Source organism: Catenuloplanes atrovinosus, assembly GCF_031458235.1.
GTDB lineage: Bacteria > Actinomycetota > Actinomycetes > Mycobacteriales > Micromonosporaceae > Catenuloplanes > Catenuloplanes atrovinosus.
On sequence record NZ_JAVDYB010000001.1, the window covers coordinates 2,501,889 to 2,963,261 of the forward strand.

Here is a 461,373-nt window from a genome sequence, read left to right on the forward strand (position 1 = left end):
GCGGCCTGACGGCCCGGCGGCCGGGCGCCCCGCCGCGAGGGCGCCCGGCTCCGGGACACGTCAGAACGCGCGGATCACGGTCTGGGTGAGCGTGTTGCCGGCCGTGTCCCGGGCGGTGACGCGCAGCGAGACCGGCTCCCGGCCGCCGCGCGGGATCAGTGCCAGCCCGCCGAGCGTGACGGTCCGGCGCCAGGTGCGGCCCTCGTCCGTGGAGAACTCGGCCGTGAGCGACGACAGCGGGGCGGTGAAGTCCAGACGTACGCCGAGCGGGCCCGGGTCGTAGTCCACGCCGAGCAGCGGCAGGTCGCCGGTGCCGGTCGCGGACGTGAAGCCCCACTCGGTGTCCGTCCGGGTGCCGTACCGCCAGTCCTCGCCGCCACGTTCGGTGGTGACGCGCAGTTGGTACGCGGACCGGCCCGGCGTGGTGGTCACGTCCTGCGCGCCGGTCGGCAGGTCGGCCACCTTCACGCCGTCCCGCCAGAGCGCGGCCGTGGACTCGCCCGGATAGGCGCCGGTGTGGTGGCCGTCGCCGTCGACGAACTCGGCCACGCGGAGCCGCAGCACGTCGCCGTCGCGGCGGGAGGACACGTCGGCCGGGCGGACCACCGGCGCGGCCCAGGTCTCCTCGCCGGTGCCCGGGCGGTAGGCGGTCACCGGGCCGGTGAAGCCGTCCTGGAGCGCGCCGATGCCGTTCCACGGGTACGCGTGGTGGACCAGGTGCTGCCAGAGCGAGTCGCCGGCGGACACCCACTCCTCGCGCACCGACGGCGTCCGCGCGATGCGTGACGTGTCGTTCCACGCGTACTCCTGCCACGGCCGCCACCCGAAGCGCTGCTCGCGGATCCAGTCCAGGCCGCCGTTGTGCGCGTACCGGGTGGTGATCCGGTGGGTGTTCGCGGTCGTCACCCGGTGCGTGATCCGCTCCGGAATCCGGTCCGGCGAGACCTGCATGACGTCGTAGAGGTACGGGCTGGACACGGTCAGCGTGAGGTCCAGCGCCACCGGGCGGCGCAGCAGCCGCCGGCCGTCCTCGTGGGACACCGCGATCGCGGGCAGCGGCAGCCTCTCCGCCGCGGACGGGTCCCAGCCGGTCCACGGGTCGACGCCGGGCTCCTGGATGAGCACGACCGCGGCGGCGCCGGCGGCGGCGTACCGGGACAGGTCGCCGCTGCCGTCGTCCGCGACCAGCACCGCGCGGCCGCGCACGCTCGCCGCGCCCCACGCGGCCAGCGGGAAGCGGCGCGTGCCGCCGTCCGCGGGGGAGCGGTCGACCAGGTACGCCGCGACCTCGCCGACGCCGTCCGCGGACGCCCGCACCCGCGGCGCGGCGAGCTGCCAGCGGGAGGAGAACTCGAACGAGCCGGTGGTCACGCGCGGCGTCGGCGACACCCGGATGTCCGTGGTGCCGCTGAAGCGCATCACGCCGTGCGCCAGCGACCGCCCGGTCTCGGTGACCCGGTGGACGTAGTAGCTGGTGATCGCGGTCGGTACGGCCGGGCGGGGCGTCTCGATCCGGATCGGCGTGCCCCGGCGCGCGTCCAGCAGCACGGTCGTGTCGCCGGTGACGCGCAGCTCCGGGATCGCGACGAAGTCGTCCATCGTTTGCCGCGCGGGCTCGATCGTGGCGGTGAGCAGGTACGTGCCCTCCTGGAGCGACACCGTGACGCCGTCGCGGTCGGCGGCGAGCAGGTGATCGAAACGGCTGTCGTCGCCGAACACGGTCAGCGCCGGCACGAACGCGGGCGCGCCGTCCCGGCCCACCGCCTTGATCGTGACCCGGTGGACCGGGCCGTCGACGACCGCGCCGACCGCGGTGGTCACGACGACGCCGCCGGGCGCGGTCGCGGTCAGCCAGCCGCTGAGCCGCCCGGGCCGGCGCCCGCCGGCCGCGACCGTGACCGTCACGGCCGCGGTGCCGCCGGCCGCAACGGTCACGGTGGCCGGTGCGGTCGCGAACGACGGCGCGGCCAGCGTCAGCGTCACCGGCGCGGGGCCCGCGTTCGCGTACGTGACGGTGCGGGCGGCGGCGGGGGAGGAGACGGTCTGCCGGCCGAAGTCCGCGACCGGGCTGCCGGTCACCGTCTGCGTGGTGGCGCGCGCCAGGTCGAGCCGGCCCGCGCCCTGCCCGTAGACGGACGCGCCCGGCGCCGTCCGCGCGGTGCTGACCAGCGCCTCCTTGATGCGCGGGCCGGACCAGTCCGGGTGCTGCTGGGCGAGGATCGCGGCCGCGCCGGCCACGTGCGGCGTCGCCATCGAGGTGCCGGACGCGGCCGTGTAGTGCGCGTCCACCGGCGTGTCCATCGCGGTGCCGGCCGCCCGGGCCGCCACGATCGCCACGCCGGGCGCGGTGATCTCCGGCTTCAGCGCCAGGTCGCCGGCGCGCGGCCCGCGGCTGGAGAAGCTCGCGAGCGCGTCGTCGCGGCCGACCGCGCCGACCGTGAGCGCCCGCGCGGCGCTGCCCGGCGTGCCCACCGTGGAGTCGCCGTTCTCGCCGCTGTTGCCGGCCGCGATCACGAACAGCGCGCCGGTCGACTCGCTGAGTTCGTCCACGGCGAGGCTCATCGGGTCGAGGCCGTCGGTCGGCTCGCCGCCCAGGCTCAGGTTGACCACGCGCGCGCCGGCGCCGGCCGCCCACTGCATGGCCGCGATGATGTCCGACTCCCGGCCGTACCCGTCGTCGCCCAGCACCTTGCCGATCAGCAGGCTCGCGCCGGGCGCCACGCCGCGGCGGTCGCCGCCGGACGCGGCGCCGGTGCCGGCCACCGTGGACGCCACGTGCGTGCCGTGCCCGTGCCGATCGGTCACGTCCGGGCTGTCGCTGAAGTTCCGCGCACCGGCGATCCTGCCGTCCAGGTCGGGGTGGGTCGCGTCGACGCCGGTGTCCAGCACCGCGACGGTGACGCCGCGCCCGTCCAGGCCCTTCGCCCACGCGGCCGGCGCGCCGACCTGCGCGGTGCTGCGGTCCAGCGCCGCCCGGACGCGGCCGTCCAGGTAGATCGTGGTGGCCGATGCCGTACGCGCGCCGGTCCGCTCCTTCCAGAAGCCGGCCAGCGCGGTCTTCGCGGGCGCGATCGCGGTGGCGCCGATCGCGGTCAGCGGCGCGCCGGCCGCGCGCATCCCGGCGTCGCCGCCGCGGACGATCAGCGGCAGCGTGTCCGTGTCCGCGTCGCCGTACCCCTGGGAGATCAGCCGCTCCACGTCGAACAGGTCCGCGTCCACGCGCCCGGCGCCGATCAGCGGGATCGCGTCCTCCGGGACGACCCGGAGACCCCCGTCGCCCTGGTAGGTGTGGAAGCCGACCGACTCCCGCCCCGGCGCGGGCGTCACGGTGGCCGCGTACCGTCCCTCCGCGGCCTCGGTCAGCCGTACCGTGTCGCCGGTGATCAGCGTGACCACGTGCGAGTCCGGGCCGGCCGGCGTGACCGTCACCGCCGGGGGCGGCGCCGCCGCCGCGGGCGCGGCGACCAGGGGGATGGCCGTGGCCCCGATCAGGACCCCGGCGAGCAGACGACCGAGCATGGTGGCTCCTCATGGTGCGTGGTTCGCTGCACGCATGATCGCCGCCGGGTGTTTACCGCCGTGTTTCGTCCACCTGGGTCAAAGTTGACATGGCGCCATGTGGACAGTTCAGTACGCGGTGAGCGCCGCGGCCAGCGACACCAGTGCGCACGCGAGCAGTGACGCCCCGGTGCCCGCGCCGACGGCCGCGCTCGGTGTCAGCCCGCGCGCCCGCGCGACCGGCACGGCGACCACGGACACCAGCGTGACCAGCACGGCCGTCACGTGCAGCAGCGGATAGCCGAGCAGCACCGCGAGCGGGAAGAAGTGCACGCCGACCACGAACGCGATCCAGACCGGGATCCACGGCGCGCGCCGCAGCCCGGCCAGCACGCCGGCGCCCAGGCCCGCGGCGGTGCACTCGATGCCGACGACGATGCCGAACGCCCGGCCGGTGTCCGCGTCGAACGCGGTGCCGCCGGACCAGTTCGGCAGCGCCACCGCCAGGCCGCCGGCGAGCGTGACGACGCCCAGCGCCGTACCGCCGAGCAGGTATCGTCGCCAGCCGGCCGGGGGCCGCTCCTGGGCCCAGCCGAACCAGGCGGTGGAGAAGAAGCCGAAGATCACTGCGGTCATCGCCGCGTCGCGTATGTGCTCAGTGAGCATGTGTGTTCTCCCCGTGAACGCTGAGCCGCACGGTAGCAGGCATGGGCCACAGGATCTTGGGGCAATATCGTAGGTATGACGGATGATCTGGCCGACCGCCTGCGTGAGGTGCTGGACGGGCGGTGGGCGCACCTGCGCCGCGCCGCGCGGCAGAAGCTGGACAGCCGATTCGTGACCGTGCCGGGCGAGACCGGTGACCAGGCGCGCGAGCGGATCAGCCGGCTGGTGCGCGAGATCCCGCCGGAGGTGGGCGTCACCGCGGGCTTCCCGGCCGAGTTCGGCGGGGCGGACGACCCGGGCGGCTCCATGGTGGCCACCGAGACGCTCGCCCAGGTGGACCTGTCCCTGATGGTCAAGGCCGGCGTGCAGTGGGGACTGTTCGGCGGCGCGGTCTACGCGCTCGGCACCCGGCGGCACCACGAGGCCTGGCTGCCCGGCATCATCGCCGGCGACGTCATGGGCTGCTTCGCGATGACCGAGACCGGGCACGGCTCGGACGTGCAGCGGCTGCGCACCACCGCGGTCTACCACCCGGAGACCGAGACGTTCGACCTGCACACGCCGTACGAGGCGGCGCGCAAGGACTACATCGGCAACGCGGCCCGGGACGGCCGGATGGCGGTCGTCTTCGCCCAGCTCATCGTGGGCGAGCGGCGGCACGGCGTGCACGCGTTCCTGGTCCCGATCCGCGACGACCGGGGCAGGCCGATGCCGGGCGTCACGATCGGCGACGCCGGCGCCAAGGCGGGCCTGCTCGGCGTGGACAACGGCCGGATCGCGTTCCACCACGTCACCGTGGACCGCGAGATGCTGCTCGACCGGTACGGACAGGTCGCGCCGGACGGCACGTACACCAGCTCGATCGCCAACGACACGCGCCGGTTCTTCACCATGCTCGGCACGCTCGTGCGTGGCCGGGTCAGCGTCGGCGGCTCCGCCTCCGCGGCCGCCAAGAGCGCCCTGACCATCGCGGTACGGTACGGCGAGTCCCGGCGGCAGTTCACCGCCCCGGACTCCGAGCGCGAGGTCGTGCTCAACGACTACCTGGCGCACCGCCGCAAGCTGCTCACCGCGTTGGCCCGCAGCTACGCGCTGTCGTTCGCGCAGGAGAAGCTGGTCCGCGACCTGTCCGACGCGCTGGCCGGCGGCGAGATCGAGGACCGCCGGCAGCGGGAACTGGAATCCCGCGCGGCCGGGCTGAAGGCCGTGCAGACGTGGAACGCGACCCGCACCATCCAGCTGTGCCGGGAGGCGTGCGGCGGCGCCGGCTACCTTGCGGAGAACCGGCTGCCCGGGCTCAAGGCCGACACGGACGTCTTCACCACGTTCGAGGGCGACAACACGGTGCTGCTGCAGTTGGTCGGCAAGGGCCTGCTCACCGGCTACCGTGACGCGTTCGGGTCGCTGGACGGCTGGGGCCGGGCCGCGTTCGCCGCCGAGCAGGTCCGCGAGATGGTCCTCGAACGCACCGCGGCCCGCTCGCTGATCACCCGGCTGGTCGACGCGGTGCCGAAGCGCGGCGACAGCGTCGGGCTGACCGAGCGCGGCTGGCACCTGAGCATGTTCGAGGAGCGGGAGAAGCACCTGCTGGAGGGCGCGGTCCGGCGGCTGCGCCGCGGCGCGGAGACCAAGCGCGACCGGCCGTTCGACATCTTCAACGACGTCCAGGACCACGTGCTCGCCGCGGCGTCCGCGCACGTCGACCGGGTGGTGCTGGAGGCGTTCGTGGCCGGCGTCGAGGAGGTTGCCGACGCGCCGGTGAAGGCCCTGCTGGACAAGGTCTGCGACCTCTACGCGCTGAGCACGATCGAGGCGGACAAGGGCTGGTTCATGGAGCACGAGCGGCTCACCCCGGCGCGCGCCAAGGCCGTCACCGCGGCCGTGAACGACCTGCTCACCGAGCTGCGGCCGCGGATGCGCACGCTGGTGGACGGATTCGGCGTACCGGACGCGTGGCTGAACGCCGCGATCCTGCGCGAGGAGGCGGACCGGCAGGCCGTCATGTCCTCGGCGGACCACGCCGCGGCCGGCGAGGAGATCGTGCCGATCGGCTGAGGTGACCTGGATCACAGGGCGCCGTGAACCGCGGGCGGGGCGCGCGGCGATCTACCGGGTGTGGGAGCGGACGAGGCCGGCGACGAGGCGCGGCTGCTGCGGCGGATCGCGCGGGCGGACCTGGCCGCGTTCGACGAGTTGTACCGGCGCACGTCGCCGTGGCTGTACCTGCGGCTGCGGCGGCGCTGCGCGGACGAGGGCCTGGTCGCCGAGGTGCTCCAGGACACGTACCTGACGGTCTGGCGCGCGGCCGGCTCGTTCGCGGCGGTGCGGCCGGACAGCGGCGGCGCGACCGGCTGGCTGTGGACCATCGCGGCCCGGCGGCTGGTCGACGCGCTGCGGCGCCAGGCGCGCCGGCCGGAGACACCCGCGGAGACGCTGCCGGTCACGGTGGTGCCCGGCGCGGACGAGGAGGCGCTGGCCGGCACGGTCGGTGACGAGCTCGGCGCCGCGCTGGCCGACCTCGCACCGGAACTGCGCGCGGTGCTGCGCGCCATGGTGCTCGACGGGCTCACCGTCCGCGAGACGTCCGTGCTGCTCGGGCTGCCGGAGGGCACGGTCAAGAGCCGCGCCCGCCGGGCCCGGATCGCGCTGCGGGAGGCGCTGTCATGACCCACGTGTCACCCGCGGCGCTGGCCGCGTACGCCGCCGGCGATCCCGGACTCGACGACGTGACCGCCTGGGGCGTGGAGGCGCACCTGGACGCGTGCGCGCGATGCCGTGCCCGGCTGCCGGTGCCGGAACTGCTCGACCGCGTCCGTACCGGCCTGCTCGACCGGGCGGCCGCCGGACCCGGGCCGGCGCCGGTGCCGGGCCGGTGGCGGCGGTGGACCGGCTGGTCGGCGGCCGGCTGGGCGGTGACCGCCGTGATCGCGGTGCTGGCCGCGTTCCTGCTGGACCGGGCCTACCCGCAGTATCCGTCCGCGGTGCTGCTGGTGGCGCCGGTCGCGCCGCTGAGCGGCCTGGCGGTGGCCTGGTCCCGGCGCACCGACCCGGCGTGGGAGACGCTCGCCGGCACCGCGCGGGCCGGGCTGGAGCTGGTGCTGCGCCGTACCCTCGTGGTGCTCGCGGCCACGCTGCCCGCGCTCACCGCGGCCGGGCTGGTGCTCGGCGAGTCTCCCGCGCTGTGGCTGCTGCCCGCGCTCACTCTGACCTCCGCGGCGCTCTGGCTCGGCGGCCGGATCGGCGTCGCCGCCGCGTCCGTGGTGCTGGCCGCGCTGTGGACGGCCGCCGCGGTGGTACCGGCCGTGGTCACCGCGACCGATCCGCCACTGATCCGCGCGGCCGGCGTGCCCGGCTGGGCCGTCGCCGCGATCGTCTGCACCGTCCTGGCGCTGCTGCGCGCCGACGGCTTTCGGCGCCTGCGCAGCTGGCGCTGACCCCCTTTCCGATTCCCGTAGGGAGACACCATGCGCGCGATCAGCGCGGAAGAGGTGCGGCCGCGGCTGCACGCCTGGGATGTGGAGGCACACGGCCTGCACGTCCGGGCCGGCCGGCACCTGGCCGTGGCCGGGCTCGACCTGACGCTCGGCACCGGCGTGCACGGGCTGCTCGGGCCGAACGGCGCGGGCAAGACCACGCTGATGCGCGCGCTCGCCACCGTCGTCCGGCCGGCCGGCGGCACGCTGCGGCTGCTCGGCACGGACGCGGGCGGCCGGGCGCTGCGCGGGCTGCGCCGCCGGCTCGGCTATCTGCCGCAGCAGTTCGGCTACTACCCGAGGTTCACGGTCCGCGAGTACGTCGAGTACCTGGCCTGGATGCGCGAGGTGCCCGCGGCGGAGATCCCCGGAGCGGCCCAGCGCGCCATCGACCGGGTCGGGCTCACCGCGCGGGCCGGCGCGCGCCTGAAGACGCTGTCCGGCGGCATGCTGCGCCGGGCCGGCATCGCGCAGGCGATCGTGAACGACCCCGCGCTGCTGCTGCTCGACGAGCCGACCGTGGGACTCGACCCGGAGCAGCGCGTCGAGTTCCGCGAGCTGCTGCGCGACCTGGGCACGGACGCGTGCGTGCTAGTCTCCACGCACCTGGTCGAGGACGTGGTCGCGGCCTGCACCGACGTCGTCATGATCAACGACGGTACGCACGTCTTCCAGGGCACGCCCGCGGAGCTGACCCGGCTCGGCGCGCAGGGCGGCACCGGCGACAGCCCGGCCGAACGCGGCTACTCGCTGCTGCTCACCCGGCACCGGGACGGCCGATGATCAGGGCCACCCGCACCGAACTGCGCCGCTCCACCGCCGGGCTCGCCGCGCCGCTGCTGATGGCGATCGGCGCGCTGCACATCGGCACGATCCACGACTACTGGCGCGGGTCGCTGGTGCTGGCCACCCACGAGATGGCCACCGGCCTGGCGTTCCTGGCGCCGTTCGCGGTCGCGTTCGGCGCGATGCTGGGGCGCCGGGAGCGGCGCACCCGGGCGATGGAGCTGCTGGAGAGCACCGGCCGGCCGGGCTGGCAGCGGTCCCTGCCGCCGGCCGCGGCCATCGGGCTCGCCGCCGCGGGCGCGTACCTGCTGGTCGTCGCCGCCTGCGCGGTGGCGGTCGGGCTCAGCGGCGGCCACCTCGCCGTCGCGGGCGCGGTGCCGCCGCTGTCCGGCGCGCTGATCCTCACCGGTCTCGCCTGGCTCGGCATCGCCGCCGGTCGCGCCTGGCCGTCACCGATCCTGCCGCCGGTCCTCGCGGCCGGCATCCTGGTGCTGCCGGTGCTGGTACGGCAGCGGCCGGACGTGTACAACCGGTGGACCAACCTCGCGTTCGCGGCGACGCCCGGCCCGGCCACGCCCTGGGAGGCGCCCACCACGGCCGCGCTGCTCGCCCACCTCGCGCTCGCGGCCGGGCTGACCACGGCCGGGTTCCTGCTGATCGCGGGCCGGTCCTGGCGCTCCCGGTCCGCGGCCGGCGCGGCGCTGGCCGCGGGCCTGGCCGGGCTGGTGCTGATCGCCTCGCCGGGCGCCGCCGGCAAGTGGCGGCTGGACCCGGCCGCCCAGCGCCTGGTCTGCGCGGACGGCACGCCCGAGGTGTGCGTGACCGCGGCCCACCGGTACCTGCTGGCCGACGTGGTCCCGGACGTGCGCCGCGCGCTCGACGCGCTCGCCGTGCTGCCGGACGCGCCGACCCGGGCGGCCGAGATCCGGCTGAGCGCGATCGGCGACCGCAGCATGAACCAGTGGTACCGGTTCACGCCGGACGACGAGCCCGGCACGGTCTACTTCGTACTCGACCCGGACTACGCCGCGGGCCGGGACCCGAGCGTGGCCGAACGGATCGCGATGGGCGGCGGTACGTACCTGTCGCGCTGCGGGCCGCAGAACGACGTCGCGCTGTCCGTCACCGGCGCGTGGCTGCTCGGCGCGGACGACTTCCGCGTGTGGCAGCCCGGCTTCGGCTACCAGGCGTGGGACGCGATCCGGCCGGAGATCCGCCAGCGGCTGACCGCGCTGCGGGCGCTGCCCGAGGCGGAGCAACTCGCGCGCGTGACCGCGGTCCGCGACGCCGCGCGACGGTGCGCGCCGGACCTGATGGCGCCGCTCACCGGCGCGGTGGCGTCGTGATCGGATACCTGCGGGCGCGGCGCGTCCCGGCCGCGGTCGCGGTGTCGGCCGGCGCGGTCGCGCTGGTCACGGTGCTGTGGGCGGTCCTGGAGGACGACCGCGCGGTGCACCGGAGCCTGGCCGTGCTGACCACGGCGCTGGCGCTGGCCCCGCTGGTCCCGACGCTGGCCGGCAACGACGTGGCGCTGGAGCGGACGGCCGCGCTGCCGTGGCCGCCACGCCGGATGCTGCACCTGCTCGCCTGCGGCGCGCTCGTGGCCGGGCTGCTGTGCGCGGCGCGCGCGGCCGGCGTGGACTTCGGGCCGGGCTGGCAGGTGGTGCGCAACGCGGCCGGGCTCGCCGGGCTGGCGGGCCTGACCGCCGGCGCGTTCGGCGCCGGTTACGCGTGGCAGCTGCCGGTCGGGTGGGCGGCGGTGCAGGCCTTCACGCCGGTACGGGCACAGCCCGCGTGGCGGGAGGCGGCGGCCTGGATGGTGCAGCCGGCCGGCAGCCGTACCGCCGCGGTGGTGGCGTGTGCCCTGCTGGTCGCGGGCCTGGCCGCCTACGCGGTCCGGGTCGGCCCGTCCGGGCCCGGGTCCGCGGCCTCGGAGGAGTAGCCCGGGTGGCCCGGCACCGCGGTCGCGGTGCCGGGCCGGTGCGGTCAGGACGTGAACAGCACGTCGTCGATCAGGAAGTTGTCGCCGACCGGCGCGGTGCCGGCGCTGGCGAACGAGTACCCGGTCAGCGTGGTGGTGGCGGTCGTCCTCGGCAGGCCGGTGGCCACGGGCTCGCCGTTGACCTCCAGGGACGCGGTGTTCACGTTCGCCGTGACGACGATCGTGGACCATGCGCCGACCGGGATCACGCCCGGCGCGGTCACGGTGACCCAGGCGGTGCCGGTGTAGCGGGCCAGCGAGCCGTCCTGCTGGACCGCGAAGTGGTGCGCGGACACGGACGTACCGGCGGAGGTGCGGCCCAGCACGTCGAACAGCTGGCCGACCAGCGAGATCGGCTTGATCCGGAACTCCAGCCGCTTGGTGCCGGTCGCGGCGCCGTTCCACACCACCTTCGCGTGCTGGTTCGCGTCCTGGTCGATGATCCGCAGCGCGGACGCGCTGCTGTTGCCGGCCAGGTCCGTCGAGCGCTGCGTCTGCCAGGACAGCACCATGTCCGTGAAGCCGCGCGGGCGGTTGTTCACCGGGTCGTTCTCGAACGAGTTGATCGCCGAGTACAGCTCGATCTCGTTCAGGAACGCGCACGTGCTGCCGAGCCCGGCGTCGCAGCCGGCGGTCGCGTCCAGCTCCACCCGGACGAACCGGGCCTCGGTGCCGGCCGGGACCGTGAAGTACTCCATCGCCAGGTGCGTGCGGTTGGTCGGCGCGGCCACCTGCGTCCACGTCGTGAAGTCCGGCGAGACGAACACGCGCGCGGACGCGGAACGGCCGTTGCGCAGGCTCAGGCCGATCTTCGTCAGCGGGTACCGCCGGTCCAGGTTGATCGTGTAGGTTCCGGCGCCGTCCGCCTTGACCGCGCTGGACCAGTACTCGGTGCTGCCGTCGAACGCGCCGTCCACCCTGGCCCTCGGGTGACCCTCGATGCTGTCGCTCAGGTCGGTGCTGACCGTGATCCGGCCCTGCCGGTACTTGGTGGCCAGGTCGATCCGGCCGACGTCCGGGGTGAGCACGTCGAACCAGCGCCGCCACACGTGCGTGCGCTTGTCCACCGTGAAGTCGGTCTCCGCCGCGGTCACGCACGACCAGGTCTTCTCGCAGTTGTCGCCGATCACCACGGCGCGGTTGGCGGAGACGTAGTCGATGCCGCCGTACCCGGTGGAGCCGTGCACCCGGTTGCCGTCGCTCGGGCAGTTCCGGTACGTCAACTGGCCGATCCAGCCGGTGCCCTCGCCGTTGGAGGAGATCGCCACCCAGTTGTCCGGCCGGCCGCTGCGCAGCACCAGCACGCCGTTGGGCATGAGCTTCAGATCCGGCTGTACGGCCGTGAGCGCGCCGGTGGAGTCGTTGATCGGGTCGTAGCCGTACGGGAACGACACGCTCAGCGGCTGGAGCGCGGCCCAGGTCGTACCGTTGTCGGTCGACGTGGTCCAGGCCGGCGTGCCCAGCCCCCGGACGGTGCCGTCGCTCTGCGGCACGTGGTGGCGCATCACCGCGATCAGCTTGCCGCTCGGCAGCTGCGCGATGCCGGTCTCGTTGTAACCGTTGGTGGCGTTGCCGTTCGCGATGATCGCCCGGCGGGTGAAGGTGTTCCCGCCGTCCGTGCTCGCCTGCAGCTGCACCCGGTCGTTGACGCCGTCCGTGAACGTGCCGTACAGCGTGACCAGGATCGTGCCGTCGGCCAGCTCCAGCGGCACCCCGGCCACGCGGGTGCCGTTCGCCGACGAGGTCAGGTTGAAGACCGCGTCCCGCGCGGTCCACGTCGCACCGTCGTCGGTGGACCGGAACGCGGTGTACGTGGCCTGCGTCCCGGACGCCTTGCCGGCCTGCGCCTTGAAGCTGTAGCCGAGCAGCACGCCGCTGCGCAGCCGGATCGCGCCGGTCATCGCCGGGGTGGCGAGCACGTCCTCCGTGTACGTGCTCGCCGGGAACGTCTGCGCGCCGTCCACGGACGTCACCTGGCCGGCGTGCGGGGTCGCACCGGCCTCGTCCGGGCTCAGGCTGAAGTTCGCGGTGTGGCGGCGGATCGGCGTGCCGTCCGCGGCGACCGAGTCCGCGCCGACCAGGTAGGGGAAGGCGGCCTGCGTGTTCGCGGCCGGGGTGTGGATGTTCGCGAACTCGCTGGCGCCGCCGACGTTGAGGACGTAGTTCGTGGCGGACTGGCCGGTGGGGCCGGCGGGCGTGCCGTTCACGGCGGTGTTGCAGGTGGGGTCGTTCGACGGGGCCGCGACCGCGGGCGTGGCCGGCGCGACCGCCACGAGCGTGGCGGCGGCGGAGGCGGCGACGGTCAGCGCGGAGAGTATCCGGGGTGGCCGGTGACGCATACGGGAGTCTCCTGACGATCAGGGGTGTACTCCGGCCCAGGCGCCGGAGTGATCGACTGTGGACTCTAGGTGATCTCGGCATCGGATAGGTGAATGGGACTGGATCAATCCGGTCCGGCCGGCCGCGGTGCCCACCGGCGTCTGACTTCTGCCGTGGTTCTGGGCCCGTGCCGCATCCTGTGGCCGCTCCGCGCCCGGTGGTCTGCGCCACGGCCACGCGGCCGTTCCGCCCATCGCCCGATCGTGACCGCCGAGGCGCCTGCCGACCCGCACGGACCGCCACAAGATAGAGCTAGCCTCCTAGGACGCCCTGGGAGGGTGTGGCGCCCTTGGCGGTCGATGAGCGAGCCTCAGCGCGTTGTGAAACTCGGGCGCCTTATTTCCGCATGAGTTGCGTGCCTCTGGCTGGCGTGGCCACGGTGGACGATCGGCGCCTGCCCCTTGATATGCCGATATTCGGCGCGGAGCGCCCGGTGGAGTGCGGCCGCGACGTCGGCGTGGCTGAAGCGCCGGGGGCCACGGATGCTCGCCCGTGATGGTCGGGATGCTCCGGCGGTCTGGACAAGGTGAGTGACGACTCACTATCGTCGACCGGGATAAAGTGAGTGGTCGCTCATCTTGGGGAGGCGTTGTGACCGAGGACCCGCGTGAGGTTTTCGCCCGCATCCGGCGGGAGTGGTTCGGGCGGCCGGGACCGCTGACCGGGGACCTCCTGGCCGAGGACGTGGTGATGGAGATGCCGTTCGCGCCGGAGGGGCGGCCGGTCAGGATCGAGGGGCGGGAGGCGTGGCTGAGGTTCGCGAATCCGGAGCGGGCGGCCATTCCGGTGCGGATCGACGGGCAGCGGGTCCTGGCCGTTCACGACACGCGGGATCCGGCCACCATCGTGGTCGAGTATGAGTTGACCGGCACCTCCGTGCGCACCGGACGGCAGGGGACGGCGGCGTTCATCGCGGTGTTGAGCGTGCGGGACGGGCGGGTGACTCGGTGGCGGGAGTATCAGGACCCGCTGGCGATGGCGCGGATCGTGAGCTGAGCCGGGCGACGCGGCGGGGGCCGGCGGTGCGGCGGTAGCTGGCGTCGAGCAGTTCGGCGATCTCGTCCCAGTCGGTGTCGCCGTCCAGGTCCACGCCGATCCAGCCGGCCGCGCCGAGGTAGCCGGGGACGTAGCAGCGGGGGTCGGACAGCAGGGCGGCGCGGTCGTCGGGGTCGGGAAGGACCAGCACGGATTGGTGGTGCTGTCGCCACTCGCCGTCGATTTTGAGGGAGCCGCCGTAGTAGGCGAAGACCTTGGTCGTGTAGAACGCGGGATGGCCGTGGGAGATCTTCTCGGCGGCGTCCGGGAAGCGGAGCGCGATCTCGCGTACCCGCAGCAGCAGCGGATCACGGTCGTCGAACATGATCGGATGCGTCACACCCGGTAACTGTACCGGCGGGTGTGATGTCGTTTCGGCGGGAATCTGCTCCGCTTCCCGGACCGGGACCAGGCGCTGGAGAAGATCCTGGACCTCGGTCGTGACCGGCCGGTGCCCGGTGATGAAGCACCACCGGGCACTGCTGACGGCGATCCCGCACGACCGGGTGCGGATCGCCGAGAACGTCGACGCCACGCCGATCCCGCTGGACCGGGCGGGGCGCGGCCCACAGGTACGTGCGCGACCCGCGCGGGTCGTGAGCCACCGTCACCGGCTCGCCCGCAGCCCCCGCAGCGTGAAGTCGAGGCGGCGCTCGTAGTCGTCGCGGGTCTGTTCGTCACAGGCGCGGACGATCGCGCCGCGCTCCAGGATCAGGTACACCAGGTCGTCCGGCGTGAGGTCAGCGCGCACCACGCCGGCGGCCTGGCCGTCGGCGAGCAGCCGCCGGCCGAACGCACACGCGCGGTCGAACAGCGTGGTCAGCGGCGCCGAGTCGGGCAGCACCCGCATCAGCACGTCGTTCGCGGCCGGCTCGTCGTACTGGAGCAGCCAGGTGCGGCGCAGGTACTCCTCGAACCGCGGCAGCGGGCCGTCGATCGCCTCGACCGCGTCGATGATCTCCCCGATCCGCGCCGCGACCAGGTCGTCCACCACCGCGTCGATCAGGCCGCACCGGCCGCCGAACCGGTGGTAGATGGTGCCCTTGCTGACGCCGGCGGCGCGGGCCACCTCGTCCAGCGGGATCGTCAGCCCACCGGCACGGAACGCGTCGATCGCCGCCCGGCGGATGCCCTCCACGTTCCGCCGGGCGTCGGCGCGCAACGGCGTCATGCCGGGGCGGCGGCGCGGTCCTGCCGGCTCACGTCCAGCGCGCGCAGGAACATCTCGAGCGGCTGGGCGCCGGAGACCGCGCGCTTGCCGTCGAACACGAAGAACGGCACGCCGGTGATCCCGTACTGCCGGGCCTGGGCCAGGTCGGCGCGGATTTCCTGTTCGTACCCGCCGGTGGTCAGGGTCTTGATCGCCTCGTCGCGGTCGAGGCCCAATTCCACCGCGAGGCCGGTCAGCACGTCGTGGTCGGAGACGTCGAGGCCCTCGGTGAACTCGGCCCGGAACAGCCGGGTGACCGCCTCGATCTGCCGGCCGTGCGCGTTGGCCAGGTGGATGATCCGGTGCGCGTCCATGGTGTCGGCCATCAGCGCGGTCTCGAACCGGTAGTCCAGGCCGAGGCGGGCGCCGCGCGCGGCGATCTGCGCGTGCGAGGCGTCGAGCTGCGCCTTCGGCATGCCGAGCGCGCTCAGCAGGTAGTCGTCGGCGAGGATCGGGGTGCCGACGCCCGGGTGGAGCAGGAAGCTGTGGTAGCGGATCTCCACGGCGGAGCCGTGCGGGGACTGCGCGACGGCCTGCTCGAGCGTGGCGTGGCCGAGGTAGCAGAACGGGCAGACGACGTCGCTCCAGACGTCGATCACGATCGGTTCGGCCGCGGGGCCGAAGATGCCGGTGGTCATCAGGCGCACCATCCGTCCGCGTCGCAGACCGCGGCGTCGTCCGCGGACTCCAGCATGATCAGGGCCGGGACGGCGGGCGGCGGTGCTGCCGCCTCCGCGTCCTCCGTGACGTTCTCGGGAACGTCCGTCTCCATACTCACCTGCATGGTCCCGACGCTAGCACGCATCTTGACGGTTCCGTCAACATGAGCTGTCTCTCTCGTCACCACGCGACCGGTGGACCGCCTTGAGCCCCCGACCGGCGGGCGCGCCCGTGAAGCACCACGGGACCGGTAGGCCGGCCCCGACATCACCACGCGATCGGCGAGCCCGCCCATGGATTACCGCGCGAGCGGCGAGCCGCCCGACACCACCACGCGACCGGCAGGGAGGCCGGCCACGGCCGACCGGTGCCGGCTCCGAGCATGCGGGCCGCGACCACGCCGGAAGCGGGCAGAAATGGTCCTCAATGCAGTTGGATCACCCCGGCGGGGCAGCGGTCGACGGCCTGTTCGACCGCGTGCCGGGCCGTCTCCGGTGGCGTCTCGTCCAGCAGCAGGACGATCGCCTCCTCCGGCTCCTGGTCGAAGACCTCCGGCGCGGTGAGCGCGCACAGGCCCGCGCCGATGCAGCGGTCGCGGTCGACGGTCACCTTCATGACCAGGCCACCGGGAGCTCGACCGGGCCGCGGACCACCGAGTCCGTCTTCCACTCCAGGTCCGCGAGGGGCACGGCGATGCGCAGCGACGGTACGCGGGTGGCGAGCGCGCCGAGGACCGTTTTCAGCTCCATGCGCGCGATGTGCTGGCCGACGCAGGCGTGCGCGCCGTGGCCGAAGCCCATGTGCGGGCCGGGCCGCCGGGCCAGGTCGAACGTGTCCGCGTCCGGCAGCACCGACGTGTCGCGGTTGCCGGACTGGATCGCGACCACCACGAACTCGCCCGCCGCGATCTTCTGCCCGTTGAGCTCGGTGTCCTCGGTGGCCTGCCGGAGCAGCCCGACGCCGACGGCCAGGTAGCGGACCAGCTCCTCGCCGGTGGTCGCGGACAGCGACGGGTCCTTGCACAGCGTCTCCCACCGCGCGCGGTCGCCGAGCAGGAGCACCAGCCCGTACGTGATCATCGACGCGGTGGTGTCGAACCCGGCGATGAGCAGCGCCGCGTTCATCCGGACGAGCTCCTCGTCGGTCAGCGGCCGATCGCTGTCCGCGCTGTGCAGGATCATGCGGCTGAGAATGTCGTCGCCGGGGGCCGCGCGCCGCCGCGCCACCTGTTCCAGCAGGTAACCGAAGAGTGGCCGCAGCGCCTCCTGCAGTTGCGCCGGCGTGGTCTCCGTCCGGAACAGCGTGTAGGCGGCGTCCTGAAGCAGGAAATACTTCTCCGGCGGTACGCCGATCAGCTCGGCGATCACGGCGGTGGTGACCGCGGTGGAGAACTCGCGGTGCAGCGGGAACGGCTCCGGCGAGGCCAGCATCCGGGTGATCGCCTCGTCCGTGATCCGCTCGACCATCGGCGTGAGCTCGGCCAGCCGCCGCGCGTGCGTCACCTGCGGTGCGAAGTTGCGCCGGATGCGCACGTGCTCCGGCCCGTCCATCTGCGAGAAACCCCCGATCGGGGCATCCGGGTCGAACCCGCCCAGGACGTGCGCGGCCTGCCCGGCTCGCACCGAGAACCGGCGCCCGTCCCCGAGCACCTCCCGGATCGTCCGGTAGTCCGACACGAGCCACGCGTCCAGCCCGGTCGGTGTCGTCACCCGGATGATCCGCCCCTCCGCGCGCAGCTCAGCGTAGTCGGGCGGTGGATCGAACGGGTACTTCCGCTCCTGCGGCAACGGCATCATGGGCAGCGTCGTCATCGGACCCTCCGGAATCGTCACCTTGAGTCGCCGAATCCGGACGGTACGCCACTTCGTCCAAGGTCGATATCCCGAGGTCGCCCGCCTGCTGCCCGCCGATCGTGATCACGGAGCGTGTCATCGGGTCACCAGTCGCGCCACCGGTCGGTCACGCGCTGCACCATGGCGCCGAGCGTAGCGGCCCGGTGGACGTGGATGACTTTGGACGCTGAGCCGGTCAGGTGGTGAAGGACCGGATGTAGGCGAGGGCGGCGTTCATGGAGGCGCGCATCGGGGCGGCGGTGCGGAGGGTCTGGCTGAGCAGGGTGCCGCCCTGGAGGGCGGTGAGCAGGGTCATGGACAGCTCGTCGAGGTCGGCGTCGGGGCGGAGGTCGCCTCGGTCGCGCATGGCGCGCAGGCCGTTGTGGAGCAGGGACTGCCAGCGCTGGAAGCCGTTGCAGAGGTCCTCGCGGGTCTGATCGTCGGTGGTGCCGAGTTCGCCCGCGAGTGAGACGAGTGTGCACTCGGCGCGGCCGTCGTTGCGCTCCTGGTGCTCGACGGCGGCGTCCGCCCAGGCGCGCAGCGCGTCGAAGCTGTCCAGCGCGCCCATGATCGGCTGCCCGGGAATGAGCGGCACCTCGGCCTGGCGGGTGATGACGGCCCTGATCAGGGCCTGCTTGCTGTCGAAGTAGTGGTAGAGCTGCGACCCGCCGATGCCGGCCGCCTTGCGCACGTCCTCGGTGCTGGTGCCGGCCACGCCGCGCTGGGCGATCAGCTCGGTGGCCGCGTCGAGGATGCGTTCCCGGGTCGCCTGTCCTTTGCGGGTCAGTGTCACGACCCCAGCCTAGCGGAATGGGTTGCGCAACCCAAAAGTGGCTGCTAGAAATTGGGTCGACCAACCCAGAAAGAGGCAGGCATGTCGGATCTAGCAGGTAGGACGGCCCTGGTGACCGGGGCCACGGCGGGCATCGGGCGCGCCGTCGCGGTACGGCTGGCGGAGCACGGGGCGGAGGTGGTGGTGCACGGCCGGGACGCGCACCGCGGTGGCGAGGTGGTGTCCGCGATCGCGGAGCGGGGTGGCCGGGCGCGCTTCGTCGCGGCGGATCTGTCCAGCGCCGAGGAGGTCGAGCGGCTGGCGGCCGAGGCGGGGGAGGTGGACATCCTGGTCAACAACGCCGGGGTGTACGAGTTGGTCTCGACGCCGAGCACCAGCGCGAGCAGCTTCGACCGGCACGTCGCGATCAACACCCGGGCGCCGTTCCAGCTGGTCAAGGCGCTGACGCCGGGCATGATCCAGCGTGGTCACGGGGTGATCGTCAACGTGAGCTCGACCGGGGCGACCATGGTGGCGCCGGTGGGGGCGGCCTACGGCGCGTCGAAGGCGGCGCTGGAGTCGCTGACCCGGTACTGGGCGACCGAGTTCGGCGCGGCCGGCATCCGGGTCAACGGCGTGCGGTCCGGCCCGGTGCGCACCGAGGGGACCGCGCCGCTGTTGAGCGCGAACGCGGAAGCGATGGACCGGACGGTCGCGCGTGGCCGGATCGGCGATCCGGAGGAGATCGCGGACGTCGTGCTGTTCCTGGCCGGCGAGGGCAGCAGCTACGTGAACGGGTCCGTGGTGGCGGTCCACGGTGGAGAGCGCAGCCTGCTGCCCGGCTGATCGTCCGGCCGGGACGGCCGCGTGGGCGTCCCGGCCGGTTCGTCAGGGCTGGAGGGCGGTGATGGCGTGCATGGCGATGTCGACGGAGGCCTGGAGGTCGTCGCGGGTGGCGCCGGCGGCGGCGTGGACGGCGTGGCCCTCGCTGAGGGTCATCACGAAACGGGCCAGGGCCGGCACGCTGGTGCCGGGGGCGAGGTCGCCCTCGGTCACGGCGCGGGAGAGGCGCTCGGTCAGCGCGGCCTCGGTGTCGGCGCGGCCGGCGGCCAGCAGCTGGGAGATGCGCGCGTTCTCCGGGGAGCAGGCCAGGCCGCCCTGGATGGACAGGCAGCCCGGTGGGTGGTCGCCGGTGGTGAGGTTGTCGGCGCTGGAGCGGAGGAAGGCCTCGATCGAGGCGTACGCGGTGGGCTGCGCGAGGGCGGCGCGGGCGGCCGCGACCTTGTGCGCGTGGTAGCGGTCGAAGGCGCGCTGGAACAGTTGCTCCTTGCTGCCGAACGTGGCGTACAGGCTGGGGCGGTTGATGCCCATCGCGCTGGTGAGCGCGCTCAGTGACGCGCCCTCGTAGCCGTGGCGCCAGAAGACCTCGGCGGCCCGGTCGAGGACGGTCTCCTCGTCGAAGGCGCGCGGTCGCCCGGCGGTGGGCGTCTCGGTGCTCATGCCCGCCACTCTACCGCTCGGTACAAATCGTGACCCGGGTCACCAACCGAGCGGTACAAAATGCTGTTACGGTGATGTCCAACCGAGCGGTACAAAATTGTTCTCCCGGAGGGGACGCATGACGATCACACTGATCACGGGCGCCAACAAGGGCATCGGGTTCGAGACGGCGAGGCTGCTGGTGGCCCGCGGCCACCGGGTCTACCTGGGCGCCCGCGACGTGGAGCGGGGCGAAAAGGCGGCGGCGGAACTGGGCGCGCGGTTCGTGCGGCTGGACGTGACGGACGACGCGTCGGTGAGCGCGGCACTGGCCACCGTGGACGCGGCGGAGGGGCGGCTGGACGTGCTGGTCAACAACGCGGGCATCCTGGCGGCCGGCGCGCTGGACGGGCCGGCGGCGCTGCACGCGTTCGACGTCAACGCGGTGGGCGTGGTGCGGGTCACCGAGGCGGCGCTGCCGCTGCTGCGCCGGTCGGCGAGTCCGGCCGTGGTCACGGTGTCGAGCAGCATGGGCTCGTTCTGGGCGGTGACCAACCCGGACCGGCCGGAGTACGGGCTGCCGCTTGCGCTCTACGCCTCGTCCAAGGCGGCGGCCACCATGCTCATGGTCCAGTACGCCAAGCTGCACCCCGACGTCCGGTTCACCGCGATCGAGCCCGGCACCGCGGCCACGGACATGACGGCGGCCTTCGGGATCGGGCGGCCGGTGGCGGAGAGCGCGGCGGTGGTGGCGCGCTTCGCCACCCAAGGGCCGAGCGGCACGCTGCAGGACGAGCACGGCACGCTGCGCTGGTAGGGCAGCGATGACCGAGCTGCGTGACTGGTACCTGCGCTACATCGCGGCGCTCAACGCGCACGAGTTCGACGGCATGGACGAGTTCATCGCCGACCGGGTGCTGCTCAACGGCGAGCCGGGCACCCGGGACGACGTGCTCGCGGTCCAGCGGCACGATGTCGGCGCGGTCCCGGACCTGCACTGGGAGATCCAGGAGCTGCTGTTCGACCGGGACCGCCTGGCCGTCCGCGCGATCAACACCGGTACGCCGGTCCGGGAGTGGCTGGGCGTGCCACCGTCCGGGAGATCCTTCGAGATCGTCGAGTACGCCATCTACCGGGTGACGGACGGGCGGTTCACCCAGATGACCGCGCTGCACGACTCCGCCGAACTGAGGCGGCAACTGGCCGCCTGACCGGGGACCGCGTCCGCCCATCCCGGGTAGGGCGGCGCGGTCGGACGGCCCGCGAAACCGGCGGGAGGAGCACCGGTGCCCGCTGCGAGCTCGCGGACCGTCACCACGCCGGAAGCGGGAAACGCTAGAGATGTGGGTCTATCAGGATCTTGGCGTGGTGGCCGGGGGAGGCGAGCAGGTCGAACGCGGCCGGGACGCCGGCGAGCGGCACCACGTCGGTGATCAGCGGGCGTGGGTCGACGCGGCCGCGGGCGAGCAGGCGGAGCGCGTCGTGGAACTCCGGCGGTGAGTAGCCGGAGGAGAAGCGGAGCTGGAGTTCCTTGTTGCTGGCCATGGTGGGGCGGAACGTGTCCGGCTGCATGCAGACGCCGACCACGACGACGCGGGAACGGAACGGGGCGTGGCTGACGATGTCCTCGATGACGCCGGGCAGGCCGACGCACTCGAAGACGACCGGGCCGCGCGGCGTGGCGGCGCGCATCACCGCGGGCCAGGGCAGGCCGGGGACGCGGCGGAGCGCGGCGAGCGCGTCCAGGCCGGCGCGGAACAGCGCGGGCGCGTCCGCGGGCGGCAGGTGCGGCCAGGGCGCGGGCGCGATGTGCGTGGCGCCGCAGGTGCGGGCCAGCGTGCGGCGGCCGGCGGCGCGGTCGGCGGCGATGATGGTCCGCACGCCGGCGGCGCGGAGCAGCAGGATGATCGCGAGGCCGATCGGGCCGCAGCCGATCACGACGGCGGTGTCGCGGCGGGTGATCTCCGCGTGGTTCACGGCGCGGCGGGCGACCGAGAGCGGCTCGGTCAGCGCGGCCACGTCGGGCGGGACGCCGCGCGGCACCGGGAACGTGGCGGCCTCCGCGACCAGCACATATTCGGCGTAGGCGCCGGGCGCGGCGGCGGACAGCCCGGTCAGGTGCACGTCGTCGCCGTGTCTGATCATGGGTACGGCGACGACCGCGCGGCCGGGGCGCCAGCGGCGGCGGCACCCCGGGCCGTACGCGTCGATCGTGCCGGTGAACTCGTGACCCATGACGACGCGCTGGTGCCGCCGCATGAACGCGGCGTACCCGATCTCGGCGGTGGCGTCCGCGGCCGCGTCGGCGTGGTACCGGGCGTGCAGGTCCGAGCCGCAGATGCCGGCCCGGGTCACGCGCAGCCGGATCTGGCCGGGGCCGGGCACCGGCGTGTCGACCTCGGTGACGGTCAGCGTGCCGTTCTCCGCGACGACGGCACGCATGCGGGCGGGTGCCACCGAGGCCTCAGCCGATGGCCCGCCGCAGGTCCTGGACCTCGTTGGCGCCGCGCACCGCCGCGAGCGGCGCGTACCGCCGGTGCACGCCGTGCGGCGGGCGCAGGATCGGGCGGCCCGCGTCGTCGGCCGGCCACTCGACCGCGCCGGTGAGCGTGCGCGCCGGGATCAGCCAGTGGTCGCCGGGCCGATAGGTGGCGTCCGGCGCGAACCACACCTGCACGCCGTCCTCCAGGTCCAGCCAGCGGCCGGTGACCAGCGGCACCGCGCCGTCGGGACGGTCGGTGGCCGGGTGGTCCCAGCGGCGCAGCAGCGCGTTGCGGGTGCCGGCCACCGGATCGGCGGACAGCAGCACGCGCCGGTCCGGCACGTCCACGTCCTCGATCCGCAGCACCGGCGCGGCCTGGCCGCGGAAGTGGGCGGCGTCGTCGGTGAGCTGGACCGCGTCGCCGACGTGCAGGTCCAGCTTGTCGTCGCGGCCGAGCGCGGCGAGCGTGACCCAGCGGCCGTCGACCGAGTCGATGGCGAAGGCGACCGAGCCGTTGTCCCGGGACCAGACGAACGCGTCCCCGGCCACCAGCTCGACGCGGTAGAGCTGATTCTCCTGGCCCCGGTAGCGGGACTCCGGGGAGATCACGCACGGGTCCTCGTCGGTGCCGGCCGGGCGTTCCACGCGGGCGGCCAGGCGCCCGGTGCCGGCCAGCCCGCCGGCCCACTCGGCGAACCGCCCACCGATCTCCTCGGGCGAGCCGTCCAGGGTGACGTCCGTGGTGAACCGCACCTGCCAGACCACGCGGCTGCGCACCGCGGTGTCCGGCATGGTGGCGCCGAGCGCGGTCTCCCGCAGCCGCGGCTCCTGCGCGGCCGTGACCAGCTCCTCCCAGACAGTCAGGTACACCAGGTAGGGGAAGCCGTCCGGGAGCGCGTCGTCGTCGTCCTCCGGGTCGAGGAACGCCCACGGCTGCGTGTAGAACGTCCACGGGCCGGGGTCCGGAGCCGGGTCGCCGGCCCCGACCGCGAGCGGGGCCGGCGCGCGGGTGGCGTCGGCCGCCACCCCGTCCACGTAGTACCGCCCGCCGCCGATGGTCAGGTCGGCCGGGTCGTCATCGGCCGCCTCCCGGTAGCCGATCGCGAAGCCGGGCCCGCCGTGCGGGCCGATCAGATCCGCCGCGAGGGTACGCAGCAGGTGCAGCTGGATCGCCGTCTGCTCGTTGAAGTCCGCGTCCAGCAGCACCCGGCCCTGCTGCAGCAGCACGGCGGAGTAGCGGTCGGCGGGGTCGAACGTGTGGCGGGTGAAGTCGCCTTTCATCCAGGGAGTCCCTTCAGGTCACGTAGACGATTCCGGCGTCCGTGTCCGCCGGTGAGAACTCGGCCAGCCGCGCCGCCAGCGCGTCCGCCCGCTGAGGCTGGTACAGGTCGTGGTGCACGCCCATCTCGGAGCCGTCCTCCGCGCCGCGCGCGATCTCCGGCGGGCAGTCCGCGGCGAGCTGCAGGTACGCGGGCGTGCCGTAGTCGACGGAGGTGAACCGGGGGCGGTGCGCGGTGCAGGCGTACCGCACGGGCGTGCGTGACCCGGCCGGGACCGCGCTGAACCGCAGGCACCCCATGCCGCGCCGGGCCACGTTCATCCGCCCGTCGAAGATCGAGTCCTCGCCCAGCCGTACGGCATGGGTGTGGATCTCCCCGATCACCGTGCTGCGGCGCGCGTGCAGGACCGCGTGCGCGTGCCGGCACTCCGGCGCGGACAGTGCCTCCCGCTCCCGGCCGGTCGCGTCCAGCACGCTGTCGGTCAGGAAGATCGGCAGCGGCTCGGTGCGCACCTCGTCCGCCACCACCAGGATCGTGCCCAGGACGCTGTGCGAGACCCGCACGCACGCGGTGGTGTTCTCCAGCACCAGGCTGGGCTCCTCCGGATGCGCCGGGCGGCACTGCGGTTCGATCGCCCAGCCCGGCACCAGCGTGCTGTGCCGGATCGTCAGCGCGCCGAGCACGCCGGTCACGCTCACGCCGCGGCCGGTGATCAGCAGCCCGTCCAGGGTCACCCGGCCGGGCGGCCGGTCGTCGTCCGCGCACTCCTCCGGCAGCGGGCCGCGGATGTGCAGCGAGTCCGGCCGGTTGCTGTACCAGTCGAGCAGCCGCAGCACCGGGCGGGAGCCCTCGGCCGCGCGGATCTCCAGGCGGTCGCCGTGCCCGACCGTGAACTCCAACTGCTCCTGGTAGGCGCCGCTGCCGGAGATCTCGATGATGCCCTCGGGCACGCCGTCCGCCCGCCACCGCTGGTACGCGTCGGTGATCCGCTCGAACTCGCCCGGACCACCGACCCGGTAGACGCGCGGCCCCTCCGCCAGGTCGCGGGCGTACTCGCCGCCGCCGATCTCGGAGACGCCGACGTGGTGATAGGTCACGCGCACGCCGCCGCGCGGCGCGGTCCGCGAGCCGAACGCGATCCGGCCCAGCTCCGGGTCGACGACCACCTGCCCGCGCCGCGCCCGGTACGCCCAGCCGGACAGGTCCGCCACCACCACCTGCGCCAGCGGGATCGGCTCGGCCGAGCCGTCGCGCCAGACGGCGAAGCTCTTGCCGGGCCCGTAGAAGTCCGCGAGCCGGTCCTGCAGCGCGCGCCGCCGGATGAAGACCGGCACGTTGTCCGCGGTGGCGATGTGCGTGGCGGACGGCTCCGGGATCGGCTTCGCCACCAGCGGCACGTCGTTGCCGAGGATGGAGAACGTGTACAGGTTCCGGGCCCGGTCGATCGAGTACGCGGGCGCGTGCGTGATCGAGAACGGGCGCAGCCGCCACACGAACACCGCTACGGACGGCAGCCCGTACCGGCCGGACCGCCGCGCGCTGGACGGCCGCGGCGCCTCGAACAGCCGGGCCCGCGCGTCGAACGCGCCGCCGAGCAGGTCCAGCGCGGCGCCATCGCGCAGGTCCGCGGTGGCCGGCGCCCACACGCCCGAGGGTGCGCGCAGCGCCGCCGTGCCGGCCACCAGGCGGCGCAGCTCGACCGCGCGGGCCGGCCAGTCCGCGACCGCCGCCGCGATCTCCTCCAGCAGCGGCAGCGTGCCCTTGCGGCGCCGGGTCGCGACCGTGTCCGCCACGTCCCGCCGGGACGCGCGGCCGGCCGCGGACCGGTAGCCGACCAGGTCGCCGAGGTACGGCACGGCCCACTCGTCGCAGGTCTCGATGAACCAGTTGTCGTAGAGCCGCCGCAGGTCCGCCTCGACCAGGTCGAGCTGTTCCGCGACGACCGCGAGCAGCGCGCGCAGCGGCTCGCCCGCCTCCGCGTCGCGGCGCCGGTGGACCCGCGGCAGCAGGTCGTAGAGCCGGTCGGTCACCGGGCCTCCTTCAGGATCAGCGTGTCGGGGATGCGCGGGGAGAGCAGCGCGAGCTGTGCGGGCCGGATGCCGCGGAACACGGTCACGGTCCGGCCGGCGCTCACGGTGGCGCGGACCAGGCCCGGGTTGAGCCGCTTCAGCTCGTCGACGGAGGTCCCGTACCGGGCGGCGATCGCGATCAGCGTCTCGTCCTCGGTCGCGGTGTGGCGGACCTCCTCGAACCGGGCCGGCCGGGCCGGGACCACGGCGCGCACGCCGGCCAGCGTCGCGGCCAGGTCGTCCAGGTCGGCCGGGGACAGGCTGCCCGGCACGCCGCCGAACAGGTCCACGTCCACCCAGTCCACGCCGGGCACGGCCTGCGCGGCCGCGATCGCCTCGGACAGGTACGCCGGCTGGGCCAGCTCGCGCCGGTCGAAGCCGAGCCGGTCCAGCAGCGCCCGCCGGACCGCGGGCTCGACCAGCTCCCAGGCGTGATCCGGCTGGACCTTGACGCGTGCCGCGAGGACCAGCAGCACCAGCTCGCGCGCGGCCACCCGGACCGGCAGCTGCGGGTCGCCGTAGGTGGCCAGCGACGCGCGCAGCGCACGCAGGTCGCCGAGCGGCACGTCGTCCACGCCGGCCACGGTCACGTGCACGACCTCGCGCTCGCCGGTCCGGATGCGGCGCGCCGCGGCCCGGCCGATGCCGGCCCGGGCCCGGGCGAAGTCCTCGTAGTCCGCGACCGAGACCAGCCGGTCCAGCGCGGTCACCGAGAGCGGGATGTTGCGCCGCGCCTGCCCGGGGCCGTCCGGGTTCGCGCCGCCGGTGGCCGGGACCGGGTTGGTGACCGCGGAGACCCACAGCGGGCGGGTGAGCAACTGCGTGATCCGGTCCGGGTCCACGTTGCCGTCCCGGCCGATGCCGACCCGGTACGCCGCGCGCACGTTCTGGTAGCCGGTGGGCAGCCGCGCGCCGTGGCTGCCGTCGCCGAACGTGACCAGCGTGCGGCCCTCGTCGTCGGCGCGGGTGGTGTAGACCCGCTCGTCCGGCCCGCGACCGGCCAGGCTCTCCACCTCGTGCCAGCGCACGCCGTCCACCCGCACCTCCAGGGTGCTGCTCGCACCCAGCGGGGTCGCCGACGCCAGCCAGGTCAGCGGGCCCTGGAACAGCCGGAACGACTGGTTCGCGCGGCCGGCGTCGCCGCTGCCGATCGGCTCGTCCCGGGACGCGCCGTGCGAGGCCGGGACCACGTTCGCCAGCAGCCGCACGGTGTCCCGCTTGTACGTGTAGGACAGCGGGGCGGCCAGCGTGAGGACGGTGTGGACGGTCTCGCCGGGCCGGGACGGGTCGACGTGCTGGCGTACCGCGGCGATCATCGACAGCTCGGTGCCGGCCACGCCGGTCGTCTCCGGCAGGTCCGTGCGCTCGCCGGTCACCACCAGCCGGCGGCCCGGCGTGAGGCCCTCGTAGAGCCGGGCCAGCTCGATCTCGCCGCCGGTGACGTCGTCCGTCACCGGCTCGGTGGCCGGGGTGAGCGCGTCGCCGCGCGCGTACACCGTGGTGTCCCGGATCTGCGCCAGCTGCGTGTCCGTCTCGTCCAGCCAGTCGTCCGCCAGGACCAGCTCGGTGACCTTGCCGGTGATGCCGAAGTCGGCGCGGGACACCACGCGCGACGACACCACTCGCGTGATCACCATGCCGAGCGGGCTGGCCGGCCGCTGCACCACCACCCACGACTCCGGGCCGATGCCCTCGTAGACCGCGTCCAGCGCGAGCACGTTGCGCGAGTCCAGCGCCAGCGTGGCGCTCAGCGCGAACCGTACCGTCCGCTCGGTGCGGTTGATCTCCAGGCGCAGCCCGCCCGCGCTGCCGGTGACGGTCTGCCCGGGCTCGGCCGTGTGCGTGACGTCGCCGATGCGCACCTGCACCGCGCCGTCGTCGCCCGGACGGGACACGAACACCTCGCGGCCGAGCAGCGCCTCGTCGAACGTGAACGTCACGCCGGCCGGCGGGCCCTCGATCGCCGGCTCCCGCACGCTGATCGTGACCGTGCCGGGGCCGAGCTGGACCGGGCCGGCCGGGCCGCTGTCCGGCAGCGTCACCCGGGCCGGGACCGTGCTGTCCGACTCGGTCCAGGCCAGATCCGCCCGCTCCGGACGACCATCATCACGGTACGTGACGGTCGCGCCGGCGGTCTGGCTGCCGCGCAGCGGCCAGTCCACGTAGCGCACCACCCGGCCGTCCGGCCCGAACTCCGCTTGCAGCGGCGCGGTCGCGCCGAACGGCGTCGCCACCGTCCGCATCACCCGCAGCCCGTCGAGCGCGGGCGGCTCGGTCAGGTCGATGCGCCGCCACGCTGGATAGAGCGTGTCCGCCAGCCGCGGGTCCAGCGCGGCCAGCAACTGCACGCCGAGGTCCGACCCGGGCCCGAACAGCGCTGCCGGATCCCGGTCCAGAGCAAAGGACCCGGCCGGGGGTACGGACGGGGCGCGCCGCAGCCCGGCCAGCAGCGCGCCGAGGCCCGCGGTCGCGGCGTCCGGGGCCCGATCGAGCCGCAGCGCCTCGGTGAGCGGCGCCCGGTGCGCGGTCTGCTGCTGTGCCCGGTGCCGCAGCGCCCGCAGTCGCGGGCGGAGCCAGCCGGTGAGCCAGTCGTGGATGCCCGGGTACGGCCGGGCGGCGTCCAGCGGCAGCTCCCGCAGCGCGGCGGTCAGGCCGCGGTGCAGGTCGTCGTCGGCCGCGGCCGGCTCCAGCGCCTCCGTCACGTACCCCCGGATGATCTTGCTGCGGGCGTACATGCGGCCGTTCTCCCGCGCCTCCGCGATCAGCGCCCGCAACTCGCCCGGCAGGTCCGGCGCGGGCGGCCGCTCCAGGCCGACCACCGTGACGTTCTCCCGCGGGTCGACCGTGACGTCGCGGACCACCAGCAGCTCCTGCTGCCCGGGCTCGTCGCCGAACACGAACAGCAGCCGGTCCGCCGGTTTCACCGCGGAGCCGGTGCCCTCCAGGTGCACGGCCTCCGCCGCGCGGACGCTCTCCGGCGTCATCGGCACCGGGCGGCGCAGCAGCACCCGCAGGTCGTTGAACGACCAGCGGGCCGGCAAATCCTCCGCGGTCTCGAACGGCTGCGGCTGCTCACCCTGCTCCGGCACGCTCTGCGCGCGGGCGCCGCGCGGGATCGTGACCGCGGAGTCCGCGTCCGTGCGCGCGTCCCGGTCCAGCGTGTAGGCCAGCACGGTCTCCGCCGCGATGCCCGGCCGCGGCAGGTGGCCGACCAGCCGGCCGAGCAGGCGCAGCGACCGCTCCTCGGTGGCGGTGCGCAGGTAGCCCTCGTGCGCGATCCGCTCCGAGTAGAACGTGAGGATGTCGGCCATCACCGCGGCCGCGTCCAGCAGCGCGATCGCCGGGTCGTCGGTGTCCCGGACGGTCAGCCCGGCCAGCGCCGGATACGCCGGGCTGGACAGCCGCTGGAGCATCGCGGCCAGGAACTCGGCGTGCGTGCCGGTCCGGTAGGCGATCGTGGACCGCCCGGGCGGCCCGCCCGCGGGCAGCGGAGTGGTCATCGTCCACCTCCCAGGGTGACGGTCAGGCGGCCCTGCTCCGGGACGCTCGGGTCGTCGTCCAACTGCGCCACCTCGAGCGGGCCGATCAGCAGCACGCCGTCCTCCAGTTCGCCCGCCTCCGGGCGGAACTGGCGGCGCAGGCGGGTGAGCCGGACGCTGGTCACGCCCTCGACGGCCGCGGCCGCCGCGATGATCCGGCTGGCCCGGACCGGCTCCGCGAACGTGACCGCGTCCGGGGCGAACAGCGCCCGGACCGCGCGCCGCACGTCGTCGCGGACGTCGTCGCCGTGGTGGCCGGGGGTGACGCACACGGTGAGCGCGACGTCGAGCGGAACCCGGGCGGCCGGGACCACCGCGAGGTCGTGGCCGATGCGGCGGAACCGTTCCAGGTGGGCGCGGACGGCGTCGAGCAGCGCCGGGCCGGCCGCGGCGGTGCCGAGCGGGTCGACGGCGACGTGCACCTGCCGCCCGGAGCCGGTCCAGCGCAGCTGCGCGGCGGCGCGCTGCACGCCGGGGACCGCGCCGGCCAGTTCGGCGTAGTCGTCCGCGGTCACGGCGCGCAGCCGGCGGCGGCGCAGCGCGAGCGGGGCCAGCTGGCGGACCTGCTCGACCGGCTCGGGATCGGTGCCGCCGGCGGCGGGGAGCGGGTTACGGACGGCGGTCACGCCCTCGGGGCCGCCGGGCTCGGGCTCGTCGTCCTCGTGGTGGTCTCCCCGGCCGTAGCGATCGTCGTCGGGGTATCGGTCGTCGTCCTCGCCGTAGTGGTCCTGCGGATCCTCGTCGTGGTCGCCGGGACGGTCCCGGTAGTCGCCGGGGCGGTCCCGGTAGTCGCCGGGGCGGTCCCGGTAGTCGCCGGGGCGGTCCCGGTAGTCGCCGGGGCGCGGGTCATCGGCGTAGTCGCCCTGGGCCGGGCGACCAGGGTGGCCGCCGGGCCGAGGGTCGTCTCCGTATTCGCCGCCGGAACCGGGGCGGTCCGGGTAACCGCCCTGACCGGCCGGGTCCGGGTAACCGCCCGGATCGGCGGAGCCGCCGGGGTAGCCGCCCGGTCCGGGGTTACCGCCCGGGTAGCCGCCGGGCCGGGGTGTGCCACCCGGGTAGCCGCCGGGGCCGGGCCCGCCGCCCGGATAGCCGGTGGGCGGCGGGGCCACGCACTCGTCGTAGGAGCCGGGGGAGCGGTCGCAGATGACGAGGTGGGAGATGGCCTCGGCGCCGACGTTGCCGGCGATGCCGCTGCCGACGCGATAGCGGACACTCAGCGTGCTGCCCGGCGCGGGCGGGCGGCCGTGGCGGCCGTCGCCGAAGCGGAGGACCAGCGTGCCGTCGTCCTGCTGCTCGCCGACCACGCCGAGGCCGCGCGGGCCCTCGGAGAGCAGGTCGCGGCGCGGGGTCCAGGTGAGGCCGCCGGGGCCGGTGACCGTGAGCGCGGGCAGCGCGCGGGCCGGGTCCTGGACCAGCGCGCCGCGCGCGGGACCGGCCAGCCGCGGGTCGCCGGGGTGCAGGCCGCCGGCGTAGCGCGGGCCCCAGCTCTGCGCGATCTCCCACGCGTAGTCCGAGGTCAGCACCTCGCCGTTGTCGGCGCGGGCGCGCAGCGCGGCCAGCCGGCGAAGCTTCCCGGCGAGCAGGCGGTCGAAGCGGGCGAGGAGCTCGCGGAGCGCCCGCTCGGGGCGGTGACCCAGGCCGCAGGACTCCAGCGCGTCCGGGCCGAAGATCAGCTCCAGTGCGGCCAGGTCGCGCGGGCGGAGGCGGTCGCCCTCGCGGACGCGGCGCCACAACTGCTCCAGCCAGGCGCGTACCCGGGCCGGGACGGCGGCCAGCAGGTGCGCCTGCGCGGCCGAGACGTTCTCGGCGTCGGGGTACGGCGCCCGGAACGTGACCGGCGCGCGCCGCAGCCGCGGGCGGAACGGCCGCGTCACCCCGGGGTAGGTGACCTGGGCGAGCAGCGTCTCCAGCGCGGCGGCCTGATCCGCTGCCGGCAGCGCGGCGTCGACACCGGCCCGGAGCACGGCGGGCTCGCCGAGCAGCGCGGACAGCTCCGCGACGTCCTCCGGCGTGAGCGGCGTGCCGGCGGCGGCCGACTCCATCAGGCGGTCGATCGCGGACGCGGCCGGTCCCGGCTCCGGCCGGTCCGGGCACCCGCACGAATCCCCGCACCCGCAGTCCGGGCGGGTGACGGAACCCGGCGGTACGGTCGTCTCCTCCGCCTCACCACCGCAGAAGCCCAGGTCGCGGCCGTGATCGACGAGGACGACGTTGGCGCGGGCGACCGTGATGTCGCGCAGCGGCTCGCAGTGCGGGCCGCCCGGACCGGCGAGCGTGACCGGGAAGGTGAGCGCGTCCTCGGGAGACCAGGTGACCTCGAGCAGGGGCTGGTCGTGGAGGCGGTCGAGGTCCTCGGTGACGGAGAGCAGCCGGACGGCCTGCCGGTGCGCCGGGTCGGCGTCCGCGGGAGCGCCGGACCCGGGGCCGATCCGCTCCTCGATGATCAGCACGTCACCGGGACTCAGGCGCAGAGCACGGCGCCGGGCGGACGCGTGCGCCCGCTCCTCGTACCCTGGTGAATGATTGTGATTTTGCCACTCGTCGCGCAGGGTCGCCGAGGTCGCGCCGATCGGCAGGCAGGCCGAGGTCTCGCCCCAGGTCCAGAATCGGATGGTGTTGTGCGCGGGGCGCAGCGTGACCGGCGCGGCGGTGACCGGCTCGAAGACCTCCACGGTGGCCGCGGCGGGCAGGTCGCCGAGCTGCGTGTCGGTGAGGACCGCGGGCACCTCCGGGCGGTCCGGCGCCGGGACGCGGCTGACGTCGACCGCGGCGAAGCGGTGCCGGCCGGGCTCCAGCCGCACCGGGCGGTCGACCCGCAGCGTGACCCAGGCGCGCGCGTTGCAGCCGTCGTGCATCGGGTAGTCGATCAGCCGTACGTGCCGGCGGACCGAGGTGCGCTGGCGGGCGGTGTCCAGGTATGCCTCGGCCGCGACCGCGTCCTGGTGGTAGCCGATCCGGTCACCGGCGTAGGCGAGCAGCTCGACCAGCGTGACGCCGAGGTCCGGTTCGTGACGCTCGCGCCAGTGCGGGACGGTGAGCGTCATCCGGTCCAGCAGGTGGCGGCGCAGCGAGGCGTAATCGCGCGTGGTGTAGTCGATCACCGGCGACCCGGTGGCGCGCCGCGGCGGCGCGGCCTCCGGCTTGCAGTCCGTGCCGCTCGGGCAGAACGTGAACGTCGCGCTCGCGTACCGCTGGTCGAAGTCCCGGTACGGCACGGTCGCGGCGTCACCGGCCTCCACGATGGACAGCGTGTACGTGGACGTGTCACCGGACCGGTCCACCCGCACCAGCAGGTGGTCGTCGAGGTCCGGGTCCTGCTCGCGGCGGATCTCCACCTCGACGGCGCGGATACCGGTGACCCGCCGGCCGCCGTCGATGCGGATGTTCTCCGGGCCGAGCCGCCGCGGTGCCTTGCCGAGGAACGTGACGGTCAGCTCGCGCGGGTCGTCGCCCACCTCGACGCCGTCGATGCCGTTGAGCCGGTCCTTGCGTACCGCGGCTCGTCTCTGATCGCTCATGCCGGGCCCTCCTCGACGAACTCGTCGGTGCGCCGCGCGCCCGTGCCGATGACCACATAGGACACGAGGACGCGCAGGACGTTGTCCTCGCTGGTGATGTCCAGCGCCTCCACCTCGATGACGTCGCCGAGCCAGCGCTGCAGCGACGCCTGCACGGAGAGCTGGAGCGTGGCCGCGATCTCGGGGCTGTTCGGCGCGAAGACCAGGTCGAGCAGGCCGCAGCCGAACTCGGGCAGCATCACCCGCTCGCCCGGGCTGGTGAACAGCAGCTGCTCGACCATGTCGCGGACGTGCGTGTCGTAACCGGTGTCCGCGGTGCGGCCCCGGCGGTCGATCCGGAACGGGAACGCGATCTCGGTCATCGCGCCACCACCCGCTGCTGGATGACGCTGATCTGCGGCGGCCCGGCCGGAATGCGCTCCGCGCTCTGGCACAGGCCGGTCGCGCCCTGCGGCAGCACCGGCGAGCCCTGCGCGCGGACGCGCTCGGCCGCGGTGGTCCAGGTGATCGTGACGCACGGCTGCGGCTTGTTGCCCGCGGTGAACGGGCAGCCGATCACCGTGTACCGGTCGGCGAGCGTGGCCACCGGGTTGCCGTTGACCAGCACGCGGGAGCGGCCCGGTGCGATCGAGGCGCGTCCGCCGTGCGGGCAGGTCAGCGTCTCGTTGACGTGCTGAGCGTTGCGCGACATGCAGTGTTCCCCCGTCTATGTGATCGCCAGTGCGCCGTTGTTGATGTCCACCGTGGAGCCGGTGAGCGTGATGCGGGCGCCGCGGCCGTTGTCCAGCCGGATGCCGCTGTCGTCGATGACGATCTCCGCGCCGGTCGCGGCCCGCAGGCTGATGCCGGAGCCGCCGGGCAGGTCGGACAGGACGACCCGGTGGCCGGCGCCGGTCTGGACCACGATGTTCGGCCGGTCCGGCGGGCCGGTGAACGCGGCCTGCGGCACCTCGGCCGCGGTCCCGTACCAGCAGCCGACCCAGATCGGGAAGCTCACGTCGCCCTGCTCGAACTCGACCCACACACCGGCGCCGACCGGCGGCACCACGTAGTGGCCCTGCTGCGGCCCGGCCAGCGGCAGGCACGGCATCGCCCAGGTCGACGGCGTGTCGCCGAGCACGTCGGGCACGCGCACGCGGATCCGGCCGATCCGCATCGGGTCGATGTTCTCGGCCACGGTGCCCCGGAACTTGCCGAGGTATCGGTTGGGCTCGGCCACGGGTCTCCTCTCCTACGGGATCACGGTCGGCAGCAGCGAGATCAGGCCCTCGCGGGCCAGCGTGAAGTTCTGCGTGTACGCGCCGCGCTGCAGGTTGTGCGTGACGCTCTTGACGTAGTACAGGCCGTCGTAGGTGATCCCGGCGCCGCGCACGCCGACCAGCTCGCGCGGCCGGAGCACGGCGCCGTAGCGGAGCACGTCGAGCTGCCCGGACCCGGTGACCGCGTCGGAGGACTCGACCACCTTCGCGATCGTCTCCGCCAGCGCCTGCGCCGCGTCCTTCTTGGCCATGTCCGCGACCACCTTCTTCTTCAACGCCGGCGCGGGCCGCAGCGCCAGCGGCGGGCGCAGCACGCTCACCTCCGGCACCGGCAGCAGCACGGACGTCTTGGTGACCGGGATCTGGATGCGCGCGACCGGCTCCTCCCGCGCGGTCCCGTCGAACCCGAACGTCAGCTGATCCACCGTGGACAGGTGGTCCATGTTGACGTTGATGGCGTGCTGCGGCGTGCCGAGCCGCACCTCCGGCCCCCAGAAGCCGCGGCTCACGCCCGGCACCGGCCCGGGGTCGAGGTAGAACACGTAGCCGTTGGCCTTGGCCAGCTCGGTCAGGTATCCGAGGTCGGTGCCCTTCTGGAAGTCGATGCGCTGCGTCGGCATCGGCGTCTGCGGCACCAGCTCCGGGACGACCAGCGGCGTGATCCCGTACTGCGCGTACCTCCCGATGATCGCGGCCACCCGCGCCGCCGGGGACATGGCCGGGAACGGCACCCCCTCCCGCTCCTCCAGGTCCATCAGCACGGTCAGGTCCTCGCCGGTGACCGTGAGCGTGGACTGGCCGGGCGTACCGGTGACCGAGACCTCCTGCCGGATGATCACCCCGTCCATGAGCACGTGCGGTACGCCGCGCACCGTGATCGCCAGGACCACCCGCACCTGCGGATCGAACCCGCCGTTCGGCAGCAGCGTCCGGTTGATCACGCCGGTCCGGGACAGGTCGAACGAGAGCTGGAACCCGCTGCGCTGCCCCGCCGTCACCGTGATCTGCGCGCTGAGCAGCGCATCCGTCACCTGCTGCCCGACCGGCACGACGATCTGCCGGCCCATCAGCAGGGTCAGGTGCAGCGGAGCGACCTCGGCCATCGTCGCCTCAGCCCGCCGTCCGCGGCCCGGTCACGCCCTCGGGCAGCGTGATCGTGATCCGCCGCCCCGGCACCGCCGTCAGCTCGTCCGGGTCGACCACGCCGTTCGCGTCCGCCAGCCGCCACCACAGCTCCGGATCGCCCAGGTAGCGGTGCGCCAGCAGATCCGCCCGGTCCCCGTCGGTCACCTCGTGCACGCCGACGACCGCGAAACTCGAGGTCTGCGGCACCTGCCGCCGTCTCAGATACGGGATCTCGCGTCCGTCCGCGTCCACGTACACGGCCGTCTCCACCCCGAAATACCGGCTGTTCCGTGGGTACGGGCTGGGGCTCGTCATGATCGTCTCCCTCTAGATCCCGCTCAGGCCGAGCGTGGCGAGCCGGCCCGCGGCCGACCGCCCGGCGAGTCGTTCCTTCTGCGCGAGGTGCGCGAGATAGAGTTCCGCCCCGCGATGCCCGGCCGGCAGATCACTGGCCGACAGCACCCGCATCCCGACGCTGACGATCGCCCGGAACGGGTTGAGTTCCGCGTCGAACCCGTCCTCGGTCACGGTCAGCTCCGTGATCCGTACCGGCAGCACCCGCTTGCTGCCCCACACGAACAGCGTCAGCGGCGCCTCCACCGGCGTGATCTCCAGGGTCCCGGTCGCGGCGAGCGCCTGGTTGGCCCGGATGCTGGCGCTGCTCGGGTGGATCAGCATCTCCAGCACGGCGAGCTGCGGATGGATGCCGTCGTCCCCGGCCAGTTCCGGCTGATCGGTGGCGTCTATCTCGGCGTCGAACTTCCACGTCTCGATCGCCGGCCCCTTCAGCCTGAGCGCCTCGGTGCGATCCCCGCCCCCTTCGGCACCGGACGCCTGCGGGGCGAGGCTGCGCTGCAACGTCTCCGGATTGAACTGCAACACCACGACCCGCTGCGGCGTCCCCCGCAACGGATCCACAATCACGATCCCGGCCCGCACCGGCTTGACCAGGTCTCCGAATCTGGTCATCGCGGCCCCAACCTGATCGCGTCGTATGCCTGCAGGATCGTGCGCGCCCGCTCCCGGAGCGCGGGGGACTCGTCACCGGCCGCGATCTCGGCCAGGTCGAGCCGGAACTCCGGCCATCCGATCCTCGAGGTGAGAAAGACCGCCGTGTTCCTGACCTCCGGATCGGAGTGCCGGAGCCCGGCCCGGAACCGCCGGAACAGCGGCTCGTGTGCCGTCGGCGGAGCCCCGAGCGCGGCCCGGGCGAGTGCCGCAGCGAACTCGTGGGGGTCGGACGCCTCATCGACCGCCCGAGCCAGCTCGTCCAGCGACCAGTGCTCCAGCTCGTCGACGAACATCGCGGCGAGGTCGTCCGCGAGCTGAGCGGTCTCCGGGGACGAAGTCACGAAGACGGCGTTGTCGTCGGTCAGGTCGTCCTCGACGTAGTGAATGACGAGGTCGGGTGCTACTCCGAAAAGTTCCTGAAAGCGGACACCGTTCTCCGGATCCGCGGCGATCTCCTCACCGGCTCCGACACCGAGCTGGTCGAGGATCTCGTTCATCACGTCTCCCGGTGACTCCGCACGGAGAACGAGTGGGCACGTCTGGTAACGCTGATCGGACATACTTTCTCTCCTGGGTCGTCGGGCCGGTCGTGACGCGACGGTCTCACGGGGCCCTCGGCGTGCCGTAGAAGGCGCGCAGACGCGTCACCAACTCCGCCTCGCTCGGCACCAGGTAGACGGTGGACACCCCGCGCTGTTGGGCCTCCAGTGCGAGTGCACGGCTTGTCGCCTGCTTGTAGGCGTTCCAGGACAGATAGGCGCGCGCGATGATCGCGCTGGCCAGGAAGTCCTGCCGAGTGATGCCGACCGGGGAGAACGGAGCCAGGTTCACGCCCGCGGTGCCGGGAAGCATCAGGCCCGACGAGTGCAGTTCCGGGGGCCGTACCCCCGAAGGGTTCCCTCGGCCGGTGCGGCGCCGCCGCTGCGCGGGCATCTCGCCGGTGCTGACCAAGGTTTCGGCCGGCAACCGACCGGCACGGATCTGTTCTGAGGTGAGGGCTGTGGTGGAGGCGATCGGCAGATGCTCCCGTGCGTTGAAGCCTCTGCGGAGGAATCGGGTGGCCTCCTGACCGCCGAGCAGGACGTTGCGATTCAAATTGTTCGCAGCGGTCTGGAGCTGGTTGGTCGTGGCCCGAGAATTGAACTGCCGGAGCATCTGGGGGGTGGCCGGGTCGCCGGTGCTCGAGACGTGCCGCCAGAGGTCGACGAGATCGGCGTCGGCGGTGACGCCGCCGCCCAGCAACTCGCGCAGTTTCGCGATCTTGGCTGGGATGGAACGGGTGTAATCGCCGACGTGCCCGATGTGCGCCTGCGCGAGGTTGTCCGGCGTGTCGCGCAACTCCGAGTGAATTCTCGTCGCGCCCATCTGAATCTGCAGGCGACCGCTCAGCGGCCCGACGATCTCCTGAGCCCGCAGCCGGGTGCGGATGACCTCGGCTTGTGAAAGCCCGGTGATGTCCCACGGCTCATGCGGTCCGAGAAAGTGCACCTGGCGCTGGTTCGGCACGATGCCGCGCAGCATGTCCCCGACCGCGGGCTCGGTCGTCGCCAGAGGCTCCGGCCGGATCAGTTGCGAGCGCGGCGCCGCCGAAGCGGCTGGAGGGTGCCCGGCACTCGCCTCGGGTATGGCACCCGGAAGCCGGTCCGGCGTGCTTCGCAGGTCGCCTGCCATCCGAGGCGGCCCGTTGGTGCCGAACAACTGTCGTTCCGCGGCCTGAGCGCGCCTGATGAACAGTGCAACCGCCTCGGACGGGTTGTCGAGGATGAGCGCACCCGTATCCCGCCCCTGGGACGGGTTGATCCGGCCGAAGAGCGACCACTTCTGGCCCGCACGACGGGTCTGGAGCGCGTTGAGCAGGTAGCGGCCCTGGATCAGCAGCAGTCGTGGTTTGATCAACCAGGCGGCGATTTTGCGACCGGAGTAGCGGTTCGCGACCGCGACGCCCGCGTTCATGGCCTGGGTGAGCCGTGCGTCCTTCCGGGCCTCAGACCGCCGGTTCCGGTCTGTACGCCGGTCGGTCGCGCGGTGCCTCGTCCGATCGAACCGCGAGCGAAGATTGCGAACGGCCCGGGTCAGAGCGCGCCCGACCCGTGATCGGCGAAGCGGCCCGCCGAGTTGACGAAGCACCCGCCCGGCCCGGCGTACGCCATGTGCCACCGCGCGCCGGGCACCGCCGAGTGCTCGGCCGCCGCGTCGTCCGGCTCGACTGACCGCACGCGATGCCTGCCGCAGCCCTCGCCGGGCCGTGTTGACCGCCCGGCCGGCAGCCCTCCGAGCCGATCTCGCCCCGCGCCGAAGGCCCTTCATGATCTTCTGGGCGATGCCCTTGAGCTTGGTGGCGACGCCCTTCAGCGCCGTACCGAGCCGTACCATCAGGAAGTTCGTGACGAACTCCAGCAACGCCACCACGCCGGCGGCCATGGCCTGGGCGAAGAGGCAGGCGGCGTTGCCGCCCTTGACGGCCTTGAGGAACTCGAAGAACTTGCCGAACGCGGCGATGATCTGGCTGATCGACTGGTACGCGGCGACCAGGCCCTGTGCGATCGCGAGCACGGCGCCGGCGGCCGGGATGATCATCGAGATGAGCTTCTCGATGATGATGGTGGCGATCATGACGGGCAGTGACTTGATGACCGCCTGCCAGGCCATCCGGCCGACCTGGGCGACCGAGACGCAGCCCTTGACCAGCACGTCGTAGATCATTTTGCCGAGGCCGAGGATCGACTGGACCTTGGCGTTGAACCACTGCTTGACGGCGATCTTGATTTCGCCCCAGAGGTGCTGGCGGATGCCCTCCTTGGCGGCGGTGCCGAGTTTGCCCAGCCAGCCGATCGGGTCCGGCGCGATGTCCGCGATCAGCTCGGCCAGCATGCCGAGCGCGGCGATCGCGGCCTGGGCGAACTCGATCGCGCTGTTGACCACGGTGCGGACCGCCTCGACGGCGGCGAGCAGCAGTGTCTCGTAGACGGACAGCAGCGCCATCAGGCCGGCGGCCAGCAGATCCAGCAGCGCCTCGATGCCGGCTTTCAGGCGGTCGGCGAGCTCGTTCACGGTGGCGATCGCCCGGTCGCGCAGGCCCTCGATCGCGTTCCGGAAGCGGTCGCGCAGCTCGGGGAACGCGGCCAGCAGCACGTCCGCGATCGCGATCAGCGCGGTGGCCAGCACGGTGATGGCGGCCACGATCGCGCGGCGGGCGGCCTCGATCAGGCCGGTCGCGATCGACTTGAACGCGTCGATCAGGCCCTGCACGGCGCGGCGCGCGGCGTCGAACACGGCCTTCACGGCCGAGACGATCGCGTCGAACAGCGCGGACACCTTGCTCTTCACCCAGCCGAAGAAGCCGCCGTCCTCCTCGCTCTTGCGCTCCTTCTCCCGGCGCGCCTCCGCCTCGGCCTCGCGCCGCTCCTCCGCGATGTCCTCGTTGTGGTGCTCGCGCTCCGCCTCGATCTCGTCGTTGGCGTCGCGGTGCTCGGTGGAGATCTCGGTACGCGCGTTCGTGTGCTCGGTGGCGGCCTGCTCGCCGTTCTCGGTCAGCAACGTCTGCTGCTCGGCCCGCCACTCCTCGCGCTGGGCGGCCGACTCGGTCGCGACCCGGCCGCGCTCGGCGGCCTGCGCGTCCACGTTCTCCTGGAGCGTGGCCGCGACGTCCGCCTCGTGCTGCTGGTGCGCGGCGGCGGCCTCCTGCTCCTTCTGCTGCGCGCCCGCGGCCATCTGCGCCTGGGCCTCGCCGACCGACGCCTGGATCTGCGGGCCGCGCTCCTGCTGCGCCACCACGGACACGGCGGTCATCGGCACGCCGCCGGGCGGGGCCGCGGGCGCGGGTTGCGCGGTGCCGCCACCCGCGCCGGCCGGTGGCGGCACGTCCGCGGTCAGGGACTCCGGCGGTACGTCCGGGAAGACCTGATCCTCGCCGAGCGGCCGGCCAGCGTCGTCGGCCCCGACCGCGGCCAGCCGGCCGGACGTGTCCGCCAGCTCCTGACTCTGCCGGTCGGTGAGCGCCGGATCGGTCTCGCCGGCCAGCTCCACCTGCGGCGCCGGGCCGACGGTCGCGTTGGTCAGCGCCGGGTCGGTGGTCGGGACCGCGTCGACCGCCTGCTCGATCGAGCCCACGTCCGCGTCGGTCAGCTCGCCCTCGGGCGTACCGGCGATGGCCGGCGAGGACACCCGCGACGTCGGGGACTGCCCTGCGGGCACGTCCCGCGCCTGCGGGCCCTCCTGGTTGTCCGCGCCCTCCGGCCGTACCTGCTGAAGTCTTTGCACGTCGCTCGGCGCCGGCTCCGCCGCCTGCGGCGGGCCCTGCAGCGTCTGCGGCGCGCCGGACGGCCGCTCCATCGTGGGCGGTGCGGCCGCGACCGCGCCCTGTTCCTCCGCGACGGTACGGGTGGCGGCCTGGTCGACGCCGGCCAGACCGGTCTGCAGCTGGTGCGGCGGCAGCGTGGCGGTCGCGGTCAGCGCGGCGGCCGGCTCCATCCCGGCCACGTCCGCGGCCGGCGGCGGCTCGGGCTCCCGCTCGGCCGCGGCCGGGGGAGCGCCGCCACCGCCGCCTCCGCAGCCGCCGGCCTCGGCCTCGGTGTCTGTGGTCGGCTCCGGCGAACCGGCGCAGCCACCCCCGCCCGGCTCCAGCGACGCGTCCTGCGGAAGCCCTCGCTCGGCGACGGCGACAGGGCCGGACACCGTCGTCGCCTCGGCAGGGTCCGCCGTCATCGGCGCTTGGGAGATGTCCGGCGTCTCCACCGGACCTGCCGGTGTCGTCTCGACCCGCTGAGGCACGCCATCGGCGGCACCCGCTTCCGCGGTTGCGGTGGCCGGCTGGTCGGCGCCGACGGCGGGCTCGTCGAGTAACTGCTCACCAGGCGTGCTGAGCTGGCCCGGCGCGAGGTCGACGCCGAAGTCGTCATTCGCGGCAGCGCGTGGCTCGGACCGCTCCGTCCCGGGCGCGGCCTGCGCAACGCTACCTGGTTCCCCAGCCGGTGGTGCGATGCCGCCGGGTGACTGCCAGCCATCGGCCGCCGCGTCGGGAGCAGCTGTGACCCCGGGGCGCGGTGCACGGACCAGCCCGTCTTCACCGTCGCGTCGGGTCTCCTCGTTGTGCCTACTCATCGCGAGGGCACGGGCCGCTCCAGCATCGACGGATCGTGACTCCGCGGTCTCGCCCTCCCGTTGTCTAAGGCCCGTCAGCTCCGGGAAGTCGGGCACCTCGGCAGCCGGTACCTCTGGTGGTGGTGTCTCGTCCGGTCGAGCTGACAGATCAAGTTCAGGCGCGGCGGATGGCGGAGGCGTAGCCGACTCGTCATCGCTGTCCTCTGTCGTATCCGGTTCCAGATCGAGGGGCAGCTCATCCGCTTCGGCCTCGCGACCAGAATCCTCGATAACATTGTGCTTGGACAGCGGCTCGTTCGGGTCGCCGGCGACCGCGTCGACCTGGCCCTCCACCGCCTCGCCGACGCCGCCCGCGGCGTTGTCGCCGACCGGGGCGGCGGTGGCCGGGTCCCCGGCGCCCGCGACCGGGGCCGACTCCGCCGCCGGTTGCGCGCCGGGCGCGCCGGTGCCGGGCTGCTCGGGCGCGGCCTCCTCGGCCGTGCGCTGGTCGTCGCGTTCCTTCTCCGCCTTCTCGTCGCGCTCGCCCTCGGCCTTCTCCTCGTCCTCCTCGGCGCGCTCGTCCTGCTTCTCCCGCTCCTGCTCCTCGGTCTGTTCCTTCTCTTCCTCGGTCCTCTGCTCGGCCTCGTCCTCGGTCTCGGCGGGCGTCTCACCCTCGGCGGGCGTCTCGCCCTCGGCCGGCGTCTCGCCCACGGCCTCGGCCTGTTCGTCGCCCTCCTGGCCGACCTGCTCCTCGGTCTGCTCGCCGGCCTCCTCGGGCGTCGGCTCGCCGGGCTGCGGCGTGTCCTGGTCGGTGCCGGGCGCCTGGCCGGTGCCGTCCGCCTCCGAACCTTCGGACTCGCGCTGGTCACGCTGCTCCCGCTCGCTGTCCGCGGACTCCTCGGCGTCCTCGCGTGCGTCGCGGCGGTCCGATTCCGGGTCGGTGACCGGCATGGGTACGGACGCGAACTCGACCGCCCCGTCGCCCGGCGACGCGTCCGCCTCCGTGGTCAACGCGGTCACCCGCGCGTACTCCGCGGACGGCAGCCGCTGCTCCAGGCGTTCCAGCACGCCGTACCGCAGCTCCGGCGCCAGCCGGGCGAGTTGCAGGCGGACGCGGCCGGACGCGTCGGTGGGATCGCCGCGGAGGCTGCGCAGCACGCCGGAGGCGATCCGGTCGATCAGCGTGACCGGGTCCAGAACCTCGCCGCGCCGCAGGTCCGCGCTCTGCGTGGCGTAACGCAGCCAGCGCGCGCCGACCTGGCCGCGCGCGGCCACGTCCGCGGTGCCCGTGGCGGAGCCGGTCGCGATCGCCTCCGCCTCGCGCTCCACCGGCTCGACCGGGCGGCTCACCGCGCCCGCGTCGCGGCCGAGCAGCAGCGGGCCGGGCGCGTCCGGCGCCTGCACGGTGTGCAGAAGTTCATGGGCCAGCAGCCGTACGCCGTCGGCGGTCCCCGGGCGGTAGCGTCCCTCGGCGAAGAAGATGTCCTGGCCGACCGTCACGGCCTCCGCGCCGACCAGCTCGGTGACGGCGGCGGCGTCGCGGTCCGCGTGCACCCGCACCCGGCCGAAGTCGACGCCGAGCCGCGCCTCCATCTCGCGGCGCACGCCGGGCTCGATCGGCCGTCCCGGCGCGGCGAGCATCTCCCGCAGCTCACGCGGCACCCGCGTACCGGCGGCGGGGCGCTTCGCCCGCTTGGCGTCCGGCCCGTTCTTCGGCTGCCCCGCCCGCGCGGGGGCCGGCGCGGTCACGACCCACCCCCACCGGGCCGGTCGCCGTGGCCTGGCGCCCGATCAGGTAGCGCACCGGCGGACCGGTGGGCCGGCCCACCGGTCGACAGCCATGCACCGCCGGATGGACCGGCACCGCCGGATGGACCGGCACCGCCGGATGGACCGGCACCGCCGGATGGACCGGCACCGCCGGATGGACCGGCACCGCCGGATGGACCGGCACCGTCGGGGCCGATCGCACCGGTGCCGCCAAAACCGGATGGACCGGCGTCGGCCGAGCCGGATGCGGCGGTCCCGGCCGGACCGGCCGCGCCCGGATCGCCGCCCAGCCCGCGGTAGACCGCCCTGGCCAGTGCCCTCCCCGTCCGGCCCGGCGGCCCGTCGAGCGCCACCGGCGGCAGCCCGCCGACCTCGTCCACGCTCCGCGACACCGCCGGCAACCCGGACGCCAGCAGCCGCCCCAGTTCCGCCGCGAACGCCGCCGCCACCCGGTCGCGGTCCACCCGGGACAGCGACGCCGGCAGCGCCAGCGACTCGATCGACAGGTCCACGGTCAGTCCCACCCGGCCACCTCCGCCGGGGTGAGCGCGCGGTCGAGCTTCTGGTACTCCGTACGCGCCGCGGCCCGCACGTGCCGCATGCCGAGCGTCGCGCCCTCGTCCGCGGCCAGGAACGCGGCGGACAGGGCCACGTTGCGGATGCTGCCGCCCGCCACCGTGAGCTGCGCCAGCCGGTCGACGTCGAGTCCCTCGGACGGCGCGGACGCCGGGATCACCCGCCGCCAGATCTCGGCCCGCTCCGCCGCGCCCGGGAACGGGAAGTCGACCACGAAGCGGATGCGCCGCAGGAACGCGCTGTCCAGCGCCTTCTTCATGTTGGTGGTGAGGATCGCCAGCCCGCGGTACGCCTCCATCCGCATCAGCAGGTAGCTGACCTCGATGTTCGCGTACCGGTCATGGCTGTCCTTGATCTCGCTCCGCTTGCCGAACAGCGCGTCCGCCTCGTCGAAGAGCAGCAGCGCGCCACCGCGCTCGGCGGCGTCGAACACGCGGCGCAGGTTCTTCTCGGTCTCGCCGATGTACTTGCTGATCACCTGCGACAGGTCGATGACGAACAGGTCCAGGCCCAGCTCGGAGGCGAGCACCTCGGCGGCCAGCGTCTTGCCGGTGCCGCTGCCGCCCGCGAACAGCGCGGTCACGCCGAGGCCGCGGCGGAGCACGCCGGCGAAGCCCCACTCCTCGTAGACGATGCCGCGCCGCCGCACGTGGGCGACGATCTCCCGCAGTGTGTCCCGCTGCGCGGCCGGCAGCACCAGGTCGTCCCAGCGCGCGGCCGGCGTGATCCGCCGGCCCAGCGCGTCCAGCGCCATCCGCGCGGAGGCCAGGCCGGCGGCCCAGGCGGCCTCCGGCGAGTCCCCGGCGCGCCGCGCGGCGTCCCGGATCACGTGCGCGGGCAGCGCGAACTGTGCCGCGAGGTCACGGCCGCCGAGCGCGTCCGTCCAGAGCGCGCGCTGCTCGTCCGCGGACAGCGGCGGCACCGGGTGGACCGGCCGGTGACGATGGCCGGGCGGCAGCGGCTCGTCGGTGGAGATCAGCACGGGTACGCCGAGCCCGCCGGCGAACGCGTCCAGCCGCGCCCGGTCCGGCTCCTCCGCCTCGACCAGCAGCGCGGCCGGCAGCAGCAGCGCCTCCCGCTCCCACAGCCGGCCCAGCGCCGCCAGCTCCCGCGGATCGTCCGGCAGGTGCGCGCCGCGCAGCGCGTACAGCGCCAGCCCGGCCCCGGACGCGACCGCGGCGGCGATCTCCGCGCGCGTCTGCCGGTCCGCGCCGGTCAGCTCCGCCGGCGCGGGCGGCCCGTCGACCGGCTCGGCGGTCCACCCGTCCGCGATCGCGTCCGCCACCCGCTGGTGCGCGTCCGGCAGCTCGCCGTCCCACGCGGGCACCCGGGTGACCACGCCCTCCAGCGGCGCGGCCAGGTGCGGCACGCCGAGCAGGAAGTGCAGCACGCGCTCGTCGATGCGCAGCCGCGCGCCGGTCAGCACGCCCTGGTCGTCCACCGTGATCAGCCGCCACCGGCGCAGCGGCGCGACCGGGGTCAGCGCGCTCCAGTGCGGCTCGTCCAGGGTGGCCAGCGCCAGCGCGAACGTCGGATACGCCACGCCGCCGGCCTTGGCGCACCGGTCCGCCGCGCTCGGCTCGATCTCCATCGCCGCGGTCAGCACCAGCACGTCCCGCTCGAACCCGGTCAGCCCGAACGCGGCGCACACCAGGTCCAGCGCGCTCGGCCCGGCCGGCGGCGGCGCACCCGGCTCCGAGCCGTCGAGCCGGGCCAGTACCCGGTTGACGGCCGCCACCAACGCCGGACGGTGCATCGCGCTCACACCTCGACCGTCGGCCCGCTGAACGTGCCGCCGGTCAGCTCCAGCGGGCTCTGCGCGCCGTCGATCTGCACCCGCACCAGGTACGTTCCCGGCTCCACGCCGGTGATCGGCACGGTGAACCGGTCGGTGGTCACGCCCGGCTCGGCCAGCGGATGCGGCGCGTCGAACCGGTAGCCGCGCCCGCCCGCGCCGTCCAGCAGCAGCACCGCGCGCTGCGCCGCCAGCACGGACAGGTCGAGCTGCACCGTGACGCCGCTCGCCCCGGACGTGACGCGCGTGATCCGCGGCCGGCGCACGTACGCCACCACGTTCGACTCGACCAGGGGCCGCTGCCGGTCACCGAACGCCACGTCGTAGAGCAACTGCACCGGATGCGCGCCCGGCGGCAGCTCGGCCGGCTGCCCGACCACCACCCGCCGCTCCGACGAGGCCAGCACCGCGGCCGGCAGCCCGCCGACCCGCGCGGTCATCCCCGGCCGGGCCAGCCCGGTGCCGACCAGCACCAGGTCACGATCGGCGGTGACCGGCCCGGTGTCCGGCGCGCCGCCCGGCACCGCGGACAGCACGCGCTCCACGGCCGGCGCGGTGATCGGCGCGACCACGATCCGCCGGTCGAGCACCGGCAGCCCGCCGGCCGGCGTCGTGCGCCCGTCCAGCAGCACGGCCGTGGCCTGGTAGCAGACGGACAGCCCGTACGGCGTCTGCCCGAGCATCTGCCACAACCGCGACATGTCGTCCAGATCAAGCTGGTTCGGCGTGAACCGGACGCGCTGCCGCGACGCGGCGAGATCGCTGCCGGCCAGGAACGGCGCGGTCGCGGTGGACGCGTCGATGTCCGCGACGCTGAGCAGCGGCTCGTCGTACAGGCTGCGCACCACGGACCCGAGCAGCCGCTGCGGCACCAGCGCCTCCTCCGACCCGTAGCAGCTGATCACGTAGTGCAGGTCGACCGCGGCCTGCGCCCGCCGCAGCGGCGTGCCGTCCACCGCCCGGGTCGGCGCGTCACTGTTGCGCAGCGCCCCGTTCGGCGTGAGCTGATACAGAAAGATGGTGATCGTCGGATCGTCCGGCGGATCGATCGGCGGTCGCCCCGCCACCACGTTCACCCCCAGCGGCACGTCCTCCTGCACGGTCCGCCCGATGAAGTGCCGCAACGCCGCCGTCACCGCGGCCAGCGCCAACGCATTGCTCATGCCGGACTCCCCTCCGCGCCGCGGTCGCGCGGGAGTCGGCGCTGAGCCGACGGTTCGTTCGCACGCTCGCGCTGGCCGGGTTTCGCCGGTTCGGTGCGGTGGTGTGTGGGTCGGCGTTGAGCCGATGGTTCGTTCGCACGCTCGCGCTGGCCGGGTTTCGCCGGTTCGGTGCGGTGGTGTGTGGGTCGGCGCTGAGCCGATGGTTCGCTCGCACGCTCGCGCTGGCCGGGTTTCGCCGGTTCGGTGCGGTGGCGTGTGGGTCGGCGCTGAGCCGATGATTCGCTCGCACGCTCGCTCATGGCGCCTCCCGACTGTTCAAATAGGAATCGAGGCTGATTCGAGGATCAGGGCGGCGGGATGCGCGGCGGTCGGGGCGCTCGGCGGGTGGTGGTGCGGCGGAGATCTCGAGGCGCCCGATGCTGACCCTGATCACGGGGTCGGCGGGCGCGGCGGTGGCGCGCGGGGCGGTGGGCTCGGCAGTGGCGGCGCCGCGCGGGTCGAACGGCACCGGCGGCACCCGTCGCGCCGCCAGCGGCGCAGGATCAAAATCGGTCTTCGCCGGTACGGTGGACGCCGTCATCCGGGTTCGTTCCGGCTGCTCCGCCCCGGTCGTCACGGGCACCGCGCGCTCCACGACCGTCTCCACCACCTCGCCGATCGCGGCCGGTGCCGGCTCGGGCGCGCCCACCACCGCGGACGCGGCCGGGACCACCGGCGCGATCACGGGCGCCACCGGCGGCGGGGGAGCGGCCGGGGCCGGCGGCGGCACGACCGGCGCGCCGGGCACGTGCCGGACCTGCTCGCGCGCCGGTGGCCCGCCCGGCGCGGCGCGGGACGGAGCCGGCGCGTCCACCTCGACCTCCTGGATCTCCAGGCCGGTCACGCGCTCGAACGGCTGCGGCAGCCGGGGGCGCACCCACGACGGGTCCGCGGCCGGGACGCCGTGCGCCCGCTCGGCGAGGCGGTCGAAGAAGTCAGGCATGGCCGCTCAGCTCCAGGTAGTACCGCCGCCGGGTCGGGCTGATGGCCAGGATCTCCGCCTCGCCCCAGCCGTACGCGGTGGCGAGCAGGTGCACGTCGAGCAGCGTGGCGCGGGCCCAGGCGTCCAGTTCCGCCCACAGGTAGCCGCCGATGTCGAGCGGTGCCGTGCAGGTGGCCCCGCAGCCGACGCACGGGACCGTGAACCGCAGGTCTCCGCCCGGATCGGCCTCGGCCAGCGCGGCGACGACCGCGTCCGCGAGATCGTCCGGGATGTCGGAGGGCTCGTACGTACCGCCGATGCACCTGGAGAGCAGTGCGGCACGTGCGCGGGCGGCGGGGATCGAGGCCAGCGCGACGAGATCGCCCGCCGTCGGCGGGCGGGCGGTGATCCGCCGCCCGCCGTGCGTCACGGTGATCGTCGGCGGCGGGTCGGTCACGGCGTCGAGCAGCTGCGTGGTGTCCACGTCGAACTCCAACTCCTCTCCGCACCGTGCGCAGGTGAGGCGGCCGGTGAGCCGGTCGCCGAAGAGGCCGCGGCGCAGCCGCAGCAGGTCGCCGTCGCGCCGCCCGACCGGCGTGGCGAGCAGCGTCTCGGTGTCGTGACCGGGGCCGCGGGCGAGCGCGTGCAGCAGCAGCGCGCGCCGCGGCCCGGTCGCCGGCAGCCCGGACTCCCAGACCGCGAGCAGCTCGGCGGCCCCGGTCATCGCGATCAGGCCGGCAGCTGGATGACGGGCTCCTCGGGCTCGGGCACCTCGAGGTCGCGTTCCCAGCCCTCGCACTCGAGCTTGAGGCTCGAGATCGCCACCGCGTTCGCGTTCGCGTCCATCTCGCCGAGCGCCTGGAACTCGCTCGGCCAGCAGCGGTACAGCTTGTACGCCACCGCGACCTGACCGGCCTCGTTGAGCACCTGGATGACCACGTCCTTGCGGAAGTCGCGCAGCGACACCTCGGAGCCGAGGCCGCCGCCGACCACCCACGCCTTGGTGGCCCACTCGTCGAATGCGCGGTCGTGGGTCAGGCCCTTCTCCAGGGTGATCGCCTCGACCTCGGTGCGGCCGGGCGACTTGCGCGGCGTGCTCGGGTCGCCGCCGCTGCGGTGCTTGACCACCTCGGTCGTCCGCTTCAACGGGCTGATCTTGCTGACGCCGGCCACCACCCGGCCGTCCCAGAGCACCAGGAACTTGAAGTTCTTGTACGGATCGAAGCGCTGCGCGTTGACCGTGAACTCGGCCATGTGCCCCTACACCTCCACCTGGCCGGCCAACTGCTCGATCTTGATGATCACGAACTCGGCGGGCTTGAGCGGCGCGAACCCGACGAGGATGTTCACGATGCCGCGGTTGATGTCGTCCTGTGTGGTCGTGTCCCGGTCGCACTTCACCAGGTACGCCTGGCGCGGCGACGTGCCCTGGAACGCGCCCTGCTGGAACAGCGAGTGCATGAACGCGCCCACGTTCAGCCGGATCTGGCCCCAGAGCGTCTCGTCGTTCGGCTCGAAGACCACCCACTGCGTGCCCCGGTAGAGGCTCTCCTCGATCATCAGCGCGGTGCGGCGGACCGGCACGTACTTCCACTGCGACGCGAGCCGGTCGGCCCCGTCCAGCGTCCGGGCGCCCCACACCACCGGGCCGACCACCGGGAACGTGCGCAGGCAGTTGATGCCGAGCGGGTTGAGCAGCCCGTTCTCCGCGTCGGTGAGCTTCACGGTGAGCCCGCGCGCGCCGACGATCCGCGCCTCGGTGCCGGCCGGCGCCTTCCACACGCCACGGTCGCCGTCGGTGCGCGCCATGATCCCGGCGATCGCACCGCTCGGCGGGAAGTCCCGCACCAGGCCGGTCAGCGGGTCGGAGAGCAGCACGTGCGGGAAGTACAGCGCCGCGTGGTCGCCGCGCACCGAGTCGATCAGCTCCAGCCCGTTGCGGAACGCGTCCAGCGTGCGCCAGGCGGCCGGCGCGTCCGCGATCAGGAACATGCGCCGGGTCTCGGCCAGCACCCGCGCCTCGGCCAGCACCGCGACCTGCTCGTCCAGGCTGGCCAGCGCGCTCACGCCGGGCAGCACCAGCAGGTTCACGTCGTCGACGTCGCGCAGCGCGTGGATGCCGGTCTTCTCGTCGGCGCTGCCCAGCCAGTCGCCGGCCCCGGGCAGGGTGCCCGGCGCGCCGTCGGCGAACGCGGAGCCCGGTGGACGGGTGGTGCCGGCCAGCCCGAGATCGCCGTCGTCCGGGAAGAGGATCACCGCGTCCGGCTCGCCCGCGATCACCTGGAGCCGGTTGTCGCCGGTGGTGCGCACCCGCGCGCCGGAGAACGCGCGCTGCCCCCGGGCATTGGCCCGCAGCCCGCGCTCCAGCAGCAGCGCGACCTGTTGCAGCCGCTGCGGTGCCGGGCCGGACGGCAGCGTGAAGGTGATCTCCGAGTTCGCCCGGCCCTCGATCGCCGCGGTGATCTCCGCGCCGGCCGGGTTGGGCACCTCGTCGAACGGGTCGGAGACCGTGCCGGACGCGTCCGGCCGGGTGTCGTCCGGCGCGTTCGGCACCGCCTGCGCCGTGACCAGCGTGGACGTGGCGTTGATCCGGTCGGCCGCGGTGGCCGGCGTGAGGCCCGTGTGCGTCTCGTCGGTGCCCGCGAGGTCCGAGATCCGCAGGTCGAACGTGTCCGGCGTGGCGCCGTGGTCGACCGAGGCGCGCAGCCCGTCGCCCCAGGCGCCCGGCTCACGCGCGGTCAGCCGGAGCAGCTCCGTGCCGCCGCTGGACAGCGTGACGGTGGAGCCGGTCGCGCCCGGCGCGAGCCGCACGATCACCGCGATCCCGCCGCCGTTGAGGAAGAACTGCTGCACCGCGTAGCTGAGCGGACTGTCCGCGCTCAGCCCGCCGAAACGCCGCTCGAAATCGCCGAAACTGGTGACCGTTGTCGCTCCGCCGGTCGGGCCGCGCGTCGTATATCCGACGAATGCGGTGACCGAGGTCGAAACGGTGGTGATGGTGCGAACCGCGCTGGGTAGTTCCTCGATGTAAACGCCGGGATAGGTCGGTGTGACGACCATGGCACCTCCGATCTCTGCTGATCACGGAGGAGGCACACCGGTCCCCTGGCTCGTTCCCCCGTGTCGCCGAGCAAAGTCCAACTGCGACCACCTTGGCGCTGCCGATTGGGGATGTCAATGGTTCATCCGGGCATTCAGTCCTTTGTCGAGTTTCGGATTGCCGACCGTGGTGTGGGGATTTGTTGTATTGATGCAATCAAATGTGGTGGATGGGATTCATGATCCGTGACTCGGGGTTGCTGCGTGGTGGTCGGTGGGTGAGGGGGCGGGTTCGGGTTCCGGTCTAAAGGTCTGCCTCCGGCGGGCCTCTGGGTGCGGCCGGCCTCTGGGTGTGCGGCTGGCCTCTGGGTGCGGCCGGCCTCTGGGTGTGCGGCTGGCCTCTGGGTGTGGCGGGCCTTTGGCCCGAGCGGGCCTCTGGGCGTGGCGGGCCTGTGCCTCCGGCGGGCCTCTGGGTGTGGCGGGCCTGTGCCTCCGGCGGGCCTCTGGGTGTGCCGGGCTTCTGCCTCCGGCGGGCCTCTGGCTCCGGGGCATGGGCGTGCGTTGCCTGGTCACGGTGGGTTTCGTCGGCCCCGTTGTCTTTTCGTGGGTGGTATGGGTTGCGTGTCGTGTGCCTGGCTGCCCCGTCACCGTCTCCCGGGCGAAGCCGAGCAGATCATCGGCAGGGCCGCCAGCTTTGGTCTCGTCGGTGGTGGTTTCGTGGTGTGTGGCGGCCCTGCCGATGATCTGCACCCCAAGGGCAGGTCGACGGCGACGGGGCAGCCAGGCCGGCGCGGTCCGTGCTGGCGCACGAAAGAAATCGGCGGTTCCGCGCCCACCGCGTCGTCGCTTAAAGCGATCACCGCGTCATCGCGCTAACCGATCACGCATGGTTGCCGTAAAGGATCACGCGTGGTTGCCGTGACCGGTGACGCCTGGTCTGCCGTAACCGATCACGCGTGGTTGCCGTAACCGATCAAGTGTCGCCGCAGTATCGATTGCGCATCGCAGCCGTAAGCGATCACGCGACATCCCCTAACCGATCACCGCGTCGGAGCCTGGCCGGTCATCTGGCAGTGCGGGCGCCCCGCGCCCGACATATCGGCTTATCGCGGGCGCGCCACTCACCGCGCGAATGTCGCGGGTAATACATGGTCGCTGTTATGGGCCGGCTCGCAACAGCGACCACGTATCCACCGGAACCGTAAACCGTTGGATCATCGGTGCGAATGCCCCTACGGTCGGCCTGTGTCGCTCCCGTCCTTCGACGCCGTCCTGCCGGACGGCTGCGTCGTCACCGAGGTCGTCACCCGCGGCGGCGGCTCGCTGCACACCGTCTACGAGGTTCGCCTCGCCGGTGCGGAGCCGCTGATCGTCAAGCGGTACTCCGAGGGCTGGCGATGGAAGCAGGCCAAGGAGATCCACGTCTACACGTTGATGGCCGGCATTCCCGGGGTGCCGCGCGTGGTGGGCGCCGATCACGAGCGGGCCATGACCGCGCTCACGATGCTGCCGGGCAGGCCGAAGTGGGACCGGATGCCGGACGACGCCTCGGCGTACCGGCGGATGGGGGAGTTCCAGGCGGCGCTGCACCGGATCCGGATGCCCGCCTACGGGTACATCGTGACCGGAATCCTGGAGCCGGTCGCGGACAACCTGACCTTCATGCGGCGGCGGTTCGCCCGGCAGTTGGACGAGTTCCGCGCGGCGGGCGGGCCGGTGGACGTGCACGACGCGGTGGCGAGGCGGGCGGTGGAGGGTGAGCCGTACGTCGCGGCCTGCGACGGGCCGGTGCTGTGCCACAACGATCTGCACGAGGGGAACGTGCTGGTCGACGACGACGGTACGGTCACCGGGTTCATCGACGTGGAGAACGCGCTGTCCGCGGACCCGATGACGGACCTGGCGAAGACGATCCAGTTCGACATCGGCGGATCGGCGGCGAAGCGGGCGGCGCTGCTGGCGGGGTACGGGCCGCTGCCGCGGTACGGCGCGGAGCGGATCGCGCTGTACCGGATGTACCACGCGCTGGAGCTGTGGACCTGGTTCTCCTCGATCGGGCACACCGAGCCGCTGCCGGGGCTGCTCGACGATCTGCGGGCCGCGTGTTTCGGCGGGTCGCTGAGGGGCACTCCGGGGCGCGGACCAACCTGAGGAGGCGCACGTGGCGATCGCTTTCACGCTCGAGGTCAACGGGGAGCGGCGGGACCTCGTGGTCGATCCGAGGACCACGCTGCTGGACGCGCTGCGCGAGCACCTCGGGTTGACCGGGGCGAAGAAGGGCTGTGACCACGGGCAGTGCGGCTCCTGCACGGTGCTGCTGGACGGGCGGCGGGTCAACAGCTGCCTGATCCTGGCGATCACCCAGCGTGACACCTCGGTGGTGACGGTGGAGGGGCTGGGCGGCGATCACCCGGTGCAGCGCGGGTTCCTGGAGCACGACGGGTTCCAGTGCGGCTACTGCACGCCGGGGCAGATCTGCTCCGCGGTCGGGATGCTGGACGAGGCGCGGCGCGGGTGGCCCAGCGCGGTCACCGAGGGGGACGGCGCGGGTCTCACGGACGACGAGATCCGGGAGCGGATGAGCGGCAACCTGTGCCGGTGCGGCGCGTACGCGAACATCGTCCCGGCGATCGCGGAGGCGGCCCGGTGAGGGAGTTCACCTATCACGAGGCGGCGGACGTGCCGGGCGCGGTCGCGCTGCTCACCCGGGACCCGGACGCCACGTTCATCGCCGGTGGCACGAACCTGGTGGACCTGATGAAGCTCGGCGTGGCCACGCCCGGTGCGCTGGTCGACGTGGCCCGGCTGCCGCTGCACGACGTGACCGCGCTGCCGGACGGCACGCTGCGGATCGGCGCGATGGTCCGCAACAGTGAGCTGGCCGCGCACCCGGAGGTCCGCGAGCGGTTCCCGGTGCTGTCGCAGGCGCTGCTGGCGGGCGCGTCGGGGCAGCTGCGGAACATGGCCACGACCGGCGGCAACCTGTTGCAGCGCACCCGGTGCCGGTACTTCCAGGACACGTCCAAGGCGTGCAACAAGCGCGAGCCCGGCACCGGCTGCCCGGCCCGCGACGGCGACCACCGCAACCTCGCGATCCTGGGCGCCTCGGCGGCGTGCGTCGCCACCCACCCGTCCGACCTGGCGGTGGCGCTGGCCGCGCTCGGCGCGATCGTCCGCGTGCACGGGCTGGACGGCGAGCGGGAGATCCCGGCCGACGCGCTGCACCGGCTGCCGGGCGACCGGCCCGAGCAGGACACCGTGCTGCGGCGCGGCGACCTGATCACCGCGGTGGACCTTCCGCCGCTGGCGGCGGCCCGCCGGTCGGCCTACCGCAAGGCCCGGGACCGCGCCTCCTACGCGTTCGCCACCGGCGCGGTCGCGGCGGCCGTCGAGATCGAGGACGACACCGTCGCGGAGGTACGGCTGGCGTGGGGCGCGGTCGCCCACCGGCCGTGGCGCGCGCACGTGGCGGAGGAGGCGCTGCGCGGCGGCCCGGCCACCCGGGACGCGTTCCTGGCTGCGGCGGACGCGGAGCTGGCCGCGGCCGAGCCGCTGCGGGACAACGCGTACAAGATCCCGCTGATCCGGAACCTGACCGCCGCCGTGCTCGGCGCGCTCACCGAAGGGCGATGAGCCATGACCGTCACGCTGCCCGGGCACGCGCTCGGCACGCCGCTCGCCCGGGTCGAAGGGCCGGAGAAGGTCACCGGCGCGGCCCGGTACGCCGTCGAGTACCCGGTGGAGAACGCGGCCCACGCCTGGATCGTGCGGTCCCCGGTCGCGCGCGGCCGGCTCCGCGACGTGGAGCTCGACCCCACGCTCGACGGCGTGCTCGCGGTCCTCTGGCACGGCAACGCGCCCGAGCTGCGGAAACCTCAGGACCCCGAGCTGTACGTGTTGCAGGACGAGCGCATCTCGTACCGTGGCCAGGTCATCGCCCTGGTGGTGGCGGAGACGCTGGAGGCCGCGCGCCGGGCCGCCCAGAGCGCGGTGCTCGACATCGGGGAGGAGCCGCACGACGTCGTGCTCCGCGCGGACCACCCGGACCTGTACACGCCGGACGTGGTCAACCCGGGTTTCCCGGCCGAGACCGCGCAGGGCGACGCCGAGGCCGCGCTCGCCGCCGCACCGGTCACCGTGGACGTCACGTACACCACGCCCGCGCTGCACAACAACCCGATGGAGCCGCACGCCACGATCGCGGTCTGGGACGGCGACGAGGACCTGACGCTCTACGACTCGAACCAGGGGCCGTGGCCGGTCGCGGCGGACGTGGCGAGCACGCTCGGGCTGGACCCGGCGCGCGTGCGGATCGTGGCGGAGCACGTCGGCGGCGGCTTCGGCTCCAAGGGCAGCGCCCGCCCGAACGCGATCCTCGCCGCGATGGCCGCGCGCGTCACCGGCCGCCCGGTCAAGCTGGCACTGCCCCGGCAGGCGCTGTTCAGCCTGGTCGGTCATCGGACCCCGACGATCCAGCGGGTACGGCTGGGCGCCGGCCCGGACGGCACGCTCACCGCCATCACGCACGACGCGATCTCCCAGTCCTCCCGGATCTTCGAGTTCGCCGAGCAGACCGCGGTGGTCACCCGGCACATGTACGCGGCCGCGAACCGCCGCACCGGCCACCGCCTGGTGCGCCTGGACGTGCCCACGCCGCGGTGGATGCGCGCGCCCGGCGAGGCGCCCGGCATGGTCGCGCTGGAGTGCGCGATGGACGAGTTGGCCGCCGCGCTCGACCTCGACCCGATCGAGCTGCGCGTCCGCAACGAGCCGGGCGTGGAGCCGGAGGAGGGCGCGCCGTTCACCAGCCGCAACTACCTGCGCTGCCTGCGCGAGGGGGCGCGGCGCTTCGGCTGGGACGGCCGCGACCACCGCCCGGCGCGGCGGCGCGAGGGGGAGTGGTGGCGCGGCACCGGCGTGGCCGGCGCGACCTACCCGGCGATGGCGGCGCCGTGCACCGCGCGCGCCCGCCGGCTGCCGGACGGCCGCGTGGAGGTGTCCGTGGCCGCCACCGACCTCGGCACCGGCGCGCGGACCGTGCTCACCCAGATCGCGGCGGACGCGCTGGGCCTGCCGGTCGACCGGGTGACCGTGCGGATCGGCGACACCGCGCTGCCCAAGGCGCCGGTGGCCGGCGGCTCGTCCGGCACCGCGTCCTGGGGCTGGGCGGTCGACGGCGCCTGCCGGACACTGCGCGAGGGCACCGCGGACGAGTGTGTGTTCGACACCGCCGAGCTGGTCGAGGCGCGCGGCAACGAGGGCCGGCACGCCTTCGGCGCGCACTACGCGGCGGTACGGGTCAGCGCCGTCACCGGCGAGGTCCGCGTCGACCGGCTGTTCGGCATGTACGCGGTCGGCCGCGTGCTCAATCCGCGCACCGCCCGCAGCCAGTTCATCGGCGGCATGACCATGGGCATGGGCATGGCGCTGCACGAGGAGGGCGTCCTCGATCCGCACACCGGCGACTGGGTCAACCACGACCTGGCCGACTACCACATCCCCGCGCACGCGGACGTGCGCGACATCGACGCCGCCTGGATCGACGAACACGACGACCAGCTCAACCCGATGGGCAGCAAGGGCATCGGCGAGATCGGCATCGTCGGCTCCCCCGCCGCCATCCTCAACGCGATCTGGCACGCCACCGGCATCCGCATCCGCGACCTGCCCGCCCGGATGGACCGAATCCTGCCGCACCTGCCCTGACGCCGGTCAGTGGGTTCTGGCGGTGGCGGTGCCGGCCAGCGCGGCGAGCACCGGCCGCGCCGGTTCCGGCACCGGCGCGGCGGCGAGCAGGTCCAGCGCGTGCCCGATCCGCCGGTCGATCAGGTCCTGGGTCATCGTGTCCGCGCCGGTCGCCCGGATCGCGGCGCGCAGCTCGGCCGCGCCGGCCGCGTCCAGGTCCGCGCGGCCGTAGTGCGCGCGCAGCACCCGCCGTTCGGCCGGGCCGGCCTGCCGCCAGGCGAGCGCGACAAGGACCGTGCGCTTGCCGCCGCGGAAGTCGTCCACGCTGGACTTGCCGGTGGCGGCCGGGTCGCCGAACGCGCCGAGCAGGTCGTCGCGGAGCTGGAAGGCCTCGCCGACCGGGCGGCCGAACGCGGCGCAGAACCGCAGCAGCGGCTCGCGCGCGCCGGCCAGCGCGGCGCCGATCTGCAGCGGGCGCGCCACCGTGTACGACGCGGTCTTGTGCCGGACCACCCGCCACGCGCGGTCCAGGTCGCCGAGCTCGGGCGTGCCGTCGATGTCGAGGTACTGCCCGGCCACCGCCTCCACGCGCATCGCGTCCAGGTGCGGCCGGGCCGCCGCGATCCGGCCGGGCGGCAGCGGCACCGCGGCCAGCAGCCGGTCCGACCAGACGAGGCAGAGGTCGCCGAGCAGGATGGCCGCGCTGACCCCGGACCGGCCGCCGCCGCCCAGCGCGCGGTGCACGGTCGGGCGTCCGCGCCGGGTGTCCGAGTTGTCCATGATGTCGTCGTGGATCAACGCGAACGTGTGGAACAGCTCCAGCGCCGCGCCCGCCCGGTGGATCGCCGGTGAGCCCGTGGCGCCGCCCGCGGCCAGCCACCCGGCCGCGCAGAACAGCGGGCGGATCCGCTTGCCGCCGCCGGTGAACGTGCGCGCCACCTCGACCAGCGGGGGCAGGCAGGGGTCCGGCGCGGCGGCGGCCTCCCGGTCCAGGAACGCCGCGATCTCCGCGTCCACCGCGTCGCGGACCGCGCCGGGCCACAGGCCCGCGGCCGTGACCGTACCCGCTGCTGACATGATCCGACCATACCGGCGAAAAGCCGTTAAACGGTCCTTTTGACCGCCCCAGTGGTGGCGGCGCCCCGCCGCGCCGATCCTCCTGCCGGACCGGCGGCGCCGCACCGTGGCTTGTGGAGCGCCGCCTCGTGGAGCGCGAGCGCCCGATCCGTCGCCCGATCCGTCGTGAGGGCCGGCTCCCCGCGCGCCGTGCTATAAATGAGTGAGTGGTCAGTCATTTATAGGAGGTGGCCATGCCACGGACACTGAGTCCCGAGCGCCGCGCGGCGGTGCTGGGGGCTGCGACACGGGCGATCGCCCGCGACGGGCTGGCGGCGCCGACCGCGTCGATCGCGGCCGAGGCGGGACTCTCGGCCGGCTCGCTGTTCAACTACTTCCCGACGAAGACGGCGCTGCTCAACGGGCTGTATCTGCACCTGAAGCGCGACCTCGCCGCCGCGGTGGCCGAGCCGCCCATTCCTGACGGCCCGTTGCGGGAGCGTGCCTGGGAGGGCTGGCGGCGGTGGATCCGGTGGGGTGCCGCCGACCCCGACAAGCAGCGCGTGCTGATGCTGATCGAGGCCTCCCGCGAGCTGACCGAGCAGACCCGTCGTGACGGTGTCGCCGCGATGCGGGGCGCGGACTCACTCTTCGCGGAAGCGCAGGCCGGCGGGCCCTTCGCCGACCAGCCGCTGGAGTTCCTCGTGGCCACGGTGGGCGCTCTGGCGGCCACGACCATGGAGGCCGTGTCCCGCGAGCCCGACGAGTTCGACAGCCGCTGCCGCGCGGGCTTCACCGCGGTGTGGGGAGCCGTCGGGGTGGGCGGCCGGTTTTCCGATACGGGTACGGACGTGAGGAGCGGGTCATGACGAACTCCCGGGTGCTCGTCACGGGCGGCAGTGGCTTCCTCGCCGCGCACTGCGTCCTGCGCCTCCTGGCCGACGGCTTCCAGGTGCGCACCACCGTGCGCTCCGCGCGCGGCGCCGGCCGCGTCCGCTCCATGGTCGCCGCGGGCGGCGGCACGGACGCGGCCGGCCTCGAGGTCGTGCAGGCGGATCTCACCGCGGACGATGGATGGGACGCCGCCGTCGCCGGCTGCGATTACGTGCTGCATGTCGCCTCGCCCTTCCCGGCCGCACCGCCGGCGCACGAGGACGACCTGATCGTGCCGGCCCGCGACGGCGCGCTGCGCGTGCTGCGCGCCGCACTGCGCGGCGGCGTCAAGCGGGTCGTGTTGACCTCGTCGTTGGCGGCGATCGACTATGGGCACGGGCCGAGGACCGCGCCCTACGACGAGACGATCTGGACCGACCTGTCCGGTCGCGGCGTGACCGCCTACGCCAAGTCCAAGACGCTCGCCGAGCGCGCCGCGTGGGACTTCGCGGAGCGGGAGGGCCTCGAACTCGCGGTCGTGAACCCGACCGGCATACTCGGCCCGGTTCTCAGCGATGACTACGGCACCTCCGTGGGCTCGATCGCGCTCCTGCTCAAGGGAGGCACCCCCGTGCTCCCGCGGGCGACGGTCGGGATCGTCGACGCCCGCGACGTCGCCGATCTCCACGTGCGCGCGATGACGCACCCCGCGGCCGCCGGCGAACGCTTCATCGCCAACGCCGGGCTGATGAGCCTGCCGATGATGGCCCGCACGCTCCGCGACGGGCTCGGCGACGCGGCGCGCGCGGTTCCGACCAGGACCATCCCGGATTGGGTCGTGCGGATCGCCGCGATGTTCGACGACGATCTTCGACTGAGCCTGTCGATGCTCGGGACCCCACGCGACGCCACGAGCGCCAAAGCGCGGCGCGTGCTCGGATGGGCGCCGCGCCCGCCGGAGGAGGCCGTCCTCGCGACAGCACAGAGCATCCTCGCCCACACGGCACGCGAATCCTGACCGCACCGCCACCTACTCCAGCCACGCGGGCGGCCTTCCACCGGGGAAGGCCGCCCGCGCCGGTCTGGTCAGCCCTATGGGACGTCGGTGCAGTAGACGTCCTGGCCCGGCAGCCGGCCGGTGTTCAGGAAGTCGACGGTCGCCCTGTCCGCGCAGGCCGAGCCCGCGTTGTAGACGTAGTGCCCGCCGTTGTCGACACCGACGAGGGCGGCACGGTCGCCGAGGACCTCGCGCAGCCCCTGCCCGGACTCCCATGGTGTGGCGTGGTCCCGGCGGTTCTGCAGGATCAGGATGTCACCGGGGCCTTCGCCGGTCACGGTGACCGGCTTCTCGATCGGGGCCTTCCAGAAGGCGCATGGCCAGATGTTGGCCGGCATGCCCGCCGTGAGCGGCCAGGCCTCGCGGTGGGCGGCGCTGCGGGTGGCGTAGTCGCCGACGTCGCGGGACCACTCGGCGTCGCCGCAGACGAGTGCGAGGAACATGGTCGCCTGGTTGTCGGCGGCAATGCCCGGGGTGGGCGGCGCCTCGGCGAACACCTGCTTGAGCACCTCGCCGCCGGCCGCGGTGAGGTGGCCGTCCGCGAGGTCCGCTGCGGCCTTCCAGACCTGCGCGAGGATCGGCAGGTTCTTGTTGTCCAGGAGCAGTGCGTAGGTGGTGGTGCGCAGGACCGCTCCGTTCATGGACTGCTGGGTGCCGGGAACCGGCGCCGGCGTCCGGTCCAGCCGATCCGCGAGCGCGAGATAGGTCCGGGTGACCTCGTCGACGGTGCCGCCGAGCCCGAGGGGGCCGTTCTGTGCCGCGGCGACCGCGGCGGCGTCGGGGAACCGGTCGGCCATGCCCTTGCCCCAGCCCTGCACCTCGCCGGACCACACCTTGGTGGGATCGATGTTGCCTTCGAGGACCATGCGGCCGGTCCGCTCCGGGAACAGCGAGCTGTAGACGGCACCGAGATAGGTCCCGTAGGACTGGCCCCAGTAGGAGATCTTCGTCTCGCCGAGCGCCTCGCGGATGCGGTCCAGGTCGCGAGCGGTGTTGGCGGTGTTGTAGTGCCGCAGGTTCTCCCCGGCCGTGGCGGCGCACCTCTCGGCCTCGGTGCGGGCCAGTGCGACGTTCGCGTCGATCGAGCCGTCCGCGGCGGGATAGGGGAAATGCCCCGGCACGCTGGCGACCTCGAGACCGCAGCTCTGCGGCGTGCTGTGCGCGACGCCGCGCGGATCGAAGCCGATCAGGTCGTAGCCGTCCAGGACGGACTTCGGCAGCGTCGGTGCGATCGTGCTGGGCATGTCGAGACCGGACAGGGCGGGACCGCCCGGGTTCAGCAGCAGAACGCCGTGCCGCTTGCCGGGGTCGGCGGCGGCCAGCCGGGAGATCGCCACCTCGATCGACGTGCCGTCCGGCTCGGCGTGGTTCAGCGGGACCGCGACCGTCGCACAGGTCAGCTTGGGATCCCGTGCCACTCCCGCCGCCGCCTCCGGGCAGGCCCCCCAGGTGATCGCGGCGGCCTCGGCCCGGTCCGTGGGCGGCGGCCGGTCTTCCTCGTGTGCGGCGTCGCTACAGGCGGTGGCACCGGCCACCGCCAGTGCCGCGGCCGTCAGAACCGTGGCGAACCGGCGGCCCCGTGACCGGCCGGAAATCCGCGCACCACATTTCTTGTTCATCGCCTTCGTTCCTCGATTCGGCTCGGTGGACCGCATTCGCCGGGCGGCCCTATCGCTGGCGACGAATTTATCGAGGGCGGGACGCGGCACACATCACCCTGCGGTGAACAGGTGCGATAGCTCCTACGGGGGACAGTGGACCGTCCGATGTGAATCAACGGCGGGCCGTATTCCGGCTGATTATTCGGCGCATCGAAAAACCGGCCCGGACCCTCCCGGAATGTGGTGTCCGAGAGACACACCAATTCCCATGGAACGCGTACTTGGCCGCTCCGGCACCGAAACGCGCGCCCGGTGGCGTTTGGTGAAGCTCGCCGCGATCGTGTTGAAGTGGTGGGTTGCCCCTGACGAGGGGAAACACCTAATCGGCGCGAGCCCGGCCGAAGCGGTGCGACGGGTCGGCGCGCGGGCCGGCGGCTGTGCGAGCGTGAGGTCCCCGGCCGTTGGGAGCGCCCGTGTCCACGTACCGTCGCATCGCCGTCGTCCTTGTTCTGAGCTGCCTGGCGATGCTGGTCGCCGTGCCGGCGCGCGCGGCCGTGGTGCCGGTCGCGAAGATCGACTTTCGGCCGGCGGGCGGGACGGTGCCGAGCGGGTACGTGGCGGACACCGGCGCGGCGTTCGACGCGGGCCGCGGCCACGGCTGGGTGCGGGAGGACGCGCCCGGCACGCCGCTGGACCTGAGCGCGAACACGCGGGACCGGGCCCGGCCCGGCGTGCCGCCGCTGCTCAACACGATCGTGCACATGCGGTACGGCGACACCGGCGGCACGAGCGGCGTGCGCACGGCGGGCGCGTGGGAGTACGCGGTACCGCCCGGGACCTATCAGGTGACGGTCGGCGTCGGTGACCAGCCGGCCTACGACAGCCGGCACACCGTGCGGGCCGAGGGCGTGACCGCGGTGGCGGCCTTCCAGGGCTCGGCGGCGGAGGAGTTCCGCACGGCTACGGTGACCGTGCCGGTGCTGGACGGGCGGCTGACGCTCGACGCGATCGGCGGCACCAACACCAAGCTCACCCACGCCGAGATCGCCCGCGACACCTCGGACACGGCCGCGCCGGGCCCGGTGACCGGGGTCGCGGCGACGCCGGGGGACCGGCAGGCGACCGTCACCTGGGCCGCGAGCACCGCGGCCGACCTGGGCGGATACCGCGTCTACCGGGGTGGTGCGCTCGTCTCCGGGCCGGGCCTGCTGACCACGGCCACGTTCACGGACACCGGCGTGACGAACGGGACCGGGTACGCGTGGACCGTGCGCGCGGTCGACCGGCACGGCAACGAGTCCGCGGCCTCGGCGGCCGTCTCGGCCACGCCCGCGGCGTACACGCTGAGGGTGAACTTCTCGGACGCGGCGACCGCACCGCCGTCCGGTTACGTCCGCGACTCCGGCGATGCGTTCACGACCACCCGGGGGTACGGGTGGGTGGCGCTCGGCACCGGCACGCCGCTGTCGCTGGCCGGCAACGGCCGCAACCGGGGGAGCGGCCAGCCGGACGTGCGGCTGGCCACGCTGATCCACGCGCAGCTGCCCGCCGGGTCGTCCGGCGTGACCACGCCCGGGAGCTGGGAGGCGGCCGTGCCGAACGGCGCGTACGTGGTCACGGTCGCGGCCGGCGACGCGGGCACCGCGCTGGACAGCACCCACTACGTCAACATCGAGGACCAGAACGCGGTGGCCGCGTTCACGCCCACCGCCTCGGTGAGGCACGCCGTGGCGACCCGCACCGTGACCGTCACGGACGGGCGGCTCACGCTCAGCCCGGCCGGGGGCACCAACACCAAGCTGCACTACGTGGACGTGACCAGCGTGCCCGCGTCGGCGGCGGTCCCGTCCGTGCGGGCGAGCACGCCGCCGAACCTGGCGTCCGACGTGCCGGTCACCGCCAGCGTGGTCGAGGACCTGCGGCTGCCCGGCGGTGGCGTCGACCCGGCCACGCTCACCGCGAGCACGGTCACGCTGACCCGGGTCGCCGACGGCGCGGCCGTCGCGGCGAACCCGATCACCAGCGGCGGCGGGGACGTCATCAACCTCTCGCCGGCCGCGCCGCTGCAACCGTCCACGCTGTACCGGTTCGACGTCACCGCGCAGGTGCGGGACGTGGCCGGGCGCGCGTTCGCGCCGTACTCGATCGTGTTCCGCACCGGTGCCGGCGGCGGCACCGGCGGGCCGATCGCGTTCACCAAGCAGGTCGGGGTGGCCACCGGCGCGCCGTTCACCACGGTCGTCACCGGCCCGGACGGCCGCCTCTACGCCGGCACGCTGGACGGGCGCATCCTCCGCTTCCCGATCAACGCGGACGGCACGCTCGGCACCGCCACGGTGATCACCACGGTCCGGGACCACGCGGTCGCGGCGGGGCTGGCCGGCGCGCCGAACCGCACGGTCATCGGCATGGCGTTCGACCCCGCGTCCACGCCCGCCGCGCCGATCCTGTGGATCACCGACAACTACCAGTACACGGGCCCGCTGAACGTGCCGGACTGGTCCAGCCACATCGCCCGGCTCAGCGGCCCGAACCTCAGCGTCTACACCGACGTGGTGACGAACCTGCCACGGTCGGTCAAGGACCACGAGACCAACTCGCTGGCGTTCGGCCCGGACGGCGCGCTCTACACCACCCAGGGTGCCAACAACGCGATGGGCGCGCCGGACTCCACCTGGGGCAACCGGCCCGAGCGGCTGCTGTCCGCGGCCGTGCTCCGCCTCGACCCGGCCGCGCTGCCGGCGACGCTGCCGCTCGACGCGAAGACCGAGGAGGGCGGCACCTACGACCCGTACGCGCCGGGCGCCCCGCTGACCATCCACGCGACCGGCGTGCGCAACGCGTACGACCTGGTCTGGCACTCCAACGGCCACCTCTACACGCCGACGAACGGCTCCGCGGCCGGCGGCAACACGCCCGCCACGCCGTCACCGCTGCCCGCGTCCTGCGCGCGGCGCGGCTACACCGGCCCGGCCGTGCCCGGGCTGACCGGCGTCGGCACCGCGGAGACCGACTACGTCTTCGACGTGCGGCCCGGCCGCTACTACGGCCACCCGAACCCGGCCCGCTGCGAGTGGGTGCTCGCCGGCGGCAACCCCACCACCGGCACCGACCCGTTCCAGGTCCCGGCCTACCCCGCCGGCACGCGGCCGGACCCGAACCTGGACCTGCCCGGCATGTACGACGCCGGCCTGCACGCCTCCGCCAACGGCGTCATCGAGTACCGCGGCACCGCGTTCGGCGGCGCGCTGCGCGGAAAGCTGCTGGTCGTACGCTACTCGTCCGGTCAGGACATCCAGACCTTCGACGTGGCCGCGAACGGCACGCTCAGCAACCGCACCACCGGCCTGCCCGGGCTGACCGGCTTCAGTCAGCCCCTGGACGTCACCGAACACCTCGGCAACCTGTACGTCACCGAGCTCGGCGCGAACCGGATCACGCTGCTCCGGCCGCAGGGCTGAGGCCGCTCACCGCAGCAGCAGGTTCGCGCCGACCGTACACAGCACGGACAGCAGGATCGACACCAGAATCATGCCCAGGCAGCCGGCCCCGCCACCGAGCGCCCGAACCTCAACATTTCCGATACGCATGCGCGCCGACTACCCACCCCGGGCCGTTCGCAACCCGCCGTTTCCGGCCGGGATGTCCGGGTATCCGGCGCACATGCCCGTACTGCGATCGTTCCTGCTCGGCGCGGTCACCGGCGGCCGCAGCATGACCGGCCTCGCCGCGCTCGCGCTCACCACCCGGCCCGGCGCGCTGCCCGGCCCACTGGCCGGGCTCGGCGGCACGCGCGGCCGCTGGCTGACGGTGGCCGGCGCGCTCGGCGAACTCGCCGGCGACAAGCTGCCGAACGCGCCGAGCCGCCTGACCCCACCGTCGCTCGGCACCCGGATGGCCACCGCGGCCGCGTCCGCCGCCGTCCTCGCGGTCCGGGAGGGTTCGTCACCCGCGGTGGCGCTGGCCCCGGCCGTGGCCGGCGCGGTGGCGGGCAGCGTGGCCGGCGCCCGCTGGCGCGCCCTCGCCGCCCGGCGCGGCTGGCCCCCGCTGGCCGCCGCCCTCCTGGAGGACGCCGTGGTCCTCACCCTCGCCGCCGCCACGGTCCGCCACCGCTGAGCCCCCGGTCGGGTGAACGCCGGTCAGAGTTTCGGGAAGACGTGGGGGGAGTCGTAGGTGCCCTCGACGAGGGCGGAGGCGCGGCCGACGATCAGCGGGTCGGGGGTGCCGACCAGGTCGTGGTCCTTGTCGGGGTAGTCGAAGCGGCAGAGGACGTAGCGCATGGCCTCGACCCGGCCGCGTTTCTTGTCGTTGCTCTTGATCACGGTCCAGGGGGCGTCGGCGGTGTCGGTGTAGAAGAACATCGCCTCCTTCGCCTCGGTGTACTCGTCCCAGCGGTCGAGTGAGGCCAGATCCATGGGGGAGAGCTTCCAGCGGCGGACCGGGTCGATCTGGCGGATCGCGAAGCGGGTGCGCTGCTCCTGGCGGGAGACCGAGAACCAGAACTTGATCAGGTGGATGCCGGACCGGACCAGCATGCGCTCCAGTTCCGGCGTCTCGCGCAGGAACTCCAGGTACTCGGTACGGGAACAGAAGCCCATCACGCGCTCGACGCCGGCCCGGTTGTACCAGGAGCGGTCGAACAGCACGATCTCGCCGGCGGCCGGCAGGTGCTGTATGTAGCGCTGGAAGTACCACTGCCGGCTCTCCCGCTCGCTCGGCTTCTCCAGCGCCACCACGGACGCGCCGCGCGGGTTGAGGTGCTGCATGAACCGCTTGATCGTGCCGCCCTTGCCGGCGGCGTCACGCCCCTCGAACAGGATGACCATCGGCTGGCCGGAGTCCTTCAGCCACTTCTGGAGCTTGAGCAGCTCGATCTGCAGGCGGCGCTTGATCGCGTCGTACTCCTCGCGGGTCATCCGCTTGTCGTACGGGTAGTCCTCCCGCCACGAGTCGACCGGGCTGCCGTCGGCGTGCACCAGCACCGGGTCATCCTCGTCGTCGACCACCCGGTAGTCGCTCAGCGGTTCCAGCGCGGGTCGGGGCTCGTCGTCCATCTGACTACTGTTACCCGACCGGGCGGCGGTGCGCACACGTTTGCGGCGGGCACCCGGGGGTACGCGCGCAGCGTCCCCGGCAGATCGGTGATCATGAACGCTTCGGCCCGTACCGTCGTCTCCGGCGCGCTGCTCGGCGTCGGCCTCGCCACGTTCGTGGACGAGTTCGTCTTCCACCAGTTGCTGCACTGGCACCACTTCTACGACCGGGCGAGCGGCGCGGCCGGCATCGTCTCGGACGGCGTGCTGCACGGGATCAGCTGGTTCGCGACCGTGGCCGCGCTGTTCATGCTGGCGGACCTGCGGCGGCGCGGGGAGTTCTCGGCGCGGCGCTGGTGGGGTGCGGTGCTGGCCGGTGCGGGCGCGTTCCAGCTCTACGACGGCACGATCCAGCACAAGCTGTTCCGCATGCACCAGATCCGGTACGACGTGGAACTCGCGCCGTACGACTGGACCTGGAACGTGATCGCGGTGGTGCTGCTGGCCGCCGGCCTGGCGATGCTGCGCACCCGTGCCTGAGCTGCTCGCGGTCGCGCTGGCGGGCGGATATCTCTGGGCGGTGTCCGCGGTCGCCCGGCGGGGACGCCCGTGGCCGCTCGGCCGCACGCTCGCCTGGTGCGCCGGCGCGCTCGCCGCCGGCCTGGGACCCCACCTCCGCACGCCCGGCGAGTTCACCGCGCACATGGCCGGCCACCTGCTGCTCGGCATGGTCGCACCGCTGCTGCTCGTGGCCGGCGCCCCGATCACGCTGCTGCTGCGCGCGCTCCCGGCCGCCCGCGCCCGCGCGCTGTCGCGGCTGCTCCGATCCGCGCCGGTCCGCGCGCTGACCCACCCGGTCACCGCCGCGCTGCTGAACGCCGGCGGCCTCTGGCTGCTCTACGCCACGCCGCTCTACGCCGCGTCCGCGCACCCCGGCTGGCCGCACGCCGCGGTCCACGTGCACGTGCTGGCCGCCGGGTATCTGTTCACGGCCGCGCTGATCGGCCCGGACCCGGCGCCGCACCGGCCGTCCTTCGGGGTCCGCGCGGCCGCGCTGGCCGGGTTCCTGGGCGCGCACGCCGTACTCGCGAAATGGTTGTACGCCCATCCGCCGCCCGGGGTGGGCGCCGCGGACGCGGAGGCGGCCGCGTACCTGATGTACTACGGCGGAGAGCTGATCGATCTGGTGCTGATCGTCCTCTTCTGCCGTGCCTGGTACGCGGCCGCCGCACCGGGTCAGCGGACCCGGATCACCACCCGGCTGCGGGGCAGCGCCGGGATGCGGCGCAGCGAGATCTCCAGGTCCTGGGGCGGTACCTCGTAGTCCAGCGCGGCCAGCCGCGCCGCGATCTGCGCCATCAGCGTGACCGTGATGTCCTCGCCGGGGCAGCGGTGCAGTGCCGGGTCGCCGCCGCCCTGCGGGATGAGGTCGTCCTGGCCCGGCTCCCGCTCCAGGAACCGCTGCGGAGCGAACCGGTACGGGTCCGGCCACAGCAGGTTGTCGTGGTTCTGCCCGTAGATGTCCAGCAGCACCATCGACCCCTTGGGGATCTCCACGCCGCCGTACGTCAGCGTGTCCACGGCGCGCCCGCCGACGAACGGCGCGAACGGGTAGAAGCGCCGCACCTCGTGCGCGAACGCGCGGGCGTACTCGGCACCGCCGTCGCGCAGCGCCTGCCGCTGGCCGGGCCAGCGCCACAGCGCGTGCGCCGTGAACGCGACGAACCAGGACACCGCCACGGTCGGCCGGATGATGTTGAGCAGTTCCACGGCGGCGGTGCGCGGCGACAGCGACGGCTGCCGCGCCACCACGTCGCACGCCGAGCCCTGCGGCACGACCGCGCTGCCGTCCCGTACCCCGGAGACCAGGGCCTGGAACTGCCGCTCCTGACGGCCGCGCGCCCGCCGGGCCCGCCAGTGCCGCGGACCGCCGGTGGCGAAGCCGTCCACCATCGCCTGCAGGTCCGCGGCCACCCGGGGCAGCGTGCCCGGCGGGAGCTGCACGCCGGCCCACCGGCAGACCGCGTCGGTGAGGATGCGCCCGGACTCCTCGAAGAGGATGACCTTCCGGCCGGGCCAGCGGGCGGACGCGGCGTCCCACGCCGCGTCCACCTCGTCGGCCAGCCGCTTGATGTGCGCGGGCTCCTTGAGCAGCGCGAGGAACATCGCCTTGCGGCGGTGGTGGTCCTCGCCGTCCAGCGTGTGCACCGCGCCCTTGCCGGTCAGCGTGCCGCGCACCGGTTCGGGGAGCGCGCCGTGCCGCCGGACGTGCCGTTCGTCGTAGAAGAACCGCACCGCGTCCGGCCCGCGCAGCGCGGTGGCGCGCACCCCGAGCAGCCGGGTGGGCGCGGGGGTGCGCCCCAGCCCCGGCAGCCAGGAGTATCCGTTGAGCAGCATCATGCCGAGCCCGGCTCCGCCATCTTGGCGTGCATCGCGGCCTTCGCGCTGTCCGGCATGACCTTGCTGGCCGCGCCCTGCGCCTTGGTCTTCACCGAACCGGCGACCACCTTCTCCTTGCCCTTGAGCAGCGCCTCGATGCCCTGCTCCGCGACGACCGCCGGGTCGTCCTTCTTCGCGGCGCCGACGCGGGTGTCGTCCATGTCCGCGCGGTGGAAGAAGTTCGTGTCGGTCGGGCCCGGCATCAGCGACGTCACGGTGACGCCGGTGTCCTTCAGTTCGGCGCGCAGCGCCTCCGCGAACGACTGCACGAACGACTTCGACGCGTTGTAGACCGCCTGCCAGGTGCCCGGCATGGTGGAGGCGATCGACGAGGTGAACAGCACGCCGCCCTCGCCGCGCGCGACCATCGCGGGCAGCGCGCGCTTGGCCAGGTGCACGGTGGACGTGACGTTCACGTCGATGACGTTGAACTCCTCGCGCAGGTCGGTGCCGCCGACGAACTCGCCGCCGATGCCCCGGCCCGCGTTGAGCGCCAGCACGTCGACGTCCCGGTCGATCGCCTGCCAGACCGTCTCCACGCCCTCGTAGGTGGCGAGGTCCGCCCGGACCGTCGACACCGACGTGGTCCCGTCCCGCCGCAGGTTCGCCGCGGCCTGCTCGATGCCCTCGTCCTCCGCCGTGATCAGCAGGTCGTACCCGCGCTCGGCCAGCTGCCGGGCAAGCTCGTACCCGATTCCGCTGGACGCGCCGGTGACCACTGCAAACTGGTTAGCCATTCCTGCCGGATGCCCCCGAACCCGGAGGTTAATCCCATCCTGTCCGGGGCATCCGTTGAGTCATGCGAGCACTCACCTGGCAGGGCACCAGCAAGGTGTCAGTCGAGACCGTTCCCGACCCGACCATCCAGGAGCCGACGGATGCGATCATCCGGGTGACCTCCACCGCGATCTGCGGCTCGGACCTGCACCTGTACGACGTGCTCGGCATGTACCTGGAGAAGGGTGACATCCTCGGCCACGAGCCGATGGGCATCGTCGAGGAGGTCGGCGCCGAGGTCACCCACATCAAGCCGGGCGACCGCGTGGTCATCCCGTTCAACATCTCCTGCGGCCGGTGCTGGATGTGCAGCCGCGGCTACTTCGCCCAGTGCGAGACCACGCAGGTCAAGGAGCACGGCAAGGGCGCGTCGCTGTTCGGCTACACCAAGCTGTACGGGCAGGTCCCCGGCGGCCAGGCCGAGTACCTGCGCGTCCCGCAGGCGCACTTCGGGCCGATCAAGGTGCCGGCCGACGGCCACCCGGACGAGCGCTACCTGTTCCTCTCCGACGTGCTGACCACCTCGTGGCAGGCCGCGAAGTGGGCCGACATCGAGCCCGGCTGCACCGTGCTGGTCACCGGCCTCGGCCCGATCGGGCAGATGTCCGCGCGGATCGCCCGCCACCTCGGCGCCGAGCGCGTGATCGGCGTCGACAGCGTGCCGGAGCGGCTGGCGATGGCCCAGCGGAACGGCGTCGAGGTGCTGGACGACACGAAGATCGACGACATCCCGGCCGCCGTGCTGGAGCTGACCGACGGCCGCGGCGCCGACGGCGTGATCGAGGCGGTCGGCATGGAGGCGCACGGCACGCCGTTCCAGGCCGCCGCGATGACCGCGGCCGGCATGCTGCCGGACGCGCTCGCCCGCAAGGCGATCGACACCATGGGCGTGGACCGGATGGGCGCGCTGCGCACCGCGTTCGCCTCGGTCCGGCGCGCCGGCACGATCTCGATCGTCGGCGTGTACGGCGGGCAGGCCGACCCGATCCCGATGTTCGACCTGTTCGACAAGGGCGTCACGATGCGGATGGGGCAGGCGCACGTGCGCCGCTGGTCCGACGAGATCGTGCCGCTGCTCACCGGCGCCGGCGACCCGCTCGGCGTCGACGATCTGGTCACCCACCGCCTCCCGCTGGAGTCGGCACCGCAGGCGTATGAGATGTTCAAGAAGAAGGAGGACGGCTGCATCAAGGTCGTTCTCAAGCCCTGACGTGGTCGACCGTTTGGCGTACCAGCTCTCCCGATCCGGCCCGGCCCCGTATCCTTCTGTGGATTCCGGACCGGGAGAGCACTCCACGATGACAGGACGCGTGTTCGTCGGCGACGTCGGCCGCGACCTCGCCGCGGTGGCGTGGCCGTCGACGCCGCTCGGCCCGCCGGAGGGGTGGCCGCAGAGCCTGCGCACCGCGGTCAGCCTGATGCTCTCCTCGCGCTTCCCGATGTGGATGGCCTGGGGACCGGAGCTCACGTTCTTCTGCAACGACGCCTACCGGCGGGACACGCTCGGCCGCAAGTACCCGTGGGCGCTCGGCCGCCCGGCCAGCGACGTGTGGGCGGAGATCTGGGACGACATCGGCCCGCGGATCGAGACCGTGCTCTCCACCGGCGAGGCCACCTGGGACGAGGGCCTGCTGCTGTTCCTGGAGCGGTCCGGATACCCCGAGGAGACCTACCACACGTTCTCGTACAGCCCGCTGCGCGACGACGACGGTGCGCTGGTCGGCATGCTCTGCGTGGTCAGCGAGGACACCGAGCGGGTGATCGGCGAGCGCCGGATGGCGACGCTGCGCGACCTCGGCTCCGACCCCAGCGCGATCCGCACCGAGGCGCAGGTGCTGGCGTTCACGGGCGCCCAGCTCGGGCGGAACCTGCGCGATCTGCCGTTCACGCTGACCTACCTGTTCTCCGACGACGGCGCCGCGGAACTGGCCGGCGCCACCGGCACGGACCGGGTGGACGGCTGGTCGTTCGAGGCGCCGGATGGCGGCGAGTCGGTGCTGATACCCCTCGACGGGTACGCGGGACTGCCGACCGGGGACTGGTCCGCGCCGCCCACCGAGGCGCTGGTCGTCCCGCTGCTCCAGCAGGGCGGCACGCCGTACGGGTTCATGGTCGCCGCGCTCAACCGGTTCCGGCCGCTGGACGAGGGCTACCGCGGCTTCGTCGAGCTGACCGCCGGGCACGTCGCCGCCGGGATCGCCAGCGCGCGCAGCTACCAGGCGCAGCAGCGGCGGGCCGAGGAACTGGCCGAGCTGGACCGCGCCAAGACCGCGTTCTTCTCCAACATCAGCCACGAGTTCCGTACCCCGCTGACCCTGATCATGGGTCCGGTCGAGGACCTCCGCGCGCGACTCGGCGCCGACGCGAACCTCGAGGTCATCCATCGCAACGCGCTGCGCCTCGGCAAGCTGGTCAACACGCTGCTCGACTTCTCCCGGATCGAGGCCGGGCGCATGCAGGCCCGGTACGAGCCGGTCGACCTCGCCGCCACCACCGCGGAACTGGCCAGCGTGTTCCGCTCCGCGATCGAGCGCGCCGGGCTGACCCTCGACGTGGACTGCCCGCCGCTGCCGCAGCCGGTCCACCTCGACCGCGGCATGTGGGAGAAGGTCGTCCTCAACCTGCTCAGCAACGCGCTCAAGTTCACCTTCGACGGCGGCGTGCGGGTGACCGTGCGCGCGGACGGCGACCGCGCCGAGGTGCGCGTGCGGGACACCGGCATCGGCGTGCCACCCGACGAGATCCCCCGGCTGTTCGAGCGCTTCCACCGGATCGAGCACGCGCGGTCCCGCTCCAACGAGGGCAGCGGCATCGGCCTGGCGCTGGTCAAGGAGCTGGTCGAGCTGCACGGCGGCACGATCACCGCGGTCAGCACGCTCGGCGAGGGCACCGAGTTCACCATCCGGCTGCCGTTCGGCGCCGGCCACCTGCCCGAGGACGCGCTGGTCCCGGCCGGCAGCGCCAGCACGGTCACGTCCACCTCCGACCCGTACGTGGAGGAGGTGTCCCGCTGGCTGCCGGCCGAGCCGGTGGCGCTCCCGTCGTCCACCCAGCCGACCGTGCTGATCGCGGACGACAACGCGGACATGCGCGACTACCTGGTCCGGCTGCTCCAGTCGGCCGGGCACCGGGTCGAGGCGGTCGGCGACGGGCAGGCCGCCCTGGACGCCGCCCGCCGCCGGCGCCCGGACCTGATCGTCAGCGACGTGATGATGCCGGTGCTGGACGGGCTGCAGCTGGTCGCGGCGCTGCGCGCGGACCCGCGCACGGCCGGCACGCCGGTCCTGCTGCTCTCCGCGCGCGCCGGGCAGGAGGCCTCGATCGAGGGGCTGGAGGCCGGCGCGGACGACTACCTGGTCAAGCCGTTCTCCTCGGCCGAACTGCTGGCCCGAGTCCGGGCGAACCTGGAGCTCACCCGGCTGCGCACCCACCACGCCCGGTGGCGCACCGCGCTGATCGACTCGCTCCAGGAGGCGTTCTTCGTCTGCGACGAGGACGGCGCGGTCATCGAGATCAATTCCACGTTCACCGACATCCTGGGGTACGGGCCGGAGGGCCTGCCGTACCCGATGACGCACCCGTGGTGGCCGGACGGCGGCGCGGACCCGGACGGGCACCGGCTGGTCGAGGACGCGTTCGCGCTGCTCATGGAGCGCTCCCGCGGTGCGTACACCATCCCGGTCGTACACCGCGACGGGCACCGGCTGTGGGTCGCCGCCGCATTCAACCAGGTCGAGGACCCGGAGACCGGGCGGCGCGTCATCGTCGGCACGTTCCGCGACGTCACCGCCGAGCACTACGCCGTGCAGCGGGACAACGCGCTCGCCGCGCTCGGCCTGCGCCTGGCCCAGGCGGACAACGTCGGCGCCGCGCTCCGCGGGGTACTGCCCATGCTGGCCGAACTGTGGCACGCCACCGAGGTCTACGCGGCGGTCTTCCGCGCCTCCGGCGACCCGGCCATGACCGCGGTCGACCCCGGACACCGCTGGGACACGCTGCCCGAGGAACGCCGCGTCGCGCTCCGGGCGCTGCGCGACAAGCCGCTGCTCAGCCCGGTCGCGGACGTGATGGGCGGCGCCGGCATCACCCTCGAGCACCCGGACGGCACCATGGTCCTCTGGGTCGAGCTGGCCGAGAAACGCCCGTTCACCGAGCAGGACCAGACGCTGCTCGCGCTGCTCGCCGGCCACCTCGGCCAGGGCCTGCACCGCATCCACCAGATCGACCAGCAGCGGGAGACCGCGCTGGCGCTGCAACACGCGATCCTCGGCCCGGCGCAGCTCCCGGCCGGCTTCGAGGTCCGCTACGCGCCCGCCACCCGCCCGCTCAAGGTCGGCGGTGACTGGTACGACACCGTCACGCTCCCGGACGACCGGATCGGCATCGTGGTCGGCGACTGCGTCGGCCACGGCCTGCCCGCCGCGACCGTGATGGGCCAGCTCCGCAGCGCCTGCCGCGCGCTGCTGCTGCAGAACATGGACCCGGCCGCCACGCTGATGGCGCTCGACCGATTCGCCGCGCAGCTGCCCGGCGCCGCCTGCGCCACGGTCTTCTGCGGCATCCTGGACATCGCCACCGGGCGGCTGCGCTACTCCAGCGCCGGCCACCCACCGGCGATCATCACGCACGCCGGCGGCGGCACCGACCTGCTCGACCAGGGCCGGTCCCGCCCGCTCGGCGTCCGCGGCGCGGCCGAGCGCCCCGAGGCGGAGTACGTCGTGCCCGCCCGCGCCACCGTCCTGCTCTACACGGACGGGCTGGTCGAGCGACGACGCACCCCGCTCACCACCGGCATCGGCCGGGTCAGCACCGTCGTCCAGCGCGGGCGCTCCGCCCCGCTCGGCGACCTCGCCACGGAGGTGATGGACAGCATGGCCCCCGACACCGGGTACGACGACGACGTCGCGCTGCTGCTCTACCGCCACCCCGGCCCGCTCGCGCTGGAGTTCCCCGCCGAGGCCACCCGGCTCGCCCCGGTCCGGTCCGCACTGCGCCGCTGGCTGGAACGCTGCGGCATCGACACCGGCACCGCGCAGAACGTCCTGGTCGCCGCCGGCGAGGCCTGCGCCAACGCGATCGAGCACGGCCACCGCCAGCTGCACGGCGGCCTGATCCGCCTGACCGCCGCCGTCACCGCGAACGACCTTCACCTGAGCGTCATCGACACCGGGCGTTGGCGTACCCCCCGCCCGGAGGACAATCCCCACCGGGGCCGCGGGCTGGTGCTGATCCGCGCCCTGATGAACGAGGTCACCATCACCACCGGCACCACCGGCACCGTCGTCGGCATGCGAGCGAGGATCCCGCAATGAGCGACCGTTTGGAGGGCGATCCCGCATGAGCACTGAACTGTCCTTCGCGACGACCTCGCGGCCGGACGGCGCCCTGGTCCTCGCCGTGGCCGGCGAGATCGACATGAGCAACGCGGCGGCCTTCGCGTCGGCGCTCGCGTCGGCGCACTCCGACGCGGACTCCTTCATCGTCGACCTGACCAGGGTGGAATACCTGGACAGCGCGGGTCTCGCGGTCCTCTTCCGCCACGTCGACCACGCCAAGCTGGAGGCGGCACCGCTCCTGGCCCCGGTCCTCACCATCGCCGGCCTCGACGACATCACCACCATCCAGTAGGGTTCCCCGGCTCCGGCTCCGGCTCCGGCTCCGGCTCCGGCTCCGGCTCCGGCTCCGGCTCCGGCCCCGGCCCCGGCCCCGGAGCCGCCGTGGTCCCGGCCCCGGGCACCGGGTCTGGCCCGCCGTGTCCCTGCCCTGGCCACCCGGCTCTGGCCCGCCGTGGCCCTTGGCCCGGCGACCGGGCCTGCCCGACGTGGGCTTGTCTCGGCCACCGGCTTGTCTCGGCCACCGGCTTGTCTCGGCCACCGGCTTGTCTCGGCCACCGGCTTGTCTCGGCCACCGGCTTGTCTCGGCCACCGGCTTGTCTCGGCCACCGGCTTGTCTCGGCCACCGGCTTGTCTCGGCCACCGGCTTGTCTCGGCCACCGGCCTGCCTCAGCCACCGGCTTGTCTCGGCCACCGGCCTGCCTCAGCCACCGGCCTGCCTCAGCCACCGGCCTGCCTCGGTCCCGGCACACCGCGCCCGAAATATCGTATATATGTGCGTCTCACTGTGGGTGTCGGCGACTAAAGATACGTAGAGCACGTAATCAGCGGCTCTTAACGTGCTCTACGTATCAGTAACCAGTCGATCATGCAGTGGAGCCCAGGGCGGCATAGCGCCGCGCCGCCATAGCAAGCCGCTTTTCGGGCATACCGGATGGAGCGCCGGCGCCCGAGAGCGAGAGCGCCGACGGTGTCGGGGCTGCGGTTACGCGGCGTGGGGAACCCGGCGCGAGCACGCGCCGCCCCGCGTTCGGAGGCAACTCTCGACAACTGATTCATGGTGCCGAGCGAGACCGTGACGAAGCGTGACTGCCCCGGCCATCGCGGCCGTGGCCTCGAGAACCTTCGACCTCTGCATGAATATGAGTGATCGCTCATCACACGAAACATGGTGAAATTTCGATCGCAGCGGCAGCTCTTGCCCCGCCCCGGACGAGGCCGCCACGCGACGAAGGCGGACGAGCGCAGCCGCGAACGCGGTAATGACCAGGTTTTCAGAGAAGGTGAGTGGTGCGGGACCGGTGCCCGCGGGAGCGTGCGGGCGGTGACCACGCCGGAAGCGGGAAAAGGGATCAGCGGCCGGAACGGAAGGTGCGCCGGTAGGTGAGTGGGGATACGCCGATGGCGGCGTGGAGGTGCTGGCGCAGGGAGGTGCCGGTGGCGAAGCCGACCCGGGCGGCGATCTCGTCGACCGGGAGGTCGGTGGATTCGAGCAGGTGGCGGGCGCGGGTGAGGCGTTGCTGGGTGATCCAGCGGCCGGGGCTCATGCCCACCTCGTCGGTGAAGCGGCGGGCGAACGTGCGCGGGCTCATCCGGGCGCGGGCCGCGAGGTCGTCGATGGCGAGTGGCTCGCGGAGGTGGGTGAGGACCCATTCGCGGGCGGCGGCGGTGCCGTCCTGCGGGTCGCGGGGGACGGGTGCCTCGATGTACTGGGCCTGGCCGCCGTCCCGCCACGGGGGGACCACGCAGCGGCGGGCGGCGCCGTTGGCGACCTCGGTGCCGTGGTCCCGGCGGATCAGGTGGAGCAGCACGTCGACGCCGGAGGCGGCGCCGGCCGAGGTGAGGATGTCACCGTCGTCCACGAACAGTACGTCCGGGTCGAGGTCGACGCGGGGGTAGAGGCGGCGGAACCGGTCGGCGGCCTGCCAGTGCGTGGTGGCCGGGCGGCCGTCGAGCAGTCCGGCGGCGGCCAGTACGAACGCGCCGGTGCAGATCGACACGAGCCGGGTGCCGGGGCGGATCATCGCGAGCGCGGCGGCTATCGGCGCGGACAGTCGCGGGTGCACCTGCGTGGACGTGCCGGGGCGCGGGGCGAACGGCGTGATCACCACGGTGTCGGCGGTGGCCAGCACCTCCGGGCCGTGCTCCACCGCGATCGCGAAGTCGGCGGACGTACGCACGGGGCCGCCGTCCGCCGTGCAGGTGACCACCTCGTACCGGCCGTCGGTCGCGCCGAGGATGCGGCTCGGCATGCCCAGCTCGTACGGGTACACGCCGTCGAGCGCGAGGACGACCACCCGGTGCGTCATGGCGGGACCCCGATTCCACGATTGGCAGGATTCCATCGGAAGGTGGCAATCATGCCATGTCTGCGGCCGGACGATCCGGGCACACTGAGACCATGACTGAGACTCCCACGATGCGCGCGATCAGCCAGGACACGCTCGGCACCCCGGACGTGCTGCACGAGGTGCGGGTGCCCCGCCCGGTGGCCGGTCTGGGCGAGATCCTCGTCCGGGTGCACGCGGCCGGCGTCAACCCGACCGACTGGAAGCACCGCGCCGGCCTGCCCTGGATGCGCGAGCCCAAGCCGATCCTCGGCTGGGACGTCTCCGGCGTCGTCGAGCAGGCCGGCGTCGGCGTCACGCTGTTCAAGCCGGGCGACGAGGTCTTCGGCATGCTGCCGTACCCGCGCGGCGCCGGCGGATACGCCGAATACGCCAAGGCCACCGCCCGCTCGTTCACGCACAAGCCGGCGAATCTGGACCACGTGCACGCGGCCGCGCTGCCGCTCGCCGCGCTCACCGCCCACCAGGCGCTGATCGACACGGCCGACCTCCAGCCCGGTCAGCGCGTGCTGATCCACGCCGCCGCGGGCGGGGTCGGCCACCTGGCCGTGCAGATCGCCAAGGCGCGCGGTGCGTACGTGATCGGCACCGCCAGCGAGCCCAAGCACGAACTGGTGCGCGGGCTCGGCGCGGACGAGGTGATCGACTACCGCCGGGCCGACTTCGTGGACGCCGTCGATGCCGGTTCCCTCGACGTCGTGCTCGACACGGTCGGCGGCGAGACGCGCGGCCGGTCGCTCGGCCTGCTGCGCCGGGGTGGCACGCTGGTGACGCTGGTGTTCAGCCCCGATGACACCGCGGACGCGACCAAGGCCGCCGACCTGGGGGTACGGCTCGAAGGGCTGCTCGTCGAGTCCGACCACGCCGGGATGCGGGCGATCGCGGGGCTCGCGGCGGAGGGACGGCTGCGTCCCGAGATCGACGCCACGTTCCCGCTCGCGGAGGCCGCGAAGGCACACGCGCACGGCGAGACGGGACGCACCACGGGCAAGCTGGTCCTCACGCTCGGCTGATCCGCCGGGCCGGGGCGTCAGGTAAGGCGTGCGGGTGGGCGCCGCCCGCGGGTGGTCCGCCGAGGTGACGAGCGGCCTCGGCCACCCCGGCGGCGTCCACCGTCCACGGCGGACCGTTCGGGTTGCTGGTTTACTCGCTGAACCTGGTCACCGAGTAGGCGTGCTCGAACCGGCCCGCGGCCAGGTCGTCGCGGTGGATCGTGAACGAGCAGAAGTAGAACTCCTCGGACGCGGGGAAGCGGGCCAGCGAGATCCACTCACTCGCCAGCCGGTGCTGCTCCTGCTCCACGTGGGTATACCACTTCGCCACCGGAATGACGATCTCACCGGCCTTCTCGCGCCCCGCGAGCGTCTGCTCCGCGACCATCCGCAGGAACTCCTCGTCCGCGTACCCGCCGAGGTAGGCGCTGGCGAGCCCGTCGTCGAGCGGCCAGATCTCGCGGGCCGCGGCGCGCAGCTCCCTCCAGTGTGGAATGTCCCGGTCCCGCTCGTCGATCACCCTCTGCTGGAACGGCGACACGTCGTCGTCCTCGTCCTCGTCCTCGTCGTCCTCGTCCTCCTCCTGGTCCCTCGGGAGCCAGTCGGGGAACTCGGCGACGAGCACCGCCCGGACCTCGTACTGCTCGTCGTCGACCAGGCCCGGGTGCGGGGCGTCCGCGACCTCGGTATCGGTGCCGGCCGGTACGTGCACGATTCGCGTGTGACTCCGGTCGTCGGTGCCGCCGGCCAGGTGGTCCTTCTCGTGGTCGACGAAGAACAGCAGCGAGCCGTCCGCCGGCAGCTCGAAGCCGTCCACCCGGGGCAGCGCCGCACAGTCGACGGAGAAGACGAACGGCAGCGCACCGTTTCCACCCGACGGCCACTCCGCGCCGACCGGCAGCCGCGGCAACCCGCCGAACCGCCCGACCGGCTCACCCCGCGGGCCCCCGATCAGCCAGATCGACAGCCGGAGGTGCTCGATGAACCTGTTGATCTCGTCGTCCGGCACGCCCAACGCGACCGCCGCGCGGCGAAACCGCCCCTGATGATCCATGGCACAGCATGATGCCACGGACGCATCGACGATCAGCGGCGGGTGCGTGCGCGACGTTTAGGGTTATTTAGGGATGGTCCGCTTGAGGGACGATCGGGTCGGCTGTTCTCCTTGAACGGTCCCTCACCCCGCTGGAAGAGGCCATCCCATGCAGAGGCGCACCCTGTTCACCCTCGCCCTGTCCGGCACCGCCGTCGGCACGCTCGGCGCGACCGGCGTCGCCTCCGCGGCGGCGCTCGATCCGGGGCTGCCACCCGGCGGGAACTTCGACCTGTCCGTCTGGTCGTTGCAACTGCCGATCGGCTCGCCGGGAAGCCCGGAGACCATTCCGCCCGCGCGGCTGAAGGGCCCGGCCGGATACAGCAACCCGGCCTACTTCTGGACCGACAGGAACGACGGATCAATGACGTTCTGGGCACCCGAGAAGGGCGTCACCACGCCGAACTCGAAATACGCCCGGTCGGAACTGCGCGAGATGAACCCCGACGGCAGCGCCGCCAACTGGACGCTCGCCGGAAGCCACACGCTCAGCGCCCGACTGCGCGTGGCGTCCGTGACCAAGAACGTGGCGGTCGGCCAGGTCAAGCTCGGCACCGGCGGCCCGTCGACCAAGCCACTGGCCGAGCTCTACTACCGCCCGAACGGCGACATCTTCCTCGGCACGCAGAACTCCCCGGACGCCAGCGGCCAGACGCTCCACAAGGTCGGCGTCGTCCCGCTCGGCACCACATGGACCTACGTCATCCAGGTCAGCGACTCGACCATCAACCTCACCATCAACGGTACGCGGACGAGCTACGCCATTCCGCCCGCGTTCCACCCGTACCGCCAGTATTTCAAGGCCGGCTCGTACAACCAGTCCTCGTCGGAGAGCACCACCAACGGCGCCAAGGTGAAGTTCTACGCCCTGACCGTCCGGCATTAGGAGCGGACCGCTGGCTGGTCCGGTGGCGGCCGACCTATTGCCAGCGCCTCGGCCGGTCCCCGCTGACATTCGCCGACGATCCCGGAGCCACGCTCGTGGTCTCGTTGCCGCACGCGCATCCGAGCGATTGGCGGGGTCTGCCGAGCGCGCCCGTCCGCCCGTCCACCGTCGCGCGAGCCGTCCGCCGGGCGCCGGCCACCGGTTGTCAGCCCGCCCGGCCGGGCCCGCCGTTCAAGCTCGGATTCGACGGTCAACCGAGCCCCGGGCGCCGGGCCAGTCCGTCCGCGCGGAGAATCATCACGGCGAGGTAGATCGCCGGAACAATCATCAGGAGATCGGCCGCGACGGCCACGACCTCGATCCGCGGAATCCGCACCCGCGGCGGACCACACCGGTCCACGGCGGAACGCGGCGAGCGCTTGCCGGGAGGGCTTAGCGTTGCGGGGTATGGATGCTGCGCTGTTGGGTGTGGTTGCCGCTCTCGGCGGCACGGTACTCGGCGCCGGCGGCCAGTTCCTTCAATCTTGGCTCCAGCTCTCCTGGCAGCGGCACGAGCAGGCGCGCCATGTCGCCGATAGATTGATCGACGACCGCCGGAATGCGTACGTCGATTTCATGGCCGCGGCGTCGGCGCACGGTAATCGCATGGCGGAATTGTGCTTCGTCAAGAACAAGGCTCATAACCTTGGGGTGAACGGTGTCGAGCAAGCCACGACGGCCGCCTTTCAGGCTCGGCAGGACTTGATGATCCCTTTGTGGAGGATGCGCCTCGTCGCCTCGGAGCAGGTGCGCGCCGCCGGAGAAGAGGTGATGCAGGCCCTCTGGTCGATGGAGGAGCGGTACAAGACCGCCACGATGGTCGAGGTGGAGCAGTTCAACCCGCACATCTGGGTGCCCGCCCGCGAGAAGTTCCTCGCCGCCTCACGAGCCGAGATCTCGGCCCTCTCAACGGCAGATAGACCTCGTACTGGCAAGATACCTATGAGCTGGCATCGCCGCGCTTGAGGTCATCCGCGCGCGTGACGGGGGCGTGAAACGACGCCGGCGCGGGCTCCATCACCGCTACGCTGACTCGACATTCCTCGCCGATCGGACTTCAAGATCCGCGATGTTGGTCGATGCGACTCCGAACGACCGGCCAGGTCAGATTCGCTGTCTGGGAAAGCTCCCGGTCAGCAGGATCGTGACGACGGCGAGGGTGCCGCTACCAACGCTGACCATGCCACCGACCGAAATCCCCGTGCCGACGAAGTAGGCGGACAGGGCCAGCGAGGCGCCGAAGACCAGTATGGCGGCGACGAGCCGGGCCCAGGCCATGCGTCTGGCGTGTCGCGCATCATGCGCAATCTCCGCCATCAGAGCGGCCGCCGACGCCGGGTCGATGTCGGCCAACTGTTTGATTGTCCCGACCGGCAGTAGCCCGGGCCACGACGATGTCTGCCGCTGCATGATCATTCCTCCGGTGAGCCGGTTCGGTCCGACGAGGACCCGAGCCTCAGGTTTAGGCCCGCTCGGGTAAGTTCCTCCTCGAGCCTCAGACGCTCTGCCTCCAGATCCATGCCGGTCAGCTGGTCAAGATACTCGGGAATCCCCAGGCGTCTACTGGCCACGCGCAGGCGTTCGTCGTACGCCCGAAGCACCGCAATCTGCCAAACTAGTGATTGAGTCGCGATGCCGAATCGATGCCGGTACAACCGGCGAAGGTCAGCGATCAATGTTGCGATCTCGGGATCGGCGGCGGGCAGTGGCATGGCCGCAAGTGTCGCTGGATACCTGTTGGTGCGTAGCGCGGCCGTCGCGAGAACTGCCTGCTCGATACGAAGGTGTGCTTTGGCGAGTAGCTGCCGGATGCGGGGTCCGATCACCACCCAAGCCGTTCGAGGCCGCACCCGTCCCATCTTGACCTGGGCAAGGCGGCTCGTCAGTCGATCTTCAGAGATGCGCCGTTCGATCAGTTCGTCGACTCGGCCAAGGATGGCGGTGATCTCCTGCGGCGTAAGGTCCGCGAACTCGGCGTTCATCGCGGCCCCCTCTGGCCGGGGCCGTCATCCTGCCCGGTCAACATTCGCCTGACCGCAGTCCGTGCTTGCCGCAACGTGCTCCGCACTGTCTGGGGGTCCTTCTCTAGCAGCTCCGCGATCTCGGCCGGGCTCCAGCCGTCATAGGTGAACGCCATGACTGCCCGTTGTTCCTTGGGCAGACGGCCGACTAGATCGAGCACGAGTTCTTCGCTCTCGTCGTCGGGCAGTGAGCAGTCACGCTTAGGAGTGAGGTGATCGATCATTTCCCATAGCCGCCGCGTCCGGCGCCGTTCCCTCAACCGAACCTTGAGGAAGTGGTTGCGGGCCACGCGCCACACCCACTTGTCCGGTTCGATGATCGTGTCCCATAGTGGATGCGCGGCCGACATAGCTGCTGCCGCTGCGTCCTCAGCCTCGTCGAACCGAGCTGCCTCTACCTTCACCAGCAGTGCGATCAAGCTCGTGAAGCGAGCGCGAAAATAGTCGTCGAACGGAATCCGCCTCTCGGTCCCCTCAGCCACGGCTCACCACGCTCACCGTCCCATTCTCATCGGCGGCGCCTATCGCTGCCTCTGATGAGAAGGTCCCAGCACGCACTTTCGCGTGCATCGGTCCGGGCAAGATTTTCTGGGAAGTCGATGAGAAACTCGTGCAGCCACGTCGCAGTGATGAGTCCTCACCGCACGCGATTTTCGAAGAGCAACTCGCGGGCGTCCCGAAACGATCATGCAAATCGGGAAGTCGGCCTTGCGGTTGACGACCACGCCTGCGGAGGGCGAGACGCGGCGGACCAGGCGGCAGATCTGGCCATGCGCCGCGCCGATGCCGGCTGCGGAGTTTGCGGGACCGCCCGCGGACCGGCGGGGAGGCCGGCCACGGCCGGGCGGTGCCAGCTCCGAGCAGGCGGACCGCGACCCCGCCGGAAGCGGGAGGATCTAGGAGGTCTTCAGCGCCTCCCGCACCGATCCCCAGGATTGCAGCAGCTCGCGGACGTCGTCGCGGGTCTCGGCGGCGACGGCCGTGGCGTGGGCGCGCTCGAGTACGTCGTCGATCAGGACTCGTGCGCCGGTGGACGAGGACTGGACGGCTGCCTCGACCATGGTGAGGCTCAGGACGTTCTCGTGGACCTCGCCCATCGGCGGGACGCCGGTGCGCAGCGCGTGGGTGAAGGCGCGCAGCGAGCCGGCGATCTCGTGGCCGGGGTCGGTGGGGCCGGCGGCGGTCAGGGTGGAGGTGGTTTCCATGACGGGTGGGTCGTCGCCGTTCCAGGTGGCGGAGCCGTGTTCGGCGGAGAGGCGCCAGGTGCCGTTCCAGGAGGTTTCCAGGCCGGGGGAGCACCAGCTGCCGGTGTAGACGTATCGGACGCCGCCGGTCATCTCGAACGTGGCGGTGGCGGCGGCGTCGCCGGCGTACCAGCTCCAGGGCGGGTTGTGCTCCTCGCAGTAGACCGAGACGGGCTCGGCGCCGAGCACGAAACGGGCGGTGTCGAACGGGTGGATGGCCATGTCGAGCAGCAGCGGATGGTCCATCGTGTCGCGGAACCCGCCGAACCGGGGGGCCCTGAAGAACTCGGTGGTGAGCAGGCCGGGGCGGCCGAGGACGCGGGCCTGTTCGCGCAGGGCCCACAGGTGCGCGTTGTAGCGGCGGGACTGGCTGACCATGAACAGTTCGCCGGTGAGTTCGGCGGCGGCGACCAGGGACAGCGCCTGGGCGACGGTCTCGGCGACCGGCTTCTCGCCGAGCACGGGGAGGCCGGCGAACAACGCGGCGGTGGTGACCGGGTGGTGCGCGGCCGGAACGGTCACGTTGATGAGCGCGTCGGCGCCGGTGGACAGGGCCAGCGCGACGCCGTCGGTGCCGGTCGGGACGCGGCCCTCGGCGGCGGACTCGGCGGCGGCCGGGTCGAGGTCGGCCACGCCGACGAGATCGACATCAGGGTCATCGGCCACGGTACGGATCCAGGCGCGCCCCATCGCGCCCGCGCCGACCACGACCACGCGCAGCGGGGACGTCACAGCGGGCCCCCGTAGCCGTGGCCGCGGTAGAAGTCCTCGGTGTCGTAGCGCAGCAGCGTCGGGGTGGCGCGCTCGGGGCGGTCCGTGACCGCCCACTCGACCGCGTTCGCGATGACCGTGCGCACGCCGTCGTGGTGGTACGTGGGGTAGTCCTGGTCGCCGGGGCGGAAGTAGAAGATCCGGCCGTGGCCGCGGCGGAACGTGCACCCGGACCGGAACACCTCGCCGCCGGAGAAGGACGAGATGAAGACCAACTCGTCGGGGGCGGGGATGTCGAAGAACTCCCCGTACATCTCGTCCTCTTCGATGATCATCGGGTGCGGGACGCCGCGCGCGATCGGGTGCGTGGGGTCCACGGTCCAGACCAGCTCGCGGTCGTGCGCGGACCGCCAGCGCAGCGTGCACGTCGTACCCATGAGCTTGGTGAAGATCTTGGACCAGTGGCCGGAGTGCAGCACGATCAGGCCCAGGCCGGCCAGCACGTGGCGGTGGACGCGCTCGACGACCTCGTCGCCGACGTCCGCGTGGGCGGCGTGTCCCCACCAGGTCAGGACGTCCGTTTCGCGTAGAACGTCCTCGGTCAGCCCGTGTTCGGGCTCCTGCAGCGTGGCGGTGCGGACGGCCACCCGATCGCCGAGTTTCTCCGTGATTCCCTGAGCGATCGCGCCGTGCATACCGTCCGGATAGCGCGCGGCCACCTCGGGTTCATGCTGCTCATGGACGTTCTCGCCCCACACGGTGACGCGGATCGGACTAGGCACGGCTCCCCCTCGATCGTTTCCTCCAGCTTTCCACGGTCGCCGCCGCTGGTCTCGGCCTGGCACCATCGGACGGTGACTCTCACCCGTGTCCGCACCGTCGCCTCCATAGCCGTGGTCCTGATGGTCGCCGCGGCGGCGGTGTGGTTCATCGAGCGGGCCGTGCGCCCGCCCGGCCCGCGCCCCGCCTTCCAGCTCCCGGTCGCCTGCGGCGAGACCTGGCGGCTCAGCACGTACCCGGGCCACGGCGAGTTCGACGTCGACCTCTACCCGACGTCCGGCGAGACCTGGGGGCGGCCGGTGCTCGCCTCGTTCGGCGGCACCGTGGTGCGGGCCGGCATCAACGGCCGGCTCGGCGAGCGCACGCCGGACGACCCGGACGGCGAGATGGGCCGCGGCGGCGGCTACTGGGTCAAGATCGACCACGGTGGCAAGTGGTCCACGCTCTACCTGCACCTGCTGGAGCCGCCCATGGTCCGCGAGGGCCAGCGCGTCGAGATGGGCGACCAGCTCGGCCGGCTCGGCAGCACCGGCGAGTCCAGCGCGCCGCACCTGCACTACGAGCAGCAGCGCGGCGGCGAGAAGGTGGAGACGCACTTCGCGGGCGAGCCGTCCACCATCACGCACGACGAGGAGGAGTACGCGGTGAACCGGGTCAGCGGCAACTGCCCGTGAGGCACGATCCCAGGAGCCGATGACCCCCCGCCGGTACGTACCGTGTGCGCATGGATTCCCCTGATGCCGTCACGCGCGGGCCCCGGGCGGGGCGGATCGCGGTCGTCGCCGTCCTCGCGCTGCTGGTGCTGGCCGTCCTGACCGGTCGGTGGCTCTCGCCGAACCTGCTGCTCGGCACGCGCACCACCGAGCTGTCCTGCCGCGACGGTCTCTGCGTCGAGCAGGTGCGCCGCGGCGAGACGCTGATCCTCGCGCCGTACGACCGGATCCGGGTCGGCGTGCGGGGCGGCGCGCGCGCCTACGTCGCGGACAACCCGTTCGGCGACAGCCCGCTCACCGTCGAGTGGGCCGGCGGCGGCGTCCGGATCACCGACGGTACGGCCACGCTCTCCTGGGACGCGGCCGTGCTGGCCCGGCTCGGCGACTGACTCACTCCAGCCCGGCCCGCGCGCGGGCCCGCTGGTCGGGGGAGCCGATGTCGTCCGCGATCGCCAGGGCCTCGGCGTGCCGGTCCCGCGCCTCCGCCCGGTCCCCGGCGGCGCGGGCGGCCTCGCCCAAGCCGTTGAGCGCACGGGCCTCGCCGTACCGGTCGCCGGTCTCCCGGTACATGGTCAGCGCCAGCCGATGCAGGTCCACGGCCTGCTCCGGCCGGCCCAGCCGGGTGTGCAGCGTGCCGAGGCTGTCCAGGATGTTCGCCTCGCCGGTGCGGCTTCCGATCTGCCAGTAGAGCGCCAGCGCCCGCTGGAACCGCGCGGCGCCCGCGTCGTACCGGCCGGCCAGCACGTCCAGGTCGCCCAGCCCGTTCAGCGCGTTGGCCTCGCCGCCGCGGTCGCCGGCCTCGCGGAACAGCCGGATCGCGCGCTCCCAGTGCCCGGCCGCGGACTCGTCGCGGCCCAGCCGCACCTCCACGTTGGCCAGGTTGTTCAGCGTGCGTGCCTCGCCGATCCGGTTGCCGGCCAGCTGGAACAGCGCCAGCGCGCGCTCGAACAGGCCGGTCGCGTCCGCGGGCCGGCCGCCGCGGTCGGTGACGATGCCGAGGCTGGTCAGCGCGCGGGCCTGGCCGTCCGCGTCGCCGGTGCGCGCGAACAGCGCCAGCGCCTCCTCGAAGTGCCGGGCCGCCGCGTCCGGCCGGCCGAGCCGCCAGTGCACCCCGCCGAGGTCGGTGAGCGCGTGCGCCTGGCCGAGCGTGTCGCCGTCGCGCCGGGCCGCGTCGGAGGCGTGGCCGTGCATGGTCAGCGCGTCCGCGAGGTGGGTGCCGGTCAGGTACCGGAACAGCGTGCGGGACAGCCGCACCGTGTGCGAGTGCCAGCCGTGCGTGGCGGTGTGCGCCGCGACCGCGACCAGCGTGGGCTGCTCCGCGTTCAGCCAGTCCAGCGCCGTGTCCGGGTCGGACAGCTCCGGCAGCGGGGTCATGACGGGCGGCGCGGCCGGGCGCAGGTGCGCCTCCGCCGGGTGCAGCGTGTCCATGGCCGCGGACGCGGCGGCGAGGTAGTGGTCGAACAGCCGGGTCAGCGCGGCGCGCCGGTCCGGCGGGCGGTCCTCGTCCTGCGCGCGGGTGACCGTGTGCGCGCGGACCAGGTCGTGGAACGCGTACCGGCCGGGCGCGGGCTGCTGGAGCAGGTGGTCGTCGCGCAGCCGCTCCAGGCCGGCCCGGGCGGCGGCGAGACCGGTGCCGGTCAGCGCGGCGGCGGCGTACGCGTCCAGGTCCTGCCCCGGGTGCAGCGCCGCCATCCGCAGCAGCAGGCGCAGCTCAGGGGCCAGGTTCTGGTACGACAGCCCGAGCGCCAGTTCCACCCCGGAGTCCAGCCGCCGCTCCCGGTGCCGCTGGTCCAGCCGGTCCGCGTGATCGGTCAGCGTCCAGCCGGGCGTGCCCCGGATGTGCCCGGCGACCAGGCTCAGCGCCAGCGGCAGGTGCCCGCAGCGGCGCGCGATCCGGGCCGCCGCGTCCGGGTCCGTGCCGGTCGGCGTGCCGGGCGCGGCGTCGCGCAGATACGCCGTCGCCTCGCCGGGGGTGAACACGTCCACGGCCAGGCGCGTGGCCGGGCCCAGCGCGCCCAGCCGGCGGCGGCTGGTGACCAGCGCGAGGCAGCCGGGCGTGTCCGGCAGCAGCGGCCGCACCTGCGCGGCCGTGGCCACGTCGTCCAGCACCACCAGCGTGCGCGTGCCGGCCAGCCGCGCCCGGTACGCGGCCGCGCGCCCGTCCAGGTCGTGCGGCACGTCCCGGCCGGGCACGCCGAGCAGCCGCAGGAACCCGTCGAGCACCGCGGCCGGGTCGGCGGGCGGCTGGGCCGGGTCCGGGTGGAAGCCGCGCAGATGCACGAACAGCACCCGGTGGTACGGCACCTCGCGCAGCAGCAGGTGCGCGGCGCGCAGCGCGAGCTGGGTCTTGCCGACGCCGGGCATCCCCTCGATCGCCGAGATGACCACGGTGTCGCCGTCCCGCGCCGCGCGCCGCAGCAGCTCCAGCTCCGCGTCCCGACCGGTGAACCCGGCCGGGTCCGGCGGCAGCCGGTCCTGCACCCGCACCTGCGCCGACGCCTCGGACTCGCCGCCGACCACGCGCAGCACCTGACGCCACTGCGCCACGTAGCCGGTGTCCGGGTGCAGCGCGCGCACCACCTCGATCACCAGCTCGGTGTTGAGCCGGCGCCGGCCGGGCCGGAAACAGTCCGCGACCGTGGACCGGCGCGCGAGCTCCGCGGGCGGGCGGCCGGCCGCGGTCCAGGCCGCGTTGACCCGCTCCTTTATCGTCTCGTACGACGGGTCACCGGCCCAGATCTTGAGCAGCCGCAGCCGTTCCACCAGGTCGTCCAGGCCGGTCGCGCGCGCCGGATCGGGCAGCGAGACGAAGGCGGCCGCCGGATCCATCGTTCGAGGCTAGCGCCGTCCGGGATCGTCCGGACTTCGCCCGGCGCCCGGAGCGGGCGCCGACACTGCAGGGTGAGCCGGTCACCGGACGATGCCAGCACGGGGGTGGTAGCGTGCGGTGACCGGCGATGATCGTGGGGACATGGCGCGCACCGTGGAGCTGCTGCTCGATCCGGACCTCGATCGCGGCGTTCGGGCGCTGTGGGACCGGCTGGCCGCGTCCGGCGCGCGGAGCCTCGCCACCCACCCGCATGCCACCAACCGGCCGCACGTGACGCTCGCGGTCGTACCGTCGCTGTCCGGTCTTCCCGATCTCGGCCTGCCGGTCCCGGTGCGGCTGGGCCCGGCGAGGATGCTCGGGCGCGCGCTGGTCCTGGAGGTGTCCGGGCTGCGCGAGGTGCACGCGCGGGTGTGGGCCGCGGTCGGCTCGGAGAATCCGCTGCACGCGCCGGACCGCTGGGTGCCGCACGTGAGCCTCGCGCTGCGCGCCACGCCGGGGTCGGACGCGCTGCTGCACGGCCTGCCGCCGATGTCCGGCCGGGCGGTGGCCGCGCGCAGCTACGACCTGCCGACGCGCACGGTGGTCGGCCTTCCGGCGGGGCGCGATTCCGCGGAATGATCACCGGAATATGGCGGTCCGGGAATCGGCCGGCGCGGTTCCCGTCCGGCCGTCCCGCCTTCCGTCCGATTCGGACGCATCGCCCGAGACGGTGACGCACCAGGCCGGACAGCAGGGGAAACGGCTATATACAATTCCGTCTATTGACCGGCTAATACATTCTGTCCGATCACGGACTCGCCCTTTCCGGTGCCTTTGGTGCGACACAGACTTGGACTGAATTCGCACACGAGTGATGCGTGAGGGGGCGCAGATGCAACTCGTTCTGGAGAATTTCGGATATGCGTCCGGTGGCTGGCGCGTCGAACGGCACCCGCGATTCGTCACCGATCTGACCGGCGACGGCGTGGCGGACGTGCTGGGGTTCGGCGAGGGCGGGGCGTGGGTCGCGCCGAACAAGGGTGGCGGCACGGTCGGCGACGCGTTCCTGGCCGTGGCGGACTTCGGGTTCACCGCCGGCGGCTGGCGGGTGGATCGGCACCCGCGCGTGCCGGCGGACCTGACCGGCGACGGGCGGCCGGACATCGTGGGCTTCGGTGACGGCGGCGTGTGGGTGGCGCTCAACGACGGCAACGGCCGCTTCACGGCGCCGCGCCTGGTGCTCCGCGACTTCGGCTACACGGCGGGCGGCTGGCGGGTGGACCGGCACCCGCGGTTCGTGGCGGACCTGACCGGTGACGGCCGCGGCGACATCGTCGGCTTCGGCAACGGCGGCGTGTGGGTGGCGCTGAACAACGGCGACGGCACGTTCCGCCCGCCCCAGCTGGTGCTCCGCGACTTCGGGTACGACGCCGGCGGCTGGCGGGTCGAGCGGCACCCGCGGTTCGTGGTGGACGTGACCGGCGACGGCCGCGCGGACCTGGTCGGGTTCGGCGAGGGCGGGGTGTGGGTCGCCCGCAACAACGGCGACGGCACGTTCGCCCAGCCGGTGCTCACCGTCCGCGACTTCGGGTACGCCGCGGGCGGCTGGCGGGTGGACCGGCATCCGCGCGTGCTGGCCGACACCACCGGCGACGGCCGGCCGGACGTCGTGGGCTTCGGCGACGGCGGCGTGTGGGTGTCCCGCAACGACGGCAACGGCGGCTTCGGCGCGCCGGCCAGGGTGGTCGCGGACTTCGGTCACAGCGCGGGCGGCTGGCGGGTGGACCGGCACCCGCGCTACGTGACCGACCTGACCGGCGACGGCCGCGCGGACCTCGTCGGCTTCGGCGACGGTGGCGTGTGGGTGTCCCGCAACGACGGCAACGGCGGGTTCGCCGCGCCCACCATGGTGCTCGCGCACTTCGGCTACGGCGCGGGCGGCTGGCGCGTGGAGCGGCACCCGCGCGTGCTGGCGGACGTGACCGGCGACGGCCGGCCGGACATCGTGGGCTTCGGCGACGGCGGCGTGTGGACCGCGCACAACAACGGCGACGGCACGTTCCAGCGGGTGCGCATCCGCCGCGACATCTGGGAACTCCAGGCGGACGGCCCGTGGGACCCGATCACGCTCGCCTACGCCAGGGCGATCCGCGCGCTCCAGGCCCGGCCGGGCAGCGATCCGCGCAGCTGGGAGTACCAGGCCGCGATCCACGCCCGCGCGGAGCAGACGCCGCCCGGCTCGCTGTGGAACGAGTGCCAGCACGGCAGCTGGTACTTCCTGCCCTGGCACCGGGCGTACCTGTACTACTTCGAGGAGATCGTGCGCGCGGAGGTGATCGCGCAGGGCGGCCCGGCCGACTGGGCGCTGCCGTACTGGAACTACTCGGTCCCGGGGCGGGCCGCGCTGCCGCCCGCGTTCCGCGAGACCACGATGCCGGACGGCTCGCCGAACCCGCTGTTCATCGCGGACCGCAACCCGGCCATGAACGACGGTGCCTCGCTGCCGTCCACCGCGACCAGCGCGGCGCGGGCGATGGCGTTCACCACGTTCACGCCGCCGCCCGCCCCCGGGTTCGGCGGTGGGCGCACCACGCCGCAGCAGTTCTGGGACCTGCACGGCGAGCTGGAGTTCACGCCGCACAACGACGTGCACGTGCTGATCGGCGGCTGGATGAGCGACGCCGCCATGGCCGCGCTCGACCCGATCTTCTGGCTGCACCACGCGAACATCGACCGGCTGTGGTCGTCGTGGCTGGCGCTCGGCGGCGGCCGGGCCGACCCGGCGGACGAGGAGTGGCGCGACACCGCGTGGGGGCTGTTCGACGCGGCCGGCAACCGCGTCTCGCTCGCCAACGGGCAACTGGTCGACACGGCCGGGCAACTCGGGTACGTGTATCAGGAGGGCGTCGCGCCGGGAGCGAGGCCGGGGGTGGAGCCGATCATGAGTGCCCGATCCGACGGCGAGCCGGAGTTCGTCGGCGCGTCCGACCGGCCGATCACGCTGACCGGTGACCCGGCCCGCGTCGAGGTCCCGATCGACGCGCCCACGGTCGCCGCCCGCCGCGCCGCCGTGCCCGCGCAGGTGCTGCTCAACCTGGAGGACGTGGCGGCCGACCGCGCGCCCGCCACCGTGTACGAGGTGTACGTGCGCCCGCTCGGCACGCCGGACGCGGTGCCGCACCACGTCGGCAACGTGTCGTTCTTCGGCATCGACCACCTGGGCGGCCGGGCCGCCGCCGAGGACCGCCCGCACGGGTTCCGGCGCACGTTCGACATCTCCGCCTGGGTCGCGGAGTTGCGCGACCGCGGCGAGTGGACCGACGCGGGCGCCGCGGTGTCGTTCCGGCCGGTGCGGGTCGAGGTGCCGCCGGACGTGCGCGAGTCCGCGGACCCGGCGGTCGTGGCCGCGGCCGTCGAGGCGCAGTCCGCGCCGGTCACCATCGGCCGCGTCAGCATCTTCTACCGATGACGGCGCTCCGGCTCCGGGTCGCGCGTGCGGCCCGGAGCCACCCGCACTGGCCGGCGATGCTGCTGGCGGCCGCGGCGTGGGTGGCGATCCTGCTGCCCCGGCCGGGCACGGCGCGGCACGCGCACCACGCGGACCCGGTCGGGTTCGGTGACTGGGTGCTGATGTGCGTGGCCATGATGGTGCCGATCGTGCTGCCGGCGGTCCGGCACGTCGCGGTCAACAGCCTGCGTCGCCGCCGGCTGCGCGCCATGGCGATCTTCCTGGCCGGGTACGTCGGCGTCTGGGCGCTGGCCGGCGCGGTGCTGCTGCCGGTGGCCGCGCTGCCGCCGCGGGTGCCGCTGCTGGTCGCGCTGATCGCGCTGGCCGCGGTGTGGCAGGTGCTCCCGGCCCGGCGCGCGTGCCTGCGCGCCTGCCACCGTACGGTGCCGCTGCCGCCGACCGGACCGCGCGCGGCCGCCGGCGGGCTGCGGTTCGGCGTGTGGCACGGCCTGGCCTGCGCCGGCGTCTGCGGCCCGCTGATGGCGATCATGGCGGTGCCGGGCACCCACCACCCGCTGTGGATGATCGGCGTGACCGCGGCCGTGTTCCTCACCCGCTACCCGCCGCGCGGCCGGCGGCGCGACGGGCTGGTGCTGGACCCGCGCTTCCGCCGGGTCAGTGAGCAATCTTCAACCTGACCTGTGGGGCCGGGCGGCGTGGCGACGCGGGACGGTCCGGGTGCGCCAGGTTGACAAAGGCTCAGTCCACCAGCGCGGAGTAGACCAGCTGACTCAGCCGCTGTCTGATCGGGTGCGTGCTGGACGGCGAGAGCTGCGAGAAGAACAGCGCGGTCACCCGGTCCACCGGGTCGACCCAGAAGGCGGTGCTCGCGATGCCGCCCCAGTAGTAGGTGCCGGCGTTCCCGGCGCCGTGGCCGGGGACGGTGTCCTGCACCACGGCGAAGCCGAGCCCGAAGCCGACGCCGTCCAGCGTGGTCTCGGCGAAGCCGCCGGTGGACAGCGCGCCGAGGTCGAGTCCGCCGGGCAGGTGGCTGCGGGTCATCAGCCGCACGGTACGGCTGCCGAGCACCCGCCGGCCGTCCAGCTCACCCTCGTTGAGCAGCATGCGGGTGAACCGGTGGTAGTCGGCCGCGGTGCAGATCAGGCCGTGGCCGCCGGCCCGCAGCACCGGCGGCCGCAGCGCCTGCGCACCGGTCGCCGGGTCCGGCACGGCCAGGCCGGTGACCGGGTCGGCGACGTGGAACGCGGCGAGCCGGTCCACGTCCGGCCCGTCCACCCAGCGCCGGACGCCGGTCATGCCCAGCGGGCCGAGCACCCGCTCGCGCAGCACGGTGTCGAGGTCCTGCCCGGTCACCACCTCGATCAGGCGGGCCAGCACGTCGGTGGCGACCGAGTAGCCCCAGGCGGTGCCGGGCTGGAACAGCAGCGGCAGCTCGGCGTACCGGTCGCAGGTGGCGGCCAGGTCCAGCGTCTCGTCGATGCCGGCGTCGCGGTACAGGCTGTCGACCACGGAGGTGCGCAGGAAGCCGTAGGTCAGCCCGGACGTGTGGCTGAGCAGGTGCCAGACCCGGATCGGCTCGACCGCCGGCACGGTGAACGGGCGGAGCGTGGACCCCTTGTCGTAGACCCGCACCTCGGCGAAGGCGGGCAGCCACCGGCTGATCTCGTCGGTGAGCTGGAACCGGCCCTCCTCCCACAGCGACATGGCCGCGACCGAGGTGATCGGCTTGGTCATCGAGTAGATGCGCCACAGCGTGTCCGGCTCCGCGCCGTGCACGCCGCTGTGCACCACCCGGCCGTGCCGCGCCACCACGATCTGCCAGCCGGGGAGCAGGCCGTCGTCGACGTACCGGCGGAAATGCGCGTCGATGCGGCGCAGCCGCTCGGCGGAGAAGCCCTCGGCCTCGGGCTCGGCCTCGATCTCGACCGGCACGGCTCACCGGGCCCCGGACGGCGGGAACGGCGGGTCGGGCCGGCACACCGTGCCCGGCGCGGGCGGGGTCGCGTCGATCAGGTAGCGGGTGACGTGCGCGTCCACGCAGTCGTTGCCCTGCAGGTGGAAGGCGACGTGACCCCAGCCGGCGAAGGTGAGCAGGCGCGAGTTGGGCAGCAGCCGGGCGGCGGCGAGCGCGCCCGCGTACGGCGTGGCCGGGTCGAAGTGGTTGCCGACGATCAGCACCGGCGCGGCCGTGCGCGCCGTCCACGGCCCGTCGTAGCGGTCCTGCCCGGCGCTCGGCGGCCAGGACCGGCACGCGCTCCACACCCAGGCGTAGATCCGGCCGAAGTAGCCCTGCTCCCGCTCGGCACGGTCCGCCGCGTCCCGCCAGGCCCGGAACGAGCGCGGGTTGACCGTGTCGGAGCAGGCCACGCCGAACTCGCCCTCGAACTGGTTCGGATACGCCTCCGGCGCCGGCGGCGCCCGCCGCCCCGACGGGAACAGCTGGTGCTCCACGCCGGCCAGGTAGCGGGCCAGGTCCGGCCAGCGTGCCGCGTTCCAGGTGCCCCACAGCGCGACGCCGATCAGGTCGTTGTAGGTGAGCACGACCGGCGCGCCGGTGAACGGGTCGGTGATCGGCACCGGAGCGCGCCGCACCCGCTCGGCCAGCCGCGCGAACCGGCCGCTCGCGTCGCCGGAGAAGGCGCAGGCCGCGCCCGCGGCGTCGCAGACCCGGAAGAACTCCTCCAGGGTACGGGTCGCGTCGCGGCCGGAGCCCATCCGCGTGGCGGTCGGCGTGGTGTGCCCGGCCGGGCCGGGACGGGTGGCCGTGACCGGGTCGATGACGCCGTCGATGACCAGCGCGCGGACCGTGCGCGGGAACAGGTTGGCGTAGGTCTGCCCGAGGATCGAGCCGAACGAGTAGCCGAGGAAGGTCAGCTTCCGGTCGCCCAGCCGGACCCGCAGCAGGTCGAGGTCGCGGGCCACGTCGGCGCTGGACATGTGGTCGATGATCGGGTGGCCGCGCCGGTCGCAGGCGGCCGCGAGGCGGTCGTCGGCCCGCCGCCAGACCTCCTCCTCGGCCGGCGTCTCCGGGTAGAGGAACGGCGCCTGGTCCGCCCGCTGCTCCTCGGCCGTGGCGTAGCAGCGCAGCGCGGTGCTGGCGCCCAGCCCGCGGGAGTCGAAGCCGACGATGTCGAACCGGGCGCGCAGTTCGGCCGGCAGGTCCCGCAGGTACGTCTGGACGAACGAGACGCCGGACAGGCCCGGCCCGCCCGGATTGATCACCAGCGAGCCGATCCGCCGGTCCGGGTCGGTGGCCGGCATGCGGGTCAGCGCGATGCTGATCCGTGGCCCGGCCGGGTCGTCGTGGTCCAGCGGGACGGGCACGGTCGCGCACTCGAAGCCGTCCGCGCACGGCGTCCAGCGCAGCGGCGGGGGCCCGGCGGAGACGGGCGCGGCCAGCACGGCGAGCAGCAGCGCGCCGGCCGCGCCGCCGACGGTGGTCCGGCGGATCATGTCAGCTCACCCCCGGCTCAGGCCGGCTCGGGCACGGACTCGTCCGGTACGGCCGGAGCGCCGCCGCCGGGCCGCCTCTCCCGCCGGATCACCAGCGCCAGGACCGGCACCAGCGCCAGCCCGACGCAGGCCGCCGCCACGATCACGTAGTAGGGCGCGAACAGGCTGCCGGTGCTCTGCTCGATCCGGCCGTACACCACCGGCCCGACGAACCCGCCGGTGATGCCGAGCGTGTTGATGAACGCCAGTCCCGCCGCCGCGGCCAGCCCGGACATCCGCGACATGGCGACCGACCAGAACAGCGGCAGCGTGCCGAACCCGAAGAAGCTGGAGATGAAGATCAGGAAGACCCGGTAGACCGCGTCCGTGGTGGTCAGGAACCCGATCATGATGAGCAGCGTGCCGGTCGCGCAGACGCCGATGAGCAGCACCTCACGGCCGAACCGGCGCTTGAGCCACGGGAAGAACAGCACGCCGGCCAGCGCGGAGATGCCACCGCTGCCGGCCACCACGCCGATCAGGAACGGGCTGGTCAGCCCCAGCTCCTGGAGCACCGCCGGGAAGTTGAAGCCAACGCCGGCCGCGATCGACTGGTTGACGAAGTAGATGCCCGCGATCAGCAGCACCACCGGGCGGCCGAAGATGAGCCGGAGGTTGCCGCGCAGGTGGGTCGCGGTGGGCGCGTCCCGGCTGACCGCATGCTCGGTGAGCACGGCCGCCTCGTCCGGCGTCAGCCACTTCGCGTCGGAGGGCCGGTCCGGCAGCGTGAGCCAGACCAGGCCGCCGACGAGGATCGTCACCAGCCCTTCGACCAGGAACATCCACTGCCAGCCGTGCAGGCCGGCGAGGCCGTCGAGCTCCATCAGCGCGCCGCCCATCGGGGAGCCGATGAAGATGCCGATGCAGGGCGCCGTGTAGATCAGCCCGACCATGGTGACCCGGTGCTTCTGCGAGAACCAGAGCGTCACCATGTACATCAGTGCGGGGAACAGGCCCGCCTCGGCCGCGCCCAGCAGCAGGCGCAGCACGTAGAACGAGATGTCGTTCTGCACGAACATCATGGCGGCGGAGACGGCGCCCCAGGTCACCGCGATGCGGGTGATCCAGACGCGCGGGCCGACCCGGTAGAGCACCAGGTTGCTCGGCACCTCCAGCAGCGCGTACGACACGAAGAACAAACCCGCGCCCAGCCCGTACGCCGCGGCGCTGATCCCGACGTCGGCCTCCAGCGCCGTCTTCGCGAGCGCCACGTTGGTGCGGTCGACATAGGACATGAAGTATGCGATTCCGATGATCGGCAGGAGCCGGATCATCGCCTTCCTGGTCGCCGGTTCGTGTAGTGCGGACCTCACATCCGACATGCCGACACCTCCGTCACCGCATCTGACGTGCGATACTACGGAGTATCACGTTATGGTGATCGATGTTTTGTGTCAACGGTCACAGTGAGATCCAGGGGGTGCCGGGTGGAGACGAGCCCGCAGGTGGTGGCCGACGCGCGCGTGCGGATTCTCGACGCGGCCGCGGAGGCGTTCATGCGGAGCGGCTTCTCCGGCACCACGATCGACGACCTCGCCCGCGACGTGCACGCCACCAAAGGGCTGGTGTACTACCACTTCAAGTCCAAGTTCGACATCTTCCTCGCGGTCTACGGCGAGGGGATGCGCCGCGCCCGCGCCCGGGTCGAGCCGTTCGCCGCCGGGCCGGGCACCGGCCGGTCGCGCATCGAGGCCATGTCCGTCGCGCACCTGCTCAACGTGATGGAGGACCTGGCGTACCACCACGCGGTGCATCAGGCCGTGCGCGGCGAGGTCTCCGCCGGGCTCAAGGCGCGCCAGCTCGAGGCGCTGAACGACCTCGGCCGGCTGCGCGCCGACTACGAGGAGATGTTCCGCGCCGTCGTCGCCGAGGGCATCGCGGACGGCTCACTGCGCCGGGTGAACCTGCGCCTGGCCGTCCGCACGCTGCTCAGCAACCTCAACGCGGTCGACAACTGGTACCGCCGGATCGACGGCCAGACCGCGGACGACCTGCACCACCTCGCCGTGGAGATCGTCGACCTCCTGATCGGCGGCCTCGCCACGAACCCGTAGGAACTTTCCGCGCCCCCGGCCCGACTAGGGATCATGAATCGTCGATCCCTGCTCGGTGCCGCCGCTGCCACCCACCGGAGGCCGGCCTGGTCACCCGAGAGCCCGCTCCGCGTCCAGGTGGTCGTCTTCGACGGCGTGGAGGAGATGGACTACACCGGGCCCTTCGAGATCTTCTCGATCGCCGCCCGGATGAGTTCCGGCGCCGCGACCGTGACGCTGGCCGGCGGCGGCGAGCCCGGCGAGATCACCGGGTACTACGGTTCGCGGTTCACCGTGACCGCGCGCCTGGACCCGGCCGCCGCCGACCTGATCGTCGTGCCCGGCGGCGGCTACGGCAACAAGACCGGCCCCGGCATCTGGGGCGAGATCGCCAAGGGCGTGATCCCGGCCGCGCTGCGGGCCGCGCCCCGGCCCGGCCTGACCATCTCCTCGCTGTGCACCGGCGCGTTCCTGCTCGCCGAGGCCGGCCTGCTCACCGGCCGCCGGTGCACCACGCACCACCTCACCACGGCCGAGATCGCCGAGCGCGGCGGCGTCATCACGAACGCGCGGGTGGTGGACGACGGCGACGTGGTCACCGCCAGCGCGGTCACCTCCGGCATCGACCTCGCGCTGCACCTGGTCCGGCGCGAGCTGGGCGCGGACGTGGCGGTCCGGATCGAGAACCTGATCGGATTCGAGCGCCGGGGCACGGTCTGGCGGGCCTGAGCGCTCACCAGTCGTGCACGGAACCGTCGAGGCGGCGTGCCACCGGCAGGTACTTCGCCTCGTACGGGAAGCGGGCCGCGGCCTCGTCGTCGTACTCCATGCCCAGCCCCGGCTCCTCGGACGGGAACAGCATGCCGTTCTCCAGCCGCGGCGTGCCCCGGAACACCTCGTACGTCTCCGCCGTGTGTCCCATGTGCTCCTGGATGCCGAAGTTCGGCACGGTGATGTCCAGGTGCACGGCCGCCGCGACCGTGACCGGCGACAGGTCGGTCGCGCCGTGCGAGCCGGTGCGCACCTGGTAGAGCGCGGCCAGGTCGAAGATGCGGCGCAGGTGCGTGATGCCGCCCGCGTGCACCACCGTGGTCCGCACGTAGTCGATCAGCTGCTCCGTGATCAGCGCCTGCACGTCCCAGATCGACGACAGCACCTCGCCGGTCGCGATCGGCGTGGTGGTGTGCCGCCGGATCAGCCGGAACGCCTCCTGGTTCTCGGCCGGCGTCGGATCCTCCATCCAGAACAGCCGCAGCCCTTCGACGCTCCTGCCGAACCGGGCCGCCTCGATCGGGGTGAGTCGGTGGTGCACGTCGTGCAGCAGGTGGAAGCCGAACCCGAACCGCTCCCGCACCTTCGCCAGGTAGGCCGGCGCGTAGTCGAGATACGCCTCCGTGCTCCAGGCCTGCTCGTCCGGCAGGTTCGTGGCCGCCGGCTCGTAGAGCTGCCCCTTGCGCACGCCGTAACTGCCGCTCAGCCCCGGCACCGCGGCCTGCGCGCGGATCGCCTGGAAGCCCTGCTCCTGATAGCGCGCCACGTCGTCCAGCAGCGACTCCACGTCCGTGCCGCTGGCGTGGCAGTAGACCAGCACGCCGTCCCGCGACCGGCCGCCGAGCAACTGGTAGACCGGCAGCCCCGCGACCTTGCCCTTGATGTCCCAGAGCGCCACGTCCACCGCCGCGATCGCGGTCATCGTCACCGGCCCGCGCCGCCAGTAGGCACCGCGATACAGGTACTGCCAGGTGTCCTCGATGCGCGCCGGATCCCGGCCGATCAACAGCGGCGCCAGATGATCCCGCAGGTAGGCGGCGACGGCCAGCTCACGCCCGTTCAGCGTGGCGTCGCCCAGCCCGGTCACACCGTCCGACGTGGTGATCCGCAGCGTCACGAAGTTGCGCCCCGGCGACGTCACCAACACCTCGACCCGATCGATCGTTGCCACGGTCCACTCCTCGATGTCGTAGTGCGATTCGCTGAGTTCGCCCCGGGGCCGAGCCCCGGACCCCACGATCGATGTGCCCGCTTCCGGCGTGGTCGCGATCCGCATGCTCCCGCGGGCGCTGAGTTTGCCCCGGGGCCGAGCCCCGGACCCCACGATCGATGTGCCCGCTTCCGGCGTGGTGCGGCCCGCATGCTCCCGCGGGCCAACCTCGCGCCGGCTCCGCCGCCGCTCCGCCGTCGCATCGGAGCCGGTGCCGCCGTGGGTCACCACGAGCCGCGGCCCGCGCCGTGCGCGTTTTCCGGCCGCGCGGGCCGCGCGGGCCGCAGATCGGCGACGTTCGTTCATGAGCCGGGGCAGCCGGCCGGGCGGGGGCGGGCCGCCGCCCGCTCGGCCGGGACGAGGACGTCGCAGACCGAGGTGAGCGCGCCCGCCGGGTCGAGCTGCCAGAGGCCCGCGGTGTTGTCGGCGGACGCGGTCAGCAGCAGGCCGGGGGAGCGGAACGTGATCGAGTAGATCAGGTTGACGTGGCCGGTGAGCTGTGCGATCAGCGTGCCGGTGGCGACGTCCCAGAGCCGGATCGTGTTGTCCACGTCGGTCGCGGTGGCGAGCGTCCGGCCGTCGGGGGAGTACGCGATCGCCCTGATCATGCCGGGGTGGGTGCCGAACGATCGGGCCGGGCCGCCGCCGTCGCCCGCGTAGATCTCGATGCGCCGGTCCACGCCGCCGACCGCGAGGTGCCGGCCGTCCGGGCTGCGGTCGGCGTCGATGATCTGGCGGGTGCCGACCGGGTGGACGGAGACCGGGGCCAGGTCGGACGTGCGCCAGGTGTGCACCCGCGCCGCGGTGGGCCGGCCGACCGCCCCGGTGACGTTCACGACCGCGCTGACCGTGCCGCCGTCCGGGCTGAACACCACGTCCACGGCGTTCTCGCCGCCGATGTCGAGCGTGCCGCGCTCGCGCAGCGTGGCCGTGTCGAACAGCAGCGCCAGCCCGGTGGAGAAGCCGTCCTCGTCCGGCGGGCCGGAGCCGGTGGCGGCCAGCATCGTGCCGTCCGGCGAGAACTCGATCTGGACCGGCGTGCCGAACCGGTCCGGCCGTCCCACGGTCAGCTCGCCGCGCACGCGGCCGTCCGGCGCGCGCACCTGCACCCGGCCGTCCGTGGTGGAGATCGCCATCGTGCCGTCCGGCGCGTACCGCAGGTCGTGGGCGGGCAGGCCGGTCTCCTCCGTGCGGACCGGGTCACGGGTGTCGGTGTCGGTGATGGTCAGCGTGCCGTCGCGGGAGACGCTGGCCACGCGCGGGCCCGCCGGGTCGGCCGCCGCGTCCACGACCGGCTCCGGATGGAAGATCCAGTTGTCGCCGCGGCGGAACACGGCGGTCGGCGCCTCCGCGCCGGACACCACCACGACCCGGCCGTTCGCGGAGATCGCGACCGCGTTCGGCGCGCCGGTGAAGCCCACGAAGCCGCGGTTCTCCAGCCCGTCCGGCAGCGACCACGAGTTGAGGTGGGCGCGCTGGTCGGTGCCGAACGTGAGCAGCCGGTTGGTGGGCGTGATCACGAGCGGGTCGGGGGAGCGGAACCGGCCCGGATCGGTCAGCGTGCCGAGCTGCGCGCCGCCGTCCACCCGCCAGGTACGGATCACGCCGTCCTGGCCGTTGGTCACCAGCACGCCGTCCGCCGCCAGCGCGACGCGCACCGCGCCGGGCACGGCCGTCATCCGGGCGCCGTCGCGCAGCCGCCAGACCGCGGCGCCGCGCTGGGCGTCCGCGACCGCCGCGTACACCCCGTCCGGGCTGACCGCGAGGTCGAACGGGACCAGGTCGCCGATCGGGAACGACAGCGTCCGCCGCCCGGTCGCCGCGTCCCACGCGCTCAGCTCGTTGCCGTCGGCCGCGTCGATGCGCAGGGCCAGCAGCGTGTTGGTGCCGGGCTGCCAGGTGCGGGGCAGCCACGCCACGGCGCCGAGGGCGGGCAGCCGGCGCAGCAGCGTCCCGGCCGGCACCTCCCAGATCTGCACGCCGTCGGCGACCGGCACGCTGACCGCCAGGTACCGGCCGTCCGGTGAGAACGCCACGGAGAGCACGACCTGTCCGGCCGCGGCCACGAGGTCCGGGCCGATCCGGGTGAGCGTCGCGGTGTCCCACAGCTCGACGTGCCCGTCCGCGCGCCCGATCGCGATCCGCGAGCCGTCCGGGCTGACCGCGGCCGCGGGCCCGCCGAAGCCGGTGCCGAGCGTCCCGGCCGCGCTGGTCATCTGCGCGGACAGCAGGGCGCCGCGCGCCTCCGCGGTCGGCGACTCGTGCCAGGCGTCCACGGCGCGGCGCATCGCGGTCAGGTCGTCGCCGCCCAGCGCGGTCAGCGACTCCGCCGCGTACTGCCGCGACACCGCCTCCCGCCGCCGCTGCTGGGCGCCGAGCCCCTGGTCGACCGCGACCACCACGCCGGCCACGGCCAGCAGCAGCGCCACGCCGAGCCCGGCCGCGAGCGCCCGCAGCCGGTGGGTACGCCGCCGGCGCGCGACCTCCGCCGACTCGGCCGCGACGGCGCTGGCCGCGAGGTACTCCCGGTACACGTCCGGCTCGCCGGCCGGGGCCGCGTTGGTCAGCTCCCGCGCGGCGGCCAGCCGGGCGCCGCGCAGCAGCAGGTCGGGGTCGCGGCCGGAGGCGTGCCAGTCCGTGGCCGCGTCGCCCAGCCGCTGGCGCAGCAGCAGTTCCTCGCGCGCGGTGGCCAGCCAGCCCGCCAGCCGTGGCCAGCTGGTCAGCAGCGCCTCGTGGCTGATCTCCACGGTGTCGTCGCCGGCGGTCAGCAGCCGCGCGGACACCAGCAGCCGCAGCACCTCCGCGTCGATCACGCCGCGCGGCCCGCGCCGCCGCACCGGCGTACCGCCCTCGGCGATCGTGACCAGGCCGAGCATCGCGGTCCGCAGCCGGTCCCGCGCGCCCGGGTCGAGGCCGAGATAGATCCGCTCGGCGGTCTCCGCGACCGCGCGGTGGATGCCGCCGGTGGCCTGATAGCCGGCCACGGTCAGCCGGGTGCCCTCGCGCCGGTCCCAGGTGGCGCGCAGCGCGTGCGCGAGCAGCGGGAGCGTGCCCGGTTCGTACCGCCGGCCGGGTGTCCCCGGCGCGGTCAGGTCGCGCAGCAGCAGCTCGGTCAGGCCCGGCTCGACCTCCAGCCCGGCGCGCGCGGCCGGCCCGGTGACCGCGCGGCGCAGCTCGTCGTCGCCGAGCGGCTCGACCACGGTCATTCCGGCCGCGAGCATGCGGTCCAGCGGTGCCAGCTCGGTGCAGGCCGCGTAGAAGTCCGCGCGCACGCCCACCACCACGAGCGCCGGTGCGGCCTCGGCCAGCGCGGCCGCGAACGCGACCCGCTCCCGCGGGTCCGCGCACCGGGTGAACAGCTCCTCGAACTGGTCCACCACGATGATCGGCCGCTGTCCCTCCGCGGTCAGCCGCCGGATCACCGCCTGCCGCCCGTCGGTGGACGTGCCGGTCGCGGTCAGCGCCGCGATCCGCAGCGACAGCTCGGCCAGCGGGTGCTCGCCGGGCGTCATCAGCACCCACGGCCACGCGGTCGCCTCCGCGCCGAGCCCGCCGGCCGCGATCGCGGGCAGCAGCCCGGCGCGCAACAGCGACGACTTCCCGGCCCCGGAGACGCCGGTGACGATCAGCGGCGGCCCGCCGACCCGCTGCTCCGCCAGCCGCCCGAGCAGCAGCGCGGTCTCCCGGTCCCGCCCGTGGAACCAGGGCGCGTCCTCCGGCTGGAAGCTGCTCAGCCCCGGGTACGGGCAGACCGCGTCGCCGGCCGGGGCCTCGCTCACCGCGGCCGGCACCGAGGAACGCAGCTGCGCGTAGGCGATCAGTTGCCGCCGGATGCCGTCCAGCCGCTGATGGAGCTCCACGCTCTGCACCGCCAGCCGGTCCCGCACCTCGTCCAGCACCCGCCGGGAGTCGGTCACCATCCAGCGCAGCTCAGCGACGTCCGCGCCGAGCACGGTGAACGCGGTGACCAGCTCGTCGCGCCACTCCGCGTCGTCCGCGTCGACCGCGGTCAGCGCGGTGCCGACCGCGTCCACCGCCTGCAGAAGCCGCCCCAGCTCGGCCCGCAGCGCGCGCCCGGTCTCGTCGTCGGTGGCCAGCAGCGGTTGCAGCGCCGCCGCGATCGCGGCCCGCCACTCCTCCTCGGACGGCTCCGGGCGCCCGCGGAACCGTCCCGCGGTCTTGGTGAGCGTGTCCGTGAGGACGCCGACGCCGATGCCGCCGAGCTGCCCCAGCGCCGCGGCGAACGCGGCGGGCAGCTGCAGCGCGACCGCGGCCACCGGCGCGATCGTGGACGCGGCCACGAACGCCAGGATCGCGATCGGCCCGGCCCGCCGCATCCCACGCCCGGCGCCGCGCACCCACGCGGTGACGCCCTGGCGGGCGCGATCGGCGGCGGGACGATCCACAGTGCCATTCAAGGGCCCCGAACGACGGCCGTCAATCGTGGAAAGGGGCGGCCATCAGCACCTCGTCCACCGTGGGCAGTGCGAAACCTGGCACGTGCCGGCGGCCGACCTCGGCGAAGTAGTGCATCATCACGCCGGCCGGCTTCTCCGCGCAGATCGCGATCATCGTGTCCAGCGCGTCCTTCTTGAAACCCCGCCGTGGGTACGCCGAGACGATCTCGTCCAGCGCGCCGTCCGGCAGCGCGTCGAGCCCCACGCCGGCGAAGTCCAGCCCGGACCCGAGCGCCACGATCGCGATCTCCGGCCGCTTGCGCAGCGCGATGCCGAAGGACGTGTGCAGCGCGATCGCGTCCCACACCAGGTCCGCCGTCTCCGCCGCCACGCCGTTGCCGTCCAGGAACGCCCGCGCCGCGTCCGCGCCGTCCACCTCGAACCGCTCCGCCGGCGTCCAGAACGCCCGCAGCAGCCCCAGGTCGTGCAGCACGCACGCGGCGAACGCCACCTCCTCGTCGAAGGCGGTCCCGGCCCGCCCGAGCTGGATCGCCCCGAACACGTACGTCCGCAGTACGTGATTGACCAGCAGCTCCGGCATCGTCTCCCGCGCGTACGCGATCGTCCGCCGGGCCAGCTCCGTCCGCGGGATCCGAACGCCCGCCACCTCACCGATCTCGTTCATGCCCCGACCGTAGGCACTCCGGCCCCGGGAAACCGGCCGTGATCAGGACGAACACCGACGGATTCCCGCCATGGGCGGCGCTCAGCGCGTCCCGCCCGGGGCCGGCCGCCAGCCCGTCCCCGCAACTCCGCAGCCATGCTCCGATCATGACGGTTCGGGCCGCGACCGGTACGCGCGGGCGGCGCATCCGCTGGAGATCGCGGGGAAAAGCCCTGAAGGCCGAACTTTCGCTCATTCGGAGAAAAGTTTTTGAAGTGCGCATCGAAAGATCTAGACGTGCTGACGGAAGTGATCCAGGATGTTCACAGCCTCGCATCAAACCGGTAACCGGGGAGCGCACATGAGACGTCTGTCAGTGGCCGCCCTGCTCATCACCGCCGTCACCACGATCACCGCGGCGCCGGCACCGGCGTTCGCGGCCGATCCGCTGCCGCAGGAACCGGGGGTGACACTTCGGACGTACGACATCGGGGTGCCGCTCAGCCGGGTCTGCGAGCTCAAGCCCGGGCAGACGCCCAACGTGGACAAGCTCATGCCCACCATCGACTGGTCCACCGACGAGCACTTCGGCCTGCAGAGCAACTTCGTCACGCACGCGCTGGCGAACCTGACCGTGCCCGCGAACGGCGGCTACACGTTCCGGCTGACCAGCGACGACGGCTCGAAGCTGTGGATCGGCGACACGCTCGTCGTCGACCACGACGGGCTGCACGGCGCCGAGCCGAAGGACGGCACGATCGACCTCACCGCGGGCGTGCACCCGCTGCGCATCGAGCACTTCGAGCGGGACGGCGGCCAGGAGCTGCGGCTGGCCTGGCGCACGCCGGGCGCGGCCGACTTCGCCACCGTGCCGAACAGCGCGCTCACCACGGACGCGGGCGTGGTCCGGGTGACCGCGCCGGGCCGCAAGGAGTGCGTCTCCGGCACCGACACGCCGGGGGACGGCCTGCCGCTCACCGCGGTCAACCCGGGGTACACGCTGACGGATCTCCGCCCGCCGGGCTTCGAGCCGCAGGTCAGCGGCATCGCGTGGCGGCCGGACAAGAAGATGGTGCTCACCACCTGGGGCGGCTCGGACAAGCTGGAGGGCGAGGTCTACCTGGTCGAGAACGTGACGGGTAAGACCGGGCCGGCCAGCGTCAAGTACACCCGCATCGCGGGCGGGCTCAAGGAGCCGATGGGCGTGGCCGTGGTCGACGGCATGGTCTACGTGTCGCAGAAGCACGAGCTGACCGAGCTGCGCGACACCGACGGCGACCAGATCCTGGACGCCCGCCGCACGGTGGCGACCTGGCCGTTCGGCGGCAACTTCCACGAGTTCGCGTTCGGCCTGCTCTACCGGAACGGCAACTTCTACCTGAACCTGTCCGTGTCGATCAACTACGGCGGCGCGACCACGGACCCGCAGCCGGTCGGCGGGCGCGGCACGCACATCGTGGTCAACCGGCGCACCGGCAAGGTCACCACGGTCGCGGGCGGGCTCCGCACGCCGAACGGCATCGGCTGGGGGCCGAACAACTCCATCTACGTGACCGACAACCAGGGTGGCTGGCTGCCGTCGTCCAAGCTGCTCAAGATCCAGGACAAGGCGTTCTACAACCACTACACCAACCCGGACGGGCCGTTCGACGCGAACCCGGTGACCCGGCCGGTGCTGTGGCTGCCGCAGAACCAGATCGCGAACTCGCCCAGCACGCCGGTGCTGCTCGACTCCGGTCCGTACCGTGGCCAGCTCCTGATCGGTGACGTCACCTACGGCGGGCTGCAGCGCGCCGCGCTGGAGACCGTGCACGGCGTGGAGCAGGGCGCGGTCTTCCGGCACACGCAGGGCCTGGAGGCCGGCATCAACCGCGTGTCGATCGGCCCGGACGGCGCGATCTACGTCGGCGGGCTCGGCGCGGAGGGCAACTGGGGGCAGGCCGGCAAGCAGTGGTTCGGCCTGCAGAAGCTCACCCCGAACGGCACCAGCGTCTTCGACATGAAGACCATGAAGGCGGTGCCGGGCGGGTTCAAGATCGAGTACACCGAGCCGCTGTCCGACGCCACCGTCGCGAAGCTGCCCACCGCGTACCAGCTGGAGCAGTGGCGCTACGTGCCGACCGCGCAGTACGGCGGCCCCGAGGTCGACCTCGAGACGCTCGCCGTGACCGCCGCGACCGTCTCCTCCGACCGCAGGACGGTCACGCTGACCGTGCCCGGGCTGCGCCGGGACCGCGTCGTGCACCTGCGCTCACCGCGCCCGTTCGCCGCCCGGGACGGCGAGGCACTGTGGAGCACCGAGGCCTGGTACACCATGAACGAGCTGCCCGGCCCGAAGGCGCAGCAGGTGTTCTACGAGGCCGAGGAGGGCAACCGGGAGGGCGGCGCGTCGCTGGCCACCGACCACCGCGGCTACTCCGGCATCGGCTTCACCGCCGGCTTCGGCAACCTGAACGCGTCCACCACCATGCACGTCACCGTGGACAAGGCCGGCGACTACGCGGTCGGCCTGCGCTACTCCAACGGCCCCGACCCGTTCAGCGGCACCAAGACCGTCAGCGTGTACGTCAACGGCCGCAAGATCAAGCAGGTGTCGCTGCCGACCACGGTCACGTGGGAGGAATGGGCGATGGTCACGGAGAAGCTGTCGCTGCGCAAGGGCGCGAACACGATCCAGTACCGGGTGGACGCCACCGACACCGGCCACGTCAACCTGGACCTGATCAGCGTGCGCACGCCCGGCAAGCGCATCCCACTGTTCGACGGCGCGAACCTGGACAACTGGCAGCACACCGACGGCCGCCGTCCGCAGTGGCCGCTCGTCTCCGGCGGCGCCACCGAGGTCTGCTGCGGCGACCTGCGCACCAAGGAGGCGTACGGCGACTACAAGCTGCACGTGGAGTTCAAGGTTCCGCTGCTGCCGCCGGAGGTCACCGGCCAGGACCGCGGCAACAGCGGCGTCTACCAGCAGGAACGCTACGAGGTCCAGGTCCTCGACTCGTACGGCGACACCACGCTCGCCAACAACGAGGCCGGCGCGATCTACCAGCACAAGGCGCCGGACGTCAACGCGGCCACCGCACCGGAGACGTGGCAGACGTACGACATCACGTTCCGCGCGGCCCGCTACGACGCCACCGGCGTCAAGACCGAGAACGCCCGCATCACGGTGATCTGGAACGGCCGCAAGATCCACGACAACGTCGAGATCCCGGCCGGCACCGGCGGCAACATCGCCGAGGGCCCGTCCACCGGCGCCATCCGCCTCCAGGACCACGGCAACAAGGTGCAATACCGCAACATCTGGATCGAACCAGCCGCGTAGCGGCCACCTTTCGGCCCCGGCGGCGAGTGTGCCGCCGGGGCCACCGGCATGCCCGGATAAGCCGGTGCCGCCAGTGCCGCTGGTGACACCAGGGTCGGCCCGCGACTCGCTGCGCCTCACTCCGCGCGTGTCGCCGCCCAGGTCACCGCCCGCTACGGCGCGACCGGCTGGCGGAGAAGCGTGCGCCGCCGTTCCGGAGGAACCCGGCGGAAGTCGCTGAAGTAGACCTCGTGGTGGCGGCCCGTCATGCGCAGCCCCTCACCCGGGATGAACTCGTCATGCATCCGCGCCAGCACCGCGGCCTCGTCGTCGAACGCGCCCACGTGCAGCGTCTGCACGCACCGCCCCTCGGCCAGCGTCTCCACCCGCACTCCGCCGGCCGCGGGGATCATCGCCTCGTCGATCCAGTCCGGCACCATGATCATCAGCGTCCAGCTCCACCGCGACTTGTCCCGCGCGGCGGTGAACGCGTCCATGTCGTCCGCCCACCACAGCCCCTCCAGCGGCGGCACCACGTAGTCGCGGCCCAGCTCCGTCTTGCTGAAGAACTTCAGCCGGTACGCCACCGGATACAGCGCCTCGACCGCGGCGGTGAAGGCCGGTGACGTGTTCGGATCGCCCTGCCCGTCGGCCATCAGGTACCGCATCGCGGGCACGTCCACGAGCCGGAACCGCCCGCGCGTCGCGCGGTAGGCGTCCAGCGTCCTCTTGAAGTCGATTTTCGTCGCGTCCCCGTCCCGGCCCACCGGGACACTCTAAGGGTCAGCGGCGCCGCTGACGGGCCATCCACTCCCAGATGCTGACGCCGTCGATGCGCGGGTGGTTGCGGGCCACGTAGATCCAGGACCAGTGGCCGTTGAAGTGGTAGCCGTTCCACACGACCTCGTCGTAGAGCGTGGTCAGCGCGCCGGGGATCAGCTCGGCCGCGTGCACCGTGTTCGGCCCTGGCGGGACGGTGGGGTCGTCGAGCGAGGTGACCAGCCAGGTGGGGGTGGTGATCGCGGCCAGCTCGGCGTCGGGGATGAGCGGCGGGGCGGTGGGGCCGCCGATGGGCTGGACCACGCCGCAGATGGGCACGGACGAGGCGAACAGGTCGCGGTAGACCGTGGTCATCTTGAGGCTCATGTAGCCGCCGTTGCTGGCGCCCACCACGTGGACGCGGGAGCGGTCGACCGGGTGCCGGCGGGCCACCTCGTCGATGATCTCGCGGATCAGCGGTGCGAACCGGTCGCCGTCCTCCATCCAGAACGACGTGCTCTGCGGCGCGACCACGTACGCCCCACCGAAGATCTTCTGGGCCTCCGGCGTGACGAAGCCGAGCGCGCCGCGGTTGGCGCGCAGCGTGGTCTCGTTGTCGTAGTAGCCGTCCGGCAGCGACGCGCCCTCGCCGGCGCCGTGCAGCCACACCACGAGCGGGCGGCGCCCGGCGCGCGCGGGCGGGGAGAACAGCCGGTACTTCATGCCGGAGCGGGACCGGTGGTACGTGAACGCGTCCACCTCGGGGTCGGCCAGCCGCCCCTGCGCGAACTCGGTGATCGTGACCGGCCGGCCGTGGCGCCGCCGGAACGGGGCGAGCTGCGTGATCGTGTAGTCGAGGTCGAGCAGCACGTTGCGGCCCCGGTCGAGCACCCAGCCGAGCGTGCCGCCGCCGGGCACGCCCTCGCCGTGCGCGAGCTCGATCACGACGTCGCCGCGCCGGTCGAGCCGGACCGCGGTCACCGTGCGGTCGAGGTCGTACAGCCCGGCGGTGTTCGGCAGCGGGCTGGTGGCCGTGACGTGCACGCGGAACGTGCCCGGGCTCAGCGAGGCCGGGTCGATCGGCCCGAACCGCCGGGTGTCGAGCGTGAGCGAGGTGACCTGCTCGCCGCCGTCCAGGGTTCGCGCGTCCACCCGGAACCGCACCGCGGTGCCGGGCGAGGCGGCGACCGCGCCGGGCAGGGCCAGGCCGGCGGCGGCACCCGCTCCGGCGGTCAGGACGGTACGGCGACTGAGCGCGGCCATGCGGGAACTCCCCGGTCGTAGCGAGGTGCGTCGATACGCCGAACCTATCGCGCCGGAAATCCGCGGGCAACACTCACGACACGCGCCCGCGCCGCGCACGGATCAGCGCCAGCGCCGCGAGCGTCAGCAGCGACGCGGACACCAGCGTGAGCGGCAGCACGCCGCGCAGCCGGGTGGCCGGGGTGAGCCCGTCACGCAGCGTCACGGTCTGCACCATGGCGCCGGCCTGGAACGTGGGGAGCCGGTCGATCGTGCTGCCGTCCGCCGCGATGATCGCGCTGGTCCCGACCGTGGAGACGTTGACGACGTCGCGGCCGGTCTCGATGGCGCGGACCCGGGCGATGGCGAGCTGCTGGACGCTCTCGTCCGTGGTGCCGAAGTCGCCGTTGTTGGACTGGGCCAGGATGAGCTGCGCACCCCGTACCGGCAGATCGCTGATCACGTCGTCGGCGCTGATGTCGAAGCAGATCGCGGAGCCCAGCCGCAGCCCGGAGACCTCCAGCACGCCCTCCCGGGTGCCGGGCAGGTAGTCGCGGGCGACCAGGCCGATCAGGCTCGGCGCGAGCGCGGCGTAGAACGCGCGGTCCGGCACGTACTCGCCGAACGGCACCGGCCGCTTCTTGTCGTAGTAGTCCACCGCGGTGGAGGCGCCCGGCTCCCACGCCAGGCTGGTGTTGTAGAACTGCCCATCACGCTTGGTGATCGTCCCGAACACCAGCGGTGCGTCCAGCGACTCGCTGAGCTGCTGGATGCGGACGCGGCCCTCGGCGAAGCGCAGCGGGTCCACGTCCGCGCCGTCCTCCGGCCACACCACCACGTCGATGTCCCGGCCGGCCAGCGGCGCGGTGGCGCGCACCTGCGCGTCGAGCAGGTCCCCGCGCTCCCGCTCCGCGAAGTACCCGGCCGGCCCGTTGCCCTGCACCGCGGCCACGGTGATCTCGCCGGTCGCCGGCACGTGCGCCAGCGGCACCAGCGCCAGCGCGCTCGCCGCCGCGGTCCAGCCGGCCGCCGCGGCCACCGGCATCGCGCGGGTCCCGGAGAGACGGCCCGATATCACGGTACGGACCAGCTGGAACGCCGCCGCCGCGAACGCGACCAGCACGAACGACAGCCCGGACGCGCCCACCCAGGACAGCAGCGGCGCCAGCGGCCCCTCGCTGTGCGAGAACGCGACCCGCCCCCAGGAGAAGCCGCCGTACGGCCAGCGCGACGCGAACTCCTCCCGGGCCAGCCACAGGCCCGCCACCAGCAGCGGGTACCAGGCGGCGGAGCCGGCCAGCCGGGACGCGACGCCGATCAGCCCGCAGGCGACCGCGAAGCTGGCCGCCTGCGACGCGGACAGCGCGATCCACGGCACCGGGCCCAGGTAGAGCCCGCTCCACGACACGTGTACCAGGTAGAACGCCATCCCGGCGAGCAGCCCGAGCCCGGCGGCGGACCGGAACCGCAGGCCGTCGACGGCCGCCAGCACCAGCGCCACCCCGGCGAGCGTGAGCGGCCACCAGCCCAGGCCCGGGAAGCCGAGGTCCATCACGACCCCGCCGGCCACGGCCGTGAGCACCCGCCACACCCAGGCCCGCCGCCACCCGGCGCGCGGCCGCGTCCGTGCCGGCGCGGGCGCCGTGAGCTCCACCGTCATGCCGCGCGTCCCCCAAGTCCTCCGCCGCGACGCCCGCCGCGCCCACGTCCGCGCGAAGTATCACAGTTGAACCTGAGCGACCTACGTCACGCCGTCCTCGCCGATCACGGCCGAGGTGATCACGGAGGTCTCGCCCCAGACGTCCTGCGTGTCCACCAGCCACGGCGGCACGCGCCGCCCCATGCCGCCGCCGTCCGGCGCGCCGCCCATCATGGCGCCCGGCATCATCGGCGGCATCGCGCCGCGCGCCGCACCCGCGGCGGCGCCACCGGTCGCGGCGGCCACGCCGGGCGCGACGGCGGACGCGGTGGACACGGCCGCGGTGGCCGGCGACGACGGCAGCCCGGACGTCGACGGCGCGGTGGGCAGCGACAGGCCGGGCACGCCCCCGCCACCGCCGCCCCCGCCGAAGCGGGCCGCCGGGACGCTCGCGGTGCCGGCCGGCCTGGGGCCGCCGGCGGCCGGTGGAGTGCTCCGCGCCGCCGCGGCGGCGGCCGTGGCGGCGAGCCCGGCCGGCATCAGCCCGCCGAACAGCGGCTCCCGCCCGGTCACCGGCGCGCCGGTGACCGGATCGGTCTCCGGCGCGGCCGGGTCGGCCGGCAGCCGGCCGAGCGCGGTGTGCATCGCGCCCGCGATGGCCAGGTACCGCTCGGCCAGGCCGGCCATGACCAGCACCGCCTGGCGGTGCGCGGCGGTGCCGCCGACCGGGGGCATCGTGGTCCAGGCGCGCTGGAGCGCCTCCGCCGCCGCGTACATCAGGTCCCGCACCTCGGCGGCGGCGGCCGCCACCGTACCGGTGCCGCCGGCCAGCTCCGTGGTCATCCGGCGGTGCCGGTCCGCGGCCGGGCCGGTCCAGTCCGCGTCCGCGGGCGTGATGTCCTGGGCCAGCTCGTGCAGCGCCGCCGCGATCACGGCCCAGGTGTCCGCGGCGGCGCGCATCACGTACGGGTTGGCCGCCGCCAGCGCCCGGATCAGCTCCTCGTGCGTCCAGCGGGAGAAGTCGGTCCACAGTGGCGTCCGCACCGGCTCAGACCGTTCCGAGGTAGGTGTCGGCCACGGCCCGGTCGGTGTCCCGGTAACCGGCCGCGATCGCGCCGGTGACCTCCTCGGCGAACCCGAGCGCGACCGCGACCGCCTGGGTCAGCCCCTGCATGCGCCGCACCAGCGCGGTGTGCTGCTCCAGCAGCGCCTGCGCCTCCGCGAACGCGCCCGGCGCGGGCGGTTCCGCGGCGAGCGCGGCCAGCCGGTCGGCCGGGTGCCGGACCGCGTCGCGGGCGCCGGTCAGCGCCGCCGCGTACGCCTCGAGCGCGCCCGGGTCGACGCGGTAGCCGTCGGTGGTCACGGTCTCCTCCTCTCGGTGGTGGGGGCCGGCGGCGCCGCCGGGCGGGCGGCGCCGCGCGCGGCCGTCAGGCGAACAGGTCCCGGTTGCGGTTCTCCAGGTCCCGCTGGATCACGCTGGCGTTGCTGACCTTGGTGGAGAACCGGTTGATCACCTCGATGACGTCGGCGATCGCGGTGCGCAGCCGGGTCTCGGAGGCCTGCGCGGCCTCACCGGCGGAGCTGCCGGAGGCGTACCACGTCTCCTTGATCGGGGAGAGCGAGGTCTGCAGCGCGTCCATGGCGGTGTTCAGCGCGCCGGCCTTCGTGGTGAGCGACTGCGCGGCGCTGTCCAGCGCGCCGAACTCGACGTTGATGATGTCTGAGGGGGCCATCGGCCGTACTCCTTCGTCCGTACCGTCGGATGGGTCGTCAGTTGCCGCTGAGGCGGTTGAAGATCGGGCTGGCGGCCTCGCCCTCGAGGCCGCCGATGTCCGAGGCGACCTCGTCGTCCCCGGCGCTGTAGTTGGTGGCGCTGGTGCGGACCAGCTCGGACATGGTGGTCAGCTCCCGCCCGGCGGCGAGCATGCTCTCCTTGACCCGGTTGTGCACCTGCCAGAACGCCTGCGCCTGCGCGCCCTGGTACCGCTGCAACTGGTCGCGCAGCTCGGTCTCCAGTGCGTCCATCGCGGTCCGCACGTCCTGCGCGGACTGTTCGAACCCGGCGACGCCCTTGGCCATCGCCGCCGCGTCGCTCTGATAGCCGGTCCCGGCCATGTCAGCTCCCTTCGATGTGATCGGATGGTGCCCACGCGACCTGGATGACGGACGCGCCGCCACGCCGGGCCACGTGGACGCCCTGCCCCGGTGGGCGGGGCACGGTCTTGACGCCGCCGAGCAGCGCACCCTCCTCGCGCGCGCCGGACAGCAGCACGCCGGGCGTGCCGAGGTCGCGCAGCCGTTGCAGCACCGGCTCGTACATGGCCCGCGAGGCGCCGCCGGTCCGGCGGGCCACGATCAGGTGCAGGCCGATGTCGCGGGACTGCGGCAGCAGCTCGGTGAGCGCGCCGAGGGGGTTGCCCTGCTGGGTGGCGATCAGGTCGTAGTCGTCGGCGACCACGAACAGTTCGGGCCCGCGCCACCAGTCCCGGCGGCGGAGCTGGTCGGCGGTGACGTCCGGGCCGGGCAGGCGGGCCCGCATCGCCCGGGCCACCTCCGCGACCGCGGAGCGCAGCGCGGGCTCGGTGCCGGCGTACGCCAGCAGGTGCCGGCCGGTGACCGCCTCGAGCAGCCCGCGCCGGTAGTCGGCGACCAGGATCGCGGCCTGCTCCTGCGGGTAGCGGGCCGCGATGCCGCGGCAGATCAGGCGCAGCAGCCCGGTCTTGCCGGACTCGGTGTCGCCGAGCACGATCAGGTGCGGGTCCGCGTCGAAGTCCAGGCGCACCGGCGCGAGATCCTGCTCGGCCAGGCCGATCGGCACGCCGCGTCCGCCGTCGGCCGGCAGCGTCTCCGCCGGGACGAGCCGGGGCAGCAGCCGCACCGGCGGCGCCGGCGGCCCGTCCCAGGACGCGGCGACGTGGGCCACCAGCGCGGCCGGGTCGCCGTCGAGGCGGGGGAGCGCGGCCAGGTAGTGCAGCCCGTCCCGGGTGAGGCCGCGCCCGGGCCGCTCCGGCACGGCCGCGGCGGCACGACGGTCCACCGTGGAGTCGGCGGGGTCGCCGAGCCGCAGTTCGAGCTGCGTGCCGAGCATGTCGCGGATCGCGGGACGCAGCTCCATCCAGCGGTTCGCGGAGAGCACCACGTGGATGCCGAAGCCGAGCCCGCGCGCCGCGATGGTCTGCACCGCCTCCTCCAGCGGCTCGAACTCCTGGCGCAGCGCCGCCCAGCCGTCGATGACCAGGAACACGTCGCCGAAGTCGCGGCCGTCCGGGGCCGGTGGGCGCAGGCGCCGGAACGTGGCGGCGGAGTCGATGCCGTGCTCGCGGAACAGCGCCTCGCGCTCGGTCAGCAGCCCGGTCACCTCCGCGACCACGCGGCGGCAGCGCTCCGCGTCCTGGCGGACCCCGACGCCGCTCACGTGCGGCAGGCCGTCCAGCGCGGCGAGCGCGCCACCACCCAGGTCGATCAGGAAGAACTGCACGTCACGCGGCGTGTGGGTCAGAGCCAGAGCGGAGACGAGGGTACGCAGCAGCGTGCTCTTCCCGCTCTGCGGCGCACCGACCACCACGCAGTGACCGGCGCCGCCGGACAGGTCCACGCGCAACGCGTCACGGCGCTGCTCGAACGGCTTGTCCACGACGGCCACCGGCACGCCGAGGCCGCCGCCCGGGCTCTGCGCCAGCAGGTCGGCCAGCGACGGCGACTCGTCCAGCGGCGGCAGCCAGATCCGGTGCGCCTCCGGGCCGTGCGCGGCCAGCCGGTCCAGCAGCGCGTCCATGGTGGACACGTCGTGCGTGACGACCGGCGCGGGCCGCTCGGTCACCGCGACCGGGTCCAGGCCGAAGCGCACCGGCCGGGCCGCGCGCGGTGCCGCCGCCGAGCGGCCGGTCAGCGGGCCGGAGACGTACGCGGCCTTGAACCGGTGCAGCGAGGTGGTGTCCGCGCGCAGGTAGCCGCCGCCGGGCTCGGCGGGCAGCTCGTACGCGTCCGGCACGCCGAGCACGGTGCGGCTCTCCGCGGCCGAGAACGTGCGCAGCCCGATCCGGTAGCTGAGGTGGCTGTCCAGCCCGCGCAGCCGGCCCTCCTCCAGCCGCTGCGACGCCAGCAGCAGGTGGATGCCGAGGCTGCGCCCGAGCCGCCCGATCATCACGAACAGCTCGGTGAACTCCGGCCGGCTGGACAGCAGCTCGGAGAACTCGTCGATGATCACCAGCAGCGACGGCAGCGGGGTCAGGGCGGCGCCGGACGCGCGCGCGGCCTCGTAGTCCCGGACCGACGCGTAGTTCCCGGCCGCGCGCAGCAGCTCCTGACGCCGCACCAGCTCGCCGCGCAGCGCGTCACCCATCCGGTCGACCAGGCTCAGTTCCGCGGACAGGTTCGTGATCACCGCGCAGACGTGGGGCAGCCCGGTCATCCCGGTGAACGTGGCGCCGCCCTTGAAGTCCACCAGCGCCAGGTTCAGCGTCTCCGACGAGTGCGTGGCGACCAGGCCGGTGACCAGCGTGCGCAGCAGCTCGCTCTTGCCCGAGCCGGTGGCGCCGATGACCAGCCCGTGCGGGCCCATGCCGCCCTCGGCCGACTCCTTCAGGTCCAGCTCCACCGGGGTACCGTCCGGGCCCGGCCCGAGCGGCACCCGCAACCGGTCCCGGCCGCGCCGGACCGGCAGCGCGTGCGGCCACGGCTCCACCAGCCCGAGAAGATCCGGCAACGTGGCCGCGACCGCGCGGGTGCCGCCCGCACCGGCGGACACGGGGTGGTGCCACGGCGCCAGCGCCCGCGCGATCGCCTCCGCGCCGATCGGGCCGAGCCGATCCGGCGCGCCGACCAGCCTGGTCCGCTCGCCGCCGATGCCGAGCCGCCCGTCCGCGGCCACCACCAGCTCCAGCGCGTGCGGTGCCCGCGACGCCGAGGCGGTCACGTGCAGCACGGTCACGCCGGCCGTGTCCTCGCCCGGCAGCGGATACGCGTCCGTGTCCGACACGATCACCACGTGCGCCGCGCCGGCCGGTGCGCCGGCCCCGCGCTGGAACGGCGGCCGCCCGGTCAGGTCCGCGGCCAGCAGCTCGCCGAGCCCGGCCGCGTCCACCGCGAACATCCGCGCCGGTCCCGCCGCGTCGGCCCGGGACGGGTGCGCCGCGTGCGGCAGCCACTTCGCCCACCCCCACTCGGCCACCCGCTCCGGCCCGGTGCAGACCGCGATCCGCAGCTCGTCCGGGCCGTGCAGCACGGCCAGGTGCGCGACCATCGCGCGCACCAGATCCCGCGCGGCGGCCGGGTCACCGGTGACGCTCACCCGGCTGAACGCGCGCAGCGACACCGCCACCGGCAGCCCCTCCACGGTCGCGTGCGCCCGGATGAAGTGCCGCAGCGACGTCGAGCAGACCGGATCCAGGTCGGTCAGCGGCGCGGTCTGCGGTGCGCGCAGCGCCGCGGCGGCCCGCTGCGGGCCCAGCCCGACCCGGACCCGGGCGAACGCGGCGTCACCCGGCCGGCGCGACCACATCCGGGGCGTGCCGGCCAGCTGCGGCAGCGTCTCCGGGGCGGGCAGCGCCGCCGTGGTCTCCGCGCGCTGCCGGTCGGCCGCCTCCCGTACCCGGGTGCGCAGCCCGTCCAGGTAGCGCAGGTAGTCGCGCCGCTCGTCGTTGATCTGTGCGCGCTTCGCGGCACCGTGCCGGGACAGGCCCATCACCAGCACGCCCACGATGACGATCGCGAACAGCACACCGAAGACGATCAGGCCGCTGCCGCTCGACCGGCCGATGTAGACGAACGCCATGACACCCATGCCGATCGTCATCGGCAGCATGAACAGCAGCTGCTGCGTACCGCCGCCGCCCGCCGCCCTCGGCAGCTCCGGCGGGGCCTGCAGCACGATCTCCGTCTCGGTGGCCCGCATGACTCCACGGTGGGCGAGCGGACCAGCCGCCGCCATGGGCATTTCCACCGGTACGGCGTGGGTAATAACGCCGTTCACCAGGGCTTACGGTATCCCTACCGTCGATGGCATGACCGAGGGAGCGAGTGAATCTGCGGCCGTCCGCGAGACCGCCGCCTCCGGCAGGACCAGCGATCGGTACGAGGTGTCCGTCCCCGAGGTGCTGCGCGTCGTCGAGCAACTCGGCGGGCTGACCACCGACATCGGCGGCGCGATCAGGCAGCTGTCCACGCTGGCCTCGCCGGCGGCCGGCTACGGCGTGCTCGGCAACACCGCCGGCACCGCGGCCGGCACCGCGCAGCAGCAGCTCGCCGCCACGCTGGCCGCGATGCAGGCGGTGCTGAAACTGCTGACCACACGGGTACGCGACAGCGCCCGCGCCTACGCCGAGGGGGACCGGAAGGTCGCCGAGGAGTACGCCCGGACCGTCGCCGAACTGCCCGCGATCCCGGCGGTGCGCAGATGACGTACCCCGACTCGAGCGCGATCGACACGGCCGCGAACGGGCGCGGGCCGGGCACGCTGCTGCTGCCGAAGCTGGAAGGCGGCCAGCCGCAGCAGATCCTGGCGCAGTTGACCCAGCTGATCACCGGCGTGCAGAAGATCACCGAGGCGATGGAGAAGGTCGGCGGCGCGCGCACCGCGCTGCGGCAGGCGTGGCCGGCCGGTGCGGCGTCCGACGGCGCGGCGGAGAAGCTCAAGGCCGTGCTGGACGCGTTCCAGACGATCCTCACGCTGGTCGGCACGCTGCAGACCGAGACGACGCACGCGGCGACGACGCTCACCCAGGCGCAGACGGCGTACCGCACAGTGGTCGGCGCCACCAACCCGACGGTCCGGAGCCTGCTCGCCCATCCGCACGGCCAGACCGTCGCCCGCGCGCTCGCCCGCTCCGTGACCGCCTCGCTCACCGCCACCGTGGAGGCGCACAAGGCCCAGCTCGACACGATCGGCCTGGTCCGGATCGCGCAGGTGACCACGCAGCTGCTCACGGTCGCGGACCAGCTGCGCACGCTGCTGAGCAAGCAGGACTGAGGGAAGGGACCACACGATGGAGACCGAGACCCACTACGAGATGGAACGGCTGCGCGCGGAACTCGACGGCACGCTGCACCGGGTGCGGGAGAACAACGCGCGGATCGCCGCGCTGCAGCGCGAGCTGGAGCAGACCCGGATCACCGGGTACGCCCCGAACGGCGAGGTCGTCACGCTCCTCACCGGCGCCGGCGAGTTCACCGAGATCCGCATCGACCCGGACGTCCTGCGCCGCTACGACGCCGCCACGGTCGGCACCCTGGTGACCGCCGCCGTCAACGACGGCCTCCGCCGCCTCACCGCCGCGAACGAGGCAGCCTTCGCCCCCCTGCTGGACGGCGCGGCATGAGCGAGCTTGCGAGCGAATCGTCAGTGCAGCGCCGGCCATACGGACACCGGGGCGTGCGGGGGGTCCGGCATGAGTGAGCGTGCGAGCGAATCGTCAGTGCAGGGCCGGCCATACGGACGCCGCGGCGTGCGGGGGGTCCGGCATGAGTGAGCGTGCGAGCGAATCGTCAGTGCAGGGCCGGCCATACGGACGCCGCGGCGTGCGGGGGGTCCGGCATGAGCGAGCGTGCGAGCGAATCGTCAGTGCAGCGCGGGCCATACGGACACCGCGGCGTGCGGGGAGGTCCGGCATGAGTGAGCGTGCGAGCGAATCCTCAGCAGGGCCGGCCACACGGACACCGCGGTGTGCGGGGGGTCCGGCATGAGTGAGCGTGCGAGCGAATCGTCAGTGCAGCGCCGGCCACACGGACACCGTGGCGTGCGGGGAGGTCCGGCATGAGTGAGCGTGCGAGCGAATCCTCAGCAGGGCCGGCCACACGGACACCGCGACGTGCGGGGAGGTCCGGCATGAGCGAGCGTGCGGTGCGGCGCCGGTCGGGCCGTGGCGTTGGCAGGCCGGTGAGGTTCGGCATGGGCCGGCGTGCCGGCGAGTCTTCGTGCCGCTCACGCCGGGGCCACGGCGTGCCGGTGGACACCGTCCTGAGCGGGTGCTCAGGACGGCAATCGCTCGCGCAGCACCATGCCGGACCAGGCGGCGGGCGACGCGGCCCGGCCCGCACCGGATCACGGCGCGCTGGGCGTGGCCGGGAAGGGAACCCGACATGAGCAGTGGTGGTTATCCTGTCGTTCCGATGGCCGCGCCGCCGCCGTTTCCCGGGGGCACGTTCCCGGCGCCGCCGTTCCCCGGTGGCGCGCAGCCGCCGGTTCCGGTAGCACCCGCGCACCGGCCGGCGCCGGTGGTGGTCCACAGCGGACGGAATGGGGCGCCGCCTACCGCGCCGTGGCAGGCGCCGATGGGGCTGCCGCGGCGGGTGACGGTGGCGGGGGAGCGGTGCCGGGTGGACCTGGCGCTGCCGGGCGAGTGCACGGTCGCGGAACTCATCCCGATCCTGCGGCGGCTCACCGGTACGGACGGCGACGCGTACGCCTGGGTGCTGTGCCGGTTCGGCGGGCAGCCGCTGCCCGCGGAGGCGACCGTGGCCTCGGCCGGAATCCGCGACGGCGACCTGCTGCACCTGGTCCCGGACGACCCGGCCGCACCGCCACTGATCTTCGACGACCCGGTCGACGCGATCGCCGGCGCCGTCGACGGCGCACCCGGCCGCTGGAACCGCGCGATCGCCGGCCGTGTCGCCGCGGCCGCCGCTACCGTGGCGTTCGGCGCGGCCGGCGCCGCCGTGGCCGCGTACCCGCCGTTCGGGCCGTTCGTGGCCGCGCTGCTCGGCGCGCTGCTGCCGCTCGCCGGATACCTGCTCGCCCGCCGTGACGTTCCCGGCGTGGGCGCCGCGCTGGCCGCCGCCGGGCCGCCGGTGCTGCTGGCCGCCGTGCTGGCGCTGCCGTACCGGCTGGTGCTGCCCGGCGGCCAGCCGCCCGCGCTCGCCGGCGGACTGACCGCGGCCGCCGGTGCCGCCGCCCTGGCCGCGGCCCTGCTGCCGAGGCATCGATCCTGGTTCACGGTGGCCGCCGGTGCCGCTGCCGCGTGCGCGACCGCCGCCGCGTCCGTGCTGATCAGCGGCGTCACCCCGGCCGCCGCGGCGGCGGTGACCGTGGTGCTGGCCGTGGCGCTCGGACCCGCGTTCCCCGCGCTCGCGCTCCGGCTCGCCGGCGTGCCCGCGCCGGAGGTCCCGGCCGACATGGAGGCGTTCCGCGCCTCCGAACAACCCCGCACGGCCGCGGAGACGGCCGGCCCGGCCCGCACCGCGGAGTCGGCGCTGACCGCGCTGCTGGCCGCCCAGGTCATGATCGTGGCGGCTGGTGCACTGGTGCTTTCGCTCACCGGGTCACGTTCCGGGATCTTGCTCGCTGCCGTGGCCGGCGCCGCGCTGCTGGTGCGCAGCCGCGGCTTCCGCTCCGTGGCTGCGCACCTGGTCCTGCTGCTCGGCGGCGCCGCGGTCCTGGCCACCGCCGCGACGCGCGCGATCACCACCGGCGGCGCCGTGACCCCCGCGCTGATCGGCGCCGCGACCGTGCTGGCCGGTGCCGGTTGCGCCTGGTTCGCGGTGCGCGCCGGGCGCCGCCCGCCGTCGCCGTACTGGGCACGTGCCCTCGACGCCGCCGACTTCGTCGCGGTCCTCACCCTGATCCCGATCGCCGCCGCCGTCCTGGACCTCTACCGCTTGGCCGGCACCCTCGTCGGCTGACGCCGCCCCGCGCCCCACTCGCCCCGCGCCCCAGTCGCCCCGCGCTCCAGTCGCCCCGCGCTCCAGTCGCCCCGCGCTCCAGTCGCCCCGCGGTTCGGTCGGCTTGCGGTTCGGTCGGCTTGCGGTTCGGTCGCCTTGCGGTTCGGTCGGCTTACGGTCCGGTCGGCTTACGGTCCGGTCGCCTTGCGGTCCGGTCGCCCGGTGCCGGCCGTTAGCGGAGTCGGCCAGCAGGGGCGCGGGTCGCCAGGGCGCCGGTAGCCAGGGCGCCGGTAGCCAGGGGCATCGGTAGCCAGGGGCATCGGTCGCCTGGGAGCCGGTCGCCTGGGGCATCCGCCGCCTCGGGCACCGGCTGCCTTCGGGATGGCCGGCCACTGAAAGCAAGCCGCGACCGCACCGCCGTGTCTCATCGGTCGGCGCGGGCGGTGGTCGAAGCGGCACGTTCTCGATGGTTCGATCGCTGGTGCGGCGATGTGGACGGGATGTGTTCGGCCGGGGCGGGACGTGCCGGCCGAGGGCGGGCGTGCCCATGGTCGAAAAAACCCGTGAACCGTTTTCGCGATCTGTACGGAGTAGCCGTAGAACGGGATCGGTTACGGGAGAACGCGATGTGGACGCAGCGGGATCAGCTTCAGGCTTACCGATTCCTGCGTCGCCGGATCGTCTCGGCGCTGCAGTTCGGAGATGCGAACCATCCGGTGGCACCGGGCCGTCGCACGGTGCTCGCCACGGCCTCCGGTGCCGGTGCGGCGCTGCTCGCCGCGGTCGCGGTGCTGGTGTACTCGGTGCTTCGGCCAGGTAGCGGCGTGGACTGGCGGCAGCCGGGCCAGATCGTCATCGAGAAGGAGTCCGGCGCCGGATTCGTGCTCGGCGCGGACGGGCTGCTGCATCCGGTGCTCAACAACGCGTCCGCGCGGCTCCTGGTCGGCGGTGGGCGAACGGTCACGATCCCGGCCGCGAAGCTGGCGGACGCGCCGCGCGGGCTGCCGCTGGGAATCCCGGGCGCGCCGTCCTCGATCCCGGCCCGCGACCGCCTGATCACCGGCCCGTGGGCGGTCTGTACCGGCCCCGGCCAGGAACCGGTCACGCCGAGCGACGCCGAGGGCGCCGCCGGCGGCGACGCCACCGATAACGCCGCTGAAGGCGCCGCCGGAGACGCGGCAGCCGCAGCCTCCGGAAACGACACCAGCGGTGGCGCCGGGAACGACAGCAGCGGTGGCGCCGGGAACGACAGCAGCGGTGGCGCCGGGAACGACAGCAGCGGTGGCGCCGGGAACGACACCAGCGGTGGCGCCGGGAACGACACCAGCGGTGGCGCCGGAAACGACACCAGCGGTGGCGCCGGAAAAGACACCAGCGGTGGCGCCGGGAATTCGCCCGACGGCGACGCCGGAAACGGCGCCGATGGTGATGGCGGAGTCGACGTCGACGGTGTCGCCCGGAGCGTCCGCGCCGCGGATGCGGGAACGCCGGTAACGGTGCTGGTCATCGGCGGGCAGGAGCCTCCGCCCGAGCGACTCGGTGACAGGGCGCTCATCGTCGAGGGACCCGACGGCGCCCGCCACGTGATCAGCGCGGGCCGGCGGCTGCCGCTGCGGTCGGGTGCGGCCGTGGCGCTCGGCTACGACGCGGTCGATCCGCGCCCGGTCACCCGGTCCTGGCTCGACGCCATTCCGGAGGGGCCGCCGCTGGAGCTGCTCGCCGCGGACGACCCCGGCGCGCCCGGACCGCGTGTCGGTGACGGCCGTGCCCGATCGGGCCAGGTGCTGCGCACCGAGGATGTCGGCGGCGAGGCCCGCTACTACCTGGTCACCGCGAGCGCCCTGCGCCCGATCACCGAGACCGAGGCCGCGCTGCTGGTCGGCAACCCGGCGAACCGGTCCGCGTACCCGGACGGCGAACCTCGCGCCCTGGAGACCCCGGCGGCCGACATCGCCGTGTCCGGGCTGGTGGAGCGGCGAGCGGAGACGCCCGGATATCCGGCGCGGCTCCCGGCGCCGGTGCCACCGGATCAGCTCGCGGTCCTGGTCTGCGCGACCGCGGACGGCACCACCTGGACCGCCGCCGACCCGCCGCTGCCCGCGGGCGCCCGGGCGCTGCCCGTACCGGAGAACCAGGCGTCCGCCGCGGACGCGGTCTGGCTGCCGCCCGGCAGCGGCCTGCTGGTCACCGCGGGGGACGGGGAGCAGACGTTCCTGGTCGGCGACCGCGGGGTCCGCCACCCGATCGCCGGGGACGACGCGGCCGGAGCGCTCGGCTACGACGGCGTCGCGGCCACGATTCTGGAGGAGTCGCTGATGACGTTGCTGCCCACCGGGCCGGAGTTGTCCGTCGAGGCCGCACGGCAGGAGTCACGGCGATGACCACCACGGTGTCCGTCATCGAGCAGCACCCGCTGTTCCGGCAGGCCCTCGCCGGCGTGATCGACGAGGTGCCGGAGCTGGTCCGCGGGCCGCTGACCGGGTCGGTCGACGAGTTCCTCGCGTACCGGGCGCCGCACGGCGTGGTGGTGCTGGACACGCAGCTGCCGGGCAGGGGCGGCGCCGGGGCGGTGCTCGCGGTCGCCGAGGCCGGGTACCGGCCGCTGGTGCTGTCCACGCAGGCGACGCGCACGGACGTGCAGGCCGCGCTGGCGGCGGGCGCGCGCGGGTTCCTGACCAAGTCGGCGGACGTGCCGGAGATCGCGGCGGCGTTGCGCCAGGTGGCGTCGGGCGGTCAGTACGTGTCCCCCACGCTGGCGGCGCGGCTGCTGCACGCGCCGGCTCCGGTGCCGGCACCGCGCACGGTGCTGACCGAGCGGGAGCGGCAGGTGCTCGCGCTGCTGGCGCACGGCGAGCGGGACGTGGACATCGCCCGCGCACTGACGATCAGCGTCCGCACCGTACGGTCGCACCTGGACCGGATCAGGGAGAAGACCGGGCAGCGGCGCCGCTCGGAGCTGACCCGGCTGGCGATCGGCGAGGGCCTGGTGCACCACCAGGGCCACACCGCGGCCTAGGACCGCAGCGGCGGTCCCGTTCCGGCGCGAGCCGTGTCGGTGCGGGAAGCGCGTCGACGTCCGGCTCGACGGGCCTCAGTGCGTCGCGGGATTCGCGGCGTTCCTGGGTACCTCGTCCGCTCGCCGGCGTGCGTGCAGCCGCGTTATGGCCTCCCGTACGGCGGCCACCTCGACCCGCTGGTGCACGCGAACCTTGCCGATGCGCTCGGGCACCGGAAGGTTCAGAACGCCCCCTCGCTGCCGGCTGACGGCGTCCATCGCGTCGATGACCAGGTCTGGCTGGATGAGCTCATGGCATACCGGCGAGCCGACGCTCCGGATGACGGCGTGGATCCGATCGCGTTCGCTCGGCGGCAGCAGGCTCAGCACGGTCGAGTACTCGGCCATCAGGGCGATGTCGATGCCCACCGCGATCCCGTGTGGCAGCAGGCCCTGCATCTCCAGCGGCGTCGCCAGCAGGTGGCCGAGGTCGACCTGCCGGTTGAGTTGATGCTCCCGCAGGTTGGGCTGGAGATGCCGCAGCATCGAGGTGATGGACAGCCGTGTCACGGTGAGCGATGACGCGCTCTGGAACCCCGTCTCGAGCATCTCCTGGGCGGAGCGTTCGAGGTTCTCCCAGAGCGCCCCTCCGTCGATGACGGCCATCTTCATGATCTCCATGAGCCCGGCGCGGAGCGTGTCTGCCGAGCACCCTTGGATCAGTGCGAGGTCGAGGCCCACGTACAGCGGCGCGAAGTAGACGCCGACGCTGTTCTTCTTCCGGCCGCGGTTGAGTGCCCCCTTGACCCCGATGCTGGCGTCGACGTACGCGGTCGGCGTGGTCGGGATGATCGCCAGCGGCATGCCCTTCCAGACCCAGGCCGCGACGCACCTACCCAGATCGGCGACGGCGCCGCCGCCGACCACGACGACGAGGTCGCGGCGCTTCGCGTTCGCCTGTACGGCGTCGGCGAGGCGATGAAGCTCGTCCGTGCTCTTGCAGCCCTCACCGCCGTCCACGACGTACAGCCAATTGTGCACGCCCGCGTCGGTGAGTTCCTGGGCCAGCGCGCGTCCGTACTTCTCGGCGCCGGAGTCGACGATGAGGTGCTGACGCGGGGACAGTGCCGCGATATCCCCACGGCGCAGCAGGCCGGGCCGCTCGTGGATGGTGTACTGCATGCCTTCGCCGCGGTGGCGCACGCACCACTCGTACTCGGCACCGCGGCGGAGGTGGACGCCGTCCGGCCCGCGAACGGGAGATCCGAACTGGCTCACGTGCGGGCTCGATGATCGGCGGGGCCAGGTGAGTCCCATGATTCTCGCGCTCAGCGTCATCGAGCGGTGGCCCAGGTCTCGAGCAGTTCGCGCATGCGCTCGCCGAGCGCGGTCGCCGCCCCGGCCTCGAACCAGCGGTCCTTGACCGAGATGCGGACCTGGAGACCCGCGTCGGACTCCGCGCCGTGCACCACGACGGTCCGGTAGCCCCAACCGTCCGACATCGGCAGCTCCGTCATGGTCAGGCCGGGCACCGGCTCCGCGGGAAAACGCTGCTCCAGCGTGGCACCGGGGTTGAACGCCGCCGTGGGATGCGGGCTCGGCCTGCCGAACTGCTCCGGAGCCATGCGGTTGATCAATACGCCGAGCGACACCTGGGAGAAGTCCAGCGCGGTGGCGAAGGCCTCACCGAAACCGGCTATGAACGCGGGCCGGCGGACGTCGTCGGCGTGGGTCGCCACCACGACGTTGTCCGCCAGCCAGCCCTGGGTCCGGTGCAGTGATCGGCTCGGGCGATTGGCCACCGCCAGGGTGGTGCCGACGTCCTCCGCACCGGTGAGCTCATGCAGGGCACCGGCGAGCGCCGCGTGGGCCAGGACCGAGGGGGTCAGGCCACGCAGCATCCCGGTTCCCTGCAGCCGAGCGAAGGTGTCGGCGTCCACGGTGAAGCGATGGCGGTGAACCCGGGCGTAGTTGGCGCCGCTGAAGCGTTGCCCCGGGATCGGTGCGGGCGGCTGCGGGCCGATCGGCTTCAGCATCGCGATCCGCTGCTCCACCGTCTCCACTCCGGCGGGTGTCTCCAGCCACGCGTTCTCCTGCTCCACCAGATCCGGGAAGGTGACCCGGATCGGCGGCAGGGTCACGTGCGGATCGCGGTAGAGACTCCACAGCTCGACGATGAGGATGTGAGCGCTCCACGCGTCGCAGGCGATGTGGTCGGCGGCCATGCCCAGCAGGGTCGTCGAGTCGTCGACCGGGATCGCGTGCAACCTCGCCAGCGGCCCGCGCGTGAGGTCGAACGGTGCGCGCAGCACCGTGGCCAGTTCATCCGTCGCATGCTGTGGCGTCCTGGAGGAAGCGGGGAGCCGTGACAGGGTGAGCGCGGTGCGTACCGGCTCCTCGATGTGCCAGTGGTCGTTGGCGAGGTCGAAGGAACTGCCGAGCACCGGGTGGCGACGTTGGAGGAGGTCCCATGCGTCCGCCAGGCGGGCCAGGTCGAGTTCGCCGTCCACCCGTACCGCCCACATGACCTGGTCCGGGTTCACCAGGCGGTCCTCGGCCTGTTCGTTGCGGATCATGCCGAGGCGGTGCAGCATCTTCAGGGAGGGGCGGCGCGATGACCGGGGCATCAGGACCTCTCGGTGGTCACGGCGCTGTCGGCGCCGGATGGCAGGGCGAACAGGGCCGGGTCGATGACCGCGGCGGCCAGGTCGGCCAGGACGGGTCGTCGCAGCACACCGGAGGCCGGCATCTCCAGGCCCGCTCTGCGGGACTCCGTCGCCGCCTCGAGCGCCAGCAGCGAGTCGCCCCCGAGCTCGAAGAAGTCGTCAGTGTCGGCGATGTCGTCCGGCACCAACGCGAGGGTTTCCGCCCATACCGCGCGCAATGCGGCTATCCGGGCGCTGAGCTCAGGGTGTGGCATCGTTCCTGGCCTTCCGCGACGAGTATCCGCAGCTCACACATTCCCACGTGCACTGGTATCGGTGAGCGTCGTGAACGTGTCGCCCCGGAACGCGCCGTTGCCGCCGGGGCGGAAAGGTTGGGTCGGTCCCTGCCGCCGGCAGGGTGAGGTGGCGCTTATCGCGCATGGCAGTGGCAGTGAGATTCGGCCCAGGGGGCACCGCATCTGGTTTGCAGATGCTCAGCACTCTACAGTGGTCGGACGATCGTGCCTAGCGTCATCGTGGTGACGGATGCCAATGTTGCGCTTCCGGCGCTATCGATTTCAACCTATGCTGCTGACTGCGGCGAAGCCCGAGCATCGTGCGCTCCACCCCGGGTGACGTGACCGCTGGGGCCGACGCGGCACGCCATCGGGCGGTGGCGCCGGCCGGTGGGGCGAGGGTCGCGCCGTGGTGCCGGACGCCTCGTCGGACCGAGTCGACGGTGCAAAACCGCTGCTCGGAAGCCTGATGACGTGGATGGGGCGGATGCGGGCCGGTGCCCGCCCCTGATGTCCGCATCCGTGGCCACATCGCCGGTGGTCATTGCATTCGCCCTGATCCGGCGCCGCGGCCACCAGCCGGCCGATGTGGTGTTCGGCCTGCTCGGCGACCTATTAGTGGAGTCCGCCGGATGGGCATTGTGGGGCCTGTAGCGCCCTTGACGGCAAGAAAGGGAAGTTGCTACGTTCCTTTCGCGAGGCCTGCGGTGGCACTTGTGTGGGCGGGGCGCGACGATCGACGGGGCGGTGTGGCGAATCGTGCTTCCCTTTGAATCCTAGTCGCTGTGCCACCCCGTTCGGTGCCTTGAATTTTGCTATTACGTCCATTCTTCTAATGGCGGCCGAGGAATGCTGTGCCCGGCGCGGCCGTCCTTCACTCGCGCTTTGTCTCCATTGGTCGATGTGGCGAACCGACGCGTCGGTATCTTCGCCGCGGTAGGAGAGAGGAACATGGTGCCCCCGAACCCTGGTAATCCCGGTCCGGATCGCAACGAGGCCGAATTCGAGCGCAGGCTCGCGGACGCGTTCCGAACCGGCCTCGATCTGCCGTCCGGCATCGATGTCACGACGCTGGCGTTCGGTCAGCACCGCAACTGGGACTCCCTCGGCCACATGTCGCTGATCGTGGCGCTGGAACAGGAGTTCGGCATCAGGCTCGTGGACGACGGGGTCCTCGACATCGACACCTATGCGACGGCCGCGAGCGCCGTGCGATCCGAGCTGCACCGGAGCGCCTGACGGCGCACCGCGATTGTGCAGCGTCCGTCGAGAGGCCGAGGAGTGTCGATGCAGGATGACGGTTCACAGCTCACCGCGACAATGCCGCCGCGAGGCGACATCGCGATGGTGGCCACACGCAGCAGCCGCTTGATCGGGTGCCACGCCCCCGACGCCGAGCCCGGAGTCGACGCCGCTGACTGGCTGAGTGTCACGCGCTTCGCCGAGGTCTCGAGCGACGACAATCCGCTCTACACCGACGTGCGATACGGAGCCGCCTCGCCGCATCGCACCATGCTGGCGCCGCCGGCCTTCGTCCTGGCGCTTCGATCACCCTGTTCGACCGGGGCACTCGACCTGATCCCGAACGAACTCGTCAGCCGCGTCGATACCTTGGAGGTGACCTGGTACGACACCATCCGCCTCGGCGACCGTCTGGCCGGCCGGGTCCGGGTGGACGGGGTCGGTCACCGGGCGGAGCCGGGAACGGCGGACCAGGTTCGGATCACCTCGACGGCCGAGTACGAGCGGGACGGGGTGCGCTTCGCACTGGGACGCGCCGAGGTGTCGATCAGTGCACTCCCGACGCACGACGTCCGGCCGATCCACCGCTACGGTCAGCCGGAGATCGACCGGATGAGCCGGGAGCTCGACGATGAGGCGGATCCGCGAGGACCACGACCCCGTCACTGGGGAGACGTGCGGATCGGCGACGCGCTGCCGTCCGTGCTGCGCGGCCCGTTGACCATCTCCGACCTCGAAGCCTGGGTGATCGCCGCCGGCCGGCCGGTGCGTGCGGGCAATCTTCAGCAACGGTGGCTGGCCGAGCGCGACGGACGCCGCCGGGCGCACCCGCTCACCGGCTGGCCGGCGTGGGACCGCGCTGAGGCCGCGCTGGATTCCGCCGTCACCGAACCCGCCGGCCCGGCGGCTCCGGCCGAGCTCCTGTTCACCCTCGCCTGCCAGCTCGTCACCAGTTGGATGGGCGACGACGGATTCCTGCGAAGCCTCAGCCTGCGCGTCGGTGAACCGTTTCGATACGGGGACGCCGTACGGCTGAGCGGCTCGGTCAGGGATCTGTACCGGCTCACCGGGGCGGACGGGCGGGGATATCACGCCGCCGCGGTCCGGATGACCGGCGTGAATCAGCTCACCCAGACCGTGTTCGAGGCGGACGCCGTGACGCTGCTCCCGCAGCCCGGCCGGCCGGTTCACCTCCCCGTTCCGGCCGTGCTCCACTGCGACGTCACTCAGGAGCGCTGATGCAGACCTTCGATGAGGCCGTGGCCGAGTTCGTCAAGCAGAGCGAGGAACTCCTGCATCAGGAGAGTCCCGAGGACCGTCCCGCCCCCGCGCCCGCTCCGCTCGATCCGAGCGCGGTGCCGGTGCCGAGCCTGCTCCAGCTCACCGAGCCGCTGATTCGCCGATATGCCGGTGCGATGGGCGAGGACAATCCCCTCTACGTCGACCCCGCCTACGGCGAGCGATCCTGGCTGGGCAGCCAGATCTGTCCCGGCACCATCCTCATCCACGTCCGTTACCCGGGTGACCACGGCGCGCAGCGTCCGCGGGGATACCCGGTGGCGAACTTCCTGTCCGGGGTGGCGTGGGAGTTCTACGACGTCCTCCGCCCCGGCATGCGGTTCGGATCCTCCAAGGTGCCCCGGGAGCTGACCGTCAGTCGCGGGCGCCTGGCACCGGCGATCTCCCACCACTCCGAGACGTTCTACTGGGACAACTCGCGGGCGCTGGTGGCGAAGGCCTACGGCCGGCTGCTCCACCTGCCCGTCCCGGAGATGGGGGACAGCCGGATGATCCCCGTGGAACGGCTCGGTGAGCGCCTGTTCTACGACCGGCGTCCACACGCGTACACCGCCGAGCAGATCGAGCGCCTCCAGGCCTTGGCGGGCGGCGAACGGCGTCGTGGCGGCTCGCCGCTGACCTGGGAGGAGATTCAGGTCGGGGACAGGCTGCCGGCGATCGTTCAGCCGCCGTACACGATGTGGGACGAACTGCCCTACCAGGCGATGGATCACGGCCTGGACGCCGCGTTCGACGGGTCACGACTGGTGCGGGCGTTCCGCCCGGGCTATCTGCGCGCGCGACGCAACCCGGACTTCGCCCGCGTCCACCCGGTGACCGGCTGGCCGTACACGCCGTACGACGAGCACGAGGACCGCTTTCTCTCGCCGTACCGATGTGAACCGCTGCCGTTCGAGTTCGGCATCCAGCGCGCGCAGATCCCACTCCGGCTGCTGACCAACTGGGCCGGGGATCACGGTTTCGTGCACCGCATGTACACCTCCATGCGCAAGCCGGTCTTCTACGGCGACGCGGTCGTCTTCACCGGCACGGTGGTGCGGAAGTACCTCGCCGAACGTACGGACGGCGTCTCCCGATCAGTGCGGTACCCGGCCGCGGCCGTCGAGATCGTCGGAACCAACCAGCGCGACGAGGTTCATTGCCTGGGATATGCGACGGTTCTGCTGCCCTCCGAGGTCCATGGGCCACTGACGCTGCCCGTACCACATCCGGACCGGCCCGCGTACGTGCCGTTCGACGAGCACCGGCGCGCCGACTGGTTCTGACCGGCGGGGAGAGGAGACGGGATGGCAACCTCGAGTGCACTCGCCATCGCCGGCGGGCAGCCGGTGATCGCCGAAGACGTCCACGTGGCGTGGCCCGACATGGATGAGGCGGACCAGCGGGCGGTCGAGCAGGTCCTGCGCGGCCGGGTGATGGCCGGTCCGCACGCGCCGCAGCTGCGGGCGCTGGAGGAGGAGTACGCGGAGTTCGTGGGGGTTCGGCACTGCGTCGCCACGAGCAGCGGCACGGCGTCGCTGCACGCGTCGCTGGCCGCGGTGGGTGTCGGGCCCGGCGACGAGGTGATCATTCCGGCGTACACGTTCTCCGCCTCCGCCTTCGCCGCCATGCACCAGGGCGCCACACCGGTGTTCTGCGACGTCGACCCGCTGACGTACAACCTGGACCCGAACCTGATCGAGCCGCTGATCGGCCCGCGTACGCGGGCGATCATGGCGGTGCACATCCATGGTCAGCCCGCGGACATGGATGAGATCAACGCCGTCGCGGCCCGGCACGGGGTGCCCGTGGTGGAGGACAACTCACAGGCGCACGGTGTGCGCTACCGCGGCCGGATGACCGGCTCGCTCGGCCAGGCGGCCGGCGCGAGCATCAACTGGTCGAAGAATCTCGGTGTCGGCGAGGGCGGATTGTTCACCACCGATGACGACGAGGGGGCACTGGTGGCGCGGCGGCTGGTCCTCTACGGCGAGGACGTGCCCGCGGGAGCGCCACGGCCGTACTGGTCACACGGTGTCGGATACAACTTCCGCGGTCAGGAGATGGTCTGCGCCGTCGGGCGCACCAGGCTGCGCCGGCTGCCGGAGCACAATGCCCGCGCGCAGGCCAATGCCGCCCGGCTGACCGCGGGGCTGACCGGGATCAAAGGACTGCGACTGCCGTACGTGGCACCGGACCGGGAGAGTTCCTACTGGCGCTACCAGCTTCAGGTCTGCCCGGAGGACATCGGGTTCGACGGCGACCCGCGTGACCTCCGGGACCGGATCATGCGAGGGCTCACCGCCGAGGGACTGGAGGTTCTCGTCTGGCAGCCGCAGCCCGTCCCGGCCCAGCCGGCTTTCCGCCGCAGGGCCCAGGTCTGGCAGCCACGAACCGACGCGGAGCGCCTCCGGCCGTGGGATCCGGCGCGGTTCCCGGTCGCGTCCCGCCTGTGCGACGTCAGCCTGAGTCTCGGCACCTGGCTGCGCCCGCTGGCGGTGCAGGAGCCGTCGCTGATGGACAGGTACGTCGAGGCGGTCGAGAAGGTGATGGCCGATCTGGACACCCTGCTGTCGATACCGATCGATCCCTATCCGCGGATGACCGACACCGACCGCCGATGACGGCGCGGCGACGAGGAGGGAGACGGCGATGAGCCATCGTGCGGAGGGAAAGGTCGCTCTCGTCACCGGGGCGGCACGGGGGCTGGGGCGCGACCACGCGGTCCGGCTCGCCGAGGAGGGTGCCGACCTCATCGTGGTGGACATCTGCCGGCGGGTCGAGTCCGTGCCGTACGGGATGCCGGCGGCGACCGATCTCAGTGAGACGGCCGGCCTGGTCCGGGCGCTGGGCCGGCGGGTGGTCGTCGCCGAGGCGGACGTCCGTGACCCGGCCGCGATGGGCGAGGCGGCCCGCCGCGGTGTGGAGGAACTGGGCCGGCTGGATGTCGTGCTGGCGAACGCGGGCATCATCTCCTACGGCCCGGCCATGGAACTGACGGAAGCCCAATGGTCGGATGTGCTCGACACCAACCTGACCGGCGCCTGGCACACCGTCAGGGCCTGCGTCCCGCATCTGATCGCCGGTGACCGTGGCGGTTCGATCGTGCTGACCAGCTCGACCGCCGGGCTCAAGGGCACCGCGAACATCGCCCACTACGCCGCCGCCAAACACGGCCTGGTGGGGCTCATGCGAACGCTGGCACTGGAACTCGCCCCGCACCGTATCCGGGTCAACGCGGTGCATCCCACCACCGCCAACACACCGATGGTGCACAACCCGGCGAACATGCGGATGTTCCTGCCGGACCGCGAGGCTCCGACGGCCGAGGAGTACGTAGCGGCCATGACCGCGCAGAACGTTCTGCCGGTGCCATGGGTCGAGCCGCGGGACGTGTCCAACGCCGTGCTCTTCCTCGCCTCGGACGAGGCCCGTTACATCACCGGTGTCTCGCTTCCGGTCGACGCCGGCTGGCTGCTCCGGTGACGCCCGCCGTTCCCCCGTCCCCCGTGGAGATCCCATGCTGAGTCTGCACCACGTTGCCATCACCGTCGCCGACCTGGACGCCGCGATCGACTGGTACACCCGCGTCCTTGGTCTGCGGATATCCCGCCTGGAGGCGGAGACCGACGTGAGCGACGCCGCGATCAACCTGCACGGCGAACGCGTCCGCCTGCGCGGCGCCGAGCTGACCGTCGACGGTGCGGGCGGCCCGTTCGTGGAACTGCACCAGTTCATCACTCCGACGGGTGAGGGCGCCCGACGGGTCTGCGACACGGGCATCAGCCACTTCGCGTTCTACACCGACGACATCCACGCGGAGTACGACCGGTTGCGCGAACTCGGCGTCACCTTCAGCACGCCGCCGCAGTACATCGCGGACGGCGGCCTCGCCGGCGACTGGTGGGTCTACTTCACCGACCCCTGGGGCAATCAGCTTCAGCTGGTCTCCCAGCCGGCCACAGGACGGGTGGGATGACGACGGGGCCGTACGTTCCGGTGGTCGGCGAGGGTGAGGTGTCGCTGGTCTGCTTCCCGTGGGCCGGTGCGGGTGCACGTCCGTTCCGCCTCTGGCGGCCGGTCCTGCCCGACGGACTCGCGATGTCGGTCGCCCGGCTGGGCGGCCGCGAGGATCGGGTCGCCGACGCCCCGCCGACCGAGTGGAGCGCCGTGGTGTCCGAGCTGGTCGACGCGTTGGACGTCACCGGGCCTTTCGTGTTCTTCGGGCACTGCCTGGGCGCACTGCTCGCCTACGAGGTCGTGCTGGAGCGCCGCCGCCGCGGCTTGGCCCTCCCGGCCGCTCTCTTGGTGGTGGGCGACGCACCGTCGATCTCCGGTGGGCCGCCGGTTACCGACGTGGCCGCCGCGGCGCGCGCGAGCGGAGCGATGGATTCCCGGATACTCGACAACGCCGACGTGTTCGCGCTGTTCGAGCCGGTGCTCCGGGCGGATTTCCACCTGGCCACGACGTATCGGCGTGGCGACGACCCGGCGTTGCCGATGCCGATCGACGCGTTCGTCGCCTCCGCACGGCCCGAGGAGCGCGCCGGCCTCGACGGCTGGGCCGCGGAGACCGCCGAGCGATTCCGGGTGATCATGATCGAGAGCGAGTCGCTGTACCCGAGCGGGGCCTGGACGTCCTTCGGAGCAGCGGTGGCCGCGTCCGCGACGGCCGCGCTCACCCGTGCGGATCGGTCAGGACTATGAGCCCGGCGGCGCAACGGATAGCTCTCTTCGACAACCGCCTTTCCTTCCGCGCCGAATGGCCACGGCTGGCGGACGCGATCGGCGGCGTCTTCGAGTCGGACAAGTTCTCCCACGGCCCGGTGACGCGGCGCTTCGAGACGGAGATGGCGCGGCATGCCGGCGCGGCGTTCGCGATCGGCGTGAACAGCGGCACGGACGCCCTGCGAATCGTTCTGCGGGCCTGCGGAGTGGCCCGGGGCGACGAGGTGATCCTGCCTGCTTTCGCCCCGGCCGCGACCGCTGCCGCGGTGTGGCTGATCGGCGCCCGGCCGATCTTCGTGGACGTCCATCCCGATTCGCTCACGCCCACGCCGGAGGCGGTCCGGGCCGCCGCCACCGACCGGACCCGGGCTGTCGTCTTCTCCGGCGGAGCGGCCCGCCCGGCCGAGGCGACGGCGGTACGGGCGGAGGCCGACCGGGCCGGTCTGGCCTTCGCCGAGGACGGCGCCGACGGCATCGCCGCGGCGGACGCGCCCGCGATCCCGATGAACCGGGCCCTGCCGCTGTCCGCCGGCGCCGTCCTGGGCGGCCTGGGCGACGCGGGAGTGATCCTGACCGACGACGCGGCCGTGGCGGACCGCTGCCGGCTCATCCGGCACCACGGTCGGGCCGGCGAGTGCGCCGGCCGGGTGAGTGAGCCGACCGCCGCGCTGGTGTCCGGCCTCAACAGCAAGATGGACGACATCCAGGCGGCCGTGCTGTTGGCGCGGCTGCCCGGCCACACCGAGGTGACCGCGCGCCGGGCCGAACTCGCGGCACGCTATTCCGTACGGCTGGCGCGGGTGGGCCCGGTACGCCCCCTGGCCGCCAGCGCGACCGGCCGGTACGTCGTCGAGACGCCGGAACGGGACGGGCTGGCCGGCTTTCTCGCCGAGCGCGGGATCGAGACACGGAAGCCGGTCCCCGTTCCCCTGCACCTGCTCGACTGTTTCGCCGGGCTGGGCGGCCGGCCGGGCGAGCACCCGGTGAGTGAATCCGCTGCCACGGCCACGCTCGAACTACCGCTGTACCCGGATCTGGGAACCTCCGGTGTCGACCTCGTCTGCTCGGCCGTCGCCGCCTTCTTCCGGGAGGGGATCCGATGAGTGCGACGTTGCCGTTCTTTCCCCCGGCCGTCTTCGATCGCCATCGGGAGATGACGCTGCGGGCGATCTTCGACGTCGGGACAGGGCCGGACCAGCGCTTCTTCGGCGGCGACGCGGTGGCGGAACTGGAGCGGCGGATCGCCGCCGCCGCGGGAGTGAGGCACGCCGTCGCCTGCGCGAACGCGACCGGCGGTCTGGCCCTGGTGCTCGACGCCTGGGGGATCACGGCCGGCGACGAGGTGATCGTGCCGGCGTACGGTTGTCAGCCGGTCGTGGACACCGTGGTCGAACAGGGTGCGACGCCGGTTTTCGCGGACGTGGATCCACGAACCTTCACCATCGACCCGGCCGCCGTCGCCGCTGCCGTCACCCCCCGCACGGCGGCGATCCTGCCGGCGCATGTGTTCGCCACGATGGCGGACATGCCGGCGCTGGTGGACCTCGCCCGCCGGCACGGCCTGCGTGTCCTCGAGGACGCGGCGGTGGCCCAAGGGGCTACGCTGGCCGGCCGGGCCGCGGGCGCGTGGGGTGACGCCGGAGTTTACTCGTTCTCACAGTTCAAGCCGTTCGGTGCGATCGGTGAAGGCGGCATCGTGCTGACCGACGACGAGCCGACCGCGATCCGCTGCCGGCGGCTGCGGCGGGCAGGGACTGACGACGATACCGGCGACGGCGCCGTCGGCCGGCACAGCCGGATGGACGAGGTCCTGGCGCGCTTCCTGTCGTTGCGGTGGGCCGAGTTGGACCGTCGCCTGAGCCGGAAGCGTGAGATCGCGGCGTTCTATCAGCATCGGCTGCGGCCGGTCGCCGAAGCGGGCGTGGTCACCCTGCCGCTCATTCCCGATTCGGAGCCGTGGTGTCACGTGTACGCCATCATGACCGACCGGCGCGACGAGTTGCGGGCGCACCTCGCGGCACGCGGTATCGGCAGCCATATCTACTACCCCGTGACTCTGCCGATGCAGCCGGCGTTCGCGGCCTATGCCTCCGGGATGACGTTTCCGCATGCCGAGGCGGTGGCGCGCGACAATCTCGCGTTGCCGGTGTGGCCGGAACTGTCGGAAAATGATTTGGCGTATATCTCGGATTCGATCATCGAGTTCTTCGGCCGCCACACCGCTTAAGTCGGAGTAACTATGTGGTTGCTGTCCGTCCACATTGACGCTAGCCTCTATGAGGATCATGTGAGTGGCCGGGATCGGCGCGGGCGATTCGGATTCATGGCGCGTTTATGGCGTTGTTCTGGCGTGGCATTCTCGTGGTCTTCTTCGTAATTCTGGTTTATTTGCCTCGATGGCGCCGGGTCGTCGAGGTGGGACAATCGGAAGGATGTAACGATGGATCTCGACACCGTCGGCAAAACGAGGTGGAATGACACCTACGTCATCTCCGAGAACCCCAATCTCTGGGGCGACCCGCCGGTGCCTTTCGTGCACACCGCCGCCGACATCTTCGCCGCGGACAATGCCCACGTCGTGTTGGACCTGCCGGTCGGTGACGGGCGCAACGTTCTTCCGCTGGCCGCCCGGTTCCCGGCCGTGGTCGGCGGGGACGCGTCGGACAACGGTCTCGCCCTCTGCGCCAACCGGTTGAAGCAGGCGGGCGTCGGCAACGTGCTCCTGCAGAAGACCGACATCTTCGGGACCAGCTTCCTGGACGACTCGTTCGACGGCATCTTCTGCTGCGAGGTGCTCGGTCACCTGCAGAACCCGGTCGACGCCCTGCGGGAACTGCTGCGGATCGTGCGACCCGGCCGGCAGGTGGTCACCAACCTCTTCGCCGACGACGAGCCGATCCGTACCGATCCGGCCATGGCCGAGATCGCGCCCGGCGACTACCAGTTCCTCGAACGGATCTTCTTCCGCTTCTACGACGAGGCCGCGGCCCGTGAGGTGGCCGCGAAGGTCGCGGATCTCGCGGAACTGGTGTCGATCGACCACATCGATTGGATCGACCCGCCGCACGAGGGTTACCGCAATTACGAGCACGGTCACGCGAGCTGGCTGCTGGTGCTCCGCAAGCACGGCTGACCGATCCGCGGACGGCGCCGGGCGGCACACTCCCCATGGGTGTGCCGCCCGCGCGGCGACGGAGGGCTCGCGGCGGCCGGGCCGCTACTGCGCCGTCCAGCCGCCGTCGACCGGCAGCACCGTACCGGTCACATAGGACGCCTGGTCCGAGGCGAGCCAGAGCGCGGCCTGCGCCACCTCCTCCGGCCGGGCCAATCGGCCCAACGGTATGTTGCGCCGGTAGAACTCGTCGGCGCCCGGGCCGCGCCGGCGCCGTGCCTCCTGAAGCATCGGGGTGTCGATCGGCCCGGCGCAGACGGCGTTCACCCTGATGCCGCGGGTGGCGTACTCGATCGCCGCGACCCTCGTCAGCCCTACGACACCGTGCTTGGCCGCGGTGTACGGTGCGGCCTGGAAGTATCCGATCAGACCGGCGATCGAGGACATGTTCACGATGACGCCGCCGCCGGCGCCGGTCATGTGCCGCAGTTGATGTTTCATGCACAGCCAGACGCCTTTGAGGTTGGTGTTCACGACCCGGTCCCAGAGATCGTCGTCGAAGGCGTCGGTATCCTGGCCGGAGCCCGGCACGCCGGCGTTGTTGAAGGCGGCGTTCACCCGCCCGTACTCCTCGCATGCACGCGCCATCAGTGAGCGCACGTCGTCCTCCACGGTGACGTCGGCGGGGACCGCCAGCGCCGACCCGCCCAGGTCCCGAATCCGCCGCACGGTCGCGGTGAGCGGCTCGGCCCGCCGGCCGGCCACCACCACGTTCGCGCCCGCCGCGGCGAACGCGAGGGCGGCCGAGCGGCCGACGCCGCTGCCTCCGCCGGTGACCAGTACGGTCCGGCCGGCGAAGAGCCCGGCGTTCGTGTGCACCGCCATTCAGCGCTCCATCAGGGAGCGGATCGACTCGGCCAGCACCGTGCGACTCGGTACCGTCGCGGCTTCCAGGGCGGGACTCGCCGGTACCGGGATGCCCTTGGCGCCCAGCCGCACCACGGGAGCCCGCAGTTCCGCGAAGGCGGCCTCGGTGATCACTGACGCGATCTCCGCGGTCGGCCCGTAGCGGAGCCAGGACTCGGCCATCACGACGACCCGTCCGGTGCGGCGTGCCGAGGCGGCCAGCAGCGCGGTGTCCAGCGGGCGAAGCGAACGTACATCGATGACCTCCACCGAGATGCCCTCGTCCGCGAGGTCGTCGGCGGCGGCCGACGCTTCACCGACCATGCGGGAAAGCGCGCACACGGTGACGTGGGAGCCCGGCCGGACGATGCTGGCGGTGCCGAGCGGCACCAGCGACTCGCCCTCGGGGACCGGCCCGGTGACCTGGTAGAGCCCTCGATGCTCCAGGAAGACGACGGGCTCCTCCGACCGGATCGCCGACTTCAGCAGACCCTTGGCGTCCGCGGGGCTGGCCGGCATCACCGTGTGGACGTAGGGCAGATGTGCGGTCCACACCTCCAATGACTTCGAGTGCTGCGGACCGGCGGCGCTGCCGGTGCCGCCCTGCGTCCGGACCACCATGGGAACGCTCAACTGGTTGGCGTGGATGAAGGAGAACACCGAGGCGGCATTGGCCAGGCTGTCCAGTGCCAGGCTCAGGAAGTCCGCGTACATGATCTCGACGATCGGTCGCAGGCCGCTCATCGCCATCCCGACCGCCGCGCCCACCATCCCGTTCTCCGAGATCGGGGTGTCGACGACCCGCCGGTCGCCGAACTTGTTCATCAGCCCCGCGGTGACGCCGAAGACGCCGCCGTAGAGCGCCACATCCTGGCCGAGCACGACCACGTTGCCGTCCCGTTCCATCTCCTCCAGCAGCGCCTCGTTCAGCGCGGCCGCGTACGTCAACTCCCTCATGCCGGCACCCCGTCCCAGCGCTGGATGTGTTCGGTGAGGTCAGCGGGATCCGGCCACGGGGACGACAGGGCGAACTCGATCGCCTCCGCGAGTTCCCCGGCGACCGCACGGTCGATCTCTTCCAGGCGGCTCGCCGCGACACCGCGGTCGCGGAGCCGCTGTGCGCTCAGCTCCAGGGGATCGGTGAAACCACTGCCCTCGGCCTCGATCCGATAGCCGCCCCGGTCGGACATCGAGAACGGCCCGGTCCGGTAGGTCACCGCCTCGATCAGGGCGGGGCCGCCGCCGCTCCGGGCCCGGTCGGCGGCTTCCCGGACCGCGCGGTGCACCTCCTCGACATCGTTGCCGTCGACCCGGGTGCCGGGAATGCCGTATCCCCGGCCGCGCGCGGCGAGCGTGGTCTCGTGAACGTGCCGATCCAGGCGGACCGTCAACCCGTACTGATTGTTCTCCACCACGAAGATCACCGGCAGTTGCCACAGCGCCGCCATGTTGAGCGCCTCGTTGAACGCTCCGGAGTTGACGGCGCCGTCACCGGTGACGCACAGGGTGACCGCGCCTCGGCCGGCCAGTTTGTGCGCGTATCCGTGTCCCACGGCCAGCAGCAGCGAGTGCCCCACGACGCCGCTGGCGCCGAGCACGCCGCGGGTGGCGTCGGCGATGATCATGTGGCCGGCGCGCCCGCCGGAGAGCCCGGTCGCGCGCCCGGCCATCTCCGCGATGCACGGCCCCAGCGGGATCTCCATCCCGACGTACTGGGCGTGCGGCCGGTGGGTCAGGGTCACCACGTCGCCCGGCCGCAGGGCGGCGGTGGCGCCGATGCCCGCCGCCTCCTGGCCGGTGCTGGTATGCATCGGCCCGCGGATCGATCCCGCTCGGGAGAGCCGCGTGAGTTCCTCATCGAGCTGTCTCGACAGCGTCATCCGGCGGTGTAACGTCAGGAGGTCCTCCGTGCCCAGCGGCAGCTGCATGCTGATCCCTCTCGTGACCTGGTCTGCGGGTTAGAACTCGTAGTCGATCCATGGGACGCTCTCGATCGCGGCCACGACGTCGGCCAGTTCCGCATGCGTTCCGGTGGTGCCGATCACCGAGGCGACGCGGCTCTCCGTGCCGGCTCGCCAGTCCACCGGGTCCCCCCGCCGGGCATGCACGATCAGGCGCTCGACATGCGGGAGCCGCTTCACGCGCAGGGGTGCTCGGACGTCCGCGACCGCGCGAGCCGCCAGCGGCGGGATGAGGTGGTAGTGGAAGGCGATCGGGCCCGGCGGCGGCGTTCCGGCATCGATCGGCAGACCCAGAGCGCTCCGGATGGCGATCTCGGCCGGGCTCGGGTTGCCTGAGCGGACCGCGAGGTCGTCGACGGTGCCGCCCAGACGTCCGTTCACCTCGATGAGTCGCGGCCCGGTCGGCGTGAGCTTGATCTCGACGTCCGCCAGCCCGGTCCTGATGTTCAGCGCCCGGACTGCGCGGCCGGCCAGGTCACGGACGTGGGCGAGGTCCGGTTCGGGGACCACCGACGCGGTGGCGTACCCACCGCGGTCCCGGAACGGTTCCGCCGCCGCGAACTTGCTCGTGACGAACCGGGGCTCGACCCGGTCGCCGGCCGCCACGCAGTCGACCGCGATGAAGTCGCCCCATGGATGATCGGTGTGGCGCCCGACCAGCAGCTCCTCGAGCAGCAGCGTGCGCTCCTGACCGTCGTTCAGCAGGAATTCAAGGGTCTGCCGGCAGTCCTTCTCGTCGGACACGGCAATCGTGTTCCTGCTGGCGGCGCCATACGTCGGCTTGATCACGGCCGGGAGCCCGACGTGGGCGATCGCCTCGTCGATCTGATCCAGCCGCTCGACCACCCTGAATCGGATGGCCTCCAGCCCGGCGGCCGCGAAACGCTCACGCTGGCGATCCTTGCGGACGATGGCGTCGATGTCGGACGGGGCGTGGAATGCGCAACCCAGCGCGTCCGCCAGTTCGGCGGTCAGCCGAAGCTGCGGCTCGCTGAAGGTCACCACACCGGCCGGTCGCAGCGCGCGGCACGCGCGAATCAGCTCGGCCGGGCTGCGACCGGCCGTGGGAATGACGACGCCGACTGACTCCAGCAGGCTTCGGGCGCTTCTGGTGTGCGCCGTGTCCGGTACCACGAAGGCCACCCGGAGCTGTAGTGCATCCGCAATTTCGGCGATTCGATAAGGGGAAAGGCTGCCGTAGTCGTAGACCGTGACAAGAGTGGACCGGCTTTCCACGGGCAGCCTTTCGTCGTCCGGCTTCGTGGCCGAGGGCGGAACGAGGAATTGATGGCCGGGTATGAATCGGTGAGACGCGTGGCCGACCGTGCTTCGGCGCCGAACTGAGGCCTCGCCGCAAGCGATGCCCGGCTCGCCTGCGGTGTGAGCGTATGGGATGGCGAGCGTTATCCGCAATGGATGCACGGAAGTCACCGTGAGTCGACGGGAAGCGCGGAGCTCACGATCTCTGCTAGGGTCGGCGCGCGGGGTCTATAGTGGACTCGCTAGTCCGGCATCGGGGCCGTCCTGGCCGTCATCAATGGGCCCGATCGTGTTCACCTGGGTGTTGTCGGAGGGGATCCTCCTGGAGAACGAGGCCGTCCTATACCACGAACTGACAGCCTATTCGCGTGACCGGCATTGGCTGAAACCTATCTCGGACGAGCGTATCCTGCGCGGCTTCCGTCCGTTGTCACAGGGACGGCGGCCGTGGCCGGACAAACGTTACGACGCGGCACTGGATCGCGTGTCGCTGCCGGCCCCCGCCGCCGCGGCGACGGCCGGCCTCGATCTCGCCGTGCTGTCGCGTCTGCTCAACGACTCCGCCGGCATGCGGACTGCCGCCGGCCGCGGCGAGCTCCGGTTCCGGGCGGCGAGTTCCGCGGGAAACCGGCATCCCATCGAGTCCTACGTCTGCGCCCGCGGTATCACCGGCCTGCCCGATGGGGTGTGGCACTACGACGCCGCCGCGCACCGGCTCGTCCTGGTCGGCCCGGCACCGCGAGGCGAGTGTGCGGCACTCCTGCTCACCGGTGTGCCCTGGCGCACCTGCTGGCGATACGCCGAGCGCGGATACCGGCACCTGTGGTGGGACGCCGGGTCCCAGATCGCGAACCTGTCGGTGGTCGCCGACCACCTCCGGGTGCCGGCCACCGTCCGTCTCGGCTTCGCGGACGCGGATGCCGCCGCGCTGGTCGGTGCCGAGACTCCGTGGGAGCTTCCGCTCGTCGCGGTGACTCTCGGCCGCGGCGAGCCGGCGCTCGAGGCGAGTGGTCCCGCCGAACCGGGCGACCTCGGGCCGGATCACACCTCGTTCCCGCTGATCGATATGGTCCACGACGCGACGACGCTGGCCGATTCGGCCGCGGCGCGGGCCTGGACACGGGCGATCGGCGGCGGTCCGTCCGGCACCACCTCTTCGCTCGTGCCGTTCATCGCCGGGCGCCGCTCGGCCGGGCGTTTCGTCGCGGGTGCGCACACCGGCGCCGGGCAACTGCATCAGGTCCTCGATCTGGCCGCCGCAGAGCTGCACTGGGACGGGGACGTCGACGTGGACCTCCACGTCATCGTGCACACGGTGCGCGGGATCGCTCCGGGTCTGTACCGATGGCACGAGGGGACGCTCCAGCGGGTGCCGGCGGACATCGGGCCGCACGACGCGTACGAGCTCGCGGTGCGGCAGGACCCGGCCCGCGATGCGGCCTTCGTGCTGCTGCTCTCCTGTGACCTGCGGCGGCTCGTGGCCGGGCGGGGCGCGCGCGCATATCGCGCCGTGCAGCTCGCGGCCGGTGTCGTCGTGGGCCGCGCGTATCTGGCCGCCGCCGCGGCCGGTCTGGGCTGTCGTGCGCTGACCTTCAATGACGATGTGCTGGCGCGGATGCTGCCCGCATCGCCGGCCGGTCTGCTGCTCGCGGCGGTCGGCGTTCCGGGTGGGAAGGACTGAGCGTTGGAACCGATCATCACCGTGGAGAACCTGACCCGGAGCTTCCGGTCCCGTCAGGGTCTGCTGAGCCGGACGGTCCGGGAGGTCCAGGCGGTCAAGGGGGTCTCCTTCGAGGTGGGCAGGGGCGAGCTGTTCGGCCTGCTCGGCCCGAACGGCGCCGGTAAGACGACCACGATCAAGATGCTGCTGACCCTGCTGCTGCCCACCTCCGGCAGCGCCCGCGTGCTCGGGCGTGACGTGGTGGCGGACGCGCGGGCGGTGCGCCGGCGCGTCGGCTTCGTGTTCGGTGGCGATCGAGGGCTCTACGAGCGGTTGTCCGCCCGTGACAACCTTCGGTACTTCGCCGAGCTGTACGGCTTGTCCGGGCGGGAGCAGCGCGCGCGCATCCCCGAGCTGTTGGAGCTGGTCGGCTTGCGTGGGCGGGAGGCCGACCGCGTCGAAGGATATTCGCGAGGCATGCGGCAGCGGCTGCACCTGGCGCGCGGGCTCCTCCACCGGCCGGAGGTGCTGTTCCTGGACGAGCCGAGCATCGGTATCGACCCGGTCGGCTCGAGGGAACTGCGGACCACCGTCCGTCGCCTGGTGGACCACGGCACTACGGTGCTGCTGACCACCCACTACATGTTCGAGGCCGACGAGTTGTGCGACCGGATCGCCGTGATCGCCGACGGGCGCATCGTCGCGGAGGGTACGCCCGAGGCGCTCAAGGAGGGCGTCAACGACGGCACGGTCACCGAGGTGGAGGTGTTCGGAGCGCCGGAGGACATCCAGGGCCGCCTGACGGCCGTTCCCGGTGTGGAGTCGGTGCATCTGGAGGCGCAGGGGCCGGCCCAGGTGATCGTGGTGCGCGCCGGCCGCGGCCGGGAAGTCACCACGGACGTCCTCGCCCACCTGACCGGCTGCCGGATCGGGCGCGTCTCGACACGCCGCCCCACGCTGGAGGACGCCTACATCGAGCTGGTGGGTGGGCGGTGAGCGGCACGCTGCGCTTCCTGGCCGTGGCCTGGTGGCTGCATCTCAAGAGCCGGAGCAGGTCGGCCTTCGACGGGTTGCTCTCCGTCGTGTGGCCGTTGTTCTTCGCCACCGCGGTGCTGTTGATGTACCGGGCCGGTAACGCCGGTGACGCGACGCTGGTCGCCGCCGTGGTGGGTGCCGCCGCCATGGGCGTCTGGTCGGCGACGACGCTGGCCTCGTCCTCGATCGAGGAGGAACGAGCCCAGGGCACGCTGGAACTCCAGGTCGGTGCTCCGCGCTCGTTCACGATCCAGCTGATCCCGATCATGCTGTCGATGACCACGGTGGGCCTCTACAGCCTGGTCGCCGTGTTCCTGTGGGGTCGCTTCGTCTTCGGCATCGAGATCGTGGTGGCGAGCGTGCCGGCGTTCCTCGTCGCGATCGCGGTGACCGTGTTCTCGATCGCGATGCTCGGCTTCCTGCTCGCGGTGAGCGCGGTGCGTTACCGGGCCGCGTGGGCGCTGGGAGCGGCACTGGAACTGCCCATCTGGCTGCTCTGCGGCTTCCTGGTGCCGGTGTCGGCGCTGCCCGGCTGGGTCCAGCCGCTGTCCTGGCTGCTGGCGCCGACCTGGGGTGTCTCGGCGTTGCGGGCCGCGGTGGCGGGTCACACCGCGGTGGACGACCTGCTGCGCTGCCTCGGTCTCGGCGTGGCGTACATCTTGATCGGCGCCGTCCAGTCCCATCGGTTGGTGCGGTCCGCCCGCCGGCACGCGACGTTGGCGCTGACATGATCGCCGCGCTTCGTGTGCTGCTGATCGGCGGCATGACCAGTTATCGGGCGCTGTTCAACTGGCTGACGCCGTGGATCCTGATCCCGACGTTCTTCGTGACCCCGCTCGTGCAGATCCTCCTGTTCGCCTACGTAGGGCGGGTCGCCAGGGTGGGTGACGACACCTACTACCTGATCGGCAACGCCGTCCAGTACGCGGCCATACCCTGCCTGTTCGCCATGGGCCGCACGATCAGCGGTGAACGCCGCCAGGGGACGCTGGGCATCCTGCTCGCCTCACCGGCGCCCAGGGTGCCGCTGTTCCTGGGCCGTGCCCTACCGGTCATCGTCAACGGCGCCGTGGTCTGCGCGGTGGCCCTCGGGCTCGGCGCGCTGTTGCTGGGTGTGCGGATACCACTGGACGGGTTGCCGCTGTTGGCCGTCGCGATCGTGGTGTGCGCGTTCTCCTGCACCGGCCTGGGTCTGCTCACCGCGGCGGTGGCACTGCGGGTGCGGGAGGCCTCGGTCTTGTCCAACCTGGTGTTCGGCGTCCTGCTCATCTTCGCGGGAGTGAACGTCCCGATCGCCTCGCTGCCGGGCTGGATGTCCGCCGTCTCCGGATGGTTGCCACTGACGCACGGCATCGACGCCGCTCGGCGGGCGGCGGCGGGCGCTTCCGCCGGCCCGGTGGGTGAGCTGCTGGTGCAAGAGGCGGCGTTGGGTGCCGGATACGCCCTCGCCGGGTTGGCGCTACTGGCCTGGCTGGAACGGGAGAGCCGGCGGATGGCCACGCTCGAGGTGATGTGATCTCCGGGTCAGCGGATCTCGGAGCCGCCGGTGAGGAGATCCGCGAACAACTGGAGGAGGGAGGTGCCGGGCTCGCGGCTGGGCAGTGTGCCGGGTGGCGCGGGAACGGTCACGCACCGCTCGGCCGTCACCGCGCCCCAGTCCTCGCCGTCCGTGGCCGCGCCGACCACGATCAGGGGGACGGACAGCCGCGCACCGTCGGCCGGACGGTATCCGCGCACGATACGGCTGTCCGCGATGATCGGTCCGACGAAGACGTCGTAGTACGCCGGCCGGCTCAGTACGGCGGCCGGCACGAGATTGGTGGCGAGCAGATACTCGATCGTCTCCGCCCGGCTCAGATCCTCGAAGTCGGGCTCGTTCACCGACGGCTGCCACGGAAAACCACTGATGGCCAAAAAAACGGGCTTCGGTGCGCCCCGCCGGTCCAATTCCCTGACCATTTCGAGGAGCGGCGGAACGCCGGCGCATTGACCGTATAGTGCGAATCTCCGATTATGGCCTAATGATTCGAGGAACTGTTCCACTATTTCGTCGACCACCGCCGGCAACGAGGGCAGATAGGCCTCGCGGCCGCGTGTCTCGCGGCCTGGCAGCCGGACGGCGGACACGTCGAACAGCTGCTCGGCCTGCTTGGACCAGCTACGGAACTCCGCTGCGCCGCTCCCGGCCTGTCCTAGACAGAGCAGTTGGGGGAGCTCGTCACGTGGCCCGGTGAGGTGCACGATGGTCTCGGACATGCTCTCCGATCGCAGGTTGGAGATCCCTTGCCGTCCATCAGTTTGTATCACCCGTCCGATGCTTCCGTCCACTGTGCCTCCGGGGTTTCCAATTCGTCGAGTGGAGGCTAGAGTGTCGATGGAGTCATCGAAGTCTCTCGTTGCGTGTCGGCCCCTTCTTATTCGGTCGCCAACCCTCCGCGCCATGGGCGCTATCTGACTTATCCGAACTGTGACCGGAGGAGCTTCCGCGCCATGGGTAACGTTCCCGGAAAGCCGGATGTATCCCGGGTGTACGCCCGGTTCGTTCAGGCCGCCGAGGCGGGCCCGGACAGGCCCGCGGTGATCGAGGCGTCGGGTGCCACGACTACTTATGGTGAGCTCGCCGCGGCGGCACGGCAGGTCGGAGCGAGCCTGGCCGCGGCGGGTTTCCGGCCGGGTGACCGCGCGGCCGTCGTCTGGACCGTGGGGCTGCCGACGGTGGCGGCGATACTCGGCGTCCTCGACGCGGGCGGCACCTACGTCCCGATCGACCCCGACGCTCCGGACGGCCGATGGGACTTCCTGCTCGCCGATGCCGCTCCGGTCGCGGTGCTCACCTCCGCTCCGGCGCACTCGGCCAGGATTCGCGCGATCCGCCCGCACGCGAAATCCGTGTCCACGGTCCGCGATCTGGAGCTGTTCACCACCGACGCCGCTCCGGCCGACGGTGACGTCGACGGCTGCTACCTGATCTACACCTCGGGGTCGACCGGAGTGCCGAAGGGGGTGGTCATCACCCACCACAACCTGCAGGCGACGCTCGACGCCGGATGCGCGGTCATCAACGCCGGTGTGAACGACCGCTGGTCGGTCTTCCACTCCTTCTCCTTCGACTTCTCGGTCTGGGAACTGTTCGGCCCGCTGGTCACGGGCGGCGCCGCGGTGCTCGTCCCGCCGTCGGCTCGGCGTGACCCCGCCCTGTTCAAGGAGCTACTGGATCGGACCGCGGTCACCGTCCTCAGCCAGACGCCCGGTGCCTTCCGTGGTCTGGTCGGTCACTACGCCGACGCCACGGCCGGCTCGCTGCGGGTCGTCGTCTTCGGCGGTGAGCGTCTCGACCCGGCCGTTCTCGCGCCCTGGTTCGCTCGGCACGGCGACGAGACCCCGGAACTGATCAACATGTACGGCATCACCGAATGCACGATCCACGTGACGTACCGCCGGATCCGGGTGGGGGATGCGGCGCGCCCGGTGAGTCCGATCGGGCGTCCGTTCCCGCACCTGACCGTCCACCTGCTCGACCCGGACGGCACGGCGATCACCGCACCCGGCGTGGTCGGTGAACTGTACGTGTCCGGGGCCGGCGTCGCGTCCGGCTACCTCAACCGAGCGCCGGAGACGGCCGCGGCCTTCGTCCCGGACACGTTCCCGGGCGGCGCTCGGCGGATGTACCGCACCGGGGACCTGGCCAGGTGGGACGAGCGCGGCGAGTTGCTCTACGAGGGGCGGCGCGACCGCCAGCTCAAGATCCGCGGTCATCGCATCGAGCCGGGTGAGATCCAGGCCGCGCTGGCCACGCTCGGATACAGCGACACACTGGCGACGGTGGGCACGGACGAGGCCGGCCACGCCCGGCTCGTCGTGTACGTGGTCACCGAGGAGAGCGGCGTCGAACGTGCCATCCTCGGCCAGCTGCGGGACACGCTGCCGGGCTACCTGGTGCCGAGCCGCATCGTGTTGATCCGTGGCCTGCCGCTGACCCCGAACGGCAAGATCGACGAGGCTGCGTTGCCCGAGGCGTTCCCCGCGGCCGCTGCACCGGCCGAGGCGAGCCCGGCCGGCGACCCGCGGGAGGCCCTCCTGCGCGACGTGTGGACGGACGTCCTCGGCGTGGACGGCATCGAGGGCGACGACGACTTCTTCGACATCGGCGGTGACAGCCTGCTGGCGATCCGCGTCGTGGCGGCGGTGACGACCGGTGGATACCCGATGACCGTGGAGGATCTCTACCGGGGCCGGACGTTGACGGCGGTTGCCGCCGGCCTCGTCGCGGCCGATCCGGTCGCCGGCGCGGAGGCGGGCCCCGCCCCGGTGACCCGGCTACCGGCGACCCGGACCCAACAGGGCATCCTCTTCGAGGCCAGAGTGCATCGCGCTCGCGCGCTCTACCATGACTTCGCGAGCCTGCTGGTGGAGGCGCGGTGGGACGCGGCCCGGCTGCGCCGGGCCCTGCGCACGACCACAGCGCGGCAGCCCACGTTGCGTACGGCGTTCGAGTCCACCGCGACGGGCATGTACCAGACGGTGACGCCAGAGGTGGACGTCGAGTGCACCGTTGTCGACCTGCGGACGGACGATCCCCGAGGCGCCGACCCGCTGCGCCGGCTCTGGATGGACGCGGAGCGGCGGCGGGGTTTCGTCATGAGCCGGCCGCCGTTGTTCCGGGCACAGGCCGTCGTGCTCAGTGATGACGTCTTCCGGCTGACGCTCAGCTTTCACCATGCCGTCCTCGACGGATGGAGCGTCGGCCTGGTGGCCGGCGAGCTGGTGCGGGCGTATCTGGACGACACGGACCCCGCCTCGCACGCCCCCGCCTCACCGACCCTGATGAGCGTCTACGCCGAGGCCGAGGAAGCGGCCTGCCGATCGGACGTGACGATCGCATACTGGCGGGATTACCTGACGGGCCTGACACGCGCCGACTTCGCCCGCGTGCCCGACGTCGGCGCACCGGGCGAGGTCGTCATCATGCCGTTCGCCACCGGTGACCTCGCCGCGATTCGGGCAATCGCCCGGAGCAGCCGCACGTCGGTCAAGAACGTACTGCTGACCGTTCATCTGGTGGCCCTCGCCGCGGTCTGCTCCGTAGGGCCCGCGGTGAGTTCGGCCGTGGTCACCAGCGCCCGGCCCGCGATACCGGGCGCGGACACGGTCGCGGGCCTCTTCCTCACCACCCTGCCGGTTACGCTGCGCGTGGCGTCCGCGACGTGGCGGGACGCGTTGCGGGCGGTCGGCGACCGGGAGGTCGCGCACCTGCCGCATCGCCGGTTCCCCGCGGCCGAGATGGCGCGGCTGGCGCCGGACGCCGTACCCAACACGTTGTTCAACTTCACCGACTTCCACCACCTGAGCCCGCGGGACGGGCGGCGGCTGCCCGTCCTTGACTACGTGGAGACCGATCTGAACAACTTCGACCTGTCCGCCGACTACAGCGCCGTCGGGGCGACACTGCAGCTCACGGCGCGGGCGGATCTGTCCCGCGTGCCGGTGCGCACCTCCTCGGCATACGTGACGGCGGTCCGTTCCGCGCTGGACCGGCTGACCGCCGGCGGCGGCGATCTCGACAGCACCGTTCTGTGAGGAAGTGATCGTGAATCACAAGGAAATCGTGCACTCGACCGTCGCCCGTACCCTCGGCGTTCCGGCGGTGGACGGCAGCGCGAGCTTCTTCGATTTGGGCGGCGACTCGCTCAGCGCGCTGCGGGTCATCACCCTGCTCGAGCAGCAGCTCGGCCACACGCTCGACATCGTCGACCTGCTGACCGCTCCCACGCTGGACGACTACGCCGCCGACCTTCCCGCGGCGGCCGGCCATGCCTGACACCGTCTGGGAGGCGTTCCGCGCGCACGGCCGGAGCCGGCCCGACCGGTGCGCGGTCCGCACGGACGGCTCCATGATCTCCTACCGGGAGCTGGCACGGCGCGTCGAGTCGCTGATCGCCGGCCTGCCGGCCGTACCCGCCGGCGGAGCGGTCGGCGTGCTCACCGACGATCCCTTCGTCGCGCTGCAGGCGTTCCTCGCCGCCAGCGCGATCGGATGCGTCTTCGTCCCGCTGGGCACCGATCATCCGGAAGCGCGCCGGCAGCAGATCCTCGACGACGTGGACGCGCACGTCGTCCTCACCGGTGACCATGACGGCAAGGTCGTGGTACGCGACATCCGGTCCGCCGCGCGGCCCGCCGGTCGCTTCGACAACGTCGCCTACGTGTACTTCACGTCGGGCTCGACCGGGCGCCCGAAGGGAGTCATGATCTCCGTCGCCGCGCTGAGCGAGCGCCTCGCCGGCCTGGCGCGGTGGCCCGGGCTGAACGAGGACGACGCCATCCTCGCGCTGACCCATCCGACCTTCGACATCTTCATCGCGGAGACCCTGCTCCCGCTGACCGTGGGGGCCGGCATCGTGACCTCGAGGTGGCGATCGCGCTCGGACATCCGAGGGATCGCCGACGTGGTCGCACGTGCCCGGCCCACCGTCGTCCAGGCCACCCCGAGCTGGTGGCGGCTCGCGCTCGGAGCCGGCCTGCAACCGCGCGGGGAGCGGATCTGGTGCGGCGGGGAGGCGATGTCCCCGGCGCTCGCCCGGCGGCTGCTCGCCGGTTCGCCGCGGGTCTTCAACGTGTACGGCCCGACCGAGGCGACGATCTGGTGCTCCGCGGCGGAGATCACCGATCCGGACACCATCAGACTCGGCCGGCCCGTTCCCGGCGTACGGCTGGAGGTGGACGGCGAGGACGGCGAGGGTGAACTCGTCATCCACGGCTCGGGCCTGGCCGACGGGTACGTCGACCGGCCCGAGGAGACGGCACGGGCCTTCCGCACCGACGATACCGGCCGGGTCGTCGCATACCGCTCGGGCGACCGCGTGCTTCGCCTCGGCGACGGTTCACTGGAGTTCCGCGGCCGGCTCGACCGGCAGGTCAAGGTGCGCGGTAACCGCCTGGAACTCGGGGAGGTGGAGAGCTTCCTGGAAGGGCATCCGCAGGTGATCGAATGCGCCGTGGAGGTGGCGGCCGACGAGTCCGGGGAGTCGCTCTCGCTGGTCGCCTTCATCGTCGCGCGAGGGGAGGTCAGCGCCGTGGAACTGCGTCGGTGGCTACGGGAGCGGCTGCCGGACGGACACGTGCCCGCGCACATCCGGTTCACCGGTGCCATGCCGCGCACCACCGCGGGAAAGCTCGACCGGATCGCGCTGGGCGCTCAGGCGAACCAGTTCATCTCCTGACCATGGCCGAGCGTCCAGGCGAGCGGGCGGCCGTCCAGCGACAGGACGTTGTAGAGCGTGTCGCCCGGCGGCGGCGGGAGCTCGGGGAAGGGGACCACGTCCGGGGCCTCCACCGAGATCCAGTGACCGGGCAACTCGCCCACCATGGCCAGGAACCGGTTCCGCCGCTCGACCGGCACCTGGTAGAGCACCGAGGTGTGGAAGACGACCAGTGTCGCGTCCGACGGCGCCCGGGCGGCCAGGTCGCGCAGATCGTCCACCAGGTCGCCGCGGACCAGCAACGGCGGATCCGCGGCGACGATCGCGGCCGCGGATTTCAGCCGCTGCCGGCGATTGCGTTGTTCCGGCCAGATCAACGCGTCCAGCCAGGCGACGTCGGACTCGTCGGTCACGTCGAGCGGGTTCAGGTCGAGGCCGGCACGCCAGACGACCTCCGGCAGCCGATCGGGCGGGGCGGTGCCGGTGAGCGCGCAATCGAGCACCGGGTGACCGTCGCCGACCGGGTGGTCGCCGTAGCGGTACGCGTACCTGTCCGGGTACAGCCCGAGCCCGGCGGCCGCGCCGACCTCCAGCAGGGCCAGCGGCTGCGGCAGCGAGGCCAGCACCGGCAGCAGCAGCGCGCAGCGGCCGGCCTCGTTGGTCTGCGTGGCCCGGCTGCGCAACTCGGCCTCCACCGCCGGCCAGTGCGCGACCGTGAACGCGCGGAACGCCTCCGGATCGTCGACCGGCCCGCCGAGCAGCCGCACCACCGCCAGCAGCAGGTTCGGCTGCCGTTTCGGCGAGGGCACCCGCTCGAGCAGGGCGAGCAGCTCGGTGTCTCGCGAGATGGCGAGCGACAGTCGCTCGTACGTCGGCGATCCGGGGTGAGCTTCCCGGGTGGCGAAATCGGAATACAGGGCGGCAACCGGCACGAAGCGATGCTCTCATAGCCCGGCGCCGGTGCGAGGCAGGGGAAGGGGTGAACCGGTGACGCTGTGGCATCCCGGTGCGCGTGTCATCGACGCGGAGACCGGGGAGTCCGTGACGCCCGGGCTGATCGACGCCGCGGCGGCTGAGCTCACCGCGAACGGCGACCGCGTTCCGGTGTTCCTGCCGATGCCGTCGACCGTGCCGGCGGTGGCCCGCTATCTGGCCGCCCTGCGGCTCGGCCGGCCGGTGGTGCTGCTCGATCCGGATGCCCGCCACCCCGGGCTGGCCGAGCGCTACACCGTTGATCGGGTGCACCCGGAGCTGGCGCTGCTGCTCACCACCAGCGGCTCCACCGGGGACCCGAAGCTGGTCCGGCTGTCCCGCTCCGCGGTGCTGGCCAACGCTGAGCAGGTGGCGGGCAGCCTCGGGATCACCGGGGACGACGTCGCCGTCACGACGTTGCCGCTGTTCTACTCGTACGGGCTGTCGGTGCTGCACTCGCACCTGCTGCGTGGCGCGACGGTGGTGCTGGAACGGACCGGCATCATGCAGCGGACCTTCTGGAACGCGGTCCGCGCGCACCGGGTGACCTCGTTGGCGTTCGTACCGTACCAGTACGAGATGCTGCGCAGGCTGGGCTTCGATCCGGCCGAGCTGCCGTCGGTGCGGACCATCACGCAGGCCGGCGGCCGGCTCCGCACCGACCTGATCAGCGACTTCGCGCAGCGGATGGCGGCGGTCGGCGGCCGGATGTTCGTGATGTACGGCCAGACCGAGGCGGCGCCGCGGATGGCCACGCTTCCCCCTGACCGGCTCGTGGACAAGCTCGGCTCGGTCGGACTGGCGGTGCCGGGTGGCGCGTTCACCGTCGAGAAGGGTGAGGTGGTCTACCGCGGACCCAACGTGATGATGGGGTACGCGCACAGCGGTGCCGACCTGGCCAAGGGGGACGAACTGGGCGGCGTGCTGCACACCGGCGATCTGGGCCGGCTCGACGACGAGGGCTTCCTGTTCCTCACCGGACGGATCACGCGGATGGGCAAGGTGTTCGGCGTCCGGATCAACCTGGATGACGTCGAACGGCACTTCCCGGTCGCCGCGGTGGCCGGCGACGACAGGCTGCACGTCTTCGCCGAGGCGACCTCCGCCGACGAGGCCCGCAGGCTGCGCGCCACCATCGCCGAATGGCTGGGCACCCACTTCACCGGGGTGGACGTGCGCCCGATCGACGCGCTGCCGCTGCTGCCGAACGGCAAGACCGACTACCGGGCGCTGGAGGCGTCGCTGTGAGCGGCGCCGACACCGCGGAGCACGGTCATGGCGTGGTGCAGGTCGTCCTCGGTGTCCGGCACGTCCAAGATGATCGTCTCAGCGCCCATGTCCCGATAGGCGGCGACAAGACGGGTGACCTCCGCGTAACTGCCCACCAGATAAGGGCAGAACGTTTTGTATGTTCGGAAGGGGTGCAGCCAATATGTGTCCGCCGAGGGTTCCGTCGAACGCGCGTCATCGGAAAGGGCCGCATGCCACTTCGAATCCGACAGTCGCTGTGCCAGCCTGTGCATCCGGCGGCCGGCAGGGTCGGCGGGAAAGCGTGAGACGGCGGTTTTCCAGGCCTCCGCGGAGGTTTCCCTGGCGATGATGCCGATCCGTATGCCCACGGCATGCGCCGACTCTCTCCACGCGTTTCCGACATCGTCCGGGTGCGCGGGATAGGTCAGGCGCGTGGCATCCAGGCTGTCCGTCACCTCCCGGCTCGCCGGCGAGTTCCCGGAAACGAATAGGCGGGGTGCCAGAGCGGGTGGTAGAGGGGGATGGAAGGTCGCCTTGTCCACGCGGTAGTGGTCGCCGTGAAAAATGGTCGGCGATTGCGTCGAGAGAAGGTCACGGATGATGAGGGCGAACTCCCGCAGCCGTCGGTATCTGCCGTCGTGATCCTCCCGCAGGGGATCGCCCAGTTCGGCGAGATGCTTGGCGAAACCTCCGGTGATGAGGTTCAGGTCGACCTGGCGCTCATGCAACCAGGCCAACGAGGCGACGGCCTTGGCGACCGCGTACGGGTGTGTGTAGACCGGCTGCACGGCGACCATCGGCACCAGGGTGTCGGTGCGCTCGATCACCGTCTGGGCGGTGAGCCACACGTCGGTGAGGGAGTTGTCGGCGTACACCAGGAACCCCCGGCAGCCGGCCGCCTCCGTCCATCGCGACACGTCCCGCAGGCGCGTCAGGTACTGCTTCGGAGAGTCCACGGTGGAGGCCGGGCAGGTCGTGTAAACGGTGAACGGCGACCCGGTCATGTGCCGGCCACCGCATCCCCTGCCGCTTCTGCCGCCAGTTCCGGTTTGGCGTATCGGGGCACACCGCCTCCTGTTGTCTGCCGTACCGAGAAAGTGCTGACCGACCCGGTCTCAGGTCTGCCGGAGCCGGGACAGATAGGCCTCGGAACAGCCCGCGAGAACCTCACTCAATCGCCCGTCGAAGAAAAGGCTTTCCACCGGAAATTCGATGCCGAGTCGGGCTTCCACTCGTTCGATGAGTTCGACTGCCAGGACCGAGTCGCCGCCGAGGGCGAAGAAGTCGTCTTCCGGCCGGACGGTGTCTACGCCGAGGAGCGCGCGCCATTCTCGATGCACCGCTTCCGTGACGTCGGTATCCTGTTCAGGCATCTTCGATTCCTCGGCGAGCTGTCCGGTCAGGATCGACCTCCGACGCGACAAGGAAATCCTCGATCGGATACCGCCGCATGTCAAGAACGTTTCGCTATCCGGGCCGTATCCCGGGGTGAACCGGTTACCGGAGCCGCGCGCGTTCCACGGTTGGTCATGCTCGGACACGTATTGACGGGAGTCGGTGACGGACCGGCCCGGCCCGGGCGCCCACGTCGCCGCGTCCACGGCTGGACGGCAACATCGAGCCCGCCGCGGCCGATGCGCTACTAGTGTTGAGTCGCCGAGGTGAAGACGCGGGTCTGCGCGGTCACGGTCTCGGCGAACGTGAGGAGCCCGCGGCTGAGCCCGTCCGCGATCGACACGGCGGCCCGGGTGTGGCGTTCCGAGACCTCCTGCGCCCGCCGGACCACGGCGGCGGAGTCCGTCGAGTTCCGCGCCATGGCGGTGAGCCGGCTCGCGTCGAACCGGAACGCGGCGATCTGCTCGACCACGGCCCGCTCGGCGCGCCACAGCTGCCGGACCGTGTCGTGCAGGCCGTTGGAGAGCTGGCCGCACAGCGTGTCCGCGGCCGTGCACCCGCCGGGCAGCGGGGCCGTGTCCCGCTGGAAGTCCTCGCCGGTCGGCGCGGCCCACGCGGCGGCGAGCCGGGTGCGGGCGTCGATCAGCTCGCGGGCGGCCGACTCGGCGTGCGCGCCGCAGGCGGCGTACGCCGTGGCCATCCGGGTGAGCGTGCCGACGTCACCGGTGACCATCCGGCGTACGCGGGCCAGTTCCTCGTCGCACGTGCTCAGGATTCGCTTGACGTCGTCGGCCGCCATCGCGCCGCTCCTCTCCCGGGATTGAGTCCTCCCGGACGCTACGGCGCGGCACGGCGGCACGGCACGATGCAACTACCCCGCCGGTGCGGGGTATTTCTGACCTGCCTGCGCCCTCGCCGGCCCCGATACGGTCGCGGCATCCGCCGGATCGGAGGGGAGGCGCGATGTCCGTGAACCTGTACGCGGAGCCCGACGCCATGCTGCAGGGCGCGGGACGGCTCGCCGCCGCCGCGGCCGAGCTGGCACCGGCCGCGACGAAGCAGGCGATGGCCGGCACGCCCGCCGGTGAGCAGTTCGGGCGGGTCCCCGGCTCGGTCGCCGCCACCGCGGCCTGCCGTGCCGCGTTCGACGTGCTCCAGCGGTTCCTGACCGAGACCGCGACACGCGTGGAACGACTCTCGGAGGCGGTACGGACCGTCTCCGGCCGCTACGGCCGGATGGACGCCCGCCTCCGGCAGCTCTACCACGAGCTGCTGACCGAGTCGGACGGCCAGCGCCGGGACAACCTCGGGCTCGCGGTCGCCACCGCGCCGGCCACCGGCGCCGATCCGGCCGCGGTCGACGACTGGTGGCAGCGCCGGGACGCGGACGCCCGGGAGCGCATGGTGACCACGCACCCGGAGCTGATCGGCGCCCTGGACGGCGTGCCGATCGAGGCGCGCGACCGCGCGAACCGCGCGCTGCTGGAGAGGGCGCTGGCCGAGCAGCGGCAACTGCTCGCGGAGAAGAACGCGGGCGGATCCACGGCCGAGACGCTGGAGGTCGGCGGCAAGGTGGCGGCGCTGGAGGCCATCCAGCGGAGGCTGGCCGACCCGGGCACCCGGCTGCCCGCGTTCCTGGTCGCGCTCGACGCCGGCGGAGACGGTAGGACCATCATCTCGGCCGGCAACCCGGACACCGCGTCCCGGTCGCTGACGTACGTGCCCGGCATGTACTCGAACCTGGCGTCGGCACCGACGATCTTCGATGACATCGACGTGATCGCCGCGCGGGCGCCGCAGGGCACGGCGATGTCGCTGTGGCTGAACTACGACGCGCCGAACGGGTTGGACGAGGTGCAGCTGCGCACGCACGCGCAGGAGGCCGCGCCGCACCTGACCCGGTATCTGGACGGGTTGCGGATAACCCACCAGGGCGAGTCCGCTCCGTGGAACGTGTTGCTGGCACACAGCTACGGCACCACCACGGTGGGGGTCACGGGTGCGACGTTCGGGATCGACGTGGACCGGGCGCACCTGATGGGCTCGATCGGCACCACCGTGCCGTCCGTGCACGGGCTGCTGGGCGTCGACCCGGGAGACGTGACCGTGATGACCACCCCGAACGATGTGGCGCACCTGGTGCCGGGGTACCCCGGTTGGCACGGACCGGACCCGTCGCTGCCGGAGTGGAACGGCGTGGTCATTCCGCTGCCCTACGAGGGCGGCATGGTGGACAGCCACACGATGTATCTGAAGGACCCGCGCGTGCAGGACTTCATCCTCAAGCTGCTGGGCGGGGAGGGCCGGTAGTCACCGTGACCGGGAGCGCAGCGCCTCGTACGCCGGCTTGCTGGCGCCGTCCGCGCGCAGCAGTCCGAAGTGGTGCTCCCGGTCGGCGCCGCCGAAGTCGCGCAGCGTGTAGTACAGCAGCGGTCCCGTGTTCGCGATCTCGTCCGTCCACAGTGCGTAGATCCGCTCCAGCAGCACCGCCTGCTCCCGCTCGCCGATCGACGGCCGCCCGCCGGTGGGGGCGCCGGTCTCCGTGCCCCACAGCACCGTGCCCGTGTCGCCGCGCTCGTCCATCAGCTCGCGGATGCGCCGCGCGGTGGCCATCTCGCCGCTGTCCGGCTCGGGCGCGTCCGGGTACGGGTGCACCGCCACCGCGTCGCAGATCTCCCGCAGCCCCCGGTCGTAGAGCGCGCGGTACCAGTCCAGGCTCGGCACGCCGGTCGCTCCGCCGCCGGTGCCGCCGGAGAGCACGACCGCGTCCGGGTCCGCCGCGTGGATCGCCCGGTACGCCTCGGTCAGCAGCGCGTGGTAGGCGTCCACGTCCGGTTGCGGGCTCCAGGCGATCGGCAGGTTCGGCTCGTTCCAGATCTCCCACGTGCCGACCCGGTCCCGGTAGCGCTCCACCGCCCGCGCCGCGAACGCGGCGAACCCGGCCCGCTGTTCCGCGGTGACCGGCCCGTGGTTCCACTGCGCGCCGGCCGGGCGCGCCCAGGCCGCGGTGCTGCCCAGGACGAGCAGCACGGACAGCCCGCGGGCGCGGGCGGCGGTGACGCCGCGGTCCAGTTCGGTCCAGTCGAACGTGCCGCGCGCGATCTCGATCTCCGACCACGCCGCGTCGAACCGGACCCAGCCGACGCCGAGCGCGGCGACCCGGTCCAGGTCGGCCGCGGGATCGTCGTACAGCAGCCGGACGCCGGGGATCGCGACGCCGGCGCGCTGATCGCGCGCGGCCGTGACCGTGGACGGCGAGGGGGAGGCCGAGGGCGACGGTGACGGGCCGGCACCGAGGAACGCGGAGGACCAGGGGGCGGGCGCGGGTGGCGGGGCGGGCGACGACGGCGCCGGGAAGACCGGCCCGGGCGCCGCGCGGCGGGCGGGTATCCCACCGGCCGCGATCAGCAACGACGCGACCAGCACCGGGACCACGGCCGCGACCGCCGCCCACCGGAGGCGCGCGCGGCGGGCGTGTCGACTCATGAGAATCTCCGCATTTCACGAGTGGAATTCGCGTACGAAACAATACCGTACCGTAAATTAATATCGATGTTCCTTGTTTCACGCGTCCGATGTGCACTAACGTATCGATGCGTTGCTCGCCGTCGATTGTGCACGGACAGGGGGGACCCCCAGGTTTCATATTGCACGGGGACGGATGTCACCAGGCAATGGGGTCACAACTCCATCAAAGTTGCGCAGATCAAGTTTGCATCCCGGCACCTCAGAGGTGATCAAGGCTGTCCGGCGGCGAACATATAACATTGTCGTTCCTCGATGTTTACTGCCCTGAAACGGAGAATCATGGCGACCGTGTCGGTCATCATCCCCGCGTACAACGAGCAGCAGAACATCCCGCAGACCATCGCGGCCATTCCCACCGAGCGCCTGCGCGCGTCCGGATACGACGTCGAGATCCTGGTCGTCGACAACGCCTCCACGGACGGCACCGGTGAGGTGGCGCGCGAGCACGGCGCGCGCGTGCTGGTGCAGCCGGTCCGCGGGTACGGCAACGCGTACCGGGCCGGCTTCGCCAACTGCGTCGGCGACGTGATCGCCACCGGGGACGCGGACCTGACGTATCCGTTCGAGATCCTGCCCGAGGCGGTGCACCGGCTGGAGACCGAGCGGCTGGACTTCCTGACCACCGACCGGCTGGCCCGGCTGGACCCGCAGTCGATGACCCGCTCGCACATCTGGGGCAACCACGCGCTCAGCCTGATCACCCGGTGGTTGTTCTCCGTGCCGTTCCGGGATTCCCAGTCCGGCATGTGGATCTTCCGGCGGCACCTGCTGGACCGGATGCGGCTGCGCTCCGGCGGCATGGCGTTCTCCCAGGAACTGAAGGTGGAGGCGTACCGCAGCGGCTTCCGGTGCGCGGAGATCCCGATCGCGTACTACCCGCGCGGCGGCGAGACGAAGAACCGCACCGTGGTCGACGGCATCGGCAACCTCAGCCAGCTCATCGCGGCCCGCATGCGCAACGGCCGCGCGCCGCGCCCGGTCGTGCGCCCGCGCCCGCCGGTGCTGACCGCGTCCGTGCCCGCCGTCGACAGCACCGTGCACGCCGACCGGCACGCCCGGGACTGACGTGCGCATCCTGATCGTCACCAGCTACTTCCCACCACACGTCGGCGGCGTCGAGGCGGTCGCCCAGCGCCAGGCCCGCGTGCTCGCCGCGCACGGGCACGAGGTCGCGGTCGCCACCGGCCGCTACGACGCGCACCTGCCGGAACGGGCGGACGAGCACGGGTACACGGTGTGGCGGCTGCCCGCGGCGAACCCGATCGAGCGGCGCACCGGTGTGCCGTACCCGCTGATGGGTGTGGGGTTCTGGCGCGGGCTGCGGCGACTGGTGCGCTGGTCCGAGGCGGTGCACGTGCACGACGTGCTGTATCAGCCGCCGCAGGCCGCCGCACTGCTCGCGGTGCGCGCCGGGCGGGCGCTGTTCGCCACCCAGCACGTGGGACCCACCAACCACCCCCATCCGGTGGTACGGACCGTGGAGCGCTCGGTCGGCACGGTCGGCGGCCGGCTGATCTGGCCCCGCTGCCGGCGCGTGGTCGCCTACAACGCGCGGGTCGCCGCGCACCTGCGGGCCGGCGGCGTGCCCGAGGAGCGGATCTGGCGCGCCGAGATCGGCGTGGACACCACCGCGTTCGCGCCCGGGCCGGCCGACCCGGGGCTGCGCGCACGGTGGGGCCTGCCGGGCGACGTGCCGATCGTGCTGTTCGTCGGCCGGCTGGTCAGCTACAAGGGCTACCGCAGCGTGCTCGCGGCGGCCGGGCCGGGACGGCACGTGGTGCTCGCCGGGCCCGGCACGCTCGACGTGCCGCTGCCGCCCGGCGCCACCTCGCTCGGCCCGGTGCCCGCGTCCGCGCTGCCCGGCCTCTACCGGCTGGCGGACGTGTTCGTGCTGCCGTCGCGCGGCGAGGTCTTCCCGATCGTGGCGCGCGAGGCGATGGCCACCGGCCTGCCCGTGGTGCTCACCGACGGCCCCCGGTACGACGACTACGGCGTGGACCGGGCGCTGCTGCGCCTGATCGCGCCGGAGCCGATGCCGGTCCGCGCCGCCGTGGACCAGATCCTGGCGGACGACGCGCTGCGCCGGCGGATGGGCCGATACGCCCGTGAGCTGGCCGAACGATTCTTCGACTGCACCGTGGCGGACGATCGGCTGCTGCGACTGTACGACACCGTGCCGGTCGCCGCCGGCCGAGGAGGTGCCCAATGACGATCACCGTGGTCGTGCTCACCTACGACAGCGAGGAGACGCTCGACGCCTGCCTCGACTCGCTCGCGGGCCAGAGCACGCTCCCCGCCGAGATCATCGTCGTGGACGACGACTCCACCGACCGTACCCTCGACATCACGGCCGCGTTCGCGGCGCACAGCCCGGTGCCGGTGCGAGTGCTGCGCAACGGCAGCCACAACATCTCGCGTGGCCGCAACATCGGGCTCGCGGCCGCGACCACGCCGATCGTCGCGTTCATCGACTCCGACGCGTGGGCCGACCCGGGCTGGATCGCCGGGCTGGCGGACGCGTTCGCCGTGCACCCCGAGGCCGCGGTGATCGGCGGCGGCGTCGACACCGACCACGCCACCGCGTTCGCGCGGGCGATCGCGATCAACGACGGCGCGGTGCGCGCCGCGGCCACCACCGGATCGTTGCTGGTCGCCGGCTGTAATCTGGCCGTGCACCGGGATCGCGCCGGCGGCGCGGGCTTCGACGAGCGGTGGGTGTACGCGGAGGACATCGAGTACGCGCACCGCATCCGGCACTGGGCGATCGCACCGTCGGCCCGCGTCCGGCATGCCAGCCGCGCCACGCCGCGCCGCTACCTGCGCCAGATGTACCTGTACGGGCTCTGGAAGGCCCGCTACACGCTGCACACCGGGCACGTGCGGCTGGTGGACTGGTCGGCCAGTGCGGCGCTGCTCGGCACGCCCGTGCTCGCGCTGCTCCTCGGGCCGTGGTGGTTGCTGGCGTACCCGGCGTTCTGCGCGGCGGAGACGCTGGTGGTCGCCGTGTTCCGGCGTCCCGCACCGTGGCTGCTGCCGCTGATGTTCCTCGGCTGGCTGGTGAAGAACACCGGCTGGGGGATCGGCATGCTGGCCGGGCTCGGCCGCGGCGCGGTCCGCGAGCCGCGCACACCGGTGCCGGCCGGGACGGCGGGCTGACGTGGAGATCGTGCAGGTCGCCGGCTTCTACCCGCCGCACCTCGGCGGCGAGGAACTGGTCGCGCAGCGGCTCGCCGAGGCACAGGCGGAGCGGCACAGCGTCACCGTCTACACCTCGCGCACCGGCGACGCGCCGCCGGTCGAGCGACACGGGAACCTGCGCGTGGTCCGCGATCGCGCGTGGCACCTGGGCAACACGCCGGTCATCCCCGCGCTGACCGGCCGGCTGCTGCGCCACGCGCCGGCCCCGGACGTGCTGCACGTGCACGGCGGCCTGGCCGTGCTGCCGGAGATGGTCCGGTACGCGGCCCGGCGCCGGCGGGTGCCGTACGTCGTGCACGTCCACCTCATGGTGCGCCCCTCATCCGCGGCCGGGCGGGTGCTGCTCGCGCCGTACCAGCGGCATCTCTACGCCCGCTTTCTGCGCGCGGCCGACGCGGTCATCTGCCTCAGCGGCGCCATGCGCGACGAGTTGGCCGACACGTTCGGCGTGGACACCACGCGGATCACGGTGGTCCGCAACGGCGTCGACCGCGCCCGGTTCGCCCCCGTGCCGTTCGCCGCGCGCGCCACCCGGACGCTGCTGTTCGTCGGCCGGCTGACCGCGCAGAAGGACCCGCTCGCGGCGGTCGAGGCGATGCGCGGTCTGCCGCCGGACGTGACGCTGCGCATCGCCGGCGACGGCGAGCTGCGTGACGCGATCGCCCGCCGCGCCGCCGAGCTGGGGCTGCGTACCGTGACGCTGCTCGGCCGGCTGGACGCGGACGCGCTGGCGGAGGAGTACCGCCGGGCCACCGCCGTGCTCATGCCGTCCACCCACGAGGGACTGCCGCTGGTGCTGCTGGAGGCGTTGAGCACGGGCGCGCCGGTGGTCTGCACCGCGCTGCCCGAGCTGGTCGAGGCCGGTGGCGACGCCGTGCTCGCGGTCCGCCGGGACGCGTTCCCCGGCGCGGTCCGCGCGCTGCTGGACGACCCCGGCCGCCGGGCCGCGCTGTCCCGCGCGGCCGAGCGCCGGGCCGCGCAGTTCAGCTGGGAGGCCACCACGGACGCGGTCGAGCGCGTCTACCGGCGGGTGCGCTCCGACGTGGTGGCCCGATGACGCTCACCACGGTCGCGCCGCCACCGCGGCCGTCCGCGCCCGCCCGGCACGTGCGCCGCACCCGGTACGGCCCCGTGCTCGTGCCGCTGGCCGTGCTGGCGCTGCTGCACGTGCTGGTGCTGGCCGGCGCGCCCGCCCCGCTCCGGGCCGCGGCCGGGCTGCCGCTGGTGGCGCTGCTGCCGGGCGCGCTGCTGCTGCGTGTGCTCGGCGTGCGCCGCCGCGGCGCGGAGGCGGTCTTCCTGGCCGCCGTCATGTCGCTGGCGGTGCTGCTGGCCACCGCGACGCCGCTGGCCCTGGCGGGCCGGCTGAGCCCGCTGGATTGCCTGCTCGGATTGGACCTCACCCTGGCGGTGCTGGCCGTGGCGGCTGCGGTACGCGGCCGTCATCGCGCCCGTGCCGGCGAGGACGGCCGGGTGCCGGCACCCCGGAACACGGCCCCGGTCGTCCTCGTCAACACCGCCACGCTGCTGGTGGCCGGTGCCGGCGTGGCCCTGGCCGCGCTCGGCGCCGCCCGGCTGAACGCGGGCGGCGGCCCGGAGCTGACGCTCGCCGGGTTCGCCGCCGTGCTGGTCGCGCTGGCCGGGGCCGCGTACGCGGCCGGCCGGCACCGTCCCGGCGTCGCGGCGGCCACGCTCTACCTGGCCGGGCTGGCGGTGCTGCTCGGCACCTCGCTGCGCGGCACCGGCGTGACCGGGCACGACATCAAGATCGAATATCACGTGCTGATGGACGTGCTGGACGCCGGGCGGTGGCGGCCCGGCGGCGTCTACCCCGGCTACAACTCCTGCCTGAGCCTGACCACGCTGCCGGCGTTCCTCGCCCGCCTGCTCGGGCTGGCGCCGCTGGACGTGTTCCGGGTGGCGTACCAGCTCATCTTCGCGCTGGCGCCGGTCGGCGCGTTCCTGCTGGCGCGGCGGCTGCTGCCGCCGGTCGCCGCGGTGCTCGCGGCCGGGCTGTTCATCGCGTTCCCCACGTTCGTCAACGACCTGCCGATGCTGAACCGGCAGGAGATCGCGCTGCTGTTCTTCCTGGTGCTGCTGCTCGGCCTGTTCGACACCCGCGGCGCCCGCGGCCCGCGGATCGCGCTGCTGCTGATCGCGGCGGCCGGGCTGACCGTCTCGCACTACTCCAGCACCGCGGTCGCGGCCGGCCTGCTCGCGGTCGCCGCGCTGCTGCGGCTGGCCCGCCGCCGGATACCGTCCACCCGGGACGGTGTGCGGCGGCCACCGGCGCTGGCCTGGCCGGCCGGCGCGCTCGCGGCGATGCTGGTCGCCTGGGCGCTGTGCACCGGCAGCGCGGGCGCGTTCGCGGAGGGCGTGGCGCAGACCGGGCGGGCGATCGGCGAGCGCGCCACGGTGCTGTCCGACTCCACCCGCTACCTGCGGCCCGGCGAGGACGCGCCGGACGACCGCACCGCGCTGGCGTCCTACGTGGACGGGCTGCGCACCGAGCGGGAGCTGGCGCTGCTGCCCGGCTGCGAGTCCGCGCCGCTGCCCGCGGACGAGCTGGCGCTGACACCGCTGGGCACCGCGATCCGCGCACCGCACACCGCGAACACGCTGCTGCGGCAGGTGATCCTGCTGCTCTACCTGGCCGGTGCCGCGGCCGGCTGCGCGCTGCTCTGGTGGCGCGTGCACCGGTCCGGGCGGCCCTCGACCCGGGTCTCCGCCGAGCTCGGCACGGCCGCGCTGGCGCTGCTCGGCGTGGCCGTGGTCGCACCCCAGATCACCGACTCGTACGGGCTGCTGCGCCTCTACCAGCAACTGCTGCCGCTGCTCGCCCCGGCGATCCTGCTGGCCGTGCGCCGGGTGCCGCGCCGCGCGCTGGTCGCGCTGGCCGTGGTCGTGCTCGCCTCCACCAGCGGCCTGGTCCCGCGCCTGACCGGCGGCTACCCGCCGCAGCTCAACCTCGCCGACGCCGGGCCGTACTACCACGCCTGGTACGCCACGGACGGCCACGCCCGGGACGCCGCCGCGGTGGAGCGGGCGATCCCGGCCGGCGCGCCGCTGCTGGCCGACAGCTGGGTCTCCGCGCTGCTGCGCACGTACACCGAGCTCCAGCCGGTCGAGGGGGTGGCGCCCGGCGCGCTCTGGGCCGACTCCTACGTGGTGGTCCGCACGGACGGGTTCGCCACCGCGGTGATCGGCGAGCGCGTGGTCCGCTACACGTTCCCGCCCGGCTGCCTGACCGGCGGGCGCACGCTCGTCGCCACCGCCGGCGCGCTGCAGGTGTGGAGCCCGGCATGACGGCCCGGCGCATCCTGCACGTGATCAACCTGGGTACCACCTGCGGTGGCGCGGAACGGCTCGCGTCCGCGCTGGTCGCCGCGCAGCGCCGGCAGGGCCACCAGGTGCGGGTGCTGTCCAGCGACCGGGACGCCGACGGCGTCCGGTTCAGCGACGTGACCTGGCCGCAGCGGACCGGCGGGCCGTGGTGGCGCCGGCTGGCCGGACTGTTCCGGAACCCGGCCGCGTCGGCCGCGCTCACCGCGCAGCTGCGCGAGTTCCGGCCGGACGTGGTGCACCTGCACACGGTCGGGCTGCTCTCGCCCAGCGCGCTGCGGGCGCTCGCGGACGTGCCGACCGTGCACACGCTGCACGGCCCGGAGCCGTTCCTGCGCACGGCCGCGCGCTACTGCATGCCGGCGTCGTACCACCGGGCCGGCGCACCGGACCGGCCGAGCTGGCGCGGCTGGCTCTGGCTGCTGCTCACCGCCGTGCTGCTCGGCCCGCTGTGGCGGCGCGCGCTGGGCGTGGTCGACCTGCGGATCGCGCCGAGCCGGTACATCGCGGGCCTGGCCGGCGGCGCCACCCTGGTGGTGCCGAACGGCCTCACGTCCGCCCCGCCGGCGCCGGCCGCCACCGGGCCCGGCCCGCGCGTGGTCTTCGCCGGCCGGCTCGTACCCGCGAAGGGCCCGCACGTGCTCGTCGACGCGGTGCCGCGGCTGCTCGAGGCCGTGCCGGACGCGCGCGTCACCATCTGCGGCGACGGGCCCCTGCTCACGCGGCTGCGCCGCCGGGTCGACGAACTCGGCATCGGGTACGCCGTGGAGCTGACCGGCTGGCTCGACCCGCCCCAGGTCGCGGCCCGGATCGCGGGCGCGGACGTGGTGGTGGTCCCCTCGGTGTGGCCGGAGGGATTCGGGCTCACCTGCCTGGAGGCGCTCGCCGCCGGCCGGGCCGTGGTCGCGTCCGACGTCGGCGCGCTGTCCGAGCTGGTCACGCCCGGGCGCACCGGCCTGCTGGTGCCGCCCGCCGAACCGGACGCGCTGGCCGGTGCCGTGGCGCTGCTGCTCGGCAACCCGCCGCTGCGCGACCGGCTCGGCGCGGCCGGGCGCGAGCTGAGCCGCGGGTACGGCATGGACGCCCACCACGAGGCCGTCTCCGCCGCGTACACCGAGGCGATCGCGCAGCCGCGCCGCCCGTCGCCGCTGGCCCGGCTGCGCGACGACAGCCTGCTGCGCAACTCGGCGATGCTGCTGCTGGCCACGCTCACGCTGGCCGGCGGCGGGTTCATCTTCTGGCAGTTCGTGGCGCGGCTGTTCACGCCCGCGGAGGTCGGCGAGGCGAGCGCGCTCATCTCCGTCTCCACGCTGCTGGCCAACATCGCGCTGCTCGGCATGAACAACTCGCTGATCCGCTACCTGGACCGGTGGCCGGACCCGGCCCGTACGGTCAACACCGGCGTGCTCGTGGTGGCCGCCGCCGCGCTGGCCGGCGCGACCGTGTTCGTGCTGGCCGCGCCGCTGCTGCTGCCGATCGTCGCGGGCGGCCTGACGCCCGCGCGGGCGGCCGCGTTCGTGGCGCTGACCGTGATCGCCGCGCTCGGCATGCTGTACGACAACGTGTTCATCGCGTGGCGGCGCAGCGGGCACATCCTGTCCCGGAACGTGCTGGTGGTGGCCATGCGGCTGGTGCTGCCGGGCGTGCTGGCCGGGCTGGGCGCGTTCGGCGTGTTCGGCGCGTACTGGCTGGCGTTCGCGGTGGCGCTGCTGCCGAACCTGGTGGTGCTCGGCCGCCGGTACCGGCTGCGGGCGGCCGGCAGCGCGCGCCGGCTGGGCGACATGTGGCGGTACTCGATCGGCACGTACGTGTCGTCGATCATCCTGATGCTGCCCACGCTGCTGATGCCCGCGCTGGTCACCCAGCGCACCGGCGCGGAACCGGCCGCGCAGTTCTACATCGCGTCGCTGGTCGCGGGCGTGCTGCTGTTCGTGCCGCAGGCGGCCGGGCGCGGGCTGTTCGCGGAGGCGCAGCACGACGGCGGCCGGGTCGGCGCACACCTGCCGCGCGTGCTGCGGCTGACCGCGGTGGTGCAGGTGCCGTTGCTGGCCCTGCTCGTCGCCGCGGGCTGGCCGGTGCTGCTGATCTTCGGTCCGGTGTACGCGGACGCGTACCCGCTGATGATCCTGCTGGCCGTGGCGAACGCGCTGAACTCCATCGGCTACGTGGGCAGCACGCTGCTGCTGGTCTCCGGCCGGACCCGGCTGCTGTGCCTGCTGTCCGGCGCGGCCTACGGGATCGCGGTGGTCGGCGGGTGGTTCGTGGCGCCGTACGGGCTGATGTGGATCGGCGGTGCGCTGCTGGCCGGCGAACTCGTGCTGGCCGGCGGCTACCTGTGGGTGATCATGGCGGCGCTGCGCGAGCCGCCCCCGTCCCCGCCCGCCACGCCCGCCGTGCCGCGGCAGCGGTCGTCGGTGGCGGTCCCGGAGCCCGGAGCCGCGCCGTGACCCTGGCCGGGCGTGCCGTGCAGGCGGCCGGCGCCCGCTGGCGCCGCCGCGTCGCCGACCGTGCCGCCGACGTCACCGGCACGCTCGCCGGCCGCGCGCTGCTGGTGCTGGCGCCGCACCCGGACGACGAGACGTTCGGCTGCGGCGCCCTGATCGCCCGCGCCCGCGCCGCCGGCAGCCCGGTCACCGTCGCGGTCGCCACGGACGGCGCCCGCAGCACCGCCTCCGCCCGCCTGAGCCCCGCCGGCCTTGCCCGGCTCCGCACCGGCGAACTGCACGCCGCGTGCGCCGCCCTCGGCGTCACCGACGTGCTCCAGCTCGGCTTCCCGGACGGCGGCCTCACCGACCGCCGGGACGCGCTCACCACCCGGCTCCGGGGGCTCTATCGAGACCTCCGGCCCGAGTACGTGCTGTTGCCGTGCCGCCAGGACGCGCACCCCGACCATCGCGCGCTGCACGAGGCGGCGCTGGCCGCCGGACCGCCGCGCGCACTGGCGTACCCGGTGTGGGCGTGGTTCGAGGCGCCGGTCTTCCCGGCCGCCGCGGCGGCCGACCGGGTCGCGCTCTGGGCGTGGGCGGCCGCCCGGTCCGGCTGGCTCCGCGTCCCGACCGGTCCGTACCTGGCGGCCAAGCGCGAGGCCGTCTCCGCCTACCTCAGCCAGACCACGAACCTGACCGGCGAGCCGGGGTGGAGCCACCTGGATCCGCGCTTCGTCGCCGCCTTCCTGGGCCCGCACGAGGTGTTCCGCCCCGCGTGACGGTGGCGCGGGCACGACGGCCCCCGCCACCGCCGTGCGCGGTCACCGACAGACGAAGCTGGCGGCACCCACCCGCGTCTCGCCGTCCCATGCCCCGGTCGAGGCGTTCTGCCACGTGAAGCCGGCTGCGAAGGTGATGGATACGGTGCTGCCCTGCGTGCAGTAGGCCAGGGGAGTCTCCAGCCGTTCCCACTCGGCGCTGCGCACGCCGTCGCCGCTCTGGTAGGTGATATCGGTGTCCACCCAGGCCATGTCGACGTTGTAGTCGTGACCGCCCGCCGTGTCCGTGACCTCCGCCCGGGCGCGGAAGCGATTGTTCACATCGTCGAAGCGCAGCTCCAGGCAGCGCTTGATCTGCGTGCCGACGCACGTGCCCCCGGTCGCGGGGTAGGCGTGGATGGTGGCCTGCGCGCTCGACGCGCTGCCCACGACGGCCGACGCGGCCAGCGCGGTGACGGCGAGCAGCCGTACCAGGATTCTCGGGGTCTTGTTCACATCGCCTCACTTCGGTTGGACGCCGGGACGACCGGCCTGCCGACATCCACGGTCGCCGTTACGCCGCCCGCCCGCGTCCGCCCCGCCACGCAACCTCCGCTACGTCATCACGCGTACCGCACGGCGGTGCCCACGCCCGGCCGCGTACGGCCGCCGGGCTTGACCTCACGCGCGCTTCAGGTTCGAGACTGCCTTCGACGTGGCGGGACACGCACGGGGAGGCGGGGAGCATGAAGGCGGCGCTGTATCGGCGGACCGGTGGGCCCGAGGTGCTGGAGTGGAGTGACATCGAGACGCCCGAGGCCGGGCCGGGGGAGGTGCGGGTGCGGGTGCGGGCCGCCGGGGTGCAGCCGATCGACTGTGCCGTCCGTGCCGGCTTCGTGCCCGGCTGGCTGAAGACCGGGCTGCCCGGCATTCCCGGCAACGAGTTCGCCGGCGTCGTCGATCAGAGCCGGGCGGACGGGTTCGCGGCCGGGGACGAGGTGCTCGGGTTCGGGTTCGGGCGGTCGGCGGCCGAATTCGTCGTGGTGCCGGCGGCGCAGGTGACCGCGAAACCGGCGGCGATGCCGTGGGAGGTCGCGGGCGGGTTCAGCGCCGCCGCGCAGACCGCGCACATCGCGCTGGAACTGCTCGCCCCGAAGCCGGGCGAGACGATCCTGGTGCACGGCGCCGCGGGGGCGGTCGGCGGCGTCGCGGTGCAGCTCGCGCGGCGGGCGAAGGCGCGGGTCGTGGGCACGGCCAGCGCGGCCAACCACGACTATCTGCGCTCGCTCGGCGTCGAGCCGGCCGAGTACGGCGAGGGCCTCGGCGACCGGCTCCGGGCGCTGCTGCCGGACGGCGCGGACCTGGTGCTGGACGGCGCCGGCGGGGAGGCGCTGGACCTGTCGCTGGAGCTGTGCGCCGACCGTACCCGCATCCTCACGCTGGTCGACCACGGCCGGGCCGCCGGCCTCGGCGTCCGTACCACCGAGAATCTCCGCTCCGCCGCCCGCCTGGCCGAACTCGCCGCGCTCTACGTCGCCGGCGAACTGCGCTTCCCGATCCGCCGCAGCGTTCCGATGTGGACGGCCGCGGAGGCGCACCGCGAGGTGGAGACCGGTCACGGCCGCGGCAAGGTCGTGCTGGTCGCGTGAGGATCGGCGTGATCCTGCCGTCGGTGGAGGTGCAGCGCCGGGACGGCATCGACCTGGCCACGGCCGCCCGGCACGCGGAGGACGCCGGGCTGGACGGCGTCTGGCACGGCGACCATCTCGCGGTCGGCACGCCCACCGTGGACTGTATGGTCGCGCTGACCGTCGCCGCGACCGCGACGCGCTCGATCGGGATCGGCGCGAGCGTGTTCGTACCGGCGATCAGGCCGTTGGTCTGGGCCGCCAAACAGGTCGCGAGCCTGCAACTGGTGTCCGGCGGCCGGCTGCGGCTCGGCATCGGCTCCGGCGGCGGCCGAGCGCAGTGGGCGGCCGCCGGCGTACCGTTCGGCGAGCGCGGCCACCGCACCGAGACCGCGCTGCGGCTGCTGCCGCGCCTCATCGCGGGCGACCCGGTGACGCTGCCGGACGGGACCGACGTGCGGCTGGCGCCGGGCGCCGACGTCCCACCACTGTGGATCGGCAACGCCTCCGCGGCGGCGATCGACCGCGCGGCCCGGCTCGGCGACGGCTGGTTCCCGTCGCTGATCACGCCGGCCGCGGTCGGCGCGGGCCGGTCGCGCCTGCCCGCGTCGGCGACCGTCACGATCGGCGCGCTGGCCGCCCTGGGCGACGCACCCGGCACACCGTCCCGCGCCGAACTCGCCTCCGGGATCGCCGCGGCCTACCGGCACACCGCGCACGACGCTGATCAACTACCCATCACCGGCGGTACGGACGAGGCCGCCGCCCGGGTGGCGGAATACGCCGCGCACGGCGCCACCCACCTGGTCGCGGGCCTCTCCGGCCCGGACTGGCGCGCCCAGGTCGACCTGCTCGCCGAGGTCCGCCGCCGGTGCGACGACGTGATCGCTGTGGGTGGTTAACATGTGCGGGTCGGCGTCGCGGAGGAGTCTGTCGATGAGTGAGGTTGTCCGGTACGCGCTGGATGACGGCGCGGTGGTGTCGTTCGAGGTGGAGCCGCCGGAGGGGTTTGCGGAGGCGTCGGCCGACCGGGTGGTGGGCCGGGTGCGGCAGGCGGTCCGTCCGGCAGTGGACGCGGCGCGGGAGGTTCTCGATCAGGTGAAGGGGCACGGGCCTTCGGAGGTCGAGGTGAAGTTCGGGGTCAAGGTCTCCGGGACGGCCGACTGGCTGGTGGCGAAGGCGGCGACCGAGGGGAACTTCGAGGTCACGCTGCGGTGGCGGCCGGACGGGGAGGCGGCGGGGTCGTGAATCGGCCGTCGGTCCCGTCGGAGGATCCGTGGACGCTGGCGGTGCATCGCAGCGACACGGGGTTCACGCCGGCCGGAACGGCGGTGGCGATCTCGGCGCGGCGCGCGTTGACGTGCGCGCACGTGGTGCTGGACGATTTCGACGGGCCCGGCAGCGGCCGGGCGGCCGAGTCGTTGTGGGTGTCGTTTCCGAAGGTGACGTCGCTGTGGAAGGTCCGGCGGCGGGTGGCGCGGGTGGAGTACGACACCGATGATCCGCAGACCGCGGATGTGGCGGTGTTGCATCTGGCCGAGGACATGCCCGCGGCGGTGGAGCCTGCGCGGCTGAAGTTGTTGGACCCGGCGGTGCTGGCCGGACGACGCTGGTGGGCGTTCGGGTTCCCGGCGAGCAGCCGGCGTAACGGCAGCGAGGCCACCGGGACCGTGGGAGCGCGGCTGGCCCACGGCTGGGTCAGGCTGGATGTGGACGCGGGCGTGTCGTGGCCGGTGGAGAAGGGGTTCAGCGGCGGCGGATTGTGGGTGCCGGAGTACGACGCGGTCGCCGGCATAGTGGGCCAGGCCGTGCCGTCGGGTGACCGACGCGGTGACGCACAGGCGTTGACGCTGGCCCAGGCGGATGTGTTCCTGCCGGACGCCAAGTTGCGGGTGCAGGCGGGCTGGTCGGCGCCGGACGCGGGAGCGTCGGCGATGGCGTCGTGGGGCTGGCAACTGCATACCGACCCGGAGGCCGGCCGTCACTGGCGGCCGAGGAGCCGCGGTGTGACCACGGAATACGACCGCGGCTACCGGTTCCAGGGGCGCACCGCGGCGCTACGGGAGATCGTCGGCTGGCTCGACCGGCCGGTGCCGGACGCACGGGTCCTGGTCGTGACCGGGTCACCGGGCGTCGGCAAGTCGGCGGTGCTGGGCCGGATCGTCGCCACCGCGGACCGGCGGCTGCGCGCGGAGCTTCCGCCGGGTGATGACGGGGTCGTCGCATCGCCGGGTGCGGTGGGGTGCGCGGTGCACGTCAAAGGCAAGACGGCGCTGGAGGTCGCGCGGGAGATAGCCCGCGCGGCGGGGGCGGTGCTGCCGGAGCGCGCCGAGGACGTCGTGGGCGTGGTCCGGGACGTGCTAGAGGAGCGTCCGGGGCGGTTCAACGTCGTCGTGGACGCGGTCGACGAGGCCGCCACCGGTGAGGACGCCCGGGCGGTGCTGGCAGCTGTGGTGCTGCCGCTGGTGCAGTCGTGCGGCCGGCTCGGTGCGCAGGTGGTGTGCGGCAGTCGCCGGGCCGACTCCGCCGGTGATCTGCTGCGGGTCCTCGACGGCGCGGCGGTGGAGATCGACCTTGATCTACCGGCTTACTTCACGGTGGGTGACCTGGAGGCCTATACGGCGGCGACGCTACGGCTGATCGGTGCGGAGCGGCCCGGCAACCCGTACGAGGATCCCGCGGTGGCGTGGCCGGTCGCCCGGCGGATCGCGGCACTCGCCGAGCCGAACTTCCTGATCGCCGGGCTGGAGGCCCGGCGCCGAGGGCTCTACGACGAGACCGCGGCCGACCCGGCCGGGTTGACGCTGACCGCGACCGTCGACGCGGCATTGAGCGCCTACCTGGGACGCGTACCGCCGGTCGGTGGCGTGTCCGGGCGGGACCTGCTGACCGTGCTGGCCTATGCGGAGGCGCCGGGTTGGACACCGGAACTCTGGCATATCGCGGCCGCCGCGCTCGGGAACCTGGTCAGCCCGGTGGATCTGGAACGGTTCGCCCGCTCGGCCGCGGCCAGTTTCCTGGTGGAGACGTCCACCGCGGCTGAGGCATCGACGTTTCGTCTGTTCCACCAGGCGCTCAACGATGCACTGTTGCGTGACCGCTCGGCGGGCGGGATCCGGTTCGCCGAGCAGCAGATCGCCCGGGCGTTCATGGCATTCGGGCGCGATCGGGGCTGGGGCGGGGCACCGGCTTATCTCCTCCGGGCGCTGCCCGGGCACGCCGACCGGGCCGGGCTCATCGACGAACTACTCGCCGACGACGACTACCTGCTCCACGCCGATCTGTCCCGGCTGCTCGAACCAGCCAACCACGCCACCACCTCGGAAGGCCGCCGAAGTGCACGGACGCTGCACCTCACCCTCCAAGCCAGCAACGCCGAGCCCGCCCACCGCGCGGCGATGTTCACCATCACCCAAGCCCTCGAAGGCTTCCCGATTACCACCACCGACCAGCCCATGCCGTACCGGGCACGATGGGCCGCCACCCACCCCCGCGCCGAACTACGCCGCCTCGACGGCCATACCGGGGCAGTGGTATCGGTCTGCGCGGTAACTGTCGAAGGGCGGAGCCTGCTCGCCTCCGCCGGCTACGACAGGCATGTGCGGCTGTGGGATCCCAGCTCCGGCACGGAGGTACGGCGCCTGAACGGCCACACCAACTGGGTGAACGCGGTGTGCGCGGTGAATGTCGCCGGACGGGCCGTACTCGCGTCTGCCGGCTACGACAGGGCAGTGTGGTTGTGGGACCCTGACACCGGCGCAGAGCTGCGCCGCATCGAGGGCCACACCGGCTCGGTAAACGCGGTGTGCGCGGTCACCGTTAACGGCGCGACTGTGCTCGCCTCTGCCAGTAACGACAGGTCGGTGCGGTTGTGGGATCCCGGCTCCGGTGCGGAGGTGCGCCGCCTGAAGGGCCACACCAACTGGGTGAACGCGGTATGCGCGGTGAACGTCGGCGGACAGACTGTGCTCGCGTCTGCCAGTACCGACAAGTCGGTGCGGTTGTGGGACCCCGGCACCGGTGCCGAACTGCGCCGTCTAGACGGCCACACCGACAGCGTGAAAGCGGTATGCGCGGTGAATGTCAACGGACGGGTCCTGCTCGCGTCCGCCGGTTACGACGGGTCGGTGCGGTTGTGGGATCCCGGCTCCGGTGCGGAGTTGCGTCGCCTGAAAGGCTACACCAGTTGGGTGGACGCGGTGGACGTGGACGGGCGAACTTTGCTCGCGTCCGCCGGTTACGACGGGTCGGTGCGGTTGTGGAATCCCGGCTCCGGCGCGGAGTTGCGCCGCCTGAAGGGCCACACCAACTCGGTGAGCGCGGTGTGCGCGGTGCCCGTGGACGGGCGGACTCTGCTCGCGTCCGCCGGTTACGACAAGTCGGTGCGGTTGTGGGACCCAGGCACCGATGCGGAGTTGCATCGCCTGAACGGCCACACCGACAGGGTGAACGCGATATGCACGGTCACCTCCACCGGCCGGACCCTCCTCGCGTCCGCCGGCAACGACAGGTCGGTGCGGTTGTGGGATCCCGGCTCGGGCGCGGAGGTGCGCGTCCTAGGCCGACACACCAGCTGGGTGAATGCGGTATGCGCGATCACCGCTGATGGGGCTACTCTCCTCGCCTCCGCCGGCATCGAGAGGTCGGTGCGGTTGTGGGATCCCGCGACCGGCACGGAGCTGCGGCTCCTGAGCGGCCACACCGGCTGGGTGAACGCGATGTGTGCGGTAACCGTGGATGGACGGCCTCTGCTCGCCTCCGCCAGCACTGTCCGGTCGGTGCTGTTGTGGGACCCCAGCACCGGCGTCCAGCTGCGTAGCCTGAACGGCCACACCGACAGGGTGAAGGCGGTGTGCGTGGCGCACGTCGATGGGCGGCCGCTTCTCGCGTCCGGCAGCCAGGACAGGTCGGTGAGGTTGTGGGATCCCGGCACCGGTACCGAGCTTCGCCGCCTGCAGGGCCACACCGGCTGGGTGAACGCGGTATGCGCGGTGAACGTTGACGGGCGGACACTGCTCGCGTCCGCCGGCAACGACAGGTCGGTGCGGTTGTGGGATCTGGGCACCGGCGCCGAGCTGCGCCGCCTAGACGGCCACACCGACAGCGTCAACGCGGTATGCGCGGTGAACCTCGACGGGCGGACGCTGCTCGCGTCCGCCGGCAACGACGAATCCGTGCGGCTGTGGGACCCCAGCACCGGCCGCCATCGGCGGACGATCCCCGTGCATCACCCGGCAACAGCATGTCTCAGCATCGACGGCACCCTTGTAGTCGCCCTCGACGTAGGCGTCCTCGCCATCGACCTCGTATGAACCCACGACATACGGTCGCGTTCAGTTCCGTCTACAGCGCGGCCAGGATCTTTCGCGTCCAGACCGGTACGGCGGCCCGCACCTCGGGCGTGACGAGCGCGAGCAGCGTGTCGTCCGGTGTCCCGGCCGGGCCGATGACCAGGCCGGTGCGCGCGTCGAGGCCGGTGTCGGTGGCGGCGGTGAGTGGTGCGCGGGCGGCGACCGCCACCGGGGTCGAGAGGCCCTGGCGGATCTGTTCCCAGTGCGGGCGCGCGGCCGGGGGCAGGACGTCGATGGTCATCTGCGCCGCGTTGTCCGTGGCGGCGGGGCCGGGGTCGGCCGCGAAGACGGCGACGCCCCGGTCCCTGAGGTGCTCGGCCAGTTCGAGGGTGTGGACGAGGTGGGCCAGCTTGGCGCGCCCGGTGGCGGCCATGCCGTAGTAGGGGCCGGGGGCCTCCACGTCGTCGAAGACGGGCTGGGCGGCCACCATGACGCTGGAGGTGATGTTGACGATCCGGCTGGGTGCACCGGCGATGAGCGCGTCCAGCAGCGCCTCGGTGAGCACGTAGGGGGAGAGGTGGTTGAGTGCGACGCTCGCCTCGATGCCCTCGGGGCTCTCCCGGCGGTCGGTCCATATTCCGCCCACGTTGTTGACCAGCAGGTGGACGGGGCCCTCGGCGGCCAGCCGTGACCCGAGTGCCCGGGTCGCGGACACGGACGACAGGTCCGCGGCGACGAATCGGGCCGCGGGGCGGCCGGCCGCCGCGTCGATCCGGGCCGCGGCGGCGTCGCCGCGCGCCCGGTCCCGGCCGATGACGGTGACGTGCCAGCCCTGGGCGGCCAGTCCCACCGCCGTCTGCAGGCCGATCCCCGCCGTGCCACCGGTCACCACTGCTGTGCGGGCAAGCACTGTCATAGGTCGTTCAGCTCCGTTTCCCGGGATGCGACGGGATGCCGTCCCGCCGTCTCCACCAGGCAACCGCCGGGCGGGCGGGGAGGGAAGGTGCGATCGGGCATAGCACCATGCCGGTGTGACATAACGCCTCGTGCGACCATGCCTGCATGGGTGAGGTGGAGATCCGGCAGGTCGGCTACTTCGTCGCGGTGGCGGAGGAGCTGAACTTCACCAGGGCGGCGCAGCGCCTCAACATGACCCAGCCCGCCCTCTCCCGCGCCGTGCGGGCGGTGGAGCGGAGCGTGGGCGGCCCGCTGCTGACGCGTACCGCCCAGGGATTGACCCTCACCCCCGCCGGTCAGGTCATGCTCACCGAGGGCCGGGCCCTGCTGAGCCAGTCCGCGCACCTCCTGGCCCGCGTGCGGGGCGCGACCCGTCCGCGTGGCCCGCTCACCGTGACCAGCCCCGGATGCGACGCCTTCCTGCTGGACCGGCTCGTCCGGTCGTACAACGACACCGGTCCGGATCTTCCGGCCGAGGCGGCGGTGGGCACGTTCCACGACCAGTTCGAGCGTCTCGGTGACGGCCGGGCCGACCTCGCGCTGTGGCGCGGCATCCCGCCCGCCGAAGGGCTCCACGGCCTCGTCGTGCGCTACGAGCGCGTCAACGCCCTGGTCGGCGCCGCACACCGGCTCGCCCGGCAGGACGGTGTGACCCTCGCCGACCTGGCCGGCGAGCAGGTGGTGACGTGGGCGGCGGCCGGCCCCAGCGATCCGCTGATCGATCCGCGCCTGTGGCCGGACGGCGTGCCCGGCGCGTCGGGTCCCCGGGTCGTGGACGGGCTGCAGATGCTGGCCGTCGTCCGGCTCGGCCACGCCATCGCCCTGACCGTCGCCACGCACGACGCCACGCCCGCCCCGGAGGGTACGGTGCGCGTGCCGCTGCGCGACGGCCCCCGGCTGCCGCTGCGTCTACTGTGGTCACGATCCCGCGACGCCGAGCACGTGCGCCGTTTCGCCCGGCACGCGGCGAGCACCATGCGGGACGGTCAGCCGGCCCGGGCCGCGAGAGCGTCGTCCTGATCGGTGCCCGCGGTGCCTCGTTGTGCGACCACGCACGGACGAGCTGCTCGTCCGCGTCGGCGAGCGGGATCTCGGCGGCCTCGGCGCGTTGCAGGACGTTGCTGACGACGGCGTCGCCTATCTCGGCCGAGGCCGGCGCCGGGACGCGGAAGAGCGGGCACCGCGCGGCCGGACGAGCAGCGGGGTCATGTCGGAGTCCCCCGAGGCGATGACGAACTCGTCGTACCGGGTGGGGCTGAGCACCGCGTCGAGCGGATACCGTGAGGCCGCCGTCGGACGGCGCTACACCGGCCGCATCTTGGCGCGGGTCGCGCCGGCGTCCTCACTCGTACGTGGTCGGAGGATCGACGGTGGGGCCACGCGGGCGGACCGTCGAGGACGCCGGGAGGACCTCATTCACGTGTCGGAAAGTCGTCGGGATGTATTTCGCGGCTCTCTTGACAGCCTCACCGGCCGGCGCGCGCCGAACCCGGCCACACCGCTCTGACCTGGGCAAAAAGGCCGTTGGTCGATTGACGGGCACCGCGCGGCGCGGGGCGGTGCGCGGTCCGGCCGGGGGCGTGTCCACGGCCGTAGGATCAGCACGTGCCGGCGGCCCGGGAAGGTGATGTGGAGCAGCGGCTGCGACGCCTGCGGACGCTGGCGGACAGCGGCCTGTCCCGGCTGAGCGGCGAGCGGCTGACCGACGAGCTGCTGGACCGGGCCAGGACCGTGCTCGGCACCGACACCGCCGTGGCCCTGCTGCTGGACCGGCACGCGCTGCAACTGGCCGTCACCGCGGCGAAGGGGCTGGAGGAGGAGTTGCGCCGCCGGATCCGGATCCCGGTCGGCGCGGGGTTCGCCGGCCGGGTCGCCGCGACCGGCGGGCCGGTGATCATCGCGGAGGTCGGGCCGGGCGACGTGGCCAGCCCGGTCCTGGCCGGCGCGGGCGTACGGTCGCTGCTCGGTGTGCCGATGTTCTCCGGCGGTGAGGTGATCGGCGTGGTGCACGTCGGCACCCGCGCGCCGCGCCGGTTCACCGCGGAGGACGTCGAGCTGCTGGAGCTGGTCGCGGACCGGATCAGCGCCGCCATGATCGCCGGCACCCGTGGGCTGGACCACGCCGCCGCGCTGGCGCTGCAGCGCAGCCTGCTGCCGACCCGGCTGCCGGAGGTGCCCGGCCTCGACCTCGCCGCCCGGTACGTACCCGGTCACGACGCCGGCGTCAGCGGCGACTGGTACGACGTGTTCACGCTCCCGGGTGACCGGCTGGGCCTGGTCATCGGGGACGTGTCCGGGCACGGGCTGGCCGCGGCCGTGGTGATGGGCCGGCTGCGCAGCGCGCTGCGGGCGTACGCGCTGACCTCGCGCGACCCGGCCGCGGTGCTCACCCACCTGGACCACAAGGTCGACCACTTCGAGGCGGGCAGCCTGGCCACGGTCGCGTACGCGGTGGTCAGCCCGGACCGTACCCGCATCCACCTGTCGCTGGCCGGGCACCTGCCGCCGGTGCTGGCCGCGCCGGGCACGCCCGCCGCGCCGGTGGACGTCCCGGTGGACGCGCCGCTCGGGCTGTGGCCGAGCCGGCCGGCGCGCCGCACCACCACGCTCGTCCTGCCCGTCGGCGGCCTGCTGGTGTGCTACACGGACGGGCTGGTCGAGCGGCGCACCGAGATCATCGACGAGGGCATCCGCCGGCTCGCCGCCGCGGTGCACCCCGGCTCGGCCGAGGAGAGCTGCGCCAAGATCATGGCGCTGCTCGGCCTGGAACAGCCCGCCGACGACATCGCCGTGCTCGCGGTGCACCGGCGGCCGTGACGGCCGGCCTCAGCGCGCGGCGGGCAGCGCGGTGGCGGCCCACGAGCCGAGCAGCGTGAGCGCCTCCGCGGTGGGGGAGCCCGGCTGCGCCGCGTAGATCGTCATGGCCAGGCCCGGCTCCGCGTCCAGGCTCATCGTCTCGTACGCCAGCGCCAGGTCACCGACCACGTGGTGGTGGAAGCGCTTGGTGCCGGTGCCGTGGATGCGCACGTCGTGGGCGCCCCAGCGGCGGCGGAAGTCGTCACTGCGCGTGCTCAGCTCGCCGACCAGGTCGTGCAGGCTCTTGTCGTGCGGGTCGACGCCGGCGGCGGTGCGCAGGTTCGCCACGGTCATGTCCGCGAACAGCTCCCAGTCCGGGAAGAGCCGGCGTGCCGCGGAGTCCAGGAACGTGAACCGGGCGAAGTTCGGCGTCGGGGACGGGTAGGCGTAGATGTCCGCGTACATGGCGCGGCCCAGCAGGTTCGCCGCGATCAGGTCCTGCCGTCCGTTGGCCACGATCGCCGGGCTGGTGATCGCGTCCAGCGTCCACTGCAGGCTGGGCCGGGCCGTCGCCTGCCGGGGCCGCCGGCTGGGCCGGGTCAGCACGTTGCTGCCGTTCGCCGCCTGCGCCAGGTGCAGCAGGTGACCGCGTTCGGCGTCGTCGAGCTGGAGGGCGCGGGCGATCGCGTCGAGCACGCCCGCGGACACGCCGGCCAGCGCGCCGCGCTCCAGCTTCGCGTAGTACTCGACGCTCATCCCGGCCAGCGCGGCCACCTCGGCGCGCCGCAGCCCGGGCACCCGGCGCTGCCCGACGGCCGGCAGCCCGGCGCGCTCCGGCGTGATCCTGGCGCGGCGGGTGGTCAGGAAGTCGCGTACCTCGGCCCGGTTGTCCACCCCTCCGACGGTACGGCGCGCGACCGCGACATGGGATGTACTGGCAGTACGTCCTTCGTCAGTGACTCCCCGCGACCGGCCGGATGAGGTGTGCTGATTGTCGGCACATCTGCTGAAGCGAGGAGAGACATCATGCGAGGCGTTGTCATGCACGCCCCCGGCGACGTCCGGGTGGAGCAGCTCGACGACCCGCGGATCGAGGCGCCGACCGACGCGATCATCCGCCTGTCCGCGACCTGCGTCTGCGGCTCCGACCTGTGGCCGTACCGGGGGACCGACAAGGTCGAGGGCCCGACCCGGATGGGGCACGAGTACGCCGGCGTCGTCGAGGAGGTCGGCGCCGAGGTCACCACGGTCCGGCCCGGCCAATTCGTGGTCGGCTCGTTCTTCGCCTCGGACAACACCTGTGAGCTGTGCCGGGCCGGCTACCAGAGCGCCTGCGTGCGCCACGTGCCGATGGGCACGCTCGGCTCCCAGGCGGAGTACCTGCGCGTCCCGCTCGCCGACGGCACGCTGGTCGCCACGCCGGAGGTGCCGCCCGCCGATTTGGTCCCGGACTACCTGGCCGCCTCCGACGTGCTCGGCACCGGCTGGTTCGCCGCGGTCGCGGCCGAGGCCGGCCCCGGCCGTACCGTGGCGGTGGTCGGCGACGGCGCGGTCGGGCTGCTCGCTGTTTTGGCCGCCCGGCAGCTCGGCGCCGAACGGGTCATCGCGATGAGCCGGCACGAGCCCCGCCAGCGGCTGGCCCGCGAGTTCGGCGCCACGGACATCGTCACCGAGCGCGGCGACGAGGGCATCGCCCGGATCAAGGACCTCACGGGCGGGCTCGGCGCGCACTCCGTCGTCGAGGCGGTCGGCACACAGGAGTCGATGACCCAGGCCATCCACTCCGCGCGCCGCGGCGGAAGCGTCGGTTTCGTGGGCATCACCCACGACGTGAGCCTGGACGGCATGGAGGTGTTCTGGTCGCTGGTACGCCTGCAGGGCGGCCCGGCACCGGTCCGCCGCTTCCTGCCGGAGCTGATGCGCCTGATCGGCGACCGGACGATCAACCCGGGCCGCGTCTTCGACCTGGAGCTGCCGCTCGACCGGGCCGCCGACGGCTACCGCGCGATGGACGAGCGCCGCGCGATCAAGACGCTGCTGCGCCCCTGAGGCGCCGGTGGTCCCGGTCACGGCCGTGGTACGGCCGTGACCGGGACCGCGGTGCGGATCAGTCGGTGACGGTGCCGGACAGCGGGGGCCGGTCGACCGTGACGAAGTGCAGGTCGACGCGTTCCTCCGGCTCGGCGACGCCGTCGGCCACGATCGGGATGCGCAGTTCGGCGGTCACCTGGCCGGGCTCGAGCGACGGCCACCAGTAGACCACCTGGGACAGCGGCCGGGACGGCTCGGCCGGCACGCCGAACGTGTCCAGCAGCCACCGCGGGTCGACGTCCGTGGTGGACAGCTCCGGCGTGCCGTCGGCCGGCGGCATCGCGACCAGCACGATCTCGTCGTAGCGCGACTCGGACGGTGCGGAGAGCGTGAGCCGCCAGGTCAGGGCGTCGCCCTCGGTGACGCGGTCGGCGACCGGGTCCACGGAGACCTCCGCGGCCGGGTCGTCGTTGCGCACGTCGACCGTGCCGACGTAGTCGCCGATCACCAGGCCGGACTCCGCCTTGGCCAGCACCTCGATGCGCTCCGGCTGGTGGTTCCAGACGGTGTCGCCGCGCACCGTGACCGGCACGTCGATCCGGTCCTGACCGGGGGCGACCGTGGCGTCCCAGGTGACGCCGTCGCCGTTCGGCTGGACGACGGACAGGCGCATCCGTCCTTGCGTACCGCCGGTGATGGAGACCGGGATCTGGTAGGTCTTCTCGCCGGTGTCACCCTCGGTCACCACCAGGCCGGCGATGTCGACGCGCGGCAGCGCGACCGGGCGCGGGTCGGGCGTGCCGGGCGCCCAGCCCCAGGCGTCGATCAGCCAGGCCGTGCCGGTCGCGGCGCGCGGCGTCAGGATGAGCTGGGCCACGTCGCGGACGCCCTTGCGCGGCACCCGCACCTCCTGCGCCCAGACCGGCGTGCCGAACTCGCCGGCCGGCAGCCCGGTCAGCGTCACGTCGCCGAGCGCGGTGGTCCGGCCGGACGAGTCGACCGCGGACACGCCGAACGTGGTGGCCGGCGCGTTGCCCGGTACGGCCAGGCGCAGCGCCAGCTCGCGCGCGTCACCGAGCCGGGCGGGCGACGGCGGCGTGACCGTCATCGGCGTGCCGGCCGCGGTCCAGTCGTAGCGGACCGCGCGCCGGTCCGGCTCGTCGAACAGCAGCCGGAACGTCGCGAAGTGCGGCGAGCCGAGCGGCGAGGACAGGCAGGCCGCGGCCTCGTCCCGGCTGACCTGGTCGCAGAGCCGGGCGCCACCGCCGGTGCGGACCGCCTCGTCCGGCAGCACCACCGGCGTACGGTTGCCGCCGACCGCGTGGCTGAGCACCCGGGCCGGGTCGGCGGACGGCGCGCGGCGGCCGGAGCCGTCCAGCAGCGGCCGGACCCGGTCGTCCCCGTCGACGAACAGCCGGGCCGCGGCCGCGATGTAGACCGCGCCCATGGTCTGCTGGTCGGCCGCGGCCAGGCGGATCGGCGAGGCCGTCCCGCACACCGGGTCCTCCGGCAGGAACCAGTCGTCGGTGGAGGGCGCGGCCGACTGACCGGGCGTCCACTCGGTGTTGAAGAAGTTGTGGTTCGCGCCGACCGCGTACAGCACGCTGTGCAGCGCCCGGCCCTTGCTCACGCCGCGAGTGGCGTCCGCGAAGAGCTGGCCCTGCAGATCGGCGACGTCGCCGTCGCACCCGGGCAGGATCGTCACCGACGGCACGTCCGCGGCCGGGTTCTGCCCGAACAGCGTCGGCCCGATCAGCAGCAGCCCGCGGATGGTCCACCGGGCCGCGCCGGGCGCGCCGTCCGAGGCGGCCGGCGGCGGGGTCAGCGAGTCGATCGCGGCCCGGTTGACGCCCTCGCCGCCACGCGAGTGCCCCATCAGGAACACCCGGTCCAGGTCCGCGACCGGCGACGACCGCACGATCGGCGGTGCGCCGGCCCGATCTCCGGCCCAGCCGGCCCACAGCGCCAGATGCCGCCGGACCAGCGCGGACCGGGCGTCCGCACCGGCCTCGTCGACCGCGTTGTCCTGCGCGTTGATGCCGTTCGCCGCGATGGACACGGTGATGTAGCCCTGCGAGGCCAGCAGCTCCTGCGCCTCCAGGTAGCCGAGGTGGCTCGGCACCGGCACGCTGCCCGCCGCGCACGGCCAGTCCAGCTCGAACTCGGCGCCGTCCGGCGCATAGCACCACAGGTGCCGCCCGTGCAGGAACAGCGCGAGCGGCCGCTTCCCCGGCGCGCCCTGCGGCGCGACCACCTCGGCCAGCATCTCGACCGGCTCCGGGAGCCGGGGGAGCGTGACGCCGGGCAGCTCGTACGATCCGCGGACGGTCCGGTACGGACCCTTCACACCGGGGTCGACCGCGTTCGGCGGCAGCGGCGCCGGGTCGGTGACCCGCGCGGGCGCCGCGTTGCGGGCTGCCGGCGGCGCGTCCAGGCGGCGCCCGCCGGCCCGCACCGACAGGTCCGCCGGGAGCGTGCCCGAGCCGGTCTCGAGGCGGAGCGTGCGCTGGTCGGAGTCGGTTGCCGGGCGCCCGAGCAGCCGGTCACCGGACCAGAACTCGACCACGGCGTCACCGATCGGCACCGGCCGTTCGGACCGCCAGGTGAGCCGGCCGTCCTCGACCGACCAGCCGTCCACGGACGTCGGCGCGGGGGTGGGCGTGGGCGCGGACCACGCCGGCACGCCGGAGCCGGCGACCAGGACCACGCTGACCGCGATCGTAAGCAGGGTTCGTCGCATGTCACCGTGTCTAGTGCACGGAGGCAAATGCGTAAATGTCCATCCGGTGTCCGGACGCTGTCCGTTCTGCTCGCCGCGACCGGTCCGAGTCCCGCCTTACGGGTCCGGATCGGCCGAAAGTCGTACCGGCCCCCGCCCGTCTTCAGGTCCTTCGCCGGAGGCGGCGGCCGTCCCCGGCGCGGCACGCTGGAACGGACCCCGACAATCCCAGGGAGGACGCGATGACGGTGACGACGACGCTCAGCGCGATGGCCACGGCACTGTCCGGCCTGGTCGCCGACTCGGCGAACCCACCGGCCGACGCCCGCACGGTCCGGCGCCTGCTCGAGGCCCTCCGCCTCGGCACCGGCGACGGCTCCCCGGACGCCCTGGCCCGTGCGGTACGCCGCTTCCAGGCCGCGGTCGGCCTGCCCACCGACGGCGTGGCCGGCCCGCGCACCGTCCACATGATGATCACCACCCTCCGCCAGGCCTGAGTCCGCGATCACGGCCTCCCGGCCGGCCGCTCGCGTACGGCAGGGTCGCCGACGGCGACCCTGCCATGACGATCTACGCCGCCGACGCGCTTCGGGCGCTCGTCGCCCGGTGCCGGTCAGTCCACGGGTACGCCGTCGTCCGCCGGGTGGGGGAACTCGGCGCTGAGCACGTCGTCGAAGACGGGCAGGCCGGGCCAGTCGCCGTTGACGTGCAGGGCGGCCAGGTGGCGGCCGTCGCGGGTGCCCATGGTGCAGGACCAGGAGCCGTAGGTGGCGCCCGCGTTGCCCCAGACCGTGGCCCCGCTGCTCAGCGTCTGGGTGAAGACGCCGAGGCCGTACCGGGTGCCCGGAATCCAGCCGGAGCCGTCGGTGTCGACGGTGGTGAGCATGTCGGACAGCTGCGCGGCCGGCAGCAGCCGCCCGCCGAGCAGGGCGCCGAAGAAGCGGGTGAGGTCGCCGGTGGTGGAGACGAGCCCGCCGGCCGCCCAGGCGAAGGACTGGTCCATGTCGGTGGCGTCGTGGACGCGCGGGTCCGGGCCGGTGGCGAAGAGGGTGGAGTAGTGCACCGGGTGCGGGCCGCGGATGCTCGCCTCACCGGTGGCGGGCAGGTAGGTGCCGGTCAGGCCGAGCTGCCGGACGATCCGCCGGTCGAGTTCCTCGGCGAACGTCTGCCCGGTCACCCGCTCGACGATCATCGCGGCGAGGATGTAGTTGGTGTTGGAGTAGGCGAACCGCTCCCCGGGGGCCGCGTACGGCGGGTGGGCCAGCGCGATCCGCACCAGCCGCTCCGGGCGGTACCGGTCGTGGCGGTGGGCGTACCAGGCCTCGCCGACGCCGTTGCGGAAGAACTCCGGCGCGTTGGTGTAGGCGAAGATGCCGCTGGTGTGGTTGAGCAGCTGCCGGACGGTGACGGTCGCGCCGTCGTACCCGTTGCCCCGGACCAGGCCGGGTAGCCAGCGCTCGATCGGGTCGTCGAGCACGATCCGGTGCGCGGCGGCGAGCTGCAGCACGACCGTCGCGGTGAACGCCTTGCTGGCGCTGCCGATGCGGAACCGCTCGTCCGGTGCGCGGCGGCGCCCGGTGGCGGTGTCGGACAGGCCCGCGGACCCGCACCAGCGGGCGCGGCCGTCGACGATCTCGGCGGCGATGCCGGGGGCGCCGGCGTCGTGGACGGCCCGGTCGAGGGCGTCCTGCACGGTGGTCCTCATCGAAATTCCTCCCCGTTCGCATGTTTTCGGAACAAGGAAAACGCTACGGTACGTTCAGATCCCCCTCAATTCCTGACCGGCGTTAGAGCAGCTCAGAGCGGATTTATTGATTGCACCGACGCTGCAGTTGAATGCAACGGCGTTGCACTGAACTGCGCGCGAAGGCAACAATGCCGGGTATGGCCACGGACCGGCTCACCCTGGAGGATCGGCGGTACATCGCCGCCCGGCTCGCCGACGGCACGCCGTACGCGGAGATAGCGCGGCACCTGGATCGGCCCACCTCCACGATCAGCCGGGAGGTGAACCGCAACGGCGGCCCTCGCCGTTACCGGCCGGAACTCGCCCAGCGGGCCACGGCCGCCCGCGCCAGGCGCCGCCCCGGGGTGGCCGCCCCGCCCGGCCCCGCCGCCACCGACGGCCGCGACCCGCGGGCCGTGCGCGGCGTCCGCGACGAGCTCACCGCGATGATCGCGCACACCGGGCTGCCGCCGATGGCGGCCCGGGTGCTGACCGAGCTCTTCACCACCGACGCCGGCCGGCTCACCGCGGCCGAGCTGACCGGCCGCCTGCGGGTCAGCCCCGCGTCGATCTCCAAGGCCGTCGCCGACCTCGAACGGCAGGGCCTGCTGCGCCGCGAACGCGCCCCGCGAGACCGCCGCGACCACTACGTCATCGACGACGACGTGTGGATCCGGGCCTGGGTGGCCAGCGTCCGGATGAACCTGCTGCTGGCCGAGGGCACCCGCCGGGCCGCCGAGGTCCTCGGCCCCGGCACGCCCGCCGGCGGGCGCCTGCAAGGCACCAGCCAGTTCCTGGAACGCGTCATGCACGACATGACCCGCACCGCCGAGCGGTGGCTCCACGAACACGGTGCGGTCACCGCGATCGTCGCCGGTGATGAGGGGCCGACAGCTGTTTTGTCGTAGCCCGTCGATACTGTGCCGCCCATCGTCCATCGATCTGGGGAGGCAGGGTGCGCAGTTTCGAGCATCGGAGCTCGGAATCCGCGAAGTTCTGGCAGGTGTCGCAGGACGGCGCCGCCGTCACGATCCGATTCGGGCGCATCGGCGCCGCCGGGCAGACACGGGTGAAGGAGCTCGCCACCGAGGAGGCGGCGAGCCGGCACGTGGCCGGCCTGATCGCGGAAAAGGTCAAGAAGGGCTACCTGGAGGTGGGCTCCGCCGAGCCGGCCGCACCGTCCATTGCGGCCGAGCCGGTCCAGGATGGACCGGTCGAGCTGCCGGACGAGGATACGTTCGTCCTTCCCGACGCGTGGGTGCGCAAGATCAGGCCGCGGCGCGGTGGGCGGCCGGGCGCCCGGCCGCCCTCGCTGGCCGGTGCGGTGGCCAAGGCCGACGGCATCCTGGCGGAGACCCGCGATCACCGTGAACGGGTGCTGGCGGACCGGCGCAGCGAACCGGATCTGGTGGCCGCCGCCCGTGCGTTCCTGGACGGGAGCCGGATCACCCCACTCGGCGCGGCGGCGACCGCGTGGGCCTCCTGGGACGTCTTCGCCTATCCGTACGTCAAGGCGGCGGTCGCCGACGGATGGGTCGCGGCGCACGGGCTGGCCTTCGCGGCGGAGGCGGTCCTGGAGTTGAGCGGTCTGCAGAACGGGCGTGGCGGCCACCTCGGCCGGACCGAGCGCATCTCGTACTGGCTGGGCGCCCCGTGGCGGCTGGCGGCGGAGCGCGTGCGGGCCCGCCTCGCCGTGGCCGACGACGCGGCGTACGAGCACGCTCGGCAGGCGATCGAGGCCTACCGGTCCACGAAACAGCACCTGCTCGCGGCGTTCCTGCTCCCCACCGAACCCGGATGGCTCGGCGAGGACTGCCCGGCCGAGCTGCGCGATGACGCGCTGGCCGCGTTCGTGGTGTCCACCCCGCAGGAGTGGGAGCGCATCAGCCACCACGTCCGCGCATTCGACCTGTCGCAGTCGCTCGGCCTGCTGGCCACCGTCCTCGATGTGATCGGGCCGACGGTGGGGGCGCGTCTGCTCGCCCTGGTGGGCGGAGGAAGTTACACCGAGGAGCGGCGTGCGGTGTTCAACGGCCTGACGCTGATCCCCACCGACGAGGCGTTCGAGGCGCTGGTGCGCCACGCCGACGACGACCTGGCGGAACCCGCGCTGTTGGAGGCCGCGGAGCGGTTCCCGGTGCGGGCCCTGCGTCTGCTCGGGCTCGCGGCCGATGCCCCGGACAGCCACCGGCGCATCACCGAGCTGCTGCACCGGCGCGTCACCGCGAACCCGGAGATCGCCCGCGCGGCGCTGCCCCTGCTGCCGGAGGCCTCCCGCCGGCAGGTCGCGCCGATCCTGGCGTCGCTGTCCACGCTGCCGTCCGCACCGGCCGAGTCGCTGCATCCGCTGCTGGCGACGCCGCCGTGGACCAGGGCGCGCACGGTGGTCACGCCGATCGTGGCCGACGGCCTCACCCCGCCGGACGTGACCCGGGTGCGCTGGCTCTCCGGCGAGCGTGAGGCGGAACTGGCGCGGTTCGAGAAGGAAGGGTCGCTGAGCGGCCCGGCGCGCTGGGAGCGTACGGCGACGGACCTGCGCGAAGGACGCACGCCGCATCCGGCCGACGAGGAGCAGTTCTTCGCCGAGGCGCCGCGGTCGATGACGGACGAGTTCCTGGCGAGCTGGCGGCCGACGAACTTCTGGTCCCCGTGGTGGACCATGCCCCGTCTGCTCGCCCGGTGGGGCGTGGACGCTCTGCCGGTGCTGGTGCACTGCGCCCGCCTCACCGAAGAGGCGGACCTCTACGGCTCCCTGTTGCTTCGCGCCGAAAGCCTCGACGTCGCGACGCTGATGGCGCAATGGCTGGGCGGCGGGAAAGCGGTGCGGCGGTTCGCGGTGTCCTGGCTGCGCCAGCACCCGGAGTCGGCGGCCCGCGAGCTGGTGCCCGCCGCGGCCGGTCCGGCCGGTGCGGCACGCCGCGCCGCCGAGCGGGCGCTCCGGACGGTGGCCGCGACGGGTCATGAGGAGACCGTCCGCGACGCCGCGGCCGCCTACGGTCCCGCCGCCGCCACCGCCGTGGACGCGCTGCTGTCGATCGACCCGGTCGAGATCCTGCCCAAGCGGATGCCGGACCTGCCGGCGTGGGCCACCGACGCCGCGGCGCTCGCCCCGGTCCTGTTGCGTGATCGCCGCCATGTGCTGCCGGCGGAGGCCGTGCGGCACCTGTGCACCATGCTGGCGCTGTCCCGCATCGGTACGCCGTACCCGGGCGTCGCGATCGTGCGGGAGACCCTCGACCGGGCGTCGCTGGCCGAGTTCGGCTGGTCGCTGTTCGAGAGCTGGGAGTCGGCCGGACGCCCGTCGAAGCACAGCTGGGCCTTTGAGGCGCTGGCGCTGACCGGCGACGACGACACGGTCCGCCGGCTCGCGCCGATCATCCGCGCCTGGCCCGGCGAAGGCGGTCACGCTCGCGCCGTGACCGGGCTCGACGTGCTCCGGGAGATCGGCTCCGAGGTGGCGCTCATGCACCTGCACAGCATCGCGCAGAAGGCGAAGTTCGCCGGGCTGAAGTCTGAGGCGCGGGAACGGATCGACGTCGTCGCCTCGGAGTTGGGCCTGTCCGCCGAGCAACTGGCCGACCGGCTGGTGCCCGACTTCGGGTTGGACGCCCGGGGCAGGCTCACCCTCGACTACGGGCCGCGCCGCTTCGAGGTGGGCTTCGACGAGCAGCTCAAGCCCTACGTGGTCGACGACGACGGCTCCCGGCGCAAGGACCTGCCCAAGCCCGGGGCCCGAGACGACGAGGCGCTCGCCACGGCGGCCTACAGGACGTTCGCCGGGCTGAAGAAGGACGTCCGTACGGTGGCCGCCGATCTGATCCACCGGCTGGAGACGGCGCTGATGATCCAGCGGCGGTGGACCGCCGACGAGTTCCGGCGGTTGCTGGTCGAGCACCCGCTGATGCGGCACGTGGTGTCGCGCCTGGTGTGGGCGACGTTCACCGCGGACGGAACGGTGGGCACCGCGTTCCGGGTGGCCGAGGACGGCAGCCTGGCGGACGTCGACGACAAGGAGTTCGCCCTGGCCGGCGACGCCGCTGTCGGTGTCGCGCACCCGCTGCACATCGAGTCCGACCTGCCCGCCTGGACGCGATTGTTCGCCGACTACGAGATCCTCCAGCCGTTCCCGCAACTCCATCGGCCGGTGCGCCGGTTGACCGCGGAACAGGCCGCCGAGCAGCGTCTGACCGAGTTCGTCGGGGCCCACATCGCGGTCGACCGGCTGCTGAAGCTGGAACGGCGCGGATGGTGGGGGCGGAGCACGCCGATGGACGCGGGCATCCAGGACACCATGGAGTGTCACCTGCCGGGCCGGGGCGGACTGACCTTCCCCCTCGACCCCGGGATCAGCGTCCAGTTCCCGCACGAGGACCCGATGCAGACCCTCCGCGACGCGCGCCTCTCCGGGGCGCCGAACTTCGCCGCCCTGAACCCCGCGATCGTCTCCGAACTCCTGTGCGACCTGCACTATCTCGTCCACGGCGGAGCGATCCGGTAACGATCACGTCCCTCCCGCGGCGCCGGTCGGCCGGCGCCGCGGGAGGGACCGATCCATGCCGACGCGTTTCACCGGCGCCGCGAACGACCGCTGGCGCGGACTTCGGGAAAGATCGTCATTGGTGGCCGGGGTTGAGGGCCGGCATGAGTACGTCGTCGACCATCGAGACCACAATGGTCTCGTTGAGTCCCTCGTGGTGTAGCAAGACGCGGTGGAACGCGATCGCGGGTATGAGCGACACGATCAGCTCGACCGGTGCCGAGGACCTGACCGCGCCACGGAGAGCCCAGCGCTGGATGACCGTGCGTAGCGCCTCCGTGGGCGGTCGGCCGATCGACTCAAGTGCCGTAGCCCGCAACTCGTCGGTGTGCGTCGCCTCGGCCAGGACTGTCGCCAGCATCAGCGCGGTCCGGGTGTTGGGCGAGACGTAGTGCCGGGCGCAGGCCAGCAGGTCCTGGCGTAATGATCCCTCGTCGGGCACCACGACCTCGGCCAGCAGGCTTTCCGCGGCGGCGATGACCAACTCGGTCTTGCTGCGCCACCGCCGGTAGATTGCGGCCTTGCCCGTGTGTGCCCGTCTGGCGATCTCCTCCAGCCTGGCGGCCGCGAAGCCGCTCTCGATGACCACCTCCACCGTGGCCGCCAGGATGGCGCGTTCGAGTGCGGGGTCACGCGGGCGCCCCGCCGGTGTGGGAGTGCGAGAAATGTCGGAGACCACCTAGCCATCTTACGGGACCGACAGGTACCGTAACCATTACGGTACTGGTGAGTCCCGTAATGGGCGGGTGTACTCCAGCGAGGTCACGCGGCAGTTCGACCCCCGCCACGGGCCTTGGCCGCGAGCGCGGAAGGAGGCGTGATGCACGCGGGAGGGAACAGTCCGCCGAAGGCGCCGTCCGCATCGGATACGGCACGGTCTTGTATCTCGCGAGGTGCCGTCGTGGGCACCATCAGGAGAGGGAGCTTCTCATGAATGACCGGGGCGATGCCCAGGCCGCCGTGACCATCCTCGAGGACCGGGACCTCGTCGCCGTCCTTGAGCGGTTCGAGTTCGGCGATCCCGGACCGGACAAGCCCTCGATCGCGCCGCCGACCAGGACGCCCTCGGTGCGTCCCGAACAACGAGCCGCGCTCGACGCTGTCCTTGCCCACCTGGAGCGCGATCACAGCTTCCACAAGGACGCCGTGGCAGGTGTTGTGCTGCTCGGCCGGGATCACAACCGGCTCGCCGTCTACACCCAGTGGCGCACGCCGGACAGTGGCCCACCTGTCGAGGTCCCGGCCCCGTGGTCGGTGGCCGACGTCCTTCTGCGGGCCGAGCCGACCACCCGGGTGCTGGAAACGAGAACCTACACCGTCGAGTTCACCCTCGGACATCGCCAGCCGAGACACGCGCGAAGGCTGGGCGGGCCACTGGTGCACTTCGGCATGTTCTCGTTCCCGCCGGCCGAGCAGGACGTGCTGCTCGGCCTGGCGCGTCAGCACGCGCCCGGCAGCCTGGTGACTCCCGGGCTGACCAGTGTCAACTTTCACCGCAGTCTCGACCGCACCCGAGCGCTGAATCTGGGCGTGTGGGAGTCGTTCGACAATTTCATGAAGCTGCTCGACCAGCCCGGCTTCACCGACGAGCAGGTCTACTGGGAGGGCGTCGCGCAGTTCCACCCCGACTACTTCGACGTCGCCCACGCCTGGGGGCCGGCATCGTGAATCGGGACGCCAGTGAGCGGGCCGAGGTGCCGGCGGCCGTCACCGATCTGCTCATCTAGCGCGGTCCTGAAAGCGGTCACTTCCGAAGCGGTGCTCACGCGGACGAAGGCGACCCGCGCGACCGTCTTCCGGCACTGGCCCAACGGCCGTGCTCCTCTGCTCGACGTCCCCGCCCGGCTCCCGCGGGGATGCGTTCCTCGCACCCTGGACGGGTGGACGGCGCCTTCGTCAAGCGCCTGGTCGACGCCTGGATGCGAATGCACCAACCCCCTACAAATCCATGAAACCGCTCGTGCATGCAGACGAATAAGGGAGGACGGCAATGCCGGTAATCAACCTGGACAAGGGTGTACCGAGGGTGGAACTCGTGCAGCCGAACCCGTACGGATATGTTCTCGTCCTGGCCGAGGTCGATCCCGCCTCGGTGACGACCGACGTGGACCGGGTCGAGGACATACCGCTCCGGGCGGACACCCCGTCGGCCAGCGCCAAGCGGGCCGCGTTGCACGAAAGTCTGCAGGCCGCGCGCGGCAGACTCGCCGGGCTGGACCGGGTCCGCGCGGTCTCGGTCTTCGAAGCGGCGCTGTTCCCGCCGGAGAGGCCGGGCCGGCCCGCCCCGGGCGGCTCGTGGGGACGTCCGGCCCGCTACGACAGCGTCATGCTGATCGAGACCGGGAGCCCGGCGGAGGCCGAATCGCTGCTGTCCGACCCGGTCTTCGGTGAGGTACGTGCAACGGTCGAGGGTGGCAGCACGTACACGAATGTCCTTCCGGTCAGAAACGTCAAGAAGGTTGATGACGTCGACCGTACGAAGGATGGCGTCTTCCTTTTCAACTTCTTCTTCGCAACCGATAGGGAGGACTTGCTGGATATCTGGGATTACACGGCTGGATGGTGGCTGGCCGAGGGCAACATGCTCAACTCCGAGTTGATGATGCCCCTCGGGATGTCCGACTACGCCATCATCAACAACGCGCGCTGGGACGACTGGGACGACGCCCACCCGGCCGTCCACGCCTTCCGCAAGGCCGGCTACCGGGAATTCGTGATGGCCAACCTCGACGCGAGCGGGGCGACCGCGATGCCGACGCTCTACCGTTTGGTGGCGTGACACGCGCCTGATCGTCCGCGGCACTTTCCGCGGCGTGACCGGCGCCGAGATGCGGGCCGCCGCAGGGCAGGTCCTGGTCCTCGACCTGCGGCAGGTCGACGTCGTCGCCGGGTACGGTCCGGCGCGTCACCTTCGCCGCGGCACAACGTCGCCGGGCCGGCCCGGGTCCGCAGCCCTGCCCGTGGCTGTTCACCGGTCGGCGTCGTGGGCGGGTGATCCGGTCGTGGTGTCCGGGTCGCTGGTGTGGTGGGGCAGGTCGACCAGGGTGGTCACGATGTCGGCGGGGCTGCCGGGTGGGGCGTAGAGGCGCAGCCTTCGGCCGTTGGCGTTGCTGCGGGCGGTGAGCTGGTGCAGGACGGAGACGCCGGCGCTGGCCAGGTGGGTGACGCCGGTCAGGTCGACGGTGAGGTCGCGGGTGCCGGTGGCGCTGGCGGTGCGGATGGCGTCGTCGACCTGCGGTGCGGTGTGGGCGTCGATCGGTCCGTCGATGCGGATGCGGGGCGTCGGCGCGGACGGCTGGTCGAGGATCAGGAAGGGGTTGGCCGGCTCCGGTTGGGGCGGTCGCACACCGGAGGCGAGTTCTTCGGCGGTCAGCAGCCGGGCGGGCCGCGACAGCGGATGCTCGATCGTGGCTACGGTGCCGTCGGCGATGGGAGTGATCCGCAGGGCGTCGACGAAACGGCTGGCCATGGTGAGGCCGAGCCCGCGATCGGCGGAGGGTTTCGGTTCGCGCCATCGCCCCCGATCGCGGACGTCGAGGTGGAGGTGGCCGGAGGCGGTGAGCGTGGCGTCCACCGTGATCGGTCCTGGGTAGGGCTCGTCGAGATAGGCGTGATCGAGAGCGTTGGTGGCCAATTCCGTGACGCCGTGCTGGATCGCGGACAGGTCCGCGTCGGTGACCGCCAGCGGTGTCAGCCAGCCGGCGATCTGTTGCCGCAGCTCGTTGAGGGCCCTCGTGTCGGCCGAGACCCGGGTGTGGAACGGGGCGGCCGGTTCCGTTCGTTGCGCCGCGAGCAGGGTGATGTCGTCGTTGTGGCCGGTGACCCGGACCAGCATCTCGAGGCTCTGCTGGCACACCCGTTCGGCGGCGGTGGGTTCGTGCAGGGGCAGCGCCCGGCCGGCCGCGGCGTCGGCCGCGGCCCGGGCCAGCTCGACGGTGCTCTGCGCGAGCGTGCGGCCCGGCCGTTCCAGGATGCCGTCGGTGTAGAGCAGCAGCATGTCGCCCACCTCGAGGCGATCGTCGGCCACCCGCACCTCGACGGCCCGCGGTGCTGCGGCGCCGCCGATCGTCACCCGATCGGTGGACACGCCGAGGGGTCCGTCGCCGGTCGGCGGCAGGTACCGGGCTTCGCCCCGACGGGGGATGAACAGCGGCGGCGGGTGCCCGGCCGTGCAGTAACACACCTCGCCGGTGGCGGGGTCGAGGATGACGACGCAGACGGTGGCGGCGTACCCGCCGCGGGTCCGGGCCGCCAGCCGGTCCACCTCACCGATCGCCGCGACGATGTCACCGGTGGCGGCCAGCCGCTCGCTGAGCAGCACCCGCAGCTGCCCCATCGTCGCCGAGGCGGCCAGGCCGTGACCGACCACGTCGCCGACGATCAGCGCGGTCCGGCCGTCAGGCAGCGCCAGAGCGTCGAACCAGTCACCGCCGGCGGCGGTGTCGGCATCGGCCAGCAGATAGCTGGCCGCCACCTGGACCTGCGGCAACACCGGCACCCCGGCGGGCAGCAGCTCACGCTGCATCGCATGGATGACGTCCCGGGCCGCGGCGTAGCGCCGCTCCGCCTGCTCGACGGCCGCGGCGGCCGCCTGCCGTTCCCTGACTCTGGAGGTCGCGTCGGCGAGATCGACGACCAGCCCGGTCACCGCGCCGTCGGGGCCGAGGACCGGGTTCACGTTGAAGTCGACGAAGATCTCCACCGTCTGCCCAAGATCCGGCCGGTCGATCTGCGCCCGGAACTCCCGCAGCGACGCCGGTTCACCGGTCGCGTACACCTGATCGTAGATCTCCCAGATCTGCTGGCCCAGCGACTCGGGAAACACCTCCCGGATCGGTACGCCGATCATCTGCGTCCGCCCGGCGTACGCCCGGTACGCCCCCGTCGCCGCCACGACCCGCAGGTCCGGCCCGCTCATCGCGATCACCATCAGCGGCATCTGGTCGAACACCTGCCGCACCGTTTCCGCCGAACCGATCGTCCGGTCCAGCGACTCCTCAGGACCCTCGCCGACCATTTCTGCGCCTCCAACCGGTTTGACCACCCCACGCGACGCCTCATATTCAACCAACCTCGCGATCAGCCACCCTCGTCCGGCGCGGCCTGTCGACGCCTGGGTGTGAGGCACCGGCCCGCGGCGCCACGACGCTCTCCGGAGCCGCCACATCAGGCAGGGCGAAACCGGTCGGGCTGTGCGCTGCGGCGCCGGTGGCGGTGCGCGGTTGCTTATTGCTCGGCTGAGCAATAAAGTGGCGTCATGGTCACCGATCCGAAAGACGTGCCGCGCTCGCGCGTCGGTCTGCGGTTGGTCGCCGCCGCGTGGTCGGTGCGTGATGGCCGGGCGCCGGTGCCGGGCGGGTTATGGCGCCGCGCGTCCGGCTGAGCGCGGAGGCTCGGCGGGCCCAGATCGTCGACAGCGCGATCGAGGTGATCGCCGCCGACGGCTTCGCCGCGGCGACGTTCGCGCGGATCGCCGCGCGGGCCGGCCTGTCGAGTACCGGGCTCATCTCGTACCACTTCGCGGAGCGGGCCGACCTCATGCGCGCGGTCGTGGCCTCGGTCTTCGCCAAGGCGTTCGCGTTCATCCGGCCGCGCATGGACGCCGAATCGTCGCCGGCGGCGGTCCTGCACGAGTTCATCGTGGCGAGCGTCGAGTTTTACGCCGCTCACCCGCAGGCCATCGTCGCGCTCACCGCGGTCCGCGGAAACCTGCGCCGGGCCGACGGCCGGCCCGAGTTCGGGCCGGAGATCCACGAACCGGAATTGGATCAGCTACAGGAGTTGATGCGCGCGGCGCAGCGCGCGGGACAGATGTCCACGTTTGACACCCGAGTGGCGGCGGTGAGCCTGCGCGCCGCGCTGGACGGCGCCGCACTGGAGATGTCCCGAGCGGACCGATCCGATCCCATCCACTACGCCCGTGAGCTCGCGCGGCTCTTCGCCGCCGCGACCGGCCAGGAGGTGGAACCACCGTGAGACGTCAACTGCCGGCTTTGCTGCTTTTCCTGCTCGCCCCGGTGATCGGGGAATACCTGCTCGGCAACCTGCCGCTGGGCTCCGCGGACGCACTGGCGGTGTACCTGCCGCTGGTCTTCCTCTACGGCGCCGGCGCCGTCATCATCCGCGAGTGCACGGTCCGCGCCGGTCGTGGCTGGCCGACACTTCTGCTCCTCGCCCTCGCCTACGGCGTCGTGGAGGAGGGCATCATCACCCAGTCGCTGTTCAATCCGGCGTACGTCGGACTCGAACTCAACGCCTACGGCGTCATCCCCGGCACCCAAACCGGCGCCCCCTGGGCGCTGTACGTGCTCACCCTGCACTCGGTGTGGAGCATCGTCGTGCCGATCGTGCTGGTCGAGGTGTTGTTCCCCGGCCGGCGGCGGCAGCCGTGGCTGCCGTGGCCGATGCTGATCCCGGCCGGCATCGTCTACCTCCTCGGTGCGGCCCTGTTCGGCTTCGGCACCTACGTCCAGGAAGACTTCCTCGCCGGGCCGGGCCGGCTGGCCGTCGCGGCGGGCATCGCCGTCACGCTGGTGCTCGCCGCCTTCCTCCTCCCACGCCGGCGCACGCCGAACGACGCCACCACGCGCCCGGGCACGCCGTGGCGGGCCACCGTGCTCGGCGGCATCGCGTTCGCGGCCGGGTCGGCGTTCTTCCTGCTCTTCATCCTCGGCGTCAGCGAGCGGATGCTCCCACCGTACGTCCATGTCGCCGCGACCTTAGCCGTGATCATCGGATTCGCCGTGGTGGTCCGGATCAACACCGCACGCCCCGGCTGGTCCGACGCCCACCTGTTCGCCCTCGCCGCCGGCGGCGTCCTGACCTACTGCTGGGGCGGCGTAGTCGTCCAGTCCAGCCAGTACGACTACGGCCCACTCACCGCAACCGTCCAGTTCACGCTCATCGCGGCCGCAGTCACCCTACTCGTCCACATCGGACGGCGGACGCGCAAACCCTCCACGCCGAGGTCCCCCAGCACCACACCCACCCGCTGACCACCACGACCGCGACCGGTGAACCCACGCGCTGATCGCCGAACACCCGCACCGGCAGCACGGGATGGCGATCTCGGCGAGTCAGGCCGGGCGGATACTGCCCGGTGCCGACATCACACCCCACCGGGTACGGGGGCCGGCTCCACCGCCCGGTGATCCCCGCCGACCGGTGACCTGTGCTCGCCGAGCACGTTCCGGCCGGGCCGAAGAAGTCTCATTGCTCAGGAGAGGCGCCGGAACGGCTGCGCCAGGGCTCCGGGCCGGCGCCGCCGGGTGCTGAACAGCAGCATCGCGAGGAGGGCGAGCAGGTACGGCGCCGAGACGAGCAGCTGCGAGTTGACCGTGTACCCGAGCGCGGGCAGGGCCAGGCGCAGCGCGTCGGCGAGACCGAAGAGGGCGCAGCCGGCGAGGGTACGCCCGAGGCGCCACCCGCCGAAGATGACCGCGGCTATGACGAGGTAGCCACGGCCCGCGGTCATGTTCTGGTTGAAGGAACCGACCTCGCCCACGGCGAGGTAGGCGCCGCCGAGCCCGGCGAGGCAGCCACACCACAGCAGCGCCTGCCGGCGCCGCAGGTTGACGCGGATCCCGTTCATGTCCGCCGCCTCCGGGTTCTCGCCCGCGGCGCGCAGCTCCAGCCCCCAGCGGCTGCGCTCCACCAGCCACCACGTCAGCGGCACCAGCGCGAGCAACAGGTAGACCGGCCAGCGTTCGACGAACAGCGGGGCGCCCAGCACCGGCAGGTCGCGCAGCACCGGCACGCTGACCTGCGCGACCTGATGCCGCCCCAGGTCGCCGACGGTGACCAGGTAGCTTGTCAGCCCGAGCACGAGTGCGTTGAGCACCAGGCCGACGACGAAGGTGTCGACGTGCCAGCGGTGCGACAGGGCGCCGTGCACCGAGCCCACCAGCGCGCCGAGCGACACGCCGGCGAGCAGGCCGACCGTGGCGCTGCCGGTGAGATCGGCGACCGCGATCGAGCCGAAGGCCGCGCCGAGCATCATCGCCTCGACGGAGACGTTCAGCGTGCCCGCGCGTTCGGCGACGTACTCCCCGCACGCCGCGAAGGCGAGCGGCGCGGCGAGCCGGATCCCGCTGGACAGGACGGTCGCCAGATCCACGGCGACGTCACTCATGCGATCACCGGCCGGCGGCGGATGACGGCGGGCGCGACGAACGCCAGGGTCAGCAGCGCCTTGACCACGTCCACCAGGTACGGTGGCACACCGGTCGCGGCCAGGAAGCCGCCACCGGCGCGCAGCACCGCGAACAGCCCGGCCACCGGGATCGTGAGCAGCGGCTGGTTGCGGGCGATGAGCGCGATCAGCAGGCCGTCCCAGCCGATGTTGATCGAGATGTCGGGCTGCAGCCGGTTGGTGCTCAGCGGGCTGGCGAGCAGCATGGCGCCGGCCAGGCCGGCGAGGGCCCCGGAGACGGCCAGGGCGCTGCCGCCGACGGCCGCGACGGATATGCCGGCGTGGCGCGCCGCGACCGGATTGAGTCCCGCCATCGTCAGCCGGAATCCCCACCGCGTCCGGGCCAGGGCCACCGCCACCAGCAGCGCGACGACGAGGGCCACCACAAGCCCGAGGTTCAGCTGCAGGCCGGGGTGGTCGCCGGCCGAGCCGAGCAGGGCGCCCGAGGGCAGCTTGTTCGACTGCGGCAGCGCGGCCCCCGCGCCCCACCGCGACTCCTGCAGCAGCCAGGGCGTGGTGACCGCGAACGCCACGGCCTGCTGCGCGAGGAATGTCATCAGCAGCGTGCTCACCGCGATGTCCACCCCGCGCAGCCGGTTCATGAGTGCGCTGAGCCACGCCCACGCCCCCGCGGCCAGCGCCCCGGCGAGCAGGACGACGAGCAGCAGGGCGGGTCCGGGCACGGCCAGGCGCAGCCCGGCGGCGGCGCCCGCGAGTGCCCCTACGAGTACCTGCCCCTCCTGACCGATGTTGAACGCGCCGGAACGCGCGCTGCAACAGGCCCCGACCGCGACGAGCAGGAGCGGCGCGGCGTACAGCAGGGTCTGGCTGATGGCCGTCGCATCGCCGACGCTGCCCTGGACCAGCGCCCGCAGCGCTGCGGCGGGGGAGCCGCCGGTGACGGCGATGAGCAGGCCGGAGAGGACCAGTGCCGCGGCGACGATCGCGGCGGTCCACCACGGGCCGGTACGGGTCACGCCGCGCCCCCGATGAGCAGGCCGAGCCGTTCCGCGTCGGCTCCCGCCGTGGGCAGCTCATCCACGATCCGCCCGCGGAAGATGACGGCCATTCGCGTGGCGAGCGCCAGGATCTCCTCCAGCTCCGTGGAGATCACCAGCACGGCGATGCCGTCGCCCGCGCAGCCGCGTAGGCGTGCGTACAGGTCCTCGACGGCGCCGACGTCGAGGCCGCGGGAGGGTTGGGCGGCGATCAGCACCCGGGGCCGGCCGGAGAGCTCCCGTGCCAGCACCACCCGCTGCTGGTTGCCGCCGGAGAGGCTGCGCAGCGGCGCGTCCAGCGAGGCGGCGGTGATGCCGTACTCGTCGGCGAGCGCTCGCGCCCGCCGGCGCAGGCGCCGCCGGTCGATGAACACGCGGCCGCTGACGTCGCCGAGCCGGGTCATGACGAGGTTCTCCGCCACGCTCAGGTCGAGCACGACGCCGGCGTGGTGCCGGTCCTCGGGCACGATGCCGAGACCGGCGGCGGGCAGCGCGCCCGGCCGGCGCAGGTCGACGGGGGCGCCGGCCACCTCCACCGTGCCGGCGTCCGGGATGGCGAGTCCGCTGAGGACGTCGCCGAGCGTCTTCTGACCGTTGCCTTCGGCGCCGTACAGTCCGACGACCTCTCCGGAGTGGACGGTGAGGCTCAGGTCGTCCAGGCCGGGCCGCACGGTCAGCCCGGCGAGCCGCAGCGCTCGCGCGGGCGCCGCCGGGGCCGCCCGGGTGATGGCGTGGGGGAGCACGCCGACCGCTGCGCCGGGCGTCACCTCTCGGCCCACCATCTCCCGGGCGAGTTCGGCCTCGGTCGTGGCGGCCGTTGCCCGGCGCAGGACGACCCGCCCGGCGCGCATGACGGTCACCCGGTCGGTCGCCATGGTGATCTCTGTGAGCTTGTGGCTGATCAGGACGACGGCGCGATGTTCGGCCGCGACGATCCGGCGCAGCACGGTGAACAACTCGGCCGACTCGGCCCGCGTCAGCACGGAGGTGGGTTCGTCCATGATCAGTACGGCCGGGTCGCGGCGCAGGCACTTGAGCAGCTCCACGCGTTGCCGCTCGCCCGCCGACAGCGTGCCGACGCGGGCGTCCGGGTCGATCACGAGCCCGTAGCGCTCCGCCACGGCACCCACCTCGGCCCGCGCCGCCGCCCGCCGGACCGGCCCGGAGAGGCCGAGCACCACGTTCTCCCACACCGTCAGCGGATCGACGAGGCTGAGGTGCTGATGCACCATGCTGATGCCGAGAGCCGCCGCCTGTCTCGGCCCCGTGACCGTGACGGCGCGACCGTCACGCTCGACGGTGCCGGAGTCCCGCGTCTCGAGCCCGAGCAGGATGCGCATCAGGGTCGACTTGCCCGCGCCGTTCTCACCGAGCAGACCGTGGATCTCGCCGCGTGCGACGGTCAGGTCGACGTCGTCGCAGGCCACCACCGTGCCGTACCGCTTGGTGATCCCACGCAGCCGCAGAGCCGGTTCAGGAGCCAAGCTTCCGCACCTCGGCCGCCGGGTCGATGGTGCCGTTGCCGATGCCGGCGATGAAGGCCGCCAGCTGGGCGTTCTGCTCGGGGGTGCCCTTGCAGAGCTTCACGGTCGGGTACGGGTCGACGCCCAGCTGCCACGTCTTGGTGACGCCCATCTCCAGCTTGCCGGCGGCGTACAGCTCCAGCGCCGCGGCGAAATAGTCGCCGGGGTCGAACAGCACCGACACGTCGAAGACGGGGCTGGTGGAGGCGCAGCGGTCGGTCCCGGGCGTCAGCGTGATCGCCCCGGCGGAGTTGGCCAGCGCGGTCGCGACGTCGGTCGCGCCCCCCAGGTACGGGTAGATCGCCCCGACCCCCTGGCTGAGCTGCGCCTGCGTCGCCTCCCGGGCCTTGCCGGAGTCGTCGAAGTCGCCGGTGTACGTGGTGACGAGCGTGGCGCCCGGGACGAGCTCGCGGATACCGGCCAGGAACGCCGTCGAGGCGATCTTCGTGAAGTCGGCCTCCGGGCCGGTGACGAAGCCCGCCTTGGTGGTGTTCCGCGCCCGCATGAGCAGGCCCGCGGCGTACCCGGCGACCAGCATCGACTGTTGCGGGTCGTCGCTGGACAGCATGATCCTCGGGGTTTGCGCGACGTTGGCGGAGGACGGCACGTACCAGGCGGTCTTCGCGCAGACGGCCTCCTCGGACGCCGGGATGGCGTCCTTCAGCTCGCTGGCGCCGATCGCCACCATGTCCGCGCTCTGCCGGCACAGGGCCCGGGCGGCGGTGAGCGCCTCGGAGACCGGCACGCTGCCCCGTTTGATCACCGTCCAACCCTGGGCCTGGGCGAACGCCTCGGCCTTGACCACGAAACTCTCGTAGTAGCCGTTGTCGTTGATGTCGCCGGGGCTGAGCACCCCGATGATCACCTTCCCGTCACCGTTGACGTCCGGTTCGCCGGGCAGCAGGGTGCCGGTGCTGCCGCCGGGCGCCGCGGAAGGCGCCGGGGTCGCGGTCTCGTCGTTGCTGACGCACGCGGCAAGCGCGGCGATCACGGTGCCGGCGGCGATGGCTGCCAGTGCTCTCCTCACTCGCCCAGTCAAACTCATCCCCCTCGATTGCGTAAGTCCCTTATGGATTTTCGTCGGCTCACCAGCGCACATCGAGCCGGAGCGGCCCGCGCACGTTGATCGAGCGGCGGATCGGCGCCGTCTCGCCCGCCGCCACGCTCAACCCCGGCAGCCGGTCGGTGAGCACCCGCAGCGCCACGCGCGCCTGGACCCGGGCCGCCGCCGCGCCCGCGCAGGTGTGCACCCCGGCCCCGAACGCGAAGTGCCGTGCCGGCTTACGGGTCACGTCGAAGCGCCCGGCGTCCGGAAAGCGCTCCTCGTCCCGGTTCGCGGACGCGAACACCACCAGCACGTCCGCCCCCCGCGGAATCTCCACGCCGCCGATCGTGGCGGCGCGGGTGGCGCGGCGGAACATGGACGGGACCGGCGCCTCGAAACGCAGCACCTCCTCGACCGCCCCGGCGATCAGCTCCGGCCGGCGGCACAGCAGCTCCCACTGCGGCGGATGGCCGGCCAGCAGCCGCAGGGCGCTGCCGATCAGATCCGCGGTGGTGATGTGCCCCGCGCCGAAGGTACTGGTGATCGTGGCGACCAGCTCCGCCTCCTGATCCGCCGTCAAGGGCGCGTCGCCGTCCGCCAGCGCGGCCGTGACGTCACTGATCAGGTCCCCGTTCGGCACCGTGCGCCGCCGATGCGCGTACCGGGCAACGAGCCGCTGGAACGCGACGACGGCCCGGGCGGCGGCCACCTCCTCGGCCTCGGTCAGGTCGGCGCTGCCCAGCCGGAACAACGACTCGCTGCCGTCCCGCGCGGTCGGCACGTCATCCGGCGCGAACCCGAACATCGCGGTCGCCGTCAGCAGCGGCAGCGGCTTCGCGAATCGCGCGATCAGATCGGCGGCACCGGCCCCGGCGAAGCCGTCCACCAGGGACTCGGCGCGCGTCCGCACGCCCGGCTCCAGGCCCTTGACCCGGCCGGGCGCGGTCAGATGCCTCGTGTACGGCAACCGCAGCCGGCGGTGCGCCTCGCCGTCGGACGTGACATGGTCCGGCCGTTGCGGAAACCCCTCGGCCAGCACGGACAGAGTCGCCGGGTACAGCGGCCGGATGGGCCGCAGGCTGTTGACCGACGAGAAACCCGTCCAGTCCTTGAGCACCGCCTCGACATCGGCGAACCGGGTCACCAGCCAGGCGTCGACCCGCGGCGAGTAGAACACCGGCTCCCGGCGGCGCGCCTCGGCGTAGAACGGATACGGATTCTCGGCGTGCGGGTCGTAGCTCTCCGCGAGATCACTGAGCAATGTTCCACCTGGCCTGTGTGGTCCTCGCTCGGCGCAGGTCAACCGTCGGCAACCGCCGGTTGACTTACCACCTGGCGGCTCCTCGAGTGACTGCCGGCCCATCGATGATGAGCCATGGCCGAGCGGCCGGGCAACAGATCCGCCGACTCCGTCGCCGACGGGACGCCGGCCGAGGGTGAAATGATTTACTAGCCGGAAACAACTCGGATTCGGGGGTGTCGATGAGGGGTAGGCTCGTTAAGGCCATCGACGACGGGGACGAGCCGATCCGGTGCGCGCCATGAGCGCCGCGGGCAAAGAGTTCGGCGTCTTCCTCCCGATCGGCAACGGCGGCTGGATGATCTCCCGGTCGGCGCCGCATCCCGAGGCGACCTACGCCTACAACCGCCGGGTGGCGCTCGACGCCGAGGCGATCGGGCTCGACTTCATCATGTCGATGGCGAAGTGGAAGGGCTTCGGCGGCAGCACCGACCACTGGGGCCGCACGCTGGAGTCGATGACGATGATGTCGGCGCTGGCCGAGGCGACCAGCACGGTCAACATCTGGGCCACCGTGCACGCGAACGTCTTCCACCCCGCACTCGCGGCCAAGATGTTCACCACCCTGCAGGACGTCTCGGGCGGCCGGGCCGGGATGAACATCGTCAACGGCTCCTACGCCGCCGAGTTCGCCCAGATGGGCCTCTGGGATCCGGCGCTCTCGCACGACGAGCGCTACCGGATGACGGAGGAGTGGCTGGTCGCGGTGACCCGGCTGTGGACCGAGGACACGGTGACGATGACCGGAGACTTCTTCACCCTCCGGGAGTGCGAATCACGCCCGCATCCGGCGGTCCGGCCGACCCTGATCAGCGCCGGCCGGTCGGAGAAGGGCCGCGAGTTCCAGGCGCGGTACGCCGACGGCGCCTTCCTGAGCGCCGACAACCTCGACCAGATGCGCGACTACTCGCGCTCGGTCCACGACCGGGCCGCCGACTTCGGGCGCACGGTCAAGACCTACTCGATGCTCACGGTCGTCCTGGACGAGACCGACGCGGCCGCGGCCGCCAAGGCGGCCCGCTACGGCGAGGGCCTCGACAAGGTGGCCCTGGCCGGCATGCGCGCCTCGTGGGGCATCCCACCCGACGTGGCCCGCGACTGGGCCGAGGGCGCCACCGGGGAGGAAGCGTTCCAGACGGCCTACGTGACCGGTCGCCCGGAGACGATCACCGAGCGCATCGCGCACATCATGACGGCCGCCGAACTCGACGGCCTGATGCTGGTCTTCCCGGACTATCACGCCGACCTGCGCCCGTTCGGCGAGTCGGTCCTCCCCGCCCTCCGCCGCAGCCTCGCCTGACCAGCTGTGCGACGACCCGGTCCGGTCGCGGTCGATCTGGAGCGGATTCCGGCCGGCCGGTGGGGACGCGGCAGCGACCTCACCGGCAGCGCCGTCTTCCTGAGCTCCGCGGCCTCCGATTACGTCTCCGGCATCGTCCTGCCGGTGGACGGCGGCTGGCTGGGACGATGACCGCGAGCGGGCCCGGTGCGGAGGGCCGCCACGACCGGCGGCTTCCCGGCCTGTGCCGTTGTGCGGACGGTGGCGGGTCGCTCGCCGACGCCGGGGTGCGGCAACCACATCCGGTCATCGGTCAGTACCGGCGACGCCGAGGTATGAGCCTTCATGCCAGCCCTTGCAGGTCACGCCTACGGTCCCGGCCCGGACCGGGACCGGCGAGAGCCGGTCGAGCAGCGCCGTGGCGTAGTCACCCGGCGCCTGTACCAGCGGCGGCTTGGCCGGGGTCCGGCCCGCGTGCCGCGCACGGCCGCGTACCGGATGTCATCTGGCAATCCGTATCGCCCTCCGGATAGGACGGATATTGTCATGGTCCCGAAGCCTGATCTCGTATGCCGCAGTGCGCGCCGGGGCGACCGATCAGGAGTTCCGCATGACAGACGATCTGCTCACGCCCGGCACGGGCCGGCCGGCGCACACCCGTTGGCGCGGGCGGGTGGCGACGCTGGCGGTGGCCGTTGCTGTCGTGGGACTGTCTGGCCGCGTCGGTGCGGGGCCGTACCTCAGCCGCTACGACCGCAGGCGGCGGCGGTGCGGACGGAGCGCACGTCAGCAGGGCCCAGGGGGCTGGGTGAGCTGTGCCGGGTGCTGTTGCGGCATGCACCCGCGGGACCCGTTCGCGGAACCCTGTCAGACGCCCGAACTCTGCCGCCCGACCGTAAATGCCGCAGGACACGACCAGAGCGAGAGGTTGAACGACTAACTCGGGCGCGTCAACGTGCCGACCGGCACTGCTGTGGTGAACCCGAGCTGGTCCTGGGCGTGCTCGCCGAGGTCTTGTAGCCCGGTCGATGATCGCGGCGAACGACGACGCCCAGGGCCGGGACGACACAGACCGCGCTATCGGCGCGGGTCTTCGGACACCCCGCCCGCGACAGAGACGAATCGGGCTGCTGCCCGAAATGATGCAATGTGCTCTTCCTCACTCTTTTTTCCAATATCCAATGTAAACGGGCCGGTGCTGCGGACCGTCCTGGTGCTTAAGCGCCCATGTGGTCTACGTCGTCGATGTCGACCGTAACGATCACTTGCAGAGAGGAGCCGCGCATGACTGGTGGTGCAACACCCGCCGCCGGCACTCGAGCCTCGGCTACCAAAGTCCCGCCGCCTACGAAGGCGGCCCCGTCATCAGCCTGCTGCCCGCTCGCAAGGTAGCTCAGAGATCACGTCAGCGACTCTGTCCATCAAAACGGGTCAAGCCCACCACACATTGGAGCAAGCATGCGAAGCATCTCGGCGTGGAGTGGCGCCGTCATGAGCGTCGTCACCGCCACGGCTGTGGCCACCGCGCTCACCCCGGGCGTCGCCGCCGCGGACCCCACCACCCCGCCCCCCGTTCCCACCCCGCCCCCCGCGCCCACCCTGTCCTTCGGCGAGGTGGTGATGAACGGCACCGGCTGCCCCGGTCAGGGCGACTGGGTCGGCGTGACGGTGGGCGGCGGGAAGGTGGTACTCGACTTCACCCGTTTCACCGCGCGCGTCGGCGGGACCAGCACGCCGGCCGACCGGCGCAAGAACTGCGCCGTCAACATCAGCGTCACGCCGGCCGAGGGTTACACCTACACGGTTTCCGAGGCGACGTACGACATCGCCACCGACCTGGTCGACGGCACGGACGCCGAGCAGCTGGCCGCGTACTACTACAGCGAGAGCGCCGCGGACACCACGGTGGTGCCGGCGAAGCACTACACCACCACCGGGCCGTCGACCGACACCCACGTCCACGACGCCGCGGCACTGGCGCCGCTCGGCACCGCGCCGTGCGGGCGATCGAGTGCGGTGAACGTGAACAGCCAGGTGCGCTTCACCGCCGCCTCCACGGCGGAACAGGCCAGCACGATCACGGTGAACCGCGCGGTGGTGAAGCTGACCGCCGTACCGTGCTGACCATGTCCCGCTGATCCACCGATGCGGAGCCGGGCGTGTCCGCGCTCGGCTCCGGGTCAGGCCCGGACCGCGATGACCACCACGGCCCTTGCCGCCCACGCGTAGTCGGGGGGTGGATTTTCGGGGCGCCGTCACGCTTACCGGGCAGGAGCGTGAGCGGTCAGCCCCAGATGTCCTCCGCGGTTTCGGCGATCAGCCGGAGTTTGGCGACCTCCTCGTCGTAGGTGAGCACGTTGCCCTCGACCGTCGAGGAGAAGCCGCACTGCGGGGAGAGGCAGATTTGGTCGAGCGGGACGTATTGGGCGGCCTCGTCGATCCGGCGCTTGAGGGTGTCCTTGGATTCGAGGGCGCCCTTCTTCGTGGTGACCAGGCCGAGGACGACCATTTTGCCGGGCGGGACGAAACGCAGCGGGGCGAAACCGCCTGAGCGTTCGTCGTCGTACTCCAGGAAGAAGCCGTCGACGGCCAGCTCGCTGAACAGGGCTTCGGCGACGAAGTCGTAGCCACCTTCGGCTGCCCAGGAGGAGCGGAAGTTGCCGCGGCACATGTGGGTGGTGACGGCCAGGCCGGCGGGGCGGTCGGCGATCGCGGCGTTGATCTGGCGGATGTAGCGCAGGTGCTGATGTTCGGCGTCGTCGCCGCGTTCGTCGAGCAGCCGCCGCTGAGCGGGGTCGTTCAGGTAGGCGAGGCTGGTGTCGTCGAGCTGCAGGTAGCGGCACCCCAGGCCGGCGACGCGGCGGACCTGTTCGGCGTAGGCGGCACTGAGGTCGGCCCAGAACCGCTCCTCGTCGGGGTAGACCTTCGGGTCGATGGCCGCGCGGCCGCCCCGGTAGTGGACCATGCTGGGCGACGGGATGGTCAGCTTGGCGGTGACGTCGTCAGCCACCTCGTCCGCCAGGAAGGCGAAGTCGTCGCCGAAGATCGTCTCGGTGAGCCGGACCGGCGCGTCGATCGCCAGCGCCGCCGACTCGAAATCGAGCTCGCCCTGCTCGTTGCGGAAATGCACCTGGATCTTCTCATCGGTGGGACGGATCCCCCCTAGGCGGTAGATGAAGTCCATGTGCCACGAGGTACGCCGGAACTCGCCGTCGGTGGCCGAGCGCAGACCCACGTCGCGCTGCATGCGGATCACGTCGCGGATGGCGTCGTCCTCGATGGCGCGCAGCTCGTCGGCGCTGATCTCGCCGGTGGCCTTCTGCTCGCGCGCTTTGAGCAGAAGGGCTGGGCGGAGCAGACTGCCGACGTGGTCGGCACGGAACGGCGGGGTGTCGCGCAGCGTCATCGTTGATCCTTCCGTCGAATCTACCCTGCTCGATACGCTACCGCTCGCGAGCGGATCAGCGTCGGCCGTGTTATCCGGCCCGACCCACGACCTGACCGCCGTGCGGACCCACGGCATCATTCCGGCGCTGACCGGGGCGAAGTGATGACCTTCGCCTAAGGGCTACCAGGGCGCCGCCGGCACCATCCGGACGCCATTCAAAGGGCACCGCCACCGGCGAAAGCGGTCACGCCGGCGGGGAGCCGTCAACCGCGCCCCCGGCGAACACGGTTCGGCCGGTGGTGCCGAGGGCCTCGCGGAGGAAGCCGATGGCCTGCTTGATCGCGGCGTCGGCGGCACGCGTGGTGCGTAGCGTGTTCAGCATGACGAAATCGTGAATGGTGCCCTGATAGCGAACGGCGGTCACCGCGACGCCGGCCGCGCGCAGCTTCGCGGCGTACGCTTCGCCCTCGTCGCGCAGCACGTCGGCCTCGGCGGTGATGACCAGTGCGGGTGGCAGCCCGGCCAGCTGCTCGACGGTGGCGCGCAACGGTGACGCGGTGATCTCGTTGCGCTGTGTTTCGTCGGTGGTGTATTGGTCCCAGAACCACTGCATGGCATCCCGGCGCAAGAAGTGGCCCTCCGCGAACTGGCGGTACGACGAGGTGTCGAAGCTGGCGTCGGTGACCGGGTAGAACAGCACCTGGGCCGCGAAATGCGGCCCGCGGCGCTCCTTGGCCATCAGCGTCAGCGCGGCGGCCATGTTGCCGCCGACCGAGTCGCCGGCGACGGCGAGGCGGGACGGGTCGAGGCCGTTGGCGGCACCGTGCGCGGCGACCCACCGGGCAGCGGCGTAGTTCTGCTCGATCGCTACGGGATACCGTGCCTCGGGAGAGCGGCTGTACTCGGGGAAGGCGACCGCGGCGTGCGCGCCGACCGCCAACTCGCGCACGAGCCGCTCGTGCGTGTGGAAGTCGCCGAACACCCACCCGGCGCCGTGCACGTAGAGGATGACGGGAAGGGTGCCGGTCGCGCCTTCCGGTCGCACGATCGTGAGCCGGAACGCCGTACTCCCATCGGACAGGCTGATGTCCTCGGCCGTGGTGTGGGGCATGTCGACCTCGCCGCTCTGCACCTCGTCGACCACCGCCCGGCCCTGCTGCGGGCCTAGTTCGAACAGGTACGGGGGGTTGGCCGTCGCGTCCGCGAACGCCTGCGCCGCCGGTTCGAGAATGACAGTGCTTCCGGTCGTCTCCATCGCAACCTTCCTCGGGTCGGGGTGCCGACGGCCCTCCCGGTCCGCGGCGCCGCACAGCGGGCCGGGCCCGCCGTGGCTGAGCATCGCCGGTGAAACCATGCGACCGCGGCTCATCGCGTGTCATCGTCAGACCGGGTCCCGCCGTCGCTCAGGGAGGCTGATTCATAGACTCTGAGCTGCAAGTATTCGGTAATCTGACCGTTTTGATCAGTAGTGGCGCACGCGGTGACAGCCGTATCGGCGGGCGGGGCAGCTGTTGCCGGATTCCTTGCCGTGGTTCCCTCGGATCGTGTCAAGCCCGTGGCAACCGTGAGCCACGGCAGGACCATTCGATAGGCGAGGTCGGGGATTCCGTCGACCGGGTTGACCGCGACGGCGTAGACCCGCACCGACTGGATTGTCTCGACGCTGTTCGTTCCGCACTCAGTCGGCGGTCGCCGGGCTGGGGAGGCACGTCAGTGCCGATCTCCGGAACTCCTCCACCAGGCTGTTGTCCTCGTCCGGGCGGGTCAGCATCACGGCTTGGCAGGGCGGGATGCCGATGATCGGGATGGTGACCAGGTCGGAGCGGCCGAGTCCATTTCGATCGCCACGGGGATGGATGACGACGGCCCGGCCGCTGGCGACCAGCTCGAATTTGTCCTGGACCGTGTGGACGGCCGTGCCGGCGAGGAGCCGGCCGCCTTCCGGGCGCTCCGGCCACCAGAAGGCCAGCCATTCCGCGGAGGCGCCGGGAATAACCAGGTCCACCATCGGTTCGTCGGCGAAGTCGGCCATGGTGACCGAGGCCCGCCCCGCCAGAGGATGGGATGCGGCGACCACGAGTACGCGCGGATCGTCATAGAGGAACGTGACGTGGCAACCCTCGATCGGAAAGGCGAGCGGCTGCCACGCGACCACCACGTCCACCCGGTGTTCCGCCAGGGAACGGGCATCCTCCCAGGTCAGATAGCGGGTGTGGATGTTCGCATCGGGATGACGCTCCCGCAGGTCGTGGACGGCCGGTGTGATGAAGAAGCCGGGCGCGTAGCCGATGGTGATCGATCCCGGCCTCGGTGCGGCCCGGACGTTGGTGACGGCGTGCCGGGCGGACTCGAGCAGATGATTCGCCTCCGTGAGGAAGACCTGGCCGGCCGCGGTGAGCTGGCTGCCATGGGGGTTGCGGTCGAACAGCCGGGCACCGAGCTGTTCCTCGAGACGCTGAATCTGCCGGCTCAGCGAGGGTTGCGCGACGCGCAACTCGGCGGCGGCTCGGCCGATGTGCTGATGCTTGGCGACGACCGTGAAGTACCGCACCAGGCGCAAGTCCAGGTCCACCATGCCTCAAGATTCTAACTGGCCTCACAACATGCCTATCGTGCATAAACCGTATGCAGAAAGGGTCTTGGATGGGTGTCCCCGGAGGCTCCTACCGTCGTGACGGCTACCGCCTGCGGCGGGCGCACCCGAACGCCGCGGAACCGCGCCTGTCCCGGGCCTGGTCTCGTTCGACTGGTGTCGATACGAGGCGGTATCACCACGACGATCCAGGAGGCGTGACTGCGGATGCCCGGCTTGACGAATCGCGGTACGAACGCGCGGCCGTCCTCGGCGATCATCGCTTCCGGCCTCATCCCGAAACTGACTCTGTTGGTCGCCATGACCGAGCGCGGCCACCTGAGCGCGGCGGCGGACGTGGCGGGCGTACCGCAGCCCACGGCGACCCGCTGGATCGCGGCGCTGAGCCGGATGGTCGGCGTTCCGCTGACCCGCCGGGCCGGCCAACGCGTCGAACTGACCGCCGCCGGCCGCGCGCTCGCGGAGAGCGCCCGCACGGCCCACGCGGTGATCGGCGCCGGGGTCGCTCGAGCGTACGAGGCCGCCGATCCCGGTCAGGGGCAGGTGCGATTCGGATTTCTACGTACGCTCGGGGTGCGTCGTGCACCGGAGCTGCTGCGGGGTTACCGGCTGGCTCATCCGCGGGTGCGGCTGACCCTGGTGCAGGCGGCTCATGAACAACTGGTGGCCGCTCTGCACGAAGGCGCCGTCGATGTCGCGCTCAGCGCGGTGCGCCCTACCGACGCCGATGTCGTGGCCGTGGAGATGTTCAAGGAGCCGTACGTGTTGGTGATGCCGGCGCAGCATCGGCTGGCCCGGCACGAATTCGTGCGACTGCCCGAATGTCGTGACGAGAACTTCGTGGGGTTGTCGCAAGGCATCGCCATACGGCGCAGCGTCGACGAGATTTTCAACGCCGCACGGGTACGGCCGAGGTATGTGTTCGAGACCGAAGAGGTGGAGACGGTCCGGGGCTTGGTGACCGCGGGTGTGGGGGTGGCGGTGTTGCCGGCACGGCACGGCGGCCCGCTGTCCGGATCTGTGGAGATACCGATCGCGCCGCGTACGTACCGGCAGATCGGGTTGCTGGCGTCGGGGCGGCGGACACTGGAACCGGTCGCGGAACGATTCCGTCAGTGGGCGCTGCAGCAGGCCGCCGACGGCCACAGCACGGCGCCGGTCGTACTGAACGGGTTTCGACGGCCCCTGTAGTACCGGGGCTCGGTCGGGCGACGCGGAGTGGTGCGCCGCGGCGGTCACCGGGGACCGCAGGTTTCAGCAGCTCACCACCCAGTCGCGGATGACGTGCGCTCGGCGATTCCCCGGGACTCCTGTCGCACCCGGCTTCCTGATCGCGGACGCCGCCGGCAGCGGGCGAGACGGGGGCCGCGAGGTCGAGGAACGGTCCTGGCCGACAGCCGCGTGGTCCGTCCAACGCTGCCGGGAGCCGGTGGAGGCCCCGGTGGCCTGGCGGTATCGGAGCCTCCGACGTGCTGGTCAGCCGAGCTCGTACGGTCCGGGTCGCTGAGCCTCGGCCCACTGCCGCTCGCCGATCCGCTCGCGGAGGTGGTTCAGGCTCGCCTCGGCGAGTCGGCGTGCCCGGGAGAACGTGTCGCCGAGCATGCGGCCCTGGTGCTTGAGGACGCGGCCGTCGACCATGACGGTGTCGACCTCGCCGCGTTGCGCGTGGAAGACCAGCTGCGACACCGGGTTGATCAGCGGCACCATCGACGGGGTGTCGGCGCGGACGAGCACCAGGTCGGCCAGCTTGCCGGGGGTGATCGAGCCGAGCCGCGCGCCCAGGCCGAGCGAGTCCGCGCCGCCCTGCGTGGCGAACCGCAGCACGTCGGCGGTACGCAGGTTGTTGTTGAGCACGGTCTTGTCCTGCGCGTGCGCCCGGTAGTGGTCGATGCCACGATCGGCGTTGAGCGTCGCGCGCATGGCTGCGAACATGTCGGCGCTCCACCACACCTGCGTGTCGCTGGACAGCGAGATCGGAATCCGGTGCGCGTGGATGCGGCCGGTCGGTGGATAGCCCTGCCCGGCGTTGAGCTCGCTCTCCGCGGCGATCGACACGGTGCCGCCGGACCCGGCGATCAGCTCGTAGGTGCTCTCCGACATGGTGCCGCAGTGCACGTACGTGTTGGTCGGCAGCAGGAACCCGTTGTCGCGCAGGTTCAGGATCTGCTCGTCGGCCATCCAGCCGCGCACCCCGGAGTGCATGGTCACCGGGAGGTGGTGCGCGCGGGCGAACTCCCAGGCCGGACGTTCCGGGAAGGCACGCTCGGTGCCGGTGCCGTCCCAGGCCAGTTGCAGCGTCACCAACTGGTCGGTCGAGGCGAACCGCTCCCGCTGCAACCGGGCCACGTCACCCTTGGTCACCCACTCCTGCGGGGGCGCGAACGAATATCCGTACGCCAGCCGGGCGCGGGCCCCGGAGTCGAACAGGCCCTCGGCCTCGGCGATCGCGTACTCGTAGCCGCGCAGGTCCTGGGACCAGTCGACGGTCGTCGTGACGCCGGCGTCGATCGACTCCACCATGGACAGCAGCGCTGCGGCGTACAGATCCTCGGGCCGCCAGAAGGCCGCCCAGCGCTCGTAGATCCAGCCGAAGTAGTTGCCGATCGTCCACTCCGCGCCGAGTCCGCGGATCACGGTCTGCCACATGTGCCGATGGGTGTCGATCATGCCGGGCATGACGATCGCGCCACGCCCGTCGATCACCGCGGCGTCACCGGGCACCGACAGGTTGCGGCCCACCGCGCGGATCGTCCGGCCGATCACCAGCACGTCGCTGTCGTAGCGGACGCCGAGCCTCGGGTCGCCGGTCAGCACGGTCACGTTCCGGAACACCACCGGGCGGCCCTTCGCGAACGAGGGCGCGGGTCGCGGGGCCGCTTCCGCCCGGGCCGGAGCGGTGGCCGTGACGATCCCGCCGGCGGCCGCGGCGGCACCCGCCGCCGCGCCGAGCAGGGACCGGCGCCGCAGATGCGGGCCACCCGCGTCGGCCTTCTCCCAATCCTTGTCCATCTCCGCCTCCATACGCATCTCGTCGCGAGCCTGAGCGCTGCCTGTGACGTGCCGGGACGTTAAGGACCCCGATCGGGTGGTGCCTAGCGTCCGCGCGCCGAGCAGCCCGGCTCGCACCCCGGACCGTGCGGAGATGCCTGGGAAGATGCGGGAGTGACCGGCCGGAATTCACGGTTGAATACACCCCCTGTGGGCGACCATCGAGAGCAGCCATGTCGTCGTTCCGGGAGAGGACCGTGGTCGTCACGGGGGCGGCCGGCGGCTTCGGGTCCGCGACGGCCCGGGCGTTCGCCGCCCCCGGCGCGCACATCGTGGTCTCCGACCTCCACGGGAATCCGGGTCCGCGCTCTGGCACCGGTCTGCCGTCGGCGGTCGCGGTCACCACGGACGTCACCGATCTCGTGGCGGCCGCGATTCTCTTCCTCGCCTCGGACCAGGCCGCCTTCCTGACCGGTGTCGTGCCCGACGTGGACGGCGGCCGCAGCATTCAGTGAAAGGCGTCCTGCCACTTCCGCATAGCCGCAGCTCAAGGCGGGCCGTGGGCGGGACCGGTCGCGAGCGCCCGGCGGTGATGCGACCGGCCTTCCGGGTGGTGGAACTAGCCTGCGGTCATGCCCCCGCGGTCGGCGAATATCGCTTCCGAGCCGAGCGCGGTGGCCGAAGCGATCGGCGTGCCGCAGCCCACGGCCACCCGCTGGATCGCGGTGCTCAGCGGGACCGTGGGTGTGCCGCTGACCCGCCGGTCCGGAACCCGGGGCGACTGACCGCGGCCGGCCGCATGCTCGCCGAGCGCGGGCGAGGCGCTGGCGGCCGCGGTCGCCCGGGCACAGGCCGCGCAAGAAAGCTCTCACGATGAGGAGTGCACCGCGATGAAGAACGTCGACGTTCCGGGCGTGCCACGGGGACTGCTGGTCGGCGGCGCCGAGCGGGATGCCGACGGCGGCGCCACGTTCGAGGTGGTCGATCCGGCGACCGGGGGCGTCCTGTGCGAGGTTGCCGACGCGGCACCGCGGGACGGGCTCGCGGCGCTGGACAGCGCGGCCGCGGCGGGACCCGGCTGGGCCTGCGTGCCGCCGCGCCGCCGGGCGGAGATCCTGCGCCGGGTCCACGACCTGCTGCTCGAACGCAGCGAGGAGTTCGCGTTGCTGATCACGCTGGAGATGGGCAAGTCACTCGACGAATCGCGTGCGGAGGTCGCGTACGGCGCGCAGTTCTTCCGGTGGTTCGCCGAGGAAGCGGTACGCATCGACGGCCACTGGAAGGTGAGCGAGGACGGCTCGGCGCGGGTGCTGGTGATGCGCCGGCCGGTCGGCCCCGCCCTGCTGATCACGCCCTGGAACCTTCCGCTGGCCCTGCCGGCCCGCAAGATCGCGCCGGCGCTGGCGGCCGGCTGCACCGTGGTCGTCAAGCCGGCCGAGCAGACCCCGCTCACCACGCTCAAGCTCGCCGCGCTGCTGGCCGACGCGGGCACGCCGGCCGGGGTGGTCAACGTCATCCCGACGAGCCGGCCCGCCGCGGTGACCGGCCCGATGATCCGCGACGACCGGTTGCGCAAACTGTCGTTCACCGGCTCCACCGAGGTCGGGCGGACCCTGCTGGCCGCGGCCTCGAACCAGGTGCTGCGCACCTCCCTGGAACTCGGCGGCAACGCGCCGTTCCTGGTGTGCCACGACGCCGACATCGATGCCGCCGTGTGCGGCGCGATCGTCGCCAAGACCCGCAACATCGGCCAGGCCTGCGTGGCCGCCAACCGCTTCTACGTGCACGCCGAGGTGGCGGACGAATTCGTCACGAAGTTCACCGAGCGAATGGAGGGGCTACGGGTCGGGCCGGGCACCGCGCCGGGTACCGACCTGGGACCGCTGATCGACGATCAGCAGCGGGCCCGGCTCGTCGCGCTGGTCGACGACGCTGTGCTGCACGGTGCCGAGGTCCTGACCGGCGGAACCGTGCCGGCCGGTCCCGGCTTCTTCTACCCGCCGACCGTCCTCACCGGAGTGTCGCCGGACTGCGCGATCACCCGGGAGGAGATCTTCGGACCGGTCGCCGCCATCCAGACGTTCACCGACGAGGCCGAGGCCGTCCGGGAGGCCAACCATACCGAGTACGGGCTGGTCAGCTATCTCTACACCCGCGACCTGACCCGCGCCGTCCGGCTCAGCGAGCAACTGGAGTCGGGCATGGTCGGCCTCAACCGCGGCCTGATCTCCGACGCGAGCGCCCCGTTCGGCGGCATCAAGCAGTCCGGGCTCGGCCGTGAGGGCGGCAACAGCGGGATCAGCGAATACCTGGAAGAAAAGTACGTAGCCATCGACATGCCGGCCTGACCGAACCGGACGGCCGTCGGCCTCCGTTCCCGGCCCCTGGAGCGCCGATGCCGAAAGCGCCGACGCCGCCGCGGATCGCCCTGGCAGCGGCCGTGGAAACCACCATCGACTGGCACGGCTACCTCGTCTTCGGCGCAACCACCGTACCGGTCTTCAACCCGCTGTTTCCCGCCGTCGGCTCCGGCGCCGCGGTCCCCTGAACCGATGCGTTGCGGTATGCGCGGGTCGTGCCGCCGCATAAGCCCAGGAGACGGCGGCGCAGAGTGCGGGTTCCGGCTCGCCGTCGAGCCGATCCCGGTGTACCGGATCCGGTGACGGGCGCACCATGGCGGCATGAGACCAACGGTTGCGGTCCTGGGTACCGGGATCATGGGTACGGGGATGGCGCGGAGCCTGCTGCGCGCGGCACTTCCGGTCGTGGTGTGGAACCGGAATCCCGCACGGAGCCGGCCCCTGGCCGAGGCCGGCGCGGTGGTAGCCGGATCGGTCGCGGCGGCCGTCGCGGACGCGGACGTCGTGATCACGAGCCTGCTCGACGTCGACGCCGTCGTGCAGACGGTCCGGCCGGCGCTCGGGCAGTTCTCCGACTCGGCGGTGTGGGTGCAGACGAGCACGGTGGGCACGGCGGGTACCGAGCGGCTCGCGGACCTTGCCCGGGAGGCCGGAGTCGCGTTCGTCGATGCCCCGGTCCTGGGCACGAAGGCGCCGGCCGAGAACGGCAGCCTGGTGGTCCTGGCGTCCGGAGACCCGGCCCTGCGCGCGAGCACTGCCGAGACCTTCGAGGCGATCGGGGCGAAGACGCTGTGGGTCAGCGCCGTTCCCGGCGACGCAAGCCGGCTCAAGCTGGTCCTCAACGCCTGGGTCGGCACTCTGATCGGCGGGATAGCGCAGTCCGTCGCGATGGCCGAAGGACTGGGGCTCGATCCACGGCTGTTCCTCGACGCGATCGCGGGTCAGGCCGTGGATTCCCGGTACGCGCAGGCCAAGGGCCGCATGATGATCGACCGCGACTTCACGTCGGCGTTCCGGCTGGGTGGGCTGCTCAAGGACACCGGGCTCATCGTGGACGCGCTGCGCGAGGCGGGGACGGACCCGGCGCTGGCCGCGGCGGTGCGGGACCGGCTCGATGCCGCGGCGGCGCGGGGGCATGCGGACGACGACATAGCCGCGGTCATCGCGTCCTATCGTGACTGACCCGGCCGGGCCGGCACCGGGCTCCGGGCCGTGACGAGAAGCGGCGCAACGGCGTACCGGGAATGGCGCCACCACTACTGATCACGGTGTGCCCGATATCGAATATTCCCAGCTCAGGAAGCGTACCGCGAGCCGTCGTGCGGCTCCGGCGTCGGGTGCGGTGATGACAGCCCGGCCGGTCACGTCGCACAGTTCTCCCAGCCACCGTCAACCGGGGAAGCGAACCGCGAAAGGGAGGACAGGGGCCATGGCCGGTCACATGCAAGCCGCCGTCATCACCAAGCCCGACGCCGCTTGGGAATTGCAGAGCCGTCCCATTCCGCAGCCCGCCGCGGGCCAGGTGCTGGTGCGGGTGCGCGCCTGCGGCATCTGCGGAACCGACCTCTGGATGGCGCGGAACAAGCTGTCGTACCGCCCGTTCCCGCTGGTTCTCGGCCACGAGGGGGTCGGCGAGGTGGTCGCTGTCGGCGCCGGCGTGACCACCCGCGAGGTGGGCGACCGGGTGGGCATGCCGATGGTGCAGAAGGGCTGCGGCCGCTGCGACTTCTGCCGCGAGGAGCACCCCAAGAGCTTCGTGACCGCCGCCAACTGCGCGAATCCGATCCTCACCGGCGTCACCGTGGACGGCGCACACGCCGACTACATGGTGGTGGACGCCGCCGGCACGGTCGGGCTGCCGGACGGCATCTCGTACGAGGACGCCGCGCCCACCCTGTGCGCCGGATTCACGGTGTGGGCGGCCCTGCGTCGCGCCAGCCTGAAGCCGAACGCGCGGGTCACCGTCGTAGGCATCGGCGGACTGGGCCACCTGGCCATCCAGTACGCGAAGGCGGCCGGCTACCACGTCACCGCGATCACCCACTCGCCGGACAAGCAGCAGATCGCCGTCGATCTCGGCGCCGACCAGGTCGTCCCGGACGGCGCCGCGCTGCGCGAGGCCGGGGGAGCCGACCTGATCATGCACACGGCCAGTCACCACGGCGTGGTGAACGACGCGCTGGCCGGGCTCAAGCCCTGGGGCAAGGTCGTCATGATGGGCATCGCGTTCGACGACATGTTCGTGCCGGCCCTCTCGCTGGTCTCGAACAGCCACCAGATCATCGGATCGGCGCACAACGGATACGAGTACCTGGAGGAGGCTCTCGGGTATGTGGCCCGGGGCGAGGTGAAGCCGCGGATCGAGGTTTTCGCCAAGGAGAGCGTGGCGGAGGCCTACGACCGGGTCGTGGCCGGCGACGTGCGCTTCAAGGCGGTCGTCACCTACTGAGCCGGCCGCCCGGGAGTGGGGCGTCGAGGCTTATCCGGCAGCATCTATCCGACCCAGCCTCCACTCGTCCTGCCCAGATAGTGCACCACCGCATCCGAGCGGTAGCGGAGTCCTTCCGGAAGGATGAACGATCCCGCCATGACTGACTCACACGTCGAATTCTTCGCGCAGCTGGACTGGTTCAGCCGCGCGGACGGCCAGCGTCTCGCCGCCGAGCTGGCCTGGTCACGCCGGGAGTGCCCGGTGGTCCACTCAGGCTACGACGGCGGCCAGTACGTGGTAACCCGCTACGACGACCTGCGCACGATCGGCGAGCATCCGGACGTCTTCAGCTCCTCGACTCCGGGAGTGCAGCATGTCCCGGTCGCGCTGCCACCTCTGGATCTCGACCCGCCACTGCATCGCGACTTCCGGCAGTTCCTCAACCCGTACTTCTCGCGGTCATTCCTCCAGCGGTACGTGCCGGAGATGCAACGACTGGCCGACTCGCTGATCGATGACGTGGTCGACAGCGGCCGCATCGAGTTCGTCAGCCAGTTCGCGATCCCGTTCACCGCCGGATCTCTCGCCCGCGTCGTGATCGACGACGACAACGAGACCAGGATGAAGCGCGCGATTGAAGCGGTGACCGGGGTAGCCACCGGAGATCAAAGCGCATTCGAGCGAGTGGCAGGCGTGGCCGCGGAAATCATATCGGAGCGGTACGCCGGCCCGCCCGGACGCGACGACGTGCTGCAATCGCTGGTCTCCGCCCGGGTCGACGGCGGCCGTCCCCTGTCGCTGGTCGAGCAGCTCGGCGTCGTCACTGTCCTGCTGCTCGGCGGCCTGGACACGACCCGCGGCGTGATTGCCCACATCGGTCGGTATCTCGCCGAACTTCCCGGCTTCGAGCAGCGGCTGCGCCGGCCCGACTGGGTCCGCCACGACCTGGACGAGCTGCTGCGCTACACCTCGACGGTGTCGGTCATGGGCCGCACCGTCACCAAGGACAACGACCTCCTGGGCTGCCCCCTCAAGAAGGGCGACCGGCTGGCGGTGCACTGGCAATCGGGCAACCGCGACGAGGCGAAGTTCGAGCATGCGGACGAACTCTGGTTCGATCGGCGGAGGAACCCGCACATTGCCTTCGGCGTGGGAATCCACCGGTGCCTCGGCCAGCAATTCGCCCGATTGCAGATCGAGATTGCCGTCGACCGCCTGCTGCGCCGCCTCACTCGTTTCTCCGTAGTACCCGGCACCGCTATCAAGGAAACGGTCGGAGTCGTGGCCGGGGCCCCCGAGGAGATGTTCCTGTCGTTCGACATAAACTCGGGCTGACACAAAGCGGACGGCGGAACCCTCGCTGATCCCCGGCCCGCCCCAGCCAGCTACCCGAATAGGTCCGACACGGACAAGCCGCTCAAGAGCACCTGTTCGATACACCATCCATTTTCGCCTTCGACGATTTCTGGAGCATTTGTGGGATATTCGACGGGTGCAATGGCTTGATCAGATTTCTTTAATCGGGTCCCATACGAGGATGTCGCTGCTGACCGGTGCGATGGTGGAGGTTGGAGTTAGTCCGGTGAGGTCGATGCTGTATGCACCGGGAGGCAGGCCTTCGATGGACGTAGTTGTGAGTGTGCTGTCGCGGGGCCGGACTATTCGCGAGGCGATGATTCTGCGGTTTTCGGCGGTCACGGTGATGCGGATGGGTTGGGGATCGTTGCCGGCGATTGCGACGCTGACGGGGAGCGCTTCGCCGGTGAGGATGAGGTCCGGTGTGTCGACACGCAGCGCGGTCGTGTGGGGTGCGCGCACGGTGATGGGGCTCGCGGTGAGGATGCCGTGGATCTCGTCGAGGACTGCTTTGTTGCGTTGGAGGTTGCCGTGCTGGTCGGGGACGCGGCGAAGTAGCGGGCTGTTCATCGGGATGTCGGGTCTGCTGGCGGCGACGATCGGGACGGTGGCGTCGCCGTAGAGGTCATCGTCGCCGTATGTGTTGCGCAGTTCGATGCCGGAACCGGTCAGGTTTGCGGTGGTCGCGGTTGGCTGGTGAATGCCGACGATGGCATGGGTGTCGGTAAGGCTGGCTGGGCGGCGGGACTCAGCCTCGGTGAGTAGGGCGTGGAAGCGGGCGCCGTTGGCGACGTTGCCGGTGGCGAGTTCCGGCAGGGAGATCTCGGTGGTCTTGGCTAGGCCGCTGGGCTGCTCGATGCAGGCGTACTCGGGTAGGAGCTGGTACATCGATGGCATGCTGCGGACGAGATCAGTCAGGTCGACGCTGAGTCGCCCGATGCCTTTGCGGGCGCCGTTGACCAGTTGTTCGAGAGCTTTGGCCGATCCGCGGTACGGGGTGCCGATGGTGATGAGTTTGTGGGTTGTCTCCGCGCCGCCGCAGTGCTCGATGTACCAGCGGGCGACCAGACCGCCCATCGAGTGGCAGACGAAGGACACTTTCGCGTCGGCGTAGGCGCCGCCTTGCTCGCGCCAGCGTTGCAGGGCTGGTTCGATGATGCGGGCGAGGCGTTGGCCGTTGTAGCGGTTGGACAGCCGCCAGTCGTAGGGGATCGGCAGGAGGTTGCCGGGTGGCGCCCCGGGGTCGTCGCGCGTTTCGCGGTAGCCGATGGAACGCAGTCGGGCGAGGAGCCGGTCGTATCCCTTGATAGGGGTCCAGATGCCGGGCAGCACATGGACGTCGGGCATGAGGCTGACGGGTTCTACGTCGTCGTCGGGGTGTTCGTCGCCGAGCCCGTCCGGCAGTTGCAGGACGCGAATGTTCCGGCCGAAGGTGCGGATCGCGCGTAGCGCGGAGCCGGCCGATGGCGCCCAGACCAGGCTGTCGCGGTGGCGCAGCGTGCTGCCGAGAATGCCGGGCAGCACGACGACGAGATCGGTGGGCGTGGTCATGCCGGAGCTCCTGGCGGCTGGTCCGGTGAGGTGAGAACGGCGATGAGGCCGAGAGCGGCGGGGTGAAGGCGGCCGATGCGCGCCAGTTGGTTGATCCAGGTGGTGGTCTGGTCGGGCGCGAGCCGGAGTGCCTGGGCGAGGGTTTGCGCCGCTTCGTCGGGATCGTCGGCTAAAGCGGCGGCCACGGCGCTGTAGAAGTGCGCGGTGGCTAACGCCTCGTCTGTTTCCGCGCTGGTGCGGGCCAGGAAGGACACGGCTTCCAGGGCGGTCCAGTCAGGGCTTTCAGCGATAGCGGCCATCAGATCGCTGAACTTCTCGGGATGTGTTAGGGCATCAAGGACAGGCTCCGCAGCCCCGATGTGGGCCAGTGCGAGGATCGCATCAGCACGCTCGGCAGCGCTGTTGTCCTGTTCGGCGAGCATGTCACGGATGGTGTCGGTGAGCAGGTCGTCGCGGTGTTCGGCGAGCATAGTGGCTTGGGTGGGCGGGTCGGCGGCGGCGAATTCGGCGGCGAGGACGGCCAGCAACAGCGGTTGGTAGGCCGCGGCGGTGCCGTGGGCGCGGGCGTTGCCGCGCAGCATGAGATACCGCTCAGCCTCCTGCTCGCTGAGGGCGAGGACGGCTTCGGCCACGGCACTGTCCGCACTTGGTGTCAGCAGCTCGGGGTGGGCTTCCAGGAAGTCGTATTCGTCGCGATAGGTGGGTGTGCCGATCCAGGCGCGGGTAACGTCGAGCAGGGCCGCATCGAGGGTCAGCCAGTCCGGTAGCGTACCGACCGCGTCGGTCCACGCGTGGTCGAAGCGGTCAGGGTCGGCATCCCGGTGCCTCCGCGCCTGATCGTGCAATGCGGCGAGCATCGGCCGGTCGCCCTCTGAGTAAGACACACCGGTGACCAACCACTCGATCGCCTCCAGCGTCCCCGGATCAGCCGCAGCCAAGCGAGCCAGCAGGAGGAACGCCACGTTCGAGGGCGCCGATTCGGCCAGGACGGCGTGCCAGAGCGCTTCTATATCGCCCCGCTGGCCGATCTCGCTGTAGCGGTTGCCGAGGTTGTTCAACGCCATGGCCAGGTTGGGCAGGAAGGCGGGGTTGGTGGCGGCCAAGTCCCGGTACAGGCGGACGGATTCCTCGGTGGGGTCGACCGCGTCGGCCCGCCGGCCGACCTCGCTGTAGCAGGTGCCGAGGTTGTTCAACGCGGCGGCGAGGTTGGGCAGGAAGGCGGGGTTGGTGGCGGCCAAGTCCCGGTACAGGCCTACGGATTCCTCGGTGAGGGCGACCGCGTCGGCCCGCCGGCCGACCTCGCTGTAGCGGTTGCCGAGGTTGTTCAACGCGGCGGCCAGGTTGGGCAGGAAGGCGCGGTTGGTCGCGGCCAAATCCCGGCGCAGGCGGACGGCTTCCTCGGTGAGGGCGACCGCGTCGGCCCGCCGGCCGACCTCGCTGTAGCGGACGCCGAGGTTGTTCAACGCGCCGGCCAGGTCGGGCAGGAAGGCGCGGTTGGTGGCGGCCAAGTCCCGGTACAGGCCTACGGATTCCTCGGTGGGGTCGACCGCGTCGGCCCGCCGGCCGACCTCGCTGTAGCAGGTGCCGAGGTTGTTCAACGCGCCGGCCAGGTCGGGCAGGAAGGCGGGGTTGGTGGCGGCCAAGTCCCGGTACAGGCGGACGGCTTCCTCGGTGGGGGCGACCGCGTCGGCCCGCCGGCCGACCTCGCTGTAGCAGGCGCCGAGGTTGTTCAACCCGCCGGCCAGGTCGGGCAGGAAGGCGGGGTTGGTGGCGGCCAAGTCCCGGCGCAGGCGGACGGCTTCCTCGGTGGGGTCGACCGCGTCGGCCCGCCGGCCGACCTCGCTGTAGCAGGTGCCGAGGTTGTTCAACGCGGCGGCGAGGTTGGGCAGGAAGGCGGGGTTGGTGGCGGCCAAGTCCCGGTACAGGCGGACGGCTTCCTCGGTGGGGGCGACCGCGTCGGCCCGCCGGCCGACCTCGCTGTAGCGGTTGCCGAGGTTGTTCAACGCCATGGCCAGGTCGGGCAGGAAGGCGGGGTTGGTGGCGGCCAAGTCCCGGTACAGGCGGACGGCTTCCTCGGTGGGGGCGACCGCGTCGGCCCGCCGGCCGACCTCGCTGTAGCGGTTGCCGAGGTTGTTCAACGCGCCGGCCAGGTCGGGCAGGAAGGCGGGGTTGGTGGCGGCCAAGTCCCGGTACAGGCGGACGGCTTCCTCGGTGGGGGCGACCGCGTCGGCCCGCCGGCCGACCTCGCTGTAGCAGGCGCCGAGGTTGTTCAACGCGGCGGCGAGGTTGGGCAGGAAGGCGGGGTTGGTGGCGGCCAAGTCCCGGTACAGGCGGACGGCTTCCTCGGTGGGGGCGACCGCGTCGGCCCGCCGGCCGACCTCGCTGTAGCAGGTGCCGAGGTTGTTCAACCCGCCGGCCAGGTCGGGCAGGAAGGCGGGGTTGGTCGCGGCCAAATCCCGGTACAGGCCGACGGCTTCCTCGGTGGGGTCGACCGCGTCGCCTCGCCGGCCGACCTCGCTGTAGCAGGCGCCGAGGTTGTTCAACGCGGCGGCCAGGTTGGGCAGGAAGGCAGGGTTGGTGGCGACCAAATCCCGGTACAGGCCGACGGCTTCCTCGGTAGGTCCTAGGCTTTGCTGCCGGTAACCCCATTCCCCGAAACGTGCAGCTGTGAGCAGCTTCGCGGACGCGACGTCAGGGACCAGCATGGGGTGACTGTCGGCGAGATGACGCAGCATGTCGACGCCGTCCGGGCCGGCGTCGGCGGCATGCCGCCACAAATACCGCCATAAATATGCTGGCCGTTCCACGTCAACCCCGTTATCGAGCCTCGCCCGATACAGAGAGGCAAGGGCGGCGGTGATCGCGGGGGCAGCCGGATCGAACAGCTCCTGGCCGTTTGCGCGGAAAGGTGCACGGATATGGTCGGCCAAGCTCTGGTGCGCCATCCGATACACCGCGCTGCCGCCCTCACCGTCCAGCACGATGTACCGGCCGAGCTGGTCCAGCAGCCAGCTGAGACCGTCGCGGTCAACGTGGCCGGCCGGCATGTTTACCGCGTTCGCGATGGCCAGCCACTCCTCCTCCGGCAGCCCCAAGCCGTAGCCACGAGTCAGCGCCGCCAGCAGAACCCGCGCCACCGCGACATGATCGCCTCCCGGCAGTTGAATGCCCGACGGCGCATTGATCACAGCCAGGTCGTTATCAAACGCCTGCTCCACAGACCCGGCAACCCGGTCCGCCCACCCCGGAGAGTCAGTGTCGACCGGCACAGCACTCAGCTGATCAGCAACCAGCCGGGCCAGCAGGAACGGCCGCCCGGACCCCCGATGCTCGGCGGTGATCCCGGCGCCGACCTGAGCGGCTACCACCGCCGCATCCATAGCCGGGTCCACACCCGCCAACCGGGCATCGACGTAGTCGATCACATCGCGGCGGGTTCCCTCCACCGCGTGCGGGGCATCTAGGTCGATACCCGCTCCGTCCGGGTTGAGTGTGGGCACCAGACCGGCGCCCCCATCGAGCCGGGGAAGATCACGGGTGGAAACCACTACCACAGCGAACCGGGACAGACGCAGCACCAGTTCCTCGGCCAGCGCGAACGCCTCACCGCGTGACTCGTCCAGCCCATCGACGACCACCACCGGAGAATCAGCCCCGGACTCGACGACCCGTTGAACCTGACCGATCAGCTCCGCGGCGTTACGGCGCGACTCTTGCGCCGCCAGCACACCGCACCTGACCAGCTGACCAGCAATCAACTCCGCGGCCTGGTCCACACTCAGCCCCCGGGCATGAATATGCGCCTGCACCGACCGCTCGCCCGGATCCTCGTGCACCCACGATCCGCCCTCGGCCAGCAGACGACCCCGCTCGTGCGGGTTTGACAAGCTGACCACCCGTCCCGTGATCGCGGACTTACCCGTGCCCGCCGAGCCGGTCACCACATACACACCCGGCCGACGAGCCCGAACCCATCCCACGACCTGATTCACCTGCTCCGTACGGCCGGTGAACCAGGACCGCTCCTCCTCCCGCGCCCCACCACGGGCCGCCCTCAGCAGGTGCTCCACCACCTGCTCCGGCGCCCCGGCATCAAACAGCGGGTTCGGCATCATCCACCACGCGCTGCCCCGGCCCAAAAACTGCGGCGACTGCCGATCGTCGCGCCACTCCTTGATTAACGCATCGCACAGGTCGTCGCCCCGGATCGACCGGTTATGCACCGACCATCGCAACCGCAGCACGGGATCCACCGGCCCCCGGGCCAGCAACGCCCGCAAGCGTTCACCCAGCAGACCATCCTGCGCTGTCTCGACTGCCATACAAGACGTCAGCACACCCACCCAAAGCCGATTGACTTCGAGCGGAAGGTACTGCAGCACTTCCGCGGCCACCATCGCCGCCGACAAACCCTCACCAGAAAAGCACGTATCCAAAATTAGCAGCAACTGACTTGCACCGGACGCCGCGCAATACCCCGCTACATCCGCAGCGCTGATTCCCTCAGCTAGACCGAAACCGCTGTCACAGGCCAGCAACCGCAACCCGGACGGCGAGCCGATCCCGTGCCCCGCCCACAAAAACACCAAAACCCCGCCGGACTGCCCGCCCGCGAGCCCACGAAGCCCGGCACGCGCGGCACCTTCGTCCGGATCTGACAAGATCGTCTCCACGAAATCCGCACCAAGCAACTCCGCGAACGCCGTGACATCCGGCACCGCGCGCGGCAAAGCCACATGCCGATCCTGATCATAGGCGCCGACACCAACACCAAAGAACCGCTCCACCACCCGGCACCCTCCTGCGTCATCCGCGACGAGCGCACCCGACGGTACACATCCCACCGATAATCGCATCGACAAATACCCGACAGCAGAAACGTCCTCAGCCAAACCAAACTGCCCGCTTCAATCGGGTAGTGGCGCCCTCAGTAGATATCCCGTAGCAAATATTCAGGAATGCTCGTTTTCTTGACACTCCCCGCCACAACGCCATCTGGTACCCGGCAGGAGATCTGTTCTGAATCAAGTCATGATCAGATATCCGGATCTGCCGTCGAGCGCGCGGCGGTAGCCGAAAGCAGTCACGCGGCGTGATTGGCGTCGGCATGGCTTGGAGCGCACGCAACGGGGTGTCGGGCGCGTCCCGTACCGCGTCGGGCCGGAAGTTCTCGGTCTGCCCGGCGAAGTCGATGGCACAGGTGCGGATGCGTGGGCCGGACGTCGGTGGGCCGGCGGCGATGGCGGTGAGTGTCGAGGAGTCCAGGCCGCCGGAGAGCAGTGTGCATAGTGGCACGTCGGCGATCAGTTGCTCGGTGACCGCTTCCTGCAGTAGTTGCCGTACGGTGCGTACGGTGGTGGGCAGGTCGTCGGGGTGCTCCTCGGTGTGCAGCGACCAGTAGCGCTGGTGGCGCACGCCGGTTCGGTCCGCGATTACCAGTTGTCCTGGCCGTACGTCGTACATGTCGCGGTAGGGGGTTCGGCCGGGGGAGGTGAAGTGTGTCAGCAGTTCACGCAGTCCGTCCGGGTCGACCTCGGCGGTGACGGCGGGGTGGGCCAGGATTCCTTTCGGTTCGGAGGCGAAGAGTAGCCCGTGTGGGGTGGGCCGGTAGTACAGCGGTTTGACGCCGATTCGGTCGCGGCCCAGGATCAGGCGTTGGTGCGCGTGGTCCCACAGGCCGAAGGCGAAGATTCCGCGCAGTCGTTCGACGAACTGGTCGCCCCACTGTAGATAGGCGCGCAGGAGCACTTCGGTGTCGCTGTCGGTGCGGAACGGGTGGCCGTGGCCGCGTAGTTCGGTGCGTAGTTCCCGGAAGTTGTAGACCTCGCCGCTGTAGGTGATTACGGCGGTCACGGTGCCGTCGCGCCGGACGGTCATCGGCTGGGTCCCGCCGGGGATGTCGATGACCGCGAGCCGCCGATGTCCGAGCGCGATGCTCTCGTCGAGCCAGACGATGATCCCGCACATGGTCCCCGCACATCCGGACAGGCAACGTAGAGTCCCACACCTTCAGATCCCGCGAGCAGTCGTCGAGGTTCTGGTCGACGGTGCCCGAGTTCTGGGTGGCGAGGAGTACCGCGGCGGCGGTCGCTCTGGTGAGATTGCCGGGTTGCTGCTGGAGAACCCGAGGACCGACGATGACCAACATCATCCCCATCAAGACCGGCACCATCCGGATCCGTACCAAACACCGTGCCGCCGACATGGGTAAACCGGTGTGGCGCCGCCGGCTCGAGCTGCTCACGGACCGGGACTGGACCGGGCCGCTGCCCATCTACACGTATCTGATCGAGCACGAGGAGGGGCTGATCCTGCTCGACTGCGGCGAGACCTCCCGGCCCGGGTTCTTCCCGTGGTGGCACCCGTTCTTCCGGTTCGGCGTCGACTTCAACGTCGAGCCGGGTGACGAGATCGGCCCGCAACTGCGGGCCCGCGGCATCGACCCGTCCAGGGATCTAAAAGCCCTCGTGCTGTCGCACCTGCACCATGACCACGCCGACGGGCTCGAACACTTCAAGGGCACCGAGATCGTCGTGTCGGAGGAGAACTACCAGGCGTCGAAAGGCCTGCATGGCGCGATCTTCGGCGCGATCCCGTCGCGGTGGCCGTCCTGGTTCGACCCGACCCGGCGGGCATTCGACGGCCCAGCCGTCGGCGGCTTCCCGGCAAGCATCCCGCTGACCGCCGACGGCACCGTCTTCGCCGTACCCACACCAGGGCACATGCCCGGGCACGTCTCGGTTGTCGTGCGCGACAAGGACGTGACCTACTTCCTCGCCGGTGACGCCACCTACGACCAGGACCTGCTCCAGCAGCGCATCATCGACGGCGCATCCGGCGATGTCGGTGCCTCACTGAAGACCACGGAGCGCATCCTGGCCTTCGCCAGCACCGAGCCGACCGTCCTGCTGCCCGCTCACGATCCCGCCGCCGAGCAGCGACTCGAGGAACGGCGGCTGCTCACACCCGTGCCCGCCGGGCAGGGTTGAGGCAACAAAGGTCTGCGCAGGGCAGACCTCGTCGTGGTGGCGTTTCTTGTGTGGAGACTCGATCACTCCCCACGACGGGGCTTTTCTATTGGCACGTCCTGAAGCCGAGCGTGTTACGTACCTGAGCTGAACCCGGGGAAGATCAGGAGGCGAAAAGACTGAAGCGTAGCCATGGCCGGGCCGGGCCGGGGCGCGAGCATCCGGCCCGGCGGATCAGCGGGCCGTCAGGACGGATGCTGGGCGCGGCGGCGCGACCGGTGGCAGCTGTTGTCCATCGGTGTGCTGGGCCGGTCTTCCGCTGAACGGCTGCGGCGCGTCGGCGCACACCGTGCCGGTCGCCGGTACCCGGCCGGTCAGCAGGTAGGCGTCGATCGCGGCGGTCGCGCAGTCGCGCAGTCGCTCAGCCCGTAGGCGGTGTGTCCCCAGTTGTTGGTGGACAGCAATCGCGCGTTCGGCATGGACCGGCTGGTCGGCACCGCACCGGCGTAGTTCCGATAGTTGCCGACCACCAGCAGCGGCGCGGCCGTGCGCCGGTTGAACGGGCCGGTGTACGGGTCCTCGTCCCGCACGGTTCAGGCGTCGCCGGCGCAGGTGCTGTCGTTCCAGCCCGGCGCGCTGCCGAAGTGCGGGACGTCGCTCATGAGGCGCGGCGAGCGCGGTGCCCGGAAGGCTGGGCCGCCGGGGTTGACGAACAGGCTGCCGATCCGGTTCGCCCGGTCCCGGGCCTTGACCCGGAGGACGGCGACCTCGGTGGTGGCGCCGCGCGGCCGGTCGTGGTCGAGCGGCAGCCGCACCGTGGCGCACTCGGCGATCTCGTGACAGGCCGACCAGGCCAGTACGGGCGTGGGCACCGCGTCGACCCGGCGGCTCTCGGCCCCGCTCGTCCGGGACCGCCGCGTGGGCGCCGCCGGCGGTAGCGACCAGCACCGCGGTCACACCTCCGACGACGAGTCGTCTCCAGGGCGCGGGCGGCTCGGCGGGGAGGCAACACCGTGTTGCCGGGACAGGGTCAAGCCACCGGCGGGTGTGAGCAAGCGGACCCGGTTCCGGCCCGGGTCACTGCCTAAGCTGTCGGCCATGGAAGGCATCGTGGACACGGTCGTGCTGATCGTGATCGCCGTGACCGGGGCCGCGCTGGCCCGCCGGCTCGGATTCGTCGCACCGCTGGTGTTGCTGGTGGCGGGCCTCGGCCTGTCGTTCGTGCCGGGCCTGCCGGTGGTGCACCTGGAGCCGGAGCTGGTGCTGGTCGGCATCCTGCCGCCGCTGCTCTACGTGGCCGCGTTGCAGACCTCGGTCCCGGCCTTCCGCCGGGCGCTGCGGCCGATCATGCTGCTCGCCGTCGGCCTGGTCATCTTCACGGCGCTGATCACCGGTGTGCTGCTGCATCTGCTGCTGCCGGAGGTACCGCTGGCCGCCTGTGTCGCGCTCGGTGCCGTGGTCGCGCCGCCGGACGCGGTGTCCGCGACCGCGATCGCCCGCCGGATCGGCCTGCCCCGCCGGATCATCACGTTGCTCGAGGGCGAGAGCCTGCTCAACGACGCGACCGCGCTGGTCCTGGTGCGCATCGCCGGTGCCGCGCTGACCGGGACCGCGGTCGGCTTCTGGGAGATCGGCCGGGACGTGGTGGTGATCGCCGGTGGCGGCCTGGCGCTCGGCTTCGTGGCCGCGATCCTGGCCGCCTGGCTGCACCGGCGGATCGAGGACCCGATGCTGGACGACGCGCTGTCGCTGCTCACGCCGTTCGTCGTGGTGGTGGTCGCGGAGACGCTGCACACCTCCAGCGTGGTCGCGGTCGTGGTGGCCGGCCTCTATCTGGGCCACCGCATCCCGGAACTGCTGTCGCCGACCTCCCGGCTGCAGATGGAGGCGGTCTGGCGTCTGGTCAACTTCCTGCTCGAAGGCGTGGTGTTCCTGCTGGTCGGCCTGCAACTGCGGGACCTGGTCGCCGACCTGGAGACCGGCCTGGTCACCACGGTGCAGGCGACCGCGCTGGTGCTCGGCGCGATCGTGGTGCTCCGGTTCATCTGGATGTACCCGGCGACGTACCTGGTGCGGCTGATCCCGCGGATCCGCGACCGGGAGGAACGCCCGCCGGCCGGCCAGCCGACCGTGGTCGCCTGGGCCGGCATGCGCGGCGTGGTCACGCTGGCCGCCGTGCTGACGCTCCCGGCGTCCGACGAGGTGCCCGGCGGCTACCCGCGGGATCTGTTCGTCTTCGTGGCCTTCGCGATCATCGTGCTGACCCTGCTGATCCAGGGCACCACGCTGCCGTGGCTGGCGAACCGCCTGGGCGTACGCGAGGACACCGGCACCGCGGACGCGCTGGCCGAGGCCGCCGTGCAGACCCGGGCCACCCGCGCCGCCCTGGACGCGCTGGAGCGGCAGGCCGGCGACGCGCCCGCCTCGGTGGTGGACCGGCTCCGCGCGATGGCCGAGCACCGCGACCACGGCGCGTGGGAGCGGCTGGGCCGGCAGGACCGCGAGACGCCGTCCGCGGCGTACCGCCGGCTCCGGCGCGACATGATCGCGGCGGAACGGGAGGTGTTCCGGACCGCCCGCGACGAGGGCCGGATCCCGGACGAGGTGCTCACCCGCGCCCAGCGCGACCTGGACCTGGAGGAGTCCCAGCTGCACCGGGCCGAGGACTGACCCGGATCAGGCCGGCCGGGTGTACCGCAACGCGCCACTCGGGCAGCGGGTCACGACCTCGGCCACCGCGTCCGCGTTGTCCGGGGCGATCCACATGCCGGAGCCGGCACGCTGGTGCTGCCGGGCGAGGGCCGGGAGCGGCAGGCAGTGCGGGGCTTCGACGGCCGGGCCGTCATCGGTGACGATCTCGATGTCCCGCGGCTCTGACAACGAGGGTGACGCAAGGTACGGACGCCTGTCGCCACCCGCTGATCGGCGCGCCCGCCGGGTTGACCTCGTCGTGGGTACATGGTTCTCACTGGAGCGGTGGACACCGAGCGAAAGCGTGGCGTGGGCCGGGTACTGGCCCTGACAGTGACGACCGGCCTGATCGGTGCGTCGGCGGTGGTGCCGCCCGCGACCGCCGGCCAGGGCTCCGGGCGGGCCGCCCCGCCGGCCTGGGGCGCGCGGCCGGCGATCCCGACGGCCGGATGTTCCGGCCCGCGACCCGGAACGCTCAGCCCGTCCGCCCCCGCCCACGTGCCGGGGGTGACCGCCCACCTCGAGCCGGGGGAGGGCCACCTGTCGATGATGGCCGGCGCCGTCGGCCGCATGCTCGACGAGCTCGGCACCGCCCGCTGACCGGCACCATGGAACCGGCCGGCTCGGGCGGAGTGCCTGCCCGACCCGGCCGTCGCGGTCATGCGTTCTGAATCCAGCCGGTCGTCTGCACCGGGGGCTTGGGCGGCTCGACCGCGGTCAGGCCGCCGTCGACGGGGATGACGGTCGCGTTGACGTACGAGCCGCCGGGACCGGCGAGGAACGCGATCACCTCGGCGACGTCCTGCGGCTGGCCGACGCGGCGCAGCGGGATGAGGTCGATGTACCGGTCCAGCCACATCGCCGGGGCGCTGGTGTAGGTCGGCCCGGGCGAGACCGCGTTGACCCGCACATTGGCCGGGCCGTACTCGGCGGCGAAGGCCCGGGTGATGGCGTTCACCGCCCCCTTGGTCGCGACGTAGATCGCGTTGTTGTCGTCGCCGAGAACGGCCGACCCGCTACTGACGTTGATCACGCTGCCGCCGCCACGCTCGGCCATCTTCGGCGCCAGGGCGGCCGTCAGCAGGAAGATCGCGCGGACGTTGCTGTCGAACAGCGTGTTGTACTGCTCGGTGGTGAAGCTGGCGCTGGGACCGAAGGCACCGGCCCCGGCACTGTTCACCAGGATGTCGACCTCGCCGGCCTCCTGGGCGAGCCGGCGCACGTCGTCCTCGCTGGTCAGGTCCGCGGCGACGAACCGGGCCGCGCCGCCGTCGGCCTTGATCTTCTCGACCACCTCGGCCCCGCGCTCCGGGTTGCGCCCGGAGATCACCACGTGCGCGCCCCGCGCGGCCAGGGTGATGGCCGTCGCCCGCCCGATGCCGCTGGTGCCGCCGGTAACCAGGGCCGTCTTGCCGGTCAACTCGCTCATGAACTTCCTCCGCTCTAGATGATGCTGCCGTAACCGCTTTGAGCAGGCCATAATTCCGGACCGATCGATCGGTGCAGAATTACGGTAGCACTTGTGGATCGATCGGTACGCAATTGGTAAGCTCGATCACGTGAACACCCGGAGGAACGCACCCGTCGGCCGGCCCCGGGCCTTCGACGCCGACGAGGCTCTCGACCGGGCGATGCGGGTGTTCTGGCAGAACGGCTACGAGGGCGCGAGCCTGCCCGACCTGCTCGGGGCGATGGGCATCAGCCGCACGAGCATGTACGCGGCGTTCGGGAACAAGGAGGACCTGTTCCGGAAGGCGCTGGCGCGCTACGCCGACGGCCCGGCGTCGTACGGTGCCGAGGCGGTGGCCGCGCCGACCGCCCGCGAGGTGGCAACGGTCTTCCTGCACGGCGCGGTCCGCAGCGCGACCATGCCGGGTTACCCGACCGGGTGCCTCAGTCTGCGGGCCTCCCTGATCGGCGGCGAGGACGGGCAGGTCATCCGGGACCTGCTGGCCGCGTGGCGCGACGAGACCAGCGCCATGCTGCGGAAGCGTTTCCAGCGGGCCGTCGACGAGGGCGACCTGCCCGCGGGGACCGACCCGGCGCTACTGACCCGGTACGTCATGACGATCGGCAACGGCGTCGCGGTCCAGGCCGCCGCCGGCGCCCCGCGTGACGAACTCCAGCTGATCGCCGACGCCGTCCTGCGGAGCTGGCCGCCCGTGCTCGCCCGGCCGCACGGGGAAAGCTGACCGGCGGACCGCACCGGGACGGCCGAGGGCTCAGTCATCGGTTCCGCCTTTCGGCGGTGGGGGCGCGCCGCCGGCGGCCAGGACGCCGGCCCGGCGCAGCACGTCGAGTTGCGCGGGGTTGTAGAGCGACGACACGGCGTCCAGAAAGGTCTGCTGGGTGACGTGCTCGCTCCCGGACAGATGCCCGGCCGGATCACGGAGCCACGGGTGGTCGAGCAGACTCCGGGAGACGATCGGTGCGAGTCGGTCGGCGAGGTCCTGCCGGGTCGCCTCGTCCGCATCCGGAGGCAGGGCGGCGATCTCCGCGCTGACCGGGTCGGTGCCCGCCTCGGCCAGGCGTCGCAGATCCTTCAGCGCGTCCTCGTCGAAGAACTGGGTGTAGGCGGGGAGGGGCGAGGCGCCGTCCCCGGAGCCGGCCGCGGGCTCGTCCGGCGCGCTGTCGCGCAGGAGGACGGCGATGCCGGAGCGGGCCTTGCTCAGCCGCTCGACCTCCGCCGACAGAACGGCGTCGACCTCCCGCAGCACCTCCGGCGCGACATCGCCGTCCGGTCCGGCCGCGCCGATCTGGGACAACGGCACCCCGAGTTCCGCGAGGCGGCGGATGCGCAGCAGGTCGGAGAGATGCCGGACACCGTACTGCTTGTAGCCGCTTGAGACAGTCCCACCCCAGCCACAGGATGTCGTCGGCCGGAGGCCGGTCCGCGACCGCCTCCACCCGGATCGAGCCGGCCGGGCCGGGAACGGTGCGCACGTGCCCGCCGAGCCCCAGATCGGCGAGCAGCGCCCCGGCGAGCGCATGACTCAGCGCCCGCCCGCCGGTGATGGCCCCGGTCTCGGGACTCGGCCGGGACAGCAGCAACGGCAGATCCTCGGGGAGGTTCGGTGGCCCGGTCTCGCCGGAATGCTCGGCCAACGCCGCTCCTTTCGGTGGAACTCGATGCGGGCAGGCCGCCAAGTCGAAGCCGTGTTCCGGGAACAGGGTCAAGTGGATCGGGGAGCGGATGGCGGGTGAGTGTCGTCTATGCCCCGCCGAGGACGCAGTCGACGGCCGTGTAGAGGGTTTCGGTCTCGGACCTGAGGATCGATTCGTCGGTGGGCAGGGCCCGTTCGATCGACAGTCCATCGAGGACGGCGGACAGGAACCGTACCCGGCTCGCCTGGTCCTCCTTGGGCAGGGCGCCCTCGTCGGCGAGAACCGTCAGCCAGTACTCGATGCGGCGCCGGCCCGCCTGATCCATGGCGCGATACGCGGCGCGTACGTCCTCGGTCGGGGCGGATGCGATGTAGGTCCGGTACGCCTTGGTCCACGTCTCGCGCGCCTGCTGCCCGGTGCCGGTCGGGGCGAGTGCCTGCCGGAGGCAGTTGACCAGCCGGTCCCGGGCCGGCAGTGACCGGTCGTGGATCTGTTCGTCGGGGAACAGGTGACCGTAGATCCGGGCGAGCACGGCGTCCTGGAGTGCGCGCTGGTTCGGGAAATGGAACCTGAGGGAGCCGGTGCTCACCCCGGCGCGTGCCGCGACCGCACGCACGCTCAGCTTCGCCGTCGCGTCCTCGGCGAGCATCGCCGCGGCCGCCGCGAGAACCCGTTCGCGCGAGCCGGTGCTGCCGTCCTTCTGTGCCACGGACCACTCCTATTACAGCGTACTAGTACGCCGTGCTAGCTTCGCACGGGCGCAGCTCGTCAGTGACGCGGCGGCGTTCTCGCCTATCGCGGCCGAGCCGGGAACCCAACCACACCCACAGAGGAAATCATGACCACGATGATCGAGCCGAACTGGCTGCTCACCCCGGGTGAACCTCGCAACGGGCCGGCAGTCCCGGCCGGCGTGGAGTACCACCGGGTGCTCGCCGGCGAGAAACGCCGGATCGGCCGGGGCATCCTCGCGATCGTTCTCCTGCTGGCCGGACTCGTCGTCTTCCCGACCGCCATCGGCGGGGCGGCTGCGCTCATCGACCAGCGGATGGGCCGGACCCCGCCGATTCTGGGCGGCACCGACTACACGCCCCTGTCCCACGCCAGCGCGATGATCGCCCTCGGCCTGCTCGTACCGTGGAGCATGCTCATCCAGCGGTGGCTCTACCGCGTGCCCGGTGCATCCCTGCACTCGGTGACGTCCCGGTTCCGCTTCGACCTGCTCGGCCGATCGCTCCTCGTCTTCGGTCCCGCGTGGCTGGTCGTCAACATCCTCGGCGCGCTCGCACCGGTCGAGGAGTCACCCTGGTCGCAGTACGACCTCATCGCCATCTTCCTCGCCACGATGCTCCTCACCCCGCTGCAGTCGGCGGGCGAGGAGTACGGCGTACGTGGGCTGATCTTCCGGGTCATCGGCAGCTGGACCCGCAACCCGCGGGCCGGGCTGGTCGCCGGGGTGGTGGGCTCGAGCGTGCTGTTCACCGCCGTTCACGGCGCGACGGACCCGTACCTCATCATCTGGTATTTCGTGCTCTGGACCGCGCTGGCCGTCATCACCTGGCGCACCGGCGGGCTGGAGATCGCGGTCATGCTCCACGCCGTCCTCAACACGTTCACCTTCGTCCTGGCCACCAGCCTGCGGGTGGACCTCGGTGCGGCGACGCAGGACCGCTCGGCCGGTGTCGGCTCCCCGTACCAGTTGGTCCCCGCCCTCGCGGTCATCGTCATCACCGCGATCGTCTGGTGGTGCACCCGGAGAACCGGCCCGGCCACGACGTGCCGGGGAGCGGGTTACGACTCGTAAAAGCTCCTCACGCGATCTCGCGTTAGTCATTTGATCAAGCGTCGCCAGCGGCTCAGGGCGCAGCCGAGGCTGACGAAGGCCCCATGGAGGTCGAGGTGGCGTTCCCAGCGGATGGCCAAGGCGGCGGGACTGGTGGAGCAGGGCGATGCCCTACTCCACGACGTAGCGCAGCAGGCCAAGCCTTTGACGCGCTTGCGTCCACGCCGCGGAATGATCGGCTCGGTGCCGCGACGGCGGCACTGTGCCCTGAATCCCTTGCTGTCATAGCCCTTGTCGGCCAGCAGGGCTGGGAACCTGGACCGTGGCCGGCCCACCCGGCCGGGGACCGGCGGCCCGGAATCGAGGTGATGCTTGGAACCGGGCTTGCCGCGGTTGACCGGCGACGAACCTGTGCCGGCCCCCTTTTTTCGCGTCGAGGTGCCCGCCATCCCCGGGGCCGTGATGGACTTGCGGCCAGTTGACCGGCGAAGCGTCGCATATGAGTCTGCACCGGTACCGGACTTGGTGACGCACCCTCGATGTGCAAGTAACGCGGCGTTGCTGTGCGGGCCTGACCAGGTTCGTCCCTGGAGGGGCGGTGAAGGCGATCCACGGGCCGGCGCCGCATGACCTCGAGTTGATGACGAAGACCGCGGCGGAGGTCGAAGCGGCGGTACCACGCGGTCGCCGCGGCGGCCGGTCCGGTTGACGGGTCGCCCCGGTCCGCACGCAATGCGTGGCTCGCCTGGCCGGTGAACGGGCCGCGAGCGCGGGGCGGCGGCCCTATCCTGAAGGTGATGATCTCGGCACTCTCCGCCGCGCTGTTCCGGTGGCGCCGGTGGATCCTGCTGGCGAGCGTGGCGCTGTCGGTCCCGCTCGGCGCGGCCACCCTGCGGCGGCCCGCGATGGGGGCCGTCCTGCTGGCGCTGATGATCCCGCCGCTCCTGGCCGCCCTCATCATCGCGAATGTGCTCAATCGGCGACAGAACCGGACGCTGGACATCGTGACCGGCCCGCCGTCCTTCGGCACGCCGGTGCTCGGCTCCGGTCCGCTGTTCACCGCAGCCGGCGTGTTCCTCCTGGTGGCGTTCGCGGCCTGGCTCGGCCCGGCGATCGGTCAGGGCGAGGACCGCTGGACGCTGATCGCCGGGCTGAGTCTGCTGACCGCCGTCTGGCTGGGCGGCCTCCGGGGCGCGTGGAGCGGGTGCGGGGTGCGGCTGACCGCGCACGGCATCGACTACCGAGGGCCGGCGAGCACGCTCACCGTGCCGTGGGAGGCCCTCGACGCCGTCCACCCGGTGGAGTCGGTCGAGCGATTCGCCATCAGGCTGCGGTACGCCCGCCCCGACCTGATCCGCGCCACCGGCGTCGCGTTCGACCGGCGGACGATCCGGTTCGAGGGAGCGGACGCGCACTTCCTCGCCGCGGCGATCGACTGCTACGCCAGGAGAGCCATCGGACCACCGCCAGTCAGTAGCGAAATCGTCCACCGCATCCGACAGAACCGTCGAGGAAGCCGTCGCCGAACATCGTCGAGCGTGTTGCCCGCCCGCGCTGGACCGTCCACCTCAGGGCGGACGGGTCAGGGCGGGCGGTTATCGGCTCAGAGGGGCGGGTCGTAGGCGAAGCAGCTAATGCCGGGTGCCGGCTTGTACGGCAGGACGCGGTAGTTGTAGTTGCGTGAGGTCTTCTGGTCGCCCGTGAGGTAGACCACCCGCGGCTTGCCCCAGCTATCGTTCTCGGCCCAGCGCTTCCACTCCCAGGCGCAGTAGTTGGCGCCGATGTAGTAGCCCTCCGCGTACGTCCACGTCGGAAAGTAGCTGTTGGTCCTCTGGTATTGCGGCAGGAGCTGGTCGTAGTCGCCGTGGGTGTAGACGCCGTCGAACAGGTGGATGACCCCGAGGTCACCGGCACCCATGTTCAGGATGTAGTTGTTGCCGTTGGTGGCGTGCGCGGGACTGGCCGCGAGCGCAATGGCCGTGACCGCAGCAGCCGCTGCTGCGGCAGCCGCGCGCGCGATAACTCCTGCTCGGCTTGTGGATCGCATGATCTGTGCCTCCTGCGGTGAGTGGATAACTGGCGTTCAATCCCCGGCGCCGAGCCGAACATGGCGTTCGAGCCGGCGTAGGTCACGTGGGTGGTGGCCGTACGCGTTGGCGCCGCGCACGCGACCGGTCTCGTGCCGGCCGTGGCGAGTACGGCCGCCCAAGGCCACGCTCACCCGTCGTAATGCCGATCCGGCGCCCGTCATCGCAACGGACAGCAGGAGCCAACCACGCGGGCCGGCTGTCCGGCCATGTCCGGGTACGTGTTCGTACTGATCGGAACGTGCCCGAACAGGACGAACGCCTCGTGCCACCGGCTCAGGGCGCTTCGGGCACCCTCGCCGCACCGCTCAACAGCCGGATGTGGGAGGCCGCCAATCGCTGCTGCGTGGCCACTTGACCTCGGAGGGTGACATCTGCGCGGAGGGGTGCCTTGCGTAACGCCGCGAATCCGTGTGACCGTGCGCTAGATTGCGGCTGCTAGCGTGCGTGCTCGCAGGTCAAAACAAGGGAGCGCGGAGGCGGGCGTTGACGGACCTCAATGTTGACCCGGCGGCGCTGGAGAGGGCCGGCCGTTCGTGCCAGGACATCCGCGACGCCGTACACGGCGTGGCCGGCATGGTCGAGCCGGAGATGCAGGCGGCGGCGGCCGGCCTGCCCGGTTTCAGCACCGGTGGCTGGAAATCAGGCGCCTCCCTGCAGATGGCGCTGGACGGGTTCGAGGAGGAGGCGCGTAGCCTCACCGGCTTCCTCGACCGGCTCACCAGCGCGCTGGAGACGTCCGCAGCTCAGTACCGGCAGACCGAGGAACTGAACTCGGTAGAGTTCAGCCGTATGATCGGCGGCCGTTGATGGAATGGACTGACCTGCGCGACGCCCGGCTCGGCCCGCTGACCGCGGCCGCCGATGCGTGGGAGCGGGTCGCGGCCCGGTACGCCGAGCACACCGAGCACGCCATCAGGATGGTCGCCGACGTGCACGCCTCTCGCTGGGAAGGCGAAACCGCCGACGTCGCCTACCGCTACCTGGAGCGCATCGACGACGAGCTCGAAGCCACCGGCATCCGGGCGAAGACCATGGCCAGCCTGCTGCGGGTGGCCGGGGACACCCTCACCCGCCTGCAACGGCAGCTCGACGGCGTCATCGACGACGTGAGCGCGCACGGCTTCACCATCGACGCCGACGGCCGGGTCCGCCCGCCCGAGCTGACCTGGCAGGAGCGGCACGACCCGGACGGGCAGGCCGCCTACGCCACCGCCAGCGCCGCCGCGCACACGCTGTCGACCGAGATACGCCGGATCGTCGCCGCCGCGGACACCGCCGACGACCAGCTCGCCACGGGCCTGTCGCGGCTGCAGGGCACCAGCCTCAGTCAGGACCCGGAGTACGGCGCCGCCGTCCTCGGCGCCCAGGCGGTCGCGGAGATGATGGGTGTGACCGAGGACCGGATTCCGGCCGCCGGCACCGAGCCGGCCGCCGTCGACGCGTGGTGGGACGGGCTGTCGCCGGAGCAGCAGCAGATCCTCGCCACCGCGTATCCGCAACGCATCGGCGGCCTCGACGGACTGCCGGCCGCCGACCGGGACACCGCGAACCGGCTGGCGTTGCACAACTACCTCACCGGGTTCTCCGGCGGCAACCCGAACACCGGTACGCACGGCGACGACGGCGTGCCCTACGGCACGGCGAAACTGCTGCTCGACCGGCTGGAAAGTACCGAGGCGGGCCCTGAGGGCACACGGCTGTTCCTGCTGTCGTTCCACCCCGACGGCGACGGCACCGCCGCGGTCGCAGTCGGCAACCCCGACACCGCGGCCAACACCGCCGTGGTGATTCCCGGTGTCGGTACCGAGATGGACGACATCCGAGGGCAGATCAACCGGGCCGCCGACCTGCAAGCCGCCGCCACCGGGCTTGGCGGTGGCAGCACATCAGTGATCGCGTGGGTCGGCTACGACACCCCGGGCCCCGGCGCGGACCTCGCCAGTGCGCCGTTCGGCGACAAGTCCGAGGCCGGCGCCCAGGCACTCGACCACTTCGTCAACGGGTTGAACAGCGCACACGACGACAGCCCCTCCCACCTGACCGCCGTCGGGCACTCTTACGGCTCCACCGTGATCGGTGAGGCCGCCTCCCACGGCGACGGCCTCGCCGTCGATGACATCGTCGCGCTCGGCAGCCCGGGGATGAGGGTCGACAACGTCGACGAACTCATGATCGACCCAGAGCATGTGTATGCCGGTGCGGCGGCCGACGACAACTTCGTTGCCCGGCCCGAGAAGACCGCGGGCTGGATCGCTGGTATCCCGATCGTCGGCAGTTGGCTCGCCGCGGGAGCCGAGAACATCCACGGCCCCGCACCGCACGACCCCGAGTTCGGCGGGAACGTGCTTCGCATCGACACCTCCGGCCACTCCGGATATTGGGATTCCGGCAGCATCGCCCTGCAGTCACAGGCCGCAGTCATCATCGGCGACTATGACAACGTGGTCGAGGAGACACCGTGAGGAAACGACTGGCGTTGCTGGTGAGCGTGTCGCTGTCGCTGGCCGCGACGGCGTGTGGAGGACCGGAGGAAGACGTGAAAACGAAGACCCGCGCCGAGGTCGAAGCTGCCATCGCCGCCCAGGCCGACGCGATCGCCACCACCGCGGGATCCGCCCTCGACGGGTGGCGGACCAACGCGGCACCGTGCACGGGAAAAAACGGCGAGACGGCCACGGACGGCAAGTGGCACCTGACCGGGTTCGCGAATATCCCGATCCCGCCCGACAAACAGGTGTCGACACTCGGGACCATTCGTGACTCCTGGCGCCAGCAGGGGTTCGAGATCACCGACGATCGCACCTTCGCCGACAACACCCGCTCCTCCGTCAGCATGCGCAACCAGGCAGGCGAGATGACCGTCTCGCTCTCGACCACGATGTCGCTCGACAGCGCGGCCCTGATCGTGGCCAGCTTCTGCTACATGCCCGCAGCCGGCGAAGACCCGGCCAACGACGGCTGATCGCCGGGTATACATCGCCCGCTCCGGGAGCTCCGCCGGCGCGCACATCCCGCTCAGCACCTCGATGATCCTGGTGCATAGCTTCGCCGCGGTCATGCTGACCAGCGGCAGGCCCGGCACGGTGAAAAGTTCGGCGGTGAGCTGGGTCGTCCTAGCCAGCGCGCTGCTGCCGCCGGCGAACGTGGATGTATCCGACTGCGGTAATCAGGGTCGTTGCAGACCGAAGCGGTCGCCGACCTCGCTGAGCCTGGCCAGCGGTCGTCCGGCATCGTCAACGCGATCCCGTAGATCATCTACCAGCGGCATCGGCTTACGGTACCGGCGCACCGTCAACCCCACTGCCTCCGGCACCGGCGAGCTCTGCGGTGCCTCCCGGACGACCGCGCGTTCGCGCACTGCGGTGGCCCACGGTCGTGCAAGACGCTGCCGCACCCGCCGCGCCCGCTGTGGGCGGCGCGGCCGGTCCTGACGTTCACCGAGCGGCCGCCGGAGACCACCCGGTACGCGTTCTTCGGCGTGCGCGGCCGCGATCTGCGGGCGCGCTCACCGGTAAGGATCGCCGGCCTCGCGTGAGGCGCAGCGTGCCGGTGAGCGCGGCGAACGCGCCGGGCAGCGCCGCGACCGGCTCCGGACCGGTCACGGGTTCGTACGGCAGCCGGCCGGTACGGTCACCACGTCGCAGGCGGGCGTGGACGTGCTCGGGGGAGTCCCTATGGGGTTGTCAAGGGGCTGGGTCGGGCCGGGTTGTTGTCGTGGCGTGGCTGAGGAGTCGTTCGGCGGCGCGGGGGTGGTGGAGCACGTGGAGTTGGGCGTGGCCAGCATGGGTAGCGATTGCGGCCATGACGGTGGGCAGACTGTGGCGTCGGTAGGTGATGAGCCATCGCCAGAACGCCAGGTTCTCGCGGGAGCGGCGTAGCGCGCGCCAGGCGCAGAGCCAGAGTGGGAAGTCCAGCACGATGACGGTGTCTGCGGCTTGCAGCCGTGCGGTGAGGACGTCGTACGGGCCGAGGTCGCCATCGATGACCCACTGCTTGCCGCTGATCAGCTGGTGTTGGATCCGGATCCACTGCTCGGTCGGCGTGGGAGTGAGGCCGGGCGCCCAGAAGTGTTTGTCCAGTTCGATGACCGGCAGGGCTAGGGCGGCGCCGAGGTGGGCGGCGAGTGTGGACTTGCCGGCACCGCCACGGCCGAGGATCACTATCCTGTTCATGCTGCCCACATTGCACGTTCGCCGGGTGCTGGCCGCTGGTGGGGCGCTTTCGTGTCGAGCATCGCGTGCAGGACGTCGACGCGGCGACGGACCAGGCAGATGAGGGCGGCGTGTGTGCATGCCGGCGCGAATCAGGTGGGTCGTGCCGGTCGGCCGGTCACGGAGGAACATGTCCGACACGCCGTTGACCTCCGCGGTCACCAGATTATGGGCGACCGATGTGAAGACGATGTAGCGGCCGTCACCGGATATCCGTGGCTGGCCACTGTGGTGGCGGTCGCCCGGTCGCGGACGAATACGTCCCGGTGGACATCGCTGTCGTTCTCGATCTCCGTAGGGTAGCGAGGGCCGTGGTCGTATGCGGGTCTCGCGCCAGGTTCGCCCGGGCCGGCGGTGCGAGGCCGTCGAGCGGATGAGGCCGGTCACGTGGTGATCGGCTCGCGCGGTTCCTCACGGACGGCGGGGCCGGTGCAGATGTCACCGGCCCCGTCCTGGGATGAGTCGGCGGTCTCAGCCGACCGGTTGCGTTGACGTGATCGTCTCGGCGAGCGTTCGTCCCCACCGGCGAGCGCGCGCCAACTCGCCGTCGCGCAGCGGGCCGGCGGTGCCGGTGACGGCGAAGCCCTCGGCGGGCAGCATGATCCGGCAGCCGAGGCGGCGCAGGCGTTTCTGCACCGCTCGCGCGGCCGACCCGGTCGGCCACGGCGTACCGATCCGGGTGTCGAACGTGGCAGCCGGCATCCCCGCCAGCGAGGTGTACTGCGCCAGCCACTCCCGGACGCCGGTCTCGGCCGGGCCCGCGGCGCCCTGTTCACCGGCGGAGCGCCGGGTGGTGGCACGGCTGAGACCGAACGCGTGAGTGGGCCCGCCGACGGCCAGGGCGCAGTAGCCCTGGCCGACTGCCTGCGGGTGGGTGGCGACGTCGCGCGGCTCCGCCTGCACCAGCTCGGACATGCCCTCGGCTATGGCGAGGGCGATCCGCTCGGTGTTGCCGAACATCGACTCGTAGACGACGAGTGCGCGCACGATCGCCATCTCAGGCGGCCGGGTTCGTCGGCACCACCACGACCGGGCACCGTGCGTGGCGGATGCAGCCGTCGCTGACCGACCCGAGTACGCGGTGCCGCAGCGCGGAGTGGCCGTGGCTGCCGAGCACCAGCAGGCCGGCTTTCTCGGCCGCTGCGGTCAGCGCGTCGACCGGGCTGTTCCGGGAAACCTCGCCGGTCACGGTCACCGGCTCGTGCACCTGCCGCAGCACGGCGTCGATCTCGTCACGCAGCAGCGTCTCCGCGCACTGCCGCTGTGCGGCCGGGGACGTCGCGGTCAGCGGCCCGGACTCGATGCCGTCCCAGGTCCACGCGGTCACCGCCTGGACCGCACCACCGATCCTGCCCGCCTCGGCGATCGCCCACTCCAGTGCGCGACGCCCGCCCGGTGAGCCGTCCACGCCGACCACGATCAAATTCTCCATCTGTCTCACCCCTTCGCCGGTACGCATGACAGGTTCCAGGTCCAGTAGGCGATCGCCGGCGGCCGTCCGGCAGGGGCCTTGGTCCCGAGAAACAGCCCGTAGTTCTCTGCCTCGGCAGGGTGCCGGATGATCGGGACCGAAGTGCGATGGGTTTGCCGGCGGTCTGGTCCTCCGCGATCGGGTCGCCGCCCGAAACACGTCACTGTGTATCGCCGTTCACTCCTCCGAGCACGGCCGGCGCCGGCCGTGCTCGCTCGGCAACGTTCTCGGTGGAGGCCGGAAGAAGGGCGATGTGTGGGCGATGATCCTAGGGGAGTTCCGGCAATTGCGCCGGGGCCGCCGCGAGCTTCGACGCCACCTCGATGCCGGCCGAGGTCGTTGGTGCCGGTGCGGCCACGGGCCGTCGCCGTCAGCGCGCGGACTTCGACGTACGCGAGATCGCGCCCGGCCGGAGCGGCGCCGACCGGGTGCGGGCGGCGAGGTTCCGGCTGCGGTAGTTGCCGATCAGACGGAGATGACCCCGCTGGCCCGAAACGATCGTCAGCCCCCGCAGCCGCCGAGTCGCGATCAGCCGCTGGCTCTCCGAGACACCCGACGGCGCACCGTGGCTCCCACCGCCTTCACGACGGATACCTCCTCCGCTGGGACCTCTTCCGCCGCCTCCGCACCCGCGCCGAAACCGCCGGACCGGACGGCATCGCGGACCTTGGGCACGCGCTCGAAGTCGTCCGCGGGCAGCCTCTCGCGGTGCCGACCTCGCCTATGCCACCCGCTACCGCACCCGTACGCGTGGCGGCCGGACAGCGACATCCAGCCGCGACAGCGCCCACCAGTACGTCCCAGTTCCGCCTCGACGCCGGCGACCTCGCCGGCGCACGCTGGGCGGTCGACATCGCCTGGCAAGCCGACCAGGAACGCGCCGACGACCACCCCTGGCTAGACGTCATCCGCATCGCTCACCACGCCGGTCACCGCGCAGAAGTCCGCACACTCTGGTCGTCCAGCGGGCCCGGGATCTGCTGGTCGAGCGTGCCATCGTGGAGCACGAGGACGCTTTACACCGCTATAACACCTCTGAGGACAGTGCGTTCGAAGACTTGGATCATGAAGCCCTGTATCGGGAAGACATCGACGGGTTCGAGTACGACTCGGACCTCCAAGCGCATTTCGGCACCGCCGATATGCGCGTCGCTCCTGGTTCCAGTGAATCAGTACGTGGGCGGACATGTGCACACCTACGGAATCGACCTCGTTGCCCCGAAGTCGGGCCCCTCCGGAAGAGCCCGGTAGGCATCGCCGACCACCGTGTCACGGATCGGCGCTACACGGAACGCGTTCAGCCACGCCGGCCGAGCGCTCGCCGAGATCGCCGTCTGGTCACGCCGCCACGGCGGGCCGGATCCCGGTCGACGCCACGATACGGGCGCCGAAGGAGAATGCACAGCACGTCTATCGCCGCGTTGCGCCGGTCGGCGTCCTTCGTGCAGACCGCCACTACGACGACCAGCGCGAGCACACCGACGAGTGCGCCAAGCAACAGATACACCGGGACGGGCAGGCTAGCCGCACCGGCGGTAAGTACAGAGATCATCCAGTCACTCCGGACGCGGACCCCGAAGCGACGCCACTTCGGCCGAGTCAGGCCGGTGACCATGCTCCGAAGGCAGTGGGCAGGACTCGCGATACCCACGCCAAGTCCGGCCCTCGCGTCCAGTGTGGACTGGTCGAATTCGGCATGCCGGGTGGCCGGACCGGTGGCACGGTACGACACATGGACGCGAACCGTCCGAGCAACGACGCAACGGCAAGGAACGCCGACCGCATGATCGCTACCAGCGTCAGTATGGGGCCGCGGCTCCGGTAGACGTTGACAACCAGCGCCTTGGCGAGCAGTCGCCTGGTGGTCCGATCGCCGGCCGCGGCGATCAACTCCTCGGGGAGTGGGGTCCGGCTGCTGTGCTCGACAGCAACAGCAAAGAGGTCCGGCAATGCCCTACGGAGCCGGGCATAGGCGCCACCCGGAGCGACGGGTGGTTGCCATCCGTCGAAGCCGGCCCGTTCCGCGATACTGAGCCGGCCGCCGGGCAGCGAGAACGGCTCGCCGTTCAACCAGAGCTGAAGGTGGGTACCGTCAGCTCGCAACCGCTGGAAAACGGGGCCGGCCTTCGTCAGGTCATAAGCTCGGACCAGTTCGGCTATCCACGCCGAGACGTAGGTCTTTCCGGTGCCGCACGCCGAGTACACCCCTACGAGAACCGGATCTTGTGACGGCTCACCGGTGCCGGTTCCGGCAGCCATCGCAGCCGCAGGAGGGGTCGTGCACCCCAGCCCGAACCGGCCCTCCACGATGCCACCCACGCTGAGTCACTGTAGCTCAGGCTCGCAACTCCACGAGAGACGGCGCGGCTCCCTTGCGCACACGCTCCGGGCAGAGAGCGACCCCGCAATTTGACAGACCCGGTAGAGACAGCCAACGGCGCGCTACGTCGGTAGCTGCTGCGATCGCGGTTGTGCCCACGGCGTCGCTGTGTCGGGTGGGAGCGTCGCGGATGCAGGGATTCCGGCGGTGACAGCGTGGTACGGGCCGACCTTGATGGTCTGGGCGCAGCAGTTACGGCACGTTCGGTGAGGGTGGCAGTTGGAGGTGGTGACGATGGTGCGGACGTGATGGTAGGCATCGTCAGGGTGGTCGGCCTTGATGGCGTACCAGGTGTCGGCCTGTCCTGCTGGGGTAGGGCGGCGGCGGTCTGCGGGCGGATGGGCAGGTAGGGGTGGTTAGCGTGGTGGCGGATGAGGAAGGTCCGGTCGAGGTGGTCGATCTGGTCGGGTGAGGGCTGGTGCTGGGCGCACCAGGCTTTGGCGTCGGTGATGGTTCCGGGTCCGCACAGCAGGTCGGACGGGTAGGTGGTCGCCTCGACGCGGGAGTCGAAGTAGCGCAGACTGGGCTCGGCGTAGTGCTCGTCGGGGCGGAAGACCGCGCGGACGAAGATGCACTGCCACGGCTGGTCCTCAGGGTCGGTCGCGTCGGCCAGCGCGTCGGCGGTGACCGTGATCGTCTCGCTGCCGTCGGCCGGCCAGGCCATCACGATGACCTCCCTGCGAGCCGGTGCCGGATACAGTCGGCCGCCGGGGGTGGGCATACCCCAGAGCTGGTTGATGGTCTCGGCGAGGTCGTGCAGGATCCTGGCCGCCTCCAACGGACCGAAGAGCTGGTAACCGGTGGGGTGCGCGACGATGTTGCGCAGCTGCGCCAGCGCGTGTTCGATACCGCGATTGCGCTGTATCGACCCGACCGCGGCCAATCGCCGGCTCGCTGAGCACGGCGACGACGTGATGACGCTGGTGACCCGTGGGCTTGATGCGAAGACCCTCGACCCGTATCTCGGCGGCTGGCGGCTCCGCGTGGTGCCGGCGCTGGGGCACATCCCGGTCCGCATGATCACGTACGGCGCGGTGGATCGGGCGGTTCTCGGCTGGATCGCGTGCGGGTGCAGCGTGTCGATCGTTAAGGACGCGCTCGCCATCCTGGTCCGCGTCATGGAACAGGCGGTGCGCGACGGGATCATCGACCGCAACCCCGCGCGGGTCACCGGCTGGCGCGCGAGTACAAGCGGGCAGAGGACGAACTCGACAACCCGCGCTCGCTGGCCTTGCCGGACTGGGAGACGCTGTGCCGGCTCGCCGATGCGCTGGTGGCGGCATCGCATGACGAGTACCGCGGGTGGGGAGACGTCGTGCTGTTCGCTGCCTGCACCGCGGCCCGGATCGGCGAGGTGTCCGGCGTGCGGCCTGGCGACATCGACCGCAAGACGTGGACCTGGACCGTTCGCCGGCAGACCACGCCGGCACCGAGCGGACTGATCGACAAGGGGACGAAGGGCAAACGCACCCGGCACGTACCCGTGATCGTCGAGATCCGCGACCTGATCGCGCACCGGCTCGACGCCGCGAAGGGACCGGACTCTCGGCTGTTCTACGGCCCGCGGGGCGGCCGGATCAGCACGGCGGTGCTGCGGGATGCCACGCACTGGGATGAGGTGGTGACCCGGATGGGTTTCGAGCACCTGCGTCGGCACGACCTGCGGCACACCGGGCTGACGTGGCTCGCTGACGCCGGCGTGCTGACCCATACCTTGCAGAAGATCGCCGGGCACGGCTCGATCACCACGACGCAGCGCTACCTACACCCGGACCGCCGCGCGATCGATGAGGCAGGAACGGCGCTGAGCGCGCACCTGACCGCGCGCCGGTCCCCAGGTGGTCCCCACCTGCGCGCCGTCTAGATCAACATCTCATAGATCCCGAAGAATCAAAAAGGGCCGCTGATCTGGGCTTCCCCCGGATCTAGCGGCCTTTCTTCGTTTGTCGGGACGGCCGGATTTGAACCGACGACCCCCTGACCCCCAGTCAGGTGCGCTACCAAACTGCGCCACGTCCCGTCCGCCGCCAGGCCTCGGCCCCGCGGCAGTGCACACAGCCTAGCGCAACCGTCCCCAACTCCACACGCGCCCCCTCCCCACCGGCTATGACCCCGCCAGGATTACCCGGGCGGCGACCGGCCGGGCCACGATGGCGGCGACCTACTCACTGCCGTCCATCGATATAAGGAGTTCGCCGTGGCCCGTAAGCACCGGCGCCTGACGGTCGCCGCCGTCCTGGCGGCCGTCCTCACCGTCGCCAGTCAGGTCGCCGCCGCACCGGCGCGGGCGGCCAACCCGTATGAGCGCGGACCCGCGCCGAGCACCGCCGGTATCGAGGCCGCGACCGGGCCGTTCGCGATCGCGCGGGTCACGGTGGCGCGGTCCGGCGTGACCGGGTTCGGCGGGGGGACGATCTACTACCCGACCAGCACGGCCGAGGGTACGTTCGGCGCGGTCGCGATCTCGCCGGGGTTCACGGCGAGCCAGTCGTCGGTGGCGTGGCTGGGGCCGCGGCTGGCGTCGCAGGGGTTCGTGGTGATCACGATCGACACGCTGTCGACGGTCGATCAGCCGGCCGGCCGGGGTGCGCAGCTGCTGGCGGGGCTGGACTACCTGACCCGGACCAGCACGGTGCGTACCCGGATCGACGCCACCCGGCTCGGGGTGATGGGGCACTCGATGGGTGGCGGCGGGAGCCTGTCGGCGTCGGTGAGCCGGCCGTCGCTGCAGGCGGCGATCCCGCTGGCGCCGTGGCACACCACGAAGTCGTGGTCGTCCGACCGGGTGCCGACGCTGATCATCGGGGCGGAGAGTGACACGGTCGCGCCGGTCGCGTCACACGCGGAGCCGTTCTACACGAGCCTGCCGGCGACGCTCGACAAGGCGTACCTGGAGCTCAACAACGCCTCGCACTCCGCGCCGACCTCGACGAACGTGACCGTGGCGAAGTACAGCATCTCGTGGCTCAAGCGGTTCATCGACAACGACACCCGGTACGAGCAGTTTCTGTGCCCGGCGCCGTCCGGGGCCGCGATCGAGGAGTACCGGGACACCTGCCCGCACTCCTGAGCACGCACAAGGCGCCTCCCGCGTCGTCGCGGGAGGCGCCTTCGTGTCTGATGTGTGGGCGGGCGCGCCGGTCAGAGCGCGCGACGGCCGCGACGGCCACCCACGCCGGCGACGATCGCGACACCGATGGCGGCGAACGCGACCTGGAAGATCAGCTCCCACCAGTCGAAGCCGTTGGTGTCCGCGACACCGGCGAAGCGGGCCAGCGCCGTGCCGAGCAGCGCGGCGACGACGCCGATGACCAGCGTCAGCCACAGCGGGATGTTCTGCCGGCCGGGCACGACGAGGCGACCCAGCGCACCGATGATGAGGCCGACGATCAGTGCGACGATGATGCCCATGAGGGTCACGGTGCTCTCCTTTGACCAATCCAATGGTCCCGGGGCGGCTCGGGGGGTCGAGTCGCGCTCTCTATCCGGTGACCGGGGGTGCCGGTCGACGAGAGGATTCCCGCCTCCGCCGGATTTCAATCCCCTGGTGACGGACAACCCACTACAACGTTTAGGTGACGTGCCACAAAAGCCGAGAACACGTACAAAACCGCTTTTCCCGCTTCCGGCCCGGTCCGGTCCGCACGCTCCCGCGGGCCAACCTCGCGGCGTCTCCGCCGCCGCTCCGCCCCCGCATCGGAGCCGGTCCCCGGGTGGTCCCGAAACCGCCGCGACCCCCGCCGCGCAGCTTTCCCCGCCGCGACCAGCGTCCCGGCGGGCGACCACCCCGCAGCGCGCCGCCGACGCAGCCCGCGCGCGACGGATCACGGGCTGACGCGCTGCCCGCGCCGCGGCCGTCGCAACTGGCCAGGGGCGCTGGACTCGGCGGCCGGACGCGGCATTGATCATCGGCTACGGATTCCGGGGGCGACCCTCACGGTTTCCTCATATTCGTCTGCTTGAATCCTGATATGACGCTGATCAGCCCAGCCTTCGCCGGTGCGTCCCCCGGCCTTCCGGCCCTCGCCGGGCCCGTCCCCACCGGCACGCGGGTGACGCGATGAGGGCGCGCCTGGCCGCCGCGGTCGCCGCCGGCCTCTGTCTCTCCGCTCTCCCCGCCGTCGAGCGGGCGTCCGCCGGCGAGCCGGCCGGGTGCTTCGACTCGGCACTGCCGCTGACCGCCGAGGAGCAGCGGCTCGCACGGGGAGCGGATCCGGTCGGCCCACGGCTGGTCCGCGCGGGCGGGTTCGCCGAACTCGTCGCGGAGTTCCGGGCGACGCTGTGCGCGACCGAGTCGATGCCGGCGGCCGGCACCGCCGTCACACGGGCCGGCCAGCGGCTGTGGCAGGCCGCGGTCGACCGTGCGCAGGGACGGGCGCCGGGGACGGGCACGCTCGACGAGCTCGACGACCGGCCGCTGTACTGGGCCCGGCTGCAGCTGAGCAGCGCGGTGCGGCAGTGGGACCCCGGCTTCGGCGTGAACCGGCCGCAGCTGCTGACCGCGCTCCAGCACGCGTCGCGCGGAGTCGGGGCCACCGGCCCGGCCCCGGCGGGTGTCCCGCGCGCCCTGATCAGCGGGTTCGACCCGTTCGGGTTCGACGGTGATCTGCGGCTGTCGAACCCGTCCGGTGCGGCGGCGCTGCGGCTCGACGGGCAGATCGTGGACACCGCCGACGGGCCCGTCGCGGTGGAGGCGGTCGTCTTCCCGGTGACGTGGGCGGGCTTCGACGACGGCATCGTCGAGGCCGCGTTCGGCCCGGCCCTGTCGGCACCGGACCGGCGGCCGGACGTCCTGATGACGATCAGCCAGGGCGCCGGGTTCACCATCGAGCGCTGGGCCGCCGGATGGCGCGGCGGCCAGCCGGACAACAACGGCGCCGGCGCCGAGGGTCCCGTCCCGGCCGCCGCCGGATGGCCGGCGAGCACGGCGACGCTGATCGAGACGACCCTGCCGGTCAGCCGCATGCTCGCGGCCGGCACCGGACCGCGCGAGGTCTACTACAGCCGGTTCTACTGCTACTGGCCCGCCGGTACGGCACCGGGCAGCGGCCCGACCGACTGCCGCGACGACGGCGCCCCACCGCTGCCGGGGGAGACCGGCGAGATGGGCAGCGGCGGCAACTTCCTCTCCAACGAGAGCATGTTCCGCGCGAACCGCCTGCGCATCGGTCTCGGCGCCACCGGCGTGCTCGGCGGTCACCTGCACATACCACCGGGATCGGGCCCGGCGGATCCCGATGCGCTCTCCGACCCGGCGTCCGACGCCGACCGGCGCGCCATCGTGGCGCAGACCACGGCGCTGCTGGCGGCGGCCGCGACGTCCCGGTGACGGCCATTGTTCTCATTTTTGCGCCACCGCGCGCGATGAAGGGTGGAGGTGATTCAGGCGGGGGGGTACGGCCGTGGCCGGCAGACGCAGGTCGGAGATCCGGTACGCCGGGCTGCCCGAGGTGGCCGCCGGTGGCGTGGGTGATGCCCGGCGGGTGCTGTTCCGCCTGATGAGCGTGTACGCCGTGGTGTGCTGGCTGGCGCTGCTGCCGGGCTGGCTGGACGACGGGCACCCGGCGATCGTCGTGGTGGCCGTGGTGGTCACCGCGGTGGCCGTGGTCCTCTCACGTGCCCGCGTGCTTCCCCAGCCGGTCGCGCACGCCCTGCTCGGTGGCGTGCCGCTGTGCACCGCGGCGCTGACCGCGGCCGCGGGTGGTGGCGTCATCAGCGCCGCGTTCGCGTTCCTGGCGCTGTTCGTCACGGTGTACGCGGCCATGTTCTTCAGCCGCCGGGCGCTGACGGTGCACCTGACGTGGAGCGTGGTCGCCTCCGGCGGCGCGCTGACCGCGACCAGCGTCGGTGACCCGCACAACGGCTACTACGTGCTCGTGCTGGCGATCACCCTGACGGCCACCGGCCTGCTGCTGTCCGGCCTGGTCCGCACGGTGTGGCACACCGCCACCCACGACCCGGTGACCGGGCTGCTCAACGAGTCGGGCCTGCGCGCCGCGATCCTGGCGCGGCCGGCCGACGGCACGGTGCTGGTCTGCGACATCGACGACTTCAGCCACGTCAACGACGCGCTCGGCCGGGACAACGGCGACGTGCTGCTGCGTGCCGTCGCCGCGGACCTGAGCCGGACGTGGCCCCGGGCCGCCGCCGCGCGGATCGGCGCGGACGTGTTCGCCGCCTGGCTGCCCACGACGCGGGACGCCGGCGCTCTCGCGCGGCAGCTCGTCGGCCTGCACGGCCCGTACCCGGCCGGCGGGATCGACGTGGACGTCACGCTCACCGCGGGGCTCGCGCACACCGACGGCAGCGCGCCCGCGGAACTGCTGCGCCGGGCCGCCGTCGCGCTCGCGGCGGCCAAGCACGACGCCCGCCCGTGGCACGTGTGGACCGCCGAGGACGACCGCACCCGCCGCGACGACCTCGCGCTGCAGGCCGAGCTGCGTGAGGCGATCACCCGCGGCGAACTGGTCGTGCACTACCAGCCGCAGGTGGACCGGCACCACCACCGCATCGTCGGCGCCGAGGCGCTGGTGCGCTGGCAGCACCCGCGCCGCGGCCTGCTCGGCCCGGGAGCGTTCCTGCCCGGCGCCGAGCGCACACCCCTGATCGTCGACATCACCGAACAGGTGCTCGCCGACGCGACCGGCCAGGCGGCGCGCTGGCGGGCGGCGGGCACCCCGATCCCGGTGTCGGTCAACGTGTCCGCGCGCTCCCTGACCGATGACGGGCTACCCGAGCGGATCGCCGCGCATCTCGCCCGCGCCGGGCTGCCGGCACCGCTGCTGACGATCGAGATCACCGAGACCGCGATCGTGGCGCAGCCCGCGCACGCGCGCCGGCTCCTGCAGGCCGTCCGCGACCTCGGCGTGCGGGTCAGCATCGACGACTTCGGCACCGGCCACACCAGTCTCGCGCTCCTCGCCGACCTGCCGATCGACGAGATCAAACTGGACCGGCGCTTCGTCGCCGCCGCCCTGAGCCAGCCGAGCGCGACCGCCATCGCCGTCACCGTCGCCGACCTGGCCGATCGCCTGCACCTGCACGCCGTCGCCGAGGGCGTCGAGGACGAGGCGGTCAGCGCGCTGATGGACTCGATCGGCTTCGACGCCCAGCAGGGTTACCACCACGCCCGCCCGCAACCCGCCGACACCGTCGGCGAGCTGCTGGCGTCGTCCGCTGCCGCCCCCGGGCGCACTGAGGGCGCGCTGAGGGCGCACGGACCGGCGTGGCCGCAGATCGGCGTCGACGCCGGCCCGGCGGTCAGCTGGTGAAGCCGCCGTCCACGTTGAGGGTCGCCCCGGTGATGTAGCGGCCGTCCGGGCCGGCGAGGAACGCGACCGTGGCGGCCACATCGGCCGGTGCCGCGTAGTGGCCGAGCGCGGTGAACCCCTTGATGGTGCCCGCGTCCGGCCCGTCCGCCGGGTTCAGCTCGGTGTCGGTCGGCCCCGGGTTCACCAGGTTCACCGTGATCGCCCGGCCGCCGAGTTCGCGGCCGAGGGCCTTGGTGAGGCCGGTCAGGGCGGTCTTGCTCATCGCGTACAGCGAGAAGCCGGGGAACACGGCGCGCTCGGCCATGTTGCTGCCGATGTTGATGATCCGACCGCCGGCCGGCAGGTGGCGCACCGCGGCCTGCGAGGCGACGAACGGGGCGCGGACGTTGACCGCGACGGTCTCCTCGAACTCGGCCAGGCTCAGCCGCTCGATCGGCCCGAGCAGGAAGGCGCCGGCGTTGTTGACCAGGACGTCCAACCGGCCCAGCTCGCCGAAGGCCCGGTCGACCGCGGCGGTCACCGCGGCCGGGTCGGCGCTGTCCGCCCGGATGGCGATCGCCCGCCGCCCGGCGGCCTTGATCTGGTCCACCACGTCGTCGGCGCGCCGCTGATCGTGCCGGAACGTGAGCGCCACGTCGGCGCCCGCCCCGGCCAGGCGCAGCGCCACCGCGGCGCCGATGCCACGGCTCCCGCCGGTCACCAGCGCCACCTTGTCGTCGAGTGCGTTATCCATGACGGACAGCGTCGTCGATGCCGGCTTCGCCGTCTGGCGGTGATCGGACGTCGCGTTCCCGGCGGGTCCGCACTCCGGGGGCACGCCCCCACCCGCGTCCGTCGCCCGGGTCGGCATCCACCGCACGAGGCGGCCCGTGCGGCGGCGACCACGCCCGCCGCGCTGCTCGGCATCGCCGGCCGGACCGGCTCGGTACGGCCGGGCAAGGCCGCCGGCCTCGTGGTGCTGAACGCCGGCCTTCGGGTCGACGCCGCGCAACGCGTAGCGCAGCAGGTGCTTGTCGGCGACGGCCGCGGTCGTCGCGGGTGACCGCCGTCCCGGTCGGCACGTCGCGGTCGGAGGCGCGCCGGTCGCGGAACGGCCGCGACGGTCCCGGTGCCCCGGCCACCCGCCCGGACCCCGCCAGGCACACTTGGGCCGTGGAACGTCAGGAGTTCGGCGCCGCGGTGCGCCAGTTACGGGAGAGCACGACCCCCGCGGCTGTCGGGCTGTCGGTCGGGCGCCGGCGGGTGCCGGGTCTGCGGCGGGAGGAGCTCGGCGACCTGGCGGGGATGTCCGCCGACTACGTGCGCCGGCTGGAGCAGGGGCGCAGTCATCCGTCGGCCGGGGTGGTCAACGCCATCGCCCGGGCGTTGCGGATCGGGCGGGCCGACTACGAGCGGCTCTGCGCGCTGGCCGGGTACGCCGCCGCGGACGGGCAGGTGCCGGACGACGTCGGGCCGGGCGCGATGCGGCTGCTGGAGCGGTTCACGGACACGCCCATGTTCGTCTCCGACGCGGCGATGAACCTGATCGCCGTGAACAGTGCGTTCCTCGCCCTGGGGCACTGGAAGCTGACCGGCGACCCGTGGGACTGGAACGTCGCCTGGCGCACGTTCTGCGACCCGTTCGACGGTTTCAAGCAGTCCGTGGCCGACGCGACCGACCACGAGTCGATCCTCGTCGCCCGGCTGAGGGGCGCGTTGCTGCGCTACCCGGCGGACACGTCGCTCGCCGCGCTGGTGGACGAACTGCGCAGCCGGAGCCGCATGTTCGACACCCTGTGGCGCACGCCGCGACCGGTGACGGCGTACGAGAGCAGCGCCGCGTTCGTCCACCCGGACGGCGAGTCGGTCACGCTGGTCGGCAGCCTGCTCGCCATCCCGGGCGACGATCTGGCGGCGCTGATGCTCACCGCGGCGCCGGGCTCGCACGACGCGGCGCGGCTCGCCGAACTCGTCGAGGGAGCCGGGGAACCGGCGATCATCAGGGTGGGCCGGCCCGGCCCAGGATAACCGCGCCAGCTCCTGCGATCTTGAGTGACGTCGCCGGCAAGACGGCACTCACGGAAGCAGGTTCAGCGATGAAGGCAGTGCGTTTTCACGAGTTCGGCGGTCCGGACGTCCTCCGGTACGAGGACGCCGAGCAGCCGGTTCCCGGCGCCGGTCAGGTCCGGATCCGGGTGGCCGCGACCTCGTTCAACGGTGTCGACGGCAACATCCGCGCCGGCTACATGCAGGGCCCGATCCCGGTCCGGCTGCCGCACACGCCCGGCATCGACGTCGCGGGCACGGTCGACGCGGTCGGCGACGGCGTGGACGAGGTCGCGGTCGGCGACCGGGTCATCGGCTTCCTGCCGATGACGGGACCCGGTGCGGCCGCGGAGTACGTGATCGCGCCGGCCGACATCCTGACCGGGGCGCCGAAGAACATCCCGCTGGCCGACGCGGCGGCGCTGCCGCTGGTGGGCCTGACCGCGTGGCAGGCGCTGTTCGACCACGGGAAGGTGACCGCCGGTCAGCGCGTGCTGATCAACGGCGCCGGCGGGGCGGTCGGCGGATACGCCGTGCAACTGGCCGCGGAGATCGGCGCGCGGGTGATCGCCACGGCCAGCCCGCGCAGCGCGGAGCGGGTCAGGGCCGCGGGCGCGGACGAGGTGATCGACCACACCACCACTGACGTGATCGCGGCGGTGACCGAGCCGGTCGACCTGGTGCTCAACCTGGCGCCGGTCGCGCCGGAGCAGTTGGCCGCGCTGGTCACGCTGATCCGCGACGGCGGCGCCCTGGTCAACACCACCGTGTGGATGCCCGCACCGTCCGACGAGGCGCGCGGCGTACGCGGCATCGACCTGTTCGTCCGCAGCGACGCCGACCAGCTCGCCGACCTGGCCGCCCGGGTCAGCACCGGTGAGCTGCGCGTCGAGGTGGCCGAGCGGGTGGCGCTGGCCGATCTGCCCGCGCTGCACGCCCGGGCCGGCGCCGGCGAGCTGCCCGGCAAGACCGTCGTCCTCGCGTCCTGACACCCGGTAAGGAGAAACGGTCATGACTCTGTCCCTGGATCCCGAGATCGCCGCGGCGCTGGCCCCGATGGCCGGTGTGACGCCACCCGTGGTGGGTGACGTCGAGGGCCGTCGTGCCTTCTGGGAACCGGTCATCGGCGCCGCCGGCGCCGCCCAGCCGATGCCGGCCGACGTCACGATGACCGACCACACCGTGACCGCCGACGACGGGGCGCACATCACCGTGCGCTGGTACGTCAAGGACGGCGCGACGCCGGGCCCGGCCGCGATCTTCCTCCACGGCGGCGGGTACATCTTCGGCCACATCGACCTGTTCGACGGACCGGTCGCCCGGTACGTGTCGGCCTCCGGCGTGCCGATGCTGTCGGTGGAATACCGGCGCGCACCCGAGTTCCCGTTCCCGACGCCGCTCGAGGACGGCTACGCCGCACTGCGCTGGCTGCACGACCGCGCTCCCGAGCTGGGCGTGGACCGCGACCGGATCGCGGTGATGGGCGACAGCGCCGGCGGCGGCATGGCGGCGGCGCTGACGATCCTGACCCGGGAGCGCGGCGGCCCGAGGATCGCCCGCCAGTTGCTGATCATGCCGATGCTCGACGACCGCACCGTCACCCCCGACCCGCACGTCGAGCCGTACGCGCTGTGGTCCTACGACGACAGCCGCACCGCGTGGCCGGCGTTGCTCGGCGACGCCGCCGGCGGGCCCGGCGTCCCGCCCACCGCCGCGCCGGCCCGGCTCGATGACGCGACCGGCCTGCCGCCGGCCTACATCGAGGTGGGCCAGTTGGACGTCTTCCGCGACGAGGACCTCGCCTACGCGGGGAAACTCAGCCGCGCCGGCGTCCCGGTCGAGTTCCACCTGCACCCCGGCGCCCCGCACGAGTTCGACTCGATCGCCTTCACGTCCGACGTCGCCCGGCGCGCCATCGCCGACCGCGTCCGCGTCCTGAAGTCGCTCTGAGCCGTCGTGGGGTGCGAGCGCGCTCACCCCGCGCTCGCACCCCGGGCCGATCATCCCGTTCGACAGAACCCGAATCGTCTCGCCCGTCGCGGTCGCGCCGCCCTCGGCGCGCGCGGGACTGACCCGGTAGTAGCCGGGCGCGGCCTGCGCAGGGATCACGATCGTGCTGACCGGGCGCTCCGCCGGCGGGCCGGCCGGGATTGTGACGGTCGCCCATGTGACCGGAAGCCGATCGTGGCCGGTGGGGGAGACCGGTCATCCTTAGGGGATGACCGCCGCCATCAGCATCAGCGCACTGGGACCGTTACGTGTCTGGCGGGACGGGGTGCCGCAGGCGGTCGGGTCGCCGCAGCAGCAGGCGCTGCTGGTCGCGCTGCTGATCCGGGACGGGCGGGCCGCGTCCATGGACGACCTGGTCGCGGCCGTCTGGGGGGATGACCTGCCGGACACCGCGGTCGCGACCGCGCGCACCTACATCTACCGGCTGCGGCGGCTGTTCGACGGCACCGTCGTCTCCATCGACACCCTGGGCCGGGGGTACGCGCTGAGCACCGGCCGGGCGACGGTCGACGTGACCGCGTTCCAGGCGGGCGTGGCCGAGGCGCACGAGCGGATGCGCGCCGGTGACGCGCCCGGCGCGGCCGAGCTGGTGTCCGGCGCGCTGGCGCTGTGGGAGGGCGAGGCGCTCGCCGGCGTTCCGGGACGGGCCGCGGAGCGGGCCCGGGTGCGGCTGGAGGACACCCGGGTCGCGGCGGAGGAACTGCTGTTCACGGCGCGGCTGGAGACGTCCGGCGCGAGCGCGGAGGAACTGGCCCGGCTGACCGAGCTGGTCGAGACGTACCCGCTGCGGGAGGGTTTCCGGGCGCTGCTGATGCTCGCGCTCTACCGGCGCGGGCGGCAGGCGGAGGCGCTGGAGCTGTATCAGCGCGGGCGGGCGCTGCTGCGCGACGAATTGGCGCTCGATCCCGGTCCGGCGCTGCGCGACATGCAGCGGCGCATCCTGCGCTCCGACCCGGCGCTGCTTGCCGCCGAGGCCGGTACGGGCCCGACGTACCTCCCGGCCGATCTGCCGGATTTCACCGGCCGGGTCGCGGAGCTGGCCGTGATCACCGGCGCGCTGGTGCCGGGCGCGACCGTCGGGATCACCGCGCTGCCCGGGTTCGGCCGGACCAGCACGGCGGTGCACGTGGCGCACCTGCTCGCGGGCGAGTTCCCGGACGGCCGCCTCTACGCGGACCTGGCCGCGCCGGACAGCCTCGCCGAGACACTGCTGACCTGGTCGCGGCTGTTCGGCGTGGCCGGCGCGCTGCCCGCGACCGTGACCGGCCGGGCCACGCTGCTGCGCACCGCGGCCGCCGGCCGCCGTCCGCTGATCGTGCTCGACGACGTCGAGGACCCGGCCGACGTCGCGGTGGTGCGGTCCGCGCTGCCGCACGCGGCGCTGCTGCTCACGTCGCGGCGGCGGCACCACCGGCTGGCCGGCACCGCCTGGGTGACGCTCGGCGGGCTGGCCGACGACGAGTCGATGCGGCTGTTCGAGCACATCGCGGGCGCGGCCCGGGTGGCGTCCGACCCCGGCTGGGTGCGCGACGCGATCGCCGCGATCGACGGCGCGCCGCTCTCGGTCCGGCTGGCCGCGGAACGGGTCGCGCGCCGCCCGCACCGGACCGTGCGGTCGCTGGTCGAGGAGCTCACCTCCGAGTTGCACGACCCGTACGCGCCGCTGCACGACGACTGCGTGATCGCGGAGGCGCCGATGGTCCGCGCCTACCGGCTGCTGCGCCCACAGGCCGCCCGCACGCTGCGGTTCCTGACCGCGACGGACGCCTGCGCCGCGACCGTGCCGGAGGTGGCCGCGATGCTGTGCACCACGGAGAACAACGCGCTGACCGCGCTGGACTCGCTGGTCGACCTGCACCTGGTGGCGGACGGCGCGGACGGCCGGTACCGGATCACCGACCCGATGGTGCAGGCGGTGGCGCGGCGCATGCTGCACGAGATCGACGGCCGGGACGAGATCGAGGCCGCGGTGCGGCGCGCGTTCACCCCGTCGCGCGTGTGACGTCTACGCGCCGCCTAGCGCGCGTCCATCGTTCTGCGATCATCGCGGGGTCTCATCGGATCCGGGCCCGGCACGCCGCCGGGCCGCCGTGACGAGGAGACGACGATGAGCACCGACATCCTGGCCGCACAGGTCACCGGCCCGGTCCTGACGCCGGGCGACGCCGGGTACGAGGAGGAGACCGCGACCTGGAACCTGGCGATGATCGGCCGCCCGGCGGTGGTGGTCGGCGCGACTTCCACCGCGGACGTGCGGGCCGCCGTCCGCTACGCCGCCGAGCGGGACCTGCCGATCGCGGTCAGCGCGACCGGCCACGGGCAGGCGATGCCGGCCGACGGCGCGCTGCTGATCAACCTGCGCCGGATGAACGACATCACGATCGACGCGGACGCCGGCACCGCCACGGTCGGCGCCGCCGTCGAGATGCAGGCGCTGGTCGACGCGGCCGCCAAGGCCGGGCTGGCGCCGCTGGCCGGCTCGTCGCCGAACGTGGGCGTGGTCGGCTACGTGCTCGGCGGCGGGCTCAGCTCCACACTCGGGCGTACCCACGGCTGGGCCGCCGACCACGTGCGCGCCGCCGAGATCGTGACCGCGGACGGCGCGCTGCGGCAGGTGACCGCGACGGCCGAGCCGGACCTGTTCTGGGCGATCCGCGGCGGCAAGGGCAACTTCGGCGTGGTCACGTCGCTGACCATCGGGCTGGTCCCGGTCACCCGGCTCTACGGCGGCGGGATCTTCTTCGACGGCGCGGACGCCCGCCCGGTGCTGGACGCGTTCCGCCGCCTGGTCGCGGGCGCGCCGGAGTCGCTGACCGCGTCCGTGGCGTTCCTGCGGCTACCGCCGCTGCCGTTCGTGCCGGAGCCGCTGCGGGGGCGGCTGAGCGTGCACGTGCGGATCGCGTACCTGGGTGCCGCCGAGGAGGGCGAGCGCCTGGTCGCGGACGTGCGCGCGGCCGCCACGCCGATCATCGACGCGGTGGCGGAGATGCCGTACACCGCGTTCGCCATGATCCACGCGGACCCGGTCGACCCGATCCCGGCCTACGAGTCCTCCGTGCTGCTGCGCGACTTCCCGGCCGAGGCCGCGGACGCGCTGCTCGCCGCGGCCGGGCCGGGCGTGGACACGCCGGTGCTGATGATCGAGGTACGGCAGCTCGGCGGCGCGCTGGCCCGCGACCCGCAGGTGCCGTCCGCGGTCGGCAACCGCGACGCGGCGTTCCAGCTGTTCCTCGGCGCCGCCGGCGCGCCCGGCATGGAGGAGCCGCTGCGCGAGCCGCTGTTCGCGCCGCTCCGGGCGCTCGCACCGTGGGCCTCCGGACGCCGCCAGGTCAACTTCCTCAGCGGGTACGACCGGGACGCCGCCGACATCGGCCCGGCCTACGAGCCGCGGGCGTGGGAGCGCCTGCGCGCGATCAAGGCCGCGGCCGACCCGCGCAACCTGTTCCGGGTCAACCACAACATCCCGCCACGGGACTGATCGCCCGCCTCCACCCGCGGGTGGAGACCGGCCGCCGCCTCCGTCCACGGGCGGAGGCGGCGGCACCGTGGCCGGGGCCGGGCGACCGGCGACGTGCCCACCATTCCCGGTATGCCCTCACCGCTTCGTGACCGCGGCCGGTTCACCGCCCTGGCGGCGGTGCTCGGCAGCGCCTTCGGGGCGCTCAACGTCGCCTACACCGACGACCGGGGCCTGAATCCTGGCGGCGCTGATGTTCCCGGCGCTGATCGTCCGGGTCGGGCACAGCTTCACCGTGGTGCTGCTGCACCTGTCCGGCGCGCGGCTGATCCTCGATTCGTCACCGGCCGACGCCGCCGGCGCGCTGCGGCAGGCGATGGCCCGGGGCGCACGCGGTCCTCGCCGGAGTCCGCTCCCAGCGCGGGGCGGGCGAGTCCCGCCGCTCCGCCGAGCGGCTGCTCCGCACCACCTGGTGCACCGCGCTGTCCCCGGCCATCACCGGCCTGGCCACCGCGACCGGCCGGCCCGGCCTCCAGGCCGTGCTGTGGCCGGCCGGCTCGGTGTTCGTGATCGGGCTGGTCACCATCGCCGAGGGCGCGGCCCGCCGAACACGCTGCACTACACGCTCGGTTCGTGGCCGGCGCCGGCGCGCTCTTCTCCGACCGCCCGGGCCTGTACGCCACCCTCGCCGTCACCGCGGGCGGCGGATACGCGGTCGCGGCCGTCCTGGAACGCCGCCGCCTCGCCGTGGCCCCGGCGCGGCCCGGCGGCTGATCCGGATCAGCCGTCACCCAGGGTGATCTTGAAGATCCGCTCGTCGCTGTTGCGCGGGACGCTGTCCTTGTCGCCCCTGGTGCTGGTGGTCAGCCACAGCCCGCCGTCGACGGCCGGCTCGACGGTGCGCAGCCGCCCGTAGGTTCCGGCGTAGTACTGCGCGATCCCGGTGAGGCGGTCGCCGTCGATCACCGCGCGGTACAGCCGGGTGCCGCGCAGGCAGGCGATGTAGAGCACGTCCCGGACGATCGCGATGCCGCTGCACGATGCCGACGCGACGGGGTACGTCAGCACCGGCGCGATGAAGCCCGGCGTGCCGCAGGCGTCGCCGATCGTGCCCTCGCAGGCCGGCCAGCCGTAGTTGCCGCCCTTGACCACCAGGTTGGTCTCGTCCTGCACGCTGTTGCCGAACTCCTGCATCCACAGCCGGCCGCGCGAGTCGAAGGCCAGGCCCTGCGGGTTGCGGTGCCCGTAGCTCCAGACGTAGCTGCCGGGGAAGGGGTTGTCCTCCGGAACGGCGCCGTCCGGGTGCAGCCGGAGTATCTTCCCGCCCAGGTTGGCCAGGTCCTGCGCCTGGTCGGGGTCCTGGCCGTCGCCGGTGGCCGCGTAGAGTGCGCCGTCCGGGCCGAACCGCAGCCGCCCGCCGTTGTGGTACTTGTTGCGCGGAATCCCGGTCACCAGCGTCTCCAGCGACTCGGTGCGCAGCGTGCCGTCGTACCGGAGGCGGACGATGCGGTTGTCCGTCTCCGTGGTGTGGTAGACGTACAGCCAGCGGTCGGTCTCGAAGGTGGGGGAGATGGCCAGCCCCAGCACCCCGCCCTCGCCGTCCGTGCCCGCCGCCTCCGGGATCGTGCCGATGCCGTGCTTGCCCGTGCCGTCCGCCGCCATCGCCTGGACGGTGAACAGGTCGCGCTGCGCGTAGAGCACCGTGCCGTCCGGCAGTTGCACCAGGCCCCACGGCAGGTCCCGCTCGGTCGTCACCTGGGTGATGCCGCACACGGCGGCGCACGAGCTGCCGGTGCGGACCCGGGCCGGTCCGCCGGGCGCCGAGGCGTTGCCCTGCGCGTCGCGCGCGATCACCGTGTACGTGTGATCGGCGTCGGCGGCCAGCCCGACGTCGGTGAACGTGGTGTCCGGCGGGCTGGCGGCCGAGCCGGTCAGCCGGCCGGCCGTGACGCCGTCGCGCACCACGTCGTAGCCGGTGACGGCGACGTCGTCGGTGGCCGCCTCCCATCGCAGGGTCACCTCGGTGCCGGCGGCGGTCGCGGTGAGCCCGGACGGGACGCTCGGTGCGGTGGTGTCCTCCGCGCAGAACGGCGGCGTGACCGACACCGTGCGGCTGGCCTGGGAGACGTTGCCGGCGGCGTCCCGGGCGTTGACGTAGAAACCCCAGCGCACGCCGGCGACCACCCCGACCGTGGCCGTGCGCACGTCCGCGGTGGTCGAGCCGATCGCCTGGCCGTCGTGGTAGAGGTCGTAGAACGCGACGCCGGTGTCGTCGGTGGCCGCCTCCCAGCTCAACGTGACGGTGGCGCAGGTGAGGTCACCGGCGGTCAGCCCGGTCGGCGCGGTCGGCGGCTGGGTGTCCGGTGCGGCCGCCGCGGTGAGGCCGGCCAGCACGGCGGCGGCGGTGGACGCGGCGAGCAGCGCGCGCGGTGACGACATGTGTTCCCCTTCGGCGGTGGCGGTTCAGTGCGGGTTGCCGGGCACGCCGAGGCGCACGCCGTAGAGGCCGGAGTCGCCCGTGCGCCCGGAGGTGACGAACAGCGTGCGCCGGTCCGGGCCGCCGAAGGCGACGTTCGTGGTCCCCGAGCCGGAGGCGATCGTGCCGAGCGGTTCGCCGGCCGGGCTGAAGACGTGGACGAGGCCGTCCGCGCCGGAGGCCCAGTAGACGTTGCCGGCGCAGTCGACCGTGGCGCCGTCCGGCCCGGCGACGGTGGCGAAGAGCGTGCGGGTGCCGGTGCTGCCGTCCTCGCGTACCGGATAGCTGTAGATCTTGTTCTCGCCGTAGGCGCCGACGTAGAGCGTGCCGCCGTCCGGGGACAGGGCGATGCCGTTCGGCTGCCGCAGGCCGTCGTCGACCAGCGACACCGTCCCGTCCGCCACCCGGAACACGCCGGTGCGGCCCCGCATCCCGTCCGGCCGTGCGCCGCGCTGGAAGTCGGGGTCGGTGAAGTAGGCGACGCCGTCGGAGCGGACGGTCACGTCGTTGGGCGAGTTGAACGCCGCGCCGAGGTGGTCACCGGCGACGGTCTCGCGGGAGGCGTCGGCGAGCCGGTAGCGGGAGAGGCTGCGCCGGTCGTGGGTGGCGGCGAGGATCGACAGGCCGTCCGGGGACAGGGCCAGCCCGTTGCTGCCGGAGTCCGCGATCACCGTCTCCACGCCGGTGGCGCCCGGCGTGTACGCCAGGATCGTCGACGGCTGCACCCGCTGCGGCCCGGCCGGCGCGGCCATGTCCGACATCAGCAGCCGGCCCTGGTCGGCGATCCACACCGGCCCCTCGAGGAAGTGGCGCCCGCCGAACAGGCGGGTGGCGGTGGTGGCCGGCGAGGACAGCGGCGGACCGTACCCGCCGTCGGCCGGGCAGACGCCGGGTGCTGTGCCGGGCGGCGGCTCGGCGGCGTGCGCGACCGGCGTGGCCGCGCCCGCCACGAGCAGCAGACCGGCCGCGACCAGTGCACTCCGCGGGTTCATCCACTTCCCTCCCGAACCAATACATCGACGGATGTCGATTGTATCAGCCCGGGTAGTACCGGTAGACGGCCTCGGCCACCACCGCCGGCTTGGTGGCGCCCTCGCGCTGCACGGTCATCGCCACGGTCAGCTCGACGCCGCCGCCGGCCACCTCGCGGGCGTGCAGCACCGACGCGTGCAGCCGCACCTTCGACCCGGCCGGGACCGGGGACGGGAAGCGCACCCGGTTCAGCCCGTAGTTCACCGCCATCCCCGCGCCCTCGATGCTCAGCAGCGACGTCCACAGCGGGATGACCAGCGCCAGGGTCAGGTAGCCGTGCGCGATCGTGCCGCCGAACGGGCCGGCCGCCGCCCGTGCCGGGTCGACGTGGATCCACTGGTGGTCGCCGGTGGCGTCGGCGAACGTGTCGATCCGCTCCTGGGGGACCTCGATCCAGTCGCTGTGCCCGAGGTCGAGCCCGGTGGTCGCGGCGAGCTCACCGAGCCCGCGGACGGTGGCGGTCATGCTTCCCTCCGATCGGAGACGGGTGCGCGCAGTCGCGCCTTGACGACCTTGCCGGAGCCGGTACGCGGCAGCGCCCCGACGAACACGACGGACTTCGGGATCTTGTAGCGGGCGATCCGGCCGTCCAGGAAGGCCAGCAGCTCCGCCGCCTCCACCGCCACCCCCTGAGCGGGCACCACGAACGCGCGGCCCACCTCGCCCCAGCGCTCGTCCGGCACGCCGATCACCGCGCACTCGGCGACCGCCGGATGATCCAGCAGCGCGGCCTCCACCTCGGCCGGATAGATGTTCTCCCCGCCCGAGATGATCAGATCCTTGGCCCGGCCGCGGACGTAGACGAACCCGTCCGCGTCGGTGACCGCGAGGTCGCCGGTGCGCAGCCAGCCGTCCTCGCCGAGCGCGGCGCGGGTCTCCGCGGGTAGCCGCCAGTACCCGGCCATCACGGACGGGCCCTGCACCAGGATCTCGCCGGTCTCGCCGGGCGCGGCGTCCTCGCCGCCGGGCGTGACCACGCGGACGTCGCCGAAGAACACCGGCGTCCCGGCCGAGCCCGCCTTGCGCACGCTCTCCGGCGCGCGCAGGAACAGCGCGCCGGGGGAGCACTCGGTCATCCCGTACCCCTGGAGGAAGGTCAGCCCTCGGCGCTGGTAGGCCGCGATCAGCGGTTCCGGGACCGGTGCGCCGCCGCACAGCATCGAGCGGACCGAACCGAGGTCGGCGGTGCCGAACCGGGGCGAGCGGGCGATCGCCAGGAACATCGCCGGCACGCCGAACAGGCAGGTGACCCGGTGCGTGGCGATCAGGTCCAGCGTCGCCTCCGGGTCGAACCCGCCGGTCAGCACGCAGGCGCCGCCCTTGAGGAAGGTGGGCAGCACGGTCTGGTTCAGCGCGGCGACGTGGAACATCGGCGCGCTGACCAGCGTGACCTCGTCGCTGGTCAGGTCGACGTCGATGAGCAGGTTCACGCAGTTCCAGGAGACGTTGGCGTGCGTGAGCATGGCGCCCTTGGGCCGTCCGGTGGTGCCCGAGGTATACATGATCATGCAGGTCTCGGAGTCGGCCACCCGCACGTCCACCGGCGCGGAGTCCGTCGTGGACTCGCCGGCCAGCCGCACCGGCCGCGCGGCGGCGCGCAGCCGGGTCACCGTGGGCTCGCAGGCGGGCGACCACAGCAGCACCCGCGCGCCGCAGTCGTCGAGGATGTAGTCCAGCTCCGGCGCGGCCAGCCGCGTGTTGAGCGGCACGAACACCGCGCCGAGCAGGCCGGTGGCGAACAGCGCGTCCAGGAACGCGGGATGGTTCGGCCCGAGGTACGCGACCCGGTCACCGTGGCCCACGCCCAGCCCGGCCAGCCGATGGGCGAGCGCGTTCGCCCGCGCGGCCACCTCGCCGTAGGTGTGCGACCGCCCCTCGTGGATCAGCGCCACCCGGTCCGGCGCCATCCGGGCCCGGCGCGCCGCCCACGATCCCACGCCCTCGTTACGCATCGGGCGGCCGATCGAGGCCGAGCAGCCGGGCCGCGTTGTCGCGGAGTATCCGCGGGCGTACCTCCGGCTTGATGTCGAGCGCGGCGAAGTCGGCCAGCCACCGGTCCGGCGTCAGCACCGGGAAGTCCGAGCCGAACAGCACCCGGTCGGACAGCAGCGTGTTCGCGTAGCGGACCAGCTGCGGCGGGAAGTACTTCGGCGACCAGCCGGACAGATCGATGTGGACGGTCGGCTTGTGGGTGGCGACGGCCAGCGCCTCGTCCTGCCACGGGAACGACGGGTGCGCGATCACGATCCGCAGGCCCGGGAAGTCGGCGGCCACGTCGTCCAGGTCCAGCGGGTTCGCGTACCGCAGCCTGATCCCGGACCCGCCCGGCGTGCCGGCGCCGATCCCGGTCTGCCCGCTGTGGAACAGCGCGATCGCGCCGAGCGCCTCGAGCTCCTCGTACAGCGGGTACGCCATCCGGTCGTTGACCGCGAACGCCTGCAGGCTCGGGTGGAACTTGAAGCCGCGCACCCCGTACCGCTCGACCAGCGCGCGGGCCCGGCGCACCGCCGCCCGCCCGCGCCACGGGTCGACGCTGCCGAACGGGATCAGCGCGTCCGCGTGCCCGGCGCACGCGTCGGCGATCTCCTCGCTGGAGATCGGCGGGTGCCCGGTGGCGGTCTCCGCGTCCACGGTGAACACGACCGCCGCCATCCGCCGCTCCCGGTAGTAGGCGGCGATCTCGTCCACGCCCGGCTTCCGCGCCTCACCGGTCACCTTGAAGTACCTCGCCGAGGCCGCCATCAGCTGGTCCGGCAGCGACGGGTGCCCATCCGCGGACACCTCGACGTGCACGTGCATGTCGATGGCGGACAGCCCGTCCAGCGCCGGCCCGGTCATGCCGGCGGCTCGGCGGGCAGCGGGATCCCGACCGGCTGCGCGGCCGGGGCGAACATCGGCTGCCACACGCCGGCGATCCCGTCGGCGTCCCAGCCGCCCGTCCGGTAGGCGGCCACGGTCTCCGCCGGGTGCGTCCAGAGCGTCAGCCGGTCGCCGCCGATCCCGATCGCCTGCCCGGTGATCTCGCCCGAGGCGGCGGAGGCGAGGAAGACGACCAGCCCGGCCGCGTCCTCGGCGGTGCCGAACCCGGCGCCGGCCCGCAGGTGGTCCGGCAACGGAACGCCCCGCTCCCGCCAGGCCGTCACGTGCGGGGCGAAGGCCGGGATGGTCGCGGTCATCGCGGTCGCCGCGACCGGCACCACCGCGTTGACGGTGATCCGGTCGCGGGCGCACTCCAGCGCCCAGGTGCGCATCATCCCGACGATCGCCGCCTTCGCCGCCGCGTAGCCGGTCTGCCCCGGGTTGCCGCGCTGCCCCGCCGGGGAACCGACCGTGATGATCCGGCCGCCGTCGCCCTGCGCCCGCAGCTGCCGCACGGCGGCCCGCACACAGGTGAACGTGCCGCGCAGGTGCACCGCGACGACCTCGTCGAACTGGTCGTCGGTCAGCTTCCACAGGATTCGGTCGCGCAGCACCCCCGCGTTGGTGACCAGCGCGTCCAGCCGGCCGAACGCGGCCACCGCCCGCTTCACCAGCGCGTCGGCCACGTCACTCGGGCCCACCGCGCCGGGCTCGGCCACCGCCCGGCCACCGGCCGCCTCCACGGCCGCGACCGCCTCGGCCGCGCTCGCCTCGTCGACGTCGTTGACCACGACCGCCGCGCCGGCCGCGCCGAGCGCCCGCGCGTAGGCCAGGCCGAGCCCGCGCCCGGCGCCGGTCACGATCGCCACCCTGCCGCTCAGATTCACCGTTTCCCCCTGCCGAGAACACTGTGGATGGACGGGACGATGCCGCGCGGGAGGTAGAGGACCGCGACGACGAGCACCAGGCCGTAGACGGCGTAGGAGAGCACGGCCGGTGCGTAGCCGGGCATGCCGGGCTGCGTGCCGAGCGCGGTCAGCGCCTGCACCAGCAGGGTGATCACGGTGGCGCCGACCAGCGGGCCCGCGATGGTGCCCAGGCCGCCGACGGCCGCCATCACCACGTACTCGATGGACAGCAGCACCGGGAACGAGCCGGGCGACAGATAGCCGAGGTAGAACGCGTAGACGCCGCCGGCCAGCCCGGCGAACGCGGCGGAGAGCGCGAAGACCGCCAGCCGGTACCGGCCGACCGGCACCCCGCATGCGGCCGCCGCGGCCTCCCCGGTCGCGGCGGCGCGCATGGCCCGGCCGACCCGGGAGACGACGACGTTGCGGTAGATCAGCACCACCGACGCCAGCACGGCCAGCGCCAGGTAGGCGTAGCCGCGGTCGTCGCGCAGCTCGGCGCCGCCGGCCGAGAAGCGCGGGATGCCCTGCAGGCCGATCGCGCCGCCGGCCCACTCGCCGCGGCTGAGCAGGCCGAGCAGGATCAGCTGCATGGCCAGCGTGGCGAAGGCGAGGTGGTGCCCGCGCAGGCGCAGCAGCGGCGCGCCGACCAGCAGCGCGGCGGCGGCGGCGACCAGCGGCGCGGCCAGCAGCCCCACCAGCGGCGGCAGCCCGTGGACGGCGAGCAGGCCGGCGGCGTACGCCCCGATGGCGTAGAACGACGCCTGGCCGAGCGACACCTGCCCGGCGTACCCCATCAGCATCGAGACGCCGACCGCGACCGCGGCGGTCAGCGCGAGCAGCACGTAGACCGCGAGGTGCCGCTCCGGCAGCAGCAGCGGCGCGGCCAGCGCCAGCAGCCCGGCGGCGATCCAGATCGTCCTCACGCGGTCGCCTCCTGGGCCGGCGGGGTGCGCACACCCTGCGCGATCATCACGGTCAGCAGCACCACCAGGGCCACCTCCAGCCGGTACGCACCGCCGCCGTACCCCGCCACGACGGTCTGCGCCACCCCGAGCAGCAATCCACCGGCCAGCGCCGCGCCCGGCCGGGTCAGCCCGCCGAGCACCGCCGCCGCGAAGCCGTTGACGATCAGCGCGACGTCGCTGTCGAACGTCACCTGCTGCACCGGCGTGGTGAGCACGCCGGCCAGCCCGCCCAGCGCGCCGCCGAGCGCGAAGGACAGCAGCCCCATGCGGCGCACGTCGATCCCGACCACCCGGGCGGCGTACGGGTTCGACGCGCACGCCGACAGCGCCTTGCCGAGATCGGTGCGGGCGAAGAAGACGGCCAGCGCCGCGAAGACCGGCCCGGTGACCGCGACGATCAGCAGGTAGTGGGTGGGCACCCGGGCACCGGCGATCTCCACCGCGCCGCCGAGCCCGGGGAAGGACCGCGGCTGGTCGCCCCAGATCAGGATCTCCACGGCGTACGCGAGCAGGCCCAGCCCGAGCGTGACGATCAGCGAGGCGCCCGGCGCGGTGCCGGGACGGCCGATCGCCGCGACGCCGACCAGCAGGCCCGCTCCCGCCCCCGCCACCACCCCGAGCGTCTCCGCGGCGCCGTGCGGGAGTCCGGCGGACAACAGCGACGCGGTCAGCATCGCGGCCAGCACGGCGAACCCGCCCTGCGCGAAGTCGACCACCCGGGTCACCCGGTAGGTCACCACCAGGCCGCTGCCGACCAGCGCGAACCCGGCGCCGATGCCGAGCCCGGTGACCAGGTAGCCGATCAGCTCCGTCACGGCTCCACCGCCACGTGCCCGCCCAGGTAGGCGGCCACCACGCGCGGGTCCGCCGCCAGCCCGGCGGCGTCTCCGGAGAGCACGACGCGGCCCGCCTCCAGCACGTAGCCGCGGTCGCAGAGGTCCAGCGCGAGGCGGGCGTTCTGCTCGATCAGCAGCAGCGCCACGCGCAGCGTGCGCAGGTGACCGACGATCTCCTCGACCACGAGCGGGGCCAGCCCCAGGCTCAGCTCGTCGATGATCAGTACGTCCGGCCGGGCCATCAGCGCGCGGCCGATCGCCACCAGCTGCTGCTGGCCGCCGGAGAGCGTGCCGGCGCGCCGCCGCCGCAGCTCGGCCAGGGCCGGGAACAGCCGGTAGATCGCGGTGGTGTCGCGGCCCCGGCGGCCGTTGCGCCAGCCGCCGAGGCGGAGGTTGTCGTCGACGCTCAGGTCGCCCCACACCTCGCGGCCCTCCGGCACCTGCGCCAGCCGGCCGTGCGCGGTGACCGTGCCGGCGGCCGGCCGGACCAGGCCGGAGGCCGCACGGACCAGCGTGGTCTTGCCGGCGCCGTTCGCGCCGATCAGCGCGACCCGCTCCCCGGCGGCCACGCTCAGCGAGACGCCGTCCAGCGCGGTCGCGCCCGCGTACCGCACGGTCAGGTCGCGCACCTCCAGCACGGTCATGCCGGACCGCCCTCCATGCCGCGGTGTCCGTGTGGTCGGCGCTGAGCTGATGATTCGTTCGCAGGCTCGCTCATGCCGGACCGCCCCCTATGCCGCGGTGTCCGTGTGGTCGGCGCTGAGCTGATGATTCGTTCGCAAGCTCACTCATGCCGGACCGCCCCCCATGCCGCGGTGTCCGTGTGGTCGGCGCTGAGCCGATGATTCGTTCGCAAGCTCACTCATGCGGCGGCCCGCCCCAGGTAGGCGCCGATCACGCCCGGGTCGGCGCGGACCTCGGCCGGGCGGCCGTCGGCGATGACCCGGCCCAGGTCGAGCACGGTGATCCGGTCGGCCAGCCGCATCACGAACGCGACGTCGTGCTCGACCAGCAGGATGGTGAGCCCCTCGGACCGCAGCCCGGCCACCAGCTCCGCCAGCCGCTCCCGTTCGGCGGCCCGCAGCCCGGAGGCGGGCTCGTCGAGCAGCAGCAGCCGGGGCCGCCCGCACAGCGCGCGGGCCAGTTGCAGCGCGCGTTGCCGGCCGAGCGGCAGTTCGCGAGCGGGCCGGCCGGCCCACTCGGCCAGGCCGGTGCGGGCCAGGCAGTCGGCGGCGCGCTCCCGGATCAGCCGCTCCTGCCGGTGGTGGGCGGGCAGCCGCAGCGCCGCGGCCAGGAAACCGGCGCTGGTGGTGGCGTGCGCGCCGACCATCACGTTCTCCAGCGCGGTCAGGTCCGCGAAGATCCGGGCGGCCTGGAACACCACGGCCACCCCGAGCCCGGCGCGGCGGTGCGGCGGCAGCCGGTCGATGCGCCGGCCGTCCAGCCGTACCGTGCCGGCGTCCGCGGTGAGCTGGCCACCGATCAGCGCGAACAGCGTGGACTTGCCGGCGCCGTTCGGGCCGATGACCGCGCGCAGCTCACCGGGGGCCACGGTCAGGCCGGCGTCGCGCACGGCGTAGACGCCGCCGAACGCGCGGGCGAGGCCGGCGACCTCCAGCGTGGCGCCGGCCGTCATCACCGGCCACCGATCGCGGCCAGCCGGGCCGCCGAATACTCGGTGGGTACGAACGCGCCGCCGCGCACCGTGCTGATCGCGATGTACTCCGTGGTGAGTCCGCTGTGGTCGGTCGCGGAGTAGCGGTAGGTGCCGTTCGGCGTGGTGAGCGTGAGGCCCTCCAGCGCGTCCCGCACCCGCTGCCGGTCGGTGCCGCCGGCCTTCTCGATGGCGGCGGCGAGCAGTTGCACGCCGCTCCACCCGTCCTGGGCGAACTGCGGCGGCGGATAGCCGTGCGCCGCGGTGAAGGCGGTGGTCAGCTCGTCGACCGCGGTCTTCTGCTCGCCGGCGGGCAGCGCCGCACCGGCCACGCCGATCGAGTGCGCGATGGTCACGCCCTCGGCCGCCGGGCCGGCCGGGTCGAGGAACAGCTTGCTGGCCTGCGCGCCGGTGAGCACCAGCGGGATGTCCAGGCCGGCGGTGGCGTACTGCTTGGTGAGCGCGACCGCCGGCGCGCCGGTGGCCCAGACCATCAGCGCCTGCGCGTCGGAGGAACGCACGTGGCTGAAGACGGCGCCGAACTCGGTCGCGCCGGTCTGGAACTCCTCGGTGGGGGCCAGGCGCACGCCGTACTCGCCGGATGCGCGCTGAAGGCCGTTGAAACCGGCGGCGGCGTAGCTGCTGCGGCTGTCGTACGCGACCGCGACGCGGGTGACGCCGGTGGCCTGGAAGTACTCCAGCGCGGCCCGGGCGTAGGTCGCGGAGGTGGCCGGCACGACGAAGACGTACGGGTGGACCGGGCTCACCTGCTCGTCGGCCGGAGTGAGCGAGACGTACGGGATCTCCTCGCGGTCGACCAGCGGGATGACCGCGAGCGCGGAGTTGGAGAACGGGGAGCCGATGATCGCGTCCGAGTCGCCCTTGAGCTCGTTGAAGGCCAGCACGGACTGGTCGGGGGCGCTCTTGTCGTCGCGGACGGTCAGCTCGATGCGGCGTCCGCCGATGCCGCCGGCGGCGTTGATCCGGTCGACGGCGAGCGCGACGGACTTCTGGTTCTCGCTGCCGAGCGGCGAGTAGTTGCCGGTCAGCGACACGATCTGGCCGATCCGGATGGGATCGTCGCCGCCGCCGGGATCGGTGGAGCCGCAACCGGCGGCCGTGATGGCCAGGGCGAGGGTGGTGAGGAGCGGCACGGTGTTGCGCACGGGTTCCTCCCGGGGCTCGTTACGGGAGCGTTTCATCGAAGCTAGGCTCATCGATGACGGCCGTCAAGAATCTGCCCAACATCGGAGGCGTGCCCGGTGACCGCTCCACAGCTGCGCCCGCAGAACCTGCTGCTCATGCTCCTCGGCGACTTCGTGCTGGACCGGGAGGTGTGCGTCTTCTCCGGCAGCGTGATCGAGGCGCTCGACCGGCTCGGCGTCTCGGAGCACGCCGCCCGCTCCACGCTGACCCGGATGGCCGCCCGCGATCTGCTGCGCCGCCGCCGGCACGGCCGCCGGATGTACTTCGGCCTGACCGCCCGGTCCACGGCGGTGCTGCGGGACGGCCGCACCCGGATCTGGCGGACCGGCGCGGTCGACGAGGACTGGGACGGCACCTGGACGCTGCTCTGCTTCTCGCTGCCCGAGGCGTGGCAGCGGCAGCGGCACGACCTGCGGTCCCGGCTCGCCTGGGCCGGATTCGGGCCGCTGCAGGGCGGGTTGTGGATCGCGCCGGGCCCGGCCGCCACGGCGGACATCGTGGCCGGGCTGGGCCTGACCGCGCACGTGCGGGTCTTCCGGGCCCGCGCGGACGAGCTGACCGACCTGCCGGCGATGATCGGCGACGCCTGGGACCTGCCGGGGCTGGCCGCGCGGTACGAGTCGTTCCTCGCCCGGTGGGAGACGGCCCGGCCGGACGACGCGTTCGCCGCGCGGCTGCGGCTGGTCGCCGAGTGGCACGACACCATCCGGTACGACCCGCGGCTGCCGGTGGAGCATCTGCCCCAGGACTGGCCGGGCGTGCGGGCGCAGAAGGTGTTCCGCGAGCTGGCGCCGGCCCTCGAGGCCCCGGCCCGGGCGGTCGCGGCCGGGCTGCTGGACCTGCGTCCTGACCCGGGCGCGTGACCGGCCGGCGACCGGTCACGCGCCGGGCCGCATCAGGCGAGGGCGCAGGACGCGCCGTTGAGCGCGAACGCGGCGGGCCGGCCGGCGTCGCCGGTGTGGGTGGCCTGGAACCCGATGCTGGTCGAGGCGCCCGGCGGCAGCGCGGCGTTGTGCGCGACGTTGCCGGCGGTCACCTGCCCGGCGGCCGGGCTGTAGGTGGCGTTCCAGCCGGACGTGATGGTCTGGCCGGCGGGCAGCGCGAATGCCAGCGTCCAGCCGTTGATCGCGGTGGCGGCGGTGTTGGTGATCGTGATGCTCGCGGTCAGCCCGCCGGTCCAGGCGTTCACGGCGTAGCCCACCGCGCAGCCGCCGGCCGGTGCCGGGCTGGACGTCGCCGGGGGCGTGGGCCCGGTCGGGGTCGGCGTCGTGCCGGTCAGGCCGAAGAACGCGACGGCCTGCGCCGCCATGCCGGTCGACGGCAGGCTGTGCCCGGCGCCGGCGATGCTGTACGCCTCGACCTGCACGGTTCCGGAGGCGTCGGCGTACCGCCGGCGGTTCCAGCCGTTCTGCGGGGTGTCGGTGGACGTCGGGGTCTGGCTGAGCCCGAACACGTTGGTCCACTGCTCGATCGACTCGTTGAGCAGCGAATACGGCACCAGGGTGTCGTTGGTGCCGTGCCAGAGCTGGATCCGCGGGCGCGGCCCGGAGTAGCCCGGGTACGCCTGCCGCACCGCGTCGCCCCACTGCTGCGGCGTGCGGTTCATCGCGCCGCCGGTGCACTGGCTGGCGCCGGGCGGATAGTCGGCCGCGTTCGCGAAGCAGTTGAACGGCACGCCCATGAACGACGCGCCGGCCTTGAACACGTCCGGGTAGACCGCCAGCATGTGCTGGGTCATCATGCCGCCGGACGAGCTGCCGGTGGCGTAGACCCGGTTCGGGTCGCCGCCGTGCTGCCGCTGCACATAGTTGACCATCGAGACGATCGAGACCGGATCGCTGCCCCCGCCGCGCCGCTTGGCCGCGGCCGACCAGGTGTCGAAGCAGTTGCCGAAGCCGGCCTGCTGGGTCGCGGTGGGGTAGATGACGATGAAGCCCAGCTGGTCGGCGAGCCGGGCGAACTCGCTGCCGGAGTAGAACCCCGGGCCGGAGCCGCCGCAGCCGTGCATGGCGACCACGATCGCCGGGTTGGCCGGGCGACGGTCCGGCACGTAGAGGTGCATGCGCATGCCGCCGGGGTTGTCGCCGAAGCCGGTGACCTCCTGTAGCGAGGCGGCCTCGGCCGGGCTGGTCAGCGCCGGGGAGACGATGGCCAGGAGCCCGGCGGCGAGGGCGACCGCCAGGCCGCCGAGCCTGGTGCGTGCGGTTCTCACGATGTGACTCCTCGGGTCCGAGGTCATGCATTGATAGGTGTCTATCAATGTCCTCGGCGTCCCGAAAAGTGTCAAGTAAGCGGTCGCGGCCGGCCGGCGGCGGACGCGGCTCGGCCCGGTGACGGCTCCCCGCAGCGTGCGTGCGATGGGGCGGGAGCCGTACCGGGCCGAGTGACCGGGTGATCCCCGGGTGGGGCCGACGGCGTCGACGCGGGCGGTGAAGGGCCGTCCGGAGTCGAGGCGTGGCGACGGGTACGTGTACGTACCGCGGTCGTGTTCCGCGAATGGGTTATCGGTGACGGGCGGTGGCGAGGGTCGCGCGAGTGGCCGGCGATCCTCGCCACTGTCGTGCCGGTTGTGTCAGGGGCAGCGCTTCCATGCGAAATGGTACGTGGTGGCGATGCTGCCGTCGGTGGAGTCCATTGTCAGGAAGCTGGTGGTCGTCGAGGTGCCTTTCGAGACCCGCAGCTCGGTGTTGATGTTGAGGTTGCGCAGTTCGCCGCAGGGGTGCCAGACGACCGCGGCGATCGGGACCTCGTCGCTGGCGATCCAGTTGTCGTCGAAAGGCGCGGCGATGGGGTGGTTGGTGAAGGTGCCCTGAGTCATGCCCTGGAAGTAGTAGTTGGCTCGCTGGGAGGCGACCGCACCGGTCTGGAGCAGGCCGTATCCGCGGTAGTCCACCTTGGTGATGGCGAAGCTGAAGCCCTGCGGCACGTGCACCAGCACGTTGAGCTGGCAGTTCTTGCGGCCCTCGGTGCTGGCGATGCCCGGGCCCGCCTGGGCCAGGTAATCGCTGTAGATCGCGGTGAAGGCGGTGTTGTCCGGCGAGACCGCGACGTCCGCCGAACCGGGTCGGCAGCCGGAACCGGCCATCGCGACGAGGTCGATGACCATCTTGTCGGCCGGTGGATCCTCCAGGATGTTCCCGGCGGACGCGGGCGAGGCGGCGATCAGTGAGGACGCGATCAACGCCAGTACGGTTCCGGCTTGCAGCAGTTTACGCATGGAACTCCCTCCGATGTGAACGACAGAGCGCGCGCGGCACAACGGTAAAGGGAACATAGATGGCGGTCAATGTCTTGGGCGTCTGGTCGCATTGTTCAGTAATTGGGTGGCATCACCAACGTGCGGTGAATCGGCATGCCCGCTCTTTTCCCCTAATTAGGACAAAGAGCGCCGCCAATCTGGTGCAATGCTCGCCAATTGACCCGATACGTACGGTGTCGATCAGTTCTGCGTCACCATACATCGGTTTCTCAAGCATCGATCAGAGCCAATGGTTGCGCCGGAGGTCCCGTGGGGCATACATTCTCAAGCGGCAACCGGCCGGAGCGGTCACGGACCCCATCATAAGAATCTTGACGGGGGCGGAGCGAGGTGGGCCGGATTGGCAATGAGGCATCCGCGAGGCACCGGTTGAGATTGGAATAGGTCAAGAGAGGAATGCAATGAAACGAAACCCCGCCGGCGCGAGACACGCGGTTATCATCGCACTCGGCACGGTTCTCGCCCTGCCGCTGTCCGCGCCGGCGCGCGCGGACGGCGACGAAACGGCTGCCGCCGTCCCGGACGGTAACGTCACCGTCGAGGTGGTGGCCGCCAGCGGTTCGGGCTGCTCGCCCGGCACGGCGTCGGTCGTCGCCAAGCCCGACAAGTCCGGCTTCCGGATCAGGTACTACGACTTCGTGGCGTACGCCGGTGGCGGCGCCGCCGTGGCCGAGCGTCGCAAGAACTGCCAGATCGGTGTCCTCGTCACGGTGCCGGCGGGGTGGACCTTCGCGGTCGCGGAGGCGGAGTACCGTGGCCGCGCCCGGCTCCAGCCCGGCGCCACGGGCCTGCAGCGCACCAACTACTACTGGCAGGGTTCGTCGGACAACAGCAGCACCGAGGACACGTTCTACGGTCCGCTCGGCGGCTACTGGTCCACCAGGGACGTGGCCCCGGTGCTGGTGTACCGGCCCTGTGCGACACAGCGGGTGCTGAACATCAACACCGAGCTGCGGGTGGACGCGGGCGCGTCGGGCTACTACAGCAGCATGTCGATGAACTCGAGCGAGGGCGACGTCGACACCCTGTTCAACTTCACCTGGACGCAGTGCTGAGGCCGTACCGGCGCTGCTCGTGTCGCGATCGCGGAGGGTTCCACGGAACCTTCCGCGATTGTTCGCGCGCGGGCGCCTGACTACACGGGACCGGTGGACCGGCGGGTGATCAGCGTGGGGGAGAGCCTCACCTGGGCGGCCGGCCGGGCGGGGTCGGCGACGCGGTCCAGCAGCAGCCGGGCCGCGTTCACGCCGATCTGGTGGCCGGCCTGGTCGACGGTGGTCAGCGAGATCGGGCCGAACGCGGCGAACGTGGTGTTGTCGTAGCCGGCGACGGAGATGTCCGCGGGCGCGGACAGGCCGGCCTCGGCGAGCGCGTCGAGCACGCCCATGGCGACGATGTCGGCGCCGGCGAAGATGGCGGTCGGCCGCTCCGGCCGGGCGAGCAGTTCCTGTGCGCCGAGGTAGCCGCCCCGCTGGGTGTACGTGGTGGAGGCGACGTCGATGTGCTCGCCGAGACCGTGGGCGTGCATGGCCCGGCGGTAACCGTCGGCGCGGATGGCGTTGGGCATCTCGGTGAGCCGGACCGGGTCCTTCTCCAGGTGTTCGATGTGGGCGATCCGCCGGTGGCCGAGCGCGGCGAGGTGGGCGACCACCAGGCCGGCGCCGGTGAGGTCGTCGTCGGCGACCGTGTCGTGAACGGCGGAGCGGCCGTGCCGGCCGACCACCACGGTGGGCACGGTCCGGGCGATGCGCTCCAGGCGCGGGCCCGAACTCAGCGGCGCGATCAGGATGACGCCGTCCATGTTGCGGTCGATCATGGCGTCGGTGACCCGGGCCTCGGCCGGCTCGTCGTTGCCGGCCGAGGCGATCAGCACCTGGTAGTCGGTGCCGCCGAGCTCGGCCTCCACGCCGTCGAGCACGTCGGCGAAGAACGGGTTGCGCAGGTCCGGCAGCATCACGCCGATCGTGTAGGTCCGCCCGCGCAGCCCGCGGGCCGCGGCGGACGGCCGGTAGCCGAGCTCCTCGATCGCGGCCCGCACCCTGGCCTGCATCTCGGGACTGGCCCCGTACGCCCTGCGCAGCACCTTGGACACGGCGGTGGTGGACACCCCGGCATGCCGCGCCACGTCGACGATGGTGACCCGGCGGCCGGGACCCGGACCGTGCGGCATCCGCCCTCCTTGGCTGGGAAACGTTGCCCACTATACGGGCTTGATCGAGAAGCTTGATGGCTGGCCATCTCTTGACGGGTCTCGCCATCCGCTCTTAAGGTCGGCGAAACACGATGGAAAACGTTACCCGCGCCATACCGGCCTTCGGCGCGTGGCACCCCCTGTTCGCGTCCGTGTCCGAGGGTTCGCTCGACCGGCGCGGTGAAACGATTCAGCAAAGCGGGTACCCAGTGAGACTCGATGTGCAAGGACGCCGTCACGCGCCGCCCTGGTGGTTCACGCTCCCGGCTCTGCTGCTGTTCGCCTTCGTGGTGCTGCTGCCCAGCGCCCGCGGGCTGCACTACGCCGTCACCGACTGGGACGGCCTGAACCCTGACTTCACCGTCGTCGGCCTGGACAACTTCACCGCCATGGCCGACGACCCGGACGCGTTCGGCGCGGTCCGGCACACGCTGGTGGTCGCGGTCGCGATCACGGTGCTCCAGAACGGCCTCGGGCTGCTGCTCGCGCTGGGCGTCAACTCCGCGATCAAAAGCCGCGACGTGCTGCGCGTGCTGCTCTTCGCGCCCGCGATGATCGCGCAGATCGTCACCGCGTACCTGTGGCGCAACCTCCTCGGCCCGGACGGCGCGGTCAACAGCGCGCTCGGCGCCATCGGGCTCGGCGGGCTGCGGCGGGACTGGCTCGGCGACCCGGACCTGGCGCTGTGGATGATCGTGCTGGTCGTGGTCTGGCAGTACGCCGGCTACTCCATGGTGATCTTCCTGGCCGGGCTGCAGTCCGTGCCGAAGGAGATCTACGAGGCGGCCGCGATCGACGGCACCGGGCCGGTCCGCCGCTTCTGGTCGATCATCCGGCCGCTGCTGGCGCCGGCGCTCACCATCAACCTGATGCTGTCGATCATCGGTGGCCTCAAACTCTTCGACCAGGTGTACGCGATGACCGGCGGCGGGCCCGGCCACGCCACCGACACGATCTCCACACTGATCTACAAGGAGGCGTTCACGCTCGGCGAGTTCGGCTACAGCATCGCGCTCGCGGTGGTGCTCACCGTGATCGTCGCGGTCGCGTCCGGCGCGCAGTACACGGTGCTGTCCCGTGGCGAGCGGGCCGCGTCGTGAACCGCTACTCACCCCGTACCCTCGCGCTCGAAGTGGTCATGATCGCGGTCGCGGCCGTGTTCGCCTTTCCGGTGTACGTGCTGGTCAACCTGGCCGTGCGGGCGCCGTCGGACACGTCGTCGCCGATCGCCCCGACGAGTTCCCCGACGCTCGGCAACTTCGCCGGGGCGTGGCGGGAGGCCGGGCTGGGCGGCGCCCTGATCAACAGCGTGGTGGTGACCGCAGCCAGCGTGCTGATCGTCCTGGTCGTGTCGTCGCTGGCCGCCTACCCGCTGGCCCGGTCCGCCGCGCGGTGGTCCCGCGGCACGTTCCTGCTGATCATGCTGGGGCTGGTGCTGCCGTTCCAGCTCGCGTCGCTGCCGCTCTACCAGACCGTGCGCGACCTCGGGCTGCTCGGCTCGGTCTGGTCGCTGGTGCTGTTCTACTCCGGGCTGCAGGTGCCGTTCACGACGTTCCTCTACGTCGGGTTCCTGCGCGCGCTGCCGCGCGACTTCGAGGACGCGGCGCAGCTCGACGGCGCCACGCCGCTGAGCACCTACCGGTACGTGATCCTGCCGATGCTCAAGCCGATCACGGTCACCGCGCTGGTGCTGAACGCGGTCAGCGTCTGGAACGACTTCTTCACCCCGCTGCTGTACCTGTCCGGCAGCACGCAGCAGACCGTGCCGGTCGCGATCGCCGGCTTCGTCGGCCAGTACGTCTCCGACTGGAACCTCATCTTCGCCGCGCTGCTGATCAGCATCGTGCCCGTGCTCGCGGTCTACCTGGCCCTGCAGCGCCACATCATCAACGGATTCGCCGGAGGGCTCAAGGGATGACCGTCCACGGCCCACGGAACCGGCCGCCGGCGGGGCCACCGTCCGGCCGCTACACGCTCACCGCACTCGCTCCGTCGTGGGAGAGACCATGAAGTCACGCACCGCGCTCATCGCCGCGTTCGCGGCCGTCACCATGACCGTCACCGCGTGCAACGGCGGCACCAACGCCGCCGCCGAGGGTGACGGCACGACCCTGACCATCGCGTCGGTCGACCAGGGCTCGATCGAGAAGGTCGTCGACGCGTTCAAGGCCGCCAACCCGGGCGTCACCGTCAACCTGACCACCTCCGGCGCCGACCAGTACCAGCAGCAGATCCGCACCCAGCTCGCCTCCGGCACCGCGCCGGACGTGATGACCGTGTGGCCGGGCAACGGCAACCCGGGCGCCACCTACGTGATCGCCAAGCCCGGCTACCTGCTCGACCTGTCCGGCCAGCCGTGGGCCGCCCGCCTGCCGGACGCGTTCCAGCGGGTCGCGCAGTACGAGGGGAGGACGTACAACGCGGTGTTCGGGCTCAACGGCATCGGCGCGGTCTACAACGACCGGGCGCTGAGGGACTCCGGGCTGACCGCGCCGGGCACCTGGACCGAGCTGCTCGCCTTCTGCCGCGCGGCCGACGGGAGGGGCACGCCCGCGTTCGCGCTCGGCATCCAGGACAACTGGGTCACCCAGCTCGTGCTGTACGCGCTCGCGGCCACCGTCGTCTACGGCGCCGACCCCGGCTTCGACGCCAAGTTGCAGGCCGGCCGGGCCACGTTCGCGAACTCGGCGTGGACCACGGCGATGGCGAAGTACCGCCAGCTGGCGGACGCGGGCTGCTTCCAGGACAACCCGCTCGGCACCTCCTACGAGGCCAGTCAGACGCTGGCCGCGACCGGGAAGACGCTCGGCATCATCCAGGGCAACTGGATCATCAGCCTGCTCAAGCGGAAGGACCCGGCCGGTACGTACACGATGAGGGCACTTCCGGCCACCGACGACCCGGCCTCGTTCGTGATGCCGGCCGCGGCCGGTGCCGGGTACGGCGTGAACGCCAAGGCGAAGAACCGGGACCTGGCGCTGCGGTTCATCACGTTCGTCATGTCGCCGGAGGGCATGAAGCTGTTCACCGAGACACAGGGCAGCCTGCCCACGCTGCCGGACGCCGGCACCGCGGTCGACCCCGGCCTGGCCGAGCTGCAGACGTTCGTGCGCGAGGACCGGACCGTGCCGTTCATGGACCAGCTCTGGCCGAACGCGAAGGTGCAGCAGACCATGCTCAGCGGCCTCCAGGAGGTCTTCAGCGACCAGGCCACCCCGGCCGACGTGCTCACCGATATGGACACCGACTACAAGGCGGGATCATGAAACGACGTACGGCACTCGGACTGTCCCTCGCCGTCCCCTCCGCATCCGTGCTGACCGCGGCGCCCGCGCTCGCCGGCGACCCGGGCGTGCGCGTCGTCTCCCTCCGGGTCGACGGCCGCGGCGACGCCCCGCTCGGCCTCGACAATCCGCACCCGGTCCTGAGCTGGCAATTCGCGGAGACCACGTCGGTGGCGGCGGACCGGCAGACCGCCTACCAGATCCGGGTCCACGACGCCGCCCGCGACCGGCTGCTCTGGGACTCCGGCCGGGTCGACTCGCCGGTCCAGTCCGGCGTCCGCTACGGCGGCCCGCCGCTCGTCTCCCGGCAGCGGCTGCGCTGGCAGGTGCGCGCCTGGGACGCCGGCCGCCGGGCCACCGACTGGAGCCGCCCGTCCACCTGGGAGACCGGCCTGCCGCGCCAGGAGGACTGGGGCGACGCCCGCTGGATCGAATATCCGGGCCGCACCGAGAACCAGCCGATGCCGATCTTCGCCCGCCCGTTCGGCGTCGACCCGCGCCGCACCGTCACCCGGGCCCGGCTCTACCTGTCCGGCGTCGGCATGCACCTGGCCGGCCTCAACGGGCGCACGCTCTCCGACGAGGTGCTGGCGCCCGGCTACGCCAACTACCAGCTCTCCAGCGAGTACCGGGTCTACGACGTCGCCGGTCACCTGCGCAAGGGCGCCAACACCGTGGCGGTGCGGCTGGGTAACGGACCCGCCTACGTGCGGCGTAGCGTCACCAACCCGGCGGCGGGGCGCACCGCGCCGTACGCGTGGTGGCAGAGCCAGCTCAAGGGCAGCGGCACGCTGACCGGCGACGCCGACGCCGGCGCCACCACGGTCACGCTGAGCGCGGTCACCGGCTACCACGTCGGCGGCACCATCAACGTGGACACCGGCGACGGCGGCGACAACCTCGAATCCCGGGTCATCACCGCGATCGGCGCGGACAGCGTCACGTTCACGCCCGGCCTGTCGAAACCGCACCCGGCCGGCGCCGCGGTCACCGGCTCCGGCAACAACGTCGCCGCCAGCGACGCCAGCGCCGGGGCCGCGGTCACGCCCCGGTTCATCGCGCGCCTGGAGATCACCTACGCGGACGGCCGGGAGACCGTGATCGTGTCGGACCGCGAGTGGCGCACCGCCCTCGGCCCGCTGATCACCGACGCCTGGTACTCGGGCTCCGACGTCGACGCCCGCCGCGAGCAGCCCGGCTGGGACCGGCCCGGATCGGACCTGTCCGCGACCGCGACCCGGCGCGACGGCACCGCGACCGGGTGGATCGCCGCCGGGATCGCGCCGCCGCCGAACCTGGCCACCAGGCTGGTCGCGCGGACCGCGCCGCCGGTCCGGATCGCCGGCCGGTACGCCCCGGTCTCGATCACCAATCCGGCGCCCGGCACCTGGGTGTTCGACCTCGGGCAGAACATCGCCGGGTTCCCGCTGCTCACACTCCGGGGCGGCGTGCCGGCCGGCACCACGATCCGCATGTCACCGGCGGAGTCGCTCGCCGCGGACGGCACGGTGGACCAGGCGTCGCTCAAGGGCGGCGGGGGCAGCCGCGGCACCGACCTGTTCAACACCTACACCACCGCCGGCCTGCGCGGCGGGGAGAGCTGGCGGCCGGACTTCACCTACTTCGGCATGCAGTGGGTGCAGGTCACCGGGCTGCCGGAGGGGTACGTGCCGGACCGGAACACGATCACCGGCCTGCGCGTGCAGGCGGACACGCCGGTCGCGGGCGAGGTGACCACGTCGAACGCGCGGGTCAACCGGATCCACCGGATGGCCTGGTACTCGTTCGCCGGCAACATGATGAGCGTCTTCACCGACTGCCCGGGCCGGGAGAAGCTGTCGTACCCGGCGGACTACACCATGCCGATGGGCGCCATCCATCGCGACTTCGACCTGTCGGCCTATCTGCGCACGCACGAGCGGCACCTGGCCGAGGGGCAGTCGGTGGCGGACACCCCGATGTTCGGCAACGTGGCGCTGAAGACGCCGGTCTACGACTGGGGCTACTCCGGGCGCTTCGGCGACGAGATCAACTGGGGCAACGCGATCATCCTGGTGCCGGGCTTCCTGCGGCAGCTGTACGGCGACACGTCCACGGCGGCCCGCTACTACGAGCCGATGGTGCGGTTCGCGGACTACATCGCGCGGCAGAAGGCGTCCGGGCACATCGTGGACGCCGCGCTCGCCGACTGGGTCTCCGCGGAGCAGACCTCAGGGCGGATCACCGGCACCTGGGGCTACTACCTGATGATCAAGGAGCTGGCCGAGTTGGCCCGGCTGACCGGGCACCCCGCCGACGCGGAGCACTACATGGCGCTGGCCGCGCACATCCGGACCGCGTTCCACGCCGCGTTCTACAACACCACGCTGCGCCGGTACACCGCGGACGGCGACGCGGGCACGGCCGGCGCCACCCAGGCCGCGCAGGCGCTCGCGCTCGACGCCGGGCTGGTGCCGGACGGCGAGCGGCAGGCCGTGCTCGACGCGCTGGTGGAACTGGTCTACGCGTTCCACCCCGAGGGCGACGGGCCGCACCTCAGCGGTGGCACGATCGGCATGGCGCCGATCGTGCGGGCGCTCTCCGCCGGCGGCCGCGACGACGTGCTCTGGGACCTCATCCAGGAGGACGAGCAGCCCGGCTACGGCTACTTCATGCGGCCCACGGTCGCGAACCCGGGCGGCATGACCACGATCGGCGAGCGGTGGAACCGCGGCGACTCGAAGAACCACATGATCCTCGCCCAGATCGAGGAGTGGTTCCACGCCGGGCTGGCCGGCATCCGGGCCGCCGAGGGCACGGTCGCGTACCGCGACCTGGTCGTCCAGCCCAAGATCGTCGGTGACCTCACGCACGTGAAGGGGCACTACAGCACGCCGCAGGGCACGGCCCGCGCGGAGTGGAGGCGGGACGGCGACCGGCTGCGCCTGACCGTCACCGTCCCGCCGAACAGCACCGCCCAGGTCTGGGTGCCCACGCTCGGCGGCCGGGTGACCGGCGCGCCGCGGCGCGCGCGGTTCCTGCGGATCGACGGCGGCTACGCGGTCCATCAGGTGCCGTCCGGCACGTACACCTTCACCACCCGGTGACCCGTGCGCGGCAGGCCGGTGACGCCACCGGCCTGCCGCGCCCCGGCGGGCGGCAGGACGACCGCCAGGATCGGCGGTCACGCGGGCACACCACGGCGACGGTGCGGCCGGGATATCCGATGACCGCCTGGTGGTAGTCCGGCGTCACCCCGCCGATGCGTAGCAGACCTGACGGAACATCCGCAGGTCCCACCCGGGTACGGGGTGCGGGGTCAACGCCGGCCGAGCCAGTCGTGCAGCGCCGTGAAGTCCGCCGCGGTCAGGCCGGTGGAGGGGTCGATGCGGCGCAGGAGCGCGGGCTCGGGGTGATGGGCGGCGACCCACCGCCGGTCGGTGTCGGTGATCTCGTCGTCGAGCCAGACGAACGAGCGCCCGGTGGCGTGCCGTACCAGGGACGTCGTCTTCCAGTGCAGGCCGGATGAGGGCTCGTCGCCGTCCGGCCACTCGACGACCGGTAGCTCGGGCAGGCCGAGGCGCGGAGCGATGATCTCGTTGGCGTCGGCACCCCACGTCGTCGCCCAGATCAGCGGGCAATCCAGTGCCAGGAGCCGGCGCCCGTCCGCCGGATCCAGCCGGTCCAGCAGCGGGTTGCCGCCGCCGTCCGCGGCCGTGCCCGGGACGGGCCGCGCCCTGAACGGGATCAGCGGCCCGTCGACGTCGAGGAAGACCAGCGGGCGGCCATCGTGGAGCGCCGGCACGCGTGCATCGTACCGGCGGCCGGCGCAGCCGCTGGACCGCGGCACTCCGGTTCGCCGGTGAGCGGCCGCGCAGGCGATGGTGGTGGCGATGTCGGGTCGCCGCCGAGTCCGGTGGGCGGGGCCGAGGTGCCGGTCGCCGGGCCGGACGATGACGCCGGCTAGTGGAACGTGTTGGTCTGGGTGTTGTGGTCGCCGACCTGCACGCCCTTGGCCTCCCGCGCGTCGACCTGGTACTTGCCGGTCAGGTCGAGCAGCCGCCGGGCGGCGGCCACGACCTGCTCGTCGCCGGCCGCGCCCGAGGAGGTGAGGGCGTCGCCGAGCCGGGCCTGCCAGACGCCGGGCTCGGTCTCGTCGGCCTCCAGTGCCGGCACCGCCCGATCGCCGAGGCGGCGCCGCAGCAGATCCTTCAGACCCGCGTACGCGTCGCGCACCGTGTCCGACGCGGTCTGCGTCAGGCCCGCGCCCGCCCCGGCGGCCAACGCCGCCGCGATCAGCTCGATCGCTGTCATGATCCGCTCCCGTCGATCCGCGATAGACCATTGTGGCGGATGGGCGCGAGCCCCACCCACGCCGGCGGCGTGCCCGGGGTGATGGGGGCGGGTCGCGCCGCCGGATGCCGATGGCGCCGGGCGAACGGCGACGCCCGGCACTGCGCGAACCGCTCCCGGACCTGCCCGCGGCGGCGGACGCGCGGTGGACTCGCCGGCCGTGCTGGACGTCGGCGACCTGTTCACAGCTCCGCCGTGGCCTCGGCCGGGACGGCAGCCGGACCGGCGGCTGCACCACCGCACGCCGCCCCCGCGTCACGTACCCACGATGATCTTGCCCTTCGCGTGGCCGCGCGCGAGATACGTCAGGCCGCCGGCGGCGTCCGCCAGCGGGAGCCGCCGGTCCACCAGCACGCGCAGGCCGTCGTCGAGCAGCGTGACCACCGTGCCGAGGCGGGCGGCGTCCGACTCGTGGAAGACGAACGCGGCACGGACCCCGCGCGACGCGGCCCGCTCGGCGTCCGGCGGCGCCGGCACCGCCACGAGCAGCCCGCCCGGCACGAGCACGTCGAGTGCCTGCTCCCCGGCCCGCCCGCCGACGGTGTCGATGACGACGTCGACACCCCGGACCCGCGCGGCGAGCGGCCCCGCGGTGTAGTCGATCACCTCGTCCGCGCCCAGTTCCTCGGCGATGGCCAGGCCCGCGGGCGAGGCGGTGGCGATGACGTGGGCACCCAGCCGGTGCGCGAGCTGCACCGCGAAGCTGCCCACGCCGCCGGCCGCGCCCTGCACCAGGACACGCTGCCCGGGCCGGACCGCGGCGACCTCGGTGAGCGCCTGCCACGCCGTCGCCGCCGCGGTGGCCGCGCCGGCGGCGGTGCTCAGCGGGACCGAGGCCGGCGCCGGGACCAGCTGGTCCGCCGGGACGGCGGCCAGCTCCGCGAGCGCGCCGCCGGCCCGCGGGTCGAGCCGGGCGACGACCCGGTCGCCGGCCGCCCAGCCGTGGCCGGCGCGCGCGACCACGCCGGCGATGTCGGTTCCCAGCGTGTACGGAAACCGGACGGGAAAGAACTCCCGCAGGTGCCCGGCGGCCATTTTCAGGTCGAGCGGGTTGAGCGCCGCGCCCGAGACCTGCACCGGCACCTCGCCGTCTCCGGGTACGGGTTCGGCCACGTCGGCGAGGCGCGGCGGGTCGCCGTAGTCGCTGATGAGCAGAGCTTTCACTGAGACACTCCCAATCCGGCGGTACGTGATTCATCCGAACCGTTCCGCGCCGCCGGCCGGGTGACCAGGCGGCGTTCGTACCGGCGACGGCGAGCCTGGTGACGGCGTCACCTGGCTCGCGGCGTGCTCCGGCGGCGATACTCGGCGGATGGACCTCGCAGCGCTCGGTGGATTCCTCAAGTCGCGTCGTGACCGGCTGAGCCCGAGCGACCTCGGCCTGCACCCGACGTCGCGCCGCCGGGTCCCCGGGCTGCGCCGCGACGAGGTGGCGAACCTGGCCGGCGCGTCCGTCGACTACTACGTCCAGCTCGAACAGGGCCGCGGCGCGCAGCCGTCCGAGCAGATGCTGGCGGCGCTGGCCCGCGCGCTGCGGCTGACCCTGGACGAGCGCCACCACCTCTACCACCTGGCCGGACGGCCGCTGCCGCCGTCCGGCGGGGGCGGCGCGCACGTGCACCCCGGCATGCTGGAGCTGCTGGACCGGCTGGACACGACGCCCGCCCAGATCATCAGCGACCTGAGCGTCACGCTGGCCCAGAACCGGCTCGCCGCCGCGCTGCTCGGCCCGCCCACGGCGGCGACCGGCATCCGCGCCAGCTTCATCCACCGGTGGTTCACCGATCCGTCGGCACGCGACCTCTACCACCCCGACGAACACGACCACCAATCGTCCGTGTTCGTCGCGGACATCCGCGCCGTGTCCGCGCGGCGGGGCCCGGACGAGTTCGTGACCGCGCTCATCCGATCACTGCTGCGGGACAGCGACGAATTCCGCCGCCTGTGGGCGCGGCATCACGTCGCCATTCGCCGCGCCGACCGCAAACGCCTCCTGCACCCGCTGATCGGCGAAGTCGAACTGAACTGCACGAGCCTGCTCAGCGAGGACGGCACTCAGCGCCTGCTCTGGTTCACCCCACCCCCGGGCACCCCGTCCGTCGAACGCCTGGAACTGCTGAACGTGATCGGCGCCTTCCAGATCTCCGGCACCGGCGACGCGACCCGCTGACGGTCCGGCACCCACGGCGGCTCTCCCGCGGTGGGGGCGGCGACACATCACCGCCCGCAGCCGATGAACCGGCGATCTCCGGACCATCCGGCGTTCACCCAGGTCTCGCGCGGGGCCGGGGTGAGTCCGGGCATGACCGGGGTCAGCTTCGCCAGCAGCCACTCGGCGAACCGGGCCGCGCCCTGCGGGCAGGTGTGCACGCCGTCGCTGCTGCGGCCCTCCGGCGTGAACTCCCCGCCCCACACCTCGCCCGCGTCGAGCAGCCGGGTCCGGCCGCCGGACGCGTCCGCCGCCGCGCGGGCCGAGTCCCGGGTCCGGTGCAGCTCGTCCAGGTGCGGCGCGTGGAAGTCGTCCGCGCGGATCGGCGGCATGGTGACGATGACGAGCGTGGCGCCGGCGTCGGCGACCGTGGCCGACAACCGCGTGTACGCGTCGGTCTGCTCCCGCGCGGTGCCCCAGTCGTACGTGGTGATCTGGTAGACGACCACGGTCGGGGCGGCCTGCTCGATCGTCGCGGGCAGCGCCTCCCAGGCGGCGGACGCGTTCGGCCCGACCACGTTGCCGCCGCCCTCGGTCGCGGCGGACCAGAAGCGGACGCCGGAGACGGCGAACGCCTCGGTCAGCGCCGCGGCCTGGCCGGCCGCGACCGAGTCGCCGAGCAGCAGCACGCCGCCGGCCGGCGACCCGCCACCGGCCGGCGGTCCGGGCTCCGGGTCCCGCGCGTCACAGGCGGTGGTGAGCAGGAGCAGGCCGAGCGCGATGCCGATGCGTGTTCTCATGCCGAACGACGATGCCGCCACCGCGTCGCGTCCGGCCCGCCGTCGTGTCGCAGGTGTGTCGCAACGCCCCCGCGGCGTGGGCGGGCCGCGGGCCGGGCCGGATACTCGTGGGGTGGTGGCGATACTGCTGATCGAGGACGATCCGCTGGTCCGGCGCGGCCTCGAGCTGGCGCTGTCCCGGCACGGCTACGACATGCGCACGGCCGGCACCGGGCGGGACGGCCTGCGCGCGCTCGACGCGGACGTGCCCGACCTGGTGCTGCTCGACCTGATGCTGCCCGACCTGGACGGCCTGGAGGTGTGCCGCCGGATCCGGGCCGGCGGCGACCTGCCGGTGATCATGCTGACCGCGCGCGGCGACGACCTGGACGTGGTCGGCGGGCTGGAGGCGGGCGCGGACGACTACGTGGTCAAACCGGCCCGCCCGGCCGTGCTGGACGCGCGCATCCGCGCGGTGCTCCGCCGCAGCGCCGGCGACCCGGACGGCATCCGCACCCACCGTGACCTGCGCATCGACACGACCGCGCTGACCGTGTCCCGGCGCGGCGAGCCGGTCACGCTGACGCCCACGGAGATGCGCCTGCTGCTCACGCTGTCCGCCAGCCCGGGCCGGGTGTTCAGCCGGCAGCGGCTGCTGGAGGACGTGTGGGAGCACGACTACCTCGGCGACTCGCGGCTGGTCGACAACTGCGTGCAGCGGCTCCGCGCGAAGATCGAGACCGATCCGGCCGCGCCGGAGTTCGTGCAGACCGTCCGCGGTTTCGGCTACCGGTTCGGGCCGGTCCAGGGATGACCGGCCTGCGCGCGCGGCTGCTGGTCGCGTTCGTGGCGGTGACCGTGCTCGGCGCGGCCGCCGCGGCCTGGGCCAGCGCGTCCGCCGCCGGCACCGCGCTGGTCTCGGCCGCGCAGGAGCAGCTCACGGCCGCGCTCGCGGGACAGATCGGCGCGGTCGCGCCGGAGCTGACCTACCCACCCGACCAGGCGAGCCTGGACCGGCTGCGGGTGGCGGCCGGCCCGGACACGCTGGTCACCTTCGCGGGACTGCGCGCCGCGGACGGCGCCATCACCACCTTCGACCTCGGCGCGGTACGCACGGCCGCGCGCGACGGGAACCGCCTGGTCGCCCAGCGGGTCGACGCGGACGGCCGGCCCTGGCTGCTGATCGCCACGCCGGTCGTGATCACCGCGCTGGACGGCACCCGTACCCCGTCTGGCATCGAGGTCTACGCGGCCCGCGACCTGACCGCGGTCGACCGGCAGGTGGACGGCCTCACCCGGTCCGCGGCGCGCACGGCCGCGCTCGCGCTGCCGCTCGCGGTCCTGCTGGCGCTGGCCGCGGCCGGCAGCGTGCTGCGCCCGGTGCGCGGCCTGCGCGACACCGCCCGCCGGCTGGCCGCCGGCGACCTGGACGCCCGCGCCGTGCCGCGCGGCCGGGACGAGCTGACCGACCTCACCGTGACGATCAACGAGATGGCCGAGTCGCTGGCCCGCATGCAGGCGGACGCGCGCCGGTTCGCCGCGGACGCCTCGCACGAGCTGCGCACGCCGCTGGCGACGCTGGCCGCGGTGGTCGACGTGCTGGAGTCGGCCACCGCGGACCTGGAGCCGGACGCGCGCGAGTCCGCGCGGATGGCGATCACCGAGGTGGGCCGGCTCACCCGCCTGGTCGAGGACCTGGTGGAGGTGTCCCGCTTCGACGCCGGCACCGCGCGCCTGCGCGTCGAGGAGGCCGATCTCGTGGGTACGATCCGGGACTGCCTGCGCGCCCGGGGCTGGACCTCCCAGGTCACCCTGGACGCGCCCGCGGAGCTGCGGATGCCCCTGGACCGCCGCCGGGTGGACGTGATCGTGGCCAACCTGGCCGGCAACGCGCTGCGGCACGGCGGCCCGCCGGTGCGGGTGCGGGTCGCGGCCACGCCGGCCGAGGCGCTGGTGGAGGTGACCGACGGCGGGCCCGGCCTGCCCCCGGAGGTGCTCCCGCACGTGTTCGCGCGCTTCTGGAAACGCGATCCGGCCCGCGCCCGTACCCCCGGAAGTGGTCTGGGCCTGTCCATCGCCCGGGAGAACGCGCGCCTGCACGGCGGCGACCTCACCGCGGACGCGGACGCCCGGTTCGTGCTGCGGCTGCCGCGGGCGGTGCGGTCGTGAGGAGACGGTGCCTGGCGCTCGCGCTGACGCTGCTGGTGGCGGGCTGCGGGGTGCGGCCGTCCGGCCCGGCCGGCATGGGCGAGGCGCCGACCGGCGTCGCGTCCGGCGTGACGCTGTACTTCGTCGACGCGCGGGGGCGGCTGACGCCGCGGCTGCACGACACCGGCCGGCTCGGCACCGTCGCGGAGGCGCTGGAGCTGCTGCTCGGCGCGTCCGCGACCGTGGGGGACGGGCTGCACTCGGAGATCGAGATCAGCGGCGCGACCCGGGTGGTGACCACGGCCGAGCCCGGCCTGATCCACCTGCGGCTGCCGCTGGCCGACTACGAGGTGACGCCGCTCGGCATCGACCAGATCGTGTGCACCGCGCTCGGCGTGGCGGTGCAGCGCGGCGAATCCCGCGCCACCCGGGTCCGGCTGCTGCTCACCCGGTCCACCCCGGAGTTGGAGGGCGACCGGTCCTGCCCGCTGATCGGCTGAGACGCCCGGTCCCGGTCCCGCCGTGGACGGCACGCCGAGGCGCTGCTGCGCGAAATCGACCCGGAAACGTACGGCGATCCCTACGCTTTCTGGCAGGCGATCGTCTCCGCCATCACGGACGGGGACTTCGGCCGGCGCGGTCCGGACCGATACGACAACGGGAGCACGGTTCATGTCCTATGTGCGACGCTTCGACCACGTCGGCATCACGGTCGCGGATATCGACGCCGTCACCGCCTTCTTCGTGGCGCTCGGCCTCGAGGTCGAGGGCAGGACGTTCGTCGAGGGCGAGTTCCTCGAGACGGTCTGCGGCATCCCCGGCTCGCGCACCGAGATCGTCATGCTGAAGGCGCCGGACGACGGCACCCGGCTGGAGCTGTCCCGGTTCGTCCGGCCCGACTTCGTGCCCGGCTCGCCGGCCGCGATGGCGAACGAACTGGGCCTGCGGAACGTCTCCTTCGAGGTCGCCGACCTGCGCGCCGCCGTCGAGTGGGCGGCGGGTCAGGGCTACGGCCTGGTCGGCGGCATCGGCGAGTACGAGAACACGTTCCGGATGGCCTACGTCCGCGGGCCGGAGGGGATCATCGTCTCGCTGGCCGAGCGGATCGGCTGACGCCGGCCGTCACGGGACGGTCACGGCCACGTTGTCGAAGGCGGCGTGCCCGGTCGACGCGGTCGTCTGCATGCCGACGTAGCTCGCCGCCGGGGCGAGCGACTCGTCCGTGACCGAGGCGACCAGCGTGCCGCCGTCGTACAGCGAGATCGTCGACCCGCTCACCACCAGGCGCAGCCGGTACGTGGTCCCGGCGTGGATCTCCGAGGCCGCGCCGACCCCGGTGAGCTTGGTGTTGGTGCCGTCGACCAGCTTGCCGATCGCGTACCTGTTCCCCCAGGAGGCGATCCCGGCGTAGTAGTAGTTCCCGCGGTCGGTGTACCGGGCCATCAGCACGTTGTCGCGGTCGCCGGGGGCCACGTCCATCGGGGTGATCTCGGCGGCGACCGTGTAGTTGCGGGCGGCGATCCGCCGGTTGCCCTGCAGCGTCTGCGGATGCCCGGCGGGCGCGTTGCCCAGCGCGTGGGCGCGCCCGTTGCGCACCTCGAAGGACGCGCCGTTCGGGATGTGCGGGCCCTGCGTCATCGTCCACTTCGACGGGTCGACGATCGGCAGGCCGCGGCTCCACCGTGCCAGGTTGATGGTCTCGTTCCAGCCGGGGCGGTGGTTCTTCACGTTGTACCAGACCCAGTCGGTGCCGCCGACGTTCACCACGTACTGCCGGTAGATCATGCTGTCCTCGACGCCGCCGGCCACGCCGAGGTCGAGCGTCATCGCGGACCGGTCGAGCGTCCAGCGGACACCGTCGCGCGAGGTCAGCCGGCCGCCACGGGACGGGTAGTCGGCCTGCCAGCCGACCACCACCATCTGGTACGACCCGTCCGGCATCATCCGCACGTTGGGCCCGCCGATGCCGAGGCTGGCCCAGCCACCGTCGTTCATCGGGCTGATCAGCGGGTTGCTCGGCGACTTGGTCCACGGCCCGCGCGGGTCGGTGGCGGTGGCCAGGCAGATGAACTCCGGCTCGCCGCCCGCCGAGGCGATCCGGCCGGCGGTGTACCACATCTTCCAGAGCCGCTGCCGCTCGTCGTACAGCAGCGAGGAGTTGTAGATGTAGTCGTCCTCCCACTCCGCGGTCGGCACCACGATCGGCCCGAACTTCGTCCACGGGCCGGCCGGGTCGGTCGCCTCGGCGTAGTGGATGCGGCCCACGCCGCCGGCGTCCACGCCGAAGTACGACATGTGGTAGACGCCGTCGCGGTAGACCACGCTGGGCACGGTGAGCGCGTTGCTCTCGGTGGGCAGCGTCGGCGCGACCACCGGGTCCGGGTGCTTCGTCCAGGCGACCCCGTCCGCGCTGTACGCGTAGCCGACGTTGCCGATCGAGCCGTACCACATCTTGAACCTCGGCCCGCCGCCCTGGCCGACGATGATCGACGGGTCCTGCATCAGGCTGGTCTCCCACGGCAGGGACTGGGCCAGCACGACCCCCTGCCGATCCCACCCGGCCACCGTGCCGAAGGAGTCGCTGAACACCGTGACGGGCCGCGCCGCGGCGGGCGCCGGCGCGGCGGTCACGAACACCAGGGCCGCCGCGACGACGGGCACGGAAAATCTCATCGCTCACTCCGATCGCGCGGTCCACCGACAGCCACCGACGACGATCATCGTCGATGCGACGCCGATTCGGCAACAGCCCACCGGGGCGGTGCGGCCGGCGTGCCGCCGGCTGATCGAGCGGCGGTGGACCGGTGCTCGTGGGCCCGGGTCCTTCGGCGTTTCCCGCCGTGGGTGTCACCTGGTGTGCCCCGGGACCGTCGTTCCGGTGGAGCGAGACGAAGACTTCGGGAGGTGGCTGTGCACTGTCGCGCAGGGCAGGCCCTGGTGGCGTTGGTGTTGTCGGTGTCGCTGGCGGGGTGTGGGGTGATACCGGGGTTCGGGTCGTCGGGGAAAAAGGCGATTCCGGACAATCAGGTTCCGCAGAACGGGGACGGGGACTTCGAGGCGGCGCCGGGGGTGCGGGACGTGATCGGGGAGGGGCGGATCATGGTCAGGTACCGGGTGGAGGTGGAGACCGGGATCGACTGGGGTGAACTGCCGCCGTGGACGGCGGAGCGGTTCGCGGAGGCGGTCGACGAGGTGTTCGCGGATCCGCGCGGCTGGGCGGCGTCGGCCGCGGCGCCGATCACGGAGCCGGAGCACGGGATGTCCGGGGAGTCGTGGCAGTTCCAGCGGGTCGGTGACGACGAGCACGTGACGTTGCGGCTGGCCACGCCGGCCACGGTGGACGCGCAGTGCGCGCGGGCCGGGGTGGACACGGAGGGCGTGTACTCGTGCCGGTTCCAGAACACGATCATGGTGAACCTGAAGCGGTGGCTGCAGGGGGCGGACCCGGCGCCGTCGGTGCAGTCGTACCGTGCCGGGGTGATCAACCACGAGGTGGGGCACTTCCTCGGGTTCGCCCACCAGGGGTGCCCGGGTAGGGGGCGGCCGGCTCCGGTGATGATGCAGCAGACCATCGCGCTCGACGGGTGCCGGCCGAACGAGTGGCCGTTCAGCGAGGACGGCGAGTTCATCACCGGTACGTGGCAGGACTCCTGACGCCGGCGAGCGATCATCGTCGATGGGCTCTACCGTGGGGCCATGGCTGTTCAGATTCTGGCCGGTGCCGCGATGGTCGCCGCGCTCGGCCTCCCCGGCGTGGCGGCCGGCGAACCGCAGACGTTCGTCGGCGAGGGTTCCAGCAGCTTCGGGCTCGCCTACGTGTACGCGCGGGCGGACGCGCTGAGGCAGGCGGGCTGGGCCGGTTACACGTCCGCGGAGTGCGTCGAGACGGACAGCGACGTCTCCCCGGGCGGCGACTTCGCCACCGTGTGGTTCGAGTGCGTCCACCCGTGAGCGCCTGATTCGACCAGGTTTGACGGGGTTGGTACGGGGCACGCGCGCCGGGCGGATCGTCGAACAGCGAGGTGCCCCATGGTTGATCACTCCCGTGTTCCGGTGCTGGAGGCGTTGCAGGAGTTCCGGCGGCGTGGCGACACGGTGTTCGGGCCGCCCGCCCACAAACAGGGCCGGGGCGCCGACCCGCGCGTGATCGACATCGTCGGCGCCGGCGTGTTCGCCTCCGACGTGCTGTCGCTCAACGGGCTCGACGACCGCCGCCAGTCCCAGGGCGTGATCGAGCGCGCGCAGGAGCTGATGGCGGACGCGGTCGGCGCCGACCACGCGTTCTTCTCCACCTGCGGCAGTTCGCTGTCCGTGAAGACCGCGATGATCTCCGTGGCCGGGCCCGGCGAGAAGCTGCTGGTCTCGCGCAACGCCCACAAGTCCGTGATCGCCGCCTTGATCATCAGTGGGGTGGAGCCGGTCTGGGTGCACCCCCACTTCGACACCGGCTGGCAACTGGCCCACCCGCCGGAGCCGGACGACGTGCGCGCCGCGTTCCGCGCGCATCCCGACGCCGCGGGCATGCTGCTGATCACGCCCACCGACTGGGGCTCGTGCGCGGACATCGCCGGGGTCGCGCGCGTCTGCCACGAGCACGGGGTGCCGCTGATCGTGGACGAGGCGTGGGGCGCGCACCTGCCGTTCCACCCGGACCTGCCGCAGTGGGGCATGAACGCCGGCGCGGACCTGGTGGTCACCAGCGTGCACAAGATGGGCGGCGCGATCGAACAGTCCTCGGTCTTCCACCTCCGCGGCGACCTGGTCGACCCCACGGTGCTCAAGCAGCGCGAGGACCTGCTCGGCACGACCAGCTCGTCGTCGCTGGCGTACGCGACGCTCGACGGCTGGCGCCGGCACATGGTCGAGCAGGGCGAACGGCTGCTGGACGAGGCGCTGGGCCGGGCCGCGCGGGTCCGGGACGCGATCGGCGCGATGGACCCGCTGCGCCTGATGGGCGAGGACGTCGTCGGTACCGGCGGCACCGCGGAACTGGACCCGCTGCGGCTGACGATCGACGTGCGCGGGCTCGGGATCAGCGGATACCAGGCCGCGGAGTGGTTGCGCGCGGCGTGCCACGTCGACCTCGGCTCCGCCGACCAGTGCCACCTGGGCGGGCAGATCAGCTACGCCGATGACGACGACACGGAGAAGCGGCTGGTCGAGAGCGTGCAGCGGCTGGTCGACGAGTGCGGCGACCTCGAGTCGCGGCCCCAGGCCGACCTGCCGCCGCCGCGCACGCTCGAACTCGAGAGCGTCATGACGCCGCGCGACGCGTTCTTCGGCCGGACCGAACAGGTGCCGGTGGAGCGGGCCGCCGGGCGCATCGCCGCGGAGATGCTCAGTCCGTACCCGCCCGGCGTCCCGGTCCTGGTCCCCGGGGAGCTGATCAACTCCTCCGCGCTGGACTACCTGACCAGCGGCGTGCGGGCGGGCATGCTCATCCCCGACGCGGCGGACCCCACCATGGCCTCGGTACGCGTGGTCGCCGGCTGAGCGCCGGTCAGGCGCGCCCGGCCGTGCCGGGCGGCGGGTCGGCGACCAGGTTGCCGGTGTCGTCGACCAGGCCGGGCGCCATGCTGCCGCCGTGCGCCTCCCGCGGGTCCGGCTCGTCGGCCTCCCGCGCCTCCCCGGCCCGCTCGGCCGCCCGGCGCCTGGCGTGCGCGGCGGCCACGCTCGCCGGGCCGGCGGTGCCGCCCGTGGTGGTCATCATCCCGGGCGTGCGCGTGGGGCCGCCGTTGCGCAGTTCGTCCAGGTCGGTGCCGCGATCGACCGTACTCTTCGTCTGGTTCTCGTCGCTCATGCCGGATCTCCGTTCCCGCTGCGGCGTCCATGTGGCCGGCGCTCAGCCGACGATGATGCGCGCGCAAGCTCGCTCATGCGGCTCGGGATGCCCGGCTGGGAGCCGCCCAAACGGCCGGCCGGAATCTCGCGGTCCCGGGTCATGCCCCCGGGGTGCGCCGGAGCTACCGCCGCTGACCCGCCCGCTCGTCGAGACGTGGTGGCCGGAGCTCCACTAATCTCGTACCGTGTTCGCGCACGAGATCGGTTCCGGGACCCCGGTGGTGCTGCTGCACGGGTTCGGTCTGGACCACCGGAGCCTGCTCCCGCTGGAGCCGGCGTTCGAGCGCGCGGGACCGTGGCGGCGGATCTACCTCGACCTCCCCGGCGCGACCGGGACGCGGGCGGCGGGGGTGAACGGCACGCAACAGGTCGCCGACGCGGTGGTCGACGAGATCCGCGCGCGGCTCGGCGACGAGCCGTTCGCGGTGCTGGGCGGCTCGTTCGGCGGGATGATCGCCCGCTACGTCGCGCACGAGTGCCGGCCGCGGGTGCTCGGGCTCGCCACCGTGGCCGGGGTCTTCGTCGCCGCGCACGCCGGCCGGACCGTGCCGCCCCGCGCGGTGCTGAGGGAGGAACCCGAGATCGTGCCGCTCCTCGGCGCGGCGGTGGACGCGTACCGGGAGGACGCCGTGGTGGAGTCCGTGGCGGACGCGCACGGGTTCCTGCGGTACCTGCTGCCCGGCCTGGACGGCGCCGACCAGCGCGCGCTGGCCCGCATCGCGGAGCGCTACTCCCTCGACCGCGAACCCGAGGACGCGCACCCGGAGCCGTTCCGGCACCCGACGCTGCACGTCACCGGCCGGCAGGACCACGTGGTCGGATACTCCGACGCGTGGCGCCGGATCGAGCACTACCCGCGCGCGTCGTTCGCCGCGCTCGACGCGGCCGGCCACAACCTGCTGTTCGAGCAGCGCGAACTGTGCTGCGCGCTGGTCGGCGACTGGCTGGCGCGAATCCGGCGGGCCGGCTGACCGGCCGCGTCGATTCCGGCCGATTCACCGTTGGACCCGGGTGGCCGTCGTGGCAGATTGTGCTCTCATGGGCGGAACGACGATCGCGAGGCGGTAGATGCTCCGCGTGCCGGGATTTCTGTGCCGGGTGCTCGGCGGCGACGGCGTGCCGTGCGGCACCGGGTTCCAGGTCGCCCCGCACCTGGTGGTGACGGCCTGGCACGTCCTGCGGGACGCCGGCGGCGACCGGGCCGGCGCGCGGCTGAGCGTGGACGCGCTGCACGGCGGTGTGCCGCCGGCCGCGGCGGAGGTGATCGCCGGCGACCCCGGCCGTGACCTGGCGGTGCTGCGGCGGGACGAGCCGTTGCCGGACACGGTGGCCGGGCTCGTGCACACCGGCGCGGTCGAGCCGCTCACCCCGGTGCTGGTCACCGGCGTCTCCACGATCGACGACCCCGGGCACGTCTACCGGCACCTGGACGCGACCGGCAGCTGGCAGGGCGGCACCGTCCGGGACACGGACGTCCGGCTCGGCCGGTTCACCTCGGCGGGCGTGGTCCCCGGGATGAGCGGCGCACCGGTGTTGCGGCTCGCGGACCGTACCGTGGTGGGGGTCGTCTCCGCCCGGTACAACAGCGCCGACGGCTGGCTGCGGGACTCCGTGTGGGCGGCCCGGACCGAGGATCTCGCCGCGCTGCTGGACGGGCTCCCGGGGATCGGCGTCGGCCGTCGGCTGCTGGTGGCCGACCGGGTGAGCACGGTGCTGGCCGTCCGGGCGCCCGGCGCCGGCGCGCTGGTGGCCGGCGCCGCGACGGCCGAGGTCGGCGTGCACGAGGCGGCGCTGGAGGCCGCGACCGTGCTGACCGCGCTGGACGACTCCTGCCGCGGCGTGGGCCACCTCGGTGACCTGGTCGAGTCGCTGGTCACCCGGGTGGAACGCGACGGTCGGCACGACCGGCACGCCGTCGGCGACCTCCGGGCCAGGCTCCGCCGGCACGGCCTCGACCCGCGGGTGCTGTTCCCCGCCATGGCCCAGCACGAGGAGGCGCTGCGGCGCTGGGCGGCGGGCGGGCCGGCGGCGGGCCCGCTGGCCTCGCTGGCGGTCGTGCTCGCGCACGAGGTGACCACCGACGTGTTCGCCGGGCTGTCGGCCACCTGCCGCCGGTACCTGCGCGAGGCGCTGTTCCGCGTCGACTCGGCCGGCTGCGCCGCGTTCCTGGACGCGCTGGCCGCGGTCCTGCCGCCGCTGCGGTCCCCGTCGACCGAGGCGGTGCTGGTCCGGCCCGGGAACGAGCCGGTGCCGGTGGAGGCCGCCCGGCGTAGCGAACTGGCCTCCGTCGCCGCGCAGCTGTGCCGGCTGCCCGACCCCGACCCGTACGTCGCCGGCCGCGCCGAGCCGGTGTCCGTCGTCGCCGCGGCCGTGCGCCGCCGGATCGCCGGTCACGGGTCCGCGACGGCCTTCCTGTCCGGCCAGCCGGGCGTGGGTACGTCCACGGTCGCCGTCGAGGCGGCCCGGCTGCTCGCCCCGGACTTCGCCGGCGGCGTCGTCTACCTCGACCTGCACGGGCTGGTCGCGGGCGTGCGCCGGGAACTGTCCACCATGGTCCGGCTGATCTCCGAGGCGCTGCGGCTGGACCTGAGCGTGGAGACCATGGACGACACCCAGCGGGCCGCCGCGCTCCTGGCCCAGCTGCGCGACCGCGGCGTCCTGCTGGTCTTGGACAACGCGCGCGACGCCGGGCACGTGGCGCCGCTGGCCCGGGCACCGCGCGGCTGCGCCGTGATCGTCACCGCGCGCGACCGGGTGCAGAGCTTCGCGGACCCCGGCCTGGTGTTCCGGGCGGAGCCGCTCGCCCGGGAGGACTCGGTGCGGGTGCTGGCCGCCTGCGACGAGTCGCGCGCGGACCGGGCGGACCTGCTGCACCGCATCGCGTTCCTCTGCGCCGACGTCCCGCTCGCGCTGCGCATGATCGGCGCGAGGATGGCCAGCCGGCCCGACCTCCCGCTGGAGTACGTGCTGCAGACGCTGGAGCAGGAGACCACGCGGCTCGACTACCTGGACGCCGGCGACCGCGCCGTGCGGGCCGCGATCCGGCTCAGCTACGACAACCTGGACGTCGCCGCGCGGCGGGTGTTCCGCCTGGTCGCGGCCGCACCGGGCAGCGCCACCACCGGCGCGGAGCTGGGCCACTGCCTGGGCGAGAGCGCGCTGACGCAGGAGCTGCTGCTGAACCGCCTGGTGGACCGCAGCCTCGCGGAACAGGTCACCGTCCGGTCGCCGTCCGCGAGCCTGGTCGCCACGGTCAACCTGTTCGACCTGGTCCTGCTCTTCGCCCGGGAGCGGCTGGCCGAGGAGGAGCCCGAGGAACTGGTACGCGACTTCCGGCACCGGGCGCTCGGCTATCTGCGGGACCGCCTGGCCGAGATCGTCCGCCTGGACCGCCCGCCCGTGATGCCCGGCGAGCTCGACCCGTCCCGGTTCCACGCCGCGGCCCGGCTGGCCGAGGAGGGGGAGTGGTTCGACCTCGCCACCGAGCTGGCCGGGGACCTGTCGATGCTGCACGACTCCCGCGGCGAACTGGACGGCGTGGTGGCCGTCAACGACCTGCGCGTGCGCCTTCACCTGCGCCGCGGCGTGCCCGGCGACGCGGTGGCGGCGTGCCTGGCCAACGCCACCGCGCTGCGCGCGCACGACGTGACGCGCGCGGCCGGGTGCGCCCGCCTGGCCGTCCGCATCGCCCAGGAGCACGGCCTGGTCGCCCGCGCGGGCGAGGCCGAGTTCACGCTGAGCGTGCTGCTGTGGGAGTCCGGCGACCTCACCGGTGCGCTGGCGGCCGGTGAGCGGTCCGCGTCGGTGCTCACCGCCGCCGGCCGGGAGGCGGCCGTGATCCCGGTCGCGATCAACAACTGCCGGCTGGCGCGTGAGCTGCGGGACGCCACGCGCACGTCATCCTGGGCCCGCCGCGCCGACGGGCTGGCCGGCCGGGTGCGGGACCGGGGACTCCAGGCGTCGGCCGCGTTCGAGCTGAACCGCGCCCAGCACGACGCCGGGGAACTGGCGGCGGCGATCGCGTCCGCGCGCCGCGCCGAGGCGCTCTACCGCGCCGAGGAGAACTGGTTCAACGCGGCGGTGACGTGCGAGAACGGCGCGCTCTCCGCGGAGGACAGCGGCGACGTCGCGCTCGCGCGGCAGTGGCGCGCCACGGCGGTCGAGCACTGGCGGCGCTGCGGGAACCTGCCCCGCCTGCTGCGGGCGCTGGTCGACCTCAGCGCGCTGCACGTGCGGGTGACGGAGTACGAGCCGGCCGACGACGCGCTGGCCGGCGCGATCCGGGCGATCCGCGACGAGCCCGGCACCGCGCTGCCGCCGCTCCTCGAATCCGAGATCCTCGCCCGCCACGCCGCGGTGCGGCTGTTCACCGGCACCGGGGCGGACCGTCACGGTACGGACCTCGCCGCCCCCGCCGCCGCGGACGGCACCGGCGACGCCGAGCTGGAGCGCCTGCGCGCGGTGCTGAGCCGGTTCCACGCCGGCGCGCTGAGCATCGACGACGCCCGGCAGCAGGTGCTGACCGTGCTGCGGACGGAGACCCGCCACGGCCCGGAGATGGCCCGGCCCTGGCTGCACGACGACCTCGGCGCGGAGCTCGCGCCACGCGAGCTGAAGCCGGGATGAAACCGGTCCGAAGCCGCCCGATGGTCCGATGAGGACTGTGGCCGGGCGCGGCGGGCGCCGTGCCCGGGATGATCCCTATCGGACAGGAGACGGAATGCGAACGATGATGCGACGCCTCGGCGCCGGTGCGGCCGCCGCTACGGTGGCGGCCGCGCTCGCCGTGGCGGGGACCGGCGCCCCGGCCTCGGCGACCGCGGCGGAGTGCTCCGGGGGTGCGAACGGTTTCATCGACATCCCAGACACGCTGCGCGGCTCCCAGGTCTACGCGGTCGATCTGGGCGGCGGCGCCACGTCGCGGCTGTACGTCGGCACCGTGTCCGGCGCGCAGCGCACCTGGGCGATGATCGACGGGACTACGTACCCGGGTGATCGGGTGTGGATGGACTGGACGCAGAACGGCGGCGCGACCTGGCTGCAGTGCGGCCCGTTCCAGATCACCGCGCCCGGCCAGACCAAGACGACCGCGGCCAAGCGGACCAGCTCCAGCACGAGCTGGCGGGTGCGCGCCTGCGGCGCCTTCAGTGGCGGCCCGGTGCGGTGCGGGGCCTGGTGGTGAGGCCCTGACCCGCGGCGTCCCGCCGGTCGGGCGTCACGCCCGACCGGCGGTGGCCGTCGCGCGGCGGCGGGCGGCGGCCGTGATGGCCTCCTCGGGCGTGCGGAGCCGCCGGCCGAGCACGCGGCGCGCCGGTCAGGCCGGCGGTGCGAACGGCTCGTAGCAGTCGAACGTCTCGTGCGCGAGCACCCGCCCGTCGTCCACGGTGAGCAGCGCCGCGACGTGCGCGACCAGCTCCTGCCCGGCCCGGAACGGCCCCGCGTCCGCGCCGACCACGCCGCGCCAGGTCGCGCGCACGGCCGCGCGCGGCCCGTCCGAGAGCACCTCGTGCACCTCGAAGACCTGCTCGCGCAGCAGCGCCTTGCCGGACCGGAACCCGGCGACGGTGGCCTCCAGATCCCGCACGGCACCGGCCGGAACCAGCGCGTTCGGATGCTCGGTCACCCGCACCCCGGGCGAGAGCAGCGCCCGCAGCTCGTCCTCGGTCGAGGACAGGTCGGACACGACGGCGTAGTAGCGGCGCACGACGGACTCCACGGTTGCCATGGCGCCGAGATTACACAACCATGGTTGTGTGTTGGAAGACGCTGCTCCCGAACTCGACATGTCCTCCGCGTTCACGCTGCTCGGCGACGCCGTCACCCGCCGCGTGCTGCGCGCCCTGGACGGCACCGGGCTCCGCCCCGCGCACGGCTACCTGATCCAGCGCCTGCTCACCGGCCCGGCCACCGCCACCGAGATCGCCGACCACCTCGGCATCAGCCAGCAGGCCGTCTCCAAGGCCCTCAACGAACTGCTGACCCTGGGGTACGTCGCCCCCGCCACCACCGGCGACCGCCGCCGGCGCCCGATGGCCCTCACCCCGGCCGGCCACCACGCCATCGACACCGCCCGCGCCGAACGCGCCCGCATCGACGCCCGGCTCCGCGCCGCCCTCGGCCCCGGCACCTTCGAGACCACCATGGCCGCGCTCCACACCGCGCTCGACGCCCTCGACCTCACCGACCGCATCCGCCACCGCGCCGCCCAGCCCCCGGACGACACCCTCGCCGGCTGACGCCGCGGCGGGACGCGCGGTCAGGCGCAGGCGAGGCGGGCGGCCGCCCAGTCGGCGTGGTCGCTGCCGTTGCCGTTGCCCGCGTCGGTGACACGCAGGTCGAGCTGGCGGGCGCCGGTGATGTCGACGTCGAGGCGAACGGCGGCGGCGGCGCCGGTCACGACGCCGCTGCGGGCGCGGAGCGTGCCGTCGGCCCAGACCTCGAACTCGACGGAGCCGGAGGCCTCGTCGTCGACGCCGACGTCGGAGCGGAAGCGGGTGCAGGTGCCGCCGAGGTCGACCAGCACGCTGGAGTACGCGTGCGCGCCGAGGCCCTTCTCGTACCGTACGCCGCCGATGGTCATCGGGTTTCCGTCGGTGGCGCCCTGCTCGCCGTTGCTGCGGTCCCGCTCCACCGGGCCCCAGCCGTTGGCCTGCTCCACATAGGGACGGTCGCTCAGCCACGCGTAGCCGGCCGGCAGCGGCGCCTCGACGGCGGCGGCCGCGGTGACCGTGGTGCGGTAACCGGCTGCCGTGCCGGACGTGACCGAGGCGGTCAGGTCGTAGCGGCCCACGTCCGTGTCCGCCGGCGGCGTCACGGTGAACGTGGCCGTCTCCGGGCCGCCGGTGGCGACCGGGCCGAGGTCGGCGCGCGCGGGCTCGACGGTCCAGCCCGGCGGCACGGCGAGATCGACCGCGGCGCTGGTCAGGCCGCCGGCGCACCGCGGCGAGACCGTGACGTCGACCCGTTCCGGCGTGCCGGCGGTGACCCGGCCGTCGGTGGTGGCGGTGACGTCCGGGGCGCACGGGGCCGCGACGTCGGAGTCCGGGACGCCACCGGCCCTGATCTCGTCCCGGGTGAGCGGGCGCAGCACCAGCTCGTGCGAGTACGGCTCGGCCGGCGACAGCTTGAACGGGTCGAGGACCGAGTTCGGCGTCTCGCCCATGCCGGTCTCGCCCGCCTCCGCGTGCAGCGTCACCCAGTCGCGGTTGCGCACCAGCGGAAGCTGGTGGTCGTACTCGGCGCGGTCCAGGTCGTCGTACGGGGTCACGCTCACGTCCCGGGCGCCGCCGACGAGCAGCCCGGCGCGGCCGTCGTGCAGGCTGGCCCAGCGCGTGTCGGTGTGGTTGCCGTAGGCCTGCGGGCGGGAGTAGCGCACGTACTCCCGCTCCACGGTGCTGCGGTAGACGCCGAGCCGCGCGCCGCTGCGCCGGTCGTTGTAGGACTCGTGCGGCCCGCGGCCGTAGTACGCGAAGCTCTGCATCTCGTCCGGCAGCCGCAGCGACACCCCGACCCTCGGCAGGTACGGCAGCTCGCCGACGCGGCCGCCGGTCGCGGCCACGTTCTGGGTGAGCGTGATCGTGCCGTTGCGGTCGACCCGGTACCGCATGGTCTGGTCGAACGAGATGCCGGTCCCGGCGACCGTGCTGCGCACCTCGACCACCACCGCGTCCGCCTCGGTGCGCGTCCGCACGTCGTCGATCGTGGTGCGCAGCCGGTCGAGGCCCAGCTCGTGCCAGATCCGCCGGTCGTCGGTGCCCCAGTCGTACGTCTCGTTGCTGGTCGGCGGCCGGTACACGTCCAGCGTGGGCGGGCCGGCGATCAGCTCCCGCCCGTCCGCGCGCATCGAGGTGAGCGCGCCCGACTCGAACCGGTACGCGAAGCCGGGACCGGAGACGGTGAGCGTGTCGCCCCGGGTGGCCAGCGCGGGCGCGCCGCGCGCCGGTGCGGGCAGGATGCCCGGGACCGCGCGCCCGCCGACGGAGAACTGGTCGTAGCCGACCGTCCAGCCGCGCCGCGCCCACGGCAGGTCGCGCGTGGTGACGGCGGTCAGGTTCAGCAACCGCTCCCGGTCGCCCGGGTTCGGCGGTGGCGCGCCGAGGTCCAGCTCGACGGTCTCGCCGGGCTTCAGCCGCAGCGTCCGGCTGCCGGAGCGGAGCGTGCGGGCCTGCTCCGCCACGTTCCAGTCCAGCCGCAGCTCGTACGCGCCGGCCTGCTGCTCGTTGTGCACCCGCACCCGGCCGCGCGCCGCGTCGACGGCGGTGAACCGGATCGGCGCCTGCGCCCAGGCCATCTCCGCGGTCTCCGGCTGCACGTAGCGGTCGGAGCCGACCAGGCCGTCCGTGCCGGACAGGCTGATGCCGAGACTCAGGAAATCACCCTTCGGCTGGTACGTGTCGAAGTTCAGCGCCAGCACCGCCCGCTCGGCCGGGTCGCCGGCCAGCTCCGCCGGGGTCAGCGCCCGCCCGTAGATCCGCGCGTCGTCGATCAGGCCGCGGCCGAGCCGTACGCTCCACAGGTCGTTGTCCTGCTGGGTCTCCGCGTTGCGGCCCAGGTTCACCTCGAACAGGCCGGGATCGACCGCACCGGTACGCGGGACGGCGGCCACCTCGGCGCCGTCGATGTAGAGCCGCAGCGCCGCGCCGTCGTAGACGCCGCTGACCCGGTGCCAGGCGCCGTACCAGCCGGCCGGCACGTCCGCGGTGACGGTGGCCCAGCCGCCGGCGTCGACGCCGAACTCGAGCGTGTCCGCGTCGCGCAGCTGCAGCGCGTAGCCCTGCCCCTTGGTCAGGATCGGGAAGCTGCCGGACCACTCGCCCGGGTGCACCCACGCGTCCAGCGTCAGCGGGCCGGTCAGGTCGAGCCGGCGGTCGCGGAAGACGTCCACGAAGTCGTCCAGGCCGGACAGTGACACGGCCTGGCCGCGCCGGCCGGCGACCGGCTCGGGCTTGCCGACCAGGAACGTCTGGATCCGGTTCGCGGACGAGTCCGGCGTGAGGATCAGCGGCTGGCGCAGGTTCTGGTCGGCCCAGTCCCAGATGAAGCCGCCCTGCATCTGCGGGTTGCGGCGGGCGAGCGCCCAGAACTGGTCGAAGTTGCCCAGCCCGTTGCCCATCGCGTGCGCGTACTCGCCCATCACCACCGGCTTGGTGGACGCGTTGACCCGGTTCTCCAGCCGGGCCGGCGTGGGGTAGCGGGGGCCGTCCACGTCCGCGAACGGCGCGTCGCCGTCCGGATTGTTCGACTGGTGGTAGAGCAGCCGGGTCGGCTCGTTCGCGTCCGCCCACGCGGCCATCGCGTAGTGCGCGGCGCCGAGCCCGGCCTCGTTGCCGGTGTCCCAGAAGATCACGCTGGGGTGGTTCTTGTCCCGCGCCACCATCGCCTGGAACCGGTCGGCGAACGCGGCCTGCCACTCGGGCCGGTCGGCCAGGCAGTTCGACGGGCAGTTCTCGCGGGAGTGCGTCTCGATGTCGACCTCGTCGTCCACCCACAGGCCGTACCGGTCGGCCAGCCGGTACAGGTACGGGTCGGACGGATAGTGCGAGGTGCGTACCGCGTTCAGGTGCAGCCGCTTCATCAGGAACACGTCGTCGCGCTGGCGCCGCGGCGTGTTGTAGCGGCCGGTGTCCGGGTCCGTCTCCGCCCGGTTGGTGCCCTTGATCAGGATGCGTTCCCCGTTGACCAGGATCTGCCGGTCGCGCACCTCGATCTCGCGGAAGCCGACCGGCTGCGCCGTGGTGTGCAGCACCGTGCCGCCCGGGCCGAGCAGTTCCAGCACGAGCGCGTACAGGGTGGGCTCCTCGGCGCTCCACGTCGCCGGCGCGGTGACCGGCATGGTGAGCGTGACCCGGCCGGTGCCGGCCGGCTGCCGGGCCGTGGTCACCGCCCGGTTGCGCGGGTCGAGCAGGGTGGCGCGGACCGCGAACTCGCCCGGCGCGCCGGCCACGTCGACCCGGGCGGTCAGCGTGGCGTCGCGGTAGGCCGCGTCCAGGTCCGTGGTGAGGTACGCGTCCTGGAGCCGGGTCTGCGCGGTGCGGTACAGCCACACGTCGCGGAAGATGCCGCTGTACCGCCACTGGTCGACGTCCTCGAGGTAGGAGCCGGAGCTCCAGCGGTGCACCTGCACGGCGATCTGGTTGCGCCCCGGCCGCAGCCGCTCGGTGACGTCGAACTCGGCCGGCGTGTAGCCGCCCTGGTCGTACCCGACGTAGCCGCCGTTGACCCAGACCAGGTACGCGCTGGTCACACCCTCGAAGCGGAGGAACACCCGGTCGCCGTCCCAGTCCGCCGGAAGGTCGATCGTCCGGACGTACGCCCCGGTGGGGTTGAGGTCCCGCGGCACCCGCGGCGGGTCGTCCGGGAACTCCTCCGGGATGTTGCGGAACATCGGGTGGTCGATGAAGTTGGACTGCCAGGTGTGCGGCACGGTCGCCACCGGCCACCCGGACGCGTCGAACCCGTCCGTGCGGAACGCGGCCGGCACGTCTTGCGGCCGCTCGTGGATCTTGAGCCGCCATTCACCGTTGAGCGGGAGGACGTGCGGGTTGCGGGCGGTCCGGTCGGTCAGGTCCGCGACCGCGGCGCGCGCGTCCGCGTACGGCCGCAGATCCGAGTGCGGCGGCTGCTGCCCCTCGCCGGTCAGCTCCGGGTTCTCCAGGTAGCGGTACAGCTCGTCCACGGTCTTCGGCCCGCCCGCCGGGTCCACGGCCACGGTCGCCGGCGTCGCGGTCCAGGCCTCGGGCGGCGAGTCCGGCCGGGCGGCCGAGGCGGCGGCCGGCTCCAGCACGACCGCGACCGCGAGCGCGAAGGCGACAGCGCGGCGACGCCGCGTCCCGAACGTACGAGGCATCGTCCCGCTCCTATGTGGTTGGCGGCGCGTTATCGAGCGATATGCATGTTTGTACGCCTTCGCCCACCTGTCAACGCCCACCCCACCCCACCGCGCGCGACCGGGCCGCCCGAAGTGGCTCAGCCGCGCAGGGCCCGGGCCGCGGTGGACGACGTCGCCGCCAGCTCGGCCCGCGCGGGCAGCAGCACCGTGGCCACGCCGAGCGCGTCGTTCATCAGCGCGAGGTCGCGCTCCCGCCGCCAGTCGGCCGCGTTCCGCACGCCGCGGACGATCACCTCGCCGCCGTGCCGCCGGCAGTAGTCGGCGGTCAGCCCGTGCCAGGCGACCACCGACACGTCGTCCCATCCGGCCGGCAGCAGCCGCTCGATCTCCCTCGCCCGCGCCGCGGCGGGACTGCCGGGCCGCTTGTCGTCGTTCACCGCGACCAGGACGGTGACGCGGCCGAACATCCGGCGCGCCCGGCCGGCCACGTCGAGATGTCCCGGCGTGAACGGATCGAAGGTTCCCGGATAGACCGCGTGCGGCATCGGGTCAGACTAGGCCGTGGCCGGGCCGCGCCACTCCAGGTGGGACACGTTGACCACGATCGCCTCCTGGGTGGTGCGGGAGATGACCACGACGGCCTCGGTGCCCGGGTCGGGGTTCTCCTCCCGGTGCGGGACCCACGGCGGCACGTAGACGTAGTCGCCCGGGCCGGTGTCGATGCGGATCTCGCCCCGCTCCGGGTCCAGGAACACGAACGACGGGTGGCCGCTGACCACGTAGATCGCGGTCTCCGACTCGCCGTGGTGGTGGTTGCCGGAGGACGTGTGCGCGGCCACGTGGGTCTGGCCCATCCACAGGTTCCGGCTGCCCACGGTCTTGCCGCTGATCGCCTCGACGCGCCGCATGCCGGAGGTCTGCGCCGTGTCGCCGCTCAGGCCCGCCGCGGCGACGTGATGCAGCCGCTGGTGAAAGGGGTCGCTCATGGTCGTGATCGTGATACGCGGCGTGGCCCGTGTCAATCCAAACCTATCGGGTTACTAGGATTTGGGACGGCGGTTGACGCCGGCCAGGGACCGCGCGCACCGTCGTAGGAAGGAACCCGGCATCGCGTTGACCTCGGGAGTCGTGCGACCGGCGCAGCGGCAGCGACGCCGCTGCCCTCAATGTTGCATCGAACGTGCTTGGAGGCATGTCATGACCGTGGCCGTCGCTCCCGATCTCTTCCGCCGGCTTCTGCGCCGGCACGCCGCGGCCGTCGTGGTGATCACCGCGCCCGGCACCGGCTTCACCGCGACGTCGTTCACCTCGGTCTCGCTGGACCCGCCGCTGGTCTCGTTCTGCCTGGCCCGCAGCGCCTCGGCGTGGCCGGCCGTGGCGGAGGCCGCGACCGTGGCCGTGCACGTGCTGGGCCGCGAACAGGAGCAGATCGCCCGCACGTTCGCCACCAGCGGCATCGACCGGCTGGCCGCGCACGGCCAGTGGCACCCCGGTCCCGACGGCGTCCCGCTGCTGGACGACGTCCTCGCCCGGCTCGTCTGCCGCGTCGTCGACCGTGTCCCGGCCGGCGACCACACCATCGTGCTGGCCAGCCCGCTCGACGGCGAACACCGCGCCGACGAGGCGGAAACCCCCCTGCTCTACCACGCCGGCCGGTACTCCTCCGTCCACCCCCGACTCCGCTAGAAGGCCAACCCCTCCGGCGTGGCTGGATGCCGCATGCCGCCGCGGGCAAACCTCGTCGCGGGCGCCGACTCCGCCGGCGCTCCGCTGCGTTCGCGGCGTCGGAGCCGGTACCCGCGTGGCTGGGCAGGACCACGCGGCCGCCGCCGGCGGTCCGGGGTCGCTCGGCGCGCCCGGGGCGTGGATGGTGGCGGCTCGCGGCGCGGCCACCCGTGTGCGGGTGGCGTTCCCGGCGGGAACGCCAGGTGGCCGCGCCGCTCTGGCTCGCCCGGCCCCGTGCGGGACCGGCGGGCGGGAGCGCCGGCGGCGACCGGCGCCCGAGGGAACGGGCGGGCCCCCGGTCACGCCGGAAACGGGAGGGGAGTCCTGCGAACGGGCGGCGTCAGCGGTCCGGGTGGAGCAGGCCGATCAGGGCTGACACCGCGCCGTCGGTGATGTCGGCGGGAAGGCCGCGGCGGGACCAGACGGAGAGCGGGATCGGCATCGGGGGCGGCAGTTCGTCGCGTGCGGTCAGGCCGTCCAGGGGCTGGCCGAGCGTGGCCATCAGGGCGACGCCGAGGCCGGCGCGGACGGCGGCCTGAACGCCGGCGAGGTGCGCGGCCTCCGCGCCGATCTCGGCGGGCAGGCCGTGCGCGGCGAGCGTCTCCAGGGCGCGGCTGCGCAGCGCGCACGGGTCATCGAAGGCCACCAGGCGGATCGGGACGCCCGCGGCGGGCGGGAGCCATCCGGGAGAGGAGTACCAGGTCAGATGCAGTTGCCCGACGGTACGGGCGTCGGCGTCGCCGGCCGGGCCGAGCAGCAGGGCGAGGTCGATCCGGCCGTCCTGCAGCGCGGCGCGCAGTTGCTGGCCGCGGTCGATGCGGAAGCGGATGTGGTGGTCCGGGAACGTGGCGGACAGCGCGGTGCTCAGCGCGGGCAGCAGTTGCGCGGCCGCGTGCTCGGTCGAGCCGATGGTCAGCGCACGCTCCACCTCGACGCCGAACGCGCGGAGCGTCTCGTCGTGCAGCGCGAGGATGCGGCGGGCGCGGGCGAGCAGTTCCTCGCCGTCCGCAGTGAACCGGGAGCCGCGGCCGTCGCGCTCGATCAGCGAGCGGCCGAGCGCGGTCTCCAGGCGGCGCACGTGCTGGCTCACCGCGGACTGGGTGAGGTGCAGCGACGTCGCGGCGCGCTGGAAGCCGCCGCAGTCGGCCACGGCGACGAAGCTGCGCAGCGGTGCGATGCCCAAGATCTGACCCATGCCTACCAGGTTACTAGGAATTAGATCAGGTGCCGTAATGTCTCCCATCACGATCTCTCGTTGGACACGCTCCGGCGGGGCCCGAATACTCGTTCGCATGAGCCGCGGACAGAGGGTCGATCTGACCACCCGCCGCTGTGTCGACTACGGACGCAGCGCGGCCTCGCTCTGTCGTTGAGCATCGCTCGACCGATGCCGCCCGAGAGGCATCCCGCTCACTCACTCGCCCCGGCAGGGTAGCCGGGCGCTCAGCCGACTCTCCCGCACCGGCACGCCCGCGATCGGGCGTGCGGTGTCGCGCACCCATGAAAGGCATCACCATGACTCGCAGGACCCTGAAGCTGGGGGCCGTCCTCGTCGGCGTCGGCGGCCCCGGCCAGCACCACACCTGGCTCAGCCCGGAGATCCCCGGCGACGCCAGCGTGGACATCCGCTGGTACATCGCACGTGCCCGGCAGGCCGAGGCCGCGTTCTTCGACCACGTGTTCATCGTGGACAGCCAGTTCATCACGCCGGACTCGCCGCACCACTACCTGAACCGGCTCGAGCCGCTCACGCTGCTGTCCGCGGTCGCGGTGCACACCACCCACATCGGGCTGGTCGGCACGCTCACCACCAGCTACAACGACCCGTTCAACGTGGCGCGCCGGCTGGCGTCGCTGGACCTGATCAGCGGCGGCCGGGCCGGGTGGAACGTGGTCGCGACCGGCGACGGTGGCACCGCCGGCAACTACGGGCGCGAGGAGCACTACGACTACGCCGAACGGTACGGCCGCGCGCTGGAGCACGTCCGCGTGGTGCAGGGGCTGTGGAACTCGTACGAGGAGGACGCGTTCCCGCGGGACAAGGAGGCGGGCGTCTTCTTCGACCCCGCCAAGCTGCACGCGCTGCACCACGTCGGCGAGCACTTCTCCGTGGTGGGTCCGCTCAACATCGAGCGATCGCCGCAGGGTCAGCCCGTCATCTTCCAGGCGGGCGACTCCGACGAGGGCCGCGATCTGGGCGCCGAGATCGCCGACGCGATCTTCACCCACGCGCGCACGATCGAGCAGGGCGTGGCGTTCGCCCGGGACATCCGGGCCCGCGCGGCCGCGAAGGGGCGGGACCCGGAGCGGATTCTGATCGTGCCGGGGTTCAGCCCGATCATCGCGGACACCGACGAGGAGGCGCGCGCGGCCGAGGCGGCGATCGCCGGCGGCAAGGACTTCCACCGCGCGCTGAGGGAACTGGGCCGGCCGTTCGGCTGGCACGACTTCACGCGGTACGACCTGGACGCGCCGTTCCCGGAGCTGGGCGACCTGGGCGACCGCAGCTTCCGCACCCAGGCCGCAGCGATCAAGAAACTGGCCCGGGACAACGGCCTCACGCTGCGGCAGGTCGTGCAGTCCACGATCGACGGCCGGCGGTCGCCGTTCGTCGGCTCGGCGCGCACGGTCGCGGACGAGATCCAGCGCTGGTTCGAGGCGGGTGCGCTGGACGGGCTCAACGTCATGGTGACGGTGCCGAGCGAGTTCGCCCGGTTCACCGACGAGGTCCTGCCGATCCTGCGCGAGCGCGGCGTGGCCCGCACCGGGTACGACGCCACCACCCTGCGCGGCAACCTCGGCCTGCCGATCCCGCGCAACGTGCACGCCGCCCGCGCCGCGCAGCCGGCCGGTGCGCGATGAGCGCCCGGACCCGCGTGGCGGCGGCGCTCGGCTCGCTGCTGCTGGCGCTGTCCGGGTGCGCCGGGGGAGCGGCGGCCGCGGACGCGGTACCCACGCTGCGCTGGGCGGTGACGCTGCCGGCGCACTGGGACCCGGTGGTGAGCGGCAGTGGCGCGCAGTTCCGGATCCTGTCGCTGGCCTACGCGTCGCTGACCGAGATCGACGAGAAGGGTGCGGCGGTGCCGTCGCTGGCCGAGTCGTGGACCTACAACGACGCGGGCGACCAGGTGACGTTCCATCTCCGTCCGGGCCTGGAGTTCAGCGACGGCACGCCGTTGAACGCCGACGCCGTGCGGGCATACCTCACGCGGGCGAAGACCCAGAAGGACTCCGCGCTGTTCGGTGACCTCACCTCGATCGAGCGCGTCTCCGCGCGCGGCGACCTGGACGTGGTGGTGGACCTGACGCAGGTCGACTACCAGATCCCGCTGCTGCTCGGCGAGCGCGTCGCGCAGATCTCCAGCCCGGCCGTGGACCCGGCCGCGCTGGACCGGTCGCCGGTCGGCGCCGGCCCGTTCACCGTGGTCGAGAACGTGCCCGGCTCGCACGTGTACCTGACGAAGAACCCGCGGTACTGGGACGCGGCGAACATCCACATCGAGCGCGTCGAGCTGCTCGCCGAGCCGGACCCGGCCACCGTCGTCTCCGGGCTCCAGACCGGCGTGTACGACCTGGCGAACGTGGCGCCGGCGCAGGTCAAGGCCGCGGAGGCGGCGAAGCTCGACGTGGTGGTCCAGCCCGGCTACAACGCCTCGAACATCAGCATCAACGTGAACAAGGCGCCGTTCGACGACCCCCGGGTGGTCGACGCGGTCCGGCACGCGATCAACCGGCAGGAGTTCGTCGACAAGGTCACGTTCGGCCTCGGCAAGGTCACCGACCAGCCGTTCCCGCCGGGCTACATCGCCTACGACGACGCGTCCGCGAACGCCTACCCGTACGACCCGGCGCGGGCGAAAGCGCTGCTGGCCGAGGCGGGGGCGGCGGACGCGGCGGTGGACCTGGTGGTCCCGGCGCAGTCGACCGCGGCCGAGATCGTGCAGGCGCAGCTCGGCGCGGTCGGCATCACGGTCACGATCAAGGTGGACCCGAACTGGGCCACGCCGTTCTTCGCCAAGGACCTGGCGCTGTCGCTCTACGGCACCACCGGGCGCGAGTCGCCGGTACAGACGCTGACCGCGCACTTCGGGCCGAACGGGCCGCTGAACCTGTCAACGCCGTACGAGCCGCCCGGTTTCCCGGCCGCGGTGGCGACCGCCCGGCAGACGCCGCTGGACTCGCCGGACTACCAGCGCAACCTTCGGGCGGCGACGCGCGCGGGTCTGGAGAGCCGGGCGCTGGTCTTCACGTACTCGCAGCCGAACCTGTTCGTGAAGTCGCCGCGGGTGTCCGGCCTGGCGCCGATCCCGGGCCAGATCCACTGGACCGGGCTGACGGTGACGCCGTGATCCTCAGAATCCTGCTGCGCTCGGTCGCGGTCTTCGTGCCGGTGTTCCTGGTGGCCACGTTCGTCACGTTCGCGCTGCGGGCGCTGAGCGGGCTCACCCCCGCCCACCTCCAGCTCGGCGAGTCGGCCACGCCGGAGACGGTGGCCGCGATCGAGCGCGAGTGGGGGCTCGACCGGCCGTTCCTCACCCAGTACGGCGACTGGTTCGCCGGCGTGCTCCGCGGCGACCTCGGCGTCAGCTGGTACAACGGCGCGGACATCGCCGGCCTGCTGTTCGAGGGCGCGATCGTCAGCCTCTCCGTGGCCGGCCTGGCGCTGGTCATCGGCGTGGTCCTCGGGTTCGGGCTGGGCGTGCTGGCCGCGGTGCGCCGCACCACCTGGGTCGACCGGGCGATCACCGGCGCGATGACGGCCGTGTCCGTGATGCCGTCCTTCGTGGTCGGGATCGCGCTGGTCGCGGTGTTCGCGGTCGGGCTCGGCTGGTTCCCGAGCGCCGGGTACGTGCCGGCGGACCGGGACCTGGGGCTGTGGCTGGCGCACATCACGCTGCCGGCCGTCGCGCTCAGCCTCGACACGGTCGCGGACGTGGCCCGGCAGTTGCGGGCCGGGCTGGTCGCGGCGTACCGGGAGAACTACGTGACCGGCGCGATCGTGCGCGGCCTCGGCCCCCGGCGGATCTTCTTCCGGCACGTGCTGCGCAACGGCATGGGACCCGCGCTGACCGTGCTCGGGCTCAAGTTCCCGGCGCTGCTCGGCGGCGCGGTGGTCACGGAGTCGATCTTCGGGATGGCCGGGTTCGGGAAGTTCGCGGCCGACTCCGCCCAGCGCGGCGACGTGCCCGCGGTCCAGGGCGTGCTGGTCGTCTCCGTGGTCCTGGTGGTCGTGTTCAACCTGCTGGTCAACGTGATCCTGGCCCGGGTCACGCCGGCGTCGGCACGGGGGGTGTGAGCGCATGGTGCGCCGCGTCCTCGCGCTCCCGGCCGGCCGGATCGCGGCCGGCATCCTGACCGTGATCGGGCTGCTGGCGCTGTTCGGCCCGGCCCTGGCGCCGCACGACCCGCTGGCCGGCGGCGCGCAGATCCTGGCCGGGCCGTCCGCCGGCCACCCGCTCGGCACCGACTATCTGGGCCGGGACGTGCTCAGCCGGCTTCTCGCGGGCTCGCCGGTGAGCGTGCTCGGCGCGATCCAGGTCGCGCTGGTCGCCCTGGTCGCCGGCGTGATCCCGGGCATCCTCTCGGTCTACCTCGGCGCGGTCTTCGAGTGGATCACGCTGCGGCTGGCGGACACGCTGATCGCGCTGCCGTTCCTGGTCTTCGCGGTCGCGGTGACCGCGCTGCTCGGCAACGGCATCCCGCAGGCCATGGTCACGGTCGGCATCATGATCTCGCCGCTGTTCTACCGCGTCTCCCGCGCGGCCACGCTGGCGGTGGCCCGGTCGCCCTACGTGGAGGCCGCGCTGATCTCGGGCGCGTCCATCGGGTGGGTGGTGCGGTGGCACGTGTGGGTGAAGGTGCTGCCGCCGATCGCGGTCGCGCTCGCGCACACGGCCGGCGTCGGGTTCGTGATCGTCTCCAGCCTCACGTTCCTCGGCATCGGCGTGCAGCCGCCGGCACCGACCTGGGGCGGCGTGCTCGCGGCCGACCTCGGCTACCTGAGCTTCCGCCCGTGGGCGCCGCTGCTGCCCACCGCCCTGATCATGGCGACCGTCTGGGCCTGCAACCTGCTGGCCGATGCGATCCGCGACGTGACCGGCGTGGCCGGCCGCGCCCTCCTCACTCGTCGAAAGGCGGCGGCATGACCGAGCGTGCGATCCTGAGGCTGAGCGACGTCCACATCGGCGGGTTCGTACGGGGCGTGTCGTTCACGCTGCGGCCCGGCGGCGTGGTCGGGATCGTGGGGGAGTCCGGCAGCGGCAAGACGCTCACCTGCCGGGCCGCGCTCGGCATCCTCCCGGACGGCTTCACGGTCACGTCCGGCCGCGTGGAGCTGGACGGCCGCGACACCGCCACGTTCTCCGGCCGGGACTGGACCGCGCTGCGCGGCGCCGTGATCAGCGCGGTGTTCCAGGACCCCGCGTCCTACCTCAACCCGTCGCTGACCGTCGGCACGCAGATCGCCGAGGTGCTGCGGGTCAAGCTGCGGCTGCGCCGGCGGGCCGCGCGGGACCGGGCCGAGGCGCTGCTGGCGTCGGTACGGCTGCCGGACGTGTCCGGCCGCTATCCGCACGAGCTGTCCGGCGGCATGCTGCAACGCGCGCTGATCGCGACCGCCATCGCGGCCCGCCCGCGGGTGCTGATCGCGGACGAGGCCACCACCGCGCTGGACGTGACCGTGCAGGCGGAGATCCTCGATCTGCTCGCGGACCTGCGCGACACCACCGGCCTGGCGCTCGTGGTGGTCTCGCACGACCTGGCGGTGGTGGCGCAGCTGTGCGACGAGGTGCTGGTCATGCGCGCCGGCGAGGTGGTCGAGCAGGGCCCGGTCGACGAGGTGCTCTACCACCCGCGGCACGAGTACACCCGGCTGCTGATCGAGGAGCACGAGTCGTACGGGCTGGACCGGTTCCTGGCGGTGCACCATGCTGCTTGACGTCACGGACCTGGAGGTCCGCTACGGCCGGCGGCCCGCGCTGCGCGGCGCGTCGCTGAGCGTGGGACCGGGCGAGACGGTCGGCGTGATCGGCGAGACCGGCTCCGGGAAGTCCACGTTCGCGCGGGCGGTGCTCGGCCTGGTGCGCCCGTCCGCCGGCCGGATCGTGGTCGACGGCACGGACGTCACCCGGTTCCGCGCCCGGCAGTGGCGCGCGCTGCGCCGCACCGGTGTGGTGCAGTACGTCTTCCAGGACCCGCTGCGCAGCCTCGACCCGGACCTGACCGTCGCCTCCTCGCTGGCCGAGCCGCTGCGCATCCGGGGCGTCCCGGCGCGCGAGGCGTCCCGGCGCGCCGCCGCGCTGCTCGACCGCGTCGGGCTCGCGCCGGCATCGCTGGACCGGCTGCCCGGCGAGCTGTCCGGCGGGCAGCGCCAGCGGGTCGCGGTGGCCCGCGCGCTGATCGTCGAGCCGAGGCTGGTGCTGCTCGACGAGCCGGTCAGCGCGCTCGACTCGGCGAACCGCGTCCGCGTGCTGGAGCTGCTCAAGAGCCTGCGGAACGCCGGTACGTCGCTGCTGTTCATCTCGCACGACCTGGGCTCGGTGGCCGGCGTCGCGGACCGCGTCGCCGTGCTCTACCAGGGCCGGATCGTCGAGCAGGGCCCGGTCCGCGACGTGATCGCCGGGCCGGTCCACCCGTACACCCGGCTGCTGGTCGGCTCCGCGCCGACGCTGCGGTCGGCCGCCGCCGGTCGCGCGGCCCGCGCCTCGCTGCGCGCGCTGCTGTCCGAGGGCACCACGGCATGACGTCCCGCGTCTGGAGGAACGAGATGAGTGTGTACGAGGCACCGGCCGGGCTGCGGGTGCGCGGCACGGTCGTGGTGGTGCCGGGGCGCGGGGACTTCCCGCTCGCCTACCAGCGCCTCGGCCGGCGGCTGGCCGCGGACGCGTACCGGGTGCTGGTCGTCGACGACCTCGGCGACGTGACCGTGGACGACGCGCCGGTCCGCCCGCTCGTGCTGATCGGCGCGGACCTCGGTGCGGTGCGTGTCGCGGTGGACGGCGACCGGCTGCGGCCGGACGCGGTCGTGCTGGCCGGGCTGCCGCGCGCCGACGGCGTCCTCAGCGACGGCGAGCTGGACGCGCGGACGCACTGCCCGACCCACCGGGGCGTGCTGGCGGACGTCGCCCCGGGCGCGTTCGCCGAGCCGGTCGACCCGGCGCTGCTGGCCCGCGCGTACGCGCGCACCTCCGGCGTACCCCATCTGCTGCTGGTGGGTGACCGGGATCCGCTCGCGGACCGGGCGGCGCTCGGCCGGCTCGCCACGGCGCTGCCGGTGGCGCGGCTGGCCGTGGTCCGCGGGGCGCACCACGACGTGCTCAACGACCTTCAGCACCGGTCGGTGGCCGCGGAGATCGTGTCGTTCCTGGAGGCCGTCCGCGAGGGGACGCCGCCCCGGCCGCTGGTGCACGCCGAATCCGGCGCGTGGTGACCGCAATATTCTCCTAATCCTATCGGCCAAGTATACTTACGGTGCTCGATGAGCCGGACGGGAGCATCACCATGAGACTCCGACTGATACCCGCGGCAGCCGCGCTGGTCCTGCTGGCCGCGTGCGGTGCCGCACCGGCCCCGAGCGCGGCCGGCGAGCCGAGGAGCGGCGGCGACCTGATCTGGGCCGTCGAGACCGAGCCGCTGACCCTCAACCCCCACCAGTACGCGCAGGCCAAGGCACGGCTGCTGGTGTGGAACTCGTTCGAGGCGCTGTTCACCCACGACGAGCGCGGCGACTACGTGCCCTGGCTGGCCACCGGGATCGAGAGCGACGGCCGCACCTACACCATCCGGCTGCGCACCGACGTGACGTTCCACGACGGGGAGCGGTTCGACGCGGCCGCGGTGAAGGCGAACTTCGACCTGCTGCTCTCCGACGGTTACAACCCGGCTTTGCGCGCGGTCCAGTTGCGCAACCTGACGAGCGTGGACGTGGTCGACCCGGCCACGGTCCGGCTCAACCTGAGCAGGCCGGACGTGCTGATCCGCGACTTCCTCGCCACGCCGCAGGCCGCGCAGGTCTCGCCGAGGTCGATCAAGAACGCGAAGAACCTCAAGGCCGGCGGTACGGACGTGGTCGGCACCGGCCCGTTCATCCTGGACTCCTACACGGCCGGTCAGCAGGTCGTCTACCGGCGGAACCCGGACTACCGCTGGGCCCCGGCCACCGCGGCGCACACCGGCCCGGCCTACCTGGACACCGTCACCTACCGCTTCCTCAAGGAATCGTCGGTCCGGGTCGGCGCGCTCACCTCCGGCCAGGTGCGGGTGGCCGAGGGCGTGCCGGCCACCGACGAGCCGCTGATCACCGCGAACCCCGGGCTGCGGCTGGACCGCAGCCTCAACTCCGGCTCCGCGTACACGTACTACCTGAACGTCGGCAACCCGCCGTTCGACGACGTGCGCGTGCGGCAGGCGTTCCGCGAGGCCGTGGACGTCGGCGCGGTGCTGGACTCGGTCTACCGGGGCACCGCCACCCGCGCGTGGAGCGTGGTCAGCCCGTCCTCCCGGTTCTACGACCGGACGCTGGAGGGCACCTACGGCGGCGATGCCGCGAAGGCGAACGCGCTGCTCGACGCCGCCGGCTGGACCGGCCGCGACGCCGAGGGATACCGCACGAGGGACGGCCGCCGGCTCACGCTGCGCCTGGTGCAGAACGCGCCGTTCGTCCGCGACCGCCGCGACGTGCTGGCCCAGGCCGTGCAGGCCGCGGTCAAGCAGTCCGCCGGCATCCACCTCGACGTGCGGCTCGTCGACCAGGGCACCGCGACCGAGGCGCTGGACACCGGCCAGTATGAGGTGTTCGACAACTCCCGCGCCGACACCGACGCCGGCGCCGCGCTCAACCTGCTGCTGCACTCGCAGGGCGCGATCAGCCGCACCCACCTCGACAGCCCGGAACTGGACGCGCTGCTGGACCGCGCCCAGGCCACCCCGGACACCGCGGAGCGCCTGCGGATCTACCAGGAGGTCCAGCGGTACGTGGTCCGTGACCAGGCGGCCGCGCTGCCGCTCTACGCCCCGCAGGACCAGATCGCCGCGTCCACCACGGTCGGCGGCATCGGCTTCGAGCCCACCGCGGGCGTCCCGGCCAGCGCGTACGACGTCTGGATCGGCGCGTGACGGCCATGCTGCGCCGGCTCGGCGCCGGGCTGGTCGCGCTCTGGGCCGCCGCGACCGCCGCCTACCTCGCACTGCTCCTCGCGCCCGGCGACGTGGTCGACCGGATCATCGGGGACGGCGCGGACACCCCGGAGATCCGCGCGCAGATCGTCCGCGAGTGGCAGCTGGACCGCCCCGAGGCCGTGCGATACCTGGACTATCTGTGGCGGCTGCTGCACGGCGACCTCGGCACCTCCTACATCCTCCAGCGTCCGGTCGCGGACGTGCTCGGCGAGCAGATCCCGCCCACGCTCCAGCTCGCGTTGCCGGCCGGCGCGCTCGGGGTGGCGCTGGCGGTGCTCGCGGCCGTGGCGAGCGCCGGCGACCGGCGGCCGTGGCTGCGCCGGGTCCTCTCCACGGCCGAACTGACCATCGTCTCCACGCCGTCGTTCCTGATCGGGATCGTGCTGCTCACCGCGTTCTCGTTCCGGCTCGGCCTGTTCCCGGTCGCCGGTGACGCCGGACCGGCCGCGCTGGTGCTGCCCGCGATCACGCTCGCGCTGCCGATCGCCGGGCTGCTCGGCCAGGTGCTGCGCGACGGCCTCGACCGGGCGCTCGCCGAGCCGTTCGTGGTCACCGCGCGCGCCCGGGGCCTGCGCGACCGGGCGGTGCTGGCCCGGCACGCGCTCCGGCACGCGCTGCTGCCCGCGATCACGCTCGCCGGCTGGCAGTTCGGGCTGCTGCTCGGCAGCGCGGTGATCGTCGAGTCCGTGTTCGGCCGGCCGGGCGTCGGGCGCGTCACGCTCGACGCGGTGACCAGCAGCGACATGCCGGTCGTGCTCGCGGTGGTGATCCTCGCGGCCGCGGTGCACGTGGCGCTGAACACGCTGGCGGACCTCGCATACCTGATCGTCGACCCGAGGCTGCGGAGGCCGGCATGACGATGGCACTCGACCGGCTCCGCACCGCACGCCCGGCCCCGCCGGCGCGCCGGATCAGCCCCGCGGTCGCGGCCGCCACCGCGTACCTGCTGCTCATCCTGATCGCGGTGGTGGCCCCGCGCGCACTCGGCGCCGGCGACCCGCTCGCCGCCGACCCGGCACACGCGCTGCTGCCGCCGGGCCCGGCGCACTGGTTCGGCACCGACCAGCTCGGCCGCGACGTCTTCGACCGGGTGGTGCACGGCGCGCGGCACTCGCTGACCATCGCGGTCGCCGCCATCGGCATCGCGGTCACCGGCGGCGTGCTGCTCGGCCTGCTCGCCGGGCTCACCCACCGCTGGGCGGACGAGGCGCTGACCCGCTCGTTCGACGCGCTCGCCGCGTTCCCGATGCTGCTGCTCGCGCTGCTGTTCATCGCGCTGGCCGGCACCGGCACGCCCAGCCTCATGATCGCGATCGGCATCGCCACGCTGCCGCACTACGCCCGCGTGGTGCGCGCGCAGACGCTCCAGGTCCGCCGCGCCGGGTACGTGGCCCAGGCCGTCGCGTTCGGCGCCGGGCGCACCCGGATCGTGCTGCGCCACGTGCTGCCGAACGTGCTCGGCCCGGTCCCGGTGGTCGCGGTGATCGGCCTGGGCGAGGCCGTGCTGGCCGCGTCCGGGCTCGGTTTCCTCGGCATGGGACCGCAACCGCCGTCCCCGGAGTGGGGCGCGATGCTCGCCGAGGGCCGCAACTACCTGGCCGTGGCCTGGTGGACCGGCATCCTGCCGGGCGTCGCGGTCACGCTCACGGTCATCGCGCTGACCGTGACCGGCCGCCGCCTCCAGGCCCGCTTCGAGGGGCGGGACGCGTGACCGCCCCGATGCTCGCGGTCGAGGACCTGCACGTCACGTTCCGGACCGCGGGCGGCGCGGTGGAGGCCGTGCGTGGCGTCAGCTTCACGGTCGAGGAGGGCGAGCGGGTCGCGATCGTGGGCGAGTCCGGCTCCGGCAAGAGCGTCACCGCGCGCACGCTCGTCGGTCTCGCCGGCCCGCGCGCCACCGTCCGGGCGCGCCGCCTCGACCTCGACGGGCGGGACGCGCGCGCGTTCACCGAGCGGGACTGGCAGCGGGTCCGCGGCCGGACCGCCGGGCTGGTGCTCCAGGACGCGCTGGTCTCGCTGGACCCGCTGCGCCGGGTCGGCGACGAGGTCGGTGAGGTGCTGCGCGCCCACCGGATCATCCCCGGGCGGGTGGTCGGCGAACGGGTGGAGGAACTGCTCGCCGAGGTGCACGTGCCGGAACCGGCCCGCCGCGCCCGGCAGTACCCGCACCAGCTCTCCGGCGGGCTGCGCCAGCGCGCGCTGATCGCGTCCGCGATCGCGGGCCGGCCGCGGCTGCTGATCGCGGACGAGCCCACCACCGCGCTCGACGTCACGGTCCAGGCCGCGATCCTGCGCCTGCTCGCGGAGCGGCGCGACACGCTGCTGCTGATCAGCCACGACCTCGCGGTGGTCGCCGCGATCGCGGACCGGGTGCTGGTCATGCGGGACGGCCGGATCGTCGAATCCGGGCCGACCGCGGAGATCCTCGGCGCGCCCGCCCACGAGTACACCCGGCTGCTGCTCGACGCGATCCCGTCCGCGGCCTCCCGGGGCCGACGGCTGGCACCGCCCGGCGGGCCGCTGCCGGTTCCGCCGCCGGCCACCGGCACCGCGGTCGTCACCGTCAGGAACCTGGTCAAGCGGTACGCCGGCCGGCCCGCCGTCGACGACGTGTCGTTCGACCTCCACGGCGGTGAGATCGTCGGGCTGGTCGGCGAGTCCGGCTCCGGGAAGACCACGGTCGCGCAGGTGCTCTTCGGCGCCGTCGCGCCCGACGCGGGCGTCATCGAGTTCGGCGGGCGGCCGTGGTCCGGCGTGCCGGAACGCCGCCGGCGCGCGCACCGGCGGCGCATGCAGCTCATCTCGCAGGACCCGCTCGGCTCGTTCGACCCGCGCCATCCGGTCGGGCGGATCGTCGCGGAGGCGCTGCCCGGCCGTGGCGCGCGCCGGCGCGAGGTGATCGCGCTGCTGGAACGCGTCGGGCTGGGCGAGGAGCACCTCGACCGGTACCCCCGGCAGATGTCCGGCGGGCAGCGGCAGCGCGTGGCGATCGCCCGCGCGATCGCGCCCCGGCCCAGCCTGATCATCTGCGACGAGCCGGTCTCCGCGCTCGACGTGTCCGTGCAGGCCCAGGTGCTCGACCTGCTCGCCGGACTACGGGCACAGGACGGCACCGCGTACCTGTTCATCTCGCACGACCTGGGCGTCGTCCACCACCTCGCGGACCGCGTGCTGGTCATGCGCGACGGCCGCGTGGTCGAGTCCGGGCCGGTCGGCGACGTCTTCCACCACCCGCGGCACGACTACACGAAGGCGCTGGTCGCGGCGCTGCCCACGCTCGTGACAGGAGGAACTCGCTCATGACGCACCTGCATCTGGCGGCCGCGCTGGACGGCGCGGGGTGGCATCCGGCCGCCTGGCGCCTGCACACCCCGGCGCTGTTCACGGCGGGCTGGTGGACCGGGCTGGTCGCGGAGGCCGAGCGCGGGCTGCTCGACTTCGTCACCATCGAGGACTCGCTGGCCCTGCGGTCCGAGCCGCCCGGCGTCGCGGCCGACCGGGCCGGCCGGGTGCGCGGGCGGCTGGACGCCGCGCTGATCGCGGCCCGGGTGGCGCCGACGACCACGCGTATCGGCATCGTGCCGACCATCACCACCACGCACACCGAGCCGTTCCACATCGCCAGCGCCGTCGCCACGCTCGACTACGTCAGCACCGGCCGGGCCGGGTGGCGCGCGCAGGTCTCCGGGCTGGCGGCCGAGGCCCGCCACATCGGGCGGCGGGAGGTGCCGGTGCTGGACCCGGCGCTGCCGCCGGACCGGATCGCGGAGGTCCTCCGGCCGCTGTTCGACGAGGCCGCGGACGTGATCGAGGTGGTGCGGCGGCTCTGGGACAGCTGGGAGGACGACGCGATCATCCGGGACGTCGCCACCGGGCGGTTCGTGGACAACCGGAAGCTGCACTACGTCGACTTCGCCGGCGAGTTCTTCAGCGTCAAGGGGCCGTCGATCGTGCCCCGGCCGCCGCAGGGACAGCCGCTGGTGACCGTGCTCGGGCACGCGACCGTCCCCTACCGGCTGGGCGTGCGCGGCGCGGACGTGCTCTACGTGACGCCGGGCTCGGCGGCGGGCGCCCGGTCCGTCGTGGCCGAGGTTCGCCGGCTGGAGCGGGCCGAGCGCCGCGCCGGCGTACCGGTGAAGGTGTTCGGTGATCTGGTGGTCTTCCTGGATCCGGAGCCGGGTGCGGCGGCGCGCCGGAGACGACGGCTCGACGAACTGGACGGCGCCGAGCCGGCCTCCGACGCGTTCGTCTTCGCCGGTACGCCCGGGGAACTGGCGGACCTGCTGGCGGAGTGGCACGCGGCCGGGCTGGACGGGTTCCGGCTGCGGCCCGGCGTGCTGCCGGACGACCTCGTCGTCATCGCCCGGGAGCTGACCGCGCAGTTGCGCGCCCGCGGCCTGTTCCGGCACGAGTACCCCGGGACCACGCTGCGCGCGACGCTCGGCCTGGAACGCCCGGCCAGCCGATACGCGGGGAGCCGGGCATGACCAGGCAGATCATTCTCGCCGCGCACTTCCCGGGCGTGAACAACACGACCGTGTGGACCGATCCGGCGGCCGGCTCGCAGATCGAGTTCTCCTCCTTCGCCCACCTGGCGCGTACCGCGGAGCGCGGCCTGTTCGACTTCCTGTTCCTGGCGGAGGGGTTGCGGCTGCGCGAGCAGCGCGGCGAGATCTACGACCTGGACGTGGTGGGACGGCCGGACACGCTGACCGTGCTGGCCGCGATCGCGGCGGTGACCGAGCGGCTCGGGCTGGCCGGCACGCTCAACGCCACGTTCCACGAGCCGTACGAGCTGGCGCGCCAGCTCGCCACGCTCGACCACCTCTCCGGCGGGCGGGCCGCGTGGAACGTGGTGACCACGCCGAACGCGTTCACCGGCGAGAACTTCCGGCGCGGCGGGTTCCTGTCCTACGAGGACCGGTACGTGCGCGCGGCGGAGTTCATCGCGGCGTCCCGCGTGCTCTGGGACTCGTGGGCCGAGGACGAGGTGGTCGCGGCCGGGGACACCTTCACGCGTACCGCCTCGCCCGGCGCGTTCGAGTTCCACGGCACACAGTTCGACATCGCCGGCAACTTCACGGTGCCGCGCAGCCCGCAACGTCATCCGGTGATCATCCAGGCCGGGGACTCCGCGGCCGGGCGCGACTTCGCGGCCGCGTCCGCCGACGCGATCTTCTCGCGGCACGGCACGCTGGAGGCCGGGCAGGCGTTCTACGCGGACGTGAAGGGCCGGCTGGCCCGCTACGGGCGCGAGCCGGACTCGCTGAAGATCCTGCCGGCCGTGACCTTCGTGCTCGGCGACACGGACGCGGAGGCGCAGGAGCGGGCACACCACATCCGGCGCCAGCAGGTCACCCCGCAGACCGCGATCCGGCTGCTGGAACAGGTGTGGAACCGGGACCTGTCCGCGCTCGACCCGGAGGGGCCGCTGCCGCCGTTCGACCCGGACGTCTCCGCGGACCCGATCATCCAGGGCCGGACCCGGTTGCACGACGACCCGATCGCCACCGCGCGTCACTGGCGCGAGCTGGCGGCGTCGAAGAACCTCGGCATCCGCGACCTGATCATCGAGGTGACCGGCCGGCAGTCGTTCATCGGCACGCCGGCCGCGGTCGCGGAGTCGATGACCTCGTTCGTGCGGCGCGACGCGGCCGACGGGTTCATCCTGGTGCCGCACCTGACGCCGGCCGGGCTGGACGACTTCGTCGACCTGGTGGTGCCGCTGCTCCAGGAGCGCGGCGTGTTCCGCTCCGCCTACCCGGAGGCCGGCTCCACGCTGCGATCACTGCTCGGCCTGCCCCCGGTGTCACCGTCCTCCGTGGCCGCGTTCCGGCGGGGTGAGGCGGCGTGAAATTCCTGCTGATCACGCTCATCACCCAGCTGCCGGACCCGCTCACCGGGGTGCGGCCGACGGCCACCGAGCGCTTCCGGGACGTCATCGACACCGCGGTCCTCGCGGAGGAACTGGGCTTCGACGGTTACGGCGTGGGCGAGCGGCACGAGCGCCCGTTCATCTCCTCGTCCCCGCCGGTCGTGCTCAGCCACGTCGCCGCCCGCACATCCCGGATCCGCCTCTTCACGGCCGTCACCACGCTGGCGCTGCTCGACCCGGTGCGCGCGTTCGAGGACTACTCCACGCTGGACCACCTCTCCGGCGGGCGCCTCGAACTGATCATCGGTAAGGGCAACGGCGCGGCGCAGCGCACGCTCTACCACGTCACGCCGGAGGACCAGTGGGACCGCAACCGGGAGGCGTACGAGCTGTTCCGGCAGCTCTGGCGCTCCGATCGGGTGACGTGGTCCGGGCGGTACCGGCCACCGCTGGTGGACGCGGAGACCTGGCCCCGGCCGCTGCAGCAGCCGATCCGGGTGTGGCACGGCAGCGCCACCAGCCGCGAGTCGGTGGACCTGGCCGCGAGGTACGGCGACCCGCTGTTCTCCGCCAACGTCAGCAACCCGATCGAGCCGTACGCCGAGCTGATCGACCACTACCGCGAGCGGTGGGCGCACTACGGGCACGACCCGGCGGACGCACTGGTCGGCGCCGGGACCGCGGGCTACTACGCGGCCCGCACCTCGCAGGAGGCGATCAAGACCTGGCAGCCGATCTTCGAGGCGCGGCAGGAGGCGTTCCGGCGGATCGGCGTGGAACCGGTCTTCACCTCGGTCGAGGACGCGGTCGAGCGCAGCTCCGCGCTGGTCGGAAGCCCGCAGCAGATCATCGAGAAGGTCCAGCGGTACCACGAGCGGTTCGGCCACGAGGTCATCCACCTGCACGCGGACCGCGACGGACTGACCGCCGAGCAGCATCGGGAGACGCTCGCGCTGTTCCAGAGCGACATCGCGCCCGCGCTGCGTTCCCTCATCCCCAGCCGGCCGTTCCCCGGGAGTCCGTCATGACCACGCCGCTGTCCGTGCTGGACCTCTCGCCCGTACCGTCCGGATCGGGGGTGGCCGACGCGCTGCGGAACACGCTGGACCTGGCCCGGCACGTCGAGGAGTTCGGCTACCACCGCTACTGGCTGGCCGAGCACCACTTCGCGCCGGGCGTGGCGAGCTCCGCGACGGCCGTGCTGATCGGCGCGGTCGCGGGCGCCACCCGGCGCATCCGGGTGGGCTCCGGCGCGGTGCAGGTCGGGCACCAGACCGCGCTGTCCGTGGCCGAGGCGTTCGGCACGCTCGACGCCCTGTACCCGGGCCGGATCGACCTCGGCCTCGGGCGCTCCGGCCAGCGGCGCACCGAGGCCTCGGCCGGCGAGCGGCCGTCGCCGCCGGCGCGGGTGGTGGACGGGCTGCTCATCCCGCGCGCCTTCTCCTTCGGCCGGATCTTCGCGAGCCCGAGATTCCGCGTGTACGGACGGCTGCTGCACCAGCCCGGCGCCGAGCCACCGGACTTCGCGGACCAGGTGGACGAGCTGTTCGCGCTGCTGCGCGGCGCGTACGTCTCGGCCGACGGGATCGACGCGCACGCGGTGCCCGGCGAGGGCGCGGACCTCCAGGTGTGGATCCTCGGCAGCAGCGCCGGCCAGAGCGCCCGGGTGGCGGGCGCGCTCGGCCTGCCGTTCGGGGCGAACTACCACGTCAGCCCCGCGACCGTGCTGGAGGCGGTGTCCGCCTACCGGGACGCGTTCCGGCCCGGTGTCCTCGACCGGCCGTACGTCTCGGTGTCCGCGGACGTGGTGGTCGCGCCGACCGACGAGGAGGCGCGGGAACTCGCGTCCCCGTACGGGCTGTGGGTGCGCGGCATCCGGTCCGGCGCCGGCGCGATCCCGTTCCCCACTCCGGCCGAGGCGGCCGCGCACGTCTGGGCCGACGAGGACCGCGACCTGGTCGCGGACCGGCTGGACACGCAGTTCACCGGCGCACCGGAGACGGTCGCGGCCCGCCTGCGGGTGCTGCGCGACGCCACCGGCGCGGACGAATTGCTGATCACCACCATCACGCACGGCCACGCGGACCGGGTGCGCTCGTACGAGTTGCTCGCCAAGGAGTGGGCCGCGCACCCGGGTTAGGCATTTCCCCCGGCCGGGTACCCGGAACGCAGCGACGGACGTCACTGGAGGGTGCCGGATGGCTGCCAAGGAGCCCGCGGAGACCGCCCGTGCCGCGGTCGCGGCCGGGGTGAAGAAGGCCGAGCTGCGGTGGGACAAGGTGCTGGTCGGGTCGTTCCTGGCCGGCGCCTACATCGCGTTCGGCGGGCTGGTGGCGGTCACGGTGTCGGCCGGGCTCGATCCGGAGGTGTGGGGGAGCCTGCCGACGCTGTTCACCGGCGCCGCGTTCACGCTCGGGCTGGTGCTCGTGCTGATCGCCGGCTCGCATCTGCTCACCGGGAACATGCTGCTGGTCCCGATCAGCGCCATGCAGGGGCGGCTGAGCTGGACGGACGTGCTGCGCAACTTCACCCTGGTGCTGATCGGCAATCTGGCCGGCGCGCTGTTCGTCGCGTACTTCCTGGCCGTGCAGACCGGCGTGATCGGCGGCCTGGGGAGCGAGGCGGGCACGCCGGGCGGGATGGCCTACGAGCGGCTGGCCGTGATCGCGGAGGCGAAGGGGCTGCACGAGACGGCCTGGCAGGTGTTCCTGCGCGCGGTCGGCTGCAACTGGCTGGTCTGCCTGGCGGTGTGGATCTCGCTGGCCGCGGACTCGGTCTCCGGCAAGATCATCGGCATCTTCTTCCCGATCATGGCGTTCGTGGCGATGGGCTTCGACCACCTGATCGCGAACATGTTCTTCCTGCCCGCCGCGATCTTCGCCGGCGTGCCGGGCATCGGCTGGGACGACACGGTACGCAACTGGGCGCTCGCGTTCGCCGGCAACCTGGTCGGCGCGGTCGTCTTCGTCGCCACCTCCTACTGGTACCTGTACCTGCGCGACGAGCCCCGCGACGAACCCGCAGCCCCGGGACAGCACACCTAGCCGCGCCGCCAGCCCGCCGCGCTGGCGGCGTAGACCGCGCGGCGCGCGCGGTTGAGGTTGCCCAGCGGACGGAACTCCTCCGGCGCGTGCCACGGGCCGAACGCGAGACCGTCCACCTCGGACTCCGCGGCCGGGGTCCCGCGCGGAACGGTGAGCACCGCGACCGGGATCCAGCCGGAGTCGCGTTCGGCCCACTCCACGGCGCCGTCCTCGATCGGCGTCACCGCCTCCGCCACGAAGCGCTGGACGTGCAGCGCGAACCGGACCGGGCCCCGCGCCAGCCGGGCGTGGAAGTCGCGCCGCAGCCGGTCCGGATCGCCGGCCGGCACCGCGGCCGCCGGTGCCGGCGGGTCGAGCGGGCTCAGCCGGAACCGCACCGGCCCGGCCGCGCCCCACCGGATCGCGCCCCGGCTCCAGTACGACTCCAGCGCCAGGCTCTCGCACCGCCGGGCCGCCCGGCGCAGGTTGCCGGCGATCCGCAGCGTCTCGGCCGGCCCGAACGCGGCCAGCATGCGCGGCACGGCCAGCGCCCGCGACCGGGCGCCGATCTCGGCCACGGTCACGAACTGCGCCGCGTTCCGCACGTGCGAGACCGGATAGCTGGTCATCAGCAGGTCGTGCGCGCCGCCGTCCGGCAGCGTGAGCTTGAGCGCGGCGCCGCGCAGGTCCGGCTCGGCGTCGGAGCGGGGGACGCCGGACGCGTTGGACAGCCGGACCGTGGTGGCGAACCGGGCGCCCGCCCGGAACGCGCCGGCGTGCAGCGCGGCGGGCAGGTCCTCCGCGAACGCCAGCTCCGCGCCGGTCACCCCGACCACGGTCTTGGCGTGCAGCGTACGGTGCGGCCCGCCGGCGGCGCGCGCGTGCGCCGCCTGCACCGCGAGCATCCGCCGCGCGTACTCCTGGAACCGCCGCTGCTCGGCCTCGGCGGAGCCGCCCTCGTAGATCTCGCGCCAGTGCCCGGTCTCTGCCACCACGACCGTCGATCATGCAGCACCGCCGCCGCGACGCCCGCACCGGACCTCCACGGAAGCTCCACCCGCCGCCCCGGCCGCGCCGACACACTGACGCCGTGCGCCGGCTCCTCCGATCCGGGCACCGGCAAGCCGCGAGCTGCGTGTTCGCGGCCGGGGTCTTCGCCCCGCTGGCGGTGACCAGCGTGGTGCCGCTGCCGATCGCCCGGTACGACGCGCTGCTGATCGGCTGCCTGGCGCTGACCGCGCTGCTCCGGGCGACGGGGGCGCTCCTGGTCAGCGTCAGCTTCGTGCTGGTCGCCGCGTTCAGGCGCGGGAAGGCCCGCCGGGAATCGACCGCGCGTGCGCGCGTCGGTAGCGTGCTCGGAATGGGACACCGGGTGCTGGTCGTGGACGACGACCCGACCGTCAGCGACGTCGTGCGGCGCTATCTGGAACAGGACGGCTGCGAGGTACGGCTCGCCGCGGACGGCGCGGCCGGGCTCGCCGCGGTCGCCGCGGACCGGCCCGACCTGGTCGTGCTGGACCTGATGCTGCCGGGCGTCGACGGCATCGAGGTCTGCCGGCAACTGCGCCGGCGGCTGCCGCACCTGCCGATCGTGATGCTGACCGCGCTCGGCGAGGAGCCGGATCGGGTGCTCGGCCTGGAGGTCGGCGCGGACGACTACGTCACCAAGCCGTTCTCGCCGCGCGAACTGGCGCTGCGCGTGCGGTCCGTGCTGCGCCGAGCCGCCGCGGACAGCGGGCCGGCCGTGATCACCGACGGCGATCTCGCCGTGGACGTCGGCCGCCGGACCGCCACGCTCGGCGGCGTGCCGCTGTCGCTGACCGTGCGCGAGTTCGACCTGCTGGCGTTCCTGGCCGGCAGCCCGGGGCGGGCCTGGTCGCGTACCGATCTGCTCCGCCGGGTCTGGGGCTGGGAGTTCGGCGACCAGTCCACCGTCACCGTGCACGTGCGCCGGCTGCGCGAGAAGATCGAGCGTGACCCGGCCGAGCCACGCCGCATCCACACCGTCTGGGGCGTGGGATACCGCTACGAGACGGTCTCGGCATGACGACCGAGATGCTGCAGATCGGTGGGTACGCGTTGCTGGCCGGTGGCGTGGTCGGTGCCGCGGGCGCGGGCGCGCTGCGCCTGCTGCGCGGCCGGTCGATCCTGGTGCACATCCTGCTGCTGCTCGCGGTCACCGTGCTCGCGGTCGTGGCCGGCGTCGTCACGGTCGCGCAGGCCATGTTCCTGTCCGGGCACGACCTGCGCGTCGTGCTCGTCACCGTGAGCGCGTCCGCCGTGGTCAGCCTGGTGGCCGGCGGGCTGTTCGGCCGGCGGCTGGCCGCGTCGGCCGTGTGGGCGCGCGCGGCCCGCGAACGCGAGCGCCGGCTGGAGAGCGGGCGCCGTGAGCTGGTCGCCTGGGTCTCCCACGACCTGCGCACGCCGCTGGCCGGGCTGCGGGCGATGGCGGAGGCGCTGGAGGACGGGGTGATCGACGACCCGGCCACCACGGCCGAGTACCACCGTCGCATCCGGGTGGAGACGGACCGGATGACGCGGCTGGTCGACGACCTGTTCGAGCTGTCCCGGATCAACGCCGGCGCGCTGCGGCCCACGCCCACGGCCGTACCACTGCGCGAGGTGGTCTCGGACGCGCTGGCCGGCGTCGCGCCGCTCGCCGCCAGCCGCCGCATCACGCTGGTCGCGCCGGAGACGGGCTGGCCGGTCGTGTGGGCGGGCGAACGGGAGCTGTCCCGGGTGGTCGGCAACCTCCTGGTCAACTCCGTGCGGTACACCCCGGCCGGCGGCACGGTCCGGGTCGAGGCCGGTCACGACGGTGGTGACGTGTGGCTGGCGGTCGCCGACACCTGCGGCGGCATCCCGGACGGCGACCTGGCCCGCGTCTTCGACGTCGCGTTCCGCGGCGAACCGGCCCGTACCCCCGGCCGGGAGGACTCCGGCGCGGGCGGCGGGCTGGGCCTGGCGATCGTGCGCGGCCTGGTCGAGGCGCACGGCGGCCGGGTCGGCGTGCGCAACGGCGACGGCGGCTGCCGCTTCGAGGTGCGCCTGCCGGCCGCCGAGGCCGTCACCGTTCGGTAAGGGTTTCCCGGGCCGGCGTGCGGTGTACTGAACCCATGAACGCGCGTCTACGTCGCCTGCCGTTGATCGGGGCCGCCGCGGTGGTCCTGATCCTCCTCGCCACCGCCGTCCTCTACTGGTTCCAGCCGTGGCGGCTGCTCACCGACCGGGCGGTCGAGGACACGCTCGCGGTCGTACCCACGGCGGCCGCGAGCCCGATGGGCCCGTCGGCCGGTCCGGCCACCCCCGCGAGCCCGTCCGGCCCGGCCGTGGTGCGGCAGGGCGAGTTCGTCAGCCACGAGCACCGGACCGCCGGGGCCGCCCGCGTGGTGCGCCACCCGGACGGCTCGCACGTGCTGGAACTCGTCGGCCTCGACACCTCCGACGGCCCGGACCTGCGTGTCTGGCTCTCCGACCAGCCGGTGATCGACGGCCGGGACGGCTGGTTCGTCTTCGACGACGGCGAGTGGGCCGAGCTCGGGCCGCTCAAGGGCAACCGCGGCGACCAGACGTACGCCATCCCCGCCGGTACGGATCTGGACCGGCTGGACAGCGTGACCATCTGGTGTCAGCGCTTCTCCGTCTCGTTCGGCGCGGCCGACCTGGCCCCGGCCACCTGACCGGCCGGCGGCGCCCGGTTGCGGTCCGGCTGTCGTTGAGGTTCGGTCGGTAGCCGATCCTTCAGGCCCGCCGGCCGCGGCCGATGCGCCAGACGTGGATGAAAGGAAGCGGTTCCCGGCATGGCGGCCCGCGGCGATCCTCGCCGCGGTCGTCGGCGTGTTCGGCGTGTCCGTCGCGGTCGGGGTGGCCGGCGTGGTCGCGGCCGAGCAGCGCCAGACGGCCCAGGAACAGCTCCAGCGGCGGTCGTCCGTGGTCACCGCCCGGGTCGCCGCTGAGGCGCGCCGCTACACCGACTCGGTGAGCCTGGCCGCGGCCGCGCTCGGCTGGCGGGAGGAGGTGACCGCGGAGTCGTTCGCCGAGGTCACCGAGCCGGTCGTGCGCATGCGACTGCCCGGCGCCAGCTCCGTGGTGTTCCTGGCCGCGGCGGACAGCGGCACCGTGGCGCAGACGCAGCGGCGGTGGCGGTCGCTCGGGGCGGCCGACCTGGTCCTGCGGCCGGTCGGCGGCGGCGGCGAGCACATCTTCTCGATCTTCAGCGTGCCGCTGGACGGGGCGGCCGCGCCGGCCGGCATCGACGCCACCCAGGCGCCCGCGCCCACGTACGCGCTGCGCGAGTCCCGCGCCGGCCACCGGGTGGTCGTCTCCGACGCGTATCACCTGCTCCGGGACCGCACCGTGCCCGCCGCGGCACGGCAACTCTCGTTCGTGATCACCGCGCCGGTGCTCGCGCCGGCGGACGCCGCCGGGCGGCGCGCGTTCCGCGGCTGGGTGCTGATGGGCCTGCGCGGGCAGGACTTCATCGGCGACGCGCTGCGCGAGTCGTCCCAGGACCTCATCGACGTCACGCTGCGGGCGCACACCGCCACCGGCACCGCCGACATCGCCACGCTGCGCGCCGCGGCCGGCGGGCGCCGCGACCTGGCCTGGCAGGCGAACGTGCGGGTCGCCAACCGCAGCTGGATGCTGGCGTACGCCGCGGCCGGGCCGTCGCTGCCGGGCGGGAGCACCGGCCTGCCCACCTCGCTGGCCGCCGGCGGCACCGTCACCAGCCTGCTGCTCGCCGGGCTGGTCTGGGTCCTCGCCACCGGTCGCGTCCGCGCGCAGGCGCAGGTCACGGCCGCGACCGCGCGGCTGCGGACGACCGCGGACGAGCTGGCCGGGCAGAAGGACTACCTGGCGCAGGTGCTCGACGCCGTGCACGTCACGATCTTGACGTGTGACACCGAGGGCCGGCTGGTGCACACCAACACCGAGGGCCGGACCCGGATCGGCGACGCCGGCGCGCGGCGGCACGTCGCCGATCTCGCCGCGGACCTCACCCTGGTGTACCCGGACGGGTCGCCGTACCCGATGGACCGCTCGCCGCTGCTGCGCGCGCTGAACGGCGAGGACGTCCGCGGGGAGGAGGTCGTCCGGATTCTGCCGGACGGCTCCCGCCGGTACCTGATCACGCACAGCCGCGCGCTGCGCACCCCGGCCGGTGAGCCGGCCGGCGCGGTGTCCTCCTCGTACGACGTCACCGCGCTGCGCGAGCGCGAGGCCGAGCTGACCGCGTTCGCCGGCGTCGTCGCGCACGACCTGAAGAACCCGCTGACCTCGCTGACCGGGTACGCCGAGATCGTCCAGGAGGACCTCGCCGAGCTGCCGGACATGCACCGGCAGGCCGGCATGCTGGACCGGATGCTGAACACCGGCGCCCGGATGCGCCGGCTCATCGACGACCTGCTCGAACTCGCCGCCGCCCGGGACGGCGCGGTCCGCCCCGACGACGTGGACCTCCGCGAGCTGGTCGAGGACGTCGTCGAGGAGCGGCTCGTCACCGCCGGCGCGCCGATGCCGCGGATCCACGTGGCCGCGCTCGACCGGGTGCACGCCGACCCCGCGATGGTGCTCCAGCTCGTCGACAACCTGATCGGGAACGCCGTCACGTACACGCCGCCCGGCGAGAGCGCCCATCTCGAGGTCACCAGCGCGGACACCGGCGACGGCTGGGTGCGGGTGGAGGTCGCGGACCGGGGGATCGGCATCCCGGCCGGCCAGCACCAGGCGGTGTTCAACGACTTCCACCGCGCCCACCCGGCCGCCGGCTACAGCGGCACCGGCCTCGGCCTGGCCATCTGCCGCCGGATCGTGACCCGGCACGGCGGCACCATCGGCGTCGAGGACAACCCCGGCGGCGGCGCCCGCTTCTGGTTCACCCTGCCGTCGTCAGCCGGGTGACCGCCGCGCGGCCGGCGTCACCGGCGCCGGCCGGTCCGCGGGTCGGGCGTCCCAGGGGTTGGCGGGCTGGTCGTCGACGGCGACCCAGAAGCGGGTGCCGGCCGGGAGGGTGCCCTCGGCCCGGAAGGACCAGCCGCCCTGCCGCCAGTCGTCCTCGTGCGCGCCGGGGTGCCGGTCGCTTCGCGTGATAGACATGCGTGGATGATTTGTGGAGTCGCGCGGTCACTCTTCGTGCGATCATCCACTGTGTTCTGTCGGATCGCCGACCGGGCCCGCGTGAACCGCCCTCACGTCCGTACCGGCGCATGCGTTTTTCCGGGGCTTGTCGCCGACGGCGGCCGGCGGTACCGGCAGAATGATGGGCCGGGAGCACGACGGAGGCGGGATGAGCAGTCTGGAATCGGTGCGGCAGCTGCTGCGGCAGGCGCATCGCGCGCGGCCGGAGGATCTGCCGGGGATGGTGATGCGGGCCGCGCCGCAGCTCGACGCCACCGCGCTGATCATCTACCTGGTCGATCTCCAGCAGCGGCAGCTGACGCCGCTGAACGCGGACGGCACGCCCGGGCGGGAGCCGCTGGCGGTCGACGGGACACTGCCCGGCCGGGCGTACTGCATGACGACCACCATCACGACGGAGGGTGACGACGCCGGTGCGCGGCTGTGGGTGCCGCTGCTGGACGGCGCGGAACGTCTCGGCGTGCTGGAGGTGGTGTCCGCCGCGCCGATGAGCGCGCAGGCCGTGGCGGACTGCAAGACGGTGGCGTCGCTGCTCGGCGAGATCATCGTGACGCGCAGTCTCTACACCGACACCATCGAGCGGGTACGCCGCCGCGAGCCCATGCGGCTGCCGGCCGAGATCCTCCGGGCGCAACTGCCGCCGCTGACCTTCGCCACCGAGCGGCTGGTGGTCAGCGGCATCCTGGAGCCGTGCTACGACGTGGCCGGCGACGCGTTCGACTACGCGGTCAACGGCGACGTCGCGCACCTGGCGCTGTTCGACGCGGCCGGGCACGGCTCGTCCGGCGGGACGCGCGCGGTCATGCTCGCCACGCAGGCGCTCGGCGCGTACCGCAACGCCCGCCGCACCGGCCTGGACCTGATCGCCACCTATCACCACATCGACGACGCGGTCCGCGCGTACGACCGAGCCGGGATGATCACGGCGGTGCTCGCCGAGCTGGACCAGCGTACCGGCATGCTGAGGGTGATCTCGGCCGGTCACCCGAGCGGGATCGTGCTCCGGGCCGGCAAGGCCGTGAAGATACTGCCGACCCCGACCGCGCTGCCCGTGCCGCTCGGCGACCTCCAGACGCCGGTGGTGGTCGAGGAACTGCTCGAGCCCGGTGACCAGTTGCTGCTCTACACCGATGGCATCACGGAGGCCCGGTCCCGGGACGGCCAGGAGTTCGGCGTCGAGCGGCTGATCGATTTCGCGGTCAGGGCGGTCGCGGACCAGTTGCCCGCGCCGGAGACCACCCGGCGCCTGGTGCACGCCATCCTCGCCCACCAGGACGAGACGCTCCAGGACGACGCCACCGTCCTGCTGGCCGAGTGGCGCGACACCCCGCCGACCCAGCTCCAGCCGTAGCGCCGGTCAGCGGGCGCGGACCGGGCCGCGCCGGTCCCGAACGTGCCGGGGGCCGCACCCGCACGCCGTGCCGGCCCGGGCGGAGCCGAGCGGGGGGGTGTCCCTATGGGTTTCGTCAAGCCTCAGGGCTGGCTTCCTCGGAAGTTTTCGCCTGGTAGGGGGTTTTGGTGCGGAGCATGGCGTGTAGGACGTCGGCGCGGCGGCGGGCGAGACAGATGATCGCGGCGTTGTGTTTCTTGCCCTCGGCCCGTTTCCGGTCGTAGTAGGCGCGTGAGGGCGGGTGGGACAGGGACGCGAACGCGGCGAGGAAGAATGCGCGTTTGAGCTGCTTGTTTCCAGCCTTCGGCGGGTGTTCACCACGGATGGAGCTGCCGGAGCGCCGAGTGACCGGGGCGAGGCCGGCGTAGGAGGCGAGGTGGCCTGGGGTTTTGAACGCGGTGGCGTCGCCGACTTCGAGCAGTATCCGGGCGCCGGTCCTGACGCCGATGCCGGGCATCGAGGTCAGGACCTTGGCGAGAGGGTGGGCATCGAGCATCCGTTCGACCTCGTCGGCGACCTGGTCACGCTGCTGCAACACCTGACGGAGGTTGTCGGCGAGCCTGGGCAGGACCGTCTCGGCTGCGGTCGTGCCGGGGACGGTGACGGTCTGCTCGTCCAATGCGGCCAGGACGGCCTTGACGAGCCGGTCGCCCATCCGCGGTGCCTTGGCCGCGGCGATCGCGGCGAGGTCGTCGCGGCCGGTCCGGCGAAGGCCTGCCGGGCCGCCGCATCGTGACAGCAGTTCCAGCACCGCCGGGTGGGCGATCTTCGGGCCCAGGACGCGTTCCAGTGGCGGGTGGATCTGGGTGAGTAGGCCGCGGATGCGGTTGCTGACCCTTGTGGCTTCGCCGGCGAGGTCGTCGTCGTAGCCGATCAGGACTTCGAGTTCGGCTAGGGCCTCGTCGCCGGTGTCGACCCGGCGCAGGGTGTGTGGGAGGGTCCGGGCGGCGTCGGCGATGACGAAGGCGTCCCGGGCGTCGGTCTTCGCGGTGCCCGGGTGCAGGTCGGCGATGCGGCGCATCGCCAGGCCGGGCAGGTAGGCGACCTGGCAGCCGGTCGCGCGGGCGACCGCGACCGGCAGAGCGCCGATCGAGGCAGGCTGGTCGACCACGACCAAGATTCGCCCGTGCCTGGACAGCTTGCCGAACAGGGTCTTCAGGCGTTTCTCGGTGTTCGGCAGCGGCGCGTCGTGCAGCCGCTTCCCGCCGGGGTCGAGAGCGACCGCGTGATGGTCGCTCTTGCCGACGTCGAGCCCGAGGAACACGTCGTACTCGTTGAACACCGACTACCTTCCACCGCAGGTCACAGAGCCTGGTCACGGGTCGGGCGTCGAACTGCCGGCACCCACGTTACGAAGAGACCAACCCCTGGCGTGCGGGGCGGCCGGGTCCCTATCAGCGGTCCGTCGACGCCACCCGGACCGGCGGCAACACCCCCCGGATCATGCGTACGACAGGGGGCAAGAGCCATACCGGGCCGAGCGACCAAGCAACCCCGAAGGGGTTGATCAAAAAGGTAACGGGGGGGGGGAATCGTTCCCGTCTTCCGTGGACGGCCGTCGGCGGAGGGGCCGCGGACTCGTGCCGGTGACTCGCGCGCGATGGCCGCCGCCGCGGTCGCGAGCTGGCCGGCGGCCCGCTCGACCTCACCGCGCGGGCGGCGACCGGACGCTGAGCGCCGCCGGCGTCGGCACGACCCGCGGCGCGGCACGCCGGTCTCCCGGTGGAACACCGCGGCGCATCAACCTCACCGGGAGCACCATCCTGCCCACGGCGCGGCCGGTCCGGCCGCGCGGGGCGTGGGCGCCCACGCCCCGCCGGGGTCAGGCGGCGATGATCGGGAACGCGGCCCGCGACAGCGCGGTGTCGTCGAACTCGGGGCGCAGCCGGTCGGTCACCGTCACCACGCCGGCGACCCGGCGGGTCAGCCGCACCGCGAGGTCCGCTGAGGACACCCGGTCGACGACGCCGTCCAGCGTGACTGCGCCGTCCCGCACGGTGACCGTCACGGTGCCGGGTTCCAGCAGCAGCGTACGGCCCAGCACGTCCTTCTCGATCTCGGCGAGGATCGCCGGGTCGCCGCGCAGGTGCACCTTGAGCAGGTCGGAGCGCGTCACGATGCCGACGATCCGGCCCAGTTCGTCCACCAGGGGCAGCCGCTTGACCCGGTTCTCGGCCATCCGCCGCGCGGCCGCGGTGACCGACGTGGTGGCCAGCGCCGTGTGTGCCGGCGCGGTCATCAGGTCGGCCGCGGTGGCCGCGCCCGCCTTCGCCCGGGTGCGGCGGTGCCGGCGGCTCTCGAACAGGCGCGGGCCCGGGTCCTGGTCGGAGAACTCGACCTGGTGCAGCAGGTCCGTCTCGGAGACCACGCCGAGCACGCGCCCGAGTTCGTCGACGACCGGGGCCGCGCTCACCCTCCGGCGCATCAGGACATCAATGATCACGCGGTACGGGGTGCCGGCGGTCACCGTCACGACATCCCTGGTCATGACGTCGCCGACCTGCCACTGTGTCATCTCGACCACCTCCATCACCTCGACGGTAGGCCCGCCGGGAGCGGCGGGGCAGAGCACCACGTCTCCCTCGGCCGGGACCATCGGCCCCGGCCGGGGGAGCGGGATCACCGGGCCGCCCGGACCGGCTCGGGCCGGCGCGGGCGGTTCTGCTCGGCGGCGGGTAGCGCGGCGGCGGCGCGGTCGCCGTAGTACGCGGTGCGCATCAGCTCCCGCATGTCGTCCAGCATCGGCATGCGCGGGTTCGCGGGCGCGCACTGGTCCTCGTACGCGTTGAGCGCCTGCTGCGGCAGCGAGTCCAGGAACGCGCGCTCGTCCACGCCGGCGGCCCGGAACGACGCCGGGATGCCGACCTCGTCACGCAGCCGCTCGATCGCGGCGGCCAGCGACTCCACGCCCTCCGCGGGCGTGCTCGCGGGCAGCCCGAGCAACTGCGCGATCTGCTGGAAGCGTTCCGGCGCGCGGTAGCTCTCGTACTTCGGCCAGCCGGTCAGCTTCGTCGGCACCGTGCCGTTGTAGCGGATGACGTGCGGCAGCAGGATCGCGTTGGTCCGCCCGTGCGCGACGTGGAACGTGGCGCCCAGCGTGTGCGACATCGCGTGCACGATGCCGAGGAACGCGCTGCCGAACGCCATGCCCGCGATCGTGCCGGCGTTGTGCATCCGCTCCCGCGCCTCCGGGTCCGACCCTCCGTTGTGGACGGCCCGGGACAGGTGGCCGAAGATGAGCCGGATCGCGTGCAGCGCCAGCCCGTCCGTGAAGTCGCTGGCGTAGACGGACACGTACGACTCGATCGCGTGCGTGAGCGCGTCGAAGCCGCTGTCCGCGGTGACCACGGCCGGCAGGTCGGCGGCGAGCACCGGGTCGACGACCGCCACGCTCGGCGTGAGCGCGTAGTCCGCGAGCGGGTACTTCTTGCCGGTCGCGGTGTCCGTGATGACGGCGAACGGGGTGACCTCCGCGCCGGTGCCGGACGTGGTCGGGATGCACACCAGCCGGGCCTTCTCGCCGAGCGTGGGGAACTTGAACGCGCGCTTGCGGATGTCGAAGAACTTCTCCCGCATGTCCGCGAAGACGACCTCCGGGTGCTCGTAGCGCAGCCACATCACCTTCGCCGCGTCCATGGCCGAGCCGCCGCCGAGCGCGATGATGGTGTCCGGGCGGAACGAGCGCATCAGCTCGGCGCCGCGGTCGACCGTGGCCACGCTCGGCTCCGGCTCGACGTCGTCGATGATCTGCAGCGCGACCCGCTCCGGGCGGCGCTGGAGCACGGAGATGACGCGGCCGACGTACCCCAGCCGGGTCATGGTGTGGTCCGTCACCACCGTGACGCGGTGGACCTCCGGCATGTCGGCGAGGTAGCGGATCGCGTGCGGCTCGAAGTAGATCTTCGGCGGGACCTTGAACCACTGCAGGTTGTTCGTGCGCCGCCCGACGCGCTTGACGTTGATGAGATCCACCGCCGTGACGTTGTGCGAGACGGAGTTGCGGCCGTAGCTGCCGCACCCGAGCGTGAGCGAGGGCAGGAACGCGTTGTACATGTCGCCGATGCCGCCCTGCGACGCGGGCGCGTTCCAGATGATCCGGACCGCCTTGACCCGCCGCCCGAACGACTCGGCCAGCTCCTCGTCCGCGGTGTGGATGACGGCGCTGTGCCCGAGGCCGTGGAACTCCACCATCCGCTCGGCGTGCCGGATGCCCTCGTCGGTGCCGCCCGCGGTGAGCAGCGCCAGGACCGGGCAGAGCTTCTCCCGGGTCAGCGGCTCGGCCGGGCCGACCGCGTCGACCGGCACGATGATGATCGACGTCTCCGGCGGGACCTCGAAGCCGGCCCGCCGGGCGATCCACGCCGGGCTCTGGCCGACCACGGCCGCGTTGAGCTTCGCGCCGGCGCAGTCGGTGCCGTCCGCGGCGACGCCGAACATCAGCTTCTCCAGCGCGGCCTTCTGCTCCGGCGTGGCGACGTGGGCGTGCAGCGCGCGGAACTCGTCCAGCACGGCCGGCAGCACCGCATCGTCGACGATCACGGCCTGCTCGGAGGCGCAGATCATGCCGTTGTCGAACGACTTGGACAGCACCACGTCGTTGACCGCGCGCTTCAGGTCGGCGGTCCGCTCGATGTACGCGGGGACGTTGCCGGCGCCGACGCCGAGCGCGGGCTTGCCGGCCGAGTAGGCGGCCCGCACCATCGCGTTCCCGCCGGTGGCCAGGATGACGGCGACGCCGTCGTGGTTCATCAGCGCGGACGTGGCGGCGACCGACGGCTCGGAGATCCACTGCACGCAGTGCTCCGGCGCGCCCGCGGCGATCGCGGCGTCCCGGACCACGCGCGCGGCCTCGGCGCTGGACTCCTGCGCCGACGGGTGGAACGCGAAGATCACCGGGTTGCGCGTCTTCAGCGCCAGCAGTGCCTTGAAGATGGTGGTGGAGGTCGGGTTGGTCACCGGCGTGACGGCCGCGATCACGCCGACCGGCTCCGCGATCTCGGTGATCCCGGCGATGTCGTCCCGGTGGATCACGCCGACCGTGCGTACGCCCGCCATGTGGTTGGTGACGTGCTCACACGCGAAGATGTTCTTCACGGCCTTGTCCTCGAACACGCCACGCCCGGTCTCGTCGACCGCGCGCCGCGCCAGGTCCGCGTGCCGGCTCAGCGCGGCCACGGAGGCCTTCCTGACGATCTCGTCGATCTGCTCCTGCGTGAAACGGTCGTAGTCGGCCAGGGCTTTCAGCCCGTGCGCGACGAGAACGTCGATGACCGCGTCGGTCGTCATGCGGGGTCCCTCCACCTCTTCCGTCGGTGCCGGTTCCCAGCCTCGTCGCCGGGCCGCGCGGCGGTCAGCGGCGGTCGCCACCCCTCGGGGGGGCCGTTCGGCCCCGCGCGCGACGGGCTCAGTGGCCGGCCGGCAGGCCGAGCAGGCGTTCCAGCACCCGGTATCGGTAGGCGAGGCTGAGCGCGGCGAACCACGGCACCAGCGCCAGCAGCACCACCTCGAAGACCGGCCCGGCCGGGCCGGTCAACCCGAAATACGACCACAGCGCCGGTACCAGCAGCACCGCGCTGAACGCGATCAGCAGCGCCACCACCAGCACCGCGGGCCGGCGGTCGCCGGTCGGCCGGGTCCAGGCCGCGAAGAACCGGCCGGGCGGCGCCAGGAACAGGATGAGCAGGAAGGAGGCGTAGCAGAAGAACGTGGACAGCCCGGTCTGCGCGCCGATCGTGGCGGCCGCCTCGGTGAAGTCGGTGTCCGTGCCGTACTCCAGGCCGGTGTAGCTCTCGAACTCGTCGATCACCTCGGCCGGCGTGCGCCCGGAGCTGAACCCGCGCGTGATGCCCTGGTACAGCGCGGTGTAGATCGCGGTGCCGAACCCGGCCGTGACGATCGCGGCCGGCAGCACGAACCGGGCCAGGTTGGACAGCAGGTGCGGGTCCGGCCGGGCCGGCGCCGCCCAGAACGTGAGGAACGCGGTCGGGATGCCGACGGTGAACAGCGTCAGCCCCACCTGCGTGGGCGTGTACGGGAACCCGAGCCCCAGCATGGTGACCGCGAGGATGACCAGCCCCTGACTGGCGACCCGGGCCAGGAACACGTACAGCGAGATGCCGATCCCGCCGATGATCCGGCGCCCCTCCTCCTGGGTGGGCGGCAGCACCGCGAACGAGTCGCCGGTCAGCACGATGTCCGCCACGTCCCGGGTGACCGCGCTGCCGCTGCGCATCGCCACGCCGACCTGCGCCTGCTTCAGCGCGCGGGCGTCGTTCACGCCGTCGCCGATCATCGCGACGTACCGGCCCCGCCGCCGCAGCGACCGCACGATCCGCTCCTTGTGCTCCGGCGCCACCCGCCCGAACACGCTCGTCCGCGCGACGACCGCGTCCAGCGCCGCGTCGTCCAGCCCGTCCAGGTCCGCGCCCCGCACCGGCTCGCCCGCGTCCAGCCCGGCCCGGGCCGCGATCGCCGCGACCGTGCGCGGGTCGTCGCCGGAGAGCACCATCAGCCGCACGCCGTCCGCGCGGAACCGGGCCACGGTCGGCACCACGTCCGCCCGCAGCTCGTCGGCGAGCGCGACCAGCGCGACCGGTTCCAGCGCCGGAAGCGCCGGCCGGCCGTCCGCGTCGCGCAACCCGTCCCCGATCGCCCGCGCGAACACCAACACCCGCAACCCCTCGCCGGTACGGGCGGAGACCTCCTCCGGCACCTCCGGCAGCAGCGCGTCCGGCGCGCCCAGCACCCAGGTCCCGTCGTCCGTGCGCAGCCCCGACCAGCGCAGCGACGACGAGAACGGCACCTCGTCACGGACCGTCCACGCCTCGCCCGGCAGCGCCGCCGCCAGCGCCGCCGAGGTCAGGTTCGGCGTGCCGACCGCGCGCGCGAACCCGCCCAGCGCCGCCGCCGCGCTCTCCCGGTCGTGCCCACCCAGCGGCACCACCTCGTCCAGGCTCAGCTTGCCGGTGGTCAGCGTGCCGGTCTTGTCCGTGCAGACGACGTCCACGTTGCTGACCGACTCGACCGCGTTGACCTGCTGCACCAGCGCCCCACGCCGGGCGATCCGGACCGCCCCCGCCGTGTAGGCGAGCGCGATCAGGAAGAACAGCCCGTACGGGATCAGCCCGGACAGCACCGCGGTGATCTGCACGACGCGCAGCAGCGTGAACCCCTCCAGCGCCGCCTGCGCCAGGATCGCGCCGCTCATCAGCGTGGTCAGCACCATGACCAGCCGGACCAGGAACTCGATCCGCCGCTGCAACGGCGTCTTGTCCGTGGTCGTCCGCCGCGCCTGCGCCGTCAGCCGCCCGGCGTAACTGCGCGCCCCCACGTCCCGCGCCAGCTGGAGCCCCTCGCCGCCCACGCAGAGGCTTCCCGACAGCAGATCGTCCCCCAGCCGCTTCACCACCGGATCCGACTCCCCGGTCAGCAGCGACTCGTCCGCCTCCACCCGTCCGCCGTCCAGCAGCGGCCCGTCCACCACGATCTGGTCGCCGGCCCGCACCCGCAGCACGTCCCCGCGCACCACCCGCTCCGGCCCGAGCGCCGTCTCCACCCCGTCCCGGACCACCACGACCGCCGCGCGTTCCAGCAGCTGCAGCTGGTCGAGCTTGCGCTTGGCCCGGACCTCCTGCACCGTGCTGATCACCGCGTTGATCAGCCCCAGCCCCACGCTGATCAGGGCGTCGCTGTACCGCCCCAGCGCCAGCAGCGTCGCCCCGATCACGAACAGCACAAGGTTGAAGAACGAGAAGACGTTCGTCCGCAGGATCTCGCCATATCCGCGCGACCCACCCCGTACCGCCGTATTCGCCTCCCCCCGGCGCCGCCGCGCCTCCGCCTCCACCGCACTGAGCCCCACCACGGCGCCCCACCGCCCTCCCGCCGCTACCCGCGACCCCCTGATCATTTCCTGTTCCAGTGGGGCGAGAAGCCGGACCGGTACATTTCCCGCCCGCGGGCGGCCCGGTCACCGATCCACGTCGTCCGCGAGCCGCCGGCAGGCACCCCGGTCGTGCGGCAGACCGGCGCGCGTGAAGACGAGGCGGCAGCTACCGTTGCCGGGATTCCAGATCTCCTGGTCGTCGTTGCCGGCCAGCGCCCACAGGATCCGGCGCCGCGTGCCGGTCAGCGGCTCGCTCCGCTCGGGAAAGGCGAAGCTCACCAGGGCGCCCCAGCCGTCGTCGAAGCCGGTCCAGTCGTCACGCCCGATGAAATCCGCGGCCTCGGTGGCGATGCTGTCGATGTCCGGCGCGTTGCGGATCGCGGCCCTGACCAACTCGCCGCGATACACGCCCGCCGGGAGCGGTGCGGCCAGCGCGGCGCGGATCAGCTCGCGGCCGTGCGGCTCCGCCGCGTGGGTCAGCGCGGCGCGCAGCCGTACCGCCGGGTCCGGATCGCTGAACAGCGCGCGCAGGTCCGCGCCGAGCCGGGCGAGGCAGTGGACCCATCGCTCCCGCGGTCCGGGGTCGCGCGTGGCAAGGTCGCGGAGGAGGGTCATGAGGTGCTCGTGGCCGTCCGCCGGGTTCGCGATCCGGGCCATCTCCACCAGCTGGCTGGCGCGCACGACGGTACGGTCCGGCGGGACAGCGTCGAGCAGCGCGAGCGCCACCGGATAGGCCGCGGCCACCGTCTCCCGCAGCTCCGGCAGGAGGACGGCGAAGTAGTCGCTCCCGGTCACGTCCGCCGCGCTGCGGGCCGCGTCGCCGAGGAACTCCAGCAGTCCCTCCACGGTGTCCGGGTGGGCCCGCCCGGCGGCGAGCAACTCGGTCACGGCCCGGACCGCCGGTGCGGTCGCGCTGTCCGGGAAGCCCTGATGCAGCACCGCGACGTCGAGGTGGTCCAGCGCCGCCGCGTGGGCCTCGGCGTCGTCGGACTCCAGCGCGCGCAGGTGCGCCGGCGTGTCCGTCGCCCGGCCGTACGCGTGCCGCAGTTCCCACCAGTCGGCTGTCATCGCGTCATCTTCCCGGAATCTCTGCGGTGCAACGCGTGCGCGCCCTAGAGTCGCTGCCCGTGCACACCAATCCGATCATGATTCCGGGCGTTGCCGGCTGGGTCTCCGTCACGCTGCCGGCCCTGGGCCGCCCGGCCATCACCGTCAACGGGATGCCCGCCCAGCGGCTCCGCGGCAGCGACTTCCTGCTGCCCGGCGCCGCCGGCGCCCCGGTTCTGGTCAAGCTCAAGACCGGGCTGGCCGAGCCGTTCCCGAGCATCCTCACGGTGGACGCGACCTACCGCACCGGCCCGCCGCTGCCCGGCTACCTGAAGGCGCTCGCGCTGCTGCCGATCCTCTTCATCCCGCTCGGCGGCGTGCTCTTCGGCGCCGTCTTCGCGGTACCGGCCATCATCGCCAACCTGCGCGTCAGCCGCAGCCCGCTCTCCGCCCTCGGCAAGCTGGCCGCCATCGCCGCCATCGACCTCGGCGCGATCCTCGCCATCATCTCCGTCATCATCGCCCTCGCGACGCTCGTGGAGTAGCCCGCCGCACACCGTGCGGGGCCGGTGGCTCCATGGGTCGTGGAGCCACCGGCGAAGCCGACTCAGTACCAGCGCTGGTCGGGGTTGTTCTGCCAGTCCCACAGCACGGCCCCGCCGCCGGGGGTCCGGCTGGCACCGGCGATACCGATGATCCTGTACGACGCACGGTTGTAGAACACGTACTGGCCGTTGAACGCGACGAGGGTCCACTGCTGGTCCCAGTTGCCGTTGCAGTCCCAGATGATGATCTGGGCGCCGGGAGTGGTGGATCCGTTCATGACGCCGAGGCACTTCGTGGGATCCGCCAGGTTCTGAATGCGGTACCATTCGCCGTCGTCCAGCGGGACGTCCAGCCACTTCTGGTCCGGATTGTTGTTGCAGCCCCATTGGATGACGACGGTGCCGTTGGTCGTGTAACCGTTGTTCGTCCCCATGCACTGGGTGCTGTTGCCGTTGCGCCACTGCCGGTAGAACGCCGCCTGGGCGGGCGCGACGAAGAACACCGACATCAGCACCGCGGCGGCCGAGGCCGCGACCGATCTGACCGCGAATCGTCTCCGCATGTACCTTACCTCCCCGTGGTGAACGGCTCGGGCGAGCCATTCACCGTCCAGCGTAGAGATTGGGCGGTCGGTGGGTGGCGTATTTACCGGCGACTATGACGGCGCGACCGCCGGGGGCGGGAGGCGGCCGCCGAGGGCGGTGTTGCATGATCATCGGATGTCCACAGTGAGTGGCGGCCGGGACGAGTTGGTGATGGCGTGGGGGCGGGGATGGGCGCGCTCCCGTGGCGTGCCGGCCCTGGTGCACGTCCCCGGGGGCTTCCGGGTCGACGTCGATCGGCCCGGGCACCGCGTCCGCTACGTGCTGCACACCTGGGACCGGCCGTACCTGCGGGAACTCGGCTTTCGGGTGACCACGCCGGGGGCCTGGATCAAGGTTGACGGCAGCCGGGACGCGCTGCGGGAGGCGCTGCCGCCGCACTGGCGGATGTTCGAGAGCAACTATCTGATGAGCGCGCCGCTGACCACCGGCGCGGCCCGGGTGCCCTCGCCGTACCGGATGGAGGCCGGCACCGCGGAGGCCGGCGTGCTCACCGCCACGGTCCGCGACCGCGCGGGCGAGGTGGCGGCGTCCGGGCGGATCGCACTGGCCGGCGGGTTCGGCGTCGTCGACCAGGTGGAGACCGTGCCGGAACACCGGCGCCGCGGGCTCGGCGCCGCGGTCATCCGGACGCTCGGCGACCGGGCGGCGCGGCGCGGCGTGCGGTACGGCGTGCTGGCCGCCACGGACGAGGGCCGCGCGCTCTACCGCGCGCTCGGCTGGACCGTCGACGCGGAGCTCGCCGCCGCGTTCCTGCCGGAGCCCTGAGCGGGACGGATCAGCCGGCCCGGACCTCCAGGTCGGCGAAGACGACGCGGGACGGCACGTCGTCGTCGAAGGTACGGAAGCCGAGGCTGATCGCGCCGCTGGACAGCGCCGGGTCGTCCACCGTGGCGGTCATCAGGTGACGGCCGTCGGCGGCGACCGTGGCCCGGTCACCGGTCACCTCGATCGTGAAGCGGCTGGTGCCGCCTTCCGGCCACATGCGGGTGACGTTGCCGATGACGGCCTGGCCCTGGCCGTCGTAGTGCATGAGGTCGACCGTGGTGGCGCAGACCTCGAGGAGGTAGAACCGGCCCGGCGCGGCCACCCGGAACCGCACGTCCGCGCACGCGTCGCCGGTGCGGTCGCGCAGCGTGAACGCGATGCTCTGGTCGCCCGCGACGACGTCCGCCGGTCCGGGACAGTCGATCGCGGTCATGCCCTCGATCACCAGCCCGCCGTCGAACCAGCAGCTCACGCCCTCCGCGGACTGCTCCCGCCACCGCCCGGGCGCGGTGAGCGGATCGGCCAGGACCAGCGCGCGGGCGGTGGCGGACGGGGCGGCGGACGGCGGACCGGCGGCGAGGCCGGACCGGTCCCGCCCGTTGGCGAACACGACCGCCGCCGCGACGGACAGCACCGCCACCACGCCGGCGGCGATCATGACGGGGGTACGCCGGGACGGGCGCGACCTGGCCGGGCCGCCGGTGACCGCCGCACCGGGAGCACGCGGGCGCGGCGGCGGCGTCCCGTCCGCCAGCAGCATCTCCAGCAGTTCCGGCGCCGTGGGCCGCTCCGCCGGGTCCTTGGCCAGCGCCCGCGCCACGATCGACCGCAGCGGCTCCGCGAGCCCGCCCAGGTCGGGCTGCCCGGTCAGAATCCGCACCGCGGTCGCGGTCGTCGACTCGCCGGCGAACGGGGACCGGCCGTTCGCCGCGTACGCCACCACCGCGCCCCAGGCGAACACGTCGACCGCCGGCCCGACCCGCTCCACCGGCCCGTCCAGCCGTTCCGGCGCCATGTACGCGACCGTGCCGACCATCTGGCCGGTCCGGGTGTGCTCGCTGGTCGCCTCCACCGCCCGCGCGATCCCGAAGTCGATCACCTTCGGCGCGCCCAGTGCGAACAGCACGTTGCGCGGCTTGAGATCGCGGTGCACGACTCCCGCGCCGTGGATCGCCACCAGGGCGGTCGCCACGCCCACCGCCAGCCCGTGCAGCGCGCCGCCGCTCAGCGGCCCCCGCTCACGGACCACCTGCGCCAGGTCCGGCCCGTCGACGTACTCGACCACCAGGTACGGCGTCCGGTGCTCGGGGTCCGCGTCCAGCACCGCCGCCGTGCTGAACGGCGGCACCTGCCGGGCGCGGTTGACCTCGCTGCGGAACCGGGCCCGGAACTCGTCCACCGCCGCGAGTTCCGGCCTGACGACCTTGACCGCGACCAGCCGGCCGTGCGGGTTCCTGGCCTGGTAGACCGCACCCATGCCGCCCTCGCCGAGCAGCCCCAGCAGCGTGTACCTACCCAGGGTGTGCGGATCGCCCGGGCGCAGCGGTTGGATCGCCATGGGAAGATCTAACAACATCCTCCCGCCGGTGCCGCACGCGCTGCCGGAAGCGCAGCGGTGACTCGCCGACCTCGCGCTTGAACGCGGTGCTGAAGGCGCTCTCCGACGCGTACCCGAGGTGGGACGCCAGCGCGCCGACGCCGATGTCGCTGTCACGCAGCGCGCGCTGCGCGTGCAGCATCCGCCAGCGGCTCATGTACGCGACCGGTGGCATGCCGGCGACCGCGCGGAACCGCTCGGCGAACGTGGTGCGCGACATCGACGCGGCGCGGGCCAGCTCGTCCAGGCTGGGGCGGCGGGCCGGCTCCGCGTGCATCAGCTCCAGCGTCGGGCGCAGCTGCTCGTCGACGGAGACGCGCAGCCAGCCGGGCGGCAGTTCGGACTGGTGAAGGTAGGCGCGCAGCAGCTCCAGCACGAGCAACTGGCCGTACTGCCGGATCGCGAACGTGGACCCGGCGCGCTCCGCCACCAGCTCCTCGAACAGCCGGTCCAGGACGCGCCGCACGCCGAGCGCCGGAGGTGCCGCGGCCCTTATGTGCGCGACCGGCGGCAGCGCCGGGATGACCAGCGCGTGGCCGGCCGCGTTCAGGTCGACGTGGCCGCCCACCACGATGTCGTCCGCGTCCGCGGCGGACCCCATCAGCGCGAGGAGGTCGTCGTCGAGGTCGAGGTCGTCCAGCACCCTGCGAGTGCGCTCCTCGCCGGCCACACTCTCCAGCTGCGCCCAGGATCGGTGGTTGAGCACGGCGACGTCACCGGCCTCCAGCTCGATCGGGGCGCCGAGGCTGTCGGCGGTCAGCCGCACCCGGCCGCGGACCAGCGCCATGAACTTGAGCTCCGGCCGCTCCATCACCATCCGCGGCGACGTCCACGGGCCGCTGGCCGCGGCGCCGCCGGACACCACGCCGTTCACCTCGACCAGGTCGAACACCTCGGAGAGCGGGTCGCCCGGACGCGCGCGAAGAAAAAGCGGATTCACAGACATTCACAGTACGCCACGGCGTTCATAGCGTGAAGAAATGACGATGACAGTCAACGGTACGCAGGTCCCGCCGCCGGATGATCCGCGCGTCTCCCTGCTCGACCTGCTGCGCGACCGGCTGCACCTGACCGGCACGAAGGTCGGCTGCAACCAGGGCGCGTGCGGCGCGTGCACGGTGCTGATCGACGGCGACCGGGTGCTCTCCTGCCTGACGCTGGCCGTGCAGGCGGACGGCCGGTCGGTCACCACGATCGAGGGCCTCGGCACGGCCGGCGACCTGCACCCGCTCCAGGCCGCGTTCGTCGAGCGGGACGGTCTCCAGTGCGGGTACTGCACGCCCGGCCAGATCTGCGCGGCCGCGGCCATGCTGGACGAGGTCCGGGCCGGCGCGCCCAGCTACGTGACCGCGGACCTGGGTGCGGAGCGCGTGGCGCTGTCCCGCGACGAGGTGCGCGAGCGGATGAGCGGCAACCTGTGCCGGTGCGGGGCGCACCACGGCATCGTGGACGCGATCATGCAGGTGGCGGGGGAGCGCGAGGCATGAACCCGATCACGTATCGCCGGGCCTCGTCGGTCGCGGACGCGGTCGCGACGGCCGGCACGGACGGCTGGCGGCTGCTGGGCGGCGGCACCAACCTGGTCGACCTGATGCGCAAGGGCGTGGAGACGCCGTCCGGGCTGCTGGACGTGACCGGGCTGCTGCCGGACACGATCTCGCCGCTGCCCGGGGGCGGGCTGACGATCGGCGCGGCCGCGCGGAACAGCGCGATCGCGGCGCACCCGCTGGTCCGGCGCGACTATCCGATGCTGTCCCGGGCGATCCTGGCCGGCGCGTCCGCGCAGATCCGCAACATGGCCACGGCCGGCGGGAACCTGATGCAGCGCACCCGCTGCGCGTACTTCGCGGACGCGGCCGGCTCCCGCTGTAACAAGCGCGAGCCGGGCAGCGGCTGCGACGCGATCGGCGGCTTCAACCGCTACCACTCGATTTTCGGCGCCTCGGCCTCCTGCGTGGCGGCGCACCCGTCCGACATGTGCGTGGCACTGGCCGCGCTGGACGCCCGGATCACGGTCAGCGGGGCCGGCGGCGACCGGACGATCCCGATCGGTGAGTTCTACCGGCTGCCCGGCGACCGGCCGGACCTGGAGACCGCGCTCACGCCGGACGAGGTGATCGTGTCGATCGAGCTGCCGCCGTCCACGGTCGCCGCGACCTCGGCGTACCGCAAGGTCCGGGACCGGGCCAGCTACGCGTTCGCGCTGGTCTCGGTGGCGGCGGCGCTGGACGTGCGGGACGGGGTCGTGCACGACGTGCGGATCGCGCTCGGCGGCGTCGCGCCGCGGCCGTGGCGGGCCGGCCACGCCGAGGAGGCGCTGCGCGGCGCCCGGCCCACGGACGAGGCGATCGCCACCGCCGTCTCGGCGGAGCTGGCCCACGCGACGCCGCTGCCCGGCAACACCTTCAAGCTCGAACTGGTACGCCGAACGGTGTCCGCCCTGCTGGCCGATCTTCGAGGAGGTCCGGCATGAGCCGGGTGCGGAATGTCATGATCGGGTCGGCGCGGCGGGTGATGGGCTGGATGCCGGACCGGCTGCTGCCGGGCGGCGGCGTGCCGGACCCGCTGATCGAACGGCGGAACGAGGTCGGCCGGGCCACCTCGCGCCTGGACGGCCCGCTCAAGGTGACCGGCCGCGCGCCGTTCGTGACCGAGACCGTGATGGACGGTCAGGTCTGCGCCGCGCTGGTGTACAGCACGATCACCCGCGGCCGGATCACCCGCCTCGACACCCGGGCCGCGGAGGCGTCGCCCGGCGTGGTGCTGGTGCTGACCCACCGGAACATGCCCCGGCTCGGCATCGTCCCGATGCCCGGCGGCGCCAACCTGTTCGCGCCCGGCAACAGCGGGCTGCCGATCATGCAGGACCCCGAGGTGCGGTACAACGGGCAGGTGGTCGCGGCCGTGCTCGCGGAGACGCAGGAGCAGGCGGACCACGCGGCGACGCTGATCGAGATCGACTACGCCGCACGGCCGGCCGCCACCCGGTTCGAGGAGGCGAAGGCGGACGCGCGTACCCCGGCGTCGATCCTGATCGAGCGCAACCACGTGTCGATCGGCGGCGCCGAGCGGCGATTGAGCGGTGCGGTCCACCGCGTGGATCAGGTCTACCGGACGCCGCGCCACAACCACAACGCGATCGAGCTGCACGGCGTGACCGCGGCCTGGGACGGCGATTCGCTGCTGGTCCACGACACCACGCAACTGATCGCCCGGGAGGCACGCGGGCTCGCTACCGTCTTCGGCCTGAAGGACGAGCAGGTACGGGTGGTGTCGCCGTTCATCGGCGGCGGGTTCGGCGGCAAGGGGCTGTGGGACCACCAGATCATCGCGGTCGCGGCGGCCCGGGTCGCCGGGCGGCCGGTGCGGCTGCGGCTGTCCCGGGAGGGCGTCTACCGGATCATCGGCGGCCGGAGCCCGTCCGAGCAGCGGGTGGCGGTCGGCGCGGACGCGGACGGCCGGTTCACCGCGCTGATCCACACCGGGTACACCGTGATGCCGGCCTACGGCGCCTGCCCGGAGCAGTTCACCATGGGTACGCGCACGGCGTACCGGGCGGACAGTTTCGAGCTTCTCCAGCGGCACCTGGACCTGGACATCGTGCCGAACACGTTCATGCGGACGCCGGGCGAGACGATCGGCACGTTCGCGGTGGAGAGCGCGATCGACGAGCTCGCGGACGCGATGGACGCGGACCCGGTCGAGCTGCGCCTGCGCAACCTGCCGGACCGGCATCCGATCTCCGGCGCGCCGTTCTCGCAGCACGCGCTGCACCAGGCGTTCGTCGACGGCGCCGCGCGGTTCGGCTGGGACCGGCGGACCGCGAAGCCCGGTGAGCGGCGCGACGGCGAGTGGCTGATCGGCATGGGCTGCGCCTCCGGCGGCTTCCCGTACGCGCGGATGCCCGGCGCGAACGTCCGCCTCACGCTGCGCCGCGACGGCACGGTCGAGATCTCCTGCTCCGCGCAGGACATGGGCATGGGTACGACCACGGTGCAGGCCCAGCACGCCGCGGACCGGCTCGGCCTGCCGCTGGACCGGATCACGTTCACGCTCGGCGACTCCGCGCTGCCCGCGAGCCCGATGGCCGGCGGCTCCTCGCAGACCGCTTCGATCATGGCGGCGGTCATGTCCGCGGCCGGCAAGCTCCGCGACGAGCTGCTGAAACTCGCCGGCCCGGACAGCCCGGTCGCCGGACTGCGCGCGGACGCGGTCACGCTGACCGGCGGCGGCGTCACCGCGCCCGGCGACCGGCACGACCCGTACACCGCGATCCTGGCCCGGGCGGGGCGCGACGAGGTGACCGTGACCGCGACCGGCGCGCCGCCGCTGGAATTCCTCAAGTACACGATGCACAGCTCCTCGGCGATCTTCTGCGAGGTGCGGGTCAGCGAGATCACCGGCGAGGTGCGGGTGAACCGGCTGCTCGGCTCGTTCGACTGCGGCACCGTGCTCAACCCGAAGACCGCGGCGAGTCAGCTGCGCGGCGGCATGATCATGGGGTTGGGCGTGGCGCTGACCGAGGAGACGCTGTTCGACGAGCGCACCGGCCGGATCATGAACCCGTCGCTGGCCGACTACCACATCCCGGCGCACCTGGACGTGCCCGACATCGAGGTGATCTGGACCGGCATCCCGGACCCGCACTCACCGCTCGGCGCGCGCGGCCTCGGCGAACTCGGCACCAGCGGCGTCGCGGCCGCGATTGCGAACGCGGTGTTCAACGCGACCGGCACCCGGGTGCGCGACCTGCCGATCACGCTGGACAAGCTGCTGTGAGCCACGATGCGTGACATCGCCGACGGGCTGGCCGCGTGGCGGGCCGACGGCGTCCGGTTCGCGATCGCGACCGTGGTGCGGACGTGGCGGTCCGCACCCCGGTCGCCGGGCGCCGCGATGGCCGTCTCGGAGACCGGCGAGGTGATCGGCAGCGTCTCCGGCGGCTGCGTGGAGGGCGCGGTCTACGAGCTGGCCCGGTCCGTGCTGGAGACCGGCGTGGCGGTCACCGAAACGTACGGCGTGGCCGACGGTGACGCGTTCGCGGTCGGCCTCACCTGCGGGGGCACCATCGAGGTGCTGGTGCAGCCGGACACCGGCCTGTCCGACGAGGCCCTCTCCGCGGTACGGCAGGGGCGCCCGATCGCGATCGCGTCCCCGCTGGAGCCCGGCGACGGCTTGGGACGGCGCCTTTACGTACCCGCTGATGATGGTCATGAGGGTTTCGACCGGGTGGTGGCGGACCAGGCCGCGGGCATGCTCGCCGCCGGGTCCACCGGCGTCGTCGCGCTCGGCGCCGAGGCGCGGCGGGTGTTCGTGCAGTCGTTCACGCCACCGCCGCGCATGATCGTCTTCGGTGCGATCGACTTCGCCGCCGCGGTGGCGCGGATCGGGAAGTTCCTCGGCTACCACGTCACGGTCTGCGACGCCCGGCCGGTCTTCGCCACCCCGCGCCGCTTCCCGGACGCGGACGAGGTCGTGGTTCGATGGCCGCACGACTACCTGGCCGGCACCGCGATCGACGCCCGGACCGTCCTCTGCGTCCTGACCCACGACCCCAAGTTCGACGTGCCGCTGCTGACCCGCGCGCTGCGCTCCCCGGCCCGCTACATCGGCGCGATGGGCAGCCGCACCACCCACGCCGACCGCCTCACCCGCCTCCGCGAGGCCGGCGTCGGTGCGGACGAGCTCGCCCGCCTCTCCTCGCCGATCGGCCTCGACCTCGGCGCCCGCACCCCCGAGGAGACCGCCGTCTCCATCGCCGCCGAGATCATCTCCACCACCTGGGGCGGTTCCGGCCACCGCCTCACCGACCTGGACACCCCGATCCACCGCTGAACGCAACGTTTCCGCCGGGGAATATTGTCCTGATCATCGTGAATGACCGATTCACGTCAGAAGGAGGACGGGCAGCTGGGCGCAGGTTTGTACTGGGTGTAATCGATGCCTCGACATGTCGGAGGCGATCCCATGAGAACCCGACTCTGCCTGTTCCTCTTGCTGACCACGCTGATCACCGCCTGCGGTTCGGACGAGGAGTCACCGTCCGCCACCTGGACGGAGCCCAGCGCCTACCCCTCGGTGGAGCCGACGATGGCGACGGCACCGGCACCGGAGGGGACCGGGCCCGAGCCGGCCGCGCCCGGCGGCGGCAATAATCCGAACCTCAACTATGTCGGCGGGCCGGTCGGCGATGCCGGCGAGCAGGTCCTGGACGACGGCACCGTCTGCCAGAGCGTGGCATGGCTCGGCGAGGACGATTCCGAGGTGGGCGAGGGCGTCGCGTGGGAGGTCGTCAGCGTCGACGTCACCGGCGCCACCCCGGTGGGCGGGGACTGCGGCACGCCGTGCCAGGGCTTCACCTTCGACAGCGGCAGCGACCAGTGTCAACAGGCCGTCCGCCCGGGGCCGTCCACGGGCCGGCTCACCATCTACGGCCGGACACAGTGTTCCGCGTCGGCGGAGCGATGTGCCGCGTTCCGGGCGAGCCTGCGGCCGTCGTCGATCGAGATCGATCCGGCGGTGCCGGTCGAGCCGCCCACCGGCGAGGAGACGCCGCCGATCGAGGAGACGCCGCCGATCGAGGAGACGCCGCCGGTCGAGGAGACCGCGCCGGAGGAAGTGCCGACGCCGGACGCCGCGGGTTGACGGCGTGCCGGGGGAGGACGGGCGCAGCCGGCTGCCGGAGTGGATCGGCACCTGGGGCAGCGTGATCGCGCCGGTCAGCGTGCTGACCGCCGTGCTGTTCTACTTCGGGTACGTCTCGTCCCGCTCCCAGTACGAGTACTTCGGCGTGGACGTGGACGCGGTCGGGCTGGGCACCCAGGACTACGTGATGCGCAGCCCGCAGCCGCTGCTCGTACCGCTGATCGTGCTGACCCTGCTCGGCGCCGGCCTGCTGGCCGGGCACGCCGCGATCCGGGACCGCGTCACCACCGCCACCGGCCGCACGATGACGATCGCGCGCGCCGCCGGGCTGACGCTGCTGGCCGCCGGCGCGCTGCTGCTCGCCGGTTACCCGCTGGCCGGCCGCTGGGCCTACTATCCGCTGGTCACGCCGCTGCTGCTGGCGGTCGGCGGCGGGCTCACCGGGTACCTCGGACACCTGCGCGGCGCGGCGCCGGCGCACATCGCCCGGCGCGCGGCGCGGGTGCTGATCTACGTGCTGGTGGCCGCGAGCGTGTTCTGGGGCACCGCCACGGTCGCCCAGTGGTCCGGCCGCGGCCTGGCCATGAATCAGGCGCGCCACCTCAACGACCTGCCCCGGGTCATCCTGGACACCAAGGAGCGCCTGCACCTGCGCGACCCGACCGTGCAGGAGTCCGCGCTCCCGGCCGAGGAGAACCAGACGTTCCGGTACCGCTACCGGCGCCTGCGGCTGCTCGTCGTCGGCCGGGAACGGCTGTTCCTGGTGCCGGAGGTGTGGTCGCCGAGCAACTCGACGCTGGTGGTGCCGATGGACGGCTCGGTGCGCGTGCAGTTCCAGTTCCAACCGCACCCGCCGTCGTGACCCGGCGGGTGGCGGTCGGCGACCGCGATCGCCTCCGTTAAAGTGAAGGCAGCCCTGCGCCTGACCGCCGGGGTGCCGCGCCGGCAGGAGGGCACGTGGCCGAACCCGACTCGCGGTACGTGGTGAGCCGCCCGCACCGCGCCGACGCCCGCCGCAACTTCGACGCGCTGCTCGCCGCCGCGCGCGAGGCCTTCGCCGCCGACGGTTCCGGCGCCTCGCTGGAGGGCATCGCGCGCCGCGCCGGCGTCAACATCGCCACGCTCTACCGCAACTTCCCGACCCGCCAGCATCTCTTCGAGACGGTGTACCTGGACGACGTCGAGGCGATGGCCCGGCTCGCGGCCGACCTCACCGACCGCGATCCGTGGGACGCGCTGGAGACCTGGCTGCGCCACTTCGTCGGGTACGCGGCCACGAAGCGCGCCGTCTACGACGCGATCGCCCACCGCGAGGCCATGTTCGTCACCGGCCGCGACCTCATCCACGCCGCGGGCCGCCCGCTGCTGCGGCGCGCGCAGGACTCCGGTCAGGCCCGCACGGACGTCACCTTCGAGGACGTCCTGTTCCTGATCAACGGCGTCAGCGGCGCCAACTTCGTCGAGAACGCCCAGCGCGACCGCGTCCTCACGATGGCCCTGGACGGCATCAGGCCCCGCCCCTGACGTCGTCCCGCACCCGCAGCTCGTCCAGGATCAGCGGGAACACGTCGCGGTCCGCGTGGCGCCCCAGCAGCACGTCCAGGTGCCCGTAGTCGGGCAGGACGTGCAGCGCGTGCCGCCCCGGCGCGTGCCGCTCCAGCCAGGAGAACGTGCGGCGCTGGCTCTCCGGCAGGAAGCACAGGTTGTGGGCGCCCGCGAGCAGCACGATCCGGGCGTCCGTGGCCGGCCCGCGCGCCGTGTGGTCGCGCGGCAGGCCGGGCAGCTCCGACACCAGGCGCCCGGCGCGCACGCACGCGGCCATCTGCCGGAAGAAGGTCATCGGCACCGGCCCGAACTCGTGCGGGATGAACGAGTCGTGCGTCTCCGGCGTCAGGTTCTCGTGCCGCCACAGCGCCGGCCGGCCGCTGCCGTACGTGAAGCTGACCAGCTTGCACACCAGGTTGTCGCACTCGTGGTGGAACGCCCGGACCAGCGCGGTCAGCACCCGCGGCGTGAGCGCGCGCGGCGGCACCAGCCCCCAGGACGGGTCCAGGTGGGTCAGCAGCCGGGACACCACCGGCGTGCCGGCGCGCAGCTTCACCCGGGACCAGGCCGGCACCACCGGGTGCAGCGACACCGCGTTGCTGACCACGGTGTCCACCCGCGGGAGCAGGCCCGCGCAGAGCGCCATCATGAACGTCACCGAGCCCTGGCAGTGCACGACCGCGGAGAGCCGGTCCGCGCCGGTCTCGGCCAGCACCGTGCGGACCGCCGCGGGGTGGTCGAAGAGCGCGACCTCGTCCAGCGTCCATGAGCGGGCCGGCAGGTCGATGCTGCCGCGCCAGTCGAGCAGCCACACGTCCCGGCCGGCGCCGGCGAGCGCGCGGCCGAGCCGGTGGAAGATGGCGGAGCGCACGCCCGCGCCGTGCACCAGCAGCACCGGGGCGCCGTCGCCGCGGATGTTGGTCAGCCGAAGTGGTGTGCCGTCGTCGGCACGGAATGGCACGAGACGCTCCATGATGTATCCCCCCGTATATCTGACACGCACGATAGCCGCGGCATGCAACGATGAATGCGAGTTCGTCAATCGGCACGCATTTCGGGGGAGGCGTGATGCCGGGTTCAGTCGAACATGCCGACGTCGTGGTGGTCGGGTCCGGTTTCGGGGGATCCGTCGCGGCGTACCGGTTCGCGGAAGCGGGCCTGGGCGTGGTGGTGATGGAGCGAGGCAAGGCGTACGCGCCGGGTGACTTCCCGCGTACGCCGGCCGGGATGGCACGCAATCTGTGGGATCCGAGCGAGGGCCTGCACGGCCTGTTCGACGTCTGGTCGTTCACCGGCATCGACGCGATCGTGTCCAGCGGGCTCGGCGGCGGATCGCTGATCTACGCGAACGTGCTGCTGCGCAAGGACGAGCGCTGGTTCGTGCGGAACGCGCCGCTGCCGGGCGGCGGCACCGAGGACTGGCCGGTCACCCGCGCGGACCTCGACCCGCACTACGACCGGGTGGAACGCATGATCGGCGTGACGCCGTACCCGTTCGGCACGGCGCCCTACGACCGCACGCCTAAGACGCTGGGCATGGCGGAGGCGGCCGCGCGGCGCGGGCTGGACCTGCGGCTGCCGCCATTGGCCGTGAGCTTCGCGGCCGGGCCCGGCGCGCACCCGGCGCCCGGGCGGGTCGTGGACCCGCCGGCGTACGGCAACCTGCACGGCGTACCGCGGCTGACCTGCCGGCTGTGCGGCGAGTGCGACATCGGCTGCAACGACGGCGCGAAGAACTCGCTGGACCACACCTACCTGTCCGCGGCCCGGCATCAGGGTGCGGACCTGCGGGTACGCCACGAGGTGCGCACGATCGCGGCGCGTGAGCAGGGCGGCTACGAGGTCCGGTACGTCATCCACGACGACTCGCCCTCGACGCGGCTGCCGGTACACGTGATCACCTGCGACCGGCTGGTGCTCGCGGCCGGCACGCTCGGCACGTCCTGGCTGCTGCTGCGCAACCGCGACCGGCTGCCCGGGCTCGGCCCCGCGCTCGGCACCCGGTTCAGCGGCAACGGTGACCTGCTCGGCTTCATCCTGCGCGCGGCCACCGAGGACGGACGGCCGCGCCCGCTGCGCGGCTCCTACGGACCCGTGATCACCAGCGCGGTGCGCGTACCGGACGAGGCCGACGGCGGCACGGGACGCGGACACTACGTGGAGGACGCCGGCTACCCCGCGTTCCTGGAGTGGCTGGTCGAGGCGACCCAGTGGTACGGGCTGACCCGGCGCGCGCTGATGTTCGCGCTGTCCCGCGCGCAGAACCGGCTCACCGGCGCCGGCCGCACCGCGATCGCCGCCGAACTGGGCGCGATGCTCGGCGGCGGCGAGCTGTCCGAGACGTCGCTGCCGCTGCTCGGCATGGGCCGGGACGTGCCGGACGGCCGGCTCGGCCTGCGCCGCGGCCGGCTCGCCGCGGACTGGAGCACGGACACGTCCGCGCGCTACTTCGAGGACGTGCAGGCCACCATGCGGGAGATCGCCACCGCGCTCGGCGGCGACTTCGAGACCAACCCGCTCGGCGCCATGCGGCAGGTGATCACGGTGCACCCGCTCGGCGGCGCGCCCATGGCCGACTGCCCGGAGCGCGGCGTGACCGACCCGTACGGCGAGGTCTTCGGACTGCCCGGCCTGTACGTGGCGGACGGCGCCGCGCTGCCCGGCCCGGTCGGCACCAACCCGGCGCTGACCATCGCCGCGCTCGCCGACCGGCTCTGCGACCGCGCGCTCAGCACGCCGCTGCGCCGCCCGCGATTCGTGTTCGCGCCGCCCACCCGGCTGTCGTTCACCGAGGAGATGACCGGCTTCTGCACGCTCCGGCTCACCGTGGAGATCGACGACGTGTTCCGGTTCGTCGCGGACCCGGACCACGAGGCGCGCGTGACCGGCCGGATCGACCATCCGCTGCTCGGCCGGCACGAGATCACCGACGGCACGTTCCGGCTGTTCCCGGACGAGGGCGGCACGGTCCGGCACATGCGCTACCGGCTGCCGTTCTCCGACCTGTGCCTGGTCGGCCGCAAGGACGTGCACGACGGCCCCGGCCCCGACCTGTGGCCGGACACCACCACGCTGCACGCCCGGATCGAGACCGTCCCGGGCGGCGAGCCGATCGACGAGGGGGAGATCGCCATCGGCCGGGCCGCGTTCCTGGAACAGCTCGCCACCGTGCGCGTCACCGGCCCGCGCCGGGCCGCCGCGCTCGCCGCGTTCGGCCGCCTCTTCGCCGGCACGCTGTGGGACGTCTACGCCTGACCACCGTGAACCGGGCGCGAGGCGGGAGATCGGGCTCAGCCGCCCCGCGCTCGGAGTAACGGCGTGCCGTCCGGCACGCCCGCCACATCGGCACCGCCACGGTGCGGCTGAGCCTTCCACCCGAGTCGCGCATCACAGCGACGCCCCCGGCGTTCGCTTTCCGGCCCTCTCTGCGCTCCCCGACCGCCGCATCGCCCTCCTGTGCGCGTCGCCCTCTCTGCGCGTCGCCCTCTCTGCGCGTCGCCCTCTCTGCGCGTCGATCTAGGCCGGATTCACGTGATTGGAGATCGATTCGCGGGAAGCCGCCCTAGATCGACGCGCAGAGGGGGCGACGCGGCGGTGGAGGGGTCGGCGGTGGCGGTGAACGCGGACGGGAGGTGGGTGGCCGGGACGCCGGCGGACAGCAGCAGGTGGAGCAGCACGCGCGCCTTCAGCGGGTCGAGCGGCCCGGCCGGGATGAGCCCGGCCCCGAGCAGGTCCACCTCGCCGCCCGGATAGCCGTAGGAGGAGGTCAGCACGTCGCCCTCGCCGGTCCGGGACGCGAGCACCACCGGCATCCGCGCGGCCAGGCGGCGCAGCACCGGCACCACCCCGGCCGGCACGTGCCCGCCGCCGAAGCCGGCGATCACCGCGCCGTGCCACGCGTCGTCCCGGAGCAGCGTCTCGGCCAGCGTGCCGTCGTCGCCGAGCGCCATGGTCAGCAGCGCCACCCGCACCCGTGGCCGCCGCGGGTCGAGGGCCGGCAACGGTACGCCCGGGCCGCGCGCCGCCGCGTTGACGAACCGCACCCGCCCCTCGGTCACCTGCCCGAGCACGCCGCCGCCCGGCGACCGGAACGCGGCCACGCCGGTGGTGTGCGTCTTCCGCACCCGTACCGCCGCGTGGATCTCGTCCGCCATCACCACCAGCACGCCGCGCCCGCGCGCCTGCGGGCTCACCGCCACCCGTACCGCCGCGAGGAGGTTCGCCGGCCCGTCCGCGCCGGCCGCGCTCGCCGCCCGCATCGCGCCGGTCATCACCACCGGCGTGTCCCCGCGGTAGGCGAGGTCCAGCAGGTAGGCGGTCTCCTCCATGCTGTCCGTGCCCTGGGTGACCACGATTCCGTCCACGCCGTCCAGCGCGTCCAGCACGGCCGCCAGCCCGAGCAGGTCGTCGAAGCTCAGCGACGCGCTCGCGGTCTGCCGGAAGTCCAGCACCTCCACGTCCACGCCAGCGCCGGCCAGCCCCGGCACGGCCGCGACGAGTTGCGCCGCGCCCAGCGCGGGCACGACCGCACCGGCGTCGGCGGACATCGCGATCGTGCCGCCGAGGCCGATCAGCATCACCCGGGGTCGTGGCATCGCAAGATCATAAGCGCGCCCGGGTACGGACGAGGTCAGTTCAGCGTGCCGGTGCGGTGGTGACGGCGGCAGAGCACCTGGTAGCGCACGTCCGCCGCGGCCGCGGTGTCGCCGATCACCACCTGCTCACCGGCGCGCGCGATCTGCCCGTCCACGATCCGCGCGTTGAGGTGCCCGCGCCGCCCGCACCAGCACAGCACCTCCACCTGCAGCCGGTGCACCTCGTCGGCCAGCTCGAACAGCCGCTGCGACGCCGGGAACAGCCGCGACCGGAAGTCGCTGGCCAGCCCGAACGCGAAGACGTCGACGCCGGCGCGGTCGACCAGGTCGGCCAGCTGCTCGATGTGCTCGACCGTGTAGAAGCACGCCTCGTCGCAGATCAGGTAGTCGACCTTGCCGTACGCCAGGTCCCACAGGTTCAGGTCGTCGGTGACCTCGATCGCGTCCTGGGCGAGCCCGATCCGCGTGGTGACCTTCGGCCCGAGCGACCGGTCGTTGCGCGTCACCACCAGTCCGCGCCGCCCCTGCCGGCTGTGGTTGTGGTGCATCTGCAGCGCCAGCGTCGACTTCCCGCAGTCCATCGGCCCCCAGTAGAACGTCAGCCGGGCACCGTGCCCGTTGCCGCCGAGCCCCGGCAGGGGGGAGTGGGTGGTCGCGAGCGCGGAGTCGTTCTTCACGGCCGGTGAGCATAGCCGGTAACAGGCACGCCGCCCCGGGACACATAGACAGGTGAGACCCTGTTCGCCACGCCGCCCGGAGGCCATCGCATGGGACCACCCGACCCCGACGACCGGGACGAGGCCTGGTTCAGCGCCCTTTATACCGACTTCTACCACCATATTCTCCGGTACGGCGTGCGCCGCCTGCCGGACACGGAGGCCGCGTCCGAGCTGGCCCAGGACGTGTTCGTGATCACCTGGCGGCGGCGCACCGAGGTGCCCGCCACGCCGCTGCCCTGGCTCTACGGCGTCGCCCGCCGCGTGCTCGCCAACCGCCGCCGCGCCGACACCCACCTGCCGGTGCCGCTCGCCGACGTGCCGGAGACCCCGGTCAGCGACGAGCCGGCCACCGCCCTCGACCTGCGCGCCGCCCTCGCCACGCTCCCCGAACCCGACCAGGAGATCCTCCGCCTCGTCGGCTGGGAGGAGCTGAGCGTCTCCGAGGCCGCGCACGTCCTCGGCTGCTCCCGCACCGCCGCCGGCGTCCGCCTCCACCGCGCTCGTCGCCGCCTCACCTCCGCCCTCCAACACCCACCACGCCGCCCTCCGACACCGGACAGACCGGCACCGCCCGGCCGGACCGCAGTGTCCGGCCGGACCGCGATATCCGGCTGGCCCGGCGCAGACATGCCGGAGTCGTGGCGGGCGCCGGAGCCGCGGGCCGCACGGGCCGGCGTGAACGGGCTCGGAAACGGCACCACCCGGCCGGCCCCGCTGGGCGCGGCCGTCGACGACAGGGGAGGAAGACGATGATGCGGTCCACGCAATGGGCCCGTGACCTGCTCGGTCCCGCCGATCCGGCCCGCGCGCCGGGCCCGGTACCGCCACCGGTGCCGGCGCGTGCGCTGATCGCGCGCGCGGACCGTACCCCCGATGCGGTCCTGACCGTTCGCTCCGGCACCGCGTCCATCGCGCCCGCCGTGGCCGGACGCCCCGCCGGCGAGGCCCGCGTGCCGCGCCGCGCCGTCCTCATCGGCGCCGCGGCGGGCGTCTCGGGCGTCGCGCTCGGCAGCACGGTCCTGGCGCGGGCGTTCCCGGGCGGGGCCGCGCCGGAGTCCGCCGCCCCGGCCGGATCGGCCCCGTACTGGGACGACGTGCTGTCGCCGATCGCATTCGAGATCACCGAGGGCGCGCCGCCCGCGGCGGATCGGCTGCGCGAGCTGGCCGGTCGGCTCACCCCGTCCACCGCCGAGGCCGGCACGGGAGGCTATCTGGCCAGCCACGAGCGGTTCTGGGAACGCGGCAGGTTCGCGGCGCCCGGCGCTGTGCCGGCCGGGCCGGGTTCGCCGTCCCGGCCCGGCACGCCGGCAAGCCCGGACGGCGCCCGATCCTGGCCGGGCCCGCCGGGCACGCCGTCCGGCGTTCCCGCGACCCCGCACGTCACGCCGCCCGCGTCCGGCGCCACCGCCGTCCCGCCGAACAGCCCTCCCGGCGGCGCAAGCCCGGCGGGCACGCCGTCGCGGACCGCCGGCACGGATGCCGGGCCGTGGCCGGGGCCCGACGCACCCGCCGGGGCGCCGGATGCCGGCGTCGCCTATGACCGGTGGGTCTGGTGGGCGCCCGGTGAGCAGGCCGAGCGCGCGTCCGCGCTCCGCCTCGAGTACGTGAGCGCGGCGGCCCGCGACCGCTGGCACGCGAACGAGGTTCCGTCACCCGCCCCGCAGAGCGAGAACACCACCGGTTCCGACGTGCGGACCACCGACGAGCTGATCGCCGGGCTGACCGGGGCGGGCCGGCGGGAGACGATCGAGACCGCGATCGCGATCGCGCGGCGCGGCACCGATTGCGCCGGCCGCGCCCGCTTCCTGCGCGCGCTGGCGGACACGGGGCCGCGGTGGCTGTGGCGCGGCGGCGTCACCGATCGGCTCGGCCGGGCCGGCATGGCGATCAGCGTGGAGCCGGACGACTCGGACCCGGGCCGCGCCGTGCTGGTCTTCCACCCCGGCACCGGCGAGCTGCTCTGCGTGGAGCGGAGCCGGCCGGACGAGCACGGCGGTCAGCTCGACGCGTACCACATGGTCCTCGGCTCACGGCTCGTGAGCGAGTCCGGCCGGACCTGGTGACGGCTCCCCGGCGCCGCGCGACGGCGCCGGGCAGCCGTGCTCGCTCAGGCGACCGGGGCGGTCACCTCGGCCCGGTGGTTGCGGATGATCTCCGCGTACCGGTGGCCGCTGTTCTTGATCGTGCGGACCTGGGTGTCGTAGTCCACGTGGACCAGCCCGAACCGCTTGTCGTAGCCGTACGCCCACTCGAAGTTGTCCAGCAGCGACCACGCGAAGTAGCCGGCCAGCGGCGCGCCCTGCGCCACCGCGGACGCGCACGCGGCCAGGTGGTCCTCCAGGTACGCGGTGCGCTGCTTGTCCTCGACCGTGCCGTCCGGGCCCGGCGTGTCCGCCCAGGCGGACCCGTTCTCGGTCACGTAGATCTTCGGTACGCCGTACTCGTTCGTCACCCGCAGCAGCAGCTGCTCCAGCCCGTCCGCGTGGACCTCCCAGCCCATCGCGGTCTCCAGCGCGCCCTCCACCGGCACCTGCCGCCCGTGCGGCGCCGGTGCGGCCGGGTCGTCCGCGATGAGCTGCCGGAAGTAGTAGTTGAGCCCGAAGAACTCGGTCGGCGCCGCGATCGCCTCCAGGTCACCGGCCTGCACCGGCGGCTCGATGCCGTACGTCGCGATCATGTCCGCCGGGTAGCCGCGCCCGTAGACCGGGTCCAGCCACCAGCGGTTCGTGTGCCCGTCCGCCCGGTGCGCGGCGGCGACGTCCTCCGGCCGGTCACTGGCCGGCTCGATCGGGCTGAGGTTGAGCACGATGCCCACCTCGGCCGGGCGCGGCGCGGACGCGCGGACCGCGGCCATGCCCAGCCCGTGCGCGAGCAGCAGGTGGTGACTGGCCGGGATCGCGCGGGCCAGCGACTTCTCGCCCGGCGCCATGGTGCCGTCCAGGTGGCCGATCCACGCGCTGCACAGCGGCTCGTTCATGGTCATCCAGTCGGTGACCCGGTCGCCGAGCCGCGCCGCGACCACGGCCGCGTAGTCGGCGAACGCGTACGCGGTGTCCCGGGCCGGCCAGCCGCCGAGGTCCTGCAGCGCCTGCGGCAGGTCCCAGTGGTAGAGCGTGGCGAACGGCGTGACGCCCGCGGCGAGCAGCTGGTCGACCAGGCGGTCGTAGAAGTCCAGGCCGGCCGCGTTGACCTGGCCGCGCCCGTCCGGGATCACCCGCGGCCACGCGATCGAGAAGCGGTAGGCGTCCAGCCCGAGGCGCTTCATCAGCGCCACGTCCTCCGGTACGCGGTGGTAGTGATCGGCGGCGACGTCGCCGGTGTCGCCGTTGTCGATCGCGCCGGGCACGCGGCAGAACGTGTCCCAGATCGACGGCTTGCGGCCGTCGGCGGCCACGGCTCCCTCGATCTGGTACGCCGACGTGGCAGCCCCCCAGACGAAGGCCGGGGGAAGGGCGGCGAACTCGCGCACTGAGGCTCCTCCGAAGATGATCTTTCAACACTTAATTTACGACGTCATTAAACCAGGCGTGTGGTCAGACTCAAGGGGCCCGAACGGTTGCATCACGCCTTGGTTCATGCTTTACCGAACGCGCATGCGGCATGCTGGACGCGGCCACCTCGACGGGAGAGCGACACCATGGACCCGAAGCGCACGACCGTGCGCGACGTACGCCGCGCCAACCGCTCCGTGCTGCTGAGCAACCTGTACCGCAGCGGTCCGATCTCCCGGCACGAGTTGGCCCAGACCACCGCGCTCAGCCAGGCCAGTGTCAGCAACCTGATCGGCGAGATGGTCGCGGAGGGCCTGGTCGAGGAGGCCGGCTCGGTCGACTCCGACGGCGGGCGCCCACGCATCCTGCTGCGCGTGGCCCCCGGCTTCGGTCACGTGATCGGCGCGGACGTGGGCGAGACGCGCGTCCAGGTGGAACTGTTCGACCTGGCCATGACGCCGCTGGCCAAGGCCGAGTTCCCGATCACCTCGCCGCGCCCGGCACCGGAGACCGTGCTGGCCCACCTGCGCGACGGGCTCGCGTCCGTGATCGCCCAGTCCGGCGTCGACCCGGCGTCCGTGCTCGGCTTCGGCGTCGCGGTCTCCGGCGTGGTCGACTCCGGCGCCGTGGTGCACGCGCAGACGCTCGGCTGGGAGGGCGTGCCGCTCGGCGCCATGCTGCGCGAGTTCACCGACATCCCGGTGCTGGTCGACAACGGCGCGAAGACGCTCGGCCAGGCCGAGATGTGGTTCGGTGCGGGCCGGGGCGCGCGGCACGCCGTGGTCGCGCTGGTCGGCTCCGGCGTCGGCGCCGCGGTCATCGCGGACGGCGCGTCCTACCGCGGCGCGCACTCCAGCGCGGGGGAGTGGGGCCACACCCCGATCGTGTACGGCGGGCGCCCGTGCCGCTGCGGCGCGCAGGGCTGCCTCGAGGCGTACGTCGGCGCGGAGAGCGTGCTGGACCGCTTCCGCCAGGCCAACCGCGGCCGGCCCGCGCCCGGCGCGGACGAGGAGTCCGCGCTCGCCGCCGTGCTCGCCGCGCACGGCACGAGGGCCGGCGCGCAGGTGCTCGCGGACACCGCCGGCTACCTCGGCGCCGGCCTCGCCACGCTGGTCAACCTGTTCAACCCGGAGCGGATCGTGCTCGGCGGCTGGGCCGGGCTCGCGCTCGGCCAGGCGCTGCTGCCGCAGATCCGCGAGGCGACCGCCCGGCACGCGCTGCGCCGCCCGTACGAGCAGGTCTCCATCGAGCTGTGTCAGCTCGGCCCGGACGCGGTCGCGATGGGCGCGGCCACGCTCCCGGTCGCCCGCCTGCTCGCCGACGGCGGCGCCGCCGCGCGAATCCCCGCACGCGCGCCCGCCCGGGGTGTTGGCGGGCGGCGCCGCCGGTAGTAACGTCCGTCGTATCGAACGGCGTCTCTTCTACCGCTTCTCCTGGACCGCGGGCGGCCAGAGCTTCAGCGCGGTCTGGGTCAGCCCCGAGCCGGGCGACTTCTCGCCCGGCCAGCGCGCGCTCGCCGAGGAGCTCGCCGAGCGGTACGAGTTGCCCACCGACCATCGAGACTGGCAGCTGCGCGCGGTCGAGGTCGACCCGGACGACGCCTGCCACTGGTCGATCGCCTCCGTCGCCTACCTGGCCGCGCTGCGCGCCGCCACCGAGCGCCGCGCCGCCGACGAGGCCGTCCACATGCCCTCGGCCCGCTCCCGCCGCGACCACGCCGAGACCCTGGCGCGGTACGCGGCGGCCGTCCGCGCCGCCGAGCGCCTCTACCAGCCCTCCCGCGACGAGGCCGCCCGCTACCTCGACAAGGTCCTCGGCGCCGGCGCCTGACCTACCCCGACCCGGCGTACCCGGCGAGCAGCAGATCGACCGCCACCGTGAACCGGGCCGCCGCGTCCGCCCCCGCGCCGGTCTCGATCACCTCCGCCAGCAGCGGGAACTCGGCCGGGTCCGGCATCACGGCCGGGGTCGCCGCCTCCTCGTGCCCCGGCGTCCGGCCCGCCTCCGCCAGCGTGTGCCCGATGGTGAACGTGGTCAGCACGGTGATCACGTCCATCGCCCGGTCCAGCGGCAGCCCCGCCGCCCGCATCGCGCCCAGCCACCGCTCCGACCGGCGCATCGACGCGGCGGAGCCGACCGGCCGGGTGGCGGCCAGCGGCAGCACGCCCGGGTGGGCCAGGAACGCCGCGCGCAGCGCGTGCGCGTACCCGCGCATCCAGGGCAGCCACGCGTCCGGCGCGTCCACGGCCGCCATCGCGGTCTCCAGCACCCGGTCCACGAGCGCGTCGAACAGCGCCTCCTTGTGCGGCACGTGGTTGTAGAGCGACATTGCCTCCACGCCCAGCTCCGCGCCGAGCCGCCGCATCGACAGCGCGGGCAGGCCGTGCCGGTCCACATAGTCCAGCGCGGCGTCCAGCACCCGCTCGCGGGTCAGCCCGGCCTTCTCCCCGACGCGTCGCGTGGCCACCGCACCTCCGTTGACAAAATTTACACCGTAAGTCACTCTAGCGGACGTCGAATACTTACACCGTAAATCTGGAGGCGCGATGCTCGCGACGGCGCTGGTCCTGATCGTGCTCACGGTCGGATACTTCCTGGTCACCACGCTGGTCGACCTGTTCCCGTTCAACAACGTGCGGGACGTCCCGCCGCGCGATCGCCGTACCGAGGTCGCGGTCAACGCACCGATCCTGGCCGCGCCCGCGGTGCTGCTCGCCGTGGCCGCCGCGCTGGGTGTGCCGTGGCCGGCCTGGGTGGCGGCCGCGATCGAGGTGCTCGCCCTGATCGGCGGGCTCACGCTGTGGTGGCTGCCGTACCTCACCGGCGTCTCCGTGCCGTGGGCCGCCGCCGGGACCGGTCTGAGCTGGCCCGAGTTCCACGCGCGCGGCTATGCCCGCACGGTGACCGTGCTGCCGCGGATCGGCGACCGCCCGCGCCCGAACCTCGAGCACACGATCCTGCACGCGCTGATGGCCGGCGCCGCGGCCAGCGCGATCACGGTCGCGGCCGGGCGGTAAACGTCCCTTTATTCATGGCTTGACTTAAGTCATGATGGGATTCACAGTTCTCACATCCATCGATGTGAGGACGTGCCATGAACCCACCCTCCGCACGTTTCCGTGCCCTGGCCGCCGCCGTGTCGGTGACGGCGGGGCTGAGCGTCGTCGTCGCGGCCGGGCCCGCGGCGGCGGCCGGCGAGACCGTCACCATCCACCTCACCACCACGTCCGACCCGGGCGGCCGGACCGTCACCCGCGGGCTCCAGGCGCAGCCGCCGGTCGTGTTCGCGGCGTCCTCCGCGAACGCCGCGCACACCATCACGGTCAACGAGAACGCGCAGTACCAGGTGTTCGAGGGCGGCGGCGCCTCGATCACCGACACCACGGCCTACCTGTTGCGCGGTGGGCCGGTCAGCGCCGCGACCCGAGACGACGTGATGCGCAAGCTGTTCAGCCCCACGGACGGCATCGGCCTGTCCTTCGTCCGCAACCCGATCGGCGCGTCCGACCTGTCCCGGCCCGGCATGGTCTCGCTGGACGACACCTGCTGCGACCTCAGCGACTTCAACACCAACGGGTACGACGCGAACGTGCGCCTGCTGACCGTACAGGCGAAGGGCCTGAACCCCGCACTGCGCGTGAAGGGCGTCCCGTGGAGCGCGCCCGGCTGGATGAAGGACAACGGCCGGATGGACCAGATGGGCTGGCTCAAGTGGGAGCACTACCCCACGTACGCCCAATATCTGGTCAAGTACATCCAGTCCTATCAGGCCGCCGGCGTCCGGGTCGACTACATCTCGGTGCAGAACGAGCCGAACTGCTGCCAGGCCGCCAACCCCACCTCGATGAACTACCCGGGCATGTCGTGGAACCCGTCCGGCCTGGTGGAGTTCACCAAGAACTTCGTCTACCCGGCCTTCCGCGCGGCCGGCATCGGCACCAAGGTGCTCATCCACGACTGGAACTACGGTGACTACGCGAACTTCGGCGCCGCGATCCTGGCCGACGCGGGTGTGCGCGACGATCCGCTGTTCGGCGGCATCGCCTGGCACGGCTACTTCGGCGACCCGGCGGTCGGCGGCCAGGTGCACGACGCCTACCCGTCGGTGCCGCAGTTCAGCACCGAGCACTCCGGCGGCACCTGGATCGGCAACCAGCACAACGAGGACCTGGCCGACATCGTCAACTACGCGCGGAACTGGTCGTCCAGCCTGGTCAAGTGGAGCCTGGCGCTGAACCAGAACATGGGCCCGCACAACGGCGGCTGCGGCACCTGCACCGGCCTGATCACCGTGCAGGAGGGCGGCCCGCGCGCCGGCCAGGTCGACTACACGATCGAGTACTACACGACCGGGCACCTCACCGCGTTCGTCAAGCCGGGCGCGCGCCGGATCGACTCCACCGCCAACGGCACGGTGCAGAACGTGGCCTGGCGCAACCCGGACGGCTCCAAGGCGCTGATCGCGCACAACGGCGGTACGGCCGCGCAGTCGGTGAAGGTGCAGTGGGGCGGGCAGTCGTTCACGTACACGCTGCCCGCGCGCACCACCGCCACGTTCACCTGGAGCGGCACCCAGTCCGGCAGCGGCGGCGGCACCGTCTCCGGGCTGGGTGGGCGCTGCCTGGACGTGCTGGACAACAACTCCGCCGACGGTACGCCGATCCAGATGTGGACCTGCTTCGGCGGCGCCAACCAGCAGTGGCAGCGGGCCTCCGACGGCTCGCTGCGCGCGCTCGGCAAGTGCCTGGACGTGACCGGCGGCGCCACCGCCGACGGCACCCGCGTGCAGTTGCACACCTGCAACGGCACGGCCGCGCAGCGCTGGACGTACACCGCCGGCCGTGATCTGGTCAACGCCGGCTCCGGCACCTGCCTGGACGTGGTGGACAACGCCGCGGTGGACGGCGCCCGCCTGCAGATCTGGGCCTGCGGCGGCACCGCCAACCAGAAGTGGACCGTGAACTGAGTCCCGTGCGCGCGTGTGGGCCGCACTCGCCGCCCGCACGCGCCGCTACCGCCGGGTCCGCAGCCCGTCCACGAACACGCCGACCACCCGCCGGTTGTACTCCGGCCCTCGCCCCGGCACCGGCCGGCACAGCACCGTGATCGCGTGCAGCACCTCCTCCGCGTCCACGTCCCCGCGCACCGCGCCGTCCGCCCGCGCGGCATCGAGCAGCGCCTCGAGCGCCGGCCCGAGCCGGGACGTGAAGTAGTCCGGCAGCCCGGCGAACGCGGGATCGCCCGAGTGCAGCGCGGACGCCAGCCCGCGCTTGGTGCCGAGCAACTCCGCGAACCGCTGGATCCACCGATCCAGCGCCTCGCCCGGCGGAAGCGACCCGCCCAGCGCCGGCCCCGCCTCCGCCACCGCGTCGATCCCGCTCTCCACCACGGCCTTGACCAGGTCCGCCCGTTGCGGGAAGTGGCGGTAGACCTCGAGGAGACGCTGTCCGCGCTGACCGACCTGATCCGGGCCGGCAAGGTCCGCGCGATCGGCGCGTCACACACGCCCGCGTCCGGCATCGTGGAGGCACAGTGGATCGCCGAGCGGCGCGGCGTGTCCCGCTTCCACACCGAGCAGCCGGCCTACTCCATCCTCAACCGCGGCATCGAACGTGAACTACTGCCGGTCACCCAGCGGTTCGGCATGGGCACGCTGGTCTGGGGCCCGCTCGGCCAGGGCATGCTCACCGGCCGCGTCCGCCGGACCGGCAGCGACCTGCGCCGCGCCGGCCTCTTCCAGCACCTCGGCGACGAACGCCGGATCGAGGCCACCGAGCGCCTGATCCCCCTCGCCGCCGACGCCGGCCTGCCCATGACGCACCTGGCGATGGCCTTCGCGACCGCCCACCCCGGCGTCACCAGCGCGCTCATCGGCTTCCGCACCGACCGCCACCTCGACGACCTCATCTCCGGCCTGGACGTCACCCTCCCCACCGACGTCCTCGACCGCATCGACGAGATCGTCCCACCCGGCACCGACATCGGCACCCTCGACCAGACCTACCAGCCGCCCGCCCTGCACCGACCCTCCCTCCGCCGCCGCCTCCCGGCCGCATAACGGATCATGTCCCGCATGGTCCCGCGGGCCGGCCTCGCCGCGGGCTTCGACTCCGCCGGCGCTCCGCTCGCGGCGGAGAGTGTCGATCGGGTGGTGCCGGTCAGCATGGGGAGCGGAACGGGCGGCCCGGGAAGTGGGTGTCCCACTCCGCGCGGAGCGACGCCGGGTCGGTGCGGGCGCAGATGCGGTCGGCGGTGCGTTCGGTGTCCAGGTCCCACAGGATGGTGGTCCAGTCCTCGCCGCCGGTGGCGAGGGTGTGGCCGTCGGGGGTGAAGGCGAGGGCGTCGACGGGTTTGCCGTGGCCGGTGAGGATGGCGAGCTCGCCGGGGTGCCGGGGGTCGCGGACGTCCCACAGGCGGACGGTCGCGTCCGAGCTGGCGGTCGCGAGCGTGGTGCCGTCCGGGCGGAACGCGGCGGCCATCACGCCGTCGGCGTAGCCGGTGAGCGTCGCCAGCGCCGAGGGTTCGGTGGGGCGGGCGACGTGCCACAGGCGGGCGGTGCCGTCGTCGCCGCCGGCGGCCAGCAGGTCGCCGCCGGGGTTGAACGCCACGGTCTTGACGGCCTGGGTGCCGGACTCCAGGGTGCCGAGCGCGGCGGGGCGGGACGGGTCGGCGACGTCCCACAGGCGGACGGTCCGGTCCGCGCCGCCGCTGGCCAGGATCGTGCCGTCGTGACGGAACGCGACCGTCTCGGCGGCGCCGGTGTGGCCGGTGAGCGTGGCGGACGGCATCGGGCGGCCGCCGTCGAGGCGGATCAGGCGGACGGTGCCGTCGTCGAGCGCGGCGGCCAGCATCCGGCCGTCCGGGCGGAACGCGATGTCCTCGACCGAGCCGGGCAGGCTCACGATCTCCCGCTGCCGGCCGGAGGCGGGGTCCCACAGCCGTACGGTGCGGTCGTGGCCGGCCGAGGCCAGCAGCGTGCCGCCCGGCTGGAACGCCACGTCGTTGACCGGCCCGGTGTGGCCGCGCAGCACCGCGGCCGCACGGGGCCGGCCGGGCTCGGGGACGTCCCACAGCCGCACGGTCCGGTCGTACCCGCCGGTCGCGATCGTGCGCCCGTCGTCGCCGACGGCCACGCCGTAGACCGAGCTGGTGTGGCCGACCAGGCGGAACGCGGTCACGTCCCACAGCCGGGCGGTACGGTCCGCGCCGGTGGAGACGATGGTGTGCCCGTCCGGGCTGACCGCGACCGAGGTGACCGCGGTGGTGTGGCCGGGCAGCGCGGCGAGTTCACGCGGGCCGCCCGGGTCGTCGATCGACCACAGGCGTACGACCGCGTCGGCGCCGCCGGAGACGAGCGTCCGGCCGCCGGGTGCGAACGCCAGGGCCCGGACCGCGTCCGTGTGGCCGGTCAGCGCCGCGGTCTGCCGGGGCCGTGCCGGGTCGCGGACGTCCCACAGCCGTACGGTGTGGTCCTCGCCGCCGGTGGCGAGCGTGCGACCGTCCGCCGTGACCGCCACCGCGGCGATCCCGGAGATCGGCAGCGCGACCGGCGGGCGCGCGGCGCCGGGATGGCGCGCGTCCCAGCGGTGGACCGTGCCGTCCGGGCCGGCGGTGGCGAGCGTGGCCTGGCCGGCCGCGGTGACCACCGGCGGGCCGACCAGCCCGCGCACGTCCGCGAGCGGTCGCGGCCGGGCCACGTCGCGCAGGTCCCACGCGCGGGTGCTGCCGTCCTCGCCGGCCGCGGTCAGCGTGGTCCCGTCCGCCGCGAACGCGAGCGCCCTGATCGGCGCGTGGTGCGGCGGCAGCACGGCGACCGGTGTGGCGCGGTTCGGGTCGTCCACGTCCCACAGCTGCACGGTGCGGTCGTCGCGGCCGGCGGCCAGCAGCCGCCCGTCCGGGCTGAACGCGCTGGCCCGCACGTCGCCGGCGTCGCCGAGCCGGGTCGCGTACGGCGTCGCGAAGCTGCTCAGCACGCGGCTGCGCGCCTCCACGGCGGGGGAGAGGCGGTAGGCGGCCAGCCCGAGCAGCGCCGCCAGCCCCGGGTTGGTCGTGCGCAGCGCCTCGGCCCGGTCCGCGGCCCGCTGCGCGGTGGCGGCGTCGCGCTGCCGGGCGGCCGACTGCTGGGACCGGACCGCGACCGCGGTGGCGCCGGTGGTGAGCAGGCACAGCGCGGTCAGCGCCACGACCAGCCGGCGCAGGCGGCGGCTCCCGCGCTGCGCCACGTCGAGCTCCGCGGCCCGCGCGGCGAGGCTGGCGTCCAGGAACGCGGTCTCGTCCGGGTTCAGCGCGCCGCCGCCCCCGGCCGCCGCCCACTCGCGGGCGACGTCCAGCGGCGTGCCCCGGTAGAGCACGCCCGGGTCCCGGCCCATCGACCGCCACAGCGTGGCCGCCTCGGTCAGCCGCCGGTGTACGCGCAGCCCGTCCCGGTCCCGGTTGAGCCAGTCGTGCAGGCGCGGCCAGCAGCGGATCAGCGACTCGTGGGTGATCTCGATGGTGTCCCGGCCGACCGTGAGCAGCCGCAGCGCGGTGAGTCCGTCCACGACCGCCGCGGTGTCCGGGTCGGCGAGCCCGGCCTCGTCCCGGTGGATGGGGCGCTTGGTGTCCTCGGTGCCGTCGCCGAGCGCGGTCAGGCGGCACAGCAGCCGGCGCGCGGCGTCCTGCCTTGCCGGGCCGAGCGTGGCGTACCAGGCCTCGGCGGTGCGGGCGAGCGACGCGTCCAGTCCGCCCGCGGCCTCGTACCCGGCGAGCGTGAGGGTGTTGCCGCGGCGCCGCCGCCACGTCTCCAGCAGCGCGTGGGACAGCAGCGGCAGCGCGCCGGCCCGGCCGTGCGCGTGCGCGACCAGCGTGGTCAGCAGGCCGGACTCGACCGCGCAGCCGGCCCGGACCGCGGGACCGGTGATCGCCTGGCGCAGCTCCTCCGGGCTCATCGGCCCGACCGTGACCGGCGCGTCGTCCAGCGCCTCCACCAGGTCCGGGAACGCGGTGCAGTGCGGGAGGAAGTCGGCGCGCACGCCCAGCACCACCCGGCAGCCGCTGTTGCCGGTCCGCGCGGCCGTGGTCAGTGCCGCCACGAACCGGGCCCGCTCACCGGCGTCCGCGCACAGCGTGAACACCTCCTCGAACTGATCCACGACCAGCAGCAGCTCGTCCTCCGGCCGCCCGGCCAGCGGCGCCCGGCCGGCGAACACCGGCCGCCCGGCCAGCACCTGCCGGACGGCGCGGTGCAGCGCGCGCGGTTCGGCGCGCAGCTCGGCCAGCAGCGCGCCGGGCGTGCCGCCGGTGAGCCGGGCCACCTGGACCGCGCACTCCTCCAGCGGATGCGCGCCCGGCGTGAACAGCACGCCCGGCCGGCGCGCCAGCAGGCCCGCGCGCAGCAGCGACGACTTGCCCGCGCCGGACGCGCCCCAGACCACGACCAGCCGGCGCTCGGTGAGCGTGCCGAGGAGCCGGTCGGCCAGCCGGTCGCGGCCGAAGAAGCGGTCCGCGTCCGCGGCCTGGAACGCGGCCAGTCCCACGTAGGGCGCGTTCCCGTCGTCCGCGGCCGGCGGCGCCGCGTCGGCGGCCAGCTCACGCCACCGGGCGGCCCACTCCTCCTCGTCGCCGTCGCAGGCCCGCACGTACGCGATGGTCACCGCCAGCGTCGGCAGCCGGCGCCCGGACGCGGCCTCGGACAGCGTCGCCGCCGAGTAGTGCGCGCGCTGGGCGAGCCGCCGGTACGGCGGATTCCCCGCCTTGCGCCGCAGCCGGCGCAGCCCCTCCGCGAACTCGATCAGCAGGTCGTCGGTCCCGCCCTCCAGCGGTCGCTCGGCACGCGGCATGGCCATCCCCCGATCCGGTCCCCCCGTAGACCGGCATCGATTCTCTTCCGCCCCCGGGCGCCGGGGCACCGGCCTGTCGTCAAGGCGACCGCGATGTTCGGAAATCGTTGTACGGCTTCGCGCCCCCGACGCCGGACAACGCGCCGGCGGCTAGAAACGAGGGTGACGACGCGTGACACACGTGAGGGGGACGTGATGGAGACGTGGCGACTGACCGTGACCGTGCTCGGGCCGCTGACCGTGACGCGCGCGGGCCGGCCGGTGCCGGTGACCGCGCCGCGGCTGCGGACGGTGCTGGCCATGCTGGCGATGTCGGCCGGCACCGTGGTGTCGGTGGCGCGGCTGGCCGAGGCGGTCTGGGGCGAGCGGCTGCCGGGCGACGCGCGGCGCGCGGTCCAGCTGTACGTCACCCGGCTGCGCGAGCTGCTCGGGCACGACGCGATCGAGACCGCGCCGGACGGTTACCGGCTGTGTGCGCGCCCGCACGACGTGGACGCGCTGCGCTTCCTGCGGCTGACCGAGAGCCCGGTGACCACCCGGGCCGCGCTCGCGCTCTGGCGGGGAGCGCCGTTCGACGGCGTCCGCTCCGACTGGTTGCACGGCGTTGAGGCGCCCCGGCTGGTCGAGCGCTACCTGGACGCGCTGGAGCGCCGGATCGCGCAGGACCTGGACGCCGGCCGGCCCGGCGCGGTCCTGTCCGAGCTGCGCGGCCTGACCGCCCGGCACCCGCTGCACGAGCCGTTCTGGGAGCTGCTGATGCACGCGCTGTACCGGTGCGGGCGGCAGGCGGACGCGCTGGCCGCGTACCGCAGCGCGCACCGGCGGCTGGACGAGGAGGTCGGCGTGCCGCCCGGCCCGGCCCTGCGCGACCTGCACCGGCGCATCCTCACCGCGGACCCGTCGATCGCACCGCCGGCCGATGCCGGCCGCCGCCGGTCCGCGGTCGCGCTCAGGACAGGCCCATCGCCGGCCGGGGCTCCCGGATGAGCAGCTTGGCGGCCTGCCCGACGACCACCCGGCGTACCCCGTGGTTGAAGGGGCTGGACGGCACGAAGCCCTCGCCCTTGACGTGCGCGATGAGCTGGTGGGTACGGATGGTCGGGCGCATCCGGCGCTCCCACCGGCGCAGCGCGCGGGCCACGGTCGGCTCCGCGGTCAGCGCGTCGCCGAGTTCGGCCGCCCCCATCATGCCGGTGCTGGCGCCCATGCCGGAGTAGAGCGTGAGGCACCAGGCGGCGTCGCCGAGCAGCAGCACCCGGCCGCGGTGCCAGTGCCGCATGCGCACCTGCTGCACGGAGTCGAAGAGGCGCTCCGGCGCGCTGCCGAGGCGGTCGAGCACCCACGGCACCGGCCCGCCCATACCGGCGTACCGGGCCGCCAGCGCCTCGGCCGGGTCCTTGCGCAGTTCCGCGGCGACGTCCCGGGCCCGGTACGCGAACAGCGCGGTCGGCGGCCGGTCCCGGTACGGGAAGATCCACAGCGAGCGGCCGGGCTCGACCAGCGCGAGCTGGTCCGAGCCGGAGTAGCCCGGCACCGGCCCGTCCAGCGAGAACGTGCAGATCACCGAGTGGTTCGGCCGGAGGAAGCGCTCGTCCGGCCCGAACGCCAGCCGGCGGACCGTGGAGCGCAGCCCGTCCGCGCCCACGACCAGGTCGAACCGCTCCGGGCCGGCGCCGAGGTCCACGTGGACCGCGTCGCCGGCCTGCCGTATGGAGCGCGGCCCGGTGCCGAACCGGATCTCGGTGTCCGGGCTCAGCCCGTCCCAGAGCGCGGCCTCCACGTCGCCGCGCATGGTGCCCTCGGGCTGGCCGGGCTGGTCCAGGAAGCCGACGCTGCGCCGGCGCACGCCCGCGGCGTCGACCGCCCAGGTGCGGTGGTCGGCCGGCGTGCGCAGGTGCATGGCGTCGAAGACGCCCAGCCGGGACGCGGCCTTCTTGCCCGCGGGGAAGAGGCCGACGAAGTATCCGCCGGTGCGGCGCGCGGGGGCGCGCTCCACGATCACCGGCGTCCAGCCGGCACCGGACAGCGCGATCGCCGCGGCCATGCCGGCGACGCCGAGACCCACCACAAGAGCTCTCACGAGCGCCAGTCAAACGGAGCGAGCCGCCAGATCCAAATCATAACGTTTCGATCGCGACCGTCAGTGACCGCGGGCGATGCGTGGCGGAACGTCCCAATTCCGAGAGAGCGTTCTCCCGGACTTTCTACAGAGCTTGAAATTAGGCGTGGTTCGTTACCTGCGCGTTATTGACGTGGTCCAGCTCACTCGGGTTGACTCCCCCCACGGAACCGCTTCCGCAACCGGTTCCGAACGAGCCGTTAACCGCGGCGATACAGCCCGGGAGGTGAGTGGATTGACGATCACCATCGCGGACGTGGCCGCGGCGGCGGGCGTCAGCAAGACCACCGTCTCCCGCGTGCTGAACGGCAAGGGCGACCTCGACGCGCAGACCGCGGACCGGGTCCGGCGGGTGATCGCCGACCTCGGTTACGTGCCCAGCGCCCGCGCGGTCGGCCTGGCCCGCGGCCGCACCCGGATCGTCGGCATGCTCGTGCCGTCGCTGACCTGGCCCTGGATGGGCGAGGTGCTGCAGGGCGCGGTCGACGCGATGGAGGCGGCGGGCTACGGCCTGCTGCTCTTCACGGTCAACCGCGGTGAGGATTCGATGCGGCAGTTCGCGCAGCAGGTCTCCGCCAAGGCGTTCGACGGCCTGCTGGTCGTCGAGCCGGACGGCCAGACCGACTACATCGCGGAGCTGTACGCGGGCGGCCTGCCGGTCGTGCTCATCGACGACCGGGCCGCGCGCCGGCCGATGTTCCCCTCGGTCGGCACCACCAACCGGCGCGGCGCCCGCTCCGCCGGCGAGCACCTGATCGCGCTCGGCCGGCACCGGCCGCTCGTGATCACCGGGAAGACGTACTTCGGCTGCACGCACGAGCGGGTGGCCGGGTTCGCCGAGGCCTACGCGGACGCCGGGATCGCCATCGACCCGGACCTCGTCTTCGAGGGCGACTTCACCTACGGGTGCGGCCGGGAGGCCGTGCTGCGCAGCGCCGGCAAGGGGTTCGACGCCGTGTTCGCGCACAACGACCTGTCCGCCACCGGCGCGATGCAGGCCGTGATCGAGTCCGGGCGGACCGTACCCGGTGATGTGGCGGTCGTGGGTTTCGACGACCTGCCGCTGGCCGCGCACGCGCAGCCGCCGCTGAGCTCCGTGCACCAGCCGCTGCGGGAGATGGGCGACGCCGCCGCCCGCATGCTGCTGGCGCACTTCGCGGGCGAGCCGCTGCCCGCGAGCCCCGTCACCATCCCGACCACCTTCGTGACCCGCGAGTCCACCACCGCCCGATAAATCACCAAAAACCAGGATCGGCCGCGACGGTACGCACGCCGTGGCGCGATCCCGCACGCCCAGGCACCGGGCATCATCACTGAGAAGACAGGGAGCAGGACCGATGCGTCCGATCAGATCCATCGCCATAGCGCTCACCGGCGTGCTGGCGGCCGCCGCGCTCGCCGCCTGCGGCGAGAGCCCGAACGCGAACCGCGCGAACGGGCAGGCCGCCACCGTCCTCAACGTCGGCATGCCGAACGGCCCGCAGACGGAGAACCACAACCCGTTCCTGGAGTCGTCCTCCGGCGCGATCCTCGGCTACCGCTGGCAGATCTACGAGCCGCTGGCGCTGGCCAACGTGATCCGGCCGACCGACAAGCCGAAGCCGTGGCTGGCCCAGGAGTACAGCTGGAGCGCGGACCTCAAGACGCTGACCGTCACCGCGCGCGAGGGCGCGACCTGGTCCGACGGGCAGAAGTTCACCGCCGAGGACATCGCGTTCACGTACGACCTGATCGGCAAGACGGACGGGATCAACCGGTTCGCGCTGCCGATCGTCTCCGCCACCGCGAACGGCAACCAGGCGTCGATCGTCTTCGAGCGCCCGCAGTTCGTCAACGAGGCCCGGATTCTGCGTGACATCCCGATCGTGCCGAAGCACATCTGGTCCACCATCGCGGACCCGGCCACCGACATCATCAAGAACCCGGTCGGCACCGGGCCGTACACGCTGAAGACCTTCACCCCGCAGACCACCACGCTGGCGGTGCGCACCGAGGGCTACTGGCAGCAGCTGCCGCAGGTCAAGGAGCTGCGCTACACGTCGTACAACGACAACAACGCGCAGACCACCGCGCTGGCCAACGGCGAGTCGGAGTGGAGCTTCGTCTTCATCCCGAACTACGAGACGGTCTACATCGCCAAGGACCCGGAGAACAACAAGATCTTCCCGGCGCCGGTGATCGGCATCCACGCGCTGTACATCAACACCACGGTCAAGCCGTTCGACGACCCGGTGCTGCGCCGCGCGATGAACATGGTGGTCAACCGGAACGACATCTTCGTGCAGGCGTCGGCCGGCTACTTCCACCCGGAGATCACCTCGGTGACCGGCATCCCGACGCCGGCCGGTGACCCGTACATCGCACCGGAGTACAAGGGCCAGACGCACAAGGTCGACGTCGACGGCGCGAAGGCGCTGCTGACCGGCGCGGGCTACACGTACGAGGGCACCACGCTGAAGGACAAGTCGGGCAAGCCGGTCAAGATCAAGCTGACCGACCCGGCGCCGTGGTCCGACTACATCACCAGCCTGGAGATCGTGAAGGACAACCTGTCGCAGATCGGCATCGAGGCCACGCTGGACAAGGCCACCCAGGACGCCTGGCAGAAGTCGGTCGAGGAGGGCACGTTCGAGGCCACGTTCCGCTGGACCAACGGCGGCGCGACCCCGTACGACATGTACCAGACGATCATGGACGGCAAGCTGCTCAAGCCGGTCGGTGAGGTCTCCCAGAACGGCAACTTCGGCCGGTTCGACAACCCGGAGGCCACGGCCGCGCTGGAGGCGTACGCGAACGCGACCGACGACGCGTCCCGCACCACCGCGATGAACACGCTGCAGAAGATCTTCGTCGAGCAGATGCCGGCGATCCCGGTCGGCGCGGACAACGCGGGCGGCGCGTACAACGTCAAGAACTGGGTCGGCTGGCCGACCGCCGAGGACCCGTACGCCCCGGCCCAGCCCACGCAGCCCAACGCGGTCGACGTGATCCTGCACCTCAAGCCCGCCGGCGCCTGAGTCCTTCGAGAACCGCTGTCCCCCCGGGCGCGCCACCGCCGCCCGGGGGGACGGCACCACATGTTGAGGAGCCCGGCATGACGCTGAGCGACACCTCGGCGGCGCGCACCGGTGAAGCGGTGCTGGCGGCCGAGGGACTGACCAAACACTTCCCGGTGCGACGAGGCCTCGCCGACCTGCTCGCCCGCAGGTCACGCGTGGTGCACGCGGTGGACGACGTGACGCTCACGCTGCGCCGCGGCCGGGTGACCGCGCTCGTCGGCGAGTCCGGTTCCGGCAAGTCCACCGTGGCCCGCCTGCTCTCCCAGCTCTACTCCCGCACGTCCGGCGACATCCGGCTGCACGGCCGGATCAGCACCGTCCGGGGCGGCCGGGCCTTCCGCGCGTACGCCCGGCGGGTTCAAATGATCTTCCAGGACCCGTTCGCGTCGCTGAACCCGGTGCACACGATCCGGTACCACCTCACCCGCGCGCTGCGCATCCACGGCAACGGCGGCCGCTCCCGCGCGGAACTGGAGCAGGCGCTGCACGCGCTGCTCACCCGGGTCAGCCTCACGCCGCCGGAACGCTACCTGGACAAGTTCCCGCACGAGCTCTCCGGCGGCCAGCGGCAGCGCGTGGCGATCGCCCGCGCGCTCGGCGCCGACCCGGAGGTGCTGCTCGCCGACGAGCCCGTCTCCATGCTGGACGTCTCCATCCGGCTCGGCGTGCTCAACCTGCTGCGCGACCTGAAGGAGCGCCTGCACCTGGCGATCCTCTACATCACGCACGACATCGCGTCGGCCCGCTACTTCGCCGACGAGACGCTGGTCATGTACGCGGGCCGGATGGTCGAGGGCGGCGACAGCGAGACCGTCACCCAGCGGCCGGCCCACCCGTACACCCGGCTGCTGATCGAGTCGGCGCCGGACCCGGACACCATCCAGGGCTCCGCGCAAGCGGCGGCCGAGCACACGCCGGAGGACCGGGCCGGTGGCGAACCGCCGAGCCTGATCGCGCCGCCGACCGGCTGCCGGTTCCACCCGCGCTGCCCGGCCGTCATGCCGCGCTGCTCGGTGGAGCTGCCGCCGCGGCTGACCGTGGGCGACGCGGACGGCCACTGGGCCGCGTGCTGGCTCTACGCCCCGGACGAGGTGGGCAAGTGAAGAACATCCTGCAACGCGTGGCGTTCTACCTGTTCACCGCGTGGGCCGCGATAACCCTGAACTTCTTCATCCCGCGGCTCATCCCGGGCGACCCGGTCCGCTCGATGATCTCCCGCTACCAGGGTCAGCTCAACGCGGACGCGATCCAGTCGCTGTACATCCTGTTCGGCCTGGACGAGCAGAAGTCGCTCTGGCAGCAGTACCTGGACTACTGGGCGCAGCTGTTCCGCGGCGACCTCGGCCTGTCGTTCACGTTCTTCCCCGCGCCGGTCTCCCAGGTGATCGGCGACAGCATCGGCTGGACCGTGGCGCTGGTCGGCATCACCACCGTGATCAGCTTCGCGATCGGCACGCTGCTCGGCGTGCTGGCCGGCTGGCGGCGCGGCTCCTGGGTCGACGGCCTGCTGCCGGCCACCACGTTCCTCTCCTCGATCCCGTACTTCTGGCTGGGCCTGATCGCGATCACGCTGCTCGCCGGGCCGGGCAGCTTCTTCCCGTCGTCCGGCGGCTACGAGCCCGGCCTCGTCCCGGCGTGGGACCAGTGGTTCATCGGCAGCGCGCTGCAGCACAGCATCCTGCCCGCGTTCACGATCCTGATCTCGTCGGTCTCCGGCTGGATCCTGTCGATGCGCAACATGATGGTCACCGTCGCGGCCGAGGACTACATCACGGTGGCGCACGCCAAGGGGCTGCCGGAGCGCCGGGTGGCGCTCGCCTACGCGGCCCGCAACGCGCTGCTGCCGAACGTGTCCGGCTTCGCGCTGTCGCTGGGCTTCATCGTCGGCGGCACGCTGCTCGTCGAGATCGTCTTCTCGTACCCCGGCCTGGGTTTCCAGCTGTTCCAGGCGGTCGGCGCGAAGGACTATCCGCTGATGCAGGGCGTGTTCCTGGTGATCACGCTGTCCGTGCTGGCCGCGAACCTGCTGGCCGACCTGGCCTACCTCGCACTCGACCCGCGTACCAGAAGGGAGGGCTGACGTCATGACCACCCCTACCGCGGTAGCGGTCACCCCCGCGAAGCGTCAGAGCTTCCGGTTCATCGCGAACCGCAAGGCCGCCACCGGCGTCGTCATCGTCGGCTTCTTCGTGCTGCTGGCGATCATCGGGCCGTGGATCGCGCCGTACGACGCGTCCGCGCGCTCCGCCGACCTGCTGCAACCGCCGTCGAGCGCGCACTGGTTCGGCACCACCCACCTCGGGCAGGACGTGTTCAGCCAGATCCTGGTCGGCACGCGCGGCGTGGTCTTCGTCGGCTTCCTGGCCGGCGCGATCGCCACCGTGCTGTCCGTGGTGGTCGGCGTCACCGCCGGCTACCTCGGCGGGACCGCGGACGACTCGCTCTCCGCGCTGTCCAACGTCTTCCTGGTCATCCCGGCGCTGCCGCTGATCATCATCATCACGTCGCTGCTGGAGCGCAGCACCGACCTGATGATCGCGCTGGTCATCGGCCTCACCTCGTGGGCCTGGAACGCGCGCGTGCTGCGCGCCCAGACGCTGTCGCTGCGCCGCCGCGACTACGTGGAGGCCGCGCGCGCCACCGGCGAGTCCACCTGGCGGGTGATCTTCTTCGAGATCCTGCCGAACCTCACCGCGATCATCGCGTCCGGTTTCGTCGGCACCGTGATCTTCGCGGTGATGTCCGAGATCACGCTCGCGTTCATCGGCATCACCACGGTGTCCGAGTGGAACTGGGGCACGATCCTGTTCTGGGCGCAGGGCCAGCAGGCGCTCGCGTCCGGCGCCTGGTGGTGGTTCGTGCCGGCCGGCCTCGCGATCGCGATCCTCGGCACCGCGCTGTCGCTGGTCAACTTCGGCATCGACGAGTTCGTCAGCCCTCGGCTCCGGTCCGCCGGGAAGAGCAAGATCAAGACCGCGACCGGCGCCACGGTACGCATGCGGGTCGGCTTCACGCCGGTGCTGCGCACCACGCCGCTCGGCGAGACGCCGGTGTCGCCGCACCGCCCGGCCGTACCGCTGGAGCAGGTGCCGCCGGCCGCCCATGCATCGCTCGGAGAGAAGGAGCCGGCGTGATCGAGGCACTCGGAGACGTGCAGTCCGCACCCGCGGCCCGGTCCCCGCGCCGGCGCGAGCCGGTGCTGGAGATCCGCAACCTGAACGTGGACTACGGCCTCGGCGACGACGCGGTGCACGCGGTGCGCGAGGTGCACCTGACGCTGCACCGCGGCGAGGTGCTCGGGCTCGCGGGGGAGAGCGGCAGCGGCAAGTCCACGCTCGCCTACGGCGCCACCCGGCTGCTCCCGCCGCCCGGCGTGATCTCGGGCGGGCAGGTCATCTACCACCCGCGGGACGGCGACCCGTACGACGTGCTCGCGCTCACGCCGAAGCAGCTCCGCGCGTTCCGGTGGGCGGAGACGTCCATCGTGTTCCAGGGCGCGATGAACTCGCTCAACCCGGTGCACAAGGTGTGGGTGCAGCTCACCGACGTGATCCGCGCGCACACGCCCGGCCTGTCCCGGCCCGCGCAGGTGGCCCGCGCCCGCGAGCTGCTCGGCCTGGTCGGCATCGCGGCGGACCGGCTGGAGGCGTACCCGCACCAGCTCTCCGGCGGCATGCGGCAGCGCGTCATGATCGCCATGGCGCTGGCGCTGGAGCCGCAGGTCGTGATCATGGACGAGCCGACCACCGCGCTCGACGTGGTCATGCAGCGGCAGATCCTGCGCCAGCTCGTCCACCTGCGCGAACGGCTCGGCTTCTCGGTGCTGTTCATCACGCACGACCTGTCGCTGCTGGTCGAGTTCAGCGACCGGATCGCCATCATGTACGGCGGCCGGATCGTGGAGGAGGCGCCGTCGGGCGCGCTCTACCGCGACTCGCTCCACCCGTACAGCCACGGGCTGCTCAACTCGTTCCCGGCGCTGCGCGGCGAGAAGCGCGAGCTGTCCGGCATCCCCGGGTCGCCGCCGGACCTGCGGGCCATGCCGAGCGGCTGCTCGTTCCACCCGCGCTGCCCGAAGCGGTTCGAGCCGTGCGACACGCACGTGCCGCCGCTCGGCCCGCCGCCGGACGTCCCGGACGCGGCGACCCGCACGGTCGCCTGCTGGCTGCACCCGACTGCCGCCCCGGTCGGGTGACCCGCCGGGCCCGCGTGCTCCCGCACGGCACGCGGGCCCGGCCTACGTCTATATCATCCATCGACAAGTATCAGCGGCGTTTCGTGCCGTACCGCCGGGGTGTTTCTCAGGGTTTCTCCCGGGCATCGATCTTCGTGCGCTCTGGTCATAATGGACGGCGGCCGATCGGTGACACGGAGGGACCCCGCATGCTCGGACGACGGACGGCACGGTCGGTGGTGGCGGTCGCCACCGCGTCCGCGCTGGTGATGACCGCGCTCCCCGCGGTGGCGGGCGGCTCGGGGGCCGTGCTGCGGCGCACCGGGTTCGGCGTCCCGCACGTGCTCGCCGGCTCCTACCACGCGGCCGGCGTCGGCGCGGGCTACGCGTTCGCCGAGGACAACCTGTGCCTGCTCGCCCAGGAGATCGTCACGCTCGACGGCGAGCGGGCGCGCTGGTTCGGGCCCGGTGACGGCAACCTCGAGGCCGACCTCTACCACCGGTGGATCAACCAGACCGGCGTGGTCGAGGCGGCGCTGGCGTCCCGCACCGGCCCGTCCCGCAACGCGCGCGACCTGGCCCGCGGCTACGCCGACGGCTACAACCGCTACCTGGCCGAGACCGGCGTGGACGCGCTGCCCGAGTCGGCCTGCACCGGCGCCGGCTGGGTGCGCCCGATCACCGAGCTGGACATCTGGCGGCGCGTGCTGCAGATCGCGGACATGGGCGGCGCCGAGGGCGTCACCGACCTGATCGCGGCCGCGCAGCCGCCCGGCACGCCGGCCGTCGCGTCCCGCACCGCCCCGACCGGCCTGCCCGACGTGCTCGGCGGCGGCATCGGCAGCAACGCGGTCGGCCTCGGCGCGGACGCCACCACCGGCCGCACCGGCATGCTGCTGGCCAACCCGCACTTCCCGTGGCAGGGCTCGCGCCGCTTCCACCAGGTGCACATCACCATCCCCGGCGAGCTGAACGTCTCCGGGGTCTCGCTGCCCGGCCTGCCCGGCGTGGCGATCGGTCACACCGACCGGGTCGCCTGGACGCACACGGTCTCCACCGCGGTCACCGTCACGCTGCACCGGCTCGCGCTCACCCCCGGCGACCCCACGCGGTACGTGGTGGACGGCCAGACCCGCGCGCTGCGCCGCGACCCGGTCACCGTCACCGTGCGGCAGGACGACGGCACGCTCACCACGGTCACGCAGCCGGTGTGGAGCACGCCGGACGGCCCGATCGTCGCGGTCCCCGGCGCGCTGCCCTGGGACACCGCGCAGGCGTTCCAGCTGCGCAGCGCGAACGCGGGCAACCTCCGCACGGTCGACCAGTGGATCGGCATGGCCAAGGCGCGCGACGTGCGGCAGCTCCGCGACGTCCAGGCCCGCCTGCTCGCCTCGCCGTGGGTGAACACCACCGCGGCCGACGTCACCGGCACCGCGTTCTACGGCGACCTCCAGGTCGTCCCGCACGTGACGAACGCGCAGGAGGAGCGCTGCGGCCTCGGCGACCTCGACGGCATCCCGGTGCTCGACGGCTCCCGCGGCGACTGCGCCTGGGGCACCGACGCGGACGCGCCGGTGCCCGGCCTGTTCGGCGCCGGCAACCTGCCCACGCTGTTCCGCCGCGACGTCGTCAGCAACATGAACGACAGCCCGTGGCTGGCCAACCCGGCCGCGCCGCTCACCGGCTACCCCGCGATCGTGGGGAGCGTGGGGACCGAGCGGTCGTACCGGACGCGGATGGGCCTTCAGCTGATCGCGGAGGGGATCGCGGACTCCGGCTTCACGCTCCCCGAACTGCAGGCCATGCAGCTGAACAACCGGAACCTCACGGCCGAGCGCGGCCTGCCGTCCGTGCGGTCCTGGTGCGACTCCGCCGCGCCCGCGCCGTCCGCGCCCGCGTCCGACGGCCGCGCGGTCGACCTCACCGCGGCCTGTGCCGCGCTGGCCGGGTGGAACGGCCGCGGCGACCTGGACGCCCGCGGTGCCGCGCTGTGGCGGGTGTTCGTGCTCCGGTTGCGTACCAGCCCGTGGACCGTCCCGTTCGACCCGGCCGACCCGGTCGGCACGCCGCGCGGCTTCGACGCCACCCGGCCCGGCGTGATCACCGCGCTCGCGGACGCGGTGCGGGCGTTCGCCGCGGCCGGCGTCCCGGTCGACGTGCGCCTCGGCGACGCGCAGCGGTACGAGGGCATCGGCGTGCACGGCTGCGACGGCCGCGAGGGCTGCTTCAACGTCATCACCGCGGACGTCACCCGGCCGGCGACCGGCGTCCAGCACGGGTCGAGCTTCATCATGGCGACCGAACTGACCCGCTCCGGCCCGCGCACCCGCACGCTGCTCACGTACGGCCAGTCCGCGAACCCGACCTCCCCGCACCACACCGACCAGACCCTGCTCTACGTCGACAAGGAGTGGGTCACGGAGCGCTTCACCGAGCGGGAGATCGCCTCCGACCCGCACCTCACGGTCCGCCACCTGCCCTGATCGCCGCCCGTCCCGGTGGGCCGGTCAGCGCAGCCGGATCAGGCCCGCGGGGGTCGGGGTGAAGCCGCAGCCGCGGTAGAAGGCGTCCAGGTGGGGGTCGTAGTCGACGTGGAGCCAGGTGGGCCGCCGGGAACCGTCCGGCGTGGCCGGTCGTCGAAGTCGGCGGATGGGCGGGACGAGCGGGAGGTATTCGTGCGGACACGGATCGCGGCCGGCACGGCGGTGCTGGCGATCATGTCGATGGGCGCGTGCGCGTCGCCGGGGGAGCGGGCGGGCGGTGGGCAGCCGAGTCCGGCGGCGTCGCTCGGGTCCTCGTGGGAGTCGTGCGCCGCGGCCGGCGCGCCGCGGCCGATCCCGCCGGAGCGGGGATCGGGCATGATCCCGCCGATCAACTCGGACCAGGGCGGCGGGCCGCGGCTGCCGGAGGACTTCACGCCGGTCGCGGTGACCGTGTGCGACGGCGAGGAGCGGCGCGGCGACGACCCGGCCGCGGTCGCGGCGCTCGCGGCGGCGCTGCGGCTGCCCGACCTGCCGGGTACGGCGGAGGCGTGCACGCTGGAGGCGCTGATCCTGCCCTGGTTCGTGCTGCACGACGCGAACGGCGCCTGGATCCGCCCCGGCGTTCCGTTCGACGAGTGCCGCAAGCCGCGCCGCGAGGTGCTGGACGCGCTGGACCCGTTCCGGGGCGGGCCGCCGGCGATCCCGCCCGGTTCGGCGCTGTCCGTGCGCACCGGCTGCTCCGACACGCACGCCGACATGATCGCGGTGACGTCCGGCCGGGGCACGGACGCGGAGCCCGCCGGGCCGCCCGCCGCCGACGCGGACCTGCGGCTCTGCCTGTACCAGGTGGACGAGTCCGAACTGGGCAGCGGCAAGCCGGCGGGCACGCTGCGGGCCGGCGCGGTGCTCACCGCGCAGGCCTGGTCCGCGGTGCGCGCCGCGTTCCCGCCCGCCGCGAAGGCCGCGCCGTGCACCGCGCGGTCGACGTCGTTCGCGCTGCTGCAGCCCGTGTCCGGGGCCGGCCCGGCGACCTACGTGGAGCTGTCCGGCTGCGGCCGCACCATGCGCGACGGCGCCGGCCTCGCCGCCGGCGACCCGCGGCTGACCGCGGCGATCGAGCAGGCCGCGACGGGCTAGGGCATCGGGCCCGAGGTCAGGAGATCTGCCGCATCAGGGTGATCATGTCGGGGGCGACCCACTCCTCCGCGATCAGGTCGCCCTCGATGCGGTAGATCTCCACGCTGGTGAACTCGATCGGCCGGTGCGTCGCGCCGATGCCCTGGAACGGCCCGCCGTGCGTGCCGCGGAACCGGACCCGCAGCGCGACCTGATCGCCCTGCTCGATCGCGTCCTCGACGGTGATGCTCAGGTCCGGGAACGCGGCCAGCATCTGCCGCACCCCGACCGCCCAGGCGTCCCGGCCGTGCAACGGCTCCGGCACGCCGGGCAGGTGCGCGATGAAATTCTCGGTCAGCAAGTGCGCGGCGGCGTCCGCGCCGTCCCGGGTCAGCGTGTCGAACGCGCGGGCGAGCAGCGTGCCATTGGGTCCCATCGGCCGATTGTGCGGTGCGCGCGCCGGGTTGTCCACGACGGACGGTGCGCCCTCACGCGTCCGGGGCGGTCAGGAAGTGGTCGCTGATCATGCGGGTGGCGCCGAGGTAGGCCGCGTCCGCGCCGAGTTCGGACAGCACGACCGGCATGTCGCCGGTGGCCAGCGGCAGGGACGAGCGGTAGACGACGCCGCGGATCTCGGCCAGCAGCGCGTGGCCCATGCCGGCCAGGCCGCCGCCGATCACGATCATGCCGGGGTTGAAGAAGCTGACCAGCCCGGCGAGGACCTGGCCGACGCGGCGGCCGCCGTCGCGTACCAGTGTCATGGCGAACTGGTCGCCCGCGGCCAGCGCGTCCGCGACGTCACGCGCGGTGAGCGTGCCGGCCGAGGCGAGCCGCATGGCGAGGATGTCCGAGCGGCCGGAGCGCGCGGCGGCGGTGGCGTCGCGGGCCAGCGCGGCGCCGCCGAAGTGCGCCTCGAGGCAGCCGGTGTTGCCGCAGACGCACAGCGGTGGCGGGCCGCCGGACATGACCGCGGTGTGCCCGATGTCGCCGGCGCAGCCGTTGGCGCCGCGGTAGACCGTGCCGCCGACCACGATGCCCGCGCCGATGCCCGCGCCGATCTTGACGAACAGGAAGTCGTCGAACGGGCGCGCGATGCCGGCGTGCTTCTCGCCCAGCGCCATCAGGTTGACGTCGTTGTCGACCAGCACCGGGCAGTCCAGCTCCGCGGCGAGGTGGTCGCGGACCGGGTGCCGGTCCCAGCCGGGCAGGAACGGCGGGGACACGGGTACGCCGTGCGCGAAGCTGACCGGCCCCGGGATGCCGACGCCCGCGCCGCACAGGAAGCCGCCCGCCTCGGCGCGCACCTTCACGGCCAGCTCGACCGCGCGGCCGAGCACGGCGGACGGGCCGCGGCGCAGGTCGACCTGCTCGGTCACGCGCGCCACCGGGCGCAGTGCGCCGTCGGTGAGCGTCACCTCGAGCGAGGTGGCGCCGAGCGCGATGCTCAGGAAGCGCATGCCGGCCGCCAGGCGGACGATCGACGATCGCCGGCCGCCCCGGGACGCGGCCGGTTCGCCGCCCTCGATCAGTCCGCGGTCCGCGAGGCGGGTGACCTCGACGGCGGCCTTGGACCGGGACAGGCCGACCGCGTCCCCGAGCTCGGCCCGGGAACGCTCGCCGTCGTCGCGGAGCAGCCGGAGGAGTCGCGCCTGGTGCGGGTTCTCCGGACCGTCCACGTGGTCACCCCACTTTCGATTGGGCGGAGACAAAGATACCGCTAAGTCAACGGAAAGTTGTGTTGGTAAGGGTCTTTCTTTTCCTGTGACGGCGCGCTAACTTTCCGGGCAGGACGTAACACGGACGACACACGGGAGCGCCGGAACAGCCTCGGCGCCCGCACCACCCATGGGTCCACAGTCGGCGTTCGGCGGCGCTCGACCCGCACACCCAGCCCTTCCTTCCACGCGTACGACGTGACCCGACCTCGGCTCGGGCGATGCCCCCTGCCGTTCTCGAGAGGTGAAGAAGCATGGACGAGGTGCAGCAGAGCCGTACGAACCCGACCCGGCGCCGGATCCTCGGCGCGTCCGCGGCGGCCGCCGCCGTGATCGGCGGGGCCGGCGGCTCCGTGCTGGCGACCGGCAGCCCCGCGCTCGCCGGAGGGAACCGGCGCGGCCGGCTGCGGGCGGAGCCGCTGATCCCGGCCCGCAACCGCGGCATCATCCTGTACAGCGTGCGCGACCGGATCACGGCCGCGCCGGACGACAGCGGCGTGCCGTACGGCTTCGAGCGCGTGCTCGCCCGGCTGGCCGAGCTCGGCTACAAGGAGATCGAGTTCGCCGGCTACCACCAGCACGAGTCGATCCTGGGCCGGCAGATCACGCCGCAGGAGATCCGCAAGATCCTCGACGACAACGGCCTGGTCGCGAACGGCACGCACACGCAGATCAACGCGGCCACGTTCACGCAGCAGATGGACATCGCGCAGACGCTCGGCATGCGGAACATCGGCACCGGCGCGGACCCGACGAACAGCTCCTACACCAAGGACTGGGACGCGGCCGCCGACCTGTGGAACGAGCTGGGCCGTCAGGCCGCCCGCCGCGGGCTGCGCCTCTACACGCACAACCACGACTCGGCGTACGGGTTCCTGCTCGACGCCGGCCCGAAGGACGCGAACGGCAACCCCACGCGCTCCACCGGCCGGCGCAAGCTGGAGTACTTCTTCGAGAAGACCGATCCGCGGCACGTCTTCTTCGAGATGGACATCTACTGGGCGTACGTGGCCCGGCACAAGCACCACACGTTCGTCGACGCGCGCGGCACCGAGCGGCGCAGCCTCTTCGACCCGATCATCACGGTCGCGGAGCGCACCACCCGCTTCCCGCTGTTCCACGCGAAGGACGGCGTCAAGGACAGCACCAGGCCGGACGGGTACGTGATGGTGCCGCTCGGCCTCGGCGCGATCAACTTCCAGCAGTTCTTCCAGACGATCGGTGAGCCGGACTTCCACCACGCCAACTGGGAGGACGACACCGCCCCCGGTGGCGCCGCGAATCCCGGCCGGTCGCTGCAGTACGCGGACATCAGCTACGACAACATGTCCGAGCTGACGATCTACAAGCGCTGAACGTCGAAGAGGGTGGAGTGACAGTGCGACCCGACGAGGCCCTGCACCTGCGGTTGCTGCGGCTGCTGCGCGACCACGGCGCGATCTCCCGCGCCGAACTCGCGGACCGGCTGCGCATCCCGCGTCCCCGGCTGCTCACGGAGCTGGACCGGCTCGCCGCCGCCGGCTTCGTCAGCGAGGCCGGCATGGCCGCGTCCCGGGGCGGGCGCCGCTCCACCCTCGTCGAGCTGCACCCGCGGCTGCGGTTCGCCGCGGTCGACCTGGGCGCCAGTTCGATCGACATCGAGGTGGTCAACGGGCGGCTGGAGCCGGTCGCGGCGTACGCGGAGGCCGCCGACATCCGCTCCGGGCCGAGGGCGATCCTGCAGCGCGTCAACGAACTGCTGGCCAAGGCGAGGACCGACGGCGTGTACGAGCGGCTGGACGCGATCGGCATCGGCGTGCCCGGCCCGGTCAGCTACCGCGACGGCGTGCCGGTCTCCCCGCCCATCATGCCGGGCTGGGACCGCTACCCGGTGCGGGAGCTGCTGGCCCGCGAGCACGGCTGCCCGGCCGTGGTGGACAACGACGTGAACATCATGGCGCTGGGCGAGCGGCACGGCGGCGTCGCGCACAGCATCGACGACTTCCTGTACGTGAAGATCGGCACCGGGATCGGCTGCGGCATCTTCCTCTCCGGCGAGGTCTACCGCGGTACGGACGGATGCGCCGGCGACATCGGGCACATCATGGCCGAGCCGCACGGCCCGGTCTGTTCCTGCGGCAACTCCGGCTGCCTGGAGGCGCTGTTCAGCGGCGCCGCGCTGGCCCGGGACGCGCTCGCCGCCGGCCGGTCCGGCGCCTCGCCCGCGCTGGCCGAGCGGCTGGCCACGTCCGGCACGCTCTCCGCGCGGGACGTGGGGCTGGCCGCGGCCGAGGGCGACATCACCAGCATCGGGCTGATCCGCGACGGCGGCCGGCGAGTCGGTTCCGTGCTCGCCGGGCTGGTCAGCTTCGCGAACCCCTCCATGATCGTGATCGGCGGCGGCCTGGCCCAGCTCGGGCACGTGCTGCTCGCCGAGATCCGCAGCGTGGTGTACCGCCGCTCGCTGCCGCTCGCCACCGGGAACCTGCCGGTGGTGCTGTCCGAGCTGGCCTCTCGCGCGGGCGTCACCGGTGCCGCCGTGCTGGCCAGCGACGTCGCGTTCGAACAGGCTTCGTGATGGGCGATCAGGTGACCGAATTCCCGAAGAGCGGCGCGGATGACTCCGTGATCCTGCGACTGACCGATGTCGTCAAGACGTTCCCCGGCGTGCGCGCGCTGGACGGGGTGCAGCTCGAGGTGCGCGCGGGCGAGGTGCACTGCCTGCTCGGGCAGAACGGCGCCGGCAAGTCCACGCTGATCAAGGTGCTGTCCGGCGCGCACCGCCCGGACAGCGGGCACATCGAGTGGCTCGGCAAGCCCGCCGAGTTCGCGAACCCACAGGCCGCGATGCGCGCCGGGATCGCCACCATCTACCAGGAGCTGGACCTGGTGGACGGGCTGTCGGTGGCGGAGAACGCGTTCCTCGGGCACGAGCCGCGCCGCCTCGGGTTCGTCCGCCGCGGTGAGACGGCCCGCCGTACCACCGAGATCCTGCGCCGGCTCGGGCACGCGGAGATCCCGGCGCGCCGCCCGGTGCACCGGCTGCCGTCGGCCGGCAAGCAGATCGTCAGCATGGCGCGCGCGCTCTCCCACGACGCCCGGCTGATCATCATGGACGAGCCGAGCGCGGTGCTGGCGCACGACGAGGTCGGCAACCTGTTCCGGATCATCCGCGAGCTGACCGCGGCCGGCATCGCGGTCGTCTACATCTCGCACCGGATGGAGGAGATCCGCGAGATCGGCGACCGGGTCACCGTGCTCAAGGACGGCCGCACCACCGCGGCCGGCCTGCCCGCCCGCGAGACGCCCACCCGCGACCTGGTCACCCGGATGACCGGCCGGACCATCGAGTACGTCTTCCCGGACCGGCCCGCGCCGGTGACCGGCGCGGCGCCGCTGCTGGAGGTGCGCGGGCTGACCCGGCACGGCGAGTTCGCGGACGTGTCGCTGACCGTGCGCCCCGGCGAGATCGTCGGCATCGCGGGCCTGGTCGGCTCCGGCCGCTCCGAGCTGCTGGAGACCATCTTCGGCGCGCGCCGCGCGGAGGCCGGCACGGTCACCCTGGACGGGCGCCGGCTGCGGCCGGGCAGCGTCGGCGCGGCGGTCCGGGCCGGCGTCGGCATGGCGCCGGAGGAGCGCAAGAGCCAGGCACTGCTGCTCGACGAGCCGATCTACCGCAACGTGACGCTGGCCGGGTTCGGCCGCTTCGCCGCCGCCGGGTTCACCCGGGCCGGGCGCGAGGCCGCCTCGGCCCGCGCGGTCGCCGAGCGCCTCGACCTGCGGCCGCCGGACGTGCGCCGCCCGGTCCGCCAGCTCTCCGGCGGCAACCAGCAGAAGGTCGTGGTCGGCCGCTGGCTGGTCGGCACCGGCCCGCGCAACGGCGGCCCCGGTCAGGACCACGACCGCTTCGGGGGTACGCCGACGCGCCTGCTCCTGCTGGACGAGCCCACCCGCGGCGTGGACGTGGGCGCGCGCTCCGACCTCTACCAGCTGATCCGCGACCTGGCCACGGCCGGGCTCGGCGTGCTGCTGGTCTCCAGCGAGGTGCCGGAGGTGCTCGGTCTCGCCGACCGGGTGCTGATCATGCGCGAGGGCAGCGTGATCCACGAGGCGCCCGGCGGCGAGCTGGACGAGGAAGCGGTACTGGACATGATCATGGCGGGCTCGCTCACCACCGAGACGCTCGCGGCCGAGACGGACACCACCGAGGGGGAGGCGGCATGAAGGCCACGACGACGGCGGATCCGGGCACGCGCCCGGCCGCTACCAGGGACGGCGGCGACGTGCTGCGCCGCTGGTGGAGCAGCGAGGGCAACGAGTTCGCCGGGCGCAACCTCGCGCTGATCGGCGTGCTCGTGGTGCTGGTCGCGCTGGGCGTGCTGACCCGGCCGGACCTCTACGGCGACCCGGAGTGGGTGCGCAACAACATCTTCACCATCCTCCAGCAGGCGTCCGCGATCGGCGTGGTCACGGTCGGCATGACCTTCGTGATCATCGGCGGCGGCATCGACCTGTCGGTCGGCGCGATCATGGCACTGGCCGGTGTCTGGGCCACCACGGTCGCCACCCAGAGCTACGGCGCGGGCGGCATGATCTTCACGGCGATCGCGGTCGGCGTCGGCACCGGCGTGGTCAACGGGCTGCTCATCTCGTACGGCCGGCTGGTGCCGTTCATCGCCACGCTGGCCATGATGGTCGCGGCCCGCGGCCTGGCCGCCTCGATCTCCGGCAAGCAGACGCAGATCTCGCAGAACGCCACGATCAACGGCATCGCGTCGACCGAGGTGCTCGGCGTACCGCTGCTGGTGATCATCCTTGCCGTGGTGGTCGCGGCCGGCTGGGTGCTGCTCAACCGCACCACGTTCGGCCGGCGCACGGTCGCGGTCGGCGGCAACCCGGAGGCGGCCCGGCTCGCCGGCATCAACGTCCGGTGGCACACGCTGCTGCTCTACGCGCTGTCCGGCCTCTGCTGCGGCATCGGCGCGCTGATGCTGACCGCGCAGGCGAACTCCGCGCAGGCGGCCATGGGCAACCTGTACGAGCTGGACGCGATCGCCGCGGCGATCATCGGTGGCACGCTGCTCTCCGGCGGCCGCGGCACCATCGTCGGCGCCCTCTTCGGGGTGCTGGTGTTCTCCACGATCACGAACCTGTTCGCGATCAACAACCTCTCCACCGAGTCGCAGAACATGATCAAGGGCGGCATCATCGTGGCCGCCGTGCTGATCCAGCAGTTCCGCTTCGGCTCGCTGACCCGACTGTTCTCCCGCGGCTGACGTCGACGAGCACATTGGCGGCCGTCGATGTTGCGACGGCGGCCGGGCACCGCACATTCTGAATCCACGAGAGCGAGGACGACATGATGAAGGACGCCTCCCGCCGCCGGCTGCTGTTCGGCGGCGCCGCGATCGGCGCGGGCACGCTGCTGGCGGCCTGCACCAGCAACGAGCAGACCCCGAACACCGCGCAGACCCGCGGCCCGGACGGGGCGAACCCGAACGCGTCCCCCGGCAAGGCCGTCACCATCGGCTTCTCCGCGCCGGCCGCGGACCACGGCTGGATGGCCGCGATCACCAACAACGCGAAGGCGCAGGCCGGCGCGTACGGCGACGTGACCTTCACCAGCGTGGAGGCGGGCGCGGACGCGGCCGCCCAGCGCGCCGCGCTGGACACGCTCATCTCGCAGAAGCCGGACGCGATCGTCATGCTGCCGCACGACGGCAAGGAGCTGACCGCGTCCGGGATCAAGGCCATGCAGGCCGGCATCCCGGTGATCAACCTGGACCGCGCGTTCACCCAGGCGCTCGCGTACCGCGTGATGATCAAGGGTGACAACTACGGCATGGGCGTGTCGGCCGGCAACTACGTGGTCGCGCAGATGAAGGCGAAGGGCGTGACCAGCCCGATCATCGGCGAGATCGCCGGCATCGACTCGCTGGAGCTGACCCAGGAGCGCTCGCAGGGCTTCAAGGACGCGCTCGCCGCGGCCGGCTTCACGGTCGCGAACCGGCGCGCCGCCGAGTTCACGGTCGACTCCGGCCAGCGCGAGGCCACCAACCTGCTCCAGGCGCTGCCGCGGATGGACGCGCTCTGGAACCACGACGACGACCAGGGCGTGGGCGTGCTCGCCGCGGTCCAGCAGGCGAACCGCAACGAGTTCATCATGGTCGGCGGCGCCGGCTCGAAGGCCGCGATCGAGGCGATCCAGGCCGACAACAGCGTGCTGAAGGCCACGGTCACGTACAGCCCGTCGATGGCCTCGTCGGCGATCTCGCTGGCCCGGCTGGTCGCGCAGGGCCGCGGCCTGTCCGACCTGGTGGAGCTGGCCGTGCCGAAGGACATCACGCTGGCGTCCGAAACGATCACCAAGGAGAACGCGGCGAACTACCTTCAGCTTGGGTTCTGACACACACTTCTTCACAGACAGGGAGCTATCCGTGGGCGAGCTGCGCATCGGGATGGTCGGCTACGCGTTCATGGGCGAGGCACACTCGCAGGCGTGGCGGACCGTGAACCGCGTCTACGACCTGCCCGTACGCGCCCGCATGTCGCTGATCGCGGGGCGGGACAAGGCGAACGTGGCCGCGGCCGCGGACCGGCTCGGGTGGGACGAGCACACCACCGACTGGCGTGACCTGATCAACCGGGACGACATCGACCTGGTCGACATCTGCACGCCGGGCGACTCGCACGCGGAGATCGCGTGCGCCGCGCTCGCCGCCGGCAAGCACGTACTCTGCGAGAAGCCCCTGGCCAACACGGTCGAGGAGGCCCGGGCGATGGTCGCCGCGGCGGACGCCGCCCGGGCACAGGGCGTGCGCGCCATGTGCGGGTTCACCTACCGCCGCGTACCGGCGGTCACGTTCATGCGGCGGCTGATCGCGGAGGGCCGGCTCGGCGAGCTGCGCCACGTCCGCGCGGTCTACCTCCAGGACTGGATCACCGACCCGGAGTTCCCGCTGGTCTGGCGCCTGCAGAAGGACAAGGCCGGGTCGGGAGCGCTGGGTGACATCGGCGCGCACATCATCGACATGACGCAGTTCGTCACCGGCCAGGCCATCACCGGCCTGTCCGGCCTGACCGAGACGTTCGTGACCGAACGGCCGCTGCCGTCCGGTGACGGCGCGGCCCTCGGCGCGGCGACCGCGGGTGCATCGAGCAAGGGCCCGGTCACCGTGGACGACGCGGCGCTGTTCGTGGCCCGGCTGTCCGGCGGGGCGGTCGCCACGTTCGAGGCCACCCGGATGGCGACCGGCCGCAAGAACGGGCTGCGCATCGAGGTGAACGGCGCGAAGGGCTCGCTGGCGTTCGACCTGGAACGACTCAACGAGCTGGAGTACTACGACGGCACGCTGCCGGGCACGGAGCTGGGATTCCGGCGGATCCTGGTCACCGAGCCCGACCACCCGTACCTGTCCGCGTGGTGGCCGACCGGGCACCTGATCGGGTACGAGCACGGATTCACGCACCAGGCCCGCGACCTCCTCGAGGCGATCGGCACCGGCACCGACCCGGAGCCGTCGTTCGCCGACGCGCTCGGCGTGCAGCTCGTGCTGGACGCGGTCGAGCGGTCGGCCGGCTCGGGAGCGTGGGTCCAGGTCTAGCAGGCTCCTCGGGCCGCGCCGCGAGGGGCCGGCACGCGGTTGCGCCCCGCGTGACGGCGAGAAGGGCGCGGCCCGAGGCTTTCATGGCACCACAGCAGGACCTTGGCGGACGTGGCACCGCGCCAGGGGTGAGGCACAACCCCCGTGCCCGTGGCGGGGCGTTCCGGGCCGGCACCGGCCCGAAGCGCCTCACTGACCCCGGAGGAACACATGACAAGATCCGTCCGTCGGTGGCTGGCGGCCGCGGCAGGCCTGGCCATCGCCCTACCGCTCGCGGCACCGCCCGCGTCCGCCGCACCACCGCCCCACCCCGACACCCTGATCACCACGGAGAACGGGCCGGCGTCCCTGCGGTCCGACGCGCGTAAGCCCGGCTCGTACCGGGTGCTGGCCTTCACCAAGACGGCCGGTGAGCGCCGCGCGTCCATCCCGGCCGCCGTCGCCGCGCTGAAGCTGCTGGGCATCGCGAACGGCTTCCGGGTGGACGAGACCGCGAACGCGGACGCGTTCACCGCGGCCAACCTGTCCCGCTACCGGGCCGTGGTCTTCCTGAACACCACCGGCGACGTGCTGAACGACACGCAGCAGTCCGCGTTCGAGCAGTACTTCACGAACGGCGGCGGCTACCTCGGCGTGCACGCGGCCGCGGAGACCGAGCCGGACTGGGAGTTCTACCGCGACCTGGTCGGCACGTCCGTGGAGGCCGCGCTGCCGGCCGAGGACGCCACCATCGACGTGGCGGACCGCGCCCACCCGGCCACCGAGCGGCTCGCCCGGAAGGTCACGCTCTCCGAGGAGTGGTACAACTTCGAGTCCAGCGTGCGCGGCACCGCGCACGTGCTGGCCACCCTGGACGAGTCCACGGTCACCGGCGGGACCATGGGGCACGACCACCCGATCTCCTGGTGCCGCGACTACCAGGGCGGGCGCACGTTCTACACCGGACTGGGCCACTCCACCCGCTCCTACCTGGACGGCTCGTTCCGGCGGCACCTGCTCGGCGGCCTGCAGTGGGCGGCCGGCGTGGTCGAGGGTGACTGCGGCGCCACGGTCGTCGGCAACTACGAGAAGGTCGTGCTCAACGATGAGCCGGGCGAGCCGATGTCGCTGGCCGTGCTGCCGGACGGCCGGGTGCTGCACAACACCCGCAACGGCCAGATCCGGCTGTACGACCCGGCGACCGGCGCCAGCCCGGTGATCAACACGCTGGAGGTGTACCAGCACGACGAGGACGGCCTGCAGTCGGTCGCGCTCGACCCGCAGTTCGCCACGAACCGGTGGGTGTACATCTACTACGCGCCACGGCTGGACACGCCCACCACGGACGCGCCGGTGACCAGCAACGACCCGTCGGTGTGGGAGCCGTTCAAGGGCTACAACCAGCTGTCCCGGGTGAAGTTCGTGGAGACGCCCACGCCGCACCTGGACATGAGCACGGAGCAACAGATCCTGCGCGTGGACGTGGACCGCGGCGTCTGCTGCCACGTCGGCGGTGAGATCAAGTTCGACGGTGCCGGGCTGCTCTACCTGGTCACCGGCGACGACACCAACGCGGGCGGCTCGGACGGGTACACGCCGATCAACGAGTCGCCGACGCAGGGGCCCGGCTACGACGCGCAGCGCTCCTCCGGCAACACCAACGACCTGCGCGGCAAGGTGCTGCGGGTCCGGGTGGAGGACGACGGCACGTACACCGTGCCGAGCGGCAACCTGTTCGACGAGAGCCGGGACACGGAGGGCAAGACCCGTCCGGAGATCTTCCTGATGGGCCTGCGCAACCCGTTCCGGTTCGACGTGGACGCGCGCGGCTACGTCTACGTGGGCGACTACTCGCCGGACTCGCAGGTGCCGTCCGCCACCCGCGGGCCGGAGGGGACCGGGCGGTGGATCGCCACCAACGAGGCCGGCAACTACGGCTGGCCGTACTGCTACTCGCCGTCGCTGCCTTACATCGACTACGACTTCGCCACCAAGCAGTCGAAGGGCGCGTTCAACTGCGCGGCGGCGGTCAACGACTCGCCGCGCAACACCGGCCTGACCACGCTGCCGCCGGTGGCGCAGCCGGACTTCTGGTACACGTTCCAGGCGCGCACGCCGTGCCCGGGCTCGTACCTGTCGAATCCGCCGACCACGTGCGACTTCAAGTGGCCGGTGATCGGCACCGGTGGCGTCGGGCCGATGGGCGGCCCGATCTACACCTACGACGCGCAGTCCACGTCCGAGGGCAAGTTCCCGGAGTACTACGACGACGCCGTGGTCTTCGGCGAGTTCACCCGCGACAAGATCTTCATGATGCGGACGGACGGCAACGGGAACCTGACCGGCGTCGAGCAGTTCCTGCCCGGGTTCGTCTTCGACAACCCGATGGACATGGAGTTCGGCCCGGACGGCAGCCTCTACCTGCTCGAGTACGGCGACGGCTTCTTCCGGCCCAACCCGGACGCGGCGCTGTCCGTGATCCGCTACGCCAAGGGCACCCGGGCGCCGGTGGCCGCGCTCGAGGCCACGCCGGACAACGGGCCCGCGCCGCTGACCGTGCAGTTCTCCTCCGAGGGTACGTACGACCCGGATCCGGGCGAGTCCATCTCGTACGCGTGGGACTTCACCTCCGACGGCACGGTCGACTCCGCGGACCCGAACCCCACGTTCACGTACACGGCCAACGGCGTCTACACCGCGCGGCTCACGGTGACCGACTCCAGCGGCAAGACCGCGCAGCTCACCCACCAGATCGTGGTCGGCAACACGCGGCCCACGGTCACGGTCACCTCGCCGATCTCCGGAACCTTCTTCAACTGGGGCGACACGGTTCCCTGGACCGTGACCGTCACCGACCCGGAGGACGGCCCGATCGACTGTTCCCGCGTCACGGTCTCGTTCGTGCTCGGCCACGACACGCACGGCCACGGCATGAGCGACGCCAACGGCTGCTCCGGATCGTTCGTCTCCCCGGCGGACGGCGCGGACCACGCCGGCGGCTACCTGTACGGCGCGGTCAGCGCGAAGTACACGGACCTGGGCGCGAACGGGCAGCCACCGCTGGAGGCGGTCAACCAGGTGGTGCTGCAGACCTGGCGGCAGCAGGCCGAGTTCGCCCAGCAGCAGCTCGGCGTGACGGTGGCGTCCACCAACGACACCGGCGGCGGCAACCACCTGACCGGGTTCGATCCGAACGAGTACATCGCGTTCGACCCGATCAACCTGGGCGGGGTCAGCACGGTCACACTCCGGTACGCGGGCGGCACCGCCGCCACCGCCGGGCAGCCGCGCGCCACCGTGACGCTGCGGCTGGACGCGCCGGACGGCCCGATCGTCGGCAGCGCCACGCTCGCCGCGACCGCGTCCAACACCACCTGGGCGTCGCAGACCGTCCCGGTCTCCGCGGCACCCGGCTCACATCGGCTCTACCTGGTCGCCGGCGGCGTCGAGGGCGGGCCCACCACCGGCCTGTTCAACCTGAACTGGGCCGAGTTCGCTCCATAGCTCCATAGTGATCATTCGCCTACCGTATGTAACACGCGGGTCGTAGAGTCCCACCCGCCACATACCCCCGTCCGTCGCGTTCCCGGGTCCCCGGGGCGTCGCCCGAAGACCGCCGACCGACGGCGACCCCCGGGTGGTGCCACCCCGGTGGCGCGGCGGGCGGGGCCACACCACCATCGGAGGTCGGTACCGTGTCCTTCGTCCCCGCCCGCACCGGCGTCTGGCTCATGGGTGCCAGAGGCTCCGTCGCCACCACCGCCGTCACCGGCGCGCTCGCGCTCCGCGCCGGCCTGGCCGGCACCGACGGCTGCGTCACCGAGCTTCCCGCGCTCGCCCGCCCCTGGCTCCCGCCCATCCCGTCGCTGGTCTTCGGCGGGCACGACATCGCCGACACGCCGCTGCCGAAGAAGGCCGAGGCGCTCGGCGCCGCCGGCGTGCTCCCCGCGCACCTCGCGTCCGCGCTCACCGCGGAGCTGTCCGAGGTGGACGCGGCCGTGCTGCCGCTGCCGCCGTCCGTGGACGGGATCGCGCGCGACCTCGTGGCCTTCCGGGAGGCCCACGGCCTCGACCGGGTGGTCGTGATCAACGTGGCGAGCACGGAGCCGGTACCCTCGGACGATCTGCTGAACGCGGACGCCGAGACGCTGCCGCCCAGCTCCCGCGCCGCGTGGGCCGCGTTCCTCGCCGGGTGCGCCTACGTCGACTTCACGCCGTCCACCGGCGCCCGGCTGCCCGCGCTGGACGCGCTCGCCCGGGAGCACGGCGTCCCCTACGCCGGCAACGACGGCAAGACCGGCGAGACGCTGGTCAAGTCCGTGCTCGCGCCCATGTTCGCCGCCCGCAACCTGCGCGTGCGCAGCTGGTCCGGGCTCAACCTGCTCGGCGGCGGCGACGGCGCCCGGCTCGCCGACCCGGCCGCGAACGCCGCCAAGACCGCCAGCAAGCAGCGCGTCCTCGCGGACACGCTCGGCTACCAGCCGCAGGGCACCACCCGCATCGACTACGTCGAGACGCTCGGCGACTTCAAGGCCGCCTGGGACCTGATCAGCTTCTCCGGTTTCCTCGGCACCACCATGCGGATGGAGTTCACCTGGCACGGCTGCGACTCCGCGCTGGCCGCGCCGCTGATCCTCGACCTGGCCCGGCTGACGGCCGCGGCCCACGCGGCCGGCCGTTCCGGCCCGCTCCCGGAACTCGCGTTCTTCTTCAAGGACCCGATCGGTACGGCGCCGGCCGCGCTGGCCGACCAGTGGTCGCTGCTGACCTCCTTCGTCGAGGACCTCTCCGGCTCCTTCCCCGGCGCGGGAGAGGTCTGATGGCGCGCCTCGCCGACCTGATCGACCTGGTACGCGCGCCGGCGGCCCTCTCCGTCCCGGGCGATCTGATCGCCGGTGCGAGCGCCGCGGGGGCGCTCACCCCGGCGACCGGGGCACTGGCCGGGGCCTCCGTCTGTCTCTACTGGGCCGGCATGGCCGCCAACGACTGGGCCGACCGCGACCTCGACGCGGTGGAGCGTCCCGAGCGGCCCATTCCGTCCGGGCGGGTACGCCCGGCCACCGCGGCCGGGCTGGCCGCGGGGCTCACCGCGGCCGGCCTCGGGATCGCCGCGCTGGGCGGGGGCCGGCGCTCGCTCGGCGTCGCGGTGCCGCTGGCGGCCGCGATCTGGGCCTACGACCTGCGCGCCAAGAACACGGCGGCCGGCCCGGCGGTGATGGCGGCCTGCCGCGCGCTGAACGTCCTGCTCGGCGCGACCACCGGGCGGACGCTGACGGGCCCGCTCCGGCGGGCGCTGCCGACGGCCGCGGCCGTGGCGGCGCACACCTACACGGTCACCGCGCTCTCCCGGCGCGAGGTCTCCGGCGCGACCCCCACGCTGCCCGCCGCCACGCTCGCGGCGACGGGCGCGCTCGGCGCGGCGATAGCCGCCGGGCCCGCACCGCGTGCCGTCGGTGCCGGGTCCTCGCCGGTGGCCGGCAGCGTCACGCCGGCGCCCCGGAAGGCGGGCGGATCGCCGTCCCGGGCGGCCGTGGTGGGCGCGCTGGCCGGGCAGTACCTCGCCGGATACGGTGCCGCGCAGGCCCGGGCGGTGGCGAGTCCCACCCCGGCCGCGGTCCGGGCGGCGGTCGGAGCCGGGATCACGGGACTGCCGGCGCTGCAGGGGGCACTCACCGCCCGCGCCGGGAGTCCGGTCGCCGGTCTGCTGGTCGCCGCCGCGGCGCCGCTGGCCCGCATGCTCGCGCGGAAGGTGTCGCCGACATGAGCGCGCCGGCACCGCGGTTCGGCTACGGCACCAACGGGTTCGCGAACCATCGGCTGGCGGACGCGCTGCGGGTGATCGCGGATCTCGGCTACCAGGGTGTGGCGCTGACGCTGGACCACGACCACCTCGATCCGTACGCGCCGGATCTCGCGGCCCGGGTGGGGGAGACCGCGGACCTGCTGCGCGACCTCGGGCTCGCGGTGGTGATCGAGACGGGAGCGCGCTACCTGCTCGATCCGAGGCGCAAGCACGCGCCGACGCTGCTGCACGACGATCGCGCGCTGCGGATCGACTTCCTCCGCCGGGCGGTGGCGGTCGGTGCCGACCTGGGCGCGGAGGCGGTCTCGTTCTGGGCCGGGGTGCGGCCGCCCGGCGTACCCCCGGAGCTGGCCTGGCAGCGGCTGGTGAACGGGTGCGCCGAGGCGGGGGAGGCAGCGGCGGCGGCCGGGATTCCGCTCGGGTTCGAGCCGGAGCCGGGCATGCTGGTCGAGGACATCGCCGGCTGGCGGCGGCTGCGGGACGCCCTCGGCGCGCCGGGCTGGTTCGGCATGACGCTCGACATCGGGCACTGCCGGTGCCTGGAGCCCCTGGACGTGGCCGACTGCGTCACCGAGGTGGCGGAACACCTGGTCAACGTGCAGATCGACGACATGCGCCGGGGCGTGCACGAGCACCTCGAGTTCGGCACCGGCGAGATCGACTTCCCGCCGGTGCTGCGCGCGCTCGCGGACGGCGGCTACCGCGGCCTCGTTGCGGTCGAGCTGCCCCGCCACTCCCACGCCGCCCCCACGATCGCCGCCGATTCGCTCACCTTCCTGCGCTCCGCCTGGACGACCGCGACCGACCCGAATGCACCTAGCTTCCTAGGAAGCGGTAGGCGGGGTGCGGGCGAGCACCGCGAATCCGCAGCCGGCGCCGCGGCGATCGCGGGCAGTGCGGTGACGGCCGGCGCGGGCACCCACGGTGCGGCCGGCGCGGGCACCGACGGTGCGGCCGGTGCGGGCACCGACGGTGCGGATGTGGACGGCGCGAGGGACAGGAGGACGGCATGACGATCACTCCGCGGGAGATCACCCTGGAGAAGCTGCGGGTCGCGCTGCGGGACGTACCCGGGCGGGAATGGCTGGACGACGCGGAACGCGCGGTCACGAGCGACCCCGCCGCGATCGCACGCCTCTTCCCGGCCGCGGGCCGGCGCACCGGCCGGGAGCCGCTGCCCGGCGTGCCCGGCTGGAGCGTGGACGCCGCCGCCCGCGCGGTGCTGCTGGCCGCGCTGCTGGCCGCCCCGGCCGGCCCGGCCGAGATCGCGGAGCTGTACCGCTACGGCGACAGCCGGGAGAAGCAGGCGATCCTCGCGGCCTGCTCGCTGCTCCCGGACGCCCCCGACGAGCAGGTGATCCCGCTGCTGCGGGACGCGCTGCGCACCAACGACGCCCGGCTGGTCGCGGCCGCGCTGGGCCCGGCGGCGGATCGGCTGGACGACGCGACGTGGCGGCAGGGCGTGCTGAAGTGCGTGTTCATGGGTGTGCCGCTGACGGTCGTGCACGGGCTGCGCGACCGGGCGGACGACGGCCTGGCCGACATGCTGGCCGCGCTCGCGGAGGAGCGCGCGGCCGCGGGGCGTGACTTCCCGGCGGACGCGGCGGACCTGCTCCGCGAGGTGCGGCGGGCCGGGACGACGAGCGAGAGGAGACGGTGATGCGGATCTTCGACCCGCACATTCACATGACGTCGCGGACCACGGACGACTACGCGGCGATGGCCGCGGCCGGCGTGGTCGCGGTGGTGGAGCCGGCGTTCTGGCTGGGGCAGCCGCGGACCGGGCCGGGCTCGTTCGCGGACTACTTCGACTCGCTGGTCGGGTGGGAGCCGTACCGTGCCTCGCAGTTCGGGGTGCGGCACCACGCGACGATCGCGCTGAACCCCAAGGAGGCCAACGATCCCCGCTGCCGGCCGGTGCTCGACCTGGTGCCGCGCTACCTGGCGAAGGACGGCGTGGTCGCGGTGGGGGAGATCGGCTACGACTCGATGACCCCGGAGGAGGACGACGCGTTCGCCCGGCAGCTCGCCATGGCCGTCGACTTCGGGCTGCCCGCGCTGGTGCACACGCCGCACCGGGACAAGGCGCGCGGCACGCTGCGCAGCCTGGACGTGGTCGCGGAGTCCGGCCTCGCACCGGAGCGGGTGGTGATCGACCACCTGAACGAGGTGACGGTCAAGGTGGTCAAGGACGCCGGATGCTGGGCCGGGTTCTCCATCTACCCGGACACGAAGATGTCGCCGCCGCGGATGGTGGAGATCCTCCGGGAGTACGGGCTGGACCGCATGCTGGTCAACAGCGCCGCGGACTGGGGGAAGTCGGACCCGCTGCTGACCGTGCGCACCGCGGAGGCGATGCTGGCGGCCGGGTTCACCGACGACGACGTGGACCGCGTGCTGTGGCGGAACCCGGCCGAGTTCTACGGCCAGTCCGGCCGCCTCGACCTGTCGGACCTCACCCCCTCCGACGGTACGTACCAGGGCAGCTCGATCCTGCGGGGAGGCTCCTGACATGCGGCTGCGGCACGCCGACGGCACCACCGTGCACCTCGGATACTGCACGAACGTCCACCCGGCCGAGGACCTGCCCGGCATCGTCGCGCAGTTCGACAGCTACGCCGTGCCGATCCGGGAGCGCCTCGGCGTGCCGGTGCTGGGCCTGGGCCTGTGGCTCGCCGCTCCGGTGGCGGCGGGCCTGGCCGCGGACCGGGCGGCCGTGCACCGGCTGCGGTCCGAGCTGGCCGCGCGCGGCCTCGAGGTGGTGACCCTCAACGGCTTCCCCTACCAGGCGTTCCAGGCCCCGGTGGTCAAGCACGCGGTCTATCATCCGGACTGGTCCCGGCCGGACCGGCTGCGGTACACGATGGACCTGGCCGAGGTGCTGGCCCAGCTGCTGCCGGACGACGCCCGCCGCGGCTCCGTCTCGACGCTGCCGCTGGCCTGGCGCACGCCGTGGGACGAGGACACGCGCCGGCGCTGCCGCGACAACCTGGACGCGCTCGCCGGCGGCCTGGCCGCGCTGGAACGCCGCTCCGGCCGTACCGTGCGGGTGGCGTTCGAGCCCGAGCCCGGCTGCGTGGTCGAGTCGACCGCGCAGGCCGTCACGCACCTGCGGGAGGTGGACACCGAGCGGCTCGGCGTCTGCCTCGACCTCGCACACCTGGCGTGCGCCTGGGAGGAGCCGCGCGAGGCGGTCGCCCGGCTGGACGCGGCGGGCGTGCCGATCGTGAAGGTGCAGGTGTCGGCCGCGCTGGAGAGCGCCGATCCGCGCGCGGACGAGGCGGTGCTGCGCGGCTACGTCGAGCCGCGCTTCCTGCACCAGACCCGGTCCCGGGCCGGCCGCGCCACCGACGACCTCGACGAGGCGCTGTCCACGGTGGACGACGGCCCGTGGCGCGTGCACTACCACGTGCCGCTGCACGCGGACCCGATCCCGCCGCTGCGCGCCACCACCGGCGTGCTGGCCGACGCGCTGACCGTGCTGGCCGGCGGCGACACCGCCCGCTGCGACCACCTGGACGTGGAGACGTACACCTGGGGCGTGCTGCCGCCGGAGCGGCGGCCGTCCACACCGGACGAGCTGGCGGGCGGCATCGCGGCCGAGCTGGCGTACGCGCGGGACCTGCTCACGACGCTCGGACTGGCACACACCGTGGAGGCGAACCGATGACCACCCCGCTGCTGGTGCTGGACGTGGTGGGCCTGACGCCCCGCCTGCTGGCGCACATGCCGCGACTGTCCGCGCTCGGCTTCCAGGCCGAGCTCGGCACCGTGCTGCCGGCCGTCACCTGCTCCGCGCAGTCGACGTTCCTGACCGGCCGGCTGCCGTCCGAGCACGGCATCGTCGGCAACGGCTGGTACTTCCGCGACCTCGGCGAGGTCTTCCTGTGGCGGCAGCACAACCGGCTGGTCCAGGGCGAGAAGCTGTGGGACGCCGCGCGCGCGGCGTCGCCCGGTTACACGGTCGCGAACGTGTGCTGGTGGTACGCGATGGGCGCGGACGTCGACTGGACCGTGACGCCGCGGCCGATCTACTACTCGGACGGCCGCAAGGAGCCGGACTGCTACACGTACCCGCCGGAGCTGCACGACGAGCTGACCGGCGCGCTCGGCACGTTCCCGCTGTTCACCTACTGGGGCCCGAACGCCGGGATCGCCTCCTCGGCCTGGATCTGCCGCGCCGCCGAGCAGATCATGACCACCCACCGGCCGGACCTGACGCTGGTCTACGTGCCGCACCTCGACTACGACCTGCAGCGCTTCGGCCCGTCCTCGCCCCAGGCCGCGGCCGCGGCCCGCGCGATGGACGACCTGCTGGCGCCGCTGCTGGACGCGGCCGCCGCGCGGAACACAACCGTGGTGGCGCTGTCCGAGTACGGCATCACGGACGCGCACCGCCCGGTGGACGTCAACCGGCTGCTGCGCCGCGAGGGACTCCTGCACGTTTACACGCAGGACGGCATGGAATACCTGGACCCGTGGACCTCCGCCGCGTTCGCCGTCGCCGACCACCAGATCGCGCACGTCTACGTCCGCGACCCGGCCGACCGTGAGCGGGTCCGGGCGCTGTGCGCCGCGCTGCCCGGCGTCGACGTGGTGCTGGACGACGCCGGCAAGCGGGAGCACGGCCTCGACCACGAGCGCGCCGGAGACCTCGTGCTGATCGCGGACCGGGACGCCTGGTTCACCTACTACTACTGGCTGGACGACGCGCGCGCGCCCGACTTCGCCCGGCTCGTCGAGATCCACCGCAAGCCCGGGTACGACCCGGCCGAGCTGTTCTTCGACCCGGCCGCCCCGGGCGCGGCCAAGCTGCGCGCCGCCGCCGCGCTGGCCCGCAAGAAGACCGGCTTCCGGTACCTGATGAACCCGATCGGCCTGGACGCCGGCGCCCGCGCGGTCCGCGGCTCGCACGGCCGGCTCCCGGAGGACCCGCGGGACGGCCCGGTGCTGCTCTGCTCCGACCGCGCGCTGACCCGCGACCGCGTGGAGGCGGTCGAGGTGAAGGATTTGCTGTTGCGCGCGGCCGGTATCACCCATGACGCTGTGTCTATCGATTGAACACCTGACGTAGAAGGGTCGTGGATGTCGGCCGACGTCGTCGCGAACGCGAGCGGGCTCCGGGAACGCTGCGAGACCGCGCTCGCGGACTGGCTGGACCGGCAGCGCCCGGACTGGCCGGACCTGGCCGTCTTCGAGACGATGCGCCGCTTCGTGCTGCACGGGGGCAAGCGGCTGCGGCCGATGTTCTGCTACTGGGGCTGGCGCGGCGCGGGCGGCGACGACGGCCCCGGGATCGTGTCCGCCGCCGCCGCGCTGGAGCTGTTCCACGCGTTCGCGCTGATCCACGACGACATCATGGACGGCAGCGACCTGCGCCGCGGCGAGCCGTCCGTGCACCGGCGGCTCGCCGACGAGCACCACCGGCGCGGCTGGCGCGGCTCGTCCGGCGCCTACGGCGCGGGCGCCGCGCTGCTCGTCGGCGACCTGCTCGCCGCGTGGGCGGACGAGCTGTTCGCCTCCGCCGACCCGCACCGCCGGGGCGCCGCGCTGTTCGCCCGCATGCGCACCGAGGTGATCGCCGGTCAGTACCTCGACCTGCGCGCCGGGGTTGGGGCCGGCTCGGTCGCGGACGCGCTCACCGTGGTCCGGATGAAGGCCGCCCGCTACACGGTCACCCGCCCGCTCCAGATCGGCGCCGCGCTGGCCGGCGCCGGCGACGAGCTGCTGACCTCCTACCGCGCGTTCGGCGACCCGCTCGGCGACGCGTTCCAGCTCCGCGACGACGTGCTCGGCGTGTTCGGCGACCCGGCCGTCACCGGCAAGCCCGCGCTCGACGACCTCCGCGAGGGCAAGCAGACCGTGATGCTGGCGCTCGCCCGCGAGCACGCCGCCCCGGACCAGGCGGCCACCCTCGATCGCCTGGTGGGCAACCCGGCGCTGGACGAGCGGGCCGCCGCCGTGCTCCGCGAGATCATCGTGGACACCGGCGCGCTCGCCCGCACGGAACGCATGATCCGCATCCGCGCGGACGCGGCCCGCGACGCGCTCGCCGCCGCCCCCATCACGCCCGAGGCCTTCGCCGCGCTCGCCGAACTCGCCGACCAGGCCGTCCACCGTCTCTCCTGACGAACCCATCAGCCGGTACGCGCCGGGCGCGTACCGGCCCCGGGCGCTTCGCGGTCCGGTGGCGGGCCGGCTCGGTGGCCTCGATCCGTGGCCGCTGCCGTCCCGCGGCCCGCCGCCGGGCCGCCCGGTGGCCCGGTCAGGGCGTCTCGCCGGTGCGGATCAGCTCCGCGCCGTAGAACTCGCCGTGGATGAGCAGCGTGTCGCCGCGGCACTCGTACCGGGACGGGTCGGCGCTGGCGGTGAGCGACCCGGACGTGTCGACCTCGCCGTTGACCAGCAGCCGCGACGTGCCGGTGGCGACCGTGCCGGACGCGGTCAGCTCGCCGTCCGCCGTGCGGTAGTGGCCGGTGATCCGGCCGTCGACGATGTGCTCCCACCGGTCGCCGAGCACGGTGGCCCGAAACGGGGAGCCGGTGTAGACCACCTCGTAGGTGCCGTCCGCCCGGTAGGTGTCGATACCGGTGTCGTAGCCGGTGAAGTCGGTCGGCACGCCGTCGATGGTGTTCTCGATGACGTACTTCCGCTGCTTCCACACGCCGACGACGCACGGGTCCAGGCCCGGGCTGATCGACGGCGTGGGGGAGGGGTCGGCCGGGAGCGGCCAGCCGCCCCGGACCGCGGCGTGCACGCCCAGCGAGGCGACCAGCACGACGAGGAGGACACCGGTCGCGGCGACGGTGACGGTCACGGCCCGCTGCCGGGAGAGCCCGGCGCCGCCGGCGGCCGGTGCCGAAGGGGCGGAGACGGGCGGCGCCGTGCCACCGGACACCGGCGCGGCCGGGACCCGCCCGCCCGGCGGCCCGGCGGTCCCGGGCGCGGGCGGCGGGGGCGGTGCCCACGGCCCACCGGCCGCCGCGTACAGCGCGCCCTCCGCGACCACCAGCTCCGGCTGGTCGAGCAGCGTCGGCCGTACCCCCAGGGTCTGGAACAGCAGCGAGGCGGCGAGCGGCACGCGGCTCGCGCCGCCGACCAGGAACACGCCGGCCGGCGCGCCGCCGCCCGCGCCGGCCACCACCCGGCGGGTGGCGACCAGCGTGCGCTCCAGGATCGGCCGGGCGGCCTGGTCGAGCTGCTCCCGGCCGAGCGGCGCCTCCTCGTCGACGATCGGCACGTGCAGCACCGTGGACGTGGTGCGGGAGAGGACCTCCTTGGCGGTGCGGGCGCCCTCCCACAGCGTGCGGCGGGCGCGCCGGTCCGCGCGGGTGACCGGGGCCGCCAGCCGCTGCCAGGCCGCCGGGTCGCGGCGGGCGTACGTGCGGGCCAGCAGCTCCACTACGGCGGCGTCCACGTCCGTACCGCCGGTGTCGTCCAGACCCTCCGAGGCGACCACCCGCGGGCCGTGCGGCGCGGCCTGGACCACCGACACGTCGAACGTGCCCGCGCCGAAGTCGTAGATCACCACCCGGCCGCCGGGCGGGATGCGCGCCGCGGCCCGGTGCACCACGTAGCCGGCCGCCGCGATCGGCTCCGGTACCAGCGTGACCTCGGGGAAGACGGTGCGGGCCGCGGACTCCAGGCGCTGCCGGCGCCGCGCGGCCCAGGCGGCCGGGTGGGTGAGCACGACCGCGGTGACCGGCCGCCCGGCGACGCGGCGCGCCTCCGCGGCCACGTGCCCGAGCACGGCCGCGATCACCGCCTCGGTGGCCGGCTGCGCGGCGCCGAGCAGCATCGTCTCCTCGTCGATGTGCCGCTTCGGGTGTGGCTCGAACCCGGCCGGATCGGTCTGCGCGGCGTGCAGCGCGTCGCGGCCGACGATCAGGCGCCCGGACGGATCGGCCCAGACGCCGGACGGCAGCAGCGGCGAGCCGTCGAAGATCAACGGCGTGGGCGGGCGGCCCTCGACCGCGAGCATGGCCACGGTGTGCGAGGTGCCGAGATCGATGCCGAGCCGGACGGCCGTCACATCGGACACGGTACGGAACCGCCGCCACAATCACTTGCACATTTAAGTCAATCCCGTTACGGTTCGCTTCACTGCTTAACTCATCTCCGGGTGCTTGGGGAATCATGAACATCGTTCTGTGGGTCATCGCCGGACTGCTCGCGGCCGCATTCCTGATGTCGGGCGCGATGAAGGTGGTCCAGTCGCGGGAGAAGCTGATCGCGTCCGGCATGGGCTGGGCCGAGGACTTCCCGCCCGGCGGGATCACCGCGATCGGCATCCTGGAGGTGCTGGGCGCGATCGGGCTGATCCTGCCGGCCGTGACCGGCGTCGCACCGATCCTGGTGCCCTTCGCCGCCACCGGGCTGGCGCTGGTCATGGCGGGCGCGATGGTGGTGCACGCCCGTCGCCGTGAGCTGCCGATGCTGGCGGTCAACGCGGTGCTGCTGATCCTGGCGGCCGTGGTCGCCTGGGGCCGATTCGGGCCGTACGCGTTCTCCGCGTGACCAGTTTTCCGGGCCGTGCGCTGGTCACGGCCCGGATTCGCGCGAAGTGACGATTGATGGGCATGCCTCGATGGCGATTCGGCGATAGGGTCCCTGGCGGGGAATCAGCGAATCGACATGCATGGGGGGCATGGATGTTGCGACGAACGACCCTGATCGGCACCGTGATCGTGGCGATGCTGCTCGCCGGCGCGCAGGGCGCGGCGGCACACGGCGGCGGGTTCACACCCGGCGCGCCCGGCCTCGGCGATCCGTATTTCCCGCTCGACGGCAACGGCGGATACGACGTCCGCCACTACGACCTCGACGTGCGCTACACGCCGGCCACCGACGTGCTGGCCGGCACCGCGACGATCAGCGCGCGGGCGACCCAGAACCTCTCCGCCTTCAACCTCGACTTCGAGGGCCTGACCATCCGGTCGCTGACCGTCGACGGCGCGCCCGCGCGGTTCACCCGCGACGGTGCCGAGCTGACCGTCGTGCCCCGCCGCGGCCTGCCGAAGAACCGGTCGTTCACCGTGGTGGTGCGCTACGACGGCGTGCCGCAGACGATCAACGACCCGATCCTCGGCACGGCCGGCGTCTTCCACACCGACGACGGCATGGTCATCGCCGGCCAGCCGGACGTGGCCGCCACCTGGTTCCCGGTCAACGACCACCCGACCGACAAGGCGTCCTACACGATCAAGCTGACCGTGCCGAAGGGCCTCGAGGCGGTGGCGAACGGCGCGCTCACCGGCACCCGCACCCGCGGCGACTGGACCACGTGGACCTGGGACGCGCGCGAGCCGATGGCGTCCTACCTGGTCACGGCCAACGTCGGCGAGTTCCGCATGAACGAGTACCGGTCCGGTGGCGTCCGCTACTGGGACGCGGTCGACCCCGACCTCTACACCCCGCCCGCGGCGCCGAGCAGCGGCGAGAGCTTCGCGCTCAGCGGCGGCGGCGAGCCCGGCTACCGGCGGCTCACCCGCACGCTGGACGTGCCGGCCGGCGGCGCCACGCTCGGCTTCGACGCCACCGTCGCCATCGAGGGCGGCTGGGACTTCTTCCTGGTCGAGGCGCGCACACCCGGCCAGGACGACTGGACCACGCTGCCGGACGCGAACGGCCACACCTCGACCGAGACGCACCTCGTCTGCGCGTACGCGCCGGTCCTGCACCCGTTCCTGCTGCACTACGTGACGCCCGGCGAGGAGGGCGCGTGCGCGTCCGCGACCGGCACCACCGGCGAGTGGCACGCCGCGACCGGAAGCGGCGGCGGCGTGCAGGAGTGGTCGGTCGACCTCGGCCGCTGGGCCGGCGGTCAGGTCGAGGTCTCCCTGACCTACGTCAACGACGACTTCGTGACCTCGCCCGGGGTGTTCATCGACGACGTGGTGGTCTCCACCGGGCAGGGCAGCACCGGCTTCGAGGCCGACGGCGACGTGTTCGACGGCTGGACGCCCGGCGGCCCGCCGGAGGGCTCCCCGCCTAACCCGGCACAGTGGACCGTCGGTGACGCCGACGACATCACCACCACCGGCGACATCATCGACGCCTCGTTCGCCCGCCAGCCGGAGATCGTCGACTTCCTGTCGGACACGTTCGGGCCGTACCCGTTCCGGACCTCCGGCGGCATCGTCGACGACCTGCCCGGGCTCGGCTTCGCGCTGGAGACGCAGACGCGCCCGATCTACTCCACGGCCTTCTTCAGCAGCGTGGAGAGCGGCGCCGACGTGATCGTGCACGAGCTGGCCCACCAGTGGTACGGCGACAGCGTCGCGCTCGCCCGCTGGCAGGACATCTGGCTCAACGAGGGCTTCGCGTCGTACGCGGAGTGGCTGTGGTCGGAGCGCGAGGGCAACGGCACGACGAAGGAGATCTTCGCGAACTACGCGGCGATCCCGGCCGAGTCGGAGTTCTGGCGGACCACGATCGGTGACCCGGGGCCGGAGCGGCTGTTCGACGGCGCGGTCTACACGCGCGGCGCGATGACGCTGCAGGCGCTGCGCGACCGGGTCGGCGACGCCGCGTTCTTCCGGATCCTGCGCGGCTGGGCGACGACGCGGGCCGGCGGCAACGTCACCACGCCGGAGTTCATCGCGTACGCGGAGCGCGTCTCCGGGCAGCAGCTCGACGACCTGTTCCAGGCGTGGCTGTTCACGCCCGCCAAGCCCGCCATCCCCGAGCCGGCGGCGCGGGCGGCGGGCTCGGCGGAGATCCCCGAGCTGCTGCGGCCGCTGCCGCGCCGCTGATCGACCGGTAACGGGCCGGGCTCCGCGGAGCCCGGCCCGTTCCGCTTCAGCGGATCAGCGCGAGGAGAAGGCCGCGTCGAACGCGGACTCCGGCGCGTCGAACGCGAGGCCCCGCACGAAGCGCAGTGCCTCGGGCGCGCCGACCAGGCGGTCCATGCCGGCGTCCTCCCACTCGATCGAGATCGGGCCCTGGTATCCGATCGCGTTCAGCGCACGGAAGCAGTCCTCCCACGGCACGTCGCCGCGGCCGGTGGAGACGAAGTCCCAGCCGCGCCGCAGGTCGGCCCACGGCAGGTGCGAGGAGAGCCGGCCGCGCCGCCCGTCGCCGGTGCGGACCTTGGCGTCCTTGCAGTCCACGTGGTAGATCCGGTCGGCGAAGTCCAGGATGAAGTTCACCGGGTCCAGCTCCTGCCACACGAAGTGCGACGGGTCCCAGTTGAGGCCGAACGCGGGCCGGTTGCCGATCGCCTCCAGCGCGCGCTTCGTCGTCCAGTAGTCGTAGGCGATCTCGGACGGGTGCACCTCGTGCGCGAACCGCACGCCCACCTCGTCGAAGACGTCCAGGATCGGGTTCCACCGGTCCGCGAAGTCCTGGTAGCCACGCTCGATCATCGCGGCCGGGACCGGCGGGAACATGGCGAGCGTGTGCCAGATCGACGAGCCGGTGAAGCCGACCACGGTCTTCACGCCGAGCTTCGCCGCCGCCCGCGCGGTGTCCGCGATCTCCGCGGCCGCGCGCCGGCGCACGCCCTCCGGCTCGCCGTCGCCCCAGATCCGGGCCGGCAGGATGTCCTGGTGCCGCTCGTCGATCGGGTGGTCGCAGACGGCCTGCCCGACCAGGTGGTTGGAGATCGCGAAGACCTGCAGGTTGTGCTTGGCGAGCTGTTCCCGCTTGCGGTCCACGTACGACTCGTCGGACAGCGCCTTGTCCACCTCGAAGTGGTCACCCCAGCAGGCGATCTCCAGCCCGTCGTAGCCCCACTCGGAGGCGAGCCGGCACACCTCCTCGAACGGCAGATCCGCCCACTGCCCGGTGAACAACGTGATCGGTCGCGCCATGTGTCTGTCTCCCTCGGTGCCCGCGGTGACGGTCCTGTGCGTGGCGGACCGCGGCACGGCGGCAGGGCCGGGCGGCGGTCAGCCGGTCGGCGCGAGGGGAAGGCCGCAACCGGACCCGCCGCGGCGACCTCGCACCGGACCGACGGTCTCCAGCACCCCGGGCGGGTTGCGCCTCCCGCCCGAGCCGTCGGCCCGCGAGGCGACCCGCGGATCCGGCCTCCACCCTAGGCGACCGTCCCCGCACAGACCAGCCCCGCGCGGCCGATCGGCGGGTGGCGGCCGGTCAGCGCGTCGTGGCCGGGATGATGCGGAAGTCGCGCTGGAACACGAGGTTGTGCAGATCCCCGGCGACGATGGCGCGCATGGTCGGGATCTGGTCGCGGGCGTCCTCGGCGGAGAAGACGTTGAGCGGCCACTCGCCCACGGTGACGCCGCGCAGGTGCGGGTGGTGGAAGCCCCTGCCGTAGTGGGCGCGCAGCATCAGCGCGGGCAGGCCGGCGTCCCGCTGTTCCGGCCAGCTGAGCGTCCACTCGGCCGCCGGGCCGGTGCCGTCGTCCCGCACGCCGGTGGCCGCGACGGTGCCGGTGCCGAGCAGCAGTTCCTCGTCGACCTCGCGCAGCACCTGCTCCGCCGCGGGGCCGAGCACGTCCACGGTGGCGGCGAAGACCTTCTCCTTCCCGGCCCGGTCGGTGGCGGTGCCGTGCGTACCGTCGCGGAGATCCGCGAAGTGGCGCAGCAGCGCCTCGTGAACGGTGGCCATGTCGGTGCTCCCTGCGATGTCGGTGGACGGGGTTCCGTGCGTCATCGGCCGGCCTCGTCCACCAGCGAGGCGACGCCGCGGAGGATGAGGTCGAGGCCGAGCGCGAAGTCGGTGTCGTCGATCCAGTCCGGGTTCGCGCCGAACGCGCCGCCGGCCGCGGCGGCGGCCAGCGCCGGGTAGTCCTCCGGGTCGAGCACCTCGGCCAGCACCGCGCCGTACGCCTCCGGGCCGCCCAGCCCCTCCTGCGGGCCCAGGCTGACCGCGAGCCCGGCCTGGGCGGCGGCGTACCCGGTGAGCGTGGTGACGATCGGGATGCGGGCGCCGGCGGGCAGTCCGGTCGCGTCCAGCGCGGCCAGCGCGCGGTCCAGCCAGCGCAGCGCGCGCGGCCCGGCCGGTGGCGTGCGGCGGGTGAGCTCGAGCTGCCACGGGCGGCCGATCAGGTAGTCGCGGTGCGCGCGGGTCCACGCCGTCAGGTAGTCGCGCCAGGACTGGCCCTTGCCCGGCGCGGGCGGGTCGGGCACGGCCGCGTCCGCCATCAGCACCAGCAGCTCGTCCTTGCTGCCCACGTACCGGTAGAGCGACATCGGCGCGACGCCGAGCCGCTCGGCGACGCTGCTCATCCGCACGCCGGCCAGCCCGTCCACGTCCGCGATCGCGATCGCGGCGGCGACGATGCCGGGGACGTCGAGGCTGGGGCGCGGGCCGCGGCGGGAGCCGGTGTCGCGGCCCCACATGCGCGCCACCACCGGCGGGATCGTCCCCATCTGCACCGTCCTGCCCTCATTGGCTGTTCGCGTCATCAGTCTAGAGAAGTCATCTGCGTATGTCGTACTGTGTAGCTTCAACGCAGTTAACGGGGAGGGTGTCGGATGGCACGATCGGTTGACGTCGACGCGGTGCGGGGCTTCGCGCTGTTCGGGATCTTCGTGGTGAACGTGACCTTCATGGCCTCGGGCTACCCGGGCAACCTGGCCGACGATCCGCGCTTCGCGTCGTTCGCGGACGAGGCGGTGCGCACGCTGTCGTCCGTGTTCGTCGACATGAAGTTCTACGTGCTGTTCTCGTTCCTGTTCGGCTACAGCTTCGCGATGCAGCTGCGCTCCGCCGGCCCCGCGTTCCCCGCCCGGATGCTGCGCCGGATCGCGGGCCTGTTCGTCCTCGGCGCGCTGCACACGGTGTTCCTGTACGGCGGGGACATCCTCACCACGTACGCCGTCGCCTGTCTGATCCTGTTCCTGATGCGGCACGTGCGGGACGTGACCGCGATCCGCACCGCCGTGATCATCTACGCCGTCGTGGTGGCCGGCCTGGTGACCAGCGCGCTCACGCTGGACGCGTCCGCGTTCCTGCCGGGCGCCGCGGAGGCGCAGGCCACCGCGGCCGCGCAGACGCGCGAGATGGCCACCGGCGGCTGGGGCACGCGCATCGGGCACAACCTCGCCGGCCTGCCGCTGCTGCTGATCCAGGCCGTGTCGCTGCAGGGCCCGACCGCGCTGGCGCTGTTCCTGCTCGGCATGGTCGCCGGCCGCCGTGACCGGCTGGCCCACATCCGCGGCGACGAACCGGTGCTGCGCCGCCTCCAACTGATCGGCTTCCCGGTCGGGCTGACCGGCGGCCTGATCTACGCGCTCGGCGGCGGCAACTCCGGCACGCTCGCCGTGGCCGCCAGCGTCGTGACCGCCCCACTGCTGTCCGCCGCGTACGTGGCAACCCTCCTACGGATCATGCACACCCCACGCGGCACCGCCGTGCGCGCCGCGCTGGCCCCGGCCGGCCGGATGGCGCTGACCAACTACCTCGGACAGTCCGTGATCGGCCTGCTCCTCTTCACCGGCATCGGCCTCGGCCTGGCCGGCACGTTCTCACCGCCCGCGCTGCTGCTCCTGGCCGCCGCGGTCTTCGCCGCCCAGGCCGCCGCCAGCACCCTGTGGCTGCGCCACTTCCGCTACGGCCCGGCCGAATGGGCCCTGCGCTGGCTCACCCACGCCCACCGCCCCTCCCTCTCCGGCACCCCCACCTGACCCTCACCCCCGCCTCCGCCGTGCGCGGGTCGCTGGCCGCGTGTGCGGGTCGCTGGCCGCCGTGTGCGGGTCGCTGGCCGCGTGTGCGGGTCGCTGGCCGCCGTGTGCGGGTCGCTGGCCGCGTGTGCGGGTCGCTGGCCGCCGTGCGCGGGTCGCTCGCCGCGTCGATCTAGGGCGGATTCGCGTGATTGGAGATCATCCCGCCGGAATGCGCCCTAGATCGACGCGGCGCGACGCCACGCGGCGCCACGCGACGCAACACGGCGCGGCGCGACGCCGGCTGCGGCGGCGCCCAGCGCGGCGCGTCGCCACCGCCGATCTAGGGCGGATTCGCGGGATCGAAGATCGAAGTGCCGGAATACGCCCTAGATCGGCGGGGAGAGAGGCAGGGCGCGGCGGACGTCAGTGCGGGTCGGACGGTGCACCGCGCGAAGGGCGGGGCACGGGCCGGGACGAGGGCGGCGGAACGGGTCGCGTGGCAGGCGTCGGCCGGGCGGCGTGGTGTGCGGGCGTGACCGGCATGGGAAGACGAGCGGCGGGCGGTCGAGCACCGGGAGGTTGAGCACCGGATCGCGAAACGCCGATAGGCGGGCGCGGCCGGAACGGGGGCGCCGGGCTGATCGCGGGCACGCGGTCAGCCCGGCGGCGGGGTGCGGGACGCCACCGGCCACGGGTAGGCGATCGCCGCGCGGTCGGGCGCCGGAGGTGGGGCGCGGCCGGGTCGGGTGTGCCCGGGCGATCGCGGCGCCACGTGGTCAGCCCGGCGGCGGGGTGCGGGACGGGACCGGCCACGGGTAGGCGATCGCCGTGCGGTCGGGCGCCGGAGGTGGGGCGCGGCCGGGACGGGGGTGCCGGGGCGATCGCGGCGCCACGTGGTCAGCCCGGCGGCGGGGTGCGGGACGCCACCGGCCACGGACGGCGAGCGCCGGGCCGTCCCGCGCTCGGACCGCGAAGCGCCCGAGGCGGGGACGCGCCCGGCGCGTACCGTGGGAAGGGTTTTCAAGGGTCGATGCGCTGGTTCTTGCCGATCACCACGATGCCGTTGTCGGAGACCGTGAAGCGCTGGCGGTCGCGTTCCAGGTCGACGCCGATCTCGGCGCCTTCCGGGATGCGGACGTTCTTGTCGATGATGGCGTTGCGGATGACGGCGTGGCGGCCGACGTCGACGCCGTCGAGGAGGACGGAGCCGGTGACGTTGGCCCAGGAGTGGACGCGGACGCCGGGGGAGAGGATCGAGTTCTCCACCAGGGAGCCGGAGACGACCACGCCGGGGGAGATCATGGAGCCGACGGCGCGGCCGATGCGTTCCTCCCAGCCGTGCACGAACTTGGCGGGCGGGTACGGCGCGTGGTCGGTCAGGATCGGCCACTTGGAATTGTAGAGATTGAAGACCGGGTGGATCGCGATCAGATCCATGCTGGCCTCGTAGTACGAGTCGAGCGTGCCCACGTCCCGCCAGTAGGCGCGGTCGCGCTCGGTGCTGCCGGGCACCTCGTTGTCACGGAAATCGTAGACGTTCGCGGTGCCGCGCGTGACGAAGTTCGGGATGATGTTGCCGCCCATGTCGTGTTTGCTGGACAGGTCCATGCCGTCCGCGGTCACGGCCTCGCAGAGCGCCTTGGTGGTGAAGACGTAGTTGCCCATCGACGCGTAGATCTCGTCGGGTGCGTCGGGGAGGCCGACCGCGTCCGTGGGCTTCTCCCGGAACGCGGAGATGCGCCGGCCGCTCTCGTCGACCTCGATCACGCCGAACTGGTTCGCCATCGACAGCGGCTGGCGGATGCCGGCCACGGTCACGTCCGCGCCGGAGTCGATGTGGTCCTGCACCATCTGCTGCGGGTCCATCCGGTAGATGTGGTCCGCGCCGAAGACGATGACGTAGTCCGGGTTCTCGTCGTTGATCAGGTTCAGGCTCTGGTAGATCGCGTCGGCCGATCCGGCGAACCAGCGGGGGCCCAGCCGCTGCTGCGCCGGTACCGGCGTGACGTAGTTGCCGAGCAGGTTGGACATCCGCCAGGTCTGGGTGATGTGCCGGTCCAGCGAGTGCGATTTGTACTGGGTCAACACGACGATCTTGAGGAATCCGGCGTTCGCCAGGTTCGACAGGACGAAGTCGATGAGCCGGTAGATGCCCCCGAAGGGCACGCCGGGCTTGGCCCGGTCGGCGGTGAGCGGCATGAGCCGCTTGCCCTCACCTCCGGCCAGGACGATGGCAAGGACCTTGGGCGTCATGAAAGGACGTTATCCAGGCCGGGACCGCTCCGCCAGCCGAGCACGCAATCTTTGATTAGGGTGCGATGGTGGGCACAGACCGGTTTAGAGTTGACCTTCTCACGCGGGAGTACCCGCCCGCCGTCTACGGCGGCGCCGGCGTGCACGTGGAGTACCTTGCGGCGGCGCTGCGCGCGCTGACCCGGGTCGGCGTGCACTGCTTCGGCGCCCCCCGGCCGGACGCGTCGGCCTATGCCGACCTGGCCGAGCTCAAGGACGCCAACCCGGCGCTCCAGGTGCTCGGCGTCGACCTGGCGATCGCGGCCGGCGTGGCCGGCACGGACCTCGTGCACAGCCACACGTGGTACGCGAACCTCGCCGGCCACCTGGCGAAGCTGCTGCACGGCGTGCCGCACGTGGTCACCACGCACAGCCTGGAGCCGTTGCGCCCGTGGAAGGCCGAGCAGCTCGGCGGCGGCTACGCGCTGTCCTCGTGGGCGGAGCGGACGGCGCTGGAGGCGGCCGACGCGATCATCGCGGTCTCCGACGGCATGCGGCGCGACGTGCTCGCCGCCTATCCGGCGGTCGACCCCGCGCGGGTACGGGTGGTGCACAACGGCATCGACACCGCGCAGTACGCGCCGGACCCCGCCACCGACGTGCTGGAGCGGCTCGGCATCGCGACCGGCGTGCCGACGCTGACGTTCGTCGGCCGGATCACCCGGCAGAAGGGCCTGCCGCACCTGCTGCGCGCGGCCCGGCAACTCGATCCGGCCGCGCAGCTGGTGTTCCTGGCCGGCGCGCCGGACACGCCGGAGATCGCGGCGGAGGTGTCCGCGCTCGTCGACGAGCTGCGCACCAGCCGGGACAACGTGGTCTGGATCCCGGAGATGCTGGCCAAGCCGGAGGTCATCCAGATCCTGACGCACAGCACGGTGTTCGTCTGCCCGTCCGTCTACGAGCCGATGGGCATCGTGAACCTGGAGGCGATGGCCTGCGAGACCGCGGTGGTGGCCACCGCGACCGGCGGCATCCCCGAGGTGGTCGAGGACGGCGTGACCGGCCTGCTGGTGCCGATCGAGCAGGTGAGCGACGGCAGCGGCACGCCGGTCGACCCGATCCGCTTCGAGTCCGACCTCGCCGCGGCGATCAACGCGCTGCTGGGCGACCCGGAGCGCGCGGACCGGATGGGCCGGGCCGGCCGCCAGCGCGCGGTGGACCACTTCTCCTGGCCGGCGATCGCGGAGGCCACCATGGAGGTCTACCGCTCGGTGCTGTGACCTAGAGCCGGTAGTGGGCGGCGGCGCCGCGTACCTCGGCCGCGATCCGGGCGCGCAGGTCCGCGGGCGCGAGCACCTCGACCGCGGCGCCGAGGCCGAGCAGCGCGCTGACCGCCCACTCCAGGCTCTCGAACGGGACCGTCACCTCCACCCGGGCGGCGGCGGTCCCGGCGGGCAGCCGGTCGTGGCCGTGCACCGGCAGGCACTCGCGCAGCCGGGACAGCGCGTGCCCGGCCACCCGCAGCGTGACCTCGACCGCGGTCCGCTCGCGCTCCAGGTCGGCGCGCGCGTCGGCCCAGCTGGCCGCCAGGTCGAAGCGGGCCGGTCGGCGGACCGGCGTCTCCAGCGTCTCCACGGACCGGACCCGGGACACCCGGTACGTCCGGCGGGCGCCGTCGCGCAGCGCGACCAGGTACCAGACGCCAGCCGCCAGGACCAGGCCGAGCGGGTCGACCTCGCGGGTCGCGGTGTCGCCCGACCGGGTGGTGTAGACGATCCGGGCGCGCCGGTCCGACCACACCGCGGTGGCGAGCGCGGTCAGGCACGGCACCGGCTCGGCCGTGCCGAAGAACCGCACCGGGTCCAGGTGGAAGCGCGCCGCGGTGGCGGAGGCGCGGTCGCGGGCCTCGCCGGTCAGCCCGGCCCACACCTTGACCCGCGCGCCCTCGAGCAGTTCGCCGAGGCCGAGCTGGGCGGCCGGCCCGGCCAGCCCGAGGAACGCGAGCGCGCCCGCCTCGTCCAGCCCCAGCCCGGTCAGCCGGGTGCGGTAGCCGCCGTCCAGCCGGTATCCGCCGGCCGGGCCGCGCGTGGACCGGATCGGCACGCCGGACGCGGCCAGCGCCTCCGCGTCGCGCTGGACCGTGCGCTCGCTGACCTCCAGCAGCCGGGCGAGCTCCGCGCCGGTGGCCTGCCCGCGCACCTGCAGGTGCAGCAGCAGTGACATCATCCGGGAGGCGCGCACGAAAGAGGTTATCCCGACATGCGGTGTCGGGAAAAGCGTGCAGGATGGTGCGCATGACCGAGATCGTGCTGTTCCACCATGTGCAGGGCCTCACCCCGGGGGTACGGGCGCTCGCCGCCCGCTTCGAGGCCGCCGGCCACACCGTGCACCTGCCCGACCTGCTCGACGGCCGCACCTTCGGCACGCTGGAGGAGGGCCTGGCCTACGCCCAGGAGATCGGCTTCTCGCGGATCGCCGAGCGGGGCCGGGTGGCCGCGGACGCGCTGCCCGAGGACGTCATCTACGCCGGGATCTCGCTCGGCGCGATGCCCGCTCAGATGCTGGCCCAGACGCGGCCCGGCGCGCGCGGCGCGCTGCTGCTGGAGGGCTGCCTGCCGAACGGTGAGTTCGGCGCCTGGCCGCGGAGCCTGCCGGTGCAGGTGCACGGCCGGGAGGACGATCCGATCTTCGCGGCCTCCGGCGACCTGGACGCTGCCCGCGAGCTGATCGGCGAGGCCGAGCACGGCGAGCTGTTCCTCTACCCGGGCAGCGCCCACCTGTTCACCGACGAGGGCCTGCCGGGCTACGACGCGGACGCGACCGTGCTCGTCGTGGAGCGCGCGCTCGAGATGATCCGGAAAGCCTGATCTTCTCGGCGCGCGGAACGGGCGTGCCTGGACTAGGTTTGCTGGTGTGACCGGACGATTCCCCATCGAAGACGTCGCGCCCGCCGTTGACGGTGGGCGCTACCCGGCGAAAGCGGTCGTCGGCGAGCTGGTGCCGGTGACGGTGACAGCGTACCGGGAGGGCCACCACGCGCTCGGGGTCGCCGTGGTGTGGCAGGGGCCCGACGGCGCGGAGCGTCCCTTCACGAGGCTGCGGCCGCTCGGCGCCGGCCTGGACCGGTGGCAGGGCGTCATCCGCCCGGACGCGCCGGGCGAGTGGACGTTCCGCGTCGAGGCGTTCGACGATCCGTACCTGACCTGGCACAACGCGGTCACGAAGAAGCTGGCCGCGGGCCAGGGCATCGCGGACCTGGCCAACGACCTGGCCGAGGGCGCGGCCCTGCTGACGGAGGCGGCCCGGCACCTGCCGCTCAACGCGGACAGCCGGGCCGGCATCCAGCTCACCGACCGGGGGTACGCGTACGGCCGCGGCTCGGTGATCCAGGAGTCCGGTGAGATCCCGGAGGCCGCGATCCCCACGCCGCGCGCGGAGCGGGCCCGGATCTTCGCGGCGGTCGAGGCGCTGCGCGACGAGGAGCTGACGCTTCAGGAGCGCACCACGCCCGCGCTGCAGCTCGACGACCTGCTGTGGGACAAGCCGGTCCGCCGGTATACGACCGCCTCCGAGACGTACCGGCTGTGGGTCGATCGCCGCAAGGCGCTGTTCAGCTCGTGGTACGAGTTCTTCCCGCGGTCCGAGGGGGCGGTGCTGCCGCACCGCAGCGGCACGTTCCAGACCGCGGCGAAGCGGCTGCCCGCGGTCGCCGAGATGGGCTTCGACGTGCTCTACCTCCCGCCGATCCACCCGATCGGGCGGACCTGGCGCAAGGGCCGGAACAACTCGCTGATCGCGCGCGCGGAGGACGTCGGCTCGCCGTGGGCGATCGGCGCGGACGAGGGCGGCCACGACGCCATCCACCCCGACCTGGGTACGGCCGAGGACTTCCGCGAGTTCGTCACCACCGCCAACGAGCTGGGCGTCGAGGTGGCGATGGACCTGGCGCTGCAGTGCTCGCCGGACCACCCGTGGGTCACCGAGCACCCGGAGTGGTTCACCCGGCGCCCGGACGGCACGATCGCGTACGCGGAGAACCCGCCGAAGAAGTACCAGGACATCTACCCGCTCAACTTCGACAACGACCCGGAGGGCATCCGGGCGGAGATGCTGCGGATCGTCCGGCACTGGATGGGCCAGGGCATCCGCGCGTTCCGGGTGGACAACCCGCACACCAAGCCGCTCGACTTCTGGTACTGGCTGATCGGCGAGGTCAAGCGCACCGACCCGGACGTGATCTTCCTGGCCGAGGCGTTCACCCGGCCGGCGATCATGCACGGGCTCGCGAAGATCGGGTTCACCCAGTCGTACACGTACTTCACCTGGCGGACCAGCGCCGAGGAGATGCGCGAGTACTGCGAGCAACTGGTCGCGGCCGCGGACTACATGACGCCGAACTTCTGGCCGAACACGCCGGACATCCTGCACGAGACGCTCCAGCACGGCGGCCCGCCGATGTTCAAGATCCGGGCGGTGCTGGCCAGCATGCTGTCACCGTCGTGGGGCATGTACGCCGGGTACGAGCTGTTCGAGCACGAGCCGCGGCCCGGCGCGGAGGAGTACCTCGACAACGAGAAGTTCGAGCTGCGCCCGCGCGACTGGGAGCTGGCCGAACTGGAGGGCCGCTCGCTCCGGGCGTACCTGACCCGGCTGAACGAGATCCGCAAGGAGAACCCGGCGCTGCACTGGCTGCGGAACCTGCGATTCCACCACTGCGACAATCCGGGCATCCTGGTCTGGTCCAAGAAGGATCCCGACTCGGCGAACACCATCCTGGTGGCGTGCTCGTTCGACCCGCACGCGGTGCAGTGGGCCACGGTCGACCTGGACATGCCGGCGCTGGGCCTGGACCCCGGCGACCGCGTCCGGGTGCACGACCTGCTCAACGGCGCGAACCACGTCTGGGGCGCCTCCGGCAACGCGGTCCGGCTGGACCCGATCATCAACCCCGCCCACATCTTCACCGTCGAGCGGATCGGAGGGTGAGCGCCATGGACCGGCTGATCACCGGAAACGCCCACGACCCGCACGCCGTGCTGGGCGCGCACCCGGCGCCGGACGGCGGCACGGTCATCCGCGCGCTGCGCCGGCACGCCACCGACCTCGCGGTGATCACGCCCGACGGCACCAAGCACCCGATGGAGCGCGTGCACCCGGACGGCGTCTTCGAGGCGACCATCCCCGGCCGGCCCGACGGCTACCTGCTCGACGTGGACGGCGAGGAGCAGGACGACCCGTACCACTACCCGCCCACGCTCGGCGAACTCGACCTGCACCTGATCGCGGAGGGCCGGCACGAGCGACTGTGGACCGTGCTCGGCGCCCAGCACGGCGAGACCGGCACCGCGTTCGCGGTCTGGGCGCCCAGCGCGCAGGGCGTCCGGATCGTCGGCGACTTCACCGGCTGGGATGCGCACGACGGCTGGCCGATGCGCTCGATGGGCGGGACCGGCGTCTGGGAGATCTTCGTGCCCGGCGTCCCGGAGGGCGCGCGCTACAAGTACCGCATCCTCGGCGCGGACGGGCAGTGGCGGGACAAGGCCGACCCGCTGGCCCGGCACACCGAGGTCCCGCCGCGTACCGGCTCGGTGGTCTTCACCAGCTCGTACCGGTGGAACGACGGCGAGTGGATCGCGGCCCGCGAACGGAAGCGCCCGCACCGCGAGCCGATGTCCGTCTACGAGGTGCACCTCGGCTCCTGGCGCCCCGGGCTCGGCTACCGCGAGCTGGCGGACGAACTGGTCGGCTACGTGGTCGAGATGGGCTTCACGCACGTCGAGTTCATGCCGGTCGCGGAGCACCCGTTCGGCGGCTCCTGGGGCTACCAGGTCACCGGCTACTACGCGCCGACCTCGCGGTTCGGCGATCCGGACGACCTGCGCCTGCTCATCGACGAACTGCACCAGGCCGGCATCGGCGTCATCCTCGACTGGGTGCCCGCGCACTTCCCGCGCGACGAGTGGGCCCTCGCCCGGTTCGACGGCACGCCGCTCTACGAGCACGGCGACTGGCGGCGCGGCGAGCACCCGGACTGGGGCACGTACGTCTTCGACTACGGCCGCCGCGAGGTGCGCAACTTCCTGGTCGCGAACGCGCTCTACTGGTTCGAGGAGTTCCACGTCGACGGCCTGCGGGTGGACGCGGTCGCCAGCATGCTCTACCTCGACTACTCGCGCAACGAGGGCGAGTGGCTGCCCAACCAGTACGGCGGCAACCAGAACCTGGACGCGATCGGCTTCCTCCAGGAGGTCAACGCCACGGTCGGCCGGCAGTACCCCGGCACGCTCATGATCGCGGAGGAGTCGACCGCGTTCCCCGGCGTCACCGCGCCCACCGACCGCGGCGGCCTCGGCTTCGGCTTCAAGTGGAACATGGGCTGGATGCACGACACGCTGACCTACATCGGCAAGGACCCGATCTACCGGCAGTACCATCACCACCAGCTCACGTTCTCGCTTGTCTACGCCTGGTCGGAGAACTACGTGCTGCCGATCAGCCACGACGAGGTGGTGCACGGCAAGGGCTCGCTGGCCGGCAAGATGCCCGGCGACGACTGGCAGCGGATGGCCAACGCCCGCGCGCTGCTCGCCTACATGTACGCCCACCCGGGCAAGAACCTGCTGTTCATGGGCGCGGAACTGGGCGACGACCGGGAGTGGTCGGAGGAGCGCGGCCTCGACTGGTACCTGCTGCACGACCCGCGCCGGGCCGGCCTCAAGCGGCTGCTCACCGACCTCAACAAGACCTATCGGGCCGAGCCCGCGCTGTGGGCGCAGGACACCACGCCGGACGGCTTCCGCTGGATCATCAACGACGACGTGACCAACAACGCGGTCGCGTTCCTGCGGATCGCGCCGGACGGCAGCACGCTGTGCTGCGTCGCGAACTTCTCCGGCGGGCCGCTCGACGACTACCGCATCGGGCTGCCGTACGCGGGCCGCTGGACCGAGCTGATCAACACGGACGCGCACGTCTACGGCGGGTCCGGGGTCGGCAACCTGGGCGGCATCTACACCGACGACGAGCCGTGGCACGGGTTCGCGGTGTCGGCCGCGCTGCGCGTACCGCCGCTGGGCGTGCTCTGGCTGCGGCACGCATAACCGCTCCGGGGGTACGGACGAGGCACGGCGGAATCTTGTCGTACCTGTGTTCTAAGGTCTGCGGCCATGGGACTCTTTGGAGAGTGGATGCGGGCCGCACCCGCCGACCTCAAGCCGCTGCGCGGTGATCTCACCGCGGTGCGCAAGTTCATCGCCGACGGCGAGGGGCCCCGGTCCGGCACCGAGGGCGACTGGCCGGGCATCGACTTCCTGCTCCGGCGCCGCGACTTCCCGGTCGACATCATCTACGGCGAGGAGCCGTTCGCCGCGCCGTCCGCGGAGGACAAGGAGTGGGACTCCGACCCGCCCTGCTATCTCACCCCCGCGCAGGTCCGCACGGCCGCCGCCGCGCTGCGCGACCTGACGGCGGAGGAGCTGATCCACGGCGTCACCGCGGCCGAGCTGCGCCGCGCGGGGCTGTACCACCTGTATACGCCCGCCCGCCTGCCCGAGCTGGCCGCCCGGCTGGCCGGCATGCGGGACTACTTCGTCCGCGCCGCCGCCTGCGGAGACGCCGTCATCTGCTGGCTGTCCTGAGCCGCCGACGCCCCCGGTGCCCACCCGGGCACCGGGTCCTCAGCCGACCGTGGTCCGCACCCGGCACTCCGCGTCGCCGTCGTCCCCGGCCGGCCAGAACGAGAAGGCGACCCGCACCGCGACGCCGCCCTCGGTGCGTACGCACGCGCTCTGCTCCGTGTGCGGCACCGGCTGCGCGTCGAGCGGCGTCATGTCCCAGGCGGTCACGTCCGCGCACCGGCCGCTGCCCGGCACCGGCGCGACCCCCTCGCTCAGCGGGGCGAACTCGTCCCGGCTGAGCTGTACGTCCGCGCCGTCCTGGCCGGCGAGCTGCGTGATCCCGCCGTCCGCGGCGATCGCGATCCGCAGCCCGGACGGGGGCAGCGCGGTCCGCACCTCGTCGCCCGGCGGTGCCACGGCCCGGCCGCCCGGCGTGGCGGTGGGGGTGGGCGGGGCCGCCGTCTTCCCGGGGGCGGCGGCGGGTGCGGTCGGCCGGCTGCCGGCCGTCGGTGTCGCGGGCTGGGATGACGGGCCTGCGCTCCCGGCCGGGGACGGCGCGGATCCGGTGCCGGCCGGGGTGGGAGCGGGAGTGCTGAGCGGCGGGGTGCTGGTCGCGGGATCCGCCCGATGGTCGCCGGTCGGCGCCAGGCCGGCGCGCCAGGCGAGGCTCGCCGCGGCCAGCAGCACGATCGCCGCCGCGACCGCCGCCAATCGGCGCCTCGGCCAGGTGTAGCCTGGCGCGCCGCTGCCGCTGCCGTTGTCCGGCGCCGGTGTTCGTCCCACCAGTGGCGCGGCGCCCGTCATGTTCGATGCTCGGGCCGCCGGATCCGCTGTGGCGGGGGTGTCCTCGGCAGGCGGCGGCGCGACACGCGCGGGCGGAGGCGGGCTACCCATCGGCAGCGGGTCTGCCGATCGAGACCCGGATGCCGGGGGTGCCGCAGAATCCACGGGTGCTGCGGAATCCGCGGGCGCCGCAGAACCTGGGCGTGCCGCAGGTTCCGCGGGTGCCGCGGAGCCCTCGGGTGCCGCTGAATCGGCACGCGCCCCGGCATCCACGGCTGCTCTGGAACCCGCCGGCGGCGCGGAACCCGCGGGCGGTGCGGAAACCGTGGGCGCCGCAGTGCCCGGGGGTGCCGCATTCGCGGTGGCCCGGGGTTCCGTGGTGGGGCCGGCCGTCGTGAGCGTGGCGGCCGGGCCGCCGCCGACCAGGGAGTTGTAGAGCCGCATGATGTCTTCGTCGTCCGGGTAGCGCCGGTGCGCGGCCAGCAGCAGCGCCCGGACCCGGCCGGTGCGGTAGGCCCGGGTGAGCAGGCGGTGCAGCAGGTCACCGCCGCGTACGTCGTCCATGTTGATCTGTGCGGCGGCGGCCAGGTCGAGGACGTCCTGCGCGGTCGTGCACGCCCTGGCGAGGCTCTCGTCGAGCAACACGACCCGCGATCGCGCGCGATCCCGTCCGGTACCGGCCGGCCCGGAGTCCTCTGGCGGTGTGGTCATCGGTGCGCGCCCTCCCCGGCCTGCGTACCGCCGCGTTCACCGCCGAGGGTGCCACGCCCGCGCCGTCCCGGCCACCGTGCGCCGGGACTGCGTCGCCCGTGGAACGGCCGCGCGGCCGGGTCCGATCGGGTCAGGGACGGTCGACGATCTCCTGACCGAGCGGCCAGAACGCGGCCGGGACCAGCTTGAAGTTCGCGATGCCGAACGGGATGCCGATGATGGTCACGCACTGCGCGATGCCGGCGGAGATGTGGGCGAGCGCCAGCCACCAGCCGGCGACGATCACCCAGAGCACGTTGGCGAGGCCGGACGCGACGCCGGCGTTCGGCTTCGGGACGATGGTGCGGCCGAACGGCCAGAGCGAGTAGACGGCGAGCCGCAGCGAGGCCACGCCGAACGGGATCGTCACGATCAGCGCGAAACAGATCAGCGCGGCGATGCCGTAGCCGATCGCGAGCAGGATGCCGCTACCGAAGATCAGCCACAGGACGTTGAGCAGAAAGCGGATCATGTGCTCGATTGTGGTACCCCGCGTCCACTCGCATCGACATCCATTGCCGCCCGAGTGACACCTCACCGCACGTGCGGTTGACTTGCCGGCATGAACGACGACGCCGGCTCGGACCGGATCTGGGTGACCACCGTGCCGCCGCTGGAACCGGTGCACCTCAGCGTCCTCATCGGCGTGGACAACGGGGGCGACGCGGGGGAGCGGCTCGTCGCCGCGCTGCTCGACCGCGGCCATCAGGGCGACGACGGCGCGCTCTACCTGCTGCCGGACGACCTGGAGGCCGCGTACCGTCAGGACGGGGACGCGCTGACCGTGCGCCTGACCGCGCCGGCCGGGGTCCTGGACGAGCTGGTCGAGGACCACGACGACGCGGGGCTGCGCGCGGCGCGGGCCGCGGTCGGCGGGCGGGACGGCCGGGTCGCGCTGATCAGCCGCACCGTGACGTCCACGTTCCTGGCCGGCGTCGACCCGGACGAGCGCCCGCCGGTGCTGCTCATCGACGCCCCCGGCCCGGCCGGCCGGGACGCGCTGCTGGCGGCGGCCGGACGCGGGGACGCGACGATCGCGGTGGTGCCCACCGACGACTGACCGCTAGGCCAGGAAGTCCAGGGTGACCTGAGCGAACAGCGGGGACATGAACAGGTTGTAGTGGGTCAGGCCGGGCAGGATGGCGAGCGCGTGACCGCCCTTCGGCCGGCCCGAGCCGTCCCAGCCGCCGTCCCGCAGACCGCCGTCCAGCAGCGCGAACACCTCGGCGAAGTGGCTGACCGGGGCCAGGTCGGCGTCCGCGGCCACGATCAGCGCGGGCACCTGGAGGCCGCGGACCTCGTCGGTGAAGTCGTAGTCCTGCGCCATCGCCTCGCCGATCTTGTCGAGCAGGCGGGGGAAGTCCTCCGGGCGCGGCGCCACCCGCTGGTACGTCTCGTACATCGGCGTGTCCTTCATGAACTCGGCCGCGGCGGCGCCGATCTGCGCCTGCTGGGCGAGGATCTCCGGGTCGGTGGCGTCCCGCCGGATGCCGGCCGAGGCGCTGACCAGGCGGCCGACCTTCTCCGGGTGCCGGATCGCCACCTGGAGCGCGACGCCGCCGCCCAGCGAGTACCCGACCACGGCGGGCCGGTCCAGGCCGAGGTGGCCGATCAGGGCGGCGACGTCGTCGGCCATGGTCCGGATGTCCAGCGGCCGGTCGATGTCCGCGGTCCGGCCGTGCCCCTGCAGGTCCGGCAGGATCACCCGGTGGTGCGCGGCCAGTCGCTGGAGCACCGGGCCGAACATCTCGCCGTTGCCGAGCCCGCCGTGCAGCAGCACCAGCGGGCTGCCCGCGCCGTGCTCCTCGAAGTACAGGTCGATCCCGTTGACCTCTGCGTACGCCATGTGGTGCCTCCCTCGATCGCGTTCTACACCCCTATGACCGGGCGGGTGATGAGGACTCATCGGTGCCCGGATAGATTTTTCGGTGTGACCGACGTGGCGATCGAGCTGGAGGCGTACCGGCCGGAGCTCACCGGCTACTGCTACCGCATGCTGGGCTCCGCGTTCGAGGCCGACGACGCGGTGCAGGACACGATGGTCCGCGCCTGGAAGGGCTTCGACCGGTTCGAGGGCCGGTCCGCGCTGCGCTCCTGGCTCTACCGGATCGCCACCAACGTCTGCCTCAGCATGCTCACCGGTGCGCAGCGGCGCGTCCGCCCGATGGACCTCGGCCCGGCCGGCTCCGGGCACGCGGAGTCGCCCGGCGCGCCGCTGGCGGACGCCACCTGGCTCGGCCCGATCCCGGACGACCCGGCCGTGGTCGTCACCGCGCGGGAGACGGTCCGGCTCGCGTTCGTGGCCGCGCTCCAGCACCTGCCGCCGAGGCAGCGCGCCGTGCTCATCCTGCGCGAGGTGCTGTCCTGGTCCGCCGCCGAGACCGCGGACCTGCTCGACATGACCGTGGCCGGCGTCAACAGCGCGCTCCAGCGCGCCCGCGCCACCATGGCCGCGCTCGACCCGCACGCCGCCGACCTGCGCGCGCCCGCCGACGAGACACAGAACGCGCTGCTGGAACGGTATGTGCGGGCCTTCGAGGCGTACGACCTGGACGCGCTCACCGCGCTGCTGCACGAGGACGCGACGCTGTCCATGCCGCCGGTGCCGCTCTGGCTGCGCGGCCCGGCCGACATCCGCGCCTGGATGTCCGGCACCGGCTCCGGCTGCCGCGGCTCCCGCCTGGTCCCCATCACGATCAACGGCCTTCCCGGGTACGGGCAGTACCGCGCATCCGCGTCCGGCCACGTACCGTGGTCGATCATCGCTCTGGAGATCGTCGACGGGCGCATCGCGGCCGTGACGAACTTCCTGGACACGGCACGGCTGTTCCCGCGCTTCGGCCTGCCGATGAGCTACCGCACCGCGAAGGTCGCCAGGTCGTCGGCCGGATCGTCGTCCGGGACCGGTGCGCCGCCGAGCGCGCGCCGGTAGGCGACCACGGAGCCGCCCGGGGCCGCGTCGCCGCCCTTGCGGACCACCAGCAGCAGCGTGACCTCCTCGCCGGCGCCGACGTTGCCGAGCCGGCACTGGACCGGGAAGCCGCTCAGCGACACCGGGCTCTCGGACGGTGCCGCGCCCCCGGTCAGCGGCACGGAACGGCCCTGCTCCGGCGGCACCGCCCACGGCGCCGCCGTGCGCAGCTCCAGGCAGGCGTCCCAGCCCTGTTCGCGGGCGGCGAGCGGGCCGCCCGGGTCAAGCGACAGCCACACGTCGTCCGCGACGACCGGGCCGCGGTTGCCGACCGTGATCGAGATGGTGCCCTCGCCGGTGGCGTCGTAGGTGAGGTTGCCGCTGCGTACCCACAGGTCGGCCCGGGGCCGGGCGGACGGGTTCAGCAGCGGTGAGAACGAGACCGAGGAGCCGCCGAACTCGCCGTTGCCGACGTACCAGAACTGCTGGTCCAGGTAGCGGGTCCACTCGGCCGGCTGATCCGCGTACGGCTGGAGATCGCCGACCGTGACCACGACCGTGCCGTCATCCGCTATCCGCGCCGCGGTCAGCCACTGCACGGTCGTGCCGGTCGTCATCGTCACCACGCCGAGCGGCACCACGTCCGCCCCCAGCCGGGTGAACGCGACCGCCGCCTCCGGCCCCGCCGACTCCTTGAGCACGCAGCGCAGCACCACGACCGCGTCCTGAGCGCCGTCCCCGTCCAGATCCCCGTGCGTGATCGCCGTGGCCCACACCTTCCCGAGCGACGGCGAGTCGACCACCGTGACGCCGGCGGCCGGGCAGGTCCAGCCCTCCGGCACCTCCGGAAGCGCGAACCCGCGCAACTCCCCGACGCCGATCGGCCCGGGATCGGCTTCCGCGGCCGGCGTGGGTGTCGCTTCCGCCGTCGGGGTCGGCGACGCCGTCGTCAGCCCGGCCGGGACGACGCGCCCGGGCGCGTCCGGCAGCATGCCGGCGTAGACGATCGCGGGCGCGGCGATCAGCGCGGCCGTGAGCAGCACCGCGGCCACCATGCCGGTGCGCCGCCCGGCCCGGCGCGGCCGTCGCCCGGCCGCCGGAACGTGCGCGTCCAGGTTCTGATAGACGACGCCCAGCCCGCCGTCCCGCTCGTTCTCCCGCTGCCCCATCCCACGAGCGTGCCAGCCGTAGGTTGCGACCCGGTCGCGCCCACCCGGGAGTGTCGGATTACCGCCACGACCGTACGGTGAGGACCGCGTCGGCGAACGCCTCCGGTGCCTCCTGCGGCAGATTGTGCCCGGCGTCGATCACCCGGTGCTCGTGCCGCGCGGTGAACAGGTCGGCCAGCTGGGCGGTGCCGCCCGGCTTCAGCGGGTCGCGCGCGCCGTCCAGCGTCACCGCCGGCACCGTGATCGGCGGCCGTCCGGCCAGCCGGCGCTCCAGGTCCTCGAGGCCCGGCTCCCCGGCGGCCAGGCCGAAGGCGTGCCGGTACGCGTGGACGACCACGTCGACGAAGTCGGGATTGCCGAAGGACGCGGCCGTCCGGGTGAACGTCGCGTCGTCGAACTCCCAGCCGGGCGACCACTGCCGCCACAGCATCCGGCACAGCTCCTCGCGGTGTTCGGCCAGGCTCTCGCGGCCGCGTTCGGTCTGGAACAGGTGCTGGTACCAGACCGCGTGCTCCATCGCCGGATCGAACGCGTGCCGCTGCCGCTCCACATCGATGACGTCGTAGCTGGCCATCGACACCAGCCCCGCCACCCGCTCCGGCCACAGCGCCGTCGCCACACAGGACGCGAGCCCGCCCCAGTCGTAGCCGCCGAGAATCGCGGTGCCCAGGCCCAGCGCGTCCAGCAAGGCGAGAAGATCCGCGCCGAGCGCCGCCTGCTGCCCACTGCGCATCGTCGCCGCCGACCGGAACCGGGTGGGCCCGAAGCCGCGCTGATAGGGCCGGACCACCCGGGCACCGTGCGCGGTGAGCAGCGCAACGACCTCGTCGTAGGCGTGCGCGTCATACGGAAACCCGTGCGCCAGGACGACCGGCCACCCGTCCTCGGGCCCATCCTCCAGGACCGCCACCTCGAGCACGCCCGCCTCGATCATCCGCACGCCGTCCCACCCTCCGTCGGACCTCGGGCAAACGTAGATCCCCGGCCGGCGGACCGCCACTCGGCCGGCGCCGAAGGCATGAAACGCAATTTCCGTGGGTGCCAGTTTCATTTTCTCACTCGACCGGGTGGCAATCGGAACCGGAATCGAGTCGGTCGATCGCATTCGTTTCTGGAGTGAATAGATTATTCACGTTCCCACGCGGCGGCGGTGTTGCGCATGTGTGCTCTCATGCCCTCATGCGAATCGTCCGCGAGGCGCCAGTCGCGATTGTGGCGGCAGTCGAGAGTCGAATCACCGCGGCGGAGATCGACCTACAGACAATCGGAGAGATCGGCCAGGCGATCAGCGCGCTCGGCACGGTGATCTCGGCGTTGGCACTGCTGGGCGTCATGCGCTCCCTGCAGTTCCAGCAGCGACAGACGCGCGCCTCCGAGGAGGAGGTCGTCCGCGCGATGCGTAACGACCTCATGCTCGTCGCACTGGAGAATCCCGGGTTTCTTCCCCTGTGGGGATTCCGGTCATCGCTGTCCGCGGGGGAGATGACGCAGCACGCCTACCTCGGTATGGTGTTCGGCTACTTCGAGAGCGCGCTGCGAAACGGCCGCATGGCGGAACTGGAATTGGAGAGGATGCTCTCCAACATGTTCCGCATGGACGTCGTCCGGGAGTTCTGGATGGAGGCTCGGATGGTGTACATCGAGTCCGGCGACGCGTCGGCCGTCAGTCTCGCCCGAATCGCGGAACGACACTACCGGAACGTGGCGGAGTTGGCGGAGATTGAGGCCTCACCCGTCGGGCCGGTCAGACCACCCATCAGCGCCGACCTGGAGTTCGACACGCTGGATGTGGCCGGGTTGCTCCCCGTTCCCGGCAAACGGCGCCGGCGGGTGTTGTCCACCTGCCTTCATCTGCTGCGCATCTCGATCTGGCTCGCGACCCGCGCACGGGTCAGGCGCGACCGGCGCCGTCGACCGAGCCGTGAAGGCTCTTGACGAACGATGTCCAGGCCTCCGCGGTGAAGCGGAGAACCGGGCCGTGTCCGCCGTCCTTGGCGTCTCGGACGAACGTGCCGGACGGCGACGCCGCGACCTCCACGCAGTAGCCGTCCCGGCACGCCGAAGCGCGCAACCACGTGAGATGATCAACATCCATCAAGATCGCCAGTCCTTTTGCGCGAATTGTCCCTGTTAACAAACAGCCTCGCGCATCCTAAGGGCAGCCGTGCCGTTTCTGGCCAATCTGCAACCGTGTCGTCCGAGCGTGACTCCGCCGGGCGGGTCCGACGGGACGATCGCCGGTCAGCCCACCGGGAGTGGGGCCTGCCGCGCGCGTTCGAGATCCGTGTGTTCGGAGACCAGGGGGCCCACGTCCAGGATCAGGGCGACGTCCCCGTTCCCCAGGATGGTGGAGCCGCTGACGCACTTCAGATTGGAGAACAACGGGCCCAAGGGCTTGATCACGGTCTGGAACTCGCCGAGGAGGGAATCGACGACGAGGCCGGTGCGCTGGCCGGACTGCTCGACCACGACGACGTTCTGGCGGCGGGCGGGGTCGCCGGGGATGCCGAAGATCTGGCGGAGGCGGATGAACGGGAGCACCTCGCCGCGGAGGTTCATGCAGTCGCGGCCGCGTGGGCCCGGCGGCAGCTCCACGCACTCGGTGACCCGGTCGAGCGGGACGATGAACGAGGACGGGCCGACGCCGACCAGGAAGCCGTCGATGATGGCCAGCGTCAGCGGGAGCCGGATTCTGATCGTGGCGCCGTGGCCGCGGACGGACTCGACCTCGATGCTGCCGCGCAGCGCGGCCACGTTGCGGCGTACGACGTCCATGCCGACACCCCGGCCGGAGAGGTTGGAGATCTGGTCGGCGGTGGAGAAGCCGGGCTCGAAGATCAGGTCGTAGACCTCGGCGTCGGTCAGGGTGGCGGTGGCGGAGACCAGGCCGCGGTCCACGGCCTTGGCGAAGATCTTGTCCCGGTCCAGGCCGCGGCCGTCGTCCGCCACCTCGATGACGATGTTGCCGGCGTCGTGGTACGCGTGCAGGCGCAGCGAGCCCTGCGCGGGCTTGCCGGCCCGCACCCGCTCGGCGGGCGGCTCGATGCCGTGGTCGAGCGAGTTGCGGACCAGATGCAGCAGCGGGTCGCTGATCCGCTCGACCAGCGCCTTGTCCATCTCGGCGTCGCCGCCGGTGATGGTCAGCTGGACCTCCTTGCCCAGGTCGACGCAGACGTCGCGGACCACGCGCTCGAAGCGGCGCAGCGTCATGCCGATCGGCACCATGCGCAGCGACAGCGCGCTGTGCCGGACCTCGTCGATCAGGCGGGTGACCTCGCCCTGGGCCTCCGCGCCGGCGGCCAGCATGGTGGTGCTGGCCTGCGCGATGACCAGCTCGCCGACCAGGTCGATGAGCCGGTCCAGCCGGGCGGCGTCGATCCGGATGGTCTGGGTGTCGCCGGAGCGGGTGTCCGCGACCTTGCGCTGCCGGGTGAGCGCGGCCTCGACCACGGCCGGGTCCGCGATACCCTCTTCGATCAACACCTGACCGATGGGTACGGACAGCGAGCGCTCGCGCTGAATCCGCAGCGCCGTGTCGATCTCCGTGGGCGTGACCGCGCCGCTCTCCAGCAGCACGTCGCCGAGCCGGTCCCGCTGCGGCATCGACTCGATGAAGTCCACGTAGGACGCGGCGGCCAGCGGTGTGATCCGGATGTCGCTCTCGTCGCGGACGAACTCGAAGACCGACTCGATCTCGGCCTTGGCCGCGTCCGTGACCAGGTCGGCCTCGAACGCGAGGTAGCTGGTCTCCGGGTCCAGATCCGCGGCCTCGGGCAGCGCGGAGTCGTCCACGGTGACGCGGGCCAGCGTGCCGAGCGTGCCCAGGTAGCGCAGGAACGACATCGGGTCCATGCCGTTGCGCAGGCAGTCCGGGCCGAACCGCAGGCTCAGCCGCCAGCCGCGGTCGGCGCGCGCGCTGGCGACGGGCGCGGCCGGTGCCGTGGCCGCGGGCGTGAACGTGCCGGGCAGGAACGGCGTGAGCCGGGCGAGCAGCGCGGCGCCGGCCGCCTCCTCGGCCGGGGTGGCCTCCAGCCGGCCGCCGGCCACGCCCTCGACCACCTGCGCGATGTGGTCCGCGCACGGCAGCAGCGCGCTGATCAGCTCCGGCGTGACGCGCACGTCGCCCTCGCGGACGTGACCGAGCAGCGTCTCCACCACATGCGTGAAGCTGACCAGGTGGGACAGGCCGAACAGGCCGGCCGAGCCCTTGAGCGTGTGCGCGGACCGGAACACCGCGTTCACGGTCTCCGCGGCGTCCGGGTCGGCCTCCAGCCCGAGCAGGCCCTCCTCCAGCGCCTCCAGCAGTTCCCGCGCCTCGGTGATGAAGATGTCCAGCGCCTCGGTGGCGTCGTCCTCGAAACTCACGGCAGCGCCTCCAGCGATCCGTCCAGGTGCACGATGGCCAGCGCCTCCCGCACGGCCGGGCTGGCGTCCCGGAACTCCACGGTCGCGCCGATCCGCGCGGCCTCGCGCCGGGCCAGCAGCAGGATCTGGAGTCCGGCCGTGTCGAGCTCGGTGACGCCCGCCAGCCGTACCCGCAGAACGCTCTTCTCCTCCAGGGCGGCGATCAGCCGCGGCGCCTGCTCCGCCGCCGCGTGGATCGTCAGCTCCCCCTCCAGCTCGACCGAACTCATGCCGGACTCACCTCGAGGCCGCGGTTGCGGTGTGGTCGGCGCTGAGCCGATGATTCGCTCGTAGGCTCGCGTGTGCCGGGCTCTGCCGGGAGGCTGCGGTTGCGGCGTGGTCGGCGCTGAGCCGATGATTCGCTCGCAAGCTCGCGTGTGCCGGGCTCTGCCGGGAGGCTGCGGTTGCGGCGTGGTCGGCGCTGAGCCGATGATTCGCTCGCAAGCTCGCGTGTGCCGGGCTCTGCCGGGAGGCTGCGGTTGCGGCGTGGTCGGCGCTGAGCCGATGATTCGCTCGCACGCTCGCGTGTGCCGGGCTCTGCTGGCAGGCTGCGGTTGCGGTGTGGTCGGCGCTGAGCCGATGATTCGCTCGCACGCTCGCGTGTGCCGGGCTCTGCTGGCAGGCTGCGGTTGCGGTGTGGTCGGCGCTGAGCCGATGATTCGCTCGCAAGCTCGCTCATGGCGCGATCAACTTGCTCACGGCCGCGAGCATCTGCTCGGGCTGGAACGGCTTGGTCACCCACGCCTTCGCGCCGGCCGCCTGGGCCTGGCGCTTCTTGTCCTCCTGCGACTCCGTGGTCAGCATGATGATCGGCGTGAACTTGTACGCGGGCAGCTTCTTCGCCTCGGTCACGAACGTGATGCCGTCCATGTTAGGCATGTTCACGTCGGAGATGATCAGGTGGATGCGGCGGCCGTCCAGCTTCTGCAGCGCGTCCTTGCCGTCCGTGCCGACCAGCACGTCATAGCCCGCGCCCTTGAGCGCGATGCTGACCACCTGCCGTACCGACGCCGAGTCGTCGACCACGAGCACCGTCTTCCCCATGATTCCCCCTTAGAAGAACGTGATCTCCGAGTCGGCGACCCGGGCGCCGGACTTCGAGCGGTGCGCCTGGACCTCCTCGGCCATCGTGTAGGTGGCCTCCATCTCGCCGAGGATCGCCTCCGGGTCGATCGGCGGCGCGTCCGTCCGGGAGCGCTCACCCGCCTCCTCCACCACGGCGGGCAGCCGGTCGATGCTGGCCTGGAGGTGTTCCAGCACCTGGCAGACCCGGTCCTGGAACTGCAGGTTGACCAGGGACTCACTGATGTCGCCGCGGATGCCGACCGCGGCGCGCTCCAGCGACGCGGAGGAGTCCCGGAAGCCGGCGACCACGCCCTGCAGGTCGTCGAGCACGGCCTGGACCTCCGCGTTCGCGCCCGCCACCGCCTCGTCCTCACGCTCCGCGGTCTGCTCCGCGTGGTTGAGCAGCGTCCTGATCGTCGACTCGACCCGGCCCACCTTCTCCGCCATCCGCTCGCTGGTGCCGGCGGACCGGTCGGCGAGCTGCCGCACCTCGTCCGCGACCACGCCGAACGCGGCACCGGCCCGGCCGATCCGGGCGGCCTCGATGGACGCGTTCAGCGCGAGCAGGTTGGTCTGCGCCGCGATCGCGGTGACCTCGCCGGACATCTGGCGCAGCTCGTCGTTGAAGGCGAGCAGTGTGCGCAGCTCCGCGACCGTCTCCCGCTTGGACGACAGCGCCTCGTCGAGCGTGCCGACCACACCGCCGAGCCGCTCCCGGCTGCGGTCGAACGTGCCGCCCTGCCCGTCGTCGAGCGCGCCGGTGGAGGACTCCAGCACGGTGTCCAGGTTCTCCACGATCTCCGCGAACCGCTCGGTGAGCGTGCCGACCGCGGTCTCCATCTGGCTGCGCGAGGAGGTGAGCTGCGCGGACCAGACCGGCGCCAGCGTGCCGGCGAGCCGGCTCACGCTGCGCAGATGGGGATCGTCGCGGGTGGCGGCCGGCGGTGGGGCGGTGGAGCGCCGCCGGCCCAGGCCGTACCCGGCACCCCCGCCCACGGCGAGGCCCAGCAGAACCCACAGCATCTCAGCCATACCGGTGGATCACCTCCGCGATGGATTCGAGCGGCGCCTCCCGATCGACGGCGCCGAGCTGGACGGCCTCGTGCGGCATGCCGTGCACCACGCACGTCGCCTCGTCCTGCGCGACCGTGAACGCGCCGGCCCGGTGCATCTCCAGCAGGCCGCGCGCGCCGTCGTCGCCCATACCCGTCATGATCACGCCGAGCGCCGCGTTCCCGGCCGCCTTCGCGACGGACCGGAACAGCACGTCGACCGACGGCCGGTGCCGGTTGACCGGCGGGGCGTCGAAGACCCGCACCCGGTACCCGCCACCCATCCTGACCAGTTCCATGTGCCGTCCGCCGGGTGCGACCAGCACGTGCCCCGGCAGCACCTCGTCGCCGTCCGCCGCCTCGCGGACCCGCATCCGGCACATGGTGTCCAGCCGCTGCGCGAACGCGGCGGTGAACCGCTCCGGCATGTGCTGCACGATCACCACGCCCGGCGTGGACCGCGGCAACGCCGGCAGTACCACCTCCAGCGCACGCGTCCCCCCGGTCGACGTCCCGATCGCCACCACCCGTTCCGCACTGACGACCGCCTTGTTCATCTTATTTCCCGATAAATCGGGCAGGGATGATTTCGCGGACGTCAGGTGATCGGCGCCCGCGTGCGCCGTGGAGCCGGTCCGGGCACCCCTGACGGGCGTGGGCGCGCGAGGCGCGATCGGCGGCGCGGTCCCGGAGGACGCGGGCATCGCCGTGGAACGGCCCGGCGCGTGGTGCGCGGGAGCGAAGGCCGCGGGTGCCGTGGTGTGGCGCGCCGGTGGCGCGCCAGCCGGCGCTACAGGATCAAAATCAACACCGCCGGACGGTACGGGTACGTGTACCCGCCGCCCAGCCACCGCGGCGGACCGCACCGCGGCCACGATGTCGGCGGCCTGCGTCTCCACGAACTCCTTCAGCCCGGTCGGCGGGCGGGGGATCACGGTCACCGCGCCCGCCGCCAGCGCCTCCATCGCGGTCTCCGCACCCCGCGCCGTCAGCGCCGAGCAGACGATCACCGGCGTCGGCCGTACCGCCATGATCCGCCGGAGGAACGTGAGCCCGTCCATCCGGGGCATCTCCAGCTCCAGCACCACCACGTCCGGCCAGACCCGGTTCATGTGCGCCATCGCGAAGATCGGATCCGCGACCGCGCCCACCACCTCGATCCCCGGGCTCGCCGCCAGTCGCGCGGTCAGCAGTTGCCGCACCACCGCGGAGTCATCCACGATCAGTACGCCGATCCCGCCACCCTCGGTCATGCCGAACCCCCGCCCCGGCCGCGGTCCCGGGGAGCCGGGCTCCGCCCCGGCGATCCGGGCACGCCGCTCCCACGCGATCGGCCACGCCGCGATTCCGGCGCGCTCGGCGCCGGTCGCGGCGCGTGACCGCGCGGTTCCGGCGCGGCCGGCGTCGGGCGTGGCGCATGCCCGAGGCTCCCGCACCACGGCCCGCTTCGCGGGGCCGGCGTGGTCGGTGCCGAACGCGCCGAGCCGGGTGCGGTGGTCATCGGGTCTTCCGGAGGGCGGCGTGGAGGGCGACGTCGCCGGTGGAGACGTCGAAGGTGAGGCGGCGGGCGCCGCGTCCGCCGAGGTGGGTCTCGGCGAGGTGGAAGCCGTAGCGGTCGAGCAGGGCCAGGCCGGCCGCGATGTTCTCGCGGGCGACGTCGGGGGCGCGGCCGTGTCGCTGGGCGGGCGGGAACTGGTTGCCGCCGCCGAACATCCGGGCCACGTACTCCGACGGGCGGGTGCCCTGGCGGTCGATCTCGTGCAGGAACATCCGTACCGCGTGATCGGCGTATCGTCCGTCGAGCCGGGCCTGCGGGCCGGGCAGCCGGCGCGCGGGCAGCATGTAGTGGCACATGCCGCCGACCAGCCGGCGCGGGTGCCAGAGCGTGATCGACACGCACGACCCCAGCAGCGTGTGGATGCGGGTGTCGGCGCCGCCGAAGCAGAACTCACCCGGGTTCAGCACCACCTCCACGAGGTTAGCCACGCTGCTGCCCGGGGATCCGGTAAATCGACGGTTCGACCATGGTCAGCCGGGACGGGATCGAGCTGAGCGACTCGGACCGGCCGATGATCAGGTAGCCGCCCGGGTGCAGCATCTCCTGGAGGCGCCCGATCAGCTCGCGCTTCGTCTCCGGGTCGAAGTAGATCATGACGTTGCGCAGCATGATCACGTCGAACCGGCCGAGGTGGCCGAGGTTCTCCATCAGGTTGTGCCGGCGGAAACTGACCCGCTGGCGCAGCGGCCGGCTGACCGCGATGCTGCCGTCGTACTCGTCGCGGCCGCGCAGGCAGTACTTGCGCAGCAGCTGACGCGGGATCTTGTCGGCCGCCGCCAGCGGGTAGATGCCGAGCTGCGCGCCCTCCACCACGCGGGTGGAGATGTCCGTACCGACGATCTCGAAGCGGCTGTCCGGCAGCGCCTCGGACAGCACCATCGCGGCGGTGTACGCCTCCTCGCCGGTGGAACTGGCCGCGCTCCACAGCCGGAACGGCCGGCCGCGGTCGCGCGCCGGCAGCACCACGTCGCGCAGGAAGTCGAAGTGCTGCTCCTCGCGGAAGAAGAACGTCTCGTTCGTGGTGAGCAGGTTGATCAGCTGGCGCAGCTCCGGGCCACCCCGCGGCTGGTCCTTGAGGAGGCGCACATACTCGGCGTACCCGCCCAGGCCGAGCGCGCGCAGGCGCCGGTCCAGCCGGCCGGCGACCAGCGCCTCTTTGCCCGGCGTCATCCTGATGCCGGTCTCCCGGTAGAGCACGCCGGTGATGTAGGCGAACTCGTCCGGCCCGAGGGGTCGGCTGGTGAGGGACTTCTGCATCAGTTTCCTTCGTCGGCTACGTCGTCGGAGTCGGTGTCGGTCTCGGTGTCACGGCCACCCTGCGTACGCACCGCCGCGCCGAGGCTGACCATGTCACTGATCGACAGAACGTTGCCGACATCCAGCAGAATCAGGAAGTCTCCGTCGCGGCGCGCCATGCCGCTGATGTAGTCGGCCCGGATCCCGGAGCCGAAGCTGGGCGCCGGCTCGATGTCGCCCTCGCCGAGCGCGACCACCTTGTTGACGCTGTCGACCAGGATGCCGATGTCCTGGCCGCCGTCGCCGTCCGTGCCGCCGGGCCCGGGCTCCAGGCCGGTCTCCGCGATGTGCACGATGATGATGCTGGTCCGGCGCCGTACCGTGGTGGAGCCGCGGTCGAACCGGATGGCCAGGTCGATGACCGGCACCGCGCGGCCGCGCAGGTTGATCACGCCGCGGATGAACGGCGGCATCATCGGCACCACGGTCAGGTTGCGGTACTCCAGGATCTCCAGCACGTGGAAGATGTCCAGCGCGTACGCCTCGCCGTTCAGCGTGAACGTCAGGAACCGGCCGGAACCGGCCCGCGTCGCCGTCGACATGGTGGAAACGTCACTCACCGCCGGGTCCTCTCGATCTGTGGATGGGCACCGGCACCCATCCGATCACGCATTCGTCGTCAAAGAGCCCTATATGAGTTTTTATCGGGATAGGAGCGGTTCTGGCACCTACGCTGAGGGCCGAGGCGTAGATCAACCGAGGAGCCCCGTCATGGTCAACACGTCGCCCGCCCGGCCCGGTTTCGGGTTCAAGAACCTGTCCGTCGCCTGGAAGCTGCGCTGGATGGCCCTGATCGCCTGCGTCCTGCTGATGGTCGTGGGCGTGGTCGGGATCGTGCAGCTGGGCAGCGCGCAGAGCCGCCTGTCGAGCATGTACGCCGTGCACCTGCACAACACCAAGACCTTGGACGAGGTCGCCATCGCGTACCGGGACGCGCGGTTGTCCACCCGCGTGCTGGGCATGGCGCAGACCAAGGAGGAGAACGACGCCGCGACGATCCGGGTGGAGGAGAGCCTGGCCGCGCTGGCCACCACCTGGGCCGGAGTCGAGGGCCTGGACATCGCCGGCGCGGACGCGGACCGCGACGAGATCGACGGCGCGTTCGCCGACTATCAGCAGGTGGTGCGGGACAAGTTGATCCCGGCCGGCGCGTCCAACAGCTACGCGCTGTTCAACCAGGTGGTGGACGAGGAGGTCGCGCCGATCACGAACGCGATCGACGAGTCGCTGACCCGGCTGCTGGACGCGGAGGACCACGCGGCGAAGGTGTCCACGGACTCCTCCGCCAGCGCGTACGAGACCGCGCGGATCGTGCTGATCGGCCTGATCGTGTTCGCGCTGGTGTTCATGTTCGCCATGGTGCAGCTGATCACCCGGTCGATCTCGCGCCCGCTGGAGCGTACCGTCGCGGTGCTGACCGGGCTCGCCGCCGGCCGGCTCGACCAGCGCCTGGAGGTGGACAGCCGGGACGAGGTGGGCCGGATGGGCACCGCGCTCAACAGCGCGCTGGACCGGCTCTCGGACACGGTCAGCACCGTGATCGACTCGTCCGCGCAGATCAACAACGCGGCCAGCCAGATCAGCGGCGCGTCGCAGAGCCTGTCCCAGGCCGCGACCGAGCAGGCGTCCAGCATCGAGGAGACCACGTCGAGCCTCGAGCAGATGACCGCCGGCATCGCGCAGAACAGCGACAACGCGCGAGCCACCGAGGAGATGGCCGCGCAGGCCCGCGCGGAGGCGCTGGAGGGCGGCGAGGCGGTGCAGAAGACCGTGAACGCGATGAAGGAGATCACCAGCAAGATCGGGATCATCGACGACATCGCGTTCCAGACCAACATGCTGGCGCTGAACGCCACGATCGAGGCCGCGCGCGCCGGCGAGCACGGCAAGGGCTTCGCGGTGGTCGCCACCGAGGTCGGCAAGCTGGCCGAGCGCAGCCAGGTCGCGGCGCAGGAGATCAGCGAGCTGGCGTCCGGCAGCGTGGAGACCGCGGAGCGGGCCGGCAACCTGCTCAACACGATCATCCCCAGCATCATCCGCACCTCGGACCTGGTGCAGGAGATCGCGGCCGCCAGCGGCGAGCAGTCCACCGGCGTCCGGCAGATCAACATCGCGATGAACCAGATCGGCAAGGTCACCGAGCAGACCGCGTCGTCGAGCGAGGAACTGGCCGCCACCGCGGAGGAGATGTCCGCGCAGACCACGCAGCTGCAGACGATGATGGACTTCTTCACGGTCGGCGCGCCGGGCCGCCGGCCGCGGCCGGACTACGCGGGCGCGGACTTCTCCGGACGCGAGCACGCGGGACGCATGAGCCCGAACGGCGGCGGGTACTACTCGGCGCAGGGCGCGTCGGCGGCGTCCGGGCCGAGCTTCTCCCGGCGCGACCAGGACGCGTTCGCGCCGGAGATCGAGGCCAAGTTCGACCGGTTCTGAGCAGATCACAAGCCTTCGGGGGTACGGCGTGCGCGCCGTACCCCCGGCTCCGGCTGCGCGTCCAGTCGGCGTCCAGCGCGCGTCCCGTACCGCCTCATAGGTTCTCCCTCGCCACTCGAACTGGGGGAGGAAATCATGAACGGGCGCATCAAGCAGATTCTCGCGGCGGCCGCGCTGACCGCGGCCGCGACGGTCACGGTCGTGGCGAGCGGGCCGGCGGCCGGCCAGGCGGCGGTTCCGGCCGTCCAGGGCTTCGGGCTCACCGCGGACGGCCTGACGATGCTGGCGTTCCAGTCACAGACGCCGAACGTCAGCGACTGGGTGCAGGACATCGTCGGGTTCACCGGCCACGACACCTACGGGGTCGGCCTGGACACCCGGCCGGCGAACGGCGTGATCTACCTGGTCGCCAACGCCGGCGGCATCTACACGGTCGACCGGTGGTACATCACCAAGGTCGGACAGCTGAGCGTGGCCCTGAACGGCCAGTCGTTCGGCGTGGACTTCAACCCGGCGGCCGACCGGCTGCGGATCTTCAGCAACACCGGCCAGAACCTCAGCCACGACGTCGACGGCAACGTCACCACGGCGCAGACCGCGCTGACCGACGGCGCCAGCGGCAAGTCCGCGACCGGTGTCACCGCGGGCGCGTACACGAACAACGACACCAGCAACCTGACCGCCACCGCGCTCTACGACGTCGACACGATCGCGAACCAGATCTCGCTGCAGAACCCGCCGGCGGCCGGCACGCTGTTCCCGCAGGGCATGCTCGGCGTCGACCCGGCGCAGAACTCGAGCATGGACATCGTCAGCACGATCAGCAACGGCCGGACCGTGGCGAACACCGCGTTCGCCGCGCTCATCAACCCGGTGACCAACCGGAGCACGCTCTACTCGGTGGACCTGACGTCCGGGTTCGCCACGTCGATCGGCAACTTCCCGTCGGTGCTGCAGGTCGGCTCGATCACCTTCGCGCGGTACTAGGGTTCACCGCATGCGGCGAGGCCCGCCACCTCAACGGGAGGGTGGCGGGCCTCGCTCGTCCGCTACGCGGCCAGGTGCGCCGGCAGCCCCTGCTGGGTGGTGAACGCGAGCCGGCTGGACAGGGTGCCCTTGTTCGCGATCTGCGCGAAGTAGGTGGCGCGGCGGCGCGCCACGCATCCGTCCGGGCGGCCCGGCGCCGTGACCTGCTCCGGGTCCAGGTGCGTGTTCAGGCCGTCCTTGAGCAGCGTCAGCGCCTCCGCGCGCAGCTGCGAGATCCGCGACTCGGTGACGCCCAGCTCGGCCGCGATCACGGACATCGGCTCCTCGTTCAGGAAGTACCGGGTGATCACGACGCGCAGCCGCTCCGGCAGCGCCTCGATCGCGTTGTGCAGGTAGCCGATCCGCTCACGGTGCACCAGCAGCTCCTCCGGGCCCATGGTCGACTCGGTGACCATGTCGTCCGCGCTGCCGGTGGTGAAGCCCTGCAGCGACAGCACCACGGCGCGCTGCACGTCGTCCTCGGTCGAGTTGATCTCGGCGACCGGCACGCCCAGGTACTCGGCCAGCTCCTGCGGCGTGGGCGTACGGCCCAGCGTCGCGGTCAGGTGCTGGCGGGCGGTGTCGGCCTGCCGGGCGCGGTGCCGCACCGAGCGGGACGCCCAGTCCAGGCCGCGCAGCTCGTCCAGCAGCGCGCCGCGGATGCGGGTCGCGGCGAACCGGTGGAACGGGATGCCGCGCTCCGGGTCGAAGCCGCGCGCGGCGGTGACCAGCGCGGCCAGCCCGGCCGAGGTGAGGTCGTCGCGGTTGACGTGCGCCGGGACCCGCCCGAGCATGTCCCGGACCAGGTGACCGACCAGCGGCATGTTCGCGCGGATCAGGTCCTCGCGCTCGCGGTCGCTCATCGTCGTCGTGGTGGTGATGCTCATTCTCGGTTCCCCCCGTGGAAGTCAGCACGTCGCTGGCCAGGGAGAACTCTCCGGTCCGGAAGGTGCACCGCCGGTTGCCGACGGTTGCGATCCGGTTGTTCCGATCCGGGAAAGCCTCAGCACGCGGCTGAGACGGAGGACACCCGGCCTTTCCTCAGGCCGGTACCGCCCGCGCCGAAATGGCAGCCACGCGGTTTCACCCGCGAAGTCACGCAGAGCGACCCGGAGCACGTGTGCGGGGAGGAGGATGGGCCATGGTGGCTGCAACCATGAGCGACGCGGCGCGCCTGAGGGCGCTGGTCGGGATCGCGCGGGCGGCGAACAGCGCGCTCGCCGACCCCGCGCGGCTGGCCACGGTCGTCGTCCAGGCCGCCACGATCGTCGCGGACAGCGCCTCGGTGTGGACCCAGTCCAGCGCGCACCGCACGCTGACCCGGATCGGCGCCACCCATCGCGACCCCGGCGCGGAGAAGGCGCTGCGGCAGACGCCGGGCAGCATCACCATCGGCGACTACGACGGCTTCGTCACCGCGGTCACCGACAGTGGCGTCGCGGCCGTGCTCGATCCGGCGGAGATCCGTACCCACCTGGACGCGCTCGACCCGGCGCTGGTCGCCGGCCTGGCCGCGCGCGGCATCGGCGCCGTGTCCATCCAGCCGCTGCGCGCCGAGGGCCACCCGACCGGCATCCTGGTCGTCACCCGGGACGCCGGCGGCGACGCGTTCACCGAGGCGGACCTGGCGTACCTGCAGGCCGTCGCGGAGATGGCCGCGACCAGCCTGGCCACCGTCGACCTGCTCAACGGCTCCGCGGTCGCGTTCGAGGAGATGCGCGCCCAGGCCGAGATCGTCAACCAGGTCTCGGACGTGATCGTCTCCTGGGACGGCGACGGCCGGATCGTCACCTGGAACACCGCGGCCGAGGGCGTGTACCTCTACAGCCTCGCCGACGCGGTCGGCTGCGACGCGCACGCGCTGCTGGACACGCGCTTCCTCGACGAGGACGGCGAGCCGCTCACCTTCGAGGACGTCATCCCGTACATCCGCGAGACCGGCGTGTGGAACGGCGAGTTGCGCCAGCGCCGCGCGGACGGCGAGGAAGTCGAGATCAAGTGCTCGCTGACCGGGCTGCCCGAGCAGTCCGGCAGCTCGTTCGCCGCGATCATGGTCAACCACGACGTGACCGAGCAGCGGCGCAAGGAGCGGCTCGCGCTCAACGACGCGCTCACCGGCCTGCCCAACCGCCGCTTCCTCACCCACCACCTGTCGCAGACGCTGAAGCGCTGGCGTCCCGGCACGCCCGCGATGGGCGTGTTCTTCCTCGACCTGGACGGCTTCAAGAAGGTCAACGACACCATGGGCCACGACGCCGGCGACGAGGTGCTGCGGGTCACCGCCGGCCGCCTCACCGAGGCGCTGCGCGGCGGCGACGTCGTCGCCCGCCTCGGCGGCGACGAGTTCGTCGTGGTCTGCCACGCCATCGGCGACCGCGACTCCGCCCGCTCCGTCGCCCAGCGCATGATCGACAGCTGCGCCACCCCCATCCCGGTCGGCGGCGACGAGCCCGCCCGCGTCGTCCCCAGCATCGGCATCGCCATGGTCGACGACGCCGGCGCCCCCTCCGACGGCCAGGAGTACGAGGCCGACGAGGTCCTCAAACTTGCCGACGGCGCCATGTACGAGGCCAAGCGCGGCAAGGCCGGCCCGGTCTTCGCCTGAGCCGGTCCTCACCGTACGAGTGTCACCCGTAGTGGTGATGTCGTTGCTGGTGGTGCCTAGGCTGGCGGGCATGAGCGAGAGTCCCGTGCGGCTGTTCCGCAAGTCGTTCGATGAGCGGCTGGCGGCCGTGGGCGTGGGGTGTTCGGTGGGGCTGGGGATCGCGCTGAACCTGGTGGACTGGGCCGGGCCGGGCGAGGCGGTCCTGGTGGCGCTGGCCGGGGCGACACTGACGTTCGTGGTCGGGGCGGGGCTGCGGGCGGAGCGGCGGGCCGAGATGCGGGGGCTGGTGGAGTCGGTGCCGGCGCTGCGCGCGGAGCTGGAGCGGATCGTGGCGCTCAGCGGACAAGCGGCGGAGCGGTATCCGGACCGGACGGCGCGGGACGAACTGCGGCGGCACTGCCGGCGGTTCGCGGAGGAACTGGAGGGGCTGGCGCGCGGGCAACTGCGGACGGCGGCCTGGGACGCGGACCGGCTGGTCGAGCTGACCCGGCGGTGCCGGCGGCGGATGCGGGCGATCACCAACATCAGCGAGATCGGGCCGGCCTGGTGGGACTCGCCGATCGGCCGGGAGTACTGGCGGGCGAACGAGGAGGCGATCGGGCGCGGCGTCGAGATCACTCGGGTCTTCATCGTGGCGGACCGGGCGGACCCGGCGGTGGCGGCGCTGATCGAGCGGCACACCGCGGCCCGGGTCCGGACCCTCACGCTGGACCGCGCGGACGCCGGCCGCGATCTGCTGGTGAACACGGTGATCTGGGACGACGCCCAGGCGTGGCAGGCGGAGATGGACCCGTACGGCACGATCCGCGGTCACGTCTTCCACCACGACCCGGAGACGGTACGCCGGCTGCGCGCGCTCGCCGACGCCTGCGAGGCGCGGGCGTCCGCGTGACGATCGCGTCAGCGCTGCTGATCGCCGCGGTCGTCGTCGCGGTCCGGCTGATCCCGTCGGTACGGTGGAAGGCCGTCGTCTACGCCCTGCCGCTGCCGATGACGCTGGCGCTGGTCGCCTCCGGCGCGCCGGTCGACGCCCGGCACCTGCTCGGCCTGGTGCTGCTGGTGGGCTTCTTCGCGGTGGTGACCGTGCTGCACCACCGCTGGGGCCTGCACATCCTGCTCGCCGACGCGGCTGCCGTCGCGGCGTACCTGTTGATCGCCCTGCCCCTGGCCGGCCTCGGCCGGCTGTCGTTCCCGCTGGTGCTGGCGTGCGTCTGTCTGCTGTGGGCGGTCGTCGGCGCGCGGCGCCCGCCGGTCGTGCCCGGAGATCCGCCGCGCCGGCCGCACCTCGGTCACGTGCTGCTGGTGGTGGGCGCGGCGCTGCTGATCGCGCAGCTGGCCGGCGTGCTGCGGGCGTTCGCGGTGACGTTCCCCTACTCGGGCGTGCTGGTGGCGGTGGAGACCCGGCGCACGCTGCCGTCCTTCACCCGCCAGTTCGCCCGCGCGTCGCTCGCGATGGTCGCGTTCTTGAGCACGTACTACCTGGTCCAGCCGTTCGGCGCGGTACCGGCGGCGGCCGCGGCGTGGGCCGCGCACCTGCTGGTCGCGGCCGTGCTGGTCGCCACGGCCGGCGGGCACGCCGCCGCGGGACCGGACCGGGACGGCCCGGCCCCGCGGCCGGGCGTCACACCCGGGACAGGGCCCGGTCGCTGACCACGCACTCCAGGCCGAACTGGCGGGCCCGGCGCATGGCGAAGTCGGTCAGTCCCGGCGTGTCCGCGTAGTCGAGCGCGATCAGGTCCAGCTCCAGTTGCAGCAGTTGCTCCGCGATCTGCGCGTGGAACTCCAGCGTGTCGGCCGGCCACGGCGCGTAGCCCTCGTCGGTCCAGCGGGCCGAGAACGACTCGAAGACGACGCCGTCGACCAGCTCGGCGAGCCGGGGGAGCATGCCGAACCCGCGGTTGGCCAGCAGGTACGCCGGCTGGGCCTCCTCGCGGATCGCACCCACCAGGGTCAGCAGGTGCGGCACGTCCTCCGGGTAGGTCAGCTCGACGTTCAGCGTGTCCAGGAACAGGCCGTGGAAGCCCTGCGCCATCGCGGACCTGGCCTGCCCGACCACGTGCTCCACCCAGAGCGGATGTCCGACGTGGACGAACGCGCCGCCCCAGTCCGGGTTGCGCTCCTGGCGCTGCCACGGGGCCGGCGGGCCGGTGTCCTCGGACAGCGACAGATAGCCGAGCGTCTGCACGCCCCGCTCCGCCAGGTAGGCCAGCTCGGCCGGCTTGTAGAAGTCCGGCTGCAGTACCACGCGTGGGTACTCGGCCAGCTCCACGAGCTTGCCGTTGCCGTAGTAGAAGCAGATCGGGCCCTTGCTCATCGCCGCCACCCGTGCTCCCGGTACCACGCGAACGTGGTCCTGACCCCCTCCTCCAGCGGCACGGTCGGCTCGTACCCGGTGAGCGAGCGCAGCAGCGTCAGGTCGGGGCAGCGGCGCCGGACCGAGCCGGGCGGCGCATCCGAGGGAGCCAGCGCGGCGGAGACGCCGGCCACCCGGAGCACCAGCTTGGCGAGGTCACCGATGTTGGTCTCCTCGCGGTCGTTGCCGATGTGCACGATGTGGCCGGCGGCGGCCGGCGCGGCCATCAGCGCCAGGATCGCCGACACCGCGTCGTCCACGTGGCAGAACGCGCGGAACTGGTCCGCGCCCGGCACCGCGAACGGGTCCGCGCCGTTCAGCGCGCGCAGCGACATCTCCGGGATCACGTGGTCCGCGCCCATCCGCGGACCGTACACGTTGTGGAACCGGCCGACGACCGCGTCGAATCCACGCGCCCGCGACGTGTGGATGAACGCGGCCTCGCCGAGCAGCTTGCTCACCGCGTACGCGAAGCGCGGCGCGGTCACGTCGGAGATCTGCGCCGGGATGTTCTCCGGCGTCGGCACCGGCACGATCCCGGCGTCCACGCCACCGGCGTAGACCTCGCTGGTCGACGCGAAGAACACGCGCGAGCCCGGCGCCACCCAGTCGAGCAGGTGCATGGCGGAGAGCGTGTTGACCCGTACCACCCGCGCCGGGTCCTTCTCCACGTTGCGCACGCCGACCACGGCCGCGAGCAGGTAGATCTGGTCCCAGCCGGTCGCCGGGAGCGCGGCCCAGACGGCCGGGTCGGTCAGGTCGCCGGAGATCAGGTCGATGGACGGCCGAAGCTCGTCCAGGAAGGCGTCCTGCCGGCCGCGGGAGAAGTCGTCCACGATGGTGACCTCGTGCCCGTCGGCCACGAGCCGGCGGGCCAGGTGCAGGCCGATGAAGCCGGCACCGCCGAGCAGCAGCGCCCTCGTGCCGGATCGCCCGTCCTGCCGCGGGTCCCGGCCCGGTCGGCGCTGAGCCGATGATTCGCCCGCGAGCACGCTCATGCCGCCACCGCCGCGGTCTCGACGGCCGGCAGGTAGCCCAGGCCCGCGTACCGGATGCCCGCGGCGCGCACCGCGGCCTCGTCCAGCACCCGCCACGAGTCGTAGATGAACGCCGGCTTCGCACCGCCGAGGATGTCCGGGATCCGGATCGCCCGGTAGTCCGGGTGGTCGTTGATGATCAGCACGGCGTCCGCGTCGGTGAACGCCTTGTCCAGCGACACCGGCTCGCCGCCGTACTGCCGGATGACGTCGTCGCTGACCAGCGGGTCGTGCCCGATCACGGTGATGCCCGCGGCCGAGAACACGCGCATCATGGTGGCGATCGGCGTGCCGCGCATGTCGTCCGTGGCCGGCCAGCCCTTGTACGCCCAGCCCAGCACCGCCAGCCGCGCGCCGAGGCTGCGCCCGCGCGCCTCCTTGAGCATCTTCACGATCGTCTCGCCGACGTGGATCGGCAGGTACTCGTTCAGCTCGCGCGCCTTGCCGACCAGGAACGGCGGCCGGTCACCGGCGGAGTCGATCAGGATGTACGGGTCCTTGGACAGGCAGCCGCCGCCCACGTACCCCGGCTTGGCGATGTCCGGCCGCGGATAGTCCACATTGGTGGCCCGGATGACCTCCAGCGGGTCCAGCCCGTGCCGCTCTGCGATCAGCGCGATCTCGTTGCCGAACGAGTAGATCAGGTCGGTGTGGCAGTTGTTGGTCAGCTTGACCAGCTCCGCCGTCTCCAGCCCGGACACGGTCTGGATGGTCTGCGCCAGGCCGGAGAAGAACTCGACCCCGGCGGCCAGCGAGGCCTCGTCCAGGCCGCCGATCACCTGCGGCAGCTCGACCAGTTCGCGCAGCGCCTGGCCCTGGATGGTGCGCTCCGGCGCCATCACCAGCTTGACGTCGTCGCCCCACGCGGCCTGCAGTTCCGGCAGCACCACGTTCCGCGAGGTGCCGACCGGCACGGTGCTGCGCACCACGACCAGCGTGCCCGGGCGGCAGGCGGCGGCGACCGCGCGGGCGGCCGCGGCCAGGTTGGCCAGGTTCGGGCGGCGGGTGATGTCGTCCACCGGCGTGGACACGCTGATCACCGCGACCTCGACGTCAGCGGGCAGCTCGGTGGAGACGAAGATGTCCTTGCCGATCCGGTTCGCGAAGATGTCGTCGATGCCCGGCTCGAAGATGTGCGGCCGGCCGCGGGACAGCGAGTCCAGGATCGCCGGCGACACGTCCGCGCCGTACACGGTGAAGCCCTTCTCGGCGAGGGCGGCGGTGAGCGTCAGGCCCACGTAGCCGAGGCCCACGACCCCGATCTTGCTTGGCATTGCGTTGTGCTCCTCTCGGATGGGAACGGTCAGCCGCAGATCGCGGCGGGCCGGTCGAGATCGCGGACGGTGACCGTGCCGGCGAAGCGCTCGTCCCGGTAGCGGCGGCAGGCGGACGACACCGCGTCCCCGCGGACCGCGTAGTCGACGGCGAGCACGAACTTGCCCGCGTCGCGCAGCGCCCGGGTGTTCGCCAGGTTCTCCGTGCACCAGTCCTCCGTGCACGGTTCGTCGGTGGCCAGGTAGAACAGCTCCTCCATCGCGATCCCGTCGATGGCGGCCGTGTAGCCGGGGTGCGCGCGCAGCTCCGGCGAGTTCTGCGGAACGATCAGGAAGCCGGGCCTGCGCTCCTTCGCGTACTTGCTGATCCTCACGATCAGGTTGGTCATCTCGCGGCCGAGCGCGTCCCGGTCCCGGCCCTGCGCGGCGCCGAGGTCGATCTCCTCGTACGCCAGCGGCGTGTCCAGGTAGACGCCGTCGAACCCGGCCGCGATGGCCTGGTCGACGCGGGCCTTGATCACCCGGTCCCACCAGCGCGGGTCCCAGTAGCGCACGAAGTACTCTCCCGGCCAGTCGCCCCACTCGTTGGCGAACATCTCCGGGGCGTCCCGGCGCAGCCCCGGGTACTCCGGCCGGAAGTCCTCGAGGCTGCCGATCTCGAAGTAGGACAGCACCCGCTTCCCGGTCCGCTGCACCGCCGCGATCTCGTCCTTGCGGAAGAAGTCGCTGTGCGCGTCCCGGGCCAGATCGATGACCACCAGCTCGTACGGCCCGGAGGCGAGCTGTTGCAGCCCGCCGGACGGATAGTCCTGCAACTGGTACGCCCAGGTGGTGATCTTCCCGGGCGCGGGCGGCGCGGACGCGGACGCCGACGCCGGCGGCGAGACCGACGGGGAGCCGGGCGGCGCCGAGCCGAGGTCGGACGCGGACGACGGGGTCGGGGACGCCGGGGACGAGCCGTCCGCCACCGGGGGAGGGCCCGGGGTGGTGCGGGGGCCCTCGGCAACGAGCCCCCACACCCCGGCCACCAGCAGCACCAGGGCCACGGCCGTGACCGGGATCCACCAGCGCCGCCGCCACCAGGCCTTGTTCACCGGCGCTCCCCGGCGTTCCAGACGTCCTTGATCGTCGTCTCCAGTTCCCGGACCGGCGTCCAGCCCAGCTCGTCCCGGGCGCGCGTCACGTCCGCCCGGATCCAGGTCACCGCGGCCGACCGGGACGGGCCCGTCCCGGCCTCGCGGATCGTGCCGGTCCAGCCGGCCTGCGCCGCGAGCAGCGCGACCGCCTCGCGCGCGGTCACCGCCCGGCCGCTGCCCGCGTTGTAGATCCGGCTCGGCACGTCCCGGGCCAGCACCACGGTGCCGACCAGCGCGGCCAGGTCACGCACGTCGACGAAGTCGCGGTGCGCGCCGAGCGGCCCGAGCTGGATCTCGTCCTCCCCGGCGGACACGGCCGCCCGGATGCGCGCGGCGGCCCGGCCGAGCAGCGTCTCCTCGCTCATGCCGGGCCCGATCGGGTTGAACACGCGCAGCGACACCGCGTCCAGCCCGTCCGCGATCGCGAACAGCCGCGTGCCGGCGACGTGGCTGACGCCGTACGCGCCGACCGGGAGCAGTGGGTCGTCCTCGCGCACCGACCGGCCGGGCTCGACCACGCCGTACTCGCCGGCCGAGCCCATCCGCACCAGCCGCGCCCGGGGTGCCGCCTCCGCGGCCGCCTCCAGCAGCTTCGACGCCACCAGCGTGTTCGCCGCGAGCAGCTCGGTGGCGGTGCCGCCGAGCGCGCCCACGCAGCTGACGATCGCGTCCGGCCCGGTCGCGCGCAGCAGCGCGGCCAGCCCGTCCACGTCGCCGGCGACCAGGTCGTACTCGGCACGACCGGGCGTGAGCACCTCGGCGACGCGCGGATCCGCCGCGAGCGCGGACCGCACGTGCGCGCCGATGAACCCGGACGCGCCGAACAGCAGGACCCTGGTCACACCGGCTCCCCGGTGACGGCCTCGGGCGCCGAGATGATCGCCTCCGGTGTCGGTGGCACGTCGATCCGCTCGCGCAGCAGGATCGGCTTGAGCTCGGCGAAGTTGCGGTTGGCCTCGTCGTAGTCCTCGGGCCGGCCGATGTCCAGCCAGAAGCCGTCGAACGGGTAGACCGCCGCGTGCTCGTCGCGCTCCAGCAGGTCCAGCACGAGCTGGTCGAAGCCGAACGGCACGCCGGCCGGGTACGGCATGATCGTCTTGCGGGACATGCCGTACACCCCCATGCTGACCGAGTACGTCAGCGACGGCTTCTCCCGGAACCCGGTGATCCGCCCGTCCGCGTTGTCCAGCACGCCGAAGTCGATCCGGTGCACCCGCTCGGACGTGGCCACGGTCAGCGCCGCGCCGGAGTCCGCGTGCGTGCGCAGCAGGTGGCCGTAGTCGAGGTCGGTCAGCACGTCGCCGTTCATCACCAGGAACTCGTCCGGCAGGCCGTCCTTCAGCCCGAACAGCGGCCCCACGGTGTTGAGCGGCTTGTCCTCCTCCACGTAGTCGATGGACAGACCCCACTCGCTGCCGTCGCCGACGAACGCGCGGATGAGCGGGCCGAGATGGTTGATCGCCAGGGTCACCGAGGTGAACCCGCACGACGCGAGCTGCTGCAGCACGATCTGCAGGATCGAGTGGCTGTCCCCGATGGGCATCAGGGGCTTCGGCAGGGCCGTCGTGTACGGACGGAGCCGCACACCCTTGCCCCCGGCGAGGATCACCGCGTGCATCCAGACCTCCCCACGGTCGGTTGAGCTACGACTTACCGGTAGTGCCGGGCCTGCCCGATGACCGGGACCAGGCCTGCGGCGAAGAGCCCGAGCAGCGTGAGGACGCTGCCCAGGTAGAGCGAGGTGTCGACGACCGGGCCGGCGCGCAGCAGCGCGGCGGGCACCAGGTGCAGCGCGATCGCGACGGCCATGGTCACGCACAGCCAGCCGAAGCGCCCGCGCCCGGCCAGCAGGAACGCCAGGTAGTACGCGCCGGCCAGGGCCACGTGCGCGGCGGTCATCAGCACGCCGGCCGGCGTGAGCAGCCCGGCCAGCTCCAGTCCGATCAGCAGCGGCAGCGCGGCCACGGCCGGCGCCGCCAGGCAGGCCAGCACCTCGCGGACGATCCGCCGCCAGACGCCGGTGACGAAGTGGGCCGGGCGGTGCACGCGGCGGGTCAGCGCCACGGTCTCGGCCCAGAACCGGTTGGCCCGCCACTCCACGAACCCCATGCACAGGATCAGCGGTACGGCCGCGACCGCGATGTCGAGCCGGCCGAGCAGGTAGGGCGCCTGCGCGTGGAACAGCAGCGCGGCCGAGGCGAGGCCGTACCCGGTGACGCCGATCAACGCGCCCCGCTCCGGCCGCAGCGACGCCAGCAGCGGCGGCTCCGGCCGGTCCTGCTCGCCCTCGCGCCGGGTGGTCGCCATCAGGCTGAACGCGTACGCCGCGGCCACGCCGAGCACGGTCACGCCGACCGAGGCCAGCTGCAGCCCGGGACCGCCGAGGACCAGGTAGAGCGCGCCGACCGCGAACGCGGGCACCATGGACAGCGCCAGCCACAGCTCGCGCCGGTAGAAGACCAGCAGCGTGGACGCCATCTGGTAGGCGAGCTGGCCGGTCATCATGGCGACCAGTTCCGGCCCGCCGCCCCAGCCGAGCGCCACCACCGCGCCGAGCAGCAGGCCGAGCGGCGGCCCGGCGACCGCGGACCAGAACAGGATTCGCGCGGCCGACCGGTCCCGGCCCAGGCCCAGCATCCGGTACGCCGCGTGCGCGGCCGTCCCGGACAGCACCCAGCCCAGCGCGCCGGCCGCGACCAGGCCGATGACCAGCGCGCGCAGCCCGACCATGGCGAGCACGGCCGGGAACGCGGCGGACGGCAGCACGTACAGCGGCCCGTGCGCCAGCGTGCGCAGCGCGTCCCGGCGGCCATGGGCCGGTCCGGCCGGCGGCGCCTCGTCCGGGACCACCGGCGACGGCGGGCCCATCCGCCGGTAGACCTCCAGCGCGAGCGCGAACACGTCGGTGTAGCCGTACTCCACGCGGGCCGCGCGGTCGGTGTGCCCGTCCGACTCCAGCAGCGCCGCGACCTGCAGCGCGTCCACCGCCTTGCCGAGCTTCGGCCGAACCTTCTCCACCAGGTCGTCGACCGGGTCGGTGGAGATCTTCGGCAGCAGCACCGTGATGTCGGTGGCCGGCGCCTCGTCCTCGCTGGCGGCGCGCGCCGCGGCCATGATGCCGCCGCCGTGCCGGCCCTTGCGCTTCGGGGCCGGGACCGCGTCGCCGACGTCACTGGAGAGCGTCATCGGATCTCACCGTCCAGCCGGGTGGTGTCGCCGGTGTCCTCGGCGGCGGGCCGGGGCAGCAGCGTGGTCCGATCCGAGTCCGGCGGCGCGGGGCGCGGGATCACCGTGGTCGCGTCCGTGCCGGTGGTCTCGACGGTCTCGTCGACCAGCGGCGACACCGGCACCGGCGGCAGCGGGGGCCAGGCCGGCCGTACCCCGGGATCGCGGCGCGGCACCGGCGCCATGCCTTTTCGGGCGCGCTGCTTCGGCACCGGCGCGACGCCCGGCCGGGTCCGCTTCTCCGGCACCAGCACCCGGCCCTGGGCCTGGCCGCGCAGGTGGCGTGGGGGAGCGGTCCGCTCGGCCGGCTTCGCCAGGCCCTCGTAGACGTTGCGGTACGCCTCCAGCGAGCGGCGCAGCGTGAAGTGCTCCAGCACCCGCGCGCGGGCCGCGGCGCCCAGTCGCAGCCGGCGCTCGCGGTCCTTGAGCAGCGTGATCGCGGCCTCCGCGACGGCCTCGAAGTCGCGCGGCGCGACCACGATGCCGGTGTCCGCGACCGCCTCGGCGACGCCGCCGACGTTGGTGCAGACCGTGGGCCGGCCGCATGCCATGGCCTCCACCACGGTGTACGGGAAGCCCTCGGAGATGCTGGTCAGCGCCACGATGTTGCCGGCGTGGTAGGCCTCCACCGCGTTGCCGATCCGGCCCTCCAGGGCGGCGCAGTCGCCGAGCCCCAGTTCGTCGATCAGGTCCTGGCAGGAGGCGTGGTAGACCCGGTTCGCGACCGGGGTGCCGCCGAAGATGCGCAGCCGGGCGTTGGGTATCTCCTTGCGGACGATCGCGAACGCGCGGATCAGCGTGTGCAGGTCCTTGAGCGGGTCGACCCGGCCCATGAACGAGATGGTCGGCACGTCCGGCTCACCGGTCGCGGCCGGGAACTCGTCCGGCTCGACGCCGTTGTACATGGTCCACATGCGGTCCGGGTCCGCGCCGTTGTGCAGTTGCCAGCGCCGGTTGTAGGCGGAGTGCGGGGCCAGCACGTCGGAGATCAGGTAAGCCGCGCCGGCGAGCGACCGGAAGAAGCTGAGCACCAGCACCCGCACCGCGTGCGGCGCGCCGTCGTGCAGGTACGCGATGTACCGCTCGCGCAGGTAGATGCCGTGCTCGGACATGACGATCGGCGTGCCGTACGCCCACTTCGACGCCATCCCGACCAGCGTGGCCAGGCCGTTCATCGAGGAGTGCACGATGTCGGCCTTGACCGGGGGAGCGGACAGCGGGCGCATCATGTGCGAGATCAGCCAGGCCGCCTCCAGCGCGTCCGCGACCGTGGGCGCCGGCCCGGTCTCGTCCACGCGCAGCGTGCGCCAGGCGTCCAGCATCATGTCCAGCGCCTCGTTGGACAGCAGCGCCGCGCCGAGGTCGCCGCCGTCGCTGGCGTACTCGAACATGCCGCGCAGTGCCAGCAGGAACATGCTGCGGTTGACCGCGCCCTCCTCGGAGCGGGTCGACTCCAGCGGCGTGACCAGCGCGCGCAGGAACACCTCGTACGACTCGACGAACCCGGCCCCGGGCCGCCGGACCGGCACGAGCGCCCGGCTCAGGGGGCGGCGGCGCTCCGGCCGCGCCCCCCACAGCGGGATGTTGTGCACCCGGTCCAGGTTGTCCGGGTAGGCGAACGCCGGCTTCTCGGTGCCGTCGACCGTGAGGGCGACGACCTCCCACCGGTAGTCCGGGATGCCGCGGATGAGTTGCTCGCACCAGACGCTGACGCCACCCATCGCATAGGGGTAGGTGCCTTCCGACACCAGCGCGACTCTCATCCGCGGCCCCCGATTCCTCTCGCCGTGTTTGCGTTGTTCCGTGGTGCCTAGAGCCGCGCGGCCGCGGTGACCACGACCGGGGCGCCGCCCGCCGTGACCGTGACCGGCGCGGTGACCGCGCTGCCGTAGCTGGTGGCGCCGGCGACCGTGGTGGCCACGCCGCCGACCTGGAGCGTGCCGGCCGTGGTCGACGACACCGAGATGGTCCCGGCGGCCCGGTCGTAGACGGCGGTGGCGCCGGGCAGCGCCGCGAAGTGCGCGTTCCGCGCGTCGGTGTAGGAGGCGATGCCGGTCCACGACGGGCTCAGCAGCGGCACGTTGTACGTGGCCTCGTACCTGTCCAGGATCGTGTCGACCCAGTCGGTGACCAGCGTGTTGCCGTTGCCGTACTCACGCACGTTCGCGATGTGGAACGTGTGCGAGTAGATCGAGCCGGTGGCGACGTGCTGGAAGCCGATGACGCCGGCCTCGTACTCCAGGATCTGCTGGTAGGTGCGGTTCGTCGGCCAGTACGGGAACAGGCCGCCCGGGCCGTAGAAGGAGTTGTAGAAGTGCGTCTCCTCGGCCGGCGTGGTGGTGTGGTAGGCGATGTTCGTCGGCCAGTCCGGCACGACCTTGATCGAGTTCTTCAGCGGGTGCACGATGCTGGTGTTGAAGTTCGCCGGGACGTGGCTGGCGAACGACATGTTGCCGTGCACGTGCGTCACGCCCGCCGCGGCCGCCGCGTCCAGGAACGCCTGGTTCGAGCCGGTCAGGCCGTGGTCGGTGGGCGGCCCGGTGTCGTTGTCCGGGTCGTCGTTGTAGACGCCGAGGCCGGAGTACTCCGGGGTCTTCAGGATCGAGACCGGCACGTTCAGCCCGATGCCGGTGCCGAGCGTCAGGTTCTGCTCGATCTCGGCCAGCGAGGTGTTGTAGTCGGTCGCGTTCAGCTCCGGGTGGTTCACCGTGTGGTTGATCCAGTTGAAGCTGTCCTTCAGGCACTTCGTGGTCGACGTCAGCGTGGTCTCGTCGCCGTCCGGGTAGCAGGTGTCGCCGGCGAACGGGTCGATGTCACCGCCGTTGTAGGCCAGGTTGAACGTGAAGTCGGCGGCCTTCGGGTGCTCGGTGCGCAGCGCGGCCTGCCGCGCGGCCAGGTTGACCGTGTCGTGGCCGCTGACCCGGAAGCCGGGGTCGTACTCGACCGTGCCGTCCTCGTGGTAGTGGTCGGCGCTGTTGAACCAGTCGTCGATGTCGACGTTCAGGTGGTACTTGCGCTCACCCAGGAACAGGCCCTTGGTGGCCCACTCGAACAGGCCGTAGACCAGCAGGTCGGACTGGATGATGTTGACGTTCGAGGTGAACGTGAGCGCGATCTTCTCCCGGCCGCCGGCGGCCACCTTGACCGCGAGCACGTTGCCGTTCGCGTCCTGCAGCAGCGGCTGCCCGCCGCAGTTCGCGGCCAGCGACGTCCGGTACACGTACGACGACTGGATCGGGATCTGCGCCGACGCGTTCAGGTAGTCGAACACGCCCGCGCCCGCCGCGGTCAGCGTGACCGGCTCCGGCGTGTCGCCGACCGCGCCCTCGCCGACGCCGTTCAGGCAGTAGTTCTCCGGCCAGGTGCCGTAGCTGGTGTAGAGCGCGGCCTGCCGGACGCCGAAGTTCAGCTCGTAGTTCCAGAGCAGGTTCCACTCGGTGGAGTCCAGCGCGGAGACGTAGTTCGCGCCGGACGGGACCAGCAGCATGCTGTTGGTCAGCAGGATCGCGTTGTACTTGCCGACCCCGCCGGCCACCAGCGTGCTGGTGGTGATGTTGGTGGTCGCCGCGTAGAGCACGTCGTACTTGGCGCCGACCCGGTCCAGCGTGGCCTTCCAGGTGGCGACGCCGAAGTCGTCCGTGTTCGTCGCGATGATCAGCGCCTTGAGCGTGACCTGGTCGTTGACCAGCGCCGCCTTCGCGGACGCGCCACCCTTCGGCGCGACGTGCGGCACGCTGCCGGTCCGCTTCGGCAGCGGGCCCGGGATCTGGACGGCCGGCGTGTCGACCTGGCCGTAACCGGCGACGGACGGCGGCTGGGCGCCGGGGGAGGCCGGCGCGGCCGGGAGCTGCGCGCTGCCCGGCGTCTGGCCGCCGAGCACGACCGCGAGCGCGGTCAGCCCGGCGAGAGCGATGCGTGCCGCGGCACGGCGGCGCGTGGGTCCGGTGAGGACCATACTGGTGAACCTCCGATGCGGAGCCGTGTGTGTGAGTCCATCCAGGACTGTCCGGCCTGGCCGGGCCCGGGACGGCGGTGCCCGGCGAGAACAATGGAGAACGCTAGCAATGATCGCAAGGGTGTCCGGGGCCGCTCCGGAACGCGGATTTCGCATTGACGCGCACGGGCCGGAGTGCTAGCGGAAACTGTTCGGAGAATCGTTTGCAGCCATCGAGATCAATCCCGCTCCCCTGTGGACGCCGGCAGTGTTCACGGCCCTGACGTGCGCTTTTTCGGGCCCGCGGGTAACGCCTCGTCAACACCTCGGACATGGGAGCGCTGCAACGGGACTCCGCGCCGCCGTTGCGGAGCGCATCCGCCAAACGTCGCTAGATCGCTACGCAGAGCGCTCGTCGCGGCCGCACGGAGTGACGAAAACGGCCGTCTGGGTCGCCAACCTAGTCCGTACGGAGGATGCCCCGGTCGTCCGGACGGTCGGCTTAGGGGGTGGGTGTGTGAATCGGGCACAACCGGTCTCGATCATCACAGGCCGAGCAATCGGGGCGTGCGGTCCAAACGGCGCACCCGGGGCGCCGCGATCTCCGCGCTGACCTCGGAATTCGCGGGAAACCCCGGGAAACTGGGACTCGATTTTGAAACGGGCGCGCTGCCGGGAATTCACCGCACAGACGCCCAATGGCGCGCTATCGCGGCTCGGGGCGCTATTTCCGGAGA

The 461,373-nt window shown here is 73.0% G+C and carries 394 protein-coding genes, 1 tRNA gene and 5 pseudogenes (1 of these 400 cut by a window edge); 214 read left to right on the forward strand and 186 right to left on the reverse strand.

The window, feature by feature from the left end; all coding sequences use genetic code 11:
- Window positions 1-9: the 3' portion of a prolyl aminopeptidase gene (gene pip, locus J2S41_RS11275; protein WP_310366451.1), read on the forward strand. The gene continues 945 nt to the left of window position 1, outside the view; 9 of the gene's 954 nt are visible here — the last part of the coding sequence; its start codon lies off the left edge, out of view; the stop codon is at window positions 7-9.
- Window positions 10-60: 51 nt separating this feature from the next.
- Here the strand turns inward: pip and J2S41_RS11280 are convergent, their stop codons facing one another.
- Together J2S41_RS11280 and J2S41_RS11285 are read right to left on the reverse strand one after the other, a co-directional pair.
- Window positions 61-3,519, reverse strand: coding sequence for a S8 family serine peptidase (locus tag J2S41_RS11280; RefSeq protein ID WP_310366454.1), 3,459 nt, complete (start codon window positions 3,517-3,519; stop codon window positions 61-63).
- A gap of 108 nt (window positions 3,520-3,627) precedes the next feature.
- Entirely contained in the window at window positions 3,628-4,164 is a 537-nt protein-coding gene (locus tag J2S41_RS11285) for a hypothetical protein (protein ID WP_310366456.1), read from the reverse strand.
- Between the two features lie 75 nt (window positions 4,165-4,239).
- Here J2S41_RS11285 and J2S41_RS11290 point away from each other — a divergent pair, with 75 nt between their 5' ends.
- From J2S41_RS11290 to J2S41_RS11315, 6 genes are read left to right on the forward strand one after another with little or no spacing between them, the layout of a single operon-like run.
- Complete coding sequence (locus tag J2S41_RS11290) at window positions 4,240-6,219, forward strand: acyl-CoA dehydrogenase family protein (RefSeq protein ID WP_310366459.1); 1,980 nt, start codon at window positions 4,240-4,242, stop codon at window positions 6,217-6,219.
- 60 nt (window positions 6,220-6,279) lie between these two features.
- Window positions 6,280-6,831, forward strand: a complete 552-nt coding sequence (locus J2S41_RS11295) for an RNA polymerase sigma factor (RefSeq protein WP_310366461.1) — start codon at window positions 6,280-6,282, stop codon at window positions 6,829-6,831.
- Window positions 6,828-7,598, forward strand: a complete 771-nt coding sequence (locus J2S41_RS11300; protein ID WP_310366463.1) for a zf-HC2 domain-containing protein — start codon at window positions 6,828-6,830, stop codon at window positions 7,596-7,598. The genes J2S41_RS11295 and J2S41_RS11300 overlap by 4 nt, the downstream gene beginning before the upstream one ends.
- Window positions 7,599-7,628: 30 nt before the next feature.
- Window positions 7,629-8,420 (forward strand): ATP-binding cassette domain-containing protein, encoded by a 792-nt coding sequence (locus J2S41_RS11305; RefSeq protein WP_310366466.1) that lies wholly within the window; start codon window positions 7,629-7,631, stop codon window positions 8,418-8,420.
- Window positions 8,417-9,769 carry a hypothetical protein gene (locus tag J2S41_RS11310; RefSeq protein ID WP_310366467.1) on the forward strand — a complete coding sequence of 451 codons (1,353 nt, stop codon included), beginning with the start codon at window positions 8,417-8,419 and terminating at the stop codon, window positions 9,767-9,769. Before J2S41_RS11305 ends, J2S41_RS11310 begins: the two co-directional genes overlap by 4 nt.
- A complete protein-coding gene (locus J2S41_RS11315) occupies window positions 9,766-10,365 on the forward strand; it encodes a hypothetical protein (protein ID WP_310366469.1) in 600 nt (199 codons plus the stop codon). Before J2S41_RS11310 ends, J2S41_RS11315 begins: the two co-directional genes overlap by 4 nt.
- A 44-nt stretch (window positions 10,366-10,409) precedes the next feature.
- On the opposite strand, the gene J2S41_RS11320 is transcribed toward J2S41_RS11315, so the two are convergent.
- Entirely contained in the window at window positions 10,410-12,743 is a 2,334-nt protein-coding gene (locus J2S41_RS11320) for a discoidin domain-containing protein (RefSeq protein ID WP_310366472.1), read from the reverse strand.
- A gap of 631 nt (window positions 12,744-13,374) precedes the next feature.
- Here J2S41_RS11320 and J2S41_RS11325 point away from each other — a divergent pair.
- Window positions 13,375-13,779 carry a nuclear transport factor 2 family protein gene (locus tag J2S41_RS11325; RefSeq protein WP_310366475.1) on the forward strand — a complete coding sequence of 135 codons (405 nt, stop codon included), beginning with the start codon at window positions 13,375-13,377 and terminating at the stop codon, window positions 13,777-13,779.
- Here J2S41_RS11325 and J2S41_RS11330 read toward each other — a convergent pair.
- The 7 genes from J2S41_RS11330 to J2S41_RS11360 form a co-directional block, all read right to left on the reverse strand.
- Window positions 13,691-14,158 (reverse strand): MmcQ/YjbR family DNA-binding protein, encoded by a 468-nt coding sequence (locus J2S41_RS11330; RefSeq protein WP_310366477.1) that lies wholly within the window; start codon window positions 14,156-14,158, stop codon window positions 13,691-13,693. The two genes, J2S41_RS11325 and J2S41_RS11330, sit on opposite strands and share 89 nt — an antisense overlap.
- A gap of 267 nt (window positions 14,159-14,425) precedes the next feature.
- Window positions 14,426-14,989, reverse strand: a complete 564-nt coding sequence (locus tag J2S41_RS11335; protein WP_310366480.1) for a TetR/AcrR family transcriptional regulator — start codon at window positions 14,987-14,989, stop codon at window positions 14,426-14,428.
- Window positions 14,986-15,666 carry a DsbA family oxidoreductase gene (locus tag J2S41_RS11340; protein WP_310366481.1) on the reverse strand — a complete coding sequence of 227 codons (681 nt, stop codon included), beginning with the start codon at window positions 15,664-15,666 and terminating at the stop codon, window positions 14,986-14,988. The genes J2S41_RS11335 and J2S41_RS11340 overlap by 4 nt, the downstream gene beginning before the upstream one ends.
- The gene (locus J2S41_RS11345) at window positions 15,666-15,812 is read right to left on the reverse strand and encodes a hypothetical protein (RefSeq protein ID WP_310366483.1); all 147 of its coding nucleotides are present in this window, start codon (window positions 15,810-15,812) and stop codon (window positions 15,666-15,668) included. Before J2S41_RS11345 ends, J2S41_RS11340 begins: the two co-directional genes overlap by 1 nt.
- Window positions 15,813-16,111: 299 nt before the next feature.
- Window positions 16,112-16,303 carry a ferredoxin gene (locus J2S41_RS11350; protein WP_310366486.1) on the reverse strand — a complete coding sequence of 64 codons (192 nt, stop codon included), beginning with the start codon at window positions 16,301-16,303 and terminating at the stop codon, window positions 16,112-16,114.
- Window positions 16,300-17,499, reverse strand: a complete 1,200-nt coding sequence (locus J2S41_RS11355; RefSeq protein ID WP_310366488.1) for a cytochrome P450 — start codon at window positions 17,497-17,499, stop codon at window positions 16,300-16,302. Before J2S41_RS11355 ends, J2S41_RS11350 begins: the two co-directional genes overlap by 4 nt.
- 217 nt (window positions 17,500-17,716) lie before the next feature.
- The gene (locus J2S41_RS11360; RefSeq protein ID WP_310366490.1) at window positions 17,717-18,313 is read right to left on the reverse strand and encodes a TetR/AcrR family transcriptional regulator; all 597 of its coding nucleotides are present in this window, start codon (window positions 18,311-18,313) and stop codon (window positions 17,717-17,719) included.
- Window positions 18,314-18,394: 81 nt separating this feature from the next.
- On the opposite strand from J2S41_RS11360, the gene J2S41_RS11365 reads away from it, so the two are divergent.
- Window positions 18,395-19,138, forward strand: a complete 744-nt coding sequence (locus J2S41_RS11365) for an SDR family NAD(P)-dependent oxidoreductase (RefSeq protein WP_310366492.1) — start codon at window positions 18,395-18,397, stop codon at window positions 19,136-19,138.
- A 42-nt stretch (window positions 19,139-19,180) separates the two neighbouring features.
- Here the strand turns inward: J2S41_RS11365 and J2S41_RS11370 are convergent, their stop codons facing one another.
- Window positions 19,181-19,792, reverse strand: a complete 612-nt coding sequence (locus J2S41_RS11370; RefSeq protein WP_310366495.1) for a TetR/AcrR family transcriptional regulator — start codon at window positions 19,790-19,792, stop codon at window positions 19,181-19,183.
- Window positions 19,793-19,910: 118 nt separating this feature from the next.
- On the opposite strand from J2S41_RS11370, the gene J2S41_RS11375 reads away from it, so the two are divergent.
- Window positions 19,911-20,588, forward strand: a complete 678-nt coding sequence (locus tag J2S41_RS11375) for an SDR family NAD(P)-dependent oxidoreductase (RefSeq protein WP_310366498.1) — start codon at window positions 19,911-19,913, stop codon at window positions 20,586-20,588.
- A gap of 7 nt (window positions 20,589-20,595) precedes the next feature.
- Window positions 20,596-20,982, forward strand: a complete 387-nt coding sequence (locus tag J2S41_RS11380) for an ester cyclase (RefSeq protein ID WP_310366499.1) — start codon at window positions 20,596-20,598, stop codon at window positions 20,980-20,982.
- 124 nt (window positions 20,983-21,106) lie between these two features.
- Here J2S41_RS11380 and J2S41_RS11385 read toward each other — a convergent pair whose 3' ends face one another.
- From J2S41_RS11385 to J2S41_RS11480, 20 genes are all read right to left on the reverse strand, one after another.
- On the reverse strand, window positions 21,107-22,213 hold the full coding sequence (locus J2S41_RS11385) for an alcohol dehydrogenase catalytic domain-containing protein (RefSeq protein WP_310366500.1): 1,107 nt from the start codon (window positions 22,211-22,213) through the stop codon (window positions 21,107-21,109).
- A gap of 22 nt (window positions 22,214-22,235) precedes the next feature.
- Window positions 22,236-23,534, reverse strand: a complete 1,299-nt coding sequence (locus J2S41_RS11390; RefSeq protein WP_310366503.1) for a DUF6519 domain-containing protein — start codon at window positions 23,532-23,534, stop codon at window positions 22,236-22,238.
- Between the two features lie 13 nt (window positions 23,535-23,547).
- Window positions 23,548-25,563: a hypothetical protein gene (locus tag J2S41_RS11395; RefSeq protein WP_310366506.1), complete on the reverse strand. Its 2,016-nt coding sequence runs from the start codon at window positions 25,561-25,563 to the stop codon at window positions 23,548-23,550.
- Complete coding sequence (locus J2S41_RS11400) at window positions 25,560-29,102, reverse strand: putative baseplate assembly protein (RefSeq protein ID WP_310366507.1); 3,543 nt, start codon at window positions 29,100-29,102, stop codon at window positions 25,560-25,562. The genes J2S41_RS11395 and J2S41_RS11400 overlap by 4 nt, the downstream gene beginning before the upstream one ends.
- A complete protein-coding gene (locus tag J2S41_RS11405; protein ID WP_310366509.1) occupies window positions 29,099-32,659 on the reverse strand; it encodes a baseplate J/gp47 family protein in 3,561 nt (1,186 codons plus the stop codon). Before J2S41_RS11405 ends, J2S41_RS11400 begins: the two co-directional genes overlap by 4 nt.
- Window positions 32,656-33,021 carry a GPW/gp25 family protein gene (locus tag J2S41_RS11410; protein ID WP_310366511.1) on the reverse strand — a complete coding sequence of 122 codons (366 nt, stop codon included), beginning with the start codon at window positions 33,019-33,021 and terminating at the stop codon, window positions 32,656-32,658. Before J2S41_RS11410 ends, J2S41_RS11405 begins: the two co-directional genes overlap by 4 nt.
- Window positions 33,018-33,350, reverse strand: a complete 333-nt coding sequence (locus tag J2S41_RS11415; protein WP_310366513.1) for a hypothetical protein — start codon at window positions 33,348-33,350, stop codon at window positions 33,018-33,020. The genes J2S41_RS11410 and J2S41_RS11415 overlap by 4 nt, the downstream gene beginning before the upstream one ends.
- 15 nt (window positions 33,351-33,365) lie before the next feature.
- Entirely contained in the window at window positions 33,366-33,878 is a 513-nt protein-coding gene (locus J2S41_RS11420; protein ID WP_310366516.1) for a phage baseplate assembly protein V, read from the reverse strand.
- A 12-nt stretch (window positions 33,879-33,890) separates the two neighbouring features.
- Window positions 33,891-35,021 (reverse strand): hypothetical protein, encoded by a 1,131-nt coding sequence (locus J2S41_RS11425; RefSeq protein WP_310366519.1) that lies wholly within the window; start codon window positions 35,019-35,021, stop codon window positions 33,891-33,893.
- A gap of 7 nt (window positions 35,022-35,028) precedes the next feature.
- Window positions 35,029-35,358: a LysM peptidoglycan-binding domain-containing protein gene (locus J2S41_RS11430; protein WP_310366524.1), complete on the reverse strand. Its 330-nt coding sequence runs from the start codon at window positions 35,356-35,358 to the stop codon at window positions 35,029-35,031.
- 12 nt (window positions 35,359-35,370) lie between these two features.
- Window positions 35,371-36,012, reverse strand: a complete 642-nt coding sequence (locus J2S41_RS11435; RefSeq protein ID WP_310366527.1) for a hypothetical protein — start codon at window positions 36,010-36,012, stop codon at window positions 35,371-35,373.
- Window positions 36,009-36,551, reverse strand: coding sequence for a hypothetical protein (locus J2S41_RS11440; protein WP_310366529.1), 543 nt, complete (start codon window positions 36,549-36,551; stop codon window positions 36,009-36,011). Before J2S41_RS11440 ends, J2S41_RS11435 begins: the two co-directional genes overlap by 4 nt.
- Window positions 36,552-36,657: 106 nt before the next feature.
- Window positions 36,658-42,882, reverse strand: a complete 6,225-nt coding sequence (locus tag J2S41_RS11445; RefSeq protein WP_310366531.1) for an eCIS core domain-containing protein — start codon at window positions 42,880-42,882, stop codon at window positions 36,658-36,660.
- Window positions 42,879-43,427 (reverse strand): hypothetical protein, encoded by a 549-nt coding sequence (locus J2S41_RS11450; RefSeq protein WP_310366532.1) that lies wholly within the window; start codon window positions 43,425-43,427, stop codon window positions 42,879-42,881. The genes J2S41_RS11445 and J2S41_RS11450 overlap by 4 nt, the downstream gene beginning before the upstream one ends.
- Entirely contained in the window at window positions 43,418-45,235 is a 1,818-nt protein-coding gene (locus J2S41_RS11455; protein ID WP_310366535.1) for an ATP-binding protein, read from the reverse strand. Before J2S41_RS11455 ends, J2S41_RS11450 begins: the two co-directional genes overlap by 10 nt.
- Before the next feature lie 5 nt (window positions 45,236-45,240).
- Complete coding sequence (locus J2S41_RS11460; RefSeq protein ID WP_310366537.1) at window positions 45,241-46,437, reverse strand: Pvc16 family protein; 1,197 nt, start codon at window positions 46,435-46,437, stop codon at window positions 45,241-45,243.
- A 295-nt stretch (window positions 46,438-46,732) separates the two neighbouring features.
- A complete protein-coding gene (locus J2S41_RS11465; protein WP_310366539.1) occupies window positions 46,733-47,419 on the reverse strand; it encodes a hypothetical protein in 687 nt (228 codons plus the stop codon).
- Window positions 47,412-48,122, reverse strand: coding sequence for a hypothetical protein (locus J2S41_RS11470; protein WP_310366542.1), 711 nt, complete (start codon window positions 48,120-48,122; stop codon window positions 47,412-47,414). The genes J2S41_RS11465 and J2S41_RS11470 overlap by 8 nt, the downstream gene beginning before the upstream one ends.
- A gap of 5 nt (window positions 48,123-48,127) precedes the next feature.
- On the reverse strand, window positions 48,128-48,652 hold the full coding sequence (locus tag J2S41_RS11475) for a phage tail protein (RefSeq protein ID WP_310366545.1): 525 nt from the start codon (window positions 48,650-48,652) through the stop codon (window positions 48,128-48,130).
- Between the two features lie 6 nt (window positions 48,653-48,658).
- The gene (locus tag J2S41_RS11480; protein WP_310366548.1) at window positions 48,659-50,458 is read right to left on the reverse strand and encodes a phage tail sheath family protein; all 1,800 of its coding nucleotides are present in this window, start codon (window positions 50,456-50,458) and stop codon (window positions 48,659-48,661) included.
- Window positions 50,459-51,682: 1,224 nt separating this feature from the next.
- Between J2S41_RS11480 and J2S41_RS11485 the strand changes: the two genes are divergently transcribed.
- Genes J2S41_RS11485 through J2S41_RS11500 form a run of 4 tightly spaced genes read left to right on the forward strand, consistent with a single transcriptional unit; the run spans window position 51,683 to window position 56,143 of the window.
- A complete protein-coding gene (locus J2S41_RS11485) occupies window positions 51,683-52,588 on the forward strand; it encodes a phosphotransferase family protein (RefSeq protein WP_310366551.1) in 906 nt (301 codons plus the stop codon).
- 10 nt (window positions 52,589-52,598) lie between these two features.
- Window positions 52,599-53,087 carry a 2Fe-2S iron-sulfur cluster-binding protein gene (locus J2S41_RS11490; protein WP_310366553.1) on the forward strand — a complete coding sequence of 163 codons (489 nt, stop codon included), beginning with the start codon at window positions 52,599-52,601 and terminating at the stop codon, window positions 53,085-53,087.
- On the forward strand, window positions 53,084-54,070 hold the full coding sequence (locus J2S41_RS11495) for an FAD binding domain-containing protein (protein ID WP_310366555.1): 987 nt from the start codon (window positions 53,084-53,086) through the stop codon (window positions 54,068-54,070). The genes J2S41_RS11490 and J2S41_RS11495 overlap by 4 nt, the downstream gene beginning before the upstream one ends.
- A 3-nt stretch (window positions 54,071-54,073) precedes the next feature.
- A complete protein-coding gene (locus J2S41_RS11500; protein WP_310366557.1) occupies window positions 54,074-56,143 on the forward strand; it encodes a xanthine dehydrogenase family protein molybdopterin-binding subunit in 2,070 nt (689 codons plus the stop codon).
- A 6-nt stretch (window positions 56,144-56,149) separates the two neighbouring features.
- Here J2S41_RS11500 and J2S41_RS11505 read toward each other — a convergent pair whose 3' ends face one another.
- Window positions 56,150-57,199 carry a polyprenyl synthetase family protein gene (locus tag J2S41_RS11505; RefSeq protein WP_310366560.1) on the reverse strand — a complete coding sequence of 350 codons (1,050 nt, stop codon included), beginning with the start codon at window positions 57,197-57,199 and terminating at the stop codon, window positions 56,150-56,152.
- 233 nt (window positions 57,200-57,432) lie between these two features.
- Between J2S41_RS11505 and J2S41_RS11510 the strand changes: the two genes are divergently transcribed.
- Both J2S41_RS11510 and J2S41_RS11515 read left to right on the forward strand, forming a co-directional pair.
- The gene (locus J2S41_RS11510) at window positions 57,433-58,047 is read left to right on the forward strand and encodes a TetR/AcrR family transcriptional regulator (protein ID WP_310366562.1); all 615 of its coding nucleotides are present in this window, start codon (window positions 57,433-57,435) and stop codon (window positions 58,045-58,047) included.
- Window positions 58,044-59,069 carry an NAD-dependent epimerase/dehydratase family protein gene (locus tag J2S41_RS11515; RefSeq protein ID WP_310366565.1) on the forward strand — a complete coding sequence of 342 codons (1,026 nt, stop codon included), beginning with the start codon at window positions 58,044-58,046 and terminating at the stop codon, window positions 59,067-59,069. Before J2S41_RS11510 ends, J2S41_RS11515 begins: the two co-directional genes overlap by 4 nt.
- A 74-nt stretch (window positions 59,070-59,143) precedes the next feature.
- Here the strand turns inward: J2S41_RS11515 and J2S41_RS11520 are convergent, their stop codons facing one another.
- Window positions 59,144-60,526, reverse strand: a complete 1,383-nt coding sequence (locus tag J2S41_RS11520; RefSeq protein ID WP_310366571.1) for an alpha/beta hydrolase — start codon at window positions 60,524-60,526, stop codon at window positions 59,144-59,146.
- Between the two features lie 656 nt (window positions 60,527-61,182).
- Between J2S41_RS11520 and J2S41_RS11525 the strand changes: the two genes are divergently transcribed.
- Window positions 61,183-64,170 carry an Ig-like domain-containing protein gene (locus J2S41_RS11525; protein ID WP_310366574.1) on the forward strand — a complete coding sequence of 996 codons (2,988 nt, stop codon included), beginning with the start codon at window positions 61,183-61,185 and terminating at the stop codon, window positions 64,168-64,170.
- A gap of 6 nt (window positions 64,171-64,176) precedes the next feature.
- Here J2S41_RS11525 and J2S41_RS11530 read toward each other — a convergent pair whose 3' ends face one another.
- Window positions 64,177-64,299: a hypothetical protein gene (locus tag J2S41_RS11530; RefSeq protein ID WP_310366576.1), complete on the reverse strand. Its 123-nt coding sequence runs from the start codon at window positions 64,297-64,299 to the stop codon at window positions 64,177-64,179.
- Window positions 64,300-64,372: 73 nt separating this feature from the next.
- Here J2S41_RS11530 and J2S41_RS11535 point away from each other — a divergent pair, with 73 nt between their 5' ends.
- Complete coding sequence (locus tag J2S41_RS11535; RefSeq protein ID WP_310366578.1) at window positions 64,373-64,825, forward strand: hypothetical protein; 453 nt, start codon at window positions 64,373-64,375, stop codon at window positions 64,823-64,825.
- Window positions 64,826-64,848: 23 nt separating this feature from the next.
- Here J2S41_RS11535 and ppk2 read toward each other — a convergent pair whose 3' ends face one another.
- Window positions 64,849-65,763 carry a polyphosphate kinase 2 gene (gene ppk2 / locus J2S41_RS11540; RefSeq protein ID WP_310366580.1) on the reverse strand — a complete coding sequence of 305 codons (915 nt, stop codon included), beginning with the start codon at window positions 65,761-65,763 and terminating at the stop codon, window positions 64,849-64,851.
- A 93-nt stretch (window positions 65,764-65,856) separates the two neighbouring features.
- Between ppk2 and J2S41_RS11545 the strand changes: the two genes are divergently transcribed.
- Together J2S41_RS11545 and J2S41_RS11550 are read left to right on the forward strand one after the other, a co-directional pair.
- On the forward strand, window positions 65,857-66,282 hold the full coding sequence (locus J2S41_RS11545; RefSeq protein WP_310366583.1) for a DUF2243 domain-containing protein: 426 nt from the start codon (window positions 65,857-65,859) through the stop codon (window positions 66,280-66,282).
- The gene (locus tag J2S41_RS11550; protein WP_310366586.1) at window positions 66,275-67,066 is read left to right on the forward strand and encodes a cytochrome c oxidase assembly protein; all 792 of its coding nucleotides are present in this window, start codon (window positions 66,275-66,277) and stop codon (window positions 67,064-67,066) included. The genes J2S41_RS11545 and J2S41_RS11550 overlap by 8 nt, the downstream gene beginning before the upstream one ends.
- Here the strand turns inward: J2S41_RS11550 and J2S41_RS11555 are convergent.
- Window positions 66,979-68,142: a cytochrome P450 gene (locus J2S41_RS11555; protein ID WP_310366589.1), complete on the reverse strand. Its 1,164-nt coding sequence runs from the start codon at window positions 68,140-68,142 to the stop codon at window positions 66,979-66,981. The two genes, J2S41_RS11550 and J2S41_RS11555, sit on opposite strands and share 88 nt — an antisense overlap.
- Window positions 68,139-68,918 carry an SDR family NAD(P)-dependent oxidoreductase gene (locus tag J2S41_RS11560; RefSeq protein WP_310366591.1) on the reverse strand — a complete coding sequence of 260 codons (780 nt, stop codon included), beginning with the start codon at window positions 68,916-68,918 and terminating at the stop codon, window positions 68,139-68,141. Before J2S41_RS11560 ends, J2S41_RS11555 begins: the two co-directional genes overlap by 4 nt.
- 62 nt (window positions 68,919-68,980) lie before the next feature.
- Between J2S41_RS11560 and J2S41_RS11565 the strand changes: the two genes are divergently transcribed.
- The 3 genes from J2S41_RS11565 to J2S41_RS11575 all read left to right on the forward strand — a co-directional run bounded on the left by J2S41_RS11565 (window position 68,981) and on the right by J2S41_RS11575 (window position 74,586).
- The gene (locus J2S41_RS11565; protein ID WP_310366593.1) at window positions 68,981-70,168 is read left to right on the forward strand and encodes a zinc-dependent alcohol dehydrogenase; all 1,188 of its coding nucleotides are present in this window, start codon (window positions 68,981-68,983) and stop codon (window positions 70,166-70,168) included.
- An 88-nt stretch (window positions 70,169-70,256) separates the two neighbouring features.
- Window positions 70,257-74,270 carry a SpoIIE family protein phosphatase gene (locus tag J2S41_RS11570; protein ID WP_310366596.1) on the forward strand — a complete coding sequence of 1,338 codons (4,014 nt, stop codon included), beginning with the start codon at window positions 70,257-70,259 and terminating at the stop codon, window positions 74,268-74,270.
- 25 nt (window positions 74,271-74,295) lie between these two features.
- Complete coding sequence (locus J2S41_RS11575) at window positions 74,296-74,586, forward strand: STAS domain-containing protein (protein WP_310366598.1); 291 nt, start codon at window positions 74,296-74,298, stop codon at window positions 74,584-74,586.
- Between the two features lie 1,057 nt (window positions 74,587-75,643).
- Here J2S41_RS11575 and J2S41_RS11580 read toward each other — a convergent pair.
- Window positions 75,644-76,600, reverse strand: coding sequence for a GlxA family transcriptional regulator (locus tag J2S41_RS11580; protein ID WP_310366599.1), 957 nt, complete (start codon window positions 76,598-76,600; stop codon window positions 75,644-75,646).
- A gap of 92 nt (window positions 76,601-76,692) precedes the next feature.
- On the opposite strand from J2S41_RS11580, the gene J2S41_RS11585 reads away from it, so the two are divergent.
- Entirely contained in the window at window positions 76,693-77,652 is a 960-nt protein-coding gene (locus J2S41_RS11585) for an NADP-dependent oxidoreductase (RefSeq protein ID WP_310366601.1), read from the forward strand.
- A 130-nt stretch (window positions 77,653-77,782) separates the two neighbouring features.
- Here the strand turns inward: J2S41_RS11585 and J2S41_RS11590 are convergent, their stop codons facing one another.
- Entirely contained in the window at window positions 77,783-78,685 is a 903-nt protein-coding gene (locus J2S41_RS11590; protein WP_310366602.1) for a DUF1963 domain-containing protein, read from the reverse strand.
- A 148-nt stretch (window positions 78,686-78,833) separates the two neighbouring features.
- Between J2S41_RS11590 and J2S41_RS11595 the strand changes: the two genes are divergently transcribed.
- Window positions 78,834-79,610 carry a polysaccharide lyase family 7 protein gene (locus J2S41_RS11595; protein ID WP_310366604.1) on the forward strand — a complete coding sequence of 259 codons (777 nt, stop codon included), beginning with the start codon at window positions 78,834-78,836 and terminating at the stop codon, window positions 79,608-79,610.
- A 250-nt stretch (window positions 79,611-79,860) separates the two neighbouring features.
- On the opposite strand, the gene J2S41_RS11600 is transcribed toward J2S41_RS11595, so the two are convergent.
- Window positions 79,861-79,986: a hypothetical protein gene (locus J2S41_RS11600; RefSeq protein WP_310366605.1), complete on the reverse strand. Its 126-nt coding sequence runs from the start codon at window positions 79,984-79,986 to the stop codon at window positions 79,861-79,863.
- Between the two features lie 71 nt (window positions 79,987-80,057).
- On the opposite strand from J2S41_RS11600, the gene kilB reads away from it, so the two are divergent.
- Window positions 80,058-80,615, forward strand: coding sequence for a plasmid transfer protein KilB (gene kilB / locus J2S41_RS11605; RefSeq protein WP_310366607.1), 558 nt, complete (start codon window positions 80,058-80,060; stop codon window positions 80,613-80,615).
- 138 nt (window positions 80,616-80,753) lie between these two features.
- Here the strand turns inward: kilB and J2S41_RS11610 are convergent, their stop codons facing one another.
- From J2S41_RS11610 to J2S41_RS11630, 5 genes are all read right to left on the reverse strand, one after another.
- Window positions 80,754-81,002 (reverse strand): hypothetical protein, encoded by a 249-nt coding sequence (locus J2S41_RS11610; RefSeq protein ID WP_310366609.1) that lies wholly within the window; start codon window positions 81,000-81,002, stop codon window positions 80,754-80,756.
- Window positions 81,003-81,061: 59 nt separating this feature from the next.
- Complete coding sequence (locus J2S41_RS11615; protein ID WP_310366612.1) at window positions 81,062-81,631, reverse strand: hypothetical protein; 570 nt, start codon at window positions 81,629-81,631, stop codon at window positions 81,062-81,064.
- Entirely contained in the window at window positions 81,628-82,152 is a 525-nt protein-coding gene (locus tag J2S41_RS11620) for an RNA polymerase sigma factor (RefSeq protein ID WP_310366614.1), read from the reverse strand. Before J2S41_RS11620 ends, J2S41_RS11615 begins: the two co-directional genes overlap by 4 nt.
- 414 nt (window positions 82,153-82,566) lie before the next feature.
- A complete protein-coding gene (locus J2S41_RS11625) occupies window positions 82,567-83,646 on the reverse strand; it encodes a Gfo/Idh/MocA family protein (protein WP_310366616.1) in 1,080 nt (359 codons plus the stop codon).
- Entirely contained in the window at window positions 83,643-84,407 is a 765-nt protein-coding gene (locus tag J2S41_RS11630) for a ThuA domain-containing protein (protein WP_310366618.1), read from the reverse strand. Before J2S41_RS11630 ends, J2S41_RS11625 begins: the two co-directional genes overlap by 4 nt.
- Window positions 84,408-84,527: 120 nt before the next feature.
- On the opposite strand from J2S41_RS11630, the gene J2S41_RS11635 reads away from it, so the two are divergent.
- Both J2S41_RS11635 and J2S41_RS11640 read left to right on the forward strand, forming a co-directional pair.
- Complete coding sequence (locus J2S41_RS11635; protein WP_310376350.1) at window positions 84,528-85,079, forward strand: M23 family metallopeptidase; 552 nt, start codon at window positions 84,528-84,530, stop codon at window positions 85,077-85,079.
- 50 nt (window positions 85,080-85,129) lie between these two features.
- Entirely contained in the window at window positions 85,130-85,507 is a 378-nt protein-coding gene (locus J2S41_RS11640; protein ID WP_310366622.1) for a hypothetical protein, read from the forward strand.
- 1 nt (window position 85,508) lies between these two features.
- Here the strand turns inward: J2S41_RS11640 and J2S41_RS11645 are convergent, their stop codons facing one another.
- The gene (locus J2S41_RS11645; protein ID WP_310366624.1) at window positions 85,509-87,947 is read right to left on the reverse strand and encodes a tetratricopeptide repeat protein; all 2,439 of its coding nucleotides are present in this window, start codon (window positions 87,945-87,947) and stop codon (window positions 85,509-85,511) included.
- A 142-nt stretch (window positions 87,948-88,089) separates the two neighbouring features.
- On the opposite strand from J2S41_RS11645, the gene J2S41_RS11650 reads away from it, so the two are divergent.
- The 3 genes from J2S41_RS11650 to J2S41_RS11660 all read left to right on the forward strand — a co-directional run bounded on the left by J2S41_RS11650 (window position 88,090) and on the right by J2S41_RS11660 (window position 92,073).
- Complete coding sequence (locus J2S41_RS11650) at window positions 88,090-88,566, forward strand: 2'-5' RNA ligase family protein (protein WP_310366625.1); 477 nt, start codon at window positions 88,090-88,092, stop codon at window positions 88,564-88,566.
- A gap of 253 nt (window positions 88,567-88,819) precedes the next feature.
- Window positions 88,820-91,396 (forward strand): FG-GAP-like repeat-containing protein, encoded by a 2,577-nt coding sequence (locus J2S41_RS11655; RefSeq protein WP_310366628.1) that lies wholly within the window; start codon window positions 88,820-88,822, stop codon window positions 91,394-91,396.
- On the forward strand, window positions 91,393-92,073 hold the full coding sequence (locus J2S41_RS11660) for a copper chaperone (RefSeq protein ID WP_310366629.1): 681 nt from the start codon (window positions 91,393-91,395) through the stop codon (window positions 92,071-92,073). Before J2S41_RS11655 ends, J2S41_RS11660 begins: the two co-directional genes overlap by 4 nt.
- A 61-nt stretch (window positions 92,074-92,134) precedes the next feature.
- Here the strand turns inward: J2S41_RS11660 and J2S41_RS11665 are convergent, their stop codons facing one another.
- Genes J2S41_RS11665 through J2S41_RS11675 form a run of 3 tightly spaced genes read right to left on the reverse strand, consistent with a single transcriptional unit; the run spans window position 92,135 to window position 96,210 of the window.
- Window positions 92,135-93,328: a serine hydrolase domain-containing protein gene (locus J2S41_RS11665; protein WP_310366634.1), complete on the reverse strand. Its 1,194-nt coding sequence runs from the start codon at window positions 93,326-93,328 to the stop codon at window positions 92,135-92,137.
- Between the two features lie 3 nt (window positions 93,329-93,331).
- Complete coding sequence (locus J2S41_RS11670) at window positions 93,332-94,849, reverse strand: alpha/beta hydrolase (RefSeq protein WP_310366636.1); 1,518 nt, start codon at window positions 94,847-94,849, stop codon at window positions 93,332-93,334.
- A gap of 17 nt (window positions 94,850-94,866) precedes the next feature.
- Window positions 94,867-96,210, reverse strand: coding sequence for an MFS transporter (locus tag J2S41_RS11675; protein WP_310366638.1), 1,344 nt, complete (start codon window positions 96,208-96,210; stop codon window positions 94,867-94,869).
- Between the two features lie 105 nt (window positions 96,211-96,315).
- On the opposite strand from J2S41_RS11675, the gene J2S41_RS11680 reads away from it, so the two are divergent.
- On the forward strand, window positions 96,316-96,942 hold the full coding sequence (locus J2S41_RS11680) for a TetR family transcriptional regulator (protein ID WP_310366639.1): 627 nt from the start codon (window positions 96,316-96,318) through the stop codon (window positions 96,940-96,942).
- Between the two features lie 33 nt (window positions 96,943-96,975).
- Window positions 96,976-97,650, forward strand: a complete 675-nt coding sequence (locus J2S41_RS11685) for a DJ-1/PfpI family protein (protein WP_310366642.1) — start codon at window positions 96,976-96,978, stop codon at window positions 97,648-97,650.
- A 4-nt stretch (window positions 97,651-97,654) separates the two neighbouring features.
- Here the strand turns inward: J2S41_RS11685 and manD are convergent, their stop codons facing one another.
- The 3 genes from manD to J2S41_RS11700 all read right to left on the reverse strand — a co-directional run bounded on the left by manD (window position 97,655) and on the right by J2S41_RS11700 (window position 103,984).
- Complete coding sequence (manD, locus tag J2S41_RS11690; protein ID WP_310366646.1) at window positions 97,655-98,863, reverse strand: D-mannonate dehydratase ManD; 1,209 nt, start codon at window positions 98,861-98,863, stop codon at window positions 97,655-97,657.
- 341 nt (window positions 98,864-99,204) lie between these two features.
- Window positions 99,205-103,308 (reverse strand): nSTAND1 domain-containing NTPase, encoded by a 4,104-nt coding sequence (locus J2S41_RS11695; protein WP_310366649.1) that lies wholly within the window; start codon window positions 103,306-103,308, stop codon window positions 99,205-99,207.
- Between the two features lie 31 nt (window positions 103,309-103,339).
- Window positions 103,340-103,984, reverse strand: a complete 645-nt coding sequence (locus J2S41_RS11700) for an HD domain-containing protein (RefSeq protein ID WP_310366652.1) — start codon at window positions 103,982-103,984, stop codon at window positions 103,340-103,342.
- A gap of 340 nt (window positions 103,985-104,324) precedes the next feature.
- On the opposite strand from J2S41_RS11700, the gene J2S41_RS11705 reads away from it, so the two are divergent.
- Window positions 104,325-107,288, forward strand: a complete 2,964-nt coding sequence (locus tag J2S41_RS11705) for a 3-keto-alpha-glucoside-1,2-lyase-like domain-containing protein (protein WP_310366654.1) — start codon at window positions 104,325-104,327, stop codon at window positions 107,286-107,288.
- A 152-nt stretch (window positions 107,289-107,440) separates the two neighbouring features.
- Here the strand turns inward: J2S41_RS11705 and J2S41_RS11710 are convergent, their stop codons facing one another.
- The 8 genes from J2S41_RS11710 to eccCa all read right to left on the reverse strand — a co-directional run bounded on the left by J2S41_RS11710 (window position 107,441) and on the right by eccCa (window position 116,800).
- Complete coding sequence (locus J2S41_RS11710) at window positions 107,441-108,034, reverse strand: GyrI-like domain-containing protein (protein WP_310366656.1); 594 nt, start codon at window positions 108,032-108,034, stop codon at window positions 107,441-107,443.
- 16 nt (window positions 108,035-108,050) lie between these two features.
- Window positions 108,051-109,289 (reverse strand): prolyl oligopeptidase family serine peptidase, encoded by a 1,239-nt coding sequence (locus tag J2S41_RS11715; RefSeq protein ID WP_310366658.1) that lies wholly within the window; start codon window positions 109,287-109,289, stop codon window positions 108,051-108,053.
- 73 nt (window positions 109,290-109,362) lie between these two features.
- Complete coding sequence (gene lnt / locus J2S41_RS11720) at window positions 109,363-110,928, reverse strand: apolipoprotein N-acyltransferase (protein ID WP_310366661.1); 1,566 nt, start codon at window positions 110,926-110,928, stop codon at window positions 109,363-109,365.
- Window positions 110,929-111,009: 81 nt separating this feature from the next.
- Window positions 111,010-111,951: a hypothetical protein gene (locus tag J2S41_RS11725; RefSeq protein ID WP_310366665.1), complete on the reverse strand. Its 942-nt coding sequence runs from the start codon at window positions 111,949-111,951 to the stop codon at window positions 111,010-111,012.
- 4 nt (window positions 111,952-111,955) lie between these two features.
- Window positions 111,956-112,270: a hypothetical protein gene (locus tag J2S41_RS11730; protein WP_310366668.1), complete on the reverse strand. Its 315-nt coding sequence runs from the start codon at window positions 112,268-112,270 to the stop codon at window positions 111,956-111,958.
- A 64-nt stretch (window positions 112,271-112,334) separates the two neighbouring features.
- Complete coding sequence (locus tag J2S41_RS11735) at window positions 112,335-112,640, reverse strand: WXG100 family type VII secretion target (RefSeq protein WP_310366671.1); 306 nt, start codon at window positions 112,638-112,640, stop codon at window positions 112,335-112,337.
- Window positions 112,641-112,677: 37 nt separating this feature from the next.
- A complete protein-coding gene (locus J2S41_RS11740) occupies window positions 112,678-113,022 on the reverse strand; it encodes a WXG100 family type VII secretion target (protein ID WP_310366673.1) in 345 nt (114 codons plus the stop codon).
- A gap of 1 nt (window position 113,023) precedes the next feature.
- Window positions 113,024-116,800, reverse strand: a complete 3,777-nt coding sequence (gene eccCa / locus J2S41_RS11745; protein ID WP_310366676.1) for a type VII secretion protein EccCa — start codon at window positions 116,798-116,800, stop codon at window positions 113,024-113,026.
- Between the two features lie 109 nt (window positions 116,801-116,909).
- On the opposite strand from eccCa, the gene J2S41_RS11750 reads away from it, so the two are divergent.
- From J2S41_RS11750 to J2S41_RS11775, 6 genes are all read left to right on the forward strand, one after another.
- Complete coding sequence (locus J2S41_RS11750; protein WP_310366679.1) at window positions 116,910-117,305, forward strand: hypothetical protein; 396 nt, start codon at window positions 116,910-116,912, stop codon at window positions 117,303-117,305.
- Window positions 117,302-117,874 (forward strand): hypothetical protein, encoded by a 573-nt coding sequence (locus J2S41_RS11755; RefSeq protein WP_310366681.1) that lies wholly within the window; start codon window positions 117,302-117,304, stop codon window positions 117,872-117,874. The genes J2S41_RS11750 and J2S41_RS11755 overlap by 4 nt, the downstream gene beginning before the upstream one ends.
- A 16-nt stretch (window positions 117,875-117,890) precedes the next feature.
- A complete protein-coding gene (locus J2S41_RS11760; RefSeq protein WP_310366684.1) occupies window positions 117,891-118,223 on the forward strand; it encodes a YbaB/EbfC family nucleoid-associated protein in 333 nt (110 codons plus the stop codon).
- Window positions 118,224-119,175: 952 nt separating this feature from the next.
- Window positions 119,176-120,522 carry a type VII secretion integral membrane protein EccD gene (eccD, locus tag J2S41_RS11765; protein ID WP_310366686.1) on the forward strand — a complete coding sequence of 449 codons (1,347 nt, stop codon included), beginning with the start codon at window positions 119,176-119,178 and terminating at the stop codon, window positions 120,520-120,522.
- 605 nt (window positions 120,523-121,127) lie between these two features.
- A complete protein-coding gene (locus J2S41_RS11770) occupies window positions 121,128-122,882 on the forward strand; it encodes a type VII secretion protein EccB (protein ID WP_310366689.1) in 1,755 nt (584 codons plus the stop codon).
- Window positions 122,879-123,517, forward strand: a complete 639-nt coding sequence (locus tag J2S41_RS11775; protein WP_310366692.1) for a LuxR C-terminal-related transcriptional regulator — start codon at window positions 122,879-122,881, stop codon at window positions 123,515-123,517. Before J2S41_RS11770 ends, J2S41_RS11775 begins: the two co-directional genes overlap by 4 nt.
- A 75-nt stretch (window positions 123,518-123,592) precedes the next feature.
- Here the strand turns inward: J2S41_RS11775 and J2S41_RS11780 are convergent, their stop codons facing one another.
- From J2S41_RS11780 to J2S41_RS11790, 3 genes are all read right to left on the reverse strand, one after another.
- Window positions 123,593-124,774, reverse strand: a complete 1,182-nt coding sequence (locus J2S41_RS11780; RefSeq protein WP_310366694.1) for an iron-containing alcohol dehydrogenase — start codon at window positions 124,772-124,774, stop codon at window positions 123,593-123,595.
- Between the two features lie 56 nt (window positions 124,775-124,830).
- A complete protein-coding gene (locus J2S41_RS11785) occupies window positions 124,831-126,006 on the reverse strand; it encodes a condensation domain-containing protein (RefSeq protein WP_310366697.1) in 1,176 nt (391 codons plus the stop codon).
- 116 nt (window positions 126,007-126,122) lie between these two features.
- Window positions 126,123-126,416 carry a phosphopantetheine-binding protein gene (locus J2S41_RS11790; RefSeq protein ID WP_310366700.1) on the reverse strand — a complete coding sequence of 98 codons (294 nt, stop codon included), beginning with the start codon at window positions 126,414-126,416 and terminating at the stop codon, window positions 126,123-126,125.
- A gap of 531 nt (window positions 126,417-126,947) precedes the next feature.
- On the opposite strand from J2S41_RS11790, the gene J2S41_RS11795 reads away from it, so the two are divergent.
- The 11 genes from J2S41_RS11795 to J2S41_RS11845 all read left to right on the forward strand — a co-directional run bounded on the left by J2S41_RS11795 (window position 126,948) and on the right by J2S41_RS11845 (window position 136,818).
- Window positions 126,948-127,091 (forward strand): hypothetical protein, encoded by a 144-nt coding sequence (locus J2S41_RS11795; RefSeq protein ID WP_310366701.1) that lies wholly within the window; start codon window positions 126,948-126,950, stop codon window positions 127,089-127,091.
- A gap of 297 nt (window positions 127,092-127,388) precedes the next feature.
- A complete protein-coding gene (locus J2S41_RS11800) occupies window positions 127,389-127,676 on the forward strand; it encodes an acyl carrier protein (RefSeq protein ID WP_310366704.1) in 288 nt (95 codons plus the stop codon).
- Window positions 127,677-127,691: 15 nt separating this feature from the next.
- The gene (locus tag J2S41_RS11805) at window positions 127,692-128,918 is read left to right on the forward strand and encodes an FAS1-like dehydratase domain-containing protein (protein WP_310366707.1); all 1,227 of its coding nucleotides are present in this window, start codon (window positions 127,692-127,694) and stop codon (window positions 128,916-128,918) included.
- Entirely contained in the window at window positions 128,918-130,243 is a 1,326-nt protein-coding gene (locus J2S41_RS11810; protein ID WP_310366710.1) for a hypothetical protein, read from the forward strand. Before J2S41_RS11805 ends, J2S41_RS11810 begins: the two co-directional genes overlap by 1 nt.
- A 21-nt stretch (window positions 130,244-130,264) precedes the next feature.
- Window positions 130,265-131,581, forward strand: coding sequence for a DegT/DnrJ/EryC1/StrS family aminotransferase (locus J2S41_RS11815; RefSeq protein WP_310366713.1), 1,317 nt, complete (start codon window positions 130,265-130,267; stop codon window positions 131,579-131,581).
- Between the two features lie 28 nt (window positions 131,582-131,609).
- A complete protein-coding gene (locus tag J2S41_RS11820; RefSeq protein ID WP_310366715.1) occupies window positions 131,610-132,443 on the forward strand; it encodes a mycofactocin-coupled SDR family oxidoreductase in 834 nt (277 codons plus the stop codon).
- 34 nt (window positions 132,444-132,477) lie between these two features.
- Entirely contained in the window at window positions 132,478-132,936 is a 459-nt protein-coding gene (locus J2S41_RS11825; protein ID WP_310366717.1) for a VOC family protein, read from the forward strand.
- On the forward strand, window positions 132,933-133,664 hold the full coding sequence (locus J2S41_RS11830; protein WP_310366719.1) for a thioesterase II family protein: 732 nt from the start codon (window positions 132,933-132,935) through the stop codon (window positions 133,662-133,664). The genes J2S41_RS11825 and J2S41_RS11830 overlap by 4 nt, the downstream gene beginning before the upstream one ends.
- The gene (locus tag J2S41_RS11835; protein ID WP_310366723.1) at window positions 133,661-134,788 is read left to right on the forward strand and encodes a DegT/DnrJ/EryC1/StrS family aminotransferase; all 1,128 of its coding nucleotides are present in this window, start codon (window positions 133,661-133,663) and stop codon (window positions 134,786-134,788) included. The genes J2S41_RS11830 and J2S41_RS11835 overlap by 4 nt, the downstream gene beginning before the upstream one ends.
- A complete protein-coding gene (locus tag J2S41_RS11840) occupies window positions 134,785-135,912 on the forward strand; it encodes a DegT/DnrJ/EryC1/StrS family aminotransferase (protein WP_310366725.1) in 1,128 nt (375 codons plus the stop codon). Before J2S41_RS11835 ends, J2S41_RS11840 begins: the two co-directional genes overlap by 4 nt.
- A gap of 213 nt (window positions 135,913-136,125) precedes the next feature.
- Entirely contained in the window at window positions 136,126-136,818 is a 693-nt protein-coding gene (locus J2S41_RS11845; RefSeq protein WP_310366727.1) for a class I SAM-dependent methyltransferase, read from the forward strand.
- An 84-nt stretch (window positions 136,819-136,902) separates the two neighbouring features.
- Here J2S41_RS11845 and J2S41_RS11850 read toward each other — a convergent pair whose 3' ends face one another.
- The 4 genes from J2S41_RS11850 to J2S41_RS11865 are packed head-to-tail and all read right to left on the reverse strand — an operon-like array spanning window position 136,903 to window position 140,900.
- Window positions 136,903-137,682 carry an SDR family NAD(P)-dependent oxidoreductase gene (locus tag J2S41_RS11850; protein ID WP_310366731.1) on the reverse strand — a complete coding sequence of 260 codons (780 nt, stop codon included), beginning with the start codon at window positions 137,680-137,682 and terminating at the stop codon, window positions 136,903-136,905.
- Complete coding sequence (locus J2S41_RS11855; protein WP_310366735.1) at window positions 137,683-138,660, reverse strand: alpha-ketoacid dehydrogenase subunit beta; 978 nt, start codon at window positions 138,658-138,660, stop codon at window positions 137,683-137,685.
- Window positions 138,657-139,631: a thiamine pyrophosphate-dependent dehydrogenase E1 component subunit alpha gene (locus J2S41_RS11860; RefSeq protein ID WP_310366736.1), complete on the reverse strand. Its 975-nt coding sequence runs from the start codon at window positions 139,629-139,631 to the stop codon at window positions 138,657-138,659. Before J2S41_RS11860 ends, J2S41_RS11855 begins: the two co-directional genes overlap by 4 nt.
- Window positions 139,632-139,661: 30 nt before the next feature.
- Window positions 139,662-140,900, reverse strand: a complete 1,239-nt coding sequence (locus tag J2S41_RS11865; RefSeq protein WP_310366737.1) for an ATP-grasp domain-containing protein — start codon at window positions 140,898-140,900, stop codon at window positions 139,662-139,664.
- 313 nt (window positions 140,901-141,213) lie between these two features.
- Between J2S41_RS11865 and J2S41_RS11870 the strand changes: the two genes are divergently transcribed.
- The 4 genes from J2S41_RS11870 to J2S41_RS11885 are packed head-to-tail and all read left to right on the forward strand — an operon-like array spanning window position 141,214 to window position 145,135.
- Window positions 141,214-142,605, forward strand: coding sequence for a nitroreductase family protein (locus tag J2S41_RS11870; RefSeq protein WP_310366738.1), 1,392 nt, complete (start codon window positions 141,214-141,216; stop codon window positions 142,603-142,605).
- 3 nt (window positions 142,606-142,608) lie between these two features.
- Window positions 142,609-143,580, forward strand: coding sequence for an ABC transporter ATP-binding protein (locus tag J2S41_RS11875; protein ID WP_310366739.1), 972 nt, complete (start codon window positions 142,609-142,611; stop codon window positions 143,578-143,580).
- Window positions 143,577-144,350, forward strand: coding sequence for an ABC transporter permease (locus J2S41_RS11880; RefSeq protein WP_310366741.1), 774 nt, complete (start codon window positions 143,577-143,579; stop codon window positions 144,348-144,350). Before J2S41_RS11875 ends, J2S41_RS11880 begins: the two co-directional genes overlap by 4 nt.
- Window positions 144,347-145,135: an ABC transporter permease gene (locus J2S41_RS11885; RefSeq protein ID WP_310366743.1), complete on the forward strand. Its 789-nt coding sequence runs from the start codon at window positions 144,347-144,349 to the stop codon at window positions 145,133-145,135. Before J2S41_RS11880 ends, J2S41_RS11885 begins: the two co-directional genes overlap by 4 nt.
- Before the next feature lie 8 nt (window positions 145,136-145,143).
- On the opposite strand, the gene J2S41_RS11890 is transcribed toward J2S41_RS11885, so the two are convergent.
- The gene (locus J2S41_RS11890; RefSeq protein ID WP_310366745.1) at window positions 145,144-145,875 is read right to left on the reverse strand and encodes a thioesterase II family protein; all 732 of its coding nucleotides are present in this window, start codon (window positions 145,873-145,875) and stop codon (window positions 145,144-145,146) included.
- Between the two features lie 234 nt (window positions 145,876-146,109).
- Between J2S41_RS11890 and J2S41_RS11895 the strand changes: the two genes are divergently transcribed.
- Genes J2S41_RS11895 through J2S41_RS11905 form a run of 3 tightly spaced genes read left to right on the forward strand, consistent with a single transcriptional unit; the run spans window position 146,110 to window position 150,839 of the window.
- Entirely contained in the window at window positions 146,110-149,196 is a 3,087-nt protein-coding gene (locus J2S41_RS11895; protein WP_310366748.1) for a non-ribosomal peptide synthetase, read from the forward strand.
- Window positions 149,197-149,206: 10 nt separating this feature from the next.
- Window positions 149,207-149,437, forward strand: a complete 231-nt coding sequence (locus tag J2S41_RS11900) for an acyl carrier protein (protein WP_310366751.1) — start codon at window positions 149,207-149,209, stop codon at window positions 149,435-149,437.
- Window positions 149,430-150,839, forward strand: coding sequence for an amino acid adenylation domain-containing protein (locus J2S41_RS11905; protein WP_310366755.1), 1,410 nt, complete (start codon window positions 149,430-149,432; stop codon window positions 150,837-150,839). The genes J2S41_RS11900 and J2S41_RS11905 overlap by 8 nt, the downstream gene beginning before the upstream one ends.
- Here the strand turns inward: J2S41_RS11905 and J2S41_RS11910 are convergent.
- Window positions 150,815-151,750 (reverse strand): DUF2332 domain-containing protein, encoded by a 936-nt coding sequence (locus tag J2S41_RS11910; protein WP_310366758.1) that lies wholly within the window; start codon window positions 151,748-151,750, stop codon window positions 150,815-150,817. The two genes, J2S41_RS11905 and J2S41_RS11910, sit on opposite strands and share 25 nt — an antisense overlap.
- 55 nt (window positions 151,751-151,805) lie before the next feature.
- Here J2S41_RS11910 and J2S41_RS11915 point away from each other — a divergent pair, with 55 nt between their 5' ends.
- Window positions 151,806-153,038 (forward strand): AMP-binding protein, encoded by a 1,233-nt coding sequence (locus J2S41_RS11915; RefSeq protein WP_310366760.1) that lies wholly within the window; start codon window positions 151,806-151,808, stop codon window positions 153,036-153,038.
- On the opposite strand, the gene J2S41_RS11920 is transcribed toward J2S41_RS11915, so the two are convergent.
- The 3 genes from J2S41_RS11920 to J2S41_RS11930 form a co-directional block, all read right to left on the reverse strand.
- On the reverse strand, window positions 153,011-154,045 hold the full coding sequence (locus J2S41_RS11920) for an LLM class flavin-dependent oxidoreductase (protein ID WP_310366762.1): 1,035 nt from the start codon (window positions 154,043-154,045) through the stop codon (window positions 153,011-153,013). The genes J2S41_RS11915 and J2S41_RS11920 overlap by 28 nt on opposite strands.
- A 111-nt stretch (window positions 154,046-154,156) precedes the next feature.
- Window positions 154,157-154,642 (reverse strand): acyl carrier protein, encoded by a 486-nt coding sequence (locus tag J2S41_RS11925; protein WP_310366763.1) that lies wholly within the window; start codon window positions 154,640-154,642, stop codon window positions 154,157-154,159.
- A 41-nt stretch (window positions 154,643-154,683) separates the two neighbouring features.
- Window positions 154,684-155,235 carry a hypothetical protein gene (locus tag J2S41_RS11930; protein ID WP_310366764.1) on the reverse strand — a complete coding sequence of 184 codons (552 nt, stop codon included), beginning with the start codon at window positions 155,233-155,235 and terminating at the stop codon, window positions 154,684-154,686.
- A 164-nt stretch (window positions 155,236-155,399) separates the two neighbouring features.
- Between J2S41_RS11930 and J2S41_RS11935 the strand changes: the two genes are divergently transcribed.
- A complete protein-coding gene (locus J2S41_RS11935) occupies window positions 155,400-156,746 on the forward strand; it encodes an alpha/beta hydrolase (RefSeq protein WP_310366766.1) in 1,347 nt (448 codons plus the stop codon).
- Here J2S41_RS11935 and J2S41_RS11940 read toward each other — a convergent pair whose 3' ends face one another.
- A complete protein-coding gene (locus tag J2S41_RS11940; RefSeq protein WP_310366767.1) occupies window positions 156,747-157,922 on the reverse strand; it encodes a cellulase family glycosylhydrolase in 1,176 nt (391 codons plus the stop codon).
- A gap of 321 nt (window positions 157,923-158,243) precedes the next feature.
- Here J2S41_RS11940 and J2S41_RS11945 point away from each other — a divergent pair, with 321 nt between their 5' ends.
- Genes J2S41_RS11945 through J2S41_RS11975 form a run of 7 tightly spaced genes read left to right on the forward strand, consistent with a single transcriptional unit; the run spans window position 158,244 to window position 167,706 of the window.
- Complete coding sequence (locus J2S41_RS11945) at window positions 158,244-159,029, forward strand: glycosyltransferase family 2 protein (protein WP_310366769.1); 786 nt, start codon at window positions 158,244-158,246, stop codon at window positions 159,027-159,029.
- Window position 159,030: 1 nt separating this feature from the next.
- Entirely contained in the window at window positions 159,031-160,173 is a 1,143-nt protein-coding gene (locus J2S41_RS11950; protein WP_310366771.1) for a glycosyltransferase family 4 protein, read from the forward strand.
- Window positions 160,170-161,120 carry a glycosyltransferase gene (locus tag J2S41_RS11955; protein ID WP_310366774.1) on the forward strand — a complete coding sequence of 317 codons (951 nt, stop codon included), beginning with the start codon at window positions 160,170-160,172 and terminating at the stop codon, window positions 161,118-161,120. Before J2S41_RS11950 ends, J2S41_RS11955 begins: the two co-directional genes overlap by 4 nt.
- Before the next feature lies 1 nt (window position 161,121).
- The gene (locus J2S41_RS11960) at window positions 161,122-162,219 is read left to right on the forward strand and encodes a glycosyltransferase family 4 protein (RefSeq protein ID WP_310366777.1); all 1,098 of its coding nucleotides are present in this window, start codon (window positions 161,122-161,124) and stop codon (window positions 162,217-162,219) included.
- Complete coding sequence (locus J2S41_RS11965; protein ID WP_310366780.1) at window positions 162,216-164,465, forward strand: hypothetical protein; 2,250 nt, start codon at window positions 162,216-162,218, stop codon at window positions 164,463-164,465. The genes J2S41_RS11960 and J2S41_RS11965 overlap by 4 nt, the downstream gene beginning before the upstream one ends.
- The gene (locus J2S41_RS11970; RefSeq protein ID WP_310366782.1) at window positions 164,462-166,948 is read left to right on the forward strand and encodes a glycosyltransferase; all 2,487 of its coding nucleotides are present in this window, start codon (window positions 164,462-164,464) and stop codon (window positions 166,946-166,948) included. Before J2S41_RS11965 ends, J2S41_RS11970 begins: the two co-directional genes overlap by 4 nt.
- Entirely contained in the window at window positions 166,945-167,706 is a 762-nt protein-coding gene (locus tag J2S41_RS11975) for a PIG-L deacetylase family protein (RefSeq protein ID WP_310366785.1), read from the forward strand. Before J2S41_RS11970 ends, J2S41_RS11975 begins: the two co-directional genes overlap by 4 nt.
- Before the next feature lie 42 nt (window positions 167,707-167,748).
- Here the strand turns inward: J2S41_RS11975 and J2S41_RS11980 are convergent, their stop codons facing one another.
- Window positions 167,749-168,201, reverse strand: coding sequence for a hypothetical protein (locus J2S41_RS11980; RefSeq protein ID WP_310366788.1), 453 nt, complete (start codon window positions 168,199-168,201; stop codon window positions 167,749-167,751).
- Window positions 168,202-168,431: 230 nt separating this feature from the next.
- Here J2S41_RS11980 and J2S41_RS11985 point away from each other — a divergent pair, with 230 nt between their 5' ends.
- The 4 genes from J2S41_RS11985 to J2S41_RS12000 are packed head-to-tail and all read left to right on the forward strand — an operon-like array spanning window position 168,432 to window position 174,625.
- A complete protein-coding gene (locus J2S41_RS11985; RefSeq protein ID WP_310366791.1) occupies window positions 168,432-169,334 on the forward strand; it encodes an NADP-dependent oxidoreductase in 903 nt (300 codons plus the stop codon).
- On the forward strand, window positions 169,331-170,215 hold the full coding sequence (locus J2S41_RS11990) for an LLM class flavin-dependent oxidoreductase (protein WP_310366794.1): 885 nt from the start codon (window positions 169,331-169,333) through the stop codon (window positions 170,213-170,215). Before J2S41_RS11985 ends, J2S41_RS11990 begins: the two co-directional genes overlap by 4 nt.
- A gap of 34 nt (window positions 170,216-170,249) precedes the next feature.
- Window positions 170,250-170,561 carry a CU044_2847 family protein gene (locus J2S41_RS11995; RefSeq protein WP_310366797.1) on the forward strand — a complete coding sequence of 104 codons (312 nt, stop codon included), beginning with the start codon at window positions 170,250-170,252 and terminating at the stop codon, window positions 170,559-170,561.
- Entirely contained in the window at window positions 170,558-174,625 is a 4,068-nt protein-coding gene (locus J2S41_RS12000; protein WP_310366799.1) for a hypothetical protein, read from the forward strand. Before J2S41_RS11995 ends, J2S41_RS12000 begins: the two co-directional genes overlap by 4 nt.
- 31 nt (window positions 174,626-174,656) lie before the next feature.
- On the opposite strand, the gene J2S41_RS12005 is transcribed toward J2S41_RS12000, so the two are convergent.
- Window positions 174,657-175,520, reverse strand: coding sequence for an SDR family NAD(P)-dependent oxidoreductase (locus tag J2S41_RS12005; RefSeq protein WP_310366802.1), 864 nt, complete (start codon window positions 175,518-175,520; stop codon window positions 174,657-174,659).
- Window positions 175,521-175,666: 146 nt separating this feature from the next.
- Here J2S41_RS12005 and J2S41_RS12010 point away from each other — a divergent pair, with 146 nt between their 5' ends.
- From J2S41_RS12010 to J2S41_RS12020, 3 genes are all read left to right on the forward strand, one after another.
- The gene (locus J2S41_RS12010) at window positions 175,667-176,581 is read left to right on the forward strand and encodes a LysR family transcriptional regulator (protein WP_310366803.1); all 915 of its coding nucleotides are present in this window, start codon (window positions 175,667-175,669) and stop codon (window positions 176,579-176,581) included.
- A gap of 22 nt (window positions 176,582-176,603) precedes the next feature.
- Complete coding sequence (locus tag J2S41_RS12015; protein ID WP_310366805.1) at window positions 176,604-177,068, forward strand: hypothetical protein; 465 nt, start codon at window positions 176,604-176,606, stop codon at window positions 177,066-177,068.
- 98 nt (window positions 177,069-177,166) lie between these two features.
- Entirely contained in the window at window positions 177,167-178,378 is a 1,212-nt protein-coding gene (locus tag J2S41_RS12020; RefSeq protein ID WP_310366808.1) for a PP2C family protein-serine/threonine phosphatase, read from the forward strand.
- Between the two features lie 9 nt (window positions 178,379-178,387).
- Here J2S41_RS12020 and J2S41_RS12025 read toward each other — a convergent pair whose 3' ends face one another.
- Window positions 178,388-179,251, reverse strand: a complete 864-nt coding sequence (locus tag J2S41_RS12025; RefSeq protein WP_310366811.1) for a helix-turn-helix transcriptional regulator — start codon at window positions 179,249-179,251, stop codon at window positions 178,388-178,390.
- Window positions 179,252-179,383: 132 nt separating this feature from the next.
- On the opposite strand from J2S41_RS12025, the gene J2S41_RS12030 reads away from it, so the two are divergent.
- Window positions 179,384-180,406 (forward strand): zinc-dependent alcohol dehydrogenase family protein, encoded by a 1,023-nt coding sequence (locus tag J2S41_RS12030; RefSeq protein WP_310366812.1) that lies wholly within the window; start codon window positions 179,384-179,386, stop codon window positions 180,404-180,406.
- A 58-nt stretch (window positions 180,407-180,464) separates the two neighbouring features.
- On the opposite strand, the gene J2S41_RS12035 is transcribed toward J2S41_RS12030, so the two are convergent.
- Window positions 180,465-183,128: an alpha/beta hydrolase gene (locus tag J2S41_RS12035; protein ID WP_310366814.1), complete on the reverse strand. Its 2,664-nt coding sequence runs from the start codon at window positions 183,126-183,128 to the stop codon at window positions 180,465-180,467.
- A gap of 221 nt (window positions 183,129-183,349) precedes the next feature.
- On the opposite strand from J2S41_RS12035, the gene J2S41_RS12040 reads away from it, so the two are divergent.
- Window positions 183,350-183,604 (forward strand): peptidoglycan-binding domain-containing protein, encoded by a 255-nt coding sequence (locus J2S41_RS12040; protein WP_310366815.1) that lies wholly within the window; start codon window positions 183,350-183,352, stop codon window positions 183,602-183,604.
- Window positions 183,605-183,720: 116 nt separating this feature from the next.
- On the opposite strand, the gene J2S41_RS12045 is transcribed toward J2S41_RS12040, so the two are convergent.
- Window positions 183,721-184,812, reverse strand: coding sequence for a serine hydrolase domain-containing protein (locus J2S41_RS12045; protein WP_310366817.1), 1,092 nt, complete (start codon window positions 184,810-184,812; stop codon window positions 183,721-183,723).
- 179 nt (window positions 184,813-184,991) lie between these two features.
- On the opposite strand from J2S41_RS12045, the gene J2S41_RS12050 reads away from it, so the two are divergent.
- Window positions 184,992-185,741, forward strand: a complete 750-nt coding sequence (locus J2S41_RS12050; protein ID WP_374728125.1) for a GbsR/MarR family transcriptional regulator — start codon at window positions 184,992-184,994, stop codon at window positions 185,739-185,741.
- Between the two features lie 47 nt (window positions 185,742-185,788).
- Window positions 185,789-189,331: a DUF4132 domain-containing protein gene (locus J2S41_RS12055; protein WP_310366823.1), complete on the forward strand. Its 3,543-nt coding sequence runs from the start codon at window positions 185,789-185,791 to the stop codon at window positions 189,329-189,331.
- A gap of 115 nt (window positions 189,332-189,446) precedes the next feature.
- Here the strand turns inward: J2S41_RS12055 and J2S41_RS12060 are convergent, their stop codons facing one another.
- The gene (locus J2S41_RS12060; protein WP_310366825.1) at window positions 189,447-190,049 is read right to left on the reverse strand and encodes a TetR/AcrR family transcriptional regulator; all 603 of its coding nucleotides are present in this window, start codon (window positions 190,047-190,049) and stop codon (window positions 189,447-189,449) included.
- A gap of 251 nt (window positions 190,050-190,300) precedes the next feature.
- Between J2S41_RS12060 and J2S41_RS12065 the strand changes: the two genes are divergently transcribed.
- Together J2S41_RS12065 and J2S41_RS12070 are read left to right on the forward strand one after the other, a co-directional pair.
- Window positions 190,301-191,038, forward strand: coding sequence for a hypothetical protein (locus J2S41_RS12065; RefSeq protein ID WP_310366827.1), 738 nt, complete (start codon window positions 190,301-190,303; stop codon window positions 191,036-191,038).
- Window positions 191,039-191,396: 358 nt separating this feature from the next.
- The gene (locus tag J2S41_RS12070) at window positions 191,397-192,149 is read left to right on the forward strand and encodes a hypothetical protein (protein ID WP_310366829.1); all 753 of its coding nucleotides are present in this window, start codon (window positions 191,397-191,399) and stop codon (window positions 192,147-192,149) included.
- Window positions 192,150-192,338: 189 nt separating this feature from the next.
- Here J2S41_RS12070 and J2S41_RS12075 read toward each other — a convergent pair whose 3' ends face one another.
- Complete coding sequence (locus tag J2S41_RS12075; protein WP_310366831.1) at window positions 192,339-194,321, reverse strand: SpoIIE family protein phosphatase; 1,983 nt, start codon at window positions 194,319-194,321, stop codon at window positions 192,339-192,341.
- Window positions 194,322-194,627: 306 nt separating this feature from the next.
- Here J2S41_RS12075 and J2S41_RS12080 point away from each other — a divergent pair, with 306 nt between their 5' ends.
- Genes J2S41_RS12080 through J2S41_RS12090 form a run of 3 tightly spaced genes read left to right on the forward strand, consistent with a single transcriptional unit; the run spans window position 194,628 to window position 196,365 of the window.
- Entirely contained in the window at window positions 194,628-194,753 is a 126-nt protein-coding gene (locus tag J2S41_RS12080) for a hypothetical protein (RefSeq protein WP_310366833.1), read from the forward strand.
- Window positions 194,732-195,346 (forward strand): TetR/AcrR family transcriptional regulator, encoded by a 615-nt coding sequence (locus J2S41_RS12085; protein ID WP_310366834.1) that lies wholly within the window; start codon window positions 194,732-194,734, stop codon window positions 195,344-195,346. Before J2S41_RS12080 ends, J2S41_RS12085 begins: the two co-directional genes overlap by 22 nt.
- A complete protein-coding gene (locus J2S41_RS12090) occupies window positions 195,343-196,365 on the forward strand; it encodes an AF_0692 family protein (protein ID WP_310366836.1) in 1,023 nt (340 codons plus the stop codon). Before J2S41_RS12085 ends, J2S41_RS12090 begins: the two co-directional genes overlap by 4 nt.
- 221 nt (window positions 196,366-196,586) lie before the next feature.
- Here the strand turns inward: J2S41_RS12090 and J2S41_RS12095 are convergent, their stop codons facing one another.
- From J2S41_RS12095 to J2S41_RS12115, 5 genes are read right to left on the reverse strand one after another with little or no spacing between them, the layout of a single operon-like run.
- A complete protein-coding gene (locus tag J2S41_RS12095; protein WP_310366838.1) occupies window positions 196,587-197,501 on the reverse strand; it encodes an ABC transporter permease in 915 nt (304 codons plus the stop codon).
- Window positions 197,498-198,538, reverse strand: a complete 1,041-nt coding sequence (locus J2S41_RS12100) for an ABC transporter permease (protein WP_310366841.1) — start codon at window positions 198,536-198,538, stop codon at window positions 197,498-197,500. Before J2S41_RS12100 ends, J2S41_RS12095 begins: the two co-directional genes overlap by 4 nt.
- A complete protein-coding gene (locus J2S41_RS12105) occupies window positions 198,535-200,043 on the reverse strand; it encodes an ABC transporter ATP-binding protein (RefSeq protein WP_310366844.1) in 1,509 nt (502 codons plus the stop codon). The genes J2S41_RS12100 and J2S41_RS12105 overlap by 4 nt, the downstream gene beginning before the upstream one ends.
- The gene (locus tag J2S41_RS12110; protein WP_310366847.1) at window positions 200,033-201,109 is read right to left on the reverse strand and encodes a BMP family ABC transporter substrate-binding protein; all 1,077 of its coding nucleotides are present in this window, start codon (window positions 201,107-201,109) and stop codon (window positions 200,033-200,035) included. The genes J2S41_RS12105 and J2S41_RS12110 overlap by 11 nt, the downstream gene beginning before the upstream one ends.
- A 58-nt stretch (window positions 201,110-201,167) precedes the next feature.
- On the reverse strand, window positions 201,168-202,388 hold the full coding sequence (locus J2S41_RS12115) for a cytochrome P450 (RefSeq protein WP_310366850.1): 1,221 nt from the start codon (window positions 202,386-202,388) through the stop codon (window positions 201,168-201,170).
- Window positions 202,389-202,668: 280 nt separating this feature from the next.
- On the opposite strand from J2S41_RS12115, the gene J2S41_RS12120 reads away from it, so the two are divergent.
- From J2S41_RS12120 to J2S41_RS12130, 3 genes are all read left to right on the forward strand, one after another.
- Entirely contained in the window at window positions 202,669-203,727 is a 1,059-nt protein-coding gene (locus J2S41_RS12120) for an LLM class flavin-dependent oxidoreductase (RefSeq protein ID WP_310366852.1), read from the forward strand.
- Between the two features lie 6 nt (window positions 203,728-203,733).
- Window positions 203,734-203,898, forward strand: a complete 165-nt coding sequence (locus J2S41_RS12125) for an SDR family oxidoreductase (RefSeq protein WP_310366854.1) — start codon at window positions 203,734-203,736, stop codon at window positions 203,896-203,898.
- Between the two features lie 1,299 nt (window positions 203,899-205,197).
- Window positions 205,198-205,830 carry a DUF4360 domain-containing protein gene (locus J2S41_RS12130; protein WP_310366855.1) on the forward strand — a complete coding sequence of 211 codons (633 nt, stop codon included), beginning with the start codon at window positions 205,198-205,200 and terminating at the stop codon, window positions 205,828-205,830.
- A gap of 160 nt (window positions 205,831-205,990) precedes the next feature.
- On the opposite strand, the gene J2S41_RS12135 is transcribed toward J2S41_RS12130, so the two are convergent.
- On the reverse strand, window positions 205,991-207,112 hold the full coding sequence (locus J2S41_RS12135) for a 5-methyltetrahydropteroyltriglutamate--homocysteine S-methyltransferase (RefSeq protein ID WP_310366856.1): 1,122 nt from the start codon (window positions 207,110-207,112) through the stop codon (window positions 205,991-205,993).
- A gap of 58 nt (window positions 207,113-207,170) precedes the next feature.
- Here J2S41_RS12135 and J2S41_RS12140 point away from each other — a divergent pair.
- Window positions 207,171-207,368, forward strand: a pseudogene (locus tag J2S41_RS12140) (IS5/IS1182 family transposase); the annotation flags it as partial.
- On the opposite strand, the gene J2S41_RS12145 reads toward J2S41_RS12140, so the two are convergent.
- Together J2S41_RS12145 and J2S41_RS12150 are read right to left on the reverse strand one after the other, a co-directional pair.
- Entirely contained in the window at window positions 207,339-208,349 is a 1,011-nt protein-coding gene (locus J2S41_RS12145) for an alpha/beta hydrolase (RefSeq protein ID WP_310366859.1), read from the reverse strand. The pseudogene J2S41_RS12140 and the gene J2S41_RS12145 overlap by 30 nt on opposite strands.
- Before the next feature lie 423 nt (window positions 208,350-208,772).
- Window positions 208,773-209,669: a LysR family transcriptional regulator gene (locus J2S41_RS12150; RefSeq protein WP_310366861.1), complete on the reverse strand. Its 897-nt coding sequence runs from the start codon at window positions 209,667-209,669 to the stop codon at window positions 208,773-208,775.
- Between the two features lie 225 nt (window positions 209,670-209,894).
- On the opposite strand from J2S41_RS12150, the gene J2S41_RS12155 reads away from it, so the two are divergent.
- Entirely contained in the window at window positions 209,895-210,878 is a 984-nt protein-coding gene (locus tag J2S41_RS12155; protein WP_310366864.1) for a LysR family transcriptional regulator, read from the forward strand.
- A gap of 285 nt (window positions 210,879-211,163) precedes the next feature.
- On the opposite strand, the gene J2S41_RS12160 is transcribed toward J2S41_RS12155, so the two are convergent.
- Window positions 211,164-212,696 carry an amidohydrolase family protein gene (locus J2S41_RS12160; protein ID WP_310366866.1) on the reverse strand — a complete coding sequence of 511 codons (1,533 nt, stop codon included), beginning with the start codon at window positions 212,694-212,696 and terminating at the stop codon, window positions 211,164-211,166.
- Window positions 212,697-212,932: 236 nt separating this feature from the next.
- On the opposite strand from J2S41_RS12160, the gene J2S41_RS12165 reads away from it, so the two are divergent.
- From J2S41_RS12165 to J2S41_RS12195, 7 genes are all read left to right on the forward strand, one after another.
- The gene (locus J2S41_RS12165) at window positions 212,933-213,190 is read left to right on the forward strand and encodes an SDR family NAD(P)-dependent oxidoreductase (protein ID WP_310366868.1); all 258 of its coding nucleotides are present in this window, start codon (window positions 212,933-212,935) and stop codon (window positions 213,188-213,190) included.
- A 117-nt stretch (window positions 213,191-213,307) separates the two neighbouring features.
- The gene (locus J2S41_RS12170) at window positions 213,308-213,460 is read left to right on the forward strand and encodes a helix-turn-helix domain-containing protein (RefSeq protein ID WP_310366870.1); all 153 of its coding nucleotides are present in this window, start codon (window positions 213,308-213,310) and stop codon (window positions 213,458-213,460) included.
- A 105-nt stretch (window positions 213,461-213,565) separates the two neighbouring features.
- Complete coding sequence (locus J2S41_RS12175; protein ID WP_310366873.1) at window positions 213,566-215,023, forward strand: NAD-dependent succinate-semialdehyde dehydrogenase; 1,458 nt, start codon at window positions 213,566-213,568, stop codon at window positions 215,021-215,023.
- Window positions 215,024-215,070: 47 nt separating this feature from the next.
- Window positions 215,071-215,223, forward strand: a complete 153-nt coding sequence (locus J2S41_RS12180) for a hypothetical protein (RefSeq protein WP_310366876.1) — start codon at window positions 215,071-215,073, stop codon at window positions 215,221-215,223.
- Between the two features lie 133 nt (window positions 215,224-215,356).
- Entirely contained in the window at window positions 215,357-216,217 is an 861-nt protein-coding gene (locus J2S41_RS12185) for an NAD(P)-dependent oxidoreductase (RefSeq protein WP_310366878.1), read from the forward strand.
- Window positions 216,218-216,476: 259 nt separating this feature from the next.
- Window positions 216,477-217,484: an alcohol dehydrogenase catalytic domain-containing protein gene (locus J2S41_RS12190; protein WP_310366881.1), complete on the forward strand. Its 1,008-nt coding sequence runs from the start codon at window positions 216,477-216,479 to the stop codon at window positions 217,482-217,484.
- A 138-nt stretch (window positions 217,485-217,622) separates the two neighbouring features.
- On the forward strand, window positions 217,623-218,801 hold the full coding sequence (locus tag J2S41_RS12195; RefSeq protein ID WP_310366882.1) for a cytochrome P450: 1,179 nt from the start codon (window positions 217,623-217,625) through the stop codon (window positions 218,799-218,801).
- Window positions 218,802-218,972: 171 nt separating this feature from the next.
- On the opposite strand, the gene J2S41_RS12200 is transcribed toward J2S41_RS12195, so the two are convergent.
- The 3 genes from J2S41_RS12200 to asnB all read right to left on the reverse strand — a co-directional run bounded on the left by J2S41_RS12200 (window position 218,973) and on the right by asnB (window position 226,340).
- The gene (locus J2S41_RS12200; RefSeq protein WP_310366885.1) at window positions 218,973-220,373 is read right to left on the reverse strand and encodes an esterase/lipase family protein; all 1,401 of its coding nucleotides are present in this window, start codon (window positions 220,371-220,373) and stop codon (window positions 218,973-218,975) included.
- Window positions 220,370-225,163, reverse strand: coding sequence for a tetratricopeptide repeat protein (locus J2S41_RS12205; protein WP_310366886.1), 4,794 nt, complete (start codon window positions 225,161-225,163; stop codon window positions 220,370-220,372). The genes J2S41_RS12200 and J2S41_RS12205 overlap by 4 nt, the downstream gene beginning before the upstream one ends.
- A gap of 94 nt (window positions 225,164-225,257) precedes the next feature.
- Window positions 225,258-226,340: an asparagine synthase (glutamine-hydrolyzing) gene (gene asnB / locus J2S41_RS12210; protein ID WP_310366888.1), complete on the reverse strand. Its 1,083-nt coding sequence runs from the start codon at window positions 226,338-226,340 to the stop codon at window positions 225,258-225,260.
- Window positions 226,341-226,510: 170 nt separating this feature from the next.
- Between asnB and J2S41_RS12215 the strand changes: the two genes are divergently transcribed.
- Window positions 226,511-227,362, forward strand: a complete 852-nt coding sequence (locus tag J2S41_RS12215) for an N-acyl homoserine lactonase family protein (RefSeq protein ID WP_310366890.1) — start codon at window positions 226,511-226,513, stop codon at window positions 227,360-227,362.
- A gap of 213 nt (window positions 227,363-227,575) precedes the next feature.
- Here J2S41_RS12215 and J2S41_RS12220 read toward each other — a convergent pair whose 3' ends face one another.
- Genes J2S41_RS12220 through J2S41_RS12230 form a run of 3 tightly spaced genes read right to left on the reverse strand, consistent with a single transcriptional unit; the run spans window position 227,576 to window position 228,213 of the window.
- Window positions 227,576-227,806: an alpha/beta hydrolase gene (locus J2S41_RS12220; protein ID WP_310376352.1), complete on the reverse strand. Its 231-nt coding sequence runs from the start codon at window positions 227,804-227,806 to the stop codon at window positions 227,576-227,578.
- Window positions 227,716-227,931 (reverse strand): alpha/beta hydrolase, encoded by a 216-nt coding sequence (locus J2S41_RS12225; protein WP_310366893.1) that lies wholly within the window; start codon window positions 227,929-227,931, stop codon window positions 227,716-227,718. The genes J2S41_RS12220 and J2S41_RS12225 overlap by 91 nt, the downstream gene beginning before the upstream one ends.
- Window positions 227,932-227,934: 3 nt before the next feature.
- The gene (locus J2S41_RS12230) at window positions 227,935-228,213 is read right to left on the reverse strand and encodes a hypothetical protein (protein WP_310366896.1); all 279 of its coding nucleotides are present in this window, start codon (window positions 228,211-228,213) and stop codon (window positions 227,935-227,937) included.
- Between the two features lie 226 nt (window positions 228,214-228,439).
- Between J2S41_RS12230 and J2S41_RS12235 the strand changes: the two genes are divergently transcribed.
- A complete protein-coding gene (locus J2S41_RS12235) occupies window positions 228,440-230,011 on the forward strand; it encodes a Na+/H+ antiporter (RefSeq protein WP_310366900.1) in 1,572 nt (523 codons plus the stop codon).
- A gap of 6 nt (window positions 230,012-230,017) precedes the next feature.
- On the opposite strand, the gene J2S41_RS12240 is transcribed toward J2S41_RS12235, so the two are convergent.
- On the reverse strand, window positions 230,018-230,221 hold the full coding sequence (locus J2S41_RS12240; protein WP_310366903.1) for a (4Fe-4S)-binding protein: 204 nt from the start codon (window positions 230,219-230,221) through the stop codon (window positions 230,018-230,020).
- A 96-nt stretch (window positions 230,222-230,317) separates the two neighbouring features.
- Here J2S41_RS12240 and J2S41_RS12245 point away from each other — a divergent pair, with 96 nt between their 5' ends.
- Window positions 230,318-230,632 (forward strand): hypothetical protein, encoded by a 315-nt coding sequence (locus J2S41_RS12245; RefSeq protein ID WP_310366905.1) that lies wholly within the window; start codon window positions 230,318-230,320, stop codon window positions 230,630-230,632.
- Window positions 230,633-230,690: 58 nt separating this feature from the next.
- On the opposite strand, the gene J2S41_RS12250 is transcribed toward J2S41_RS12245, so the two are convergent.
- Window positions 230,691-231,461: an SDR family NAD(P)-dependent oxidoreductase gene (locus J2S41_RS12250; RefSeq protein WP_310366908.1), complete on the reverse strand. Its 771-nt coding sequence runs from the start codon at window positions 231,459-231,461 to the stop codon at window positions 230,691-230,693.
- A 130-nt stretch (window positions 231,462-231,591) separates the two neighbouring features.
- Between J2S41_RS12250 and J2S41_RS12255 the strand changes: the two genes are divergently transcribed.
- Window positions 231,592-232,224, forward strand: a complete 633-nt coding sequence (locus J2S41_RS12255; protein ID WP_310366909.1) for a TetR/AcrR family transcriptional regulator — start codon at window positions 231,592-231,594, stop codon at window positions 232,222-232,224.
- Window positions 232,225-232,254: 30 nt separating this feature from the next.
- Here the strand turns inward: J2S41_RS12255 and J2S41_RS12260 are convergent, their stop codons facing one another.
- From J2S41_RS12260 to J2S41_RS12265, 3 genes and pseudogenes are all read right to left on the reverse strand, one after another.
- Window positions 232,255-232,803 carry a hypothetical protein gene (locus J2S41_RS12260; protein ID WP_310366911.1) on the reverse strand — a complete coding sequence of 183 codons (549 nt, stop codon included), beginning with the start codon at window positions 232,801-232,803 and terminating at the stop codon, window positions 232,255-232,257.
- 82 nt (window positions 232,804-232,885) lie between these two features.
- A pseudogene (locus tag J2S41_RS39820) lies at window positions 232,886-233,347 on the reverse strand (GPP34 family phosphoprotein); the annotation flags it as partial.
- Window positions 233,244-233,846: a TetR family transcriptional regulator gene (locus J2S41_RS12265; RefSeq protein ID WP_310366914.1), complete on the reverse strand. Its 603-nt coding sequence runs from the start codon at window positions 233,844-233,846 to the stop codon at window positions 233,244-233,246. The gene J2S41_RS12265 and the pseudogene J2S41_RS39820, both read right to left, overlap by 104 nt.
- Window positions 233,847-233,975: 129 nt before the next feature.
- Between J2S41_RS12265 and J2S41_RS12270 the strand changes: the two genes are divergently transcribed.
- Together J2S41_RS12270 and J2S41_RS12275 are read left to right on the forward strand one after the other, a co-directional pair.
- Window positions 233,976-234,941 (forward strand): CPBP family intramembrane glutamic endopeptidase, encoded by a 966-nt coding sequence (locus J2S41_RS12270; protein ID WP_310366916.1) that lies wholly within the window; start codon window positions 233,976-233,978, stop codon window positions 234,939-234,941.
- A 776-nt stretch (window positions 234,942-235,717) separates the two neighbouring features.
- A complete protein-coding gene (locus J2S41_RS12275; RefSeq protein WP_310366919.1) occupies window positions 235,718-236,542 on the forward strand; it encodes a hypothetical protein in 825 nt (274 codons plus the stop codon).
- Here the strand turns inward: J2S41_RS12275 and J2S41_RS12280 are convergent.
- Complete coding sequence (locus J2S41_RS12280; protein WP_310366922.1) at window positions 236,524-236,838, reverse strand: hypothetical protein; 315 nt, start codon at window positions 236,836-236,838, stop codon at window positions 236,524-236,526. The genes J2S41_RS12275 and J2S41_RS12280 overlap by 19 nt on opposite strands.
- Window positions 236,839-237,493: 655 nt before the next feature.
- Here J2S41_RS12280 and J2S41_RS12285 point away from each other — a divergent pair.
- The 3 genes from J2S41_RS12285 to J2S41_RS12295 are packed head-to-tail and all read left to right on the forward strand — an operon-like array spanning window position 237,494 to window position 239,972.
- Complete coding sequence (locus J2S41_RS12285) at window positions 237,494-237,817, forward strand: WXG100 family type VII secretion target (RefSeq protein ID WP_310366924.1); 324 nt, start codon at window positions 237,494-237,496, stop codon at window positions 237,815-237,817.
- Complete coding sequence (locus tag J2S41_RS12290; protein ID WP_310366925.1) at window positions 237,817-239,472, forward strand: alpha/beta hydrolase; 1,656 nt, start codon at window positions 237,817-237,819, stop codon at window positions 239,470-239,472. Before J2S41_RS12285 ends, J2S41_RS12290 begins: the two co-directional genes overlap by 1 nt.
- Window positions 239,469-239,972 carry a hypothetical protein gene (locus tag J2S41_RS12295; protein ID WP_310366928.1) on the forward strand — a complete coding sequence of 168 codons (504 nt, stop codon included), beginning with the start codon at window positions 239,469-239,471 and terminating at the stop codon, window positions 239,970-239,972. Before J2S41_RS12290 ends, J2S41_RS12295 begins: the two co-directional genes overlap by 4 nt.
- Before the next feature lie 721 nt (window positions 239,973-240,693).
- On the opposite strand, the gene J2S41_RS12300 is transcribed toward J2S41_RS12295, so the two are convergent.
- From J2S41_RS12300 to J2S41_RS12325, 6 genes are all read right to left on the reverse strand, one after another.
- Window positions 240,694-241,182 carry a P-loop NTPase family protein gene (locus tag J2S41_RS12300; protein ID WP_310366930.1) on the reverse strand — a complete coding sequence of 163 codons (489 nt, stop codon included), beginning with the start codon at window positions 241,180-241,182 and terminating at the stop codon, window positions 240,694-240,696.
- Between the two features lie 510 nt (window positions 241,183-241,692).
- Window positions 241,693-242,208: a flavodoxin family protein gene (locus J2S41_RS12305; protein ID WP_310366931.1), complete on the reverse strand. Its 516-nt coding sequence runs from the start codon at window positions 242,206-242,208 to the stop codon at window positions 241,693-241,695.
- 10 nt (window positions 242,209-242,218) lie between these two features.
- Window positions 242,219-242,653: a universal stress protein gene (locus J2S41_RS12310; protein ID WP_310366934.1), complete on the reverse strand. Its 435-nt coding sequence runs from the start codon at window positions 242,651-242,653 to the stop codon at window positions 242,219-242,221.
- Between the two features lie 1,336 nt (window positions 242,654-243,989).
- Entirely contained in the window at window positions 243,990-244,307 is a 318-nt protein-coding gene (locus J2S41_RS12315) for a hypothetical protein (protein WP_310376873.1), read from the reverse strand.
- Window positions 244,292-245,011 carry a hypothetical protein gene (locus J2S41_RS12320; RefSeq protein WP_310366935.1) on the reverse strand — a complete coding sequence of 240 codons (720 nt, stop codon included), beginning with the start codon at window positions 245,009-245,011 and terminating at the stop codon, window positions 244,292-244,294. Before J2S41_RS12320 ends, J2S41_RS12315 begins: the two co-directional genes overlap by 16 nt.
- The gene (locus J2S41_RS12325; RefSeq protein ID WP_310376874.1) at window positions 244,900-245,955 is read right to left on the reverse strand and encodes a hypothetical protein; all 1,056 of its coding nucleotides are present in this window, start codon (window positions 245,953-245,955) and stop codon (window positions 244,900-244,902) included. Before J2S41_RS12325 ends, J2S41_RS12320 begins: the two co-directional genes overlap by 112 nt.
- Between J2S41_RS12325 and J2S41_RS12330 the strand changes: the two are divergent.
- Window positions 245,888-246,936, forward strand: a pseudogene (locus J2S41_RS12330) (site-specific integrase). The gene J2S41_RS12325 and the pseudogene J2S41_RS12330 overlap by 68 nt on opposite strands.
- A gap of 82 nt (window positions 246,937-247,018) precedes the next feature.
- On the opposite strand, the gene J2S41_RS12335 reads toward J2S41_RS12330, so the two are convergent.
- A tRNA-Pro gene (locus J2S41_RS12335) sits at window positions 247,019-247,092 on the reverse strand.
- Window positions 247,093-247,269: 177 nt separating this feature from the next.
- On the opposite strand from J2S41_RS12335, the gene J2S41_RS12340 reads away from it, so the two are divergent.
- Window positions 247,270-248,142, forward strand: coding sequence for a poly(ethylene terephthalate) hydrolase family protein (locus J2S41_RS12340; protein WP_310366938.1), 873 nt, complete (start codon window positions 247,270-247,272; stop codon window positions 248,140-248,142).
- Window positions 248,143-248,213: 71 nt separating this feature from the next.
- Here the strand turns inward: J2S41_RS12340 and J2S41_RS12345 are convergent, their stop codons facing one another.
- Window positions 248,214-248,492, reverse strand: a complete 279-nt coding sequence (locus tag J2S41_RS12345; protein WP_310366941.1) for a GlsB/YeaQ/YmgE family stress response membrane protein — start codon at window positions 248,490-248,492, stop codon at window positions 248,214-248,216.
- 640 nt (window positions 248,493-249,132) lie between these two features.
- On the opposite strand from J2S41_RS12345, the gene J2S41_RS12350 reads away from it, so the two are divergent.
- Both J2S41_RS12350 and J2S41_RS12355 read left to right on the forward strand, forming a co-directional pair.
- Window positions 249,133-250,401, forward strand: a complete 1,269-nt coding sequence (locus tag J2S41_RS12350; RefSeq protein WP_310366945.1) for a PA0049 family protein — start codon at window positions 249,133-249,135, stop codon at window positions 250,399-250,401.
- Between the two features lie 73 nt (window positions 250,402-250,474).
- The gene (locus J2S41_RS12355; protein WP_310366948.1) at window positions 250,475-252,343 is read left to right on the forward strand and encodes a putative bifunctional diguanylate cyclase/phosphodiesterase; all 1,869 of its coding nucleotides are present in this window, start codon (window positions 250,475-250,477) and stop codon (window positions 252,341-252,343) included.
- Here J2S41_RS12355 and J2S41_RS12360 read toward each other — a convergent pair.
- Window positions 252,333-253,076 carry an SDR family NAD(P)-dependent oxidoreductase gene (locus J2S41_RS12360; protein WP_310366950.1) on the reverse strand — a complete coding sequence of 248 codons (744 nt, stop codon included), beginning with the start codon at window positions 253,074-253,076 and terminating at the stop codon, window positions 252,333-252,335. The genes J2S41_RS12355 and J2S41_RS12360 overlap by 11 nt on opposite strands.
- 39 nt (window positions 253,077-253,115) lie before the next feature.
- On the opposite strand from J2S41_RS12360, the gene J2S41_RS39825 reads away from it, so the two are divergent.
- From J2S41_RS39825 to J2S41_RS12385, 6 genes are all read left to right on the forward strand, one after another.
- Window positions 253,116-253,385, forward strand: coding sequence for an amidohydrolase family protein (locus J2S41_RS39825; RefSeq protein ID WP_374728126.1), 270 nt, complete (start codon window positions 253,116-253,118; stop codon window positions 253,383-253,385).
- A gap of 110 nt (window positions 253,386-253,495) precedes the next feature.
- Entirely contained in the window at window positions 253,496-254,350 is an 855-nt protein-coding gene (locus J2S41_RS12365) for a helix-turn-helix domain-containing protein (protein ID WP_310366951.1), read from the forward strand.
- Between the two features lie 68 nt (window positions 254,351-254,418).
- Complete coding sequence (locus J2S41_RS12370) at window positions 254,419-255,357, forward strand: NADP-dependent oxidoreductase (RefSeq protein WP_310366953.1); 939 nt, start codon at window positions 254,419-254,421, stop codon at window positions 255,355-255,357.
- A gap of 22 nt (window positions 255,358-255,379) precedes the next feature.
- On the forward strand, window positions 255,380-256,318 hold the full coding sequence (locus J2S41_RS12375) for an alpha/beta hydrolase (RefSeq protein WP_310366955.1): 939 nt from the start codon (window positions 255,380-255,382) through the stop codon (window positions 256,316-256,318).
- Between the two features lie 268 nt (window positions 256,319-256,586).
- The gene (locus tag J2S41_RS12380) at window positions 256,587-258,380 is read left to right on the forward strand and encodes an AfsR/SARP family transcriptional regulator (RefSeq protein WP_310366957.1); all 1,794 of its coding nucleotides are present in this window, start codon (window positions 256,587-256,589) and stop codon (window positions 258,378-258,380) included.
- 105 nt (window positions 258,381-258,485) lie between these two features.
- Window positions 258,486-259,856: an FAD-binding oxidoreductase gene (locus J2S41_RS12385; RefSeq protein ID WP_310366959.1), complete on the forward strand. Its 1,371-nt coding sequence runs from the start codon at window positions 258,486-258,488 to the stop codon at window positions 259,854-259,856.
- Window positions 259,857-260,175: 319 nt separating this feature from the next.
- On the opposite strand, the gene J2S41_RS12390 is transcribed toward J2S41_RS12385, so the two are convergent.
- Window positions 260,176-260,454 carry a hypothetical protein gene (locus J2S41_RS12390; protein WP_310366960.1) on the reverse strand — a complete coding sequence of 93 codons (279 nt, stop codon included), beginning with the start codon at window positions 260,452-260,454 and terminating at the stop codon, window positions 260,176-260,178.
- 14 nt (window positions 260,455-260,468) lie between these two features.
- Here J2S41_RS12390 and J2S41_RS12395 point away from each other — a divergent pair, with 14 nt between their 5' ends.
- Entirely contained in the window at window positions 260,469-260,609 is a 141-nt protein-coding gene (locus J2S41_RS12395) for a hypothetical protein (RefSeq protein ID WP_310366961.1), read from the forward strand.
- A gap of 6 nt (window positions 260,610-260,615) precedes the next feature.
- On the opposite strand, the gene J2S41_RS12400 is transcribed toward J2S41_RS12395, so the two are convergent.
- The 11 genes from J2S41_RS12400 to J2S41_RS12450 form a co-directional block, all read right to left on the reverse strand.
- Window positions 260,616-262,274, reverse strand: coding sequence for a PQQ-dependent sugar dehydrogenase (locus J2S41_RS12400; protein WP_310366964.1), 1,659 nt, complete (start codon window positions 262,272-262,274; stop codon window positions 260,616-260,618).
- Between the two features lie 24 nt (window positions 262,275-262,298).
- Complete coding sequence (locus J2S41_RS12405; RefSeq protein WP_310366965.1) at window positions 262,299-263,303, reverse strand: SMP-30/gluconolactonase/LRE family protein; 1,005 nt, start codon at window positions 263,301-263,303, stop codon at window positions 262,299-262,301.
- 43 nt (window positions 263,304-263,346) lie between these two features.
- Window positions 263,347-263,808, reverse strand: coding sequence for a MaoC family dehydratase (locus J2S41_RS12410; protein ID WP_310366966.1), 462 nt, complete (start codon window positions 263,806-263,808; stop codon window positions 263,347-263,349).
- Complete coding sequence (locus J2S41_RS12415) at window positions 263,805-265,295, reverse strand: acyl-CoA synthetase (RefSeq protein ID WP_310366969.1); 1,491 nt, start codon at window positions 265,293-265,295, stop codon at window positions 263,805-263,807. The genes J2S41_RS12410 and J2S41_RS12415 overlap by 4 nt, the downstream gene beginning before the upstream one ends.
- The gene (locus J2S41_RS12420) at window positions 265,288-266,181 is read right to left on the reverse strand and encodes an amidohydrolase family protein (RefSeq protein ID WP_310366971.1); all 894 of its coding nucleotides are present in this window, start codon (window positions 266,179-266,181) and stop codon (window positions 265,288-265,290) included. Before J2S41_RS12420 ends, J2S41_RS12415 begins: the two co-directional genes overlap by 8 nt.
- Window positions 266,178-267,062: an SDR family NAD(P)-dependent oxidoreductase gene (locus tag J2S41_RS12425; protein ID WP_445343921.1), complete on the reverse strand. Its 885-nt coding sequence runs from the start codon at window positions 267,060-267,062 to the stop codon at window positions 266,178-266,180. Before J2S41_RS12425 ends, J2S41_RS12420 begins: the two co-directional genes overlap by 4 nt.
- Window positions 267,063-267,085: 23 nt before the next feature.
- Entirely contained in the window at window positions 267,086-268,036 is a 951-nt protein-coding gene (locus J2S41_RS12430; RefSeq protein WP_310366976.1) for a branched-chain amino acid ABC transporter permease, read from the reverse strand.
- Window positions 268,033-268,893 (reverse strand): branched-chain amino acid ABC transporter permease, encoded by an 861-nt coding sequence (locus J2S41_RS12435; RefSeq protein WP_310366978.1) that lies wholly within the window; start codon window positions 268,891-268,893, stop codon window positions 268,033-268,035. Before J2S41_RS12435 ends, J2S41_RS12430 begins: the two co-directional genes overlap by 4 nt.
- Window positions 268,890-269,558, reverse strand: a complete 669-nt coding sequence (locus tag J2S41_RS12440; RefSeq protein WP_310366980.1) for an ABC transporter ATP-binding protein — start codon at window positions 269,556-269,558, stop codon at window positions 268,890-268,892. Before J2S41_RS12440 ends, J2S41_RS12435 begins: the two co-directional genes overlap by 4 nt.
- A 218-nt stretch (window positions 269,559-269,776) precedes the next feature.
- Window positions 269,777-270,550 carry an ABC transporter ATP-binding protein gene (locus tag J2S41_RS12445; protein ID WP_310366982.1) on the reverse strand — a complete coding sequence of 258 codons (774 nt, stop codon included), beginning with the start codon at window positions 270,548-270,550 and terminating at the stop codon, window positions 269,777-269,779.
- Window positions 270,550-271,770 carry an ABC transporter substrate-binding protein gene (locus J2S41_RS12450; RefSeq protein WP_310366984.1) on the reverse strand — a complete coding sequence of 407 codons (1,221 nt, stop codon included), beginning with the start codon at window positions 271,768-271,770 and terminating at the stop codon, window positions 270,550-270,552. Before J2S41_RS12450 ends, J2S41_RS12445 begins: the two co-directional genes overlap by 1 nt.
- A 60-nt stretch (window positions 271,771-271,830) precedes the next feature.
- Here J2S41_RS12450 and J2S41_RS12455 point away from each other — a divergent pair, with 60 nt between their 5' ends.
- Window positions 271,831-272,637 carry a PaaX family transcriptional regulator gene (locus J2S41_RS12455; RefSeq protein ID WP_310366987.1) on the forward strand — a complete coding sequence of 269 codons (807 nt, stop codon included), beginning with the start codon at window positions 271,831-271,833 and terminating at the stop codon, window positions 272,635-272,637.
- Between the two features lie 32 nt (window positions 272,638-272,669).
- On the opposite strand, the gene J2S41_RS12460 is transcribed toward J2S41_RS12455, so the two are convergent.
- Together J2S41_RS12460 and J2S41_RS12465 are read right to left on the reverse strand one after the other, a co-directional pair.
- On the reverse strand, window positions 272,670-273,986 hold the full coding sequence (locus J2S41_RS12460; RefSeq protein ID WP_310366988.1) for an extracellular catalytic domain type 1 short-chain-length polyhydroxyalkanoate depolymerase: 1,317 nt from the start codon (window positions 273,984-273,986) through the stop codon (window positions 272,670-272,672).
- A gap of 360 nt (window positions 273,987-274,346) precedes the next feature.
- A complete protein-coding gene (locus J2S41_RS12465; protein ID WP_310366991.1) occupies window positions 274,347-274,991 on the reverse strand; it encodes a DUF4360 domain-containing protein in 645 nt (214 codons plus the stop codon).
- A gap of 443 nt (window positions 274,992-275,434) precedes the next feature.
- On the opposite strand from J2S41_RS12465, the gene J2S41_RS12470 reads away from it, so the two are divergent.
- On the forward strand, window positions 275,435-276,088 hold the full coding sequence (locus J2S41_RS12470) for a DUF4360 domain-containing protein (protein WP_310366993.1): 654 nt from the start codon (window positions 275,435-275,437) through the stop codon (window positions 276,086-276,088).
- A gap of 80 nt (window positions 276,089-276,168) precedes the next feature.
- Here J2S41_RS12470 and J2S41_RS12475 read toward each other — a convergent pair whose 3' ends face one another.
- Window positions 276,169-277,203: a LacI family DNA-binding transcriptional regulator gene (locus J2S41_RS12475; RefSeq protein ID WP_310366996.1), complete on the reverse strand. Its 1,035-nt coding sequence runs from the start codon at window positions 277,201-277,203 to the stop codon at window positions 276,169-276,171.
- Between the two features lie 242 nt (window positions 277,204-277,445).
- Between J2S41_RS12475 and J2S41_RS12480 the strand changes: the two genes are divergently transcribed.
- The 4 genes from J2S41_RS12480 to J2S41_RS12495 all read left to right on the forward strand — a co-directional run bounded on the left by J2S41_RS12480 (window position 277,446) and on the right by J2S41_RS12495 (window position 283,594).
- Entirely contained in the window at window positions 277,446-278,324 is an 879-nt protein-coding gene (locus tag J2S41_RS12480; RefSeq protein WP_310366997.1) for a carbohydrate ABC transporter permease, read from the forward strand.
- Window positions 278,321-279,142, forward strand: coding sequence for a carbohydrate ABC transporter permease (locus J2S41_RS12485; RefSeq protein WP_310367000.1), 822 nt, complete (start codon window positions 278,321-278,323; stop codon window positions 279,140-279,142). Before J2S41_RS12480 ends, J2S41_RS12485 begins: the two co-directional genes overlap by 4 nt.
- Before the next feature lie 88 nt (window positions 279,143-279,230).
- A complete protein-coding gene (locus tag J2S41_RS12490) occupies window positions 279,231-280,490 on the forward strand; it encodes an ABC transporter substrate-binding protein (protein WP_310367002.1) in 1,260 nt (419 codons plus the stop codon).
- Window positions 280,487-283,594: a family 78 glycoside hydrolase catalytic domain gene (locus J2S41_RS12495; protein WP_310367003.1), complete on the forward strand. Its 3,108-nt coding sequence runs from the start codon at window positions 280,487-280,489 to the stop codon at window positions 283,592-283,594. The genes J2S41_RS12490 and J2S41_RS12495 overlap by 4 nt, the downstream gene beginning before the upstream one ends.
- A gap of 212 nt (window positions 283,595-283,806) precedes the next feature.
- On the opposite strand, the gene J2S41_RS12500 is transcribed toward J2S41_RS12495, so the two are convergent.
- From J2S41_RS12500 to J2S41_RS12510, 3 genes are all read right to left on the reverse strand, one after another.
- Window positions 283,807-284,292, reverse strand: a complete 486-nt coding sequence (locus tag J2S41_RS12500; RefSeq protein ID WP_310367006.1) for an HAD domain-containing protein — start codon at window positions 284,290-284,292, stop codon at window positions 283,807-283,809.
- 158 nt (window positions 284,293-284,450) lie between these two features.
- On the reverse strand, window positions 284,451-284,801 hold the full coding sequence (locus J2S41_RS12505) for a Het-E N-terminal domain-containing protein (RefSeq protein WP_310367008.1): 351 nt from the start codon (window positions 284,799-284,801) through the stop codon (window positions 284,451-284,453).
- A 294-nt stretch (window positions 284,802-285,095) separates the two neighbouring features.
- Entirely contained in the window at window positions 285,096-286,004 is a 909-nt protein-coding gene (locus J2S41_RS12510; protein ID WP_310367010.1) for an NADP-dependent oxidoreductase, read from the reverse strand.
- A gap of 148 nt (window positions 286,005-286,152) precedes the next feature.
- Here J2S41_RS12510 and J2S41_RS12515 point away from each other — a divergent pair, with 148 nt between their 5' ends.
- Entirely contained in the window at window positions 286,153-287,010 is an 858-nt protein-coding gene (locus J2S41_RS12515; protein WP_310367012.1) for an MmyB family transcriptional regulator, read from the forward strand.
- Window positions 287,011-287,057: 47 nt separating this feature from the next.
- Here J2S41_RS12515 and J2S41_RS12520 read toward each other — a convergent pair whose 3' ends face one another.
- Window positions 287,058-287,789, reverse strand: a complete 732-nt coding sequence (locus J2S41_RS12520) for an SGNH/GDSL hydrolase family protein (protein WP_310367015.1) — start codon at window positions 287,787-287,789, stop codon at window positions 287,058-287,060.
- A gap of 112 nt (window positions 287,790-287,901) precedes the next feature.
- Between J2S41_RS12520 and J2S41_RS12525 the strand changes: the two genes are divergently transcribed.
- The 4 genes from J2S41_RS12525 to J2S41_RS12540 all read left to right on the forward strand — a co-directional run bounded on the left by J2S41_RS12525 (window position 287,902) and on the right by J2S41_RS12540 (window position 291,029).
- The gene (locus tag J2S41_RS12525; RefSeq protein ID WP_310367017.1) at window positions 287,902-288,582 is read left to right on the forward strand and encodes a response regulator; all 681 of its coding nucleotides are present in this window, start codon (window positions 287,902-287,904) and stop codon (window positions 288,580-288,582) included.
- Window positions 288,579-289,937: an ATP-binding protein gene (locus J2S41_RS12530; RefSeq protein ID WP_310367020.1), complete on the forward strand. Its 1,359-nt coding sequence runs from the start codon at window positions 288,579-288,581 to the stop codon at window positions 289,935-289,937. Before J2S41_RS12525 ends, J2S41_RS12530 begins: the two co-directional genes overlap by 4 nt.
- On the forward strand, window positions 289,934-290,416 hold the full coding sequence (locus J2S41_RS12535; RefSeq protein WP_310367022.1) for a hypothetical protein: 483 nt from the start codon (window positions 289,934-289,936) through the stop codon (window positions 290,414-290,416). Before J2S41_RS12530 ends, J2S41_RS12535 begins: the two co-directional genes overlap by 4 nt.
- A 172-nt stretch (window positions 290,417-290,588) precedes the next feature.
- Window positions 290,589-291,029, forward strand: coding sequence for a VOC family protein (locus J2S41_RS12540; RefSeq protein WP_310367024.1), 441 nt, complete (start codon window positions 290,589-290,591; stop codon window positions 291,027-291,029).
- 9 nt (window positions 291,030-291,038) lie between these two features.
- On the opposite strand, the gene J2S41_RS12545 is transcribed toward J2S41_RS12540, so the two are convergent.
- Window positions 291,039-292,589, reverse strand: coding sequence for a hypothetical protein (locus J2S41_RS12545; protein ID WP_310367027.1), 1,551 nt, complete (start codon window positions 292,587-292,589; stop codon window positions 291,039-291,041).
- Window positions 292,590-292,892: 303 nt separating this feature from the next.
- Between J2S41_RS12545 and J2S41_RS12550 the strand changes: the two genes are divergently transcribed.
- The 3 genes from J2S41_RS12550 (at window position 292,893) to J2S41_RS12560 (ending at window position 295,409) form a co-directional block, all read left to right on the forward strand.
- Window positions 292,893-293,570 (forward strand): DUF3152 domain-containing protein, encoded by a 678-nt coding sequence (locus J2S41_RS12550; protein ID WP_310367028.1) that lies wholly within the window; start codon window positions 292,893-292,895, stop codon window positions 293,568-293,570.
- Between the two features lie 42 nt (window positions 293,571-293,612).
- Window positions 293,613-293,867, forward strand: a complete 255-nt coding sequence (locus tag J2S41_RS12555) for a hypothetical protein (RefSeq protein ID WP_310367031.1) — start codon at window positions 293,613-293,615, stop codon at window positions 293,865-293,867.
- Window positions 293,868-293,945: 78 nt separating this feature from the next.
- The gene (locus J2S41_RS12560; protein WP_310367032.1) at window positions 293,946-295,409 is read left to right on the forward strand and encodes an aminotransferase class I/II-fold pyridoxal phosphate-dependent enzyme; all 1,464 of its coding nucleotides are present in this window, start codon (window positions 293,946-293,948) and stop codon (window positions 295,407-295,409) included.
- Window positions 295,410-295,416: 7 nt separating this feature from the next.
- Here J2S41_RS12560 and J2S41_RS12565 read toward each other — a convergent pair whose 3' ends face one another.
- Window positions 295,417-295,716 carry a hypothetical protein gene (locus J2S41_RS12565; RefSeq protein ID WP_310367034.1) on the reverse strand — a complete coding sequence of 100 codons (300 nt, stop codon included), beginning with the start codon at window positions 295,714-295,716 and terminating at the stop codon, window positions 295,417-295,419.
- Window positions 295,717-295,942: 226 nt separating this feature from the next.
- On the opposite strand from J2S41_RS12565, the gene J2S41_RS12570 reads away from it, so the two are divergent.
- The 3 genes from J2S41_RS12570 (at window position 295,943) to J2S41_RS12580 (ending at window position 300,939) form a co-directional block, all read left to right on the forward strand.
- Window positions 295,943-296,728 carry an alpha/beta fold hydrolase gene (locus J2S41_RS12570; RefSeq protein ID WP_310367037.1) on the forward strand — a complete coding sequence of 262 codons (786 nt, stop codon included), beginning with the start codon at window positions 295,943-295,945 and terminating at the stop codon, window positions 296,726-296,728.
- A gap of 106 nt (window positions 296,729-296,834) precedes the next feature.
- Window positions 296,835-300,383 carry a trypsin-like peptidase domain-containing protein gene (locus J2S41_RS12575; RefSeq protein WP_310367039.1) on the forward strand — a complete coding sequence of 1,183 codons (3,549 nt, stop codon included), beginning with the start codon at window positions 296,835-296,837 and terminating at the stop codon, window positions 300,381-300,383.
- A 94-nt stretch (window positions 300,384-300,477) separates the two neighbouring features.
- Window positions 300,478-300,939: a hypothetical protein gene (locus J2S41_RS12580; protein WP_310367041.1), complete on the forward strand. Its 462-nt coding sequence runs from the start codon at window positions 300,478-300,480 to the stop codon at window positions 300,937-300,939.
- Between the two features lie 132 nt (window positions 300,940-301,071).
- On the opposite strand, the gene J2S41_RS12585 is transcribed toward J2S41_RS12580, so the two are convergent.
- Window positions 301,072-301,482: a nuclear transport factor 2 family protein gene (locus J2S41_RS12585; protein WP_310367043.1), complete on the reverse strand. Its 411-nt coding sequence runs from the start codon at window positions 301,480-301,482 to the stop codon at window positions 301,072-301,074.
- Between the two features lie 28 nt (window positions 301,483-301,510).
- On the opposite strand from J2S41_RS12585, the gene J2S41_RS12590 reads away from it, so the two are divergent.
- Complete coding sequence (locus J2S41_RS12590; RefSeq protein ID WP_310367046.1) at window positions 301,511-301,993, forward strand: MarR family winged helix-turn-helix transcriptional regulator; 483 nt, start codon at window positions 301,511-301,513, stop codon at window positions 301,991-301,993.
- 20 nt (window positions 301,994-302,013) lie between these two features.
- On the opposite strand, the gene J2S41_RS12595 is transcribed toward J2S41_RS12590, so the two are convergent.
- The 3 genes from J2S41_RS12595 to J2S41_RS12605 form a co-directional block, all read right to left on the reverse strand.
- Entirely contained in the window at window positions 302,014-306,603 is a 4,590-nt protein-coding gene (locus J2S41_RS12595; RefSeq protein WP_310367048.1) for a glycoside hydrolase family 2 TIM barrel-domain containing protein, read from the reverse strand.
- A 119-nt stretch (window positions 306,604-306,722) separates the two neighbouring features.
- Window positions 306,723-307,130 carry a pantetheine-phosphate adenylyltransferase gene (gene coaD / locus J2S41_RS12600; protein ID WP_310367049.1) on the reverse strand — a complete coding sequence of 136 codons (408 nt, stop codon included), beginning with the start codon at window positions 307,128-307,130 and terminating at the stop codon, window positions 306,723-306,725.
- Between the two features lie 9 nt (window positions 307,131-307,139).
- On the reverse strand, window positions 307,140-307,571 hold the full coding sequence (locus J2S41_RS12605) for a cupin domain-containing protein (RefSeq protein WP_310367050.1): 432 nt from the start codon (window positions 307,569-307,571) through the stop codon (window positions 307,140-307,142).
- A gap of 211 nt (window positions 307,572-307,782) precedes the next feature.
- Between J2S41_RS12605 and J2S41_RS12610 the strand changes: the two genes are divergently transcribed.
- Window positions 307,783-308,271 (forward strand): flavin reductase family protein, encoded by a 489-nt coding sequence (locus tag J2S41_RS12610; protein WP_310367052.1) that lies wholly within the window; start codon window positions 307,783-307,785, stop codon window positions 308,269-308,271.
- Window positions 308,272-308,650: 379 nt separating this feature from the next.
- Here J2S41_RS12610 and J2S41_RS12615 read toward each other — a convergent pair whose 3' ends face one another.
- A complete protein-coding gene (locus J2S41_RS12615; RefSeq protein WP_310367055.1) occupies window positions 308,651-309,505 on the reverse strand; it encodes a LysR substrate-binding domain-containing protein in 855 nt (284 codons plus the stop codon).
- A 320-nt stretch (window positions 309,506-309,825) separates the two neighbouring features.
- On the opposite strand from J2S41_RS12615, the gene J2S41_RS12620 reads away from it, so the two are divergent.
- From J2S41_RS12620 to J2S41_RS12695, 16 genes are all read left to right on the forward strand, one after another.
- Window positions 309,826-311,172, forward strand: coding sequence for an NtaA/DmoA family FMN-dependent monooxygenase (locus tag J2S41_RS12620; protein ID WP_310367057.1), 1,347 nt, complete (start codon window positions 309,826-309,828; stop codon window positions 311,170-311,172).
- Entirely contained in the window at window positions 311,169-312,659 is a 1,491-nt protein-coding gene (locus tag J2S41_RS12625; protein WP_310367060.1) for an ABC transporter substrate-binding protein, read from the forward strand. Before J2S41_RS12620 ends, J2S41_RS12625 begins: the two co-directional genes overlap by 4 nt.
- Window positions 312,656-313,606 carry an ABC transporter permease gene (locus tag J2S41_RS12630; RefSeq protein ID WP_310367062.1) on the forward strand — a complete coding sequence of 317 codons (951 nt, stop codon included), beginning with the start codon at window positions 312,656-312,658 and terminating at the stop codon, window positions 313,604-313,606. Before J2S41_RS12625 ends, J2S41_RS12630 begins: the two co-directional genes overlap by 4 nt.
- Before the next feature lie 4 nt (window positions 313,607-313,610).
- Entirely contained in the window at window positions 313,611-314,456 is an 846-nt protein-coding gene (locus tag J2S41_RS12635) for an ABC transporter permease (RefSeq protein WP_310367065.1), read from the forward strand.
- Window positions 314,453-315,247, forward strand: a complete 795-nt coding sequence (locus J2S41_RS12640) for an ABC transporter ATP-binding protein (protein WP_310367068.1) — start codon at window positions 314,453-314,455, stop codon at window positions 315,245-315,247. Before J2S41_RS12635 ends, J2S41_RS12640 begins: the two co-directional genes overlap by 4 nt.
- Window positions 315,237-316,052: an ABC transporter ATP-binding protein gene (locus J2S41_RS12645; RefSeq protein WP_310367071.1), complete on the forward strand. Its 816-nt coding sequence runs from the start codon at window positions 315,237-315,239 to the stop codon at window positions 316,050-316,052. Before J2S41_RS12640 ends, J2S41_RS12645 begins: the two co-directional genes overlap by 11 nt.
- Window positions 316,053-316,075: 23 nt before the next feature.
- On the forward strand, window positions 316,076-316,738 hold the full coding sequence (locus J2S41_RS12650; RefSeq protein WP_310367073.1) for an alpha/beta hydrolase: 663 nt from the start codon (window positions 316,076-316,078) through the stop codon (window positions 316,736-316,738).
- A 71-nt stretch (window positions 316,739-316,809) separates the two neighbouring features.
- Window positions 316,810-318,423, forward strand: coding sequence for an ABC transporter substrate-binding protein (locus J2S41_RS12655; protein ID WP_310367075.1), 1,614 nt, complete (start codon window positions 316,810-316,812; stop codon window positions 318,421-318,423).
- 5 nt (window positions 318,424-318,428) lie between these two features.
- Window positions 318,429-319,343, forward strand: coding sequence for an ABC transporter permease (locus J2S41_RS12660; protein WP_310376354.1), 915 nt, complete (start codon window positions 318,429-318,431; stop codon window positions 319,341-319,343).
- Window positions 319,340-320,197: an ABC transporter permease gene (locus J2S41_RS12665; protein ID WP_310367078.1), complete on the forward strand. Its 858-nt coding sequence runs from the start codon at window positions 319,340-319,342 to the stop codon at window positions 320,195-320,197. Before J2S41_RS12660 ends, J2S41_RS12665 begins: the two co-directional genes overlap by 4 nt.
- Window positions 320,194-321,789: a dipeptide ABC transporter ATP-binding protein gene (locus J2S41_RS12670; protein WP_310367080.1), complete on the forward strand. Its 1,596-nt coding sequence runs from the start codon at window positions 320,194-320,196 to the stop codon at window positions 321,787-321,789. The genes J2S41_RS12665 and J2S41_RS12670 overlap by 4 nt, the downstream gene beginning before the upstream one ends.
- Window positions 321,786-322,973, forward strand: coding sequence for an LLM class flavin-dependent oxidoreductase (locus tag J2S41_RS12675; RefSeq protein ID WP_310367081.1), 1,188 nt, complete (start codon window positions 321,786-321,788; stop codon window positions 322,971-322,973). Before J2S41_RS12670 ends, J2S41_RS12675 begins: the two co-directional genes overlap by 4 nt.
- A complete protein-coding gene (locus J2S41_RS12680) occupies window positions 322,970-324,340 on the forward strand; it encodes an NtaA/DmoA family FMN-dependent monooxygenase (RefSeq protein WP_310367083.1) in 1,371 nt (456 codons plus the stop codon). The genes J2S41_RS12675 and J2S41_RS12680 overlap by 4 nt, the downstream gene beginning before the upstream one ends.
- Window positions 324,337-325,389 carry an LLM class flavin-dependent oxidoreductase gene (locus tag J2S41_RS12685; RefSeq protein ID WP_310367085.1) on the forward strand — a complete coding sequence of 351 codons (1,053 nt, stop codon included), beginning with the start codon at window positions 324,337-324,339 and terminating at the stop codon, window positions 325,387-325,389. The genes J2S41_RS12680 and J2S41_RS12685 overlap by 4 nt, the downstream gene beginning before the upstream one ends.
- Window positions 325,386-326,501, forward strand: a complete 1,116-nt coding sequence (locus J2S41_RS12690) for an LLM class flavin-dependent oxidoreductase (protein ID WP_310367088.1) — start codon at window positions 325,386-325,388, stop codon at window positions 326,499-326,501. The genes J2S41_RS12685 and J2S41_RS12690 overlap by 4 nt, the downstream gene beginning before the upstream one ends.
- Window positions 326,502-326,559: 58 nt before the next feature.
- Window positions 326,560-327,405: a formate/nitrite transporter family protein gene (locus J2S41_RS12695; protein WP_310367091.1), complete on the forward strand. Its 846-nt coding sequence runs from the start codon at window positions 326,560-326,562 to the stop codon at window positions 327,403-327,405.
- Here J2S41_RS12695 and J2S41_RS12700 read toward each other — a convergent pair.
- The gene (locus tag J2S41_RS12700; protein WP_310367096.1) at window positions 327,402-328,379 is read right to left on the reverse strand and encodes a catalase; all 978 of its coding nucleotides are present in this window, start codon (window positions 328,377-328,379) and stop codon (window positions 327,402-327,404) included. The genes J2S41_RS12695 and J2S41_RS12700 overlap by 4 nt on opposite strands.
- A 365-nt stretch (window positions 328,380-328,744) precedes the next feature.
- Between J2S41_RS12700 and J2S41_RS12710 the strand changes: the two genes are divergently transcribed.
- The 4 genes from J2S41_RS12710 (at window position 328,745) to J2S41_RS12725 (ending at window position 333,285) form a co-directional block, all read left to right on the forward strand.
- Window positions 328,745-329,431 (forward strand): response regulator transcription factor, encoded by a 687-nt coding sequence (locus tag J2S41_RS12710; RefSeq protein ID WP_310376356.1) that lies wholly within the window; start codon window positions 328,745-328,747, stop codon window positions 329,429-329,431.
- Window positions 329,428-330,465 (forward strand): sensor histidine kinase, encoded by a 1,038-nt coding sequence (locus tag J2S41_RS12715; protein WP_310367098.1) that lies wholly within the window; start codon window positions 329,428-329,430, stop codon window positions 330,463-330,465. The genes J2S41_RS12710 and J2S41_RS12715 overlap by 4 nt, the downstream gene beginning before the upstream one ends.
- 35 nt (window positions 330,466-330,500) lie before the next feature.
- A complete protein-coding gene (locus J2S41_RS12720) occupies window positions 330,501-331,064 on the forward strand; it encodes a DM13 domain-containing protein (RefSeq protein ID WP_310367101.1) in 564 nt (187 codons plus the stop codon).
- 94 nt (window positions 331,065-331,158) lie between these two features.
- A complete protein-coding gene (locus J2S41_RS12725) occupies window positions 331,159-333,285 on the forward strand; it encodes an ATP-binding protein (RefSeq protein WP_310367103.1) in 2,127 nt (708 codons plus the stop codon).
- On the opposite strand, the gene J2S41_RS12730 is transcribed toward J2S41_RS12725, so the two are convergent.
- Window positions 333,274-333,480 carry a hypothetical protein gene (locus J2S41_RS12730; protein ID WP_310367104.1) on the reverse strand — a complete coding sequence of 69 codons (207 nt, stop codon included), beginning with the start codon at window positions 333,478-333,480 and terminating at the stop codon, window positions 333,274-333,276. The two genes, J2S41_RS12725 and J2S41_RS12730, sit on opposite strands and share 12 nt — an antisense overlap.
- 190 nt (window positions 333,481-333,670) lie before the next feature.
- Between J2S41_RS12730 and J2S41_RS12735 the strand changes: the two genes are divergently transcribed.
- Entirely contained in the window at window positions 333,671-334,873 is a 1,203-nt protein-coding gene (locus tag J2S41_RS12735) for a PP2C family protein-serine/threonine phosphatase (protein ID WP_310367107.1), read from the forward strand.
- Window positions 334,874-334,988: 115 nt separating this feature from the next.
- Here the strand turns inward: J2S41_RS12735 and J2S41_RS12740 are convergent, their stop codons facing one another.
- The 5 genes from J2S41_RS12740 to J2S41_RS12760 all read right to left on the reverse strand — a co-directional run bounded on the left by J2S41_RS12740 (window position 334,989) and on the right by J2S41_RS12760 (window position 343,865).
- Window positions 334,989-336,194, reverse strand: a complete 1,206-nt coding sequence (locus tag J2S41_RS12740; protein WP_310367110.1) for an IS110 family RNA-guided transposase — start codon at window positions 336,192-336,194, stop codon at window positions 334,989-334,991.
- A 540-nt stretch (window positions 336,195-336,734) separates the two neighbouring features.
- The gene (locus J2S41_RS12745) at window positions 336,735-337,442 is read right to left on the reverse strand and encodes a CBS domain-containing protein (protein ID WP_310367112.1); all 708 of its coding nucleotides are present in this window, start codon (window positions 337,440-337,442) and stop codon (window positions 336,735-336,737) included.
- Between the two features lie 89 nt (window positions 337,443-337,531).
- Window positions 337,532-340,279, reverse strand: coding sequence for a bifunctional acetaldehyde-CoA/alcohol dehydrogenase (gene adhE, locus J2S41_RS12750; protein WP_310367113.1), 2,748 nt, complete (start codon window positions 340,277-340,279; stop codon window positions 337,532-337,534).
- A gap of 37 nt (window positions 340,280-340,316) precedes the next feature.
- Window positions 340,317-342,776 (reverse strand): HAD-IC family P-type ATPase, encoded by a 2,460-nt coding sequence (locus tag J2S41_RS12755; protein WP_310367116.1) that lies wholly within the window; start codon window positions 342,774-342,776, stop codon window positions 340,317-340,319.
- 105 nt (window positions 342,777-342,881) lie between these two features.
- Window positions 342,882-343,865 carry a hypothetical protein gene (locus J2S41_RS12760; protein WP_310367119.1) on the reverse strand — a complete coding sequence of 328 codons (984 nt, stop codon included), beginning with the start codon at window positions 343,863-343,865 and terminating at the stop codon, window positions 342,882-342,884.
- A gap of 59 nt (window positions 343,866-343,924) precedes the next feature.
- Between J2S41_RS12760 and J2S41_RS12765 the strand changes: the two genes are divergently transcribed.
- Complete coding sequence (locus tag J2S41_RS12765) at window positions 343,925-344,389, forward strand: hypothetical protein (RefSeq protein WP_310367121.1); 465 nt, start codon at window positions 343,925-343,927, stop codon at window positions 344,387-344,389.
- Window positions 344,390-344,451: 62 nt separating this feature from the next.
- Here J2S41_RS12765 and J2S41_RS12770 read toward each other — a convergent pair whose 3' ends face one another.
- Complete coding sequence (locus J2S41_RS12770) at window positions 344,452-344,952, reverse strand: RICIN domain-containing protein (RefSeq protein ID WP_310367123.1); 501 nt, start codon at window positions 344,950-344,952, stop codon at window positions 344,452-344,454.
- 157 nt (window positions 344,953-345,109) lie between these two features.
- Here J2S41_RS12770 and J2S41_RS12775 point away from each other — a divergent pair, with 157 nt between their 5' ends.
- Window positions 345,110-345,760, forward strand: coding sequence for a GNAT family N-acetyltransferase (locus J2S41_RS12775; RefSeq protein ID WP_310367125.1), 651 nt, complete (start codon window positions 345,110-345,112; stop codon window positions 345,758-345,760).
- A 10-nt stretch (window positions 345,761-345,770) separates the two neighbouring features.
- Here J2S41_RS12775 and J2S41_RS12780 read toward each other — a convergent pair whose 3' ends face one another.
- Window positions 345,771-347,318: a serine/threonine-protein kinase gene (locus tag J2S41_RS12780; protein ID WP_310367128.1), complete on the reverse strand. Its 1,548-nt coding sequence runs from the start codon at window positions 347,316-347,318 to the stop codon at window positions 345,771-345,773.
- Window positions 347,272-348,303 (reverse strand): AraC family transcriptional regulator, encoded by a 1,032-nt coding sequence (locus J2S41_RS12785; RefSeq protein ID WP_310367131.1) that lies wholly within the window; start codon window positions 348,301-348,303, stop codon window positions 347,272-347,274. Before J2S41_RS12785 ends, J2S41_RS12780 begins: the two co-directional genes overlap by 47 nt.
- A 34-nt stretch (window positions 348,304-348,337) precedes the next feature.
- On the opposite strand from J2S41_RS12785, the gene J2S41_RS12790 reads away from it, so the two are divergent.
- From J2S41_RS12790 to J2S41_RS12820, 7 genes are all read left to right on the forward strand, one after another.
- Window positions 348,338-348,844 carry a 2Fe-2S iron-sulfur cluster-binding protein gene (locus J2S41_RS12790; RefSeq protein WP_310367134.1) on the forward strand — a complete coding sequence of 169 codons (507 nt, stop codon included), beginning with the start codon at window positions 348,338-348,340 and terminating at the stop codon, window positions 348,842-348,844.
- Window positions 348,841-349,830 carry an FAD binding domain-containing protein gene (locus tag J2S41_RS12795; protein ID WP_310367136.1) on the forward strand — a complete coding sequence of 330 codons (990 nt, stop codon included), beginning with the start codon at window positions 348,841-348,843 and terminating at the stop codon, window positions 349,828-349,830. The genes J2S41_RS12790 and J2S41_RS12795 overlap by 4 nt, the downstream gene beginning before the upstream one ends.
- Window positions 349,827-352,136, forward strand: a complete 2,310-nt coding sequence (locus J2S41_RS12800; RefSeq protein WP_310367139.1) for a xanthine dehydrogenase family protein molybdopterin-binding subunit — start codon at window positions 349,827-349,829, stop codon at window positions 352,134-352,136. The genes J2S41_RS12795 and J2S41_RS12800 overlap by 4 nt, the downstream gene beginning before the upstream one ends.
- Window positions 352,137-352,142: 6 nt before the next feature.
- Window positions 352,143-353,192 carry an XdhC family protein gene (locus J2S41_RS12805; RefSeq protein WP_310367141.1) on the forward strand — a complete coding sequence of 350 codons (1,050 nt, stop codon included), beginning with the start codon at window positions 352,143-352,145 and terminating at the stop codon, window positions 353,190-353,192.
- Window positions 353,193-353,324: 132 nt separating this feature from the next.
- The gene (locus tag J2S41_RS12810; protein WP_310367142.1) at window positions 353,325-354,002 is read left to right on the forward strand and encodes a hypothetical protein; all 678 of its coding nucleotides are present in this window, start codon (window positions 353,325-353,327) and stop codon (window positions 354,000-354,002) included.
- Window positions 354,003-354,006: 4 nt separating this feature from the next.
- Window positions 354,007-354,864: a hypothetical protein gene (locus tag J2S41_RS12815; protein WP_310367145.1), complete on the forward strand. Its 858-nt coding sequence runs from the start codon at window positions 354,007-354,009 to the stop codon at window positions 354,862-354,864.
- Window positions 354,865-354,959: 95 nt separating this feature from the next.
- Complete coding sequence (locus J2S41_RS12820; RefSeq protein ID WP_310367148.1) at window positions 354,960-355,526, forward strand: TetR/AcrR family transcriptional regulator; 567 nt, start codon at window positions 354,960-354,962, stop codon at window positions 355,524-355,526.
- Here the strand turns inward: J2S41_RS12820 and J2S41_RS12825 are convergent.
- Window positions 355,510-356,508 (reverse strand): alpha/beta fold hydrolase, encoded by a 999-nt coding sequence (locus tag J2S41_RS12825; protein ID WP_310367149.1) that lies wholly within the window; start codon window positions 356,506-356,508, stop codon window positions 355,510-355,512. The genes J2S41_RS12820 and J2S41_RS12825 overlap by 17 nt on opposite strands.
- A 107-nt stretch (window positions 356,509-356,615) precedes the next feature.
- Here J2S41_RS12825 and J2S41_RS12830 point away from each other — a divergent pair, with 107 nt between their 5' ends.
- Entirely contained in the window at window positions 356,616-358,802 is a 2,187-nt protein-coding gene (locus J2S41_RS12830; protein WP_310367151.1) for a GMC oxidoreductase, read from the forward strand.
- Window positions 358,803-359,074: 272 nt separating this feature from the next.
- Here J2S41_RS12830 and J2S41_RS12835 read toward each other — a convergent pair whose 3' ends face one another.
- Window positions 359,075-360,142: an asparaginase gene (locus tag J2S41_RS12835; RefSeq protein ID WP_310367153.1), complete on the reverse strand. Its 1,068-nt coding sequence runs from the start codon at window positions 360,140-360,142 to the stop codon at window positions 359,075-359,077.
- Window positions 360,143-360,177: 35 nt separating this feature from the next.
- On the reverse strand, window positions 360,178-360,819 hold the full coding sequence (locus J2S41_RS12840; protein WP_374728127.1) for a thymidine kinase: 642 nt from the start codon (window positions 360,817-360,819) through the stop codon (window positions 360,178-360,180).
- A gap of 90 nt (window positions 360,820-360,909) precedes the next feature.
- Between J2S41_RS12840 and J2S41_RS12845 the strand changes: the two genes are divergently transcribed.
- Complete coding sequence (locus J2S41_RS12845) at window positions 360,910-361,614, forward strand: RNA polymerase sigma factor (protein ID WP_310367157.1); 705 nt, start codon at window positions 360,910-360,912, stop codon at window positions 361,612-361,614.
- Window positions 361,614-362,924, forward strand: coding sequence for a hypothetical protein (locus tag J2S41_RS12850; protein WP_310367160.1), 1,311 nt, complete (start codon window positions 361,614-361,616; stop codon window positions 362,922-362,924). Before J2S41_RS12845 ends, J2S41_RS12850 begins: the two co-directional genes overlap by 1 nt.
- A 44-nt stretch (window positions 362,925-362,968) precedes the next feature.
- On the opposite strand, the gene J2S41_RS12855 is transcribed toward J2S41_RS12850, so the two are convergent.
- Window positions 362,969-364,330 carry a GH1 family beta-glucosidase gene (locus tag J2S41_RS12855; protein WP_310367162.1) on the reverse strand — a complete coding sequence of 454 codons (1,362 nt, stop codon included), beginning with the start codon at window positions 364,328-364,330 and terminating at the stop codon, window positions 362,969-362,971.
- Between the two features lie 168 nt (window positions 364,331-364,498).
- Between J2S41_RS12855 and J2S41_RS12860 the strand changes: the two genes are divergently transcribed.
- On the forward strand, window positions 364,499-365,743 hold the full coding sequence (locus tag J2S41_RS12860) for an ROK family transcriptional regulator (RefSeq protein ID WP_310367164.1): 1,245 nt from the start codon (window positions 364,499-364,501) through the stop codon (window positions 365,741-365,743).
- A complete protein-coding gene (locus J2S41_RS12865) occupies window positions 365,718-366,182 on the forward strand; it encodes a hypothetical protein (RefSeq protein ID WP_310367166.1) in 465 nt (154 codons plus the stop codon). Before J2S41_RS12860 ends, J2S41_RS12865 begins: the two co-directional genes overlap by 26 nt.
- Before the next feature lies 1 nt (window position 366,183).
- On the opposite strand, the gene J2S41_RS12870 is transcribed toward J2S41_RS12865, so the two are convergent.
- Window positions 366,184-366,819 carry a TetR/AcrR family transcriptional regulator C-terminal domain-containing protein gene (locus J2S41_RS12870; RefSeq protein WP_310367169.1) on the reverse strand — a complete coding sequence of 212 codons (636 nt, stop codon included), beginning with the start codon at window positions 366,817-366,819 and terminating at the stop codon, window positions 366,184-366,186.
- A 79-nt stretch (window positions 366,820-366,898) separates the two neighbouring features.
- Here J2S41_RS12870 and J2S41_RS12875 point away from each other — a divergent pair, with 79 nt between their 5' ends.
- Window positions 366,899-367,369, forward strand: a complete 471-nt coding sequence (locus J2S41_RS12875; protein ID WP_310367172.1) for a hypothetical protein — start codon at window positions 366,899-366,901, stop codon at window positions 367,367-367,369.
- A gap of 77 nt (window positions 367,370-367,446) precedes the next feature.
- Window positions 367,447-369,318: a ricin-type beta-trefoil lectin domain protein gene (locus J2S41_RS12880; protein WP_310367174.1), complete on the forward strand. Its 1,872-nt coding sequence runs from the start codon at window positions 367,447-367,449 to the stop codon at window positions 369,316-369,318.
- 45 nt (window positions 369,319-369,363) lie between these two features.
- Here the strand turns inward: J2S41_RS12880 and J2S41_RS12885 are convergent, their stop codons facing one another.
- Window positions 369,364-369,741 (reverse strand): SbtR family transcriptional regulator, encoded by a 378-nt coding sequence (locus J2S41_RS12885; RefSeq protein ID WP_310367178.1) that lies wholly within the window; start codon window positions 369,739-369,741, stop codon window positions 369,364-369,366.
- A 30-nt stretch (window positions 369,742-369,771) separates the two neighbouring features.
- Here J2S41_RS12885 and J2S41_RS12890 point away from each other — a divergent pair, with 30 nt between their 5' ends.
- Window positions 369,772-370,410 (forward strand): aldo/keto reductase, encoded by a 639-nt coding sequence (locus tag J2S41_RS12890; protein ID WP_310367182.1) that lies wholly within the window; start codon window positions 369,772-369,774, stop codon window positions 370,408-370,410.
- Between the two features lie 100 nt (window positions 370,411-370,510).
- Here the strand turns inward: J2S41_RS12890 and J2S41_RS12895 are convergent, their stop codons facing one another.
- Complete coding sequence (locus J2S41_RS12895; protein ID WP_310367184.1) at window positions 370,511-374,176, reverse strand: nSTAND1 domain-containing NTPase; 3,666 nt, start codon at window positions 374,174-374,176, stop codon at window positions 370,511-370,513.
- Window positions 374,177-374,365: 189 nt separating this feature from the next.
- Between J2S41_RS12895 and J2S41_RS12900 the strand changes: the two genes are divergently transcribed.
- Entirely contained in the window at window positions 374,366-375,157 is a 792-nt protein-coding gene (locus tag J2S41_RS12900; protein WP_310367185.1) for an AfsR/SARP family transcriptional regulator, read from the forward strand.
- On the opposite strand, the gene J2S41_RS12905 is transcribed toward J2S41_RS12900, so the two are convergent.
- Window positions 375,120-376,250 (reverse strand): FAD-dependent monooxygenase, encoded by a 1,131-nt coding sequence (locus J2S41_RS12905; RefSeq protein ID WP_310367188.1) that lies wholly within the window; start codon window positions 376,248-376,250, stop codon window positions 375,120-375,122. The two genes, J2S41_RS12900 and J2S41_RS12905, sit on opposite strands and share 38 nt — an antisense overlap.
- Before the next feature lie 274 nt (window positions 376,251-376,524).
- On the opposite strand from J2S41_RS12905, the gene J2S41_RS12910 reads away from it, so the two are divergent.
- The 8 genes from J2S41_RS12910 to J2S41_RS12945 all read left to right on the forward strand — a co-directional run bounded on the left by J2S41_RS12910 (window position 376,525) and on the right by J2S41_RS12945 (window position 387,142).
- The gene (locus J2S41_RS12910; RefSeq protein ID WP_310367191.1) at window positions 376,525-377,523 is read left to right on the forward strand and encodes a LacI family DNA-binding transcriptional regulator; all 999 of its coding nucleotides are present in this window, start codon (window positions 376,525-376,527) and stop codon (window positions 377,521-377,523) included.
- Between the two features lie 103 nt (window positions 377,524-377,626).
- On the forward strand, window positions 377,627-379,306 hold the full coding sequence (locus J2S41_RS12915; protein ID WP_310367194.1) for an ABC transporter substrate-binding protein: 1,680 nt from the start codon (window positions 377,627-377,629) through the stop codon (window positions 379,304-379,306).
- 77 nt (window positions 379,307-379,383) lie between these two features.
- On the forward strand, window positions 379,384-380,451 hold the full coding sequence (locus tag J2S41_RS12920; RefSeq protein ID WP_310367197.1) for an ABC transporter ATP-binding protein: 1,068 nt from the start codon (window positions 379,384-379,386) through the stop codon (window positions 380,449-380,451).
- On the forward strand, window positions 380,448-381,428 hold the full coding sequence (locus J2S41_RS12925; protein WP_310367200.1) for an ABC transporter permease: 981 nt from the start codon (window positions 380,448-380,450) through the stop codon (window positions 381,426-381,428). The genes J2S41_RS12920 and J2S41_RS12925 overlap by 4 nt, the downstream gene beginning before the upstream one ends.
- Before the next feature lie 4 nt (window positions 381,429-381,432).
- Complete coding sequence (locus J2S41_RS12930) at window positions 381,433-382,482, forward strand: ABC transporter permease (RefSeq protein WP_310367203.1); 1,050 nt, start codon at window positions 381,433-381,435, stop codon at window positions 382,480-382,482.
- A gap of 62 nt (window positions 382,483-382,544) precedes the next feature.
- Window positions 382,545-383,543, forward strand: coding sequence for an ABC transporter ATP-binding protein (locus J2S41_RS12935; RefSeq protein WP_310376360.1), 999 nt, complete (start codon window positions 382,545-382,547; stop codon window positions 383,541-383,543).
- A gap of 188 nt (window positions 383,544-383,731) precedes the next feature.
- A complete protein-coding gene (locus tag J2S41_RS12940; protein WP_310367206.1) occupies window positions 383,732-386,005 on the forward strand; it encodes a penicillin acylase family protein in 2,274 nt (757 codons plus the stop codon).
- A 192-nt stretch (window positions 386,006-386,197) separates the two neighbouring features.
- A complete protein-coding gene (locus J2S41_RS12945; RefSeq protein WP_310367209.1) occupies window positions 386,198-387,142 on the forward strand; it encodes a hypothetical protein in 945 nt (314 codons plus the stop codon).
- Between the two features lie 16 nt (window positions 387,143-387,158).
- Here J2S41_RS12945 and J2S41_RS12950 read toward each other — a convergent pair whose 3' ends face one another.
- Both J2S41_RS12950 and J2S41_RS12955 read right to left on the reverse strand, forming a co-directional pair.
- Window positions 387,159-387,557: an ester cyclase gene (locus J2S41_RS12950; protein WP_310367212.1), complete on the reverse strand. Its 399-nt coding sequence runs from the start codon at window positions 387,555-387,557 to the stop codon at window positions 387,159-387,161.
- A 52-nt stretch (window positions 387,558-387,609) separates the two neighbouring features.
- Complete coding sequence (locus tag J2S41_RS12955) at window positions 387,610-388,797, reverse strand: ROK family transcriptional regulator (protein WP_310367214.1); 1,188 nt, start codon at window positions 388,795-388,797, stop codon at window positions 387,610-387,612.
- Between the two features lie 293 nt (window positions 388,798-389,090).
- On the opposite strand from J2S41_RS12955, the gene J2S41_RS12960 reads away from it, so the two are divergent.
- From J2S41_RS12960 to J2S41_RS13030, 15 genes are all read left to right on the forward strand, one after another.
- Window positions 389,091-390,191 carry a sugar phosphate isomerase/epimerase family protein gene (locus J2S41_RS12960; protein WP_310367216.1) on the forward strand — a complete coding sequence of 367 codons (1,101 nt, stop codon included), beginning with the start codon at window positions 389,091-389,093 and terminating at the stop codon, window positions 390,189-390,191.
- Between the two features lie 17 nt (window positions 390,192-390,208).
- Entirely contained in the window at window positions 390,209-391,393 is a 1,185-nt protein-coding gene (locus J2S41_RS12965) for an ROK family transcriptional regulator (protein WP_374728128.1), read from the forward strand.
- On the forward strand, window positions 391,393-393,039 hold the full coding sequence (locus J2S41_RS12970) for a sugar ABC transporter ATP-binding protein (RefSeq protein ID WP_374728129.1): 1,647 nt from the start codon (window positions 391,393-391,395) through the stop codon (window positions 393,037-393,039). Before J2S41_RS12965 ends, J2S41_RS12970 begins: the two co-directional genes overlap by 1 nt.
- Window positions 393,036-394,091, forward strand: a complete 1,056-nt coding sequence (locus J2S41_RS12975) for an ABC transporter permease (RefSeq protein WP_310367220.1) — start codon at window positions 393,036-393,038, stop codon at window positions 394,089-394,091. Before J2S41_RS12970 ends, J2S41_RS12975 begins: the two co-directional genes overlap by 4 nt.
- A gap of 86 nt (window positions 394,092-394,177) precedes the next feature.
- Window positions 394,178-395,221: a substrate-binding domain-containing protein gene (locus J2S41_RS12980; RefSeq protein WP_310376363.1), complete on the forward strand. Its 1,044-nt coding sequence runs from the start codon at window positions 394,178-394,180 to the stop codon at window positions 395,219-395,221.
- A gap of 52 nt (window positions 395,222-395,273) precedes the next feature.
- Entirely contained in the window at window positions 395,274-396,419 is a 1,146-nt protein-coding gene (locus tag J2S41_RS12985) for a Gfo/Idh/MocA family protein (protein ID WP_310376364.1), read from the forward strand.
- Between the two features lie 210 nt (window positions 396,420-396,629).
- Window positions 396,630-399,902: a ThuA domain-containing protein gene (locus J2S41_RS12990; RefSeq protein WP_310367223.1), complete on the forward strand. Its 3,273-nt coding sequence runs from the start codon at window positions 396,630-396,632 to the stop codon at window positions 399,900-399,902.
- Between the two features lie 227 nt (window positions 399,903-400,129).
- Window positions 400,130-401,218: an inositol-3-phosphate synthase gene (locus J2S41_RS12995; RefSeq protein ID WP_310376365.1), complete on the forward strand. Its 1,089-nt coding sequence runs from the start codon at window positions 400,130-400,132 to the stop codon at window positions 401,216-401,218.
- On the forward strand, window positions 401,218-402,162 hold the full coding sequence (locus J2S41_RS13000) for an SCO3242 family prenyltransferase (protein ID WP_310367227.1): 945 nt from the start codon (window positions 401,218-401,220) through the stop codon (window positions 402,160-402,162). The genes J2S41_RS12995 and J2S41_RS13000 overlap by 1 nt, the downstream gene beginning before the upstream one ends.
- A complete protein-coding gene (locus tag J2S41_RS13005) occupies window positions 402,159-403,214 on the forward strand; it encodes a sugar phosphate isomerase/epimerase family protein (RefSeq protein ID WP_310367231.1) in 1,056 nt (351 codons plus the stop codon). The genes J2S41_RS13000 and J2S41_RS13005 overlap by 4 nt, the downstream gene beginning before the upstream one ends.
- Window positions 403,211-403,861 (forward strand): EboA domain-containing protein, encoded by a 651-nt coding sequence (locus J2S41_RS13010; protein ID WP_310367236.1) that lies wholly within the window; start codon window positions 403,211-403,213, stop codon window positions 403,859-403,861. The genes J2S41_RS13005 and J2S41_RS13010 overlap by 4 nt, the downstream gene beginning before the upstream one ends.
- Window positions 403,861-404,712, forward strand: a complete 852-nt coding sequence (locus tag J2S41_RS13015; protein WP_310367238.1) for a TatD family hydrolase — start codon at window positions 403,861-403,863, stop codon at window positions 404,710-404,712. The genes J2S41_RS13010 and J2S41_RS13015 overlap by 1 nt, the downstream gene beginning before the upstream one ends.
- A gap of 1 nt (window position 404,713) precedes the next feature.
- Window positions 404,714-405,871 carry a metabolite traffic protein EboE gene (gene eboE / locus J2S41_RS13020; RefSeq protein ID WP_310367241.1) on the forward strand — a complete coding sequence of 386 codons (1,158 nt, stop codon included), beginning with the start codon at window positions 404,714-404,716 and terminating at the stop codon, window positions 405,869-405,871.
- Window positions 405,868-407,262 carry an alkaline phosphatase family protein gene (locus J2S41_RS13025; protein WP_310367244.1) on the forward strand — a complete coding sequence of 465 codons (1,395 nt, stop codon included), beginning with the start codon at window positions 405,868-405,870 and terminating at the stop codon, window positions 407,260-407,262. The genes eboE and J2S41_RS13025 overlap by 4 nt, the downstream gene beginning before the upstream one ends.
- 24 nt (window positions 407,263-407,286) lie before the next feature.
- Window positions 407,287-408,330: a polyprenyl synthetase family protein gene (locus J2S41_RS13030; protein ID WP_310367247.1), complete on the forward strand. Its 1,044-nt coding sequence runs from the start codon at window positions 407,287-407,289 to the stop codon at window positions 408,328-408,330.
- 136 nt (window positions 408,331-408,466) lie between these two features.
- Here the strand turns inward: J2S41_RS13030 and J2S41_RS13035 are convergent, their stop codons facing one another.
- A complete protein-coding gene (locus tag J2S41_RS13035) occupies window positions 408,467-410,242 on the reverse strand; it encodes an Hsp70 family protein (protein WP_310367249.1) in 1,776 nt (591 codons plus the stop codon).
- 95 nt (window positions 410,243-410,337) lie between these two features.
- Here J2S41_RS13035 and J2S41_RS13040 point away from each other — a divergent pair, with 95 nt between their 5' ends.
- From J2S41_RS13040 to J2S41_RS39835, 3 genes and pseudogenes are all read left to right on the forward strand, one after another.
- Window positions 410,338-410,718, forward strand: a complete 381-nt coding sequence (locus J2S41_RS13040; RefSeq protein WP_310367252.1) for a DoxX family protein — start codon at window positions 410,338-410,340, stop codon at window positions 410,716-410,718.
- A gap of 176 nt (window positions 410,719-410,894) precedes the next feature.
- Window positions 410,895-411,512 (forward strand): annotated as a pseudogene (locus tag J2S41_RS39830) (gluzincin family metallopeptidase); the annotation flags it as partial.
- Between the two features lie 747 nt (window positions 411,513-412,259).
- Window positions 412,260-412,955 (forward strand): annotated as a pseudogene (locus tag J2S41_RS39835) (M1 family aminopeptidase); the annotation flags it as partial.
- Between the two features lie 54 nt (window positions 412,956-413,009).
- On the opposite strand, the gene J2S41_RS13050 reads toward J2S41_RS39835, so the two are convergent.
- From J2S41_RS13050 to J2S41_RS13060, 3 genes are all read right to left on the reverse strand, one after another.
- Window positions 413,010-414,014 carry a sugar phosphate isomerase/epimerase family protein gene (locus tag J2S41_RS13050; protein ID WP_310367257.1) on the reverse strand — a complete coding sequence of 335 codons (1,005 nt, stop codon included), beginning with the start codon at window positions 414,012-414,014 and terminating at the stop codon, window positions 413,010-413,012.
- Window positions 414,015-414,297: 283 nt separating this feature from the next.
- Complete coding sequence (locus J2S41_RS13055) at window positions 414,298-414,774, reverse strand: hypothetical protein (protein ID WP_310367258.1); 477 nt, start codon at window positions 414,772-414,774, stop codon at window positions 414,298-414,300.
- A gap of 41 nt (window positions 414,775-414,815) precedes the next feature.
- Window positions 414,816-415,574 (reverse strand): TetR/AcrR family transcriptional regulator, encoded by a 759-nt coding sequence (locus tag J2S41_RS13060; RefSeq protein ID WP_310367259.1) that lies wholly within the window; start codon window positions 415,572-415,574, stop codon window positions 414,816-414,818.
- Window positions 415,575-415,643: 69 nt separating this feature from the next.
- On the opposite strand from J2S41_RS13060, the gene J2S41_RS13065 reads away from it, so the two are divergent.
- A complete protein-coding gene (locus tag J2S41_RS13065) occupies window positions 415,644-416,795 on the forward strand; it encodes a DUF418 domain-containing protein (RefSeq protein ID WP_310367260.1) in 1,152 nt (383 codons plus the stop codon).
- Window positions 416,796-417,794: 999 nt separating this feature from the next.
- On the opposite strand, the gene glgC is transcribed toward J2S41_RS13065, so the two are convergent.
- Window positions 417,795-419,027, reverse strand: coding sequence for a glucose-1-phosphate adenylyltransferase (glgC, locus tag J2S41_RS13070; RefSeq protein ID WP_310367262.1), 1,233 nt, complete (start codon window positions 419,025-419,027; stop codon window positions 417,795-417,797).
- A gap of 68 nt (window positions 419,028-419,095) precedes the next feature.
- Between glgC and glgA the strand changes: the two genes are divergently transcribed.
- Window positions 419,096-420,286: a glycogen synthase gene (gene glgA, locus J2S41_RS13075; protein ID WP_310367264.1), complete on the forward strand. Its 1,191-nt coding sequence runs from the start codon at window positions 419,096-419,098 to the stop codon at window positions 420,284-420,286.
- A 1-nt stretch (window position 420,287) separates the two neighbouring features.
- On the opposite strand, the gene J2S41_RS13080 is transcribed toward glgA, so the two are convergent.
- A complete protein-coding gene (locus tag J2S41_RS13080) occupies window positions 420,288-421,247 on the reverse strand; it encodes a helix-turn-helix transcriptional regulator (RefSeq protein ID WP_310367266.1) in 960 nt (319 codons plus the stop codon).
- Between the two features lie 53 nt (window positions 421,248-421,300).
- Here J2S41_RS13080 and J2S41_RS13085 point away from each other — a divergent pair, with 53 nt between their 5' ends.
- The 4 genes from J2S41_RS13085 (at window position 421,301) to J2S41_RS13100 (ending at window position 426,643) form a co-directional block, all read left to right on the forward strand.
- Window positions 421,301-421,873: a dienelactone hydrolase family protein gene (locus tag J2S41_RS13085; RefSeq protein ID WP_310367268.1), complete on the forward strand. Its 573-nt coding sequence runs from the start codon at window positions 421,301-421,303 to the stop codon at window positions 421,871-421,873.
- A gap of 46 nt (window positions 421,874-421,919) precedes the next feature.
- Window positions 421,920-423,992, forward strand: a complete 2,073-nt coding sequence (locus J2S41_RS13090) for an alpha-1,4-glucan--maltose-1-phosphate maltosyltransferase (RefSeq protein WP_310367273.1) — start codon at window positions 421,920-421,922, stop codon at window positions 423,990-423,992.
- 5 nt (window positions 423,993-423,997) lie between these two features.
- Entirely contained in the window at window positions 423,998-426,106 is a 2,109-nt protein-coding gene (glgB, locus tag J2S41_RS13095; RefSeq protein ID WP_310367276.1) for a 1,4-alpha-glucan branching protein GlgB, read from the forward strand.
- Window positions 426,107-426,172: 66 nt separating this feature from the next.
- Window positions 426,173-426,643 carry a DUF1877 family protein gene (locus J2S41_RS13100; RefSeq protein ID WP_310367278.1) on the forward strand — a complete coding sequence of 157 codons (471 nt, stop codon included), beginning with the start codon at window positions 426,173-426,175 and terminating at the stop codon, window positions 426,641-426,643.
- A gap of 39 nt (window positions 426,644-426,682) precedes the next feature.
- On the opposite strand, the gene J2S41_RS13105 is transcribed toward J2S41_RS13100, so the two are convergent.
- Window positions 426,683-427,426: a hypothetical protein gene (locus J2S41_RS13105; RefSeq protein WP_310367281.1), complete on the reverse strand. Its 744-nt coding sequence runs from the start codon at window positions 427,424-427,426 to the stop codon at window positions 426,683-426,685.
- Between the two features lie 820 nt (window positions 427,427-428,246).
- Window positions 428,247-428,627: a YccF domain-containing protein gene (locus J2S41_RS13110; RefSeq protein WP_310367284.1), complete on the reverse strand. Its 381-nt coding sequence runs from the start codon at window positions 428,625-428,627 to the stop codon at window positions 428,247-428,249.
- Window positions 428,628-428,717: 90 nt separating this feature from the next.
- Here J2S41_RS13110 and J2S41_RS13115 point away from each other — a divergent pair, with 90 nt between their 5' ends.
- On the forward strand, window positions 428,718-429,215 hold the full coding sequence (locus tag J2S41_RS13115; RefSeq protein WP_310367288.1) for a hypothetical protein: 498 nt from the start codon (window positions 428,718-428,720) through the stop codon (window positions 429,213-429,215).
- A 3-nt stretch (window positions 429,216-429,218) separates the two neighbouring features.
- On the opposite strand, the gene J2S41_RS13120 is transcribed toward J2S41_RS13115, so the two are convergent.
- A complete protein-coding gene (locus tag J2S41_RS13120) occupies window positions 429,219-430,001 on the reverse strand; it encodes an alpha/beta fold hydrolase (protein WP_310367291.1) in 783 nt (260 codons plus the stop codon).
- 84 nt (window positions 430,002-430,085) lie between these two features.
- On the opposite strand from J2S41_RS13120, the gene J2S41_RS13125 reads away from it, so the two are divergent.
- The gene (locus J2S41_RS13125) at window positions 430,086-431,087 is read left to right on the forward strand and encodes a sigma-70 family RNA polymerase sigma factor (RefSeq protein ID WP_310367294.1); all 1,002 of its coding nucleotides are present in this window, start codon (window positions 430,086-430,088) and stop codon (window positions 431,085-431,087) included.
- On the opposite strand, the gene J2S41_RS13130 is transcribed toward J2S41_RS13125, so the two are convergent.
- Both J2S41_RS13130 and J2S41_RS13135 read right to left on the reverse strand, forming a co-directional pair.
- A complete protein-coding gene (locus J2S41_RS13130) occupies window positions 431,009-432,235 on the reverse strand; it encodes a hypothetical protein (protein ID WP_310367295.1) in 1,227 nt (408 codons plus the stop codon). The genes J2S41_RS13125 and J2S41_RS13130 overlap by 79 nt on opposite strands.
- 58 nt (window positions 432,236-432,293) lie before the next feature.
- Window positions 432,294-433,169 carry an alpha/beta fold hydrolase gene (locus tag J2S41_RS13135; RefSeq protein ID WP_310376366.1) on the reverse strand — a complete coding sequence of 292 codons (876 nt, stop codon included), beginning with the start codon at window positions 433,167-433,169 and terminating at the stop codon, window positions 432,294-432,296.
- A gap of 245 nt (window positions 433,170-433,414) precedes the next feature.
- Here J2S41_RS13135 and J2S41_RS13140 point away from each other — a divergent pair, with 245 nt between their 5' ends.
- Window positions 433,415-434,170 carry a DUF6082 family protein gene (locus J2S41_RS13140; protein WP_310367298.1) on the forward strand — a complete coding sequence of 252 codons (756 nt, stop codon included), beginning with the start codon at window positions 433,415-433,417 and terminating at the stop codon, window positions 434,168-434,170.
- On the opposite strand, the gene J2S41_RS13145 is transcribed toward J2S41_RS13140, so the two are convergent.
- From J2S41_RS13145 to J2S41_RS13185, 9 genes are all read right to left on the reverse strand, one after another.
- Window positions 434,127-434,330 carry a DUF397 domain-containing protein gene (locus tag J2S41_RS13145; protein ID WP_310367301.1) on the reverse strand — a complete coding sequence of 68 codons (204 nt, stop codon included), beginning with the start codon at window positions 434,328-434,330 and terminating at the stop codon, window positions 434,127-434,129. The two genes, J2S41_RS13140 and J2S41_RS13145, sit on opposite strands and share 44 nt — an antisense overlap.
- A gap of 146 nt (window positions 434,331-434,476) precedes the next feature.
- Window positions 434,477-436,600 carry a chemotaxis protein CheA gene (locus J2S41_RS13150; RefSeq protein ID WP_310367304.1) on the reverse strand — a complete coding sequence of 708 codons (2,124 nt, stop codon included), beginning with the start codon at window positions 436,598-436,600 and terminating at the stop codon, window positions 434,477-434,479.
- Window positions 436,597-436,869 (reverse strand): STAS domain-containing protein, encoded by a 273-nt coding sequence (locus J2S41_RS13155; RefSeq protein ID WP_310367307.1) that lies wholly within the window; start codon window positions 436,867-436,869, stop codon window positions 436,597-436,599. Before J2S41_RS13155 ends, J2S41_RS13150 begins: the two co-directional genes overlap by 4 nt.
- A 445-nt stretch (window positions 436,870-437,314) precedes the next feature.
- Window positions 437,315-437,683, reverse strand: a complete 369-nt coding sequence (locus tag J2S41_RS13160) for a response regulator (RefSeq protein ID WP_310367309.1) — start codon at window positions 437,681-437,683, stop codon at window positions 437,315-437,317.
- A 9-nt stretch (window positions 437,684-437,692) separates the two neighbouring features.
- Complete coding sequence (locus J2S41_RS13165) at window positions 437,693-438,736, reverse strand: methyl-accepting chemotaxis protein (RefSeq protein WP_310367311.1); 1,044 nt, start codon at window positions 438,734-438,736, stop codon at window positions 437,693-437,695.
- Window positions 438,729-440,009, reverse strand: coding sequence for a protein-glutamate methylesterase/protein-glutamine glutaminase (locus J2S41_RS13170; protein ID WP_310367314.1), 1,281 nt, complete (start codon window positions 440,007-440,009; stop codon window positions 438,729-438,731). Before J2S41_RS13170 ends, J2S41_RS13165 begins: the two co-directional genes overlap by 8 nt.
- Window positions 440,010-440,253: 244 nt before the next feature.
- Entirely contained in the window at window positions 440,254-440,742 is a 489-nt protein-coding gene (locus tag J2S41_RS13175; RefSeq protein WP_310367318.1) for a chemotaxis protein CheD, read from the reverse strand.
- A complete protein-coding gene (locus J2S41_RS13180) occupies window positions 440,735-441,571 on the reverse strand; it encodes a CheR family methyltransferase (RefSeq protein ID WP_310367320.1) in 837 nt (278 codons plus the stop codon). Before J2S41_RS13180 ends, J2S41_RS13175 begins: the two co-directional genes overlap by 8 nt.
- On the reverse strand, window positions 441,571-442,170 hold the full coding sequence (locus J2S41_RS13185) for a chemotaxis protein CheW (protein WP_310367323.1): 600 nt from the start codon (window positions 442,168-442,170) through the stop codon (window positions 441,571-441,573). Before J2S41_RS13185 ends, J2S41_RS13180 begins: the two co-directional genes overlap by 1 nt.
- A gap of 151 nt (window positions 442,171-442,321) precedes the next feature.
- Between J2S41_RS13185 and J2S41_RS13190 the strand changes: the two genes are divergently transcribed.
- Window positions 442,322-444,046, forward strand: a complete 1,725-nt coding sequence (locus tag J2S41_RS13190; RefSeq protein ID WP_310367326.1) for a methyl-accepting chemotaxis protein — start codon at window positions 442,322-442,324, stop codon at window positions 444,044-444,046.
- A gap of 135 nt (window positions 444,047-444,181) precedes the next feature.
- Window positions 444,182-445,033 carry a DUF4394 domain-containing protein gene (locus J2S41_RS13195; RefSeq protein ID WP_310367329.1) on the forward strand — a complete coding sequence of 284 codons (852 nt, stop codon included), beginning with the start codon at window positions 444,182-444,184 and terminating at the stop codon, window positions 445,031-445,033.
- Between the two features lie 62 nt (window positions 445,034-445,095).
- Here the strand turns inward: J2S41_RS13195 and J2S41_RS13200 are convergent, their stop codons facing one another.
- Window positions 445,096-445,959 (reverse strand): sigma-70 family RNA polymerase sigma factor, encoded by an 864-nt coding sequence (locus J2S41_RS13200; protein ID WP_310367332.1) that lies wholly within the window; start codon window positions 445,957-445,959, stop codon window positions 445,096-445,098.
- 254 nt (window positions 445,960-446,213) lie between these two features.
- Between J2S41_RS13200 and J2S41_RS13205 the strand changes: the two genes are divergently transcribed.
- The 3 genes from J2S41_RS13205 (at window position 446,214) to J2S41_RS13215 (ending at window position 449,327) form a co-directional block, all read left to right on the forward strand.
- Window positions 446,214-447,677, forward strand: a complete 1,464-nt coding sequence (locus J2S41_RS13205; protein ID WP_310367335.1) for a diguanylate cyclase — start codon at window positions 446,214-446,216, stop codon at window positions 447,675-447,677.
- 70 nt (window positions 447,678-447,747) lie between these two features.
- On the forward strand, window positions 447,748-448,569 hold the full coding sequence (locus tag J2S41_RS13210) for a hypothetical protein (protein WP_310367337.1): 822 nt from the start codon (window positions 447,748-447,750) through the stop codon (window positions 448,567-448,569).
- Window positions 448,566-449,327: a hypothetical protein gene (locus J2S41_RS13215; RefSeq protein ID WP_310367339.1), complete on the forward strand. Its 762-nt coding sequence runs from the start codon at window positions 448,566-448,568 to the stop codon at window positions 449,325-449,327. Before J2S41_RS13210 ends, J2S41_RS13215 begins: the two co-directional genes overlap by 4 nt.
- On the opposite strand, the gene J2S41_RS13220 is transcribed toward J2S41_RS13215, so the two are convergent.
- From J2S41_RS13220 to J2S41_RS13260, 9 genes are read right to left on the reverse strand one after another with little or no spacing between them, the layout of a single operon-like run.
- On the reverse strand, window positions 449,299-449,991 hold the full coding sequence (locus J2S41_RS13220) for an endo alpha-1,4 polygalactosaminidase (RefSeq protein WP_310367342.1): 693 nt from the start codon (window positions 449,989-449,991) through the stop codon (window positions 449,299-449,301). The genes J2S41_RS13215 and J2S41_RS13220 overlap by 29 nt on opposite strands.
- Complete coding sequence (locus J2S41_RS13225; protein WP_310367345.1) at window positions 449,988-451,028, reverse strand: NAD-dependent epimerase/dehydratase family protein; 1,041 nt, start codon at window positions 451,026-451,028, stop codon at window positions 449,988-449,990. The genes J2S41_RS13220 and J2S41_RS13225 overlap by 4 nt, the downstream gene beginning before the upstream one ends.
- Window positions 451,025-452,341, reverse strand: a complete 1,317-nt coding sequence (locus J2S41_RS13230) for a nucleotide sugar dehydrogenase (RefSeq protein WP_310367347.1) — start codon at window positions 452,339-452,341, stop codon at window positions 451,025-451,027. Before J2S41_RS13230 ends, J2S41_RS13225 begins: the two co-directional genes overlap by 4 nt.
- Before the next feature lie 29 nt (window positions 452,342-452,370).
- Complete coding sequence (locus J2S41_RS13235; protein WP_310367350.1) at window positions 452,371-453,435, reverse strand: MJ1477/TM1410 family putative glycoside hydrolase; 1,065 nt, start codon at window positions 453,433-453,435, stop codon at window positions 452,371-452,373.
- Window positions 453,432-454,319, reverse strand: coding sequence for an NAD-dependent epimerase/dehydratase family protein (locus J2S41_RS13240; protein ID WP_310367353.1), 888 nt, complete (start codon window positions 454,317-454,319; stop codon window positions 453,432-453,434). Before J2S41_RS13240 ends, J2S41_RS13235 begins: the two co-directional genes overlap by 4 nt.
- A complete protein-coding gene (locus J2S41_RS13245) occupies window positions 454,316-455,095 on the reverse strand; it encodes a sugar phosphate nucleotidyltransferase (RefSeq protein ID WP_310367356.1) in 780 nt (259 codons plus the stop codon). The genes J2S41_RS13240 and J2S41_RS13245 overlap by 4 nt, the downstream gene beginning before the upstream one ends.
- A 32-nt stretch (window positions 455,096-455,127) precedes the next feature.
- Window positions 455,128-456,663: a hypothetical protein gene (locus tag J2S41_RS13250; protein ID WP_310367360.1), complete on the reverse strand. Its 1,536-nt coding sequence runs from the start codon at window positions 456,661-456,663 to the stop codon at window positions 455,128-455,130.
- A complete protein-coding gene (pelF, locus tag J2S41_RS13255) occupies window positions 456,660-458,465 on the reverse strand; it encodes a GT4 family glycosyltransferase PelF (RefSeq protein WP_310367362.1) in 1,806 nt (601 codons plus the stop codon). The genes J2S41_RS13250 and pelF overlap by 4 nt, the downstream gene beginning before the upstream one ends.
- Window positions 458,466-458,512: 47 nt before the next feature.
- Entirely contained in the window at window positions 458,513-460,657 is a 2,145-nt protein-coding gene (locus J2S41_RS13260) for an Agd3-related carbohydrate-binding protein (RefSeq protein ID WP_310367365.1), read from the reverse strand.
- Between the last annotated feature and the right edge of the window lie 716 nt (window positions 460,658-461,373).

Bases quoted from the DNA above. Each gene is read 5' to 3' on its own strand.
- J2S41_RS11480 (WP_310366548.1), bottom strand. From the start codon at position 50,458: ATGGTCGTCACACCGACCTATCCCGGCGTTTACATCGAGGAACTACCC.
- J2S41_RS12860 (WP_310367164.1), top strand. From the start codon at position 364,499: ATGGACCCGAAGCGCACGACCGTGCGCGACGTACGCCGCGCCAACCGC.
- J2S41_RS11470 (WP_310366542.1), bottom strand. From the start codon at position 48,122: ATGACCGGGGCCGCCGAGCTGCTCGCGGTCTGGGAGTCCGGGCTGCCG.
- J2S41_RS11995 (WP_310366797.1), top strand. From the start codon at position 170,250: ATGAGTGAGGTTGTCCGGTACGCGCTGGATGACGGCGCGGTGGTGTCG.
- J2S41_RS11350 (WP_310366486.1), bottom strand. From the start codon at position 16,303: ATGAAGGTGACCGTCGACCGCGACCGCTGCATCGGCGCGGGCCTGTGC.
- J2S41_RS12310 (WP_310366934.1), bottom strand. From the start codon at position 242,653: ATGGAGAATTTGATCGTGGTCGGCGTGGACGGCTCACCGGGCGGGCGT.
- J2S41_RS12645 (WP_310367071.1), top strand. From the start codon at position 315,237: ATGCTGCTTGACGTCACGGACCTGGAGGTCCGCTACGGCCGGCGGCCC.
- J2S41_RS11795 (WP_310366701.1), top strand. From the start codon at position 126,948: ATGTCCGCATCCGTGGCCACATCGCCGGTGGTCATTGCATTCGCCCTG.
- J2S41_RS12180 (WP_310366876.1), top strand. From the start codon at position 215,071: ATGCCGAAAGCGCCGACGCCGCCGCGGATCGCCCTGGCAGCGGCCGTG.
- J2S41_RS12190 (WP_310366881.1), top strand. From the start codon at position 216,477: ATGCAAGCCGCCGTCATCACCAAGCCCGACGCCGCTTGGGAATTGCAG.
- J2S41_RS12155 (WP_310366864.1), top strand. From the start codon at position 209,895: ATGCCCGGCTTGACGAATCGCGGTACGAACGCGCGGCCGTCCTCGGCG.
- J2S41_RS12045 (WP_310366817.1), bottom strand. From the start codon at position 184,812: ATGAGGACCACCGTGCAGGACGCCCTCGACCGGGCCGTCCACGACGCC.
- eccCa (WP_310366676.1), bottom strand. From the start codon at position 116,800: ATGCGGGCCACCGAGACGGAGATCGTGCTGCAGGCCCCGCCGGAGCTG.
- asnB (WP_310366888.1), bottom strand. From the start codon at position 226,340: ATGTGCGGGATCATCGTCTGGCTCGACGAGAGCATCGCGCTCGGACAT.
- J2S41_RS12035 (WP_310366814.1), bottom strand. From the start codon at position 183,128: ATGCGACGAACCCTGCTTACGATCGCGGTCAGCGTGGTCCTGGTCGCC.
- J2S41_RS12300 (WP_310366930.1), bottom strand. From the start codon at position 241,182: ATGAACAGGATAGTGATCCTCGGCCGTGGCGGTGCCGGCAAGTCCACA.
- J2S41_RS12805 (WP_310367141.1), top strand. From the start codon at position 352,143: ATGCGTGACATCGCCGACGGGCTGGCCGCGTGGCGGGCCGACGGCGTC.
- J2S41_RS12730 (WP_310367104.1), bottom strand. From the start codon at position 333,480: ATGTCTATCACGCGAAGCGACCGGCACCCCGGCGCGCACGAGGACGAC.
- J2S41_RS13260 (WP_310367365.1), bottom strand. From the start codon at position 460,657: ATGGTCCTCACCGGACCCACGCGCCGCCGTGCCGCGGCACGCATCGCT.
- J2S41_RS11565 (WP_310366593.1), top strand. From the start codon at position 68,981: ATGCGAGCACTCACCTGGCAGGGCACCAGCAAGGTGTCAGTCGAGACC.
- J2S41_RS12040 (WP_310366815.1), top strand. From the start codon at position 183,350: ATGACGGTGACGACGACGCTCAGCGCGATGGCCACGGCACTGTCCGGC.
- J2S41_RS11585 (WP_310366601.1), top strand. From the start codon at position 76,693: ATGACTGAGACTCCCACGATGCGCGCGATCAGCCAGGACACGCTCGGC.
- J2S41_RS12545 (WP_310367027.1), bottom strand. From the start codon at position 292,589: ATGAGATTTTCCGTGCCCGTCGTCGCGGCGGCCCTGGTGTTCGTGACC.
- J2S41_RS12280 (WP_310366922.1), bottom strand. From the start codon at position 236,838: ATGGGTGCCGGTGACCTCGGGGTCATCCACCTGTTCGACGGCGTCTAC.
- J2S41_RS13030 (WP_310367247.1), top strand. From the start codon at position 407,287: ATGTCGGCCGACGTCGTCGCGAACGCGAGCGGGCTCCGGGAACGCTGC.
- J2S41_RS11790 (WP_310366700.1), bottom strand. From the start codon at position 126,416: ATGCCACACCCTGAGCTCAGCGCCCGGATAGCCGCATTGCGCGCGGTA.
- J2S41_RS12215 (WP_310366890.1), top strand. From the start codon at position 226,511: ATGACCAACATCATCCCCATCAAGACCGGCACCATCCGGATCCGTACC.
- J2S41_RS12085 (WP_310366834.1), top strand. From the start codon at position 194,732: ATGGCGCCGCGCGTCCGGCTGAGCGCGGAGGCTCGGCGGGCCCAGATC.
- J2S41_RS12665 (WP_310367078.1), top strand. From the start codon at position 319,340: ATGACGATGGCACTCGACCGGCTCCGCACCGCACGCCCGGCCCCGCCG.
- J2S41_RS11650 (WP_310366625.1), top strand. From the start codon at position 88,090: ATGGCGCGCACCGTGGAGCTGCTGCTCGATCCGGACCTCGATCGCGGC.
- J2S41_RS11320 (WP_310366472.1), bottom strand. From the start codon at position 12,743: ATGCGTCACCGGCCACCCCGGATACTCTCCGCGCTGACCGTCGCCGCC.
- J2S41_RS12970 (WP_374728129.1), top strand. From the start codon at position 391,393: ATGGGCGATCAGGTGACCGAATTCCCGAAGAGCGGCGCGGATGACTCC.
- J2S41_RS12010 (WP_310366803.1), top strand. From the start codon at position 175,667: ATGGGTGAGGTGGAGATCCGGCAGGTCGGCTACTTCGTCGCGGTGGCG.
- J2S41_RS12030 (WP_310366812.1), top strand. From the start codon at position 179,384: ATGCGAGGCGTTGTCATGCACGCCCCCGGCGACGTCCGGGTGGAGCAG.
- J2S41_RS12660 (WP_310376354.1), top strand. From the start codon at position 318,429: ATGCTGCGCCGGCTCGGCGCCGGGCTGGTCGCGCTCTGGGCCGCCGCG.
- J2S41_RS11460 (WP_310366537.1), bottom strand. From the start codon at position 46,437: ATGAGCAATGCGTTGGCGCTGGCCGCGGTGACGGCGGCGTTGCGGCAC.
- J2S41_RS11440 (WP_310366529.1), bottom strand. From the start codon at position 36,551: ATGAACGAGATCCTCGACCAGCTCGGTGTCGGAGCCGGTGAGGAGATC.
- J2S41_RS11760 (WP_310366684.1), top strand. From the start codon at position 117,891: ATGGAGACCGAGACCCACTACGAGATGGAACGGCTGCGCGCGGAACTC.
- pelF (WP_310367362.1), bottom strand. From the start codon at position 458,465: ATGAGAGTCGCGCTGGTGTCGGAAGGCACCTACCCCTATGCGATGGGT.
- J2S41_RS12980 (WP_310376363.1), top strand. From the start codon at position 394,178: ATGAAGGACGCCTCCCGCCGCCGGCTGCTGTTCGGCGGCGCCGCGATC.
- glgB (WP_310367276.1), top strand. From the start codon at position 423,998: ATGGACCGGCTGATCACCGGAAACGCCCACGACCCGCACGCCGTGCTG.
- J2S41_RS12315 (WP_310376873.1), bottom strand. From the start codon at position 244,307: ATGGTCACCGGCCTGACTCGGCCGAAGTGGCGTCGCTTCGGGGTCCGC.
- J2S41_RS13115 (WP_310367288.1), top strand. From the start codon at position 428,718: ATGAACGACGACGCCGGCTCGGACCGGATCTGGGTGACCACCGTGCCG.
- J2S41_RS12920 (WP_310367197.1), top strand. From the start codon at position 379,384: ATGACGCTGAGCGACACCTCGGCGGCGCGCACCGGTGAAGCGGTGCTG.
- J2S41_RS12780 (WP_310367128.1), bottom strand. From the start codon at position 347,318: ATGGCGATCCAACCGCTGCGCCCGGGCGATCCGCACACCCTGGGTAGG.
- J2S41_RS12520 (WP_310367015.1), bottom strand. From the start codon at position 287,789: ATGAGAACACGCATCGGCATCGCGCTCGGCCTGCTCCTGCTCACCACC.
- J2S41_RS13025 (WP_310367244.1), top strand. From the start codon at position 405,868: ATGACCACCCCGCTGCTGGTGCTGGACGTGGTGGGCCTGACGCCCCGC.
- coaD (WP_310367049.1), bottom strand. From the start codon at position 307,130: ATGCCGCACGCGGTCTATCCGGGAACCTTCGATCCGTTCACGCCGGGA.
- J2S41_RS11645 (WP_310366624.1), bottom strand. From the start codon at position 87,947: ATGGATCCGGCGGCCGCCTTCGTCTCGCTGCCCGATCCGGCGCGCGCG.
- J2S41_RS12495 (WP_310367003.1), top strand. From the start codon at position 280,487: ATGAAACGACGTACGGCACTCGGACTGTCCCTCGCCGTCCCCTCCGCA.
- J2S41_RS12050 (WP_374728125.1), top strand. From the start codon at position 184,992: ATGGCCACGGACCGGCTCACCCTGGAGGATCGGCGGTACATCGCCGCC.
- J2S41_RS12610 (WP_310367052.1), top strand. From the start codon at position 307,783: ATGACCGTGGCCGTCGCTCCCGATCTCTTCCGCCGGCTTCTGCGCCGG.
- J2S41_RS12950 (WP_310367212.1), bottom strand. From the start codon at position 387,557: ATGGGACCCAATGGCACGCTGCTCGCCCGCGCGTTCGACACGCTGACC.
- J2S41_RS11385 (WP_310366500.1), bottom strand. From the start codon at position 22,213: ATGCGTGCCGTCGTCGCGGAGAACGGCACGCTGACCGTCACCGAGGTC.
- J2S41_RS12930 (WP_310367203.1), top strand. From the start codon at position 381,433: ATGACCACCCCTACCGCGGTAGCGGTCACCCCCGCGAAGCGTCAGAGC.
- J2S41_RS12160 (WP_310366866.1), bottom strand. From the start codon at position 212,696: ATGGACAAGGATTGGGAGAAGGCCGACGCGGGTGGCCCGCATCTGCGG.
- J2S41_RS12540 (WP_310367024.1), top strand. From the start codon at position 290,589: ATGTCCTATGTGCGACGCTTCGACCACGTCGGCATCACGGTCGCGGAT.
- J2S41_RS11505 (WP_310366560.1), bottom strand. From the start codon at position 57,199: ATGTCAGCAGCGGGTACGGTCACGGCCGCGGGCCTGTGGCCCGGCGCG.
- J2S41_RS13135 (WP_310376366.1), bottom strand. From the start codon at position 433,169: ATGATCGAGGCGGGCGTGCTCGAGGTGGCGGTCCTGGAGGATGGGCCC.
- J2S41_RS13065 (WP_310367260.1), top strand. From the start codon at position 415,644: ATGGCACGATCGGTTGACGTCGACGCGGTGCGGGGCTTCGCGCTGTTC.
- J2S41_RS12560 (WP_310367032.1), top strand. From the start codon at position 293,946: ATGGTTGATCACTCCCGTGTTCCGGTGCTGGAGGCGTTGCAGGAGTTC.
- J2S41_RS11560 (WP_310366591.1), bottom strand. From the start codon at position 68,918: ATGGCTAACCAGTTTGCAGTGGTCACCGGCGCGTCCAGCGGAATCGGG.
- J2S41_RS11365 (WP_310366492.1), top strand. From the start codon at position 18,395: ATGTCGGATCTAGCAGGTAGGACGGCCCTGGTGACCGGGGCCACGGCG.
- J2S41_RS12235 (WP_310366900.1), top strand. From the start codon at position 228,440: ATGGAAGGCATCGTGGACACGGTCGTGCTGATCGTGATCGCCGTGACC.
- J2S41_RS11535 (WP_310366578.1), top strand. From the start codon at position 64,373: ATGCCCGTACTGCGATCGTTCCTGCTCGGCGCGGTCACCGGCGGCCGC.
- J2S41_RS12375 (WP_310366955.1), top strand. From the start codon at position 255,380: ATGACTCTGTCCCTGGATCCCGAGATCGCCGCGGCGCTGGCCCCGATG.
- J2S41_RS11820 (WP_310366715.1), top strand. From the start codon at position 131,610: ATGAGCCATCGTGCGGAGGGAAAGGTCGCTCTCGTCACCGGGGCGGCA.
- J2S41_RS12735 (WP_310367107.1), top strand. From the start codon at position 333,671: ATGAGCAGTCTGGAATCGGTGCGGCAGCTGCTGCGGCAGGCGCATCGC.
- J2S41_RS11860 (WP_310366736.1), bottom strand. From the start codon at position 139,631: ATGCAGCTGCCGCTGGGCACGGAGGACCTCCTGACGTTACACCGCCGG.
- J2S41_RS12005 (WP_310366802.1), bottom strand. From the start codon at position 175,520: ATGACAGTGCTTGCCCGCACAGCAGTGGTGACCGGTGGCACGGCGGGG.
- J2S41_RS12290 (WP_310366925.1), top strand. From the start codon at position 237,817: ATGGAATGGACTGACCTGCGCGACGCCCGGCTCGGCCCGCTGACCGCG.
- J2S41_RS12790 (WP_310367134.1), top strand. From the start codon at position 348,338: ATGACGATGACAGTCAACGGTACGCAGGTCCCGCCGCCGGATGATCCG.
- J2S41_RS11380 (WP_310366499.1), top strand. From the start codon at position 20,596: ATGACCGAGCTGCGTGACTGGTACCTGCGCTACATCGCGGCGCTCAAC.
- J2S41_RS12655 (WP_310367075.1), top strand. From the start codon at position 316,810: ATGAGACTCCGACTGATACCCGCGGCAGCCGCGCTGGTCCTGCTGGCC.
- J2S41_RS11300 (WP_310366463.1), top strand. From the start codon at position 6,828: ATGACCCACGTGTCACCCGCGGCGCTGGCCGCGTACGCCGCCGGCGAT.
- J2S41_RS11405 (WP_310366509.1), bottom strand. From the start codon at position 32,659: ATGAGCGATCAGAGACGAGCCGCGGTACGCAAGGACCGGCTCAACGGC.
- J2S41_RS11370 (WP_310366495.1), bottom strand. From the start codon at position 19,792: ATGAGCACCGAGACGCCCACCGCCGGGCGACCGCGCGCCTTCGACGAG.
- J2S41_RS11390 (WP_310366503.1), bottom strand. From the start codon at position 23,534: ATGAAAGGCGACTTCACCCGCCACACGTTCGACCCCGCCGACCGCTAC.
- J2S41_RS13250 (WP_310367360.1), bottom strand. From the start codon at position 456,663: ATGACGCTCTCCAGTGACGTCGGCGACGCGGTCCCGGCCCCGAAGCGC.
- J2S41_RS13195 (WP_310367329.1), top strand. From the start codon at position 444,182: ATGAACGGGCGCATCAAGCAGATTCTCGCGGCGGCCGCGCTGACCGCG.
- kilB (WP_310366607.1), top strand. From the start codon at position 80,058: ATGGATGCTGCGCTGTTGGGTGTGGTTGCCGCTCTCGGCGGCACGGTA.
- J2S41_RS12370 (WP_310366953.1), top strand. From the start codon at position 254,419: ATGAAGGCAGTGCGTTTTCACGAGTTCGGCGGTCCGGACGTCCTCCGG.
- J2S41_RS11425 (WP_310366519.1), bottom strand. From the start codon at position 35,021: ATGGCCGAGGTCGCTCCGCTGCACCTGACCCTGCTGATGGGCCGGCAG.
- J2S41_RS13040 (WP_310367252.1), top strand. From the start codon at position 410,338: ATGAACATCGTTCTGTGGGTCATCGCCGGACTGCTCGCGGCCGCATTC.
- J2S41_RS12760 (WP_310367119.1), bottom strand. From the start codon at position 343,865: ATGACAGCCGACTGGTGGGAACTGCGGCACGCGTACGGCCGGGCGACG.
- J2S41_RS11335 (WP_310366480.1), bottom strand. From the start codon at position 14,989: ATGACGCCGTTGCGCGCCGACGCCCGGCGGAACGTGGAGGGCATCCGC.
- J2S41_RS11475 (WP_310366545.1), bottom strand. From the start codon at position 48,652: ATGGCCGAGTTCACGGTCAACGCGCAGCGCTTCGATCCGTACAAGAAC.
- J2S41_RS12465 (WP_310366991.1), bottom strand. From the start codon at position 274,991: ATGCGTAAACTGCTGCAAGCCGGAACCGTACTGGCGTTGATCGCGTCC.
- J2S41_RS12380 (WP_310366957.1), top strand. From the start codon at position 256,587: ATGACCGCCGCCATCAGCATCAGCGCACTGGGACCGTTACGTGTCTGG.
- J2S41_RS13055 (WP_310367258.1), bottom strand. From the start codon at position 414,774: ATGGCCACCGTTCACGAGGCGCTGCTGCGCCACTTCGCGGATCTCCGC.
- J2S41_RS11770 (WP_310366689.1), top strand. From the start codon at position 121,128: ATGTGGACGCAGCGGGATCAGCTTCAGGCTTACCGATTCCTGCGTCGC.
- J2S41_RS11935 (WP_310366766.1), top strand. From the start codon at position 155,400: ATGTCCGTGAACCTGTACGCGGAGCCCGACGCCATGCTGCAGGGCGCG.
- J2S41_RS13105 (WP_310367281.1), bottom strand. From the start codon at position 427,426: ATGACGGGCGCCGCGCCACTGGTGGGACGAACACCGGCGCCGGACAAC.
- J2S41_RS11750 (WP_310366679.1), top strand. From the start codon at position 116,910: ATGACCGAGGGAGCGAGTGAATCTGCGGCCGTCCGCGAGACCGCCGCC.
- J2S41_RS12580 (WP_310367041.1), top strand. From the start codon at position 300,478: ATGCGAACGATGATGCGACGCCTCGGCGCCGGTGCGGCCGCCGCTACG.
- J2S41_RS11465 (WP_310366539.1), bottom strand. From the start codon at position 47,419: ATGCCTGACTTCTTCGACCGCCTCGCCGAGCGGGCGCACGGCGTCCCG.
- J2S41_RS11840 (WP_310366725.1), top strand. From the start codon at position 134,785: ATGAGTGCGACGTTGCCGTTCTTTCCCCCGGCCGTCTTCGATCGCCAT.
- J2S41_RS12960 (WP_310367216.1), top strand. From the start codon at position 389,091: ATGGACGAGGTGCAGCAGAGCCGTACGAACCCGACCCGGCGCCGGATC.
- J2S41_RS11930 (WP_310366764.1), bottom strand. From the start codon at position 155,235: ATGGCGGCCGACGACGTCAAGCGAATCCTGAGCACGTGCGACGAGGAA.
- J2S41_RS13060 (WP_310367259.1), bottom strand. From the start codon at position 415,574: ATGACGCGAACAGCCAATGAGGGCAGGACGGTGCAGATGGGGACGATC.
- J2S41_RS11660 (WP_310366629.1), top strand. From the start codon at position 91,393: ATGACGGCGCTCCGGCTCCGGGTCGCGCGTGCGGCCCGGAGCCACCCG.
- J2S41_RS12895 (WP_310367184.1), bottom strand. From the start codon at position 374,176: ATGGCCATGCCGCGTGCCGAGCGACCGCTGGAGGGCGGGACCGACGAC.
- J2S41_RS11685 (WP_310366642.1), top strand. From the start codon at position 96,976: ATGAATCGTCGATCCCTGCTCGGTGCCGCCGCTGCCACCCACCGGAGG.
- J2S41_RS11890 (WP_310366745.1), bottom strand. From the start codon at position 145,875: ATGTCCGAGACCATCGTGCACCTCACCGGGCCACGTGACGAGCTCCCC.
- J2S41_RS12985 (WP_310376364.1), top strand. From the start codon at position 395,274: ATGGTCGGCTACGCGTTCATGGGCGAGGCACACTCGCAGGCGTGGCGG.
- J2S41_RS12175 (WP_310366873.1), top strand. From the start codon at position 213,566: ATGAAGAACGTCGACGTTCCGGGCGTGCCACGGGGACTGCTGGTCGGC.
- J2S41_RS11740 (WP_310366673.1), bottom strand. From the start codon at position 113,022: ATGGCCGGGACCGGCTATCAGAGCGACGCGGCGGCGATGGCCAAGGGC.
- J2S41_RS11590 (WP_310366602.1), bottom strand. From the start codon at position 78,685: ATGGATCATCAGGGGCGGTTTCGCCGCGCGGCGGTCGCGTTGGGCGTG.
- J2S41_RS13145 (WP_310367301.1), bottom strand. From the start codon at position 434,330: ATGGATGTTGATCATCTCACGTGGTTGCGCGCTTCGGCGTGCCGGGAC.
- J2S41_RS12505 (WP_310367008.1), bottom strand. From the start codon at position 284,801: ATGACAGCGATCGAGCTGATCGCGGCGGCGTTGGCCGCCGGGGCGGGC.
- J2S41_RS12625 (WP_310367060.1), top strand. From the start codon at position 311,169: ATGAGCGCCCGGACCCGCGTGGCGGCGGCGCTCGGCTCGCTGCTGCTG.
- J2S41_RS11285 (WP_310366456.1), bottom strand. From the start codon at position 4,164: ATGCTCACTGAGCACATACGCGACGCGGCGATGACCGCAGTGATCTTC.
- J2S41_RS12470 (WP_310366993.1), top strand. From the start codon at position 275,435: ATGAAACGAAACCCCGCCGGCGCGAGACACGCGGTTATCATCGCACTC.
- J2S41_RS12565 (WP_310367034.1), bottom strand. From the start codon at position 295,716: ATGAGCGACGAGAACCAGACGAAGAGTACGGTCGATCGCGGCACCGAC.
- J2S41_RS11655 (WP_310366628.1), top strand. From the start codon at position 88,820: ATGCAACTCGTTCTGGAGAATTTCGGATATGCGTCCGGTGGCTGGCGC.
- J2S41_RS13130 (WP_310367295.1), bottom strand. From the start codon at position 432,235: ATGGGGCAGCGGGAGAACGAGCGGGACGGCGGGCTGGGCGTCGTCTAT.
- J2S41_RS12675 (WP_310367081.1), top strand. From the start codon at position 321,786: ATGACGCACCTGCATCTGGCGGCCGCGCTGGACGGCGCGGGGTGGCAT.
- J2S41_RS12810 (WP_310367142.1), top strand. From the start codon at position 353,325: ATGAGAACCCGACTCTGCCTGTTCCTCTTGCTGACCACGCTGATCACC.
- J2S41_RS13155 (WP_310367307.1), bottom strand. From the start codon at position 436,869: ATGAGTTCGGTCGAGCTGGAGGGGGAGCTGACGATCCACGCGGCGGCG.
- J2S41_RS13100 (WP_310367278.1), top strand. From the start codon at position 426,173: ATGGGACTCTTTGGAGAGTGGATGCGGGCCGCACCCGCCGACCTCAAG.
- J2S41_RS13050 (WP_310367257.1), bottom strand. From the start codon at position 414,014: ATGGCGCGACCGATCACGTTGTTCACCGGGCAGTGGGCGGATCTGCCG.
- J2S41_RS12915 (WP_310367194.1), top strand. From the start codon at position 377,627: ATGCGTCCGATCAGATCCATCGCCATAGCGCTCACCGGCGTGCTGGCG.
- J2S41_RS13010 (WP_310367236.1), top strand. From the start codon at position 403,211: ATGACGATCACTCCGCGGGAGATCACCCTGGAGAAGCTGCGGGTCGCG.
- J2S41_RS11635 (WP_310376350.1), top strand. From the start codon at position 84,528: ATGGTCGCCGCGGCGGCGGTGTGGTTCATCGAGCGGGCCGTGCGCCCG.
- J2S41_RS12775 (WP_310367125.1), top strand. From the start codon at position 345,110: ATGTCCACAGTGAGTGGCGGCCGGGACGAGTTGGTGATGGCGTGGGGG.
- J2S41_RS12400 (WP_310366964.1), bottom strand. From the start codon at position 262,274: ATGTCGTCACCGCGCGCGCTGCTCGCCGCGTCCACCGCCGCCGCCGTG.
- J2S41_RS11755 (WP_310366681.1), top strand. From the start codon at position 117,302: ATGACGTACCCCGACTCGAGCGCGATCGACACGGCCGCGAACGGGCGC.
- J2S41_RS12745 (WP_310367112.1), bottom strand. From the start codon at position 337,442: ATGGAGGTGGTCGAGATGACACAGTGGCAGGTCGGCGACGTCATGACC.
- J2S41_RS11905 (WP_310366755.1), top strand. From the start codon at position 149,430: ATGCCTGACACCGTCTGGGAGGCGTTCCGCGCGCACGGCCGGAGCCGG.
- J2S41_RS13245 (WP_310367356.1), bottom strand. From the start codon at position 455,095: ATGCACGCGGTGATCCTCGCCGGGGGCAAGGGTGTGCGGCTCCGTCCG.
- J2S41_RS11825 (WP_310366717.1), top strand. From the start codon at position 132,478: ATGCTGAGTCTGCACCACGTTGCCATCACCGTCGCCGACCTGGACGCC.
- J2S41_RS13015 (WP_310367238.1), top strand. From the start codon at position 403,861: ATGCGGATCTTCGACCCGCACATTCACATGACGTCGCGGACCACGGAC.
- J2S41_RS11515 (WP_310366565.1), top strand. From the start codon at position 58,044: ATGACGAACTCCCGGGTGCTCGTCACGGGCGGCAGTGGCTTCCTCGCC.
- J2S41_RS12605 (WP_310367050.1), bottom strand. From the start codon at position 307,571: ATGAGCGACCCCTTTCACCAGCGGCTGCATCACGTCGCCGCGGCGGGC.
- J2S41_RS11810 (WP_310366710.1), top strand. From the start codon at position 128,918: ATGCAGACCTTCGATGAGGCCGTGGCCGAGTTCGTCAAGCAGAGCGAG.
- J2S41_RS12490 (WP_310367002.1), top strand. From the start codon at position 279,231: ATGAAGTCACGCACCGCGCTCATCGCCGCGTTCGCGGCCGTCACCATG.
- eboE (WP_310367241.1), top strand. From the start codon at position 404,714: ATGCGGCTGCGGCACGCCGACGGCACCACCGTGCACCTCGGATACTGC.
- lnt (WP_310366661.1), bottom strand. From the start codon at position 110,928: ATGACGGTGGAGCTCACGGCGCCCGCGCCGGCACGGACGCGGCCGCGC.
- J2S41_RS11845 (WP_310366727.1), top strand. From the start codon at position 136,126: ATGGATCTCGACACCGTCGGCAAAACGAGGTGGAATGACACCTACGTC.
- J2S41_RS11345 (WP_310366483.1), bottom strand. From the start codon at position 15,812: ATGCAGGTGAGTATGGAGACGGACGTTCCCGAGAACGTCACGGAGGAC.
- J2S41_RS12440 (WP_310366980.1), bottom strand. From the start codon at position 269,558: ATGACCGTGCTGGAGGTGCGCGACCTGACCGTGCGGTACGCGGGCGCG.
- J2S41_RS12650 (WP_310367073.1), top strand. From the start codon at position 316,076: ATGAGTGTGTACGAGGCACCGGCCGGGCTGCGGGTGCGCGGCACGGTC.
- J2S41_RS12360 (WP_310366950.1), bottom strand. From the start codon at position 253,076: ATGGATAACGCACTCGACGACAAGGTGGCGCTGGTGACCGGCGGGAGC.
- J2S41_RS11640 (WP_310366622.1), top strand. From the start codon at position 85,130: ATGGATTCCCCTGATGCCGTCACGCGCGGGCCCCGGGCGGGGCGGATC.
- J2S41_RS11530 (WP_310366576.1), bottom strand. From the start codon at position 64,299: ATGCGTATCGGAAATGTTGAGGTTCGGGCGCTCGGTGGCGGGGCCGGC.
- eccD (WP_310366686.1), top strand. From the start codon at position 119,176: ATGGGGCTGCCGCGGCGGGTGACGGTGGCGGGGGAGCGGTGCCGGGTG.
- J2S41_RS11970 (WP_310366782.1), top strand. From the start codon at position 164,462: ATGACGGCCCGGCGCATCCTGCACGTGATCAACCTGGGTACCACCTGC.
- J2S41_RS12940 (WP_310367206.1), top strand. From the start codon at position 383,732: ATGCTCGGACGACGGACGGCACGGTCGGTGGTGGCGGTCGCCACCGCG.
- J2S41_RS11430 (WP_310366524.1), bottom strand. From the start codon at position 35,358: ATGACGAGCCCCAGCCCGTACCCACGGAACAGCCGGTATTTCGGGGTG.
- J2S41_RS13225 (WP_310367345.1), bottom strand. From the start codon at position 451,028: ATGAGCGTGCTCGCGGGCGAATCATCGGCTCAGCGCCGACCGGGCCGG.
- J2S41_RS12875 (WP_310367172.1), top strand. From the start codon at position 366,899: ATGCTCGCGACGGCGCTGGTCCTGATCGTGCTCACGGTCGGATACTTC.
- J2S41_RS11510 (WP_310366562.1), top strand. From the start codon at position 57,433: ATGCCACGGACACTGAGTCCCGAGCGCCGCGCGGCGGTGCTGGGGGCT.
- J2S41_RS13165 (WP_310367311.1), bottom strand. From the start codon at position 438,736: ATGGCTGAGATGCTGTGGGTTCTGCTGGGCCTCGCCGTGGGCGGGGGT.
- J2S41_RS11775 (WP_310366692.1), top strand. From the start codon at position 122,879: ATGACCACCACGGTGTCCGTCATCGAGCAGCACCCGCTGTTCCGGCAG.
- J2S41_RS12385 (WP_310366959.1), top strand. From the start codon at position 258,486: ATGAGCACCGACATCCTGGCCGCACAGGTCACCGGCCCGGTCCTGACG.
- J2S41_RS11715 (WP_310366658.1), bottom strand. From the start codon at position 109,289: ATGGCCGCGCTCAGTCGCCGTACCGTCCTGACCGCCGGAGCGGGTGCC.
- J2S41_RS11830 (WP_310366719.1), top strand. From the start codon at position 132,933: ATGACGACGGGGCCGTACGTTCCGGTGGTCGGCGAGGGTGAGGTGTCG.
- J2S41_RS13210 (WP_310367337.1), top strand. From the start codon at position 447,748: ATGAGCGAGAGTCCCGTGCGGCTGTTCCGCAAGTCGTTCGATGAGCGG.
- J2S41_RS13180 (WP_310367320.1), bottom strand. From the start codon at position 441,571: ATGCAGAAGTCCCTCACCAGCCGACCCCTCGGGCCGGACGAGTTCGCC.
- J2S41_RS12275 (WP_310366919.1), top strand. From the start codon at position 235,718: ATGATCTCGGCACTCTCCGCCGCGCTGTTCCGGTGGCGCCGGTGGATC.
- J2S41_RS12415 (WP_310366969.1), bottom strand. From the start codon at position 265,295: ATGCGTAACGAGGGCGTGGGATCGTGGGCGGCGCGCCGGGCCCGGATG.
- J2S41_RS13170 (WP_310367314.1), bottom strand. From the start codon at position 440,009: ATGACCGAGGGTGGCGGGATCGGCGTACTGATCGTGGATGACTCCGCG.
- J2S41_RS11675 (WP_310366638.1), bottom strand. From the start codon at position 96,210: ATGTCGGATGTGAGGTCCGCACTACACGAACCGGCGACCAGGAAGGCG.
- J2S41_RS11340 (WP_310366481.1), bottom strand. From the start codon at position 15,666: ATGACCACCGGCATCTTCGGCCCCGCGGCCGAACCGATCGTGATCGAC.
- J2S41_RS11700 (WP_310366652.1), bottom strand. From the start codon at position 103,984: ATGAACGAGATCGGTGAGGTGGCGGGCGTTCGGATCCCGCGGACGGAG.
- J2S41_RS12830 (WP_310367151.1), top strand. From the start codon at position 356,616: ATGCCGGGTTCAGTCGAACATGCCGACGTCGTGGTGGTCGGGTCCGGT.
- J2S41_RS12120 (WP_310366852.1), top strand. From the start codon at position 202,669: ATGAGCGCCGCGGGCAAAGAGTTCGGCGTCTTCCTCCCGATCGGCAAC.
- J2S41_RS12150 (WP_310366861.1), bottom strand. From the start codon at position 209,669: ATGGTGGACCTGGACTTGCGCCTGGTGCGGTACTTCACGGTCGTCGCC.
- J2S41_RS13000 (WP_310367227.1), top strand. From the start codon at position 401,218: ATGGCGCGCCTCGCCGACCTGATCGACCTGGTACGCGCGCCGGCGGCC.
- ppk2 (WP_310366580.1), bottom strand. From the start codon at position 65,763: ATGGACGACGAGCCCCGACCCGCGCTGGAACCGCTGAGCGACTACCGG.
- J2S41_RS11850 (WP_310366731.1), bottom strand. From the start codon at position 137,682: ATGGCGGTGCACACGAACGCCGGGCTCTTCGCCGGCCGGACCGTACTG.
- J2S41_RS11410 (WP_310366511.1), bottom strand. From the start codon at position 33,021: ATGACCGAGATCGCGTTCCCGTTCCGGATCGACCGCCGGGGCCGCACC.
- J2S41_RS13160 (WP_310367309.1), bottom strand. From the start codon at position 437,683: ATGGGGAAGACGGTGCTCGTGGTCGACGACTCGGCGTCGGTACGGCAG.
- J2S41_RS13230 (WP_310367347.1), bottom strand. From the start codon at position 452,341: ATGCCAAGCAAGATCGGGGTCGTGGGCCTCGGCTACGTGGGCCTGACG.
- J2S41_RS12620 (WP_310367057.1), top strand. From the start codon at position 309,826: ATGACTCGCAGGACCCTGAAGCTGGGGGCCGTCCTCGTCGGCGTCGGC.
- J2S41_RS11615 (WP_310366612.1), bottom strand. From the start codon at position 81,631: ATGAACGCCGAGTTCGCGGACCTTACGCCGCAGGAGATCACCGCCATC.
- J2S41_RS12530 (WP_310367020.1), top strand. From the start codon at position 288,579: ATGACCGGCCTGCGCGCGCGGCTGCTGGTCGCGTTCGTGGCGGTGACC.
- J2S41_RS11945 (WP_310366769.1), top strand. From the start codon at position 158,244: ATGGCGACCGTGTCGGTCATCATCCCCGCGTACAACGAGCAGCAGAAC.
- J2S41_RS12200 (WP_310366885.1), bottom strand. From the start codon at position 220,373: ATGACCACGCCCACCGATCTCGTCGTCGTGCTGCCCGGCATTCTCGGC.
- J2S41_RS12135 (WP_310366856.1), bottom strand. From the start codon at position 207,112: ATGACGCTGCGCGACACCCCGCCGTTCCGTGCCGACCACGTCGGCAGT.
- J2S41_RS12185 (WP_310366878.1), top strand. From the start codon at position 215,357: ATGAGACCAACGGTTGCGGTCCTGGGTACCGGGATCATGGGTACGGGG.
- J2S41_RS12270 (WP_310366916.1), top strand. From the start codon at position 233,976: ATGACCACGATGATCGAGCCGAACTGGCTGCTCACCCCGGGTGAACCT.
- J2S41_RS12445 (WP_310366982.1), bottom strand. From the start codon at position 270,550: ATGACGGCCGGCGCCACGCTGGAGGTCGCCGGCCTCGCCCGCGCGTTC.
- J2S41_RS13220 (WP_310367342.1), bottom strand. From the start codon at position 449,991: ATGAGCAAGGGCCCGATCTGCTTCTACTACGGCAACGGCAAGCTCGTG.
- J2S41_RS12585 (WP_310367043.1), bottom strand. From the start codon at position 301,482: ATGGCAACCGTGGAGTCCGTCGTGCGCCGCTACTACGCCGTCGTGTCC.
- J2S41_RS12990 (WP_310367223.1), top strand. From the start codon at position 396,630: ATGACAAGATCCGTCCGTCGGTGGCTGGCGGCCGCGGCAGGCCTGGCC.
- J2S41_RS11545 (WP_310366583.1), top strand. From the start codon at position 65,857: ATGAACGCTTCGGCCCGTACCGTCGTCTCCGGCGCGCTGCTCGGCGTC.
- J2S41_RS11290 (WP_310366459.1), top strand. From the start codon at position 4,240: ATGACGGATGATCTGGCCGACCGCCTGCGTGAGGTGCTGGACGGGCGG.
- J2S41_RS12715 (WP_310367098.1), top strand. From the start codon at position 329,428: ATGACGACCGAGATGCTGCAGATCGGTGGGTACGCGTTGCTGGCCGGT.
- J2S41_RS12995 (WP_310376365.1), top strand. From the start codon at position 400,130: ATGGGTGCCAGAGGCTCCGTCGCCACCACCGCCGTCACCGGCGCGCTC.
- J2S41_RS11940 (WP_310366767.1), bottom strand. From the start codon at position 157,922: ATGAGTCGACACGCCCGCCGCGCGCGCCTCCGGTGGGCGGCGGTCGCG.
- J2S41_RS11355 (WP_310366488.1), bottom strand. From the start codon at position 17,499: ATGACGACGCTGCCCATGATGCCGTTGCCGCAGGAGCGGAAGTACCCG.
- J2S41_RS12515 (WP_310367012.1), top strand. From the start codon at position 286,153: ATGGACCTCGCAGCGCTCGGTGGATTCCTCAAGTCGCGTCGTGACCGG.
- J2S41_RS12410 (WP_310366966.1), bottom strand. From the start codon at position 263,808: ATGACCGCCACCGTCCGCGGGCTCGGTGAGCTCGCCGCGACCACCGGG.
- J2S41_RS11435 (WP_310366527.1), bottom strand. From the start codon at position 36,012: ATGACCAGATTCGGAGACCTGGTCAAGCCGGTGCGGGCCGGGATCGTG.
- J2S41_RS13085 (WP_310367268.1), top strand. From the start codon at position 421,301: ATGACCGAGATCGTGCTGTTCCACCATGTGCAGGGCCTCACCCCGGGG.
- J2S41_RS12080 (WP_310366833.1), top strand. From the start codon at position 194,628: ATGGTCACCGATCCGAAAGACGTGCCGCGCTCGCGCGTCGGTCTGCGG.
- J2S41_RS11955 (WP_310366774.1), top strand. From the start codon at position 160,170: ATGACGATCACCGTGGTCGTGCTCACCTACGACAGCGAGGAGACGCTC.
- J2S41_RS11735 (WP_310366671.1), bottom strand. From the start codon at position 112,640: ATGGCCCCCTCAGACATCATCAACGTCGAGTTCGGCGCGCTGGACAGC.
- J2S41_RS11570 (WP_310366596.1), top strand. From the start codon at position 70,257: ATGACAGGACGCGTGTTCGTCGGCGACGTCGGCCGCGACCTCGCCGCG.
- J2S41_RS12170 (WP_310366870.1), top strand. From the start codon at position 213,308: ATGCCCCCGCGGTCGGCGAATATCGCTTCCGAGCCGAGCGCGGTGGCC.
- J2S41_RS13110 (WP_310367284.1), bottom strand. From the start codon at position 428,627: ATGATCCGCTTTCTGCTCAACGTCCTGTGGCTGATCTTCGGTAGCGGC.
- J2S41_RS11855 (WP_310366735.1), bottom strand. From the start codon at position 138,660: ATGAGGGAGTTGACGTACGCGGCCGCGCTGAACGAGGCGCTGCTGGAG.
- J2S41_RS12065 (WP_310366827.1), top strand. From the start codon at position 190,301: ATGAATGACCGGGGCGATGCCCAGGCCGCCGTGACCATCCTCGAGGAC.
- J2S41_RS12450 (WP_310366984.1), bottom strand. From the start codon at position 271,770: ATGAAACGCTCCCGTAACGAGCCCCGGGAGGAACCCGTGCGCAACACC.
- J2S41_RS12250 (WP_310366908.1), bottom strand. From the start codon at position 231,461: ATGAGCGAGTTGACCGGCAAGACGGCCCTGGTTACCGGCGGCACCAGC.
- J2S41_RS13205 (WP_310367335.1), top strand. From the start codon at position 446,214: ATGGTGGCTGCAACCATGAGCGACGCGGCGCGCCTGAGGGCGCTGGTC.
- J2S41_RS11920 (WP_310366762.1), bottom strand. From the start codon at position 154,045: ATGACCGGGTCGCCGTTCACCGTTTACACGACCTGCCCGGCCTCCACC.
- J2S41_RS12850 (WP_310367160.1), top strand. From the start codon at position 361,614: ATGCGGTCCACGCAATGGGCCCGTGACCTGCTCGGTCCCGCCGATCCG.
- J2S41_RS11455 (WP_310366535.1), bottom strand. From the start codon at position 45,235: ATGCACCGTCCGGCGTTGGTGGCGGCCGTCAACCGGGTACTGGCCCGG.
- J2S41_RS11375 (WP_310366498.1), top strand. From the start codon at position 19,911: ATGACGATCACACTGATCACGGGCGCCAACAAGGGCATCGGGTTCGAG.
- J2S41_RS12720 (WP_310367101.1), top strand. From the start codon at position 330,501: ATGAACGCGCGTCTACGTCGCCTGCCGTTGATCGGGGCCGCCGCGGTG.
- J2S41_RS11500 (WP_310366557.1), top strand. From the start codon at position 54,074: ATGACCGTCACGCTGCCCGGGCACGCGCTCGGCACGCCGCTCGCCCGG.
- J2S41_RS13120 (WP_310367291.1), bottom strand. From the start codon at position 430,001: ATGGCGTACGCAGAGGTCAACGGGATCGACCTGTACTTCGAGGAGCAC.
- J2S41_RS11305 (WP_310366466.1), top strand. From the start codon at position 7,629: ATGCGCGCGATCAGCGCGGAAGAGGTGCGGCCGCGGCTGCACGCCTGG.
- J2S41_RS11705 (WP_310366654.1), top strand. From the start codon at position 104,325: ATGAGACGTCTGTCAGTGGCCGCCCTGCTCATCACCGCCGTCACCACG.
- J2S41_RS12680 (WP_310367083.1), top strand. From the start codon at position 322,970: ATGACCAGGCAGATCATTCTCGCCGCGCACTTCCCGGGCGTGAACAAC.
- J2S41_RS12130 (WP_310366855.1), top strand. From the start codon at position 205,198: ATGAGCGTCGTCACCGCCACGGCTGTGGCCACCGCGCTCACCCCGGGC.
- J2S41_RS13005 (WP_310367231.1), top strand. From the start codon at position 402,159: ATGAGCGCGCCGGCACCGCGGTTCGGCTACGGCACCAACGGGTTCGCG.
- J2S41_RS11575 (WP_310366598.1), top strand. From the start codon at position 74,296: ATGAGCACTGAACTGTCCTTCGCGACGACCTCGCGGCCGGACGGCGCC.
- J2S41_RS13200 (WP_310367332.1), bottom strand. From the start codon at position 445,959: ATGAGCATCACCACCACGACGACGATGAGCGACCGCGAGCGCGAGGAC.
- J2S41_RS13190 (WP_310367326.1), top strand. From the start codon at position 442,322: ATGGTCAACACGTCGCCCGCCCGGCCCGGTTTCGGGTTCAAGAACCTG.
- J2S41_RS11895 (WP_310366748.1), top strand. From the start codon at position 146,110: ATGGGTAACGTTCCCGGAAAGCCGGATGTATCCCGGGTGTACGCCCGG.
- J2S41_RS11985 (WP_310366791.1), top strand. From the start codon at position 168,432: ATGAAGGCGGCGCTGTATCGGCGGACCGGTGGGCCCGAGGTGCTGGAG.
- J2S41_RS12770 (WP_310367123.1), bottom strand. From the start codon at position 344,952: ATGCGGAGACGATTCGCGGTCAGATCGGTCGCGGCCTCGGCCGCCGCG.
- J2S41_RS12595 (WP_310367048.1), bottom strand. From the start codon at position 306,603: ATGCCTCGTACGTTCGGGACGCGGCGTCGCCGCGCTGTCGCCTTCGCG.
- J2S41_RS11415 (WP_310366513.1), bottom strand. From the start codon at position 33,350: ATGTCGCGCAACGCTCAGCACGTCAACGAGACGCTGACCTGCCCGCAC.
- J2S41_RS12795 (WP_310367136.1), top strand. From the start codon at position 348,841: ATGAACCCGATCACGTATCGCCGGGCCTCGTCGGTCGCGGACGCGGTC.
- J2S41_RS12785 (WP_310367131.1), bottom strand. From the start codon at position 348,303: ATGTCTGTGAATCCGCTTTTTCTTCGCGCGCGTCCGGGCGACCCGCTC.
- J2S41_RS12350 (WP_310366945.1), top strand. From the start codon at position 249,133: ATGAGGGCGCGCCTGGCCGCCGCGGTCGCCGCCGGCCTCTGTCTCTCC.
- J2S41_RS12615 (WP_310367055.1), bottom strand. From the start codon at position 309,505: ATGGGTCAGATCTTGGGCATCGCACCGCTGCGCAGCTTCGTCGCCGTG.
- J2S41_RS12900 (WP_310367185.1), top strand. From the start codon at position 374,366: ATGGAGACGTGGCGACTGACCGTGACCGTGCTCGGGCCGCTGACCGTG.
- J2S41_RS11835 (WP_310366723.1), top strand. From the start codon at position 133,661: ATGAGCCCGGCGGCGCAACGGATAGCTCTCTTCGACAACCGCCTTTCC.
- J2S41_RS11885 (WP_310366743.1), top strand. From the start codon at position 144,347: ATGATCGCCGCGCTTCGTGTGCTGCTGATCGGCGGCATGACCAGTTAT.
- J2S41_RS12695 (WP_310367091.1), top strand. From the start codon at position 326,560: ATGGCTGCCAAGGAGCCCGCGGAGACCGCCCGTGCCGCGGTCGCGGCC.
- J2S41_RS12635 (WP_310367065.1), top strand. From the start codon at position 313,611: ATGGTGCGCCGCGTCCTCGCGCTCCCGGCCGGCCGGATCGCGGCCGGC.
- J2S41_RS12555 (WP_310367031.1), top strand. From the start codon at position 293,613: ATGGCTGTTCAGATTCTGGCCGGTGCCGCGATGGTCGCCGCGCTCGGC.
- J2S41_RS12845 (WP_310367157.1), top strand. From the start codon at position 360,910: ATGGGACCACCCGACCCCGACGACCGGGACGAGGCCTGGTTCAGCGCC.
- J2S41_RS11580 (WP_310366599.1), bottom strand. From the start codon at position 76,600: ATGACGCACCGGGTGGTCGTCCTCGCGCTCGACGGCGTGTACCCGTAC.
- J2S41_RS11815 (WP_310366713.1), top strand. From the start codon at position 130,265: ATGGCAACCTCGAGTGCACTCGCCATCGCCGGCGGGCAGCCGGTGATC.
- J2S41_RS12690 (WP_310367088.1), top strand. From the start codon at position 325,386: ATGACCACGCCGCTGTCCGTGCTGGACCTCTCGCCCGTACCGTCCGGA.
- glgC (WP_310367262.1), bottom strand. From the start codon at position 419,027: ATGACGCCCAAGGTCCTTGCCATCGTCCTGGCCGGAGGTGAGGGCAAG.
- J2S41_RS11310 (WP_310366467.1), top strand. From the start codon at position 8,417: ATGATCAGGGCCACCCGCACCGAACTGCGCCGCTCCACCGCCGGGCTC.
- J2S41_RS12640 (WP_310367068.1), top strand. From the start codon at position 314,453: ATGACCGAGCGTGCGATCCTGAGGCTGAGCGACGTCCACATCGGCGGG.
- J2S41_RS12145 (WP_310366859.1), bottom strand. From the start codon at position 208,349: ATGGAGACGACCGGAAGCACTGTCATTCTCGAACCGGCGGCGCAGGCG.
- J2S41_RS11670 (WP_310366636.1), bottom strand. From the start codon at position 94,849: ATGATCCGCCGGACCACCGTCGGCGGCGCGGCCGGCGCGCTGCTGCTC.
- J2S41_RS12800 (WP_310367139.1), top strand. From the start codon at position 349,827: ATGAGCCGGGTGCGGAATGTCATGATCGGGTCGGCGCGGCGGGTGATG.
- J2S41_RS12095 (WP_310366838.1), bottom strand. From the start codon at position 197,501: ATGAGTGACGTCGCCGTGGATCTGGCGACCGTCCTGTCCAGCGGGATC.
- J2S41_RS11965 (WP_310366780.1), top strand. From the start codon at position 162,216: ATGACGCTCACCACGGTCGCGCCGCCACCGCGGCCGTCCGCGCCCGCC.
- J2S41_RS12975 (WP_310367220.1), top strand. From the start codon at position 393,036: ATGAAGGCCACGACGACGGCGGATCCGGGCACGCGCCCGGCCGCTACC.
- J2S41_RS13140 (WP_310367298.1), top strand. From the start codon at position 433,415: ATGCGAATCGTCCGCGAGGCGCCAGTCGCGATTGTGGCGGCAGTCGAG.
- J2S41_RS11595 (WP_310366604.1), top strand. From the start codon at position 78,834: ATGCAGAGGCGCACCCTGTTCACCCTCGCCCTGTCCGGCACCGCCGTC.
- J2S41_RS11280 (WP_310366454.1), bottom strand. From the start codon at position 3,519: ATGCTCGGTCGTCTGCTCGCCGGGGTCCTGATCGGGGCCACGGCCATC.
- J2S41_RS12405 (WP_310366965.1), bottom strand. From the start codon at position 263,303: ATGAACCCGCGGAGTGCACTGGTCGCGGCCGGTCTGCTGCTCGTGGCG.
- J2S41_RS12195 (WP_310366882.1), top strand. From the start codon at position 217,623: ATGACTGACTCACACGTCGAATTCTTCGCGCAGCTGGACTGGTTCAGC.
- J2S41_RS12710 (WP_310376356.1), top strand. From the start codon at position 328,745: ATGGGACACCGGGTGCTGGTCGTGGACGACGACCCGACCGTCAGCGAC.
- J2S41_RS12880 (WP_310367174.1), top strand. From the start codon at position 367,447: ATGAACCCACCCTCCGCACGTTTCCGTGCCCTGGCCGCCGCCGTGTCG.
- J2S41_RS12835 (WP_310367153.1), bottom strand. From the start codon at position 360,142: ATGCCACGACCCCGGGTGATGCTGATCGGCCTCGGCGGCACGATCGCG.
- J2S41_RS11400 (WP_310366507.1), bottom strand. From the start codon at position 29,102: ATGACCACTCCGCTGCCCGCGGGCGGGCCGCCCGGGCGGTCCACGATC.
- J2S41_RS11555 (WP_310366589.1), bottom strand. From the start codon at position 68,142: ATGATGCTGCTCAACGGATACTCCTGGCTGCCGGGGCTGGGGCGCACC.
- J2S41_RS12420 (WP_310366971.1), bottom strand. From the start codon at position 266,181: ATGACCGGGCCGGCGCTGGACGGGCTGTCCGCCATCGACATGCACGTG.
- J2S41_RS11800 (WP_310366704.1), top strand. From the start codon at position 127,389: ATGGTGCCCCCGAACCCTGGTAATCCCGGTCCGGATCGCAACGAGGCC.
- J2S41_RS12475 (WP_310366996.1), bottom strand. From the start codon at position 277,203: ATGCCGCACGGTCCGGGTCCCGGCCGCCGGGTCACCATCGTCGACGTG.